This window comes from Winogradskyella endarachnes (genome assembly GCF_009741275.1).
Taxonomy (GTDB): Bacteria; Bacteroidota; Bacteroidia; order Flavobacteriales; family Flavobacteriaceae; genus Winogradskyella; species Winogradskyella endarachnes.
The window spans coordinates 1-461,373 of record NZ_WOWS01000002.1; the positions used below are offsets into that span (position 1 = coordinate 1).

389 protein-coding genes, 4 tRNA genes and 1 pseudogene (1 of these 394 only partly in view) are annotated in these 461,373 nt (G+C 31.7%); 229 read left to right on the top strand and 165 right to left on the bottom strand.

Annotation, left to right across the window (positions count from 1 at the left end; genetic code table 11):
* Both GN138_RS04755 and GN138_RS04760 read left to right on the top strand, forming a co-directional pair.
* Positions 1 to 644, top strand: a 644-nt coding sequence (locus tag GN138_RS04755) for a T9SS type B sorting domain-containing protein (protein ID WP_157362652.1), incomplete at its 5' end; no start/stop codon positions are given.
* Positions 645 to 651: 7 nt separating this feature from the next.
* Positions 652 to 1,665, top strand: coding sequence for a PorP/SprF family type IX secretion system membrane protein (locus tag GN138_RS04760; RefSeq protein ID WP_157362653.1), 1,014 nt, complete (start codon positions 652 to 654; stop codon positions 1,663 to 1,665).
* Between the two features lie 66 nt (positions 1,666 to 1,731).
* Here GN138_RS04760 and GN138_RS04765 read toward each other — a convergent pair whose 3' ends face one another.
* Together GN138_RS04765 and GN138_RS04770 are read right to left on the bottom strand one after the other, a co-directional pair.
* On the bottom strand, positions 1,732 to 2,901 hold the full coding sequence (locus GN138_RS04765) for a vWA domain-containing protein (protein ID WP_157362654.1): 1,170 nt from the start codon (positions 2,899 to 2,901) through the stop codon (positions 1,732 to 1,734).
* Positions 2,902 to 2,905: 4 nt separating this feature from the next.
* Entirely contained in the window at positions 2,906 to 3,937 is a 1,032-nt protein-coding gene (locus tag GN138_RS04770; RefSeq protein WP_157362655.1) for an SIMPL domain-containing protein, read from the bottom strand.
* A gap of 213 nt (positions 3,938 to 4,150) precedes the next feature.
* On the opposite strand from GN138_RS04770, the gene GN138_RS04775 reads away from it, so the two are divergent.
* Both GN138_RS04775 and GN138_RS04780 read left to right on the top strand, forming a co-directional pair.
* Complete coding sequence (locus GN138_RS04775; protein ID WP_317162706.1) at positions 4,151 to 6,325, top strand: tetratricopeptide repeat-containing sensor histidine kinase; 2,175 nt, start codon at positions 4,151 to 4,153, stop codon at positions 6,323 to 6,325.
* 2 nt (positions 6,326 to 6,327) lie between these two features.
* Positions 6,328 to 7,062, top strand: coding sequence for a LytR/AlgR family response regulator transcription factor (locus GN138_RS04780; RefSeq protein WP_157362656.1), 735 nt, complete (start codon positions 6,328 to 6,330; stop codon positions 7,060 to 7,062).
* Between the two features lie 78 nt (positions 7,063 to 7,140).
* Here GN138_RS04780 and GN138_RS04785 read toward each other — a convergent pair whose 3' ends face one another.
* Positions 7,141 to 7,932 (bottom strand): DUF2797 domain-containing protein, encoded by a 792-nt coding sequence (locus GN138_RS04785; RefSeq protein ID WP_157363338.1) that lies wholly within the window; start codon positions 7,930 to 7,932, stop codon positions 7,141 to 7,143.
* 145 nt (positions 7,933 to 8,077) lie between these two features.
* On the opposite strand from GN138_RS04785, the gene GN138_RS04790 reads away from it, so the two are divergent.
* Both GN138_RS04790 and GN138_RS04795 read left to right on the top strand, forming a co-directional pair.
* Complete coding sequence (locus GN138_RS04790; protein ID WP_157362657.1) at positions 8,078 to 9,595, top strand: GH3 auxin-responsive promoter family protein; 1,518 nt, start codon at positions 8,078 to 8,080, stop codon at positions 9,593 to 9,595.
* Between the two features lie 140 nt (positions 9,596 to 9,735).
* Positions 9,736 to 10,959, top strand: coding sequence for a carboxypeptidase-like regulatory domain-containing protein (locus GN138_RS04795; RefSeq protein WP_157362658.1), 1,224 nt, complete (start codon positions 9,736 to 9,738; stop codon positions 10,957 to 10,959).
* Positions 10,960 to 11,197: 238 nt separating this feature from the next.
* Here GN138_RS04795 and clpX read toward each other — a convergent pair whose 3' ends face one another.
* The 6 genes from clpX to GN138_RS04825 form a co-directional block, all read right to left on the bottom strand.
* Complete coding sequence (gene clpX, locus GN138_RS04800) at positions 11,198 to 12,427, bottom strand: ATP-dependent Clp protease ATP-binding subunit ClpX (protein ID WP_157362659.1); 1,230 nt, start codon at positions 12,425 to 12,427, stop codon at positions 11,198 to 11,200.
* Positions 12,428 to 12,562: 135 nt separating this feature from the next.
* A complete protein-coding gene (locus tag GN138_RS04805; RefSeq protein WP_157362660.1) occupies positions 12,563 to 13,237 on the bottom strand; it encodes a ClpP family protease in 675 nt (224 codons plus the stop codon).
* A 157-nt stretch (positions 13,238 to 13,394) separates the two neighbouring features.
* Positions 13,395 to 14,717, bottom strand: coding sequence for a trigger factor (tig, locus tag GN138_RS04810; protein ID WP_157362661.1), 1,323 nt, complete (start codon positions 14,715 to 14,717; stop codon positions 13,395 to 13,397).
* A gap of 80 nt (positions 14,718 to 14,797) precedes the next feature.
* Positions 14,798 to 15,145, bottom strand: a complete 348-nt coding sequence (locus GN138_RS04815; RefSeq protein ID WP_157362662.1) for a phage holin family protein — start codon at positions 15,143 to 15,145, stop codon at positions 14,798 to 14,800.
* A 17-nt stretch (positions 15,146 to 15,162) separates the two neighbouring features.
* Positions 15,163 to 15,927, bottom strand: a complete 765-nt coding sequence (locus GN138_RS04820; protein ID WP_157362663.1) for an alpha/beta fold hydrolase — start codon at positions 15,925 to 15,927, stop codon at positions 15,163 to 15,165.
* Positions 15,928 to 15,994: 67 nt separating this feature from the next.
* A complete protein-coding gene (locus GN138_RS04825; protein WP_157362664.1) occupies positions 15,995 to 16,708 on the bottom strand; it encodes a pyridoxine 5'-phosphate synthase in 714 nt (237 codons plus the stop codon).
* A gap of 90 nt (positions 16,709 to 16,798) precedes the next feature.
* On the opposite strand from GN138_RS04825, the gene GN138_RS04830 reads away from it, so the two are divergent.
* The 9 genes from GN138_RS04830 (at position 16,799) to GN138_RS04870 (ending at position 25,541) form a co-directional block, all read left to right on the top strand.
* Complete coding sequence (locus GN138_RS04830; protein ID WP_157362665.1) at positions 16,799 to 17,455, top strand: CBS domain-containing protein; 657 nt, start codon at positions 16,799 to 16,801, stop codon at positions 17,453 to 17,455.
* A gap of 85 nt (positions 17,456 to 17,540) precedes the next feature.
* Positions 17,541 to 18,419: an NAD kinase gene (locus tag GN138_RS04835; RefSeq protein WP_157362666.1), complete on the top strand. Its 879-nt coding sequence runs from the start codon at positions 17,541 to 17,543 to the stop codon at positions 18,417 to 18,419.
* A gap of 110 nt (positions 18,420 to 18,529) precedes the next feature.
* On the top strand, positions 18,530 to 19,219 hold the full coding sequence (porG, locus tag GN138_RS04840; protein ID WP_157362667.1) for a type IX secretion system protein PorG: 690 nt from the start codon (positions 18,530 to 18,532) through the stop codon (positions 19,217 to 19,219).
* Between the two features lies 1 nt (position 19,220).
* Positions 19,221 to 19,961, top strand: coding sequence for an isoprenyl transferase (locus GN138_RS04845; protein ID WP_157362668.1), 741 nt, complete (start codon positions 19,221 to 19,223; stop codon positions 19,959 to 19,961).
* Positions 19,933 to 22,512, top strand: coding sequence for an outer membrane protein assembly factor BamA (gene bamA, locus GN138_RS04850; RefSeq protein WP_157362669.1), 2,580 nt, complete (start codon positions 19,933 to 19,935; stop codon positions 22,510 to 22,512). Before GN138_RS04845 ends, bamA begins: the two co-directional genes overlap by 29 nt.
* Positions 22,513 to 22,651: 139 nt before the next feature.
* The gene (locus GN138_RS04855) at positions 22,652 to 23,764 is read left to right on the top strand and encodes an OmpH family outer membrane protein (RefSeq protein WP_231743044.1); all 1,113 of its coding nucleotides are present in this window, start codon (positions 22,652 to 22,654) and stop codon (positions 23,762 to 23,764) included.
* 48 nt (positions 23,765 to 23,812) lie between these two features.
* Positions 23,813 to 24,313: an OmpH family outer membrane protein gene (locus tag GN138_RS04860; protein WP_157362670.1), complete on the top strand. Its 501-nt coding sequence runs from the start codon at positions 23,813 to 23,815 to the stop codon at positions 24,311 to 24,313.
* A 63-nt stretch (positions 24,314 to 24,376) separates the two neighbouring features.
* On the top strand, positions 24,377 to 25,156 hold the full coding sequence (gene murI / locus GN138_RS04865; RefSeq protein WP_157362671.1) for a glutamate racemase: 780 nt from the start codon (positions 24,377 to 24,379) through the stop codon (positions 25,154 to 25,156).
* 85 nt (positions 25,157 to 25,241) lie between these two features.
* A complete protein-coding gene (locus GN138_RS04870; protein WP_157362672.1) occupies positions 25,242 to 25,541 on the top strand; it encodes a GTPase in 300 nt (99 codons plus the stop codon).
* Between the two features lie 2 nt (positions 25,542 to 25,543).
* Here the strand turns inward: GN138_RS04870 and GN138_RS04875 are convergent, their stop codons facing one another.
* From GN138_RS04875 to GN138_RS04895, 5 genes are all read right to left on the bottom strand, one after another.
* A complete protein-coding gene (locus tag GN138_RS04875; protein ID WP_157362673.1) occupies positions 25,544 to 26,059 on the bottom strand; it encodes a gamma carbonic anhydrase family protein in 516 nt (171 codons plus the stop codon).
* 184 nt (positions 26,060 to 26,243) lie between these two features.
* Positions 26,244 to 26,438, bottom strand: a complete 195-nt coding sequence (rpsU, locus tag GN138_RS04880; protein ID WP_008269492.1) for a 30S ribosomal protein S21 — start codon at positions 26,436 to 26,438, stop codon at positions 26,244 to 26,246.
* A 100-nt stretch (positions 26,439 to 26,538) separates the two neighbouring features.
* On the bottom strand, positions 26,539 to 27,402 hold the full coding sequence (locus GN138_RS04885) for a sigma-70 family RNA polymerase sigma factor (protein ID WP_157362674.1): 864 nt from the start codon (positions 27,400 to 27,402) through the stop codon (positions 26,539 to 26,541).
* A 116-nt stretch (positions 27,403 to 27,518) separates the two neighbouring features.
* Positions 27,519 to 30,209, bottom strand: coding sequence for an AsmA-like C-terminal region-containing protein (locus GN138_RS04890; protein WP_157362675.1), 2,691 nt, complete (start codon positions 30,207 to 30,209; stop codon positions 27,519 to 27,521).
* 111 nt (positions 30,210 to 30,320) lie between these two features.
* The gene (locus GN138_RS04895) at positions 30,321 to 31,025 is read right to left on the bottom strand and encodes a queuosine precursor transporter (protein ID WP_157362676.1); all 705 of its coding nucleotides are present in this window, start codon (positions 31,023 to 31,025) and stop codon (positions 30,321 to 30,323) included.
* 72 nt (positions 31,026 to 31,097) lie between these two features.
* Between GN138_RS04895 and folK the strand changes: the two genes are divergently transcribed.
* On the top strand, positions 31,098 to 32,246 hold the full coding sequence (folK, locus tag GN138_RS04900) for a 2-amino-4-hydroxy-6-hydroxymethyldihydropteridine diphosphokinase (protein ID WP_157362677.1): 1,149 nt from the start codon (positions 31,098 to 31,100) through the stop codon (positions 32,244 to 32,246).
* Positions 32,247 to 32,426: 180 nt separating this feature from the next.
* Here the strand turns inward: folK and GN138_RS04905 are convergent, their stop codons facing one another.
* Complete coding sequence (locus GN138_RS04905) at positions 32,427 to 33,083, bottom strand: class I SAM-dependent methyltransferase (protein WP_157362678.1); 657 nt, start codon at positions 33,081 to 33,083, stop codon at positions 32,427 to 32,429.
* Positions 33,084 to 33,331: 248 nt separating this feature from the next.
* The gene (locus GN138_RS04910) at positions 33,332 to 33,889 is read right to left on the bottom strand and encodes an RNA methyltransferase (protein ID WP_157362679.1); all 558 of its coding nucleotides are present in this window, start codon (positions 33,887 to 33,889) and stop codon (positions 33,332 to 33,334) included.
* Between the two features lie 220 nt (positions 33,890 to 34,109).
* On the opposite strand from GN138_RS04910, the gene mutS reads away from it, so the two are divergent.
* The 17 genes from mutS to GN138_RS04995 all read left to right on the top strand — a co-directional run bounded on the left by mutS (position 34,110) and on the right by GN138_RS04995 (position 67,016).
* Positions 34,110 to 36,722, top strand: coding sequence for a DNA mismatch repair protein MutS (mutS, locus tag GN138_RS04915; RefSeq protein WP_157362680.1), 2,613 nt, complete (start codon positions 34,110 to 34,112; stop codon positions 36,720 to 36,722).
* Positions 36,723 to 36,816: 94 nt separating this feature from the next.
* Positions 36,817 to 36,888: transfer RNA gene (locus tag GN138_RS04920), tRNA-Gly, on the top strand.
* 47 nt (positions 36,889 to 36,935) lie between these two features.
* Positions 36,936 to 37,020, top strand: a tRNA-Leu gene (locus tag GN138_RS04925).
* Between the two features lie 393 nt (positions 37,021 to 37,413).
* Entirely contained in the window at positions 37,414 to 40,623 is a 3,210-nt protein-coding gene (locus GN138_RS04930; RefSeq protein ID WP_157362681.1) for a T9SS type B sorting domain-containing protein, read from the top strand.
* A gap of 375 nt (positions 40,624 to 40,998) precedes the next feature.
* Positions 40,999 to 43,803 carry a triple tyrosine motif-containing protein gene (locus tag GN138_RS04935; RefSeq protein WP_157362682.1) on the top strand — a complete coding sequence of 935 codons (2,805 nt, stop codon included), beginning with the start codon at positions 40,999 to 41,001 and terminating at the stop codon, positions 43,801 to 43,803.
* A gap of 248 nt (positions 43,804 to 44,051) precedes the next feature.
* Entirely contained in the window at positions 44,052 to 47,201 is a 3,150-nt protein-coding gene (locus GN138_RS04940; RefSeq protein WP_157362683.1) for a SusC/RagA family TonB-linked outer membrane protein, read from the top strand.
* Between the two features lie 19 nt (positions 47,202 to 47,220).
* Positions 47,221 to 48,720: a RagB/SusD family nutrient uptake outer membrane protein gene (locus GN138_RS04945; protein ID WP_157362684.1), complete on the top strand. Its 1,500-nt coding sequence runs from the start codon at positions 47,221 to 47,223 to the stop codon at positions 48,718 to 48,720.
* Between the two features lie 14 nt (positions 48,721 to 48,734).
* The gene (locus GN138_RS04950) at positions 48,735 to 50,825 is read left to right on the top strand and encodes a PKD domain-containing protein (protein ID WP_157362685.1); all 2,091 of its coding nucleotides are present in this window, start codon (positions 48,735 to 48,737) and stop codon (positions 50,823 to 50,825) included.
* Between the two features lie 11 nt (positions 50,826 to 50,836).
* Positions 50,837 to 52,459 carry a glycoside hydrolase family 16 protein gene (locus tag GN138_RS04955; RefSeq protein WP_157362686.1) on the top strand — a complete coding sequence of 541 codons (1,623 nt, stop codon included), beginning with the start codon at positions 50,837 to 50,839 and terminating at the stop codon, positions 52,457 to 52,459.
* Between the two features lie 91 nt (positions 52,460 to 52,550).
* Complete coding sequence (locus GN138_RS04960; RefSeq protein WP_157362687.1) at positions 52,551 to 56,012, top strand: hypothetical protein; 3,462 nt, start codon at positions 52,551 to 52,553, stop codon at positions 56,010 to 56,012.
* A 16-nt stretch (positions 56,013 to 56,028) separates the two neighbouring features.
* On the top strand, positions 56,029 to 57,318 hold the full coding sequence (locus GN138_RS04965) for a glycosyl hydrolase family 17 protein (RefSeq protein ID WP_157362688.1): 1,290 nt from the start codon (positions 56,029 to 56,031) through the stop codon (positions 57,316 to 57,318).
* A 2-nt stretch (positions 57,319 to 57,320) separates the two neighbouring features.
* Positions 57,321 to 58,376, top strand: a complete 1,056-nt coding sequence (locus GN138_RS04970; RefSeq protein ID WP_157362689.1) for a glycoside hydrolase family 2 TIM barrel-domain containing protein — start codon at positions 57,321 to 57,323, stop codon at positions 58,374 to 58,376.
* A 181-nt stretch (positions 58,377 to 58,557) separates the two neighbouring features.
* On the top strand, positions 58,558 to 60,018 hold the full coding sequence (locus tag GN138_RS04975; protein ID WP_231743045.1) for a glycoside hydrolase family 30 protein: 1,461 nt from the start codon (positions 58,558 to 58,560) through the stop codon (positions 60,016 to 60,018).
* Position 60,019: 1 nt separating this feature from the next.
* The gene (locus GN138_RS04980) at positions 60,020 to 61,429 is read left to right on the top strand and encodes an MFS transporter (protein ID WP_157362691.1); all 1,410 of its coding nucleotides are present in this window, start codon (positions 60,020 to 60,022) and stop codon (positions 61,427 to 61,429) included.
* 83 nt (positions 61,430 to 61,512) lie between these two features.
* Positions 61,513 to 63,696 (top strand): galactose-binding domain-containing protein, encoded by a 2,184-nt coding sequence (locus GN138_RS16010; RefSeq protein WP_197429317.1) that lies wholly within the window; start codon positions 61,513 to 61,515, stop codon positions 63,694 to 63,696.
* A 127-nt stretch (positions 63,697 to 63,823) separates the two neighbouring features.
* Positions 63,824 to 65,941, top strand: coding sequence for a thioredoxin domain-containing protein (locus GN138_RS04990; RefSeq protein ID WP_157362692.1), 2,118 nt, complete (start codon positions 63,824 to 63,826; stop codon positions 65,939 to 65,941).
* A 70-nt stretch (positions 65,942 to 66,011) separates the two neighbouring features.
* Positions 66,012 to 67,016 carry a LacI family DNA-binding transcriptional regulator gene (locus GN138_RS04995; RefSeq protein WP_157362693.1) on the top strand — a complete coding sequence of 335 codons (1,005 nt, stop codon included), beginning with the start codon at positions 66,012 to 66,014 and terminating at the stop codon, positions 67,014 to 67,016.
* A 71-nt stretch (positions 67,017 to 67,087) separates the two neighbouring features.
* Here GN138_RS04995 and GN138_RS05000 read toward each other — a convergent pair whose 3' ends face one another.
* Positions 67,088 to 67,513, bottom strand: coding sequence for a hypothetical protein (locus GN138_RS05000; protein ID WP_157362694.1), 426 nt, complete (start codon positions 67,511 to 67,513; stop codon positions 67,088 to 67,090).
* Between the two features lie 222 nt (positions 67,514 to 67,735).
* Here GN138_RS05000 and GN138_RS05005 point away from each other — a divergent pair, with 222 nt between their 5' ends.
* Entirely contained in the window at positions 67,736 to 69,058 is a 1,323-nt protein-coding gene (locus tag GN138_RS05005) for a M20/M25/M40 family metallo-hydrolase (RefSeq protein ID WP_157362695.1), read from the top strand.
* Between the two features lie 9 nt (positions 69,059 to 69,067).
* A complete protein-coding gene (locus GN138_RS05010; RefSeq protein WP_157362696.1) occupies positions 69,068 to 69,670 on the top strand; it encodes an alpha-ketoglutarate-dependent dioxygenase AlkB family protein in 603 nt (200 codons plus the stop codon).
* Positions 69,671 to 69,679: 9 nt separating this feature from the next.
* On the opposite strand, the gene GN138_RS05015 is transcribed toward GN138_RS05010, so the two are convergent.
* Entirely contained in the window at positions 69,680 to 70,912 is a 1,233-nt protein-coding gene (locus tag GN138_RS05015) for a 3-deoxy-D-manno-octulosonic acid transferase (RefSeq protein WP_157362697.1), read from the bottom strand.
* Positions 70,913 to 71,037: 125 nt separating this feature from the next.
* On the opposite strand from GN138_RS05015, the gene GN138_RS05020 reads away from it, so the two are divergent.
* From GN138_RS05020 to GN138_RS05035, 4 genes are all read left to right on the top strand, one after another.
* Positions 71,038 to 72,198: a DegT/DnrJ/EryC1/StrS family aminotransferase gene (locus GN138_RS05020; protein WP_157362698.1), complete on the top strand. Its 1,161-nt coding sequence runs from the start codon at positions 71,038 to 71,040 to the stop codon at positions 72,196 to 72,198.
* Positions 72,199 to 72,201: 3 nt separating this feature from the next.
* Complete coding sequence (gene galE / locus GN138_RS05025; RefSeq protein ID WP_157362699.1) at positions 72,202 to 73,221, top strand: UDP-glucose 4-epimerase GalE; 1,020 nt, start codon at positions 72,202 to 72,204, stop codon at positions 73,219 to 73,221.
* A 13-nt stretch (positions 73,222 to 73,234) separates the two neighbouring features.
* Positions 73,235 to 74,512 (top strand): metal-dependent hydrolase family protein, encoded by a 1,278-nt coding sequence (locus GN138_RS05030; RefSeq protein WP_157362700.1) that lies wholly within the window; start codon positions 73,235 to 73,237, stop codon positions 74,510 to 74,512.
* Positions 74,513 to 74,689: 177 nt separating this feature from the next.
* Positions 74,690 to 74,881 (top strand): hypothetical protein, encoded by a 192-nt coding sequence (locus GN138_RS05035; RefSeq protein WP_157362701.1) that lies wholly within the window; start codon positions 74,690 to 74,692, stop codon positions 74,879 to 74,881.
* A 31-nt stretch (positions 74,882 to 74,912) separates the two neighbouring features.
* On the opposite strand, the gene lspA is transcribed toward GN138_RS05035, so the two are convergent.
* The 3 genes from lspA to GN138_RS05050 all read right to left on the bottom strand — a co-directional run bounded on the left by lspA (position 74,913) and on the right by GN138_RS05050 (position 77,942).
* Positions 74,913 to 75,416: a signal peptidase II gene (gene lspA / locus GN138_RS05040; RefSeq protein WP_157362702.1), complete on the bottom strand. Its 504-nt coding sequence runs from the start codon at positions 75,414 to 75,416 to the stop codon at positions 74,913 to 74,915.
* Between the two features lie 11 nt (positions 75,417 to 75,427).
* Complete coding sequence (fabD, locus tag GN138_RS05045; RefSeq protein WP_157362703.1) at positions 75,428 to 76,321, bottom strand: ACP S-malonyltransferase; 894 nt, start codon at positions 76,319 to 76,321, stop codon at positions 75,428 to 75,430.
* A gap of 67 nt (positions 76,322 to 76,388) precedes the next feature.
* Positions 76,389 to 77,942 carry an NAD(P)/FAD-dependent oxidoreductase gene (locus GN138_RS05050; protein WP_157362704.1) on the bottom strand — a complete coding sequence of 518 codons (1,554 nt, stop codon included), beginning with the start codon at positions 77,940 to 77,942 and terminating at the stop codon, positions 76,389 to 76,391.
* Positions 77,943 to 78,066: 124 nt separating this feature from the next.
* On the opposite strand from GN138_RS05050, the gene GN138_RS05055 reads away from it, so the two are divergent.
* A complete protein-coding gene (locus GN138_RS05055; protein ID WP_157362705.1) occupies positions 78,067 to 79,074 on the top strand; it encodes an App1 family protein in 1,008 nt (335 codons plus the stop codon).
* Here the strand turns inward: GN138_RS05055 and ppk1 are convergent.
* The 6 genes from ppk1 to GN138_RS05085 form a co-directional block, all read right to left on the bottom strand.
* On the bottom strand, positions 79,071 to 81,095 hold the full coding sequence (ppk1, locus tag GN138_RS05060; RefSeq protein ID WP_157362706.1) for a polyphosphate kinase 1: 2,025 nt from the start codon (positions 81,093 to 81,095) through the stop codon (positions 79,071 to 79,073). The genes GN138_RS05055 and ppk1 overlap by 4 nt on opposite strands.
* A 125-nt stretch (positions 81,096 to 81,220) precedes the next feature.
* The gene (locus GN138_RS05065; RefSeq protein ID WP_157362707.1) at positions 81,221 to 82,048 is read right to left on the bottom strand and encodes a phosphatase PAP2 family protein; all 828 of its coding nucleotides are present in this window, start codon (positions 82,046 to 82,048) and stop codon (positions 81,221 to 81,223) included.
* A gap of 30 nt (positions 82,049 to 82,078) precedes the next feature.
* Complete coding sequence (locus GN138_RS05070; protein WP_157362708.1) at positions 82,079 to 82,693, bottom strand: deoxynucleoside kinase; 615 nt, start codon at positions 82,691 to 82,693, stop codon at positions 82,079 to 82,081.
* Between the two features lie 3 nt (positions 82,694 to 82,696).
* On the bottom strand, positions 82,697 to 83,497 hold the full coding sequence (locus tag GN138_RS05075) for a hypothetical protein (protein WP_157362709.1): 801 nt from the start codon (positions 83,495 to 83,497) through the stop codon (positions 82,697 to 82,699).
* A 96-nt stretch (positions 83,498 to 83,593) separates the two neighbouring features.
* A complete protein-coding gene (locus tag GN138_RS05080) occupies positions 83,594 to 84,277 on the bottom strand; it encodes a response regulator transcription factor (protein ID WP_157362710.1) in 684 nt (227 codons plus the stop codon).
* The gene (locus GN138_RS05085; RefSeq protein ID WP_157362711.1) at positions 84,270 to 85,820 is read right to left on the bottom strand and encodes a sensor histidine kinase; all 1,551 of its coding nucleotides are present in this window, start codon (positions 85,818 to 85,820) and stop codon (positions 84,270 to 84,272) included. The genes GN138_RS05080 and GN138_RS05085 overlap by 8 nt, the downstream gene beginning before the upstream one ends.
* Before the next feature lie 125 nt (positions 85,821 to 85,945).
* Between GN138_RS05085 and GN138_RS05090 the strand changes: the two genes are divergently transcribed.
* From GN138_RS05090 to GN138_RS05105, 4 genes are all read left to right on the top strand, one after another.
* Complete coding sequence (locus GN138_RS05090; RefSeq protein WP_157362712.1) at positions 85,946 to 86,320, top strand: hypothetical protein; 375 nt, start codon at positions 85,946 to 85,948, stop codon at positions 86,318 to 86,320.
* Between the two features lie 11 nt (positions 86,321 to 86,331).
* The gene (locus GN138_RS05095) at positions 86,332 to 87,183 is read left to right on the top strand and encodes a GLPGLI family protein (protein WP_157362713.1); all 852 of its coding nucleotides are present in this window, start codon (positions 86,332 to 86,334) and stop codon (positions 87,181 to 87,183) included.
* A 114-nt stretch (positions 87,184 to 87,297) separates the two neighbouring features.
* On the top strand, positions 87,298 to 88,206 hold the full coding sequence (locus tag GN138_RS05100) for a GLPGLI family protein (protein ID WP_157362714.1): 909 nt from the start codon (positions 87,298 to 87,300) through the stop codon (positions 88,204 to 88,206).
* A 97-nt stretch (positions 88,207 to 88,303) separates the two neighbouring features.
* Positions 88,304 to 91,030, top strand: coding sequence for a carboxypeptidase regulatory-like domain-containing protein (locus tag GN138_RS05105; RefSeq protein ID WP_157362715.1), 2,727 nt, complete (start codon positions 88,304 to 88,306; stop codon positions 91,028 to 91,030).
* Between the two features lie 67 nt (positions 91,031 to 91,097).
* Here GN138_RS05105 and GN138_RS05110 read toward each other — a convergent pair whose 3' ends face one another.
* The 5 genes from GN138_RS05110 to GN138_RS05130 all read right to left on the bottom strand — a co-directional run bounded on the left by GN138_RS05110 (position 91,098) and on the right by GN138_RS05130 (position 100,126).
* The gene (locus tag GN138_RS05110; RefSeq protein ID WP_157362716.1) at positions 91,098 to 92,930 is read right to left on the bottom strand and encodes a peptidase associated/transthyretin-like domain-containing protein; all 1,833 of its coding nucleotides are present in this window, start codon (positions 92,928 to 92,930) and stop codon (positions 91,098 to 91,100) included.
* A 142-nt stretch (positions 92,931 to 93,072) separates the two neighbouring features.
* Positions 93,073 to 95,457: a sodium-translocating pyrophosphatase gene (locus GN138_RS05115; protein ID WP_157362717.1), complete on the bottom strand. Its 2,385-nt coding sequence runs from the start codon at positions 95,455 to 95,457 to the stop codon at positions 93,073 to 93,075.
* A 359-nt stretch (positions 95,458 to 95,816) separates the two neighbouring features.
* Entirely contained in the window at positions 95,817 to 96,347 is a 531-nt protein-coding gene (locus GN138_RS05120) for an inorganic diphosphatase (protein WP_157362718.1), read from the bottom strand.
* A gap of 202 nt (positions 96,348 to 96,549) precedes the next feature.
* Positions 96,550 to 99,063, bottom strand: coding sequence for a DUF5686 and carboxypeptidase-like regulatory domain-containing protein (locus GN138_RS05125; RefSeq protein ID WP_157362719.1), 2,514 nt, complete (start codon positions 99,061 to 99,063; stop codon positions 96,550 to 96,552).
* 85 nt (positions 99,064 to 99,148) lie between these two features.
* Positions 99,149 to 100,126, bottom strand: coding sequence for a pyruvate dehydrogenase complex E1 component subunit beta (locus GN138_RS05130; protein ID WP_157362720.1), 978 nt, complete (start codon positions 100,124 to 100,126; stop codon positions 99,149 to 99,151).
* A gap of 331 nt (positions 100,127 to 100,457) precedes the next feature.
* On the opposite strand from GN138_RS05130, the gene GN138_RS05135 reads away from it, so the two are divergent.
* The 5 genes from GN138_RS05135 to GN138_RS05155 all read left to right on the top strand — a co-directional run bounded on the left by GN138_RS05135 (position 100,458) and on the right by GN138_RS05155 (position 105,826).
* A complete protein-coding gene (locus GN138_RS05135; RefSeq protein ID WP_157362721.1) occupies positions 100,458 to 101,204 on the top strand; it encodes an electron transfer flavoprotein subunit beta/FixA family protein in 747 nt (248 codons plus the stop codon).
* 104 nt (positions 101,205 to 101,308) lie between these two features.
* A complete protein-coding gene (locus tag GN138_RS05140; protein WP_157362722.1) occupies positions 101,309 to 102,271 on the top strand; it encodes an electron transfer flavoprotein subunit alpha/FixB family protein in 963 nt (320 codons plus the stop codon).
* A 185-nt stretch (positions 102,272 to 102,456) separates the two neighbouring features.
* A complete protein-coding gene (locus GN138_RS05145) occupies positions 102,457 to 103,071 on the top strand; it encodes a bifunctional nuclease family protein (RefSeq protein WP_157362723.1) in 615 nt (204 codons plus the stop codon).
* A 15-nt stretch (positions 103,072 to 103,086) separates the two neighbouring features.
* The gene (locus tag GN138_RS05150) at positions 103,087 to 104,799 is read left to right on the top strand and encodes a nucleoside transporter C-terminal domain-containing protein (protein WP_157362724.1); all 1,713 of its coding nucleotides are present in this window, start codon (positions 103,087 to 103,089) and stop codon (positions 104,797 to 104,799) included.
* Between the two features lie 202 nt (positions 104,800 to 105,001).
* Entirely contained in the window at positions 105,002 to 105,826 is an 825-nt protein-coding gene (locus GN138_RS05155) for a thymidylate synthase (protein WP_157362725.1), read from the top strand.
* A gap of 576 nt (positions 105,827 to 106,402) precedes the next feature.
* Here the strand turns inward: GN138_RS05155 and GN138_RS05160 are convergent.
* Positions 106,403 to 106,705: an isoamylase early set domain-containing protein gene (locus GN138_RS05160; RefSeq protein ID WP_157362726.1), complete on the bottom strand. Its 303-nt coding sequence runs from the start codon at positions 106,703 to 106,705 to the stop codon at positions 106,403 to 106,405.
* Between the two features lie 287 nt (positions 106,706 to 106,992).
* Here GN138_RS05160 and GN138_RS05165 point away from each other — a divergent pair, with 287 nt between their 5' ends.
* Positions 106,993 to 107,925 carry a dihydrofolate reductase gene (locus GN138_RS05165; protein ID WP_157362727.1) on the top strand — a complete coding sequence of 311 codons (933 nt, stop codon included), beginning with the start codon at positions 106,993 to 106,995 and terminating at the stop codon, positions 107,923 to 107,925.
* Positions 107,926 to 108,033: 108 nt separating this feature from the next.
* Here the strand turns inward: GN138_RS05165 and metK are convergent, their stop codons facing one another.
* Positions 108,034 to 109,287 carry a methionine adenosyltransferase gene (metK, locus tag GN138_RS05170; protein WP_157362728.1) on the bottom strand — a complete coding sequence of 418 codons (1,254 nt, stop codon included), beginning with the start codon at positions 109,285 to 109,287 and terminating at the stop codon, positions 108,034 to 108,036.
* Positions 109,288 to 109,614: 327 nt separating this feature from the next.
* Here metK and GN138_RS05175 point away from each other — a divergent pair, with 327 nt between their 5' ends.
* The 10 genes from GN138_RS05175 (at position 109,615) to GN138_RS05220 (ending at position 119,047) form a co-directional block, all read left to right on the top strand.
* Positions 109,615 to 110,025: an RrF2 family transcriptional regulator gene (locus tag GN138_RS05175; protein WP_157362729.1), complete on the top strand. Its 411-nt coding sequence runs from the start codon at positions 109,615 to 109,617 to the stop codon at positions 110,023 to 110,025.
* A 189-nt stretch (positions 110,026 to 110,214) separates the two neighbouring features.
* Positions 110,215 to 110,835, top strand: a complete 621-nt coding sequence (locus GN138_RS05180; protein WP_157362730.1) for a phosphoadenosine phosphosulfate reductase domain-containing protein — start codon at positions 110,215 to 110,217, stop codon at positions 110,833 to 110,835.
* Positions 110,836 to 110,844: 9 nt separating this feature from the next.
* Positions 110,845 to 112,938: a HEPN domain-containing protein gene (locus tag GN138_RS05185; protein WP_157362731.1), complete on the top strand. Its 2,094-nt coding sequence runs from the start codon at positions 110,845 to 110,847 to the stop codon at positions 112,936 to 112,938.
* A 5-nt stretch (positions 112,939 to 112,943) separates the two neighbouring features.
* Entirely contained in the window at positions 112,944 to 113,723 is a 780-nt protein-coding gene (gene cobA, locus GN138_RS05190) for a uroporphyrinogen-III C-methyltransferase (protein WP_157362732.1), read from the top strand.
* A 49-nt stretch (positions 113,724 to 113,772) separates the two neighbouring features.
* On the top strand, positions 113,773 to 114,822 hold the full coding sequence (locus tag GN138_RS05195) for an NAD(P)/FAD-dependent oxidoreductase (protein ID WP_157362733.1): 1,050 nt from the start codon (positions 113,773 to 113,775) through the stop codon (positions 114,820 to 114,822).
* Positions 114,822 to 115,151, top strand: a complete 330-nt coding sequence (locus GN138_RS05200; protein WP_157362734.1) for a 2Fe-2S iron-sulfur cluster-binding family protein — start codon at positions 114,822 to 114,824, stop codon at positions 115,149 to 115,151. Before GN138_RS05195 ends, GN138_RS05200 begins: the two co-directional genes overlap by 1 nt.
* A 184-nt stretch (positions 115,152 to 115,335) precedes the next feature.
* The gene (epsC, locus tag GN138_RS05205) at positions 115,336 to 116,073 is read left to right on the top strand and encodes a serine O-acetyltransferase EpsC (RefSeq protein WP_157362735.1); all 738 of its coding nucleotides are present in this window, start codon (positions 115,336 to 115,338) and stop codon (positions 116,071 to 116,073) included.
* Positions 116,074 to 116,076: 3 nt separating this feature from the next.
* Complete coding sequence (gene cysM, locus GN138_RS05210; protein ID WP_157362736.1) at positions 116,077 to 116,964, top strand: cysteine synthase CysM; 888 nt, start codon at positions 116,077 to 116,079, stop codon at positions 116,962 to 116,964.
* A 245-nt stretch (positions 116,965 to 117,209) separates the two neighbouring features.
* Positions 117,210 to 118,301 (top strand): acyloxyacyl hydrolase, encoded by a 1,092-nt coding sequence (locus GN138_RS05215; protein WP_157362737.1) that lies wholly within the window; start codon positions 117,210 to 117,212, stop codon positions 118,299 to 118,301.
* A gap of 2 nt (positions 118,302 to 118,303) precedes the next feature.
* Positions 118,304 to 119,047, top strand: a complete 744-nt coding sequence (locus GN138_RS05220) for a head GIN domain-containing protein (protein WP_157362738.1) — start codon at positions 118,304 to 118,306, stop codon at positions 119,045 to 119,047.
* A gap of 60 nt (positions 119,048 to 119,107) precedes the next feature.
* Here the strand turns inward: GN138_RS05220 and gldA are convergent, their stop codons facing one another.
* Positions 119,108 to 120,001, bottom strand: coding sequence for a gliding motility-associated ABC transporter ATP-binding subunit GldA (gene gldA, locus GN138_RS05225; protein WP_157362739.1), 894 nt, complete (start codon positions 119,999 to 120,001; stop codon positions 119,108 to 119,110).
* 295 nt (positions 120,002 to 120,296) lie between these two features.
* Here gldA and GN138_RS05230 point away from each other — a divergent pair, with 295 nt between their 5' ends.
* The 17 genes from GN138_RS05230 to rlmN all read left to right on the top strand — a co-directional run bounded on the left by GN138_RS05230 (position 120,297) and on the right by rlmN (position 140,017).
* Entirely contained in the window at positions 120,297 to 121,124 is an 828-nt protein-coding gene (locus tag GN138_RS05230; protein WP_157362740.1) for a prephenate dehydratase, read from the top strand.
* The gene (locus tag GN138_RS05235; RefSeq protein ID WP_157362741.1) at positions 121,121 to 122,263 is read left to right on the top strand and encodes a pyridoxal phosphate-dependent aminotransferase; all 1,143 of its coding nucleotides are present in this window, start codon (positions 121,121 to 121,123) and stop codon (positions 122,261 to 122,263) included. Before GN138_RS05230 ends, GN138_RS05235 begins: the two co-directional genes overlap by 4 nt.
* A 5-nt stretch (positions 122,264 to 122,268) precedes the next feature.
* Positions 122,269 to 123,120, top strand: a complete 852-nt coding sequence (locus GN138_RS05240) for a prephenate dehydrogenase (protein ID WP_157362742.1) — start codon at positions 122,269 to 122,271, stop codon at positions 123,118 to 123,120.
* A gap of 84 nt (positions 123,121 to 123,204) precedes the next feature.
* Entirely contained in the window at positions 123,205 to 124,287 is a 1,083-nt protein-coding gene (locus tag GN138_RS05245) for a bifunctional 3-deoxy-7-phosphoheptulonate synthase/chorismate mutase type II (RefSeq protein WP_157362743.1), read from the top strand.
* A 152-nt stretch (positions 124,288 to 124,439) separates the two neighbouring features.
* Complete coding sequence (locus GN138_RS05250) at positions 124,440 to 125,069, top strand: carboxypeptidase-like regulatory domain-containing protein (protein WP_157362744.1); 630 nt, start codon at positions 124,440 to 124,442, stop codon at positions 125,067 to 125,069.
* A 213-nt stretch (positions 125,070 to 125,282) separates the two neighbouring features.
* Positions 125,283 to 126,239: a hypothetical protein gene (locus GN138_RS05255; RefSeq protein WP_157362745.1), complete on the top strand. Its 957-nt coding sequence runs from the start codon at positions 125,283 to 125,285 to the stop codon at positions 126,237 to 126,239.
* A gap of 67 nt (positions 126,240 to 126,306) precedes the next feature.
* A complete protein-coding gene (locus GN138_RS05260) occupies positions 126,307 to 128,121 on the top strand; it encodes a transglutaminase-like domain-containing protein (protein ID WP_157362746.1) in 1,815 nt (604 codons plus the stop codon).
* A complete protein-coding gene (locus GN138_RS05265; protein WP_157362747.1) occupies positions 128,114 to 130,096 on the top strand; it encodes a DUF3857 domain-containing protein in 1,983 nt (660 codons plus the stop codon). Before GN138_RS05260 ends, GN138_RS05265 begins: the two co-directional genes overlap by 8 nt.
* Positions 130,097 to 130,140: 44 nt before the next feature.
* Positions 130,141 to 131,091 (top strand): ribosome small subunit-dependent GTPase A, encoded by a 951-nt coding sequence (gene rsgA, locus GN138_RS05270; protein ID WP_157362748.1) that lies wholly within the window; start codon positions 130,141 to 130,143, stop codon positions 131,089 to 131,091.
* Entirely contained in the window at positions 131,088 to 131,540 is a 453-nt protein-coding gene (gene dtd, locus GN138_RS05275; protein ID WP_157362749.1) for a D-aminoacyl-tRNA deacylase, read from the top strand. The genes rsgA and dtd overlap by 4 nt, the downstream gene beginning before the upstream one ends.
* Positions 131,541 to 131,714: 174 nt before the next feature.
* A complete protein-coding gene (locus tag GN138_RS05280) occupies positions 131,715 to 133,625 on the top strand; it encodes a DUF3857 domain-containing protein (RefSeq protein ID WP_157362750.1) in 1,911 nt (636 codons plus the stop codon).
* A gap of 64 nt (positions 133,626 to 133,689) precedes the next feature.
* Positions 133,690 to 135,639 carry a transglutaminase domain-containing protein gene (locus GN138_RS05285; RefSeq protein ID WP_157362751.1) on the top strand — a complete coding sequence of 650 codons (1,950 nt, stop codon included), beginning with the start codon at positions 133,690 to 133,692 and terminating at the stop codon, positions 135,637 to 135,639.
* Between the two features lie 2 nt (positions 135,640 to 135,641).
* A complete protein-coding gene (locus GN138_RS05290) occupies positions 135,642 to 135,968 on the top strand; it encodes a nucleotide pyrophosphohydrolase (protein WP_157362752.1) in 327 nt (108 codons plus the stop codon).
* A 12-nt stretch (positions 135,969 to 135,980) separates the two neighbouring features.
* Entirely contained in the window at positions 135,981 to 136,178 is a 198-nt protein-coding gene (locus GN138_RS05295; RefSeq protein ID WP_157362753.1) for a hypothetical protein, read from the top strand.
* A gap of 284 nt (positions 136,179 to 136,462) precedes the next feature.
* Positions 136,463 to 137,689, top strand: a complete 1,227-nt coding sequence (locus GN138_RS05300) for a 3-phosphoshikimate 1-carboxyvinyltransferase (protein ID WP_157362754.1) — start codon at positions 136,463 to 136,465, stop codon at positions 137,687 to 137,689.
* A 149-nt stretch (positions 137,690 to 137,838) separates the two neighbouring features.
* Complete coding sequence (queA, locus tag GN138_RS05305; RefSeq protein WP_157362755.1) at positions 137,839 to 138,888, top strand: tRNA preQ1(34) S-adenosylmethionine ribosyltransferase-isomerase QueA; 1,050 nt, start codon at positions 137,839 to 137,841, stop codon at positions 138,886 to 138,888.
* A gap of 88 nt (positions 138,889 to 138,976) precedes the next feature.
* Positions 138,977 to 140,017, top strand: a complete 1,041-nt coding sequence (rlmN, locus tag GN138_RS05310) for a 23S rRNA (adenine(2503)-C(2))-methyltransferase RlmN (protein WP_157362756.1) — start codon at positions 138,977 to 138,979, stop codon at positions 140,015 to 140,017.
* A gap of 78 nt (positions 140,018 to 140,095) precedes the next feature.
* Here the strand turns inward: rlmN and GN138_RS05315 are convergent, their stop codons facing one another.
* From GN138_RS05315 to GN138_RS05340, 7 genes are all read right to left on the bottom strand, one after another.
* Complete coding sequence (locus GN138_RS05315; protein WP_197429318.1) at positions 140,096 to 140,671, bottom strand: outer membrane beta-barrel protein; 576 nt, start codon at positions 140,669 to 140,671, stop codon at positions 140,096 to 140,098.
* Between the two features lie 255 nt (positions 140,672 to 140,926).
* On the bottom strand, positions 140,927 to 141,958 hold the full coding sequence (locus tag GN138_RS05320; RefSeq protein ID WP_157362758.1) for a nucleotidyltransferase family protein: 1,032 nt from the start codon (positions 141,956 to 141,958) through the stop codon (positions 140,927 to 140,929).
* Positions 141,959 to 141,984: 26 nt separating this feature from the next.
* Complete coding sequence (locus GN138_RS05325; RefSeq protein ID WP_157362759.1) at positions 141,985 to 143,115, bottom strand: hypothetical protein; 1,131 nt, start codon at positions 143,113 to 143,115, stop codon at positions 141,985 to 141,987.
* A 15-nt stretch (positions 143,116 to 143,130) separates the two neighbouring features.
* The gene (locus GN138_RS16015; protein WP_197429319.1) at positions 143,131 to 143,295 is read right to left on the bottom strand and encodes a hypothetical protein; all 165 of its coding nucleotides are present in this window, start codon (positions 143,293 to 143,295) and stop codon (positions 143,131 to 143,133) included.
* A 281-nt stretch (positions 143,296 to 143,576) separates the two neighbouring features.
* Positions 143,577 to 145,931 (bottom strand): T9SS type A sorting domain-containing protein, encoded by a 2,355-nt coding sequence (locus tag GN138_RS05330; RefSeq protein WP_197429320.1) that lies wholly within the window; start codon positions 145,929 to 145,931, stop codon positions 143,577 to 143,579.
* Positions 145,932 to 146,150: 219 nt separating this feature from the next.
* The gene (locus GN138_RS05335) at positions 146,151 to 149,684 is read right to left on the bottom strand and encodes a lamin tail domain-containing protein (protein WP_157362761.1); all 3,534 of its coding nucleotides are present in this window, start codon (positions 149,682 to 149,684) and stop codon (positions 146,151 to 146,153) included.
* Positions 149,685 to 150,095: 411 nt separating this feature from the next.
* Entirely contained in the window at positions 150,096 to 153,629 is a 3,534-nt protein-coding gene (locus GN138_RS05340; protein ID WP_157362762.1) for a T9SS type A sorting domain-containing protein, read from the bottom strand.
* 434 nt (positions 153,630 to 154,063) lie between these two features.
* Between GN138_RS05340 and GN138_RS05345 the strand changes: the two genes are divergently transcribed.
* The 30 genes from GN138_RS05345 (at position 154,064) to GN138_RS05490 (ending at position 185,239) form a co-directional block, all read left to right on the top strand.
* Positions 154,064 to 154,504: a DUF2061 domain-containing protein gene (locus GN138_RS05345; protein ID WP_157363340.1), complete on the top strand. Its 441-nt coding sequence runs from the start codon at positions 154,064 to 154,066 to the stop codon at positions 154,502 to 154,504.
* Positions 154,501 to 155,091 (top strand): adenylyl-sulfate kinase, encoded by a 591-nt coding sequence (cysC, locus tag GN138_RS05350; RefSeq protein WP_157362763.1) that lies wholly within the window; start codon positions 154,501 to 154,503, stop codon positions 155,089 to 155,091. Before GN138_RS05345 ends, cysC begins: the two co-directional genes overlap by 4 nt.
* 5 nt (positions 155,092 to 155,096) lie before the next feature.
* Entirely contained in the window at positions 155,097 to 156,002 is a 906-nt protein-coding gene (gene cysD / locus GN138_RS05355) for a sulfate adenylyltransferase subunit CysD (protein ID WP_157362764.1), read from the top strand.
* A 99-nt stretch (positions 156,003 to 156,101) separates the two neighbouring features.
* On the top strand, positions 156,102 to 157,358 hold the full coding sequence (locus tag GN138_RS05360) for a sulfate adenylyltransferase subunit 1 (RefSeq protein ID WP_157362765.1): 1,257 nt from the start codon (positions 156,102 to 156,104) through the stop codon (positions 157,356 to 157,358).
* Between the two features lie 9 nt (positions 157,359 to 157,367).
* Positions 157,368 to 158,156 (top strand): 3'(2'),5'-bisphosphate nucleotidase CysQ, encoded by a 789-nt coding sequence (gene cysQ / locus GN138_RS05365; RefSeq protein ID WP_157362766.1) that lies wholly within the window; start codon positions 157,368 to 157,370, stop codon positions 158,154 to 158,156.
* Between the two features lie 138 nt (positions 158,157 to 158,294).
* Positions 158,295 to 159,410, top strand: coding sequence for a GDP-mannose 4,6-dehydratase (gene gmd / locus GN138_RS05370; protein WP_157362767.1), 1,116 nt, complete (start codon positions 158,295 to 158,297; stop codon positions 159,408 to 159,410).
* A 125-nt stretch (positions 159,411 to 159,535) separates the two neighbouring features.
* Positions 159,536 to 159,835, top strand: a complete 300-nt coding sequence (locus tag GN138_RS05375; protein ID WP_157362768.1) for a four helix bundle protein — start codon at positions 159,536 to 159,538, stop codon at positions 159,833 to 159,835.
* Positions 159,836 to 159,933: 98 nt separating this feature from the next.
* A complete protein-coding gene (locus GN138_RS05380; protein ID WP_157362769.1) occupies positions 159,934 to 160,905 on the top strand; it encodes a GDP-L-fucose synthase family protein in 972 nt (323 codons plus the stop codon).
* Between the two features lie 60 nt (positions 160,906 to 160,965).
* On the top strand, positions 160,966 to 162,417 hold the full coding sequence (locus GN138_RS05385) for an MOP flippase family protein (protein WP_157362770.1): 1,452 nt from the start codon (positions 160,966 to 160,968) through the stop codon (positions 162,415 to 162,417).
* Positions 162,418 to 162,496: 79 nt separating this feature from the next.
* Positions 162,497 to 163,117 carry a sulfotransferase family 2 domain-containing protein gene (locus tag GN138_RS05390; protein WP_197429321.1) on the top strand — a complete coding sequence of 207 codons (621 nt, stop codon included), beginning with the start codon at positions 162,497 to 162,499 and terminating at the stop codon, positions 163,115 to 163,117.
* 3 nt (positions 163,118 to 163,120) lie between these two features.
* Positions 163,121 to 164,284: a glycosyltransferase family 4 protein gene (locus GN138_RS05395; RefSeq protein WP_157362772.1), complete on the top strand. Its 1,164-nt coding sequence runs from the start codon at positions 163,121 to 163,123 to the stop codon at positions 164,282 to 164,284.
* A 72-nt stretch (positions 164,285 to 164,356) separates the two neighbouring features.
* Entirely contained in the window at positions 164,357 to 165,808 is a 1,452-nt protein-coding gene (locus GN138_RS05400) for an MBOAT family O-acyltransferase (protein ID WP_157362773.1), read from the top strand.
* Between the two features lie 3 nt (positions 165,809 to 165,811).
* A complete protein-coding gene (locus tag GN138_RS05405; RefSeq protein ID WP_157362774.1) occupies positions 165,812 to 166,735 on the top strand; it encodes a hypothetical protein in 924 nt (307 codons plus the stop codon).
* On the top strand, positions 166,728 to 167,879 hold the full coding sequence (locus GN138_RS05410) for a glycosyltransferase (RefSeq protein WP_157362775.1): 1,152 nt from the start codon (positions 166,728 to 166,730) through the stop codon (positions 167,877 to 167,879). The genes GN138_RS05405 and GN138_RS05410 overlap by 8 nt, the downstream gene beginning before the upstream one ends.
* A gap of 31 nt (positions 167,880 to 167,910) precedes the next feature.
* A complete protein-coding gene (locus GN138_RS05415; protein WP_157362776.1) occupies positions 167,911 to 168,978 on the top strand; it encodes a polysaccharide pyruvyl transferase family protein in 1,068 nt (355 codons plus the stop codon).
* Entirely contained in the window at positions 168,978 to 170,177 is a 1,200-nt protein-coding gene (locus GN138_RS05420; protein WP_157362777.1) for a glycosyltransferase family 4 protein, read from the top strand. Before GN138_RS05415 ends, GN138_RS05420 begins: the two co-directional genes overlap by 1 nt.
* Before the next feature lie 22 nt (positions 170,178 to 170,199).
* Positions 170,200 to 171,075 (top strand): sulfotransferase family protein, encoded by an 876-nt coding sequence (locus GN138_RS05425; RefSeq protein WP_157362778.1) that lies wholly within the window; start codon positions 170,200 to 170,202, stop codon positions 171,073 to 171,075.
* A 4-nt stretch (positions 171,076 to 171,079) separates the two neighbouring features.
* Positions 171,080 to 172,237, top strand: coding sequence for a glycosyltransferase family 4 protein (locus GN138_RS05430; RefSeq protein WP_157362779.1), 1,158 nt, complete (start codon positions 171,080 to 171,082; stop codon positions 172,235 to 172,237).
* Positions 172,221 to 173,519: an O-antigen ligase family protein gene (locus tag GN138_RS16290; RefSeq protein ID WP_157362780.1), complete on the top strand. Its 1,299-nt coding sequence runs from the start codon at positions 172,221 to 172,223 to the stop codon at positions 173,517 to 173,519. The genes GN138_RS05430 and GN138_RS16290 overlap by 17 nt, the downstream gene beginning before the upstream one ends.
* A gap of 2 nt (positions 173,520 to 173,521) precedes the next feature.
* Complete coding sequence (locus GN138_RS05440) at positions 173,522 to 174,559, top strand: glycosyltransferase (protein ID WP_157362781.1); 1,038 nt, start codon at positions 173,522 to 173,524, stop codon at positions 174,557 to 174,559.
* Positions 174,560 to 174,586: 27 nt separating this feature from the next.
* Complete coding sequence (locus GN138_RS05445; protein ID WP_157362782.1) at positions 174,587 to 175,747, top strand: glycosyltransferase; 1,161 nt, start codon at positions 174,587 to 174,589, stop codon at positions 175,745 to 175,747.
* A 5-nt stretch (positions 175,748 to 175,752) separates the two neighbouring features.
* Positions 175,753 to 176,703 carry a UDP-glucuronic acid decarboxylase family protein gene (locus tag GN138_RS05450; RefSeq protein ID WP_157362783.1) on the top strand — a complete coding sequence of 317 codons (951 nt, stop codon included), beginning with the start codon at positions 175,753 to 175,755 and terminating at the stop codon, positions 176,701 to 176,703.
* 6 nt (positions 176,704 to 176,709) lie between these two features.
* On the top strand, positions 176,710 to 177,258 hold the full coding sequence (locus GN138_RS05455; protein ID WP_157362784.1) for a WcaF family extracellular polysaccharide biosynthesis acetyltransferase: 549 nt from the start codon (positions 176,710 to 176,712) through the stop codon (positions 177,256 to 177,258).
* A gap of 3 nt (positions 177,259 to 177,261) precedes the next feature.
* Complete coding sequence (locus GN138_RS05460) at positions 177,262 to 178,011, top strand: glycosyltransferase family 2 protein (protein ID WP_157362785.1); 750 nt, start codon at positions 177,262 to 177,264, stop codon at positions 178,009 to 178,011.
* 98 nt (positions 178,012 to 178,109) lie between these two features.
* A complete protein-coding gene (locus GN138_RS05465; RefSeq protein ID WP_157362786.1) occupies positions 178,110 to 179,210 on the top strand; it encodes a glycosyltransferase family 4 protein in 1,101 nt (366 codons plus the stop codon).
* A 90-nt stretch (positions 179,211 to 179,300) separates the two neighbouring features.
* On the top strand, positions 179,301 to 180,056 hold the full coding sequence (locus GN138_RS05470) for a polysaccharide biosynthesis/export family protein (RefSeq protein WP_157362787.1): 756 nt from the start codon (positions 179,301 to 179,303) through the stop codon (positions 180,054 to 180,056).
* Between the two features lies 1 nt (position 180,057).
* A complete protein-coding gene (locus tag GN138_RS05475; RefSeq protein WP_157362788.1) occupies positions 180,058 to 182,397 on the top strand; it encodes a GumC family protein in 2,340 nt (779 codons plus the stop codon).
* A gap of 32 nt (positions 182,398 to 182,429) precedes the next feature.
* Positions 182,430 to 183,851 carry an MBOAT family O-acyltransferase gene (locus GN138_RS05480; RefSeq protein WP_157362789.1) on the top strand — a complete coding sequence of 474 codons (1,422 nt, stop codon included), beginning with the start codon at positions 182,430 to 182,432 and terminating at the stop codon, positions 183,849 to 183,851.
* Complete coding sequence (locus tag GN138_RS05485; protein WP_157362790.1) at positions 183,817 to 184,728, top strand: hypothetical protein; 912 nt, start codon at positions 183,817 to 183,819, stop codon at positions 184,726 to 184,728. Before GN138_RS05480 ends, GN138_RS05485 begins: the two co-directional genes overlap by 35 nt.
* Before the next feature lie 91 nt (positions 184,729 to 184,819).
* Positions 184,820 to 185,239 (top strand): CBS domain-containing protein, encoded by a 420-nt coding sequence (locus GN138_RS05490; RefSeq protein WP_157362791.1) that lies wholly within the window; start codon positions 184,820 to 184,822, stop codon positions 185,237 to 185,239.
* 20 nt (positions 185,240 to 185,259) lie between these two features.
* On the opposite strand, the gene rpe is transcribed toward GN138_RS05490, so the two are convergent.
* The 7 genes and pseudogenes from rpe to rpsO all read right to left on the bottom strand — a co-directional run bounded on the left by rpe (position 185,260) and on the right by rpsO (position 192,118).
* Positions 185,260 to 185,922 (bottom strand): ribulose-phosphate 3-epimerase, encoded by a 663-nt coding sequence (gene rpe / locus GN138_RS05495; RefSeq protein WP_157362792.1) that lies wholly within the window; start codon positions 185,920 to 185,922, stop codon positions 185,260 to 185,262.
* Positions 185,923 to 186,131: 209 nt separating this feature from the next.
* Positions 186,132 to 186,995 (bottom strand): sigma-70 family RNA polymerase sigma factor, encoded by an 864-nt coding sequence (locus GN138_RS05500; protein ID WP_157362793.1) that lies wholly within the window; start codon positions 186,993 to 186,995, stop codon positions 186,132 to 186,134.
* A gap of 94 nt (positions 186,996 to 187,089) precedes the next feature.
* Complete coding sequence (locus GN138_RS05505; protein WP_157362794.1) at positions 187,090 to 187,464, bottom strand: hypothetical protein; 375 nt, start codon at positions 187,462 to 187,464, stop codon at positions 187,090 to 187,092.
* Between the two features lie 64 nt (positions 187,465 to 187,528).
* Positions 187,529 to 187,723 (bottom strand): annotated as a pseudogene (locus GN138_RS16145) (hypothetical protein); the annotation flags it as partial.
* A 39-nt stretch (positions 187,724 to 187,762) separates the two neighbouring features.
* Positions 187,763 to 189,199 carry a glycosyltransferase gene (locus GN138_RS05510; protein ID WP_157362795.1) on the bottom strand — a complete coding sequence of 479 codons (1,437 nt, stop codon included), beginning with the start codon at positions 189,197 to 189,199 and terminating at the stop codon, positions 187,763 to 187,765.
* 185 nt (positions 189,200 to 189,384) lie between these two features.
* Positions 189,385 to 191,631, bottom strand: a complete 2,247-nt coding sequence (locus tag GN138_RS05515) for a polyribonucleotide nucleotidyltransferase (RefSeq protein ID WP_157362796.1) — start codon at positions 191,629 to 191,631, stop codon at positions 189,385 to 189,387.
* A 217-nt stretch (positions 191,632 to 191,848) separates the two neighbouring features.
* Entirely contained in the window at positions 191,849 to 192,118 is a 270-nt protein-coding gene (gene rpsO / locus GN138_RS05520; protein ID WP_157362797.1) for a 30S ribosomal protein S15, read from the bottom strand.
* A 181-nt stretch (positions 192,119 to 192,299) separates the two neighbouring features.
* Between rpsO and GN138_RS05525 the strand changes: the two genes are divergently transcribed.
* Positions 192,300 to 193,409 carry a sensor histidine kinase gene (locus GN138_RS05525; RefSeq protein WP_157362798.1) on the top strand — a complete coding sequence of 370 codons (1,110 nt, stop codon included), beginning with the start codon at positions 192,300 to 192,302 and terminating at the stop codon, positions 193,407 to 193,409.
* Positions 193,410 to 193,477: 68 nt separating this feature from the next.
* Here GN138_RS05525 and GN138_RS05530 read toward each other — a convergent pair whose 3' ends face one another.
* The 5 genes from GN138_RS05530 to tamL form a co-directional block, all read right to left on the bottom strand.
* On the bottom strand, positions 193,478 to 194,005 hold the full coding sequence (locus GN138_RS05530) for a hypothetical protein (protein WP_157362799.1): 528 nt from the start codon (positions 194,003 to 194,005) through the stop codon (positions 193,478 to 193,480).
* A 178-nt stretch (positions 194,006 to 194,183) separates the two neighbouring features.
* Complete coding sequence (locus tag GN138_RS05535; protein WP_157362800.1) at positions 194,184 to 198,614, bottom strand: CheR family methyltransferase; 4,431 nt, start codon at positions 198,612 to 198,614, stop codon at positions 194,184 to 194,186.
* Positions 198,615 to 199,091: 477 nt separating this feature from the next.
* Positions 199,092 to 199,949 (bottom strand): acetyl-CoA carboxylase, carboxyltransferase subunit beta, encoded by an 858-nt coding sequence (accD, locus tag GN138_RS05540; protein ID WP_157362801.1) that lies wholly within the window; start codon positions 199,947 to 199,949, stop codon positions 199,092 to 199,094.
* A gap of 252 nt (positions 199,950 to 200,201) precedes the next feature.
* Positions 200,202 to 201,269 (bottom strand): class II fructose-bisphosphate aldolase, encoded by a 1,068-nt coding sequence (fbaA, locus tag GN138_RS05545; protein WP_157362802.1) that lies wholly within the window; start codon positions 201,267 to 201,269, stop codon positions 200,202 to 200,204.
* 170 nt (positions 201,270 to 201,439) lie between these two features.
* Positions 201,440 to 204,025 (bottom strand): translocation and assembly module lipoprotein TamL, encoded by a 2,586-nt coding sequence (gene tamL, locus GN138_RS05550; protein WP_157362803.1) that lies wholly within the window; start codon positions 204,023 to 204,025, stop codon positions 201,440 to 201,442.
* Positions 204,026 to 204,193: 168 nt separating this feature from the next.
* Between tamL and GN138_RS05555 the strand changes: the two genes are divergently transcribed.
* Positions 204,194 to 204,928, top strand: coding sequence for a TrmH family RNA methyltransferase (locus GN138_RS05555; RefSeq protein ID WP_157362804.1), 735 nt, complete (start codon positions 204,194 to 204,196; stop codon positions 204,926 to 204,928).
* On the opposite strand, the gene porT is transcribed toward GN138_RS05555, so the two are convergent.
* Entirely contained in the window at positions 204,915 to 205,631 is a 717-nt protein-coding gene (gene porT, locus GN138_RS05560) for a type IX secretion/gliding motility protein PorT/SprT (RefSeq protein ID WP_157362805.1), read from the bottom strand. The two genes, GN138_RS05555 and porT, sit on opposite strands and share 14 nt — an antisense overlap.
* A 1-nt stretch (position 205,632) precedes the next feature.
* Positions 205,633 to 206,364: a bifunctional demethylmenaquinone methyltransferase/2-methoxy-6-polyprenyl-1,4-benzoquinol methylase UbiE gene (gene ubiE / locus GN138_RS05565; RefSeq protein ID WP_157362806.1), complete on the bottom strand. Its 732-nt coding sequence runs from the start codon at positions 206,362 to 206,364 to the stop codon at positions 205,633 to 205,635.
* A 195-nt stretch (positions 206,365 to 206,559) separates the two neighbouring features.
* On the opposite strand from ubiE, the gene trkA reads away from it, so the two are divergent.
* From trkA to GN138_RS05590, 5 genes are all read left to right on the top strand, one after another.
* The gene (trkA, locus tag GN138_RS05570; protein WP_157362807.1) at positions 206,560 to 207,909 is read left to right on the top strand and encodes a Trk system potassium transporter TrkA; all 1,350 of its coding nucleotides are present in this window, start codon (positions 206,560 to 206,562) and stop codon (positions 207,907 to 207,909) included.
* 11 nt (positions 207,910 to 207,920) lie between these two features.
* Positions 207,921 to 209,423 carry a TrkH family potassium uptake protein gene (locus GN138_RS05575; protein WP_157362808.1) on the top strand — a complete coding sequence of 501 codons (1,503 nt, stop codon included), beginning with the start codon at positions 207,921 to 207,923 and terminating at the stop codon, positions 209,421 to 209,423.
* Positions 209,424 to 209,609: 186 nt separating this feature from the next.
* The gene (locus GN138_RS05580) at positions 209,610 to 209,858 is read left to right on the top strand and encodes a hypothetical protein (protein ID WP_157362809.1); all 249 of its coding nucleotides are present in this window, start codon (positions 209,610 to 209,612) and stop codon (positions 209,856 to 209,858) included.
* A 132-nt stretch (positions 209,859 to 209,990) separates the two neighbouring features.
* A complete protein-coding gene (locus GN138_RS05585) occupies positions 209,991 to 210,281 on the top strand; it encodes a hypothetical protein (protein ID WP_157362810.1) in 291 nt (96 codons plus the stop codon).
* Positions 210,282 to 210,293: 12 nt separating this feature from the next.
* Positions 210,294 to 210,554, top strand: a complete 261-nt coding sequence (locus GN138_RS05590) for a hypothetical protein (protein ID WP_157362811.1) — start codon at positions 210,294 to 210,296, stop codon at positions 210,552 to 210,554.
* A 53-nt stretch (positions 210,555 to 210,607) separates the two neighbouring features.
* Here GN138_RS05590 and GN138_RS05595 read toward each other — a convergent pair whose 3' ends face one another.
* Together GN138_RS05595 and GN138_RS05600 are read right to left on the bottom strand one after the other, a co-directional pair.
* Positions 210,608 to 211,792 carry a pyridoxal phosphate-dependent aminotransferase gene (locus tag GN138_RS05595; protein ID WP_157362812.1) on the bottom strand — a complete coding sequence of 395 codons (1,185 nt, stop codon included), beginning with the start codon at positions 211,790 to 211,792 and terminating at the stop codon, positions 210,608 to 210,610.
* Positions 211,793 to 211,826: 34 nt separating this feature from the next.
* On the bottom strand, positions 211,827 to 212,924 hold the full coding sequence (locus GN138_RS05600; protein WP_157362813.1) for a fatty acid desaturase family protein: 1,098 nt from the start codon (positions 212,922 to 212,924) through the stop codon (positions 211,827 to 211,829).
* 146 nt (positions 212,925 to 213,070) lie between these two features.
* Between GN138_RS05600 and rsmG the strand changes: the two genes are divergently transcribed.
* On the top strand, positions 213,071 to 213,700 hold the full coding sequence (gene rsmG, locus GN138_RS05605) for a 16S rRNA (guanine(527)-N(7))-methyltransferase RsmG (protein WP_157362814.1): 630 nt from the start codon (positions 213,071 to 213,073) through the stop codon (positions 213,698 to 213,700).
* 166 nt (positions 213,701 to 213,866) lie between these two features.
* Positions 213,867 to 216,428 (top strand): toxin-antitoxin system YwqK family antitoxin, encoded by a 2,562-nt coding sequence (locus tag GN138_RS05610; RefSeq protein ID WP_157362815.1) that lies wholly within the window; start codon positions 213,867 to 213,869, stop codon positions 216,426 to 216,428.
* 66 nt (positions 216,429 to 216,494) lie between these two features.
* On the opposite strand, the gene GN138_RS05615 is transcribed toward GN138_RS05610, so the two are convergent.
* The 4 genes from GN138_RS05615 to GN138_RS05630 form a co-directional block, all read right to left on the bottom strand.
* Complete coding sequence (locus tag GN138_RS05615; RefSeq protein ID WP_157362816.1) at positions 216,495 to 217,229, bottom strand: T9SS type A sorting domain-containing protein; 735 nt, start codon at positions 217,227 to 217,229, stop codon at positions 216,495 to 216,497.
* A 130-nt stretch (positions 217,230 to 217,359) separates the two neighbouring features.
* Positions 217,360 to 219,279 (bottom strand): T9SS-dependent choice-of-anchor J family protein, encoded by a 1,920-nt coding sequence (locus tag GN138_RS05620; RefSeq protein WP_157362817.1) that lies wholly within the window; start codon positions 219,277 to 219,279, stop codon positions 217,360 to 217,362.
* Between the two features lie 138 nt (positions 219,280 to 219,417).
* Complete coding sequence (locus GN138_RS05625) at positions 219,418 to 221,067, bottom strand: DUF6029 family protein (RefSeq protein WP_157363341.1); 1,650 nt, start codon at positions 221,065 to 221,067, stop codon at positions 219,418 to 219,420.
* 38 nt (positions 221,068 to 221,105) lie between these two features.
* The gene (locus GN138_RS05630) at positions 221,106 to 221,594 is read right to left on the bottom strand and encodes a TlpA family protein disulfide reductase (RefSeq protein ID WP_157362818.1); all 489 of its coding nucleotides are present in this window, start codon (positions 221,592 to 221,594) and stop codon (positions 221,106 to 221,108) included.
* A gap of 102 nt (positions 221,595 to 221,696) precedes the next feature.
* Between GN138_RS05630 and GN138_RS05635 the strand changes: the two genes are divergently transcribed.
* Complete coding sequence (locus tag GN138_RS05635; RefSeq protein ID WP_157362819.1) at positions 221,697 to 222,752, top strand: Omp28-related outer membrane protein; 1,056 nt, start codon at positions 221,697 to 221,699, stop codon at positions 222,750 to 222,752.
* A 154-nt stretch (positions 222,753 to 222,906) separates the two neighbouring features.
* Here GN138_RS05635 and pruA read toward each other — a convergent pair whose 3' ends face one another.
* Positions 222,907 to 224,532 carry an L-glutamate gamma-semialdehyde dehydrogenase gene (gene pruA, locus GN138_RS05640; RefSeq protein ID WP_157362820.1) on the bottom strand — a complete coding sequence of 542 codons (1,626 nt, stop codon included), beginning with the start codon at positions 224,530 to 224,532 and terminating at the stop codon, positions 222,907 to 222,909.
* 143 nt (positions 224,533 to 224,675) lie between these two features.
* Between pruA and GN138_RS05645 the strand changes: the two genes are divergently transcribed.
* On the top strand, positions 224,676 to 225,677 hold the full coding sequence (locus tag GN138_RS05645) for a DUF6695 family protein (protein ID WP_157362821.1): 1,002 nt from the start codon (positions 224,676 to 224,678) through the stop codon (positions 225,675 to 225,677).
* On the opposite strand, the gene apaG is transcribed toward GN138_RS05645, so the two are convergent.
* The 3 genes from apaG to GN138_RS05660 form a co-directional block, all read right to left on the bottom strand.
* The gene (apaG, locus tag GN138_RS05650) at positions 225,674 to 226,060 is read right to left on the bottom strand and encodes a Co2+/Mg2+ efflux protein ApaG (RefSeq protein ID WP_157362822.1); all 387 of its coding nucleotides are present in this window, start codon (positions 226,058 to 226,060) and stop codon (positions 225,674 to 225,676) included. The genes GN138_RS05645 and apaG overlap by 4 nt on opposite strands.
* 78 nt (positions 226,061 to 226,138) lie before the next feature.
* A complete protein-coding gene (locus GN138_RS05655) occupies positions 226,139 to 227,497 on the bottom strand; it encodes a pyridoxal phosphate-dependent decarboxylase family protein (RefSeq protein ID WP_157362823.1) in 1,359 nt (452 codons plus the stop codon).
* 39 nt (positions 227,498 to 227,536) lie between these two features.
* Positions 227,537 to 228,790, bottom strand: coding sequence for a type IX secretion system plug protein (locus tag GN138_RS05660; RefSeq protein ID WP_157363342.1), 1,254 nt, complete (start codon positions 228,788 to 228,790; stop codon positions 227,537 to 227,539).
* A 165-nt stretch (positions 228,791 to 228,955) separates the two neighbouring features.
* Here GN138_RS05660 and GN138_RS05665 point away from each other — a divergent pair, with 165 nt between their 5' ends.
* The 6 genes from GN138_RS05665 to nqrF all read left to right on the top strand — a co-directional run bounded on the left by GN138_RS05665 (position 228,956) and on the right by nqrF (position 235,068).
* Positions 228,956 to 230,308 (top strand): Na(+)-translocating NADH-quinone reductase subunit A, encoded by a 1,353-nt coding sequence (locus tag GN138_RS05665; protein WP_157362824.1) that lies wholly within the window; start codon positions 228,956 to 228,958, stop codon positions 230,306 to 230,308.
* Positions 230,308 to 231,534, top strand: coding sequence for an NADH:ubiquinone reductase (Na(+)-transporting) subunit B (locus tag GN138_RS05670; RefSeq protein WP_157362825.1), 1,227 nt, complete (start codon positions 230,308 to 230,310; stop codon positions 231,532 to 231,534). Before GN138_RS05665 ends, GN138_RS05670 begins: the two co-directional genes overlap by 1 nt.
* 2 nt (positions 231,535 to 231,536) lie before the next feature.
* Entirely contained in the window at positions 231,537 to 232,283 is a 747-nt protein-coding gene (locus GN138_RS05675) for a Na(+)-translocating NADH-quinone reductase subunit C (RefSeq protein ID WP_157362826.1), read from the top strand.
* Positions 232,284 to 232,286: 3 nt separating this feature from the next.
* Positions 232,287 to 232,931 carry an NADH:ubiquinone reductase (Na(+)-transporting) subunit D gene (locus GN138_RS05680; protein WP_157362827.1) on the top strand — a complete coding sequence of 215 codons (645 nt, stop codon included), beginning with the start codon at positions 232,287 to 232,289 and terminating at the stop codon, positions 232,929 to 232,931.
* Positions 232,932 to 233,004: 73 nt separating this feature from the next.
* Entirely contained in the window at positions 233,005 to 233,742 is a 738-nt protein-coding gene (gene nqrE / locus GN138_RS05685; RefSeq protein ID WP_157362828.1) for an NADH:ubiquinone reductase (Na(+)-transporting) subunit E, read from the top strand.
* A 12-nt stretch (positions 233,743 to 233,754) separates the two neighbouring features.
* Positions 233,755 to 235,068, top strand: a complete 1,314-nt coding sequence (gene nqrF / locus GN138_RS05690; protein ID WP_317162719.1) for an NADH:ubiquinone reductase (Na(+)-transporting) subunit F — start codon at positions 233,755 to 233,757, stop codon at positions 235,066 to 235,068.
* Between the two features lie 77 nt (positions 235,069 to 235,145).
* On the opposite strand, the gene GN138_RS05695 is transcribed toward nqrF, so the two are convergent.
* Both GN138_RS05695 and GN138_RS05700 read right to left on the bottom strand, forming a co-directional pair.
* Positions 235,146 to 235,595, bottom strand: a complete 450-nt coding sequence (locus tag GN138_RS05695) for a Na(+)-translocating NADH-quinone reductase subunit F (RefSeq protein WP_157362830.1) — start codon at positions 235,593 to 235,595, stop codon at positions 235,146 to 235,148.
* 40 nt (positions 235,596 to 235,635) lie between these two features.
* Positions 235,636 to 236,016, bottom strand: coding sequence for a cupin domain-containing protein (locus GN138_RS05700; protein WP_157362831.1), 381 nt, complete (start codon positions 236,014 to 236,016; stop codon positions 235,636 to 235,638).
* Positions 236,017 to 236,120: 104 nt separating this feature from the next.
* Here GN138_RS05700 and GN138_RS05705 point away from each other — a divergent pair, with 104 nt between their 5' ends.
* From GN138_RS05705 to GN138_RS05720, 4 genes are all read left to right on the top strand, one after another.
* Positions 236,121 to 236,987, top strand: coding sequence for a DUF4846 domain-containing protein (locus GN138_RS05705; RefSeq protein WP_157362832.1), 867 nt, complete (start codon positions 236,121 to 236,123; stop codon positions 236,985 to 236,987).
* 20 nt (positions 236,988 to 237,007) lie between these two features.
* Positions 237,008 to 237,385, top strand: coding sequence for a Na(+)-translocating NADH-quinone reductase subunit F (locus GN138_RS05710; protein WP_157362833.1), 378 nt, complete (start codon positions 237,008 to 237,010; stop codon positions 237,383 to 237,385).
* 51 nt (positions 237,386 to 237,436) lie between these two features.
* On the top strand, positions 237,437 to 238,408 hold the full coding sequence (locus GN138_RS05715; protein ID WP_157362834.1) for an FAD:protein FMN transferase: 972 nt from the start codon (positions 237,437 to 237,439) through the stop codon (positions 238,406 to 238,408).
* 141 nt (positions 238,409 to 238,549) lie between these two features.
* Positions 238,550 to 239,836, top strand: coding sequence for a hypothetical protein (locus GN138_RS05720; protein WP_157362835.1), 1,287 nt, complete (start codon positions 238,550 to 238,552; stop codon positions 239,834 to 239,836).
* Positions 239,837 to 239,971: 135 nt separating this feature from the next.
* Here GN138_RS05720 and GN138_RS05725 read toward each other — a convergent pair whose 3' ends face one another.
* Genes GN138_RS05725 through map form a run of 4 tightly spaced genes read right to left on the bottom strand, consistent with a single transcriptional unit; the run spans position 239,972 to position 242,725 of the window.
* Positions 239,972 to 240,340: a DUF423 domain-containing protein gene (locus GN138_RS05725; RefSeq protein WP_157362836.1), complete on the bottom strand. Its 369-nt coding sequence runs from the start codon at positions 240,338 to 240,340 to the stop codon at positions 239,972 to 239,974.
* An 8-nt stretch (positions 240,341 to 240,348) separates the two neighbouring features.
* The gene (locus GN138_RS05730) at positions 240,349 to 241,113 is read right to left on the bottom strand and encodes a class I SAM-dependent methyltransferase (RefSeq protein WP_157362837.1); all 765 of its coding nucleotides are present in this window, start codon (positions 241,111 to 241,113) and stop codon (positions 240,349 to 240,351) included.
* A 4-nt stretch (positions 241,114 to 241,117) separates the two neighbouring features.
* On the bottom strand, positions 241,118 to 241,897 hold the full coding sequence (locus GN138_RS05735; protein WP_157362838.1) for a DUF3050 domain-containing protein: 780 nt from the start codon (positions 241,895 to 241,897) through the stop codon (positions 241,118 to 241,120).
* 9 nt (positions 241,898 to 241,906) lie between these two features.
* A complete protein-coding gene (gene map, locus GN138_RS05740; RefSeq protein WP_157362839.1) occupies positions 241,907 to 242,725 on the bottom strand; it encodes a type I methionyl aminopeptidase in 819 nt (272 codons plus the stop codon).
* 120 nt (positions 242,726 to 242,845) lie between these two features.
* On the opposite strand from map, the gene GN138_RS05745 reads away from it, so the two are divergent.
* Entirely contained in the window at positions 242,846 to 244,117 is a 1,272-nt protein-coding gene (locus GN138_RS05745; RefSeq protein WP_157362840.1) for an acetyl-CoA hydrolase/transferase family protein, read from the top strand.
* Here GN138_RS05745 and GN138_RS05750 read toward each other — a convergent pair whose 3' ends face one another.
* Positions 244,118 to 244,516, bottom strand: a complete 399-nt coding sequence (locus GN138_RS05750) for a BT0820 family HAD-type phosphatase (protein WP_157363343.1) — start codon at positions 244,514 to 244,516, stop codon at positions 244,118 to 244,120.
* A gap of 160 nt (positions 244,517 to 244,676) precedes the next feature.
* Positions 244,677 to 246,194: a 2,3-bisphosphoglycerate-independent phosphoglycerate mutase gene (gpmI, locus tag GN138_RS05755; protein WP_157362841.1), complete on the bottom strand. Its 1,518-nt coding sequence runs from the start codon at positions 246,192 to 246,194 to the stop codon at positions 244,677 to 244,679.
* Positions 246,195 to 246,460: 266 nt separating this feature from the next.
* Between gpmI and GN138_RS05760 the strand changes: the two genes are divergently transcribed.
* Positions 246,461 to 246,856 (top strand): ankyrin repeat domain-containing protein, encoded by a 396-nt coding sequence (locus tag GN138_RS05760; protein ID WP_157362842.1) that lies wholly within the window; start codon positions 246,461 to 246,463, stop codon positions 246,854 to 246,856.
* 43 nt (positions 246,857 to 246,899) lie between these two features.
* On the opposite strand, the gene GN138_RS05765 is transcribed toward GN138_RS05760, so the two are convergent.
* Positions 246,900 to 247,667, bottom strand: a complete 768-nt coding sequence (locus tag GN138_RS05765) for a M48 family metallopeptidase (protein ID WP_157362843.1) — start codon at positions 247,665 to 247,667, stop codon at positions 246,900 to 246,902.
* A gap of 149 nt (positions 247,668 to 247,816) precedes the next feature.
* Between GN138_RS05765 and GN138_RS05770 the strand changes: the two genes are divergently transcribed.
* Complete coding sequence (locus GN138_RS05770; protein WP_157362844.1) at positions 247,817 to 248,242, top strand: GNAT family N-acetyltransferase; 426 nt, start codon at positions 247,817 to 247,819, stop codon at positions 248,240 to 248,242.
* 2 nt (positions 248,243 to 248,244) lie between these two features.
* Here the strand turns inward: GN138_RS05770 and pepE are convergent, their stop codons facing one another.
* Positions 248,245 to 248,952, bottom strand: a complete 708-nt coding sequence (gene pepE / locus GN138_RS05775; protein WP_157362845.1) for a dipeptidase PepE — start codon at positions 248,950 to 248,952, stop codon at positions 248,245 to 248,247.
* Positions 248,953 to 249,092: 140 nt separating this feature from the next.
* On the opposite strand from pepE, the gene GN138_RS05780 reads away from it, so the two are divergent.
* From GN138_RS05780 to GN138_RS05805, 6 genes are all read left to right on the top strand, one after another.
* A complete protein-coding gene (locus GN138_RS05780) occupies positions 249,093 to 249,929 on the top strand; it encodes a carboxypeptidase-like regulatory domain-containing protein (protein WP_157362846.1) in 837 nt (278 codons plus the stop codon).
* A complete protein-coding gene (locus GN138_RS05785; protein ID WP_157362847.1) occupies positions 249,916 to 250,710 on the top strand; it encodes a peptidase associated/transthyretin-like domain-containing protein in 795 nt (264 codons plus the stop codon). The genes GN138_RS05780 and GN138_RS05785 overlap by 14 nt, the downstream gene beginning before the upstream one ends.
* 48 nt (positions 250,711 to 250,758) lie before the next feature.
* Positions 250,759 to 251,262, top strand: coding sequence for a DUF6702 family protein (locus GN138_RS05790; RefSeq protein WP_157362848.1), 504 nt, complete (start codon positions 250,759 to 250,761; stop codon positions 251,260 to 251,262).
* Between the two features lie 68 nt (positions 251,263 to 251,330).
* Positions 251,331 to 253,628 (top strand): M1 family metallopeptidase, encoded by a 2,298-nt coding sequence (locus GN138_RS05795; RefSeq protein ID WP_157362849.1) that lies wholly within the window; start codon positions 251,331 to 251,333, stop codon positions 253,626 to 253,628.
* 102 nt (positions 253,629 to 253,730) lie between these two features.
* Entirely contained in the window at positions 253,731 to 254,021 is a 291-nt protein-coding gene (locus GN138_RS05800) for a Sec-independent protein translocase subunit TatA/TatB (RefSeq protein ID WP_317162708.1), read from the top strand.
* A gap of 112 nt (positions 254,022 to 254,133) precedes the next feature.
* The gene (locus tag GN138_RS05805) at positions 254,134 to 255,633 is read left to right on the top strand and encodes a S8 family peptidase (protein ID WP_157362850.1); all 1,500 of its coding nucleotides are present in this window, start codon (positions 254,134 to 254,136) and stop codon (positions 255,631 to 255,633) included.
* Between the two features lie 57 nt (positions 255,634 to 255,690).
* On the opposite strand, the gene GN138_RS05810 is transcribed toward GN138_RS05805, so the two are convergent.
* The 9 genes from GN138_RS05810 to kynU all read right to left on the bottom strand — a co-directional run bounded on the left by GN138_RS05810 (position 255,691) and on the right by kynU (position 264,236).
* Positions 255,691 to 256,332: an O-methyltransferase gene (locus tag GN138_RS05810; protein WP_157362851.1), complete on the bottom strand. Its 642-nt coding sequence runs from the start codon at positions 256,330 to 256,332 to the stop codon at positions 255,691 to 255,693.
* A 27-nt stretch (positions 256,333 to 256,359) separates the two neighbouring features.
* Positions 256,360 to 256,590: a hypothetical protein gene (locus GN138_RS05815; RefSeq protein WP_157362852.1), complete on the bottom strand. Its 231-nt coding sequence runs from the start codon at positions 256,588 to 256,590 to the stop codon at positions 256,360 to 256,362.
* Between the two features lie 54 nt (positions 256,591 to 256,644).
* Positions 256,645 to 257,730 carry an amidohydrolase family protein gene (locus GN138_RS05820; RefSeq protein WP_157362853.1) on the bottom strand — a complete coding sequence of 362 codons (1,086 nt, stop codon included), beginning with the start codon at positions 257,728 to 257,730 and terminating at the stop codon, positions 256,645 to 256,647.
* Between the two features lie 53 nt (positions 257,731 to 257,783).
* Positions 257,784 to 258,263 carry a 3-hydroxyanthranilate 3,4-dioxygenase gene (locus GN138_RS05825; RefSeq protein ID WP_157362854.1) on the bottom strand — a complete coding sequence of 160 codons (480 nt, stop codon included), beginning with the start codon at positions 258,261 to 258,263 and terminating at the stop codon, positions 257,784 to 257,786.
* A 226-nt stretch (positions 258,264 to 258,489) separates the two neighbouring features.
* A complete protein-coding gene (locus GN138_RS05830) occupies positions 258,490 to 259,272 on the bottom strand; it encodes an SDR family oxidoreductase (protein WP_157362855.1) in 783 nt (260 codons plus the stop codon).
* Positions 259,273 to 259,398: 126 nt separating this feature from the next.
* Positions 259,399 to 260,841, bottom strand: a complete 1,443-nt coding sequence (locus GN138_RS05835; protein WP_157362856.1) for an aldehyde dehydrogenase — start codon at positions 260,839 to 260,841, stop codon at positions 259,399 to 259,401.
* A gap of 111 nt (positions 260,842 to 260,952) precedes the next feature.
* Positions 260,953 to 261,351 (bottom strand): RidA family protein, encoded by a 399-nt coding sequence (locus GN138_RS05840; protein ID WP_157362857.1) that lies wholly within the window; start codon positions 261,349 to 261,351, stop codon positions 260,953 to 260,955.
* Positions 261,352 to 261,478: 127 nt separating this feature from the next.
* Positions 261,479 to 262,933: an FAD-dependent oxidoreductase gene (locus GN138_RS05845; RefSeq protein ID WP_157362858.1), complete on the bottom strand. Its 1,455-nt coding sequence runs from the start codon at positions 262,931 to 262,933 to the stop codon at positions 261,479 to 261,481.
* Positions 262,934 to 262,949: 16 nt separating this feature from the next.
* Entirely contained in the window at positions 262,950 to 264,236 is a 1,287-nt protein-coding gene (kynU, locus tag GN138_RS05850) for a kynureninase (RefSeq protein WP_157362859.1), read from the bottom strand.
* Between the two features lie 161 nt (positions 264,237 to 264,397).
* On the opposite strand from kynU, the gene GN138_RS05855 reads away from it, so the two are divergent.
* Positions 264,398 to 265,780, top strand: a complete 1,383-nt coding sequence (locus tag GN138_RS05855) for a sensor histidine kinase (protein WP_157362860.1) — start codon at positions 264,398 to 264,400, stop codon at positions 265,778 to 265,780.
* A gap of 165 nt (positions 265,781 to 265,945) precedes the next feature.
* Here GN138_RS05855 and GN138_RS05860 read toward each other — a convergent pair whose 3' ends face one another.
* A complete protein-coding gene (locus GN138_RS05860; protein WP_157362861.1) occupies positions 265,946 to 266,629 on the bottom strand; it encodes a hypothetical protein in 684 nt (227 codons plus the stop codon).
* Between the two features lie 41 nt (positions 266,630 to 266,670).
* Between GN138_RS05860 and GN138_RS05865 the strand changes: the two genes are divergently transcribed.
* On the top strand, positions 266,671 to 267,483 hold the full coding sequence (locus GN138_RS05865; protein ID WP_157362862.1) for a class I SAM-dependent methyltransferase: 813 nt from the start codon (positions 266,671 to 266,673) through the stop codon (positions 267,481 to 267,483).
* A gap of 118 nt (positions 267,484 to 267,601) precedes the next feature.
* Here the strand turns inward: GN138_RS05865 and msrA are convergent, their stop codons facing one another.
* The 3 genes from msrA to GN138_RS05880 form a co-directional block, all read right to left on the bottom strand.
* Positions 267,602 to 268,264 carry a peptide-methionine (S)-S-oxide reductase MsrA gene (msrA, locus tag GN138_RS05870; RefSeq protein WP_157362863.1) on the bottom strand — a complete coding sequence of 221 codons (663 nt, stop codon included), beginning with the start codon at positions 268,262 to 268,264 and terminating at the stop codon, positions 267,602 to 267,604.
* A 135-nt stretch (positions 268,265 to 268,399) separates the two neighbouring features.
* The gene (locus GN138_RS05875; RefSeq protein WP_157362864.1) at positions 268,400 to 269,185 is read right to left on the bottom strand and encodes a zinc ribbon domain-containing protein; all 786 of its coding nucleotides are present in this window, start codon (positions 269,183 to 269,185) and stop codon (positions 268,400 to 268,402) included.
* Positions 269,186 to 269,187: 2 nt separating this feature from the next.
* Positions 269,188 to 270,282, bottom strand: a complete 1,095-nt coding sequence (locus tag GN138_RS05880) for a Nif3-like dinuclear metal center hexameric protein (RefSeq protein WP_157362865.1) — start codon at positions 270,280 to 270,282, stop codon at positions 269,188 to 269,190.
* A gap of 40 nt (positions 270,283 to 270,322) precedes the next feature.
* Between GN138_RS05880 and lpxK the strand changes: the two genes are divergently transcribed.
* Positions 270,323 to 271,321 (top strand): tetraacyldisaccharide 4'-kinase, encoded by a 999-nt coding sequence (gene lpxK / locus GN138_RS05885; RefSeq protein WP_317162709.1) that lies wholly within the window; start codon positions 270,323 to 270,325, stop codon positions 271,319 to 271,321.
* Here the strand turns inward: lpxK and GN138_RS05890 are convergent.
* The 6 genes from GN138_RS05890 to GN138_RS05915 all read right to left on the bottom strand — a co-directional run bounded on the left by GN138_RS05890 (position 271,314) and on the right by GN138_RS05915 (position 277,469).
* The gene (locus GN138_RS05890) at positions 271,314 to 273,554 is read right to left on the bottom strand and encodes an ATP-binding protein (protein WP_157362866.1); all 2,241 of its coding nucleotides are present in this window, start codon (positions 273,552 to 273,554) and stop codon (positions 271,314 to 271,316) included. The genes lpxK and GN138_RS05890 overlap by 8 nt on opposite strands.
* Positions 273,555 to 273,604: 50 nt before the next feature.
* The gene (gene gap / locus GN138_RS05895; protein WP_157362867.1) at positions 273,605 to 274,600 is read right to left on the bottom strand and encodes a type I glyceraldehyde-3-phosphate dehydrogenase; all 996 of its coding nucleotides are present in this window, start codon (positions 274,598 to 274,600) and stop codon (positions 273,605 to 273,607) included.
* A complete protein-coding gene (gene lipA, locus GN138_RS05900; RefSeq protein ID WP_157362868.1) occupies positions 274,600 to 275,472 on the bottom strand; it encodes a lipoyl synthase in 873 nt (290 codons plus the stop codon). The genes gap and lipA overlap by 1 nt, the downstream gene beginning before the upstream one ends.
* 137 nt (positions 275,473 to 275,609) lie before the next feature.
* Entirely contained in the window at positions 275,610 to 276,155 is a 546-nt protein-coding gene (locus GN138_RS05905; RefSeq protein WP_157362869.1) for an RNA polymerase sigma factor, read from the bottom strand.
* Entirely contained in the window at positions 276,146 to 277,258 is a 1,113-nt protein-coding gene (locus GN138_RS05910; protein ID WP_157362870.1) for a glycosyltransferase, read from the bottom strand. The genes GN138_RS05905 and GN138_RS05910 overlap by 10 nt, the downstream gene beginning before the upstream one ends.
* Positions 277,259 to 277,265: 7 nt before the next feature.
* Complete coding sequence (locus tag GN138_RS05915; protein WP_157362871.1) at positions 277,266 to 277,469, bottom strand: membrane or secreted protein; 204 nt, start codon at positions 277,467 to 277,469, stop codon at positions 277,266 to 277,268.
* 224 nt (positions 277,470 to 277,693) lie between these two features.
* Here GN138_RS05915 and aqpZ point away from each other — a divergent pair, with 224 nt between their 5' ends.
* Positions 277,694 to 278,380 (top strand): aquaporin Z, encoded by a 687-nt coding sequence (gene aqpZ / locus GN138_RS05920; RefSeq protein ID WP_157362872.1) that lies wholly within the window; start codon positions 277,694 to 277,696, stop codon positions 278,378 to 278,380.
* A 78-nt stretch (positions 278,381 to 278,458) separates the two neighbouring features.
* On the opposite strand, the gene GN138_RS05925 is transcribed toward aqpZ, so the two are convergent.
* The 5 genes from GN138_RS05925 to GN138_RS05945 form a co-directional block, all read right to left on the bottom strand.
* Positions 278,459 to 279,256 (bottom strand): anti-sigma factor, encoded by a 798-nt coding sequence (locus GN138_RS05925; RefSeq protein ID WP_157362873.1) that lies wholly within the window; start codon positions 279,254 to 279,256, stop codon positions 278,459 to 278,461.
* 2 nt (positions 279,257 to 279,258) lie between these two features.
* Positions 279,259 to 279,765, bottom strand: a complete 507-nt coding sequence (locus tag GN138_RS05930) for an RNA polymerase sigma factor (protein ID WP_394366116.1) — start codon at positions 279,763 to 279,765, stop codon at positions 279,259 to 279,261.
* 234 nt (positions 279,766 to 279,999) lie between these two features.
* Entirely contained in the window at positions 280,000 to 281,013 is a 1,014-nt protein-coding gene (murB, locus tag GN138_RS05935; protein WP_157362875.1) for a UDP-N-acetylmuramate dehydrogenase, read from the bottom strand.
* Positions 281,013 to 282,203 carry a pyridoxal phosphate-dependent aminotransferase gene (locus tag GN138_RS05940; protein ID WP_157362876.1) on the bottom strand — a complete coding sequence of 397 codons (1,191 nt, stop codon included), beginning with the start codon at positions 282,201 to 282,203 and terminating at the stop codon, positions 281,013 to 281,015. The genes murB and GN138_RS05940 overlap by 1 nt, the downstream gene beginning before the upstream one ends.
* 118 nt (positions 282,204 to 282,321) lie before the next feature.
* Positions 282,322 to 282,747 (bottom strand): DUF1573 domain-containing protein, encoded by a 426-nt coding sequence (locus GN138_RS05945; protein WP_157362877.1) that lies wholly within the window; start codon positions 282,745 to 282,747, stop codon positions 282,322 to 282,324.
* A 186-nt stretch (positions 282,748 to 282,933) separates the two neighbouring features.
* Between GN138_RS05945 and GN138_RS05950 the strand changes: the two genes are divergently transcribed.
* Positions 282,934 to 285,564 carry a valine--tRNA ligase gene (locus GN138_RS05950; RefSeq protein WP_157362878.1) on the top strand — a complete coding sequence of 877 codons (2,631 nt, stop codon included), beginning with the start codon at positions 282,934 to 282,936 and terminating at the stop codon, positions 285,562 to 285,564.
* A 116-nt stretch (positions 285,565 to 285,680) separates the two neighbouring features.
* On the opposite strand, the gene rodA is transcribed toward GN138_RS05950, so the two are convergent.
* The 6 genes from rodA to purH all read right to left on the bottom strand — a co-directional run bounded on the left by rodA (position 285,681) and on the right by purH (position 293,011).
* Complete coding sequence (rodA, locus tag GN138_RS05955) at positions 285,681 to 286,961, bottom strand: rod shape-determining protein RodA (protein WP_157362879.1); 1,281 nt, start codon at positions 286,959 to 286,961, stop codon at positions 285,681 to 285,683.
* The gene (gene mrdA, locus GN138_RS05960) at positions 286,961 to 288,898 is read right to left on the bottom strand and encodes a penicillin-binding protein 2 (protein WP_157362880.1); all 1,938 of its coding nucleotides are present in this window, start codon (positions 288,896 to 288,898) and stop codon (positions 286,961 to 286,963) included. Before mrdA ends, rodA begins: the two co-directional genes overlap by 1 nt.
* On the bottom strand, positions 288,895 to 289,401 hold the full coding sequence (mreD, locus tag GN138_RS05965; RefSeq protein WP_157362881.1) for a rod shape-determining protein MreD: 507 nt from the start codon (positions 289,399 to 289,401) through the stop codon (positions 288,895 to 288,897). The genes mrdA and mreD overlap by 4 nt, the downstream gene beginning before the upstream one ends.
* Positions 289,394 to 290,215 carry a rod shape-determining protein MreC gene (gene mreC, locus GN138_RS05970; protein WP_157362882.1) on the bottom strand — a complete coding sequence of 274 codons (822 nt, stop codon included), beginning with the start codon at positions 290,213 to 290,215 and terminating at the stop codon, positions 289,394 to 289,396. Before mreC ends, mreD begins: the two co-directional genes overlap by 8 nt.
* Before the next feature lie 10 nt (positions 290,216 to 290,225).
* Positions 290,226 to 291,254 carry a rod shape-determining protein gene (locus GN138_RS05975; protein WP_157362883.1) on the bottom strand — a complete coding sequence of 343 codons (1,029 nt, stop codon included), beginning with the start codon at positions 291,252 to 291,254 and terminating at the stop codon, positions 290,226 to 290,228.
* Positions 291,255 to 291,481: 227 nt separating this feature from the next.
* On the bottom strand, positions 291,482 to 293,011 hold the full coding sequence (gene purH / locus GN138_RS05980) for a bifunctional phosphoribosylaminoimidazolecarboxamide formyltransferase/IMP cyclohydrolase (RefSeq protein WP_157362884.1): 1,530 nt from the start codon (positions 293,009 to 293,011) through the stop codon (positions 291,482 to 291,484).
* Positions 293,012 to 293,214: 203 nt separating this feature from the next.
* Between purH and GN138_RS05985 the strand changes: the two genes are divergently transcribed.
* Positions 293,215 to 294,468, top strand: coding sequence for an ABC transporter permease (locus GN138_RS05985; protein ID WP_157362885.1), 1,254 nt, complete (start codon positions 293,215 to 293,217; stop codon positions 294,466 to 294,468).
* Between the two features lie 115 nt (positions 294,469 to 294,583).
* Here the strand turns inward: GN138_RS05985 and GN138_RS05990 are convergent, their stop codons facing one another.
* A complete protein-coding gene (locus GN138_RS05990; protein WP_157362886.1) occupies positions 294,584 to 295,042 on the bottom strand; it encodes a GAF domain-containing protein in 459 nt (152 codons plus the stop codon).
* Between the two features lie 94 nt (positions 295,043 to 295,136).
* On the opposite strand from GN138_RS05990, the gene xrtF reads away from it, so the two are divergent.
* From xrtF to GN138_RS06015, 5 genes are all read left to right on the top strand, one after another.
* Positions 295,137 to 295,688, top strand: a complete 552-nt coding sequence (gene xrtF / locus GN138_RS05995) for an exosortase family protein XrtF (protein ID WP_157362887.1) — start codon at positions 295,137 to 295,139, stop codon at positions 295,686 to 295,688.
* The gene (locus GN138_RS06000; RefSeq protein ID WP_157362888.1) at positions 295,681 to 296,109 is read left to right on the top strand and encodes an exosortase F system-associated membrane protein; all 429 of its coding nucleotides are present in this window, start codon (positions 295,681 to 295,683) and stop codon (positions 296,107 to 296,109) included. Before xrtF ends, GN138_RS06000 begins: the two co-directional genes overlap by 8 nt.
* Positions 296,110 to 296,157: 48 nt before the next feature.
* Entirely contained in the window at positions 296,158 to 296,574 is a 417-nt protein-coding gene (locus GN138_RS06005) for an HYC_CC_PP family protein (protein ID WP_157362889.1), read from the top strand.
* 72 nt (positions 296,575 to 296,646) lie between these two features.
* The gene (locus GN138_RS06010; protein ID WP_157362890.1) at positions 296,647 to 298,884 is read left to right on the top strand and encodes a TonB-dependent receptor; all 2,238 of its coding nucleotides are present in this window, start codon (positions 296,647 to 296,649) and stop codon (positions 298,882 to 298,884) included.
* A gap of 87 nt (positions 298,885 to 298,971) precedes the next feature.
* The gene (locus tag GN138_RS06015) at positions 298,972 to 299,340 is read left to right on the top strand and encodes a heavy-metal-associated domain-containing protein (protein WP_157362891.1); all 369 of its coding nucleotides are present in this window, start codon (positions 298,972 to 298,974) and stop codon (positions 299,338 to 299,340) included.
* 126 nt (positions 299,341 to 299,466) lie between these two features.
* Here GN138_RS06015 and GN138_RS06020 read toward each other — a convergent pair whose 3' ends face one another.
* The 8 genes from GN138_RS06020 to miaB all read right to left on the bottom strand — a co-directional run bounded on the left by GN138_RS06020 (position 299,467) and on the right by miaB (position 307,024).
* The gene (locus GN138_RS06020; protein ID WP_157362892.1) at positions 299,467 to 300,129 is read right to left on the bottom strand and encodes a DUF6090 family protein; all 663 of its coding nucleotides are present in this window, start codon (positions 300,127 to 300,129) and stop codon (positions 299,467 to 299,469) included.
* Between the two features lie 127 nt (positions 300,130 to 300,256).
* Positions 300,257 to 301,888 (bottom strand): chaperonin GroEL, encoded by a 1,632-nt coding sequence (gene groL, locus GN138_RS06025; protein WP_157362893.1) that lies wholly within the window; start codon positions 301,886 to 301,888, stop codon positions 300,257 to 300,259.
* Between the two features lie 104 nt (positions 301,889 to 301,992).
* The gene (locus tag GN138_RS06030) at positions 301,993 to 302,268 is read right to left on the bottom strand and encodes a co-chaperone GroES (protein ID WP_157362894.1); all 276 of its coding nucleotides are present in this window, start codon (positions 302,266 to 302,268) and stop codon (positions 301,993 to 301,995) included.
* Positions 302,269 to 302,436: 168 nt separating this feature from the next.
* On the bottom strand, positions 302,437 to 302,784 hold the full coding sequence (gene secG, locus GN138_RS06035) for a preprotein translocase subunit SecG (protein ID WP_157362895.1): 348 nt from the start codon (positions 302,782 to 302,784) through the stop codon (positions 302,437 to 302,439).
* Between the two features lies 1 nt (position 302,785).
* Entirely contained in the window at positions 302,786 to 303,736 is a 951-nt protein-coding gene (locus GN138_RS06040; protein ID WP_157362896.1) for a hypothetical protein, read from the bottom strand.
* A 3-nt stretch (positions 303,737 to 303,739) separates the two neighbouring features.
* Positions 303,740 to 304,243, bottom strand: a complete 504-nt coding sequence (locus GN138_RS06045) for an LptE family protein (protein ID WP_157362897.1) — start codon at positions 304,241 to 304,243, stop codon at positions 303,740 to 303,742.
* A 63-nt stretch (positions 304,244 to 304,306) separates the two neighbouring features.
* Complete coding sequence (locus GN138_RS06050) at positions 304,307 to 305,572, bottom strand: sigma-54 interaction domain-containing protein (RefSeq protein WP_157362898.1); 1,266 nt, start codon at positions 305,570 to 305,572, stop codon at positions 304,307 to 304,309.
* 6 nt (positions 305,573 to 305,578) lie between these two features.
* Positions 305,579 to 307,024 carry a tRNA (N6-isopentenyl adenosine(37)-C2)-methylthiotransferase MiaB gene (gene miaB, locus GN138_RS06055; protein ID WP_157362899.1) on the bottom strand — a complete coding sequence of 482 codons (1,446 nt, stop codon included), beginning with the start codon at positions 307,022 to 307,024 and terminating at the stop codon, positions 305,579 to 305,581.
* A gap of 216 nt (positions 307,025 to 307,240) precedes the next feature.
* On the opposite strand from miaB, the gene GN138_RS06060 reads away from it, so the two are divergent.
* From GN138_RS06060 to GN138_RS06100, 9 genes are all read left to right on the top strand, one after another.
* Positions 307,241 to 308,026: a hypothetical protein gene (locus GN138_RS06060; RefSeq protein ID WP_157362900.1), complete on the top strand. Its 786-nt coding sequence runs from the start codon at positions 307,241 to 307,243 to the stop codon at positions 308,024 to 308,026.
* Between the two features lie 47 nt (positions 308,027 to 308,073).
* The gene (locus GN138_RS06065) at positions 308,074 to 308,505 is read left to right on the top strand and encodes a hypothetical protein (protein ID WP_157362901.1); all 432 of its coding nucleotides are present in this window, start codon (positions 308,074 to 308,076) and stop codon (positions 308,503 to 308,505) included.
* A gap of 153 nt (positions 308,506 to 308,658) precedes the next feature.
* Positions 308,659 to 311,187: a type I DNA topoisomerase gene (gene topA, locus GN138_RS06070; RefSeq protein WP_157362902.1), complete on the top strand. Its 2,529-nt coding sequence runs from the start codon at positions 308,659 to 308,661 to the stop codon at positions 311,185 to 311,187.
* Between the two features lie 6 nt (positions 311,188 to 311,193).
* Positions 311,194 to 312,360 carry a formimidoylglutamase gene (locus GN138_RS06075; RefSeq protein ID WP_157362903.1) on the top strand — a complete coding sequence of 389 codons (1,167 nt, stop codon included), beginning with the start codon at positions 311,194 to 311,196 and terminating at the stop codon, positions 312,358 to 312,360.
* A gap of 165 nt (positions 312,361 to 312,525) precedes the next feature.
* Positions 312,526 to 313,872 carry a type IX secretion system lipoprotein PorK/GldK gene (gene porK, locus GN138_RS06080; protein WP_449658205.1) on the top strand — a complete coding sequence of 449 codons (1,347 nt, stop codon included), beginning with the start codon at positions 312,526 to 312,528 and terminating at the stop codon, positions 313,870 to 313,872.
* An 83-nt stretch (positions 313,873 to 313,955) separates the two neighbouring features.
* Entirely contained in the window at positions 313,956 to 314,594 is a 639-nt protein-coding gene (gene porL, locus GN138_RS06085; RefSeq protein WP_157362905.1) for a type IX secretion system motor protein PorL/GldL, read from the top strand.
* Positions 314,595 to 314,640: 46 nt separating this feature from the next.
* Positions 314,641 to 316,212 carry a type IX secretion system motor protein PorM/GldM gene (gene porM, locus GN138_RS06090; RefSeq protein ID WP_157362906.1) on the top strand — a complete coding sequence of 524 codons (1,572 nt, stop codon included), beginning with the start codon at positions 314,641 to 314,643 and terminating at the stop codon, positions 316,210 to 316,212.
* A gap of 45 nt (positions 316,213 to 316,257) precedes the next feature.
* Positions 316,258 to 317,169 carry a type IX secretion system ring subunit PorN/GldN gene (gene porN, locus GN138_RS06095; RefSeq protein WP_157362907.1) on the top strand — a complete coding sequence of 304 codons (912 nt, stop codon included), beginning with the start codon at positions 316,258 to 316,260 and terminating at the stop codon, positions 317,167 to 317,169.
* A 135-nt stretch (positions 317,170 to 317,304) separates the two neighbouring features.
* The gene (locus tag GN138_RS06100) at positions 317,305 to 318,354 is read left to right on the top strand and encodes an NAD(P)/FAD-dependent oxidoreductase (protein WP_157362908.1); all 1,050 of its coding nucleotides are present in this window, start codon (positions 317,305 to 317,307) and stop codon (positions 318,352 to 318,354) included.
* 26 nt (positions 318,355 to 318,380) lie between these two features.
* Here GN138_RS06100 and GN138_RS06105 read toward each other — a convergent pair whose 3' ends face one another.
* Complete coding sequence (locus tag GN138_RS06105; RefSeq protein WP_157362909.1) at positions 318,381 to 318,764, bottom strand: DUF983 domain-containing protein; 384 nt, start codon at positions 318,762 to 318,764, stop codon at positions 318,381 to 318,383.
* 113 nt (positions 318,765 to 318,877) lie between these two features.
* Here GN138_RS06105 and GN138_RS06110 point away from each other — a divergent pair, with 113 nt between their 5' ends.
* From GN138_RS06110 to GN138_RS06190, 17 genes are all read left to right on the top strand, one after another.
* Positions 318,878 to 320,785, top strand: a complete 1,908-nt coding sequence (locus tag GN138_RS06110; RefSeq protein ID WP_157362910.1) for an ABC-F family ATP-binding cassette domain-containing protein — start codon at positions 318,878 to 318,880, stop codon at positions 320,783 to 320,785.
* A gap of 75 nt (positions 320,786 to 320,860) precedes the next feature.
* Complete coding sequence (locus tag GN138_RS06115) at positions 320,861 to 322,000, top strand: efflux RND transporter periplasmic adaptor subunit (protein ID WP_157362911.1); 1,140 nt, start codon at positions 320,861 to 320,863, stop codon at positions 321,998 to 322,000.
* Positions 322,000 to 325,197: an efflux RND transporter permease subunit gene (locus GN138_RS06120; RefSeq protein ID WP_157362912.1), complete on the top strand. Its 3,198-nt coding sequence runs from the start codon at positions 322,000 to 322,002 to the stop codon at positions 325,195 to 325,197. The genes GN138_RS06115 and GN138_RS06120 overlap by 1 nt, the downstream gene beginning before the upstream one ends.
* Positions 325,187 to 326,506 carry a TolC family protein gene (locus GN138_RS06125; protein WP_157362913.1) on the top strand — a complete coding sequence of 440 codons (1,320 nt, stop codon included), beginning with the start codon at positions 325,187 to 325,189 and terminating at the stop codon, positions 326,504 to 326,506. Before GN138_RS06120 ends, GN138_RS06125 begins: the two co-directional genes overlap by 11 nt.
* Positions 326,507 to 326,516: 10 nt before the next feature.
* Positions 326,517 to 326,699, top strand: a complete 183-nt coding sequence (locus GN138_RS06130) for a CPXCG motif-containing cysteine-rich protein (RefSeq protein ID WP_157362914.1) — start codon at positions 326,517 to 326,519, stop codon at positions 326,697 to 326,699.
* Between the two features lie 129 nt (positions 326,700 to 326,828).
* Positions 326,829 to 327,668: a leucine-rich repeat domain-containing protein gene (locus GN138_RS06135; RefSeq protein ID WP_157362915.1), complete on the top strand. Its 840-nt coding sequence runs from the start codon at positions 326,829 to 326,831 to the stop codon at positions 327,666 to 327,668.
* A gap of 166 nt (positions 327,669 to 327,834) precedes the next feature.
* Positions 327,835 to 327,907, top strand: a tRNA-Met gene (locus GN138_RS06140).
* Between the two features lie 146 nt (positions 327,908 to 328,053).
* Positions 328,054 to 329,058, top strand: a complete 1,005-nt coding sequence (locus tag GN138_RS06145; RefSeq protein WP_157362916.1) for an endonuclease/exonuclease/phosphatase family protein — start codon at positions 328,054 to 328,056, stop codon at positions 329,056 to 329,058.
* A 311-nt stretch (positions 329,059 to 329,369) separates the two neighbouring features.
* The gene (locus GN138_RS06150) at positions 329,370 to 329,603 is read left to right on the top strand and encodes an acyl carrier protein (protein ID WP_157362917.1); all 234 of its coding nucleotides are present in this window, start codon (positions 329,370 to 329,372) and stop codon (positions 329,601 to 329,603) included.
* 11 nt (positions 329,604 to 329,614) lie between these two features.
* Positions 329,615 to 331,066 (top strand): class I adenylate-forming enzyme family protein, encoded by a 1,452-nt coding sequence (locus tag GN138_RS06155; protein WP_157362918.1) that lies wholly within the window; start codon positions 329,615 to 329,617, stop codon positions 331,064 to 331,066.
* Between the two features lie 3 nt (positions 331,067 to 331,069).
* Positions 331,070 to 332,206, top strand: a complete 1,137-nt coding sequence (locus GN138_RS06160) for an iron-containing alcohol dehydrogenase (RefSeq protein ID WP_157362919.1) — start codon at positions 331,070 to 331,072, stop codon at positions 332,204 to 332,206.
* A complete protein-coding gene (locus GN138_RS06165; protein WP_157362920.1) occupies positions 332,203 to 334,686 on the top strand; it encodes a LuxE/PaaK family acyltransferase in 2,484 nt (827 codons plus the stop codon). The genes GN138_RS06160 and GN138_RS06165 overlap by 4 nt, the downstream gene beginning before the upstream one ends.
* Before the next feature lie 128 nt (positions 334,687 to 334,814).
* Complete coding sequence (locus GN138_RS06170) at positions 334,815 to 335,885, top strand: 3-oxoacyl-ACP synthase III family protein (RefSeq protein WP_157362921.1); 1,071 nt, start codon at positions 334,815 to 334,817, stop codon at positions 335,883 to 335,885.
* Between the two features lie 2 nt (positions 335,886 to 335,887).
* Positions 335,888 to 336,103 carry an acyl carrier protein gene (locus tag GN138_RS06175; protein WP_157362922.1) on the top strand — a complete coding sequence of 72 codons (216 nt, stop codon included), beginning with the start codon at positions 335,888 to 335,890 and terminating at the stop codon, positions 336,101 to 336,103.
* A gap of 71 nt (positions 336,104 to 336,174) precedes the next feature.
* Positions 336,175 to 336,840: an LbetaH domain-containing protein gene (locus GN138_RS06180; RefSeq protein WP_157362923.1), complete on the top strand. Its 666-nt coding sequence runs from the start codon at positions 336,175 to 336,177 to the stop codon at positions 336,838 to 336,840.
* Between the two features lie 100 nt (positions 336,841 to 336,940).
* Entirely contained in the window at positions 336,941 to 337,714 is a 774-nt protein-coding gene (locus tag GN138_RS06185; protein WP_157362924.1) for a hydroxypyruvate isomerase family protein, read from the top strand.
* 235 nt (positions 337,715 to 337,949) lie between these two features.
* A complete protein-coding gene (locus GN138_RS06190; protein WP_157362925.1) occupies positions 337,950 to 338,408 on the top strand; it encodes an RNA methyltransferase in 459 nt (152 codons plus the stop codon).
* Positions 338,409 to 338,495: 87 nt separating this feature from the next.
* Here the strand turns inward: GN138_RS06190 and rho are convergent, their stop codons facing one another.
* Positions 338,496 to 340,208 carry a transcription termination factor Rho gene (rho, locus tag GN138_RS06195; protein ID WP_157362926.1) on the bottom strand — a complete coding sequence of 571 codons (1,713 nt, stop codon included), beginning with the start codon at positions 340,206 to 340,208 and terminating at the stop codon, positions 338,496 to 338,498.
* A 214-nt stretch (positions 340,209 to 340,422) separates the two neighbouring features.
* Here rho and GN138_RS06200 point away from each other — a divergent pair, with 214 nt between their 5' ends.
* Complete coding sequence (locus GN138_RS06200) at positions 340,423 to 340,833, top strand: DUF4293 domain-containing protein (RefSeq protein ID WP_157362927.1); 411 nt, start codon at positions 340,423 to 340,425, stop codon at positions 340,831 to 340,833.
* Between the two features lie 63 nt (positions 340,834 to 340,896).
* Here the strand turns inward: GN138_RS06200 and GN138_RS06205 are convergent, their stop codons facing one another.
* On the bottom strand, positions 340,897 to 341,391 hold the full coding sequence (locus GN138_RS06205; RefSeq protein WP_157362928.1) for a metallophosphoesterase family protein: 495 nt from the start codon (positions 341,389 to 341,391) through the stop codon (positions 340,897 to 340,899).
* Between the two features lie 121 nt (positions 341,392 to 341,512).
* Here GN138_RS06205 and truA point away from each other — a divergent pair, with 121 nt between their 5' ends.
* Both truA and GN138_RS06215 read left to right on the top strand, forming a co-directional pair.
* Positions 341,513 to 342,259, top strand: a complete 747-nt coding sequence (gene truA, locus GN138_RS06210; protein ID WP_157362929.1) for a tRNA pseudouridine(38-40) synthase TruA — start codon at positions 341,513 to 341,515, stop codon at positions 342,257 to 342,259.
* 28 nt (positions 342,260 to 342,287) lie between these two features.
* Positions 342,288 to 344,057 carry an ABC transporter ATP-binding protein gene (locus GN138_RS06215; protein WP_157362930.1) on the top strand — a complete coding sequence of 590 codons (1,770 nt, stop codon included), beginning with the start codon at positions 342,288 to 342,290 and terminating at the stop codon, positions 344,055 to 344,057.
* Positions 344,058 to 344,066: 9 nt separating this feature from the next.
* On the opposite strand, the gene GN138_RS06220 is transcribed toward GN138_RS06215, so the two are convergent.
* The 4 genes from GN138_RS06220 to folP all read right to left on the bottom strand — a co-directional run bounded on the left by GN138_RS06220 (position 344,067) and on the right by folP (position 347,326).
* Positions 344,067 to 344,846 (bottom strand): DUF3667 domain-containing protein, encoded by a 780-nt coding sequence (locus GN138_RS06220; protein ID WP_157362931.1) that lies wholly within the window; start codon positions 344,844 to 344,846, stop codon positions 344,067 to 344,069.
* On the bottom strand, positions 344,846 to 345,628 hold the full coding sequence (gene cdaA / locus GN138_RS06225; RefSeq protein WP_157362932.1) for a diadenylate cyclase CdaA: 783 nt from the start codon (positions 345,626 to 345,628) through the stop codon (positions 344,846 to 344,848). The genes GN138_RS06220 and cdaA overlap by 1 nt, the downstream gene beginning before the upstream one ends.
* Positions 345,629 to 345,735: 107 nt before the next feature.
* The gene (locus tag GN138_RS06230; RefSeq protein WP_157362933.1) at positions 345,736 to 346,443 is read right to left on the bottom strand and encodes a hypothetical protein; all 708 of its coding nucleotides are present in this window, start codon (positions 346,441 to 346,443) and stop codon (positions 345,736 to 345,738) included.
* Between the two features lie 55 nt (positions 346,444 to 346,498).
* The gene (gene folP / locus GN138_RS06235) at positions 346,499 to 347,326 is read right to left on the bottom strand and encodes a dihydropteroate synthase (protein WP_157362934.1); all 828 of its coding nucleotides are present in this window, start codon (positions 347,324 to 347,326) and stop codon (positions 346,499 to 346,501) included.
* A 188-nt stretch (positions 347,327 to 347,514) separates the two neighbouring features.
* Between folP and GN138_RS06240 the strand changes: the two genes are divergently transcribed.
* The 11 genes from GN138_RS06240 (at position 347,515) to GN138_RS06290 (ending at position 357,995) form a co-directional block, all read left to right on the top strand.
* The gene (locus GN138_RS06240; RefSeq protein ID WP_157362935.1) at positions 347,515 to 348,057 is read left to right on the top strand and encodes a DUF1599 domain-containing protein; all 543 of its coding nucleotides are present in this window, start codon (positions 347,515 to 347,517) and stop codon (positions 348,055 to 348,057) included.
* Between the two features lie 84 nt (positions 348,058 to 348,141).
* Entirely contained in the window at positions 348,142 to 349,236 is a 1,095-nt protein-coding gene (locus GN138_RS06245; RefSeq protein ID WP_157362936.1) for a BT_3928 family protein, read from the top strand.
* A gap of 138 nt (positions 349,237 to 349,374) precedes the next feature.
* Complete coding sequence (locus GN138_RS06250) at positions 349,375 to 350,451, top strand: ABC transporter permease (protein WP_157362937.1); 1,077 nt, start codon at positions 349,375 to 349,377, stop codon at positions 350,449 to 350,451.
* Between the two features lie 189 nt (positions 350,452 to 350,640).
* Positions 350,641 to 351,390 (top strand): triose-phosphate isomerase, encoded by a 750-nt coding sequence (gene tpiA / locus GN138_RS06255; RefSeq protein ID WP_157362938.1) that lies wholly within the window; start codon positions 350,641 to 350,643, stop codon positions 351,388 to 351,390.
* A gap of 151 nt (positions 351,391 to 351,541) precedes the next feature.
* The gene (locus GN138_RS06260) at positions 351,542 to 352,621 is read left to right on the top strand and encodes a right-handed parallel beta-helix repeat-containing protein (RefSeq protein WP_157362939.1); all 1,080 of its coding nucleotides are present in this window, start codon (positions 351,542 to 351,544) and stop codon (positions 352,619 to 352,621) included.
* A 12-nt stretch (positions 352,622 to 352,633) separates the two neighbouring features.
* Positions 352,634 to 353,587, top strand: coding sequence for a T9SS type A sorting domain-containing protein (locus GN138_RS06265; RefSeq protein ID WP_157362940.1), 954 nt, complete (start codon positions 352,634 to 352,636; stop codon positions 353,585 to 353,587).
* A gap of 23 nt (positions 353,588 to 353,610) precedes the next feature.
* Positions 353,611 to 354,075 carry a hypothetical protein gene (locus tag GN138_RS06270; RefSeq protein WP_157362941.1) on the top strand — a complete coding sequence of 155 codons (465 nt, stop codon included), beginning with the start codon at positions 353,611 to 353,613 and terminating at the stop codon, positions 354,073 to 354,075.
* 132 nt (positions 354,076 to 354,207) lie between these two features.
* The gene (locus GN138_RS06275; protein ID WP_157362942.1) at positions 354,208 to 356,076 is read left to right on the top strand and encodes an ATP-binding protein; all 1,869 of its coding nucleotides are present in this window, start codon (positions 354,208 to 354,210) and stop codon (positions 356,074 to 356,076) included.
* Positions 356,066 to 356,701 (top strand): response regulator, encoded by a 636-nt coding sequence (locus tag GN138_RS06280; protein ID WP_157362943.1) that lies wholly within the window; start codon positions 356,066 to 356,068, stop codon positions 356,699 to 356,701. The genes GN138_RS06275 and GN138_RS06280 overlap by 11 nt, the downstream gene beginning before the upstream one ends.
* 120 nt (positions 356,702 to 356,821) lie before the next feature.
* On the top strand, positions 356,822 to 357,658 hold the full coding sequence (gene prmA, locus GN138_RS06285) for a 50S ribosomal protein L11 methyltransferase (RefSeq protein WP_157363346.1): 837 nt from the start codon (positions 356,822 to 356,824) through the stop codon (positions 357,656 to 357,658).
* A gap of 64 nt (positions 357,659 to 357,722) precedes the next feature.
* On the top strand, positions 357,723 to 357,995 hold the full coding sequence (locus GN138_RS06290; RefSeq protein ID WP_157362944.1) for an ATP-dependent Clp protease adaptor ClpS: 273 nt from the start codon (positions 357,723 to 357,725) through the stop codon (positions 357,993 to 357,995).
* Between the two features lie 62 nt (positions 357,996 to 358,057).
* Here the strand turns inward: GN138_RS06290 and GN138_RS06295 are convergent, their stop codons facing one another.
* The 6 genes from GN138_RS06295 to GN138_RS06320 all read right to left on the bottom strand — a co-directional run bounded on the left by GN138_RS06295 (position 358,058) and on the right by GN138_RS06320 (position 362,393).
* Positions 358,058 to 358,327, bottom strand: a complete 270-nt coding sequence (locus tag GN138_RS06295) for a heavy-metal-associated domain-containing protein (RefSeq protein WP_157362945.1) — start codon at positions 358,325 to 358,327, stop codon at positions 358,058 to 358,060.
* A 110-nt stretch (positions 358,328 to 358,437) separates the two neighbouring features.
* A complete protein-coding gene (locus tag GN138_RS06300) occupies positions 358,438 to 359,844 on the bottom strand; it encodes an MBL fold metallo-hydrolase (RefSeq protein WP_157362946.1) in 1,407 nt (468 codons plus the stop codon).
* A gap of 71 nt (positions 359,845 to 359,915) precedes the next feature.
* A complete protein-coding gene (locus GN138_RS06305; RefSeq protein WP_157362947.1) occupies positions 359,916 to 360,719 on the bottom strand; it encodes a sulfite exporter TauE/SafE family protein in 804 nt (267 codons plus the stop codon).
* Position 360,720: 1 nt separating this feature from the next.
* Positions 360,721 to 361,137, bottom strand: a complete 417-nt coding sequence (locus GN138_RS06310; RefSeq protein ID WP_157362948.1) for a DUF6691 family protein — start codon at positions 361,135 to 361,137, stop codon at positions 360,721 to 360,723.
* 2 nt (positions 361,138 to 361,139) lie between these two features.
* Positions 361,140 to 361,700 (bottom strand): YeeE/YedE family protein, encoded by a 561-nt coding sequence (locus GN138_RS06315; RefSeq protein ID WP_157362949.1) that lies wholly within the window; start codon positions 361,698 to 361,700, stop codon positions 361,140 to 361,142.
* Between the two features lie 57 nt (positions 361,701 to 361,757).
* Positions 361,758 to 362,393 (bottom strand): Crp/Fnr family transcriptional regulator, encoded by a 636-nt coding sequence (locus GN138_RS06320; RefSeq protein ID WP_157362950.1) that lies wholly within the window; start codon positions 362,391 to 362,393, stop codon positions 361,758 to 361,760.
* Between the two features lie 85 nt (positions 362,394 to 362,478).
* On the opposite strand from GN138_RS06320, the gene GN138_RS06325 reads away from it, so the two are divergent.
* Positions 362,479 to 362,552, top strand: a tRNA-Arg gene (locus tag GN138_RS06325).
* Positions 362,553 to 362,718: 166 nt separating this feature from the next.
* Here GN138_RS06325 and GN138_RS06330 read toward each other — a convergent pair.
* Complete coding sequence (locus GN138_RS06330) at positions 362,719 to 362,871, bottom strand: SsrA-binding protein (RefSeq protein ID WP_157362951.1); 153 nt, start codon at positions 362,869 to 362,871, stop codon at positions 362,719 to 362,721.
* A gap of 594 nt (positions 362,872 to 363,465) precedes the next feature.
* On the opposite strand from GN138_RS06330, the gene GN138_RS06335 reads away from it, so the two are divergent.
* Complete coding sequence (locus tag GN138_RS06335; RefSeq protein ID WP_157362952.1) at positions 363,466 to 365,424, top strand: endonuclease; 1,959 nt, start codon at positions 363,466 to 363,468, stop codon at positions 365,422 to 365,424.
* Positions 365,425 to 365,603: 179 nt separating this feature from the next.
* Entirely contained in the window at positions 365,604 to 366,554 is a 951-nt protein-coding gene (locus GN138_RS06340) for a calcium/sodium antiporter (protein WP_157362953.1), read from the top strand.
* A 77-nt stretch (positions 366,555 to 366,631) separates the two neighbouring features.
* Here the strand turns inward: GN138_RS06340 and GN138_RS06345 are convergent, their stop codons facing one another.
* A complete protein-coding gene (locus tag GN138_RS06345; RefSeq protein WP_157362954.1) occupies positions 366,632 to 367,657 on the bottom strand; it encodes a glutamine synthetase beta-grasp domain-containing protein in 1,026 nt (341 codons plus the stop codon).
* A gap of 179 nt (positions 367,658 to 367,836) precedes the next feature.
* Between GN138_RS06345 and GN138_RS06350 the strand changes: the two genes are divergently transcribed.
* The 4 genes from GN138_RS06350 to GN138_RS06365 all read left to right on the top strand — a co-directional run bounded on the left by GN138_RS06350 (position 367,837) and on the right by GN138_RS06365 (position 373,039).
* A complete protein-coding gene (locus GN138_RS06350; protein WP_157362955.1) occupies positions 367,837 to 370,023 on the top strand; it encodes a glutamine synthetase III family protein in 2,187 nt (728 codons plus the stop codon).
* Positions 370,024 to 370,239: 216 nt separating this feature from the next.
* The gene (locus GN138_RS06355) at positions 370,240 to 370,377 is read left to right on the top strand and encodes a hypothetical protein (protein WP_157362956.1); all 138 of its coding nucleotides are present in this window, start codon (positions 370,240 to 370,242) and stop codon (positions 370,375 to 370,377) included.
* Positions 370,378 to 370,835: 458 nt separating this feature from the next.
* Entirely contained in the window at positions 370,836 to 372,014 is a 1,179-nt protein-coding gene (locus tag GN138_RS06360; protein WP_157362957.1) for an AIR synthase related protein, read from the top strand.
* Between the two features lie 11 nt (positions 372,015 to 372,025).
* Positions 372,026 to 373,039, top strand: coding sequence for a DUF3078 domain-containing protein (locus GN138_RS06365; protein ID WP_157362958.1), 1,014 nt, complete (start codon positions 372,026 to 372,028; stop codon positions 373,037 to 373,039).
* Here GN138_RS06365 and GN138_RS06370 read toward each other — a convergent pair.
* Positions 373,036 to 373,704: an ATP-binding cassette domain-containing protein gene (locus GN138_RS06370; protein ID WP_157362959.1), complete on the bottom strand. Its 669-nt coding sequence runs from the start codon at positions 373,702 to 373,704 to the stop codon at positions 373,036 to 373,038. The genes GN138_RS06365 and GN138_RS06370 overlap by 4 nt on opposite strands.
* A gap of 36 nt (positions 373,705 to 373,740) precedes the next feature.
* Positions 373,741 to 374,028 (bottom strand): hypothetical protein, encoded by a 288-nt coding sequence (locus tag GN138_RS06375; protein WP_157362960.1) that lies wholly within the window; start codon positions 374,026 to 374,028, stop codon positions 373,741 to 373,743.
* A gap of 120 nt (positions 374,029 to 374,148) precedes the next feature.
* On the opposite strand from GN138_RS06375, the gene prfA reads away from it, so the two are divergent.
* From prfA to GN138_RS06390, 3 genes are all read left to right on the top strand, one after another.
* A complete protein-coding gene (gene prfA / locus GN138_RS06380) occupies positions 374,149 to 375,225 on the top strand; it encodes a peptide chain release factor 1 (protein WP_157362961.1) in 1,077 nt (358 codons plus the stop codon).
* Positions 375,226 to 375,259: 34 nt separating this feature from the next.
* A complete protein-coding gene (gene pyrF, locus GN138_RS06385; RefSeq protein ID WP_157362962.1) occupies positions 375,260 to 376,078 on the top strand; it encodes an orotidine-5'-phosphate decarboxylase in 819 nt (272 codons plus the stop codon).
* 63 nt (positions 376,079 to 376,141) lie between these two features.
* Positions 376,142 to 376,918, top strand: a complete 777-nt coding sequence (locus tag GN138_RS06390; RefSeq protein WP_157362963.1) for an ABC transporter substrate-binding protein — start codon at positions 376,142 to 376,144, stop codon at positions 376,916 to 376,918.
* A gap of 227 nt (positions 376,919 to 377,145) precedes the next feature.
* Here GN138_RS06390 and GN138_RS06395 read toward each other — a convergent pair whose 3' ends face one another.
* On the bottom strand, positions 377,146 to 377,853 hold the full coding sequence (locus GN138_RS06395; protein ID WP_157362964.1) for a DUF4197 domain-containing protein: 708 nt from the start codon (positions 377,851 to 377,853) through the stop codon (positions 377,146 to 377,148).
* 161 nt (positions 377,854 to 378,014) lie between these two features.
* Here GN138_RS06395 and GN138_RS06400 point away from each other — a divergent pair, with 161 nt between their 5' ends.
* Positions 378,015 to 379,145, top strand: a complete 1,131-nt coding sequence (locus tag GN138_RS06400) for a TlpA family protein disulfide reductase (protein WP_157362965.1) — start codon at positions 378,015 to 378,017, stop codon at positions 379,143 to 379,145.
* Between the two features lie 368 nt (positions 379,146 to 379,513).
* On the opposite strand, the gene GN138_RS06405 is transcribed toward GN138_RS06400, so the two are convergent.
* Together GN138_RS06405 and purU are read right to left on the bottom strand one after the other, a co-directional pair.
* Positions 379,514 to 380,614 (bottom strand): OmpA family protein, encoded by a 1,101-nt coding sequence (locus GN138_RS06405; protein WP_157362966.1) that lies wholly within the window; start codon positions 380,612 to 380,614, stop codon positions 379,514 to 379,516.
* A 282-nt stretch (positions 380,615 to 380,896) separates the two neighbouring features.
* On the bottom strand, positions 380,897 to 381,751 hold the full coding sequence (purU, locus tag GN138_RS06410) for a formyltetrahydrofolate deformylase (RefSeq protein ID WP_157362967.1): 855 nt from the start codon (positions 381,749 to 381,751) through the stop codon (positions 380,897 to 380,899).
* 147 nt (positions 381,752 to 381,898) lie between these two features.
* On the opposite strand from purU, the gene GN138_RS06415 reads away from it, so the two are divergent.
* From GN138_RS06415 to GN138_RS06430, 4 genes are all read left to right on the top strand, one after another.
* Positions 381,899 to 385,357, top strand: coding sequence for a methylmalonyl-CoA mutase family protein (locus GN138_RS06415; RefSeq protein WP_157362968.1), 3,459 nt, complete (start codon positions 381,899 to 381,901; stop codon positions 385,355 to 385,357).
* Between the two features lie 175 nt (positions 385,358 to 385,532).
* Positions 385,533 to 386,006 carry an OsmC family protein gene (locus tag GN138_RS06420; protein ID WP_157362969.1) on the top strand — a complete coding sequence of 158 codons (474 nt, stop codon included), beginning with the start codon at positions 385,533 to 385,535 and terminating at the stop codon, positions 386,004 to 386,006.
* Positions 386,007 to 386,250: 244 nt separating this feature from the next.
* On the top strand, positions 386,251 to 386,790 hold the full coding sequence (locus GN138_RS06425; RefSeq protein WP_157362970.1) for a sigma-70 family RNA polymerase sigma factor: 540 nt from the start codon (positions 386,251 to 386,253) through the stop codon (positions 386,788 to 386,790).
* A 59-nt stretch (positions 386,791 to 386,849) separates the two neighbouring features.
* Positions 386,850 to 387,464, top strand: coding sequence for a DEAD/DEAH box helicase (locus GN138_RS06430; protein WP_157362971.1), 615 nt, complete (start codon positions 386,850 to 386,852; stop codon positions 387,462 to 387,464).
* Positions 387,465 to 387,466: 2 nt separating this feature from the next.
* Here GN138_RS06430 and GN138_RS06435 read toward each other — a convergent pair whose 3' ends face one another.
* A complete protein-coding gene (locus GN138_RS06435; protein WP_317162710.1) occupies positions 387,467 to 387,895 on the bottom strand; it encodes a hypothetical protein in 429 nt (142 codons plus the stop codon).
* 85 nt (positions 387,896 to 387,980) lie between these two features.
* Here GN138_RS06435 and GN138_RS06440 point away from each other — a divergent pair, with 85 nt between their 5' ends.
* Entirely contained in the window at positions 387,981 to 388,424 is a 444-nt protein-coding gene (locus GN138_RS06440; RefSeq protein ID WP_317162720.1) for an Lrp/AsnC family transcriptional regulator, read from the top strand.
* Here the strand turns inward: GN138_RS06440 and GN138_RS06445 are convergent, their stop codons facing one another.
* From GN138_RS06445 to GN138_RS06455, 3 genes are read right to left on the bottom strand one after another with little or no spacing between them, the layout of a single operon-like run.
* Positions 388,425 to 389,399, bottom strand: coding sequence for a YpdA family putative bacillithiol disulfide reductase (locus GN138_RS06445; protein ID WP_157362973.1), 975 nt, complete (start codon positions 389,397 to 389,399; stop codon positions 388,425 to 388,427). It abuts the gene before it with no gap.
* A gap of 9 nt (positions 389,400 to 389,408) precedes the next feature.
* The gene (locus GN138_RS06450) at positions 389,409 to 389,786 is read right to left on the bottom strand and encodes a VOC family protein (RefSeq protein WP_157362974.1); all 378 of its coding nucleotides are present in this window, start codon (positions 389,784 to 389,786) and stop codon (positions 389,409 to 389,411) included.
* Entirely contained in the window at positions 389,786 to 390,997 is a 1,212-nt protein-coding gene (locus GN138_RS06455) for an MDR family MFS transporter (RefSeq protein ID WP_157362975.1), read from the bottom strand. Before GN138_RS06455 ends, GN138_RS06450 begins: the two co-directional genes overlap by 1 nt.
* Before the next feature lie 233 nt (positions 390,998 to 391,230).
* Here GN138_RS06455 and GN138_RS06460 point away from each other — a divergent pair, with 233 nt between their 5' ends.
* A complete protein-coding gene (locus GN138_RS06460; protein ID WP_157362976.1) occupies positions 391,231 to 391,833 on the top strand; it encodes a DUF1684 domain-containing protein in 603 nt (200 codons plus the stop codon).
* 81 nt (positions 391,834 to 391,914) lie between these two features.
* Here GN138_RS06460 and crcB read toward each other — a convergent pair whose 3' ends face one another.
* Positions 391,915 to 392,280 (bottom strand): fluoride efflux transporter CrcB, encoded by a 366-nt coding sequence (gene crcB, locus GN138_RS06465; protein ID WP_157362977.1) that lies wholly within the window; start codon positions 392,278 to 392,280, stop codon positions 391,915 to 391,917.
* A 203-nt stretch (positions 392,281 to 392,483) separates the two neighbouring features.
* Positions 392,484 to 393,506, bottom strand: coding sequence for an SRPBCC family protein (locus GN138_RS06470; RefSeq protein WP_157362978.1), 1,023 nt, complete (start codon positions 393,504 to 393,506; stop codon positions 392,484 to 392,486).
* A gap of 137 nt (positions 393,507 to 393,643) precedes the next feature.
* On the opposite strand from GN138_RS06470, the gene GN138_RS06475 reads away from it, so the two are divergent.
* From GN138_RS06475 to GN138_RS06500, 6 genes are all read left to right on the top strand, one after another.
* Positions 393,644 to 395,638: a dipeptidyl-peptidase 3 family protein gene (locus GN138_RS06475; protein WP_394366117.1), complete on the top strand. Its 1,995-nt coding sequence runs from the start codon at positions 393,644 to 393,646 to the stop codon at positions 395,636 to 395,638.
* 260 nt (positions 395,639 to 395,898) lie between these two features.
* A complete protein-coding gene (locus GN138_RS06480; protein WP_157362980.1) occupies positions 395,899 to 396,345 on the top strand; it encodes a DUF2059 domain-containing protein in 447 nt (148 codons plus the stop codon).
* Between the two features lie 54 nt (positions 396,346 to 396,399).
* Entirely contained in the window at positions 396,400 to 396,915 is a 516-nt protein-coding gene (locus GN138_RS06485) for a hypothetical protein (RefSeq protein ID WP_157362981.1), read from the top strand.
* A gap of 24 nt (positions 396,916 to 396,939) precedes the next feature.
* Positions 396,940 to 397,428 (top strand): AAA family ATPase, encoded by a 489-nt coding sequence (locus GN138_RS06490; protein WP_157362982.1) that lies wholly within the window; start codon positions 396,940 to 396,942, stop codon positions 397,426 to 397,428.
* A 226-nt stretch (positions 397,429 to 397,654) separates the two neighbouring features.
* Positions 397,655 to 398,899 (top strand): glycosyltransferase family 4 protein, encoded by a 1,245-nt coding sequence (locus tag GN138_RS06495; protein ID WP_157362983.1) that lies wholly within the window; start codon positions 397,655 to 397,657, stop codon positions 398,897 to 398,899.
* A gap of 10 nt (positions 398,900 to 398,909) precedes the next feature.
* Positions 398,910 to 403,106: a phosphodiester glycosidase family protein gene (locus tag GN138_RS06500; protein WP_157362984.1), complete on the top strand. Its 4,197-nt coding sequence runs from the start codon at positions 398,910 to 398,912 to the stop codon at positions 403,104 to 403,106.
* A 934-nt stretch (positions 403,107 to 404,040) separates the two neighbouring features.
* Here the strand turns inward: GN138_RS06500 and GN138_RS06505 are convergent.
* The 4 genes from GN138_RS06505 to GN138_RS06520 form a co-directional block, all read right to left on the bottom strand.
* Positions 404,041 to 404,946: a TIGR01777 family oxidoreductase gene (locus tag GN138_RS06505; RefSeq protein WP_157362985.1), complete on the bottom strand. Its 906-nt coding sequence runs from the start codon at positions 404,944 to 404,946 to the stop codon at positions 404,041 to 404,043.
* 460 nt (positions 404,947 to 405,406) lie between these two features.
* On the bottom strand, positions 405,407 to 406,111 hold the full coding sequence (gene mnmD, locus GN138_RS06510; RefSeq protein ID WP_157362986.1) for a tRNA (5-methylaminomethyl-2-thiouridine)(34)-methyltransferase MnmD: 705 nt from the start codon (positions 406,109 to 406,111) through the stop codon (positions 405,407 to 405,409).
* Between the two features lies 1 nt (position 406,112).
* Complete coding sequence (locus GN138_RS06515) at positions 406,113 to 406,430, bottom strand: hypothetical protein (protein ID WP_197429322.1); 318 nt, start codon at positions 406,428 to 406,430, stop codon at positions 406,113 to 406,115.
* A gap of 118 nt (positions 406,431 to 406,548) precedes the next feature.
* Complete coding sequence (locus tag GN138_RS06520; protein WP_157362988.1) at positions 406,549 to 407,064, bottom strand: DUF4920 domain-containing protein; 516 nt, start codon at positions 407,062 to 407,064, stop codon at positions 406,549 to 406,551.
* Between the two features lie 117 nt (positions 407,065 to 407,181).
* Between GN138_RS06520 and GN138_RS06525 the strand changes: the two genes are divergently transcribed.
* Positions 407,182 to 408,249 carry a branched-chain amino acid aminotransferase gene (locus tag GN138_RS06525; protein ID WP_157362989.1) on the top strand — a complete coding sequence of 356 codons (1,068 nt, stop codon included), beginning with the start codon at positions 407,182 to 407,184 and terminating at the stop codon, positions 408,247 to 408,249.
* 55 nt (positions 408,250 to 408,304) lie between these two features.
* Here GN138_RS06525 and GN138_RS06530 read toward each other — a convergent pair whose 3' ends face one another.
* Positions 408,305 to 408,691: a pyrophosphohydrolase domain-containing protein gene (locus GN138_RS06530; RefSeq protein ID WP_157362990.1), complete on the bottom strand. Its 387-nt coding sequence runs from the start codon at positions 408,689 to 408,691 to the stop codon at positions 408,305 to 408,307.
* A gap of 41 nt (positions 408,692 to 408,732) precedes the next feature.
* Between GN138_RS06530 and GN138_RS06535 the strand changes: the two genes are divergently transcribed.
* The gene (locus GN138_RS06535; RefSeq protein ID WP_157363348.1) at positions 408,733 to 408,918 is read left to right on the top strand and encodes a hypothetical protein; all 186 of its coding nucleotides are present in this window, start codon (positions 408,733 to 408,735) and stop codon (positions 408,916 to 408,918) included.
* A 76-nt stretch (positions 408,919 to 408,994) separates the two neighbouring features.
* Here GN138_RS06535 and GN138_RS06540 read toward each other — a convergent pair whose 3' ends face one another.
* A complete protein-coding gene (locus tag GN138_RS06540) occupies positions 408,995 to 409,648 on the bottom strand; it encodes a YceI family protein (RefSeq protein WP_157362991.1) in 654 nt (217 codons plus the stop codon).
* Positions 409,649 to 409,800: 152 nt separating this feature from the next.
* On the opposite strand from GN138_RS06540, the gene GN138_RS06545 reads away from it, so the two are divergent.
* The 10 genes from GN138_RS06545 (at position 409,801) to GN138_RS06590 (ending at position 424,642) form a co-directional block, all read left to right on the top strand.
* The gene (locus GN138_RS06545; protein WP_157362992.1) at positions 409,801 to 410,358 is read left to right on the top strand and encodes a nucleotide exchange factor GrpE; all 558 of its coding nucleotides are present in this window, start codon (positions 409,801 to 409,803) and stop codon (positions 410,356 to 410,358) included.
* A gap of 48 nt (positions 410,359 to 410,406) precedes the next feature.
* On the top strand, positions 410,407 to 411,525 hold the full coding sequence (gene dnaJ / locus GN138_RS06550) for a molecular chaperone DnaJ (RefSeq protein ID WP_157362993.1): 1,119 nt from the start codon (positions 410,407 to 410,409) through the stop codon (positions 411,523 to 411,525).
* Positions 411,526 to 411,878: 353 nt separating this feature from the next.
* Positions 411,879 to 412,805, top strand: a complete 927-nt coding sequence (locus tag GN138_RS06555) for an ABC transporter ATP-binding protein (RefSeq protein ID WP_157362994.1) — start codon at positions 411,879 to 411,881, stop codon at positions 412,803 to 412,805.
* A 2-nt stretch (positions 412,806 to 412,807) separates the two neighbouring features.
* Entirely contained in the window at positions 412,808 to 414,121 is a 1,314-nt protein-coding gene (locus tag GN138_RS06560; protein ID WP_157362995.1) for an ABC transporter permease, read from the top strand.
* Between the two features lie 4 nt (positions 414,122 to 414,125).
* Positions 414,126 to 414,998, top strand: a complete 873-nt coding sequence (locus tag GN138_RS06565) for a mechanosensitive ion channel family protein (protein WP_157362996.1) — start codon at positions 414,126 to 414,128, stop codon at positions 414,996 to 414,998.
* Positions 414,999 to 415,069: 71 nt separating this feature from the next.
* A complete protein-coding gene (locus GN138_RS06570) occupies positions 415,070 to 415,900 on the top strand; it encodes a DUF6268 family outer membrane beta-barrel protein (RefSeq protein ID WP_157362997.1) in 831 nt (276 codons plus the stop codon).
* A 2-nt stretch (positions 415,901 to 415,902) separates the two neighbouring features.
* Entirely contained in the window at positions 415,903 to 417,066 is a 1,164-nt protein-coding gene (locus GN138_RS06575; protein ID WP_157362998.1) for a sigma-54-dependent transcriptional regulator, read from the top strand.
* A 626-nt stretch (positions 417,067 to 417,692) separates the two neighbouring features.
* Entirely contained in the window at positions 417,693 to 421,970 is a 4,278-nt protein-coding gene (locus GN138_RS06580; protein WP_157362999.1) for a T9SS type A sorting domain-containing protein, read from the top strand.
* 177 nt (positions 421,971 to 422,147) lie between these two features.
* Complete coding sequence (locus GN138_RS06585; protein ID WP_157363000.1) at positions 422,148 to 423,026, top strand: PPK2 family polyphosphate kinase; 879 nt, start codon at positions 422,148 to 422,150, stop codon at positions 423,024 to 423,026.
* Positions 423,027 to 423,196: 170 nt separating this feature from the next.
* Positions 423,197 to 424,642 (top strand): carboxypeptidase-like regulatory domain-containing protein, encoded by a 1,446-nt coding sequence (locus GN138_RS06590; RefSeq protein WP_317162721.1) that lies wholly within the window; start codon positions 423,197 to 423,199, stop codon positions 424,640 to 424,642.
* Here GN138_RS06590 and GN138_RS06595 read toward each other — a convergent pair.
* Both GN138_RS06595 and lysA read right to left on the bottom strand, forming a co-directional pair.
* Entirely contained in the window at positions 424,639 to 425,658 is a 1,020-nt protein-coding gene (locus GN138_RS06595) for an AI-2E family transporter (RefSeq protein ID WP_157363002.1), read from the bottom strand. The two genes, GN138_RS06590 and GN138_RS06595, sit on opposite strands and share 4 nt — an antisense overlap.
* A 100-nt stretch (positions 425,659 to 425,758) precedes the next feature.
* Positions 425,759 to 426,964, bottom strand: coding sequence for a diaminopimelate decarboxylase (gene lysA, locus GN138_RS06600; RefSeq protein ID WP_157363003.1), 1,206 nt, complete (start codon positions 426,962 to 426,964; stop codon positions 425,759 to 425,761).
* Positions 426,965 to 427,084: 120 nt separating this feature from the next.
* Here lysA and GN138_RS06605 point away from each other — a divergent pair, with 120 nt between their 5' ends.
* From GN138_RS06605 to GN138_RS06615, 3 genes are all read left to right on the top strand, one after another.
* The gene (locus tag GN138_RS06605) at positions 427,085 to 427,741 is read left to right on the top strand and encodes a hypothetical protein (protein WP_157363004.1); all 657 of its coding nucleotides are present in this window, start codon (positions 427,085 to 427,087) and stop codon (positions 427,739 to 427,741) included.
* 112 nt (positions 427,742 to 427,853) lie between these two features.
* On the top strand, positions 427,854 to 429,044 hold the full coding sequence (gene sucC, locus GN138_RS06610) for an ADP-forming succinate--CoA ligase subunit beta (RefSeq protein WP_157363005.1): 1,191 nt from the start codon (positions 427,854 to 427,856) through the stop codon (positions 429,042 to 429,044).
* 163 nt (positions 429,045 to 429,207) lie between these two features.
* Positions 429,208 to 429,546, top strand: coding sequence for a hypothetical protein (locus GN138_RS06615; protein ID WP_157363006.1), 339 nt, complete (start codon positions 429,208 to 429,210; stop codon positions 429,544 to 429,546).
* Positions 429,547 to 429,650: 104 nt separating this feature from the next.
* On the opposite strand, the gene GN138_RS06620 is transcribed toward GN138_RS06615, so the two are convergent.
* Both GN138_RS06620 and GN138_RS06625 read right to left on the bottom strand, forming a co-directional pair.
* Positions 429,651 to 429,911 carry a DUF1456 family protein gene (locus tag GN138_RS06620; protein WP_157363007.1) on the bottom strand — a complete coding sequence of 87 codons (261 nt, stop codon included), beginning with the start codon at positions 429,909 to 429,911 and terminating at the stop codon, positions 429,651 to 429,653.
* Positions 429,912 to 429,961: 50 nt separating this feature from the next.
* Positions 429,962 to 430,765: an alpha/beta hydrolase gene (locus tag GN138_RS06625; protein ID WP_157363008.1), complete on the bottom strand. Its 804-nt coding sequence runs from the start codon at positions 430,763 to 430,765 to the stop codon at positions 429,962 to 429,964.
* 142 nt (positions 430,766 to 430,907) lie between these two features.
* Between GN138_RS06625 and GN138_RS06630 the strand changes: the two genes are divergently transcribed.
* On the top strand, positions 430,908 to 431,309 hold the full coding sequence (locus GN138_RS06630) for a TerB family tellurite resistance protein (RefSeq protein WP_157363009.1): 402 nt from the start codon (positions 430,908 to 430,910) through the stop codon (positions 431,307 to 431,309).
* Between the two features lie 158 nt (positions 431,310 to 431,467).
* Here the strand turns inward: GN138_RS06630 and uvrB are convergent, their stop codons facing one another.
* From uvrB to GN138_RS06675, 9 genes are all read right to left on the bottom strand, one after another.
* Positions 431,468 to 433,471: an excinuclease ABC subunit UvrB gene (gene uvrB / locus GN138_RS06635; protein WP_157363010.1), complete on the bottom strand. Its 2,004-nt coding sequence runs from the start codon at positions 433,469 to 433,471 to the stop codon at positions 431,468 to 431,470.
* 35 nt (positions 433,472 to 433,506) lie between these two features.
* A complete protein-coding gene (locus tag GN138_RS06640) occupies positions 433,507 to 435,852 on the bottom strand; it encodes a choice-of-anchor L domain-containing protein (RefSeq protein ID WP_157363011.1) in 2,346 nt (781 codons plus the stop codon).
* Positions 435,853 to 435,925: 73 nt separating this feature from the next.
* Positions 435,926 to 440,758, bottom strand: coding sequence for a T9SS type B sorting domain-containing protein (locus GN138_RS06645; protein WP_157363012.1), 4,833 nt, complete (start codon positions 440,756 to 440,758; stop codon positions 435,926 to 435,928).
* A gap of 262 nt (positions 440,759 to 441,020) precedes the next feature.
* A complete protein-coding gene (locus GN138_RS06650) occupies positions 441,021 to 445,865 on the bottom strand; it encodes a T9SS type B sorting domain-containing protein (RefSeq protein ID WP_157363013.1) in 4,845 nt (1,614 codons plus the stop codon).
* A gap of 408 nt (positions 445,866 to 446,273) precedes the next feature.
* Positions 446,274 to 448,055 (bottom strand): gliding motility-associated C-terminal domain-containing protein, encoded by a 1,782-nt coding sequence (locus GN138_RS06655; RefSeq protein WP_157363014.1) that lies wholly within the window; start codon positions 448,053 to 448,055, stop codon positions 446,274 to 446,276.
* A 36-nt stretch (positions 448,056 to 448,091) separates the two neighbouring features.
* Positions 448,092 to 450,533, bottom strand: a complete 2,442-nt coding sequence (locus GN138_RS06660; protein WP_157363015.1) for a T9SS type B sorting domain-containing protein — start codon at positions 450,531 to 450,533, stop codon at positions 448,092 to 448,094.
* A 19-nt stretch (positions 450,534 to 450,552) separates the two neighbouring features.
* Positions 450,553 to 453,987: a T9SS type B sorting domain-containing protein gene (locus GN138_RS06665; RefSeq protein WP_157363016.1), complete on the bottom strand. Its 3,435-nt coding sequence runs from the start codon at positions 453,985 to 453,987 to the stop codon at positions 450,553 to 450,555.
* A 105-nt stretch (positions 453,988 to 454,092) separates the two neighbouring features.
* Entirely contained in the window at positions 454,093 to 454,917 is an 825-nt protein-coding gene (locus GN138_RS06670; protein WP_157363017.1) for an ABC transporter permease, read from the bottom strand.
* A gap of 75 nt (positions 454,918 to 454,992) precedes the next feature.
* Positions 454,993 to 455,895 (bottom strand): ABC transporter ATP-binding protein, encoded by a 903-nt coding sequence (locus GN138_RS06675; protein WP_157363018.1) that lies wholly within the window; start codon positions 455,893 to 455,895, stop codon positions 454,993 to 454,995.
* Between the two features lie 135 nt (positions 455,896 to 456,030).
* On the opposite strand from GN138_RS06675, the gene GN138_RS06680 reads away from it, so the two are divergent.
* Complete coding sequence (locus GN138_RS06680) at positions 456,031 to 457,104, top strand: hypothetical protein (RefSeq protein ID WP_157363019.1); 1,074 nt, start codon at positions 456,031 to 456,033, stop codon at positions 457,102 to 457,104.
* Positions 457,105 to 457,554, top strand: coding sequence for a hypothetical protein (locus GN138_RS06685; RefSeq protein WP_157363020.1), 450 nt, complete (start codon positions 457,105 to 457,107; stop codon positions 457,552 to 457,554). It begins immediately after the preceding gene.
* A 58-nt stretch (positions 457,555 to 457,612) separates the two neighbouring features.
* Here GN138_RS06685 and GN138_RS06690 read toward each other — a convergent pair whose 3' ends face one another.
* The 5 genes from GN138_RS06690 to GN138_RS06710 form a co-directional block, all read right to left on the bottom strand.
* Positions 457,613 to 458,128, bottom strand: a complete 516-nt coding sequence (locus GN138_RS06690) for an IS1096 element passenger TnpR family protein (RefSeq protein WP_157363021.1) — start codon at positions 458,126 to 458,128, stop codon at positions 457,613 to 457,615.
* Between the two features lie 25 nt (positions 458,129 to 458,153).
* Positions 458,154 to 459,170, bottom strand: a complete 1,017-nt coding sequence (locus tag GN138_RS06695) for a COX15/CtaA family protein (RefSeq protein ID WP_157363022.1) — start codon at positions 459,168 to 459,170, stop codon at positions 458,154 to 458,156.
* Positions 459,167 to 459,622, bottom strand: a complete 456-nt coding sequence (locus GN138_RS06700) for a GNAT family N-acetyltransferase (RefSeq protein ID WP_157363023.1) — start codon at positions 459,620 to 459,622, stop codon at positions 459,167 to 459,169. Before GN138_RS06700 ends, GN138_RS06695 begins: the two co-directional genes overlap by 4 nt.
* A gap of 3 nt (positions 459,623 to 459,625) precedes the next feature.
* A complete protein-coding gene (locus GN138_RS06705; RefSeq protein WP_157363024.1) occupies positions 459,626 to 461,038 on the bottom strand; it encodes a CCA tRNA nucleotidyltransferase in 1,413 nt (470 codons plus the stop codon).
* Between the two features lie 129 nt (positions 461,039 to 461,167).
* Positions 461,168 to 461,373: the 3' end of an acylneuraminate cytidylyltransferase family protein gene (locus GN138_RS06710; protein WP_157363025.1), read on the bottom strand. 475 nt of this gene lie beyond the right edge of the window; the window shows 206 of its 681 coding nt (coding positions 476-681); its start codon lies beyond the right edge, outside the window; it ends in the stop codon at positions 461,168 to 461,170.

The following is a 461,373-nucleotide window of genomic DNA, read 5'->3' on the forward strand; positions in this document are numbered from 1 at the left end:
CAACAGATTACAGTTTTGTATGGACTTATGAAGGCGTAGAAATTGCAGGCGCAACAGAAGGTACTTATATGCCAACAGCAGAAGGTATTTATGGTGTTACAGTTACTAACACGCTAACCGATTGTGAGCATTACGATGAGACCTTAGTAATAGAAAGTGAGCCACCAAGTTTAACAATTGAGCAATTAACACAAGCATTTGCAGAAAATCACGTTATACAAGTAGTATTAGGAGATGAGATAGGGGACTATGAATTTAGTTTAGATGGCGGACCATGGCAAGATGCGTTAGTATTTAGCAATGTATCAGCAGGTGAACATGAGGTTATAGCCAGAGATAAGAATGGCTGTGGAACAGAGACTGCGACAACGTTTATCGTAGATTACCCATTATACTTTACACCTAATGGCGATGGATTTAATGAAACTTGGAATATCCCAGGTATTGGAAGTAATGCAAAAATTTATATATTTGACAGGTATGGAAAACTGTTGAAACAATTGAGTCCAGATGGAAGCGGTTGGGATGGAACATATAATGGTAGTTTAATGCCAACCAGTGATTATTGGTTTACAGTAGAATACGACGAACCAGGCACTGATATCCGTAAAGAATTTAAAGCCCATTTTACCTTGAAACGATAATAAAAATATGAAATTAAAAAAGTATTGTTTAGTAGCCCTAATATCCTTAGTAGCAAATTTTGGATTTACTCAAGAAGGAATCCCAGTCTATTCAGACTATTTAACAGACAATTATTACCTAATTCACCCGTCAATGGCTGGTGTTGCAAATTGTGCAAAAATTAGATTAACAGCTAGGCAACAATGGTTTGGTGTAGATGATGCGCCGAGTTTGCAAACGCTAAGTATGAATGGTAGATTAGGAGACTCTCCTGTGGCACTTGGTGGTGTTCTTTTTAATGACGCCAATGGTTATCACTCAACAGTTGGTGGTTATGCAACTTTTGCATATCATTTAATGTTTTCTAGAAATGAGATTGATTTAAATATGTTATCATTTGGATTAAGTGCAGGATTCTTACAATATAAGTTAGATGAATCTACTTTTTTAGCGCCTGGTGAAATAGATGCAATTATAAATGGAGGAGTGCAGAGCGCAACTAATTTTAATATGGATTTTGGTTTTTCTTATCATTTTATAGATTTCTATGCACATTTTACTGCTAAGAACATTTTAGATAATGATGGTATTAACTGGAATGGCGAGGATGGATTTGAATACAGAAATTTAAGAACTTATCTGTTATCCTCTGGTTATACTTTTAGTAAGTTTGGTAGTGAATGGAGTTATGAGCCTTCTATAATGTATATGTATAGAGATGCAACAGAAGAATCTTCTATTGACATTAATGCAAAGGTTTATAAAGAAATGGATTTTGGTAAAGTTTGGGGTGGATTATCTTACAGACGTAGTTTAGATGGTGCACAGTTTCAAGATGGTTCTGGTGTAAGTAGCCAAAAATTACAGTACATTACGCCTTTTGTAGGTGTAGATTATAATAATTTTGTATTTGCGTATACCTATTCTTATCAATCAAATACAGTGAATTTTAATACAGGCGGCTTTCATCAGTTTACTTTAGGCTTCAACTTTAATTGTAGAAGAGAGAAGTATGAGTGTAACTGTCCGGCAATTAATTAAGACCATATTTTATAATACAAAAAAGGCTCAATGTAAATTGAGCCTTTTTCTTTTTCTAAATTTAACTTATTCCCATTTATAATTCCTCTTTTCAGCTTGTGATTTTAAAGCTTCAAGCATTGCACTTTCTAAATTATTAGAACTTTTTGTGTTTTGTTTCGCAATATAATTTCGTCGTTTTTTGTTTAAGTTTTCAATTTCTTCTTGAAGTTTTTCTCGTGCCTTCCCTTTCTGTTCAACATAAGTTTTAATTTCTGCTTTAGATTTTCCTTTTAATTCGTTAGGTAGTTCCTCTTCATCTAAATCATCATAAGAAAAGCTTTTGTCCTTTTCAGCATCTACTAAATCCCAAGAGCTATTTATATATAAACGAGAGCTTTTACTAACTGTTCTACTTACTGCATTCGCTTTATTGTAGCTTAAAGCATTGGTGTCTTGTTCTGCTTGCATTTCCATTTTTTTTCTCCCAGCACTACCATACGCTACGTAGGTTTTATTTAATTTTTCATTCAATTCTAAAATTTTGTCATCGTAAGGAGAGGCAATATGTACGGTTGACTCATTGTGGTCTATAGCCATGTAATTACCATGTGTTAAATCTGCGCCATCTTTCCAAGATGTTGAGATGCCTAGATTATAATCACCACAAAAAATGGTATTTACTGTAACATCGTTTTGATGTGCTAATTTAGTTGCATCCTTATAATTTACATTTCCTTGCGAGAAAGGTTCATTGCCAGCAATAAATATCAGTTTTAAATCGTCTTCGCTATTTCCCCATTCTAATTGGTTAAGTGCTGTTTTAATCACTTTTCCGCAATATTCATTTCCACCATTAGTTGTTAATGAAAACAGTGATTTTGAGATGTCATCTAAGTCGTCACTAAATGATAAGACCTGTCTTAGGTAACCTTCTTCAGCATTAAGGTTATCATTTCCATATTCGTAAAGCGCAATTTTTAAATTAGGGCTCTCATCTTCGCATTTTGCATAAGATAATTCATTTACAATTTTCCACAGTTGTGCTTTGGCTTGGTCTATTAAACCATCCATACTATTACTAGTATCTAACAAAAGGGCTACTTTAATTTCTGGTGTCGTTTCTTTTGTATTGGTGTTAATTATGGTTTCTGCAATTAATTTGTCTGATATTTCTGTTTTTTTATTGTTTGCATTACAAGCCATAAGTGTTGTTAGGCTAAATGCAATGACTAAAGACTTAAGTACTGTTTTCATTTTTTTAATTTTTTGTGTTTAATTCTTTTACATCTATGGTTCCGTTTGGAGAAATTACGTAGTATTTGTGGTCTATTTTTGTTTCTACAATTGGCGTTGGTTTTTGTTCCTTTGGTTTTGGTGTAAAAACAAGTTTTATGTTCATGCCAATTTGAACAACTGGTTCTAAAATTGAAGGGTTTATAACCACATCATAAGTTTCATAAGTGAGCGGTTGATAATAATATGAGGTTTGCTTCTTTACAGTGGTTACTCCTTTACTTTTACTTAAGGCTTCAACAGATGTACTATTATAAGCTTGGTAACTTTGGTAAAAATCCTTTGGGAAATAGCAATATTTATCATCTGCTATGGCAACATCATAATTAGCCATATCAAAACCCAAAACGGTATAGTATTTTTTCTTGTCTTCAATTAGTGTTAATAATTTATCTTGAAGATTTTTATAGACTTCTTGAATATTTTCAATATAATAATCAACCTTTACTAAATTGTAAACTTCGCTATGTGCACAAGCTTCTAAAATGGCTTCAAACTGATTAGTTTTAGTAAATTGAATATGGATGTTTTGTTGCAACTCAAACCCTTTAGGAACTTCAGAATAGGTTTTACTGAATAGTTTTTTGGTAACCTCTACCTCATAAATAGGAATAAAAGAAATCACGTCTATAGCAATATCTTTAGCCAAAATTCCTTTGGTCTTTAGATGGTATTTAATACTATCAATTCGTGCTTTCATTAACTGATTGGTTTTGTCTGCAGAAGGTCCCATTTGAGACACATTAAAGATTGCTGTGTAAGTAGTAGCACTCACATTCTGTAAAGCTTTTACATCTACAGTAAGTACGTTGCTTGGGTATAATGTTTTATTAACCTGTTGTTGTACCGTTGGGTTATAAATTTGGGCATTACCTGAGGATAATATATTCTGCCTAGATATATCTTGGGTAATTTCATTATAATTTCCTCTGTGTTGGGCATAAGCACTAAAACTAAATAGGAGCAAGAGTAGAATTGATAATTTAACTGATTTCATTTTTCTAATTGTTTTTTGATTTACGTGTAAAGCTCTGCTGAAAAAACAGTGATTTAAAACCAGAATGAGTGAAGTAACCATTTAGATGAGTGAAACGGTCTAGTATTTTAGTTGAATAGGTATATTTAGAGTAAAATTGATTTCAATTACAGATAAGCTATTTTTTGAAACCAAATAAAGTATGTAAGTTTAGTGCAACAAATAAGTAATTACGTGAATATTTCTAAATCATATGGTCTTCTAATCCTCTTTTGGCTAATTGGCTTTTTTGCCTTTTCTCAACAAAGAGAAATAGATAATAGCGCTTCTAATATTAGCACTGTTTTTACTATAAGAGGTTCTGTTTATGAAAAAGAATCCTATAAGCCGTATAAAAATGTGGAGATTTTAGTAAACGGCGGACAATATACCAGAACCTTTGCAGACGGAACATTTAATATTAAAGCTAAAATTGGAGACGAACTTATTATTAGCCATGATGATTTTGAAACCATTTATTATACCGTAACCTCAAATGAACGCATAACTATTGAGGTTATTGATGCCAAACAAAATGGTAGACGTTCTAAAATTACATCTAATTTTAAGCGCTTTAATGAAATGATAGATTCTGCAGATGTCTATTTAAAGACTGATGCAGAAAAGAGTATTAAGTTTATTGGTGATGCGTTGAATGTTGATAGTAGCGCAGAGCAAAATGCACAAGCCTATGAATTATTAGGTGACGTTTATATGTATTGGAAACAATACGATTTGGCTATTTCTGCTTTTAAAACGAGTATACAAAACACCGAAAAAATCTCTGCAAAACTTAAATTAGCTAAGGCATACCGAAATGAAGGCAATTATGATAAAAGCTTAAAAGAATACACAAGTATAGATGAAAAGAAGTTATCTAATTATGAAAAAACGGTATGGTTTGAAGGCATTGGAGATACCTATGTAAAACTAAAAGATTTTTCTAAAGCGATAAAAGCTTACCAAGATGGTTTAAAAGTGGCTAATAAACATTTAATAGCACCTAAAGTCACAGATTTAAACTCTAAAATGGCACAAGTTTACAGTGACCAAGGCCAAACAAGTAAGGCAAAAGTGTTGTTTAATAATTCATTAAATTTAGCTAAAAATGAAAATAAAAAACGCGCTGTAGAAGAGCAAGTAAAGGTCGCTGAATTTAATAGTTTAAATGCGGATTACGATGATGAGATAGTATTAAGAAAAGAGGCGATTGAAGCTATAAAAGATATTGAAAAAGATTCTATAATTGCCAACGAAAGCCCAATTACAATTCAAAAACAAAACTATAAAATTGGTAATGCCTATTATCTTCAGAATGATATGGAAAGCGCTATTCCATATTATGAAAAAAGTATAGAAGAAGCTGATAAAAAAGAAGATTTAGATGTAAAAATGGATGCAACACGGAAATTGTCCGAAGCACATTTAAGAGCAGGTAATACGGAGAAAGCCATAGCTTATAGTGAGGCGTATAACAATGTAGTGGATCAACAATATGCAAAAAAAATACAAGAAATTTCTCAAGCGGCACGTTTTAGTAGAAACATAGCAGAACAACAAAATAGAATTACCTCTTTAGAAAGCGACAGAGCCTTATCTAGAAGTAAATATGAGCTAACACAAGAACAAAACAAAAACCAAAAAATTATTATTTATAGTTTAATAGGTGGTTTAATTTTACTTTTAATAACAGGTTATTTAATGTTTAAATACATTAAACAACAACGATTAGCAAATAATTTATTAGCACTAAAATCGTTACGTAGCCAAATGAATCCACACTTTATTTTTAACGCTTTAAATTCTGTAAATACATTTATTGCAACCAACGATGAACGCACGGCAAACAAATATTTAACAGACTTTTCAAAATTAATGCGTGCTGTTTTAGAAAATAGCGAAGAGGACTTTATTCCATTAAAAAAAGAGGTAGAATTATTAAATTTATACACTCAGCTAGAGCATTTTAGATTTCAAGATAAATTTGACTATTCCATAGACGTAGATGAATCTATTGATGTAGACGATTATCAAATTCCACCAATGCTACTGCAGCCTTATATAGAAAATGCGGTTTGGCATGGCTTGCGCTATAAAAATGAAAAAGGACATTTACATATTTATATTCAACCAAAATCTAAAGACGAAATTACCATAACCATTGCAGATAACGGCATTGGGAGAGAACGTTCTAAAGCGTTAAAAACTGACCATCAGAAAAAGCAGAATTCAAAAGGAATGAACAACATAAAAAAACGTGTTTCAATTTTAAATGAAATGTATAAAGATAAGGTAGACGTAACCATTAGTGATTTTCAGGAATCTGAAGATGCAGGTACTAAAGTTGTTGTTACATTAAAAAAAGATTAATTATGACACTAAAGGCTATTATAGTAGAAGACGAAGAAAACAGTAGGTTAATCCTAAGAAATTACCTCACCAAATATTGTCCTAATATTTCAATTTTAGGTGAAGCTTCTAACGTAGAGGAAGGCTTAGTTTTAATAAGAAATAATGATTTAGACGTTGTGTTTTTAGATGTAGAAATGCCATATGGTAATGCCTTTGATTTATTAGATAAAGTAGGAGATATTAATTTTGAAACCATTTTTGTAACCGCCTTTAATCATTATGCTATTGAAGCTTTAAATGCGCATGCTTCATATTACTTAATGAAACCAATTTCTATAGATGAATTAATAAAAGCTGTGGATTATGTAACAGAAATAAGGACTAAAGAAGATGCTTTACAAGATGAAGTTTTAGTGCCTAAAACAAATTATGTAAATGGAAAAATTACCATTCCGCAACAAGATGGTTTTGAAGTTATAGACACAGCAGATATTATGTTTTGCAAAGCCGATGATAATTATACCGAAATATATCTCAATAACAATAAAAAGAAACTCGTTAGTAAAACTTTAAAATATATTGAAGAAAGTTTAGCTGAAGCCAATTTTGCTAGAGTACATAAAAGCTATTTAGTTAATGTCAATGAAATTGTAAAGTACGTAAAAGGCAAAGGAGGAAGCGTTGTACTAAGTAATGGAAAAGAGATAATGGTATCAGCTTCTAAAAAAGCCGATTTGTTAGCTTATTTTAAATAAGTTTTTATCTGTTTTTTCAAGTTTAGATACATACTAGTTTAGTGTTGTTTCAATTAAAGAGATTCTTTTTTTAAGGAATTAAACACTCAATTCAACTACCAATCCTTCATTAGACCTTACATTAAAAACTGTATTATCTTCAAAAATGAGGTATTGTCCTTTTATTCCAATTAATTTTCCAGAATAACTAGGAGTTTTATTAATATTAAGACTTTTAGGTTTTACAGGATATTGTTCTACAGGGAAATGTAAGTGCGTTTCAGAATTGTTTTCTATATAATATTGTTGCGTTTGCTCTGGTATATATTGCTTTAACTTTTGACGCCATTCTAATAGATTTTCATCTTTTATTTCATTTTTTAGCATAGTACGCCAATTAGTCTTGTCGCCAACATGTTCTTTTAGAGCAACTTCAGTAATTCCGGCTAAATAACGATTTGGTACTTCAACAATTTCTAAGGCTTCATGTGCACCTTGATCTATCCAACGTGTTGGTACTTGGCTTTTTCTGGTTACACCAACTTTTACATTGCTAGAATTGGCTAAATACACAATATGTGGTTGCAGTTGTACCTTTTTCTCATAGTCTAAATCTCTATCTTCTTTGCCTAAATGTGCTGTACTTAACTCTGGCCTCATAATCCAATCACCAGCCAAGGGTTGATCAAAAAAGCACGTTCTACAAAAGCCTTGTCGGTAAATAGGTTTGTCTAAGCCACAGCTTAAACATTGGTGCCCAACAAGTTTTATGTTAATGGTTTTATTCAATAATTGATTCATATGTATAAAATCATTTTCAAAGACCAAATAGTACTGAATGGGATCTAAAAACTCGGTTTGCATTTTTGTAAGAACTCCTGTAAAAACCATAAAAGAATTTAGTATTTTTATCATTCTGGCTTTACTTTGATTTTTGTGTTGTAGCCAGACATGAATATTTAGATTATTTAGATTCAAAATTACAAACAATAACTGAAATATTAAATCTCGTTTAGCGAGTAAATATAGCTTATCCATGCCAATTCCCATTGTAAATTCTATTGCTTCTTGGTTTTTAAAAAAGCGATTTCATCAAATAGAACTATTCATTAAATATCCTAACGAAGTACAAAATGAATTACTGTTTAAGTTATTAAAGTTTGCAAAAGATACTGAGATTGGCAGAAAATATAATTTTGAATCTATAAAAGACTACAGAGAGTTTAACCAAAGAATTCCTATTTCTAATTATGAAGAAGTTCACCCTTTAATTGAACGTTCTAGGCGTGGTGAACAAAATATATTTTGGCCAACCTCTATAAAATGGTTTGCTAAATCTAGCGGAACCACTAATGCTAAAAGTAAATTTATACCTGTTAGTATGGAGTCTTTAGAGGATTGCCATTACGCAGCAAGTAAAGATTTGCTTTGTATGTATTTAAACAATAACGAAGATGCACAATTGTTTACAGGTAAAAGTTTGCGTTTAGGCGGAAGCAAAGAATTGTATAAAGAAAATGGAACTGTTTTTGGAGACTTAAGTGCTATTCTTATAGACAATATGCCATTTTGGGCTGAGTTTAGTAGTACACCAAGCAGTAGAGTGTCTTTAATGAGTGATTGGGAAGTGAAAATGCAAGCCATTGTAGAAGAAACTATAGAAGAGAATGTAACCAGTCTTGCTGGTGTGCCGTCTTGGATGTTGGTTTTATTAAACAATGTATTGGATAAAACAAATAAAGATAGTTTGTTTGATATTTGGCCTAATCTCGAAGTTTATTTTCATGGAGGCGTTAGTTTTAATCCTTATGCAGAGCAATATAAAGCCATATTACCGTCTAAAGATTTTAGATATTATGAAATTTATAATGCCTCTGAAGGTTTTTTTGCAATACAAGATCAAAATAATTCTTGCGACTTACTATTGATGTTAGATTACGGAATTTTTTATGAATTTATTCCAATGGATACCTATAAAACGCCAGATCAAAAAGTAATACCTTTAAGTGAGGTAGAGCTCAATACTAATTATGCAGTTATTATAACAACAAACGCTGGTTTATGGCGCTACAAAATAGGAGATACAATAAAATTTGTTAGTTTAAGTCCACATAGAATTAAAGTTACCGGAAGAACTAAACACCATATTAATGCTTTTGGAGAAGAATTAATTATTGAAAATGCCGAAAGAGCCTTTAAAAGTGTCTGTAAACAAACAGCCTCAGAAATTGTAGATTATACAGCAGCACCAATTTTTATGGAAGGAAAAGAAAAAGGTGCGCATGAGTGGATTATTGAGTTTAAAACACCACCAAAAGATATGTCTAATTTTGAAGTTTTATTTGATGAAGCCTTAAAAACATTAAACTCCGATTATGATGCTAAGCGTCTAAATAATATGACTTTAAATAGTCCTAAAATACATAGTGCTCGCCCTAATTTATTTTATGATTGGTTAAAAAGTAACAATAAACTTGGAGGTCAGCATAAAGTACCACGTCTCTCTAATTCTAGATCATATTTAGAAGAATTATTGCGTTTAAATGAACAATAAATTCGATTTATATTACTGTTATTGTTATAGTTAGTTTTTTATCGATAAAAATCGTTTCTTATCTGAAAAATGTTCTAGTATTCCGCCTGTGTCAAGGTAAATTGTATCTTTAAGACGTATTAATCCATTATTCCTCAATTATGAAATTTACTTTACACTCGCTATGCGTTATTTTGTTCTGTGCGTATGGGCTGTATACTATTACAGATCCTGTAAACCGAACCAAAGTTGATGCTCTTAATAAAAGTGGCTATGCTTTTGAAGTAGAAGTCTCTAAAATAAATTCAGATTACTCTGAGATTGCAAGTGCAATGTTTAGAAACAAACTAGTTATTGTATCCTCTAAAAAGATTGGTGGCTTAGGTTCTGGTAAAGATCCAAAGACTAAAGAACCATATACAGATTTGTTTTGCTTAGACGTAAAAGGAACCAATAGTTTTTCTCAACCATTTTTATTTAGTAGAATATTAAATACAAAAGCAAATGAAGGTCAGGTTTCTTTTTCACCAGATGAGCACACTATTTATTACACAAGGAGCGAAAGAGGTAGTGAAGGTAATTATAAAATGTATAAGGCTAATTTAAAAAAGAATTCTCAAGGTAAATGGATTAACGAAACTGAATTATCTATAAGTAGCGATGATTATTCAGTAGAAAATCCTCATGTTTCTGCCGATGGCAAATTCTTATTCTTTTCTTCAAACATGAAAGATGGATATGGTGGGTATGATATATATATGGCTAGAATTAATAAAGATGGTACCATAGGCTCTTATGTTAATTTAGGTGATAAGGTAAATTCAGAAAAAAATGAAAAGTACCCATTTACTACAGATGATAATAAAGAGTTGTTCTTCTCATCTACGGGTCATGGTAGTTTAGGAGGTTATGATATTTTTATTTCTAACCGAAGAAATATTGTTTATAGTGAACCTAGAAATTTAGGAAGAGCAATTAATTCTACCAGAGACGATATAGCTTTTATGATTATTGATGGGCAAACAGGTGTTTTTTCATCAAATAAAAACAAAAGAACACATGCCTATAACATGTACCATGTACAAGCTGAAATGATTTATAAAAACTTAGAAGGTATTATTACTACAGAAGATAATGAAAAGTTGCCAAATACAACTGTTGTTTTATTAGATGATGAAGGTAAAGAGTTAGAACGCCAAGTAACAAGTGATGATGCGTCTTATCATTTTAAGTTAAAACCATACCATTATTATCAAATTGTTGCGGAAAAGGATGGGTATGTAAATTATAAGGAAGAGCTTGTACCTAATACTTATTCAGAGAAGTCTGTAGTAAAATTAGCTCAAAAAAAAGTTAAACTTAGTTATACAAAAACTAAGCGATAACAGTTTAACCCAAAAAAAGGTATTGAATTTGTTTTTAGCGATAGTTACAATCCTTTTAACCAATATTAATAAGAATTAATAGTGCTATGGATTAATCCTTCTATTTTTGATAAAAATAATGTGCTATTAATTTTTACTTTACAAAATATATTGCTAGCAAAATTAATTAATCCCTAAACATAAAAAGCCACAAATTCTATTGAAATTGTGGCTTTTAGTTATTAGTTTAAAAATCTTTTTAAGACACTGCTTTCAACTTTTTTAAAGTTGACTTGTTTAATCTGTCTTGAGCATATGATTTGGTGATACTAAGTTTTGTTTCGCCAGAACCAGGTAACTCAAACATTGCTTCTGTTAAGATTTCTTCGCAGAGTGATCTTAATCCTCTGGCACCAAGTTTATATTCAATTGCCTTTTCAACAATATATTCTAAGGCACCATCTGTAATTGATAGAGTAACTTCATCCATTGCAAACAACTTTTTATATTGTTTAATAATGGCATTTTTAGGTTCCGTTAAAATAGCTCTAAGTGTTTTAGCATCTAATGGGTCCATATGCGTTAAAACAGGTAAACGCCCTATAATTTCCGGGATTAATCCAAAATCTTTTAAGTCTCTAGGAATAATATATTGTAAAATATTATCCTTATCTACACTCTCTGCATTGATAGAACTGTAACCAATAGCTTGCATATTAAGGCGTTTAGATATTACACGCTCAATACCATCAAATGCACCACCAGCAATAAATAAAATATTTTCGGTATCTACTTCAATAAATTTTTGATCAGGATGTTTACGTCCTCCTTTTGGCGGTACATTAACAACAGTACCTTCTAAAAGTTTTAATAACGCTTGTTGTACACCTTCACCCGAGACATCTCTAGTAATTGATGGATTATCACTTTTGCGAGCAATTTTGTCTATTTCATCAATAAAGACAATACCACGTTGTGCTTTTTCAAGATTGTAGTCAGCCGCTTGTAATAAACGTGTTAAAATACTCTCTACATCTTCACCAACATAACCGGCTTCTGTTAATACAGTGGCATCTACAATGGCTAAGGGTACGTTTAGCATTTTAGCAATTGTTTTGGCCATTAAAGTTTTACCTGTACCGGTTTGCCCAACCATAATAATATTACTTTTTTGTATTTCAATATCATCATCAGTTGGTGCCTGTAACAAACGTTTATAGTGATTGTAAACTGCTACTGACATAATACGCTTGGTATATTCTTGTCCAATAATATAGTCGTCTAAAAAGCTTTTTATTTCTTTTGGCTTTCTTAACATTAATTCAGCACTTAAATCTGCATTTTCAGATTGTTTAGATTCTTCTATAACAATACCGTGCGCTTGTTCTATACAACGATCGCAAATGTGTGCGTCTAAACCTGCTATTAAGAGGTTAGTTTCTGGCTTTTTCCTACCACAAAATGAACATTCTAATTCTTCCTTTGCCATAATTTTAAATTGGTGTCATTTTCAATAATCTGAATATTTTAAATGTAGAAATGTTTAAACTTCACATTACAAATATGACGGTATAAATAATTTAGTAAATCGACTACTGAAATTGTTAGTCGGTAATTAATAGAATTACTTTCTTGTTAATACTTCATCAATCATTCCATACTCTAAAGCTTCTTGAGAACGCATCCAATAATCTCTATCAGAATCTTTCTCTACTTGCTCTATTGATTTGCCAGAATGTTTTGCAATAACAGCATATAATTCTTCTTTAACTCTTATAGTTTCTTTTAATGCAATTTGCATGTCACTTAACTGACCTTGTGTTCCGCTACTTACTTGATGAATCATTACACGAGAGTGCGTCAATGCAGAACGTTTACCTGCTGCACCAGCACACAATAAAACGGCTGCCATTGATGCTGCAATACCTGTACAAATTGTAGCAACATCTGGTTTTACAAACTGCATAGTGTCATAAATACCTAAGCCTGCATATACTGATCCTCCTGGAGAGTTAATGTAAATTTGGATATCTTTATTTGCGTCTGTACTTTGTAAAAATAAAAGTTGAGCTTGTATGATGTTAGCAACTTGATCGTTAACACCTGTTCCTAAAAAGATAATTCGATCCATCATTAGACGTGAAAACACATCAAAAACAGCAATATTCATTTGACGCTCTTCTATAATATTTGGAGTCATATTAGAAGGATACATACTTTCTATTATTTTGCTGTAATAGTTACTGTTAATCCCTTGGTCTTTTATTGCAAATTTTTCAAATTCTTTTCCGTAATCCATATAAATTTAAATTCTTTTAATTAATGTGTTGAATCTTATAAAACACTAATAATACGCTAATTATTATTTTACTTTTTAATGAAAAAGCCAATTCATAAAAAAAAGCGCAAAACCAATAGTTCTACGCTTTAAAGATACTAATTATTTTAAAGACTGCTTAACTATAAAATTCTTTTACAAAATCATCGTAAGTAATGTCTTTGGTCTTAATATTTGCTTCAGTTTTATATAAGTTTAATAATTTCTGACTTACTAACTGCTCAGACATACGTTTTACTTCATCTTGATTAGATAATATACGTGCTGCAATATCTTCTAATTCTTTATCTGAAGGATTCATTTGACCAAATTGAGCCATTTGACTTTTAATCATATCCATAGCATAGGATTTTAATTCTTCAAATTGTACCTGAAGATTATGGTCTGCAATTAACTTACCTTCAATAAGTTGGTAACGCATGCTTTTTTCAGACTTTTCGTATTCTTCTTTAGCTTGCTCTTCAGTCATTTCTTCTTCACCAGCTGTTTGCATCCATTTTTGTAAGAATGAAGCAGGTAAATCAAATTTTGTGTTTTCTATTAAACTTTCAGTAACGTCATTTAATAATTTTTGATCGCCTTGTTGTGCAAATTGCTTTTCAGAATCTTCTTTGATTTTTGCTTTTAATTCAGTTACAGAAGTCACTTTTCCTTCACCAAATAATTTATCAAATAATTCTTGATCTAAATCTGCTAATTCACGTTCGTTAATTTCAGTAATTGTAAAGTTTACTTCAATTTCTAATCCGTGAGCATCATTGTGAGGTACTTTTAAAGCATTCATTAAATCGTGCTCATTATTAAATAACCCTTTTGTCTTTAATGTAATTACATCACCAACTTTTGCTCCAATAAATTTCTTAGGATTTGTTTTTCCTTTTAATTTATCTAAAGTAATCATTGTAGAGTTATCAATTTCTTTTTCTTCGTTAGTAAAAGTCCCTGTAATTTCAGAGTCTTTTGTTACTTCAGTTTGAGAAACGATTTTTCCGTATTGTTTTTGGATGTTTACAATTTGATCATCAATCATTTTGTCATCTGCAACAATGTTATAATGTGTAATAGCTTTTTTACTTTTTAATTCTACATCGAATTTTGGAGCAAGCCCTAATTCAAACTCAAAAGAAAATGCTTCAGCATCCCAATCTAAATCATCTTGTGCTTTTGGTAGAGGATTACCTAAAACGTCTAGTTTTTCTTCAACTAAATACTTACCAAGTGCATCTTGTAGTAATTTGTTTACTTCATCTACTAATACAGCTTTACCATATTGCTTTTTTACCATTCCCATTGGTACATGACCTTTTCTAAAACCAGGAATGTTTGCAGACTTACGGTAATCTACTAATATTTTCTCTACTTTATCGCTGTAATCTTCCTTTGCGATATCAACGGTTACAACTGCATTTAATGCATCGATGTTTTCTCTTGTAATGTTCATTTTTATTGAAACTAAAATTGGGCTGCAAAAATACAATATTTTTTGCAACCCAACAACAGTTTTAAGCGTTTGTATATCAGCTACTTTTTATCATCTTTTAAAAACGATTGTAGCAGCCATTGCAATATAGATAGTAGGATGCTAAATAAAACAGCGGTCCAAAAATTAGCAACATTAAATCCGTCTACTAATTTATCTGCCAATAAAATTATAATAGCATTAATAACCAGTAAAAATAGACCTAAAGTAATTATGGTAATTGGAAATGTTAAAATGACCAAAATAGGCTTAACTAACAAATTTAAAATTGATAATACAATGGCTACAATTATTGCGCCTACATAGCCATCTACGGTTACACCAGTTAAAACATGTGCTAAAACAAAAACGGCTAATGCGTTTAATAATAGTCTAATGAGTAAATTCATAATAATATGATTTATTCCTAAGATACAAAATTAATTACTGCATCATAAAAATCTTTAGGATTTTCTGCATGCAACCAATGGCCAGCATTAGATATAGTAATAATTTTTGAGTTAGGAAAATGACGATGAATAAGAGCTTCATCTGCTTCTGCAATATATTCGGAGCGGTCACCTCTTAGAAATAAAGTGTCTTTTTCAAAAATAGCATGTATAGGCAATGCTTCTCCAACTTCTGCGACGTTCTCTTTTAAAACTTTGAGATTAATGCGTAAGCCTAATTGGCCTTTTTCTACCCAATATAAATTTTTAAGTAAAAACATGCGTGTACCAATGTCATTAACATAGTTGCTTAATACGTTATCTGCTTCTCCTCGTTTTTTTATTTTAGAGAAATCTAATTTGCTTAAACCTTCTAAAATGGCATCGTGATGAACAGGGTAATAGCGTGGTGAAATATCAGCAACTATTAACTTATTGACTAATTCGGGATATTTTGAAGCAAAAAGCATTGCGGTTTTTCCACCCATGGAATGACCTAATAATATAATATCTTTTAAATTATTAGAGTCGCAGTAGGCTTTTAAATCGTCTGCCATTAAATGGTAATCAAATGCATCAGAATGAAAACTACGACCATGATTTCTTTGGTCTACAAGGTGAATTTCAAAATTAGATTCAGAAAATTGTTTGGCTAAAGTTTTCCAATTGTCTCCCATGCCTAAAAATCCATGTAGAATAATAAATGGTTTGCCTTCGCCTATAATGTTTGCGTGTAATGTCATGTTTTTTAATGTAGTTTCAAAGTTTCAAAATGATAATATAGTCATAGAATTTTTGCAACGCTTTAAGCTATTTTAGCCGATCTAAATACATGGCAATAACATTTTCAACCCCTAAATATAGACTCTCGGCAATTAAAGCATGGCCAATAGAAACTTCTAATAAACCAGTGATATTTTCTTTAAAGAATTTAATATTTTCTAAAGATAAATCATGGCCAGCATTAATGCCTAACTGCATTGTGTTTGCTAAGCCAGCACATTCCATATAAGGGTTAATGGCATCTTTGTTACCTAATCTATATTGATGTGCATAGGCTTCAGTGTAAAGCTCAATTCTATCAGTACCTGTTGCTTTGGCACCTTCAATTTGGTGTAAGTCTGGATCTACAAAAATAGAGGTTCTAATTCCGTTATTTTTAAACTCTTTAATCACATCTATTAAAAAATCTTTATGTTTTAAAGTGTCCCAACCAGCATTAGAAGTAATAGCATCTACTGCATCTGGCACCAATGTAACTTGTGTTGGTTTAATTTTTAATACCATATCCACAAATTTTGGGATTGGATTACCTTCAATGTTATATTCTGTGTATACTTCGGTTTTTAAGTCGTATGCGTCTTGGTAACGAATATGTCTTTCGTCTGGTCTAGGGTGTATGGTTACACCTTCGGCACCAAAACGCTGCACATCTTTAGCAAACTGAACAACATTAGGTACATCACCACCTCGACTATTTCTTAACGTTGCAATTTTATTTATATTAACACTTAATTTAGTCATTATAATAGATTTTGAAATACAAAAATACAAAGTAGATAGTGCACTTTGTGGTTATTTTTAATTAATTTGCATTATAATTAATATTGAATAATGGAGCTTCAAAATTTTGTAATTAACGATGTAAAACCGCTTAGTTTAACGGATAAAATTAGCGATTTAAAATTGTTATTTAATCAGTTAACGTATTCTCACATACCTGTTTTAAATGACAATATTTATTTGGGTTGTATATCTGAAACTGATACGCATTGTTTTGACAGTAGTATTACCATTAGTGACTGTAATTATGCAATAGAGGGATTTTACGTTAGGACAACAACAAATTGGTTAGATGTTTTAGAAGCATTTGCTCAAAATGACTCTAACATTATGCCGGTGTTAGATCAACATAATAAATATCTAGGGTATTATGAGCTTAATGATATTATTCACTTATTTAACGAGACGCCATTTTTTGCAGAACCAGGCGGTATTTTAATAGTAGAAAAAGGAATTAATGATTATTCTTTTAGTGAAATAAGTCAGATTGTAGAGTCTAATGATGCTAAACTTTTAGGTGCATTTATCTCTAAAATGGATGGCGATTTAGTGAAAATTACAATTAAAATAGGTAATACTAGTTTAAATGAAGTAATTCAAACCTTTAGACGTTATAGTTATAATATTGTTTCTGGCCATGAAGACGATTCTTACCTCGAAAGTTTAAAAGATCGGTCTCAGTATTTAGATAAATACCTTAACATGTAATATTTTGTGCGGCTAAAAAAGTAAAAAAGAAGATTATTAGTCCATAATAAAAGGTCGTTGTTAATAAGTAAGAGAGTAGAAAGAAATGAAAGTAGCAATTTATGGTCAGAATTACATAAAGGAAACCACGCAGAAAGCTGTGGAACAACTTTTAGATGTGTTATTAAGAAAAGAAGCTCATATTTTTTTTGAAAGTGAATTTATTAAAACGCAAAACTCTGCAATTCAAAACAGTTCCGCGGTTAGAAAATTTAAAGAGCTAGATGAGTCGTTTGATTTACTCATAAGTGTTGGAGGTGATGGTACCATATTACGAGCAGTAACCTATGTTAGAGATTTAGGAATTCCTATAGTTGGCATTAATACTGGTCGTTTAGGTTTTTTAGCAACAATACAGATTAATGAAATTGAAAACGCACTTACAGAAATTTTTAAAGGCGAATATAAAATATCAGAGCGTTCTTTATTAAGTGTTTCTACAGATCCAGAACATAAGGACATTCTTAAAACTAATTTTGCCTTAAATGAAATAGCCATCAGTAGAAAAAACACAACCTCTATGATAACGGTAGATACGCACCTTAATGATAAGTATTTAACGTCTTATTGGGCAGATGGACTTATTTTGTCTTCTCCCACTGGATCAACAGGTTATTCTTTAAGTTGTGGAGGTCCTGTAATTGCGCCAGATGCAAAAAGTTTTGCAATAACACCAATTGCACCTCATAATCTAAGTGCACGCCCATTAATAATCCCAGATAGTACAATCATTAAATTAAAAGTAAACGGCAGAGAAGACCAATTTTTAATGTCTTTAGACTCTAGAATTGTTACACTTTCTAATTCAACAATAGTAACCATAAAAAAAGCAGATTTTGTTGTAAAGATGGTAGAGTTATTAGATGAATCTTTTTTAGAAACACTTCGCAAAAAATTACTTTGGGGAGAAGATAGACGTAACTAATCAATAAATTTTACAATAATTACCTATAAAAACAGTTAATCTGTAAGACATTTTGTTTCAAATTGTTCCACAAAATCTTAATTGTTATATTTGCAAACTTTGGAAAATTTATGAAGTATTTTTTTCTATTTTTATTAGGTACGTTTATCATTAATATTACGAGCGCTCAAATTTATGAGGTTGGTATTTTTGCTGGTGGTAGTAATTTTATTGGAGACGTTGGTTCTAGTAAGTATATTTCGCCAAATCAGTCTGCTTTTGGAGTCTTAGCGAAATGGAATAGGAGTCCAAGACACTCTTTTAGAATGTCAGTGATTTTTACCGATTTAGAAGGATTAGATAGTAAATCTGATGATGCCAGAAGAGTAGAACGCGATTACAAATTTAACACAAGTATTGTAGAAATATCTGCTGGAATGGAATTTACCTTTTTAGATTTCGATTTGCATACAGTGGGTATGAAAGGAACACCGTATTTATATTCTGGTATTACGGCAGCGCATCATGATAATTTTTATTTTTTAGATTCAGGTCAGTTAATTTCAGAAGATACAACCAGTTGGGCTTTTGGTATTCCTATGGCATTAGGTTACAAAACCAATATTTCTAATCACCTTATATTAGCGGCAGAAATTGGTGCACGTTATACCTTTTCCGATGAATTAGACGGTAGTGTGCCAGATGCAGATTTTAGAGAACAATATAGTTTTGGTAATACAAATAATAATGATTGGTATATGTTTACTGGATTTACGTTAACTTACACCTTTGGTCGTAGACCTTGCTATTGTAATTTTTAAAATGAGTATCAAAGAACAAATAAATAAAGATAAACTTCCTCATCATCTAGCCATAATTATGGATGGTAATGGGCGTTGGGCTAAGCAGCAAGGATTAATTAGAGCTATTGGCCATGAGAACGGAACAAAAGCTGTAAGGCAAACTGTTGAAGCGAGTGCAGAACTTGGTATAAAGAATCTTACACTTTATGCATTTTCTACAGAAAACTGGAACCGACCAAAATTAGAGGTTCAAACTCTAATGAAACTTTTGGTTAAATCATTAAAAAAAGAGATTAAAACATTACAAGATAATGGCATTAAACTTAATGCTATTGGATGTTTACATGATTTACCTAAAAAAGCGCATACAGAACTATTAGATGTTATTGATAAAACAAAGAATAATAACAATATGACATTAACCTTAGCATTAAGTTATGGTTCTCGTGAAGAAATTGTTAATGTTATTAAAGAATTGTCAGTTAAAGTTAAAAATAATATAATTTCTTCTGAAAGTATTGACGAATCAATTATTAATAAGCATCTTTACACGCAAAATTTACCAGACGTAGACTTACTTATTCGCACAAGTGGAGAACAACGTATTAGTAATTTTTTGCTATGGCAAATAGCCTACGCAGAGTTATATTTTACAGATATTTTATGGCCAGATTTTAAAAAAGAAAATTTATATGAGGCAATCATAAACTATCAAAACAGAGAACGAAGATTTGGAAAAACAAGCGAACAACTTACCTAATAATTCAGTATTGAAGTCATTTACTAAACTTTTTTGTACTGTATTCCTTTTTACAATTTCATTTTACAGTAATGCTCAGGTAGAAGGTGGAGAGACCTATTTAATTAAAGAAATTACCGTAACAGGTAATACTAACTTTAGTGCACAAACTATTATTGCCTATTCTAAACTTAGAAAGGATGAAGAAATTCAAGTAGGTGGAGAAAAAATTGCAAATGCAGTTAAGACGCTGTGGAAATCTAACCTTTTTAGTAGTATTGATATATATGTTACTGATATTGATGGTAGCACAGCTAACTTAGAAATTAACTTAAGTGATTTGCCAGAATTAAAAGACCTTACAATAGAAGGTATTAAGAAAGGTAAAAAAGATGAAGTTATCGCAGAGAACAAGTTAAAAACTGGTATTAAGGTTACTGAAAACTTAATTTCAACAACAAAAAATTATTTAACTAATAAGTACAGAAAGAAAGGATTCTTAAATACTAAAGTAAATATTTCAACATCTCAAGTTATAGATTCTGTAGAAAAAGAGCGTGTAAACATGCGTATAGACATTAATAAGGGAGAAAAAGTAAAAATAAAAGCCATTAATTTTGAAGGTAACGCTAAAATAACAGACAAAAAGCTTCGTAAAGCAATGAAAAACACGAAGCAAAAAAGTTTAAGTCCGTTAAGAATTTTAAAGCGTTCTAAATATATAGAAGACGATTTTAAAGAAGATTTAGTAAGTGTTGTAGATTATTATAAGGAGAATGGTTATAGAGATGCCAGAATTATTTCAGATTCTATTTCTTATTTAGATGATAAGACCATTAATTTAGATATTAAAGTAGAAGAAGGTGAAAAATACACCTTTGGTAAAATTACTTTTGTTGGAAATACAGTATACTCAGACAGGCAATTAGGACTTCTTTTAGGTATTAAAGAAGGTGATACTTATAATGGAGTAGAATTACGAGAGCGTATTGCAGATGAAACTAATCCAGATGCTCAAGATATTACTAATGCCTATCAAAATAATGGTTATATGTTCTCTACTATAAACCCAGTTGAGGTTAGTGCAGAAGGTAACGTTATAGATATGGAAATCAGAATTTCTGAAGGTAAGCCAGCTTATTTTAATAATGTAACGGTAGTTGGTAACGATGTCACAAATGATCATGTAATTTACAGAGAGATAAGAACACGTCCAGGTGAGTTATATAGAAAATCTGATATAATTAGAACCATTAGGGAATTAGGACAGTTAGGATTTTTTGATGCACAACAAATCGCTCCAAATATTAAAAATCCAAATCCAGTAGATGGAACTTTAGACGTAGAATACTCTGTGGTAGAACAAGGGTCTAGTCAAATACAACTGCAAGGTGGTTACGGAGGAGGTGGCTTTATAGGTACTTTAGGGTTGTCGTTTAACAACTTTTCAATTAAAAATATTTTTAATAAAGAAGCCTATAAACCAGTGCCAAGAGGAGATGGACAAAGTTTGGCACTAAGATTACAAGCTAGTCAATATTTCCAAACTTATAGTTTCTCGTTTAGTGAGCCATGGTTAGGTGGTAAAAAACCTTACCAAATGTCAACATCATTATCGCATTCTAAGCAGTTTTTATACGATTCCTCAACAGGAGGTGCAGATAGAGATAGAAGTTTTAATATTACTGGTATAACCTTTGGTTTATCTACAAGACTTTCTAAACCAGATGATTATTTTGTACTATCGCAAGCCTTAAGTTATCAGCATTATAATCTAAATAATTACACGACGAGTTTATTTACTTTCGGAGACGGCTTTTCAAATAACCTGTCTTACACAATTGGATTAAGTAGAAATGATCTTAGAGTAGATCCAGTTTTCCCAACAGGAGGTTCTAATTTTAGTGTGTCAGCTAAATTCTCATTCCCTTATTCATTAGTTAATGGTGTTGATTACGGAGAGTTGAGTGAAGAATACGATGGTTTAGATTCTTCTGATGCTGATGATTTTGAACGTATGGGAGAAATTGATCAAGAACGTTACAAGTGGTTAGAATTTTATAAAGTAAAATTTAAGGCAGAATGGTATCAGTCATTAACTAAAAAGTTTGTATTAAGACCAAGTATAGAATTTGGGTTTTTGGGTGCATATAACAATGATAGAGGTGTTATTCCTTTTGAAAGATTCTTTTTGGGTGGTGACGGCTTAGCTAATTATTCTTTAGATGGTAGAGAAGTAGTTCAGTTACGTGGTTATCCTAATCAGTCATTATCAGATACAGATGGAGGATCTATTTATAACAAGTTCTCTTTAGAGTTACGTTATCCTATTACACTAGGTGCAGCAGCAAAAATATATGCTTTATCGTTCTTAGAAGCAGGTAGTTCTGTAAATGAGTTTAAAGATTTTGATCCATTTAATCTTCAGAGATCTGCTGGTTTTGGTTTAAGAATATTTATGCCAGCTTTTGGTTTATTGGGTATAGACTTTGGCCATGCGTTTGACGAATCTCCTTATGGAGCAACCGTTAAAAACTGGGAAACTCACTTTATAATCGGTCAACAATTTTAACTTTGGCACGATATTTTCTATTAGCTAAGTAAGAAATTCATCACTTGTTAAAATTTTTAAGAATATATTTCGTTAAATTTGAAGATTAGTAATACTAAAAGTGTAAACCTATAGTCTTACAAACAAAAGGTCTCAAAACATGGAAACAAAAATGATGAAATTCAAAGTTCTTTTTTTATTAATAATAGGGTTATTGAGCTTTAATGCAAATGCACAACGTGGCGTTAGAATTGGTTACATAGATACAGAGTACATTTTACAAAATGTACCAGAATATAAAGAAGCCACTACACAACTTGATAAAAAAGTTCAGAATTGGAAATCTGAGATAGAAACCAAGTTAAATGCTATAGAGCAAAAGAAGAAAGAGTTAGATAACGAAAGTGTTCTTTTAACTAAAGAATTATATGACGAACGTTTTGAGGATATTACTTTTGAGGAAGCGGAGGTTTTAGATTATCAACAAAAACGATTTGGGCCAAATGGTGATTTAATGATTCAAAAGCGTCAGTTAATAGAGCCAATACAAGACCAAATATTCGCTGCAGTTCAAGAAATTGCTGAAACAAAAAAATACGATTTTGTTTTTGATAAATCAGCAGATGTCGTTATGCTTTATTCTGCAGAACGTTATGATATAAGTGAGCAGGTATTAAGAACAATTACTAGAACTTCAAAAAGATCACAAGCCAAAAATAAAAAAGAGCGTAAGGAATTAGAAGAAGAAGAGGTGGTGCCAGAAGTAAGCCAAGCCAAAGATGATCGCCAAAAGGCATTAGATGAAAGAAAAGCTGCTAGAGAAGCTGAATTGGCAGCGAAAAGAGCAGAAAGAGAAAAGGCAATTGAGGATAGAAGAATTGCCCAAGAAGAATTAAAAGAAGCTAGAAGAGCTGAAGCTGAGGCGCGTCGCCAAAAAGCAGAAGATGCTAGAGAAAATAAAACCGAGACAGAAGAAAAGGCTAAAACGGTTGCAACAGATTCTACGAGCAAGGTAGTTTCTAAAATAAAAACAGATAGCACTATAGCTAAAGGTAGCGTTGTAAAAGATTCTACAAGTATTAAGAAACCTAAAACGGCAGCAGAAATTGCAGAAGCTAAACGTCTTAAAAAACTTGAAGAAAGAGCAGCGAGACAAAAAGCGTTAGAAGATAGAAAAGCAAAAATTATAGAACAGCGTAAAAAAGCACGAGAAGCTCGTGAGGAACAAGTAAGAATAAATGATTCTATTGCAAAAGCAAAGAAGAATGATTAAAAACAAAAACAACTATTAATTTATAACACACAAATACAAATTAGAAAAATGAGAAATTTAAAAACACTTTTATTTGCAGCAGTACTCTTTATTGGAGCGACTAGTTTTACTTCAGCACAAGGAAAAATTGCACATATAAACAAGCAAGAGTTAATAAAAGCTATGCCAGAATATGCTACTGCACAGGCAGAAATTGAAAAGTTAGGTAAAACTTACGAGGCAGAAATACAAGGCTCTTATAAAGAGTTAGATGCTAAGTATAAGCAATACAATGCAGAGGCAGAATCTAAAACTGAAGAAGAAAACCTAGCACGTATGCAAGAGGTTGAAGGTATGAAACAAAGTTTAGGTCAATACCAACAACAAGCTCAAAAACAATTGCAAGAAAAAGAATTTAATCTTTTAAAGCCAATTGTTGAAAAAGCAGATAATGCAATTAAAGCAGTTGCTAAAGCACAAGGTTTTGATTACGTGGTAGATGAAGCTATGCTTATTGTTGCAGAAGGAAAAGACCTTATGGCAGATGTAAAAAAACAATTAGGAATGTAATTCTAATTAAAATATATCATTTGAAAGTCGCTTATTTATAAGCGACTTTTTATTTTTGTGTTAATGAGTAAAAGACCTATAGGCATTTTCGATTCTGGTATTGGAGGTACATCTATCTTCCATGAAATCCATACACTTCTTCCTAATGAAAACTGTATTTATTTAGCAGATAGTAAAAATGCACCTTATGGTAATAAATCTAAAAAAGATATTCTAAAACTTAGCATTAAAAATACAGAGTTATTAATTAATAAAGGTTGTAAAATTATTGTTGTAGCCTGTAATACAGCTACAACAAATGCTATTGATTATCTAAGAGAAAATTATAAACTGCCATTTGTTGGTATTGAGCCAGCCATAAAACCCGCAGCATTAAATACACAAACTAAAGCCATTGGTATATTAGCAACTAAAGGGACGTTAAGCAGTCAGTTATTTCATAAAACAACCGATTTATATGCTTCAGGTATTAAGGTAATTGAGCAAGTTGGTGAAGGTATTGTGCCATTAATAGAATCTGGTAAATTAGATTCTAAAGAGATGTACCTGCTTTTAAAAACGTATTTAAAGCCAATGCTAGAGCAAAATATAGATTATTTAGTGTTAGGTTGTACCCATTACCCATATCTTGTTCCTATGCTCTCTAAAATGCTCCCAGACACGGTTAAGATTATAGATTCTGGCTTAGCAGTTGCAAAACAAACAAAGTCTATATTAACGTCTAATGCTCTATTAAATGAATATGCTAATAAACCAACTATCAAGTTATATTCAAATGGAGAGATTGCTATTTTAAATTCAATTTTAGAAAATAAGTTTAACAGCTTTTATTTAGACTTTTAGTAAGGTTTTAGTTTCAAATCTTACTAACTCTGTATGACAGACATTACTTTTTGTATATAATGCTAATTCTGGTAAATTAAATACTTTGTTTGATGCTGTACATAAACTCTTTAGTCCTTCTACATATCAATGCAGTTTATGTGCATTAACACATGATGTATTCTGGGAAAATAAAACATGGAAAAATTTTAGACTTCAAACCAATTTTGAAATGGTGTTTTACCATAAAAACGAATTTGAAGCTAAGTTTTGTAAAGTAGACGTAGCGTACCCAATTATTTTAAAACTAGAAAATAATAAGCTTACAACAGTTTTAATTGCTGAAGTTTTAAATGAAATTACAAGTATTGAAGCGTTAATAGAAAGAATAAACTCTCGTATTTAAACTTATTCTTTAAACCAGCTAGAGTACTTTATATAGTTGTTTGCAATTCGGTCAATTTCACCTGAAATAAGTTCTTTACTAATATCTTTTACTTTTGTAGCAGGTACACCAGCATATATACTCCCAGATTCTACATGTGTATTTTTTGTTACCACAGCACCTGCTGCAATAATACTATTGCTCTCCACAACGCAATCATCCATAATAATACTTCCCATACCAACCAGAACATTATCTTTAATTGTGCAACCATGTACAAGGGCATTGTGTCCTATAGAAACATTGTTGCCAATTGTTGTTGGTGATTTTTGGTAAGTAGCATGGATAACTGCACCATCTTGTATATTTACCTTATTGCCTATTTTAATAAAATGAACATCACCTCTAATTACGGCATTAAACCAAACACTACATTGTTTACCCATTGAAACGTCACCAACAATTGTTGCGTTTTCTGCTACATAGCAATCATCTGGTATTTGAGGAGAGTTACCTCTAACGGTTTTTATTACTGGCATAATTTTTTTTCTTACAAAACGGTTTGAATTAAACTCTAAATTTAAGCTAATGATAGTGCAAAATTTTCATGTCATTAGTCTATATTAAAGATAAAATGAAAAATTAGAATTAAAGAATTTTTTGTATAAAAAAAGAGCAGCACTAGGTGCTACTCTTCAATCTTATTTTATAATAGAGAAAAGACTATACGTTTTCTGCGTCTCTTAAACCTTGTATGTATTCAGCTTTCTGAATTTCTCTTCTTCTCTTAACAGAAGGCTTAGTGAAATAACGAGATTCTCTAAGGTTTTGCATAATTTGCACATTTCTGTGTTTACGCTTGTAACGCTTAAGTGCACGTTCTATATTTTCTCCTTCTTTGATTTCGATTTTAATCATTATCGATATATTTTTGTTAACTAATTCTTGCAAATGGTCGGCAAATATAGGCTAACTATTTGAAAATAAAAAATTAATTCCTTATTTTAGATAATTATTTTTATCCTAAATATGTTTTTAAGATTTTACTCTTACTTGCATGTCTTAGTCTTCTAATTCCTTTTTCTCTAATTTGTCTAACTCTTTCTCTAGTTAAATCGTAAATACTTCCAATTTCTTCTAGTGTCATTGGTGGTTGATCACCTATACCAAAGTTTAAGCGAATTACATCACTTTCCTTTTGTGTTAAAGTCTCTAGTGCACGTTCTACCTCTGTGTTTAAAGATTCTTTCATTAAATCTTTATCAGGTCTTGGTGATTCACCAGAACTAACAACGTCGTAAAGACTAAACGTTTCTCCATCCTTTAATGGTGCATCCATTGATAAGTGACGTCCGGAGTTTTTCATAGATTGTTTAACCTCGCGTTCGCTTATATCTAACTCACGTGCAATTTCATCTGCATTCGGTGGTCTTTGGTTTATTTGCTCTAAGTGAGAAAACGCCTTGTTAATCTTGTTAATAGTACCAATTTTATTTAATGGCAAACGTACAATACGAGATTGTTCTGCTAAAGCTTGTAAAATAGCTTGTCTAATCCACCATACAGCATAAGAAATAAACTTAAAACCTCTAGTTTCATCAAAACGTTTTGCTGCCTTTACTAAACCAGCATTACCTTCATTAATTAAATCTGGTAATTTTAATCCTTGATTTTGGTATTGTTTTGCAACAGATACAACAAACCTTAAGTTGGCTGTTGTTAATTTATCTAATGCTGCTTGATCACCGTTTCTGATTAGTTGTGCTAATTCCACCTCTTCATCAGCTGTTATCAACGGAATCTTACTGATATCTTGTAAGTACTTATCTAAAGATTTATCTTCTCTGTTGGTAACCTGCTTGGTGATTTTTAACTGCCTCATATATCCTTTTTAATATTTAGTGAACCTACATTATAACGGAATATTTTAAATTTCCAAATTATTTATTAAATATTAACTTGTTTTTGTGAAATAATTGCAATTTTGTCGTTTAACGGTTAATTTTTAGTAGAGTCTTTTGCTTTAGTGTCTTCCGTTTTCTTTTTTCCTCCTAAGAGTCCGCCTAAAATATTCCCAACACCTTCCGTTACTTTATCAACGGCTTCTTGTTTTGTAGTTTCTTGATTTGTAGGTGTATCAGTAGTTGTAGAATCAGTTTCTGTGGTTTTTGTATTTCCACCTAAAAGTCCACCTATTAAATCAGTTACTTTATCTTTACCTGAGTTGATTAACTTTTGCTTTTCAATTTCAACTAATTGTTTCGTTAAATTAGTAACACCAGAAGTTAAATCCGTCTGTACATTAGGGCTTGTAAATGTACCGCCAATATTAGCTGTAACCGGAATGGTTAAATTACTAACTTCGCTATCATTTATCTTACCTATTAACTGATTAACATCGCTACCTAAGTATTTTGCAGGCACTTGCAATACTGCATTATAATTCATAGTGTTTGAAAAACTATGAGAACCAGAAACTTCAATAGGAATGTCTTTGTAATTAATAGTAAATGGTTTTACAGAAACTTGGCCGTTTTCAAAACTTAATTTTGTTTTTAGGTCTTTTAAATCGAGCTTACTAAAGTCTATAAAATCTAATTTGCTGTCTAAATTTGAAAGTAAAGGACTATTAGTAGCATTAATATTATTGGTTAATATATCTGCAATGGCGCTACCAGAAATAGAACTTAAGTCTGGTGAAAAACTGCTATCTAATAAGCCGTTAACATCTATTGTAGAATTTAATGTTCCTTGCAGCACTTTAGCAATTGGTGCTAAAGCTTTCAACATATCTAAATCTTTAAAAGATTGCGAAATATCAAAATTTTGCATGGCCAAACTCATATCAAAAGCAGGTTGAGCCTCTTTTGTAGATACATTACCAGATAATCCTAATTGACCATTAAATATATCAGTAGTCATGTTTTTTAAAGTAGCACTTTGGTCTTTAATTAATAACTGTCCTTTTACATTTTTGAGGTTTAAGTTATCGTAAATAACCGTTTTTGCATTAGCCGTTATGGTACAATCTAAAAAATCTGGAATCTTTAAGGATTCTGTTGTTGAGGTGGATTCAGAAGGAGTTTTATTTGTTGTTTCGGCTGTAGGTTCATCTTCAGACATAAAATCTGAAATAGCAAACGTGTTAGAGTTTAAGTTAAAATTACCTTCTAATTTTTTATCGCTTAAAAGAAAACCTAATAAGTTATTAATAGTTCCGGTGGCAGAAAAATCACTTTTTCCGGTTAAGGCATCAAATTTATTTAAGCTAACAGTGCCTGGTTTAAAGGATAAATCTGCTGTATTTATTTGAACAGGATTTATAATGTCTTCCGAAGAAAATATAAAATTGCTCATAGACAGATTACCAGTATTTTTAATACGTTGGTAAGCATTAGTTTCTAGAGCATTCATGTCAAAAGATGTATTAATATTTGCTTTTAAAATACCACTTAATTCATTTTCTAATTCAACAGGATAGGCTTTGGTAATGTTGGCTAAATTTAAAACACCATCGAGTTTAGCATCGATTTGCTGATTTGTTGTTAAGTTTTTTACATGAATTTCAGACTTAAAAATGTCTTCATCAATCTGAAAATTAAGTTTATCAATATTTACAAACGTATCATCTACATTTCCGGTAGTGTTTTTTACTGAGGCATCAATGGCTATGTTTCTCACACTTTTTGGAAGGTCTGGATATTTAAACGATGCATTGTTTGCGTTTAAATTAATATCTAAAGTCGGAATAGTTTCTTCTGAAACCAAACCTTTTACTATGCCATTTACAGTGAAATTTCCTGTAGTGTTTACATTTTCAATATCCTTTGCATAGGCTTTTGGTATTACTGCTAAGAAATCTTTAAAAGACGCTTCAGGATTTTTAAATGTAATATCTATTTGCTGACCTGCTTCTACCAATTGTACAAAACCATCAAACTCTAATGGCAGTGCGTTTATGTAGGCTTTATTTTCTTTAAAGGTATATTTCTGTTGTTCTAAATCTAAATCAATAAGCGCATCTAATTTAATGGTGTTATTACTTAAATACTCAGTACTATCCATTGCAAAAGTTACATTGGCTTCTGTGTTGGTGTCTAATTGCGAAGTGCCACCAGAGAAAATACCTGTTCCGTCGTGGTTAATTTCTGTGAGGTAAACTTTTAAATCTGAAGTATCATCAATATAGGTAAATGCACTATTGTTTAATTCGTAGTGGTCTATGTCAAAACTAAAACCACCAGAACTCTCAGTTTCTGTTGATGTCTCAGTTTCTGCTGATTCGCTTTCCTTTACAATATCATAATTTACTGCACCTGTTTTGTTGGTTTTAATAACAAGTAGCAGCTCATCTGCTATAATTTCATTGATTTCTAAAGGGTCTTCTGTTCCGTTTAATAATTGGGTCATTCCCATTTCAAAAGATAAAGACTTTGCAATCACAAGGTTTTCACCTTCAAAAGGTGCTCTGTTTGTGATTTTTAAATTTTCTACGCTCACTTCAGCTTTAGGAAAGCTACTAATAAGACTTAAGCTAATATCATCAAAGGATAAATCGGCATCTAAATTTTCGTCGGCATAATTCTGTACAATACTGTCAATTTTAGATTCTAAAACAAAAGGTATGGTAATAAGAATTGCAATGAAGATTAGTAATACAATTCCGATAATTTTTAAAAATTTCTTCATAAGGACTATTTGTGGGTTAAAAACAGCATTTTTATAAGATATACGCAAATTACTCTATAAAAGTTGCACTCAGTGACAAGTTTAAGAAGATTTTAATGTTTTGGTTAACCGTTACAGTAAATTTATTTCCTCATTTACCTTAAGCTTAAATCGTTTTCTAAATAAAAACACGCCAAGGTATAAAAATGGCGTGTCTAGTAAAGCGATGATAACTTTAAAAGCAAAACCACTAATGAGTAATCCAGCAAAGTTTTCCCATTCAATAATCCCAAAGGAGCAAAGTAAAGTTACAATAGTAAAAGTGTCCACAAATTGCGAAAACCATGTAGAAAAATTATTTCTTAGCCAAAGATGGTTCCCTTTAGTGAGCCGTTTCCAGAAATGATAAATCTGAATATCCACAAACTGTGCAAATAAATAGGTAACCATACTAGAAAAAACGGCAAGTGCAGTATTGCCAAACACCAATTTAAAGGTGCTATCGTCTACATAAGACCATTTAGTTGCAGGTACATTTGAAGCGGTGTAAATAATTAATAACGAAAATAATGAGGCAAATATACCTACAACCACAATGTCATTAGCGCGTTTTTTGCCGTAAATCTCACTGATTAAATCAGTGATAAGAAATGTAATAGGATATGGTAAGATACCTACCGAAATTTCAAATAATTTAGAACCAAATATGTCAATATCAAAAGGATGCCAATAAAAGAATTTCTGAAAAATTAAATTTGAAACTACGAGTGATGTAATAAATAATCCACCAAGAACGAAGTAAATACGTTGTGCTAAAAGCTTGTCTTTTAATGACATTGAAAATGGTTAATAAATAGTTTCTGTAAAGGTAAAGTTATAAAAATTGTTTTAGTTATTTTGTTGTTTCAAATGAAACCGACTAAAATCACTCACATAGCATTAGGAAGTAACAAAGGCAATAAAATGCAATATTTGCAAGCTGCTATAGATGCTATATTTAAAAAAATTGGTGCAATAAAAAAGATTTCTAAAGTCTATAAAACACCAGCCTTAGGCTTTGAAGGCGATGATTTTTATAATGCCTGTATCATTGTAGAAACCGAATATAAACCAAAGAAAGTTCTAAAATTACTGCAATCAATTGAGGTAGAATTAGGACGAGAAACTAAAACAACTAATGGTTATGCATCTCGAGAAATAGATTTAGATATTTTATTTTTTGAAGAGGAAATTATAGACGAAAAAACCTTAGTGATTCCACATCCTCATTTACAGAATCGTAAATTTGTGCTGCAACCGCTTTTAGATATTGCTAAAGATTTAAAACATCCTGTTTTAGATAGAACTGTAGAAGTATTGTTAACAGAATGTACTGATGAGTCTACCATTGAACCTATAAATATCTGGCTAAAAAACCCAAGAAAATCTTATAGCTTTATTAGTAATAATTACATTGCTATTGAAGGTAATATTGGTGCCGGAAAAACGAGTTTAACCCATAAGATTTCTAAAGATTTTAATGCTAAACTTATTTTAGAACGTTTTGCGGATAATCCGTTTTTGCCAAAATTCTACAAAAACCCAGAACGTTACGCTTTTACCTTAGAAATGTCTTTTTTGGCAGACCGTTTTCAGCAAATTAGTGATGATTTATCGCAATTAGATTTGTTTAAAGACTTTATGGTGAGTGATTACGACGTTAATAAATCATTGATTTTTTCTAAAATAACATTGCCAGAAGACGAGTTTAGACTATACAGAAAATTATTTTACCAGGTATATAAGGACATTGCAAAACCAGATTTATACGTCTATCTCTACCAAAATACAGAGCGTTTACAACGAAACATTAAAAAACGCGGACGAAACTATGAGAAAAATATAAAGGACGATTATCTAAAAAAAATAAATGCTGGTTATCTCAATTTTCTCAAAAGTCAGCCAGAAATGAATGTGAAAATTATTGATATTTCCGATAAGGACTTTGTTAAGAATCGAGAGGACTATTTGTGGTTGTTGGGTGAGATTAATTCGGCTTCAGTTGGTAGTGAGAAGTAAGAAGTTTTAAGTGTAAAGTTGAAAGTGAAAAGTAGGAAGTGAATAGTGTCAAGTCCTTGCTGTCATTGACTGCGTTGAACCACTTTGTTAGGTTTCCGAAATGAGGCACGATTGAGGAATCTCATTATTTATGCTAACAAGAACGATATGATTTCTTGCTTTCGCTCGAAATGACAGAACCTATAAACTATAAAGCGAAGTAACAATAATCCCTTTATTATCCTTTGGAATTATTTCATTTAAAATTTTCACTTCTTTTGCCTTTAAATTGAAAGGTTCTACCAATACATCAACACCACTTTGTTTTTTAAGTCTTATGCCTTGACCTGAAATAATATCTTTATTCGGCTCAAAATTTCCAAGTGGTAAATGTTCTGTGAGAATTACAAATTTATAGTTCGAAAGTTTTTTTACGACTTTCAAAATTTCAGCATTAGATAAATGTTGCAACACTTGTCTTAGTATAATGCAATCGGCTTTTGGTAAGTCTTCTTCAACAATATTTAAGCAATGAAATTCTAAATTTTCAGCTTTAAATAGGTGTTTGTTGCGTTCTATAAGTTTGTCTACAATATCAATACCTATATAATTTTTAGTGTACTGCGTTAGCTGTTTACCAATATTAAAATCGCCACAGCCTAAATCGCAAACTGTTTGTAAATTATTGTGTGATTTTAAAAACTTAGACACAGCATCTAAATAAGGTTTAATAATGTAAGCATCATGAGACCCAAATCCTGAATAAAAATCATAGTCTTTTCCGCCCCAAAGATGTAAATCATAAATCTGATTCATAACGTCTTTTGTTGGCCAAGGTGTCTTTTTTTTCTTTTTCATGATTTGTCGTTCATAGAGTGGAACTTCTTCATTATGTTATTGACTGCGTCAAACCTCTTCGTTATGTCATTCTGAAATGAGGCACGATTGAGGAATCTCATTGTTATAAGGTAAACAAGAATTATGAGATTTCTCGCTTTCACTCGAAATGACGAAACTTTCGTTATCTGTCTTTTGTTCTTAATAACATGGATTTCTGCCTACGCAGGAATGACAGGACTGAGTGAAAGTCTTCCCTTTGGGAAGATTTAGATGGACTTTTCCATCTTAGTAAACACATCCCAAATCACCACACCACAACTCACTGAAATATTCAAAGAATGCTTGGTGCCATATTGCGGAATTTCAATCACAACATCACTCGCGTCAACTACATTTTGGTCAACACCTTTTACTTCATTACCAAAAACAAATGCGTATTTTTCGTTAGGTTGAGGTTTAAAATTATTGAGCATCGTGGCGTTTTCGGCTTGTTCAATAGAGCATATGTTTACGTTCTCCGCTTTAAGTTTTTCTATAATGTCTAATGTGTTTTCGGCGTATTCCCAATCTACAGTTTCTGTACTGCCTAAAGCGGTTTTTCTAATGTCGTTATGAGGTGGTTGCGCTGTGATTCCACAGAGATAAATTTTTTCGATTAAAAAAGCATCACTTGTTCTAAATACAGAGCCAATATTGTTCAAGCTTCTAATATTGTCTAGAATAATTATTATTGGCGATTTTTTAGCATCCTTAAATTCGGAAACTTCTAATCGGTCTAATTCTTCGTTTTTTAGTTTTCTGCTTTTAGTGTACTTCTGTGACATCGAATATGTTTGTCATTCCTGCATAGGCAGGAATCTATTTCTAATTAAATTCTTTTGTGGATTCCTGCCTTTGCAGGAATGACGGCTTCTTTCACTTATCAACAGCTGTAAATAACTTCTAGTCTTTCGGTTTTAATAAGCCTCAAAATATAAGTAATTTAGCAAACTTGCAATTCTGAAATAATTCAGCACAAAAGTATAATTTAAAACGCGATTTCCATTGGCAAAGAAGGCAAAAAAAGTAACACCGTTAATGAAGCAGTATAATGCCATTAAGGTTAAATATCCTGATGCTTTATTGTTGTTTCGTGTGGGCGATTTTTATGAAACTTTTGGTAGTGATGCTGTAAAAGCTGCAAAAATTTTAGATATTATTTTAACTAAACGCGGTGCTGGTAGTGAAAGCGAAACCGAATTAGCTGGTTTTCCACATCATTCGTTAAATACCTATTTGCCAAAACTAGTTAAAGCAGGAGAGCGTGTTGCTATTTGCGACCAGTTGGAAGACCCAAAACAAACCAAGACCATTGTAAAACGTGGCGTCACCGAATTGGTAACACCAGGAGTTGCGCTTAACGATGATATTTTACATTCTAAATCTAATAACTTTTTAGCTGCTGTTTATTTTGAAAAACAACGCATAGGCATCGCTTTTTTAGATATTTCTACAGGCGAGTTTTTAACCTCACAAGGCAATGCAGAATATATTGATAAATTGCTTCAGAATTTTAAGCCCAGTGAAGTTTTAATTTCAAAACAAAGCCGAAAAGTGTTTTCTGAAACCTTCGGTAATGATTTTCATACCTTTTATTTGGAAGATTGGGTGTTTCAAGCCGATTATGCTAATGAAACTTTAACTAAGCATTTCAATACGAAAACGCTAAAAGGTTTCGGAATAGAAGATTTATATGAAGGGATTATTGCTTCAGGTGTTGTATTGCATTATTTAGGAGAAACACGTCATAATAAGTTAGAGCATATTGCAACTATTTCTAGAATTGCAACCGACGATTATGTGTGGATGGATAAATTCACTATTCGGAATTTAGAACTTTATAATTCTACCAATGCCAATGCCGTAACGTTAATTAACGTCATTGATAAAACGATATCTGCAATGGGAGGACGAACCCTAAAACGTTGGTTAGCTTTACCTTTAAAACATGCCGAAAAAATAAAACAGCGTCATGAGGTGGTGAAGTATTTGGTGGAGAATGAATCTGTCCTTCAAGATATTCAAGGACAAATAAAGCATATTGGAGATATTGAACGCTTAATTTCAAAAATCGCCACGACTAAAGTGAGTCCTCGTGAAGTGATTCAGCTTAAAAATTCCTTAGATGCTATTGTTCCTATAAAATCAATTGCTGAAAATTGTGAGAATGAAGCCTTAAAAATTTTAGGCGATAATTTACATCGCTGTGATTTGCTTCGCGATAAAATAAAGGAAACTATAAACGAAGAAGCACCAGTAAATATTTTAAAAGGCAGTACCATTGCTGCTGGTTTTTCGGAAGAATTAGATGAATTACGAGGGTTGTCTCAATCTGGGAAAACCTATTTAGACAATATGCTAAAGCGCGAAAGTGAGCGTACAGGGATTACTTCCTTAAAAATAGCATCTAATAATGTGTTTGGCTATTATATTGAAGTTAGAAATGCTCATAAAGATAAAGTTCCGGAAGAATGGATACGAAAGCAAACCCTCGTTAATGCGGAACGGTATATTACAGAAGAACTTAAAGAATACGAAGCAAAAATTTTAGGCGCAGAAGAGCGTATTTTGGCTATTGAGCAACAGTTGTTTGCAGAATTGGTGACGTGGATGCATCAGTTTATAATTTCGGTGCAGCAAAATGCACAGTTAATTGGGCAACTAGATTGTTTGTGTGGTTTTGCAAGTTTGGCTAAAACGAATAAATACACCTACCCACAAATAGATGATAGTTACGATTTGGATATAAAAGAAGGGCGTCATCCTGTAATTGAAAAACAATTGCCGCTTGGTGAGACATATATTGCTAACGATTTGTTTTTAGATAGAGATGCACAGCAAATAATAATGATTACAGGGCCTAATATGTCTGGAAAATCGGCCATTTTAAGACAAACAGCTTTAATTGTGTTGTTAGCCCAAATAGGTAGTTTTGTGCCTGCTGCTGAAGTTAGAATAGGTTTAGTAGATAAAATTTTTACGAGAGTAGGAGCGAGTGATAATATCTCAATGGGAGAATCTACGTTTATGGTAGAAATGAACGAAACGGCTTCTATTCTTAATAATATTTCAGACCGAAGTTTAGTATTGTTAGATGAAATAGGACGAGGAACGAGTACCTATGATGGTATTTCTATTGCTTGGGCCATAAGTGAGTATTTGCATGAGCATCCATCAAAACCAAAAACATTATTTGCTACGCATTACCATGAGCTCAATGAAATGTGTGAAACATTTGAAAGAATTAAAAACTTCAATGTAGCGGTTAAAGAATTAAAAGACAATGTGCTTTTTGTTAGAAAATTAGTTGAAGGAGGAAGTGAGCACAGTTTTGGAATTCATGTGGCAAAAATGGCTGGAATGCCACAACAAGTCATTCGCCGTGCCAATAAAATTTTATCAAAATTAGAGAAATCTCACTCTAGTGAGGAGCTTACAGATAAGGTAAAAACGATAAAGGATGATTTACAATTGAGCTTTTTTAATCTCGATGACCCTCTACTTGAGGAGATTAAAGATGAGATTTTGAGCACTGATATCAATACTTTAACACCTGTTGAAGCCTTAATGAAACTTAATGAAATTAAGAGAATGTTGCTAAAGAAAAAGCAAGCTTAAATTTTTTTAAATTTTTTTTAAAAAAGGCTTTGAAGTTCTAAGAAATATTATAAATTTGCATCCGCTTTGAAAGCGAAATAGTTCTTTAAAAACTGCGAAAGTAGCTCAGGGGTAGAGCATCACCTTGCCAAGGTGGAGGTCGTGGGTTCAAATCCCATCTTTCGCTCTATTCATTAAAAATATACCAATTTGATTACAGTCTGTAATCAAGATGCTGAAGTGGTGGAATTGGTAGACACGTTGGACTTAAAATCCAATGTCCATTTAGGACGTACGGGTTCAAGTCCCGTCTTCAGTACTTAAAAGCCTTTATCTAGAGAGATAAAGGCTTTTTTATTTTCTCAAAACAACTATTATTCTAACATGATTAATTTGTTGTAGTCCTCATATTTTGAAATAGTACTTCTTATTTATTTTTTGTTTTTATACCCATTTAGCTTTTCTGTGCCTAAATTTTTTTGAAAATGTATTTTTGTTAAATACGTATCTAATTTGTTTTTAAATAAATATTTCTTAAAATTTTATAAGTATTACGTAATTAACGTTAATTTATATCGTTTATTTTATTATTTTAATAAATGAGCATGGTTTAATTATGTGATTTAAAACGTTGTAGAGATACTTAAAAAAGAAAAAATGGATATATTTCAGACTTAAAATTATGTTAAATCTACTATAGATAGTAACTTATATGAAGTATTTAAGTTTAGTATTGTTTTTCTGTTTAAGTTATGTTGGCGTCTCTCAAAATGAAGCTAATATTTGGTATTTCGGTGAAAATGCTGGTTTGGATTTTAATTCTGGTATTCCAATTGCTTTAACTGATGGGCAACTTTCAACTTTAGAAGGGTGTTCTACTATATCAGACCAAAATGGTGATTTGTTGTTTTATTCAGATGGTGTTACCGTTTGGAATAAAAATCATATCGTAATGTTAAATGGTACTGGTTTAAACGGAAATTCTTCAAGTACTCATTCTGCCTTAATAATACCTAATCCTAATGACAGTGATTTATACTATATTTTTACTGTTGACAGGGTTTTGAATTTTGGTACTTCTGCAAGCGGAAATGGTTTACAATACTCAGAAGTTGATATGACTTTAGATGGCGGGTTAGGAGCTATTACAAATAAAAATGTTTTGTTGCATTCTCCAACAACCGAAAAAATAACTGGCGTTAAAAATGCTAATGGAGATGGTTTTTGGGTATTGAGCCATAAAGTTAATAGCAACGAATTTATTGCCTATGAGGTTACAGCAACTGGTGTCAATACTACTCCAGTTACTTCTTCGGTAGGAAATGTTGTTACGGTTATAGGTTCTAATCAAGAACAGAATAATGCTATTGGTCAAATTAAATTTTCGCCAGACGGTACTAAAGTAGCAGTTGCAAGAAGAGGTGGTATGAATGAGGTTGTTTTGTTAGATTTTGATACGTCAACAGGTGTACTATCTAACCAAATTACCTTAATAGATGGTTTAGGTAGTTCGCCAGCGCAAGTGTATGGTTTAGATTTTTCATCTAATAGTAATGTACTGTATTCAAGCGCAGTCTCAGGAGAGGTTTATCAATTTAATTTAGATGCTGGTAATGCTAATGACATTATTAACTCTAAAATACTAATTCAAAATAATTCTACTGAGGCTTATGGAGGTATTCAATTAGGTCCAGATTGTAAGATATATATTGCTAAGCTAAATTCAGGAAGTTTAGACGTTATTGATAATCCTAATGAAGTAGGAACAGGATGTAACTATATTGTAGATGGAGTTTCTTTGGGTGGTAACCTATCTAAGTTAGGTTTGCCTCCATTTAATCAATCTTTATTTAACGTTGATTTTAATTTGGAGGATGAAAATAGAAATATTTTAGCTGATAATCTTGTACTTTGTGAGGATCAATATACATTGTACACAACAGAATTGGTTAATTCTACGGTATATACGTGGTATAAGGATGGAGAATTGATATCAGGTGCAGATTCTTCTACTTATATCGCAACAGAACCAGGAACATATGAGGTATTTGCTTTTGTTTCTGCTGCATGTGGAATTGAATATGAAGATGAGATTGTATTAGAATTCGGTCAGCTTGAAGTTGTAGATGTGGAAGATGAGTATTGTTTAGACGGCAGTATTACAAGTGTAACACTGTCTGACTATGACCTAGAAATTTATACAGGAAGTGTAAGTGCTACTATATCTTATCACTTGTCACAGTCAGATGCAGAATTAAATTTAAATGCTCAAAATACAATGGCTGCAGAGTCAGGTCAATCAGTATTATATGTTAGAGTTGAAAACACAAGTTACCCAGATTGCGTAAGTTATTCTACTTTAACGGTTAATTTCTATGATTTACCAGTCTTTAACAATGTAGATGATTTGTATTTATGTGACGACGACTATGATGGTGTAGCTGCTTTCGATACATCTAATATTGAAACATCTTTATTAAATGGGCAAACAGATATTACAATAGATTATTATGATGAATCAGGTAATTTGTTATCAAGTCCGCTGCCTGATCCCTTTGAAACTCAAACCCAATCTATAACGGTACGGTTAACCAATTCATTTGTAGATGACTGTTATGTTGAGTCCAATATTAATTTTATTGTAAATGAACGTCCAATAGCTTATACATTTGATGGGGATTTTGTCTGTGATGATGTTTCAAATGATGGAGAACATATTTTTAATTTAGATGATTATACCTCTCAAGTGTTAAATGGTCAATCAAGTATAAATTTTGAAGTTCAATATTTTGAAACTGAAATTGATGCAGAAGATAATATTAATTCTTTGGAAAATTTATACACGGTAAGTTCAACTTCTCAAACCATATATGTTAGAATACATAATTTTGATGATATAGATTGTTATGATATAACATCTTTCGATATTGGTGTCTATTATTTGCCACTCGCAAACCAACCAGAGGATATAATTGTATGTGACGATGAATCAAATGATGGTTTTGAAATATTTGATTTAGCAGGTCAAAATGAAGCTATATTAGGAGGTCAGTCTGCAGATGAAAATGTCATAAGTTATTACTTAAGCGAACAAGATGCGGAAACTGGTGAAAATCCACAATCGACAAATTTTATGAATATTACTAATCCTCAAACAATATATGCACGCATTGAAAATGTAAATTCATCAACCTGTTTTTCAATTACATCGTTTGAACTATTGGTGCAGGATGTACCTGTTTTATTGATGAATGAAAATTGGCCTATTTGCGAGGATGGTTTTGTAGAAATTATTGCAGACGAGGGTTATGATTATTATACGTGGTCTTCTGGTGAGACTACAAGAACTATAACGGTTGAGGAACCTGGTGAATATACTGTTACGGTATCAAATGTCTATGGAGATTTAATTTGTAGTGAAGATAAAACGGTTACGGTTTCTATATCTGATATAGCCGTTATTACAAATATTGATACCGAAGATTGGTCACAAAGTAATAATACCATTTCTGTATTTGTTGAAGGAAATGGCGATTATGAATATTCTATAGATGGTGTTAACTTTCAGGCTGATAATGTGTTTACGGATTTGTATGTTGGAGATTACACAGTATATGTTAGAGATTTGAATGGTTGTGGGGTAGTCGATGAAGATGTGTATCTAATTTATTATCCACCATTTTTTACACCGAACGGAGATGGTAAAAATGAAACTTGGCAGTTAATAAACGCTCAGCTAGAACCGGGTAATGTTGTATATATTTTTAATCGTTACGGTAAATTAATTACAGAAATAAAACCTAATGACTTTGGTTGGGATGGAACTTATAATGGTAAAAATATGCCAAGTTCGGATTATTGGTTTGTTTTAGAACGTCAAAATGGTAAAGTTTATAGAGGTCATTTTGCTCTAAAGAGATAGTGTATAATCTTATTTTTAAATGTTTTATATCGTGTAACTCAACTAAAATTATTACCCTAATTTGAGGTAATCATAAGTTTACTTTCATCTTTTTCTATGGGTCTATGGTTATTGTTTTCGGTGTCCTTACAATTTAAAATTCTTAAGTTTTGTATGTTAAATACAGTTTTATTTTTCTATTAACTATGTTATTTGGTTTTATAGAAATTTTTACTAAAATCGCAGGTTTAAACCTTGTGTATTGACCTTTACTTAAATATTCACAAGCTATACAGAGCTTCTTGTAACCTATTATTTATGTATATTAGTACCTTAACAAACTATTGTTTTTAGATGTTTTCATTTTAATTGCGTACTAATAATAACTTAACTACAATGGGTTTTATTAAATATTTTCTCTACACCTTTTTTTTTGTTTTTACTTGTTTTTCTCAGGCTCAGGTATTTTCTCCAATTCAAATCTTTACAACAAAAGATTATCAGGCAGAAGATCAAAATTGGTCAATTTCACAATCTGATAATAATTTTATATACGTTGCAAATAATAAAGGATTATTAGAATATAATGGAGCTTCTTGGAGCGTTTATAATTCTGCTAATCGTGGTATTTTAAGGTCTGTAAAGGTTTATGATAATCACATATATACAGGTGGATACATGGATTTTGGCTTTTGGAAAAGAGGAAGCAAAGGTCTGCTTATTTATTTGTCTTTAGTTGAAAAATTTAACCTAGACATAAAGGAAGATGAAGAATTTTGGCAGATAACAAAAGTTGGGGATTTTGTGTTATTTCAATCTTTAGAACGTATTTATGTCTTTAATACTAATAAGAACAATTTTTCGATAATAGATGAGGGGAAAAGAGTAAATAAAATATTTAATGTTAATGGTACTATTTATTACCAAATTATTGAAGATGGTGTTTATGAGATAGTAAATGGAAATCCTATATTAAAGTTTTCATCTGATGATATAGCTAATAATAAATTGATAAACATTTTTGAAACTAAATCTGGGTTATTGCTTCAAACGGAAGAAAGTGGCTTTTATAGTTTTAATAATAATAAGGTAGGTAAATGGAAGATTACTTCAGATAAATTGTTGTCTACGTTAAGTGTTTATAGTAGTATAAAATTAAAAAATGGGGACTTTATTTTGGGTACCATATCTAATGGTTTAATTCATTTAGATAAGGATGGAAATTACTTAATGAAAATCAATCGAAATAATGGGTTGAGTAATAATACAGTACTGTCTATTTTAGAAGATAATTTTGGAAATATTTGGTTGGGCTTAGATAATGGTATTAATGTTGTTAACATTAACTCGCCGTTTAAAGTTTACAAGGATAAACTGGGTAGTTTAGGTACGGTATATGCCTCTGCTAAATTTAATGGATTCTTGTATTTAGGAACAAATCATGGCTTATTTTATAAACCTATTGATTCTAATGAAAAATTTCGATTTATACCAGGTACCAAGGGGCAGGTTTGGGACTTGTCGGTTCTCTATGGTGATTTATTTTGTGGACATGATAAAGGAACTTTTGTTGTTAAAGGAGAGGATGTTGAAGTTGTTTCCGCGGAATTAGGAACATGGAGTGTTAAGAAAATTAGTGGTTTTCCTAATCTACTTATTCAAGGTAATTATAGAGGTTTAAATATTTTAGAGAAAAGAAGCGGTAAATGGCATTTTAGAAATAAAATAGAAGGATTTAATATATCCTCAAGATATTTTGAGTTTGTTAATTCTCAAGAGTTATTGGTAAGTCATGAGTATAAAGGTGTATACAATATTAGGCTAGATAAAGATTTTAATGCTGTAAAGGATTATGAAAAAACACAAATTAATTCGGGTATAAAATCTGGTATTTTTAAGTATAATAATGAGGTTTTATATAGCGTAAGCGAAGGTGTTTTTGTTTATAGTCAACCAAAAAAGAAATTTGTAAGAGATAGTCTTTTAAGTGCTACTTTTAGTGGTGAGAATTATGTTTCAGGAAAATTGATAACTGAAAAAAATAGTAATAGACTATGGGGTTTTTCTAAGAATGATATTATATATGTTGAGCCAGGGAAATTAGATAACGTTCCTAAAATCAATAGAATAGCAATTTCTAGTGAAATACGAAAAACAAAGTCCTCTTTCGAAAATATTTTAGAGTTAGATACCAATCAATATTTAATTGGCACAACGGAAGGCTATTTAATTGTAAATGTAAATATGATTGCTCAAAAACCGTTGAATATTTATTTGAATGAGGTTTCCAACGGAAGTCAGCCTAATGATTTATCACCCTTAAACCTAGATAGTATTCATACGTTTAAGAATAAAATTAACAATTTTAAGTTTAAATATAGTGTTACTAATTATAATGCTTTTTCATCTTCTAAATTTCAATATAAGCTAACAGGTATTTATGATAATTGGAGCCCTTGGTCTAGGACTTCAGAAGTAATTTTTAAAAATCTACCACATGGCGATTACATTTTTGAAGCAAGAGCTATTACTGATGGTCTTGTGTCTAATAATGTAATTACATATCAATTTACAATAGAGAGGCCATGGTATCTTAAAACTCTAGCTATTATTGTATATGTTCTCTTGGCAATACTTATTATATATATATTGTATTACTTTAATAAAAGACATTACAAAAAAATACAGGATAAACTTATTGAAAAGAAGCAAAGACAATTAGAATTAGAACAGTTAGAAAATCAACGTCAGTTAATTCAATTTAAAAACAAAAATTTACAATTAGATATTGAAAATAAAAATAGAGAACTTGGCATGGCAACAATGAATTTAGTAAAACGAAATGAATTGTTGAGTAATATTAAAAGCGAATTATCTAAGAGCAAAAGCCTAGCGGAAGTTAACAAGGTAATAAAAACAATTAATTCTAGTATTAACGATAATAGCGATTGGGATTTGTTTGAAAAAGCATTCAATAACGTTGATAAAGATTTTATGCAGAGAATAAAATCCTTACATCCTACAATCACCCCTAACGATCTGCGTTTATGTGCGTATTTAAGGTTAAATCTATCTTCTAAAGAAATCGCTCCTCTATTAAATATTTCTCATAAAAGTGTAGAAGTTAAGCGATATCGTTTGCGTAAAAAGCTGGGTTTAGACCATAAAGAGAGCTTATCAAATTATATAATCGAACTTTAGTACCTATACGAGTCCATAATTTACCTATACATTACCTATACAATTATGGTTTTTAACACTTTTTTCTGTTGCATTGTTAATTATTGTTAAGACCCAAATTATAGTGCAAATTCTATAATTTAAAAGGCTTTCTGTTGTGTTATTATTATTTTTAACCTATTAATTTTATGATGTATGTTTTTTGTATAGTGGTATTTTAAGAATTTACTAATGATAAATTTTAAATTGCAGTAACTAAATAATAAACTATGAAAATAAAACTTTTAGGGCTCATTACCTTCATTTTTACAATGGCGGTTTATGGGCAAAATGTAAATGTTTCTGGAACAGTTATAGAAGCTTCTTCAGGACAACCTTTACCAGGTGTTAACGTAGTTGTTAAAAACACATCAAAAGGAGCATCATCAAATTTTGATGGTGAATTTACTTTAAATGATGTGCCTATAAACTCTGTAATCGTTATTTCATATCTGGGTTTTGTAACACAAGAGATTACTATTATAAATAGTGACCCACTTAGTATTTCACTAGAAGAAGATGCGGAGTCTTTAAGTGAAGTGGTGGTTATTGGGTATGGAACTCAGAAAGTAACCAATGTATCGGGTGCTATTTCAACAGTAAAATCAGAGTCAATAGAAAAACTAAAACCGCTTAGAGTTGAAGAAGCTTTACAAGGTAGTGCCTCAGGTGTATCGGTAATTCAAAGTGGTTCACCAGGGAGTAAACCTACTGTTTTGGTTCGTGGTATTCCTTCATTTACTGGTACAGATCCAGTTGTTATTATTGATGGTGTTCCACAGAGTTTAGACGATTTAAACTCTATTAATTCAGCAGACATTAAGTCCCTTAATATCCTTAAAGATGCAGCTTCAACAGCAATTTATGGTGTTAAAGGTGGTAATGGCGTTGTGGTGGTTACTACTAAAGGTGGAAGAAATAACGAGAAAGCAGAATTTTCTTTTAATACATATACTGGTGTGCAATCGGTAGATCGAAAATTAGGTTTGTTAAACGCTACGGAATATGCTGCAATGATAAATGAAGGAAGCGTTGTTTCAGGGGGAGATATTATTTTTTCTGACCTTTCTGTTTTAGGTGAAGGCACCGATTGGCAAGATGAGGTTTTTAAAGACGCGAGTGTTTCTTCTCATACTTTCTCAGCTAGAGGTGGAACAGAAAAAGTTGGATACTTCTTGTCTACTGGATATTTAACACAAGGAGGTATTGTTGGTGGAGAAGAAAAATCTAATTTTAATAGGGTTAATTTTACGGCTAATGTAGATTTTCAATTAACTTCTAAGTTAAAATTTATATTAAATACGAGTTATGCTAACATAAAAAGTAAATCTGTTGCGGAAAATTCTTTTAATTCTATATTAGGTAATGCAATAAATTTTGATCCTACAGTTTCTGTTTATAATGATGATTCAGATGATTTTGCTACATACGGTTATAGTAATTTATTATTGTCAGAAATCTTTAATCCTGTTCAAAGATTAAATGATACTTACAATGAAAGCAATGGAAACAAATTGTATGGAAAGTTTGAAATTCAATACGACATACTAAAAAATCTTAAGATTACATCAAGATTTGGATATACATATTGGAATCAAGTTGGAAAAAGTTTCACTCCTTTAGCATACTACGGCCCAAATAATGTATCTAGTGACTATAATTCAGACGGAACTGTAAAAACGCAAGTTGTAGATAATGGAGATGGCACAACAACTACAATTCCATCTTTTCACAATAGTGTTTCAGAATATACTAACTCTAATTTTAATTACACATTTGAAACCTTTGCTAGCTACGGATTTAACCTTAATGATATTCATAATTTCGATGTAGTTTTAGGGATTTCTAGAAGTAAATCTACTGGAGAAGGTTTTGGTGCAACTAGGCAAGATGTAAGAGATAATTCTTGGGAATGGGCAGATATAAGTGCTGCTACAGGTGTTAATACAGAACTTAATACCAATGCATATACAGGTTACAGTTATCAAAATTTAGAGCGTAGAAATGTTTCTTACTTTAGTAGAATTAACTATGATTATAATGGAAAATATTTAGCATCATTCTCTGCAAGACGAGATGGGTCTATTGCTTTTGGTGATGATAACAAATTTGCTAACTTTTATGCAGGTTCATTAGGTTGGGTTGTTACAAATGAAGATTTTTTTAATGTAGATGCTATTAATTTCTTAAAAATTAGGGGAAGTTATGGTACGGTAGGTAACGAGAATGTAGACCCTCAATACGTAAGTATTACAGTAGGTGGTCCTAGTTATAATTCTACTGCTAATAGTAATGGATATACCTTTGGAAGTGAATTTGTATCTGGAGCTACGGTAAATTCATTTAGTAATACAACTTTAAGTTGGGAAGAACAAACCCAATATAATATTGGTTTTGATGCTACTTTTTTTAATAACAATTTTTCACTAACAGCTGATTATTTTAATAAATCAGTTGAAGGTTTACTTTTTACAGATGCACCACCACTTTATGCTGGTACTTCAGAGCCTGTAACCTCTAATATTGGTAGTACAGAAAGTAAAGGAATAGATTTAACACTTGGATATACAAATACAGGTGCAAAAAAGTTCAAAGTAAATACCTCTGTAACTTTTACAACATCCAAAAATGAAGTTACTGAAACTAATAGTGATGGTACTGCATTTGTTGCAGGTGGTAGCTATTTTAATGGTCAGTCTCAATTAGCTACTCGTTTTGAAAAAGGATTTACACCTGGTTATTTTTATGGTTACCAGACCAATGGTTTATTTCAAAATCAGGCAGACATAGAAGCGCATGCAACACAAGATGGTGCTTTACCTGGAGACATAAGATTTGTAGATACTAATAATGATGGTGTTATAAATGATGAAGATAAAACAGAAATTGGTGATCCTTTTCCAGATTTTACAGTAGGTTGGAATTTAGCCTTTGAATTTAAAAATTTCGATTTTAGCATGTTCACATACGCGTCTGTTGGAAATGACATCTTTAGGGCTTATGAACGTAACGCACAGTTTACTAATAAAGACAGAAGTATTTTAAGTCGTTGGACAGGAGAAGGCACAACTAATGATGCTAATAGTCCGCGTTACACATTTTCAGATACTAACAGTAATATTAGACCATCAGATAGATATGTAGAAGACGGAAGTTTTATTAAAATTAAGAGCTTAATATTAGGGTATACTTTACCAGAGTCATTAAGTTCAGTATTTAGTAAAGTTCGTTTATATGCCCAAGCTAAAAATTTATTAACACTTACCGAGTATACAGGTTACGACCCAGAAATTTCTGGAGGTATTTTAGATACAGGTATAGATAGAGGTGCATACCCACAAGCTAGAACGGTTCTAATTGGTTTAGACCTTAAATTTTAACATCTAAAAATAAACTAGTATGAAAAACATAAAAAATAATATAGGGTTAATCATCATACTTTCAATCTTTTTAGGTTGTTCAGATGTGGTAGAATTTGATCCGCACGATGAATATCAAGTTACAGAAGCTGATTATTTACAATCAGAATCAGATTATCAAACCATGGTAGTCAGTTGTTACACACCTACACAATGGTTGAATCAAGTAATTGTGGTTGGTGATATTGCTTCAGATAATGCTGTTGCAGGAGGAGAAAATGCATCAGATGTTGTTGCACTACAACAAATGGATGATTATAATATTTTAACAAATAATAGCACTTTAGAAGATTTGTGGACTTCAGCATATGAAGGTGTAAACAGAACAAATTATTTAACAGATAATAGAGATGTTAATCTAGCTGGCGAATCAATAGATTTTGAAGGAAAAGATGCGCTTTATGGAGAGGTTCATTTTTTAAGAGCATTTTATTATTTTAATTTGGTGAAAATGTTTGGAGATGTGGTCTTGTTTACCGATCACAAATTAGGCTTATCAGATTTTGGAAATTTTGAGAGATCACCAAAGGAAGATGTATATGCTCAAATAGAAATTGATTTATTAGCTGCTATAGATGTTTTACCTACGCAGCAATCACAACAAGGTAGAATTACAAAATATGCTGCACAAGCTTTATTAGGTAAAGTCTATCTGTATCAAGAAAAATTTGATGAAGCGGTACCTGTGCTACAAAGCGTGGTTGATGGTCCATTTAGCTTAGTAGAAAACTTTGACGATATCTTTTTATTTGAAGGTGAAAATGGTCCAGAATCGGTATACGAAGTGCAATACTCTAACGGACAACCTTATTATAACTGGGCAGGGCAGACTAGAGGACAAGGAAATTATGCTGTTCAACAATGTGGAGTGAGAGGTTTTAATGGTACAGCAGATATGCCTTATAACTCAGGGTGGAGCACAAATTTACCTACTCAAGATTTAGCAAGTGCTTATGAAGATGGTGACCAAAGAAAAGAGGCTACCACCTTTGATGTAGAAGCTTATGCAAATGATAACCCTAGTTTAAATGTTACATACCAAGTAGCGCCTTATAAAAATACAGGGTTATATAATAAAAAATATCTACCTCGTAAAGGTCAAACTAGTGGCCAAGTTGAATTAAACTATGAAAACAATCAAAGAACTATTAGATATGCTGAAGTATTGTTAATGGCAGCAGAGGCAAATCTTCGAGCTTCATCGGTAAATCAAGCTTTAGCGCAAACTTATTTAGATATGGTAAGAGATAGAGCTTTTGGTGATCAAGACCATAGAGTTACAGCAACTGTTCAAGCGGTATGGGATGAGAGACGTTTAGAGTTAGCAATGGAAGGTGATCGTTTTTTCGATTTGGTAAGAACGGGCCAAGTTGATAGTGTATTGGGTAATTTAGGTTACAATTCTGCAACAGAAGGATTATTTCCTATTCCTCAAAGGGAGATTGAGATATCAGGATTGTCTCAAAACAATGGCTACTAAAAAAAGAAAATAATATGAAAATAATAAAATATATATTTAGTTTATGTCTTTTAGTACTTCTAGTTAATAGTTGTGATGAAGATGATAGTAATACAAGTTTTGTTGATTCAGCAGTCGCGCCGACAAACGTTTCAGCATTATTTGAAGTAACTCAAGATAATACAGGAACTGTAACGATAACGCCTACAGCTGAAGGAGCAATTGGTTTCAATATTTTCTATGGTGATGATACAGCAGAACCAATAAATCTTTCACAAGGAGAAAATACTTCGCATGTTTATGAAGAGGGTACTTACACGGTTACAGTAGTTGCTTTTGGCCCTACTGGTTTAGAAACCGAAATCTCCCAAGAATTAGTGGTGAGTTTTGAGCCTCCAACAAACCTAATTGTATCTGCAGAAAATGATGCAGCAGTATCTAAACAAGTTAATGTTACAGCTAGTGCAGATAATGCAGTTAGTTTTACTGTAGATTTTGGAGATGGCAGTGAGATACTTTCTGGTAATATTGAAGAAACAGTATCTTATATATATGCAGATCCAGGAATTTATACAATTACTGTTGTAGCAATGGGTGCGGCTATTGAAACTACTGAGTATGTTTTTGCAGATTTTGAAGTTACAGCAATTTTACAGCCATTAACTTCGGCTCCAACACCTCCGGCTAGAGATGCTCAAGATGTTATTTCAATTTTTAGCGCTGCATATACAAATGTATCAAATCCAGATTATTTTCCAGATTGGGGACAAGGTGGTCAAGGCAGTTCTTGGGCTATGTTCAACTTGTCTGGAGATGAGATTTTACAGTATGTAAATTTAAGTTATCAGGGTGTAGATTTCGGACAAGAAATTGATGCGAGTCAAATGGAATATCTACACCTAGATGTTTGGACAGCAGATGTAATTACAGACCTAGAAGTTTCAGCAATTAGAACTGGACCAGAAGAGAATGCAGTAACATTACCGCTAGGTGCAGATCAATGGACGAGTATCGATATACCAATGTCAGACTATACAGATCAGGGTTTATCATTAGCAGATTTAATTCAACTAAAATTTGTTGCACCTAATCAATGGGCAGCCGGTACAGTTTTTATAGATAATATATATTTCTATAAAGAAGCTTCAGTTCCTACTACTATTGCAGGTACATGGAAAGTAGCGCCAGAAGCTGGGTCATTAGCTGTTGGTCCTTCACCAGGTTCTTCAGAATGGTGGGCAATAGATGATGCTGGAGTCACACAAAGAACTTGTTTTTTCGATGATACTTATGTATTTGGTTCTGATGGTTCTTTTTCAAATGTTTTAGGAACTGATACTTGGATTGAAAGTTGGCAAGGAGGTTCAGACTATTGTGGTACACCAATAGCTCCACACGATGGTTCTAATCCAGCAACATATATACATGATGAAACTGCCGGAACAATCACTATTAATGGAACAGGGTCTTATTTAGGAATTCCTAAACCATATAATGGTGGTGAGTTATCTAATCCTTCAGATGCTCCTAGTTCTATAACCTATGATATTACATTGATAGATATAAATACTATGTCGGTTGGTATTGATGCAGGTAATGGAGTTTTTTGGACTTATAAATTAATTAGAGATGGTGCGGTTGCTTCACCACTTGCTGGTACATGGATGGTTGCGCCAGAGGCAGGTTCTCTTGCAGTTGGTCCAACCCAGGGTTCTTCAGAATGGTGGGCAATAGATGATGCAGGTGTAACGCAAAGAGCATGTTTCTATGATGATACTTATGTTTTTGGTACTGATGGTTCATTTAGTAATGTGTTAGGCACAGATACTTGGGTAGAACCATGGCAAGGAATAGGTGCAGATAGTTGTTCAACACCAGTTGCACCGCATGATGGTTCTAACCCAGCTACATATACTTACGATTCTTTGGCAGGTACTGTAACATTAAACGGAACAGGTTCTTACTTAGGAATCCCGAAACCGTATAATCAAGGAGAGTTAACTAGCCCAAGTGAAGCGCCAGAATCAATAACTTATGATGTTTCATTTATTGATTCTAATACAGTAACTATAAGTATTGAAGCTGGTACAGGTGTATTTTGGATGTATAAGCTTGTTAAAATTTAAAAAAGAAAATTATGAAAAAATTAAAAAATATGATATTTCTTTTTCTTTCACTGGCTTTGTTGGTAAGCTGTGATGAAGAAACATATGAATTTGGAGATATAACAACACCTACCAATTTAGAAGTAACAGCAGAAATAGTTGGTCAAGATGCAGATAATCCATATGGTGATGGAAGTGGTACGGTAAACTTTACAGCAACGGCTGATGATGCAATTTCTTACAGGTTTTCTTATGATGACTCTCAAGATATGGCACCTTTAGGTACAATTTCTTATAATTTTTCGGATTTAGGAGTTAATACGTATACCTTAACGGTTGTAGCTATTGGAACCGCTGGTACCTCTACATCTACAACTATTGATGTAGAAGTGCTCGCAACCTATTCTCCACCTCAAGATTTATTAGATGCCTTAATTGGAGATGGAACCAAAGTATGGCGAATTAAATCTGAAACTGCAGGTCATTTTGGTCTAGGTCCTGTTGGAGGAACTGTGCCGTCAGAATGGTATGGTGCTGGACCAGATGAAAAAGTTGGTGTTGGTATGTACGATGACCGATTTATGTTTAGCGCAGATGGTACATTTACATACATCACAAATAATACTAACGATGAGGCTGGTACTGATACTTCAGGTACAGTATTTGGTAGAGATGGTTTAATTAGTGATTTAGGTTCTGGTGGAACTGTAAACGGAGCTGATGTAGAAAATCTACCCTATTCAGATTATACAGAAGATTATGTGTTAATTGCTCCAGGTGGTGTAGAAACCATTAGTTTAAGTGGTATAGGATTTATCTCGTATTACATTGGTGGCAGTCACACTTATGAAATCTATGATAGATCTGTTCCTAATGAATTAGTCTTAAGATCAACAGATGGTAATGGTGAATTTGATTGGTGGTTTACAATAACCTCAGAAGAGGAGCCAGATGATGTTGTGACAGACTACGAGTTAGTTTGGTCAGATGAATTTGAAATAGATGGAGCTCCTGATCCTGCCAATTGGAACTATAACCTTGGTGCAGGTGGCTGGGGAAATCAAGAGGTTCAAACCTACACCGATAGTGCGGAAAATGTAATTGTACAAGATGGTGTATTAAAAATTACAGCTAAAGCAGATGGAAATGGTGGTTATACTTCAGCTAGAATTAAATCAGAAGGCCTACAAGAATTTACCTATGGTAAAGTAGAGATTAGTGCAAAATTACCTTCTGCTCAAGGAACTTGGCCAGCACTATGGATGCTTGGTGCTAATTTCTCTGAGGTGAGTTGGCCTTATTGTGGTGAAATTGACATCATGGAACAAACAGGTTGGGATAAAAACACCTCATTAGGTACTTTTCATTGGTTTGATAACGGAACCAATGCTAATGCTAGTTATGGAGAAACCATTGCTGTGGCAAATGCATCTTCAGAATTTCACCTATATACTTTAGAGTGGGATGAAACTGAATTGAAGATCTTTTTAGATGGTAACCTTATAGTAACATTAGCCAATAACGATGATTTTCCTTTTAACGCTGATTTCTTCTTTATTATGAACATAGCAATGGGCGGAACTCTGGGAGGAGATATAGATCCAGCTTTCACAGAAGACACTATGGAAGTTGATTACATAAGAGTTTACCAATAATTATTAGAGTAATTTGTTGAATTAGTTTATCAGGTCGGGCTATTTCAGTCCGACCTTTTAAAAAATGTTTATTTACAATAGAAGTATTCCCATGACAAAAAATCCCATTTATATAGGAAGTAAAAAAGCTTCAATAAACCAATTAGAAGTTAAAGGCGAATTAGTATCACTTTATAATGAAGATTATTATAAAATTACTAATAGTGATAGTATGAGACCATTCTTTATGAGTTTGGTTAGTAACTCTAATCATTGGTTATTTATATCTAGTAATGGTGCATTAACTGCTGGTAGAAAAAATGCTAATAATGCCTTGTTTCCTTATTATACAGATGATAAAATAACAGAATCATTAGAAACTACCGGAAGTAAAACTATTATTCAGGTTCATAAAGAGGGTAAAACATTTTTATGGGAGCCTTTTTCAAATAAATATTTAGGTGTTTATACAACTCAGCGAAACTTATATAAAAACAGTTACGGAAATAAAGTTGTTTTTGAAGAAATCAATACTGATTTAGGACTCACCTACAGATATCAATGGAACTCGAGTGACCAATTTGGATTTGTTAAAAAGGCTGAAATTATCAATAACACAGCTCAAACAATAGATGTTACTATTTTAGACGGTATTCAAAACATTCTACCTTATGGTTTAGCTTCAGATTTTCAAAACGCAACCAGTAATTTAATTGATGCTTACAAAAAATGCGAGCTCGAAACTGATACTGGCATCGGAATTTTTGCTTTAAGTGCTATAATTGTTGATAAAGCAGAGCCAAGCGAAGCGTTAAAAGCAAATACAGTTTGGTTTTCAGGATTAGAAAATCCAACACATTTAATTTCATCATTACAATTAGATGCGTTTAGAACTGGTAAAACAATTACTGAAGAAAAAGATATTAGAGCAGAAAAAGGTGCTTATTTTATTAGTAAAGATCTAAGCTTAGAGGCAAATGAAGAAGCTAATTGGATGTTTGTAGCAGAAGTCAACCAAACCATAAGTGATATCAATGCTATTTCAGAAAAAATAAAAAGCGATTCTAATCTCGAAGTATTAGTACAACAAGACATAGATGCAGGTACAAAAAACCTTTTAGAGTTAGTTGGTGCTTCAGATGGTATTCAACTTGGCGAAGATAAACTAAGAAACACAAGGCATTTTGCAAACACGCTTTTTAATATAATGAGAGGTGGCATCTTTGATGATAATTATAAAATAGAAAAACAAGATTTTGTAAACTACATAGCAAAAGCTAATGTAAAAGTTTCAAAAAACAAAGAGGCTATATTAAATGATTTACCAGAAATATTCAGCGTAGATCATATAAGAGCCATTGCAGACCAAGATGACGATGCTAATTTTAAAAGACTTTGCTACGAATATTTGCCATTAAAATTTAGTAGAAGGCATGGCGACCCAAGTAGACCTTGGAACAAGTTTTCTATTAACACACGTAGTGAAGTTGATGGTTCTAAAATTTTAGATTACGAAGGTAATTGGAGAGATATTTTTCAGAATTGGGAAACATTAGCACATTCATATCCTGCATTTATGGAAGGAATGATTCATAAGTTTTTTAATGCCACTACGTTTGAAGGTTACAACCCATACAGAGTTACAAAAGATGGTTTTGATTGGGAAACCATAGAAGCTGACGACCCTTGGTCTTACATTGGATATTGGGGAGATCATCAAATAATCTACTTACTAAAGTTTTTAGAGTTTATAGAAAAGCATTATCCAAATAAACTAGCGGGTAGTTTTACGCAAGATTTATTTGTTTATGCCAATGTACCATACAAATTAAAGAGCTATCAAGACACTTTAAAAAATCCAAAAGATACTGTTGATTTCGATTATGAATTAGATAAAAAAATCAACACAATAAAAGAAAGATTAGGTGCAGATGGCGCATTGTTAAGAGACCAAAATTATTTTATTTATAAAGTTAATTTAATCGAAAAATTATTAGCAACTGTACTGGCTAAAGTATCTAATTTTATTCCAGAAGGAGGGATTTGGTTAAACACACAACGACCAGAGTGGAATGATGCTAACAACGCCTTAGTTGGTAATGGTGTCTCAATGGTAACGTTATATTACTTAAGACGATTTATTAATTTCTTTGAAGGTATTGTACAAGATTCTTCAAGTCCAAAATATAACCTTTCAGTAGAATTAAAAACGTTTTTTGAAGGTGTTGTATCAACATTAAACGATAATGTAAAGGTATTAGCAGGAAAAATATCTGATAAAGCAAGAAAAACCATTTTAGATGGGTTAGGTACAGCAGGAAGTGATTATAGATTAAAAATCTATGATACAGGTTTTTCTAGTGATAAAGAAACCATATCTAAAGAAAATTTATTAGAATTCTTCACCGTGCTAAAACAGTATTTAGATCATACTATTAAAGCAAATAAAAGAGAGGATAACTTATATCATGCTTATAACTTAATGACGGTAGAAAATGATACAGAAGTTTCTATTTCATATTTGCCAGAAATGTTAGAGGGTCAAGTTGCTGTATTAAGTTCTGGTTATTTAGAGCCAAAAGAAGCATTAAGTTTATTAGATGGTTTAAAAGCAAGTGCACTTTTTAGAGAGGACCAATACAGCTATATTTTATACCCAAACAAAGAATTATCGCGATTTGTAGATAAAAATAATATTCCAGCTAAATCTGTTGAAAAATCAAGATTGTTAAAGCAATTAATTACTGATGGTAATACTCAGATTATAGAAAAAGATGTTTTAGGTGTATATCATTTTAACGGTAATTTTAATAACGCAGATAGTTTAAAAGCCGCATTAAATAAATTACCAGAAGAAAAATATGATGATTTAATTACATCAGATAAATCAATAGTACTAGACATTTTTGAAGAGATGTTTGACCATAAATCATTTACAGGTCGTTCAGGAACATTTTACGGTTATGAAGGTCTAGGGTCTATTTACTGGCACATGGTTTCTAAGTTATTATTAGCAACACAAGAAAACTGCTTGCTAGCCATAAATAATAATGAGAGCGAAGAAATTATTGGTAGATTATTAGAGCATTATTACGAAATTAATGAAGGTATTGGAGCTCATAAATCACCAGAGTTATATGGTGCATTTCCAACAGACCCATATTCGCACACACCAGGAGGAAAAGGTGCACAACAACCAGGTATGACAGGCCAAGTTAAAGAGGATGTGTTGTGTCGTTTTGGAGAAATTGGCGTGTTTGTTAAAGACGGAAAACTATTTTTTAACCCAAGACTTTTAAGAAAAGAAGAATTTTTAAGCAAACCCAAAGAGTTTTCCTACACAAGTATTGCCAAAAATATTGAAACTATTCAGTTAGAAAAAGATACGCTTTGTTTCACGTATTGCCAAGTACCAATCATTTATACATTAGGTACTGAAAATAAAATCCAAGTTATAAATAACAATGGTTCAACAATTGATTTTAAGGATTTACAATTAGATGAAATTACGAGCGATAAGATTTTTAAACGCACAGGAGAAGTAAAACAAATTGAGGTAACTGTAAAGAAGTAAATTAATAATTGAGTATATGTTAAAGGGTTTCAAATTATCGATAGTTGTAATTATAGTACTTCTGGCATTTTCTTGTATAAATGAAAATAAGAAAAGCGAAGCACTATCGATAAATGAAAACCACAGTATCAATGCAGAAAACATTTTAGGAAACCCAGAATATTTAGCTATTTCTTATGGTGGTTACCGTCATAAGGATAGAAATATTCAGCCAACAATTCCAGAACTTAAGGAAGATATTAAAATCTTAAGCGCTATGGGAATAAAAGTACTGAGAACCTATAATGTACATTTTGAGCAAGCTGCCAACTTGTTAAAAGCAATTACAGAATTAAAGCAAGAAGATTCAAATTTCGAAATGTATGTAATGCTTGGTATATGGATTGATTGTAAAAATGCTTTCAACTCTAGTAATGGAGCGCCAGACCATAATCAAGAAAGTGAACGAAATCCGGTTGAGGTTAAAACCGCTGTAGAGTTAGCAACGCAATACCCAGAAATTGTAAAAATTCTTGCTGTTGGTAACGAAGCTATGGTAAAATGGGCAACATCTTATTATGTAGAACCTTGGATTATTTTAAAATGGGTTAATCATCTTCAAGATTTAAAACAACGAGGCGATTTACCTAAAGATTTATGGATAACTAGTTCAGATGATTATTCATCTTGGGGAGGAGGCGATGCCATCTATCATACCAAAGATTTAGAGAAATTGGCGCATGCTGTAGATTACATTTCTATGCATACGTATGCTTATCATAATTCGCATTACAATCCAGAATTTTGGAAAGTTCCTGAAAATGAAGAAAATTTATCAGACAAAGAAAAAATTGACGCAGCCATGTTGCGTGCACTAGAATTTGCTAAAACGCAATACGATTCAGTTGTAAATTACATGAAAAGTATTGGTGTTAATAAGCCAATTCATATCGGAGAAACCGGTTGGGCTTCAATATCTGGAGGTCATTATGGTAAAAATGGGTCTAGAGCTACAGACGAATATAAGCAAGGGTTGTATTATAAACATATTCGTAATTGGACTAATAAAAATAATATATCAGTTTTTTATTTTGAAGCCTTTGATGAACAATGGAAAGATGCAGCCGATGAATTAGGTTCTGAAAATCATTTTGGCTTAATCAATCTAAAAAGTGAAGCAAAGTATCCCTTGTGGAGTTTGGTAGATGACGACGTTTTTAAGGGATTAACAAGAGACGGCAAACCAATTACAAAGACATATAACGGAAATTTAGACGCTTTAATGAAAGATGTCTTAGTACCAAATACAGATTATCCAAGAGATTAATAATGAAGAAATTTTTAGTCATAATCACTGCTATATTCACTTTTGTTTCGTGTAAAAAACAGACAAAAAATGAAGAGGTTTCATTTAAAGAGGAAGCTTCAAAATTTGATGTAGTTTCAGTATCGGGAAGACAATTATTGTTAAATGATGAACTTTATTTAATAAAAGGCATTTGTTATCATCCTGTACCAAAAGGAGATTCTATTAAAAGAGATTTTGGCACCTTAACCCAAGATTTAAAACTAATGAAAGAAGCTGGCATAAATACTATAAGAGTTTATGCACCAATTGTAGAAGAACGTGTTCTCGATGAAATTAGTGAAGCTGGTATTAAAGTAATTGTAGGATTTGGTTACAACCAAGGTGGAAAAAATGATATCGTTTCGGGCACATTTATAGATTATGTCAATACATATAAAAACCACAAGGCTATTTTGATGTGGGAATTGGGTAATGAGTACAACTATCATCCAGAATGGTTTAATGGTGATATTAAAAACTGGTACACTGCAATGAATGATGCTGCAGCTCTAATTCATAAAAATGACCCATCGCACCCTGTAACTACGGCACATGGCGATTTACCAAAAGAATTAGCGCGTTCTATGAGTCCAAATATTGATGTTTGGGGAATGAACGTGTACCGTTCTGTAAGACCAGAAACCATTTTTAAAGAGTGGAAAGAAGTCAGTGATAAACCTATGTATTTATCCGAAACAGGAGCAGACAGTTATATGCAAATGGCAACCGATAAATATAAGCAAGGTGTAAATGAATTAATGCAAGCTGATGCTACAGAAATAATTTTAAATGCCACATTTAGTGGTAAAGATATTTGCTCTGGAGTTACTTTATTTCAATTTACAGATGGCTGGTGGAAAGCCGGAAACAACAATGTACAAGATACAGGAGGAACAGCACCAAATAGTACAGGAGTTCCTTTTGATGGTAGCCCAAACGAAGAATTTTGGGGTATTGTAGATATCGATAGAAATAAGAAAAAAGTATATGAAATTGTAAAAGACATCTATTTAAAGGAAAATAAAATTGAAGATTAGATAGAAATAATTTAACTATTAAATCCTCTATATAATTTCTCTATAAGATGAGCCTTTTTAAGAAACATTTTGTTGCGTTTTTTAAAGGATAAGAATAAACTAAAACTAAATAACTAAAACTAATATCTAGAATATGACAATAATAAGATATGGCTTAGCAGCACTTTTAATTTTCACAATTATGAGCTGCAATTCCGATAAAAAAGAAATTAAAAACTTAGATGTCGAAATTTATGAAACCTCAGAAAGTGGTAACAAGCTTACAAGGATTACTGAGTTTTCAACAGCAGACTCTTTAGCTGTTATTAAGATTTTACCAGAACAAAAATTTCAAACTATAACTGGTTTTGGAGGTTCGTTTACAGAATCTTCGGCTTACTTATTAAACAAGTTAAGTAAAAAGAATCGCGATACAATTCTTCAAGCTTATTTTGCAGAAGGTGGTGCACAGTACTCATTAACCAGAACGCATATTGCATCTTGTGATTTTTCTTTAAATAATTACACTTATGCGCCAAAGGAAGATGATATGGAAATGGAGAGTTTCAATATTGATGAGGACCGAGACGATTTAATTCCTATGATAAAAGATGCACAAGCCATTTCTCAAGATGGTTTTAAAATTATTTCTTCACCATGGACGTCACCACCTTGGATGAAAGATAACAAAGCTTACGTTGGCGGAAAATTATTACCAAAATATTACGATGCATTTGCACTGTATTTTTCTAAATATTTAGAAGCTTACAAAGCTGAAGGTATAGATATTTGGGGTTTAACACCAGTTAATGAGCCACACGGAAATGGTAATAATTGGGAAAGCATGCACTTTTCACCAGAAGAAGAAACAGATTTTGTACAAAATCATTTAGGACCTAAACTCGAATCAGATGGATTTGGAGACATAAATATCTTAGGCTACGACCAAAACCGAAAAGGAATACAAGAATGGGTAGATGCTATGTATAAAGATGAAGCTTCTTCTAAGTATTTTGATGGATTAGCCATTCATTGGTACGAAAGTACATTCGATTATTTACCAAAAGAATTACAATATGCACACAACAAATCACCAAACAAATACCTTATAGAAACGGAAGGTTGTGTAGATTCTGAAATTCCTAAATGGCAAGATGATGCTTGGTATTGGAAAAAAGAAGCAACTGATTGGGGTTGGGATTGGGCTTCGCCAGAAGACAAGCACTTGCATCCAAAATATGCGCCAGTAAATCGTTATGCTAGAGACATCATTGGTTGTTTAAATAATTGGGTTGACGGATGGGTAGATTGGAACATGGTTTTAGACCGACAAGGTGGACCAAATTGGTTTGAAAATTGGTGTGTTGCTCCTGTTATTGTAGATCCAGATTCTGATGAAGTTTATTTCACACCACTTTATTATACAATGGCTCACTTTAGTAAATATATAAGACCAGGAGCAGAAGTTATTGGTGTAGAAAATACAGATGACGATTTAATGGTTACTGCTGCTAAGAATCCAGATGGTTCTATTGCAGTAGTTTTATTTAATGAAGGTACATCATCTAAGAACTTTGCGTTGACACTTGGAGAAGAAAATGTAAGCGTAAAAATTAATGCACAAGCTATCCAGACTATTATAATTCCTAAAAAAGTTAGATAATATGTCTGCAATAGCCAATAAAGTTTCGCTTGGAAAAAAGATAGCATTTGGAGTAGGTATGCTTGCCAATCAAATGTTTCCTGCTGTTATTGGTATTTTCATTGTTGTACTGGTTAAAGATTTAGGTTTTCCTGGATGGATGTGGGGCGTGGTGTCTTTAGCACCAAGAATTTTTGATGCCATTACAGACCCAATTATGGGTTACATTTCAGATAACACTAAATCGCGATACGGAAGACGACGACAATACGTTTTTATCGGTGCCATTATTATGGGAATTGCCTTTGTGATAATGTGGCAATTATTTAGAGAAAATTCATTAGACTTCAGCTTTTGGTATTTTTTGTTTACCTCTTTTCTGTTTTATTTAGGATTAACCATTTTCAGTGTGCCGTACGTAGCCATGGGTTATGAAATGAGTGATGATTTTCATGAACGTACAAGTATTATGGCTGTTGCACAATGGATTGGGCAATGGGCTTGGGTAATTGCACCTTGGTTTTGGGTAATTATGTACGATCAAGAGTGGTATGCTACTGCAGATATAGCTGTAAGGGAATTGGCGATTTGGGTTGGTGTTATATTTGCTATTTGCGCAATGGTTCCTGCTATTTTTATTAAAAGTAAGTCAACTGTAAATCAAAATTATTCGGCACTAACCATTAAAAATATTGGTGGTAGCTTAAAGGAAATTGGCAATAACTTTGTAGAGGCATTTAAATCAGTACCTTTTAAAAAACTATGTTTTGCAACGTTTTTTGTGTTTAATGCTTTTAATACTGTTGCAAGTTTTACCTTTTTTATTATTGTTTATTATCTTTTTAACGGAGACGCTGCAGCTGCTGGTATTTGGCCAACGCTTTTTGGAAGTGTTGGAGCTTTAGTTACCACCTTTATTGTGATTCCAATAGTGGCAAAAATGTCGAAAGCATTAGGAAAGAAAAAAGCATTTATGCTTTCTCAAGGTATATCAATAGCAGGTTATATAATGTTATGGTTTTTATTTATTCCGGGAAAACCATATATGTTTCTATTTGCACTTCCATTTTTTTCATTTGGTATAGGAGGTTTATTTACGCTTATGATGTCTATGACAGCAGATGTTATTGACTTAGATGAATTGCAAACAGGCAAGCGTCGCGAAGGTGTTTTCGGTGCAATATATTGGTGGATGGTAAAATTTGGATTTGGTATTGCAGGTGGCTTAAGCGGTCTAATTTTAACCATAATAGGTTTTGATTCATTATTAGAAGTACAACCTGAAGGGGCAATAACTGGTTTGAGGTTATTTTTCTCTGGGTTTCCTATAGTAGGAACCCTTGCCGCAATGTATATAATGCGTAATTATGATTTGTCAGAAACGCGTGCAAATGAGATAAGAGCAGAATTAGAAAAGAGAAAATCCAATTAATGTTAAACGGTATTTAGAGGGATACTTTTTTAATAGCGCAATTGTTACTAAAATAAATAATAAACTAAATAAACACAATGATTATGAGAAAATTTACATTTTTTTTAATCCTAATGACAATGTCATTTGGGTTTACTCAGAATTTAGCTCTAACAGGTAGTGCTTCCGCTTCTACTGAAGGGCAACCAGCAAGTAATGCTATAGATGGAAATGCAGCAACCAGGTGGGAATCAGCTTTTGAAGATCCGCAATGGATTACTATAGATCTTGGCGCAAGTTATACTATTGGGCAAGTAGTGCTTAATTGGGAAGGTGCTTATGCAAGTACATACGAAATTCAAATTTCTGATGATGCAACTTTTGCTACCTATACAACAATTTATGCTACAACTTCAGGAGATGGAGGTATAGATAATCTTATTGTTGATGGTACAGGGCAATACGTAAGAATGTATGGAACAGTTAGAGCAACACCTTATGGTTATAGTTTGTGGGAATTCGAAATTTACGAATACAATGCGGCAACTGATGCGACATTGTCAGATTTACAAGTAGATTCTGCTACCATATCTGGTTTTGATCCAGGTATAACAAGCTATGACTATGAATTGCCGGCAGGTACAACAGTAGCACCAACAATTACTTCTGCAACAGCAACGGTTACAACAGGAACAAATGTAACTATTACCCAGGCGTCATCTGTGCCAGGAAATGGGACGGTTGTAGTTACTGCTGCAGATGGTACAACTACAGAAACATATACGGTTTCTTTTGATGTACCAGCTGAAACCACACCAACCTCTGCAGCACCAACACCACCAGCAAGAAACACTTCAGATTACATATCAATATTTAGTGATGCTTATACCAATGTAGCTACGGTAAATCTAAATCCAAATTGGGGACAATCTACAGTGCAATCGGTTGTGGATATTGCAGGTAATAACACATTGAGCTATGATAGTTTTAATTACCAAGGAACAGATTTTGGAGGTGCACAAGATATTTCTAACATGGAATATTTACATGTAGATATTTGGACAAATACAGTAGCAACTAATATTTATGTTATTAGTTCTGGACCAGAAATACCACATGCTATTTCGTCAGTTGATGGTTCTTGGCAATCATTAGATATACCTGTTGCTGGTATCACAGGAGATTTAACCAGTGCTATTCAATTTAAATTTGATGGTGGAGATGGAACAGGTATTATGTATATAGATAACTTATACTTTTGGAAAAACCCTTCTGCTTCAGGTACTGATGCTACCCTAAGTGATTTACAAGTAGATAATGCAACAATAAGTGGTTTTTCTTCAAATACATTTAATTATACATACGAACTCGCACCAGGAACCACTGTTGTACCGCAAATAACTTCTGCTACACCAACAGATGCAAATGCAACTTCTGTAACAATAACACAAGCTACCGACATACTTGGAAATGCCACTGTAGATGTAGTGTCTCAAGATGGAACAGTTACTGAGACTTATACTGTAACTTATTTGTTATCTGGTCCGGATGCTGCTGCACCAACACCAACACATGATGAAGTTAATAACCAAGTAATTTCAATTTTTAGTGATGCTTATACTGATTTAGCTGGTACTAACTATAACCCAGATTGGGGCCAATCTACAGTTGTTACCATAGAGTCTGTAATGAGTAATGATGCTCTAAAATATGCTGGCTTAAATTATCAAGGTACTAATTTAGGAAGTACAGATGGTGGTGTTTCTCAAGATGTATCTTCTACTACACACTTACATTTAGATTTTTGGACAGCAAATTCAACTGTAATAGATTTTTATGTATTAGACCAAGGTGCTGGTGAGGTGTTTTATTCTTTGCCAATTCCGGCTGCTTTAGGTGGAGATTGGGTTAGTGTAGATATTCCGTTAAGTCATTATACTTCAGGAGGAGAAGTATTAACAGATATTCATCAGTTTAAGGTTACAGGAGATGGAACGGTTTATTTTGATAACATCTATTTTTATAATGAAACAGCTTTAAGCGTTGGTGATTTTGAAGTTGAAGAATTTAAGGTGTATCCTAATCCTACAAACAGCGTATGGAATATTACTAGCAGTACTCAAATAAATATCGTAGAAGTATTTAATGTAATGGGTAAAAAAATTATCACAATCCAACCAAACGCAAATGAAACTAGTATAGATGCTACATCTTTAAATTCGGGAATTTACTTTGTAAAAATTGATGCAGCAACAGGTTTAAAAACCATTAAATTAATTAAAGAATAAGATTAATAGCGATATATCTAATTTTTTGATAAAGCGTGTTTATATAATTTAAACACGCTTTTTTTATAAAATAACTTTTAGAAGTTTTAATTTAGTTGTACCTCTATAGTTAATAAGAAAATACTAGATGTTTACTAAGTTACATTTCTACATATTATTAGTCGCAATTCTAACTAGTTGTTCTCAAGGTAAAGAAACTAAGGAAACTGATATTGCTAATAAGTCTAACGACTTAATAAATGAAACCAGTCCTTATTTACTGCAACACGCTTATAATCCTGTAAATTGGAAAGCATGGCATAATGAGACATTAAAACAAGCTAAAGATGAAAATAAATTAATTGTAATTTCTGTTGGTTATTCTGCATGTCATTGGTGTCATGTAATGGAGGAAGAAAGTTTTGAAAACGATTCTGTAGCCAAGCTGATGAATGACAATTTTATTAGCATAAAGGTAGATAGAGAAGAGCGACCAGATGTAGATCAAATTTATATGGATGCTGTTCAGTTAATGACAGGTAGTGGAGGATGGCCTTTAAATTGTATTGCGTTACCAGACGGTAGACCTGTTTTTGGTGGCACTTATTTTACAAAAAAACAATGGACAAAAATCCTTAAGGATATGTCTAAATTGTATAAAGAAGACCCAGAAAAAGTAATAGCCTTCGCCGAAGAATTAACTGAAGGTGTAAAAAACTCTGACTTAATAACGGTTAATAAAGAAGACATTCAGTTTAACCCGATGGCATTAAAGACTATGGTGAAAAAATGGCGCGCCTCTTTAGATTTTACAAACGGAGGTGAAAAGAAAGTGCCAAAATTTCCCATGCCTAGTAATTTAAATTTTCTATTACGATACAGCGACCAATATAAAAATAAAGCGCTTCAAGATTATGTAATGACTACTTTAGTAAAAATGGCAAATGGTGGCATTTACGACCAAATTGGAGGTGGTTTTTCTCGCTATTCAGTCGATGATAGGTGGCATGTGCCTCATTTTGAAAAAATGCTCTATGATAATGCACAATTAGTAAGTCTGTATTCTAAAGCGTATCAACTCACAAGAAACGATTATTTTAAAACTATAGTCTCAGAAACTTTAGAGTTTGTTGATAAAGAATTAACTCAAAACGATGGTGCGTTTTATTCATCATTAGATGCAGATAGTTATAATGCCCATGGAGAATTAGAAGAAGGTGCATATTACACTTGGACTGAAAAAAAATTAAAAGAATTACTCAATAACGATTACAACTTATTTAAGTCTTATTATAATATTAATGGCACAGGTAAATGGGAAAAGGATCGCTATATCCTTTATAAAACAATATCTGATAAGCATTTCGCAGCATCAAATAATTTAGAAGTAACAGAATTACAAACCAAAATTCAATTTTGGAAAACTATTTTGACTAAAGAAAGACGCAATAGAGAAAAACCAAGAATTGATGATAAAGTTTTAACTTCTTGGAATGCATTAATGTTAAAGGCATACGTTGATGCCTATCGTGTTTTTGGGGAAGAATCTTATCTTGAAAAGGCAATTAAAAATGCTATATTTATAAAAGAGAATCAGATCAATACAGACGGTTCAATGTTTCATAATTATAAGGACGGTAAAAGTACAATCTCTGGTTTTTCTGAAGATTATGCACATACTATAATGGCTTATATTGAATTGTACCAAGCTACTTTTAATGAAGAATGGTTAAATACTGCAAAGCAATTGGCAGATTATTCCATAGAACATTTTTTAAATAAAGAAACACAGATGTTTTATTTTACATCAAATAAAGACCATACTTTAATTGCGCGTAAAACGGAAGTTTATGATAATGTTATAGCATCATCTAATTCGGTATTAGCAGAAGGTTTATTCAAATTAGGGCATTATTATTCTAATAAAAAGTACGCTGGTTTTGCAATACAGATGTTAAGTAATATGAATGCAGATATTAAAAAATCACCATCTTCATATTCAAATTGGTTGGTGTTATATTTAAATTATTCTAATCCCTTTTACGAGATAGCTATTTCTGGAAAAGATGTAGATTTCAAATTAACAGAATTAGATCAAACTTATTTGCCTAATGTGCTAGTATCTGGTGCAGCAAATAAAAGTAAACTGCCCTTATTACAGAACAAGTTTATAGAAGAAGAAACATTTATTTATGTTTGTATTAATGGTACTTGTAAAATGCCAGTGACTAGCACAGAAAAAGCATTAAGCCAAATATTAAAGTAATTTTTTTATTGAAAACATATTTTGAAAAAGGTATAATTAGTAGTATCTTTTTTATTTAAAAAATATTATAATGACAACACTCAAAGAATTAGCTGCCCTCTTAAATATTTCTGTATCTACAGTTTCTAAAGCTTTAAATGATAGTCATGAAATTAGCGAAAACACAAGACTTCGAGTTAAAGAATTAGCAACAAAATTAAATTATAAACCCAACCGAATAGCACAGCAATTAAAAACAAATAAATCTAAAACTATTGGCGTGATTTTACCAACGGTTACAAATCCATTTTTTGCAGAGGTGTTGCATGGTATAGAGATGGCAGCAACCAATAATGATTATGATATTATAGTTTGTCTTTCTAACGAAACGTTACATAAAGAAAAACGTAGTTTAGAATTGTTGTCTAACGGCAGTGTTGATGGTTTTATAATGACCGTTGCTAGAGAAAGTCAGGTGCAAAAGGATACAAGTCACATTACAGAAGCTATAAGTAATCAACTTCCTGTCTTAATGTTCGATAGGGTAATAGATGATATTGCGTGTAATAAAGTTATAGTAGATGATTTTCAATCAGTATATGAAGCGACAGAACATTTAATAATTAAAGAGCAAAGAAAAAACATTCTTCTAGTAAGTAATATTGAAGAATTAAGTGTTGGAAAACTTAGAATTGAAGGTTACACAAAAGCACTAACAGATCATAACTTAGAACCACATATATTAAAATTAGACCACGCTGTAGATTTAGATGTGGAGGCTAAAATTTATAATTATTTACAAGCAAATACGTCTATTGATGCAATTTTATCTATTGATCACGTTACAGGAATTGTAGCAATAAATATGGCAAAAAAATTAGGATTGGATATTCCAATAGATTTATCTGTAATTGGTTTTGGTTATGAGCATACACAATTATTATCAAGTCCAAAAATCTCAATTATTCATCAAAAAGCGCATAAAATAGGTGAAATTTCTACAAATTTATTAATAGAACAAATTGAAAATAAGGACTCAGACATACAAACTATAGTTGTACCAAGTGAATTAAAATATACCGAATCGGTTATATAAAAAATAAAATTTAACGCACAAAAAAAGACCCAACTAAATTGAGTCTTTTTTTATTTGTTTTAAAAGGAATATTATAGACCTTTAACTTTGTCTGCTGCAGTATCAACAGCATCGCTTCCTGCTTTTTTTGCAGCATCTACAGCATTTTTACCTGTTTCTTTAGCGCTATCAACTGCACTGTTAGCAGCGTCTTTTACAGAATCTACTGCATCGCCAGCAGCCTCTTTTGCACTGTCTACAGCGTTACCCGCAGCATCTACAGCACCATCAGCTGCTTCACCAATAGCTTCACCTGTAGAGTCTACAGCTTCACTTGCAGCATCTACTGCACTATCAGCAGCTTCGCCTACAGCTTCAGCAGCATCATCTACAGCTTCACTAGCAGAGTCTGCAGCGCTTTCCATAGCTTCGCTAGCTTTATCGGCAGTCTCTCTACAAGAAGTAAATGATAATCCTAATGCAGCAACTAGTGCTAAACTTAATACAACTTTTTTCATTTTAATAGTTTTAGTGTTAATTTTTGTTAATGTACGAAAATACTAATTTCATCGTAATTTTAACATAATTTTTTGAATATTCTGTGTATAATATGTACATATACGAACTTAAAATGGGGTTTGGACTATTTTTTTATTCTTTTTATTTAAATATTCTTGTATCTTTTTTAACAATTTTGCAATTCTATTTATTTAACAAATAAACTTCAAACTGACCTGACAATGAAAACCATAAATTTTAATATTAAATGTTTAGCCATAGCTATATTGTATTGCTCTTCAATTATTGGTTTTTCTCAAAATAATAAGAGGGAAAATAAAATTATAAAAGCAGTAGATAAACATTCTAAAGAAGCTATAGAGTTAATTAAAACATCGGTAAATATTAACAGTGGTACTATGAATTTTGAAGGTGTAATGAAAGTCGGTGCACTATTTAAAAAAGAATTAGATCAATTAGGATTTACTACAAAATTAACCAGTGGCCAAGCTTATGGAAGAGCTGGTCATTTAATTGCGACACGAAAAGGAAAAAAAGGACCAAAGTTTTTAATGATAGGTCATTTAGATACTGTTTTTGAATTAGATAGTCCGTTGCAAGAATACACTATGCTAAATGATTCTATAATGAAAGGTCCTGGCGTTGCGGACATGAAAGGAGGTGATGTTATTATTATTTTAACCATGAAGGCTCTAAAAGAAGCTGGTGTTTTAGATGATATGTCAATTGAAATTATAATGACTGGCGATGAAGAAAAAAGTGGAAAACCTTTAGAACTCTCTAAAAAGGATTTAATTGAAGCTGCTAAAAAAGCAGACATAGCTTTAGGGTTTGAAAACGGTGACAATAACCCAAAAACCATTGTAGTTGCTAGAAGAGGTTCTACGGATTGGAAACTTACAGTTACTGGGAAACCAGCACATTCTTCACAAGTATTTACAGATAAAATTGGTACAGGTGCTATTTATGAAACTTCAAGAATACTAAATGAGTTTTATCTTCAATTAGCAAAAGAGAAAGATTTAACGTTTAATCCAGGTTTTATAATTGGAGGTACTAAAATTAAGCAAGATGATGACGGAACAGGTGGACATGCCTTTGGTAAAACCAATGTAGTCTCCCAAGAAACAATTGTTCGTGGTGATTTAAGAGCGGTTTCTTTAGAACAATTAAAAAAAGCAAAAACTATAATGCAGAATATTGTGTCAGAAAATTATCCGCAAACTAATGCTATATTAGAATTTTCGCCTGGTGGATATCCGCCTTTATCTTTAACGGAAGGGAGCACCAAGCTCCTAGGTTATTTTAATACGGTAAGCGAAGATTTAGGTTTTGGTACTGTAACCGCTGTAAATCCAAGAAATGCTGGTGCAGCAGATATCTCTTTTACATCTGCATATGTAGATATGGCTATTGACGGTCTAGGACTTACAGGAGGAGGTGGTGATCATACTATTAAGGAGTATGGCAATTTAAATACTGTGGCAACACAAGCAAAAATAACAGCAGTTTTAATGTATAGATTAGTGAATTCTAAATTTTAAATAGGAAGAATGGACTTATTTAATACAGAATTAACCACTAATCGTTTACCATTCGATGGCGAAGTATATTATTATGGTCCTATAATGTCTATAGCTCAGGCACAAGATTATTATGAAAAATTACTCAAGAATATTGAATGGGAGAACGATAAAGCCATCATTTTTGGAAAATTAATTATTACAAAACGCAAAGTGGCTTGGTATGGAAATAAACCATTTAATTATACCTACTCTAAAACAACTAAATCAGCCTTACCTTGGAATAAAGAACTTCTAGAACTTAAAAAACTAGTAGAACTAAAAACAGGAGAAACGTTTAACTCTTGCTTACTTAACTTATATCACTCTGGTGAAGAAGGTATGGCCTGGCATAGCGATGGTGAAAAAGATTTAAAAAAGAATGGAGCCATTGCATCGTTGAGCTTTGGCGCTGAGCGCAAATTTGCTTTTAAGCATAAAAAGACAAAGCAAAACGTTTCAATACAACTTGTAAAAGGAAGTTTGCTAGTAATGCAAGGAGAAACACAAACCCATTGGTTGCATAGGTTACCTCCAACTAAAAAAGTAAAAACTCCTAGAATAAATTTAACGTTTAGAACAATTGAGCTATAATCCTAAGGCTCAAAAATAAGCCATTATTTTATTTACGGCACCTTTGTTTTTTCTAATAAATGAAGCAGTTATTACGCCTTTATTTTGTCTTAAAAATTTATCCGTAATAAGCGCATTTAAAGAAGAATTGAAAGCTGTAGCACTTGCCAAGCTAGTAACACCACCTAAATCTATTAATGCTTTAGCTTCAGGAAATTTTTCATAATTCTTACCGATAAGAATAGGAATACCAAATACAGCTGGTTCTAATATATTATGTAAACCAGTTGAGCCAGCGCCTCCACCGATATAGGCAATGTCTGCATAACTGTATACTTTACTTAAATATCCAATAGTATCTAATATAAAAACTTGATAATCTTTTAAGTTTTTAGTATCGTCTAATTCAGAAAAGCAAATAGTATTAACCTTTAATTGCGATTTAAGTGAAGCCACATAACTTGCTTTTATGTTATGAGGCGCAATGATATATTTTACTTCAGAGTTTTTAGTAGTATTAATATAATCTAAATATAGCTTATCATCTTCTGGCCACGTACTGCCAAAAACCATACAAAGTTTATCATCTTTAAAAGCTTCAATAAACGATACAGTGTTGTTTATTTTGAGCTGATTAGAAACACGGTCAAAACGCGTATCTCCTGATACAGAAGCGTCAGCATAACCTATTTTTTGAAGTAAAACCTTAGAGTTTTCATCTTGAGTAAAAATATGACGGAAACCAAATAAAGCAGATTTAGTATAACTGCCATACCATTTAAAAAAGGATTGGTCTTTTCTAAAAACGGCCGAAATTAATAAGGCATTTAAGTTGCGTTTTTTTATTTCGTGTAAAAAGTTAGGCCAAATTTCATATTTAACAAACAAAATATAATCGGGATGTACAAGGTCTAAAAATTGTTGGGCATTCGTTTTAGTATCTAAAGGGAGATAAATAACAACATCAGCTATTTTGGTGTTTTTTCTTACTTCGTATCCAGAGGGAGAAAAAAATGAAATTATAACTTTATGCGTCGGGTATTTAGCTTTTAAAGCTTCAAAAACTGGTAGGCCTTGTTCGTATTCTCCTAACGATGCACAATGAAACCATAAGGTTTTATCTTCTAGCTTAATGTTGTTTTTAAGTTTAGTAAACGTTTCTTTTCTACCAACAACACCTTGCTTCAATTTAGAATTGAATAATGCCGCAATTTTAATGATAAAACTTGCCAAATAAATTCCTATGGAGTAGAGTCCTTTCAAAAATAAATATTTGTGCTAAAATACATTTCTTTCAATTAATTGCGTTGTCATAGCCATTACAATTTCGTACTTTCGCTTAAAGCTTTTAAGCTCGTTTATTTATATACTAAAATGTTGTCGTTAAGATGAAAAAAATTCAAATGGTTGACCTTCAAAGTCAATATGCAAAAATAAAAGATGTTGTAGATCCTTCAATTGCAGAAGTTATGGAAAGTGCGGCATTTATCAATGGACCAAAAGTACATCAGTTTCAAAAAAACTTAGAAGATTACCTAGGTGTAAAACATGTTATACCTTGTGCTAATGGTACAGATGCTTTGCAAATTGCAATGATGGGTTTGGGCTTAAAGCCTGGTGATGAGGTGATAACAGCAGATTTTACGTTTGCAGCAACAGTAGAGGTTATCGCTTTGTTACAATTAACACCAGTATTAGTTGATGTGGATCCTGTATCATTTAATATTGATGTAGAAGCGATTAAAAAAGCAATAACACCAAAAACAAAAGCTATTGTGCCTGTACATTTATTTGGTTTGCCTGCCAATATGGATGCTATAATGGATTTAGCTAAAGAACATAATTTATATGTAATAGAAGATAATGCCCAAGGCATTGGAGCAGATTACACGCATAAAGATGGTACTAAAACTAAGACAGGTGCTATTGGTCATGCTGCGAGCACATCATTTTTTCCATCTAAAAATTTAGGTTGTTATGGTGATGGTGGTGCCATTTTTACAAATGATGATGATTTAGCGCATACCATTAGAGGTATTGTAAATCATGGCATGTACAAACGTTATCATCATGATGTTGTAGGTGTAAATTCTAGATTAGATTCTATACAAGCCGCAGTTTTAGATGCAAAATTACCACATCTCGATACGTACAATGCAAAACGACGTGATGCAGCTAGAAAATATAATGAAGCATTTAATAATCATCCAAAAATCACTATTCCAACAGGAAGAGACGTTTGTGATGGTATTTGTGATGTTTGTGATTGCCATGTATTTCACCAATATACATTAAATTTAAAAGATGTAGATCGTGATGCTTTGGTGGCCCATTTACAAGAAAATAATATTCCATGTGGTGTGTATTATCCAATTCCTCTTCACAGACAAAAAGCGTATTTAGATCAGCGTTACAATGAATCTGATTTTACAGTTACTAATCAGCTTGTTAATTCGGTTATTTCATTACCAATGCATACCGAATTAGAAGATGATCAAATTGAATTTATAACTAGTACAGTTCTTAATTTTATAAATAACAAATCTTAAAATATGAAAATATTAGTAACAGGAGGTTTAGGTTTTATTGGTTCTCACACCGTTGTAGAATTACAAAACGAAGGTTATGAGGTGGTTATTATAGATAATTTATCTAATTCTTCCGTTGATGTTTTAGATGGCATTACTGCAATAACCAATAAAAAACCAATTTTTGAAAAATTAGATTTAAAAGTAAAACAAGACGTTCAAGATTTTTTTAAGCGTCATAACGATATTGTTGGTGTTATTCATTTTGCTGCCAGTAAAGCCGTTGGAGAGAGTGTTGCAGAACCATTAATGTATTATGAAAATAATATAACGACTTTGGTGTACATGCTTCAAGAATTAAGTGGTTTAGGTAAAAAGAATTTTATATTTAGTTCCTCTTGTACAGTTTATGGACAAGCAGATAAACTACCAATTACGGAAAACGCACCTGTTAAACCAGCAGAATCCCCTTATGGTAATACTAAACAAGTTGGTGAAGAAATTATAAGAGACACCTGTAACATTAATAAGGAGGTTAATGCAATTGCATTACGTTATTTTAACCCAATTGGTGCACATCCTTCTGCAAATATTGGTGAATTGCCAATTGGAGTTCCCCAAAATTTAGTGCCTTACATAACACAAACAGGTGTAGGTTTAAGAGAACAGCTTTCTGTGTTTGGTGGTGATTATCCAACATCAGACGGTACATGTGTTAGAGATTATATACATGTTGTAGATTTGGCAAAAGCACATGTTGTGGCTTTACAACGTTTATTAAATGAGAATAATGAAACCAATTTTGAGTTTTTTAATCTCGGAACAGGAAAGGGAAGTACGGTTTTAGAAGCCATCCAATCTTTTGAAAAAGTTTCTGGTAAAGCTTTAAATTATAAAATTGTAGATAGAAGAGAAGGTGATGTAACTGCAGCTTATGCAGATACTGCTAAGGCTTTAAATGTTTTGGGTTGGAAAACGGAATTAACATTAGATGACGCCATGGATTCTGCCTGGAAATGGGAACAGAAAATAAGAAACAAATAATTATTTATTTATTATGAAAACTATACTCAGAATTTTAGTGTTTATGTCTGCTTTGTCCATATCAGCACAAAGTACGTATCTACATTGCGGAAAATTAATAGACACTAAATCTGGGAAAGTTTTAAGCGAAAAAACAATTGTAGTTTCTGGTAAAAAAATTATTTCGGTAGAAAATGGATATATAACTCCAAACAATGCAGAGGATATTACTGTAGATTTAAAATCTAAAACCGTAATGCCCGGATTAATAGATATGCATGTTCATATTGAAGGCGAAACAAATCCTAAATCTTATCTAGAAGATTATACCCTTAATGATGCAGACATTGCTTTTAATTCGGTGAAGTATGCTAAAGTCACTTTAATGAGTGGCTTTACAACCGTTAGAGATTTAGGTGGTTCTGGTGTAAATGTAGCGCTTAGAAATGCTATAAATGCAGGTAAAATTGAAGGCCCAAGAATTTTTACAGCCGAAAAAGCTTTAGCAACAACAGGTGGACATGCAGACCCAACCAATGGCGCTAAGAAAAGCATTATGGGAAATCCTGGACCTAAAGAAGGTGTGGTTAATGGTGTAGAAGATGCAAAAAAAGCCGTAAGACAACGTTATAAAAATGGAGCAGATTTAATAAAAATTACAGCCACAGGAGGTGTGCTTAGTGTCGCTAAGAGTGGGGAAAATCCTCAATTTACAGTTGAAGAAATAAAGGCTATTTGTGATACTGCTAAAGATTACGGATTTCATGTTGCGGCTCATGCACATGGAGATGAAGGCATGCAACGCGCTATATTAGGAGGTGTTAAAACCATTGAGCATGGTACGTTAATGAGTGCTGAGACTATGGAGTTAATGAAAAAACACGATGTGTATTTAGTACCAACAATTACAGCTGGTAAATTTGTTTCAGAAAAAGCTCAAATTGATGGCTATTATCCAGAAATTATTGTGCCTAAAGCTTTAGATATTGGACCTAAAATTCAAAAAATGTTTGGCAGAGCTTATAAAGCTGGTGTTGGCATTGCTTTTGGTACTGATGCAGCTGTGTTTTATCATGGCGATAATGGTAAAGAATTTGGGTATATGGTTGAAGCCGGAATGCCAGCAATGGAGACTATACAGAGTGCTACAATTACTAATGCTATGTTACTAAAATTAGACGAAGAAATTGGGCAAATTAAATCGGGTTATATCGCAGATATTATTGCTGTAAATGAAAACCCTATTACTACAATTTCTACAATGGAAAATGTCACTTTTGTAATGAAAGAAGGTGTGATTTATAAAAAGTAACAATTCTTCTCATTATGAGATATTCATCTTAACCAATTGAGATTACTTATGCTTTAAGTGTTTGGTGAATTGATTTAACATACCATATTACTTAAAGATTTAATTAGGTTTTAACGTTTATAACTTGGTGTTGGTTATCATTCTTTGTTGCTTTGCATAGAATGATAATTGAGAAACATGAAATTGATAAGTATTAAAAGAGAGACCAAAACAGAAGGTCGTTTCACTAAGAAAATGGGTGTTCTACTCACTGAAGTTACCTATATTAAAAAGCAATTTTTAAATATACCTTATAAAACTTTACATAAATATCGCGAGACGTATTATGGAGAAGTTAAAGATTGTGAAGATTGCCAATTGGCGCGCTAATCACCAATGTTTCTAGTTTTATTATAACTGATTATTTAGACTCTGTAAGTACTTTTTCTTTGTTTCGGTTTAAAAAACCACTAAGTAAAAGCATTACCATACCTGCTGATACAGAAAGGTCAGCGACATTAAAAATACCAGTTTTAAAAATGCCTCCTAAGTCTATAAAGAAGAAGTCGGTAACTTGGCCAAATGCAATACGGTCAAAAACGTTTGCAATTCCACCACCAACAATACAGCAGAAAGCGATAAGACTTAGTCTATCTAATTCTTTAGTTTTTACAATGTAATACACTACATAGCCTAAAACTATAGTTGGTAATATTAATAAAAAAATTAACCTAAGTGTCGGATTCATATCGCTTCCCATACCCAAAAAAGCACCTTTGTTCTCTACCCAAATTAACTGAAAGTAGGAGCCAATTACATCAATTTGTTCTTTAAAAGTTAAGGTTTTGCGCACAATAACTTTAGAAATTTGATCTATAGCAATATTGAAAATAATAAGCAGAGTAATGAATAAGTTTCTATTCAAAGCAGTAGATTTTATGCGTTAGTTTCAAAAGTTGCAGAAGCTGTTTCTGATGCTCTGTTTATCTTCTTAACTAAGCCTTGTAAAACTTTGCCAGGACCTACTTCAGTAAAACTTGTAGCACCATCTTTAATCATTTGTTGTACAGATTGTGTCCAACGCACAGGAGCCGTTAACTGAGAAATTAAATTAGCCTTTATTTCATTTTCATCTGTAATTGCTGTCGCTGTTACATTTTGATATACAGGGCAATTAGGTTTGCTAAAAGTTGTGCTTTCAATAGCAGCAGCAAGCTCTTCTCTAGCAGGTTCCATTAATGGTGAGTGAAACGCACCTCCAACAGGTAAAACTAAAGCACGTCTGGCACCAGCCTCTTTCATAGCTACACATGCTTTATTTATAGCATCTACTTCGCCAGAAATTACTAACTGACCAGGACAGTTATAGTTGGCAGCAACCACAACACCTTCAATTTGAGCACAAACGTTTTCTACAATTTCATCTTCTAGTCCTAAAACTGCAGCCATAGTACTTGGTTGAATTTCACAAGCTTTTTGCATAGCTTCAGCACGTTGGGAGACTAGTTTTAATCCATCTTCAAAAGTTAATGCACCTGCAGCAACCAAAGCAGAAAATTCTCCTAGTGAGTGACCAGCAACCATATCTGGTTTAATAGAGTCGCCTAACGTTTTTGCTAAAATTACAGAATGCAAAAATATAGCAGGCTGTGTTACTTTTGTCTGTTTTAAGTCTTCAGCGGAACCTTCAAACATTACATCTGTGATTGAAAATCCTAAAATATCATTAGCTTTTTCAAATAATTCTTGTGCAATAGGTGAGTTTTCGTATAAATCTAATCCCATTCCTGAGAATTGAGCACCTTGCCCTGGAAATATATATGCTTTCATTGGTTGTGATTTTAGTTATGCAAAAATAGGAATAATATCTTTAAACGTAATTAATTCTTTATTTCCATTAAGAGCACGCGGCTTCAGCACAACGCTCACCATCCATAGCTGCAGATATGATACCACCAGCATAACCACCACCTTCTCCACATGGAAATAAATTAGCAATTTCTGGATGCTCTAAAGTTTCTGTTCTTGGAATACTCACAGGAGATGAGGTTCTAGATTCTACACCAATAATATTAGCTTCTTCGGTGTAATACCCTTTCATTTTTTGACCAAATGCTTTAAAACCTTTTCGTAGTGAACCACCTATTATTTTTGGTAATAAAGAGTGTAAAGGTGCAGATTTTAAACCTGGTTGATATGAAGTTTCGTTTAAACTGGTTGATGTTTTGCCTTCCACAAAATCCGTTAGCTTTTGTGCAGGCGCAGATTGTTTTCTGCCTCCAGCGGTAAAGGCTAAACGTTCTAAATCTTTCTGATATTCTAAAGCTTTTAGAGCACCAAAATGTTTGTATTTATATAAATCTTTATCTGCATTTATTTCGGTAACAATACCAGAATTAGCAAATTTATTATTTCGTTTAGAAGGGGACATTCCATTAACTACAACTTCTCCATTTGCTGTTGCAGCAGGTACAATAAAACCACCAGGACACATGCAAAAAGAGTATACACCTCTATGGTTAATTTGTTCTACCAAACTATAAGAAGCCGCTGGTAATAACTCATCTCTAGTTTCGCCTGGGCAATGGTATTGTATACTATCAATAATTTCTTGTGGATGCTCAACTCTAACTCCCATTGCAAAGGATTTTGCTTCTAGTTTAATTTTTTTGTTATTCAATAAATAAAAAATATCTCTTGCAGAATGACCAGTTGCTAAAATTACCTTTTCAACATCAAGTTCTTTTCCATTTAAAAGTTGAAGTGCAACAATCTTATTGTCTTTTAAAGTAAAGTCTGAAACACGAGATTCAAAATGAACTTCACCACCAAATTTTAATATAGTTTCACGAATATTAGTGACAACCTTTGGTAATTTATTAGTACCAATATGCGGATGCGCATCTACTAATATTTGATCCGTTGCACCATGGTACACCAAATTTTCAAATACTCTACGTACATCACCACGTTTTAAACTTCTGGTGTAAAGTTTACCATCAGAGTAAGTGCCAGCACCACCTTCGCCAAAGCAATAATTAGAATCTTCGTTTACAAGATGATCTTGGTTAATGGCTTTTAAATCGCGTCGTCTATCTTTTACATTTTTGCCACGTTCTAAAACAATAGGTTTAAAACCTAATTCTATACAACGCAGTGCAGCGTACATGCCGGCTGGTCCAAATCCGATGATATGAATTGGTTTTGCATTAGAAACATCTTTATAATTAAAATGATAAGCTGAGGTTTTTGGCATGGGTTCATTAATGTAAACTTCAACCTTGTAATTAAACATGATATTTCGCTTACGCGCATCAATAGATTTTCTTAGAATTTTAATTCCAGAAATTTCAGAAGCCTTTATGTCCAAATTATAAGCTGCTTTTTTTAGCAAGCTGTTTGACTGTTTTTCTTCATGTAAATTAATACGTAATTGTAATGCTCTTATCATGTAGCGAAATTAATTATAATTATGAAGACTTACAGTTTATCTATCTAAATTTAGATAAAATGGTTAAGATGTTTTTTAGCTTTATAGATTTTATTATCTTGAAAATTATTAAAAATAATTTCATTTGAGCTGGTTAAAGAAAGACCCTTTACAGATTATTGCTTTTCAAGGTTATGGTACTGATTCTCATTTTTATGCGCGCGGAAGAGCATTAGAAGATGAGTCTATAGATTTAGATGAACAGCATATTTGGCATCTTATTGTAAATACATGGAAGCGTTTTGAAACTGATGAAATTAAAAACGTAGGTGTAAGTATAACCTTGCCAAATAATACCATACTTAAAGGTGTTACTGATAATAAAGGGTATTATAAATTTGAAGAAAATTTAGAAAACCTAAAAGCACTTACCAATAAAGAAGGTTGGTTGTCATTTGAGTTGTCTTATGACGATTTAAAGATTAAACGGATCATACAGAATGAAAATAGATTTCCCGGTGAAATTTTAATTCCGTCCACTAAAGCACAATTTGGCGTAGCGAGTGATATAGATGATACCATTTTGCACACAGGTGTGGTGTCTACCTTAAAATGGAAAGTAATTTATAACTCCATTTTTAGACATGCTAAAAATAGAATTCCGTTAGAGGGTGCAGCAGAATTTTACCATAAACTCCATAAAGGGATATCTGGCGAAAATGCAAACCCCATTTTTTACGTTAGTCATAGTCCATGGAATTTGTATCGTTATTTAGAGTTGTTTTTGAGACAAAACAAATTTCCTAAAGGCCCAATTTTATTAAGAAGTTTGAGTAATTTTTTAAAGAAAAAGCCTCAAGATGAAAAACCTCAGAAACAAAAAGAAATTCTTAATCTTTTAAAAACATATCCCAATTTACCGTTTATTTTAATTGGTGATAGTGGTGAGCATGATCCAGACATTTATATGGAAATTGCAGAAGAATTTCCAAATCGTATTTTAGCAATTTACCTTCGTAGTGTACAACACAAAAAGAAAATGTTGCGTGTAAAAGGTTTGGTAGAAAACTACAAAACTACAATGGTTTTAATGGTAGAAAGCAGTGAGCAAGCCATTGAGCACGCCACAAAAAACGGTTTTATAAAATCCTAGTTTTTTAATTCTTTTATGTAATTATATGTAGCGTATTGGGCTCTTATGTCTTTGTTAGTAGATGAGACATAAATATTGTTTTGCTGTTTATCTATACGTCTAGCTTTAGTATTATCATTAAGTTGTAATGTAATAATATCTCTAATAGTTTTATGAATATCAGCATCTAGTATTGGTGTTAAAACTTCAATACGATGATTTAAATTTCTTGTCATCCAATCGGCAGAGCCAATGTACATTACCTCTTTTTTGTTATTACCAAAAATATAAACTCTACTGTGTTCTAAATAACGATCTACTATACTGGTTATGGTTATATTTTCACTCTGATTTTTTATACCAGGTATTAGGCAACAAATACCTCTTACAATTAGTTTAATCTGCACACCAGCATTACTTGCTTGGTATAATTTTGAAATTAATTTTTTATCCTCTAGACTATTCATCTTTAAAATAATATAAGCGTTATTACCATTTTTAGCTATATCTATTTCATTCTGAATTAAATTTTCAAACGTTTGTCTGGTTTTAAATGGTGATACTACAACCAGTTTTGTTTTAGGTATAATTGTAATGCCTTGTAACACTAAAAATACCTTATTAATGTCTTTAGTGATTTTTTTATTGGCGGTAATTAAACTAAAATCACTGTAAATTTTAGACGTTTTTTCGTTGAAATTACCAGTACTTATTAAAGCGTATCTTTTGGTTTTATCTTCTATTTCCCTTTCTATATAAATAATTTTAGAATGTACTTTTATTTCGGCATAACTATAAATTACAGTAGCGCCATTTTCTTTAAAAATTTGTCCCCATTTTATATTATTTTCCTCGTCAAACCTGGCTTTAACTTCAATAAAAATAATTACGTTCTTACCATTTTTGGCCGCTTTTGCAAGGGCTGTGTTTAACCGAGATTCATCAGCTAAGCGATACATTGTCATTTTAATTGTGCTCACTGTTGGGTCATTAGCTGCTGTTTCTAATAATTGTATTACAGGTGTAAAGGAATGATAAGGGTAATGAAGTAGTTGGTCTTTTTCATCTATAACATCAAAAATATAATTTGCTTTAGATAATTTTGAATGTTCAATTTGTTTAAAAATAGGATATGAGAAATCTTTATCCGTAGGATTAGGAAAACTGTAAAAATCCTTAAAGTTGTGATAATTACCACCCAAAATGAAATCTGCAATAGATACATCTAACAAGGTTTTTAATGACTCTCGTTCTTTTTTTGGCATTTCTGAATCAATGAGAATACGGGTTGGTTGACCTGTTTCTCTATTTGGTAAAGATGCTTTTATCTTTTTCATTAAATCACCAGAAAACTCGTCTTCTATATAAAGTTCTGCATCTCTAGAAATTTTTATTGCGTAATAGGTTACATCTTCATTAAAAGCATTAGAAAGGGCGTGTCTTAATATATCATCTATAAAGGTTATAAAGTGATTGCCATTTTCTTCTGGAAATGAAAAAAATCGCGATTCACTTTTAGGTATTTTTATTAACTGAAATTTACGTTCTAAAAACGCTACTAAATACGAATTTTCATTTTCTACAAAAACTGATGCGTCTAAACTGTAAAAGCTACTTTCTAAATTTAGTTGAGAGATAAGTTGATTTTCAAAATAATCTAAAGCTATTTGTTGTTGACTTGTCGAAAACTGATTGTGATTAATAAGATGAATATTCTCAGCTTTTAAATCTGGTATAATTTGTTCTTTAAAAATTTTACCAAATTCTTGTTGTTGAATATCAACCTGTTTATTTATTTCTTTTAAAACTTTATTTGGTTTAGTAATTAGCTTTTTTCGAAATGGTTTCTTTAGGTTTTTAATTTGCCTTATATCGGAAACTCTAACTTTATAAAACTCATCTAAATTTGAAGAAAAAATAGACAAAAATTTTATGCGCTCGTATAAAGGGTTTCGTTTGTCTGAAGCCTCTTGTAATACTCTGTGGTTAAATCTTAACCATGATAAATCTCTGTGGAATACCTTAGAATTGTACAATTTCATAACTGTAAAAATAAAGTTATAAAAATGAAGTGTTGTTAGCTAAATGCTAAGTTTTAAAAACCAGCTGTTAACTCATTTACTTATTAGTAAAAGTTTAAATTTATTACAATAATTTTAATATGATATTAAAATGTGCCGACAACACCAATAGTGCCTGCTCCCATTTTTAGTCGCCAAGAGATTTGTTTTGGCTCTTGAAACTCGTACCGATTTGTTTTTCTTAAAAAGTTATCAATACCATCCGTAATAACTATGCTAATAGCCATACCAAAACCAACATCAGATATCCAATGTGCGTTTTCCCATAATCTAGAAATAGGTGCAATAGAACCAACAGCATAAATTCCGGCTTTTACCCAGAAATTATTAAACTGTTTCGCTATAGCATGTGCCATTGAAAACGATAAAATAGAGTGACCAGAAGGAAAAGAATGGTAACCAGGTAAATTACTAAACATTTTAAAACTATTGTGGTCACCTTCGTTTGGTCGAGCTCTGCCAACAGCCGTTTTTGTAATAGTTTGAAATAACCCAGAAGCAACAGCAGAAGACAAAATTAAAACACCTGTATATCTTACTTTTTCGTTTTTGGTAAGCAAACCAAAACCATATACACCTGCAGATACCATAAAGAAATTTTGGGGGCTTCCAAAATACCACCCAAAATCTTTTAATACTACAGGTACATCTTCGGCTTGTTTAGAGAAATAACGCTGAGCTTCATTGTCTGATAAATACAATAAACTTGTGCCTGCAATAAAACTACCAGCAGTAATAAAATCTTTTTTTTGCCATCTTAAAGGTTGCGTATAAGCATTACCAACACTTTTTATAACTGAGATTCCGTCGTATTTAAAATTGTTCCATATTCTTTTACCAGCAGAAATAGAGTCGTTTTGTGACTGTATGTTAAATGTAAATAATAATGCTAAAGCAAATAAAAAATATTTCAAATTTAAGGGTAATAGTTAAAGATTTTAATTTTAAAATAAACCATTAATTTCAGCATCAATTCTGTTGATTATGTCTCCTAAGTCTTCAGGATTGGCAACAAAATCTAAATTATCTACATCTATAATTAATAAGTTGCCTTTATCGTATTTTGTAATCCAAGCTTCATAACGTTCGTTTAATCGGCTTAAATAATCGATACTGATTGTGTTTTCGTAATCGCGTCCTCTTTTATGGATTTGTGCCACTAAATTAGGAATAGAACTACGTAAATAAATAAGTAAATCTGGTCCTTTTACAAAAGATTCCATTAACTCAAATAAAGACGAATAATTTTCAAAATCGCGATTGGTCATTAAACCCATAGCATGAAGGTTTGGAGCAAAGATGTGCGCATCTTCATAGATAGTTCTATCTTGAATGATGTCTTTTCCGCTATCATGGATTTGATTAACTTGTCTAAATCTACTATTTAAAAAATAAACTTGCAGGTTAAAACTCCAGCGCTCCATCTGATTGTAAAAATCATCTAGGTAAGGATTGTCTACTACATCTTCTAACTGTGCTTCCCACTTAAAATGTTTGGCTAGTAATTTTGTAAGCGTAGTTTTTCCAGCTCCTATATTTCCTGCAACAGCAACATGCATAATCTATTCTATTTTTAGTTGGTAATGACGAAGTAAATTTTCGTGGTAAAGATACACTGTTTCGTTGGTTACCAAAAACTGATTTATTAACATTTTTGGATGTTTAATAGGTAATATTTCTGTTTGGTTTTTTTTTAAGATGAACAAGGAATCTTCTTTTTTTAAAACCAAATGCGCTTCGTTAAATGTTAAACTTTCGTAACCTTTATTTTTCAGTTTCCTAATTAAGCTTCCAAAATAATTATAGATATAAAGATAGTTTTCAGTGAGTAAGAAGCTATAATTATAATCACTTTTTAAATCTAAAACTTTAGACTGTACAGGTACTGTTTTTAGTTTGGTTTTATTTGAAGCATAATCGTATAATTCTAAATATTGAAAATCTTCATTAAATAACCAAAGCGTATTGTTATAGCCAGAAGATACAAACGATACGTTTTTGTAGGTTGTATTAGAATTAAAGTCAATTTTTGAAATCTCAGCCAAGCGATTATCTAAAATTATAACCGTATTAAAATCTTTGTAGAACAGATTTATTTTTAAAGGATTAAATGTATTTGCAGATGTAATTTCCCCTAACTGAAAATTAGAATAACTAATAGTGGTGTCCTTTGTTTTTTTATTGAAGGTGTTATTTTCCGTTGCGTAATAAAAGGTTTTATAATTATCTATTCCAAAAATAGACTTCGCTTTTATAATAGTAGAATCTTTTAAAGTCGCTGTAGCTGTAATGGGTGGTTGGTTTTTTTCTTGCGTAAAGCCTAAAAAACTAGAAATTAAAAATAAAAGAAAAAGCTTTTGCATACAGGTTTACCACTTTAGACTGAAAAATACAAAATTGTATGAATTTATAACGCTTAAGGATTGCAGTAATTTTAAAAACGAACAGATTTAATAAAATTATTCCGTTAATTTATAACCAAACCCACGTACATTAATAATCTGAATGTTTTTGTCCTTTTGTAATTTTTTACGGAGTTTACTAATGAAAACATCCATGCTTCTGGCAGTAAAAAAATCATCGGTTCCCCAAAGCTTATTCAATATTAAAGAACGGTCTAAAACCTGATTTTTATTTTTTATAAGATGAAATAATAGATGTGCTTCTCTGTGTGTAAGTTGCACGGATGCCTCATCCATAAAGCTTAATTGTTGTTTAGGAAAATCGAAAGTGAAGTGACCAAGCGTCATAATCTCAGACGCTTTTTGTGTTTTAGTTCTATCTATTAAATTATGCACTCTAACAATAAGCTCTTCCATGCTAAACGGTTTTTTAAGGTAGTCATTTCCACCAATAGAAAAACCTTCAACCACATCTGTAGTTTGAGATTTTGCAGTTAAAAATATAATCGGAATTGTATCATCAGTAGCCCTTATTTCTTTTGCTAGAGTAAAACCATCCTTTTTTGGCATCATTACATCCAAGACTAAAATATCTGGAGATTCAGATTTATATTTTTCAAATGCTTTTTCACCATTATCACAAAGTATTACTTCAAAATCTCTGGTTTCAAGACTTTCTTTTATAATTTGCCCTAATGCGGCTTCGTCTTCGGCCAATAATAGTTTAATGTTTTTAGACATTGGGTAGTGTGATTTTAAAAGTGGTTAAATTATTATTTAAATCTAAACTTATAGAGCCATTATGTTTTTCTATTATTGTTTTGGTGTAGTATAGACCAATACCAAAACCTTTTACATCGTGTTTGTTGCCTTTTGGTACACGATAAAACTTATCGAAAATTTGTTCTTTATTGGTTTTGGTTAAACTGGTTCCGTTATCAGATATTAAAATTGTGCAATTAGTTTTATTCGCCTTTAACGCAACTGTAATTTCTTTTCCACCATATTTTATAGCATTATCAAAAATGTTATTTAAAGCGTTTTCAATATGAAATATATCTGCATTAATAATTATATTTTCTAGCTGAAAATTACTGTTTATTGTTTTTTCTAAAAATTGTACTTTATAGCGATGGGTTAGCGCTAAAAGCAATTCAGATAGGTTAATTTTTTCTTTTTTTAAGTCTAAATTATTACTGTCTAAGGTTGCTGTTTCAAGTATTTTTTCAACCATAACATTTAGTTTTTCTAATTGTTCCGATGACATTTTGAGGTACTTCTTAGTCTTCTCCTTGTCTTCAATGGCATTAAAATTATTTATACTTTCTAACGCTGCACTTATGGTAGCTATTGGCGTTTTAAATTCGTGTGTGATATTACTAATAAGGTCATTTTTTACTTCGGCTAGTTGCTTTTGATCTCGTATAATTTTTAATAGAAAGAACAGACAGCTTATTACGGCTAAAACGAGTAGTGTTGATACGAGAATACCTCCCAGACTTCGTTTTAAAATAGTTATAGTTTCATTGCTAAAACTAATATATAAAGTACTCCTTTTTGGTAAAAATGTAGATTTGGAGGTTGTGCTTAATTTCTCTGGAGGAATTTTAACTGAGTCTAGCTTAGTTTTAGTGGCATCATAAAAATGTAAATTGTAATTTAGATAAAGTTTCTTACGTAATAATTCTATGTTTACTAAGCTATCTATTTCAACCAAATCTAGACTGTCGTTATTAATGGAAACCACAATTTTAGAAGTTAATACTTCAAACTCAGAAGCATCTTCTATTTTAATACTATCTATTTTATTTTTAAACGGAAACACTTTAATTGAATCTTTGGCCTTTTCCTTTGCATTAGTATTGAAGTTAAAGTCTTTAATTTTTATTGGCTTTAATTTTCGGTCTATAACATCAGACATTGAATCTGCACTAAAGCCAGTCATTATGGTTACGCCTTTAATAGCATTGGCATCTAAGCTGTCTAAATCTTTAATATCAAAGGAGTCTTTGTCTATGGTTTTAAAGAAATTTTCTAGTTTTCCGCCTTCCTTAAATGCATTTTTTTGCTGGTCACCTTCTAGAAAAACACCAATAGTTGTTCTCTCTGCTAAAGCAGCATAGTAATCGTCAACAGCTTTGTCTAAGCTAACTTGTACATCATTGATTAACTGTTGTTTATTGGCTTGGTAATTCTTGAAGTTCCAATATATTTGTATACAAATAGTTGTCATAATTAATGCAACTATGGCGTATAAAATCCATTTGTGAGTTTTAGCATTCATGTTTCAAATGTAAATCTAAAAATCAAGTTACAATAAATGGGTTAACACTCGTTAACACTTGTTAACTAAAATAATAATTGGTAGTGGTGATATTTGTGATGTATTAATCAATAAAAAGAACAGTTATGTTTAAAAATGTATTCTTATGCTTTACTCTATTGGTGGCTACTTTTGGGTATTCGCAATCGCAAAACAATGAAACTTTAACAAAACCATCACAAACAATAATTACTAATGTAGATATTGTGGTAGAGGTAGATTCTGCTGCAGATATAGAAAAGACCTTTAAGGTAGAAGACATTAAAAAAATTATTGAATCATCTGAGAAAAATGAGACTATAACATTTAAAATTGTTTGCCAAGGGAATCAAGATTCTGCGGAAAAAGACTCTAAAATGACTTACAAGGTAGAAGGTAATACAAATTATCCCAATGAATTCTTAAACTTAATAACTAATGTAAGGGCATCTGCTATTAAATTTTATAACAACAAAATCTAAATTTTAAAATTATGAAAAAACAACTACTATCATTCATAGGTGTATTTATGCTTTTAGTAACTGGTGTCAGTGCCCAAGATTTTCAAGGTATAGCAACTTACAAAACGCAACGTAAAATTGATATTAAAATGGATAGTACCAAAGTGAATGATGCTATGCAAACAAAAATGTTGGAGATGATGAAGAAGCAATTTCAGAAAACATACACACTAACTTTTGATAAAACGTCTTCTTTATATAAACAAGAAGCAGAATTAGATAAACCACAAATTGGTGGAGAAATTATGATGTCTTTTGGTAATAGCGGAGACGATGTTTTTTATAAAAACATAAAAGACAAAAAGTATATAGACCAAAAGGAAACTATGGGTAAAAAATTTTTAATTAAAGATTCTATAGTAGCCATAGATTGGAAACTAGAAAAAGATACTAAACATATTGGCGAGTACATGTGTTTTAAAGCGACTTATACAAAACAAGTGCCTAAAAGAAATTTTAACTTTAGCAGTAATTCTAATAAAAAGGACGATGCTGAGGAAGAAGAAAAAGAACCAGAAATGACTGAGCGTACCATAACGGCTTGGTACACGCCTCAAATACCAGTAAGTAATGGACCTGCAAAGTATCAAGGTTTACCTGGTTTAATTTTAGAAATTCACGATGGCACATTAACCGTAATTTGTAGCCAAATTGTGATTAACCCAGAAGAAAAAGTTGAAATTGTTGAGCCAGCAAAAGGCAAGGAAGTTAGCCAAGAAGAATACGATGATATTATGGATAAAAAGACCAAGGAAATGATGGAGCGTTATGCGCCTCGCAAAGGTTCTAAAGGGGAAGGCTTTAGTATTACAATTGGAGGATAATTTTCTTAACATAAGTTTAACAAGCTGACATTTTACTTTTCTTCATCTCTAAAGTCTTATCTATTGTAAGATTAACTAAATTCGTTTAGGAGTTTAAACAACATCGATAAAAACATGAAGAAATTACCATTAAAAATTGCATTTCTATTAACTGTCTTTTTTACAAGTTTCAATGCATTTTCTCAAGATTTTCAAGGCAAAGCGTATTACCAATCTAAAACTACAGTGGATTTAGATGAATTTGGAGGAAGAGATATGAGTCCTGAAAGAAAAAAGCAAATTCAAGAACGTATGAAGAACTTTTTAGAAAAAGAATACGTGCTTACATTTAACCAAGCAGAATCTATTTATAAAGAAGAGGAGAAATTAGAAGCTCCTGGAGGAGGAAGAGGATTTCGTTTTGGTTCTAGTTTATCCAGTGGTCCAAAATATAAAAATGTAAAGACTAAGGAGGTTATTACGGATCAAGAATTTTTTGGTAAACAGTTTTTAATTGTAGATGAGTTAAAAGCTTTAGAATGGAAAATGGGTACAGAGACCAAACAAATTGGTCAGTACACATGTTTTAAAGCAACAGCAACGACTACGTCTGATGCATTTGATATTACTAGCTTTAGAAGACCAGGAAGGGGTAGAGGTAATGATAGAGAAGAAGATAAGAAGGAAAAGGATAGTTTAGGGAGCAAAACCAAAGGAGATAAAGAAAATCCAGAAGTTAAAGAACCAAAAATAATAGAAGTTGTAGCATGGTATTCCCCACAAATACCCGTAAATCAAGGGCCTGATGGATATTGGGGATTGCCAGGATTAATTTTAGAAATTAATGCCGATCGTACAACAATTTTATGTACAAAGATTGTTTTAAACCCTGAAGAAAAAGAAGAGATAGAGAAACCTAAAAAAGGAGATAAAGTAACACAAGCAGAGTACACAGAAATTGTTACCAAAAAGATGGAAGAAATGAGAGAGATGTATGGTGGACGAGGACGAGGTGGACGAGGTGGCGGACGTGGACGAAATTAATCCATAACAATATTTTTGCACAACCATTTATTAAATTAAATGCAAAATGGCATTTGATATAAGCAAAAGTTAAATATAACAATCACAACCAAATTATATGAAGAATGTTTTAGCGCTATTATGTATAGTAATAGCAAGTAGTTCCTTTGCCCAAATTAAACTGCAAGGTGTTGTAAAGGATAGTATTGGTACACCTTTAGAACTTGCAAATGTTATAGCAATTAACAAAGAGTCTAATTCTTTAGAGTCTTACGGCATAACAGATTCTAAGGGTAAATTTGTACTGTCTTTAAGTAAGAATACCTTATACAATATTCAAATTAGTTACATTGGTTTAAAATCTGTTGATGAAACTATACAAACTAAAGAAGAAAATTTAACTAGAAACTTTAATATGGTCGCTGATAACCAACTCGATGCAGTAGAGATTACCTACGAGATGCCAGTAACTATTAAAGGAGATACCTTAATTTATAATGCAGATTCTTTTAAAAATGGTTCTGAGCGGAAGCTAGAAGATGTACTAAAAAAATTACCAGGAGTAGAAATAAATGATGATGGACAAGTTGAGGTAGAAGGTAAGGTTGTAGATAAATTAATGGTAAATGGAAAGGATTTTTTTGATGGTGATTCTAAACTGGCAACAAAAAATATTCCGTCTAATGCTGTAGATAAAGTACAGGTTTTACGTAATTATTCTGAGGTTGGGCAATTAAGTGGTGTACAGAATAACCAAGATAATGTAGCTATTAATATTAAATTAAAAGAAGGAAAAGAGAACTTTTGGTTTGGTGATGTTACTGCAGGAGGAGGTGTTGCACCCTCACCAACTGATGAACTTTACCTAGTACAACCTAAGCTTTTTTATTATAGCCCTAAGTATAGCATTAATGTTATTGGTGATTTAAATAATACAGGAGAAGTAGCATTAACCGGAAGAGATTTGAGAAATTTTGGAGGTGGCTTTAGAGCACCAAGCAGCAGTAGCGGAACAAGTATCAATCTTGGAGATAATGGCTTACAAGGTTTAACAAATCTTGGTGATGCACAAAAAATAGAATCTAAATTAGCAGCTGTTAATTTTAGCTATGCACCAAATAAAGCACTAGATTTAAGTGGATTTATAATTTATAATGCTAATCGATTAAATACAAGAGAAGAAAGTTTTGTGCGTTATACAGATTCAGATTTAGGAATTCCAGATGAAGAAACAATTCAAACGGGTAGAGAAGCCACTAATCAAGGTTTAGCAAAACTAAGTGCCATCTATAAGCCTAATGTCAATAATCAACTAAATTATGATATTCTTGGTCGTATTTCAGATGATTCTGAAGCTAACAATGTGTTTTCAGATGTTGTAGGAAGCACTAATCAACTCGATGAGGCTAAACCATTTAGTATTAATCAAAATGTAAATTATTATTATACGTTAAATGAGACTAATATTTTTGCTTTTGAAGCGCAACATTTAATTAAGGACGAAGATCCCTTTTACAATGTTACTGGGCTAAAAGATGAAGATGCTTTTGAGACTACAGCAGGAGCTTTAGGGTTAGATACTGATCAAACCAATTATAACTTAAATCAAGAGAGACGTATTAAATCTAATCAGTTAGATGCCAAATTAGATTACTATAATATCCTTAATTCAAAAAGTAATATCAATTTTACTTTAGGTACAATTTTGAGTAATCAGCAGTTCAACTCAAATATATTTCAGTTTTTAGATGATGGTACTTATTTTGATCCTGTAGCTACTCTCACAACTAGTAATGGTGTTTTATTACGTAATGAGAATGATACCGAATATAATTTTAGTGACGTTTATTTAGGAATGCATTATACTCTAAAAACGGGTAAGTTTACCATTACTCCTGGATTTTCAGTACATGCATATGGTAATAAAAATACACAATTTGGTGTAACTTATAAAGATGATTTCTTTAGAATATTACCAGATTTTGAAACTAGAATTCAATTTAAAAAGAGTGAAAGTTTAACCTTTAGCTATAGTATGGAAAACTCATTTACTGATGTGACTAGTTTGGCTGAAGGTTTAGTTTTAAATAATTATAATAGTATTCAGTATGGTGAGCCAGAATTACAGAATGCCCTTTCCCATAACATAAGTCTACGTTATTTTAGTTTCAACCTTTTTAATTATACTAATGTATTTGCCTTTTTTAATTACAATAAAAATATCGATCAGATACGTTCACTTACAGATTTTGATAATGTAATTAGAACAAGTACTTATTTTAATTCTAATTTCGCAGACGAGAGTTTATCTACATTTGGAAGAATTCAACGTACCTTTGGTAAATTAAGAGCTAGTTTAAGAGCCAATTTTAGTTATAGTAAAATAAATCAGTTTATTGAAGATGAAAGGTCAGTGAATGAAAGTTTCACACAAAGTTACACTCCAGAGTTGAGTACTAATTTTAGAGAGTGGCCAAATGTAACTTTAAAGTACAGTCATAGTATTAGTGATACTAATCAAGGAGGTGATGATATTAAATATACTACAAGTGCACCATCAATAGAGTTTGATGCTTATATATGGGATTCTTTAACCTTTAGAACAGATTTTGCTTATACAGAGCAAAGTAGTAATGTAGGACCTACAGAATCGTTTAAAACATGGGATGCGAGTTTAGCTTATAGAAAAAATCAAGATGCTAAATGGGAATACCAGATTAAAGCTTCCAATTTATTAGATATAGATTCTAATGTAAGTAATGGTTCTAGTAATATTTCGGTTTATAGTTCTGAGACTTTTATTTTGCCAAGATTTATTACTTTTAGGTTGACTTATACGCTTTAGAAACAAGTTTAAAATAGAAAAGCCTTCTATTAATTAATTGAATAGAAGGCTTTTTTTTATTCTTTTATTAATTATCCCTCAACACATGCACAATACCATTAATTGTATGAGAACCACCATCCAAATCTTCGTAAGTTCCACTAAAATTAATATCAATATATTCTCCAACAGCACCGAAGGATGTTAAGTTGTATATTATATTGTTATTAGAATTAGACATATCCATACATTCTTGGATATTAAAACCAGTATCGTTAGGATTATTCCAATCAAAATTATCATAAGTACCCTCATAATTAGAAGCATCTAAAACGCCCATCATATAAAAACAGGTATTGTTGCCAGTACTGTTTCCATTACCACTAATACTTATTGATGGTGCATTAGAGGCATCTGATACTTCTGCATACCAAGACTGAATGCCATCAATAATAAATACAGAATCATTATCATCAATGGTGTATTGAATAAATTCAGTAACAGAATTACATGCTGTTACGGTACCAATATTGGTTAAAGGTGTTGTAAACGTATAACTAATGCTGTCTGTAGTTTGAAGATTGACATAATCACTTCCTTTTATTCCAAAGGTGTTGTCTCCTTCACAGCGCAATAGGTTAATTTCAAAAGTGCCATCACTGACCACATCGGTAAATGTTTGGTAGCCATAGCGTAATTGCACGTAACCATCCGTTACAGCATTATCATCGCAAGTATTGAAATTTCCAAACACTGTTTCCTCAATCACATCAGAACTATAAGTAACCGTAACTGTTAAGTTAGAATCTGCATTAAAAGGTCCAATTTGTTCGGTATGAATAGGTGTGTTACCACAATAACTATACATATAAACATTAAGTTCTAGAACTTCATCTAGAGGAATTAAACCACACACTTCGCCTACATCATTACTATAGCCTGAGGATGTTGGGTATAAGTAATTTGGATTAGAATGTGTTAATGTTAAAGATTGATTTGCTAACGGATTTCCTTCTTGGTCAATTAAAGTAATGCATAAGTTCACTGCAGGAAATTGCGCATCTAAATTCCAGAATGAAAAATGAGAAACTGTACCAACATACATATTACCTTGTAAAGTGGCTTGGCCTTCTTCTTTCCAATAGCCATTAGTTTCATCAAAATACCAAAGCGGAATTGTTGTTGGAGCAGTACTCATTAAACTAGCATCAACTGGTATTTTAATCTCAGAAGTAGATCCTGTAGCTAAATTTAAATCTTCACCACTAGAACCTCTTAATTCTACAGCTAACATACCTAACGTTTGAAGCATGCGTTCAGCCCCTTCTTCATTTTGAGCATATAACATACCTGGCATTTGTAAAGCCATATTATCATCAGCTGGATCTAAATGATGCATTATTACATCTACTGAGCCAGAATATGTTGAGCCATCTTCTTTTATAAAATTACCATCAAAACTTACAGAGCTTCCATTTGCTATACTAATTGTTTCTGGCGCTCCACTTGTAACAGTGCCAGCAACTGTAGCTTCAAGTAGCATTATGGTTACTTTGTTAGTACCACCTGAAGGCACAACACTACGTGAACCATGAATATAGCCAGCCTTTTCAGCTTTTATGTATCCAAAACGTTCATTAACGTTAGCATCATTAATAATAAAAATTCCGTTACTATCTGTTGTTGCTGTTTCGTTACCAATAGAGATAGTAACACCTTCAATAGGATTGTTATTTATGTCAATGACGTTTCCTAAGAAGTTTCTTGAAATCTCATTTCCAAAATATTCAGAAAAGGTGTCTGGAATAATTTCTTGTTGTTCACTACCAGTGCTACCATCGTCCTTTTCACAAGATGTTATGGTAATTAATGCAAATAGAAAACTTAGTATAAAATTGGGAAGCTTTTTAATAGTCGTCATAATTGAGAGTATTGATTTTGGTTACTTATTTTTTATAGAACAGTTAAAAAAGTAAAATTCCTACTCAATGACTCAAGTTTTATAAAATATAAAACCCTCATAATTAAATCATGAGGGTTTTTAAATTAATATTAAAAAGCTGTTATACTTTAGAAATAGCTGTTTTTTTAATTACTTTCTTCACCTTACCAGTGTTATCTTTCAAAGTTTTTTCAAAAGCTTTTAATTCCTTTTCAACTTCAGCTTTAGTGCCTTCAAAAACGATAGATTCTGTTACTTTTTCTCCATTTTCAATTACAAAATAATCTACGGTTGCAATAGCAGAATCTTTAGAGTCTACAGTCATCTCAATAGAAACTTCTTCTTCATTATTTGCATAGGCTTCATCAGCAATTGTTGCAATACTAGGCGCAATTACTAATGCTACAACAGACATTAATTTTAATAAAATATTTAAAGAAGGACCTGAAGTATCTTTAAATGGGTCACCAACGGTATCTCCAACAACCGCTGCTTTGTGAGCATCTGTTCCTTTGCGACCTTCTTCTTCAATTGTTTTCTTAGCATTATCCCATGCACCGCCAGCATTAGATTGAAAAATCGCCATTAACACACCACAAGTAGTTACACCTGCTAATGTACCACCTAACATTTCTGCTCCACCAATAAACCCAATAGCTACAGGAACCGCAATGGCTAATAAGCCTGGTAATACCATTTCTTTAATAGATGCTTTTGTTGAAATATCTATACATTTACCGTAGTCCGCAACACCATCTGCTGCATCAAATGTTTTTCTATCTTCAGGAGTAGCCTTGGTCATATCAGAATCATATTTACGCATTATTCCTAAAGCCGCTTTTAATTCTGGAATATCTCTAAACTGACGACGAACTTCTTCAATCATTGCCATTGCAGCTCTACCCACGGCATTCATGGACAATGCTGAGAATACAAATGGCAACATACCTCCAATTAATAATCCAGCCATAATATCTGGTCTAGACACGTCAATTGAAGTTACATTAGCAGTTTCCATAAAGGCAGCAAATAAAGCTAATGCAGTTAACGCAGCAGAAGCAATAGCAAATCCTTTACCAACAGCTGCAGTTGTATTTCCAACAGCATCTAATTTGTCAGTACGTTCGCGTACTTCACTAGGTAATTCTGCCATTTCAGCAATACCACCTGCGTTATCACAAATAGGTCCATAAGCATCTACTGCTAACTGAATACCTGTATTTGCTAACATGCCTACGGCAGCAATTGCAATACCATATAAACCTGCAAAATGATGAGATACTATAATTGCGGCGGCAATTAATAAAATAGGAATCGCTGTAGACATCATACCTACACCTAAACCTGAAATTATATTGGTCGCAGATCCTGTTTCAGATTGTTTAACAATGGATAAAACTGGTTTTTTACCTGTTGCGGTGTAATACTCAGTTATTTTACCAACCAATAAACCTGCTACTAAACCTGCAATAGTAGCCCAAAAAACTCCCATAGATGTGTAGGTTACAGCCCCATCTACCCAAGATTCTGGTAACATTTGTTGAATAATAAAATACGACGCAACTAACATTAAACCAGCAGAACCAAATTCCCCAATATTTAAGGCTGTTTGTGGATTGCCGCCATCTTTAACACGTACAAATAAAGTTCCTATGATTGACATAATTATACCAACAGCAGCAAGTACCAATGGCAAATAAACAGCTCCTAGGCCATCAAATGCACCTTGAAATTCTGGTAACGTAGCATAAATTGCTCCTAATACCATTGTACCAATAATTGAACCTACATAAGATTCAAATAAATCTGCTCCCATACCAGCAACGTCACCAACATTATCACCAACGTTATCTGCAATTGTAGCAGGATTTAAAGGATGGTCCTCAGGAATACCAGCTTCAACTTTACCAACAAGGTCTGCACCAACATCGGCCGCTTTAGTATAAATACCTCCACCAACACGTGCAAATAATGCAATTGAAGATGCACCTAATGAGAAGCCTGATAATACATTTAAGACTTCATTTAATTCCCATCCTTGACCGCTATATATCATAAAAAGTCCGCTAAGACCTAAAACACCTAAGCCTACAACGCCTAAGCCCATTACTGCTCCACCAGCAAAAGCGACTTCTAACGCTTTGCCTAGAGAATGTCTGGCAGCTTGTGTTGTTCTTACATTTGCTTTGGTTGCTACTCGCATTCCAATAAATCCTGCCAAAGCAGAACAAATAGCTCCTACAATAAAGGATACAGCTACCATTCCGTTAGAGCCTTCCTCATTACTGCCTTTAAAGAATAATAAAACAGCTACAGCAGCAACAAAAATTGCTAATACTTTGTATTCTGCTTTTAAAAAAGACATGGCACCAACTGCAATATTTTTTGCGATTTTTGCCATTTTATCTTCACCAACATCTTGTTTTGAAACCCACATATTTTTTAAGAGAACAAACAACAATGCTAGTACACCAAAAATTGGTAAATAGTTAACAATATATTCCATAAGTTTATTAATTAAGTTAGTTAAAATTAAATCATATGCTAATGTAGTGAATTGTATTAAATTTTACGAAAAAAGCAATATAAATTACGTTCTATTGTTTATAATTTATTTTTTTGCCAAATAATTGTGATATCGAAAACGTTGTAGTTAAAAAAATATATTTTGAAATGTAATTTAATCGTCTATTAAAGGTTCTAAATATTTATAAATTTATTGATATAATGGTAAGATTTTAACCTTGGGTAATTGTTAGTAATGATGCTTGATTTTAATGGTTATATACTTAATTAAAAATTTACATAAAAAAATAACCCTTTTGTTTTTTACAAAAGGGTTACATTAATCTGTTTATAGATAAATTAAATGGTGAATGTACGTTTTTTCTTATGTTCACTATCGTCATAGCGTTGTACACATTCTTTATAAATTTTTACAGCTTCTTCTGCGTTACCCCAGCCACCAACATCAACTTTCTTTTTTTCTAAATCTTTATAAACTTGAAAAAAGTGTTCTATTTCCTTTAATCTATGTGGATTTAAATCGCTTACATCTTTGTTGTTACTCCAAATTGGGTCAGATACAGGTACACAAATTATTTTTTCATCAGGCCCTTTTTCATCAGTCATATGAAATACACCAATTGGTCTTACTTCCATAACTACCATTGGGAAAGTAGGCTGGTGTCCAAGTACTAAAACATCTAATGGGTCACTATCTAATGCCAAAGTTTCAGGTACAAAGCCATAATCACCAGGATACATCATAGATGAAAATAGCATGCGGTCAAATCTAATTTTATGTAATGCAAAATCATATTCGTATTTATTACGACTACCTTTTGGAATTTCTATAAGTACGTCAAAGGTTACATCTTCTTTTTTTTTGGACATGTTAAATTGTTTTGTAATTTCTAAAAAAAATATCAAATGAATAGTTTATGATATTTGAGACTGTAAATATAATGCATTGTTTTTAGCAATATTATATAAAGGCATACTAAATGTAAAAAAATGTAATAGAAGATTGTAATGTTTTATAAATTATATAATCTCTATGTCATTAATTAAGTGGTGATTGCATTGATAGATTAATCTAAAAATAAAATCCAAAACTACCTGTGATACCAAATCGTCTAGCGTCTGGATTATCTAGGTAATTACCTCTAAAGTTAAAATCTAGTCTTAATACTTTAAAAATATTGGCAACACCAAAACTATATTCGTAATACATACGAGTGTCAGGCGCTATTAAAGGGAATTCTGCAGGATTTAAGCCAGTTGTACTTAACGCTCTGTTTTCATCAGATAACTCACCCCAAACACCTCTTAAGCTTAATATTGCTCTCAGGTTGTATTTCTTTAAAAATGGAATTCTAGAAAATAAACGACCATTAAAATTGTGCTCAAAATGCATAGATGAATAGGTGTCGGTAACAAATTCGTAAAAATCTAATTGAGAAAATGTATTGTATATTGAGAAATAGGTTTGGTTACCAGGAACCACATTTAATAATGCAAGTGGCACTTCACCAAAGGTTTTACCGGCTTCAATAGACGTTGTTAATCTTCCAAAACCGCCTAATTGCCATGGCTGGATATAGGAAAATTGAATTTTGGTGTAATCAAAATCACTGTTAAACATATCTTTACTACCGTGACTCACTTGAGCAAATAATCTTGCGAAATTATCATTTTTCTCTCTTCGTTCTACTCCAAACCCAGTCATTTCACGTTTTGGAAAATAAGATAATGAAAGCCTTGATTCAAATTGATTAATTTCTGATGAAACACCTGTAGGAGACTCAGGGTCATTATAGTCTAAACTAAACGTAGGTGAGGCTGAACGTAAGGTTTTGTATGTGCCATCGATTCTTACTTCAAAATTTCTTATAGGCTCTATTGAAATCCCTAGATTAGTTAAATGGATATTGGTTAATTTATCGTTAGAGCCTGTGCCTATTATTGAAGAAGATGCTAAACTGCGCCCCAAGACGTCTGTAGAACTTGTAAGGCTTGCTCCAATTTGTTCAATGTCTCGTCGGTCTCCACCAAAAATAGTAAATCTACTTTTTTTGTCTAGTAGCCATTTTCCAGAGATTCCATATTTAAATTTATCATCTTTAAAACCATAGGCAAGGAAGCCTTCAATGCGCCATAAATCATTAGGGCCAAAGTATGTTCGTCCGCCAGTCCGTAACCTAATACCTTCTACTTCGTTATAGCCAAATGTGGAGAATATTGGGCCGTAATCTAAGTTGAGACTAGGAAATTCTATGTAGCCAGATGCTAAAATGCTTCCTAAGTTATAGATACGTTTAAATTTTTTAACCGTTTTTAAGGTGTCTAACATTTTGTAGACTCCTTGCTCATCTTTATTTAATTCTTCAAGCCTATTGTTTTGCCAAAATTCATCTTCTCTATTGTAGACGTCAGCTTCGTAATTATATACTACCTTGTCGTAAAACTTAGGGTCTTTAGGTTGGTTAAATTTATAGTTGTCATAAATAGTTGTTCGTTTTCCGTAGATTCCTCTAGAATCTTCCTTTTTATTCATGGAAAAATCAGATAGAAAATAATCGCGTTTTATAAGGAAAAGCGAATCATTTAAAACTTCGAACTCTTGCTCTATATAAATTTCTTTTACCCAGTTGATGTTAGCACTTTTTGATGCCTGAAGGTTAATTTCTTTAATAGCGTACGTAGAATCGTTAACCCAAAAATCGCCTTTAAAGGTTAATTCGTTTTTTCGTCTAGGATAATAAATAATATTATAACACCACTTATTATCTATAAAAGCACTATCTGATAATACGTAGTTGTAAGTTTGTACACCTGTTCTGCTCAATGGACTAACAAAGCTCTTATCAAAGAATTTTAAGTAATTATCATAAACATTGTATTCTGAGTATAAATCGTCAATAAAGTCTATGATAATTTGATTATTACTAAAGCCAGAATTTTTATTTCCTTTTAAGTCTTCGTGTTCTTTATTTATAATATTATCGCCAGAAATTTTCTTTACAGATTCGTTTAAGAAAATAGGTAAGTAAGTTTTACCAGTTACGTTAGAGGTGTCAACTTCTTCAAAAACGAATTCCATACCTTTAAATAGTTTACTTTTAATTAAAGAACTATCTATGGTATTGAGGTCAAATTCTACTTTTTCATATTGGTCATACTCGTATTGATCAAACTGACTTAGTCCATTTTCTCGTTTACGTTCCCAAATCTTTTTTAGAATTCTAATAGCCGGATTTTCAGAAGCCTTTTTAGATTGTTTACCTGTTACAATTAAAACTTCATCTAAAGATTCTTCTTCTTCTTGTAGTGTAAATTTTAATTCGTAGTTAATTCGTTTTGGTAAAGGGATTTCTAATGTTTTATAACCTACAAAGGAAACTAACAAAGCTTCCCAGTTTTCATCTGATTCTAAATAAAATTTACCATCTTCATTGGTGATAGTCCCAATGGTAGAACCTTTAAACATTACATTAGCAAAAGGTATTGGTGTGTTGCCTTCATCAAATACGTGGCCACTTACCTTTGTCTGCGCATTACCAGAAAAAAGAGTTATAGCTATAAAGAATAAGAGTAATTTCAGTTTCATAATAAAAAACAAACTTCATCAACAACCATGCTAAACTAATGTTTTAGGTTGATAATGAAGTTTACTTAACGCAAAAAATTGCGATTTATTTGTACATCACTTTTTTTACTGCTGTAATAACAGAGTCACTGTTAGGTAACCATTCTGCTAACAGTACAGGAGAATAAGGCGCAGGTGTGTCTGCGGTGTTTATTTTTACAATAGGAGCATCTAAATAATCAAAGGCTTCAGATTGTACTAAATATGTGATTTCAGTAGATACATTTCCAAAAGGCCATGCTTCTTCTAATATAACTAATCTATTTGTTTTCTTTACAGAAGTTAATATGGCTTCTCTATCTAAAGGACGAACGGTACGTAAATCTATTATCTCACAAGAAATACCTTCTTTAGCTAATTCATCTGCAGCTTTATAGGCTTCTTTAATAATTTTACCAAAAGAAACAATAGTTACATCGTTGCCTTCACGTTTAATATCGGCAACACCAATTGGCACTGTGTATTCTCCTTCTGGTACTTCACCTTTATCACCATACATTTGCTCACTTTCCATAAAAATAACAGGATCATCATCTCTAATAGCAGCTTTTAACAATCCTTTTGCGTCATAAGGGTTAGATGGTACAATAACCTTTAAACCAGGAGTGTTTGCAAACCAGTTTTCAAATGCTTGAGAGTGTGTTGCAGCTAACTGACCAGCAGATGCAGTTGGCCCTCTAAATACAATAGGACATTTAAATTGTCCACCAGACATTTGTCTAATTTTTGCGGCATTATTAATAATTTGATCAATACCAACTAAAGAGAAGTTGAAGGTCATATATTCTACAATAGGACGGTTACCTGTCATTGTAGAACCAATAGCTATACCTGCAAACCCAAGTTCTGCAATTGGTGTATCAATAACACGTTTTGCACCAAACTCATCTAACATCCCTTTTGATGCTTTGTATGCACCATTATATTCTGCTACTTCTTCACCCATAAGATAAATACTCTCATCTCTGCGCATTTCTTCGCTCATGGCTTCACAAATAGCTTCTCTAAATTGAATTGTCTTCATGTTTATTTTTTTGTTCGAATAGCAAAAATAAGAATTATTGATTATATATTACCATTAAAATGACTGCGAAAACTGAAAAAATTTGTACTGTTTTTTCGAAAAAAATGAATTGATAAGATTTAAGAACCATTACACTTTTTTTTGAAATTGAATTTGTTTTAAAAGTTAAGGTTTTTCATAATAAAAGAAGTCTTTTTTTAGAAATATGGCAGTTTAATCCCTTAAAACTGACATTTTAAAAAATTTATTATGCGTGCATAGTAAAATTTCAATATTTATAATTATATTCGTCGAGAATAAAATAGACGTTTAAAATAAATCATTAATTTATATGAAAATATTAGTATGTATTAGCCATGTGCCAGATACAACCTCAAAAATTAATTTCACCGATGGCGATTCAAAATTTGATACTAACGGTGTACAATTTGTAATTAACCCTAATGACGAATTTGGTCTAACACGTGCCATGTGGTTTAAGGAAAAGCAAGGTGCTAGTGTAGATGTAGTTAATGTTGGTGGCGCTGAAACAGAGCCAACTTTAAGAAAAGCCTTAGCAATTGGTGCTGATTCTGCAATTAGAGTAAATACTGAAGCTACAGACGGATTTTCTGTTGCAAAACAATTAGCAAAAGTGGTTAATGATGGTGGTTACGATTTAGTAATTGCTGGTAGAGAATCTATTGATTATAACGGAGCAATGGTGCCTGGTATGTTAGCAGGTATGACAGGTGCAAATTATGTAACTAACTGTATTGGTTTAGAAGTTGATGGAACTACAGTAAAAGCAGTTAGAGAAATCGATGGAGGAAAAGAAACAGTAAATACATCATTACCTTTAATAATTGGTGGCCAAAAAGGTTTGGTAGAAGAAAGTGATTTACGTATTCCTAATATGAGAGGTATTATGATGGCACGTAAAAAACCATTAAAAGTTATTGAACCTATTGAGGCTAGTGCAGAAACTAAATCTGTAAGTTTTGAGAAGCCAGCACCAAAAGGCGCTGTAAAATTAGTTGATGCTGATAATATAGATGAATTAGTAAGTTTACTTCATAATGAAGCTAAAGTGATTTAGTGCAACTAAATCATTCCGAACTTGTTTCGGAATCTCATCAAGTTAAAGTAAATAATAATAAGTTCCTGAATCAAGTTCAGGATAAATTTTATAAATAAAATTTTATGTCAATTCTAGTATATACAGAATCCGAAAACGGAAAATTAAAAAAAGCAGCTTTAGAGGTGGTGTCTTACGCCAAAGCTGTTGCAGACCAAATGGGCACATCAGTAACGGCTGTTGCCGTAAATGCAGATAATGTAGAAAGTTTGGGGAATTATGGCGCATCAAAAGTGCTTTTAGTTAAAGACGATAGTTTAAAAGATTTTAATGCTAAAAAATATGCAACAGTTGTTGCAGAAGCAGCTAAAAATGAAGCGGCAAAAGTAGTTGTGGTGAGCTCTAGTGCAGATAGTAAATATTTAGCACCACTGTTAGCAGTTAATTTAGAAGCAGGTTATGTTTCTAATGTAATTGCAGCACCATCTAACGTAGAACCTTTTACAGTAAAACGTTCGGCATTTACTAATAAAGCATTTGCAAACGTAGAAATCACAACAGATGTAAAAATTGTTGGTTTATCTAATAATTCTTATGGTTTAGTAGAATCTGGAGGAAATGCATCCGTAGAAGATTTTTCGCCATCAATACCAGAGTCTGGTGTAAGCGTAGAATCTGTTGATAAAGCAACAGATAAGGTAAGTATTGCTGATGCAGAAATTGTGGTATCAGGAGGAAGAGGATTAAAAGGACCAGAAAATTGGGGAATGATTGAAGAGCTTGCAGACGTTTTAGGTGCAGCTACAGCATGTTCTAAACCCGTTTCAGATTTAGGATGGCGACCACATAGCGAACATGTAGGGCAAACAGGTAAGCCAGTGGCTTCTAACCTATATATTGCAGTAGGAATTTCTGGTGCTATTCAACATTTGGCAGGTATTAACTCATCTAAAGTAAAAGTAGTAATCAATACAGACGCTGAAGCGCCTTTCTTTAAGGCTGCAGATTATGGTGTAGTAGGCGATGCTTTTGAGGTGGTACCTCAATTAATTGAAAAATTGAAAGCTTTTAAAGCATCAAACGCATAATTTTATTACCTTGTAAAATTGAATATCAATTCGGTTAAATTCGAGATGATATAAATTAAAGGGCTGTTTAAATTTAGATATCTGTATCACATACATTTTAAGGAAAGTATGATATAAATTAACCAAATCTGTAAATTGCAGTTGGTAAAGTCCAAATTTAAACAGTTCTTTGTGTTTTATAAATTATGAGTTTAGTACGTTTAAATATCAAAGGCATTTCATACAGTCAAACCCAAAATGGTGCCTACGCTTTAATACTTAATGAAGTAGATGGAGATAGAAAACTACCAATAGTTATTGGTGCTTTTGAAGCCCAATCTATTGCCATAGCTTTAGAAAAAGAGATTCGTCCTCCACGTCCACTTACTCACGATTTATTTAAAAACTTTGCAGACCGGTTTGATATAGTTGTAAAACAGGTAATTATACACAAATTGGTAGATGGTGTGTTTTATTCGAGTTTAATTTGCGAACGCGATAAAATTGAAGAAATAATCGATGCCAGAACTAGTGATGCTATTGCTTTAGCATTACGTTTTCAAGCACCAATATTCACTTATAAAAATATTTTAGATAAGGCTGGTATTTATCTAAAAGTCAATCCTAAAAAGGAAGATGAAGAGCAAGATAGTATTCTTGTAGATGACCTTATTGTAGAAGAAATTGAAGCCGCTTCAAAAGAACAAGAAGGTTATAAAAATATGTCTCTAGAAGAGCTTAACAATCTATTACATGAAGCTGTTAATAACGAAGATTATGAAACTGCAGCTAAATTAAGAGACGAAATTTCTAAACGCTAACTAACACTACATTTTATGAATTATTTTTTCAAGGCCTTTCTTGCTATATTTATTGGACTCTCATCAATTACAGCACAAGAACTTGAAAAGACATGGGAATCTACTGAAGCAGGTAGTACTTATGAAACTTTAGAATTTAATAAAGGAGAATTTAAATTTTCATCTCAAATTAATAATAATCTTAAAGGAGATTACATGTATCAAAATAATCTATTGGTACTGTATCATAACGATTCTTTAAACTCAATTGAGCGTTATAAAATAACTGAACTTACAGATTCTACACTAGTTTTCTCTGGTAAAACCATGCGTTTCAACTTAATTTCAAAAAAAGAAGAACTTGAAACGGTTTCAGAAGCTGTAGTCGACAAAATTATACCAAACCAAGGATTTTCTATAACTAGTCTATGGCGAGGTGTTTTGGGTATGGTTACCTTAATTTTTATTGCTTTTTTATTTAGTAGTAATAGAATGGCTGTAAATTGGAAAACAGTAGGAATAGGTTTGCTATTTCAACTTATAATAGCCATAGGTGTTTTAAAGGTAGATTTTGTAAAATCTATTTTTGAAACGGTAGGTCAAGGATTTATAGAAGTTTTAAGGTTTACGCAAGCCGGAAGTGAATTTTTATTTGGAGGCATGTTAGATATTGAATCTTTTGGTTTCATTTTTGCTTTTCAAGTATTACCAACTATTATATTTTTCTCAGCATTAACATCAGTTTTGTTTTATCTAGGTATAATTCAAAAAGTTGTAAAAGGAATGGGGTGGTTGTTATCTAAAATTTTAGGTATTTCTGGAGCTGAAAGTTTGAGTGTTGCTGGTAATATTTTCTTAGGTCAAACCGAAGCACCATTATTAATTAAGGCGTATTTAGAGAAAATGAATAAGTCTGAGATTTTATTAGTAATGATAGGTGGTATGGCTACAGTGGCAGGTGCCGTTTTAGCGGCTTATATTGGATTTTTAGGAGGCGATGATATAGAAATGCAATTATTTTATGCTAAACATTTATTAGCAGCATCAGTAATGGCAGCACCAGGTGCTATTGTTATATCTAAAATTTTATTTCCTCAAGTAGAAGAGGTTAATACAGATGTTACTGTGTCAAAAGAAAAAATAGGTTCTAATATTTTAGAGGCTATTGCAAATGGAACAACAGAAGGCTTAAAATTAGCGGTAAACGTAGGCGCTATGCTTTTAGTGTTTGTGGCTTTTATAGCCATGATAAATGGAATTTTAGGAGGTCTTGCAGGTTTTGATGGAATTATCATTGAAAGCTTAAATATACATTGGCAGTTCACATCACTAAATGAAATAATAGCAGAGAACACAGCATACGATAGTTTGTCTTTAGAGTTTCTTTTAGGTTATCTTTTTGCACCACTAATGTGGTTAATTGGTGTAGCAAAAGAAGATATGGCTTTAATGGGCCAACTACTTGGAATTAAATTAGCAGCGAGTGAATTTATTGGCTATATACAATTGGCAGATTTAAAAAATGCAGCCAGTGCAACACATCTTACTTATGAGAAGTCAATAATCATGGCAACGTATATGCTATGTGGTTTTGCTAATTTTGCATCTATCGGAATTCAAATTGGAGGTATAGGTTCTCTTGCACCTGGTCAACGTACACAATTATCTAAGTTTGGAATGAAAGCGTTAATAGGTGGTACATTAGCATCATTAGTTTCTGCTACTATTGCAGGTATGATAATTGGGTAATTAACAGCCGCTATGTCTTGCAGACATTTACCTAAGGCGAAAATTTAATATAGAGAATAGAAACGCAATTCGTTAATAACTTTTGATATCTGACTATCAGTATTAAGAATTATTTTAATGCATTTTAATTAAATTCGTTTCCTAAATTTATTCTTAATTATATTGAAAGTTTCTTCCTATTGGGAAGACGGAAGATGGGTCTATGAAACAATACCACGATTTAGTAAAGCACGTTTTAGCAGAAGGCAACGAAAAAGGAGATAGAACTGGTACAGGTACAACCTCTGTTTTTGGTTATCAAATGCGATTCGATTTAAGTGAAGGTTTCCCAATGGTAACCACTAAAAAATTACACCTTAAATCTATTATATATGAGTTGCTATGGTTCTTAAAAGGCGATACAAATACGAAGTATTTAACAGAAAACGGTGTAAGAATCTGGAATGAATGGGCTGATGAAAATGGCGATTTAGGACCTGTTTACGGACATCAATGGCGTAATTGGGCAAGTGAAGATATTGACCAAATAAAAGAAGTTATTTCAACTTTAAAAAATAATCCAAATAGTAGAAGAATGTTAGTTTCGGCATGGAACCCTTCGGTTTTGCCAGATACATCTAAATCATTCTCAGAAAATGTAGCTAACGGTAAAGCAGCTTTACCACCTTGTCACGCTTTTTTTCAATTTTATGTCGCTAATGGTAAGTTATCTTGCCAGCTCTATCAGCGCAGTGCAGACATCTTTTTAGGTGTACCTTTTAATATTGCGTCTTATGCATTATTTACAATGATGATGGCACAAGTTTGTGGATATAAGGCTGGAGATTTTATACACACATTTGGTGATGCACATATTTATAATAATCATAGAGAGCAATTAGAATTGCAATTATCTAGAGAACCAAGACCGTTACCTAAAATGATTTTAAATCCTGAGATAAAAGATATTTTCGACTTTAAATTTGAAGACTTCACACTTGTAGATTATAATCCGCATCCACATATTAAAGGTAAAGTTGCCGTTTAAAATTACTACATGCAATTATATTTTATAAGTTTTGCTGTACTATTTAGTGTACTTATTGGTTTGTAAGGAAAGTTCAAGTACGTTGGTCAATATAAAAATAGACACTTTATCAACCACAAAGTCATTGTTATGGAAAGCGACCAATGAAATAGTAAAATTAAAAGAAAAACATATCCTGTTTACAGAGGTTGCGACAAAGATTTAAGCTTTGAAGAAATTAAAAATTGCACCACAGAAAAAATTATAAATTATATTAAAGTTAGCTTTAATTATGAGTTAGCTAATAAAGCATTTCCTACCGCAAAAGAAACTCTGTATCTAGTAGATTTTATAATTAATAAAAAAGGAAGGACGGAAGAAATAAACGTTAAAGCACACCATAAGGCGCGGTTGCCATAGATGTCATTCAACTTATAAAACGTATGCCTAAATTTAAAACTGTGGGCACAAGTAATGGCGAGCCAGTTAAAACACCTTTTAGTGCATTAATGACTGTATATCTTGAATAGAAAACAAAAAAGCATCTCCATAATTAATTGAGACGCTTTTTGTTAAGATTTTATGTAAGAATTATTTTTATAAGTTAATAACGCTATTCTCAGCACCAGCAAAATCATTCCAAGCATAAGCATCTGCTTGATCATCGTTAATATAAGATTTACCATCAACAAGATATCTAAATTCGTAAGAATTGTCTTTTTCTAAATCAACAGTTGCCTTAAAAGTACCGTTTTTTAATTTCTTTAATTTTGTTGCTTTCTTTTCATTCCACTCGTTAAAGCTACCAAGAACAACTACACTTTTTGCCTCCTCTGCAGGTACAGAAAATGTGACCTTACAAACTGGCTTACTTTTTAAATACTGCTTTTTAATTGCCATAATAATTGATTTAATTACAAAGCAAAAGTATAAAAGAATTGAGCAATTAAATCTGATTAAAGGTCTAAAAACGAAAGAATTATCATTTTCTTAATATTATAATTAGATTTTATTTAAGAATGTAAAATTTAAAGTACAATTTTATTGTTTCAATAAAGTGCCATGTTAGCTCTGAGTATCTGATTTTCAGCTATATCGTTTTCGAAAATAATTAATATGCAATCTCATAATATTACAATTAAGTTATATTGAAATTTTAGGTATATTTATCTTATTAAATTACCATTATGTTCGGAAAGAAAAAGACGGTTTCAACGATAGATAAAGATCAATTAGAACTTATTGAAAATGCGCAAAAACGCATTAAACAAAAAAAGCGTTTATATATACATTTTGTTATATTCTTAATTGGTGCGGTTTTTTTAATATTATCTAATACTGTTTTGGGTATTGGTAAAGATTTTAAAATTGCTGGTATAGATTGGTTTGTATATGCAATTATAGCTTGGCTCTTTTTGTTTATTTATCATTTTATAAGCGTTTTTATTACCCATAAATTTATGGGTAAGGCATGGGAAAAACAACAGTTAGATAAGCTGGTAAACCTACAACAAGCTAGAATAGATAAATTAAAAGCTAATTTTTTAAAAGAAGAAAGTAAAATAGCACAAACACAGGCTTACACTGAAGCGAAAGAAAACCCTAAGGTATTAGAAAAAAAAAAGACCTCTGAGTTAACCATCATTGTAGCTGCAGGTGAAAATAATGCTATTGGTAAGGATAATCAGTTAATTTGGCATTTAAGTGATGATTTAAAACATTTTAAATCTTTAACTAATGGGCATCATATTATTATGGGACGTAAAACATTTGAAAGTTTTCCAAAACCTTTGCCTAATAGAACACATGTAGTTATAACTAGACAAAAAGATTATAAGGCGCCAGATGGAGTAATAATTGTAAACTCTCTTGAAGATGCTCTTGATGCTTCAAGATTTGACAAACAGCCCTTCGTTATTGGCGGAGGAGAGATATACAAACAAGCAATGCCTTTAGTTGATAAACTTGAAATAACTAGAGTTCATGCAGATTTTGAAAATGCAGATACTTTTTTTCCGGAAATTGATGATAGTAAATGGCAAGAAGTTAGTAGAAAAACTCATGATGCCGATGAGAAGCATGCTTATGCTTTTTCGTTTATCACCTATTTAAGAAAATAAATTATAGCGTTATCTATTTATTGCGACTTAATTAAAACAAAACACCCAAGCTAAATACATAGTTTGGGTGTTTTTAATTATAATTAATTTTAGCTTTAAAAAGCTATTTTAAATATCAAAGGCAGCTTTTACTTGATCAACGTAATCTAATTTTTCCCATGTAAACAATTCTACGTCTAAAGTTTTAGAATTGCCATTGGGTTGTTGAAACGTTTTATTTACTACTTTATGTTGTCTTCCCATATGTCCGTACGCAGCAGTTTCGCTATACATTGGTTGGCGCAGTTTTAAACGCTTTTCAATAAAAGCAGGTCGCATATCAAAAATGCTTTCCACTTTTTTAGCGATTTCACCATCCGTTAAATTAAACGGACAAGTACCATAAGTATCAATAAAAATAGCCATTGGTTCTACAACACCAATAGCATAAGAAACTTGTACCAATACTTCATCGCAGATACCTGCAGCTACAAGATTTTTAGCAATATGTCTTGTTGCATAAGCAGCACTTCTATCTACCTTACTTGGATCTTTACCAGAAAAAGCACCACCACCATGTGCACCTTTTCCGCCATAAGTATCAACAATTATCTTACGGCCAGTTAACCCTGTATCGCCATGTGGTCCTCCAATTACAAATTTTCCAGTTGGGTTAATGTGATAGGTAATATCGTCATTAAATAAAGCTTGGATGTGTTCTGGTAGTTTAGCAATAACTCTAGGTATTAAAATGTTAACAATATCTTTTCTGATTTTTGCTAACATAATATCGTCTTCATCAAACTCATCATGCTGTGTAGAGACTACGATAGAATCTATTCGCTGAGGCGTGTTATCATCACTATACTCTATAGTTACTTGACTTTTAGAATCTGGTCTTAAGTAAACGATGTCTTTATTTTCACGACGTAACTCAGCTAATTCAATTAAAATTCTGTGCGATAAATCTAAAGCCAAAGGCATGTAGTTATCCGTTTCATTAGTAGCATAACCAAACATCATTCCTTGGTCACCTGCACCTTGTTCTTCTTTGGTTGCTCTATCTACACCACGATTAATTTCTTCCGATTGCTCATGTATAGAAGAAAAAACACCACAAGAGTTTCCATCAAACATATATTCGCTTTTTGTATAGCCAATTCTGTTAATAGTATCTCTAGCAATCTTCTGTACGTCTAAATAGGTGTTAGATTTTACTTCGCCAGCTAAAACAACTTGTCCTGTAGTTACTAAGGTTTCGCAAGCAACTTTAGATTCTGGATCAAAGGCTAAAAAATTATCTATTAAAGCATCACTTATTTGGTCAGCTACCTTGTCTGGGTGTCCTTCAGAAACACTTTCTGAAGTAAATAAATATGGCATAATTCCTATGTTTTATATAACAGTTAAAACAGAAAAATTTGAGATTGCTGGTCGCTAGAGAAGTCGAGTACTTACTGCTTTAGCATTTTTTGTTTCGGCTGAAATTTTCAGCGTCAGAGGTTGCAATCAGATCAAATTTTTCCTCTTAATTTTGAAAGTACAAAAGTAGAAAAATTAAATGGAACGTGTATTTATTTTATTTTTTTTATGATTTTATTCACTTTTAAGCGTTAAAAAAACGAAAATTGCAATACTCAAAAAGATTTTAAAATTATCCGGAGAAGTAAGACAACCTTGTTTTTTCAAAAAAATACCTAGATTTACACTATGCTTTCAAAGAAAACAAAATATGGAATAAAAGCCTTGGTGCATTTAGCGCGTCAAGAAGAGCGCACTCCTGTTCAAATTTCTACAATTTCTAAAGCAGAAAATATATCTCAAAAATTTCTCGAAAGTATTCTGCTAACCTTAAAGAAGAATGGTGTTTTAGGTTCTAAAAAAGGAAAAGGAGGTGGTTATTATTTATTAAAAGAGCCAAAGGATATTCCTATGACAACAGTAATGCGGTTGTTAGAAGGACCAATAGCAATGGTACCTTGTGTTAGTCTTAATTTTTATGAAAAGTGCGAAGACTGTCCAGATGAAAAAATCTGTGCTGTAAACAAACTTATGCTAGAGGTACGTGATAATACCCTAAAAATATTTAGAAATACCACCTTAGCAGATTTGTCTAATTAACGGATTCTCAAATTTAAACGTTAATTTTTTTAAAATTATTCTCTTGTATTACAATATTAATTTATATGTTTGTATTACTCTACTAAATCTATAGGGTAAAAGGAATTGTTAATTAATAGTATTATGAGACAGGTTACACAAACCATTTTTAATATGAGAAACGTGGTTAGAATATAATAAAATCGGAAAATGATAGACATAGATATAGATGTTTGGAATAAAAAACTAAGAGATAAATCTCCATTAGAAATCGCAGAATGGGCTTTGCAGTTATCAGATAACAAAATTGTTACCACAAGTTTTGGAATATACTCTGCAGTGCTGTTGAGTACAATATCTAAATTAGAAAATGACATTAGAGTGGTCTGGTGCGATACGCTGTATAATGAGCAATCTACTTATGATCATGCTGAGAATTTAATAAATAAATATAATCTCAACATATTAAAATATCAGTCGCTTTTAACTAAAGAAGAAATTGACCGAACAATTGGTTTGCCTAGTTTAGAAGACGATAATCATGCGCTGTTCTCAGAAACAGTAAAGTTAGAACCTTTTAGACGTGCTTTAAAAGAGCAGAATCCAGATGTTTGGTTTACTAATATTAGAGTACGACAAACAGAATATAGAGATAATAAAGATATTTTAAGTTTTAGTAAGGAAGGTATTTTAAAAGTAAGTCCCTTTTATTACTGGACAGATGAAGACTTAGATAAATATATTGAAGAGAATCAATTAGAAAAAAACGCTAATTATTTCGACCCAATAAAGGCGCTTTTAAATAGAGAGTGTGGTATTCACTTTGAATAAATAAAACAGATGCAAAGTTTTAGAACAGAATTAGAAAATCCTGTAGTAGAAAAGGATATCCTTGAGTTAGCTAATAAAATAGAACTTTTTCATAAAGGTAAAATTGACGAAGAAAAATTTAGAAGTCTTCGTTTAGCAAGAGGTGTTTATGGTCAGCGTCAAGAAGGCGTGCAAATGATTAGAATAAAATTACCTTACGGAAAGGTTTTGAGTAACCAATTACGACGAATTTCTGAAGTCTCAGATGAATATTCTAGAGGTCGTTTGCATATTACTACTCGTCAAGATATTCAAATTCACTATGTAGATTTAAATAGAACTCCAGAACTTTGGGCAGAATTAGAGCGTGATGATGTAACACTAAGAGAAGCTTGTGGTAACACTGTTAGAAACGTTACAGCCAGCGAAACAGCAGGTATTGATATTAATGAACCGTTTGACGTTTCGCCATACGCAGATGCACTTTATAAATTCTTTTTAAGAAATCCTATTTGCCAAGAAATGGGCAGAAAATTTAAAGTGTCTTTTTCTGGTACAGAAGAAGATACGGGCTTGTCTTACATGCACGATCTTGGTTTTATTGCAAAAATAAAAGATGGCGTAAAAGGGTTTAAAGTGATGTTGGCAGGTGGTTTAGGGTCTCAACCTAGACATGCAGATGTATTTTATGAATTTTTACCGTCAGATAAAATTATTCCATTAATGGAAGGTGTTCTAAGAGTATTTGATCGTTATGGAGAACGTAAAAGTAGAGCAAAAGCACGGTTAAAATTCTTGTTAAAAGATATTGGTTTAGAGGCTTTTAAGCAATTAATAGAAGAAGAGCAAGGTGCAATAGAGTTTAAAACAGTTACTATAGATGAAGCCAATTATAAAGCTTCAACTCCAGTTACAGTATCGGCTCCAACAGTTGATATAAAAGATGTTGATGCCTTTAACTTATGGAAATCAACAAATGTAATTCCGCAAAAACAAAAAGGTTACGTTGCTATAGGAATTAAAGTTTTATTGGGTGATTTCTATACTGATAAAGCTCGTTTATTAGCCGATTTAGTTGAAGAAAATGCCTCAGGTGAAATACGGTTAAGCTTACGTCAGAATATATTAATTCCATTTGTAAAAGAAGATTTATTACCATTTTTCTATATAGAATTAGCAAAATTAGGTTTTGTAGAAGCTGGTTACAATAAAGCTGTAGATATTACGGCATGTCCTGGTACAGATACTTGTAATCTTGGTATTGCTAGTAGTACAGGAATTGCTGAAGAATTAGAACGTGTTATCAAAGCTGAGTATCCTCAATATTTAAAAAATACAGATTTAGTTATTAAAATTAGTGGTTGTATGAATGCTTGTGGACAACACAATATGGCAAATATTGGTTTTCAAGGTATGTCAATTCGTACTAAAGATAAATTAGTAGCACCTGCTTTACAAGTACTATTGGGAGGCGGAAATTTAGGTGATGGTAATGCTTATTTTGCAGATAAGGTGGTGAAAATTCCGAGTAGAAGAGGACCAGAAGCGTTAAGAAGAATCTTAAATGATTTTGAAGAGCATGCCAATGGAAAACTATTTGTTGATTATTATAAAGAGAAAGGCGAGAAATATTTTTATCAGTTATTAACCGATTTGTCTGATATAGAAAATTTAACACAAGAAGATTTTATTGATTGGGGAACAGAAGAGCAATACGTAAAAGCCATTGGAGTTGGTGAATGTGCTGGCGTAGTTATAGATTTAATAGCGACACTTTTCTTAGAAAGTGAAGAAAAAATAGCAGAAGCTAAAGAGGCATTAAACAATAAAGTGTATTCTGGTGCTATTTATGAAGCTTACCGTTCTATGGTGAATTCTGCAAAAGCCATTTTATTATCAGAAAATATTAAAACAAATACACAAGCAGGAATAATTAAACAATTTGATGAATTATTTGTAGATACCAAACGAATAGCATTTGGAAATTCATTTTCCGATATTATCTACCAAATAAAATCAACAGCTCCAACGGAAGCTTTTGCAAATAGCTATATAAGTGCATCGCAGCAGTTTTTAGATACTGTTAGAGCATATAGAGAACACCAAGTGGCAGAATTAAACTAGAAATTATGACACCAAGATTAACCATTGTTGGCGCAGGACCAGGAGATGCAGAATTAATTACTGTGAAAGCAATTAAAGCTATAAAGTCTGCAAATGTTATTTTGTATGATGCACTTGTTAATGTAGAGTTGTTAGAGTATGCATCACCAAAAGCAGAATTAATTTTTGTTGGAAAACGAAAAGGGTGTTATGCCTATCAACAAGACCAAATTAATGAACTTATAGTAGAACGTGCATTAAAATTCGGCCACGTAGTGCGCTTAAAAGGCGGTGACCCATTTATATTTGGTCGTGGCGCAGAAGAGCTAGAAAATGCAAAAGAATATGCCATTGAAGTTGCTTTTGTACCAGGTGTTTCTTCCTCAGCTGCAGTACCAGCAACAGTTGGTATACCGTTAACAAAACGAAACGCATCAGAAAGTTTTTGGGTAATTACTGGTACAACAAAGTCTCATAAAATTTCAGGTGATGTAGTATTAGCAGCAAAGTCTACAGCTACTGTTGTTATCTTAATGGGTATGAGTAAACTATCTGAAATAGTTAAAATATTTAGCAACCAAGGAAAATCCGAAACCGCTATTGCAATAATTCAAAATGGTACTAGAGCTAACGAAAAATTTGGTATTGGTACTATTTCAAATATAGAAACTATTGTAAAAAATAAACAATTGTCAAATCCAGCAATCATCATTATAGGAGAGGTTGTAAACCAACGAGTAGATCTCTCAGAGATTTATGAAAAAGCAAATTTAGCACAACAAAAACAATTAAAAAAAAGTGCATAATTAGATAGAAGGTTATCGATAGCATTCTATTTAAATAAAAATAAAAGTTATGATTAAAACAGATATTCTTATCATAGGAGCAGGGCCAACAGGTTTATTTACAGTATTTGAAGCTGGCTTGCTAAAATTAAAGTGCCATTTAATTGATGCATTGCCACAACCTGGTGGTCAGTGTTCTGAGTTATACCTTAAAAAACCTATTTATGATATTCCTGGATTTCCAGAAATATTAGCTGGTGATTTAACCGCTAATTTGTTAGAACAAGGAAAACAGTTTCAACCAGGTTTTACCTTAGGTGAACGTGCAGAAACAATAGAAAAACAAGAAGATGGTAGTTTTATTGTCACCACCAATAAAGGCACTAAGCATCATGCACCAATTATTGCCATAGCAGGTGGTTTAGGTAGTTTTGAACCAAGAAAACCTAAGTTAGAAGGTATTGAAAAATACGAAGATAAAGGTGTAGCCTATTTTATTAAAGACCCAGAAGTATATCGCGATAAAAAAGTGGTCATTGCAGGAGGTGGAGATTCTGCATTAGATTGGAGTATTTTCTTAGCAGATGTTGCTTCAGAGGTTACATTAGTTCACCGAAGAAATGAATTTAGAGGTGCATTAGACTCTGTAGAAAAAGTACAGGAATTAAAAGTTTTAAATAAAATTAATTTAATAACACCTGCAGAAATTACAGCTTTGCATGGTGATAATCATTTAGAGGGTGTTTCTGTAACAAAAGATGGTAATACAGAGTTTATAGAAGCAGATGAGTTTATTCCGTTATTTGGTTTGTCTCCTAAACTAGGTCCTATTGGAGATTGGGGACTCGAGATAGAGAAAAATGCTATAAAAGTAGATACGTTAGATTATCAAACAAATATTCCGGGTATTTATGCTATTGGAGACGTTAATACGTATGAAGGTAAATTAAAATTAATTCTTTGTGGTTTTCATGAAGCAACATTAATGTGTCAATCGGCTTATAAAAGATTAAATCCAGGTAAGAAATTTGTATTAAAATATACAACGGTAAGTGGTATTAATGGTTTTGATGGTAGTAGAAAAGAATCACCTAAAGCGGTAGTAAAAGCAATAGTTTAATGCAAGATGTAACCATACATATTACAGATAGAGAAGGCAAAAAACATACCGTTTTAGCACCAACCGATATGGCAATGAATTTAATGGAAGTGGTGCGCTCTTATGAGTTAGCACCAGAGGGAACTATTGGAGTTTGTGGTGGTATGGCTATGTGTGCTTCTTGCCAATGCTACATTCTGTCAGATATAGAAATAAACGAAATGGAGTATGAGGAAGATGCAATGCTTGCAGAAGCTTTTAATGTAAAAGAAAATAGTAGATTAAGCTGTCAAATTCCAATTACTGAAGCTATAAATGGATTGGAGATTGAGTTGGCACCAGAGGTTTAAACAATATAAAATATTACATTATGCCAGTAATCATTTAATTGTGATACTGGCTTTTTTTGTTTCTAGTTGAAGGGTTTATACATTATTTTTGTATGCTCATTGTTTGGTTAAATAAGATAAGGTAATTACAACCCTATTTAATAGACAGAGCTAAAAGCAAACATTAAATATCAGATAGTAGCCTATGAATTCGTCGTTACATATACCTAAAAGATTTAAAGAAGACGTTGAGGATTTAGCCAAAGATTTATTCTACTTGGTGGTAGAAACAGAGGTAAATCAAGATTTAGAATTAGATTTATTAAAAGATTCTTTTTTTAAAATTTCAGAAGGTTTAGAATGTGGTATTTGTGAAACTAAATGGTCTCAATTTAAAACGGGATTAAAAACTCTAAGACCAATCTTACATTTAGATGTTCAAGCAGCATATAATAACGATCCAGCAGCTAAAAGTTTGCGTGAAGTATATTTAGCTTATCCTGGTTTTTATGCTATAACAATGTATAGAATTAGTCATATTTTATGGGATTTAGATATTCCTATTTTACCAAGAATGATTAGCGAATACGCGCATAGTGTTACAGGTACAGATATTCATCCTGGAGCAGAAATTGGAAATTCATTTTTTATAGATCATGCTACAGGTGTTGTAATTGGAGAAACAGCAGTCATACATAATAATGTAACCATTTATCAAGGTGTAACCTTAGGCGGAATTAAAGTTGAAAAAATATTAAAAGGTATTAAACGTCATCCAACCATTATGGATAATGTTACTATTTACGCCAATGCTACTATACTTGGTGGTGATGTAGTAATTGGCAGAAATAGTGTAATTGGTGCCAACGTTTGGATTACAGAATCTATACCAGAGGGATCTTTAGTGACCTATAAATCTGATATAAGAATTACTAATAAATAAGAAATGAGCATACTAAATCTAATAGGAAATACACCTTTGGTGAAAGCAGTAAATTTAGTGAATAAGCCTAATGTTACGTTGCTTTTAAAATTAGAAGGGAATAATCCTGGAGGAAGCGTTAAAGATAGGCCAGCTTTTAATATGATTTCTGAAGCCATAAAAAGAGGTGATATTAAAAAAGGCGACCGTTTAGTGGAAGCAACAAGTGGTAATACAGGAATCGCTCTTGCCTATGTAGCACAATCGTTTGGATTAAAAATGGCATTAGTAATGCCAGAGAATTCAACAGAAGAACGCGTAAAAACTATGCGTGCTTATGGTGCAGAGGTTATTTTAACCTCTGCAGATAGAGGTATTGAAGGCTCTAGAGATGTGGCGTTTAATATGCGAGACAATGAAGGCTATATCTTACTTAATCAGTTTGAAAACGAAGACAATTGGCGAGCACATTATAAAACTACAGGACCAGAAATTTGGCGAGATACTAAAGGCAAAATTACACATTTTGTATCTGCTATGGGAACCACAGGAACTATTATGGGAACTTCTACATTTCTCAAAGAACAAAATGAAAATATACAAATCATAGGAGCCCAACCAGAAGATGGTTCTCGTATTCCGGGTATTAGAAAATGGTCGCCAGATTACATACCAAGTATTTTTAATAAATCAAAGGTCGATCAAGTGATAGAAGTTAGTGAGAAAACAGCAAAAACCACAACCCAAAGGTTAGCAAAAGAAGAAGGTGTTTTTGCAGGTATGAGTAGTGGAGGTTCTGTAGCAACCGCATTAAAAATTATTGAAGAGATAGATAAAGGTGTTGTAGTTGCTATTATCTGCGACAGAGGTGATCGTTACTTATCCTCAAGTCTTTTTGATGATATTTTATAATAACAATTTGTTTGATTTCACTTAACATATTAGTCATTTAAAAGTTGGTTCTTAGCACTATAATTAAAAACCTCAAATTGCTATGAAATTACTTAAAAAAAATAAATCGGAAATTAAGTTTATTTGTCAAGTTTTAATGTTAACGGCTATTTCTCTTGTAATTGCATCAATAGTATAGTTTTCATTTTTAGTCTTCACTTTTTTAATTGTAATTATTGACTATTTTTACTGTTTAATAATTACTAATGCAAAAATTATTTGTTTCATTTTTATTATTTTCTTCAATAGTACTCAGTGCTCAAAAGGAAACAAATAATGCATATCTAGATTTTAATTATTTTGGTGGAAATATAGCACTTCATAATAACGATATTCTGCATTTAATTAAAGGTCATCCTGAAGGTTTTATTCTAAGTTATAATAAAAAAACATTCGGAAAAAAAGCTTGGGAACAACGTTTTGGCTATCCAGATTATGGTGTTTCTTTTATTTATCAAGATTTAAAAAACGAAATTTTAGGTAACAATTATGCCTTGTATGCACACTATAATTTCTATTTTCTTAAACGAAATTTAGTGTTAAGAATCGGACAAGGCTTAGCTTATAATACCAACCCGTATGATAAATTAGAAAACCCTAAAAATATTGCATTTGGGTCTGATATTTTAAGCTCTACATATCTTATGTTTAATTACAGGCGAGAACGACTTTTTAACAGGTTTGGTTTACAAGGAGGTTTAACGTTGTCGCATTACTCTAACGGCAATGTAAAAGCGCCAAATACAAGTGTGAATACTATAGCGTTAAATGTTGGTTTAACGTATAATTTAGAACAACAAGATCCTGAATATATAACGGATTTAAGCAACGAAAAATTTACAGAAAACCTAAAATTTAATTTGGCTTTTAGATCCGGAGTCAACCAAAGCGATGTTATTGGTAGTGACCAATTTCCGTTTTATATATTTTCGGGATATGCAGATAAACGCCTAAATCACCTTAGTGCACTTCAATTAGGAGTAGACGTTTTCTTTTCAAACTTTTTAAAAGAATTAATTTATTACAAATCCGTGGCGTTCCCAGAAGAAGATGTTAGTGGAGATGAAGATTATAAACGTGTTGGACTTTTTGTTGGCCATGAGTTGTTTATAAACAAAATGTCTGTAATATCACAATTGGGTTACTATGTCTATTATCCATATGATTTTGAAGGACGAAGTTATATTAGAGTGGGTCTAAAACATTACTTTGGTAATAAATTATTTGGTGCTGTAACTTTAAAATCTCATGGTGCAAAAGCTGAAGCTATAGAATTTGGAGTTGGTGTAAGATTATAAAAATGAAGAAAACAATTTACATACTAATTTTACTAGTATTTGCTTGTAATAGCGAAGATGCTAATGATTGTTTTCAAACTTCAGGAGAGATTATTCAGCAAGAAATTATAGTTCCAAATTTTACAAGTATTTTAGTTAATAGAGATATAGAATTATTTATTACCTCAGCCGAAGACCATAAAGTAACAGTAGAAACTGGCGAAAATCTTATAAATGATGTTAATGTGGAGGTTATAGATAATCAACTAATTTTAACGGATAACAATTCTTGCAATTTTGTAAGGGATTATGGAATTACTAAAATATATGTTGAAGCTCCTAATTTAACTCAAATAAGAAGTTCTACACAATATGATATTTCTTCAACCGGGATTTTAGATTATGATGACTTAACCTTATTGTCTGAAGATTTTAGTGACGAAAGTGACTATACAATTGGTGATTTTAGATTAACTGTAGATTCTAACAGTCTTAATGCGGTTTCAAATAACTTATCATTCTTTTACATAGACGGTATTGTTGATGATTTATCAATTGGTTTTTATGCTGGTGTAGGTCGTTTTGAAGGTGAAAATCTCATAGCTCAAAACGTTACTGTATTTCAGCGTAGTAGTAATGATATGGTTGTTAATCCACAACAATCTTTAACTGGGCAAATTAGAGGAACAGGAAATTTAATTGCTGTAAACCAACCAACAGTTGTAGATGTAGAGCGTTTTTATACTGGCGAATTAATTTTTGATTAATAGTTTAGATATTTCAGAACCATAAAAATTCCTTTATTTTAGAAAGGTTAGAATGGACTTCTAACTCGTCATTTCTCTAAATAAACTCTCTAAACTTGCGTTTTTTTGATTTAATTGAAGAATTTTTAATTCATTATCATGTGCAAAGTCAAATACATGAGAACGCATATCTTCTTTGGTAGAAAATGTAATTTCATAAACAAAACTATGCGTGTTTTTTACAGCTGTTACTTTTGGCAATTTTAAAAGAAAAGCATCTTCAACTCTGTAGTCAAATTCAACAATAACAATTTGCTCTTGTCCTGCTCTTAAATCTTTCAAATATTTGTCAGCAACAACTTCTCCTTTATTTATAATAATTACGCGATCACACATAGCTTCAACTTCTTGCATAATATGCGTAGAAAGAAAAACTGTTTTTTCTTTTCCAATGGTTTTTATTAAATTTCTAATATCAACCAGTTGGTTTGGATCTAAACCTGTGGTTGGTTCATCTAAAATTAAAACTTCAGGATTATGCAACATCGCATTGGCTAAACCAACACGCTGTCTATAACCTTTAGAAAGTTGTCCTATTTTTTTGTGCGCTTCTGGTGTTAAACCCGTTAATTCTATAACTTCTTCTATGCGAGATTTTGGAGTACCATAAACATTGGCATTAAAATTTAAATACTCTTTAACATACAGGTCTGTATAAAGCGGATTGTGTTCTGGTAAATAACCAACGCTACTTTGTACGTTTTTTTTATCTGAAGTTACATCAAAACCATTAACTAAAGCAGAACCTTCAGAGGTATCAATATAGGTTGTTAAGATTTTCATCATAGTTGATTTTCCGGCACCATTTGGCCCTAAGAAACCAACAATCTCAGCGTCTTCTACTTTAAAAGAAACATCGTTTAGAGCCTTTTGTTCTTTATATAGTTTAGTGATGTTTTTTACTTCGATTGCCATAGAAAATAATTTTATTCAAAAATAAGTAAATCAGAATATTGAATCACTTATTTTATTAATTCTTTAAAACTTTAAAGAATTTATTAAAAAATCAATGTTACAATTTTGATTTGTAAAAATAATAATTACATTAGCAACATAATTACAATAATGAACATATCTAAAACATATTTTAACTGGTTTTATTTCTTTTTTAGCTAAAGGAACGAGACTGAATATGTATTATTTAAATATAAATTATAAAGTCTCGATTTAATCGGGACTTTTTTTTGTGCAATAAATAAGACAATAAAAATTGAAAAAACCAATAGCTATACAAGGAATTAAAGGATCATTTCATCATTTAGTGGTTCAGAATTATTTTAGTAAAAATTCTGAAGTTGTAGAATGCATGTCTTTTGATAATGTTGTAGATGCATTGTTAGAAGGAAAAACGGATCAAGTAGTAATGGCTATAGAAAACTCCATAGCAGGTTCAATTATCCCTAATTATGCATTGATTGACAGTCATAATTTAAGTATTGTTGGTGAGTATTATTTAGGTATAGAACATTGTTTAATGGCTTTAGATGGGCAAACTATTGAAGATATTAAAGAAGTGCATTCTCACCCAATGGCATTATTACAGTGTAAATCATTTTTTCAATCCTATCCGCATTTAAAACTAGTAGAAGCTAAAGATACAGCAGATGTTGCAAAGCAAATTTCTGAACAAAATATTAAGGGAATTGCAGCAATAGCAAGTAAAAATGCGGCTGAATTATATGGCATAAAATTGTTGGCAGAGAGTATTCAAACTATAAAACATAATGAGACACGTTTTGTAATTGTAAAGCGAGACGATAATGAAAAAGACACAAGTATCATAAATAAAGCCTCTTTAAAGTTTGAATTAGATCATAAACGTGGAAGTTTAGCTGCCATATTAAATGTTATAAGTGATTGTAAATTAAACTTAACCAAAATACAATCGTTACCAAAAATTGAAACACCATGGAAATATGCCTTTTTTGTAGATGTTACGTTTGAAACGTATAAAGATTACGATAAAGCCATATCAATTTTGAATTTAATGGCGGAGAATTTTAAAATTTTAGGCGAATATAAAAACGCAAGACGATGATAGAAGTTGCAAAACGTTTACAAAATGTAGAAGAGTACTATTTTTCTAAAAAGTTGAGAGAAGTTGCGCTTTTAAAAGCACAAGGAAAACCTATCATTAATTTAGGAATTGGAAGTCCGGATTTAGAACCACCTTTTAAAGCTTCTATGACACTACAAGATAGTTTAATAGACGAAAAAGCACACCAATACCAAAGCTATCAAGGTTTGCCAGAGTTGCGAGAAGAAATTACAAACTTCTACAAAAGACATTATAAAGTAAATCTTAGTGCACAAACAGAAGTATTGCCGTTAATGGGAAGCAAGGAAGGAATTATGCATATTTCAATGGCTTTTTTAAATAAGGGCGATAAAGTTTTAGTGCCAAATCCTGGTTATCCAACGTATTCGTCGGTGACTAAATTATTAGAAGCAAAACCAATTTATTACGACTTAAAGGAAAAGAACAATTGGCAACCAGATTTTAAAAAATTAGAACGTTTAGATTTAAAACGCGTAAAAATTATGTGGATTAATTATCCGCACATGCCAACGGGTAGTAATGCAGATAATAAGTTTTACGATAAGGTTATTGCCTTTGGTAAACGTCATGATATTTTAATAGTAAATGACAATCCGTACAGTTTTATACTTAACCATAAACCAAATAGTATTCTTAGATATAAAGACGCAAAAAGTGTGTGTTTAGAATTAAATTCTTTGAGTAAAACATTTAATATGGCAGGTTGGCGTGTTGGTATGTTAGCAGGTAATTACGATTTTGTAAGTGCTGTTTTACGCGTAAAAAGTAATATGGATTCTGGTATGTTTTATGGCATACAAAAAGGAGCAATAGAAGCCTTAAAATGTTCAGACATATGGTTTCAGAGTTTAAATAGCGTGTACCAAACCAGGCGAGAGTTAATTTGGAAACTAGCAGATAGCCTTAAATGCACTTATGATAAAGAAGCATCAGGTTTATTTGTTTGGGCAAAATTACCACCAAAAATTAAGTCTGAAGATTTTACAGATATGGTATTAAAAGACTATTCTATATTTATGACGCCAGGAACCGTTTTTGGCAGTAATGGTGAAGGTTATGTACGTTTTTCGTTATGTGCATCACAAGAAATTATTAAAGAAGCAATAGCAAGAATTTAGATAGAATGAAGACGGTTTTTATTATAGGAGTTGGGTTAATTGGCGGAAGTTTTGCTTTAGATATAAAAAAGTTGCATCCAGAAAGTACCATTTATGGTATAGACAATAATGAAGCACATTTAGAAGAAGCAATAGCTTTGAAAGTAATTGACAAAACGGCTCAGTTTGAAGATTTAAAACATGCGGATTTGGTTATTTTGGCCATACCTGTAGATGCCGCAATTAACGTTTTGCCAAAGGTATTAGATAAGGTGTCTGATAACGCAATTGTGTTCGATGTTGGTTCTACCAAAGAAGATATTTGTGCCAAAGTAAAAAATCATCCTAAACGAAGAAATTATTTAGCAGTACATCCTATAGCTGGTACAGAATATTCTGGTCCAAAAGCAGCACTTTTAGGCTTGTATAATAACAAAACAAACATTATTTGTGAGGTAGAAGAAACAGCGTTTAAACTTCAAGAAAAAGCATTAAAGTTATTTTCAGATTTAGGAATGAGAATAAGATATATGAATCCAAAAGCACATGATAAACACATCGCTTATGTTTCACATTTATCTCACATTAGTGCTTTTATGCTAGGTAAAACGGTTATTGATAAAGAGAAAAACGAACGCGATATTTTTGATATGGCAGGCAGTGGATTTGAAAGCACTGTTCGTTTAGCTAAAAGTTCGCCAGCGATGTGGACACCAATTTTTAAACAAAATAAGACTAATGTAATTGAAACCTTAGAAGAGTATATTTCAAATTTAAACCACTTTAAAAAAATGATGCAAGATGATGATTTTGAGGCGGTTTATAACGAAATGGAATCTACAAATTATATAAAAGACATATTAAACGGAATTAAATAATTAAAAAGAAAAACTAATTGATTATTAGGAAAAGTAAGACCTGATAAATAAAACAATTAAAACTTAGTAAAAACTAATAGCAAAATGGAAAACAAGAAAGAAATGAGAACATGGTTGGATGATATGAAATTAGATCATCCACTAGTAATAGCAGGGCCATGTAGTGCAGAGACAGAAGAACAAGTATTAAAAATAGCGCACCAGCTAAAAGATACTGACGTTAATTATTACAGAGCAGGTATTTGGAAACCTAGAACAAGACCAGGAAATTTTGAAGGTGTTGGTGCCTTAGGTTTAAAATGGTTACAAAAAGTTAAGGAAGAAACAGGTATGAAAACCTGTACTGAAGTAGCTAATGCAGCGCACGTAAAATTAGCTTTAGAGCACGATGTAGATTTATTATGGATCGGTGCACGTTCTACTGTAAGTCCATTTATAATGCAAGAAATTGCAGATGCTTTAGAGGGAACAGATAAGATTGTATTAGTTAAAAATCCGGTAAATCCAGATTTATCGTTATGGTTAGGTGGTATAGAAAGATTATATTCTGCAGGTATTAAAAACTTAGGCGCCATCCATAGAGGGTTTTCTACATACGAAAAATCTAAATATAGAAATATACCAGAATGGCAGTTGGCAATTGAGTTTCAAAATAAGTTTCCAGATATACCATTAATTAACGATCCTTCTCATATTACAGGAAACAGAGACATGATTTTTGATGTATCTCAAACGGCCCTAGATCTTAATTTTGATGGCTTAATGATTGAAACACATTTTGATCCTGATAATGCTTGGAGTGATGCTGCACAACAAGTAACTCCAGAAAGTTTAGTGCAAATAATGACTAATTTAAAAATTAGAAAAGAAACGGATTCGGAAGCCGCTTATAATTCTGAATTAAATAATTTAAGAGCTCAGATAGATGTTGTGGATAATCAAATTCTAGATTTATTAGGTAAACGTATGAAAGTAGCTGAAGGTATAGGAGGATTAAAAAAACAAAAGAATGTTGCAGTTTTACAAAGTAAACGTTGGAATGAGATTTTGGGCAAAATGGTATTAGAAGGTGAAGAAAGAGGATTAAGCGAAGAGTTTATTTTACGCATGTTTAAAGCCGTTCACCAAGAATCGATTAACCGTCAAGAAAAGATTATTAATGGCTAAATTAGTTTAGTTATTGTAAATATAAAGGCTCGCAATTTGCGAGCCTTTTTCGTTAGGTATGTTAACTAACTGAAAAGGTCCATTCACGAAATATCGATTTTTAAAAATAGAGTTTCAAGCTAAGTTTGAAGTATTAACCAAAACCAATAACCATGAAAAAAATGACTTTATTAACCCTTGTGCTTTGTTTTAACTTAGTAGCAATGGCGCAGATTTCAATTTCAGGAGTTGTAACTAACGATTCCATTCCATTAGAATCCGCTAACGTATTTATTAAAAACTCTACAAAAGGCATTGCAACTAATAGTAAAGGCGAGTTTAATCTCCAAGCCAAAAAAGGTGATACTTTATCGGTTTCTTACTTGGGCTATAAAACCAAAGAGATTGTTTTAAATAAAACTGAAAACTTAGAGATTAAACTTGAAGTGGATAGTTTTGATGAGGCTGTAGTGATAGCTTATGGAAGTATTACACGAACAACATTTTGCTGTGGAGGTATAAGAATATGTGAGACTCATCTAGAAAGTAAATCAATAGAAAAAAACAAACTTTTCCCAAATCCTTCATCTAACGGTATTTTTCAACTAGAATTAAATGACAACTATGAAAACCTAGAAATTTCAATAGCAAATATGTCTGGAAGAGTCATTCAAAATTCATCCTATCAAGAATTAGATAAAAATGTTGTTATAGATTTATCTCAATTTTCTTCAGGAATTTATATCATAAATATTATTGCAGAAGGTAAACGCTTAGAACCGATTAGAGCGATAAGGAATTAAACCTAACTTTAATTTATTTAGGAGTTTGCTTTTCATAACATTGAGGATTAAACAAGTAATTTAACTCACTACTTAAATGTTCAAATATTCTTTTACTTTTAAATAAAAAAGTTATTTTTGATATAATAAGAAATTACTTGTTAATGAATTCTAAATATTTTATCAATCTATTTAGTCTTTCTTTTTAATCTAAAATTAACTCAATTTAAATCTATGAACAAAATTGTAAAATGTGTTTGGTTGTTTGCCGTGTTAATTACATTTAACATCGGTTTTAGTCAAATGCCCGCTGTAAAAAACTTTGATTACTCAATCTTAAAAGATAAAGTACTTTATATACCAACTTACGAAGTTAATAAGAGGTATTCTGCTAGGATGACAAAAAAAGGAAAGCTTGATAAGCTTGCCGATGCAAAAGCCGAGGTTGAAGAATATAACCTTGCTTGGCAAGAAGCCATGGCGGAGTCTTCTTATGATGCAACAGATTACGAAATTAGAGCCTTTGACCACAAAAAAGTACTAAAAAGTAAAGATGAAAAAGCGGTCTTGCTTTTTTATTATGCAGATAACTATGGTAATAGTTACGCAAATATAGTAGTTGCAGGTCCTAAGAAAAAAGTTGTAGCACGTAGTATTATTACAGGATTAGATTTAACCGATAAGAATGATATTCGTTTAATGATGAATATGTTAAATGAGTCTTTAACTGTAGCAGCAGAATTAGTTGAAGAACAAGGAAAGGCAAATAGAAAAGGTGCTAAAAATAAATACAAACAAGGTTTAATAGACTGGTATGATGGAGTTGAAGATAAAACTTTTTTAGTGCCAAAAAGTGAGCACAAAAATGAGAAAAAAGCAGAGAGAAGAAATACAGATTTAAAGGAAGCTCTTAAAAGTTGGAAATTGAGTAAGTACGAATTTACAACCGAAGAAGAAATTAATAATAAACGAATTGAAGGAGATGCTGATTCTTATTATTGGAAAACCTTTAGAATATATACGCAAAATTCTTTAATTGTTTACAATTATAATTTATTGTTATCTACTGAGGCAGATGATGTTATTGTAGGGTTTTTAGGTAAAAAAAGACTTAAACCAGCAACTTTAGAACAGATTCAAAAAAAGATTTTAGCAAAAGTTGAAAGATTCAAAAGACAGCTTGCGGATTAAACCAGTACAAATATTTATATATTTATCGTTTGTCCTATTTAGTTCTCAGCTAATAGGACAAATTGATTTGTCTAAGTATGAAAGAGATTTTGGAAAAGGTCTAACAACTTTAAAAAAGAAAATTAACATCGCTTTCATTTACGATGAAAACAGCCGTAGTTATAAGGCTAAAGTGAAACACCAATACCAAAAATTATACATTGGTAATAATGATGAAAGTGGCTTGGTACAAGTGCCTTTTCATAAATTTCAGAAATTAAAACTATCTAACGCGCGTTATTTCAAAATTGATTCTTTAGGTAAGAAAGTTTTATTAGAAAACGTTAAGGTAAAATATTCTGATGAGAAGAATTTTTTCGTTAATAATATTTTTTACTCCGATCTCAAAGTAAAACAGTTTAAATGTTCGTTGTCACTGCCAGATAATTATATAGTAACGTACTCTTATGAAGTTTTATATAATGACCTAAAATTTTTAAATAGCTTTTTTTTTCAACATAATAATGAAGCCGTCGAAGATGTTGAAATATCTATTAAAAAAAATTCTAACGTAAAATTTTCTATATATGATTTTAATTTAAATGGTATAGAAAAAATTGAAAACGATAGTTATATAAAATATATAGGTAAAAATCTTAATAGATATAAATCTAGTTCAGTATCAGTTAATGGAAACTATTATTTACCTCATATTATTATATCCGTAGATGAAACTAATAATGATGGTGAGATTATTGAAATTTTAAAATCTACGGATAATTTATACGAATGGTACAATTCCTTAATTAAGGAATTAAAGCCAGATATGAATTATATAAATAAATTAGCGAATTCTATTATTGGAAATAGTACCGATGATTCAGAAAAAATAGATAAAATATTTAGATGGGTACAAAATAATATTCAATACGTAGCATTTGAAGATGGTATAGCAGGTTTTAAACCAGATGAAGCAGATAATGTAGCAAAGTCAAAGTTTGGTGATTGTAAAGGGATCGCTAACCTTTTAGTAAATTTATTGCAATCTCAAGGATTCAATGCTAAACATGCTTGGTTAGGTACAAGAAGTAAAAACTATGATTACAGTATACCTTCTTTGGTTGTAGATAACCATATGATTTGCGGATTAGAATTTAATAATAAAATGTACTTTTTAGATGGTACTAGTAAATCTGTATCATGGTTAAAAGTCCCATCTCACTTGGAGGGTAAACAGGTTTTAGTAGCCAAAGGGAATGCTTATGAAACGCTTACTATTAAAAAATCAAATCCTTTAGATAATGTTATTGATATAACAGGTGTTTTAGATTTGAGTAAATCGCAACCAACAATTGATTTAAGTATAAAATACTCAGGACATTTTGTGTTTGATTTTATTGCGGCAGATAAACACATGTCATTTAATAGTAAGAAACATTTACCGTATTATTTTATAGATGATTATTTAGATGGTATTAAGGTTAAAAAAATATACAACGTAGCCACATCAGAGAATCTTATTTCTTACAAAGTTTCTGGTAATTATATGAATATTGCTAAAACAAATGGTGATTTAACTTTGTTTCCTTTTTTAGATGTTTTGCTATATGATAAAATATTAGAACATATGCCTGCTGTTTATATTGATTTTCCTCAAACAATTAATGTGAAATTGCAAATAAAAAACGGTGGTAACTTACCTGCTGAAGCATATGTTAAAGAGCAAATTGGTAATGAGAATTTTAATGCAAATTTTTATACACAAAAAGTTGGTAGTGATTATTTTGTTAATCAAAAACTTACCTTAAACTTATTACATTCTTCACTAACGGATCATACCGCATGGAATGATTTTGTTTCTAAAGTGAAAGCATTTAATAATTATCCACTTAATTATGAATAAAATAATACTTGCATTATTAATTTGTTTTGGTGTTATAAATGTTATTAAAGCACAGATTAATGAGGAAGCAAATAATAATTTTGAGAAGTCTAAATATGAAGAAATTTCTAACGAAGAAAAGTCAGATGCGACTATAATATACGATAGAACTTATATTGATGTAGGTAAGATAAGAGAAAATGGAGAATTTAAAGTAAGGAATTTAAAAACCATTCACCGTAAAATTAAAATTAATACATTGTATGGACTCGAGCAATACAATAAGCTGTATATTAAAATATTTAATGATTTACATTATAATTTAGACTACGTTGATTGTAAGGTAAAAACGTTAAAAAAAGATGGAAAGGTTGTTAAAACTGATAATACAGATTTTATTACAACAACATTGCCAGCTAATGCACCTTTCTTTTATAAGCAAAAAGGTAACGTAAAAATGCTAGCTATAAAAGATATCAATATAGGTGACCAAGTAGAATATATTTTTACAACACAAGAAATTATTGATATAGATCCAGAGTATTATTATAAAACAGATAGGCTATCATTTGTTAATAATGATTTTTGTATTGAGAAGAGTGTTTTTATAAACGCAGATAAATACAAGATTAAGTTATGGCCACATTATTTTGGTGAAAAAGATGCGCGTAATACAGACTATTCTTATAATGAAGGGAAGAAAATCACTTTAAATAATATTAAGCCTAAATATAATGAAATATATAGTAACTCTTTTCTTTATGAGCCTGATTTAACTTATATGATAAAAAAGGAAATAACTGTAAAAGATGACACGTGGGAGGATTTTGCTAAATACTTTAAACCCTCTAGAAAAAAAACTAAAAAGAAATTCATATTTGAAGGGAAATCAATCAATGACGCTATTACAGAAATTGAAACGATCGTTGGGACAAAAGAAAAGTTTAAGTTTATTTTAAAACAGATCAATGAACCATTGGAGAACAATATGTATTTATATTTTGATTTAGATGATAAAATAGATATCTCTTGGAGTTACGCTCAAGTAATTTCTAGAGCAGTAAAAAAAATGAAGATACCTATAAACTTTCATTTTGTAATTAATAAAAATTATAACAAACTAGACAAGACTTACGTTTCGCTTTATCAGTTTGATGATATTATTTGTTCTTTTAAGGGTGAGGATAATAAAATTTATTACTTCCCATTATTTAGCCCTTTTTCAAATTTAAATGATATTCAAAAAGAATTTCAAGGCACAGAATGTTTTACTATTTCTCAAAACGAGCTTGGTGAAAGAACACATTCTTTTGATAATATACCTGAATTTAACTCAGGTAAAATAGCCAAAAATATTGATGTGAATTTGGGAGAAATTGAAGAAGATAAAATTAAACTAAATATTAAAGAAAAATTAAGTTATTCTGGCCATAGTTGGATTAATAACAAGGCATTGCTTATGTATTTGGTAAAAGACAGCACTAGAACAGATGAAAATTTGAAACGTTTTGTAAAAGAACAATTACCAATGAGTCACAAGATAGATTCTATATATAATGTTCAATTTACAAGTAAGGATGCAAGTTGTAATATACAATATGAATATGACAAAGAGCTAAATATAAATAACGCATCAGAAATTATACATTTAAGACCTAGCGATTTTGTTCAACATACCTTCTATACGCCATATCATATGCGAGAAACAAGATTAGAAAAGGGATATTTAAATAATGAATATAACTTAGATTTTGTAATTAATTTTCATTTAAAAGACGCATTTTATTGGATACAGAATGATAATTTAAGAAAAGAAATTAAAAATGATTTTGGTGAACTAAAAACAAATTTTTCAAATGATAGTCTCACCATTAGTACATCATTTAATTTTGAATTTAAAAAAAATCAATTTGAAGTGTCAGAGTGGAATCAAATTCTAGATTTAAGAGATACAGCTAACGACTATTTAGTTCAAAAATTTTACTTTAAAAAATAAAGGATTTTTCTTAATATATTGTTACTTTACTACTAAACTAAATAATGACAGGCACAGTATATAAATCTACAGGAAGTTGGTACACCGTAAAAACCATCAATGGAAAATTCTATGAATGTAGAATAAAAGGCCGTTTTAGGTTACAAGGTATAAAAAGCACCAATCCTATTGCTGTAGGCGATATTGTAGAGTTTCAATTAGAAACTAAAAACAATACAGAGACAGGTGTCATAAACCGTATTGAAGAACGTAAAAATTACATTGTTCGTAAGTCTGTAAATTTATCTAAGCAAACACACATTATTGCTTCTAATGTAGACCAAGTGTTTTTGTTGGTAACTATAGATAATCCACCAACATTTACAACCTTTATAGACCGCTTTCTAGTAACTGCAGAAGCGTATTCTGTAAAAACAATACTATTGTTCAATAAAATAGATGCTTATAACGAGGAGACTATGTTGCAGGTAAAATATCTTCAAAATATATATAGAACTATAGGTTATAATTGTTTAGAGATTTCTGCAACTACAGGAAAAAACATAGATAAAGTAAAAGCCATAATGGAAGGTAAGGTGAGTATGTTTGCGGGTCATTCTGGTGTAGGTAAATCTACTTTAGTCAATGCCATAGAACCATCCTTAGATTTAAAAACAAAAGCTATTTCTTTGCAACATAGCCAAGGGCAACATACTACTACTTTTGCTGAGATGTTCGATTTAAGCTTTGATGCTAAAATTATAGACACACCAGGCATTAAGGGTTTTGGTGTTGTAGATATGGAAAAAGAAGAAGTTGGTGATTATTTCCCTGAGTTTTTTGCTTTAAAGCAAGATTGTAAGTTTAATAATTGTATTCATTTAAACGAACCAAAATGCGCCGTAAAAGATGCTTTAGAGGCTAATGAAATTTCGTATTCACGGTATAAAAGTTATATCCAGATACTAGAAGGTGAAGACGAGCATTACAGAACTGATAATTATGATAACGAATGAAAATAGTTATACAGAGAGTTTCTGAAGCGAGCGTTTCTATAGAAGGAAATAGAGTCGCCGAAATCGGAAAAGGACTTTTAATTTTGGTTGGTATTGTAAATGAAGATACCCAAGAGGATATCAACTGGCTTTGCAATAAAATCATCAATCTTCGAATTTTTCCAGATGAGAATGGTGTAATGAATACCTCTCTGAAAGCATCTAAAGGTGATGTGATATTGGTTAGTCAATTCACGCTACATGCGAGTACCAAAAAAGGAAACCGTCCTAGTTATATTAAAGCTGCAAAACCAGATGTCGCCATTCCTTTATATGAAAAATTTAAAGAGAGGCTTCAAGATGTATTAGAGAAACCAATACAAACTGGTATGTTTGGTGCAGATATGAAAGTAAGGTTGCTTAATGATGGTCCGGTAACTATAATCATTGATTCTAAAAATAGAGATTAGGTTTTTGCTTTATCATTTATTGATGTCTAGAAAACAATTTAACAAGATTACAACTCATTATCAATTGGGTAGATTTTAGAAGAAAAGAATTCTGTCAGAATTTTATGATAAAAATCATTGTTAGAAATAAATTAACTTTCTATATTGTAGCACCTAACCAAATTTTTAGTATAAATGCCGCAATTAAAATCTACGTTATTATTACCTATTTTAATTTTTTCGTTTTTTAGTTTTTCTCAATCTAGTGATGTTTATAATGCACTTTTAGTTCCTACAGAGTTAAAAGAAAAGGCAAATGCTGTTGTTAGGTATGATAGCAAGAAGGTAATTATTAATGATTATAACGATATGGAAATTATATCTAAACGAATTATTACAATATATAATAAAGAAGGGATTGATAACGCAAATACTTATGAATACTATAGCAATGATACCGAAATAAAAAAAATTGAATTAAAAATCTTTGACAGTTCAGGAGAGGAAATAAAAAAAATTAAAAAAGGAGATTTTACAGATAGAAGCGCAGTTAGTGGAGGTACACTTTACTCAGATAATAGAGTAATGTTTTATGATTATATACCTGTAAATTATCCGTACACAATAGAATTTAAGTCTGAAGTTCACCATGAAAGCACTTCGTATTTACCGAGTTGGATGCCAATTGATGGTTATTATTTATCTGTTCAATACTCAGAGCTAAAGATTGAAAATTATTTGGAAGAGAAAATAAATTTTAAATCACAAAATTTTGATAATATAAAGATTGAAAAAGTTTCAGAGTACTATTATAAAGCCACAAATTTACCTTCTATAAAATATGAAGCATATAGTCCAAAATTATCGCTAATTGCACCTAAGTTAAGTTTTGCTTTGGATAAATTTATAATTAGTGGTGTAGAAGGTAGAAATGGTGATTGGAAAAGTCAAGGTAAGTGGATGTACGACAATATGTTGAAAGACAAATTACAACTGTCAGAAACAACAAAAAATATTGTTTTAAATTTAGTTAAAGATATAGAGGACCCGATCGAAAAAGCTAAAGTAATCTATAATTATGTACAACAAAATACAAGATATATTAGTGTGCAAGAAGGTATTGGCGGTATGCAGCCAATAAATGCATTAATTGTTGATGAAGTTAAATATGGAGATTGTAAAGGGCTCTCCAACTATACGAAAGCATTGCTGTCGCATGTTGGTGTAGAATCTTATTATACTAGATTATACGGTTCAAGAAAAATACAAAATGTGGATAAGGATTTTGTGTCTTTTCAAGGTCAGACTAATCACGTTATTCTAGCATTACCAGATAAAGAAGATTACATATTTTTAGAATGTACAAGCCAAACTAATCCATTTGGGTTTACCGCAGGTTTTACTGATGATAGAGATGTTTTATTAATAAAACCAGATGGTGGTGAAATTGTACACACAAAGATTTATAGAGCAGATGATAGTGTTCAAAAAACAACAGCGAATATACAAATGGATGCTACCGGTAGTTTTACAGCAGATGTAAGAATAGAAACTACAGGGTTTCAATACAGCTTACATGAAGGCATTGAACGTAAAACAGAAAGAGATCAACATTTATACTACAAAGAGTATTGGGCTAACATTAATAATTTAACTATAAACAGTATTGATATTAATAATGATAAGGATAATGTCATTTACTCAGAGAGCGTTAAGTTATCTTCTATGAATTATGCTTCAAAAAGTGGTAATCGCTTAATTTTTCAGCCAAATATGTTTAATAAAGTAACTCAAATTCCACCAAGGTATACAGAACGTAAATTAGAGTTTAAAATAGATCGTGCATTTAAAGATGTAGATGAATTTATAATTCACCTTCCAGAAGGTATAGAAGTTGAAGCTATGACAGATTTTAAAGAAGTTAAAACAAAATTTGGCAGTTACAAATTTAACATAGAAGCTTTAGAAGGCAATAAATTAAAATATACTAGAACATATATATTGTTAAAAGGAAACTATACAAAAGAAGACTACAAAGCCTTTAGAGATTTTAGAAAGCAAATTGTAAAACACGATAAGAGTAAAATTGTTTTAATACAGTCTTAAGTATACTTTAAATACAAGTTTCAAAACCAATAAATTAAGCAACATCCAATTATCATTTTAACCTATGAAAAACCTAATTTTAGTATTAACTTTCGCTTTAATATCACATAAAAGTATAGCCCAAAATTTTAGTTTTGGAAAAGTATCAAAGTCTGAACTTGAAGAGAATTATCACCCAAAAGACTCTGCAACTTCAGCAGCTATTTTATATAGAAAAGAAATTATAAGATTTGAATTTTATACCAATGAAGGGTTTGTACAACAAAGAGAAATCCATGAGCGCATTAAAATTTATAACAAAGATGGTTTCGACTGGGCAACAAAAAAAGTTTATTTATATGCTGGTAATAATGGAGAGTCTTTAAAAGGACTAAAAGGGTATACTTACAATTTAATAGATGGTAAAGTAGAGAAAGAAAAACTTAAAAGTGATGGTATGTTTGAAGAGGCCTACAATGAATATACAAATATCACTTCTTTTACAATGCCTAAGGTTAAAGAAGGCACAATAATAGAGTATAAATATATTGTTAGTTCAAATAGGTATGGAATTGACGATGTCCTATTTCAATTTAGTATTCCTATTAATAAATTAGAGATTAATATTTCTACACCAGAATATTATTTATACAATAAACAATATAACTTTCAGGCTACTTATTTGCCAAAAATAGAAGAGTCATCACAGCACACTACAGTTCCGTTTAATTATAAGATGAATGTTCTAAAAATAAATGAAACGGATGTTCCTGCTTTAAGAGAAGAGGCTTATTCTGGTAGTTACAACAATTATAGAAGTAAAATGGCCATGGAATTAACAGGCTATTTAGATTCTAACAAAGTTTTGGTCAAAACGTTTTCTTCATCTTGGGAAGAAGTGTCTAAAACCATTTACGAAAGTCAAAATTTCGGAGGTCAACTAGGGGTTTTCAATATATATAAAGATGATGTTGAGGCAGTTTTATCTGGTGTAGAAGATGATTTTGAAAAAGCATTTTTAATCCAAAACCTTGTAAAGTCTAAAGTTAAATGGAATGGTGGGTATGGAAAATATGCTAGTAAAGGTGTACGGTCTGCTTATAAAAATGGAGAAGGAAATGTAGGAGATATTAATCTTATGATAGTTTCTATGTTACGTTCTCAAGGTGTTAATGCAAATCCTGTTGTGTTAAGTACAAGAAACAATGGTATACCACTTTTTCCATCTAGACAAGGATTTAACTATGTAATTTGTAGTGTAGAAAAAAATGGTAAAATTTTGTTAATAGATGGTACAGAGCAATATAGTACTAATAATATATTACCTCAACGCGTTCTAAATTGGCAAGGTCGCGTAATTAAAGATAAAAGTGTTTCTAGCTGGATTGATTTAAGAACTAATACAAACTCAATAGAGTCTTCAATGCTAAATGTATCTATTGATGAAGATTTTACAATAACAGGTAAAGTAGCACAGCATTTAACTAATTATAATGCTTATTTTTTTAGAAATAAATATGCTTCTGTACCTATTGAAGACCATATAAAATCATTAGAGGAGGATAAAGGTGCAATAGAAATAAGTGAATTAAGCTTAACTAATATAAAGGATCCTACACAACCGGTTAAAGTTAATTATAACTATGAGTTGTCAGATGCTGTTGATGAAATTGGAGATAAATTATATTTTTCACCAATGTTGTTTTTAGCAACTAAAGAAAATCCGTTTAAATTAGAAGAACGTCAATATCCAATAGATTTTGTAATTCCGTTTACAGATAAATTTATGGTAAACATTAAATTACCAGAAGGTTATAAGGTAGAATCATTACCTAATTCTGAAGCTTTAGAATTTAAAGATGCCAATGTAAAATTCACATACTTGATACAACAAAATGGTAATTTTTTACAATTAAAAGTACAATTTGATATTATAAATCCGTTAATTTTACCAGCTGATTATAAAGATTTTAAAAACTTTTATAGTAAAATTGTAGAAAAGCAAGCAGAACAAATTGTATTAACTAAAAGTTAATTATGGATATTAAAAACGCACAAAAAGACGTTGATAATTGGATAAAAGAGCATGGTGTTCGTTATTTTAATGAACTTACTAATATGGCGCAATTAACAGAAGAAGTTGGTGAGGTAGCCCGTATTATTGCAAGGCGCTATGGTGAACAAAGTGAAAAAGAGAGCGATAAAGACAAAGATTTAGGTGAAGAACTTTCTGATGTTATGTTTGTAGTATTGTGTTTAGCCAACCAAACAGGCATAGATTTACAAGAAGCTTTTGATAAAAAAATGGAAAAGAAAACCAAACGCGATCATAACCGTCATCATAATAATGAGAAACTAAAATGATAGTATCTAAAAATGATTTTATTTTTTGCTATAGGTAGTATTGTCTTTGTCGCATTTTTAGGGTATTTTTTTCTTTATAAAAACCAACAAAAAGATATAATAAACTTAGAAACGGATTGGCAGAAATTCTTAAAAGCAAAATCTAACAATGATATTAAAGGTATTAAAGATTACGGTAATCTGCAGGTCTATAATAAATACCTTCGTTAGAACTAAGTAGTACTGTAAATTCTAGACTTAAAGAGTATCCAGATTTAGCAAAATTGAAGGATGCTGTACTAAATAAAAAATTACATTACAATCGTCCATTGCCTTATTCAGGAAGTAGTGGAGGAAAAAAGCAAAGTTGGTAAGTGTATTCAGACAGGTCTTAGATTATTTATAAACGCTTTTTATTTACTGTCTATAATTCTTTACACTTTTACTATCTTGGCATTTTATTAGAAAATTCAATTGAATTTAACTTCAATAATAGTTTAAGAAAAAATCTTTGCATGGACATTAGTATCCAAAAATCAAAATTAAAAAATCATCAAAGCGTTCAAATTACTGGTTCAAAAAGTGAATCTAATCGCTTACTTTTATTAAAAGCTCTTTATCCTCAAATTAATATAGAAAATGTATCTAATTCAGATGATTCTGTACTTATGCAAAAGGCATTAGTATCTAAAGAGTCTTTAATAGATATACATCATGCAGGTACAGCGATGCGTTTTCTTACAGCTTATTTTTCAATTCAAGATGGAAGAGAAGTAACTATTACGGGTTCTAAACGTATGAAAGAACGACCAATTAAAATTTTGGTTGATGCCTTAAAAACATTAGGAGCTGATATAGAGTATTTAGAGAATGATGGTTTTCCTCCGTTAAAAATAATAGGCAAAAAGCTAATAACAAACAAAGTCACGTTAGAGGCCAATGTAAGTAGTCAATATATTTCGGCTTTATTACTTATTGCTTCAAAATTAGAAAATGGATTAGAACTAACGTTAGCAGGTAACATAACGTCTGTACCTTATATAAAAATGACCTTGAGCTTACTAGATTCTATTGGTATTGAAACGGATTTTAGAGGTAATATTATTACAGTAAACCCATTATCAACGAGTATCAAAGAGAAGAACTTAGTAGTAGAATCCGATTGGTCTTCTGCATCTTATTTTTATAGTTCAGTAGCCTTAAGTGATGTTGGTACTGAGATTACAATAGGTTCATATAAAGAAGAGAGCTTACAAGGAGATTCTGTATTAGCAAGCATTTATAAAAGTTTTGGTGTTACTACGGTTTATAAAAATCAAGCAATCACCCTTCTTAAAACTGATTTTATAGATTCAAAATCTATAATAGAATTAGATTTAAAAAACGCTCCGGATATTGCACAAACAATAGCAGTAACAGCATTTGGTTTAGGCATAGAATGTTATATGGTAGGTTTGCATACATTAAAAATAAAGGAAACCGATCGTTTAGTAGCTTTAAAAATAGAATTAGAAAAGTTGGGAGCAAATGTTAGCATTACAGATGCCACTTTGCATTTAAAGTCTTCGGATAAAATAATTTCTGATGTTGAAATAGCAACTTACAATGATCATAGAATGGCAATGGCGTTTGCGCCATTAGGTTTAAAAACAGATATTAAAATAAAAAATGCTGATGTTGTAAGTAAATCTTATCCTCAATTTTGGGAAGATTTTACAGCTATTGGCTTCAGTTTAAAATAGTAGACAAATAAGGTATTATTAAAATACAAACGACCATTAATTTATTTACTTCAATCTTTTAGATGTTATAATTTAAAATAAACCTTCATTTACTTGACAAGGCCTATGTTGAGATTGTATATTTGCATTTCGAAAAAAAATAAAAATACATGAAATTATCACACTTTAATTTTGATCTTCCAGATGAATTACTTGCAGAACATCCGGCAGAACACAGAGATGAATCGCGATTGATGGTCCTTAACAGAGAAAAGCAAACTATAGAGCATAAGCTTTTTAAGGATATTATCGATTATTTTGATGAAGGTGATGTGATGATAATGAATGATACTAAGGTTTTTCCTGCTAGATTGTATGGTAACAAAGAGAAAACTGGCGCACGTATCGAAGTGTTTTTATTACGCGAATTAAACCAAGAACAACGTCTTTGGGATGTTTTAGTAGATCCAGCTCGTAAAATTAGAATTGGTAATAAGCTTTACTTTGGTGATGACGAAACGTTAGTAGCAGAAGTGATAGATAATACAACATCTAGAGGTAGAACATTACGTTTCTTATATGATGGTTCTTATCACGATTTTAGAGCTAAGTTAACAGAGTTAGGAGAAACACCTTTACCAAAATACATTAATAGAGAAGTAGAGCCAGAAGATGCTGAGCGCTACCAAACTATCTATGCTAAGAAAGAAGGAGCTGTGGCTGCACCAACTGCAGGTTTACACTTTTCTAAACATCTATTAAAAAGGTTAGAGATAAAAGGTGTTGAAACAGCTGAGGTAACCTTACATGTAGGTTTAGGAACGTTTAACCCTGTAGAGGTTGAAGATTTATCTAAACATAAAATGGATAGTGAAGAAATTATTATCACAAAACAAGCTGCTGATATCGTTAATAAAGGAATTGAAAATAAAAAGCGTGTTTGTGCAGTAGGTACAACATCAATGAGAACAATTGAGAGTTCGGTATCTTCAAATGGAAGATTAAATGAATTTGAAGGTTGGACAAACAAATTTATCTTTCCACCTTATGATTTTAGTATAGCCAATTGCATGATTACTAACTTCCATACACCAAAGTCTACACTATTAATGATGACATCGGCCTTTGCAGGTCATGATTTTATGAAAAAAGCATACGAAGAAGCTGTAAAAGAAAAATATAGATTTTATTCTTATGGTGACGCCATGTTAATTATCTAAATTGAGAATATTAATAATCTAAAGCCTCTTAATTGAGGCTTTTTTTATTTTAAAAGAAAACCAATTGAATTAAGTACTTTTGCATTAGATGGAAGTGAAAAAGAAAGATATACGAGCGTTAACTAAAGAGCAATTACGAGAATTTTTTGTAAAGCACGGCGATAAAGCTTTTAGAGGAAATCAAGTATACGAATGGCTTTGGCAGAAGTCGGCTTATAGTTTTGAGGATATGACTAATATTTCATTAGAAACTAGACAAATGCTAGAGGATAATTTTGTAATTAATCACATCAAAGTAGATCAAATGCAACGTAGTTCTGATGGAACTATAAAAAATGCAGTTCGCTTACATGATGATTTAGTTGTAGAATCCGTCTTAATTCCAACAGCATCTAGAACAACAGCTTGTGTTTCTTCGCAAGTAGGTTGTAGTTTAGATTGTAGGTTTTGTGCAACTGCAAGATTAAAACGTATGCGTAACTTAAATCCTGATGAAATCTATGATCAGGTTGTAGCAATAGATAATGAGAGCCGTTTATATCACAACAGACCATTAAGCAATATTGTATTTATGGGAATGGGAGAACCATTAATGAATTATAATAATGTTTTAAAAGCTATAGATAAAATTACCTCACCAGAAGGATTAGGTATGTCACCAAAACGTATTGTTGTATCGACATCTGGAGTGCCAAAAATGATTAAGAAAATGGCGGATGATAACGTTAAGTTTAAGTTAGCTGTATCTTTACACTCTGCTATTGATGATATACGGACTTCTATAATGCCATTTAACTCTACATTTCCATTACATGATTTAAGAGAAGCCTTACAATATTGGTATGCGGCGACTAAAAATAGAATAACTTATGAATATGTCGTTTGGGATGGGATAAATGACAAACGTAAAGACGTAGAGGCTTTAGTAGAATTTTGCAAGTTTGCGCCAAGTAAGGTTAATCTTATTGAGTATAATCCTATTGACGATGGTGAGTTTCAACAAGCTACCTCAAAAGCCATAGATATGTATGTTAGTATTCTCGAGGCTAATAATATTACCGTAACTGTTAGACGAAGTAGAGGTAAAGATATTGATGCCGCTTGTGGACAATTAGCCAATAAAAGTTAGGTCATCGCTTTAAATAAAGAATCATAAAAAAAGGTAAACAAATTTGTTTACCTTTTTTTATGATTCTTGTTATATTATTTATAATTTAAATATTGCTTGTAAATGATATTGGTAATGGTTGTTATCGTATCCGCTTTCAGCATGGTTAATTGCAAACTTAGCAATAGTTTGTGCTCTTATACCAAATGATCTATCTCTATTTAACCAAAATAGAACGCCTCCACCTAAGTTCAACGAAACATTAGTTTCATCTATGTGAAAAAATCCTACACCAGCATTAGCATATAAATCAAACCAATCGTCGTTGGGTGCAATATGGCGTCCAAAGTAATATTTTAAATGTGTATCTAAGGAGATGTAGTTATAATCTTTCTCTACTTCTTGAAACGGAGCTTCGTCTAATCCTGTGCCTTCAGCAAACCCGTTAAATGTAATAGCTTGTTCTATTGCCAGTTTTTCTGACCATTTAAATTCTACAGCTGCAGAAATAGGGAATTCAAATGTCCATTCTCCAGGTTTATAAAATGGATTTTGAGAACCCAAAGTATTAATAGCATTTAATCCTATACTTAAACGCCATTCATCATCATGTCTTTGTGCAAATGATGATAAACTAAATGTTGCTAATAAAACAATTAAAAATATTTTTTTCATGCTAAAATAATTTGTCCAAAGGTAAACTTTATGCATTATAAAACAAATAATGATGTAAAGTTTTACATTATATTCATAAATCAATCAATAATCTACGGAAATTAATATGTTGTCCAAGGCATATACCTTTAATTATTGAATTATTATTAAAGGATTGTCTCATTTATATTAAATCGTAGGAGAATTCAAATAATTATATATTCATTTTTTTGTGAAATTTAAGGTTTTTTTTTGAATTAGTTAAAAATTAAAACTTTATTTATTTGAAAATAACTTGTTAAGGATGTGTATAGTATAACTCTTGTTAGTTGCAAAAAGATGTATTCTTTTACGGATATTGAAATAACTTACTTTAATTATATTTAATGAAACTCTAAAGGGTTTAAATGCCATGAATAACTTATGCGTATAACTAATATAGTTCATGTAAAAATTAGAATGAATAGACTTAAATTCTATAAAGTAAATTTTTGCAAGTTGTAAAAATGATTTGCCATACTTTAATATTAAAATATTTTTAATTAAACTCTCATTAGTATATGACTTAAGAAGAATGGTGTCGTACAGAACTTTTAAACTTGGGAAATTATAGTAATGACCTAAATCATTGAGTTGCCAACTCCAAATTTGGTGTAAACTTAAATAATAGGAACTAGGAATTGCTATACCATTTACTATAACTTTAGATTGAAATAATTCGGATATGTTAATTAAAGATCTGTGTTTTTTAATTAGTAAGTCAGAGTGTAGTTCAATAGCAGCCAACTCCTTTTCAGAAATAAGGCGATCTAAATGCCTAAAATCTTTGTTTTCATAAGCATAACCAAATGTCTTATTATATCCATTGGATTTTAAAATATTAAAAGCGTTTTGTATTTGAGATTTTTTAACCAAAATATCAATATCACCTATCATTCGTTCTGCTAAATCATTGTATCTTTCAGCAGCTAAGAGTGCTGTTCCTTTTAAAAAAACATGTTCTATATTGTGCTCGTTTAAAATTCTAGATATTTTATATACTTGTTTTAAAATAGAAGTATTCCTATTTCTATTAATTGCTGCTAATTCTTCCAAATATGTTAGGAGATCTTCGGGTAGTGTATAAAGCAGTTTTCTAGATTTTAGACGACAATATACAGTTGTAAGTACTAGGTATTTACTTGCTTCTTTAACTATAGCGTCCCAATTGAATTTAGAATTATTAAGAATAAGTTCTAAAGACTCATTAGAAGTTTCAAAACTTAAGATATCAGCTATATGATGATATGTATTAGAGTAATTACTCATAGTTAATTTCTGTACATCTAATATAACTAATTATTCGCGGCGTTGAATAATTTTGAGATTTCATTAGTTGCTTCAGAATTATTACTATATGTCAATTCATAAATTGAAATCCGTTGAAGCCAATTTAAAAATTGCTGAGCATGATGTGGATTTGGTGATAACCATGAATCTGGAATTAATGTCTCTAACATTTTTTTTATAGAAACTTTTTGTAAACTAGTTTTAGAATCAGTGCTGTAATTTACTAATACTACCGCATCACATGGATAATGTAGTTTCTCTGGAGTTGTGCAAGGTACGTATTTTAAAACGCCTTTTGATTTATTGAAAACAATATTGGGTAATGCATTAAAATTAGGAATAATAGTATCCAGCGTTTTAAATGCACCTTCTTTTATAGAGATAGCTCCTGGATTAAAGTAAATATCTTCAGTTTTTGAAAGCATAGGAGACACATCATCTGCCAATAGTTTAAACCCACTAGCTGTTAAAACAGCACAAAGTGTACTTTTACCTTTTCCTGATTCACCAATAATTAATATTGAAGATTTTTCGTTGGTAATTGTAGATCCATGAAAGGTTCCAATCCATTCACTTTCTGGTTGGTTATGAATTGTGCAGAGTAATTGCATAATAAATTTACCCTGAATTTTATGATAGTCTAATTTAGGTGCGCTAATAATTAATTTTTCATCTTTAAAAAGATATAATTTATTTGCTTTTAAATAAATATCAAAAGTTACATCAATAGCAGTAATATTAGAAGTTAAGCAGTGTGCAATTGAAGGATGTACTGTTTTTAAAACAAGTTCACAATCGTAATTAACTTTTAACGTCTTTCCGTTAATGTTATAATACTTAGAAATATTACGACGTGATGTATCTAAACTAGCAATTTCATTTTCTACCGTAGTAATGGGCAGATTACAGTTTGCCAAATATTTTAATATAGTTTGAAATAATTCTTCTGAATCTGCAAGGCTGTCGTCTTGTAGGATTTTGGATTTAAATTGATTCTCTGACTTAGAGTTAATGAATAAATCTAATAGATTTTTAAATTCATTATCTATAATGCTATAGCTATTTGATTTTTTAAACCAAAGCACCCAACAATCACCAATACTTATTTGATAAGCTGGTGCTAAATTAGAATTCAAAATAAATATGGAAAATTAATCAAATGGATTTCCTCCTGGATCAGCAGGTAAAGATGATACTTGCGCCTTAAGCGGGTTTAATATCACAAAAGTTCCAACCGCCGTTAATGCAGCATATTTTCCCATTTTTGAAATGGCTTCTTTACGTGTGATTTTGTCTGTATTGTTTTCTTTCTTCATGGCTTTTGCCCTAAATTTAAGTTCAAAAATAGTAAATTATTTTATTTATTAAAGTAAAAAATAAAAAGGTTTACAGAAAATTTACTTATTCATTTATTAATTTTCATTTAAACCCTTAAAATACGCCTTGTAGCTTAATTTTCACTAATTTAAAAATAATTATTACATAACCTATATGCATAGTATTTAGGCGTTTGGTTTTAATCTTTAAGATGTTTTTAACAATAAAATTATAACTCCCAAAATGCAATATACAGATGTATTTTGGGAGTTAATATTATTTAATTTAAAATGACCTTTTGAGTTTTGGCCTGTTGATTATTGCTCAGTTGTACAATATATATTCCAGAATTTAGGTGGTTAACATTTATTTCTTGTAAACCACTTTTTGCTTCTAACTTAAAGGTATTAATCAGGCGTCCTTGTGTGTCATATAAATTTACTGTTGTCTTTTCTAATAATGTACCAGATACTATTATAGTTTTGTCAGACGCGTTATTACGTATGATTAAACTTTCTAATTCGTTATGAGAAACAGATAATGTATTATCTGAAAAACGTAAATAGAAACGTCCTGTTCCATTTAAATTAGTACTTGGAGTAATAACATAATCTCCCGCAGTTAATAAAGTACTTGTGCTAGAATCTGTGTCGTCTAAATATACCTCAGTTGTACTCGGTAATGTATTTGCAGTTATACTAAAAGTTATCTGTTCACCTTGAGTAGCGTTAACTCCTAGAGGTATTGTAACATTCCCGAAATCCGTTTCAGCTAAAGATTGGATAGCCATTGGGATTCCTGAATTATCTAAAACTAAATGAGAGTATATTGAGAAATCTGGGGCAGATGCACCATATAAACTACTGTCAAATCCAGGATCTAAACCTTGTGTAGAATATTGTGTAAAATAAATATCTGTTTCAAATGTTGAGGTGGAATTTGATAAGGTCAATTCAAGATTAGAGAATGTATTTGTACTTCTACCAACTATGAAATCATCAGAATTACCAATGGTTCTATAACTTGGGTCAAATGTAATTGATCCGCCTTGGTCTTTAGATGCAACAAAAAATCCTTGACCTGGTGTTAACAAAACTTCTGAATTTACTGGGTCTAAAGCATAGGCTAAATTCCATACAGTCCAACCATCTGATGCCGTACCATCGTATCCATAAACTGCAGCACTACTACTATTAAATTCTGATAAATTATCTAATAAAAATTCGTGCACTTTCATATACGAAGGATATGGGTTACCAATTAAATTCCATATGCTATTAGCGGCAGGAGCAATAATGTTTTTACTTATAATTCCATTTTCTACAGCACCTGTAAAAGTGTAGGTCCCTCCACCATTTGAGCCAGATCGGTAGGCATTACCAGCTGTAAAGATTTCCGAGTCGTTATCTGAACTATATAAACTGTATGAATTAGAAGCGGTATCAAATGAGCCAAATAGATAAAATGGACCTTCTCCATTTATATTTCCGGAAAGAATATTTGTATCCGCATCATTTCTTAAGACTCCAAAAGTACTTCCTGATAATGGTGGACTAATTAAATCGTTAGCTCCAGTTGTAGTACCTGTTCCTGGAGCACCATTTACGTATCTTTTGTAATTTACTGTACCAACAATGCTGCCGTCTGATATTAAATTAGAAAAGGATGTTGATGTTGAATTTAATGTTAGGTCATTAGTTACTGTTAAGTTTGAACCAGAATTGATTTGTATATCACCACCTGCTTCAACATTAATAGATTGAATTGTAACTGTACCGTTAATTTCTAAAGTAGCACCTGCTGAGACTGTTATATCGCTATTTGTAAGATTCCCATTTAAAATTAAAGTTCCTTCACTAACAGTTGTTGTACCAGAATAAGAATGATTTCCAGAAAGTACCAAAGATCCAGCTCCTGTTTTATTTAATGAGCCAGCGCCCGTAAAAGCCTTTGTATAAGTTTCTATACCTGTTGAAATATCAAAATTAGCATCATTGTTAATTTCAAAATTGTTAAAGTATATATTTCTTTCACCAGAAGTATCATTTTGGTTTCCTATATAAATATTAATTTCATCTATAGAAGAACCGGTAAAAGTAGTTGTATAGGTTGCTCCACCAGATCTAGAAGTCATTGAAAATTCGTAATTATCACCTAATATTCGTTTTACAACAACCAACATGGCATCGGTACCGTAATCAGAATTAGCAAGGCCGTTTGTTGTTGTGATATTTGTATTTGTGCTATTTTCTACATTAAAAATTGTAGTACCGTTATTTTTCAAATCAAAACCTTTAGTACCTGTATTGGCGTCAAAATTCATGGCCCAATAAAAAGATAATTCGTCGTTGAGTTCTAAGGCATTAAATCCTCTAGAGGCATTTAAATGGTCTGTGCCAGTAGCATAAAAGGAAAAAGCATTGTTGCCAATATTGGTATTAGACATACCATCATTTGCAGGGTCTCCGGTAAACGTGCCTGTATTAGAGCCATTGGTTATAGCCCATGCCGAGTATCCGTTCCCTCCATTTTGCCCTGTGTTAAAATCAGTAGTGTATACTGATTCGTTAGCATTGTCTGATGCTAAAGTAAACTGAGCATAAGTTATATTACTCGATAAAAGAAATATAACCATATTTAGAAAAAGTAAAATCTGTGATTTTTTAGAGTAATTTTTCATCATTATAAATTGAAATTTAGGTACATATGATAGATTTTTATTGTTGATGTGGTCTTTTTAATAATTAACACATATCCAATTGCTTATAACTTTATGACACCTTAGTTTCAAATTAGTCACAAAAAAAAACGCACTAAAAAAATAGTGCGTTTATAATATGAAGATTTAAAGATATTATCTCAAAATTAATTTTTGTTTTTTATTTTGTTTGGTATTGTTTAATTCTATAATATATACACCAGTGTTTAAATGATCAACTGCAATACTTTGGGTTTGATAATTACTGTTTAAAACCGTTGTACTTACTAAGCGTCCTTGTATATCATATAATTTAGCAATTGTTTCTTCAATTAATTCTCCTGCTACAACAATAGTTTTATCATTAGTATTGTTATAAATATTGATGCTATTTAAAGTTGTATCTATAACAGATAGAGCCGTTGTTGTAAATCTTAGATAAAAACGTCCAGTCCCATTTAAATTAGTATTAGGGGTAATTGTATAGTCTCCTGCAGTTAATAATGTAAATGTGTTTTCTGCATTGTCTTCTAAGTATACGTCTACATTACTTGGTAATGTAGATTCATCTATGCTAAAGGTTATTTGCTCTAAGGCATTAGTGTGCACACCTAATGGAATTGTAATGTCCGTTAAATCTGTATCATTAAGAGATTGGATTGCCAATGCACGACCTGTATTATTTTCAACTAAATGAGAGTACATATATAAATCTGGCAGTTGTACGCTAAAAATCGCTGAATCATAACCAGGGTCTAAGCTGCTAGTTGCACTATTATTGAAATAAAAATCTGTACCATAGGACGAAGTGCTATTTTGTATTTTTAATCCAAAATGAACATTAGTTTCTTGTGAACGTCCTTCAATAAAATCATCACCTCCAGTTAATCTTCTCATTGTTGGTGTAAAATTCACTGTTGCACTTAATTCATCTGTAAAAACCATGAATCCTTGACCTGGCGTTAAATTAATATCATTGGCTAAATTAACAACGGTCCATCCATTAGCGGCATCACCATCATAGCCATAAATAGCTAAGTATTCTGAATCTAAAATAGCACTGTTTTCATTTAAAAAGTCTGTACTATTAATGTAAGAGCTGTAAGGATTACCAATTAAGTTCCATGAGTTTTCAGTTCCTGTTGTTATTGTTACAGGTACTGTACCCGTCAATACATCACCAGTAAATGTAAATGTAGAGGTGTTTGTAGATGCTGTTCTATACCCTGTACCAGCAGTTATAATGGTTGCATCATCAGCATCAGAGAATAAAGTATAAGGGTTAGATGCTGCATTATTATCATATGGTCCAAATAAATAGAATGTGGTTGTTCCGCCACTAACAGTTCCAGAAGGTATATTGGTATTTATGCTTCTAAATGTTCCAAAATCTTGACTTGCATTAGTAACAGGAGCAGAAATAAGATCATTCTGTCCATTGGTACTTCCTGTAGTACTATTAAAAGTATTTACATGTCTTTTGTAAGTTACATCACCAGTGATTATGCCATCTGATATTAAACTAGAGTATGAATTTGACGTTGATTCTAAAATTAAACTATTTATGGTTAGTTCATTACCTGATGTAATCGTTAAATCTGCACCATCTTCTATGTATAAAATATCTAGAGTAATATCTGTTGTAAAAGACGTACTTTCATCACTTCTAATTAAACCTGTTCTTGTACCAGTTGAAGCAGTTGGAGCAGAACTCCATGCATTATTATCAAATACTAAGTAAGCAACTATTTGGTCTTCTCCGTTAATGCCTGGTGAACCAAAATCTGTGTCAATACCTTCGGCTATAGTTGCAGTTCCCCAAAGTGTTCCGTCATTGTTGTCTTCAATATCACTCCCTAAGTATACCATAGAAGCTCCTGTAGGATCTGGCCAATTTGTACCACCATCATATTCTACACGGTCTATTTCTGTAGATGTTTCGTCAGTTAGAATAACTTCGTCATCCCCATTTGCAAGTGCAATACCTGAGTATTCGTAGTCTACAGTTACGCCTCCATTTGTTAATGGGTCACTATTTGTTCCTAAAACAGCAAATCCAAATGCAGGTACTATAAGAGATGATGAAATAGTATGACTGTCACTATCGTTATCACTTATAGTCCATCCATTCATATCGATAGGTGTATTTGTTGTATTATAAACTTCAAAGTATTCTCCGTCAGTATCACCAACATCTGCTGGATTTTGCATTATCTCCGTAATCATGATGTTTCCTGTAGCTGCTGAAACAGATGTGACATCAAATAAGTCAGATTCAAAAACACCAGAAATGAATGCTGAGTTGTCAGTTGCACTTAGTTTAATATCTGTTGCTACGGTATCAAAAAGGACATTACTGAAAATAGCAATACCATTTGTTGCTTCTGCTGTAGTTGTTGCGGTACCATCTAAGCTACCATCAGATGTTATTGCGATATCAAATCCTGAACCTGAGTAATCAACGTCTATATTCCCATTGGCATCTGTATAAGCAATCTCAACACTTGGAGACATTATTGTATTTATTTCTACATCTGTTGCTTGTGCTAAATAGGTTAATTGTGTTGCTTCAACATCTATAGTAAAGTCGTTGGAGTTAAAATCTCCACCTGAAAACGACGAGGCAAAAGTACTACCAGCTACATCAGCAACAAAACCGTGATTATCAGCGTCTACCATAAATGATATAATTTCGCCATCTGTTATGTTTGAAGTGTTTAAATATATTGATACCGTAACTTGTAAAATGTCACCATCTGGAATTGTTAAGTCGCCAGAGGTAAAGTTAATATCAATAAAGGTATCATCAATAATAACACTACTTATGGTTATTGCAGAACCGTCACTTACAGTAACACCTTGTATGTTGTCTGTCCAGTCTGCGGTATTCGTTGTATAAGGATATAGCCTTAGTTTTGTTACTTCGGTGTCTAATCCATCAGTAGTACCATAATCATAAAGATCTATGCTAAAAACGTCAACGGCCTCAGCTATAGTGTCATCTAAGGAGCTAACAGTTGTTGCTGCTGGTTGAGATCCAGGATCATCTGCCTCTGAGTCTGAGTCGTTGCTGTCTCCAGAAAACGTGAAATTAGTAAAATCATATGTTTGTGAAGAACCAGAGGTTGTCCATGAGCTTCCATATATAAGGGATAGATAAGTATTCTTGTCTTGCCCAATTCTAGTGCCAACATAAATCCCATTATCTCCACCATAATATATTGCGGAGCTTCCTATCGATAGACCTGTACCTGTAAGTGTGCCTGCGTCACCACTATCTTCTCCAGCGAACCCAATTAAAGTATATGTCCCACTATTATATACATTAGCTGAAGTTTGATATAAAAAGACACCATCTCCGGAATTCCCTAAAGCAAAAGATCCAGAGTTGTGACTAACTGTCCCTCCGATTGTTGTACTAGATGTAGTTATTTCAAATACTGTTCCAGCAGTAATTACTGGCGTAATCCATTCGTAAAACCCTTCTCCTGTGTTAAATGAAGTGCCGTTCCATTCCTCATCGGTGAAGAAAACACTTTCACCAGAGGGAATGTCTTCTAATGCAACTACTAAAATATTTTCGTCATCGACACCTAAACCAATAATGGCAAGGTCGCCAGGAGATAGGGTTTGTGAAAACGTAACACTACTAATAAAAAAGAGTAATAAAAAAGGGAAAAAATGTTTCATAATTTAAAAATATAAGATTAACTCAAGGCCTTTATAATTATCCTATAGATTAGTGAGTACTTTATAAGATTAAAAAAAGTTTTGAGTAAAAGGGTTAGTTCATAGTTTTGGTAAAGGGTTAATTTGTGCCATAACGCAAACAAATATAGCAATATGAGAATATTGGAGTTTAAGAAGATATTAACAAATAGTTAATGTACTGGTAGGGAATTATTTTTGAATTATAGTACTTTATATAAAATGCATTTAGGGTAGACAAAATTTGGCGAAAATTAAGGTTTAAATAATATTAGTAGAGAAGAATTAGGAATAATATTTTTTTGAGTCTAAAGTTAAAATATCATTAAATGTTAAAAAAAAAAAGCGCATCTTTAAAAGATGCGCTTTTTTAAAGTATATAGTTATTAATAATTATTTAATAATAACTTTTTGAGTTTTATTACCTGTGTTGTTTTTTAAATTTACAATGTAAATTCCAGTTGTAAGATTAGATACATCAACATCGTTTTGTGTATTTCTCGTATTTAATACCCGTGTATTAACAAGTCTTCCTTGTACATCATAAAGGTTAAATTCAGTATCACTTTCTAATAATCCTTTAATTGTAATTGTTTTAGAAATCGCATAGATTTCTAAACCATTTAATAAATTATCAGTATCACTTAAAGTCGATTGTGTACTAAAATGAATATAAAAGCGACCTGTATCTGTTAAAGTGGTACTAGGTGTAAAAACATAATCACCATCTAATAAACTCGTAAAAGTATTATTTGCATTATCTTCTAAAATAACATCAATTCCTTCTGGTATAAAACTTTCGTTAATACTAACTGTACCTTGTACACCTGCTTCAATATTAATACCTAATGGGATAATAACATTTTCTAAATCAGAATAACCAACAGATTGTACCGCTAAATCTTTACCAATATTGTCTTGTACTAAATGAGAGTATATTGAAAAGCTTGGTGCATTTACTTCAAACATTTCTGAATCATAACCAGGATCCATGCTTAACGAAGCGTTGTCGTTAAAATAGATGGCTGTACTATATGATGCATCATTTTTTTCAATTAGTAAATTTAAATGTGCTAGATTATTCGTTGTTTCCGATCTACCTGCAATAAAATCATCTTGTGTTCCTATAGTTCGCATAGCAGGTGTGAAATTGATGTTAGCACCTCCAGTAGGTGATGACACCAAGAATCCTTGTCCTGGAGCTATTACAGCACTAGGGAAAGCATCAGAATAAGCTTGGTTCCATACTAAGAATCCATTGTCAACGTTACCAACGTATCCATAAACACCTGAGAAAGATGTATTGAAAGAGGCGTTGTTTTCACTTAAAAATTCAGATAAAGTAATATAAGATGGGTAAGGATTACCAATTAAGTTAAATGTACTATTTGTTCCTATGTTAATAGGTACAGCGACAGTTCCTGTTTCAGCTGTTCCTACAAATTGAAAAGTTGAACCACCATCTACAATTGATGCTGTTCTATATCCAATCCCTGATTCTATTAAAGACGTATCATCAGCAGTTGTGTAATTTGTGTAATTGTTTTGGTTGCTATTAAATGGGCCAAATAAATAAGAAGGTACACCGCTAATTGTTCCAGATGGAATGTCTGCGTTAGCTGTTCTTAACGCTAAGAATGTTTGATTACTATCTGTCACTGGTGCAGAAATTAAATCATTTTGGCCAGTGTCAGTTCCAGCAGCAGCAAATTGATTTACGTGACGGTTGTATATAACTTGACCTTCTATATCATCTACAATTAAACTTGAGTAACCTGTAGATGTTGAGTTCAATTCTAGTGTTCCTCGGTTGTGAATTGTACCAAAAGCCGTTAACGATCTTTGAGAAGAAATACTTGTAGTTGCGCCATCGTTAATATAAAAATTATTAGATTGTATGTCGTTACCAATAGTGTATTCTCCATCTAAAACATATACGTTTTCAGCTCCTGTTGAGCTAGAAGGTGCATTTGGTGACCAACCATTATTTGTGTATAATAAACCGTCAAATTCACTAACTAATTTAAAATTATCAAATCCAGAATAGCCGGTAAGACCATTATTTCTTACTCTTACTTCTAAGCTTATTGTACTTACAGAATTGTCAATATCAACAGATACTGTACCTTGGTCAGACTCAGTATCTCCATTTCCATCTAATAGAAATACATATGATTGATTTACACCATCTAAAACTAAACGATACTGTGCATCGTCATTATTGGCATTATAACCTTCTATATCCCAATCAAAGCTTAAAGTAACATTGTCGTAAGAAGAAATATCAATAGTATCAAATGCTAGAGTTGCGAAATCACTTGTTCCACCAGAAGCATTATTTAAATCATTTTCTCCAAAAATATTGTTAGAAAAAGAGCTGTTATCTAAAGGCGCTGCTAAAGCACTATCAATTACGCCGTAATAACCATTTCCCCATCCGTTATCAAAACTTGCTACACTAGTCGTATAAGACCATTCTGGTGTAGTACCGTCAAAATCTTGTTGTGCAATTGTTAATAGAGGCCCGTCAATGTCAAAAGAATCACTAGTTACGAAATTTACACCACCAATAAATGCGACAATTGTAGTAACTGTTTCCTTTTCAGTAAACATAATTGTATCTAGTGTGGCTATACCATTAATTACAGAATAGTTTATGGATGCTGGCTCCATAGAACCTGCAGCTATTATTGTTACGGTGCCATTATAATCTTCATCTAAATTACCATTACTGTCAACTGTAAAGACAGTTGGGTAAGGCGTCATTATTTCAAATTGATTAGAATCTGTTGGTTGTTGATCAAAAATAACTTCTGTAGCAACAACTTCAATTCTATTGTCATCACCTGCAATTGGTGTTTGAGCTGCCCCAGCATCAAAAGCCTCAAAAGATGAACCAATAGCGGCATTAGAAGATGCACCGCTAACTGTTAATTGAAATTGTGTGTTATCTGTAACTACCGTATTGAATGTAGCATAGACGTCAAAAGTTTTATTACTGTCGTCTAAAGCACTGATTCCTATAATTCCGCTGAAACTCGCAGTTCCTGAGTTTACACTTGCTTCTGCGATGTTTAGGGTGCCATCAAAAATGGCCAAAGTTGATAGTACTTCACTATTAGAAATTACAAAGTCTAAATCAGTTAATGTTGTTGGTAATAAATCCGTGTCTGATGCAGTTGCACCACCATCTCTAACTGAAAATTCTCCTACTTTAATTGAGTTGGAAATGGTTAATCCAGAGGTCGCAGTGTAATTGGTATAGTCAATATTATCAGATGGGTTATAAGTTGTAGCAACAATATCTGAATCAGTACTATTTGTAGTTGTAGTAGTAATGTTACCTATTAATCGTAATCCAGGATTTGTAATACCGTAATCTGACCAAGTATTTTCATTAGGGATTCTAAACCAACCAGCAGTAGTGATTGCATTCCAAGCATATAATCTAAAAGTTATTGTTCCCGCAGTTCCTGAGTTGATGCTCAGACCATCAAATATTCCAGTTGTTGCAATGTCAGCTGAGGTTTGCACTGATGTAACAGCAATTCCAGAAGTTGTAAAATTGTCTAAACTGTAAAATATTTGCCATTGAGATGGGCCGTTTGCGTTTTTACGTGTTCTAATATCTATCTCTGTGATTTCTATTTCATTGTCAGTACTAGCGGTTACAGACCATTCGATATACTCATTATCTATTTCTGCTTGAGCTTGAGTTGGTGCGTCCCATTGGGCTGTTGTGAAATTTTGCTGTGTACTGGTTAAAACCACACCAGAACCTCTAGTGAAACCCATAGAGGAAATCGAAGAATCGTTTCCTGTTGCAGTTGGACCAACGATATTAGCTCGGTCAACAGTAACAATGGTTTGGCTAAACCCAAAAGAAAAAAGGGTAACCAAAAGATAGAAAAAGTAATTTTTTTTCATAATTTTTTTACATTAAATCTTAGAAATCACAATAATACGTTTTTTAGACTTTGTGCGATTCTGAATAATTTTTGATTTACAAATGTAGCAAAAATACTTAAAAGGCAAAGTTTTTTTGACAATTCCAAAAACTAAGTTTGTTTTTTTGTATTGGATACTTTAATGGATTTTATGAGTTGAAAATCATAATATTAATAGAGTTCCTTATATTCATTTAAAAAGTACTAGTGTATTCACGATCAGTGTTTTCTTATTAGTCTAGTAGGTTGCTAGATTATTATTGTTGAAACTGCTATATTTTAAGTTTGATTGTTTATTTTTGCGACTGTTTAATTGTTATCTAAAGATTAAAAAGGTGATAAATGAATCTTTTTTTTTTCTATCTTTCTATTTAAGAAAGAGTTGTATGTTTGTAACTATAATGAGATGTGAATTTGAAATTCAGTAAGCGACATTTAGCAAAAACTATTACTTGGAGAATTATAGGTACATTAGATACCTTAATTTTGTCTTGGTTAATATCTGGAGAGTTTACTGTTGGGCTGCAAATGGGTGCTTTTGAAATGGTTACAAAAATGGTTTTGTATTACATTCACGAACGTGTTTGGTTTAAGTCTAGAATAAATTCTTCAAATAAACGTCATGTTTTAAAAACATTTTCTTGGCGTGCGGTGGGTACATTAGATACTATTGTTTTAGCGTGGATTATTACAGGTAATCCTTTAACTGGTGTTAAAATTGGAGGTTCCGAAGTTGTTACTAAAATGTTATTATATTATGGTCACGAAAAATTATGGTACCGTATTAATTATGGACTAGATCAGAGAAATAGAAAAAAACGTTTAAAAGCACTGAAAAAAACTAGAGAAATATGAGTCTTAATACTGTAAGACATAATTATAAAGTAAGTAAATCAAATAGAGAGGAACATCATGGTCATCGTTCGTTTTTAATTTGGTTTACAGGATTGTCTGGTTCTGGTAAATCTACTTTAGCTAATTTGGTAGAAATAGAACTTCATAAAAAAGGCATCTCAACCTATAGCTTGGATGGAGATAATATAAGACAAGGAATAAATAAGGATTTAAGTTTTGCTCCAGAAGACAGAACGGAAAATATTAGACGCATTGCAGAAATTGCAAACTTAATGGTTGATGCAGGAGTCGTAACTATGGCAGCATTTGTGTCACCGTATATAAAAGATAGAGAAAATATAAAGACTATTGTTGGGGCTGAAAACTTCATTGAAATATATGTTAATACGTCTATAGAGGAATGTGAGCGCAGAGATGTTAAAGGTTTGTATAAAAAAGCAAGGGCTGGTGAAATTAAAAATATGACAGGTATTTCTGCACCTTATGAAGCACCTATTTCTCCAGATATTGAAATAAAAACAGATCATCAAAGTATTGACGAATCGGTAAAAAAAATATTAGATTTTATTATAAAAAAATTAAAATAAACTACATGAGCAATTACGTAATTAATCATCTAAAAGAATTAGAGTCGGAAGCCATATTTGTGATTAGAGAAATTGCTGCGCAATTTGAAAATCCAGTATTACTTTTTTCAGGAGGTAAGGATTCAATTTTGTTGACGCATTTGGCGAAAAAAGCATTTTATCCTGCGAAGATTCCTTTTCCATTAATTCATATTGATACAGGTCATAATTTTCCTGAGACTATTGCTTTTAGAGATGCTTTAGTAGAAAAATTAGGTGTAAAACTTATTGTGGGTTCTGTGCAAGAGGCTATTGATAAGGGACGAGTGAAAGAAGAAACTGGTGCAGATGCTTCACGTAATTCACTTCAAATTGTTTCCTTATTAGATACATTAGAAGAATTTAAAGTTGATGCTGCAATGGGTGGTGCTAGGCGCGATGAAGAAAAGGCTAGAGCAAAAGAGCGTTTCTTTTCACATAGAGATGAATTTGGGCAATGGGATCCAAAAAACCAAAGACCTGAGTTATGGAATTTATTTAATGGTCGTAAAAATTATGGTGAGCATTTTAGAGTGTTTCCTATTTCAAACTGGACAGAAATGGATGTATGGGAATACATTAAATTAGAAAATATTGAATTACCATCATTATATTTTTCACATCAAAGAGATTGTGTGGTTAGGGATGGTGTCATTTTAGCAAATTCTGAATTTATAAAATTAAAAGAAGGCGAAGAGGTTGTTAATATGACCATTCGTTATAGAACTTGTGGTGATATGCCAATTACGGGAGCTGTTGAATCTGATGCTGATAATTTAGAAAAGATTATTGAAGAAATTGCAACAACAAGGACTACAGAACGTGGTGGACGTGCCGATGATAAAAGAGCGGAAACAGCAATGGAAGATCGCAAAAAACAAGGTTACTTTTAAAATATAAATACAATAGAAATTAAGTTGAAGTTTTAATGATTGTAGAATTTTATTTATCAAAACTAAAGACTAACAACTAATCACTAACAACTATTTAAAATGGATTATCAAGATATAGAATTATTACGTTTTACCACAGCAGGAAGTGTAGATGATGGAAAAAGTACCTTAATTGGACGGTTATTGTACGATAGTAAATCAATTTTTCAGGATCAATTAGATGCCGTAGAAGAATCAAGTAAATCAAAAGGATTTGATTATGTAGATTTATCCTTACTAACAGATGGTTTAAAATCAGAACGCGAGCAAGGAATTACTATAGACGTTGCCTACAGATATTTTGCAACGCCAAAACGAAAGTTTATAATTGCAGATACACCAGGTCATATTCAGTACACACGTAATATGGTTACAGGTGCATCCACGGCAAATCTCGCTATTATATTAATAGATGCACGTAAAGGCATGTTAGAGCAAACGCATCGCCACGCATTTATAGCGTCTCTATTAAGAATACCTCATGCTATAGTTTGTGTTAATAAAATGGACTTAGTAGATTACAGCGAAGAGGTTTACGATAAAATCGTATCAGAATTTAATGCATTTTCTTCAAAATTAGGTATTAATGATATTCAATTTATTCCAATTTCGGCATTAAATGGAGATAACGTTGTTAATCGTTCAGAAAATATGGATTGGTACCAAGGTAGTACTTTAATGTATCATTTAGAAACCGTGCATATTTCAAGCGATCACAATTTGGTAGATTGTCGTTTCCCAATTCAATCTGTAATTAGGCCTCATACTTTAGAGCATCAAGATTATCGTGGATTTGCAGGCCGAATTGATGGTGGTGTTTTTAAGCCAGGTGATAAAGTTAAATCTTTACCCTCTGGTTTTGTGTCTACCATTAAAACTATTGAGTTAAATGGTGAACAAATTCAGGAAGCATTTGCACCAATGTCTGTAACTATGACATTAGAAGATGAAATAGACAATAGTCGTGGTGATATGATTGTGCGCGAAAACAATGTACCTAAAGTTGAACAAGATATTGAAGCTTTAGTAACATGGATGAGTACAAAACCAATTCAAGCTAGAACTAAAGTGGTTATAAAACATACGACTAATGAAACCGTAGGAATGGTAAAAGAATTAAAATATAAGGTAGATATTAATACGTTGCATAGAATTGAAAATATAGATAAAGTTGAAATGAATGATATTGCACGCATGTCTATTAGAACGGCTAAACCTATATTTTTTGATGCTTATAAAAAGAATCGTCAAACCGGAAGTATAATTATAATTGATGAGCAAACCAATGAGACCATTGGTGCTGGTATGATTATATAATTTTTTGAGATGAACAAAAATTTAAAAATTGCAATTACTGCTGCAATTGAAGCCGGTAAAGAAATATTAAAAATATATCATTCTGAAGATTTTGGTGTTGAGTTAAAAGGAGATAATTCACCTTTAACTAAAGCAGATTTGGCCTCGCATAATGTTATTATGTCTCATTTAAATTCTACAGGTGTTCCTGTGCTTTCAGAGGAAGGGAAATCTATTCCTTTTGAAGAAAGAAAAGACTGGAATCAATTATGGATTGTAGATCCAATAGACGGAACAAAGGAATTTATAAAGCGCAATGGCGAATTTACTGTAAATATTGCTTTAATTGAAGATCAAAAAACAAAAATAGGTGTTATTTACGTGCCTGTTCTAGGTGATTTATACTATTCAACTTCAGAAATGGGCGCTTACAAGGTGAAAGTGAATCTAGAAGCGTATAATATTGATAGTTTAATTAACACTGGGTTTAAATTACCTTTAGAACGAGAGGATAAAACATTTACTGTAGTAGCTAGTCGCTCTCATATGTCACCAGAAACTGAAACGTACGTAGCTGAAATGCGCCAGAAACATGGCGCGGTTAATTTAATATCAAAAGGTAGTTCATTAAAATTATGTATGGTGGCAGAAGGCCAAGCAGATTGTTATCCAAGATTTGCACCAACAATGGAGTGGGATACCGCAGCAGGACAAGCAATTTGCGAACATGCCGGTTTTCAGGTTATTGATTGGGATACTAAAAAGCCTATGTTATATAATAGGCAAGAGTTATTAAATGCATGGTTTTTAGTGAAATAATCTTATTAAAAATTTACTGTTCAAGCGTATTTTTTTGATTAAAAAATCAATTAGAATTATAAAGTCCTACTATTTTAGTTAAATTTGTGAAATAATTAAGAAGTGCAATTTTTAGCACCTAAATCGAGTATTTCATAAATGAGTAAAGTTGCATTTATTACAGGAGTAACAGGGCAAGATGGTGCCTATTTAAGTGAATTTTTATTAAAAAAAGGATATCAAGTCCATGGTTTAAAACGTCGTTCATCTTTATTTAACACAGATAGAATTGATCATTTATACCAAGATCCACATGTTGATCACCAAAATTTCTTTTTGCATTATGGTGATATGACGGATAGTACAAACCTTATCCGTTTGATTAAAGAAATTCAACCTGACGAGATTTATAATTTAGCAGCAATGAGTCACGTTGCGGTTTCGTTTGAAATTCCTGAGTATACAGGTAATGCTGATGGTTTAGGGACGTTGAGGATATTAGATGCCGTTCGTTTATTGGGTTTAGAAAAAAAGACTAGAATTTATCAGGCCTCTACTTCAGAGCTTTATGGTAAAGTACAAGAAGTGCCTCAATCTGAAACAACACCGTTTTACCCAAGATCACCTTATGCAGTAGCAAAAATGTATGCTTATTGGATTACAGTAAACTACAGAGAAGCGTACAATATGTATGCTTGTAATGGTATTTTATTTAATCACGAATCTCCAATTAGAGGGGAGACGTTTGTAACCCGAAAAATTACAAGAGCTGTTGCCAGAATTGCTTTAGGATTACAAGATAAATTTCATCTAGGAAATTTAGATGCACAACGTGATTGGGGACACGCTAAAGATTATGTTAGAATGATGTGGATGATTCTTCAAGCAGATGAACCAGAAGATTGGGTAATTGCCACAGGTAAAACGACTAGAATTAGAGATTTTGTACATATGAGTTTTGCTGAAGTTGGTATAGAACTAGAATTTAAAGGTGAAGGCGAAGACGAGAAAGCTTACGTTACAAAATGTAACAATCCTAAATACCAATTAGAAATAGGTAAAGAAGTTTTAGCTGTTGATCCACGTTATTTTAGACCAACTGAGGTTGAGTTACTAATAGGTGATGCCACAAAAGCTAAAAACAAACTAGGTTGGGAGTGTCAATATAATTTAAATGATCTAGTTAAAGATATGATGGCTAGTGATATTAAAGTAATGCAAGAACAGCAGTACCTAGAAAAAGGTGGCTATAAAACCATGAATTATTTTGAGTAGATTTGTGACTCGTAATTGGTAACTTGTGATGAGTTATAGGTCAAAATAAACGGTTTTGTGGTTTATATATTGAAGCAATTGAAACTCTGAAACACATCCTATAAAACAATAACGAGTAACAGACGATGAAAACACATAAGGATTTAGATGCTTGGAAAAGAACTATGGATTTGGTAGAAGTTGTTTATAAATGTACGCAAGGTTTTCCTTCTAATGAAATTTACGGACTAACATCGCAAGTTAGGCGTGCATCGGTTTCAGTTCCAAGTAATATTGCAGAGGGTGCAGGGAGAAAAGGAGATAAAGAGTTTATTCAGTATTTATACATTGCGTTAGGGTCATTAGTTGAAGTAGAAACACAATTATTAATAGCAAAACGATTACATTATATTGATGATATTCATCAAATATCTGAAAAGATATAACAATTAATGAAACTGATTTATGGACTTATTTGCTACATAAAATTAAAATAAATAGCAAAAAAGCTTACGAATTACGAGTCTAAATTAATAAATTACGCATGACAAACAACGAATCACAAATCACTAATTACGAATCACGCATATACATAGCTGGTCATCGCGGTATGGTGGGCTCTGCGGTTTGGAGAGCTTTAGAGGCTAAGGGCTATTCTAATATTATAGGCAAAACAAGTAAAGAATTAGACTTACGTAATCAGCAAGCTGTTACCGATTTTATAAATAACGAACAGCCAGATATTATTATAGATGCAGCCGCAAGAGTGGGAGGTATTTTAGCAAACAACGAGTATCCTTATCCATTTTTAATGGAGAATCTTCAGATTCAGAATAATCTTATCGATGCAGCGCACAAAGCAGATGTAGCTAAATTTATTTTTTTAGGTAGTTCTTGTATTTATCCAAAATTTGCGCCACAACCCTTAAAAGAAGAGTATTTATTGACGGATAGTTTAGAGCCAACAAACGAATGGTACGCTATTGCAAAAATAGCAGGTGTAAAAGCTTGCGAAGCTATTAGAAAACAATTTGGTAAAGATTTTGTTAGCTTAATGCCCACTAATTTATATGGTCCTAACGATAATTTCGATTTAAAAAGCTCACATGTGTTACCCGCGATGATGCGTAAGTTTCATGAGGCAAAAGCAACAAATGCGCCTGTAGAATTATGGGGAAGTGGTACACCAATGCGAGAATTTCTGCATGTAGATGATTTAGCACAAGGTGTCATTTTTGCTGTAGAAAATATTTTGCCTGAACATTTATATAATGTGGGTACAGGTACAGATGTAACTATTAAAGAATTGGCAGAAACTATTCAAAGCATTGTTGGGCATAAAGGAGAGATTGTTTGGGATAGTACTAAGCCTGATGGTACACCTCGTAAGTTAATGGATAGTTCTAAGTTAAGAGCATTAGGTTGGAGTCCTAAATTTTCATTAAATGATGGTATTTTAGATACTTATAATTGGTTTAATTCTCATCAAAGTGATTATAAGAAAGTGGTTATATAGGTTCGATTTAATGAACCAACTTATTTCTATTTTTAAATTCAATATTAATTATCGCACAAAATGCTTGTAACAAAATCCTTAGTTTCTGGAGTCAAATGGACGACGTTTCAGTCAACTTTTAGTGCAGTAATTCAGGTTTTTAGAGTTTTTGTGTTAACAAAGCTACTTATAGCTAATGATTTTGGCTTAATGGCACTTGTTTTAATTGTTACAGGTTTTAGCCAACTGTTTGTAGATTTTGGTATTAGTAGTGCTATCATTTATAAACGAAATAATACAGAAGGCGAATTGTCTACACTGTATTGGTTAAATGTTGCTCTTGGTTGTTTTGCATGTTTAATATTGTTATTTTTTAGCTATCCAATTTCTATTTATGTATTTAACGAAATAGAATTAAATAATATCCTTAAAATTATTTCTATTACATTTTTGTTTAATGGATTTGCTATACAATACAAAGCATTATTATCTAAAAAGTTAATGTTTAAAAGTTTAGCAAAAATAAATATAGTAACACCTTTATTGGGCTTTGTTGTTACTATAATCTTAGCGTATCAAGGATATGGAGTGTATGCATTGGTTTATGGATATATGGTAGAAAATTTTTCCAGAGGAAGTCTATTTATTTTAAGAGGAAAGCAATTCCATATACCAAAATGGTATTTTAAGATTAACGAGGTTAAGTCTTATCTTAATTTTGGAGGCTACCAAATGTCTGAAAGAATTATAACCTACTTTAGACAACAAGGCGATAATTTATTAATAGGTGCTTTTTTAAGTACAGAAATATTGGGGTTTTATAATTTAGCTAAAATTTTGGTAATGAAGCCGGTTCAGTTAATACGTAGTGTCTTTAATAAAATGGCTTTTCCGGTTTACAGTTCTATACAAAACGATGATCAACTTAAAAAAATGGCATTAACCATTAATAAAGTGGTGTATTTAGCTATTATACCTGTTATGCTATTGTTAATTGTGTTCCCAGAAACAACAATTTATTATTTCTATGGCGAAAAATGGTTGTCTAGTGCACCATATCTTAGGTTAACAGCTATATTATTTTCTATACGATTATTAAGAACTACTTTTGGACCCTTGCTTTTGGCAAGAGGTAAAGCTAAGCAATCATTTTATTTTAACCTATGGTTTTCAATTATAGTATTGGTAGCTCTTTGTGTAACCTTACAGTTTTCTATTATATACGCACTTTATGCTTTAATTAGTATTGAGTTGTTTATATTACAAGCTATGAATTTGTATATCGTTTTAAAACCTATATTTGGTTTTACCATAAATGATTATTTAAAAGTGGCTACAGAAAGTTTTTTGCCTTTATTGTTTGCGTGTCTATTATCATTTAGTTTATCTTATTTTTATTCAGATTTTACAAATGTTCTACTTAGTTTAGGAATTTATATACTAGGGCTTTTCGTTGGTTTAGGCTTGTTTTATTGGTTAAATAAAAATACCGTTGGTTTTGTAAAAGAAAAGATAAAGGCTCTAAAAAGTTAATAATAACCTATATTCTATAAGATATTTATAAATGGTAAAAAAAATTAAACATAAAATTAAAAATTTGTTTCTTCGAAAGTTGCGTAAATTCTACGTTTACTGTACAAAAGATGAAAATAATCCATTAAGAAAAGGACCAAATGGAGATTTTATTTTTATTCATATAAATAAAACGGCAGGTTCTAGCATAAAAACGGCAATTGGCTTAACAATAAAAAATCATCTTACAGCTAAAGAAATTATTGATACACATGGTGTTGGACAAGTTGTATTTAAAAACACGTATAAATTTGCTGTAGTTAGAAACCCTTGGGATAGAGTTGTCTCACAATATAAGTATAGAATAAAAACTAATCAGTGTAATATGAAGGATGAGCCTATTCCATTTAAAGAGTGGGTGATAAAAGTTTATGGTAAGGACAAGGATCCGTATTATTATTCTAATCCTAAAATGTTTTTACCTCAGGTAGAGTGGCTAAAAGATTATAATGAAGAAATAAGAATAAATAAAATTGTGCGATTTGAGAATCTTAATGAAGAATTCGCTACAGTGCTTAAAGATTTAGGTATTAATAATGAACTTCCGCATTATAATAAGACTAAAAAAGTAGATTATAAAGAGGCCTATGATGAAGAAACAAAGTCCATAGTTGAGGATTGGTTTAAAGAGGATATTGTTCAATTTGGTTATTCATTTTAAGTTATGGAAATAGGTTATTTCAGTAACTCTAATATTAAAATCTCAGAAACCTTTGTTTACGATTTATTAAAAGGGTTGTACTATAAACATAATGACATCGTATTTTTTTCAGGGGAAAAAAAGAAAAGTGTATTAGATTTTGATGTTAAAGTTAAAAATGCTGGTTTTAATTTTGAAAACAGTTATTTAACCTTTTTAAATAAATTATCTCTAAAATTTCCGAAGTACAGAAATTGGTATGCTACAGTTAAAAATAAAACGGTTATAAAGTGTTTAGAAGCTTCTGGCGCGCAACACATAGATGTAGCATATGTAGATTATGCTACCAATGGTGTGTTGTTAATGGAATTTTTTAAAAAATACAATATTCCTTTTGTAGTGCATATCCATGGCTATGACATTACTTCTAAAATGCGAGATTTGCATTATAAAAAACAATTTAATAAACTCATTAATTGGTGTAGTTATTTTGTGGTAGCAAGTGATTCTATGCGACGTATTTTAGTTTTAAATGGCTGTCCAGAAGAAAAAATAAAATTAATTAGACTTGGTGTAAACGCTAAACTAATACAGCCTTTAAGTTGGGAAGAGAAATTTAAAAAACCAAATCAGGTGGTTTCTTTAGGGCGCTTAACACCCAAAAAAAACCCTATAGCTTCTTTACTGGCCTTTAAAAAAGTAACAGAAGTAATACCAAGCGCTACCTTTACAATTATTGGAGACGGCGAACTAAAAGAAGAGGTGTTAGCTAAAATTAAAGCCCTTAAATTAGAGAATAATGTAATTTTATTGGGTGCTTTGCCAAGAAAAGAGGCTTTTAAAGTAATACAAGATAAAACAGTTTTTATACAACATAGCGTTACAGCACTTACGGGTGATCAAGAAGGTTTTGCGATAAGTTTAGCTGAAGCGCAAATGTTTAAAATTCCTGTGGTTTCTACTATTCATAACGGAATAACAGAAAATGTCATTGATCAAAAAACTGGTTTTTTAGTACAAGAATATGATTATGAGACTATGGCAGAAAAAATTACAGAACTATTACAAAATAAAGACTTGTGTAAAACTATGGGAGAAGAAGGACGGTTGCATATTTCTAAATTATGTAATACAGATAATAGAGTAACATCAATTTTGCTCTTGCTAAATGAGATAAACAAAGTATAAAAAGTTAGTTTTGCAGCCATCAACATAGCGTTTCAAAAAATGTTTCACATAATAATTTTTGTATTTTAACACATGTTATTTAATTCTATAGATTTTGCCATTTTTTTGCCAGTAGTATTTTGTTTGTATTGGTTTGTAACCAATAAAAATCTAAAGCTGCAAAATTTACTTATTGTTATAGCTAGCTACGTATTTTATGGCTGGTGGGATTGGCATTTTTTAACGTTGGTGTTGTTTAGTACAGTTGTAGATTATTCTATAGGTGTAAGGCTGTCTAAAGAAAAAGTAATACTAAAGCGTAAACTATTGCTTTGGGTTAGTATATTAGTTAATCTTGGGTTTTTAGGCTTTTTTAAATACGCTAATTTCTTTATAGAGAATTTTGTTGAAGCATTTTCTTTTTTTGGTTATAGTATTGGTACAAGGTCTTTAAATATTATTTTACCAGTTGGTATAAGCTTTTACACGTTTCAAACCTTAAGTTACACCATAGATGTTTATAAAGGTAAACTGCAACCAACAAAAGATTTTATTGCGTTTTCAGCTTTTGTTAGTTTTTTTCCACAACTGGTTGCTGGTCCAATAGAGCGCGCTACCAATTTATTGCCTCAGTTTTATAAAAAAAGAAAATTTAATTACTCAAAAGCAGTAGATGGTTGTCGTCAAATTTTATGGGGTTTATTTAAAAAAGTAGTTATAGCAGATGGTTGTGCACAATTTGCAAACGATATTTTTAATAACTCAGAGAGTTATAATGGGAGTACATTATTTATAGGAGCCTTATTTTTTACGTTTCAAATCTATGGTGATTTTTCAGGGTATTCTGATATTGCTATTGGCACCTCAAGATTGTTTGGGTTTAATTTAAAACAAAATTTTGCATTTCCTTATTTTTCTAGGGATATAGCAGAGTTTTGGCGCCGCTGGCACATGTCTTTGTCTACATGGTTTAGAGATTATTTATATATTCCATTAGGCGGCAGTAGAGGCGGTACTTGGATGAAGGTGCGAAATACCTTTATTATTTTTATAGTCAGTGGATTTTGGCATGGTGCCAATTGGACTTTTATAGTTTGGGGCGCTTTAAATGCGGTGTATTTCTTGCCACTATTACTACTAAATAAAAATAGAACGCATTTAGGCACTGTTGCTGAAGGAAGGTATTTACCAAGTTTAAAAGAGGGGATTTCAATGATATCTACGTTTTTTATTACGGTAATAGCTTGGGTGTTTTTTAGAGCAGAAAATGTAACACATGCATTAAGTGTTTTACAAAAGATATTTTCTTTAGAATTTTTTAAAACACCTTATTTTAATAACGGGTCATTGGCTTTGCCTTTATTTGGTTTTCTTGTTGTGTTTTTATTTATAGAATGGATGGGGAGAAACCAACAATACGCCATTGAGTCCCTTGGTTTTAATTGGCCCAAACCACTAAGGATATCATTGTATTATAGCATTGTGTTGGCTATAGTTTGGGGGTCTAAAAGTCCTGGTGGTGATTTTATTTATTTTCAATTTTAGATTATGAAAAAGTTTATATTAAAAGTATTAATTTTTCTACTTCCAGCACTTTTGCCATTGTTGGTGGTAGAGTTATTAATACGTCATATCCCAAATGATTATAAAAATAAGAATGACTATATGTTAAGCGATAAGGCTAAACATATTGAAACATTAATTTTAGGGAACTCACACACCCATTTAGGTGTTAATCCACAATACCTAGATTCTAAGGCCTTTAATTTGGCTTTTATTGGAGAGAATTTGGAATTTTCTTTTAAAGTTTATGAAAAATATCAGACTAATTTAAATAACATTAAGACTATTATTTTACCAATTTCTTATGGTTCATTATACAGTAAATCCTTGTCAAAAAAATGGATTAAAAATTATTCTATTTACTATGGTTTAAAGACAACAGATTTTCCAGTAGACAATTTAGAAATATTAAATAAAAGTATTTCAACAATTTGGGAAAACTTAAAAGATTACTATGTACATAAGGATGCTATTATCTTTGTTAGGTCTGATTCATTAGGCTGGAGGTATAGAATGGAGCCTAATATAAAAGATTATGAAAAAGTTGCTAAGAAAATCGTAAAAAGGCATACACATAAAGATGTTGGTCAAGTACAACGTAATTTTAATTTGTTATCAAAGTTTGTAGAAGAGTGTAAATTAGCTAATATTAATGTTATATTACTTACTACACCTGTTCACAAAGAATATATAAATGGTATGAATAAAGAACAGTGGGAAACAACAATTAATAAGTCTAATTTATTGGCGGCTAAGTTCAATAATGTATCCTATTTTAATTTTTATAACGATAAAAGATTTGTTCAAGAAGATTTTAAGGATGCTGACCATCTTAATGTAAAAGGAGCTGAAAAATTTACTAAATATTTAAATAAGATTATGAATCAAATAAGAGTTAGTAATGATTAAACTCAATACAAGAGGAATATATCTTATACAGGAGAAGGGTTGCTTAAATCCAAATACTGGAGCTTTTCAACATATTTCTATGGGCTTAAGGCAGTTGTCTAATAACTTTGAGATTGAATTATTTTTAAATTCAAAACAAATTGATCTCACCGATTACACAAAGCAGGAAAATGTTAAACAACAGGACAAAACAACCAAGCCTAAAAAAATAAAAGGACTTATTTACGGAACAATTAAAGATTTACAAATCTTTTTTACAAACCTTAGTAAAACAAGAAGTTTAATTAAAAGTTTTAAAGCAAAGAATCCTAAATTTATATATGAACGTGTATCTTACTTAGATTTTTCTGGTTTAATTGCATGTAAATATCTAAAAATACCACATTTTTATGAGGCTAATGGTTTTCAATATAAAGGGCGCCGAAGATATTACAAATCTTTGTTTGTAGGTATTGCAAAAATTTTAGAAAAAATGGTATACCGTATGTCTAACCATGTTTTTTTTGTAGGTAGTTATGGTGATTTTTGGAAGATTGATAAAAATAACTGGACTAATGTTGAAAATGGAATAGAAAAAGATTTTATTATTGATTTTAAAGAAAAAGAAATTAGTGAAAAAGACTTTATAGACATTTGTTTTGTAGGGCGTTTAATGGATCATCAAAAAATTAATGTTTTTGTTGAGGCTTTAAGTATTTTTAATAGCAAAAGTCAGATTAGAATTAACCTTGTTGGCTCTGGTTTGGCATGTGTTGAGTCTGAGATAAAAAATTTAGATATTCAAGTTGTAAATCATGGTTTTGTGAGCCGGTCAAATATTGTTACTTTGTTATCTAATTTTGATATAGCAATAATAAGTGGTAGTAATCCATTTCAATCTTGTATGAAGTTATTTGATTACGGAGCAGCTGGTTGTGCAGTTATAGCTCCAGATATACATAATTTAAAACTTTGGTTTAGAGAAGAATTATTTTTCTTTAATGGTAGTTCAGAAGATCTTTCAAAGAAATTAGATATTTTAGTAAAAAACAAAAATAATTTAATTCAGTTTTATGGTAAAAATCTCAATGTTAAAGTGAGAAATAGTTTTACATGGGAAACCATTTTTAATCAAAAAAGTAATATCATAAAAAAGTATTTATAAAGAAAATAGTATAAAATAGTAATTATTAAAAATGATAAAAAATAAATTAATAGCATTAAGCATACTATTTTCTTCTTTTTTTAGAAGATTAAAGTTGGTTGGCGATAAAACAAAATATATTGCTTATATCGGAGGACATGGTCATGAAAATTATGGAGACGATGTAATGTTTAATATTTTAGCCAAATACCTAAATACTGAAGGCTATAAATTAATAACAATCCATTCGTATGGAATTGAAAAAACACTTAAATATTTCCGTTTGTCTGGTCCGGCTTTTTTTGAAAAAATTATTCTTGGAGGTGGTACATTGATTAATGATATGTGGTATTACAAAGTAGAAAGTTTGATTAATTTAGATGTGCCTATTATATCACTTGGTACAGGAGTGGGATCATGTGGATTAGAGCAAAATAAACATATTGATTTTTTAAAATGGGAATCAGTGTTAAATGCATTTGAGGAAGTTAATGTTAGAGGAGCCATAAGTAAGGAAAGGTTATCTACAATCGGTGTAGAGTCAAATATTGTAGGTGATTTAGCATTGCTAAATGGAAAAAAAGAGGTAAAAAAAGGGAATAGAAAAAAAATAGTACTCAACTTAATGAATATTAAAGAGTATAACGGTTTTTGGGAATCTTTAATACCAAAGTTAAAATCATTAGCTGAGAATGGCTGGGAGATTACGCCACTAATCCTTAATCCTATTGATTATGATTACACAAAGACTTATTTTGAAAAATTGAATATTAATGCTGATTTTTTATTAGTAAAAAATGAGAAACAATTTTTAGATATTATTGATGGGGCAAGTTTTTCAATTTGTGTAAGATTGCATGGTGCAGTGCTTACAGCCATAGAAAATACACCTACAATACTTTTTGGCTACAGAGATAAATGCTTAGATTTTATGGCAAGCATTGATCAAGATCGTTTTTATCTTAATATGGATAGTTTATCTAAAGAGCAATTTAATATAGATGAATTGTTAAAGGAATTAATGGATGTTGATTCTAATTTTACTGTTAGAAAAAAAATAAATATTAAAATTTTAAATCATAAAAACAACATTACTGCACACCTAAAGAAAGCCGTTTAATGAATATTCTTCATATTAATGATAAAATAGAAAATAGTGGTGGTGTTGAAACTAACATTAGTCAACTTGTTAATTTAGGTAAGGATTATGGTTTGTGTGGCAGTTGGATAGGAATATATACTATTAAGGGAAGTTTGGAAATCAAAATATATCCCAATGATGAAATTGTGTTTAAGGGCGACCATGCTTCTTTTTTTGTTTTTATTAAAAATTATATAGTAGAAAAAGACATAGACATTATTCATATCCATAGTTTATCTAGTCCAAAACTATTAGAGCATTTTTTTAAACTTAAACCGGTTGTTAGAAGTATACATGAACCTCGAATTTTATGTCCTGGGCAAGGAAAATTTTGGCGAAAATCAGAAGAAATTTGTAATAAGCCTTTTGGATTACACTGTATATTAGACGCTTATAAGGAAGGCTGTTGTAATAGACACCCCAAACGCCTTTTGGAGGCTTACAGTAATGTAAAATGGGAAACTACAAAAGGTAATAAGGGTTATAGTGCTCTGATTGCTAATTCGGAGTATATCATAAATGAAGCAATAAAAGTAGGTTTTACCAATGATAAGTTATATTTAAATCCGCATATGACGCCTTTAGTTGAAGAGAGAGAATTGAAAGATAGATCTAAAGAAAAATGTAAATCATTACTGTTTGTAGGAAGACTATCAAGAACAAAAGGCGTACATTATTTTATAAACTTAGGTTTAGAGCTTTTAAAAAAAGGGCATAATATTACCTTAGATATAGTTGGTGATGGTCACGATAGGTCTTATTTTGAAAGTTTAATACCAGAGGAATATAACGAAAGCTTTCATTTTCATGGTTGGCAAACCAGAGAGAATATTAATAGTTTTTTTAAAAACTGTTATCTATTAGTATTTCCATCCATTTATCCTGAGGCTTTTGGTATTTCTGGTATTGAAGCGATGATGCATGGAAAGCCTGTAGTAGGTTTTGATGTCGGTGGAGTTAATACCTGGTTAAAGCATAATGAAACAGGATATTTGGTGCCAGTTAAGGAAGAAAGGCTTTTGATCAAAAGAATAGAGATTTTATTAAATGATATAGAAAAATATAATTCTATGTGTAAAAAGGCAAGAACAGTTGCTTTGAAGGAGTTTCAGCCCAAAATTCATATGGGTACATTGTACGAGATTTACCAAAATTGTTTTAATAAGAATGGATTTTAAACTTGCTAAAATTAAATAGTGTATGGCTAAAAATAGGATTTTCCTTCCAAACTTTTTCGTCGTTGGAGCTCAGAAAGCTGGAACGACCACTTTTTATGAGATATTTTCAAAACATAAAGAGGTTTTTATTCCTCAAAAAAAAGAACTACGATTTTTTTCATATCATTACAAGAAGGGTATAGATTGGTATTTAAAAAAATATTTTAATTTATCAAGTATTCACAGTTATAAAGCAGTTGGTGAAGTGGATCCAGGATATATCTCAAATTCTTTAGTTCCAGCTAGAATACGACAAGATATTGGAGAAAATGTTAAGATAATAATGATTATGAGACAGCCAGTAAAACGGGCTTATTCAGCTTATAATATGTTTAAAAAATTTAACAGCCCTGAATTTAAAAATTGGACCATTGAGAGCTTTGAAAACCAGTTAAATAAAGAGAATAGAGGGGAGGTAAATTCTAATTTTATTGCTCAAGGTTTATATTATCAAAACTATCAAGCATATAAAAAGGAGTTCGGGGCAGAAAATATTAAATTAATTGTTTTTGAGGATTTTATAGGGAATAAGCGACTAGAGATTGTCGACGAAATTTGTGAATTTTTAGGAATTTTAAAATTTGAAAAACAAGTAGTTCCAGTACACGCTAATAAAGCGTCACTTCCAAAACATAAATGGTTAAATTTCTTATATAACTCAAATCCTTTAATGCAGAGAATCAGAAATATATTAAAATCGTTTCCTAAATTGCAAGGAATGATTAAGAACTTATTAACCACCGCGCCACGCAAATTGTCTAATGCTGAAATTAATAATATAACTCAATTATATTTTCAAGATGATATTAATTTACTTGAGAAAGAATTAGGTTATAAAATTGCCAAATGGAAAGTATAAATATATGAAAATAGCACTAATTACCGATGGTATTTACCCATATGTTATGGGAGGGATGCAAAAACATTCTTATTTTTTAGCCAAGCATTTTGCAAGTAATCAAGTTGAAGTGGATTTGTACCATTACAAGGCCATTACCAATAAAGATTTGCCTACCCCTTTCACAGAGCAAGAATTAAAGTATATAGATATTATAGAAATTGATTATCCGGAGCCTAAAAAATTTCCAGGCCATTATTTATATGAGCGTTATCAATATTCAGAACGAATTTTAAAGAAGTTTTTAGCTAATCCTTTACCAGATTTTGTGTACGCTAAAGGGTTTGCTGGTTGGGCTTTGCTAAAAAAAAGAAAAAAACTTAATATTAAGGTGCCTATTGGTGTTAACTTTCATGGCTACGAGATGTTTCAGAAATGGCCAGATTTTAAAACAGGCATGCATTTACAAATTTTAAAGGCTCCTGTATTGTACCACATGCGTAAGGCGGATAAATTATTTTCTTATGGTGGTAAAATTTCTGATATTATTAAGAGTAAGGGTTTTGCAAAAAAAATTATTCAAATACCTACAGGTATAGGAGCAGAATGGTTAAGAGATTCTAATTTAATTGTAAATTCAAATCATATAATAAATTTTATTTTTGTTGGGCGAGCAGAACGTAGAAAGGGAATAATAGAAATAAATGAGGTCTTAAATAAATTAGGTAATAATGTGCAATATAAATTTCATTTCGTTGGTCCTATTGCTGAAGAATTTAAAATTAATAGTGAAAATATAATTTATCACGGTTCTATCTTTGATGCTGCAAAGTTAAAAAGGATAATAGACCAAATGGACATATTAGTTTGCCCAAGTTATTCTGAAGGGATGCCAAATGTTATAATGGAAGGAATGGCAAGAGGTTGTGCGATAATTGCAACGGATGTTGGAGCTGTAAAAGCCATGGTAAATAGTGAAAATGGATGGCTTATACAAGGAAATATTGTTGATGGATTGGAAAATGCAATTAGAAATGCCGCTGAATTAAATCAGTCCGATTTACATGACAAAAAATTAAAATCTTTAAAACGCGTTAGAGAATATTTTACATGGGAGCAAGTAATACGTCAAACTATAATTGCAATTTCGAAAATAGAAGATAAGAGTGCAAGAACTTTATAACTGTATTCAATTATATAAAAAATCATTTTTATGGCTACTTGCAATAGTTTTAGGTGGCATACTTGGTGGTTTTATTGGTGCAAGTTTGCTTTGTGCTCCTTTATTATTTGTTAAAAATAAAGTATTGCAGATTGAAACACTTTTATTAGTGTTTTTGATTATTTTTATTTTTGGAGATAACTACAAAAATGTTTTAAGTTTTGCCCAAAACTCTAGATTTGTAATTTTAGGAATTAGCCTGTTGATTTTATTTAGATATAATTTATTACAGTCTATTGAAGCTATTTACATATTACCTTTTAGCATTATTGCGACTTTTATAACTTATTTTAATTCAAATTTTGGTATGGAAGCTGTGTTAAGAGGGGTAAGTTATTTTTTGGTAGCTTTAGTAGTTTTTAAAATTACGTTTTTATTAATAGATTATAATGCCAAGAGATTTTACAACCTTTTAGTTACAATACTCTCAATTTATTTTGCACTAAATCTCTTCGTTTTTTTTGTTCCTTTTATAGGTGAAATTTATATTAAAGGACGTTTTATGGGACTTATGGCCAACCCTAATGGTTTAGCCATGGTTTCTTTGATTTCGTATGGAATAATTGACGTGATAAAAAAAATAGAACTATCGTCATTTAAAGGTCGTTATCTAACAATATTTAAGTTAGGTTTACTTATTCTGATTGTTTTGTCAGGTTCAAGAACTGCTATTTTTAGTCTTTTAATTTATGAAATAATAATTCGATTACTCAAGTATAGATTATTACTTTTTGTAGTACTTTTATTAATTATCTATATATACGGTATTAGTGCTTCTTTAAATATAAATAGTGTAATAGATTCACTAGGTTTATCATCTTTTTTAAGAACAGAATCTTTAGAGGATGCTAGTGGAAGAACTGAGGTTTGGGCGGTAGCAGTTGAAGAAATTAAAAACCAACCATGGTTAGGTAAAGGTATGTTATATGATAGTTATTTTATAAATAGTTATGCTGATCGTTTTATTGGTGAAGTAAGAGCACGCCATTGGTCTGGCATATGGAACTCTTATTTAAGTCTTTTATTAAATGTAGGTGTTATTGGTTTGCTTGCGTTCTCCTTTTTTTGGTATAAAATGTTTGCATTGAGTCAAATGAAAATTGTTAGATTTGCCTTTTTATTATTGTGTTTGTTTTCGGCAATTTCAGAATCTTGGATGGCAGCTTCCATGAATGCTTTTATGCCCTTAGTATTTCTATGCTGGGGATTACAGATTAATCAAACTAAATCTATTTCGGTTTAACTATGAATATTTTAGTACTTTATACACGTTTAACAGGTTATTGGATGGCATGTATGCGCAAAGATTGTGAGTTAAACAATAACAATTATCTAGTGTATAGAAAGACGCCTAGTAAAGATGCACCCTTTAAAATAGAAAGTGAGCCAGGTATTAAAATAAGAGATTATGCAAGTGATACCGAAATGGTTATAAATTCAGAAATTGCAAACTTTAAACCAGATTTAATATATATTGCTGGTTGGACTAACAAGCACTATTTAAAGATAGCTAAAACCTATAAATCTAATGGCATACCAGTAATTACAGGCATGGATAATCAGTGGTTAGGTACTTTAAAACAGCGTATTGCATCTCTATTTAGCTATACCTTAATTAGAAAGTATGTAACATATATTTGGGTGCCTGGTAAACCACAATACTATTATGCACGCAAACTTGGTTTTAAACCACAACATATTTTAACGGGTTTATATTGTGCTGATGAATCTATTTTTGAAAAAGTTACTCAAACTAAACATGTTAAACAATTCATTTTTGTAGGCAGAGTAGTAGACCATAAAGGCGTAGAAAATTTGTTTGAAGTTGTGGATAAATTATTAAAATCTAACGATTACGAATTTAAATTACACGTTATTGGTAGTGGACCATTGGAGCATTTAATACCCAAACATCCTAACGTAAAACACACACCTTTTGTGGACCCAGAAAAAATCCCAGAATTATTAACCAATGCAGGTACGTTTATATTGCCAAGTTTGTATGAAGCTTGGGGTGTGGTTGTCCACGAGGCAGCTTTAGCGGGCTTGCCTATGGTGTCTACGCATCAATGTGGCGCAGCAACAGAGTTATTAATAGATGGTTTTAATGGCTATACTTATAATGCTACCGATAAAGATGCATTGACTCGTGTTATAAAGAAATTGGTACTACAAGATGAGCAATCGTATTTTAAAATGTCTGCAAATAGTAAATATTTAGCTTCAAATATTAATTTAACACGTTGGGCGGCTCAAATTAATTCAGTTGTTATTGGTAATTAAACTTGTATGGCTTTAAGAGGATTCTAAATGGTAAAGGATAAAAAGAAAGTACTTATTTGTATCGATTGGTTTTTGCCAGCTTATAAAGCAGGAGGTCCTATTCAATCTATAGCTAATCTGGTAAATCACACAAAAAGTCATTTTGATTATTATATAGTTACCTCTAACTCCGATTTAGATGAGACTTTAGATTTACCGATACTATCATTAAACAAATGGATTAATAAGGAAGATTATAGAATTATTTATTTAGACGCACAACATCAAACCTATAAATTTTATAAAGAATTGTTTTATAAAGAACAGTTTGATGCGGTATATTTCAATTCTTTGTTTTCTCAAAAATTTACATTATTGCCATTATTGGTTTGTAAAAATTTACCAATTAGAAAAGTACTGGCTCCTAGAGGAATGCTAGGTAAAGGCGCTCTAGCAATTAAGCCCTTAAAGAAAAAGGTGTTTTTAAAACTTTTTAAAGCTTTAGGGTTTCACAAAAAAGTAGTTTGGCATGTTACTGCAGAAAGTGAAAAATTAGAGGTGCTTAAAAATTTTGGAGCATCTTCTAACTCGTTATTAGCGCCAAATTTATCTGCTAAAACATTACAAACTCTTCATCCTAAAGAAAAGGAAGTTAATAAGCTAAATATCTTCTTTTTATCGCGTATTGCTGTAAAAAAGAATTTAGGAGAAGCCATTGATTATTTGGCTAATGTTAAAGATTCTTATTTAGTAAATTTTAGCATTATTGGGCCTATTGAAGAACCTAATTATTGGGATATCTGTAAAGTGAAAATAGATCAATTACCAAAACACATTGAGGTAAACTATTTAGGTGCAGTTCCGCATCATGAAATTGCTAACCATTTAGTAGATAAACATATTTTATTATTACCAACACAACATGAAAATTTTGGGCATGTTATAATGGAATCATGGCAAAACGGATGTCCTGTTGTAATATCGGATCAAACACCATGGCAGTCTCTTTCTAATGAAAAGCTAGGATTTGAAATACCGTTACACAATAAGAGCCAATTTATAGCCAAAATTGAATTATTTTGTGCCATGAATAGCGATGAATTTAATGAATGGTTCAAAGCATCAGTTGAATTTGCAAAAAAATTTACTGAAAATCCAAATCTAATAGAACAAAATAAAGCCTTATTTTTGAACACATTAAATAATTAATAGAAATGAAAAGAATTTTAATAACAGGTGGTGCTGGTTTTGTAGGGTCACATTTATGTGAACGATTGCTTAACGAAGGAAACGAAGTAATTTGTTTAGATAACTATTTTACGGGCTCTAAAGATAATATTGAGCATTTAATGGATCATCATTATTTTGAATTAGTGCGTCATGATATTATTAATCCTTATATGATTGAGGTCGATGAGATTTACAACATGGCATGTCCGGCTTCACCAGTGCATTATCAATATAACCCTATTAAAACCATAAAGACTTCTGTAATGGGAGCTATAAATATGTTAGGTTTGGCTAAGCGTGTAGGTGCAAAAATATTACAAGCCTCTACAAGTGAAGTTTATGGAGATCCATCAGTACATCCACAACCAGAAAGTTATTGGGGAAATGTTAATCCTATAGGTTTACGTTCTTGTTACGATGAAGGTAAGCGTTGTGCAGAGACCTTGTTTATGGATTACCACACTCAAAACGAGGTGGCTATAAAAATTATTAGAATTTTTAATACCTATGGGCCACGTATGCATCCAAAAGATGGTCGTGTGGTATCTAATTTTATTATGCAAGCTTTAAAAGGTGATGATATTACTATTTTTGGGGAAGGAACACAAACACGTAGTTTTCAGTATGTCGATGATTTAGTAGAAGGGACTATACGAATGATGAATAGTAGAGATGGTTTTGTAGGTCCTGTTAATATTGGAAACCCGGTAGAATTTACAATGCTAGAATTAGCAGAATTAGTTATTGAATTAACCAATTCTAAATCTAAAATTATTCATTTACCATTACCACAAGATGATCCAATGCAACGTAAACCGGTTATAGATTTAGCGTATAAAGAACTTAATGGTTGGGAACCTAAAATTCAATTGCGAGAAGGCTTAGGGAAAACTATAAATTATTTTGATGGCCTAATTAAATCTAATAAAGCCTAAAATAACTTGAAAACAGACTTATCTAAATATGATAATAGTTGGTATAATCCTGGGTCAAAAGTAAAACGTTTACTTTGGTACTATATCAGTTGGTTGTTTTTTGAAGGTGGATGGAATATTTCTTCAGGGCTTAAAGTCTTTTGGTTAAGACGTTTTGGAGCACAAATTGGTAAAGGCGTAGTTATTAAACCTAAAGTTACCATAAAATATCCATGGAAGCTAAGTATTGGTAATCATTGTTGGATAGGAGAATCTGTATGGATAGATAATTTAGATCAAGTTACCTTAGAAGATAATGTATGTATTTCTCAAGGCGCATTGTTATTATGTGGTAATCATAATTATAAAGTTTCTGGGTTTGATTTATTTGTAAAGCCTATTCTCCTAAAAGAAGGAAGTTGGGTTGGCGCAAAAAGCAATGTGGCACCTGGTGTTATTTTTGAAAGTCATGCTGTATTAAGTTTAGGCTCTGTGGCTACTAGTAATTTGGAGGCCTACGGTATTTACAGTGGTAACCCAGCAATTAAAGTGAAAACACGTAAACTAGATAACTAATACATGAAAGTTTCTATAATTACAGCTACGTATAATAGCCAAAGTACTATTAAAACGTGTATGGATTCTGTGCTGAGCCAATCCTATAAGGATATTGAGTATATTGTTGTTGATGGTGGTTCAAAAGATGAAACACTTAACTATATAGTAGAACAGGCCAGTAAGCATCAAAATATAATTTATAGTTCAGAACCAGATAAAGGTATTTACGATGCTTTAAATAAAGGAATTGCAAAAGCTACAGGAGATATTATAGGCTTTGTACATTCTGATGATTTTTTAGCAAGTAGTACTATTATTCAAACCATAGTAGATGCATTTAAAACTGAAAATGTTGATGGAGTATATGGAAACCTACATTATGTAGCTTTAGAAAATACAGATAAGATTATTAGAAATTGGATCAGTAAGCCCTTTAATTCTAGTATGTTAAAAAAAGGTTGGATGCCAGCACATCCAACACTTTATTTAAAAAAATCGCTATATGATAAAAATGGCATATTTGATTTATCTTATAAAATAGCTGCAGATTATGATTTTATTTTGCGTATATTTAAACAAGGTCATTTAAAATTTTATTTTCTACCTAAAACTATTGTAAAGATGCGTGTAGGTGGCGCTAGTAATAGGAGTTTGAAAAATATTATTCAAAAGTCAAAAGAGGATTATAGAGCTATAAAAACAAATAAAACCGGAAATTGGGTGACTATTATGGTGAAAAATGTTTCTAAACTGAAACAGTTTATAACCTAAAATTTTAAAAGGATAGTTTTTCAGAACTATTTTTAGATTCTAAAAAAAATAATAATGCATATTTGCATCCCTAACTATTATAAAATTCTAGAATAATCATGGTAAAAGAATTACTTGAAAATTTTAATCCTATAGATTATGTAGGCTTCATGGTTTTTATTGCTGTGGCTATATCTTTAATTATTTCTTTTGCCAGTTATCCAGCAATTTTATTGGTGGCTTTAAAAAAGAATCTATTAGATAAATCTGGAGACCGTAGTAGTCATACGGGTACGGTTCCAAATTTAGGAGGAATAGGAATTTACCTAAGTATTGTAGTTTCAATTACCATTACAGGAGCTCCTTTAGAGACTAAAAGTTTATTTTTAATACTGGGAGGTATTACAGTACTGTTTTTTTTAGGTTTAAAAGATGATATATTAATACTATCACCTCGAAAGAAATTAATTGGTCAATTATTAGCAGCATTTTTACTAATAATTTTTACGGACACTAGAATTTATGGGTTTTCAGGTATATTAGGAATTTCAATTATGCCTTATTGGGTTTCTGTTGGGTTCACACTTTTTGTTTATTTGCTAATTATAAATGCTTTTAATTTAATTGATGGTATAGATGGGTTAGCGGGTTCACTTGCTTTAATAGCTTGTATAGCTTTTGGTATATTTTTTTATAAATATGAAGATATAAGTATGGTGGTTTTAGCGGCTTCTTCGGGAGGTGCATTAATCTCGTTTTTATATTTTAATTTTTCTAGACGACGAAAAATGTTTATGGGAGATTCTGGGTCTATGATTTTAGGATTTATTTTAGCCGTTTTTGCTGTTAGATTTATTGATTCTTCAGAAAGTAAAGCCATTAGTTTATTTCATAATTCATCGCCTGTAATTGTACTTTCTATTTTATTTTTTCCTTTGTTAGATACGTTAAGAATATTTTTTATTAGAATAGTGGTTCATAAAAAAAGCCCTTTCGCTGCAGATAACAACCATCTTCACCACCGTTTTTTAAAATGTGGTTTTTCTCATAAACAAACTACAATTACAATAGTTGTTACTAACGTAGTATTAATATTTGTGGCGTATTTTTCTAGAAATTTCGAAATTAATTGGCAGCTTATATTATTACTAATATCAGGAACCATTTTATATTCATTATATTTTATTTTCGATTGGTTAAGAGGAATGAAAAGTAATTAATATTAGTTTAAAAATTATAATTGAAAACGGGTTATTCTTTGTTAAACATATAATTGAGATTATATTTGTTTCTTTAATAAATACTTACGAATGTCAAAGCGCCTTTATTGTTTGTTTCTAGTTTTATGTACGTTCTCATGCACGAGTAAAAAGGAAATCCTTTACTTACAAGATGTAGAGCAATATTCAAATACAGATATTGCCTATGCAAATTCAAAAATTCAACCCAATGATGTATTAAAAATTAATATTGGAGCTTTGATACCAGAATCGGCTATGCCTTACAATTTAAGTAATAATGCTGTTGGAAATAGTGTTGAACTGATGCAATTAGACGGATATTTAGTCAGTGAAGATTTAACAATAGAGTTCCCTGTATTGGGTGAACTATCTGTGGCAGATAAAACAACACAAGAATTCGGAAAATACTTAAAGAGTATTTTAGAGGAAGAGGGCCATTTGAAAAATCCAACAGTAAATGTGAGATTGGTTAATGCTAAATTTACCATTTTAGGTGAGGTAAGTAATCCTGGAACCTACAATTTTACCGAGCATAATATTACCTTGTTACAAGCACTTGGATACGCCGGAGATTTAACAATAAACGGTAAACGAGAGGATATTACCATTATAAGATATGAAAATGGCGTTCAGCATATAGCACATATAGATATAACCAAGGCAGATTGGTTAAATGGACCTTATAATTTTATTAGACCTAATGATACAATAATAGTTGACCCTAATAATCCTAAAGTTAAGAGTGCTGGTTTTGTAGGGAATGTTGGAACTTTAATTTCTGTGGTTTCAATAATATTCTCTACAATTGTATTAATTACCAAATAATATGAGTCAATTAGAAGACAATAATTATAATATTGATAAAGATCAAGGCGAAGCAATAAAACGAGAAATTCGAAGATATACCCATTATTGGTATTGGTTCGTTTTAGGCATAATTGTGGCTTTAATTGGTGCATTTATTTATTTGCGTTACACACCAAAGGTATATAATGCAAGTGCTAAAATTAAAATTTTAAATAAAACTAAAGGTCTAGAGTTACCCTCTTCGGCCTTTGTATTTAATCGATCTAATATAAATTTAGAAAATGAAATAGAAATATTAAAATCCTATCGAATAATTGAAAACGTTGTAGATCGTCTAGATTTAACCATGCGATTTTATGAAGAAGGTAATGTATTAACCACAGAAATATATAGATTGCCTTTTAATATAACTAAAACCGTAAGTAACGATAGTATTTATGTAGGTTCGTCATACAGAATAGTTGTAAAACCAAATGCTTTTGAAGTAACACCATCTAGTACAAGCAAGGTCTTGAATTTCCCTAATTTCGACACAACTAAATCAAATCATAATTTACCATTTGAATTAAGTCTAAAAAGTAAAAATACAATCGGTGCAGTAGTTGGTAAATCGTATATTGTTAGTTTATCATCTATTTCAGCAATTACTAATGGGTTAAAAAATAGAATAGAGGTCGGTGTACTTGGTGCCAATAGTGATTTGTTAAAATTAGATTTTAAAAGTCAAAGTAAATCTAAAAACGAGCGTGTTTTAAATACTTTAATAGACGTATTTAATGAAGATGGCATTAATGACAGGCAAGAGGTGTCTAGGCGTACCATAGATTTTATTGATGAGCGTTTTACAAAATTGGCCAGAGAATTAGATTCCATTGAAGTAGATATAAAAGATTATAAACAAAAAAATAATTTAATTACTTTAGATTCTGATGCAGAATTGGGTATTTCTCAACGTACTATATCGGAGCAAGAATTATTTGAAGTAGAAAGGGAATTAATGCTGTCTGATTTACTAAAAGAATCTATTGAGAAACCAGAAGATAAATCAGGGCTTCTTCCGGCTAACATTGGTTTAGATAATTCCAGTATAAATGGATTATTAGATAACTATAATACCTTAGTATTTGAACGAGAAAATTTATTAAAAACTAGTGCAGGTGAAAACAATCCTAACGTAGTATTGTTAGAATCAAAATTAAAGGATGTTAAATCAAACATTTTCGCATCAATTGATTCTTACTCTAAACAATTAGAAGCCTCCAAAGCTCAAATTGCTCGAAAAAACAGAAAGTTTTCATCTCAAGTATATAGCTTGCCAGCAAAGGAAAAAGCAATAGTAGATATTACAAGACAACGAGAAATTAAGCAAAGTTTATATTTATTTCTATTGCAAAAAAGAGAGGAGGCTGCAATTAATTTAGCGATAACAGAACCGTCTATTAAAGTTGTGGAATACGCCATTTCTAATGGTGCACCAATTTCTCCAAATACTCGTAGTATTTATCTCATGGCCTTATTAGCCGGTCTTATTGTCCCATTTGGAGTGCTTTATGTAATTCAATTACTAAATACTAAAGTAAAGGATAGAGAAGATGTCCAAGAAAGAAATCCTAAAATTCCTATTGTTGGTGAATTACCTAAAGTAAAGTCTGATCAGTTGATATTTAAAAATCCCGAAGATAATTCGGTACAAGCAGAAGCTTTTAGAATCTTAAGTTCTAATGTAGATTATATTTTGCCAGTAAAAGAAAAAGGAACAGGTCGTGTTATTTTTTGTACCTCTACTATTAAAGGTGAAGGAAAAACATACGTAAGTATTAATTTATCGTTATCCTTATCTAGTATTAATAGAAAGGTGTTGTTAATCGGTGCAGATTTAAGAAACCCTCAAATACATACTCATATCTCTGAAGAAAAGCATAAGCCTGGATTATCTAATTATTTACATGATGTAAATTACAATTGGAGAGACGCTATAATTAAAGGTTTTGAAAAGCATCCTAATCACGATATAATCTTATCTGGAAGTATTCCTCCAAACCCAGCACATTTATTAACTAATGGTCGATTTGAAAAATTATTGGAAGAGGCCAGTAAAGAATATGATTATGTAGTGGTAGATACAGCGCCTACAATCTTAGTTACGGATACTATGTTAATTTCTAAGTTAGCAGATGCTACAATTTATTTAGTGAGAGCTAATTATACCGAGAAAAATTTATTGAATTATTCTAAAGAACTTAATGAGTCTGGTAAACTAAAAAATATTGCTTACGTGCTTAATAGTGTAGATACCAACAAATCTTATGGATATGGTTATAATTATGGCTATAATTACGGTTACGGAACCAAAGAATAAAATAGAGATCTAAAAAGACTTAATAAATAGAAATGATATTTAATTCTCTTGCATTTTTAATTTTTATAATTCTTGTATTTATATTTTACTGGTCATTAAGGAAAAAACCGTTAGTATATCAAAATATACTTTTACTTATTGCAAGTTATGTTTTTTATGGATGGTGGGATTGGAGATTTCTAGGTTTAATTGCATTTAGTACTTTAGTCGATTTTTATGTTGGTAAGACTATAAATAATTCTAACTCTTTAAAAACCAAAAAAATATTCTTGTATATAAGTTTGATTACTAATATAGGACTTTTAGGTTTTTTTAAATATTATAACTTTTTTGTAAAATCATTTGAAGAAATGTTGTTTTCATTTGGTTTTAATATTGATACTTGGACATTAAACATTATTTTGCCGGTTGGAATTTCATTTTATACTTTTCAGACTCTATCATATACAATAGATATATATAAAGGGAAAATAAAGCATACCAGTAATATTATTAGTTTTGCTGTTTTTGTTTCATTCTTTCCACAATTAGTTGCTGGGCCAATAGAAAGAGCCAGTCATCTTTTACCTCAGTTTTTAAGTAAACGCCAATTTAATTATAAAGAAGCTATAAACGGATTGTCATTAATAGTATATGGTTTTTTTAAAAAAATTGTAATTGCAGATAGGCTTGCAATTTACGTAAATTCTGTTTTTTCGGATATTCAAAACGCTAATTCAATTTCGTTAATTTTTGGAGCTATTTTCTTTGCATTTCAAATTTATGCAGATTTTTCAGGCTATTCTCTAATAGCAAGAGGTATCTCTAAATTGTTAGGATTTGACTTAATGGTAAATTTTAATAGGCCGTATTTAGCAGAAACAATTCCAGATTTTTGGAGAAGATGGCACATTTCATTGTCAACTTGGTTTAGAGATTATCTATACATACCTTTAGGAGGTAATAGAGTTTCTGTCCCAAGAAATTATTTCAACCTTATGGTTGTTTTTTTGGTTAGTGGTCTTTGGCATGGTGCAAATTGGACTTTTGTAATTTGGGGAGCTTTACATGGAATATATCAGGTGGTTTATCTAAAGGTTAAAGGGTTTGTAAAAATCGACCTAAGAAATACTATTTTTCATAAAAGTATTAATATCCTTTTTGTTTTTACTATTGTTACTATTACATGGGTTTTTTTTAGAGCAGAAAGTTTGCGTCAGGCTATTGAGTATTTTAATAGGTTGTTTCTTTTTGATTTTTCATTTAATCTGGTACAAGTTTGTGCAGAAAAAGGGCCATTAAATTTGATATTAAGTATTTTTTCTATTATACTTCTATATCTTAGTTACTTACTTCCTAAAAACCTTGTGTTTAAAAATGAAACACAGAGCTTGTTTTTTATACTATTAACAATTTTTATTATCCTAATAATTGGAATAAATGGAACAGCAGAATTTATATATTTTCAATTTTAGTAAGTTTATTTTTAAGATTTTAATATCATTTTTAATTATATGTTTAATATTTAATTATTCTTTTGAAGAGCATGTAATTTTTAAAAGCGAGATTAGTGGTGCTTTTAAAGTAAATAAAATAATTAATGAAACAAAAGCCACGGAAATTCCAATCTTTGGTTCTTCTAGATCTTTACGAAGCTTTGTTCCCTCTTTATTAGGTGAGAATTATTTTAATTACGGTATTGCAGGAACACAAAGTAATATTTGGCTATTTTTTTTAGAAAATGAATTAAGTAAAGAAAAATCTACTCCAATTATTATTAATTATGATTTAAATGGCTTGACGTATTCTGATGGAGATATAGCAAATTATATACCTAACTGGAACAAGACTAAAGGGGTTTTAAAAAGTAAGGGTGAAATTTATTATCATGTACCATTCGTTAAGTATTTTGGGAAGTTTGAACTTTACTCAAAGTATCTTTTGAACAATCGTATGAATTTAACCAAAGTTACGGATAATGGTGGGAGTTTTGAAAAAAATGTGTTAACATCAAAAAAATTTAATGAACTCGTTAAAAAACGAGAAAATACGAAAGCAAAATTTCAAATTAATAATAATTTAAATAAAAAGCTAAATCATTTAATAAAATCAACAAATAGAGAAATTATATTTGTAATCTCACCTTATCACGAATCATATTTTAAAAATTATCAAAATTTAAACGAAGCAGAAGCTTATTTAAATGAGTTAAATGATTTTAAGAATGTACGTGTAATTGATTTAAGAAATTTTATTACAGATAATAGTATGTTTAAAAATACGACTCACCTTAATTATTTAGGTGCAGTAAAATTCTCGGAACATATAAAAAATATACTTCCCCAAAATTAATTTAATTTATCGTTGTCAAGTATCTGACAATTGTCATAATTTTTAAGGGTTTTATAATCTATTTTTAGTAGTAATTATAAAACTTACGATTATGAAAAATGATGCGTCAATTTCTACAATAATGACAAAGGATATCATTACTCTTAGTAAAGAAGATGATTTAGAAAAAGCAGAATTACTATTTAAGAGGCATAAAATTAGACATATTCCTGTTGTTAAGGAAGATGCCGTAATAGGCATGTTAAGTTACACAGATTTATTGAGAATTAGCTTTGCTGATGCTGTAGACGAAACGGAAACGGAAGTAGATTCTTTAGTTTATAATATGTTTTCAATACATCAGGTGATGGTAAAAAATGTAGTAACGGTATCATCTGATTGTACCATAAAAGAGGTGGCCAAAATATTAGCTAAAAAGGAGTTTCATGCATTACCTGTTGTAGATAACGGAAGTATAGTTGGCATTGTAACTACAACCGATTTAATTAATTATTTAATAAAACTTCTATAAACCCATTGGGTTAGGTTTTATTAAGAATTAGCTAAGTCTTTTAAATTTTTAATAGTGGCAGTTGGGTTTTCACTTCTAAAAACATGACTACCTGCAACAAATGTATCTGCACCAGCTTCTACTAAACGTTTAATGTTTTTATCTGTAACACCACCATCAATTTCAATACGTGTTTCTAAACCTTGCTCAGTAATCATCTTACGAAGATTTTTTACACGCTTATAAGTGATGTCTTCAAATTTTTGTCCTCCAAAACCAGGATTTATAGACATTAAAAGAATCATATAACATTCAGGCAAAATATCTTCTAATACATTGAGTGGTGTGGTTATGTTAAGAACAATGCCTGCTTTACAACCAGCATTTTTAATTTGCCTTAAAGTTCTGTGTAAATGTACCGTAGATTCATAGTGTACCGTAATTATATCGGCACCTACTTTAGCAAATTCTTCAATATAGCGCTCCGGTTTTTCAATCATTAAATGCACATCTAACGGTTTTGTTGCATGTTTTTTAATTGCAGCTATTACTGGCATTCCATAAGATATATTAGGAACAAAATGTCCATCCATAACGTCAATATGAAACCAATCTGCATCACTGTTGTTAACCATTTCGGTATCACGTTGAAGGTTACCGAAATCGGCAGCGAGCATTGAAGGAGCAATTAATTTTAAAGCCATTGTATGATGTTTCTATTAATGGTCTCAAAGGTAAATAAAATGCTAAGAATTTGTAATGCTTTTAAGGGCTAAAAATTATTGAATTAAGACAATCTTAAAAAAGTGAACCCACGGTAATCAGCCGTGGGTTCTTTCATCAATCAAAAAACGAACAGTTATGTTGTAACTGTTGTTGTCTTCCTTAGGTTAGTCGTTAATTATTTAAAAAACTAACCTAAATAGGTCTTTAATATTTTACTTCTAGAGGTATGTTTTAGTCGTCTAATTGCTTTCTCTTTAATTTGTCTTACACGTTCACGCGTTAAATCAAATGTTTCACCGATTTCTTCAAGCGTCATTGGGTGTTCGTTACCCAAGCCAAAGTATAAACGTACAACATCAGCTTCACGAGGTGTTAGTGTTTCTAAAGCGCGTTCAATCTCAGTTCTTAAAGATTCGTGTAATAAATCTTTATCTGGATTTGGAGATTCTCCACTTCGTAATACATCGTACAAGTTAGAATCTTCACCTTCTACTAAAGGCGCATCCATACTAACGTGACGACCAGAATTTTTTAAAGACTCCTTAACATCGTTAATAGTCATGTCTAATTCCTTAGCAATCTCTTCTGGAGAAGGTGGTCGCTCATGGCTTTGCTCTAAAAAGGCAAACGTCTTATTGATTTTATTAATAGAACCAATTTTATTCAAAGGTAAGCGAACTATACGAGATTGTTCTGCTAAAGCTTGTAAAATTGACTGTCTAATCCACCAAACAGCGTAAGATATAAATTTAAATCCACGTGTTTCATCAAATCGTTGTGCTGCTTTTATTAAACCTAAATTACCTTCATTAATTAAATCTGGTAATGTAAGTCCTTGGTTTTGATATTGTTTAGCTACAGAGACTACAAAACGCAGATTAGCTTTGGTAAGTTGCTCTAAAGCTAATTGGTCACCAGCTTTAATACGTTGAGCCAATTCTACCTCTTCGTCTGCAGTAATAAGGTCTACCTTACCAATTTCTTGCAAATATTTGTCTAATGACGCAGTTTCCCTGTTGGTTACCTGCTTGGTAATTTTTAATTGTCTCATTTAATTTAAGATTTGTGCAAAATTAAAGCAACGCAATGTTACTAGTAATTATACGTAAAAATGCACAAAAGGTTACAAAACAATTGAAAAAAAATTAAATTTTTAGAAGTTTAATAGTATCAAGATTAATATTTTTTATAGTTTCATTACTAAATTTATAGTGACCTTTAGTGGTAATTAATCTAAATCGGTACGACTTTAATTGACTTAAAGTGTTTAAAAAAAGCCATTTTGATTTCAGTAATCTTGGTTTTTGCGACTTCAAGCTTAAATCAAAAATGTGTTTTCTACCTTCTTTTTCTGCAACAATATCTGGTGTGACAGCAATATCGCTACCTTTTTTGTGATAGGATTTAGGCGTCTCATAACCTTTTACATCGGCTTTAATATTTGAATAACCTAAGTTTTTAAGATAGGAAATTGACTGATTTAACTCTTCTTCGTACTTCTCTTTGTCTTGTGTTATCATAGCTAAGAATATATGGTTTTTAATTGATATCTCAAAATTACAGCAGGACTTGTTTACTTAAATATTAGAATTTTAGTGTTTTAAGCCCTTTCTTTCCGTTGCTATACACATAATATTTATTGTAACCGATTGATTTAAGCCTAATGAGCTGCGATGATGTAGTATATCTGTACTAATGGCCAATTCAGCCCCAACACACAATTGTAAATTGGGTAGAGGCGTTATGGTACATGGCTTTACTAATTATACGATGGAGAAAAGTATTAGTTCCTTGTTATAATTTAAGACTTAATATATCTTATTTAGATACTGATAATTCTCTAGTTAACCATCCTCGTCGGCTTGCAGTTGCAATAGCGTAAGGTGTTATCCAAAAAAGGGCAAATGTGTACATTATACTATAAGCATATGCCCAAATGCCTTGAGTGGTTTTGTATTGACTGGTAAAAAATATAACTGAAAATGTAGAAACAATTAAAATACTAACTAATGTAGATCCTAGAAATAATAATGGATGAACTGCTACAAAAAATAACATTGAGATTAATAAAGGATAACTCATTAATATTTTTAAAAATTGACTGATAAATAAAATACGAGTGCCTGTTTTTCCTGTTGTTCTAAAATTGGTAAATACATATTTCGCCATTTCAAGATTTTCTCTAACGTTGCTTCTTCCCCAACGAATAAACATTTTATATAGGCCTAAATATTGTTCTGGAACATTAGTATAAGCCACCGCGTTTTTTTGAAATAATACATGCTGGCCTTGTTTTAAAATCATGTTGGTCATGGCTCTATCTTCACCAATATCTGAAGCTTTACCCATAAATTTTTGATTTATCCATTCTGGTAAACATTTATGCACTGCAGAACTTCCATATGCAGCTAATGCGCCAGGTGTACATAATACAGAATTTAAGTTACTTTCTGCAGAACGCACAAACTCAAAACTCATAACAAAACTAACATCTAGCATTTTTGGCAATATCTCTTTTTTATTGTTTAAAACTCTAATATTACCTGCAACAGCACCACATTGTTTATCTTTTGAAAATGGACTTACTAAATTTCTTAAGGTGTCTTCTGTAACAATAGAGTCGCTATCTACAGTAACATAAATATCGCCTGTTGCTAAATTAAAACCACGATAAAGTGCATGTCTCTTGCCTTGGTTTTCTGGTTGTTGGTATATTTCTAAGCGATTTCCTAGTTTGTCTTTTGCATCTAACATCCATTTCCAAGTGTCATCTTTACTGCCATCATCTATAGAAATTATCTGAATTTTATCTTTTGGATAGTCACTGTTATCTAAGCTCATTAAAGTATGCCAAACTTGTTTACCTTCATTGTAAGCAGGTACAATTACTGTAACAGTTGGAAGTTCTTTATTTGAAACTGTTTCAATAGGTGTGTATTTAAAATAATTATAGGCTTTAAAAATGAAAAAGGACACTTTAAAGATAAATAAGCATGTTGCGACGATAATAAAACGATATCCTATAGCATTGCTTGCATTATCTGCATTTATTTGTTCAAAATCATTATGAAATACCGAAAGAAAGTAGATACCTATACAAAAGAGCAAGAATGAACTGAATAATACAATTTTGTTATAAGGACTTTCAATTTTTGATTTACTGTTTAAAAATGAACTGAGATTATTAGATAATTTTTTAGTCTTGCTTTTTGTTGATGTCAATATTGTTTTGGAGGAATATTTTTTTTTAGACATGAATCTTAATTATTAGATTGATTAATTAAAATAGATGTACGTTTAGTATTATAATTTAGATTGTTATTGAGATATATTTAACATTCACTAAAAGTTTGAGATTTGTTTAATTTTTGTAATTGGTTAAATAAAAAAACCTGACTCAATTAAGAATCAGGTTATATATTTAATACTATAAAAAAGAATTAATCTTCTTTCTTATCATTTCTTGGTTTTTTGTTATCACCACGGTTATCACGTCCGCGATTATCTCTACCTCTGTTATCACGTCCACGGTTGTTATCTCTAGGTGGTCTTTCTGCGTAACCTTCAGGTTTAGGTAAAAGTGCTTTACGCGATACCTTTTCTTTACGGGTACGTTTGTCTATGCCAAAGTATTTTACATCAAAAACATCGCCCATGTTTACAACATCGGATACGTTTTCAGTACGTTCCCAAGCTAATTCACTAACGTGTAAAAGTACTTCATTACCTGGAGCTTCGGTATATTCTACCACCGCACCAAAGTCTAACATTTTAATAACTTTTACTTCGTAAACGCTACCAACTTCAGGTTTAAACATCATAGCGTCAATATGAGCCATTACAGCATCAATTCCTTTAGATCCAACCCCAAGAATTTCCACAATACCTTCTTCGGTAACAGGATCTTCATTAATAACGATAGTAGTCTCGGTTTCTTTTTGTAGTTCTTGAATTACTTTTCCACCAGGACCAATTAACGCACCAATAAATTCGTTTGGAATACGTCTAGAAATCATAGTAGGTGCGTGATCTTTAACTGATTCGTTTGGTGTTTCAATAGTATCGGTAATTTTACCTAAAATATGTAAACGACCATCACGGGCTTGTTTTAAAGCATTTACAAGAATTTCATACGATAATCCTTTTACTTTAATATCCATTTGGCAAGCCGTAATACCATCTGCTGTACCTGTTACTTTAAAGTCCATGTCACCTAAGTGATCTTCATCACCTAATATATCAGAAAGTACGGCGTATTTTCCAGAATCTGCATCAGAAATTAATCCCATAGCGATACCTGAAACTGGTTTTTTTAATTGTACACCTGCATCCATCATTGCCATTGTACCAGCACAAACCGTAGCCATAGAAGAAGAACCGTTAGATTCTAAAATCTCGGAAACCACACGTACCGTGTATGGGCAATCATCAGGAACCATTCCTTTTAATGCACGTTGTGCTAAGTTACCGTGACCAACTTCACGACGAGAAGTACCACGAATTGGTCTTGCTTCACCTGTTGAAAAAGGAGGGAAGTTGTAGTGTAAATAAAAACGCTCTTCACCTTCGTAAGATGGCATGTCTATTTGGTTAGCTTCTCTACTAGTACCTAAAGTTACAGTAGCTAAAGCTTGAGTTTCTCCACGTGTAAAAATTGAAGAACCGTGTGTAGATGGTAAATAATCTACTTCACACCAAATTGGTCTAATATCTGTAGTTTTACGTCCATCTAAACGTAATCCTTCGTTTAATGTTAAATCACGTACAGCAGCTTTTTCAGCTTTAGAGTAATATTTAGAAATTAATCCGCCGTAATCTTCAACTTCTTCCTCAGAAAAACTTGCGATAATTTCTTCTTTAATTTCTGCAAATGCAGCACCTCTTTCGTGTTTAGAAGAGCCTGCTTTAGCAACAGCATACACTTTATCGTATGCCATATCGTGTATTTTTTTAGCTAAATCTTCATCAGCTCTTTCTGGTTCGTATTCACGAGTTTCTTTTTTACCAAAGGCTTCAGCTAACTTAATTTGAGCAGCACATTGTACTTTTATAGCTTCGTGAGCAAATTTAATAGCTTCGGTCATTTCTTCTTCAGAAATTTCATCCATTTCACCTTCTACCATCATTACAGAATCGGCAGAAGCACCAATAACCATATCGATGTCACTTTCCGCTAATTGAGCAAAAGAAGGGTTAATAATGAATTCACCATTAATACGACCAACTCTTACTTCGGAAATTGGACATTCAAAAGGGAAATCTGATAATTGAATAGCAGCAGAAGCGGCTAAACCTGCCATAGCATCTGGCATAACTTCTGGGTCGTGAGACATTAATTGAATCATTACCTGAGTTTCAGAATGGTAATCTTTTGGGAATAATGGACGTAGCACACGATCCACTAAACGCATGGTCAATACTTCACCGTCACTTGGTCTTGCTTCTCTTTTGAAGAAACCACCTGGGTAACGACCCGCAGCTGCAAATTTTTCTCTGTAATCTACCGTTAATGGTAAGAAATCTACATCTGCAGATTTGTAATTGGAAACAACTGTACATAATAACATACATTTTCCTGATTGCACAACAACAGAGCCATGTGCCTGTTTTGCTAATTTTCCGGTTTCGATAGAAATTTCTCTACCATCACCAAGGTCAATGACCTCTCTAAAAACTTTTGGAATCATAAATTTTTTTAGTTCTAAATTCTAACGCATTATCGCTCGCTAGAATGGTGTTAAACAATGGTCGTTGTGTTGTTGTAGTTGTTTAGACCAATGAAAAACTGTTAGTCCTGAACTTGTTTCAGAATCTAGCTTCTTCAATTTTAGGTTTTATACTCGTCTAAAACCGAGTTTTATATAACAAAAAACCACGCTGTTAGGCGTGGTCTTTATATTGAGATTATTTTCTTAATCCTAATTCTTTTACTATTGCACGATATCTTAAGATATCTTTTTTAGTTAAGTAGTCTAATAATGCTCTACGCTTACCTACTAACTTTACTAAAGAACGCTCAGTATTATAATCTTTACGATTGTTTTTTAAGTGTTCTGTTAAGTGGTTAATTCTTGCAGTAAATAATGCAATTTGTCCTTCTGCTGTACCAGTATCGTTTTTTCCTTTACCGTGTTTTGCGAAGATTTCTTCTTTTGCTTCTTTTGTTAAGTACATTCTAATATTATTGTAAATGATTGTTATGTATTTGAAAGACTCTCTTTCAGGCGGCAAATATACTATTTTTTTGTCATTTGGCTTTTTTTTTGTAACTTTTATGTTGAAATCTTTTATTAAGATGTTAATCCCTTTCTAACTAATAGCTTTCAAACAAGATTAATGTAATTAAACTTTAAAAATGAAAGTCTCCAATCAACTCCGAAATTTCTCAAATGCTTACGATGTATTAGAACGCACTTTTAATAATACCTACAATGGCATTGCTATAGTTAATTTAGATGGAAATTGGTTAAAGGTTAATCAAAGTGTCTGTGATATATTTGGTTATACCAGATGGGAACTTTTTAATATGGATATTAATAATATTATTTATGCTGAGGATTTAGGTGTTCATGAAGATAAGTTTGAAAAACTTTTAGATGGTACCATAGATAAGTACCGTGTAAAACAACGATATTTCCACAAGGATGGTACTATTATTTGGGTTCAAATTTCGGTCTCTTTAGTTTATTTTAAAGCAGGTAGACCACATATGATTTGGCAATTTAATGATATTAGTAAACGACAAAAAAATCAGGATAAATTAAAATTGATGCTTAATGTGGCGAGAGAGCAAAATGAAAGACTTACATCTTTTGCTAATATTGTAACTCACAACCTTAGGTCACATTCTAGTAATCTAGCTTTGCTCACGGAATTTTTAGAGGAAGATAGCTCTAGTTTAAATACTAACGAAAACTTTCAATTACTTAAAAGTGCAATTGCCAATTTGCAAGAGACTGTAGATCATTTAACTGAAGTTGCCAAAATTAGAGAGATTGAAGATTCTGAAATGGAAGTACTTAATTTATACGACTTTGCAGAAAAGGCAACTTATAATATTATTGCGTTAGCTCAGAATACAGAAGCTATTATTTATAACGAAATTGATGAAGATATTTGTATCAAAGGAAAAGCTGCGTATTTGGATAGTATTATTTTAAATTTTTTGACTAATGCTATTAAGTATAGAGCAGAAAATCGGAAGCCTATTATAGCATTGAGTTCTTTTGAAGAGGGTGAGTTTGTTGTTCTTAAAATTAAAGATAATGGTCTTGGTATTGATTTAGAGAAATTTGGAACTAATATTTTTCAAATGTATAAGACCTTTCATAAAAATGATGATGCTATTGGGATAGGACTTTTTATTACTAAAAATCATATTGAATCTTTAGGAGGAAAGGTAGAGGTACATAGCCAAGTTGGTGTAGGCACGGAATTTACTGTATTTTTAAAAAAGGCCAGCTAATCTTCTGTATATAAAAAAAGCCTTTCAATTTAATTGGAAAGACTTTTTTATATCATTTTGTTAAAATATTACAAGACGTCTACAGTAACAGTTAAATCTATATTTACTTCAATGTCAAAAACTACAGGTGTCTCGTTTACTGTACCAGCTAATGACACATTAATTAGCAGGTTGTTTTCTAAATTATTTGCAATTTCATTAAATCCGCTTGTATCAGTAATAGTATAAAGTGTATTATCAATATCAGACTGTTCAAGGTTTATATTAGAAACCGCTATAGTTGTAGTGCCAAATATTAGTTGACCTTCCGTTAAGATGGCGCCTTCTGATCCAGAAAAATTTGTGATTTCGTAAGTTATGGAATTAATAGACATATTTTCTATTAAATCGATATTATCTTGGATTTCTTCATTATCTGATATATCTAATGTTGTAGATGTAGAGAAACTCTGCGGCTGTCCTTCTGAATCTTCTGGTACATCTACGCTAATTGTAGTTGTAAAATCTTGGATTATATCTATTTCTGTTAATTCATCTAAATCGTCACAAGAAAATACGGACACTAATAGTAATAATAAACTGAATTTAATTTTCATTTTTTTGGTTTTTTAGTCTTCTCATTAGCTCGGTTTTAAAACGTAAAAGAAAACATGGTTAGATTGCAATATATTAAAAAAAATCATAAAACGCTAAATGTTAGTGTTTTAGCTTTTTATTGCAAAAGCTATGATATGTCAATATAATTGATATACTTACATCTGTTTAAACTAATTGCTAGGTAATCCACTTGGCTAGCGTATCAAATAAATGTTCCTTTACAATTGGTTTAGATAAAAAGTCTACACATCCTTTTTCGTAGCACATATTTTTTTCTTCTTCCATGGCATGAGCCGTTTGCATTATTATTTTTGCCTCCGAATTAATTTGAAGTATTAAATCCATTGCTTCAATACCACTCATTTCTGGCATACGAATGTCTAATAGTATTAAGTCTACATTTGGGTTTTCCTTGTAGTATTTTACTGCAATTTTACCGTTGTTAGCAAAAAGTAATTTTGCTCCTGTTTTCTTTAATATTGCTTCTAATAACATTCTTATTAACATATTGTCCTCTGCAATAAGTATTGATTTGTTTTTTAGGAATTTGCCGTTTTGTCTGGTCTTTTGGGTGTTACTTAACTCTAATGCTGTAGCTAATTTAATAGGTATGGTAAACTCAAATGTTGTGCCTTTGTATCTTTTAGATTCAACAGTAATATCGCCACCTAAGAGTGTAACTATAGCTTTACAAATAGATAAGCCTAAACCTGTGCCATCATATTTAGCACTGTCCTTATAATTGACTTGTTTAAAACGTTCAAAAATTTCTTTTTGTTTGTTTTTGGCAATACCTATGCCTTCATCTTTTACAAAAAAGCGTAGGTAATTTTCTTCTCGGGTAAAACCATAAGATATAGTTCCTTTTTCGGAGAATTTAACCGCATTGTTAATAAGGTTAGATACAACTTGCTCTAACCGTCTTGGGTCTGTGTTAATATTTAAACTTTTTAATTCATCCGGAATTATAGGTTTTAGCGTAAGGTGCTCTTTGTCTTTTTGTTTTTTTACTTGTTCAAAGGTGAGTGTTAAGTTTTCTATGAGGTCAGAAACGTTACAATTTTTATAAACCAGTTTTAACTCGTCAGATTCAATTTTTGAAACGTCAATTATATCATTAATTAGATTTAAAAGTTGTTTAGAGTTATTGTCTATAATTTCTATATATCGTAAACGATTTTCCTTACTAAGCGTATCACTTCTTAGTAAATCTGCAAATCCTAAAACACTAGATATCGGTGTTCTTATTTCATGGCTCATATTGGCTAAAAAGAAATTCTTATGCTTGTTTGCTAAAACGGCATCTTCGGCTTGTTTTTTAGCCATAATTAATGCTTTTTCATTTTCTTTAATAGTGGTGATATCTTGTGCGGATCCACGTAATTTTACAATTTTTCCTTTTTCTTTTACGGCTTCGCCTTTTGCCCACATCCATCCTTTTTCGCCATTATCTCTAATAATATTTAATTCTAATTCGTAAGGTTTTCCTTTAGTTCCTGCCAGTTCAACAGCTTTAGATAGTGTGTTCCAGCTTTGTTCAGTAAAAAAACGTTTATGTTTGTGATATTTTGGAGGATGTTCTGCGATGTCTAATCTAAATATTCTAAATAATTCATCACTCCAACTTACTTCTCCTGTTTTAGTTTCTAAGGTCCAACTGCCAACATGTGTAATACTTTGAATTCTATCGAGTTCTAGTTTGCTTTTAGTTAGGGCTTCTTCTTTTTTCTTCAATTCTGTAAAGTCTGAAATTGTGCCTGCAAATTCTCCAACTTTAGGGCAAAATGTATTAACATGGAAGTATTTATTTAACGGTAAAACATAACCTTCAATAGTTTGTTTTTTACCCTTCAGTGCTGTTTCTCCATATTTTTGAATCCACTTATTTGGGTCTTTAATTAAAGATGGTAAAATTTCTGATACTTTTTTGCCTACGATATCCTTTGCCTCTTTGCCAATTAGTTTGGTATAAGCCATATTAACATCTAGGTATTCCCAATCTACAGCTTCGCCTTTTTTGTTTGTTATAATTTTAGCATGTATGAAGCCTTCTGTTAAATTTTGAAATAACTCATGGTACTTAAGCTCTGCAGCTTCTAATTCTAGTTCAATCTCCTTTATTTTATTTATGTTATCTATAGTTATCACTACGCCATCTATAACTTTATTAGATGTTATAAAAGGGCTAATACGCTGAAAGTAATAGTTGCCATTAATATCTCTAAGTTGATTCTCAATTGTGGTAGGTTTTTTTAATACATTTTGAGAGTCAGTAATTAATTTTGATGTTGTTTTAGCATCAAAATTTGAAGTAAAATTTGATAGTTTACGACCTATATCTGCCTCTTCTAATTTAAAAATCTTTTTAATGGCAGGTGTAAACTTTCTTATACATAAATCCGCATCTAAAAAAAGCGTTGCTATTTCTGTGTTATCTAAAAGGTTTGATAAATCATTGCTGAGGTTTGTAAGCTCTTTGTTTTTTTCTTGCATTTCGGTGTTTACCGTATACAATTCTTCGTTAACAGATTGCAACTCTTCATTGGTGCTCTGTAATTCTTCATTAGTAGCCATTAACTCTTCGTTAGATGACTGTAACTCTTCATTTGCTGTCTCTAATTCTTCAATGGCATTTTGAAGTTCTGTTTTAACAATTTTTAGTTCATTTTCTAGGTCTTCTATTTGTTCTTTAGAGCTTTCACTTACAATTTCATTTTTAAGATTTATTTCTTCTATATTCGTCTCTCTTTTATCTGGACTAAATTCTTTTAAATAGCAGTTTTTTAAATTTTCATCTTTAATTGGTTTATGTATTTTTAAACTAAAAGAAAAGGACCCTTCCTTTGTAATACTACTAACATTACTTATTAAAATATCTTTATTAGTTTTTTTTAATCTGTTAACGCCATTTTTAAGGCTAATAGCAAGGTTTTTATCTACAATTTTTAATAAGTTATTTTCAAAAACACCTTCTGTATGATATAGCTTTTTACCTACGTTACCCTTAATAAATAGAATATTAAATTCAGCATCTATAAAAATAGCATCAGGGCTAAAGCGTTTACTTAAGTAATGATGATATATATATTCTTCATTACTTACAGCGTGTTTTGAGTTAATTTTTGGAGCCATTTTTTTCGGTGATGTTATAGTATTTGTTGAGAGAAAGGTTTTGATAAGATTTGGAGAATATTTAGATTCTGAAATATTTTGAAAAATTTTCCATTTGGTATTAATAGTTTTAAAATGAGTAGCAACATTGCCTAAGGATTCGCTATTACCTAGAAAAAGAAAACCGTTTATATTTAAAGAAAAGTGAAAGGTTTGTAAAACTTTTCGTTGAATGTTTCTATCTAAATATATGAGTAAGTTTCTGCAGGATATTAAATCTAATTTAATAAACGGAGGGTCGCTAATTAGGTTATGCTTAGAAAACACTATTTTTTCGCGTAGAGATTTTCTAATTTGAAGCTTATTGTTATTTATAAAAAAATAGGTTTCTATATGTTTTTTGCTAATCTCATTAACGATGTCAATATTGTAACTGCCAGAACTTGCTGTATCAATACTTCTAGCATCAATATCTGTTGCAAAAATTTTAAAATCTATGGATAATTTCTTTTTTGTTATATAATCACTAAACAATATAGCTAAAGAGTAAACTTCTTCACCACTAGAACATCCAGCTACCCATATTCTAATTTCTTCACCAGGTTTTTTAGAATTACAAATTTGAGGTACAATTTTGTCTTTTATATCTATAAAGGCTTCATCATCTCTAAAGAAACGTGTAACTCCTATTAAAAAATCATCTCTTAAGACTGCTTTTTCTTCATCATTGTTTTTTACAAACAATCTATATTCAAAAATATTCTGAATATTTAGGCTAACCATCCTTTTTTCTATTCTACGTAAAACTGTATTTTTTTTATAATTTCTAAAATCTACATTACAATAGTTAAATACATCAAGAAGAATTTTATTTATTTCAGGTTCTTCTTTAAGGTTAAAAGTTTTTATGAGATTTAACATTTTACCTTGTTTAAAGTTTAAGAATTCTGCGATATGTCTGACGTCTTCTATATAATCTACAGTTTTAGTAATGATGGCCGAGTTTGGCATGCCGTCAAATTGCGCATCATTTGGATCTTGGGCAATAATAATTCCTCCAGTTTCTTTTACTGTTCTGATACCTCTAGAACCATCTGAGCCTGTACCAGATAAAATAATAGCAATTGCTTTTTCTTTAAATTCTTCACCTAAGGTTTGAAAAAAGATATCAATAGGAAGGTTTAAGTTATGTTTAGGGCCTTTATCTAGTAAGTAGATTTTTGAACCTTTTACATGTAAGTTTTTATTAGGTTGATTTAAATAGATGCAGTTAGGCTTAATGCTCTGTTTGTCTTTAGCAGTATAGATTGGCATATCTGTGTACTTGGCTAAAAGTTCTGGCATTAAACTTTTAAAATCTGGAGAAAGGTGTTGCACTATAATAAATGCCATGCCAGTATCTTTAGGTATATAGCTAAATAAATCTTGTAAAGCCCTTAAAGCGCCTGCTGAAGCGCCAATGCCTACTACCTTAAAGCTTTGTTTATCTGTGTTCATAGGGTTCTCTTCTGATGATTTATTACTAAGCTATAATAGTCTGTGACGCATACCATATAAAATAAACAGAGGTTTGTTTTATATAAATAGTACAGTACAGTACAGTTAAACTTTTTTAAACCACAACTATGTGACCTATCAGAAAAGAATGGAGAGAAATAAACCTTAGTACCAAAGCTAGAATTTAGTTAAATGATATAAGGGCTTTTAAAATTATTATTTTAAAATGTAAAATAGTTCCGCCTTTCAATTTGTTAGGAATTGAGTTTTGGTTATGCTATTATACAGTTAATTCTTAGGAGGAATTATGAGCCCTAATATACTTAAAATTTATTAATTTACAGATAAAAGTGATTTGTTTGTAGTAATAAACTTATTAATAAGACTTGGTAGACCTAAAATTAAGACAAAAAAAGGAGACGTTTTACGTCTCCTTTTGTACATGTTAATACCAAAATAATTATTAATATAATAAATCTATGCTCTTACAGGTTGATTTGTAATAAGATCTATATATAAATTTACTTTGTTTTTTAAATCTTTACGATGCGTTATAAAATCTAAAAAACCATGCTCTAATAAGAATTCTGAGGTTTGAAACCCTTCTGGTAATTCTTTACCTGTTGTATCTCTCACAATTCTTGGTCCTGCAAAACCAATTAAAGCTCCAGGCTCTGCAATATTAATATCACCTAACATTGCAAATGAAGCAGTGGTTCCGCCAGTTGTTGGATCTGTACAAAGTGATATATATGGTATACCAGCGTCTGCTAATTGGGCTAATTTTACAGATGTTTTAGCCAATTGCATTAGAGATAAGGCTGCTTCCATCATACGAGCACCACCAGATTTACTAATAATCATTAAAGGTGTTTTCTTCTTTAAAGCGTATTCTGCGGCTCTTGCTATTTTTTCACCAACAACACTTCCCATAGACCCACCAATAAAACTAAAGTCCATACATGCAACAACAAGGTCTTTTCCACTAGATTTGCCTACAGCAGTACGTACAGCATCTTTAAGATTAGTTTTTGCTTGTGCTGCTTTTAAGCGGTCTGGATATTTTTTTGTGTCTTCAAACTTTAAAGGGTCTTTAGAAGTTAAATTAGCATCTAATTCCGTGAATTTATTATCGTCAAATAAAATTTGAAAATATTCATTACTACCTATTCTTACATGGTATCCATCTTCTGGGCTCACGTAGAAATTTTGTTCTAATTCTTTGGTGTCAATAATCTTACCTGTTGGAGATTTATACCAAAGACCTTTTGGTGTGTCTTTTTTTTCTTCAGTAGAGGTATGTATACCTTTTTCTTTTCTTTTAAACCAAGCCATATTTAGGTTACGATTTTTAATCCTTCGACTAGCTCAGGACAGGTTTATGATTATGATCTATAAAACTCATAATCGTATTTATTTAGTTAGTTATCATTTGCTGTTGCAAAGGGTACAAACTTACTATTTTATTAAATATAACTCAAAAATTGGTAAAAGTATCTTGTATTATTAATTATTATAAACAAATAAAAACCCACTAAAACTCTGATATATAGTTTTAATGGGTTTAAATTGAAATTTTAAAAAATGTTATAACGTATCTACATTATTTAAATCTTGGAATGCTTTTTTAAGTCTTTCTACAAAAGCACCTTCACCTTTACGCAACCAAACACGAGGGTCGTAATACTTTTTGTTTGGTAAATCTGCACCATCAGGATTTCCTATTTGTGTTTGTAAGTAGTCTTTTTTATCTAAAACATAATCTCTAACACCACTTAAAAATGCATATTGCATATCGGTATCAATGTTCATTTTAACTACGCCATAGCTAATACCTTCTCTGATTTCTTCAACTGTAGAACCTGATCCACCATGAAATACAAAATCAATGTGATTGTGCTCAACACCATATTTTTCTGTAATAAAATCTTGAGAGTTCTTCAAAATTTTTGGTGTTAGTTTTACATTTCCAGGTCTGTAAACTCCATGAACATTTCCAAAAGCAGCAGCTATTGTAAATTGATCACTCACTTTACTTAACTCTTCATAAGCATAAGCAACTTCTTCTGGTTGTGTATATAATTTAGAGGCATCTACATCACTGTTATCTACGCCATCTTCTTCACCTCCTGTTATACCTAATTCAATTTCTAAAGTCATACCCATTTTGCTCATGCGCTCAAGATATGTCTTACAGATTTCTATGTTTTCTTCTAATGGCTCTTCAGATAAATCTATCATATGAGAGCTATATAGAGGTTTTCCTGTTTCTTCAAAATGCTTTTCACTTGCATCTAATAAACCATCAATCCAAGGTAATAATTTTTTAGCACAGTGGTCTGTATGTAAAATTACAGGTACACCATAAGCTTCTGCCATTTGGTGAACATGTTTGGCACCAGCAATAGATCCTGCAATTGCAGCTTTTTGACCTTCATTACTTAAGCCTTTACCTGCATTAAATTGAGCACCACCATTTGAAAATTGAATAATAACTGGAGCATTTAAATCTCTGGCAGTTTCTAAAACACCATTAATAGTGTTAGAACCAATAACGTTTACTGCAGGTAAGGCAAAGCCTTTCTCTTTAGCGTAATTAAAAATATTCTGAACTTCTTTACCTGTGGCAACGCCTGGTTTGATATTGTGACTCATAATTAATGTATTGAAAATTTAGTAATCAAAAATACACAAAATTTGAGTATTTATCTACTTTGAGTGCTGATAAAATACCGAAAACGATATAGTACTAAAACTATCTTAATCCCCTGATTTTATTAGAAGCTTATTGTTTTAAACACTAATAATTGTGATGTATAATAATACTAAAAAGGATAATTAATTCCAATGTTAAAAACTGCATTGGTAAAATTATAATTTCTAAACCATCGCTTATTGGTAGGTTCGGAAGGGTCATACGTTTTAAAACCAGTGTCTAAGCGCACAACAAAGAAATCAAAATCGTAACGTAAGCCAAAACCAGAGCCAACGGCTATGTCTTTTAAAGAATCTAAATTGGTGAAAGTTGAAGCTTCGTCTGTAACGTTGTCTAGTACGTTCCATATATTACCAGCATCTACAAATAATGCACCATGCCATTGACCAAAAATATTAAAACGTTGTTCTGCACTAAAATGAAGTTTAAAATTGGCTTCGTTAAACTCATTAGTAGAATTTGAGCTTCCTGGTCCCAAATTGTATGCAGACCAAGCTCTGTTATCGTTTGGTCCACCAGCAAAGAAACTTTCTGCAAAAGGAATACTATTAGAGTTGCCATAAGGTATGGCTATACCAGCATAACTTCTAAAAGCTAAAACGTTTTGCCTGCCTAGGTCAATATATTTTATATAATCTATTTCTGTTTTTATGTATTGAGAGAATGCTACATCAAAAATTTCATAATTTCCTGCATCGTTTTTAGACACATCTGTTAATTTAGATATTGCAGATAAAAAATTCCCAGCCGATTCTATTCGCCATTTAAAAATTGAAAAGTCGTTGTCAAAAATATTTTTTCGTTTGTCTTTTTTATAGTCAAAACTTGTTGAGAATATAAGGTTGTCTTCTGTTAACCGTTCTTTACGTTCTTCAATGTTTTGAACTGTAGAGTAGTCATCGTCATTTGATGTTAAACTGGTATTATTAGATAGTACATCTTCTATAAAAACGTCTGCAGGATAATATGGTGTAGATAGAGAATCGTCGTACAACTCTTCTCCATCAGCTATGTAACCTATATCTTCTGCAATAGAATTTAAGCTATTATAAGAATTTGTGTAAACGCCAAAGTAATTGCTTGTGTTTAAGTTTCTTATAAAGTTTATATTAAATAGTTCTAAGGTGTTTGTTACTGTTTTAGAAGGGAACCAATTGTAACTAAAAACACCCGATAATGATTGTTTATCTAAACCTATATTTTGCTGACTCGTTGCAGAAATAGACATAGATGTGCTAGGCGACATAAATTTGGGAATAATTTTAGCGGTTTTAAACGGACTAAATAATCTAGGAATAGTTAATCTTATGTTTCCTCCAAACTCATTAATATCAAAAAAGCTAGTTTCTCCGGCTGCAGGATCTTGAGATGCTCCAATGGCTGCAATACCAGATATTTCAAGTGTTTCTGCACCTCTAAAAACATTTCTAATTTTTAAACCTGTACTAAAAGAAAATCCTATTTTTTGAATATTACTTGTGTTTATTTCGGGTTCAAAACTTAAGTCATATTTTTTTTTTGGTTCTAGCCTTATGTTTGCCGTGAGCGTGGAATCGTCTTCGTTTTCTATATACTCTATGTCTGGATATCTAAACATTTGTAAATCGTTTAGGTATCGTTGCGTTCTGGTTCTGGCAATATCACTGTAAGTATCTCCTTTATGTATAAAAATAGCATCTGTGATTGCTTTAGGTCTATATTTTAATTTCTCTTTACTGTATAAATTATAGTTTCTATGTTTGGTGGTATCTGTAATTGGTAGAAATCTGTTTTCATAATTACTGTCTGTAAAAATATTAACTTCCTTTATTTTATATATCTTAAAAGGTAAAACAGTAACCGAATCTTCATTCCTTATAATACGGTTTCCTATTTTTAAGTCTGTATGTACTTTATGATTTGTATCTATAGTGTCAATATCAAATCTTATGTAATCTTGCCCAAAATGATAAAAACCAGAATTTCTTAAAAAGGTATTGATGCGTTCGCGTTCGTTTATAAAATTCTCATCATTATATTGCTCTCCTTTTTTAAGTAAAGAGTTTGCTATAAGTTTTGGGTATAAAGACTCTATTTTAGGACTGCTTATGTATGGGTTTAAAGAATCTAATATATAAGGTGTATGTTTTATAACTTTATATGTTACTTGCGCTAATTTATTACTATCTTTTTCTACGCTGTAACTTACTTCATTATTAAACCATCCTTTACTATAATAATATTTTCTAAGATTAGTTACAGTGTTTTCTGTTTTATCTTCGTTATAAATTACAGGTTCTTCTCCAATACGCTTTAACCAAGCATTAAAATTACGTCTAGATTGTAATTGTTTATTAAATTGTTTTTTAGAAAGTAAAGCAATTCTTCGTTTTACTTTTAAAGAATCGCTTAACACGTTAGTTTCTATAATAGAATCTATATTTGGTCTAGCTAGATTGTATATGTGCAGTTTTAAAGGGAACCCAAAGAACTTACGCATTCCAGAATTGGTTTTCTGAATTACAATATTATTAATACGTTCATTCATTACAGTATTACCATCCTCTACAATAGTATTATTTGTTATTAAGTGTTCATTGTCTTTTACTCGTTTTACAACATTACAAGAGCTTAATAATACCAAACACAAAATGGAGAATAAACCTTTTAAAAGTGATTTGTATTCGGTTTTTAATATGGAGGGAAATTGGTGCAAGATCTAACCTTAGTTACTTTTTTGATTAATGATAATTAAATAACAAAAATAATACCATTTCGCTTTTAGAAACAGTATCAACGCTTTAATTTTGAAACGGCATAAACTCAAAAAAAAGGTTTACTTTGTACGCTAGATGTTTCGTCTAACAAATGTAAAGACATTTTAATGTTATCAAAGAATCAAATAAAGTTAATTAAAAGTTTAAGTTTAAAAAAGAACAGACAGCAAAATGGTTTGTTTTTGGTTGAAGGCATAAAAGGAATTTCAGAATTTTTAAAATCAGATTTTGTTTTAAAAACCTTGTATACAACAAAACCTATTTTTAAGGCTGACGCTCAATTGATTTGTGAAATATCGGAAGCAGAATTAAAAAAAATAACATCCTTAAAAAATCCAAATACGGCCTTGGCCATTTTTGAAATTCCTGAGCAAATTAAAAATCAGACTGATGGTTTAATTGTAGTGTTAGACGATGTAAGAGATCCTGGGAATTTAGGAACCATAATTAGACTCTGTGATTGGTATGGTGTTAAAAATTTAGTTTGTAGTAAAAATACAGTTGATTGTTACAATTCTAAAGTTGTACAAGCCACTATGGGATCATTAACAAGAGTGAATATAGAATATTTAGATTTAGAAATGTACCTAGAATCTTCTAAATTAGATGTTTTTGGAACCTTGTTAGAAGGTGAAAATATATACACTGCAAATTTGCCAAAAGAAGGCATTATTGTCTTAGGAAATGAAGCTAATGGAATTTCTGAAAGTATTAAGGCTAAAATAAACAGAAAGATATCTATACCTCAGTTTGGTGTTATAAAAGACACTGAAAGTTTAAATGTAGCTAATGCAACGGCAATTGTGTTAAGCGAATTTAAACGACGTACTATTGAAACGTAAAGTTAATAAAAACACCACGCGTTTGCATTTTGGCAATATTTCCTGTCCATGGACTGTTAGGGTCAACATCTCTAATGTTTTCATCTTTGATAGAAAAAATACCTCGTATAGAAGGTGTAAATTTAAAATAGAGTAGATACATGTCTATACCAAAACCAATTTCATAAAAATAATTGTTTTTGGTCATTCTAAATTCTCCTGCGCTGTTATCATTAGGGTTGTCTTGGTTGCTAGATAAATTTAAAGCTGTTGAAAAGCCGCCAACTATAAAAGGCTTAAAATTATTAATTCGTTTTGTAGAAATTTTTAATAATAATGGTATATGAACATAGGTAGATTTTACTTCTCTTAATAGGTCAGAATTGTTAAAATCCATACCATTAAAATAACTCTCGTCATATTTTAAATTTCTTGTGGTAAAAAAAACACCAGGTTCTAATCTTAAATTAAGATAGTTGTTAATACGCATATCGCCAATAAGGCCTAAATGAAAACCACCTGTAGTTTCAACTTGTATGTCTTTTAGATTTTGGTTGTAATCAAAATTAAAATCGTATTGATTATACCCAATAAAATAACCCCAAGTTAGAAATTTTTGGTCAATATTATCTACGGAATTGGTTACTCGCTCTTTAGTAAACATTTGTGCAGACAAAGTTTGAAAGGCAAATAAAATGGCTATTATAAATACAAAACGCTTCATATTATGCTTTAGATGCTGAATAAATTGTGGCAACGCCCATGGTTTGTGGTTTGTGTTCCACATTAATAAACCCAATTTTTGATAAAATATTGTTTAAAGCTTTACCATATGGAAAAACTGAAGCAGATTCACTTAAATATTTATAAGCAACACGGTCTTTAGAAAACAGCTTTCCTATAGTTGGTAAAATAAATTTAGAGTACACTTTATAACCAAATTTATAAATTGGATTTGTAGGTACTGAGGTTTCAAGAATAACAAAAATACCATTTGGTTTTAGTACTCTTAAAATTTCGGCTAAACCTTTCTCTAAATTTTCAAAATTACGAACTCCAAAAGAAACAGTTATTGCATCAAAAGTATTGTCGTTAAAAGGTAAATCTTCAGAATCTCCAATAACCATAGAGATAATATTGTCTAGATTTTTAGCTTTAATTTTTTGTCGTCCAACTTCTAGCATGCCATCACTAATGTCTAAACCCGTTATGTCTTTAGCATTTGTAGATACCAAGTTAATAGCAAGGTCACCAGTTCCTGTAGCGATGTCTAAAATGTTTTCAGGTTTGTGGTTTGCAATCATTTTAACCACCTTTTCTCGCCATTTTACATCTATTCCAAAAGAAATTACACGATTTAAACCATCGTACTCCTTAGAAATTGTATCGAACATTTTAGTTACCTGAACCTTCTTAGATTGGTTACTATCTTTATATGGGTTAATTTTTTCGGCCATAAAAATTTTTGGCAAATATACGTATAAGTTACAAGGACATAAAAGGGTTAGTATTTAAAGTTTAATAGAATTAAATGTATAAATTTCTTGTATTTAACACCAAATGCTTAAGATTGTAAAACAACTTAAACATTATAAGCATCCATAAACTTATAACTTATAAGTATATTTGCATGCTTATATCAACGAGATACAATGAAAATAATTATCGCAGGTGCAGGTGAAGTAGGATTTCATTTAGCGAAACTACTTTCTTATGAGTCGCAAGAAATCACCTTAATAGATACTAAAAAGGATAGTCTTGGTTATGCAGGTAATCATCTAGATATTAGAACTATTAAAGGTGACGCTACTTCTATTGAAATTCTAAGAGATGCACGTATAGATAGTGCAGCATTATTTATTGCTGTTACGTCTTCAGAAACTACAAATATTACAGCTTGCGTATTAGCGAAGCAATTAGGTGCTAAACGAACAATAGCGCGTATTTCTAATACAGAATTTATAGAACATAAAGATACAGTTGGGTTTTCTAAAATAGGAATTGACGAATTAATTTCGCCTGAATCTTTAGCGGCTTCAGAGATTGAGTTATTATTAAATCAATATGGTTTTAATGATACTTATGAGTTTGAAGATGGAGCTTTAACCATGCTAGGTTTACGTATTTCTAGAACAGCAACTTTTGTTGATAAAACCGTTAAACAGGCTGCAGAATTATATTCAGAATTGCACTTTATTCCCATTGCTATTCAACGTTTAGGCACGCAGTATACTATTATTCCTAGAGGTGATACCATTTTTAAAGAAGGTGATAAGGTCGTTTTTATGACTTCTGAAGGTGGTGATGAAGAGTTATTTGAATTATCTGGTAAAGTAAAAGTTGAAATTAAAGATATTATGATTCTCGGCGGAAGTCAGATTGGTCTTAAAACGGCCAGAGACCTTTGTGCTAGTAAGTTTAATGTAAAGTTAGTAGAAAGTAAAAGAGGAACAGCAGAAGATTTAGCAGAAGACCTACCAAACGCCTTAATTATTTGTGGAGACGGTAGAAATGTAGAAATATTAGAAGAAGAAAATATATCTGATCAAGATGCTTTTATTGCGGTAACAGGGAATTCTGAAACTAATATTATGTCTTGTTTATTAGCCAAATCTAAAGGCGTAAAGAAGACTATTGCTTTAGTAGAAAATATGGATTATTATCAATTATCACAATCAATTGGTATTGATACATTAATCAATAAAAAATTATTGGCAGCGAATAATATTTTTAGATATATTAGAAAAGGTGAGGTGGTTGCAATGACTAAGCTTACAAACATGAATGCTGAGCTGTTAGAATTTGTAGTGAAACCAAATTCTAAAATTACTAATAAATTAATTAAGGATTTAAATTTTCCTAAATCAGCTATTTTTGGTGGTGTTATTAGAGAAGGAAAAGGTGTAATTCCGTTAGGAGACTTTAAAATTGAAGCAGGTGATCGCGTTGTAGTATGTTGTTTACCGCGCTCAATTTCTAAGGTTGAAACATTTTTTGCTTAATTAAAAAAGTTATGTCTCGTATAAAACTCAATTATAAAATCATTTTTCATTTTTTTGGATTGCTATTATTATTTAATGGTGGTTTTATGTTGATTTCGACATTAATCAGTTTTATTTATAAGGATGGTGTTACCCTTCAGTTATTAACTTCTGGTCTTACAACATTAGGAATAGGTACTATTGCAATGTATAGAACTAAAGACCATCGTAAAGAAATGAATAAGCGAGAAGGTTATATTGTTGTTGCTTTTGGGTGGATAGTAATGTCCTTATCAGGTACTCTACCTTATGTAGTTACAGAAGCGATTCCTTCTTTTACAGATGCTTTTTTTGAAACCATGTCTGGTTATACTACAACTGGTGCAAGTATATTAAATGATATTGAAGTTGTACCAAAGGGAGTTTTATTTTGGAGAAGTATAACTCACTGGATTGGTGGAATGGGAATTATTGTATTAGCTATAGCTATTTTGCCATTATTAGGAGTAGGAGGTATGCAATTATTTGCGGCAGAAGCTCCAGGTCCTAGTGCAGACAAATTACACCCAAGAATTACAGATACTGCAAAACGTTTATGGTTAATTTATTTTGGGTATACAGCAGCAGAAACAATTTTATTACAAATTGCAGGAATGTCTTTTTTTGATGCAATTAATCATGCGTTAAGCACATTGTCTACAGGAGGATTTTCTACTAAAAATGCAAGTGTAGCTTATTGGAATGATAATCCGGCAATACAATACATTATTATCTTCTTTATGTTTTTAGCAGGTACCAACTTTGTGTTAAGTTACTATTTGTTTAAAGGAAAGGTGGCTAAAGTACTTAAGGATGAGGAGTTTAAATTGTATTCTACTTTTGTAATTGTGTTTACAGCCATAGCTGCGGTATTAATATATTTTAGAGCAGATGTATCTATATCTTCTATAGACCATCCTATGGTTTTAGGTGAGGCTGAAAGTGCTATAAGACATGCGTTATTTCAGGTTTTAACGGTTATTACAACAACCGGATTTGTTTCTGCAGATTATACGCTTTGGACACCATTTTTAACGGTATTCTTTTTTGGATTGATGTTTTTAGGTGGTTCTGCAGGCAGTACCTCTGGTGGTGTAAAAGTAATGCGTCAGTTAATTTTAATTAAGAATAGTTTCTTAGAATTTAAACGCGCTTTGCACCCTAATGCTATTGTGCCTGTAAGGTATAATGGGAAATCCGTATCAAAAGATATTGTATTTAATGTTTTAGGTTTCTTTATTCTTTATATGTTATCTTTTATAGTTGGTGCATTAGTGTTTTCTATGTTTCAAATGGATTTTGAATCGGCTATTGGTCTCTCTGCATCTAGTTTAGGTAACGTTGGACCAGCTTTAGGTGATTTTGGACCTGTAAATAATTATGCAGCATTACCTCCTTTAGGAAAATGGTGGGCTTCTTTTTTAATGCTTATTGGTAGATTAGAATTGTTTACAGTTCTAATTTTATTGACCCCTTTCTTTTGGCGAAATAGATAAATTTTCAATTTTTTTAAAGATTTTTTAAATTATAGCTAGCCTATATTCTCACTAATAGTTTCGTGTTTTTAGATACTATTAATTTGTTAAGTGTTGATATGCAATATGTAACATTTTAATTGATTCTACGTCTTACTTGTATAACCAACATGTGCTGAACTCGTTTCAGTATTAAAATCATCAATCATGGAATTAGTATTAAACACATCATTAAAATCAGTACCAGAACCCATTGCGGTATCTAACTTTACATCAAAAGGCTTATTAACTTCTAATTACAAATCTATTGTAAAAGAGAATTATATAAAGTCAACAAAAAAATCAATTTTTGGAATGAGACAACGCATTAAGTCCTCTCAATACAGAATGATAGACCATACAGGAGCTATCTTAAAATTAGCTGTATTTGCGATAGTATTAATTGCTCTGTTTTAAACAGAAATTAGAATAGTACAGAACTATCAACTGGCACATTAATTTGTGCCTTTTATGTCTTTAGAAACCTAGATTTAAAAATAGGAGGCTATCAATTCAATTCTTTTATTAACTATTTAATTTATAGAAATTATGTCTACAGGAGCAATGAATGTTAGTATTAAGAACAATCTAAACTTGCTTTCTAAACGAGATAAGTTAAGAAATAGACTTGGAGGCTATAAACCAAATAGTAAAACTGAGTATAATTTACCTAAAGCAACAACAAAACAATTAAAGGATTTAAGTAATCGCTTAAAAGAAGAGCATAAAATTAGAATGCTAAAAGTGATTATGCTTTCGGCTATATTATTCCTATTGCTTGTAGGTATCTTTTTATATACTACCGAAGGAATTATTGAGCTAATAACAATCAATCCTTAAAAATTTAAACTTATGAGTTTTGGCGTAGTACAGACTATGATTTCGACTTTAAGGAACAATGATAATTTGCGTTCTAAAAGGGAAAAGTTTAAGAAAAAATATGGTAAAAATATCTCTATAGAAAAACCAGAATATGACTTCCCTGAAGCAACACCAGAGATATTAAATGCAATAAGAAAAAAGATAAAAAAGGATAACCAAATATTATGGCTAAAGGTCATAATTTTAACTTTTCTTATTCTATCGTTTTTGGTTTGGATAACCATAAAATAAAAAAGACCTTTCTTTAAATAGAAAGGTCTTTAATATATTTTAAAAACGTAATTTTAACTTAATGCAGTTTTAATACGTTTTATAGCTTCTTTAATTTCATCTTGAGATGCTGCATAAGAAATACGTATACAATCCGGATTTCCAAAAGCTTCTCCAGTTACTGTTGCTACTAAGGCTTCTTCTAATAGAAATAAAGAAAAATCAGACGCATTATTTATTTCTTTTCCTTTAATCGTTTTTCCGAAATAAGCAGAAATATTAGGGAATACATAAAAAGCGCCTTCTGGTTCATTAGATTTAAATCCTTCTATTTCACCTAATAAATCTAAAATTAATTTTCGTCTTACTTTAAATTCGTCTACCATATATTTTACACAAGAAGCAGGTGCTTCTAATGCTGTTATAACAGCGCGTTGTGCAATACAGTTTGCACCACTAGTTACTTGGCCCTGAATTTTATTACAAGCTCTAGCAATCCAATCTGGTGCGCCAATGTAACCAATTCTCCAACCTGTCATAGCAAATGCTTTAGATACACCATTTATGGTCACTGTTCTATTATACATATCGTCAAATTCTGCCATACTAAAATGACCACCTTTAAAATTGATGTGTTCATAGATTTCATCAGAGACCACATAAATATTAGGATGCTTTTGTAAAACATCTGCTAATGCTCTTAGCTCTTCTTTACTATAAACAGAACCACTTGGATTACAAGGAGAACTGTACCAAATCATTTTAGTTTTTGGTGTAATAGCAGCTTCAAGTTGAGCAGCTGTCATTTTAAAATCGTTCTCAATAGATGTTTTTACTTCAACAGGTACGCCATCATTTAATTTAATAATATCACTGTAACTTACCCAATACGGACAAGGTAAAATAACTTCATCACCTTTGTTTAACATCACAGATGCAATATTGTATAAGGCTTGTTTTGCACCTGTAGAAACTACAATTTGCGGAAGTGAATAACTAAGGTTATTATCGCGTTTAAATTTAGTGATAATTGCATTTTTTAAATCTACATAACCGTCAACAGGTGTATAACTGTTATAGTTCTGGTTAATAGCTTCAATAGCTGCATCTTTTATAAAATCTGGTGTATCAAAGTCAGGTTCCCCTAAACTTAATCCAATTATATCTTTTCCTTCTGCCCGTAATTCTCTGGCTTTTGCAGCCATGGCAAGCGTTGCTGATGTGGCTAGGTTGTTAATTCTATCCGAAAGTTGGTTCATGTGGTTGTGTTGATTTTTTGTATTGCGAAATATATTAAGCCATAGTAGGCTTTTGTCCTAATTGTTTTAATTGTTGATAGTGTTCTGCAACAGCTCTCCACATTGTTTTGTATTCGTTATAAGGTAAACTGAATTCATGTGCAGTTTCTTTAACTATTTTTGCAATGTGCTTGTAATGAACATGACTAATGTTAGAGAATAGGTGATGCTCAACCTGTCTATTTAAACCACCTGTATAGAATTCTACAATCCAACTTTTTGGCGAAAAGTTAGAAGTGGTAAATAATTGGTGAATAGCCCAAGTGTTTTTCATGTTTCCATTTTCATCTGGTAATGGCATTTCTGTATTTGGCATTACGTGAGCTAACTGAAATACTACACTTAAAATCATTCCAGCAGTGTAATGCATAATTAAAAACCCGATTAAAACTTCCCACCAAGCGTAACCTAATGCTAAAGGTAAAACTACCCAAATGGTATAATATATTATTTTGCCTATAATTAATTTAGTCCATTGTGTTGCCGGATTAGGAAAATCGCCGTAAGATAACTTGCGTTTTAGGTATTGATACGTTTGCTTAAAATCGGTAGAAATGGCCCAATTTACAGTTAGTAAACCGTAAAGTAAAAAGGCATAATATTTTTGATATTGATGAATTTTTAACCACTTAGCATGTTTAGAAAAACGAATAATTCTACCAGCATCTATATCTTCATCATGGCCTTGAATATTTGTGTATGTATGGTGTAGTACGTTGTGTTGCACTTTCCAGTTGTAATCATTACCAGCTAAAATATGAATACTGCTACCCATAAGTTTATTAACCCATTTTTTACTAGAAAATGAGCCATGATTTGCATCGTGCATTACATTCATGCCAACACCAGCTATTCCAATACCAATTATTATCATGGCTATAATTTGTAACCATGTAGGTAAGTCGTTTATAGATAATAATAACACTAAGGGACCAAGAAGTAAGGTAAACATTACCACGGCCTTTATATATAACTTTCTGTTTCCTGTTTTTTTAATATTATTTTCTTTGAAGTAATTGTTAACACGTTTGTTAAGCGTTCTAAAGAATTGAGCAGAGTCTTTTCTAGAGAATTTTACGGTTTGTTGCGCCATATAATAAATTTATTTATGTTATAACGTAAGGGATTTAAAATCATTATAACAAAGCAAAGATAGTTAATAAATAAAAATCAACCTTATCCAAGTTAACATAATTTATACAGTTTAAATTTAAGTATTTTTGCTTAAATTTTTTAGTAATGAAATTGATCCTTAAATACTTCCCAAATCTTAGCGAACATCAAATTCAACAATTTGAAGCTTTAGAAGCACTTTATAAAGACTGGAACAGCAAAATAAATGTAATTTCTAGAAAAGATATTGATGAGCTTTATTTAAGACATGTCTTACATTCCTTGGGTATTGCAAAGGTGATGAATTTTACGGATGGATCATCAATTCTAGATGTAGGTACAGGTGGCGGATTTCCGGGTGTACCTTTGGCTATACTATTTCCAGAATGTCATTTTCATTTGGTTGATAGTATTAACAAAAAGCTTAAAGTTATTAATGCTGTGACTGAGGCTATTGAGCTCACCAATGTAAAAACAACACATAGTAGAGTAGAGGCTATAAATGATACTTTCGATTTTATTGTAAGTAGGGCAGTTACCACAATGCCAGAATTTACCACTTGGGTAAAAGGAAAAATAGCTAAAACCCAGAAAAACGAATTAAAAAACGGTATTCTCTATCTTAAAGGCGGTGATTTAACCGAAGAGTTAAAGCAATATAAAACCGTAAAAGCGTATTTATTATCTGATTATTTTGAAGAACCATTTTTTGAAACAAAAAAAGTGATTCACTTACCGTTAAAGTATAAACCATAAAGTATATTAACAGCATAGTGGTTTTGCCTAACTCTAAAACCCCTGAAAACAGGGTGAATTAAAATCTTTTTAATCTCGAAATTTACACTCTCTAAATAGTAGTAATCGTTTTTTTAATGCATTAGCTATTAGTTTGTTAAAAATTAATTTAAATAATTAACCCATCATGATTTTAAATTTTAAAAAAGGATTTCAATTTTACATGCTGTTTGTTTTTGGTCTAATTCAGACTTTAAGCGCTCAGCAAGACACTATTTATTATGATATAGGTTGGAAAGAAACTATAAAAGACAGTGCTGCATTTTACCGTCCTCCAATTAAAAAAGAAGGCGATTTATATAGAATTGTAGACTTTTATGTTTCAGGTCAGCCTCAAATGAGTGCCTTATCTAAAAATAAAGATACGGCCGTGTTTCATGGTGAAGTAACTTGGTATAATGAAGATGGTTCAATAAATCAAAGCGGTAACTATGAAAACAATAGATTAAATGGAGAATTTATTTCATTTCTCGGTAAAAAGAAATTAATTGCTATCTATAAGAATGGTTATTTTATTAAAGGTGCAACTAATAGAGGTAGAGGACAAAGTAGTTTTTACACAGAAATTAAGAACGATACAATTATAGATATTGTATATGATGGAGATATTAATGGTATTCGTTATGAAACCTATTCTTTAAAAAAAGGGCGTCGTTTTCTTTCAAAATATTATAATAAAAAAGGAGAACTAATAGCGGAGTTAAATGAAGCAGATAATGGTAATAGAAATGGTGCAGAAGTATTTTATTATTATCAGCCAATGCGTGTTCAGCAAATTAGTTATTACCCTTTTGGTCAATATCTAGGTGAGACTTTTTACTATAGAAACGGACAGGTTAGAACTAAATTTGAGCAAAAACCAGAATTTAAAAAGAGTTTTTATACCCTTGAGGGTAAAGAATTAGGAAGTGTAACTTACACGCTTGATAATGGTTATTTAAAACCAAAAGCCGGAACAGAATATCATTTTTCATATAGTTATAAAGCAGGTAGAGAAGGTGTTGTAATCTCTACAAAAACATTTGAGGATGCAAAATTAATTAAATATCAATTGTTTTACGATAATGGAATTTTAAAATCTGAAACTACTTATAATAACAATACAAAAGAACTACAGGTTAGTTATAATAATAAAGGTGAGGAAATAGCCCGTATTAGGTATAAAAATGATTATCCCTATACAGGTACAGAGATTATAGGTGATAAAACATCAACTTACAAGGAGGGAAAACTTATAAAGGAGGTGAGTTATTATCCAAAAACTAAGATGGTTTTTTGTGAGAAGACTCAAGAGGCCGAAACTTATTTTAATAAAGAAGGTCTAATTATAGGAACTTTAGAGATAGATTATAAAAATAACTATGCAAAAGCTTTAAACGGAAAACGATTTTATCCTGGTTATGATACAGAGTTTTCTAGCATTGAAACCTTTAAGGATGGTTATTTAATAGAAAGAACTAACTACAGGCCTAAAACCTTAGAGGACAAAACAAAACAAATCTATAAGCGTACAGAGTATTATAAAAGTGGTACTTACGATAAAATTAGAGAAGTTGTTTATTATAACAATGGCTCTAAACAAAGTGACATAACCTATAAAGGATACAATAAAACGTTAGGTAAATTTTATAATGAGAAGGAAGAACTTATAGGAACTTATGATTATACAAAAAAAGATGGTGTTTTATATGAATTCTTCTATGAGTCTAATGTAATTCAAATTAGAAAAGAAGAAAAAAATGGAGCGTTAATTAAATTGAAAAAATACGATTATGGATTAAATAGAAGTTATAACCAAATAAACCCTGTTTTAATAGAAGAAATTGATGTAACATGTTGTTCTAAATATTACTCCAAAGATGGTCAATTATTTGCAGAAGCAATTTATAAAGATGGTTTACCATGGAGTGGAACAATCTATGACTCTAGTTCTCGTATAAAATTAGACATCAAAAATGGGGTAAAAGATGGCATTTATGAAAAGTATAGTTACAATCAAAACCAAATATTAGAAAAAGGTCAGTATGTAAAAAATAAAAAAGATGGTGTTTTTAAAACATATAACTCTAGAGGTGAATTGTTAAATACTAAGACCTATAAAAACGATTTGTTAAATGGAGAAGCTATTTATTATAATGATAAAGGGGAAATTGTTTCTACTCTAATATTTAAAGATGACAAACCTTTTGAAGGAAAAAAAATAATAAATAACAGTTATAATACCACACCAACAGAAGAAACCTTTAGTGACGGGTTTATAACAAAAAAAGTATCTTATGATGAAAATGGTAAATGCGTTTCTAAATATGAAAATGGCGAAGAAGTAGAATCCATTGCATACTATAAAGATTCTAATAAAAAACGACTAAAATATTCAGTAGATAAATATTATATAAATGGTGAAGTCATTAGGTACGATAAAAGCGGTACTGAACAAAACAAAGCTATTTTTAAAAATAATAAATTAGAATCTGGTGTTGTTTATCTTTCTGGATCCATCGCTTATGATAATAATGTGAAATACATAATTTTAAGCAAACAAACAGATAAGTTAACAATTAAACTAATAGGTCATAATGACGAAACTATATTCTTTGCCAACCAGAATTTAAAAAAAGGGTATAGCGTTAATTATATAAATAAACTCGGAATCTATTTAGATAATATTTCACCAAAATCATTGTATTAGAGGTAAAAACAAAAAACCGTTTGAAAATAATCAAACGGTTTTTTTATTAGTGAGGTTGAGGTATTATTATTTCTTTATAATTTTTTTTGTGATGGTGTTACCAGAATTATTTGTGAATCTAATAATATAAGGTTGAGCGCTTAAATTAGAAATGTCTATAGTATCAGTTCCAGATACAATATTATCTTGCTTTACGTTACGTCCAAGTAAGTCAAATATTTCAACGGATAAATCTTCATTAGAAGACACGTTTAATTCATTATTAGCACTTGTAGGGTAAACTTCTAACGTAGATAATTCAGAACCTTCTATGCTTAAACTAGAATCGTAACTATAAGTAATTGTTAAAGGTGTTCCTATAGGAAAAGCACCTGCTGCGTCATAGGCCTGAAATCTGAATGTCCAACTCATAGCTTGTGTTGTTCCGCTCGGGTTTAAATTCCATAAACTGTTTCCGGCACTATTAGTAGATCCAACGGAAATGGGTGCTGGAGTATTTGGGTAACCACTATTTAAAGATACATCATTTAAGCATACACCGTTAAAACATAGTTGAAAGTTAGAACCATCTGTACCTACAAGGTTGTCTACAAATATCCTCATAGATATGTCTTCTGTAGATGTATTTGTAACATCAAATTTAAAATTGCAAGGGTCAGAATAGCCACAGCTAGCTTCAGAGAAAGATAACACTTGTCCTTCGGTTAAGGTACTGTTGTCGCTTTGATTCTTTACTTCAAATTGAGCAAAAGATATATATGAAGTTAGAATGAAGCTCATTAAAAGTAATTTTTTTTTCATAATATTTAATTTAAAAATTTTTATAAATCGGGTACAGGTTGTTTTCAAATATACGCGATCTTGTACTTAAAAATGAAAAGGGAAGTACCATATTGCTATATACTTCCCTTTGTATTTAGTTTTTTAGGTTTTATTTATTTACAATAAATTTAGAACTATAAGATCTATTTCCATCATTAATATGCATAACATAATGTCCTGCATTTAAATTAGATATTGGTAATTCTATGTTTTGAATTCCAAATAAACCTTCATAATTAGTGTTGATAACAGTTCTACCTAACATATCTGTAACCGTTACATTGTAGTCTCCATTACTTTCTTGAAATGAAATATTTATTCTATCCTTAGCAGGATTAGGATGTATTTTAATAGAGTCTATTCCTGATACTTCTTCTACACTCAGTGCTTCGGCAATAGTGGCTTGTTTGGCTCCAACTACGCTTCCATCCGTAGCATCTAATAATACGGCTACAATATGAATATTTGATTCCGTACTTGTAGTTGGTATTGTGTAGTTAAAATTATAAGAAGCACTGTCTCCGTTATTAATAATTGATGGAACAGAGTTTTCTTGACCATAGAAACCTCCAAGTAAAGCTATACCTACGTGGTTATAAACCATTTGTGTTGCTGGTACTGGGTCACCTAAGTTTTCATAACCTCCCATTACTCCATTTGCACCTCCAGCATAATAATTAACTTGGTCATAATCTTGATTGTTAGTATTGGTTCCGTCTCCAGTACCTGTAACACCATCTTCAGTAATTATAACACCTAATCTAAAATTGGCATTACTGAAGTTTGAGTAGAAATTACTTTGTGCTGAAATGATTAAATCATTACCATTTTGAGTGGCTCCTATTGATAAATCTACAGGTACTATTTCAGTATTTAATGCGTCATAAATAGCTTGTAAATTTGCTTGTGAAGGATTAACGTCTCCATATTTACGATCTACAGCACCACTTGGATAGCCAGAGATATAATTTCCAATTCCTGCATCATATTCAGTTAATACCATTGGGTCAGCGTTATGTACAGCTACACCCACAACTGTATTTGGATACGTAGAAGTCATGTAATCTAAACCAACAGCACCTCTAGGACACCAACCACACCATGTCCCGGTAGCTTCTTCAATAAATACGGCTTTAATTCCAGATTGAGATACGGTGTTAAAATCAGTATTTAATGAATTATTAGAACTATCACCATCCATACTGCTATTAACATTATTTATAGTTACAGAAATGTTTTTTTCTTCTACTGTACTATAGTTAACTGGCGTTGTGTGATTAACTGTTTCTGTTGCACCTGGAGCAATGTTAACGGTGAAGTTTTCAGAATAAGTATTGGTGCCATCACTCCATGACACATCTAGAGAGGTTATAGTTGAAATACCATTGTTAAATACGTCAAAAGATAATAAGTTGTCTGTTGATATAAGTGCGTATCTGTTAAGACTAACGTTTTCTAATTCAGCATCTAAATTTAGAGGAGACCTTACTTCTATGTCATCAATTACCCAATTGTCACCATCATCATTATAGTGTACAAAAGCAATATAAACCATCATGCCGTCATAAGCAGATAAATCAACAGATTGAAGTGTCCATCCACTACCAATATTAGCTTCTGTGTAACTGGCAACAGTTGTAAAGTCAGCATGGGTAGTTTGTGAGGTTGTAGACACTTTTACTTCATAGGTAGAACCGTAATTTGTAGAGGTATACGTTTCTGTTGAATAGAAACGTAATTCAGCATTTGTAGCCGATGTTAAATCAATTTGACTGGTAACCAACCAATCTTCAGCTATTCCTACAGCAACATTTTCGTAAATGTTTGCAGCTGCGTATGTACCTGTATTTGGATACGTTACTTGAATCCAATCATTTGCAGTACCTACACCATTTGTTCCCATGAAGGAAGTCCATCCTGTAGGCGGAAAAGAGGCGCCTTCAAAACCTTCTGTAAAAATTGTTTGTGCGGTTGCTAACTGGGAAAGCGTTAAACAAAGCAGAAGAGAAAGAGTAATTTTTTTAATCATAGTTGGAAGATTTAATTAAAGTTTTGTTAAAATTGATTTTTCAATATAGCTAAATGTGTAATTGGGACAAAGTTATGGTATAAAAAAAACGATATTCAGTTATGAATATCGTTTAAGTGTTGTTTTTAATAGATGTAATTAAAAGGCGATTGTTAAGTTTGCACTTAAACCTGTATTTTCTGGTACAAATCTACACACGCCTCCAATACAAATAAGTCCGCCTCGTTGTCTTCCGTAATTAAGTCCTAATCTTGTGTTCCCTTTACTGTAACTTCCTCCTAAACTATAGTAATGAATTTTATTATCTCCACCGTAATTCCAATTATCAGCAGCGTAAACGGCTAAACGCGTGGAGAAATTATATTCTAAAACTCCAGCTGCCCAATTTTTACGATCGTCATCACTCCATAAATGTTGTGCTACAATGCGTAAGGCTTTTCCGTTATCAAAACGTCTTGTAGATTCAACTACACCAATGTTTGCTAGAATAGAACTATTTCCTAAAGGGCCACCTTCTACTACGCCTTTATCTACGATTACATTTTGATAAGTTAGTACTGAGCTCCATTTTTTAGACCATTTCTTCTTAATTTCTAAATTAAAATCTCTAAACAATTGATGACCTTTACCTATAAATTTAGCTTTATACCAACGGTTTTCAATATTGTATTCAGCATCTAATCCGCCCCAATAAGAAAAATTAGCAGCTAGTTTTGTGCCATATTTCCCACCTAAAGTAGTTCCTTTTTTAAATGAATAATACAAATCTATTTGTGTGCCAACTTCACCAGAACGTTGATCAAACGATTCTATTATTAATCTTGGTTGAGGATTATATACGTAAATGTTTGTTAATAGGTAATCTTGTTGTTTGGTTAAACCAGGGACATAATTAAGAACTTGTTGATTGTAAATATTACCTTCTGCTAATCTATCAGAATAAAAACTAAAATTTTCTAATCTTCTAAATGTGGCATTAATACCTAATCCTTTTTTAGCGTAACCTGCGTTTACTTGTAAAGCTGTACCGTCATATAATTTATTAGAAGATAGAACACCTTCATTAGCGATGGCATCAGGATCTTTAATTACAGCTTCAACACCAGCGTAAAAGTTATTAAGGATAAAATCTAATCGTCCACTATAGGCACCAACCGTAGATGGTAATGCTTCATTTCCATTAGTGTCTTGGTTTCTGGCTACATAGCTCGCACCAAGTTGAATATCTACAGTTTCAATATTTAGTGCATCACTTAAACTTAGTTCGGTGTCTAAACCTTGTATCGTTCCTTCAGATTCTTCAAAGCCATGACGTTGTTTCCCAAAAACACCTTTAATACTTAAATCTTCAGTTACATCTACTTTTATGTTTAATCCTTTTAGGGCATTGTTTAATCCAAGTTGTCTATCTTCCCAGGATCTTAAAATTAAGCCACTTCCAAATTGTTCATAAAAATATCCACCCGTAATATCCAAGCTTTTATCTTTATAGTTAACATAGTAGGTAGCAATTTCATTTTGATTATCAAAGATAGGATCATATCCTAATAGAGCGGATGGTAAATAAGATTCATATTGAACACCTGCGGTAAAATTACCTAAGTTATAGTTTAATAGCACATAATTATTTGCTCTAAATTGGTCGTCTGGTGCTAAAAAATTAATGCCTTCATCTGTTTGAAGCCATTGCGAGTTAGATTCTAGTCCACCATAAAAATTACCCGATTCTTGAGCTGCTATAAAGTTTAGATTTAAAAATAGCGTAGCTAGAATGATTATTTTTTTCATCATAAATTGGTTGTGGTTAGCGGTAAGAGGAAGAGGTTTTAGTCGTTAGAAAGCTCTTTGATTTTTTCAAATAATTCTGATTCTGCACCAGGACTATAACCAGAGTGTTCATAAACTATTTTACCATCTTTAACTAAAATGGTTAAAGGTATACTTGATGCATTTAAAGCGCGTTTTAGGTCGCTATTAGTATCTAATAAAACAGTGTAATCCCAATCTTTACCATTTACTAAAGATTTAACGCGTTTTATAGTTCTGCTATCATCTACAGAAACAGCTAAAAGTTCTACGTTAGTTTCCTCTTGCCATTCATCGTAAACATCATTAATAGCATCTAATTCTTTTAAGCATGGTACACACCATGTTGCCCATAGTGAAACAATGGTGATACCATCTTCATTTGTAGCATCAATTAAATTAATAGATTTACCTTCAATTGTTGTTAGGTCTGCATTAGGCAAGTCGTTTTGAGCAATAGTTGAGAAGCTGATTATTGCAAAGCAAAAAAATAGAATTTGTTTTTTCATAATTAAATCTTGGAAAATTGATACACAATATTAGTTAAATTTTTGTCAAAAGTATCGTTGTTCTAAAAATTAATTAATTTAGCGAAAAACAATACTATTACTATGATTTCAAAAAAAATGCCAAAGTTATTTTTGCTATTAATTCTTATTGTAGCTGTTTCTTGCAGTAAAACTGAAGACAATGAACCACTAACGACTCCAGTTACTTTATTAGATGAAGACAGTTTTGTAAGAAAGGCATCTTTGATTGATCAAAACATTCCATTTAAGGTGGTGACTAGTGAGGGAGAAGATGTTACTGATATAACTACGTTTTATGTTAATGATGAGCCAGTATTTGGTTCTGATTTTTCTTCTAGTGTAGTTGGTGATTTTGAAGTATATGGTGTTTATATTCAAAATGGATTTGAAGTTACTACAGATACAGAAAGTTTTAGTGTTATTATTCCTAAAAGAAAAATAGTTGTTGAAGATTACACAGGGACTTGGTGTGGCTTTTGTCCTAGAGTCTCTGCGGCCTTATCTTCTTTACATGAAGAAACAGAGGATATTACCGTAATTGCAATACACGAGACGGCAAATAGCTTTGAGGACCCAATGCACTTTAATCAGGTACAAACATTAAAGGATGCTTTTGATATTGAAGGTTTTCCTGCAGCTAAAATAAATAGAAACACAGACTGGCAAAATCCACATGCTAATAGTGATATTACAAGTATTGCAGGTTTGGATACCGACTTAGCTTTGGCTATAAATTCTGAATTAGAAGGTAATGAGTTAACAGTACAGGTTAATGTTGTATATGAAGACGGTTCTGAAATGGGTGATAAGTTGGTGGTGTATTTACTTGAAGACGAAATTATTAACGACCAAGTAAATTATTACAATGGTGATGCTACAAGCCCGTTTTATAATATGGGAGATGTAATTCCGGATTTTGAACATAATGAAGTTTTAAGGAATTCTTTAACTAGTGTTCTTGGTGATGCTATACCTGCTACAGCTGCTTTAACGGAGTATATTACTTCTTTTACAATAACAGTGCCAGATAATTATGTGTTAGATAATCTTAGCATTGCAGCCATGGTTGTGGGGTCTGATAATACTGCTAAAAATTCTCAGTTTGCACATATAAATGAAGATAAATCTTACGAGTAATCGTTTGAAAATAAATTGATAGAAAAGCCTGAACAGTATATTGTTCAGGTTTTTTTATGTAATGATTTGAAAATTTTTCATCCATTTTTACGCATAAAAAAATCCTTAGAAATTTTCACTCCTAAGGATTTAGTATTTTAAAAATAAGAAGATATTATCCTAAGAAAGGGTATCTGTAATCTACAGGAGTTACAAACGTTTCTTTGATTAATCTAGGAGATACCCAACGTAATAAATTTTGAGCACTACCCGCTTTATCGTTTGTTCCTGATGCTCTTGCACCACCAAATGGTTGTTGTCCCACAACAGCACCAGTTGGCTTATCATTAATATAGAAGTTACCAGCACAGTTTTGTAAGGCTTTAGTAGCTTCTTCAATAGCATAACGACAAGTAGATAATATTGCGCCTGTTAATGCGTACTCACTAGTTTCATCAACCAGTTTTAACGTTTCAGAATATTGGTCTTCGTCATAAACGTAAATGGTTATCACTGGGCCAAATAATTCTGTAGACATTGTTTCGTACTTTGGATTTGTTGTAACGATAACTGTAGGTTCAATAAAATAACCTTTAGATTTATCATAACCGCCACCAACAATTATTTCTGCTTCATTTGAGGCTTTAGCTTCATCAATATATTTGGCTAGTTTATCAAAAGAACCTTCATGTATTACCGCAGTAATAAAATTGCTCATATCTTCTGGTGAGCCTTGTTTAAAAGAATTTACATCTTCAATGACAAGGGTTTTAATCTCTTCCCATAAATTGCTAGGAATATATGCTCTAGATGCTGCACTACATTTTTGTCCTTGAAACTCAAATGCACCACGAGAAATAGCTGTTGCTACTTGTTTAGGTACGGCAGATTTATGGGCAACAATAAAATCTTTTCCTCCTGTTTCTCCTACAATTTTAGGGTACGTTTTGTACGTATGGATATTGTTCCCAATTTGTTTCCACAATTCTTTAAATATAAAAGTAGAACCAGTGAAATGTAAACCAGAAAAATCTGGACTAGATAAAACCGTTTCAGTAATCATAACTGGATCACCAAACACAACATTAATTACACCATCTGGTACACCTGCTTCTTTAAAAATATCCATGATTATTTTAGCAGAATAAACTTGGCTATCACTTGGTTTCCAAACCACAACATTACCCATTAATGCCATACAAGCTGGTAAATTTCCTGCAATTGCTGTAAAGTTAAACGGTGTTACTGCGTATGTGAATCCTTCAAGAGGTCTGTATTCTACACGGTTCCATGCATCACTTGTACTTTCTGGTTGTTCCATGTAGATGTCCGTCATAAACTGAACATTAAAACGTAAGAAATCTATAAATTCACAAGCCGCATCAATCTCTGCCTGGTGTATGGTTTTAGATTGGGCAATCATAGTTGCAGCATTAATTTTAGCTCTGTAAGGACCGGCAATTAATTCAGCAGCTTTTAAGAAAATACCTGCACGTTGCTCCCAAGGCATTTGAGACCAAGATTTACGTGCTTCTAAAGCTGTAGATATAGCATCTTCAACATGATTCTTTTCTGCAATATGGTATTCGCCAACGATATGTTTGTGATCGTGTGGTGGAGACATAGTTCTGGTATTTCCAGTTTTAACGTCTTTACCGTTGATGTACATTGGGACTTCAACTTTACTGTTAAACATGGTTTTATATGCTTCTTTTACGGCTTTACGTTCTGGAGAACCAGGTGCATAAGACTTCACAGGCTCATTGACTGCTACAGGTACATTAAAGAATCCTTTTCCCATAATATATTTGTTTTTTAGATTGTTTTTTTAAAAGTGCAAAGGTACAATTTTTAAAAGAGAATTATTTTTTGAAATGTTATAGTTGTGTAAATGTTGAAATATAAATTTTGTAAGTTGCCGTAGTTAAACTCGACCTTTTGTTTATGTTAAAAAATGATGCTTTTATTATTTCTCTTGCTTATCCTGATACTATAGTTAGGATTTCTGATGAAAAGTTAGTGTCATACCTTAAATACTTTAATATTGGTTGTGCTAATTACGTTCGTGCTGGGCATGCAGCTTTAGTGTTAATTGATAAATCTACAGGTTGTATAGAGTATTTTGATTTTGGAAGATATACAACGCCTCAAGGTTATGGTAGAGTGAGAGGAAAATTAACAGATAATGAATTAGATTTTCCATTAAAAGCAAACATTGATAATGAAAAAATCATCAATTTAAATGAAATTTTAAGCTTTCTTGCTACACATCCTAAACTTACGCATGGTGATGGAAAGCTTGTGGCTTCTGTTTGTGCTGCCATTGATTATAATAGAGCGAAAAATTATATTATGCAATTGCAAAATAAAATTTTTGTTAGGTACGGTGCGTTTTATAAAAATGGTAGCAACTGCGCTCGGTTTGTTACTGATACCATAATTAATTCTGTAAATAACGATTCTATTAAAAAGAAGCTGATTAAATCTAAGCGATTTACACCTAGTACTGTGGGTAATGTTGAAATTGCTGATACTCAAAATAAGGTTTATGAGGTTTCTGATTTAGGGAATATTTCTGAGTTTAAGTCAACTTCTAAATCTGAGAATAGACGTTGTTTTTTAGATAAATTAAATAATTTTGAACCTAATTTTATTGGGAATTTACAACCAAAGCATGTGTCTTCAGCGGCTAAACATTCACAATGGTTAGAAGGTATTGGAGCAGGAGCCTGGTTTGAACTTTATAACTTAAAACTTGAAAAAGAATTTAGGTGTAAACGTATATCTCCTTACGGTACTATAGATTGTGATAGCGTATACGAAGTAGATTCTGAAGGATTTAATATTAACAAAAAATATAAGTTTTTACATCCTTCTCATTGTTTGTTTTTTACCGTAGAACAATCAGGTAAACAATTTAGATTTAATTTTCTAAGAGATTACTAATTAAGGGCGAAAGGCGCACTTAATTTAAAAGAAGGAATGTATACTTTAAACTTATTTGTTTTAGATAAGTTTATCATATTGTAGTGACCTTGCATAGCACCAAATGGTGATGTTAAAAGGCAACCAGAGTTGTACGTGTGTGATTCTCCTGGTTTTAAAACGGGTTTCTTTCCAATAACACCTTCACCTTCTATAATCTCTTCATTATTAAGAGCGTCTAGAATCCTCCAGTGTCTAGTATTTAATTGTACAGAATCTTTACCTTGGTTTTCAATTATTACTTTGTAACCAAATGCAAAGTGTACTTTGTAGTTTTTGTAAAACGTACCTTCAAAATTAGTCTCTACCGAGATTTTAATTCCGCTTGTTACTTGTTGTACCATGGTTTTGATTATTGTTCTATGCTAAAATAACATAAATTATGAATGAAGCATTAAAATTCAGTTAAGTGGTAGTGATTTTTAACAAATCTTCTCTGCGGATGCTTCTAAAGTATCAAAAAAGTGAAAAATATCTTCTTTTTCTAGCAAACTATTAATGGTAACCATTCTTACAAACTCATTATTATTGAATTTTCCGAAACCTACCATAAGTTCAGAATTCTTATATAAAGCAGTACATAATGTATTAGCAGAAACATTTTTATAATTAAAACATACCGAAATAGAATTATCAAAACTGTAAAGGGTGTAATCTTTATGGTTATTTATATAATCTCTTGCAATTTGTGCCATTTCAAATTGTTTATTTACAATTTTTTCTAGACCATTAGTTCCAACAGATTTCCAAAGTGTCCAAAGCTTTAGAGCGTCGTTTCTTCTGCCGCATTGTAATGATGTTTTTCCTGGATTAAAGTCATCTTCATCTGTTTGATATAAATATTCAGCATCGTTAGAAAATGAATTGTAAAGCTGCTCTTTGTGTTTTGTAATTATAATAGAACAGCTTAAAGGTGTGCCTAACATTTTGTGTGCATTTACACTAAAAGAATCTGAGTGTTCTATACCTTTTATAAGATGTTTGTATGATTTACTAAAAATTACACTTCCGCAATAAGCGCCATCAACATGTAACCATAATTGATGTGTTTTACAGACTTTACTTATTGCCTCAATATCATCAAAAGCACCAAGAACAGTTGTGCCAGCAGTGGCATTAACAAAAAAAGGTTCTAAGTTATTTTTTATATCTTCAGTTATTAATTCATTAAGGTGCTCTGCAAGCATTTCGCCCTTATTATTGGTATTAACTAAGCGAACTTGGTTTCTGCCAATTCCTGTTAAAGCAGCATTTTTAGCAATTGAATAATGAGACTCTTTAGATGTGTATAGCGTCATTGGTTTAGATAAGCCTTCTGTTCTTGCAGATTTGTTTTTATAATCTCTTGCCATAATGAGCGCCATCATATTACTCATAGAACCTCCAGGAGCTAATGTACCTTCACTGTTATCAGGATATCCAGCTAATTTGCATATATTTTTTAATACCTGTTTTTCTATGCCAACTTGTGGTCCTGCAACTTTATAGGTGTACATGCTATTATTAAACATCACCGCAAGTAATTCGCCAAGTGTAGCCTTGCCTATTCTGCCTCCAAATAGTTGATTAAAAAATGATTTTGAAGCTGTTTTTGGAGTGCTTTTAATAAGTGTTATTAAAATTGATTTTAATTGCTCGTCTATAATTGCTTCAGACTGTAATGATAAATCTAAGGTGTCATATAATTTTGACGCAGGAATAGGTTTAGCAACTGGTTCTTGTAGTTCTTCTTTTAAGATGGTATCACATAGTTGAGTAAATAAAGCAATATCTGTCTGCATTTAGTAAGAAATTAAGAGAAATTAATAAGAAATGTTTTTTTAGTTGGTAATATTTGTAGATGAAGCTTCACCGTAACCAATAAGGCGATCGTAACGTGCACCAAGATCTCTATAATAAACTAGTACTTTGTAATTGTTTTCGGTCTGCCAGTAATTACCACTAATGGCACCTTCATCAATAGCATCGGTTTCTTGGTCTACTACTACATATTTATAGTTGTAAAAACCTTGTTTTAGTAACATTGTTTTTTCATATCGTTGACTTTCAGTATTGTAATCCATTTTGTTTAAGGGTTCAATAGCGTATGCATTGAAATTTCCATATATATAAACGTCTTTATTTTGTATTTCGTCATTAGATAATGAAAAATGTATCATTGTATAGTCTGCTTCAATATCTACGTCATCACTGTCTATTGCTGTCACTAAAAAATTTCCATTTATATCAGGATTATAGGTGTACGGTTGGTTTTTTCTTGAAACATTAGTATACAAGTAGTTGTGGTAAATGTCTTTTAGTTTAATAAATTGAACACCAACATTTGCGGCTCTAACATCTTTATTTTCATAATTCCAATATTCGTTTCCTCCCCAAAAAGAAGATTCAGTATCGTATTTATAAATAAGTTCATTACCTAAAGTGTATTGTGGTTTAAGATTTGAAATTGCTGTGTTGAGGTTGTTGTTTTGAATAATTAATGTTCTAATAGTTTCTAGTGGATTGTTTAAATTTAAATTAGTCGTTGAGATGACCATATCTATAGATTGTTTTTCGGCTATGACCTTAACATCTCTACTGCGTTTTACACTAACACCTACAGTAGCAATATTTTCATAAATCATAAATTTTCTGCTAAACATAAGCTCATCATAATCATCGTAAATAGAAATCATATAATTTCCACTCTTTAATAGCGCAAGGGTTTGTGTGTTAGGAATGGTTAGATTGTAATGCGAATATATTTGATAGGTATTGAATGAATTCTCATAGGTTTGAATTCTTTGATAATCTAATCCTTTAAGGTATTCAGATTTTACAAGATTGGAAGGTGTCCAATCAAAATTAAAATGCTCAATAACATAATAAAAGTCTTCTTCGTTTGCAGTGAGCGCATCAAATTCTAATTCTAAAGTTTCCCCAAGCTCTAATATAGGAAGCTGTCCTTCGGTAGTATTACTTTTAAATGTTATGGTTTTAATAAAATCTGGAGGAATAACTTCAATGGCTACCTGAGAAATTAAAGTTGAAGGTAAAATTATGATTAAAAGGAGGTTAAAAATATTTTTTTTCATCATTAAATAAGTACGTTGTGTAAAGATAATCAAAATTCATGCCCATAAAACACACTTATTATTTAAAATCATTACAAATAAGAAAAGATGCTTTTATTTCGCCTGCTTTTTTAAGCATAAATTTGTAATTTCGCACGGATTTTTTAGATAACTAATCTTTAGTATATGTCAAAGGACATCAAAATTAAAAAGGGTTTAGATATAAAGTTGGTCGGTGAAGCCGAGAAAGCTACGGAAAATGCTATAATTAGTAATTCCTATTCTATAAGACCTGAAGACTTCCACAGTATTATTCCAAAATTAGTAGCCAAAGAAGGTACTCGAGTAAAAGCGGGTGAGACTTTATTTTATAATAAAGATAATGAGGCTATGAAATTTGTGTCACCTGTATCTGGTGAAATTACAGAAGTACAACGTGGACCAAGACGTCGTATAGACGCTATAAAAATTTTAGCAGATAAAGAACAAACTTTTATTGATTACGGTAAGTTTGATTTAACTTCTGATGCAGAAAAAACCAAAGCACATTTGTTAGCTACAGGTTGTTGGTCTTTTATAAAGCAACGTCCTTATGATGTTATTGCAAATGCAAATAACACGCCAAAAGCTATATTTGTTTCAGGTTACGCAAGCGCGCCTTTAGCTGCAGATTTAGATTATACTTTAGCTGGTAAAGAAGCCGAGCTGCAAGCGGCAGTTACTGCTTTGTCTAAATTAACAGAAGGTAGTGTGCATGTGTCTGTAGGTAAAACATCTAATTCGCCTTTAGCAAATTTAGAACACACTATTACTCATAAGGTTTCTGGCCCACATCCATCTGGAAATGTAGGTACTTTAATTAATAAGGTTGATCCTATTAATAAAGGTGAAATAGTTTGGACGGTTAATGCACAAGATTTGGTAATAATAGGAGAATTATTATTAACTGGTAAATTTAACGCAGAGCGTATTGTTGCATTTGCGGGTTCTTCCGTTAAAAAGCCAAGATATTTTAAAACTAAGTTGGGTGCTGAAATAGCAACTATGGTCTATGATAATGGTGTAGAGAGAGATGGTAATGATCGTATAATCTCTGGGAATGTTTTAACAGGTAAGCAAGTAGCTCCAGATGGTCACTTAGATTACTATAGTAATGTAATTACAGTTATACCAGAAGGAGATGATTACGAGTTGTTTGGTTGGAATAAGCCAGTATTTAATAAGATTTCTACGTCTAGAGCGTTAACATTTTCTTGGTTAACTCCTAAGAAAAAATACGATTTAAATACAAATACAAACGGAGAGCATAGAGCATTTGTTGTAACAGGATCATACGAAGAAGTATTTCCTTTAGATATTTACCCAATGCAGATTTTAAAAGCTTGTATGTATCAAGATTTAGATGAAATGGAAGCTTTAGGGATGTACGAGGTTGCACCAGAAGATTTTGCACTAACAGAATTTGTTTGTGTTTCTAAGCAGCCACATCAAAAAATTATAAGAGAAGGATTAGACTTAATGCTAAAAGAAATAGGATAATGGGTTTAAAACAAAATTTACATAATTTTAGACAAAAGAATAAAGATAAGAAGTGGTTGCCAGCATTTTCTGCAATACATACGTTTTTATTCTTACCTAATGAGACCACACATAATGGTACTCATATAAAAGCAGCCGATGATTTAAAGCGTACAATGAACACTGTTATTATGGCAATGGTTCCTTGTTTAATATTTGGTATGTTTAATGCTGGGTATCAGCATCATCTTGCTTTTGGAGAAATTCAACAGGCTACAAATGGGTTTTTTAGCGCAGAATTTTGGACATTAGATAATTTTCTAGTTGGTTTCTGGAAAGTAATTCCTCTAGTAATTGTATCTTACGTAGTAGGTTTAGCAATAGAGATTTTCTTTGCCGTTAAAAATAGTCACGAAGTAGAAGAAGGGTATTTAGTAACAGGTATGTTAGTGCCTTTAATAGTACCAATAGATACACCATTATGGATGTTAGCCGTAGCAGTTGCTTTTGGTGTTGTTATAGGTAAAGAAGTTTTTGGAGGTACAGGGATGAATATTCTTAATCCTGCATTAACCATACGTGCATTTTTATTCTTCGCATATCCAACATGGATGTCTGGAGATAAAGTATGGGTACATGGCGCAGTAGAGCAAGATCAATTAATTGCAGCAGGTCAAAATGTGGATGCTATTTCTGGTGAAACAATCTTAGGTAGTTTAGCACAAGGTAAAGCAGCAGGTTACGAGGTAATGGATATGTTTTATGGCTTAATTCCTGGTTCTGTTGGTGAAACATCTACCTTGTTAATACTATTAGGTGCATTATTCTTAATCTTCACCAAAATTGGAAGTTGGAGAATTATGTTGTCATCTGTAGTGGGTGCTTTAGTAATGGGATTAATATTTAATGCTGTTGTAAGTTCTGGTTGGATTACTGAATCTAGCAAGTTTTACGGATTAATGAGTACAGAGTTTTGGCATCACTTACTAATTGGAGGTTTTGCTTTTGGTACTGTATTTATGGCTACTGATCCTGTGACAGCTTCGCAAACAACAAAAGGTAAATGGATATATGGTTTCTTAGTAGGGTTTATTTCTATAATGATTCGTGTATTCAATCCGGCATATCCAGAAGGTGTAATGTTAGCTATATTATTAATGAATGTGTTTGCACCAACAATTGACCATTATGTGGTACAAGGAAATGTAAAGAAAAGAATGAAACGTTTAAAAGCTAAAGTTGCATAACGATGGAAAATAGAACAGATAAAAATTCATATACTATAATTTTTGCCATTGCGATGGTTTTAATAGTAGGTTCTTTATTAGCATTTACAGCAGCTTCATTAAAGCCTACAATTTCTGAAAATGAGCGAATGGAAAAGCAACAGAATATTCTGTATGCTATGGGAGTAAATGATAATGATGAAGGAAGTGCTACTTTTATATCAACAGATAAAGTTGCAGGAGAGTTTTCTAAATATATAAAGAAGCAAATTGTTATTGAAAATGGTAGCGCTACTGAAAATGATCAGGCTTATTTAATTGATGTGAAAAAGGAGCAAACAAAAGCTAAATCTGGCGGTACAAGAAGTTTACCTTTATTTATAGGTGAAAAGGATGGTAAAACATTTTATATAGCACCGATTAGAGGAAAAGGACTTTGGGATGCTATTTGGGCTTATGTTGCAATGGATGAAAATATGGTTGTACAAGGTGCTTATTTTGATCATAAAGGTGAAACACCAGGTTTAGGTGCAAACATTAAGCAACGTTTCTTTATGGACGATTTTATTGGAGAGCATTTATTAGATGAATCTGGTAATTTTGCTGGTATTACAGTTGCTAAAGGAAATGCCGATCCAAAAAATTTAGATAAAACAGATAACGAAGTAGATGCCATTGCAGGTGCTACTATTACAGGTGATGGTGTTACAGCAATGATTCGTAAGGATTTGAAGCTATACTGGCCTTATTTTAAAACTTTAAAAAAATAATTTATGGGACTTTTATCAAAAAAAGACGCCAATTTAATATTAGATCCATTAGCAGATAATAATCCAATTACCATACAAGTACTGGGTATATGTTCTGCATTAGCAATTACAGCAGAGCTAAAAGCTTCTATTGTAATGGCAGTTTCGGTATTATTTGTTTTGGGTATAGGAAACGTAGTGATCTCTTTAATGAGAAATATTATTCCTTCAAAAATTAGAATTATTGTGCAACTAGTTGTTGTCGCTGCCTTAGTAATTATTGTTGATCAAGTTTTGAAAGCTTACGCCTATGAGCTAAGTAAAACACTTTCTGTATTTGTTGGATTAATTATTACCAACTGTATTATTATGGGACGTTTTGAAGCTTTTGCGTTAGGTAATGGACCTTGGAGATCCTTCTTAGATGGAATTGGAAATGCTGCTGGTTACGGTTTAATACTTATAATAGTCGGATTTTTTAGAGAACTATTAGGTTCTGGTACATTATTAGGATTTAAAGTTTTAGGTGATCCAATAGAAAAAACAGGACTATATGCAATTGGTTATGAAAATAACGGTTTTATGTTATTATCACCTATGGCATTAATTGTTGTTGGTATCATAATTTGGATTCAAAGAAGTAGAAACAAAGCGTTAATAGAAGACTAAAAAGTACGCAGTTTATAATCCCAGTAATCAGTAGTAACTGTGAATTGAGATTGAGACTGAAAACTAAAAGAATATGGAACATATAGAATTATTTTTCAAATCAATATTTATAGACAACATGGTATTTGCAACATTCCTAGGAATGTGTTCTTACTTGGCGGTTTCTAAAAAAGTATCAACTGCTGTTGGTCTTGGTGCGGCTGTAATTTTTGTATTAGCAATTACAGTACCTTTAAACTGGCTATTAGATCAGTATTTATTGCAGCCAGGAGCATTATCATGGTTAGGTGATGAATATGCTAGTTATGATTTAAGCTTTTTATCTTTTATTATGTTTATTGCAACAATTGCTACAATGGTACAATTAGTTGAAATCATAGTAGAGAAATTTTCACCATCTTTATATAACTCATTAGGTATATTTTTACCATTAATTGCTGTGAACTGTGCTATTTTGGGAGGTTCATTATTTATGCAATCTAGAGAAATAGCAACCTTAGGTTTAGCCTTGAATTACGGTATTGGTTCTGGTATTGGTTGGTTTTTAGCAATTTTAGCAATTGCTGCAATTAGAGAAAAAATTAGATATAGTAATGTACCACCTGCACTTAGAGGTTTAGGTATTACTTTTATTATTACAGGGTTAATGGCCATAGGTTTTATGAGTTTTGGAGGAATGTTAACTGGTGGAGATGAAGAAGCTAAGCCAGAAGAAAATTCAGCTAAAATAGAAGTTATAAAAGAAGATATTAATAAAGAAGAAGCTCATCTTAAGTCTGACTTAGAAATAGCTGAAAATACAAACAAGTAATTGATTGATATGATTATATTAGCCGCAAGTACAATCGGTACTATAGTTGCAACAGTTGTCGCCTTTTTATTGGTAACACTATTGTTAGTAGCATTATTATTATTTGTAAAACAAAAATTATCACCATCTGGTCCTGTTACTATAAAAATTAACGGTGAAAGAGAATTAGAAGTTGCCTCTGGAGGTACATTATTAAGTACTTTAGGTAGCCAAAAGATATTTTTGCCATCTGCATGTGGTGGAGGTGGTACTTGTATTCAATGTGAATGTCATGTATTATCTGGTGGAGGAGAAGCACTACCAACAGAAACACCTCACTTTACTAGAAAAGAACTAGCACATGGAGCACGTTTATCTTGCCAAGTGAAAGTAAAACAGGATATGGAAATTACAATTCCTGAAGAAGTATTTGGTATTAAAAAATGGGAAGCTACTGTTGTTTCTAACTATAATGTTGCAACTTTTATTAAGGAATTTGTAGTTGAGATTCCTGAAGATATGAATTATAAGGCAGGTGGTTATATTCAAATTGAAATTCCTGAATGTGAGATTAAATATTCAGATATGGATATTACGGCACATCCTGAAGATCATCCTGGAGAACCAAATAAGTTTGAGGCAGATTGGGATAAATTTGGTTTACGTCCTCTAGTAATGAAGAACGACGAATTAGTTGAAAGAGCTTATTCTATGGCTTCTTATCCAGCAGAAGGAAGAAAAATTATGCTAAATGTACGTGTTGCAACACCGCCTTTTGATAGAGAAAAAGGTGGATGGATGGATGTTAATCCTGGCGTAGCATCGTCTTATATTTTTAACCAAAAGATTGGTGATAAAGTAACTATTTCGGGACCTTATGGAGAATTCTTTATTAATGAGTCTGATTCTGAAATGTTATACGTTGGTGGTGGTGCTGGTATGGCTCCAATGCGTTCTCACTTATACCAATTATTTAGAACCTTAAAAACAGGTCGTAAAGTAACGTATTGGTATGGTGGACGTTCTAAAGCAGAATTATTCTATATCCATTACTTTAGAGCCTTAGAAAAAGATTTCCCGAACTTTAAATTCTATATAGCCTTATCTGATCCAACAGAAGCTGATAATTGGAAATTAAAAGAAGATATTAACGATGAATCTGGAGATGGATTTACTGGGTTTATTCACCAAGTAGTGATTGACCAGTATTTATCTAAGCATGAAGCGCCAGAAGAAATTGAATTATATTTTTGTGGACCACCATTAATGAACCAGGCTGTTCAGAAAATGGGTGAAGATTTCGGTATTCCGGATGAGCACATTAGATTTGATGACTTTGGAGGTTAATCTAAACCTTTTAAATATAAAAAAGCCAACTCAATTAGAGTTGGCTTTTTTTATTAGATTCTGCCATGAGTTTTAAGTTATTCTTGGAATTGTAATTGTAATACAGGTTTTTCAAAATTAAATAGAACTGAGCAATCCATTACATTTTCTATGCCTTCTAGTTGGCATAGTATTTTTACAACTTCGCACAAACCTTCAAATAAAATGGAGTCATTAATTAAAGTTGGCTTATATAATCTGTTTTCTTTAGTAGTATAATATTGGCAACCTTTTAGAAACGTATGTTCTATAGTGAGTAACTCTATTGGTGAATAGCCATTAAATTTTCTTCCAAGATTTTGATGCACCATTCCAACGTAATTTAATTGTATTGAGCCATGTTTGTCTGTTAAGTGTTTCCAACGGTCACTATTATCTAAAATGTTGCCTACAGCACAAGCTTTACAATCATCAGGATTTAGTGTTTTATTGTGAAAAGCATTATAAAGTTTATTAATTGCATGATCAAAACGAATAGAGTTTGTCATAATTTATCTGTTATCATTTCAAGATAAAAGATATAAAAAATTATTTATACTCCATAATTAAGAATACAGCTGTTGTATTACCAATGTTTAAAACTTCGTGTGTTGTTATCTCATCCTTTCTAAAACTGTAACCCGTTGGCACATTTACTTCTCTTGTGCCTGAGGTGTCGGTTATTCTAAATTTGCCACCAGATAGTGTGTAACCAAAATGAGGATTGTGGTAATGTTTCTCATGTCCTACATTGGGTTTAAAAGTACATTTAAGTACTCTGAGTTTTTGGTTTTCTTCAACAACTTCACATACAGCATCACCTTGCCAGCCGGCTTCTAATGGATCTGGTAATTTATTATTGTTCTGGCAACTTAGTAGTAGAATAGAAATGAGTATACAATTATAGTATAGTAGTGATTGGGTTTTCATTATAAAATCAATTTGTGGTAAATTTAAGAACTATATAACAATTAGTGAGTTTATTCCGTTAAGTGACTGAATGTCTTTGTTCTAAAATTTGAAATTTAATCTTCATGAAAAAAATATTACTTATTTTATTATCTCTATTTACAATTGTATTGTTAGCATATCAGTTTAAACCGGTGAAAAGAGTTGCGGAAACTGTAGTTTCAATAATTGAGACACCAGAATTATTAAATAAGGATAGTTTAACCATAAAAACAAGGGTTAATGTACCGGTTGGTTATAAACGCGTATTGTATGCAAAGGGTAGCTTTGAAGAATATCTAAGAAACTATAAATTAAAAACTTTTGGAAGTAAAATTATTAATTATGATGATACCAAATATTTCTGGCAACGCGGACATGTTGGTATTTTAGAAATACCTGTTCCTAAAAATGGCTTACAGCAATGTGCAGATGCATTAATTAGGGTACGTAGTGAATATCTTTGGGATCACAATAGAAAAGCCGAAATTGGTTTTAATTTTACGTCTGGTCACAATTGCTCATGGTTAAAATATGCCCAAGGTTATAGACCAAAGATAAAAGGTAATAAGGTTACATTTCATAAAACAGCTTCGGCTAATTCCTCCAAAGCAAACTTTTATAAATACTTAAATTTAATATATACGTACTCTGGGACTTTATCACTCTACAATGAATTAAAATCTATTAAAGCTAAAGATTTAAAAATTGGAGATATGCTTATAAAAGGAGGAAGTCCAGGGCATATTGTAATGATTTGTGATGAAGCTGTAAATGAGAGAGGAGAAAAAATATTTTTACTTTTTCAAGGAAATACACCAGCTCAGAGTGTACATTTGGTTAAGAATTTAGAAGATTCTAACAATTCTCCATGGTACAAATTAAAAGATGACGCAGCAATTTCTGTCTCTAATTACATGTTTGAAAGCGCCAAGTTTGTAAGATTTAAATAGCAACTTTGTATCTTTGTTTTATGAGCAAACCATTGACACCTCAAGAAGTACATAATTTAGCAATGAACCATGTTGGTAAAGACCTAGAAGCGCGTGGTTTTGAATTTGTAGCCATAAATAGTAAGCTTAAACGTCATCCACAATTTGTGTGTGTAGATAAAAATAACCAATACTTTTTTGTAGTAGTTAGAGCTGTGATATTACCAGAAAACCCTAATAATTATGACATTGTTTGGATGGAAACCTTTAAAAAACATGCTTACGAAAAAGATGCTAAGGTTTTATATGCAGGTGTAGGACTTGGAAATCCTAATGGTGAAGATTTACCTCTATATTTAAACCAAGAGTATCTCATAGAGTACAATGGTGTACAAGTTATAGATATGAATTTAAATTAATTTCTAATAATTTACGTAGCAGGTTTATCTCAAGAATTTAATTTAAAACTTATGAAAAAAATAATTTGTCTATATCTATTAGTTATAGCGTTTTCTTGTCAGCAAGAGCCAAAAAATATAAAACTCACTGGTTCTGTTTTTGGGACCAATTATAATATTCAATATTTTTCTGATGAAACAGTTAATTATCAAAAACAGTTTGATAGTTTATTTGCAGTGGTCAACAGGTCGCTTTCTACTTATATAGAAGATTCGGATATATCTAAGCTTAATAGAAATGAATTAACCAAAGTAGATCAGCATTTTCAAAATGTATTTAAAGCCTCCAAAATCATCTACAGAAAAACCGAAGGAGTGTTTGATCCAACTATTGGAAATGTTGTTAATGCTTGGAATTTTGGTGCAGAAAAGAACAAGTTTTTAACCGATAGTGTTACTATAGATAGTTTAATGCGATTTGTAGGTTTCAATAAAGTAGGGTTAGTTAATGGGCACATAAAAAAGCACAAAGAAAGTTACTTAGAGTTTAATGCCATAGCTAAAGGTTATGGTATTGATGTTATTGCTAATTTTTTAGAATCTAAAGGTATAACCGATTACTTAGTAGATATTGGAGGAGATTTAAGAACAGCTGGTGTAAATATTGAAAGTAAAAAAGGTTGGACAATAGGTATTGACGATCCTAATTTTGATGGGCAGCAAACCTACTCAAAAGTTTTAACCTTAAAAGATGAAAGTTTAGCAACATCTGGTACTTACAGAAAATTTAAAGTAGATGATAATGGTAATCGTTACGCACATATTATTAACACAAAAACAGGTTACCCTACTAAAACAAATATCCTCAGTGTATCGGTCATAGCACCAGATTGTATGACGGCAGATGGGTATGCTACAGCATTTCAAGCCATGGGTATAGAAACTGTAAAGAGGTTCTTAAATTCACATCCAGAATTAAGGGTTTATTTCATTTATGAAGATGAGAATAGTGAGTTAAAAACACTTAGTTTAAATAGTTTTTAAGAATAATAGAAAAAGTTTTAAATCAAAGGATTACATTATATCTATATTATTTGGTAAGGTGTCGAAAAAATTAATAAATAATTTTATTTTTTTATTAGTTTGAAAGTAACTAATTGAACACCAACCAATTCACCATTTATTATGAAATTTAGATGTATTTCTCTCTATTTTTTGTTCCTATTTCCAATTCTAAGTTTTACACAAACTAATAGTGAAATTGCAGAAGTCTACATAAACCGGTCCGAAGCGCTTTTTATCGATACAGAATTGGATAAATCATTAGAAATATTCAATAAAGCGCTAAAATACATGGATAGCATACCTAATAGCCGAGTTGCAAAATTAGGAACCTATTTATATTATGAACACAAACAATTTTTTGAAGCGCGCTCTTATGCCAGATGGTATTTTGATTTAGAAACAGATAAATCTAAAGAAGAATATCAGTCTATGTTAGAGATGTTTGTTAATATCCAAGAAGAAATTGATAAGCATATTGAGGAGCAAAAAGCTTTAGAGATTCAAAGATTAAAAGAAGAAAGAGAAGCAAGACGTTTAGATTCACTTAATAATCTTTGGCTAGAGAAATCTAAGGCCTACATGGTAGACATAGACAGTATTTATAAGTTTAATAAATACAATTTAGCAATTTACGCTAAAGATGGCAAGTTAGGTCTAATGGATGATAATGGTATTGTGATAGAAAAACCCCAAGATTTTAACCACTTCATCACTTATGATGGCTATTTTTTAATGTTAGATAAACCAAAAAATCCAACAAAAATTTATGCCTATAATTGCGCAGAAAAGACAGGTTTTTTATTGCCAAATGTATCTGTATTTAATTCTAATTCTTCCCATTATGGACAAGTTATGCAACCAAGAGCTAATGGTATATTAGTAACCTATCCTAATAATTCTGGCAAGGCTTATATCTATAATCTAAAAAAGCAGTCGTTTGTAAAACAAAATGAATTAAAAGATTTATTAAAAGAACTTAAAAAGAATGACATTATAGAAAAGTACAAAGATGAACAAATCCGAATCAATAAAATGTGGTTAATCTTAGGGCAAAATATTGGTGCTGATATTTATGAATTATATGATGATAACAACAAGCGTTATGGATATTTAAACACATCTAATGGTAAGATCTATGATGTTCAGTATTATAATTATTTAGGCGGTTTCTGTGATGGAAATTTTGAATTAATTGAAGGTGATAAACGATTTTGGTTAGATGCAGATGGTGTTAAAAGAAAAACAAACAATAACGAAAATGGTAAATATTCTGGCACGTCTAGATTTGTAAAGCAAGCAGATGGTTATTACAATATACTACAAAATAGAGAAGGAAAAGATTATTTAATTCTTGGTGAAAATGCTTTATTAAATCAGAAATTATTTATCTCAGAGACCAAAAATTAATACTCGAAAAAAAAATAATAATAAATCATTTTTTTTTGTGACCTATCAAAAACTTCTGTTTCTAAGTAAGTGAGTGTGCTATTAACACTTAATTATAAAAAAGTTGTTCTAGGTTAGGGTAGAGCAGCTTTTTTTTTATATAAAATGAAAAATCAATAACAGCCAACCTACAACCAGTAGCAAACCACCAATAGGAGTAATAGGGCCTAAAAACTTTAGTTTTTTTCCTTTTGCATCACTTAAAACCAAACCGTAAATACTAAAAGAAAAAAGTACAATACCTAAAGTAAAACACCAATAGATGGCTTTTGTCACAAATTCATCATTAAAACCAAGAAGCAATAAAACAATGGCATGATACATTTGATATCTTACACCAACCTCAAAACTATGTAGTTGGTCAGTAGATAAAATTTTCTTTAAAGCGTGTGCGCCAAAAGCGCCAAAAATAACCGATAGCATACCAAAAAGTGCGCCTGTCGTAATTATAATGTATTGAGCCATATTTTAATTTATTTATAGACAACAGGAATAATTTCTCCATCAGCCAAACAATATTTTGTAATGTTCTCCGTGGAGAGTGAAGCAGTATAATCTATTTCTTCAACTTTAAAACCTATGCTTCTAAGTTTATCAAAGTAATCTCTACCATAAACACGAACGTGGTCATATTGTCCAAAAATTTTGGCGCGTTCTGCTTTATCTGTAATGCTATCGTCCTCAAAAGTTTCTGCTCTAGTTAAATCTTGAGGAATTTGAAATATGCCATAACCTCCAGGTTTCATTACTCTGTATAATTCTTGCATGGCTTTAGTATCATCTGGAATATGTTCTAAAACGTGGTTACAGAGAATAATGTCGTAACTATTGTCCTCAAAAGGGAGGTCGCAAATATCTGCCTTTACATCTGCAATTGGAGATAATAAATCTGTAGTGGTGTAATCTAAATTTGTAAGTTTTCTAAAACGTTTTAAAAAACACTGTTCTGGTGCAAAATGAAGCACTTTTTTATTGGTCTTAAAAAAATCAGTTTCATTGTTAAGATAGAGCCATAATAAACGATGCCTTTCTAAAGAGAGGGTAGAAGGCGAAAGTACATTAGGTCTTTGTTGGCCATAACCATAAGGTAAAAAGGATTTAAAACTTTTACCATCAATTGGATCTGTGTATTTGTTTCCTTTTAAGTAGAAAGCCATAATAGGTCTAACAAGGTAACTTAGCCTAATTAATAAAGGTCTCGGGATGGTGTTTAATATAATTTTGAATAGCTTTTTCAAAAGTCTACATTTCAATTAGTTTTTTAGAATTTATTAATTCTTCTATACCATCCCAAAGTAAAATCCGTTTTTGCAAAGCATTTTTAGCAACCTCTATAGCATCATTCCATTTTGAAGAATCGTTGCCACAAAGTTCTTCAATCATTTTTAAGGATAAAGGTCCATGTTCGTCACCATCTAATTCTATGTGTCTTTTAAGATAATAGGTTAGTTTACTGTAACAGGTGTCGCTAGTTTTAGATTGGTTTATAATCTGAAAAAACATATCTGGGATTAAATCTTCGCGTCCAAATGTAAAAGCAGATGCTATTTTATGCGGCTGGTTAGTATTAATAATATCAAAAGTAAAGTTGATAAATGTAGCTGTTTCTGGTAATAAGCTAACTGATTCAATTGCATCTTTTATGGATAAACCATTTTTAATTTGAACAATAAATTCTTCAATTTGACGGGAATTAGCACCAATTTGTTTCATGGCATCTAAATACATTTCAAAATGACTTTTAGGCTTGCCAAGTTCATTAATATCACTTTCCTCTCCAAGTACTATTTCATTTATAAAACGAGATGTAGAAGGGTTAGAAACAGGTATCCAAGGTAATGTTGTTGAAGTTAAATGATTTTGAAGTGCTTTTAACAAAGACATAAAATCCCAAACTGCAAAAACATGCTGTTCCATAAAAACCCTAATATCTTCAATAGAAGATAAGGTGCTATATAATTTATGATTGTTTAATTCTTCTCGTAATGATACTAGTTCTTTTTCTAAGTAATCTATCGTCATAAATAGTAATTAAAGTACTAAAGCGTTTTGTCTAAATGCGTCTTCTTCGTTAGATGTAATGCCTAAAGCTTCATGCACGTAACCAAAGGTTGATAAAATTTCAGGCTTACCTTCTACAATGGCAATATCGTGTTCAAAATGAACACTTGGTTTTCCGTCTTGTGTTACAATCGTCCAACCATCACTAAGTTGTTTAACCTTATGAGTTCCCATGTTTATCATTGGTTCAATAGCTACAACCATACCTTCAATAAATTTCTTGCCACGACCTCTTTTTCCATAGTTTGGCATTTCTGGATCTTCATGCATTTTTCTACCTAAACCATGGCCAACTAATTCTCTAACAACACCATAGCCTTCTGCTTCACAATATTTTTGAATAGCAAAACCTACATCACCAACACGGTTTCCAACTTTTAATTGCTCTATACCAACGTATAACGATTCTTTGGTAGTTTGAATTAATTTTTTAGTGGCTTCGTCTACATTACCAATTTCAAAAGTATAGGCGTGATCACCATAAAAACCATTCATAAAAGCCCCACAATCTATAGATACAATATCGCCATCTTTTAATGGTGTATTTGTAGGTAAACCATGTACAACGGCTTCATTTACACTACAAAGTAACGTAGAAGGACAATCGTAAAGACCTTTAAAACCTGGTAAGGCACCATGGTCTCTTATAAATTCTTCAGCAATTTTATCTAAATGATTTGTGGTTACACCTTCTTTAGTTTCTTTGGCTAGCATACCCAAAGTTTTAGATACAACAAGTGCGCTTTGACGCATCAATTCAATTTCTTCAGCTGTTTTTACTATAATCATGGTTTCGTTTATTGAAGCGCAAAGATAGGCATTATAATATTTTAATTATTCTTGAAAACATGATTAATCGCAGTTTATAATTAAGATTTCTAATTTAGTTTTGTGACATAAAAAAAAGTGATGTATAAAACAGTTACAGCAGAAGAGGCATTACAGGTTGTAAAATCTAATGATCGTGTTTATATTCAAGCGGCAGCTGCAGCACCTCAAAGTCTTGTAAAAGCATTAGCTGCGAGACATGAAGAATTACGAAACGTTGAAGTTTGCCATTTACACACGGAAGGAGTAGCACCTTATGCTAATCCAGAGTTTAGCGAAAGTTTTCACGTGAATTCGTTTTTTATTGGGAAGAATGTACGCCATACGTTAAAGGCAGGTAACGGAACATATACACCTGTTTTTTTAAGTGAGCTACCACGTCTTTTTCAGCAACGCATTATTAACCTAGATGTGGTTTTAATCCATGTTTCTGTACCTGATCGCCATGGTTATTGCTCTCTTGGTGTGGCTGTAGAGGCTATTTTGGCAGCAATAGATAATGCTAAAATTGTAATTGCGCAGGTAAATCCGCAAATGCCTAGAACGCATGGAGCTGGTGTAATTCATATTACTGAAATTGATTATTTTGTAGAATCTGATGAGGAAATACCACTACATCAAATGGCGCAACCAAATGCTATTGAAGCAAAAATTGGAAATTATGTTGCCAACCTAATTGAAGACCGAAGTACTTTACAAATGGGCATTGGATCGATACCCAATGCGGTTTTAAAAAGTCTTACCAACCATAAAGATTTAGGATTGCATACCGAAATGTTTTCAGATGGTGTTATAGATTTAATTTTAGATAATGTTATAAATGGTAATTATAAAAAAATTAATCGTGGTCGTGCACTTTCTACTTTTGTTATGGGTTCTAAGCGTTTGTATGATTATGTAGATGATAATCCGTTTGTAGAAATGAGAGCATCAAACTATACTAATAATGCTGCGTATATAAAACAAAACCCTCAAATGGTTGCTATTAATTCTGCTATTGAAGTTGATTTAACTGGGCAAGTTTGTGCAGATTCTATTGGTAGTAGTATGTACTCTGGCGTTGGTGGTCAAATGGATTTTATTCGCGGTGCGTCTTTAAGTAAAGGTGGTAAAGCAATAATTGCGCTTCCGTCTGTTACAAAAAATGGTGTGAGTAGAATTGTACCTATTTTAAAACCTGGAGCTGGTGTTGTTACCACTAGGGCTCATGTTCAATATGTTGTTACGGAATATGGAATTGCTAATTTGTATGGCAAAACAATTAAACAAAGAGCAGAGGCATTAATTAAAATTGCACATCCTAATCATAGAATGCATATAGAAAAAGCATTTTTTGAAATGTTGAGGCTTTAGTTAAAATTTCCACCATTTCTTTTTAGCAGTTTTTATTTTTGGTTCTTCATTAGTAATTATTTGATATACTTCTCCCCAACCTAGTATACCTCCAATGTTTCTATCATCAATAAATAAATCTGCATTAATTTTTCTAGATCTTGTATAGTCGTATTTTTCTTCTGGGAAACTAGCATTTACGGCATAAAACTCTATGCCATTTTCTTTACAAAAATCTACAGCTTCTTGTAATTTTGATCCAGATCTATAGGTCCAAAGTATAAGACGATGGCCATCTTCTTGTAATCGTTTTAAAGTTTCAAAAGCAAAAATACGCGTTTTACCAATTTTAGGATAAGCATCCTCTACAATGGTACCGTCAAAATCAACCGCTATTATTAATCTGTTTTGAAAATTCATGTTATTCATAAAATGTAGGTTAGGGCAAAGTTACAATAATAAGCCTTCTGTGCTAATTTGAATTTATATTGATGCCTTTTTTGTAGTGTTTATTAAGAGTTTTTATCCTTGAATTATACACCAAAGTAAACTACAAAAAAGGCACATTATTAAAATGGTATTATACCAAACTTTCTCTGGTCATAGCTTCTGGTTGTGGAACACCTATAAGTTTTAAAATTGTAGGTGCAACATCTCCTAAAATACCATCTTTAATTGTTTTTAATTCTTTATCTATTAAAATAATAGGAACTGGATTAGTTGTGTGTGCCGTGTTTGGTGATCCATCAGGATTAATCATGGTTTCACAATTACCATGGTCAGCAATTAAAATAGTTGTATAATCATTTTCTAAAGCTGTAGTTACCACACTTTTTACACAAGCATCAACAGCTTCACAAGCTTTTATAGCAGCTTCCATAACACCTGTGTGGCCAACCATATCGCCATTAGCAAAATTTAAACATACAAAATCAACGTCTCCTTTTTTAAGTTCAGGTACTAAGGCATCTGTAAGTTCAAAAGCACTCATTTCTGGTTTTAAATCGTAAGTTGCTACTTTTGGAGAGTTTCTTAAAATTCTTGTTTCACCTTCAAACGGTTCTTCTCGTCCACCAGAGAAGAAGAAAGTAACATGTGGATACTTCTCTGTTTCTGCAATTCTAATTTGTTTTTTGTGATGTTTTTCTAATACTTCACCTAAAGTGTCAGAAAGATTGTCTTTATTAAAAACAACGTTAATCCCTTTATAATTATCATCATAATTAGTTAAAGTAACGTAATGAAGCTTTAATTTGTGCATGTTTTGCTCATGGAAATCACTTTGTGATAAAACTTCTGTTAATTGGCGTCCACGATCTGTTCTAAAGTTAAAGAAAATAACAACGTCGTCATCTTTAATAGTAGTTACAGGTTCATTGTTGCTATCAGTAGCTATAATAGGTTTTATAAACTCATCTGTAACATCATTGTTGTAATTATTTTGAATAGCTTGTAATACATCATTTGTCTTTTGGCCTTCACCATTAACCATAGCGTCGTATGCTATTTTTACACGCTCCCAACGTTTATCTCTATCCATGGCGTAATAACGTCCAGTAACGGTTGCCACTTTTCCGGTAGTTTTTTTCATATGCTCTTCTAAATCTGAAATAAAACCATGTCCAGATTTTGGGTCTACATCTCTGCCATCTGTAAAAGCGTGTACAAAAACATTTTCTAAACCATAATCGTTAGTTGCATTTAGTAACCCAAAGAGATGATTAATGTGTGAGTGCACACCACCATTACTAACTAAGCCTAATAAATGCACATTTTTATTATTGGATTTAGCATATTCAAAGGCATTTTTTAATACCTTTTCTTCTCTCAATGTTTTATTTTCTACAGCAAGGTTTATTTTAACTAAATCTTGGTATACAATTCTACCTGCACCTAAATTCATGTGGCCAACTTCACTATTTCCCATTTGGCCTTCTGGCAAACCAACGTGCAAACCGTCGGTCCTTAAACTGGCATTGGGATATTTAGTATAAAGTGAATTAATAAATGGAATTTGTGCATTGTCTATTGCCGAAACTTTAGGGTCTGGAGATTTTCCCCAACCATCTAAAATCATTAAAATAACCTTCTTATTCATCTGTAAAATGTTTTATATATCAAAGATAATACATACAACACTATAACAATTCTGTATAAGAAAAAAAATTAGGGTGTTAACTAAAATTTAAGCTTTGGTAATCTACGGATTTGCTAACTCTTGCTATTTGTGATTGTGTTAACATATTTGTTTTCAAACCGTTAAAGAAATGTTATAAAATATTTTTGTGTGTAACAAACTCAAAAAGATGTCGTCTATTTGGTATAATCAAAAAAACAAATCAATTAATTTTAAAATCTTTCATCATGAAAAAATCAGTAGTAGTTTTAGCTTTAGCATTAGGCTTTTCAATCAGTAATTTAAATGCATCAAATGTTGTGGTATCTTCAGAGATAAATGACGTCATTGTTCAACCTGTAGAAGTAAGTCCTTTGTGCAGGGCAGTTGCTACAGGTAATACTGAAGAGGTAAAGCGATTAATTAATAATGGCGCAGATGTAAATGCGAAATCTAATGGTATGATGCCTATACATTATGCCGCAAAATATAACCGTGTAGAGTTGATAAAAGTATTAATTACAGCGGGTTCTGAAATTCATAAATCTTGCGATAAAGGATATACAGCGTTAAGACATGCAGAAAAAGCAAATGCAGATGATGCAGCTTTATTCTTAAAACGTTTTAAAAAGAAAACTGTCTAGGAGTAGACAATTATTTGAGTTAGTTAGTAATAAAAAGCGTCCATTAGGACGCTTTTTTGTATTTAGAGATGGCTTCTCTTATTTTTTCAATTCTATTTTCTGGATCAGGATGTGTACTTTGCATTTCTGGTACTCGGTTAGGACCAGCAGCTGCTTTAAGTATTTCCATAACACCAATCATTTCTTCTGGGTTATAGCCTGCATCCATCATAAAAATAACACCAAGTTCATCACTTTCTAATTCATCACCTCTTCCATTTTTAAGAAGTGAACCATTACCAATTTGTTGTGCAACGCCACCCATATCAATTGCAGAACTTCCCATGGCTAAGGTTTTCCAAAAGTTAGCATTAGTAATGCGCTCGTTAGAGTGTTTTCCTAGTACATGCCCAATTTCATGACCTAAAACACCTGCTAATTGATCTTCATTTTTTAATTGAGAAAATAGAGCATAAGTTATAAAAATTTGTCCACCAGGTAATGCAAATGCATTTATGGTATTCTCATCTGCTAATAAATGAAACTCGTATTTGTAAGGTGTGTTTTTTGCTAAACTGCTATTTACTAATTTGTTACCAACGTTGTCTACCAATGCTTGGTATTGGTTGTTTGGGTGTAAACCTCCATGTTGTTGCGCCATGCCAGGAGCACTTTGTAACCCAATAGCTATTTCTTCTTGTGGTGATAATGAAATGGCTTGTTTTTTTCCGGTATACGGATTAATTTCTTCTTGACTACATTTTCTTAAAAATGCAAATGCTGCGATAGCGACAAAGATTAAAATCCTAACTTTAAAATTACCTCTTCTCATTTTTTGTTTGTTAAAGTGTTCAATTTACAAAAGTTTGACACAATTTTAAGGTAAAAGTCATTGATTAGGTGCAAATTCAGAAAGTAATTAAATTATAAACCGACTTGTTATCATTAAAATACGATACTTTTAATCCTATAAATTAAAATATGAGTTACCAATTCAGAATAATTTCAAATAAAGATTTAAACCAAATAGTACCATTGGTATATCAGTTAAATGATTCTAAAATTAGCGAAGAAGTTTTGCAATTTAGATTTAATGAAATGAAACATCAAAACTATCAATGTGCCGTTGTTTCTAAAGAAAATGAGCTGGTAGGTGTTACAGGGTTATGGTTTTGTACCAGACATTATATGGGTAAGTCTGTAGAATTAGACCATGTTTTTATTAAACCAGAACATAGAGGTAATGGCTTGGGTAAACAATTTATGGCTTGGATTAATAACTATGTAAAGGAGAAAGGTTGTAATTCAATAGAACTGAATACCTATGTACAAAATAATCCTTCGCATAAATTTTATTATAACGAAGGATTTGAAATTTTGGGGTATCATTTTTTAAAGAAAATCTAGTTTTATTTTAAAAATTCAAGATTAGAATTACTTGCAATTTCATAGGGTGCTTTACCTTGTTCAAAAATTCTGGCTTCTAATGTACCTTTTAATGTTAGAGTTTTACCACTTACTTTAATCCAACTACCTTCGCGTAAACCAATGACAGGTTGGGTATTATATGTATGGAATTCTTTAATACGTGTTTCTCTAGTTTCTCCCATATGTGTACTGCCAGCAATAGGATCTAAATAATGTGGATTAATATTAAATGGTACCAAACCAATAGTTTTAAAACTTGGTGGATACATAATTGGCATATCATTAGTAGTATGCATGGTTAGGCCACAAATATTACTGCCTGCACTTGTTCCCAAATATGGAGTTCCGCTATTTACAGCATTCTTTATAGCTGTTAAAGCATTGTTTTTATAAAGTTGAGAGACTAAAACAAAGGTGTTTCCTCCACCAACAAAAATACCTTCGGCTTGTTTTATAGCATCTTCTGCACTATCAAACTCATGTATACCTTTTACTGTTTTGCCAATGGTTTTAAATGCTTTAGCAGCTATTGCTGTATAATCACTATGAGAAATTCCGCCAGGTCTTGCGTAGGGTATAAACAAAATTTCATTAACAGTTTTAAAGTGAACTTTTAGTTCTTCTAATAAATATTCTAAATAACCACTACCATGAATGGTTGATGTACTTGCTATAATAATTGATCTCAAAATATATTATTTTTTGTCAAAATATGAATTCTAAAATTAAAGCTATAATTAATTGTAATAAATCATTTAACAAAAGTTTGACGGACTTTTTTGTGAAATTCAAAATATATAACCGAACTTTAAAAAACTAACTAAATATTATGAAATCTATTTTATTTATACTCTGTTCTCTTTGTTACATATCTACTTTTGCTCAAAGTATAGAACGAGAACCTATAAAAGGTCGCATTGTTGTTGTGTCTAACGATAAAGAAGGTGTTACCGTTTATAATACTTCATCAAATAAAGGAACAGTAACAGATGAAAACGGAACCTTTGAAATTAAGGTAGCACTCAATGATGTTGTACAGTTTGGAGCACTTCAGTTTGAAGATTTTGAAGTAACAATTACACAAGAAATTATTGAGTCTAAGCAACTAACTGTTTTATTAGTAGAAGAAGTTAATAAGCTAAACGAAGTTGTTTTATTACCATTTGGACTTACCGGTAATTTACATGCTGACTTAGACAATGTAAGAACCTATAATGTAGATTTAGATGCCATATATTTTGGTTTAGATCACATTGAAGATTTTGAGTTTACTTCAGATTATAAAACAAAAGCTGAAAATGTTGCTTTTAATGAGTATAATCCTGGTATGGAACACATGCTAAACTTGGTAAATGTAACTGGGTTTTTAATGAAACAGGTTATAGATATAGATGATGTAGAATTAGGCAGAATTAAATTTAAATCTGAAAAAGAAAAACAAAAAATAGAAAAAACACCCTTTAAAAAAGCTTTAGATGATTATAGCGTAAATTTTATACACAACAATTTCAATATTCCGCTAAATCAAATTGAAGCATTTACAGATTATGTAGAAGCGCAAGGTGTAGATTCAGAACTATTTGAAGAGGATAAAGAACTACAATTATTAGAGCGTATAACTCAATTAAGTAACTCCTTTTTAAAAACTATAAGTGAAGAAGATTAAGGTTTTAGTCATTTTTTTATGGGTGTTTAGCTATAGTCTTCTGGCTCAAACAAAAGAGTTAAAAGGACAACTTGTGGCTAATGACGAGGTCGATGGTTTACATATTCAAAATAAAACTTCAGCAAAATACTCAATATCAAATGCAGATGGTAGTTTTATTATAGAGGCAAAAGCCTTAGACACTTTAGTTATTTCGGGTATTACATATCAAACTCAAGAGTTTGTAATAACCAATTTAATAGTAGAATTAGGCCATTTTAAGGTGAAATTATTAGAACATGTTAGTGAACTTAATGAAGTTGTGGTAGGTAAGGTTTTAACAGGGAGTTTAGAGTCAGATATTTCAAACTCTGACGCAGAAACCGAAGTTAATTTTTACGATTTAGGTATTCCAGGCTATACAGGAAAACCACTTACACAAAACGAACGGAAATTACACGATGCAGATGCTGGTCCTATGGGATATATTGGTTTAGGAGGTGGCGTAAACCTGCATAAGTTACTTAATAAAATTAGTGGACGTACTAAAAAATTAAAAGCAATAGTAGAATTAGATAAGAGAGATGCGTGCATTAAACGAGTACAAGAAAGTTACGGTTCTATACTTTTTGAAAAAGATACATTAAACATTAACTTAAGGACTGAGTATTATTTATTTTGCCAAGAAGATGAAGAATTCTTAAACTTGTGCAATGCAAAAAACGAATTAAAATTAATAGAGTTTCTTCAAGCCAAATTAAAAGCTTATCAAGAAAATAGAAAATCAGTTACAGAAGATTAAGTTTTCGGTATAGCTTTTGACATCTCTAATAGAATTATAATTATTTACATGAAATCACTTCGCATATTATTAGTACTAATAGCTCTTCCATTTTTAATTTCTAATCATAACACACATGAGTATTATGTAAGCGTTACAGAAATAGGTTACTCCGAAAAAGAAAAATCTCTTCAAATTATAAGTCAAATTTTCATCAATGATTTTGAAACCTTATTAAGAAAACGATACGATGAATCTATAACCTTAGATAGCGATATTGAGCATAAAATGACTGAGACGTACATGAAACGTTACTTAGAAGACAAATTAAAAATTAGTATTAATGGTAAGACTGTTAATTTTAATTTTATTGGTAAAGAATATAAAGAAGATATTACCTATTGTTATTTAGAGATTGAAAATGTCTCTAAAATTAAAACCTTAGAAGTCACCAACAAATTGTTATTTGATGTGTTTTCAGAACAGCAGAATATTCTACGCATGAAGCTGTTAGGGAAAAACAGAAGCTTTCTTTTAGTACCTGAAAAAGCTTCTTGTTCGTTAAACTTTTAGATTAATTTTTATTTAGCCGTTATTAATCCTTAATTTAGGCATCATTTTAAAACACAACTAAATTATCTATGAAAATTTTTAAGTATTTCTTATGCGCATTGCTATGTTCATCTTTTAGTATTTATGCTCAAGATGAGGTTAAGGAAGAGCGCCAACCTGGTCATACCAACCAAAACAAGTTTAAACAACTTTACGATGAGTTTGCAACACCAAATATGTTTAGAACAGGCTCTGGAGCACCAGGACCAGCATATTATCAGCAGCAAGCAGATTATAAAATGGATATTGAAATCGATGATGTAAATGCTAAACTTTTTGGAAACGAAACTATTACTTACACAAACAATTCTCCAGACGATTTAAAATACCTTTGGGTACAGTTAGATCAAAACATGCGTTCTAGAGAATCTAAAACACCACTTATTCGTTCTTCTGGTATTGGGCCAGCAACATCATCTGCAGGTGCAGTAAGATCTTATTTAAAAGAAGCTTTTGATGGTGGTTTTCATATAGAACATGTTAAAGATGTTAATGGTAAAGCTTTAGAGTATACCATAAACCGCACAATGATGCGTGTAGAATTACCTAACGTTTTAAAATCTGGAGGTAAATTTTCTTTTCAGATAAAATGGTGGTACAATATTAACGATCACGTAAAAGATGGTGGGCGTTCTGGTTACGAGTATTTTGAAGAAAATGATAATCGTATCTACGTAATGGCTCAGTTTTATCCTCGTATGGCTGTTTATAATGATGTAGAAGGATGGCAGAATTCTCAATTTTGGGGACGTGATGAGTTTGCATTACCATTTGGAAATTTTGATGTAAATATTACAGTGCCTGCAGATCATATATTAGATGGTACAGGATTCTTAGTAAATCGTGAAGAGGTATTTACAAAAGATATGATGAAACGTTTTAAGAAAGCAAAAAAATCATACGACAAACCTGTGATGATTGTTACCCAAGAAGAAGCTGAAATTACAGAAAAGTCTAAAAGTAAAGACAAGAAAACTTGGAAGCTTTCTGCCCAAATGGTAAGAGACTTCGGTTTTGCAACATCTCGTAAATTCTTATGGGATATGATGGCTGTAAAAATTGGAGATAAAGATGTAATGGCTGTTTCATTATACTCTAAAGAAGGAAACCCATTATGGGAACAATGGTCTACAAAAGCCGTAGCAAGTACATTAAAATCGTATTCTCGTATGACCTTTGATTACCCTTACCACAAAGCAATTTCTGTACATGCACCAATGGGAATGGAATACCCAATGATTTGTTACAATTTTGGTCGCCCAGATAAAGAAGGAAATTACTCAGACAGAACAAAATACGGAATGATTAGTGTTATTATACATGAAGTTGGACATAACTTTTTTCCAATGATTGTAAATAGTGATGAGCGTCAATGGACATGGATGGATGAAGGTTTAAATACATTTGTTCAGTATGTAGCAGAACAAGATTTTGGAGAATGGTATCCAAAAGCATTATCTCCAAGTGATAAAAAATATCCATCTAGACGTGGACCAGCTAAAAATATTGTGAGATATATGGGCGGAGATCAAGATTATATTGCGCCAATTATGACTAAAGGTTTAAATACGTATCAGTTTGGTAATAACGCTTATAGTAAACCAGCAACAGGATTAAATATTCTTAGAGAAACTATAATGGGTCGTGATTTATTCGATTATTCTTTTAGGGAATATGCAAACCGTTGGATGTTTAAGCACCCAACGCCAGAAGATTTTTTCCGTACAATGGAAGATGCATCTGCCGTAGATTTAGATTGGTTTTGGAGAGGTTGGTTTTACACAACAGATTATACAGATATTGGTATTAAAGAGGTTAAGAAATTTGCTGTAACAGCAACACCAAATGAAAACGGAAAGCAATTAGCAGAACGCTACAATAGAGATCCAAATAGTTTAGTATATTTTATTGAAGAAGGTGCAGAAGGCTATGAGGAGGCAATAAAAAAAGCAGAAGCTATTGATAAGTTACCAACGGTAAAAGAATATATTATGGATAACTTTTCACCTGAAGAACAAAAGGAATTAAAGGAAACTCCTAAATTTTTCTATGAAGTTACTTTTAATAAACCAGGCGGATTAGTTATGCCAATTATTGTAGAGTATACTTATGCAGATGGTACTAAAGAAAGAGAAACCTATCCTGCACAAGTTTGGAGACTTAATGACAAAGAAGTTAGCAAAGCTCTAGCGACTCAAAAAGAAATAGTTTCAATTGCTTTAGATCCAGATTTAGAAACTGCAGATGTAGATACAACTAACAATTCTTGGCCTAAAGAAGAAAAAACTAGTGATTTCGACAAGTTTAAGAACAAAGTAAAAGACTAAGATTTTATATCAAATAAATTTAAAGCCGATTAATATTTAATCGGCTTTTTTTATTTTCAATTTCAGGTGGTATTATTCGTAAACTCACTTTATATTTGCAACGTGATACATCAACTAACATTTTTATTTATTGGAGGTACAGAAATAGTGTTTGTGCTATTGGTTGTAGTCTTAGTATTTGGTGCAGATAAATTACCAGAAATTGCTCGAGGTTTAGGTAAAGGTATACGTCAAATAAAAGATGCTACAAACGATATTAAACACGAAATTTCCAACAGTGCTAAAGAAAATAATATTATAGATACAGACGTTACTAAAAACGTTAAAGACGAACTTAATAAAGTTAAAGATGATCTTGAAGAGTTTACCGGATCATTAAAAAGAAATAAATAAAATCGTTATTCTTAGAAAAGACGTCTATTTTTTATTGAAATCTTATATTACATTATAAAAAATTACCATTTATTTAATATATTTAGAGAATTAACCAACTAAATCATATTAAATGAAAAAAATGTACAAATTGGTAGCGCTAGCAATAGCGATTACCATAGTATCTTGTTCTAAAGATACAATTGTTGAATCTGAAATTGATACACTTCAGTTTCCAGAGAATCCTTTAACAGTTGAAGAAATTAATCAAAAAATCACTAAAAGTATTGAAACTACAGGAGATTTTAATTGGAATGAGGAAGACGCGCACTTCCTTTGGAGTGCATTAACTCACGGGCAAAATGTTTTAACAATTGGCTATGGCAACGAAGGACAGAGTTTTAGTGAAACTATAGACGAAGAACTAATAAGAAAAAAGAATAGTCTTATTGAAACAATAATGGCAAAAGAAGAGGTTACAAAAGACGAATTTAAATTTAAAGAAGATGATATTTTAGCCGTTTTTGATGCAGAAGTAACAAAACTTGAAACGGTAATTGCTTTGAGAAATAGCGAGTTTGTAAGGTATTTAGAGCCTAATGGTTACAATTTATATACTGTTGCTGTTCAAAAATCAAGTTCAGGCTGTGACAAGAGTGCAGATACAATAAATGCGGCACACTACACTACAACAACTCCAAATAACGTTCAGGTATCTTGGCATTTTAATGAGCACAATATAGACGATGCATGGAGTTTATCTACAGGTTCTGGTGTAACCATTGGTTTAATTGATACAGGTATTTCAAGATATCAATCCCTTTTAACCTCTTCAGGATTTAATGATGGGTATTCTTCAGGACGTTTTGTTCAGAAGTATGGAACATTTATAGATTCTAATTGGTGGTGGTCTAGTAATTATGACGGTCCAGATGATAAGTGTGGACACGGAACTGCCATGGGTTCTACAATGGCATCGCCTAGAAATAATGACGGTATGCCTGTTGGTGTAGCTTATAATGCCAACTTAGTAGCGTACAGAGCAACAGAAGATGTTTTATTAAACGATTACCACGAGCGTAAAGGAGTTTCTGCAGCTTTAACACAATTAGGGAATAGAAACGATGTAAAAATTATTTCTATGTCTATAGGTTATGTATGGTCTATTGGTAATATTAAAGATGCTGTAAAATACGCGTATAGTAAAGGAAAATTAATCTTTGCAGCAGGCGGAACATCAACAAGTTTTACAAATGGCTTTGGTGTAATTTTTCCGGCAACGATGAGCGAAACTGTAGCTGTAACTGGTGTAAATGATGGTAGCAACTACGAACGTTGCGAAACTTGCCATAGCGGAAGTAAAATAGATTTTACAATTATTATGGAAGGCGATAATAATACAAGTAAAGCACCTCCTGTTTTAAACTTTTATAATGGGCAACGTCGTTATACTGGTGGTTCTTCTGCAGCAACTGCAACTACTGCTGGTATTGCAGCTTTAGTTTGGTCTAGATATCCTAGTTGGAGTAGAACGCAAGTGTTAAATAGATTAAAACAATCTTCAGACCTTTATCCTTACAAGAGCAGTAGTTTTGGGTACGGTAATATTGATGCATTGCAAGCTGTGCAATAATAATTAATCATCATAATAAAAAAAACCTCTTCGTTGTTGAAGAGGTTTTTTAGTTTATTATAATTTTCTACTAATTGTTAATCCATCTCTAATAGGAAGAATTACAGTTTCAATCCGTTTATCTTCTTTTAAAAGCGTGTTGTAATCTAAAACCGCTTTGGTAGATTTATCTTTTTCGTCTAAGGGTTCCACAACTTTTCCGTGCCATAAAACATTATCTGAAAGAATTATACCTCCAGAATTTAACTTATCAATTATTAAATGAAAATAATTAGAGTAATTAGGCTTATCTGCATCAACAAACACTAAATCGAAAGTTTTATTTAGTTCTGGAATAATATCTAAAGCACTTCCTGTATGCTGAATAATTTGATCTCCATATTCTGAATTATCAAAATACTTACGTTGAAAATCGACTAATTCTTCATTGATATCAATAGTATGCAACTCGCCATCACTAGCTAAGCCTTCTGCTAAACACAATGTAGAATAACCAGTAAAAGTACCTAATTCTAAAATACATTTAGGTCGTATTAATTTAGAAATCATACTCAATACCCTTCCTTGATATGGGCCACTGAGCATAATTGGTTGCAAAATTTTTTGATAGGTTTCTCTTGTGAGTTGTTTTAATAAATCAGGTTCTTGTGCAGAATGTGAAACAACATAGTTGTCTAGATTTTCTGGTAAGAAATACATAATTACAATTTAGTAGGTAAAAAATGTTTATTCTGCTGCTGTTCCGTCTCTGTGAGTTACTTCCGTTTCAGATTCTTCCTCAGGTTTTCCTATAAAAAACAAAACTGCACCTACTACAATAAGTCCAATTTTTATGGCCCAAGCAACGGTGTCTCCCCATTCGTAAATCCACATTAAGATAGTTGGAACTCGATCAAAGAAATTTAAAACAATAGCAAATAGGCCAAAAAAGACCATGTATCCTCCAATTTTTTTCATAATATATTTAGTTGGTTAGAGTTTAAATATAGACATAAAAATTGAAATTCAAAGCTAGGAGGTTATTCTAGTAATTAATTTCTGCTTAGCGTCTTCATCATCACCACACAACCATTGAATTACGTTATCTTCCCAAATAGCATCGCCTTCAGTTTCTGTAATAATTTTTCTATCTATAGCTAAGTCAATGATTTTTCCAGGATAAGAAGATTGTTTTTCGCTTTCCATTTCGCCTAACGGATATGGGTCATCAAGTCCCATTATCACTTGTTTAGAACCTTGGTTTCTAATCAGTAATTCTAATCCACCAGTATCATGTACTAAAGTGTCAAAGAATATGTTTTTATGTCCAACGGCTTTTCTAGGATGACTTTTGCCTTCAAATAAATCTGGTCGACCATCAAACCCTTGGATACGTCTTCCTAAGTTAATTTGTGCTAATTGTCCACCGTGTGCAAAACAAGTCCTCATGTTAGGATATTTTTCCTGATAACCATTTAAAGTAAAAAAGTGATAAGCATCGCCACATTGCGCTAACATCCAAATAAGATGAAAACGCCATGAGGTGTTTTCTAATTTTATAAACTTTTCGCCATCGTATGGATGAATTTCAACGGCCAAATTATATTTATTGGCCATTTCAAAAATAGGTTCGTTTTCTTCATCAAAGATGCAACGCCAAGTCCCAATAGAATCCATATAATGCGTTGGTAAACATAATAAGCGCATACCTAAAACTTCTACGCAACGCTCAATTTCCCAACACGCACTTCGTACAAAGCCAGGATGCACTACAAAACCACAGGTAAATTTACTAGGATGATTGTGTTGCACTTTGGCATTAAAATCATTCTGAAAACGTAAGGCTTGCTTCATTTCTTCCACCCTTAAACCATTACCATAAAGCTGAGATAGGTTTAGAACCACAGCGTGGTCTAGCTTATTGCGCTCCATCCATTCTAACTTTTCATCTAAGAAAAAACTAGAATCTGTGATAGGTCGATTCCAATCCTTTTGAAGCATAAATTTTCGGTCTTTATCCACCCAAAAAATGCCTTTATCTTTCATGAACTGAGGAATTTCTTCAGGATAGGGAAGTAGGTGAGAGTGACCATTTATTCTAAGTTTGCGTTTACTCATATTAGGGTTGAATTACGAGAAATTTTATTATGAAATCGTTTTTAATTTCGAGATTAGTCTTTTTTAATAGTCTTATTGTATCTATCAAAAATGGCAGGCATATCCGTTTCTATATTATCCAAAGTAAATTCCTCTTCATATATAAGACTGGCATCTTCATCAGAGTACCATTGCAACTTATCTTTTACACCTTCATCTCTTGGGTATTCTATAACTAAACCAACCGTATTTGGTCCACGTTGAGGCGAATGCGGCACTTTTGGTGGCAATAAAAAGATATCACCTTCTTTGATATGAATGTCTTTTGGTACACCATCATCAATAACTTTTAAAACTATGTCACCTTCTACTTGATAGAAAAATTCTGGTGTTTCATTATAATGATAATCTGTACGGTCGTTAGGACCTCCAACAACCATTACAATAAAGTCGCCATCTTTCCAAACTACTTTATTACCAACAGGTGGTTTTAGTAAATGACGATTTTCTTCAATCCATTCTTTAAAATTTATGGGTGGAAATAATTTGCTCATGATAAGAAGAAGCCCATCCTAGCCTTCCCATTGGGAAGGAACTCTTACTTGGGCGAATAAGAGTAGTTATTAAACAATAATATTTAACTGATAATAGCTAAAAAATAATGTCACTAATATACAAAGACCGTACAGGTTTTTAAAACCTTTAAAGCCTATTTTTAAGTTAAGGATTGCCGCAACAGTTTCTCCTTCCTTTATTGGAAGGGTTAGGGAAGGGCTTTTTTTATAGTGATTTTGTTCGTCCACCATCCACAGGAAGGTTAATTCCATTAATATAACTGGCGCGTTCACTCGCTAAAAATGTAATAGCATCGGCCAATTCTTCTGGTTGCGCAAAGCGTTTGGCTGGTACTGCGTTTTTCATAGCATTTGCAGCTTCTTCTTCGGTATTTCCAGATTTTTCCGATTTGTTTTTTATAATTTGAGTTAAACGTTCTGTACCTGTCGCTCCTGGTAAAACGTTGTTTACTGTAATACCAAATTGACCAAGTTCATTAGCCAAAGTTTTACTCCAATTAGCCACAGCTCCTCTAATGGTGTTACTCACGCCAAGACCATCTAATGGTTGTTTTACAGAGGTTGAAATCACATTGATAACACGACCAAAACCTTCCTCTTTCATAAAAGGAACAACTGTTTGAACGAGAACATGATTACATTTTAAATGTTGTGTAAAAGCGGATTCAAATTCATCAACTTCAGCAGAAAAAACAGGACCGCCTTTTGGGCCTCCTGTATTATTTACCAAAATATGAAACCCATGATGGTTAGTTACGTAATCTAAAACCTTAGTTTTTAAGTCCTCAGGATTTGAAAAATCGGCTACAATATAATTATGTGCGCGTTGCTGAGGTAATTCTGAAAGTACTGTTTTTAATTTGTCTTCATTTCTTGCGACTAAGGTCACTTGAACTCCTTCGGCTGCTAATGCCATTGCTGTTGCTTTTCCTATGCCTGCTGTACTGCCGCAGACTAGTGCGTATTTGTTGTTTAGTTGTAGATTCATAAGCCCATCCCAACCTTCCCAAAGGGAAGGAGTCTTGTTAAGAGTTATTATTTTAAAATTTTATTCAATTTATATTTAGAGTTCCAATCTAGTTTCTTCCCTTACGGGAAGACGGAAGATGGGCTTCTAGTATTTTATACAAACATTCTTAGCTTCCGTAAAAAAGCGTAAGGCTTCAAAGCCACCTTCGCGTCCTACACCTGAAGCTTTTACACCACCAAAAGGGGTTCTTAAATCGCGCATCATCCACGTGTTTACCCAAACAATACCTGCTTGTAATTGGTTACTCATTCGCATAGTACGTTTTAAATTATTAGTCCACAATGTAGCTGATAAACCGTATTTTACTTTGTTTGCCATTTCTAAAACCTCGTCTTCTGATTTGAATGGCATTATGGTTACTACTGGTCCAAAAATTTCTTCTTGGTTCACTCTGCAATCGTCATTAGGCACTTCAATAACGGTTGGTTCTAAATAATAACCGTTTTCAAATCCTGCAACAGTCACTTCGTTTCCTCCATAAAGTACAGTTCCATTTTCTGTTTTTGCAATGTTAATATACTCTTTTACTTTTTCAAGATGTGGTTTGGACACTAAAGCGCCAATATTGGTAATGGATTCTGAAGGATGTCCGACTTTAAGTTGCATTACTTTTTCAACAAAGTCAGTCTTAAATTTTTCATAGATAGAAGCTTCCACAAAAATACGACTGCCGCACAAGCAAATTTGCCCTTGATTAGCAAAAGACGAACGTACTGTTGTGTTTAGCATATCATCATAATCACAATCGGCAAAAATGATATTTGGATTTTTTCCGCCTAATTCTAAAGATAGTTTTTTGAACATTGGTGCGGCAACTTTAGCAATATGTGCACCTGTTGCAGTGCCACCCGTAAAGGAAATGGCTTTAATATCTGGATGCTCAATAATAGCTTGTCCTGTGGTTGTTCCTAAGCCGTGAACAATGTTTAGAACACCTTTTGGCAAACCAGCTTCGTTACAAATTTCTCCTAGTAAATAAGCCGTCATTGGTGTAACTTCACTCGGTTTGGCTACGACGCAATTTCCTGCGGCTAATGCTGGTGCAATTTTCCATGTAAATAAATAGAGTGGCAAATTCCAAGGACTAATGCAACCTACAACACCAATGGGTTGACGCAAGGTGTAATTAATGGCATTCCGCCCTACGGATTCATGACTTTCACTGGCAAATTGCGTTATCGCATTCCCAAAAAAGCGAAAATTGCTTGCTGCTCTAGGAATATCAACAGCTTTTGCTAATGAAATAGGTTTGCCATTGTCTTTACTTTCCGCTTCGGCAAAACGGTCTAAATTAGCTTCTAATAATTCTGAAATTTTAATGAGGATTCTGCTACGTTCTTCTAATGAGGTTTGCGACCACAGCCTAAAGGCTGATTTGGCATTTTTATACGCTTCTTCTACGTCTTCTTTTGTTGAATTAGGAATTTGTCCGTAAACCGTTCCATCTGATGGATTATAGTTATCTATCCAGTTGCCTTGAATTGGGTTTGGGAATTTTCCGTTTATGTAGTTTTTGATAGTTATCATGAATTCACGATTATTTATCTTGTTTTGTCATTTCGAAATGAGGAACGATTGAGAAATCTCATGATGTGATTCCTCGTCGCTGCGCTCTGTCGGAACGACAGAGATGATTCTTTATTTTGGTTTATAAGCCATAACCTTTATTTCAACTACTAAATCTGGATGCGGTAATTGATGTACCGCAACGGTTGTTCTGGTTGGTCCTGTTTCTTTTTCAAAGAATTCTGCGTAAGCTTTGTTGTAATCGGCAAAGTCATTCATATTCACTAAAAATGACGTAACGTCAACCACATCTTTAAGGCTTGCGCCAACTTTTGCTAAGTTTTTTTCTATGTTTTTTAAAACTTCTTGCGTTTGTGTGTAGGCGTTTAGACGTTTTGTTCCCATCTCGTCAATGATGTCTACACCTGCAATAGTGTTGTCTGGTCGACGCGAACTTGTACCTGAGACGAAAATGAAATCGCCTACTTGTTTAACGTGTGGATATGCTCCTCTTGGTGTTACTTCACTCATATCAATAAAAAGCCCATCCTAGCCTTCCCATTGGGAAGGAACTCTTACTCGGGCGAAAAAGAGTTTTTATATTATTTTATTTTTTAAGCCCATTTGTTTCCCTTCCTTTGGAAGGGTTAGGGTAGGCTTATAACCCAGCAATCCTATCATCTTCTAAAATAGCTTCAGTTTCTGCATTTACTTTGTCTAGAATCTCTTTTAAATCGTCTTCTAATGATATAATTTTATCGGTTAATAGGTTTAAAATCGCTTTGTCTTGTGCGCGTCCTTTTAACATGGCTTGTCGGTAACCTATGTTTTCATTAAAGGTAACTAAACTGTATTTTGATGAATACGCATTCTGAAATTCTTTTTCTAATGCCATTTCAATTTTTCGTTTTTCTTGAAATATTGGGTTGGCCACATGACCTTTCATTTCGTGGAAATTGTCAATGGCTAAATCGGCAATAGCATCGGTATCTTTCTTGCGATTTTTCTCGTAAGTTTTAAATATTGCTTCCCAATTTTCTAAATTTTGGTCTAGGACTTTATCAAATTCTACGACGTCTTCAAAAGAAGCATTCATACCTTGACCATAAAATGGTACAATGGCATGCGCGGAATCTCCCATTAATAATGTATTTCCTTTATAATGCCATGGCGAGCATTTTACCGTGCCTAAAGCAGCTGTTGGGTTTTCAAAAAAATCATCAACTAAATTCGGCATAATTTCTAAGGCATCTGGAAACTCGTTTTGAAAGAATTCTGTTACAGCTTCTGGCGTGGTTAAATTATTGAAATTATATCTGCCTTCGCTGTAACTTAAAAATAAAGTGACGGTAAAACTTCCGTCTAAATTTGGCAACGCTATAAGCATAAAGCTACTTCTAGGCCATATGTGTAAAGCGTTCTTAAAGGTTTTGTAATCGCCAGTTTCGGTTGGTAAAAAGCTTAGTTCTTTATAACCATGACTCAAATACTCTTGCGAAAAACTGAATAAAAATTTCTTTCCTAAATAATAACTTTTTCGCAAGGCAGAACCTGCACCATCGGTTGCTATGATGCAATCGGCATCTTCTACAAATTCGTCTTTAGAGTTATAATCTTGAAATAAAGCCGTGGTTTTTTCAAAATCTACAGACTTACATTTTTTATTGAAATGAATGGTAACGTTATCATGTTTTTCGGCTTCATTGAGAAGTAATGCGTTTAAATCGCCTCTAGAAATTGAGTTGATGTATTCGTAATCCCTTCCGCTGTAATTAGACATGAAAGTCTTTCCTTCTTTATCATGAATCATTCTTCCATGCATAGGAATACATAATTCTTGCACTTTATCTTCTAAGCCTACGAGTTTCATGGCTTTGTTTCCGCGGTCAGAAAATGCTAAGTTAATTGAGCGACCTGCAGAAATGTCTGTGGTTCTAAGGTCTGGACGCATTTCGTAAACGGATACATTGTAGCCACGTTGTCCTAGTCTTAGTGCTAAAAGGCTTCCGCAAAGTCCTGCTCCAATGATAAGTATGTTTTGGGCAGCCCCTTCTAAATCTTCCCCAAAAGGGAAGACTTTTTTACTGTTGCTGAGTTTTGTAGTTTTAGCCATGTTTTTTTTTTAGTAATTAGTTCCTTCCCTTTGGGAAGGTTAGGATGGGCTTTAATTTCTCCACCATTAAATACACATCTTCAAATGAATTGTATAATGGTACTGGTGCACATCGTATCACATCAGGCTCGCGCCAATCGCTAATCACTCCGGCTGCTGTTAATTTATCGTGTAATGATTTATCTGCATTCAACACTTGAATAGATAATTGACAACCGCGTTCTTCAGGGTTTTCTGGTGTGATAATTCTTATGGTATCTTCGCCTAAGTCTTTCAATAGAAATTCAAAATAACCAGTTAATTTTTTCGATTTTTTAAGGATTTTATCAAATCCGACCTCATGAAAAATATCTAAAGAAGCTTTTATAGCTGCCATGGATAAAATAGGTGGATTACTGAGTTGCCAACCTTCGGCTCCTGGTAACACATCAAACTCATGTCGCATATTAAAACGTGTGTTTTTATTATGGCTCCACCAACCTGTAAAACGATTAAGGTCTTTATCATAAGCGTGGCGCTCATGAACAAAACAACCCGATAAACTTCCTGGTCCTGAATTTAAGTATTTATAAGTACACCAAACGGCAAAATCTGCTCCAGAATTATGTAAGTCTAAGTCAACGTTTCCGGTACCATGAGCACAATCAAAACCGACTTTGCAACCATAACTGTGACCAAGTTTTGTGATGCGTTTAAAATCGAAAAATTGCCCTGTGTAATAATTAACACCACCAATCATAATTAAGGCTATCTCATTACCCTGAGCTTCAAGAATGTCTTCCAAATCTTCATAGCGCAATAATTCTTCGCCTTTTCTTGGTTTCCAAAGAATTAATCCTTCTTTATCATCGTAACCATGATGACGTAATTGAGATTCTACTGCATATTTATCTGAAGGAAAGGCATCACTTTCAATAAGAATTTTATAGCGTTCTTTGGTTGGTTGATAAAACGACGCCATCATAAAATGCAGATTCGCCGTCAAAGAATTCATGGTAACCACCTCAATGGGTTTAGCACCCACTAATTTAGCTGTGGCTTCGGTTAGAAATTCGTGGTATGGTAACCATGGGTTTTTAGCGTCTGTATGGCCTTCTACACCAAGGTTTGCCCAATCTTCTAATTCTTGATTGATATAGTCTTTTGTAACTTTTGGTTGTAGACCAAGTGAGTTGCCACAGAGGTAAATAAGGTCGTTTCCATCCTTGTCTTTTGGGATGTGAAACTGATTTCTATAGCTTGATAATTCGTCTAATTCGTCTTGTTGTTTTGCGTAATTAAGACCAGATTTGTAGTTGGACAATTTGAAAGGTTTTACGGATTGTAACAAAAATACTATAATTAAATGAGATTTTAATAATGGATTTAGGCCTTCATTTTATACGTTAATTCACAAGAAATATCTAGTATAATTGATATTTTCTGATTAGATTTAAAATAATCAATCAAGCGGTAAAATTATTTATGTGGGAAAAACTTTGGTCTTCATATCATCAATGGTATATAAATTATAGTCACTTTTCTAAAGAGAAAGGGCAAGATGAATTGTCTTATTTTAGAAATAAATTGTTTGTTTCTATATTAGTTTTAATCATGCCATTAGGCGTGTTTTCTTATATTCCTAGTGCCATAACTGCTATAATTTTAGGAAAATGGTTTGTTTTTTATATTGATACTGCTGCGATTTCTATAATATGTTTTCTGTTTTTTAATAATAAACTAAGTATAAAAACCAAGAAAGTTCTATTTTCTGCAACCTTGTTTATGCTGGCATTTGCCTTAACAACATATATTGGTTTAAAAAGTAGTAGTGGACTTTTGCTGTTTATGGTTTGTATTTTAGTTACGCTTTATAGTGGTAAGAAAGCGGGTATGAAAATAGTATTGGTGTCTAGTATTTGCTATAGCCTTATTCTTGTCTTTCATTATTTTAAAATTTTTGAATTTGCCGTATTTAAAGATGAATTATTTAACGTTTTATTAATTGTATTTGTAAATAACATCTTATTTATTTTGGCAACTGTTTTTTCGGTTTCGTTTTTAATAGACCACTTGCATAACGCACTTTTAAAAGAAAATCAGTTGCAAAAAGAACTTGTTGAAAAACATAAAAATGTACTAATAGCAAAGGAAAGAGCGGAGCAGTCAGACCAGTTGAAATCTGCTTTTTTAAGCAATATTAGTCATGAGATTAGAACACCGATGTATGGTATTTTGGGCTCTGCTGAACTCTTAAAAGATTATGAAGCTCAAAACGATTCAGATTTTAAAGAATTTGTGGATGTAATAGAAGAAAATGGTTTTAAACTCCTTGATGTTATTTCAGGAATAATTAATATTTCTGAAATAGAAACAGGTATTATGAAGTTAAATATTACAACATTTAATGTTGTCGATACTATTTCTGTAATATATAATCAGTATTTGCCAGAGACTCAGTTAAAAGGTGTGCTGTTTATTTTTGAAGATAATATTTTAAGAGATAAGTCTACAATAACAGCGGATGAAGCTAAGTTGATCGTATTATTAAAGAAATTAATAGAAAATGCTATAAAATTTACATCAGAGGGTGATCGAATTGTATTAAGAGCTTCAATATATAATTCAACGTTAAATGTGTCTATAGAAGATACAGGTATTGGTGTGCCAGATGATAAAAAAGACACTATTTTTAATCCTTTTTATCAGGTAGATGTTAGTAATAAAAATGCATTACATGGTTCTGGTATTGGCTTATCTATAGCAAAAGCTTATGCAGAATTGCTTGGCGGTAGTTTATCTTTAGTTAGTGAAGAAGGCGAAGGCTCTACATTTATGTTTAGTATTAATACAGATTTGAAAGTTTAAGTTATATAATCAAAGCTTGTTAAAAAAGAAAAAGCACTTCTATTATAAATAAAAGTGCTTTAATATATATAGACGCCAAAAGGCGGAAAATGTAAGCTATACGTTTTAAGTTAAAACTCTTTACGTGAACCTTACATTATAGATTGCAAAAGTAATGCCATACTGCTAGTTTACCAAAGTAATACTGACATCTGTAAAATTTAAATTCCAGTTACCATCTGCCATTTTATGGTCTGTGGCTATTTTTATGCCGTTATAAGTTTTATAGTTTTCAAAAGTGGTAGTCAACGTTGGTTCTTTAGAGTTTCCTTTTCTAAAAACCCATTCTCTAATAATAAAGTCATTGTCGTAATATATGTCATAAGCATCACCAGGTGTATAACCGCCTTCATTAGGATACGTTATGGTTAACATATTTAATTGTTTATTGCTAATTGGAGCATGAGTAAAAACGGGATTTGAAATTGTTGCAGTTTTGTCCCAAACCAACTGAAAAGGAACTAATAACCAATATTTGTCGTTAATAAATCCTTGGTCTGTTGATGTGTGTGTACTATCTCTTTCATGTCTCATATATTCTATTTTGCCATATTTTGCTTTAAGAATAACTTTGTCTTTTTTAGGAAACCAAGTCCAAGACCTTCCGTTGCCTTTAAGAGTGTCTCTATCGACTTGAAAAGTGAATTTTACTTCAGATACATTTTTCCAGTTTTCAAAACCATGCGCATTGGCTATTTTTTCCGAAATAGATTGTTCTCTTATGTTCGGAGCAATTAATGTTTCAGATTTTTCTGATTTACAAGAAACAATTAGAAATAGACTAATTAGACTTACACAAAATGTCTTCATATTAAAAAGTTGTTTTAAATTACAAACAAAATTAACCAACCATGAAAGAGAATTCTAATTATTTTGAAGTGAATAAAGATACCTGGAATAAAAAAGTAGCGATACATGCACAGAGTGAAATGTATAATTTGGAGGCTTTTAAAAAAGGAAAATCGTCCTTAATGCCATACGAACTTAAAGCTCTTGGTAATGTTAAAGGGAAGTCCTTATTACATTTACAGTGTCATTTTGGTCAAGATACATTAAGCTGGAGTAGAATGGGAGCAACGTGTGTTGGTGTAGATATAAGTGATGAAGGTGTAAAATTAGCAAAGCAATTAAATGAAGAATTAAATTTAGATGCTAAGTTTGTTTGTTGTAACGTTTTAGATACTTCACAGCATATTACAGAATCTTTTGATATTGTAATTACAAGTTACGGAACCATTGGTTGGTTGCCAGATTTAAAGCCTTGGGCAAAAATGATTTCTGAGAGATTGAAAGTAGGTGGTACTTTTTATATCGTAGAGTTTCATCCTATTGCTTGGATGTTTGATTATGTAGATGGTAAACCAAAGATGAAATACCATTATAGCCAAGATGAGGTAATATATGAGGAATATGAAGGTACTTATGCGAATCATAATTCAAAAATGGTAAGTAAAGAATATGGCTGGAATCATGGATTAAGCGAAGTTGTAAATTCCCTAATTGAAGCAGGATTACAAATTGAATACCTCAATGAATATGATGAAAGTCCTTATGATGTATTTCCGGATTTAGTGAAAACGGAATCAGGAATGTTTAAAATGGAAAAACAATTATTTCCTATGATTTTTGAAATTAAGGCGACCAAGAAAAAGAAGCCCCTTTAATTCCCCAAAGGGAAAACTGAGTACTCATAATTTGAATTAGTAGTAAATAAAAAATTAAACCTTACAGGTCAAAAAAAATAGACTTGCAAGGTTAAAAACCTGCTAAGTTTAATTATATTTAATGCTTTTCATCTTCCTTTAGTAACTCCGGAAACTTAGCCTTAAACTTATTTAATCTCGGAATAGATACATTTCTAATATAACTTTGGTTTGGGTGTAAGCGTTCGTAATTTTGGTGGTAATCTTCACCAACCCAAAATTTTAGAAAAGGATAAACCTCTGCCGCAATTGTAGCATCTAATTCTTTAGCTAAAGCCGCTTTTTTATCTTCTATTATTTTCTTTTGCTCATCGTTTTGATAAAATATAATAGAACGGTATTGCGAGCCATGGTCTGGTCCTTGTCCATTAACTTGCGTAGGGTTTTGAGAGCCAAAATAAACATCTACTAATTCAGAAAAACTAATAATTTCTGGATCGTAAATAATCTCAACAGCTTCTGCATGTCCTGTTTTACCTGTGTTACTGGCTTCATAAGTTGGGTTTTCAGTAAAACCACCAGAATATCCAGAAATAGATTCTTCAACACCTTTTACACTTTCAAAAATAGCTTCTACACACCAAAAACACCCACTTGCAAAATAGGCTCTTGCTTTTCCGTCTTCTAACGGAACCACAACAGGTTCTGCATTAATTACAGCTTCTTGTTCTGGGTTTACTTGTGCTTGGTTATGGCAACTGAATAATAAAATAATGGTTAAAATAGATAGTAACTTTTTCATTTTGGCTTAAAGTTTATGATTTTCTATATGTAGTCGTGTTAATTTACAAATCCTTAAGCTTAATTTTTTTAAAATTATCTTAAATAAAAAAGCCTTTGCATTTGCAAAGGCTTAGAACATATTATGAGATGAAAATTACTTACTAAGTTTAGCAAACAACTTATTCATTTTTACTTTTTCTTCTTCAGCTAAAACAGAATCGACTAATATACGTCCACTATGCTCATCAGTAATAACTTTTTTGCGAGAAGCAATTTCTACTTGTACTTGTGGAGGAATAGTAAAGAAAGAACCACCAGAAGCACCACGCTCAATAGCCACAACAGCTAAACCATTTTTAACGTTGTTTCTAATTCTAAGGTAGGCTTTTACTAAGCGGTCATCAATTTTCTTTTGGAAATCTAAAGACTTATTAATTAACGCTTCTTCTTCTTTTTCAGTTTCTTTTAAAATTTCGTTAAGCTCTCCTTTCTTATGTTTTAAGTGTGCATTACGATCTTTTAATCGCTCTTTAGTTTCAGAAATAACTGTTTTTTTCTGTTCTATTTGCGCTTTAAATTCTTTAATGTGCTTTTCTGCTAATTGAATTTCTAATTCTTGGAATTCAACTTCTTTAGTTAATGAGTTATATTCTCTGTTATTTCTAACATTTTTTTGTTGCTCACTATATTTTTTAATTAAAGTTTTTGATTCTTCAATTAAGTTTTTCTTTCCTTTAATTTCGTCATCAATAATGGTTAAGCTATCATTAAGCTTCTCCATTCTTAAGTTAAGTCCTTCAACTTCGTCTTCTAAATCTCTAACTTCTAAAGGAAGCTCACCTCTGATATTTCTTATTTCATCTACTCTAGAGTCAATTAATTGTAAATCATATAGTGCTCTTAATCGCTCTTCAACAGAAACTTCAGCTTTTTTTGCCATAATTATAAATACTTTACCGGATTTGTATTTGTCTTTGATAAAATGATTGCAAAATTAGTAATTTTTTTTGAGAGATAGTCTACTAAAAACGATTTTGTGAACTGTTCGCTTTCATAATGTCCAATATCTGCTAAAACTATGTTGTTTTCTGCATTAAAAAAATCATGGTACTTTAAGTCTGCAGTTATAAAAAGGTCTGCGTTTGCAGCCTTTGCTGCAGATATGGCAAAACTACCAGAACCACCTAAAACGGCTATGCGTTTAATAGGTTTGTTTAATGGTTTAGAATACCTAATACACTCTGTATTCATCTTATTTTTAATGTATTTTAAACATTCTTCGGTTTTCATAGCTATTTCTAGTTCTGCAACCATACCCATACCAATATGCTGGTTGGTATTTTCTAAAGTAGAAATTTCATAGGCAACTTCCTCATAAGGATGTGCTTTAAACAATCCATCTAATACTTTAGATTCTAAATGCTTTTTAAATGTTACAGAAATTGCGACTTCCTTTTCAGTATGTAATTTTCCCTTTTTTCCAATTACAGGATTAGAATTTTCATTGCCTAAATAAGTGCCTTCACCTTCTACATTAAAACTACAAGATTCATAGTTGCCTAGGTTACCAGCTCCAGCATTAAAAAGTGCTGTTCTTAAATCTTCAGCATTAGCTTTAGGTACATAGGTTTGTAATTTTTTTATAGTGCCAGATTGAGGAATTAATATATTTTTATTGATTAATCCTAGTTGGTCGCATATAATTGAATTTACACCTTGAAACGCATTATCTAAAGCGGTATGAATAGAGAAAATAGCAATATTGTGTTTAATTGCCTTTATAACCACTCGCTCTACATATGTTTTACCTGTTAATTTCTTTAAACCTGAAAAAATAATAGGATGGAAGCTCACTATAAGGTTACAATTGTTGTCAATTGCCTCATCTACAACGGCTTCAAGTGTATCTAAAGTTACAAGAATACCAGAAACTTTCTCATTTTTATCGCCAACAAGCAAACCAACATTATCAAAATCTTCGGCATAAGCTAAAGGTGCTAAGTTGTGCAAGTGATTAATTACGTCTTGTATAATCATAAGTGTATATTTGTTTCAAAAATAATATAATTTAGTCGTCGTGAAGTTTATCCGCATCATATTGTTTCCTATTGTGCCAATTTATTACCTAATTACAAGGTTAAGAAATTGGTTATATTCAACAGGAATAAAATCTTCTCAATCTTATGATTTTCCGGTTATTTGCGTGGGCAATTTAAGTACTGGTGGCACTGGGAAAACACCAATGATTGAATATTTAATACAATTATTGAAAGATGAAAAGTCTATTGCCACACTAAGCAGAGGTTATAAACGAACATCAAAAGGGTTTGTTTTGGCAAAAGAAACTGCTAATACAGATGTTATTGGAGATGAACCTTTTCAGTTTTACAGAAAATTTAATGACATTTTAGTTGCCGTAGATGCAGACAGACAAAACGGAATAAACGAATTAAGAAAATTAAATCCGCAACCTGAAGTTATATTATTAGATGATGCTTTTCAGCATAGAAAAGTAAAAGCCGGTTTTAACATTATGCTAACCGCGTATAATAATCTCTATTATAAAGATTGGGTGTTACCCACTGGAAATTTGCGTGAGCCAAGATCTGGAGCAAAGCGTGCAGAGGTTATTGTTGTGACAAAATGTGATAAGAATATTTCTGAAGGAGAGAAACAAAACATAGCTTCTAATATAAATTTAAAAAACAATCAGCAGTTATTTTTTAGTTATATAGAGTATGCTACTAAAGTAATTTCTGAATCTGATGAATTAGAATTAAAAGATTTACCTGAGTTTACTTTGGTGACAGGTATTGCAAATGCAACGCCTCTAGTTAATTTTTTGAAAGAAAAAGAATTAAAATTTAATCACTTAGAGTATAGTGATCATTATAATTTTAAAGAATCTGATATTGAAACTATTGCTTTAAGTACCTTGATAGTAACAACAGAAAAGGATTTTGTTCGCTTATCTAATAATGATGAGATAAGAAGTAAATTATATTATTTGCCTATTGAAATTAAAATAGATAATGAATTAATATTTAATAAGTTGATAACGGGTTTTGTTAATTAAAATAACTAGAAACTATTTTCTCACCAGATAGTGCAGCGTGTAATTTAGTTTCAAAGTCTTCTTGTTTAAAGGGTTTAGATATAATATCGTTAAAACCAGCTTCACCAAACTCGTGCATTTTGTCTTCTAAAGTAACTGCTGTAAGTGCAAAAATAGTTAGGTCTGTATCAAAAGTTCTAATGATTTTTGTTGCCTCTAGACCACTAATTCCTGGCATATGTATATCCATTAATACAACATCATAAGTTACCTCTTTTACTTTTTCTACTGCAGCTTCTCCATTATCAACAACATCGCAGTAAAGATTCATTTTATTCAGAATCTTTTTTGTAATCATCTGGTTGATTTTGTTGTCTTCTACAATAAGAATTTTAACACTACTTAAATCTAAATTATCCATCTTATTAACTTTTTTAACGTCTTGCACTTTTGGTTTGTCTGCCTTTTTATCATATTCTAAAGGAATTTCAAAAAAGAATGTTGAGCCTTTGCCAAGCTCGCTCTTTAGATAGATTTTTCCTTTTAAAATTTGAATTAGACCTTTTACAATAGATAAACCAAGACCAGTACCTCCATATTTTCTATTAATTTGAACAGAGCCTTGAGAGAAACTCTCAAACATATTGTCTTGTTTTTCTTTTGTAATTCCAATACCATTATCTTCAATTTCAAAACGCACTTTATATAGACCGTTTTTTTCGTCTAATTTTTGCGCTCTCACCCAGATGTCTCCATCTTTTGTGAATTTAATAGCATTGCCAAGTAGGTTAATTAAGATTTGGGATATTTTTAGTTGATCGCCGATAAATGTTTCTGGCAAACCATCTTCATATTCAAAATGTATTTTAGTATTCTGGTCGCTAGCAGAGTTGCTAAGTGCAGAAATTACATTTTCTAATTTGCTTTTTAGATTGAAATTTTCTGGATCTATTTCAACCTTATTTGCTTCAATTTTATTAATTTGTAGGATGTCGTTAATAAAGGTTAGTAGGTAGTCACCAGAGAATTTTAGTGATTTTAAATGTGGAATTTGATGCTCCTTAGGTTCTTCATCTAATAGCATGTTTGTTAAGCCTGTAACCGCGTATAATGGTGTACGCAACTCGTGGGTAACTGTAGATAAAAAGTTAGCTTTAGTTTTTGAAGCTAACTCAGCTTTTTCTTTAGCAACAATAAGCTCATCATTTTTTTTATGAAGCATAGTGTTGGTGTTTAATCTTATATTATTGTTTTTATATAAAGATAACGTTAACAGCGATAATATTGTAATTAATGCAATACTTAGAATTGTAGTAATACGTGTAAAAGCACTTTCTGCGGTTACTTCTTCTATCTGTGCTTTAAGTTGCGCATTTTCTGCATCTTGATATTTACTAATATATTGTCCAGACATTCCTGGGGATAAGTTTTTACGCTTAATGTTTAATATAGAATCTGATAATTGAATATGTTTTTTTATGTACTCATAAGAGTTTTTGTAATCTCCATTTTTTTCATAAATATCACTTAAGGTTATAAGAGCTTCATTTAAATTTTCAAGAATTTTATTCTTTTTAGCTATTTCTAAACCTTCTTTAGCTTGTGACAGCGCTGTTTTATTATGGTTTAATACACTAGAAACTTTTGCATTTTGAATTAAAGCACTGCTTAATTTGTCTTCTTGATTATACTTTTTGGCTATTATCATAGTTTTTTCTAACTGTGATTTAGCCTCGTCATAGCGTTCTTGCGCGATATAAACTTTTGCTTCGTTAAGTGTTACATCTGAAATATAGGGTTCTAAATCTTCCTTTTCAAAAAGATTTTTTGCGTTATTAAAATATTTTAAAGCGTAATCATATTCTTCTAATGTGCTGTGTATTACACCTTTAATATTGTATGTAATGGCTAGATTGGTATGGTCTTCATTAGCACGTTGAATCTGGATGGCTCTATGTAATGATATGTTGGCTTGATCTGGTTTATTAACCAAAAACTGAACCTTTGCAATTTTAGTGTTTATTTTGCCTTCGTTTATTTTATCGCCCATTTTTTCGGCAATAATTAATGCTTTATCAAGGTTATCTTTGGCATCATAATATTGACCACGATCACTGTTTAATTTCGCCTGGACTAGGTGATTTTCAAGTCTTAAAGTTAACGCGTCGTTGTCTTCAACATTATCTTGCTGTGCTCTAATAACACTACAAAAACATACTAAAAATACAAATATGTAATATTTGAAAAGGGACATTCAGTTTGTTTAAATTCGGACAAATATAATTATTTATCCGATAAAAACCATTATTTTATCGGCAAATTGCATATTAAATCCATAATTCTAGAACTGTAACCTGTTTCATTATCATACCATCCTACAATTTTAACCATGTTTCCGATAACAGAAGTCATTTGAGCATCAAAAATACAAGAATGAGGATTTCCAACTATATCTATTGACACAATTGGGTCTTCCGTATATTCTAAAATACCTTTTAAGTGTGTTTCTGCGGCATCTTTAAAAATAGTATTTACTTTTTTAATGGTGGTTGGTTGTTCTACATTGATAGTAATATCTGTTAAAGAACCATTGGCTACCGGAACTCTTATGCCACAGCCACCGATAACATTAGATAAATCTGGGAAAATTTTTGTAAGAGCCTTTGCGGCACCAGTAGTTGTAGGTACAATGGATTGACCAGCAGCTCTCGCGCGTCTTAAATCTTTATGTGGTTGATCATGCAAACTTTGATCTGTTGTATAAGAATGTATTGTTGTAATATAGGCTTGTTTAATACCAAGATGTTTTTTAATTAAAGCAATCATTGGAGCTGCATTGTTAGTGGTACAAGAGGCGTTAGAAATTATGGTTTCATCTCCTTTTAAAGATTGGTCATTTACGCCTAATACAATAGTTTTTATGGTGTCTTCTATAGCTGGTACAGATAATATAACGCGTTTGGCGCCATTATTTATATGAAACTGAAGTTCTTCTTTTGTTTTAAATTTACCTGTTGATTCAATAACAAAATCAGGTTTTACTTGTGACCAATCTACATCTTTTGGATGAGAGGCGTTAAATAACGGTACAGGTACATTATTAACAATAATATTATTCTGGTCATTAAAAACGCTAGCGTTTAAAATACCATGGATACTATCGTATTTTAATAAATGACTTAAGGTTTTTGCGTCTGCTAAATCATTTATAGCAACAACGTTTATATTTGGGTTTTGTAAAGCAAGCCTAAATACTCGTCTACCTATTCTTCCAAAGCCATTGATGGCAACAGAAATCATTAATTAATATGTTTTTGAGCTTTGTAAGACGACCTTACTAAAGCGTTACTTTCGACATGTCTAAAACCTAATTCTAGTCCAATGTCTTCATATTCTTTAAATTGTTCTGGAGTAATAAATTTTTTAACAGGTAGATGTTTTTTACTAGGTTGAAGATACTGCCCAATTGTTACAACATCAACGTCGTTTTCTTTTAAATCATGAAGTGTTTGAATAACTTCTTCGCGTTCTTCTCCAAGACCTAACATAATGCCAGATTTTGTTCTACGTTGTCCTTGTGATTTTAAATATTTTAAAACACCTAAACTACGATCGTATTGCGCTTGTATTCTAACATCTCGTGTTAAGCGTCTTACAGTTTCTATATTATGTGAAACCACTTCTGGTGCTACGTCTATAATTCTATCTATATGTTTTTCTATTCCTTGAAAATCTGGAATTAAAGTCTCTAAAGTTGTTTCAGGATTCATGCGTCTCACAGATTTAACCGTTTCTGCCCACATAATACTTCCCATATCTTTAAGGTCATCACGATCTACGCTGGTTAAAACCGCGTGTTTAATTTGCATTAATTTTATTGAGCGCGCTACTTTTTCTGGTTCGTCCCAATCAACACTTTCTGGTCTACCAGTTTTAACGCCACAAAATCCACAAGAACGTGTGCAAATATTTCCTAAAATCATAAATGTAGCCGTTCCTTCTCCCCAACATTCACCCATATTTGGGCAACTACCAGATGTACAAATTGTGTTCAATTTGTATTTGTCTACTAATGACCTTAGTTCGGTATATTTTTTGCCTGTCGGTAATTTTACTCTTAACCATTTTGGCTTGCGTTCTGGTAAAATATTTGATGCGACTTTAGTATCCATACGGTTTTCAATTTCTCAAAGCAAAGATACGAAGTTAATAATAAAAATGATAGTTAGAACGGTAGTATGATTAATTAAGAACTGAAGCTTTTTTATTTTTTAAACTTACCCTAATCCTTCTTTTAAAGCTATAATTTTTACGCTTTTGTAATAATTGCTGCTAATAATTTTTTAGCTCTAAGTAGTTTAACCTTCACATTATTAATAGGTTCTTTAAGCTCTTCTGATATTTCCTTATAACTTAATTCTTGAAAATATCTCAAATTAATCACTTCCTGATAGTGCGGTTTTAGTTTTTTTATGTCTCTAAGGAGTTTAGCTAAGTTTTGTTCGGTGATAATTTTATCTTCAGGTGTAGGAGAATCATCAACAATTTGAAAATAATTGTCATTATCATCTTTAGACGTATTTTTAATAGTTTGTTTTTGCTTTCTTACTAAGTCTATATGAATGTTTTTAGAAATTGTAATAAGCCAGGTTTTAAACTTGTACTCTTCCTTATAAGTATCAATCTTATCAAACGCTTTAGAAAACGTTTGGATAGTAATATCCTCAGCGTCATTTTCGTTTAAAGTGCGTTTTAATTGAAATGCGTAAACATCGTTCCAAAAAGTATCTAGCAGATATTTAAATGCAATTTGTTCTTTGTTTTTTGCTTTGTTAATGGCTTCTTTTACTTCCAATGTATAGGCTTAGATATCTTATTAGCAATAAAGATACTTAATTGTGTAGTAATTAAAAATAATTCTAAAAATGGCGCAAGTAGAATGAGGTCTTTTTCTTCAAATTTTTTGGCCGTAAAGCCTATGCAGAGCCATTGTATAGTAAAACGCAGACCAATAAGTAAGACAATCCATTGCCAAGAAAAACCTATAGAAAGTAATAAGATGGAAAGGGTCCAAAATAATAATTGACTAATATAGAAAAGTCCTAATAAAATTTGATGCTTAGTTTTATAAAGTTTAGCAGTACTTATATGTCTTCTTTTTTGAAGTAACCATGCTCCAAAGGTTGTTTTTGCTTCAGAAATTGTAAAACTTTCTTTAGAAAAACATAGCGCCGTATTAGATGAATTTGCGACTTCATTGATAAATAAATCATCATCGCCAGATTTAATATTCATATGGTTGTTAAACCCACGATTATTGAAAAACAGTTCTTTTGTGTAAGCCATATTGCGGCCAACTCCCATATATGGTATTTTTAATTTTGCGTAAGAGAAATACTGTAAAGCAGTCATTACAGTTTCAAATCGAATAATTTTATTTAAAAAGGAGAATTTCTTTTTAGCGTATGCTCCATAACCTATAACAATAGAGGTTTTATTAGAAAAATGAGAACTTATATGAGCAAGCCATTGGCTAGAAGCAGGTGAACAATCTGCATCAGTAAAAACTAAAAAATCGTTACTAGATGCCTTTATTCCTAATGTTAATGCGTATTTTTTGTTTCCCCAAAAAGTTTCATTACTTTTTACATCAACAAGTTTTATATTGCTGTTTTTTGAAGCAAAAGTTTCCATAATGTCTAATGTTTCATCACTAGAGCTATCGTTTACTAATACAATTTCAAAATTAGAATAGGCTTGATTTAAAACCAGAGGAAGATTCTTTTTTAGGTTTTCAGCTTCATTTTTTGCACAAATAATTACTGAAACAGGTAGTTGTTTTTTTAATCTTGTTTCTGCTCGTTTAATAGCAAAAGACAATAAAAAACTAGAATAGAAAATAACCTGTATAGTCACTACTGCAATAAATGCATAGAACAGTATTGAAATAAGCGCCATTTATGGATTAAGAATGTTGAGGTTCGCTACAATCTTTATATTGGTCTGGTGTTTTACCACAAAACCCACAAGCTTCACCTTCTTTATTTAACATAGGGTTTTGGCTAGCACAAGTGCCTGCAAATTTCCCGTCTTTTTTAGCCCAAATTTTTATGGCTATACCTGCAACAGCTAAAGCTAATAAACCTAATGTTAGTAGTAATAATTTCATCTTTTTTTGATGTCTCTATTTTATAGTGTTATACCAAACAATTTTACTATTTACATTTTTAAATAGAATGTGTAGTACTAATTATTTCGCTATCCTTTTTTATTTAGGTGCAAAGATAATGCTTTTAGGTTTATTTCTGTTTATTTTTCATTGTGACTTAACAAGCTGTTAGAGTGTCTCAATATTATTAATCTTTTAATATTAACTAATTAACGTAATCTATTATGAAAAAATTATTTGCAGAATTCTTTGGGACATTTTGGCTAGTATTTGGTGGTTGTGGTAGTGCCATTTTTGCTGCTGGTATTCCAGATTTAGGCATAGGCTTTGTTGGAGTTTCCTTGGCATTTGGTCTTACCGTTTTAACTATGGCGTATGCAGTTGGCCATGTATCTGGAGCACATTTTAATCCGGCTGTATCTATTGGTCTTTGGGCTGGTGGAAAATTTGATGTTAAAGAATTACCTGGTTATATCTTAGCCCAAGTTATTGGTGCAATTGCTGCAGCTGGTGTTTTGTATCTTATTGTTTCTGGTAAATCAGGCTTTGAAACGGTTGGTGGTTTTGCTGCTAATGGTTATGGCGAACTTTCACCAGATGGTTACAGTATGGTTTCTGCTTTAGTAGCAGAATTTGTGCTTACGGCATTTTTTCTTTTGGTAATTTTAGGGAGTACTTATCCAAAAGCACCAAAAGGTTTTGCTGGTATTGCCATTGGTTTAGCTTTGGTTTTAATTCACTTAATTAGTATTCCTATTACAAATACGTCTGTAAATCCAGCACGCTCATTAAGTCAGGCTATATTTGCAGATGGTGCTTACTTATCTCAAGTTTGGTTGTTTTGGGTGGCTCCAATTGCTGGTGCAATAGTAGGAGGTCTTATTCACAAAACTTTATTTTCTAAAGATTAATGTTTTGAGTTGTTGAAATAAAAAGAGGCGCAATTTGTATTGCGCCTCTTTTGTTATTAATTAGTTTATTTATAAATGCTAATTTTCTTCTTTTAATGAAATTTCAGCTACCTCAGTATCTTCGTTATCTGCAATACTATTATCTTTTGATTTTATTTTAATGCTTAATGCTAAGGCATCTTCCATGTAAGGAATTTGCTTTAATTTACGGTCAGATTCATCAAGTATACCTAAGTTAACCATTTTATCTTGCATTTCTGCCCAGATTTCATAATGTTGCTCTTCTGGTAATTGCGGTAAAGTTATGACATCAATCATCGATGTTTTTTCAATTGGATTAATGTATGCTACTGTTTTTAGGTTTTTGGCACGTTCATTACCATTAATTACGTATTTTTTGGCGTCAGGATTATTAAGCTTTAATAATTCTCTAGACAATTCTTCTAACTTAGAATTATTAGTTTCAATATCACTACGTAAATCGTAAATTTCTTCAACAACAACATTGTTTTCGTTGTTTAATTCCATGTTTTTTTGATATAACATAAACGATGTAACCGCAAACAAGACAGCAGCAGCACTTGCAGCAATGCTGTACCACGAGGTTTTTTTGTTTTGCACTAACTGAATGACTTTAGCATCATTGGTGTCATCTATAGAATCTAAAATATCTTCTAAGATATCATGAGGGACATCTACAGCCCCAGCTTTTGCAATAATTTCTAGGTTATCTTGAAGTTTCTCAAATGCTTGTTCTGCTTCAGGATAAGTTGAAATAAAATGTTCTACCTCTTTAGTTTCTTCTAAAGAAGTTTCTCCAACCAAATACTTATTGAGTAGGTTAGAGTTTAAAAAAGTATGTAATTTTTGTTCCATGATTAATTATTTTCAGGACTGTAAACCTTTTTAAGTTCACGTAATCCTATTTTTAATCTAGATTTAATTGTACCAAGGGGAATCTCTAGTTCATCACTAGCTTCTTGTTGTGTCATTCCTTGAAAAAACAAGGCATCTAGCACTATTTGGTATTTTTCTTCTAGTCGCCCAACATGTTCTTTAATGTCCATGACATCTTGATTTAAATCCGATGTTGGTAAGATATATACGTCTGATTTATCAATTTGGACTTCTTTATGATAACGATTATTAAAACTTCTTAGTTTATCGATAGCTGTATTTCTTGCAATTCTAAATAACCACGTAAATAACTTGGCTTTAGAAGCATCATATTTAGAAGCATTTTTCCAGACTTTAATAAATGTTTCTTGCAATGCGTCTTGGGCAACTTCTTCGTTAATTGTTATTTTTAAAATAACACCATAAAGACTGTTTGAGTAATTTTCGTAAAGTAGATTTAATGCACGCTTATCTCCTTTGTGGAGCAAGTTGATTATTTTTTTCTCTATTGGTGTTATACTCAAAGTGTTAAAGTTTATTTTTTTTCAATATTAGACATCCAAATTGGATTTATGAGCGTAAATATAAATAAATACACCATATATAGGTGCTCTCAATATAGTTTTAGAATGGTTTTTTACTTCACAGTAAGTTGATTAATAGCATTTTCAAACAAAATTATTCTAAATTCAAAAGTCCCAATCTAAATTGGGACTTTTGTTTTAAATAATATTTACTTCTGTTTCTATCTCTATATTAAATATTCTTTTCACGGTTTTTTGAATTAACTGCGCGAGTTCAAATATTTCTTTTCCTGTGGCATTACCATAATTAACTAATACCAAGGCTTGTTTTGTATGTACACCATAATCATTAAATCGCTTTCCTTTGAAACCAGATTTTTCAATTAACCAACCAGCAGGTACTTTAATTTCATTTTCAGAAATTTTATAGGATGGTACCTCAGGGAAATTTTGTTCTAATTTGGAAAAAGCTTCGGCACTAATTATGGGATTTTTAAAAAAACTTCCGCTATTACCTATTTCTTTAGGGTCTGGTAATTTACTTTGTCTAATTGCTATTATGGCGTCAGAAATATTCTGAATTGTAGGGGCTTTAATGCCATTAGCTTCTAATTCATTTAATATAATACCATAATCGGTATGCAATTGATGATTAGATTTCGTTAACTCAATATTTACACTTGTAATAATAAATTGTCCTTTTAATTCTTGTTTAAAAACAGACTCTCTATAACCAAAATTACAATCTTCTTTAGTAAATGTTCTTGTAGTCTGATTTTCTATATTTATGGCTTCACAGCTTACAAAAACATCTTTAAGTTCTACACCATAAGCACCAATATTTTGTATAGGAGCAGTACCTATATTGCCAGGTATTAATGATAAGTTTTCTATTCCGCCATAATTATGTTCTAAACACCAAATAACAAAATTGTGCCAATTTTCGCCAGCCATGGCTTTAATAATAACGGTGTTTTTGGTTTCACTAACTACTTCAATACCTTTTAGATTAATATGAAGAACTAAGGCTTCAATGTTTTTGGTAAGTAGCATATTACTGCCTCCACCTAAAATAAATAAAGGCTTATTAAAATGCTCGGTTAAAACATTTTTAAGTGCTTTTATTGTATCAATATCACAATAGCTTTCTGCAGTGACATCAATACCAAAGGTGTTAAATGATTTTAAAGAAGCATTTTTAATAATGTCCATTAGTCCTTATATACTTTTAATGCTTCTTTTAGAATTTTTACACAAGTTTTTAAACTTTCCTCATTTAAAACGTATGCAATTCTTATTTGATTTAATCCAACTCCAGGTGTAGAGTAGAAGCCAGCTGCAGGAGCAACCATTACAGTATTATTGTTAAATTCAAATGATTCTAAGAGCCATTTAGCAAAATCATCTGAATTTTTAACTGGTAATTCTGCGATGCAATAAAAAGCACCATTAGGTTTAGCTACCTTTACCCCTTCAATTTTTTCTAATTCTTCAATTAATATGTTTCTGCGTTTTACATACTCTTCTTTTACATTATCAAAATAGCTTTGAGGTGTATCTAAAGCGGCTTCACTAGCAATTTGGGCTAATGTTGGAGGACTCAACCGTGCTTGTGCAAATTTTAGTGCAGTTTTTATAAATTCTTCATTTTTTGAAACCAAATAACCTACACGTGCACCACACATACTGTAGCGTTTAGAAACAGAGTCTATTACAATGGCGTGGTCTTCTAAACCAGGTTCTTGTAAAATAGAGTAGTGCTCAATACCGTCATAAACAAATTCTCTGTACACTTCGTCTGCGATTAAAAATAAATCGTGTTTCTTAACCATAGCAGCCAATTGTTTTATTTCTTCCTTAGAATAGAGGTAACCAGTAGGATTTCCTGGATTACAGATTAATATAGCTTTGGTTTTTGGTGTAATTAATTTTTCAAACGCTTCAATTGCAGGTAAAGCAAAATTATCTTCAATTTTTGAAATAACCGGAACAACATTTACACCAGAAGATTTTGAGAAACCATTATAATTTGCATAAAACGGTTCTGGTATTATGATTTCATCATCCTTATCCATTATACTTCCAAAAGCAAATAACAAAGCTTCGCTTCCGCCAGTTGTTACAATGATATCGTTGTGAGTAATATTAATAGAGTTACGTTTGTAATAATCAGCAATTTTTATTCTATAGCTTTCAGAGCCTTCAGAACGAGAATACGCTAGAATATCAATATTAGTGTTTTTAATAGCATTTAAAGCAACGGTCGGTGTTTTAATATCTGGCTGACCAATATTTAGGTAGTAAACATTTTTTCCTTTTTTATGAGCAGCTTCTGCGTATGGTACCAATTTTCTAATTGGTGATTCTGGCATACTGATACCTTTGTTTGATATTTTTGGCATTAGGTTTTTATTTTAAAATGCTAAGGTCTGAAATTTCTAATGTAAATATGAAAAAAATGCATAAAAAAAGAGCTCTCAACCTGAGAACTCTTTTTTATTTTTTTTGAGTAAAGATTAATTATTCTTCAATCAAACTTTTACTTTTCTTTTCTAAAACACTTGCCTTATTAGGGTCTACAACCATTCCTTTAATTCTAAGAGCAACAGTAGGTCTTTCCGCATTAGAATAAACAGTAATTGTTTTTGCAATTTTGTTTAATCTATTAGTGTTATATTTTACAACGATAGTACCAGATTCTCCTGGTAAAATAGCTTCTTTAGGCCAATTAGGAACTGTACAACCACATGTAGACTTTGCATTAGTTATAACCAACGGTGCATCACCTGTGTTTGTAAATTCAAATGTTCTTTTACCATCAGCTCCTTTTTCAATGGTTCCATAGTCGATTACATCTGTCTTAAATTCTATTTTTGCTTTTTTGTCTTGTGCAAAAGCACTAATACTTAAGACACTTACAAATAATACTGCTAATAAATTTTTCATCATTTTAATTTTAAAATTGATAATTCAAAACTAGTTACTTTTTCATTCCAATCAAAATTTATTAGATGTAATGCATACCATTTAACAGAATTTACGGTTTTTCAACCCATATTCTTACACTAATAATTTTTCGAAATAGGAATTATAAGTACTTTTGTCAGTCATATTACAAAAACGATACCAAACATGGAAATTCCATCAAAATATAATGCTCAATCTGCAGAAAGTAAATGGTACAACTACTGGATGGAGCATAACTACTTTCATTCAACACCAGATGATAGAGAACCTTACACCATTGTAATTCCACCACCAAACGTTACAGGTATATTACACATGGGACATATGTTAAATAATACCATTCAAGATGTGTTAATTAGACGTGCACGTTTATTGGGTAAAAATGCATGTTGGGTTCCTGGTACAGATCACGCATCTATTGCTACGGAAGCTAAGGTTGTTGCTAAATTAAAGGCTCAAGGCATTGATAAAAATGATTTGTCTAGAGAAGAATTTTTAGAGCACGCTTGGGAATGGACAGAAGAATATGGAGGCGTAATTTTAGAGCAACTTAAAAAGTTAGGCTGTTCTTGTGATTGGGACAGAACCAAATTTACTATGGACGACGATATGTCCGAAGCAGTAATTAAGGTTTTTGTAGATTTATACAACAAAGGCCTAATTTATAGAGGTTACCGAATGGTAAATTGGGATCCAGAAGCCAAGACAACGTTATCTGATGAAGAGGTAATCCATGTTGAAAAACAAGGTTTGCTTTATTATTTAGAGTATAAAATTGAAGGTAGCGATGAAAAGTTAACTATTGCAACCACGAGACCAGAAACTATTTTTGGTGATACAGCCATTTGCATCAATCCAAATGACGAGCGTTTTACACACTTAAAAGGAAAGAAGGCAATTGTTCCAATTTGTGGACGTACAATTCCTATTATAGAAGATGAATATGTAGATGTTGAATTTGGTACAGGTTGTTTAAAAGTAACTCCTGCACATGATGAGAACGATAAAGTTTTAGGCGATAAACACAATTTAGAAGTTATAGATATTTTTAATGAAGATGCAAGCTTAAACAGTTTTGGATTGCAGTTTGAAGGGCTAGATCGTTTTGTGGCTAGAAAAGCAGTCGCTAAAGCATTAGAAGAAACAGGAGTTTTAGTAAAAACTGAAAATCATCTTAATAAAGTAGGAACTTCAGAACGTACAAAAGCAGTTATAGAACCAAGATTAAGTGACCAATGGTTTTTAAAAATGGAAGATTTAGCAAAACCTGCTATTGATGCCGTTTTAAAAACAGGTGATGTAAAATTATTTCCAAAGAAATTTGAAAACACCTATCGTCACTGGATGGAGAATATTCGTGATTGGAATATCTCACGTCAGTTACTTTGGGGACAACAAATTCCTGCCTATTTCTATGGTGACGGAAAAGAAGATTTTGTAGTTGCAGAATCTATTGAAGAGGCATTAAAATTAGCAATAGAGAAAACGGGCAACCAACAACTAACAACTAAAGACTTAAAACAAGATGCGGATGCATTAGATACATGGTTTAGTTCTTGGTTGTGGCCAATCAGTGTTTTTGATGGTATTAGAAATCCTGAAAATGAAGAAATTAAATACTATTATCCAACAAACGATTTGGTTACGGGACCAGACATTTTATTCTTTTGGGTAGCACGTATGATTATTGCTGGTTATGAATATAAGGACGAAAGGCCTTTTGAAAATGTGTATTTAACTGGTTTGGTGAGAGATAAACAAAGACGAAAAATGTCTAAATCTCTTGGTAATTCACCAGATGCATTAAAATTAATTGAAGATTATAGCGCAGATGGTGTTAGAGTAGGATTATTATTAAGTTCTGCAGCGGGAAACGATTTAATGTTTGACGAAGCCCTTTGTCAGCAAGGAAAAGGCCTAGGTAATAAAATATGGTCTGCATTCTACTTAACCAATTTATGGGAAGTTGCAGATATCGAGCAACCAGAATCTAGCGCAGTAGCAATTGAGTGGTTTGCCTCTAAGTTTCAGAAAGTATTAATAGAAATTGAAGATCACTTTAGTAAATACAGATTGTCAGATGCTTTAATGGCTATATATAAATTGGTATATGATGATTTTGCATCATGGTTATTAGAGATAGTAAAACCAGCATACCAACAGCCTATAGATTCAAAAACCTATAATGCTGTAATGGCAATTTTTGAAGATATTCTTAAAGTGGTTCATCCATTTATGCCATTTATTACAGAAGAAATATGGCAATCGATTACAGAGAGATTACCAGAAGAAGCATTAATCGTTTCAAAATGGCCAGAAACAAAACCAATTAATGAGACTTTGATTTCTGAATTTGAATTTGCTGCGGAAGTGATTTCAGGAATTAGAAACATAAGAAAGCAAAAGAATATCGCTTTTAAAGATGCTATTGGTTTTTCTGTTGTAAATAATGAAAAGGTAAAACCAACATTTGATGCTGTAATTTCTAAGTTAGGAAATTTAGATAGTTTTGAATATGTAACCGAAGCCGTTGAAGGTGCTTTAACCTACAGAGTAAAATCTAATGAGTACTTTATCCCAATGGAAGGTAGTATTGATGTTGAAGCTGAGATAAAGAAATTAACTGAAGAATTAAACTACACTGAAGGGTTCCTTAAATCTGTTCAAAAGAAATTATCTAACGAGCGTTTTGTTGCTGGTGCACCAGAACAAGTAGTCGCTTCTGAGAAAAAGAAAGAGGCTGATGCTTTGGCTAAGATTGAAACGCTAACGGCTAGTTTGGCAAGTTTAAAGTAAAATTTATAACCTGCAAGGTTTTTAAAACCTTGTAGGTTTCTATCAAAACGCATGATTTTTTACCATGTAGAACCTAGTCTATGCACTTATATCTAAAAGCTAAGTGTTCTAATAGATTACCACTCATTTATTTTATTACTATCGAGCTTCACAAAAATGAACAGCAGAATAGTAAAACCCCAAAGTCCGGAGCCACCATAGCTAAAGAAGGGTAGAGGTATACCAACTGTTGGTATTAACCCCATTACCATTCCTATATTTATAGTAAAATGAATAAATAAAATTGAAGCTACGCCATAACCGTACACACGACTAAATTGTGATTTTTGAGCTTCAGCTAAGTAGAGAATCCTAATGATTAAAAGCACAAATGTTAAAACCACGAGACTTGTGCCTAAAAATCCCCATTCTTCACCTACAGTACTAAATATATAATCAGTATGTTGTTCTGGGACAAATTTACCTGTAGTTCTCGTACCTTGTAAAAAACCTTTACCTGTTAAGCCTCCAGAACTTATAGCTTCTTCAGACTGAATTAAATTGTAGGCTTCAGCTTTTTTCATGCGTTCTAATTTAGCAGGATCCTTTTCTAAACGCAACCAAAGACTTATTCTGTTTTGTTGGTGAATTTTTAATCCATGCGTATAAAATAATTTAACACCATAAGAAAAACCAATACAGACGATTAATGCTATTATATAATTAAATATTGAATCTTTATTTTTTCTTCTAAATAAATAGACACACGCAAGTGTTAAAAGGGTTACAATTGCAGATATTAGTACACCAAATTTTAATCCAAGAACGGCTAATATAATTAAGGATAAGGCTATAATTAAATATACTTGTTGTAAACCTTCTCTATAAAATACAAAGAAAAAAGCTAGGTAAACAATGGTACTACCAGCATCATTTTGTAGTAGAATTAATATGGCAGGTATAAGAATTATAGCCGCTACCTTTAATTGGTCTTTTACCGTTTTCATATTAGTTTCTATATCACTAATAAATTTTGCAACCGCTAAAGCTGTTGCAAACTTAGCAAACTCACTGGGTTGTATAGTCATACTACCAATGCCGTACCAAGATCGGGCACCATTGACATCTTTACCAAAGAGAAATAAACCAATTAAAGCAATCATGGCAACGATATATATTACACTCGCAAAGCGTTCATAAAATTTGGCTTCTACCGAAACAATAAGTATTATAAGAACAAAGGTTAGGCCAACAAAAATGAGATGTTTTCCATACAGTTGAGAAGAATCAAAATAGCTAGTAATCTCACCTATGTGAGATGCAGATAAGATATTAAGATATCCAAATACAACAAGAAGTAGAAATAATACTATTGTTATCCAATCGAATTTAAAACTTCTATGATTTTCTCTAAGCATTAATTTATTAGGTTTTGTTCTTTAGTTTCAATCATAATAGGGTTTTTATCAATAACCTGTAAAGTTGTTTGTCCATTAATCTTAAAAGGTTCTCCAGAATATGGTTTTTTATATTCGTTTTCAAGGCTATGTGTTAAAATCCAATCTTCTAAATCAGTTCTTGTAATGTGACCTTTAATATATTTTTCAATCATTAAACTAGCCATTCGCCCTGCAAATCGACTTCCCCAATATCCATTTTCAACAAATACAGCAATTGCTATTGTAGGATTCTCTTTAGGAGCAAAAGCAACAAATATAGAGTGATCGGTAAGTTGTGTTTTTACGCCATCAATTTTTACAAAATTTTCAGCTGTACCTGTTTTTCCGCAAATTTCTATACCTGGTACACGAAGCGTTTGTGCTGTTCCTTTATTATATACATCAAACATACCTTGTATTACTGGTTCAAAATGTTTTTTGTCTATTGAGGTATATTTACGTTTTTTAAATTTATCTGGAATAGAATCGCCTTCAATGTGTTTTATGATATGAGGTGTGTAATAATAGCCACGATTCCCAATAGCAGCTGCCATATTGGCTAATTGAATAGGTGTGGCTTCTACTTCTCCTTGTCCAATGGCATTAGAAACTGTATAGGTAGAACCCCAACGATTATCGCCATATTGTCTATCGTAATAATCGCCATCAGGAATACGTCCTTTTCTTCCAACGGGTAAATCATTATTAAGATAATTACCCAATCCGAAGCTTTTTGCGTGTTCTGCCCAAACATTAGTACCTATTCCGGCATCGTCGTATTTGTCTACAATACGACGATAGACGTTTACAAAATAAGCATTACAAGATTGAGCAATACCAGTATTCAAATCTACAGGACTTCTATGATGATGACAACCAGTTAGTTTTCTGCTACCGTAATAATAACCCATTCTACACGTAAATTTTTCGTCAATTTCTACCACTTCCTCTTGTAAACCAATTAAGGCATTAATTACTTTAAACGGAGAACCAGGTGCATATTGGGCTTGGAGACCTCTATCAAAAGTTGGCATATTAATAGTGTCTCTAAAGAGTTTATTAAAATTTTTATTTCGCTCTCTACCTACTAATAAATTAGGGTTGTAGCTAGGACCAGTTACCATTGCTAATATTTCACCACTTTTTGGGTCAATGGCAACAATACCTCCACGTTTGTGTTTCATTAACTGTTCACCATAAGCTTGTAACTCAGAATCAATAGTAATTGTAATATCTTTTCCTGGTTTTGGTAAGGTGTCAAATACACCATCTTTATATGGTCCAATATTCTTATTGTGCCTATCTTTTTGGATAAATTTAATTCCCTTTACGCCACGCAGCACATCTTCATAAGAGAGTTCTATGCCTTGTTTCCCTATTAAATCGCCGAGTTTATAATAAGGTTTGCGTTTTATAGTTCTTCGGTTTACTTCTCCTAAATCACCAAGAACATTGGCACCAATATCAGTTTGATAAGAACGAAGCGAACGTTTCTGAATATAAAACCCTTCAAATTTTCGCATTTTTTCTTGAAGTACAGCATAATCTTTTTTAGACAATTGAGGGACAAAAGGCGAAGGCAAACGGTAGGAGTAATTTTTGGCTTTATTTAATTTTTTCTCATAATCTTCTTTCGTGATTTTTAGTAATGCGCAAAATTCTTCAAGTTCTAATGAGTCCAAAGGCGAAACTTCTCTAGGTATTACCATTACATCATATGATGGTTGGTTAGCAACTAGAAGTTGTCCGTTTCTGTCGTAAACATAACCTCTTTTAGGATAGTTGTATTCTTTTTTTATCGCAGTGTCTTCAAAAATATCATAAGCATCACTGTTGTAAACTTGGAGGTAAAATAGACGCGCAATAAAAATAAGACCAACAAAAATAACAGTTGTTAGGAGTAATATTTTTCTCATTTCTTATTTCGACTAAATAAAATTATCATTAATACGCTTAGGATTATTGTAAAAATACTAGAAAATAACGTCTTTTTAAGAATTAAAAGTATATTGGAAATGTTAAAAATTTCTAGAGAAAATAACATACTATGATGAATAAAAGTGCCAATACTAATATAACTGATAAGGCTTCCTATATCTGTAGCACTAAATTTTATACTTTGATGTTCATATAACATACCAAATGAACTTTTAAGAATAATTGGTCTAGCATAAGCTAAAGTAACAGCAGAGGCTGCATGTACACCTCCAGAGTCTGAAAATATATCGACTAACATGCCTAAAATGAAACTTGTTAGTAACAAAATGAGTCGTTGGTCTTTTATAGGAAAAAGAAAAATAAATATAATATAGATGTAAGGGTTAACATAACCAAATAGGTCTATGTGATTGCAAATCATTACTTGCACTAATAGCAGTATGAAAAAACGTATAGTATTTATACCTATTATGTTATTCATTGCTATTGTTTTCTAGATTAAGAATTTCACTTCGGTTTAGATTCTCTATAATGTAAACAGTTCCAAGATTAGTCATATCATTAAATAACTTAACTTGTATGGTATATGTATCACCACTTATATCACTTTCAAAATCAGAAATGGTACCAATACCAATGCCTTTAGGGAAAATTGAAGATTCACCACCAGTTTCAATAGTGTCACCTACTTTTACTGGTGCATATTGTGAGACGTCTTCTAATTGCACAATATTTGGAGATTCAGTATTCCATGTTAAAGAACCAATATGGCGAGAAGATTTTAACTTTGCGTTTATACTGCTTTTTGTGTTTAAAATTGAAATTACTGTAGCGTAATTATTAGAAGTGTTATCAATTATACCAACAATACCATTAGAAGTTATAACACCAAAATCTTCTTTTATACCATCATTGCGCCCTTTGTTTATAGTTAATATATTGTTGGTGGCAGAATAACTGTTTTTGTAAACATCAGCAACTGTAACTTTATAATGATCTTTTGAAAAGGTACTATCAATAAATGTGGAATCTGATTCAGAATTTTTGTTAAACAATAATTCTCTAAGCACTTTGTTTTCTTCTGCGAGGATATTGTTTTCTTTTTTTAAATTAAAATATTGGTCTACGGAATTCATGGTGCCATAAACACCTCCAGTTAAAAAATTAGCTGAATTTATGAATTTACTCCTATGGTAAGAATGCGATTGAATTGTTAATGCTAAGGCAATACTAAACAGCAATAAAAACAACAGAAAGGTTTTGTTTCTTATAACAAAATTGAAAATTTGTTGCATTATTTATGTCTTATTTAATCAATACACTTTTGTATTTAGATAGGTTTTTAAGTACAATACCTGTACCTCTAACAACTGCTCTTAATGGATCTTCTGCAATATAAACGGGTAAATCTGTTTTTTGAGAAAGTCGCTTATCTAAACCTCTAAGCATAGATCCACCTCCTGCTAAATAAATACCAGTATTGTAAATATCTGCTGCAAGTTCTGGAGGTGTTTGTGATAACGTTTCCATAACAGAATCTTCAATACGTAAAATAGATTTATCTAAAGCTTTTGCAATTTCACGGAACGAAATTTGTACTTGCTTCGGTTTCCCTGTAAGTAAATCACGACCTTGAACACTCATATCTTCAGGAGGTAATTCTAAATCTTCTGTAGCAGCACCTATTTGTATTTTAATTTTTTCAGCTGTTCTGTCACCAACATACAGGTTATGTTGGGTTCTCATGTAATAAATAATATCGTTTGTAAAAACATCACCTGCAACTTTTACAGATTTGTCACAAACAATACCACCAAGAGCAATAACTGCGATTTCGGTAGTTCCACCACCAATATCTACAATCATATTTCCTTTTGGTTGCATAATATCCACACCAATACCAATTGCAGCAGCCATTGGCTCATGTATTAAGTATACTTCTTTTCCGTTAACACGTTCACAAGATTCTTTTACAGCTCGCATTTCTACTTCTGTAATTCCAGAAGGAATACAAACCACCATACGCAACGCCGGATTAAAGAATTTTTTCTTCAATGCAGGTATGTTTTTTATAAACATACTAATCATTTGCTCAGACGCATCAAAATCTGCAATTACTCCATCTTTTAGCGGTCTAATTGTTTTAATGTTTTCGTGCGTTTTTCCTTGCATCATGTTGGCTTCTTTACCAACAGCTATGATTTTTCCGCTAATGCGGTCTCTTGCTACTATAGATGGATTATCAACAACAACTTTGTCATTGTGAATTATCAGTGTATTTGCGGTTCCTAAATCTATGGCTATTTCTTCCGTTAGGAAATCAAAAAATCCCATGTGCTATTCTTAATTATTTTGGGTTATTCTCGTCTTCTTATTTAAGACTATCTGTAAAAGTAGTAAAATATACGCTATTTATGTGATTATAGATGTTTAATGCTTAACTTTTTTTGTTTTTTCTCACTCTTTTTGTAAACCATAAATTGGTAGCGTCTTTTAAGAACAAAAAAGAACCCAAAATTAAGATGTTTTATGTCTTAATTTTGGGTTCTAAATTGAGATTTTTAGTGCTTAAAATGACGTGTTCCTGTCATTACCATAGCTACATCATTATCATTACAATAATCTATGCTTAATTGGTCTTTTATAGAACCACCTGGTTGAATTACAGCTGTAATACCAGCTTTGTTAGCAATTTCTACACAGTCTGGAAAAGGGAAAAAAGCATCACTTGCCATCACAGAACCGTTTAAATCAAATTTAAAAGATTTTGCTTTGTGTATGGCTTGGTTAAGGGCATCAACTCTACTAGTTTGCCCAGTTCCACTAGCACACAATTGTTTATCTTTTACAAGTACAATTGTATTAGACTTGGTGTGTTTGCTTATTTTTGATGCAAATATTAAATCGTCTAACTCTTCTGTAGTTGCTGTTTTGTTTGTTACATGTTTTAAACCTTCTAGCGTATCAGTAACGTTATTTCTATCTTGAACTAAAACACCATTTAAACAACTTCTTACATTTGTTTTTGGCATTTCAATATCCTTTAAAATTAGAAGAATTCTATTTTTCTTTCCTTTTAAAATTTCTAACGCTTCAGGTGAAAACGAAGGTGCAATAACCACTTCGCAAAATAACTTATGTATTTCTTCTGCAGTTGCTTTGTCAATTTCAGAATTACTAATTAAAACACCACCAAAGGCAGAAACTGGGTCGCCAGCTAAAGCATCTACATAAGCTTGGTGTAAAGTTTCGCGTTGTGCTAAACCACAAGCGTTATTATGTTTTAAAATCGCAAAGGTTGGTGCGTCATTTTTAAATTCTAACATTAAATTTACGGCAGCATCAACATCTAAAAGGTTATTGTAGCTTAATTCTTTACCATGAAGTTTTGTGAATATTTCATCAAAATCACCATAAAAGAAACCTTTTTGATGCGGGTTTTCACCGTAACGTAAAACTTTACCTTTATTTTCTGAAAGTTTTAAAGACGCTATGTCATTGTTTTTGTTGAAATAATTAAAAATAGCAGAATCGTAATGAGATGATACGTTAAATGCTTTTGCAGCATATTGTTTTCTATCGTCTTCTGAAGTTTCTCCGTTTTTAGACTCTAATAATTCTAAAAATTCTGCATAATCATCTACAGAAGATACACATGTAACATCTGCGTAATTTTTAGCTGCAGCTCTAATTAAAGAGATGCCTCCAATATCAATTTTTTCAATTATATCTTGATTGCTTGCACCAGAAGCAACTGTTTTTTCAAAAGGATATAAATCTACAATTACGACATCGATTTGTGGAATATCAAATTCTTTTAATTCAGCAACATCACCGTCGTGATTTTGACGATTTAAAATGCCTCCAAAAACTTTTGGGTGTAATGTTTTTACACGACCACCAAGAATTGATGGGTAAGATGTTACGTCTTCTACTGGTACAACGTCAATACCTAAATCTTTAATAAATTTTTCTGTACCTCCTGTAGAATAAATGGTAACGTTTAAGTCGTTTAATTTTTTAACGATTGGTGCTAATCCATCTTTACTAAATACCGAAATTAGTGCAGATGAAATTGTTTTATTGCTCATAATAGTGTGTTGTGTTTTTCAATGATGCAAAAATACGGATATTCAAAATGAAATGATTAGTGCTAAATTGAGTTTCTTTAAGTTTTTTGTAACAATAGATTGTTGAAAACGTCCTATCTTTAAAATGTTGAAATTTTGTCTATTTTTAGAATTGATAAAAAAGGTAGATGTCAAAGATTAAAACGCCATAAAAACAACACTTCATGCTCGTTTATTTACGTTTATTAAAAGAGAGTTTTTCGTTTGCAATTAATGCGCTTAGAAACAATAAACTCAGAACATTTTTGTCACTTTTAGGTGTAACTGTTGGTATCTTTTCTATAATTGCGGTTTTGGCAGCAGTAGATTCTTTAGACAAAACTATAACCTCTCAATTAAGTTCTTTAGATAGTAATACTATGTATGTAGTTAATGTGTCTTTTGGGCCATCTGATGTACCAAGATGGCAGCGCGAAAGTTTTGATCCTATTACTTATAATGAATATAAAAGTTTAAAATCATCCCTGTCTGAAGCAAAGCATGTGGCTTTTCAGTTAGGTGTAAAACCTGAAAATATAAGGTACGAGTCTGAATTGGTAAGTGGTGTAAATACTGTTGTGGTTTCTAATGAGTTTACAGATATACAAGTTTTAGAATTTGAAAAGGGGAGATTCTATAACGAATCTGAATCTAATTCAGGAAAAGCTGTTGTGGTTATAGGAACAGAAATTGCTAAATCTTTATTTGGTGAGTTAGAACCTATTGGTAAAAAAGTGCGTTTGTATGGCCAAAAATTTACGGTAATAGGTGTAGTAAAAAAACAAGGGTCTGGTTTATTAGGTCCAAGTAATGATGTATCTATTTTTCTACCTGCCAATTTTGTAAGAAATAAGTTTGGTGACAACAACCCTAATAATATGCATATTGTAATAATTAAACCAGAAGCAGGTGCTGATATTGAGGGCTTAAAGGCAGAAATAATTCAAATTCTTAGAAATAAACGTGGTTTAAAAGCAGATGAGATTGATACGTTTTTTGTAAATATCATTGCCGGACTACAAAATGCTATTGATGAAATGTTAGGTGTGTTAAATTTAATAGGTTGGGTAATTAGTGGCTTCTCTTTGTTAGTTGGTGGCTTTGGTATTGCTAATATTATGTTTGTAAGTGTAAAAGAACGAACAAACCTCATTGGTATTCAGAAATCACTTGGTGCTAAGAACAAATTTATCTTGTTTCAATTTTTATTTGAAGCCGTAATACTTGCTATCGTTGGTGGTGTTGTAGGTCTGTTTTTAGTTTGGATTGGTACTCTTATAGGAAGTAATCTTGCCGAAGATTTTGAGTTTGTACTATCACCACAAAATATGTTATTAGGTTTCTTTATTTCCTCTATAATTGGATTAATTTCAGGTGTTATTCCAGCATTAAGAGCATCTCGTTTAGACCCTGTTGAAGCAATAAGAACAGGAATGTAAGTGAGGAAGTTAAAACTGCCCTAGAAACTACGGTACCTTAAAGTTTGTGAGTTGCAGAATTTCGGGTTTTCTAATATAAATTGAGTTTCAGAATGCTAATAAACTCGTTTACGTTTTACACTAACATCTTAGCAACTTCTTTACAAACAAATTCTAAAAAACGTTCGTCGTCTTCTGTAAATGGGTCTGGTGTATTAGAGTCAATATCTATTTGACCAATGTTTTCACCATTTACAAAAATTGGAATTACAATTTCAGCTTTAACCGTAATACTACACGCAATATAATTATCTTGTGCGGTAACATCTGGTACCACAAAATTTTCGTTACTAACGGCAACTTGTCCGCAAATACCTTTTCCAAACGGAATAATGGTGTGGTCTGTTGGTTCACCAACATAAGGGCCAAGTTTTAATTCGTTTTTATCACCATTTTTAAAGTAAAATCCAACCCAATTGTAATAGTCTACGTTAGCATCTAAGAGTTTGCATATTTTTAATAACCTATCGTCAACACTAAGGTTAGCTTGTGTTACTATTTGTGTAATTTCGGAATTTAAATTTTGTAAATTCATAGGTGTAAAAAACTTTCGGTAAAAGTATTTAAAATCCGCTATTTTAAATAACTGTTTTTTATAAATTTAACATCAAACAAATAAAATTGTTTAATTGAAATCACTTTTAATAAAATACAAGTCCGTAATTTGGTTTATTATCACCTTTTTGGCAGTTTACGGTGTTTTAACTATAGGTTATAATTTGTTTTTAAGTTTATCGGATGGTTCTAAATTTTATCCAGATTATTTTACACATTTGGTTGCACAACAAACAGAAGTCTTGATAAATAGTGTAGGTTATGAGGCAAGTGTTTTACCACACCTTAATGAGCCTTCCATGAAAATTATTATTAACGGAAAGTATGTTGCTCGAGTTATCGAAGGTTGTAATGCCATTAGTATTATTATACTGTTTCTGTCATTTATTGTTGCTTTTGCTGGTAAACTAAAAACCACAATTTTATACGGACTTGCAGGTAGTATTATCATTTACGCCTTTAATTTAATTAGAATTGTAATTTTATCCGTAGGCCTTTATAATTATCCATGGCGAAAAGATATTTTGCATAATGTTATTTTTCCTATGTTAATTTATGGAACCGTATTTTTACTTTGGATGATTTGGGTGAATCGTTTTTCTAAAATTAAAAAGAGAGATGCATAAAATTGTAACTTATATAATAGTTGGGATTCTTTTGCTATGCTTGGTGTTAATTAGGGCTTTTGAAAACGTTTTGTTTTACGATCCGTATTTAACATTTTTTGAGAACGATTATTTGTACATAGACAGTCCAAGAAGAGAGGTTGCTAAACTGGTTTTATACACTACATTAAGATTTGTCTTAAATACACTAGTATCATTGGGTGTATTATATGCCATATTTAAAGATAAAAGTATAGTGAAGTTTTCAGTAGTTATTTATACTATTGGGTATGTGTTGTTATTACTACCTTTTTTATATTTTGTAATTAACCCTAAACAAGAAGACTACTATTTGTTTTTTAATGTTAGACGATTTTTAATACAGCCTATCGGGTTAATATTATTATTACCAGCCTTCTATTATTATAAATTAAATCGTTAATAGTTTAATAATACATAAATCAACTTTTTAAGAATTTTGTAACTTTGCATGGTGAAATATTCAAACACACATAAAGTATTCGCGTTTGCCCTATCGTTTTTGATATTAATTTCTTCGTTATCATTAAGCATAGAAAAGCATTTTTGTGGAGATACTTTAGTAGATGTTTCTATTTTTACTGAAGCAGATACTTGTTGTGGTGGTGATGCTAAAGCTTCAGAAGTTAGCATAGTTAAAAAAAGTTGTTGCAAAAATGAAGTTGACGTTATAGATGGTTTATCTGTAATTACAATAAATTCATTTGAAGACTTAGATATTACGCAGCAGCATATTTTATTTGCTTTTAGTTTTTCTTATTTAAGTCTTTTTGAAGATATACCAAAAGCTATTATTCCTCATAAGGAGTATTCACCTCCCAAACTCATTAAAGACATACATGTTTTAGATGAGACTTTCCTTATTTGATTATAGATTATAACCCTTAGAAAAAGGATGCACAAGAATTTGTGCAATTAGTTATACCTATAATTCAAGTAAATGAAAAAATATATAATACTAAATTTTATGTTTTTGTCGCTCATTGCAACTGCGCAAGAACAATTAAAGGGCATAGTTTTAGAGTCTAGTACAGGACAAAGTATGCCATTACCAGGCGCTAATGTGTATTGGTCAGGGTCATCTATTGGTACAATTTCTCAAGACGATGGCACATTTCTATTGCCTTATAAATTCTCTTACAATCAATTAGTTATAAGTTATGTTGGTTTTAAAACAGATACTATAACTGTAAATGAGAATACATACATTAAACATGTAATGCAAACGAGTGATGAGTTAGATGCTGTAGAGATAAAATCTCGGAACCAAGCCACCAGAAAATCTTATATGCAAGCGGCCAATACGTTTACGGTAACTAGTGCAGAGTTGCTAAAAGCAGCTTGTTGTAATTTGGCAGAAAGTTTTGAGACTAATCCGTCTATTGACGTTAATTTTACAGATGCTGTTTCTGGTACCAAACAGATTAAGATGCTAGGATTAAATTCGCCTTACATTTTAATTGCTACAGAGAATATACCAACAATAAGAGGAGCTTCTCAAGCGTATGGGCTCAGTTTTATACCTGGTACTTGGGTAGAAAGTATTCAAATTACTAAAGGTACAGGTAGTGTTGTTAATGGTTTTGAAAGTATTGCTGGCCAAATTAATGCAGAGCTTGTTAAGCCTTCTACAGACAATAAATTATTCGTAAACCTTTACGGCGCATCTAATGAACGCCTAGAATTGAATACACATTTTAATACCAAAGTATCAAATAAGTGGAGTACAGGTTTGTATGTACATGGCAATACGCATCAAGAAAAACATGATGTTAATGACGATGGATTTTTAGATATGCCACTTTACAATCAGATTAACCTTATGAATCGCTGGCAATATACCAACTTAGAAAAAGGTTTGGTAAGTTTTATTAATCTTAGATATTTAAATGACGAAAAGCAAGGTGGTCAAGTAGAGTTTAAACCAGATATAGACAGAGGTACAACAAATTTTTGGGGCAGTGAAATAGATACAGAACGTTTTGAAGTTTCAACCAAATTTGGATACGTAAACCCAGAAATTCCATATCAAAGTATAGGCTTGCAAACGGCTTTTAGTCATCATAAACAAGATTCTTATTTTGGATTAAATGTGTATGACATTCAGCACAATAGTTTCTATTCTAATTTGGTGTATAACACCATTATATCAGATTCTCGTCACAAAGTAAAAACCGGATTAAGTTTTACGTACGATCATTACGATGAGTTAGTAAATACTCAAAATTACGAGCGTACAGAAAACTCTGTTGGTGCCTTTTTTGAGTATGCATACGATAATTTAGATAAGTTAACCATAACAGCTGGTTTGCGAGTAGACCAACATAATAGATTAGGCTTTTTTGTAACGCCTCGTTTCCATTTGCGTTATACACCTTGGGAGAAATCTGCTTTAAGATTTTCAATAGGAAGAGGAAAGCGTAGTGCTAATATTTTTGCAGAAAATCAAAATATGTTTTCTAGCTCTAGACAAATAAATATTTTAAATTCTGGCGGAAAAGTATATGGTTTAAATCCAGAAATTGCATGGAATTATGGCGTGAGTTACTTGCAAGGTTTTAATCTGTTTAATAGAAAAGCCGATGTAACTTTCGATTTTTACCGAACCGATTTTCAGAATCAAGTTGTAGTAGATTGGGAAAACCCATATGAAGTAAATTTTTATAATTTAGAGGGTGATAGCTATGCTAATAGTTTTCAATTTGAATTTAATTATAATGCTTTTGAAGGCTTTGATTTAAGAACAGCATACAAGTATTATGATATTAAAACAGATTATAATTCTGGTATGCTTGAAAAACCATTAATACCAAAACATCGTTTGTTTGCCAATGCATCTTATGAAACTAATTTGAGTGATAAAGGTTCGCAATGGAAATTTGATGCAACCTACAATTGGGTAAGTCAGCAGCGTTTTCCTAGTACAGAACTAAGTGCTGCGGAATATCAATTAGACGACGAAACACCAACGGTTGCGACCTTAAATTTGCAATTAACAAAAGTGTTTTCTCCTAAATTTGAAGTATATTTAGGAGGTGAGAACATTACTAATGTAAGACAAGATAATCCTGTTGTTAGTGCAGATAACCCGTTTGGTTCAAACTTTGATAGTAATTTTGTGTATGGACCAATATATGGAAGTATGTATTATGCTGGTTTAAGGTTTAGAATAAAGTAACTGGGATTTCTGCAAAGGCAGTAATCCAAAATAAAAAAATAAATAATTAGATTCTTGTTTACGCAGGAATAACAAAAATTAGAAAAAATGAAAAAAATAATTGTAATAATGACTTTGTTGGTAACAACATTAACTTTTGCACAGAATAAAAATGCAAAAGCAACTATAGAAGTAGATGGTGTTTGTGGTATGTGTAAAGAACGAATTGAAAAAGCTGCCATTAGAACCAAAGGTGTAAAATCTGCGGTTTGGAGTATAGATACCCACGAGTTAAAACTCATTTTTGATGAACGTAAAACAGATTTAAAAACAATTTCTAAAAAAGTAGCATCTGTTGGCCATGATACAAAAGAAGTGAAAGCCACAGAAGAACAATACAATACGGTTCATCCTTGTTGCAGATATAGAGATGAAGATGTTAAGGATGATCATAAGCCTAAAGCAGAAAAGCATTAAAATAAAGAAATAAAGGAATAACATTTTTTATTTAAAGAGTCTGAATGTCAATTCAGGCTTTTTTTGTCATTCAGTGCGAAGTGAAGAATCTCTGGTAGTGGTTAGATTAAATTAACTTGATAACTATTAATCTAGAGCCACATCAATCTCAGCAATTAACACATCGCAGCTTTCAATACCATGTTGCGTCGCCTTCTTCTTTTCATCAAAAGTGGTTAACAGCGCTCTAACTATGTTTTTCAATTTAATTTCATTTAAGAAAGGTGCTTTTCCTTCATATATTAAATCGTAATTGGCATGGTTTACAAGGTAATTGCCTAAATAATCCTTAATTAAACTGGTGTGTCTTACATAGTCATCAGACATTTCTTCGTAATTTGAATAATGCTGTTGTATTGCTGTTTTTAACTCAAAATCCTCTATTAGTTTTAAGTCGCCAGAGTTTATTAATGTCTTGTAGGTGATGTTTTTGGGACTAAAGTTTTCGTATTTAACAATGGCGAAAATATTATTCATTAACCCCATATCTTGGTTTTTCTCTGAATTTAAAACAGGAATAATTTCTGAGCAAATCGCCAACTTTTTATCTATGGCTTCAATGTTTTTTTTTAACTGAATTTTGTCAGCTTCTACATCTCGTTTTAGATTAATGAGATACTGCTTCTTAAGCTTACTGTCTTTTACATTTTCAGCACACTTGTTCATGCTAAAAGCAATAGTGATACCAATGATAACTATTACGATTTCTCTTAAAGTGTATTTCCAAGTTTCTTTTGTGGTTTTTGCCATAAACATTTGCAATTAGATGTTTAAAGCTAAGAAAATTTATTGAAAGCAAAAGCCTTTGATTTTCATCAAAGGCTTTTAAAATTTATAACTGACCAAGGTCAATAATTTATCTATGGCGATTCGCCATCTACATCATGCCTGGCATTCCGCCTCCACCCATTGGCGGCATAGCAGGTGCATCTTCTTTAATATCAACTAATGCACATTCTGTAGTTAAAATCATACCAGCTACTGACGCAGCGTTCTCTAAAGCAATACGTGTTACTTTTTTAGGGTCAATAATTCCAACTTTAAGCATATCTACGTACGTTTCAGTTTTAGCATCGTAACCAAAATCTTTTTTACCTTCTAATACTTTATTGATAACAACAGAACCTTCACCACCAGCATTTTCTACAATAGTTCTTAAAGGTGCTTCAATAGCTTTGTTTACAATTTGTACACCAGTTGTTTCGTCTAAATTATCTGTAGTGATTTTTTCTAAAGTCTTTTTAGCTCTTACTAAAGCAACACCACCACCAGCAACAATACCTTCTTCTACAGCTGCACGTGTAGCATGTAAAGCATCATCAACACGATCTTTCTTTTCTTTCATTTCTACTTCTGACGCAGCACCAACATAAAGTACAGCAACACCACCAGCTAATTTAGCCAAGCGTTCTTGAAGTTTTTCTTTATCATAATCAGAAGTTGTTGTTTCTATCTGAGCTTTAATTTGGTTAACTCTAGCTTTTATATCTTCTGCTTTGCCTTCACCATTTACAATTGTTGTATTGTCTTTGTCAATGGTTACAGTTTCTGCAGTACCTAACATGGTTAAGTCAGCATTTTCTAAAGAGAAACCTCTTTCTTCAGAAATTACAACACCACCTGTAAGGATAGCGATATCTTCTAACATTGCTTTACGTCTGTCTCCAAAACCTGGTGCTTTTACTGCAGCAATTTTTAACCCTCCACGTAATTTGTTAACTACTAAAGTTGCTAAGGCTTGCCCTTCTACATCTTCTGCGATGATTAATAAAGGACGACCAGATTGAGCAACCGGCTCTAATATTGGAAGAATTTCTTGTAAGTTAGAGATTTTCTTATCAAATAATAAAATGTATGGATTTTCTAAATCAGCAATCATTTTATCAGAATCTGTAACAAAATAAGGTGATAAATATCCTCTGTCAAACTGCATACCTTCTACAACATCAACGTAGGTCTCCATACCTTTTGCTTCTTCAACAGTAATAACACCTTCTTTACCAACTTTACCAAATGCTTTAGCTATTAATTCGCCAATAGTATCGTCGTTGTTAGCAGAAATTGCAGCAACTTGCTTAATCTTATCAGAATCGCTTCCTACTTTTTTAGATTGTTTATCTAAATCTTTTACAAGTGCTTCAACAGCTTTATCAATACCACGTTTTAAATCCATTGGGTTTGCGCCAGCAGCAACGTTTTTAAGACCTTCTTTAACGATAGCCTGAGCTAACACGGTTGCAGTTGTTGTACCATCACCAGCTAAATCATTAGTTTTAGAAGCAACTTCTTTTACCATTTGAGCTCCCATGTTTTCTAACTCATCTTCTAATTCAATTTCTTTTGCAACAGAAACACCATCCTTAGTTACAGAAGGTGCACCAAATGATTTTCCAATAATTACGTTACGACCTTTTGGTCCTAATGTTACTTTTACTGCATTTGCTAAAGCATCTACACCACGCTTTAATCCGTCGCGTGCTTCAATATCAAATTTTATATCTTTTGCCATGTTTTTTAGTTTTTATCATTCCTGCAAAGGCAGGAATCTAATTTATTTAAGTTTATATTTTGGATTACGCATCAAGTGCGAAATAACATAATTTAGAATTGGGATTAGATTATCGCCAAGATGTCACTTTCACGCATCATTAAATAATCTTTTCCTTCTAATTTAAGTTCAGTTCCTCCATATTTTCCATAAAGAACAGTATCACCAACTTTTACAGTAAGAGGTTCATCTTTTGTTCCGTTACCGATGGCCACAACAGTACCTTCTTGTGGTTTCTCTTTTGCGTTATCTGGAATAATAATTCCTGATGCTGTTTTAGTTTCAGCTTGCTTAGGTTCTATAAGAACTCTGTCTGCTAATGGTTTAATGTTTAAGCCCATTTGTTGTATGTTTTTTAAATTATTTAATTATTAATTTACGCTGAGGCGTAGTTCGAAAATTATGCCAATTGAAGTTGACTGACAAAGTTTCAGACCATGCTATTTAATCGTTAACCATAAAAAAAGCCAACTTAAAAAGTTGGCTTTTTTTATGGTTATAAAATTATATTATTCTGCGGTAGAACCAGCGTCTGTTGTTGGTTCTGGCGTTGCTGCAGGAGTTGTAACAGGCATTTCTGTAGCTTCATCCGCATCATAAGCTTTAGATTCTGTTGATCCACCAGAATTAATAGTTAGGTTAGATGCTAAAATTAAAACTATTAATGCTATGGCTAAAAACCATGTACTTTTATCTAAAAAGTCTCCTGTTTTTTTAACACCACCCATTTGTTGAGTTCCTCCACCTCCAAATGAAGAAGATAATCCTCCTCCTTTTGGGTTTTGTACCATAATTACTACGACAAGTAAAAAGGCAACGATTACGATTAGGACTAAAAATATTGTAAATGCACTCATTTTATATTGTATTATTATCTTTTAATTCTTTTACCAATTTTATTTGGTGTGCAAAGAAACTACTTTTTTCTGGATATTTCAAACTTAAAATTTTGTAAGATTGAATTGCTTTATCATAGTTTTTTTGTTCTAAATAAATCCTTGCTAAAGTTTCAGTCATTAAACTGTCTGAATTGGTGTCTTCATTGTTAACTAACTTAGGTTTAGGAGCTCTATCTTTTACTGGTTTTATTTTAGGATTATCAGAAATAAATTTGTCTATTAGTGCTAATTTACTTTGTAACGAACTTGTGCGTTCTGCTTCTAAATTCTCTTGTTTTAATTCTGTGTCTTCTAAAGGTTCTATTGGTTGATTAGTATCTGATTTATCTCTAATAATTGGTTTAAAACTTGTGATTTTTAACCATTCTGTAAATGAATGATTTTCAGATTTATCAAACTCTAAAGGTTTTCCTATATTAAGTTGCTCTTCAATAGTAATATTATTGAAATCTACAGCAATTATAGAATCTTCAATTTGAGGTATTTTAGGTTGTTCTGGTTTAGCTTCAAATAAATCTGGGTCCAAAACACCTTCAGTGGCTTTAATGTGTTCTTTTAATGCGTCATCTATGGTTACACTTTTATTAATAGAAATATCGTCTATTTCGTTAACTTCTAAATTTTTTATAGACGTTGTATTTTGTTTTATTTGTTCAGATATTTTATTCTGATTAAATGCTTTAGAAGTGATATATTCAAATAAAACACTACGATCTGTGGTGTACGCAGCAGTTGTTTTTAAAGCGTTATTATATTTATAACTGTCTGCTTGCTTAAGTCCTTTAAGGTATAAGGCTCTTAAGGGTTGAAAATATGGATACTCCTTAATGGCAGATGAAAGCATATCTATTTGAGATGCTGTAATAGCTTCGGGTTTTTGTAATAAAGGTGTTAAATTATGAAGCTGCATAGTTTACCAATCTGCTAATGATGCGTTAACAATGTCTTGTGTTAATCGTTCTAATATTTCATCGAAGGCGGTATCTTTTATTGTACCAGTTAGTTGTTCGCTTGCGCCATAATCATAATAGAATGAAAAGCGTTTATCAAAATCTTTTTCTTCGTCTTTGGTATTAATATATCTTACTTGAACGCTTATGGTTAGTCTATTTTGCGCGGCTGTATTTTCTGAGGTTGCTGTCATTGGTGCAATTCTATATTCAGTAATTTCGCCCTCGTATATAACTTCGCCACCAGAATTAACTAGGTTTGAACTGGTTTGATTTGTTATTACATCTTGAAGTGTAATTGTAAACAACTGATCTAATCCTGGTTCTACAATATCTGCAGTATTTCTAAAGAAATTAACCTGAAACGTTTCTGGTGTATCTGTTATGCCTGTAAATGAATAATTGACTTTACAGCCAAAGCTTGCAAGGCATATTACTAAAACAAGGATGTGTTTAAAGTTACTCATTCAATTAAATTATATGTTTTGTTTAATAACGAAAATTAGTTAATTATGTTTCTTAATGATATGCTAAAGATCAAACTGCTTTATTTTTCGGTATAATGTACGTTCGCTAATACCAAGTTCTGCGGCTGCCAATTTACGTTTTCCGCTATGACGCTCTAAAGATTTTTTAATCAATTCTAACTCTTTATCGTGTAAAGATAATGTTTCCTCTTCTTCAATTTCTTCAGCAAAATGATATTTATCATCAACATCTGTAATGATTTCTTTAGGTTCTTCGTTATGTGCCGGAATAGATAACACGCTTAAATCTTCTACTGAAGGTTCAAATTCTTGGTCTTTATCTTCGCCGTAAATTTTCTGAATTAAATGCTCATTATCTTTTTTAACATCAGAAGCGCTTCCGGTTTTCATCAGTTCCATTGTTAGTTTTTTTAAGTCATTTAGATCACTCTTCATGTCAAATAAAACCTTGTATAAAATTTCGCGCTCACTACTAAAATCACTCTCCGATTTAGTATTATTAACTATAGCAGGTAAGTTATTGCCTGTATTAGGTAAATAATTTTGAAGTGTTACACTATTAATGGTTCTGTTTTGCTCTAAAACAGAGACTTGCTCTGCAACATTACGGAGTTGCCTTATGTTACCATTCCAACGATATTTTAACAATAAACCAACTGCATCATCAGTTAATTTAACCGTTGGCATTTTGTATTTTAGAGCAAAATCACTCGCAAATTTTCTAAATAATAGATGAATATCGTCTTTGCGTTCTCTAAGTGCAGGAAGGTTAATTTCTATAGTGCTTAGTCTATAATATAAATCTTCTCTAAATTTTTCTTTTTTTATGGCTTCAAACATATTAACGTTTGTAGCTGCAACAATCCTCACATTTGTTTTTTGAACCTTGCTAGAACCTACTTTTATAAATTCTCCGTTTTCTAAAACACGTAACAAACGAACTTGTGTTGTTAATGGTAATTCTCCAACTTCATCTAAAAATATGGTGCCACCATCTGCCACTTCAAAATATCCAGAACGTGTAGAGGTTGCACCTGTAAACGCACCTTTTTCATGCCCGAATAACTCACTATCAATTGTGCCTTCTGGTATTGCTCCACAGTTTACAGCAATATATTTACCATGTTTTCTATGTGATAATTGATGAATTATTTTAGGAATACTCTCCTTACCAACACCACTTTCTCCTGTTACTAATACAGAAATATCAGTAGGCGCAACTTGAATCGCTTTTTCTATGGCGCGATTTAGTTTAGGATCATTTCCTATAATTCCGAAACGTTGCTTTATGGCTTGAATAGATTCCATAAATAATTAATTGTTTTTAGAATAACCAACAGCCTCACCAATAAGTGTTGCGCTTGTACAATCTGTGATTAGAACATTTACCAAATCACCAATTTTGTAATGTTCCTTAGGGAAAACAGCTACGGTATTATCTGAAGTTCTACCAGACCATTGTTTGTCTGATTTTTTAGATGCTTTTTCAATTAAAACCTCTACTGTTTTATTAAGATGTTGGCGTGTTTTAATTTCACTATATTTTCGTTCTAAGCTAATAATTTCACTTAAACGACGTTTTTTAACAGCTTCTGGTACATCATCTTCCATTTTTCGTCCTGCTAAAGTTCCTGGTCTTTCAGAATAGGTAAACATATAACCAAAATTATACTGCACGTACTCCATTAAGCTTAAGGTGTCTTGGTGATCTTCTTCTGTTTCTGTTGGGAAACCAGCAATTAAATCAACACTAATGGAACATTCTGGGATAATGCGTTTAATGTTGTCTACTAATTCAAAATATTCTTGGCGCGTATGTAAACGATTCATTTCTTTTAAAATTCGGTCACTTCCGCTTTGTACTGGTAAATGAATGTGTTTACAAATATTGTCGTATTTAGCCATGGTTTCAATGACATCTAAAGTGAAATCTTGTGGATTAGATGTCGAAAAACGTATACGCATTTTAGGTTGTGCTTTGGCGCACAATTCTAACAATTTAGCAAAATTAACCGCAGTAGCTTTTTGTAAATCTGAAGCGTTAACAAAATCTTTTTTTAAGCCTCCTCCATACCATAAATAGCTATCTACATTTTGGCCAAGTAGCGTAATTTCTTTAAAGCCTTTAGACCATAGGTCATTTACTTCTTCAATAATACTCTGTGGGTCTCTACTGCGTTCTCGTCCTCTTGTAAAAGGTACAACACAGAAGGTGCACATATTGTCGCAACCACGTGTTATGGATACAAAGGCCGTTACACCATTTGTATTTATTCTTACAGGTGAAATATCACCATAAGTTTCTTCTTTAGATAAGATAACGTTAATAGCATCCCGTCCTTCATCTACCTCGGCAAGTAAATTGGGTAAATCTTTATAAGCATCTGGCCCAACAACAAGGTCTACAATCTTTTCCTCTTCTAAAAATTTGGTTTTTAAGCGTTCTGCCATACAGCCTAATACACCAACTTTCATTTTTGGGTTAGTGCGTTTTACGGCATTATATTGTTGTAATCTTTTTCTAACCGTTTGTTCTGCTTTATCTCTAATTGAGCAAGTGTTTACTAAAACAAGATCAGCCTCTTCTAAGGTTTGTGTGGTATTAAAACCTTGTTCAGAGAGTATTGAAGCTACAATTTCACTATCACTAAAATTCATAGCACAGCCATAACTCTCAATGAATAATTTGCGTTTGTTACCTTCCTTTTTATCTAAAATTAAGGATTCTCCTTGTTTGGTTTCGTCTATAGTCTTTTCCATCGGTTGTTGTGAATACTTCAAAAAGCAATAAGCATGCAAAGATAATATTATTTTAGAGATTATGACAAAGTGGCAGTTATAAAATCGTTAATATTTACAATTCTGAATGCTTTTAAAAATTAAAGATTGATTAAATGAATTTTATTTGAATAGTTTTTTTCTTGATTAATTGTAAAAAATAGAGTTCTTTTGAAGTGCTAACCAAAACAAAAGATAATGAAAACTATTGAAATGAAACGTCGTATTGAAGATGCAAAAGCATTAGACTTTGGTACTATATTTAATCAGTCCATAGATTTATTTAAAAAAGTTTGGGTTCAAGGCTTAGTGGTGTTACTTCTTAATATGGTAATGATGACGCCATTGACCATGTTAATTTACATTCCTTTGTTTTTTTCTGGCTTTATGGATGCATATTCTTCAAGTTATGATCCATATACGTCGTCGCAACCAGAGATAGGAGCAATGTTTGGAGTTATGAGTGGCGTTTTTTACATTGTTATGATTGTTGCAACAAGTGTTATAGGTTTAGGTCTTAAAGCGGCATTTTACAGAATTTGTAAATTAAAAGACTTAGAGCAAATGGGGAGTGAGGATTATTTCTATTTCTTTAAAAAGCCCTATTTAGGTAAAACAATTATGTTAGGTTTAGCTTTTGGTGGTATTATGGTAGCGGCTTTGTTACTTTGTGTGTTTCCAATTATATACGTAATGGTGCCATTATCTTATATAGTAACAATTTATGCGTTTAATCCGGATATGTCAAATTCAGATATTATTAAAATGGCATTTGATTTAGGAAACAAGAAATGGTTTATTTCATTTGGTTTACTTTTGGTTTCAGGATTTCTAGCAGGTATAGTTGGTTTTTTAATGTGTTTTGTAGGTATTTATGTAACATCGTCATTTACTTATTTACCTCCTTACTTTATTTATAAAGAGGTTATTGGTTTTAATGAAGAAAATGAATCACTACAGATTGCCGAGACTGCAAGATTTTAGCAAGACACCATTTACATTAATATTTTATCTATATAATAAGGTGTGCAATGAAGCTGTTTAAATATTTAAATTATTTACTAGGTTGTGTTTTACTCCTTAATATGCAATGTAATGAAGAAAATGAGATAATTACAGACACATGTGGAGAAGAAATACAAATAGATAATTCTGTTTATTTAGAAGCAGAGTCTCATTTAATTGAAGCGATACAAATAAATGATGATTGTATAATACTCACTGTTTCAGATAGTGGTTGTGATAGTGATAATTGGGTAATAACATTAGTAGATTCGGGTAATATAGCAGAGTCAATGCCGCCACAACGGTATTTAAAATTAGCCCTTGTTAATGATGACGTTTGCTTAGCATATTTTACGAAACAACAAACTTTTGATTTAACAAACTTAAAGATTGAAGGCGTGGATGAAGTACTATTAAATTTTGAAGGATTTGCTGAGTCTGTATCTTATTACTATTAATTATAAATTTTTGTAAAACGTGAAAGGCGCGTAAAATATAAGTGTATTACGTTTTTTAATATAGGTAAATTACGTTAAAATGTATGCTAATTACGACCAAATTAGGTTTGTAAATTTATTTTCACATACATTTGTAAACGAAAAATTTTAAGAATGTCGAAGAATTTAGTTATTGTTGAGTCACCTGCAAAGGCGAAAACTATTGAAAAATTTTTAGGAAAAGATTATAAAGTTGAGTCCAGTTTTGGGCACATTGCAGATTTACCATCTAAAGAGTTGGGTGTTGATGTAGAGGGTGATTTTATGCCAAAATATCAAGTCTCCAAGGATAAAAAAGATGTGGTAAAAAAGTTAAAAGATTTAGCAAAGAAAGCAGAGATTGTATGGCTAGCTAGTGATGAGGACCGTGAAGGAGAAGCTATTGCTTGGCATTTAGCTGAGACTTTAAAATTAGATAAAGAAAAAACAAAGCGTATTGTTTTTCATGAGATTACAAAAACAGCTATAAATAAGGCTATTGAGAATCCTAGGGGTATCGATTATAATTTAGTAGATGCCCAACAAGCCAGACGTGTTTTAGATCGTATTGTAGGTTATGAATTATCTCCTGTTTTATGGCGTAAAGTAAAAGGAGGCTTGTCTGCGGGACGAGTGCAATCTGTTTCAGTACGTTTAATTGTAGAGCGTGAGCGAGATGTACAAGCTTTTAAAGCAAAAGCATCCTATAGAGTAGATGCAGAGTTTACTAATGAAAATGGTAACTCGTTTAAAGCAAAATTGCCAAAGAATTTTAATTCAGAAAAAGAAGCCATAGAATTTCTTAATAATAATATAGGAGCGACATATCAGGTTTCAGATTTACAAAAGAAACCAGCAAAGAAATCTCCAGCAGCACCATTTACAACATCAACACTTCAGCAAGAAGCGTCACGTAAATTAGGTTATTCAGTTAGTAGAACTATGTCTAATGCACAACGTTTGTATGAGGCTGGTCTTATAACTTATATGAGAACAGATAGTGTTAATTTATCTGATGAGGCAAAAAAAGGTGCTGAGAACGAAATTATTTCGGCTTATGGTTCAGAATTTAGTAACCCTAAAAATTACAAAGGAAAATCTAAGGGTGCACAAGAAGCTCATGAAGCTATAAGACCTACTGATTTCTCTAACCATACGGTAAACGTAGAACGTGATCAAGCAAGATTATACGATTTAATTTGGAAACGTGCTATTGCATCTCAAATGAGTGATGCTAAGTTAGAGCGTACAAATCTTAAAATTCAGATAAATTCTGAAAACAAAATTAATGAGCAATTTACGGCAAATGGTGAAATCATCACTTTTGAAGGTTTTTTAAAAGTTTATCTAGAAGGCACAGATGATGAGGATGCAGAACAAGATGGAATTTTGCCAGATTTAAAAGTAGGTGAGTCACTTCAAAATAAATATATTACCGCTACTGAACGTTTTACAAGACCTCCAGCTAGGTTTACAGAGGCATCATTAGTAAAGCAATTAGAGGAACTAGGTATTGGTAGACCATCTACTTATGCGCCTACAATTTCTACAATTCAGAATAGAAATTATATTGAAAAAGGAACACATGAGGGTGATGAAAGAGAATATAAACAGTTAGTTTTTGAAGATCAAAAGATTAAAAACAATACACTTTCTGAAAAAACGGGCTCTAATAAAGGAAAATTGGTTCCAACAGATATTGGCATCATTGTTACTGATTTTTTAGTAAATCATTTTGAAACGATCTTAGATTATAATTTTACAGCTAAAGTAGAAGATAAGTTTGATGATATTGCAGAAGGCAAAGAAGATTGGCGAGAAATGATGAAAGATTTCTACAAAGGATTTCATCCGCATGTAGAAGATGTTCAAGAAAATGCTGAGCGTGAATCTGGAGAACGTATTTTAGGAACAGATCCTAAAACAGGTCGTCAAGTAAGTGTGCGTTTAGGTAAGTTTGGACCAATGGTACAACTTGGTGTAATGGATGATGAAGAAAAACCAAAGTTTGCAAGTTTATCTCCAGATCAACATCTAAATTCCATTACTTATGAGGAGGCTATGGATTTGTTTAAACTTCCAAAAGCTTTAGGTCACTATAAAGAAGAGGAGGTAGAAGTAAATAATGGTCGTTTTGGTCCTTATGTGCGTTTTGGTAAAAAGTTTGTTTCACTTCCTAAGGGTGTTGACCCCTTAAGTGTAGATATGGATGAGGCAATGATATATATTAAGGAGAAAGAATTAGCAGATGCTCCTATATATATGTATAAAGATTTAGAAGTTACTAAAGGAAAGGGGCGTTTTGGGCCATTTATTAAATGGAACAATATGTTTATCAACGTAAATAAAAAGTACGATTGGGATAATTTATCTGAAGAAGATATTGTAACACTTATAGAAGAAAAGATTCAGAAAGAAATTGATAAAGTCATCCATAACTGGGAAGATGAAGGTGTAAGAGTTGAAAAAGCACGTTGGGGAAGACATAATATTATAAAAGGTAAGCAAAAAGTAGAATTAGCTAAAACGGTAGATGTAAGCAAAATGACATTGAAGAAAGCTCTAGATATTCTAGAAAAGAATGCACCTAAAAAGAAGGCTACAAAAAAGAAAGTCTCAAAGAAAACTACAGCAAAAAAGAAAACAACGACTAAAAAGAAGTAATAACCTATGAATTTTAATTTTCTCACGCCTGTATCAGATGCGGTTTTAGCTCACAATGAACTAACAGCGCAACAATCACTAGGAAAAAAAATTAAAATTCACTCACGCCAAAATGGAATTCCAGATTTAGATGGCGTGCAAATGGCTATTATTGGTGTAAAAGAAAACCGTAATGATGTTAATTATATAGGAGCTCAAATTAATTTTGACACTATAAGGAAAGCACTTTATACATTATTTCCTGGTAATTGGCATACAACAATTGCAGATCTTGGCGATATAGAACCCGGTGAATCAGTAGAAGATACTTATTTTGCTATAAGAACTGCTATTGCGGTTTTATATGAAAAAAACATTATTCCAATTGTTTTAGGTGGCAGTCAAGATTTAACTTATGCCAACTATCGTGCTTACGATGATTTGTTACCAATGGTAAACATTGCGAGTATAGATACTAATTTCGATTTAGGTGATGCTAGTCTTCCAATTAAAAATAATAGTTACGTTGGTAAAGTTATTGTAGAAGAACCGTATAACTTATTTAATTATGCAACGATTGGGTATCAGACTTATTTTAACGCTCAAGAAGAAATAGATCTCATAGAAAAGTTGTACTTTGAGGCCTACCGTTTGGGTGAAATTTCAGGAGATATTAATAAAGTAGAGCCATTACTACGAGATGCACATATAGTATCTGTAGATTTAAAATCGGTTAGGGCTTCAGAAGTAAGTGATAATCAAAAGTATTCACCAAATGGTTTTTCAGGAAAAGAGATATGTGCTATAAGTAGGTATGCAGGTATAAGTAATAAAGTATCATCTTTTGGCATTTATGAGTATCAAGGTTCTAAAAATGATAATGCAACTTCAATGTTGGTTGCTCAAATGATATGGTATTTTATTGAAGGTGTTAACTGTAGGGTTAACGACGATCAATTTAATAATGAAAGATATTATCAAAAGTATAATGTACTGGTAGAAGAAGACGAGTTGATTTTTTATAAAAGTTTAAAAACGGGTCGTTGGTGGATTGAAATTCCTTTTTTACCAAATGTTAATAATAAATTAAAAAAGCATACGTTATTACCATGCATGCATTCCGATTATGTGCTTGCAACACAGGGTGAAATACCTGAACGCTGGTTTAAGGCCTATAGGAAGAATAGCTTCTAAAATGTGCACTTTGTCGGATTTTTCCGTTTTTTTAGTCGACGAAATGCTTATTTTAAGGATGAAATGCAAAAAAAATTAAAAAAAAGTTGTTTATTCGAAAATATATAAATATGTTTACGACCTCAAAAATAATAATGACTAATTTAACCTCGAGTTACTATGAATATTAAGAAGTTTATTTTACTAACCACAGTACTAGTTTTGGTAGCCAGTTGTAATTCTGGAGACCGTGGCCAATTGGTAGGTGTTAAAGGAAAGGCCTGGCACCCAGAAAAACCTTATGGGATGACACTTGTTCCGGGTGGAGCATTTATTATGGGTAAATCAGATGACGATTTAGCTGGTGTGCAAGACGCACCAACAAGAACAGCTACAGTTCGTGCATTTTATATGGATGAAACAGAAATTACAAATAGCGAGTACCGTCAATTTGTAGAATGGGTAAGAGATTCTATTATAAGATTAAAATTAGCTGAGATGGCTGACTTAGAAGGTAAAACACCAGGTAGTGGAGATATTGGAGAGTTTGCATATAAAGATGCAAATCCAGAAGATCTTAATGCTTACGAAAGCTATATGCAAAATACATATGGTAATGAGCAAAGAAAAATTAATCACGATCCAGAATTAATTTTAAATACAGAAGATTATCCAGATGAGTTGTATGCTGAAGTTATGGATGGTATGTATTTACCAATAGAGGAGTCTTACAACGGACAGCGTACTTGGGATGTAAAACAATTTAAATTTCAATATACCTATATGGATATTGCTAAAGCTGCAAAGAACAGAGGTCTTAAGAGGTCTGAAGTAGTTGTTCAACAAGAAGTTGAGGTGTACCCAGATACTACAGCTTGGATTAGAGATTTCGCTTATTCTTACAACGAACCAATGCATAACGATTATTTTTGGCACGATGCTTATGGAGCATATCCAGTAGTAGGTGTGTCTTGGAAACAAGCACAAGCTTTTTGTCAGTGGAGAACATTATATCATAATGCTGATAGAAAGAAAAGAGGTATGCACGCTGTAAATTCATACAGATTACCATCTGAAGCTGAATGGGAATATGCTGCTCGTGGAGGATTACAAGGAGCTTCATATCCTTGGGGAGGACCTTACACTAAAAACGATAGAGGTTGTTTTATGGCTAACTTTAAACCATTACGTGGAGATTATGCGGCTGATCAAGCTTTATATACTGTAGAGGCAGATGCTTACGATCCAAATGACTTTAACTTATATAATATGGCTGGTAACGTATCAGAATGGGTAAATGGTTCTTACGATCCTTCATCTTATGAATATGCGTCATCAATTAACCCAAATGTTAATGATCCTAATAACTCTCGTAAAGTTGTTAGAGGTGGTTCTTGGAAAGACGTTGCATATTTCTTACAAGTAAGTTCTAGAGATTACGAATATGCAGATTCTGCTAGAAGTTATATTGGATTTAGAACAGTTCAAGATTACATGGGTACTGAGGTAACTAACAATGCAGCAACAAATTAAACTTAACTTAACTTAAAATTATATATTAATCCTTAATTGAGTCAAAACAACCAAACTCAATTTAAAAACTAAAATTTAAAATCATGGCACAAAAGAAATTATCAACAATGAATATGGTCTACGGACTTGGAGCTGCAATTGTAATTATTGGAGCGTTATTTAAAATCCAACACTGGCCATATGGTTCTGCTATTCTAACATTAGGTATGATTGTTGAAGCGGTAGTATTTACAATATCAGCTTTTGAGAAACAAGGAGACGACTTAGATTGGTCTTTAGTATATCCAGAATTAGCTGGTGGAGAATCTTTAGGTGGTAAAAAGAAAAAAGCTATCGAAGAACCAAAAGATGCAGAAGGTCTATTATCTAAAAAATTAGACAACTTATTGAAGGATGCTAAAATTGATGGCGAGCTAATGGCAAGTCTTGGTAACAGTATTAAAAACTTTGAAGGTGCAGCAAAAGGAATTTCACCAACAGTAGATTCTATGGCAGCTCAAAAGAAATATAGTGAAGAGATGTCTTTAGCAGCAGCTCAAATGGAGTCTTTAAATAGTCTTTATAAAGTACAGGTTGAGAGTGCAAACAGACAAGCGGCTATTAACGAAGAAGCTGTTGAAAATGCTACTAAATTAAAAGAGCAAATGCAATCCTTAGCATCTAACTTATCATCTTTAAATGGTGTATATGGTGGTATGTTAACTGCAATGAATAAAAACTAAATAGTTTTTTACTAAATATTAATTAATTATTAAAAACTAGTTAGAAATGGCAGGAGGAAAACAGTCCGCAAGGCAAAAAATGATTAACCTGATGTATTTGGTATTCATCGCAATGATTGCAATGACAATGTCAAAAGAAGTTTTATCTGCATTTGGGTTAATGAACACTAAATTTGATAATGCTAACGATTTGGCAGCAACTTCAAATGAAGGAATACTATCTCAATTAGAGAAAAAAGCTGAAGAAAAGCCTCAGGAATTTGCTGTAGTGGCAAGCAAGGCTCAACAAATCAGTAAAATATCGGATAATTTTTATAAGTTTTTGGAAACTGTAAAAGAAGAAGATATTGTAAATAAAGGAGGATACGTTAGAGAAGAAAACGGTGATTTACCTTTTGAAGAAATGGATAAAGGTGATAAACTTGATGAACTTTGGTTTACAGGTGACCGTTATACAAAAAGAGGTGATGAAATCGTAGCTGCAATTGAAAAATATAAAAATGATATTAAGAAAATTGTAGGTGACGATGTAAAATGGTCTAAAGTAATTGAAAATTTTGAAAAACGTTTTAGTTTAGAACCAGTTGTAGATAAAGAAGGTGCTAAAAAGAAATGGTTAGATTATCATTTTCAAGGCTATCCAGCAATTGCTTCTTATACAAAGTTAACAGCAATGCAAAACGATATTAAAGCTACAGAAACTAATATGTATAATGGTTTCTTAGGAAACTTAGTAACAGAAGCGGTATCGTTAAAGAACTATAAAGCTATCGTATTAGCTGATAAGTCTGCATTCTTTGCAGGTGAGAAGTTTCAAGGTAGAGTTGTATTAGGTAAATACGCTAATGTAACACCTACTAAATTAAATGTGCAAGGTCAAGAAATTGATTTAACAAATGCGATTGACTCAACAGGAGCTGCAAAGTTAGATTTTAACGTAGGAAATGTTGGTGAGCATCAAGTAGAAGGTAAATTTACTTTTATAGAAGACGGAAAGCCATTAGATATTCCTATTATTGGTAACTATGTTGTTGTTCCTAGACCAAACTCTGCTACAATTTCTGCGGATAAAATGAATGTTGTTTATCGTGGTGTTGCAAACCCAATGACAATATCATTTGCAGGTGTGCCAGATAACAAAGTAAAAGCAACTGGTGCAGGTCTTAAACCAGTAGGTAAAGGTAAGTATGTTATGAATCCTGGTTCTGGTAGAGAGGTTACAATTAATGTTTCTGCTACTTTAGATGATGGTTCTCATGCAAACGATAAAAAGACGTTTAGAATTAAAGATATACCAAAACCAACAGGTACAATTTCAGGAAAAGATGGTATCGTAAAATTACCAAAGCGTAATTTAGAAATTGGTACTGTGGGTGCTAAATTAGACGATTTCGTATTCGATTTACCAATTGGTGTAACATCTTTCAAAGTAAAAGTTCCAGGTCAACCTACAGTAATCGTTTCTGGTACTAAAATGAATAGCCAAGCAAAATCGGCAATTAAAAGAGCACGTAAAGGTGATGTTGTTACGATTTTTGATATCAAAGCATCTATACAAGGAAACTCTTCTTACAGGTTAAAAGGAGTGTCACCAGTAGCTGTTGAAGTAACTAACTAATTGATATTAGTATAATAAAATCCCAAATTATAATAAAAAAATAAGATGAATTTAAAAAGCTTTTTATGTATAGGAATAGGTGTGTTAGCTGCAAACACAATGTTTGCTCAGGCTAATATCCTAAATGCAAAAATACCAGAAGAAATTGGTATGAAAACTGAAGCGCAGTTACTTCTAGATAACGACAAGCCTTTAGAATATGGATATGTTGGTGATAGAGATATCTTATTTTCTAAAATGACTTGGGAAAAGATTGTCTTAGATGAACGTGCTAACTTTCCACTATATTTTCCAATTGAAGACAACTTAGGTGATGATAGAAAATCATTATTTAAAGTATTAATGTCTAATATTGAAGATGGTACAATTCCAAAAGTATATGCAGATGCATATTTTACAGAAGAACGTACTATGGAAGATTTAGCGCCAGCTTTAAAAACAGAATTTATTACAGATGAAGGTATTGAGTGGATGAATGCTGAAGGTGTTTCAGATACATCTCAAGTACCAGAAGAGTATGTAATTCGTCGTGAAATTGGAGCAGCAGATATCAATTCTTATTTAGTAAAAGGATTATGGTATTTTGATAAGCGTCAAGGAGAATTAAAGTATCGTATTTTGGCTATTGCACCTGCAGCACCAGATGTTAACTTTATCGATTCTGATGATGAAGCTAATAAAGAACCAATCGGATTATTTTGGGTGTTTTTCCCAGAGATAAGAGATATTCTTCATGAAGCTAAAGCATTCAACAATAAGAACAGTGCAGTGCCACTTTCATTTGATCACTTATTAAACAGTAGACGTTTTAGTGGAGTTATCTACAAAGAAGAAAATGTTTATGGTGATAGAGAAGTTAAAGAATATGTTGCTGAAAATGCATTAATGCAACTTTTAGAGTCTGAACGTATCAAAGACAAAATTAGAAATTTTGAACAAGATATGTGGAGCTATTAATTAGCTACAGCATAAATAATATAAAAACGCTCACTTTTAAGTGGGCGTTTTTTGTGCTAATTAATAGATGTTCGATAAGGGGAAAAGAAACGTTAAAACAAACTTATAAACCAGGAATTATTTACTTTTGTAACAATGAAAGAAATCGATTATATCGTTGTGGGCTGTGGCTTGGCAAGCATTGCTTTTTGTGAAGAGTTAAGGGCTAATAACAAGAGTTTTATTGTATTTGATAATAATTCGCAAAAATCATCTTTAGTTGCAGCTGGTTTGTATAATCCTGTAATTTTAAAACGTTTCTCTGCTGTATGGAAAGCTAAAGAACAATTAGAAATAGCCTTACCACATTATGCTAAAATAGAAAGAGAACTAGATATTAAGATAGATTATAAGCTTAAAATTCAAAGGCGTTTCGCTTCAATTGAAGAGCAAAACTTATGGTTTAATGCCATGGATAAGCCCAATGTAGAACCTTATCTTTCGGATCAATTAATTAAAAATTCAAACGACTTTATCAATGCGCCTTTTGGGTTTGGAGAAGTTTTAGGAGCAGGAAGAATTGATACAGATACTTTAATAACTAGCTATAAAGAATTCTTAAATAGCATAGGTAATTTACGAGAAGAAGATTTTCTTCATGCAGAACTAAAGAACGCATCAAATATTATTACCTATAAAAATTTACTAGCTAAACATGTCGTATTTGCTGAAGGTTTCGGAGTAAAGAAAAATCTATATTTTAAAGAAATTCCTATAAACGGAACTAAAGGTGAAGTGTTAACGGTAAAAGCGCCAAGCTTAAAAATTGATTTTGCTATAAAATCTTCGGTATTTATTATTCCTTTAGGAAATGACAATTATATTGTGGGTTCAACTTATAACAGAAAAGACAAGACAAACACTATTACAGAAGAAGGTAAAAATGAAATCCTTTCTAAATTAAAAACTTTTGTAAGCTCTGATGTAGAAGTTATAGAACATGTGGCAGCAGTAAGACCCACTGTAATAGATAGAAGACCTGTAGTGGGCACGCATTCTACTTTTAAGAATATTCATATTTTAAATGGATTAGGGTCAAGAGGTGTTATGGTTGCGCCTTATGTAGCTAAAAAACTATATAACGTTATTGAGAATAACCTTGCTTTAGACTGTGAGATAGATGTTAAAAGGTTTTCTAAAAACTAAAGGTAGAAGTATTAAAAACTGAACTTTTATTTTTTTACAAGTTTTTTATCATAACTCATAAAGAAATTAATCCAAATATTGCGAGAAAGCCTCATTATAATTGGAAAAAAACCGATTAGCGTTGCAATAATAGCAACAAAAGCTACAGTTAAAGAAGATCCTAATATATTATAGCTAATAATAAAAGCAGCTACAGCAAAAGCAATACCAACGGCATAACTTACATACATAGAGCCGTAGAAAAACGAAGGTTCTATTTGGTATTTTGTGTTACAATGCGAACATTTTTCGTGCATTTTTACAACATCAGAAAGGATATATGGGTTTTTATTAATATACATAGATTCTTGATGGCATTTTGGGCACACACCAAAAAGTATACTATAAAGTTTCATTCCTTTTCTAATCATAACTAAAAACCTTTACTTTTGCGTTTTTTAAGACAGTGCAAAGATAAAGTATTATAATTAACGCATTGTAACATTTGTAACTTAGAGGGACAATTGTATTATTCAAATTTACTATGTTAAATATCCATAACCTTTCTATATCCTTTCAAGGCGAATATCTATTTGAAGAAATTACCTTTAAACTCGGTCTGGGTGATCGCATTGGTTTAATTGGTAAAAATGGAGCAGGTAAATCTACTATGCTTCGTATTTTATCTAAAGAACAAGAAGCTGATTCTGGGCAGATTGCTGCAGATAAGGATATGAAAATTGGATTTTTAAAACAAGATATCGATTTTGATTTAGGTAAAACAGTTTTAGAGGAATCTTACCAAGCTTTTAAAGAAATTATAAAATGCGAAGCGCAACTAGAAGATATAAATAGACAACTGGCTGAGCGCACAGATTATAATAGTGAAGCTTATCATCAATTAATGGTAGACCTAAATGATGTTCAACATCAATATGAAATCTTAGGAGGTTATAATTATCAAGGCGAAACTGAAAAAATTCTTCAAGGTTTAGGTTTTAAACGCGAAGATTTTGATAAACTAACTGATACTTTTTCTGGTGGTTGGCGCATGCGAATAGAATTGGCGAAACTTCTACTTCAAAATAACGATTTATTACTTTTAGATGAGCCCACAAACCACTTAGATATAGAATCTATTATATGGTTAGAAAATTTCTTGAAAGGTTATAGTGGTGCTGTAGTAATTGTCTCTCACGATAAGATGTTTTTAGATAATGTAACTAATAGAACTATTGAAATTTCATTAGGTAGAATTTACGACTATAATAAGCCTTATACGCAGTTTTTGGCGTTGCGTAAAGAAATGAAGGTTCAGCAATTGGCCGCTCAAAAGAATCAGGAAAAACAAATTCAGCAAACAGAAAAGTTAATTGAAAAATTTAGAGCCAAAGCTTCAAAAGCTACAATGGCGCAATCGCTTATAAAAAAGTTAGATAAGATTGATAGAATTGAGGTAGATGAGGATGATAATAGTGTAATGTCTCTTAATTTTCCGGTTTCTGTAACACCAGGAAAAGTAGTGGTGGATATTGAGAATGTATCTAAAAAATATGGTGATTTGCAAGTACTGCATAATGTAAATTTAACTATTCCTAGAGATATAAAAACAGCATTTGTTGGTCAAAATGGTCAAGGAAAATCAACCTTAGCTAAAATAATTGTTGGAGAATTAGAGCATGAAGGCAAGCTAAATCTAGGCCACAATGTTCAAATCGGGTATTTCGCTCAAAACCAAGCAGAATATTTAGATGGTAACAAAACCGTTTTAGATACAATGATAGATGCAGCTAATGAAACTAACCGAAGTAAAGTAAGAGATATTTTAGGGTCGTTTTTATTTAGAGGAGAAGAAGTTGAGAAATATGTACGTGTGCTATCTGGAGGAGAACGTAATCGATTAGCATTGGCAAAGCTGTTGTTACAACCGCTGAATGTTTTAATAATGGACGAGCCCACCAATCACTTAGATATTAAATCTAAAAATGTATTAAAAGAAGCCTTAACAAAATTTGAAGGTACTTTAATATTAGTATCTCACGATAGAGATTTTCTTCAGGGTTTAACAGATACAGTCTATGAATTTAAGGATCAAAATATCAAAGAATATTTAGGAGATATAGATTTTTATTTAGAAAAACGTAATCTTGAAAACCTTAGAGAAGCAGAAAAGAGAACCGTCATTGTTGAGAAGCCAAAGGAAACTAAAAAGCAGAGTTACGAAGATCAAAAGAAATTAAAATCTTTAAATAACAAGTTGAGTAATATAGAATCTAAAATTAATCAACTAGAAAAAGATATTAAAGCAGATGATGTTAAGCTAGCAACAGACTATGATAAAACAGTGTCAGACCCTAAGTTTTTTGATGCTTATCAAGACAAGAAAAAAGCTTTAGATAATTTAATGACGGACTGGGAGAACATTCAAGAAAATTTAGAGGCGCTATCTTAGTAAAATTAAGAATATTTTAACTGCCAGACCTAATGATAACGTTAGCTTTGCATAATACTGACGATCAATATCATTATGTTAAGAAAAATTATTTTATCTGTTTTAGGCATTGCATTTCTTGTTGGTGCCTTCATATATGCCAATTATTTAATAGATAGTAAACACAAACCCAAGCCTATTGTACCTAAGGTTGTTAAAACCGTTATTGTAGATACGGTAAAAAATGGTATTGTGCCTGTAGTAATATCTGCCAATGGAAATTTAAGTAGTAAACAACGTGTAGAATTGTACTCTGAAGTTCAAGGTATTTTTAAAACAGGTTCAAAATTATTTAAACCAGGACAAAAATTCACTAAAGGAGAAACGCTTATACGCCTAGATGCTTCGGAATATTATGCAAGCGTTCAATCGGCAAAAAGTGATTTGTATAATAGTATCGCGGCAATAATGCCAGATTTGCGTTTAGATTTTACAGAAGTTTATCCTAAATGGCAAGCTTATCTCAATAGTTTCGATATAAATAAAACGACGCCAAAACTACCAGAGATTTCTGGAGAAAAAGAGAATTATTTTATCACGGGTCGTGGTATTGTAAGTGCCTATTATAATGTAAAAAATTTAGAACAACGATTAACTAAATACAGAATCGCAGCGCCTTTTACTGGTATCTTAACCGAAGCATTGGTTACGGAAGGGACTTTAATTAGAAGTGGTCAAAAATTAGGAGAGTTTATAGATCCTTCTGTTTACGAAATGGAAGTGGCTATAAGTAAATCTTATGCAGATATTTTAAAGGAAGGCGAAAATGTTAACCTAACGAGTTTAGATAAAACAAAGGTTTATCAAGGAGTTGTATCTCGTGTTAATGGTAGTATTGATGCAACCACACAAACCATAACAGTTTACATTGAGGTAAAACACCAAGATTTAAAAGAAGGCATGTATCTAGAGGCCAATTTAAATGCTGAGAAAATAGAAAACGCTATAGAAATTGATAGAAATTTATTGTTAGACAGTGAAGAAATATATGTGGTTAACGATAGTTTATTAGACGTTATACCTGTAAAACCGGCCCATTTTTCTAGTGAAACTGTGGTTTTAAAGAAGGTACCAAACGGAACGGTTATACTAAAAAAACCTGTACCAGGAGCTTATGCAGGTATGCATGTAAAAGGTGTTAAAAGCAGTGTTTCAACTAATGATGCTATTCAATAATGAGAAAAATAATTGAATATTTTATAAGATACCATGTTGCTGTAAATGTGTTAATTATTGCATTTGTGGTTTTTGGTGTCATAGGTGCCGTTTCTTTAAAATCATCTTTCTTTCCATTAACAGAATCTAAAATAATTACGGTTGCGATAACTTATCCTGGAGCATCACCACAAGAGATAGAAGAGGGTATTGTGCTTCAAATCGAAGATAATCTAAAAGGCTTAAAAGGTGTTGATAGAGTAACGTCTACCTCTAGTGAAAATAGTGGAACTATAACAGTAGAAATTGAAAAAGGAGAAAGTCTAGATTTTATGCTTTTAGAGGTGAAGAATGCAGTAGATCGTGTACCTTCATTTCCAACAGGAATGGAACCTTTGGTAGTTTCTAAACAAGAAGCTGTAAGAGAAACCATTTCATTTGCTATTAACGGAAAAAATATACCATTAAAAACGTTAAAAGAATTAGCGAGACAAGTTGAAACAGATTTACGTGCTATAGATGGAATTTCTCAAATAGAATTATCGGGTTTTCCTGAAGAAGAAATAGAAATTGCAGTTAATGAGCTCAATTTATTAGCCTATGATTTAACCTTTAACGATGTTGCTAATGCTGTAAGTAATGCTAATATTTTAGTAACTGGTGGTAATGTTAAAACAGTAGCGGAAGATTATTTAATTAGAGCCAATAATAGACAATATTACGGCAAGGAATTACTTAATATTATTGTTAGAGCATCTGCCGACGGAAAAGTAATTCGGTTAAAAGATGTTGCTGAAGTAAGAGATCGCTTTTCTGAAACGCCAAACGCAACCTATTTTAATCAAAACTTAGCAGTCAATATCACTGTTACCAGCACCAATAATGAAGATTTAATTTCCTCTGCAGATAAAATAAAAACATATATTGAGGAGTATAATCAAAAGTATACCAATGTTAAATTAGAAGTTGTTAGTGATAGGTCTATTACCTTAAATCAAAGAACAGATTTACTAACAGAAAATGCCATTGTTGGTATGCTTCTGGTATTACTCTTTTTGTCCATTTTCTTAAATACACGTTTGGCACTATGGGTAGCTTTTGGTCTGCCAATTTCATTTTTAGGAATGTTTATTTTTGCCGCGCAATTTAATGTTACAATAAATGTGTTGTCATTATTTGGAATGATCATTGTGATAGGCATTTTAGTAGATGATGGAATTGTAATTGCAGAGAACATCTATCAACATTACGAAAAGGGTAAAAAACCAGTTCAAGCTGCAATTGATGGTACTTTAGAGGTGATTCCACCAGTAGTTTCAGCTATTATAACAACGTTATTGGCGTTTTCATTATTTTTCTTTTTAGAGAGTAGAATTGGTGAGTTTTTTAGTGAAGTTGCGGTTATAGTAATTTTAACCTTAGTGGTATCATTAATAGAAGCTTTGGTGATATTACCAGCCCATTTAGCACACTCAAAAGCGTTAAAAATTCAAAAAGATGATGAAAACCCTTCTAAAATAAAACAGTTTTTCTCATTTATGAGAGTAATCAATACTGGAGGAGACCGTTTTATGTCTTTTTTAAGAGATAAAGTTTATTCACCAATTTTAGAGCGTGTTTTAAAATATAAAATATTTTCTTTAGGTTTTTTTATTGCCCTATTGGTATTGACGTTTGGTTCTCTTGGAGGAGGTGTAATTGGTGTTACTATATTCCCTAGAATTGCTAGTGATGCTGCAAACATAGAATTAGTAATGCCAGCTGGTACTAATGTAAAAATTACAGATTCTATTATTTCTTTAATTGAAGAAAAGTCGTTTATAGTAAATAAAGAACTTACAGATAAATACTTAAAAGGTACAGGTAAGCAATTGTTTGAAAATACAATTGTAGACATTAGCAGTAGCTCTAGTGCCAGATTAAGAATTAATTTGTTACCAGGTGAAGAACGACCAGATGAAATTAAAGCAGATTTAGTGACCAACCGATTAGAAGAATTAGTTGGGCCTGTTATAGGGACGGAACGCTTAATTTATGGCTCTGGAGGTAATTTTGGAGGTAGCCCAGTTTCAGTGTCTCTACTGAGTAATAATATTGAAGAGTTAAAAGCTTCAAAATTAGAGCTTAAGAAATATTTAGAATCTAATCCTCTACTTAAAGATATAGGGGATAATGATCCGGCAGGTATAAAGGAAATCCGATTAGAACTAAAGGAGAGTGCTTATCTATTGGGCTTAGATTTAAGTACAGTAATGTCTCAAGTACGAGCTGGTTTTTTTGGTGCACAAGCACAACGTTTTCAAAGAGGACAAGACGAAATAAAAGTTTGGGTACGTTACGATATTGAAAACAGAAGTTCTATAAATGATTTAGATGCTATGCGTATTGTAACACCTACTGGTGAACGAGTTACTTTAAAGGATATAGCAGATTACAGCATTGCAAGGGGTGACGTTGCAATTAATCACTTAGAAGGTAAACGAGAAATACAGGTATATGCTGATTTGAAAGACCCAAGTACAAGCAATACAGATATTATTGAAGATATTAAAACGTCTTTTATCCCACAATTACAATCTAAATACCCATCAATAAATGCGTCTTACGAAGGGCAAAATAGAGAAAAGGATAAATTAACAGGGTCTTTAGGTGTAGCCGGACCAATAATTTTATTATTAATTTATATCACCATAGCTTTTACCTTTAGAAGTTATTCGCAACCATTTTTACTTATTTTATTAATACCACTAAGTTTAACTGCAGTAGCTTGGGGACATTGGTTGTTAGGCTTTCAGGTTAACGTACTATCGCTTTTAGGTATTATTGCGTTGATAGGTATAATGGTAAATGACGGATTAGTTTTTATAGGTAAATTTAATAGTAACTTAAAAGAAGGATTGGCTTTTGAATTGGCGTTATCCGAAGCTGGTAAGTCAAGATTTAGAGCTATTTTCTTAACTTCTGTTACTACTATTGCTGGCTTATCACCTTTATTATTAGAGAAGAGTAGACAGGCTCAGTTTTTAAAACCAATGGCAATTTCAATTTCTTTTGGTATTGCATATGCAACAATACTTACCTTGTTAGTTTTACCATTATTCTTGTCTTTTAGTAATAGTATAAAAAAGAGCGGTAAGTGGTTAATAACAGGTAATAATGTTACAAAAGAAGAAGTTGAACGGGCAATTATAGAACAAAATGAAGGGAATGAACACTAATATTAGAATTATAGTTCTGTTTATATTTTGTCATTTAAATTTAAGTGCGCAAGAAATTTTAACAAAAGAACAAGCCGTTTCTAGTATGCTAGAAAATAATTATGGTGTAAAAATTGCAAATAATGCCGTTTCTGTAGCAGAGAATAATAAAAGCATACTTAATTCAGGATATTTACCAACAGTTTCGGCAAGTGCAGGTGGTAACTATTATGTAGATAATACAGAAGCCGAATTTTCTAATGATACGCCAGATGCGGTCTTAAATGGGGCAGAGAGTTCTAATTATAATGCAAGCGTAACAATAGATTATACCATTTTTGATGGTTTAGGAAGACGCTATAACTACAATAAATTAAAAGAACAATATCAATTATCGGAGTTGCAAGCAAGAGAAACTATTGAAACAACTTTACTTCAATTGTTTTCTTTTTATTATAATGTTGCGCAATTATCTGATAATTTAAAAGCTTTAGAAGAAACTTTAAATAATACAAAAGACAGGCTGCTTAGAGCAGAATACCAGTTTGAATATGGGCAAAACACTAAATTAGAAGTTTTAAATGCTGAAGTTGATATCAATACAGATAGTATCAATATAATTAATACAAAACAAGATTTAAAAGTTGCTAAACGCGATTTAAAATTAGTTTTAGGTGAATCATTGTCATCGGATTTTAAGGTAGAAACAGATGTCGTTTTTTTACTAGAACTGCAAAAAGATAGTCTATTTGAAAAAGCAAAATCGCGCAATATAGCCTTATTGCAAACTGAAAAAAATATTGCTATTAGTAAATTAGATATTAATTCTGGTAAATCAGGTTATTTACCTACAATTGGTTTATATGGATCATATGGTTGGAGTAAAAATAATAACAATGCTGTTTCATTATTGTCGGTATCTACTAATACTGGCATTTCAACAGGCTTAACGTTTAGTTGGGATTTGTTTGATGGTGGCTCAACAATAACAACAGTAAGAAATGCTAAATTAGATTTAGAGGCTCAAAAACTTCAAAAGGAGAGTCTTCTTTTAAGTATCGAACGCGATTTTAATAACGCTTGGGATAATTATCAAAACAAATTAGAGATATATAATATACAAGAAAAGAATATAATAACAGCTCAAAATAATTTTGACAGAACTGAAGAGAAATTTAAAATAGGTCAGGTTAATTCAATAGAATATAGACAAGCACAAGTAAATTTATTAAATGCTGAATTAAGTAGAAATCAAGCAAAATATTCAGCTAAATTATCTGAGTTAGAGGTGCTTCAAATTAGTGGAGAACTGCTTAATGTAGAATTTTAATTTAATAGTAATGCATGAATATTTCTTTCAGTGTCCATATTGTTGGGAGCAAATTTCTATGCTTATAGATGTGTCTCAAAAACAGCAAAACTATATCGAAGATTGTGAAATCTGTTGTAACCCTATTGAGGTTTCAGTAGAAATAGAAGCCCGAGAAATTATTAGTTTTCAGGCAGAAAATATTCAACAATAAATGATATTTTGTTAATACAGAAGGGGTTCTTCTTGTAAATCAATGTAATTCATCGAAAAACTTTGCAGTTTATAGTGTTTTAGGTTATATTTGTTATGTTATTGTGTCCCTCCACAAAAATCTACTATTATGAAGACACTAAAAATAACATGCCTAACCTGTTTAATTTCAGTATTTTCTTTTGCGCAAGTATCTCAAAATCAAAAGGACGCGCTATTGGATTTGTATAATGCTACCAATGGTGATTCTTGGATTAATTCTTGGGATTTAGAACAATCGGTTTCCTCTTGGTACGGTGTAACTATAGATGACGACAATGTTGTTGCAATAAAAATGCCTTTTAATGGTTTAGTTGGATCTCTTCCAGAATCAATTTCAGAATTAGACAACTTAGTTGTTTTAGATTTAGCCTTTAATAAATTAGAAGGCGAATTGCCAAAATCATTGGTTTCAATGACTAGTTTAGAAGAATTACAACTATTCTCTAATCAATTTAATGGTTCAATTCCTAATGATATTGGAAATTTAGTTAACCTAAAATCTTTAGAGCTTTACAATAATGATTTTTTTGGGGCAATACCATCTTCAATGGGTAACCTTAAGAATTTAGAAGTATTAAATCTTAGCAGTAACTTGTTAATGGGAACTTTGCCAGCGAGTATTTCAAACTTAAAATCTTTAAAAGTTTTAAGTGTTTTTGATAATAATTTATTTGGTACCATTCCTTCTTCAATTGCACAGCTTACAGAATTAGAAGAATTAGTATTGTCTAACAATGCATTTTACGGAGAACTGCCTAGTGTTTTAGCTGAGTTAACTAATTTAAAAACCTTACTGCTTAGTAATAATCAATTTAAAGGTAATTATGCTATATTAAAACAATCATTACCAAATATTGTTGATTTTGATTTGGATCAAGCAAACTTAGAAGGAACATTAGCAACTTTAGATGTCGAAGAAGAAGATTAAAAAAATGATTTAAATATAAATGATGACGTTCTAAAAAAAAGAACGTTATTTTTTTGTTTTATCTTTTGTATTATAAAAAAAGTATTATCTTTGCAGTCCTAAAATGATTGAGTCGGCCTTATGAACCGAAAGTTAAAAGCTAAGACAATCATTTTAAGATTAAAATCGCGGGATAGAGCAGTAGGTAGCTCGTCGGGCTCATAACCCGAAGGTCACTGGTTCGAGTCCAGTTCCCGCTACTAAATTAAGAGAAGCCTTTCAAGAAATTGAAAGGCTTTTTTTTGTGTTATTTATTCCATTTTTTTAAGACTTATTAATTTATACTTTTTGTAAGTTAGCACCAAATTTATTTTTGTAAAATTATGATTGTAAAGGCATTAAATAAATGAAGAACTTTATTGAAAAATGGAAAGTTATACTTATTATAAACCTATTTGTTGTACTCCTTTTATTAATAGTTTGTCTTAGACAATATATTGGTATCAACAGATTCTTTATATTATCTTTCTTAGGTTTTTTTGTACCTTTTTTTGTGTATGCCAATATCTTATTTGTACTGTATTGGGCTTTAAAGAGAAAAATTCAGTTTCTCATATCTTTAAGTATACTTGTTTTTGGTTATTTTATGAATGATTCGTTTATAAAATTTAATGATTCAAATAGTAATGCTTTTGCAGATTTTAGTGTAATGTCATTTAACGCACATGGATTTGCTGGTTTCTTTAAAATAGATAATCCAAACGTGAAAGAGGATATAGTTGAATATGTTTTAAGAGAAAATCCAGATATTGTATGTTTTCAAGAGTATAATATTGAAGTTAGTAGTATGTTTAAGGAATATCCATATAAATATATCACTCCAGATTCTGTTGATGCTACACCACAAGCAATTCTTTCTAAGTATCCTATAGTATCTCACGGTGCTTTTGATTTTAAAAATACAATAAACAATGCCATTTATGCAGATGTTAAAATAAAGCAAGATACAGTTAGAGTTTATAACATTCACTTAGAATCTTTTAGAGTGAGGCCTGGTTCATTAAAGCGTGAAGTACCAACAAACATTTTTAATAGAATGAGTTCAGCTTTTCAGAAACAGTTAGAGCAAGCACGATTGGTAAAAAAACATAGTTTATCAGTGAAGTATAAAACCTTAATATGTGGTGATTTTAATAGTACACAATATTCAAATGTTTATAGAATTTTAAAAGGGGATTTAAAAGATAGTTTTTTAGAAAAAGGTGTAGGTTTTGGCAATACGTTTGATTTTAGAATATTACCGTTTAGAATAGATATGATACTGACCGATTTAGAAATTGTGTCACATAAAAATTACAACATTGAATATTCTGATCATGAACCAATAAAAGCATCGTTTCGTGTTAAATAGTAATATTTAAATACGTTTAATTTTTTAATTTTAATTAATTTCGAATTAAGATGTTTATTTCATTCAATTTTACACGTTCGTAGTATTCTCTTAATTTTCGTAAAAACTGAAATTTTAACATTAAAAATTGACTCTTTATATTGTTTTTTTTAAGATTTAAATAATTGGTATTAAGCGTTTTGTGTTGTTTTTATGTTTCTTGTCGGTATTATTATATTTTGAACTAAAATATTCATAAATAATGTTTGAAAAATCGAAATTTATTTAACTTGCATTGCTATTAATTAACAAATAAAAATTATAAATTAAAGATGGATATAGGTAATAAAGTTAGGGAGATTATTGCAGAGTCTATAGAAGTAGAAATATCAAAAATAGAAGAAGATACAGCTATAGGTGATTTTCCTAAATGGGATTCCATGGGGCAAATAATTATAATTTCCGCTTTAGAAAAAGAGTTCGATTTTAAATTTGACCCAGAGGTAATTATGGATTTAGAAGATGTAGGAGATATGATTGAGGCTGTAGAAGAGCATGTTGCATAATAATCACAGTTATGGAGTTTGTATCACTTGAAGAGAAAATATTTGATTTTTCAATTCAAACACCTAATAAAACTGCAATAGTTGAAAAGAAAAATACTGTTACATATCAGGAACTTTACCAACATATTTGGTCAACCAAGTGCTTTTTAGAGAAAACTTATAACTTACAGAAAGGTGATACTGTTGTAATTGCCGCAAGTAAAAATTTAAATTTTATCTATGCTTATTTTGCTTTTCATCTTATAGGAGTGAAAGTTGTTCCTTTAGATGAACAAATTCAACAGGAGAGATTAGTATATATTATCCAAAAAACCAACCCTAAATTAGTTATTGGATTAAATATTGAAGAAGAAATAGTTTGTATTGATTTTGATGTGTTAAAAGAGATAGAACAGGTTCTTGTTCCTAATCAAATTGAATTTCCTGAAGAATGCCAAGAAGCAGATGTTTTGTTTACTACTGGTACAACGGGAGATCCAAAAGGTGTAGTCTTAACTCACGGAAATCTTGCAGCTAGTGCACATAATATTAATACATTTATCCAAAATGATAGTAAGGATGTAGAGCTTTTAGCTTTACCAATTAGCCATTCATTTGGTTTAGGTAGAATTAAATGTGTATTGATCACAGGCGGAACATTGGTATTGTTAGGTAGTGTTGTTAATATGAAGCGTTTGTTTAGAACGTTTAAAGAACAAAATATCACAGGATTTGGTATGGTGCCAGCTAGTTGGCAGTATATTCAAAAAATGAGTGGTAATAAATTAAAAGATTATGCTGATAACCTTAATTATATAGAGTTAGGAAGCGCATATATGTCTCCAGAAGACAAGGAAGAACTTATTAAATTATTTCCTAATACTAGGATTTGTATGCATTACGGACTTACCGAAGCTTCGAGATCTACTTTTATGGAATTTCATACAGATTGTAACTATTTAAATACAATTGGTAAAGCAACTCCAAATGTTGAAATTAGTATAAAAGATAATCAAGGCCATACTGTTAGTGCAGGAGAAGAGGGTGAAATTTGCGTAAAAGGACAGCATGTAACTGCGGGTTATTTTACGGATTCTAATAGCGGCTTTTTTTACGGCGATTATTTTAGAACAGGAGATATTGGAAGTGTAGATAATAATGGTTACGTATATTTAAAAGGACGTTATAAAGAGATTATAAATGTTGGAGGTAAGAAATTATCGCCTATTGAAGTAGAATCTAAAATTAATGAATTCGATTCTTCATTAGAGTCTGTTTGTATTGGTGTTAAAGATCCCGATGGAATTTTGGGTGAAGTAGTTAAAGCATTTATTGTAAAAAATAACACTACTCATAATTTTGAATCTATAAATGAGTTTTTAAAATCGAAGTTAGAATCCTATAAAGTACCAGTTTTATATGAATGGATTGACGAAATTCCGAGAACGAAATCTGGAAAAATACAACGACAAAAATTAAAATAAATTATGTGGGAGCCTCAAGGGATTTATTCCAAATTTTTATTAAAACAACCTACAATTCTTTTTGGAGACAATGCTATTATGGGACTTAAAACCTATGCTAGCTCTAGGGTTGTTGTAATTCATGGGTCTAGTTTAAGTGACGATTATAAGCAGAGCGTCCTTAAAGCTATGTCTGCCTTTGAAGTATCTTTTATAAAAAAAACCTGGGAAGGAGAACCTACTTTAGCAACTTTAAATCCAACGATAAAAAAGGTTGAAGATTGTAAACCAGATTTAATAATTGCTATTGGTGGAGGAAGTGTTATTGATGGTGCAAAAATGGTAAGAACGTATTACGAGTTTCCTTTTTTTAATGTTAATGAAACAAGTTTTTCAATGCTTAACTGGAAAACCACACTTGTTGCTATACCAACAACAATTGGTAGTGGTGCAGAAATTTCTTCGGCGTCAGTGATGTATAATGACAAGGAAAAGACTAAAGAATTTGTAGTGAGTCATCAATTTATACCAGAAATTATAGTTTTAGAAGCAAGTTTAATTAAAAATGCACCTAAAAAAATATTACTATCTTCAATGGTAGATGCCTTGTCTCATGCTGTTGAAGGGTATATGTCTAAAATAGATAATTTATTGGTAGATAGCTACGCAGAAAAAGCAATTCAAATTATATCACAATATCATGAGGTTATCAGTAAAGACATTGATGAGCATTATTTAAATAAGCTTCAGTTAGCATCACTCTTTGCAGGATTGGTTCAAAACCATTGTATTGTAGGTGCAACTCATGCATTAGCGCACCAAATGTCTGCTTTTGGATTGTCGCACTCAAACGCTATAGCACTATTTTTACCTTCAGTGATTAAGAGAAATATTAAAGATACAAACGCCAATAAAAGATTTAATCAACTAGCAAAACATTCTGGTTTTAGTGATGGAAAAGAACTATTAAATTTTATTGAAACATTTATTAAAGGTTTTGATCTTTCAGAAGAATTAAATGTATTAAAGGAACATAAGGAAGAAATTTTGGCCAATGATGCATTCTTTCAGCAGGCCTTAAATGATAAAGGCGGACAAGGTAACCCAGTTGCTATGGACAAAGAATTTTTAAAGGATATTTTTAAAGAAGCGTCTCTATGAAAACTAAAACTCTTACAGATAACCTCATTAATACTAGTCCTTATGAATTAGATAAAGGACATAAAAAACAACTGTTTTTAGAGGCATTATTAGACGAGATTAAATTCCATTATAACAATAACGAACAGTACAAACGTTTTTGTAACAACAAAGATTTTAATCCGCATAATTTTGTAGGAGACTTAGATCAAATTCCTCCAATCGCAGTAAGTGTGTTTAAAGACTTAGGAAAGGAGTTAAAGTCTATTCCAGATAATGAAGTTAAATTATCCTTGCAATCATCAGCAACTTCAGGCATACCAAGTACTGTAGTATTAGATAAAATTACGGCAAAACGTCAAGGCAAGGTGATGGTTAAGGTAATAAAAGATTTTATTGGTGCAGAAAGAAAGCCTTTTATCGTTGTAGATGTAAGCCCAAAACCAGAAAATATTAAATTTTTAGGAGCCAGATATGCTGCAATTGGTGGTTATTTAAATTTTGCTAGTGAGGTGAATTATGCCTTAGATACAAAATCTGATAACAGTGTAGCTTTTAATGTAGATAAAACTAAAACCTTTATTGAGAAATTAGATAAAGAAACGCCAATTGTTGTATTTGGTTTTACGTATATGTTATATGCGCAAGTTGTAAAACCATTATTAGATAAGGGAATTACTTTTAATTTGCCACAAGGATCTAAAATTATTCATATTGGAGGTTGGAAAAAATTAGAAAGTGAAAAAATTGGTAAAGACCAATTTAATGAAGCCATGTCTCAATTGTTTGCAGTAAAAAAGGAACATGTTATAGATATTTACGGTTTTACGGAGCAGATGGGATTAAATTATCCAGATTGCGAATGTGGTTGGAAACATACACCTGTTTACTCTGAAGTAATTGTAAGAAACCCAGAAACAAGAGAGGTTATGCCTCAAGGAGAAGAAGGTGTTTTAGAATTTTTATCTCCAATTCCGCATTCTTATCCTGGTAATGTTGTTTTAACTGATGATATGGGAGTTGTAAATCCAGAACCTTGCCCAAATGGAAGAAACGGAACCCGATTTAAAATCTTAGGTCGATTAAAAAAGGCAGAAGTTAGAGGTTGCGGAGATATTTTAGGAAGTAAATTAAAGTTTTCTGGTGATACCGAAGGACAAGAAGAGTCAATAAAATCAGATTTAGAACTTCATTACTGGAAAGGACAGCGCATTGATGCTACGCAATCAGCAGAAATACAATTAACAAAAATTATAACCAACTTAAATTCTAAGAAAGAATGGTTAAGAAATCAACCAATTGATGCTTTAATTGGCTTAATAGGTGAGGCTTCTAAAGTATGGATGATGGCCGAAGGTGATTTAAGTACCATGAAAGAAAAAGGGTTGTCGTTTTTAGCTAATTGGGCTAAACCGATTCATCTTAATAGAATTGCCACAATTGGTCTTAGAAATAATAGACAACATATTGATGGATTTATTCCATTAAATGAATCACGTAAGCAGTTTTTAAAAGCCAATCAAAAAGGCTTAGTTTGTCATTGGTTAGCTGGTAATGTTCAAGTTTTAGGAATGTTTGCTTTATTACAATCTATAATGACTAAGAATGTAAATCTTTTAAAAATATCATCTAAAGATGGAGGCGTTTTTGCAGGGTTGTTAAAAACGTTTGAAGGCTTAAGCTACACCACAAAAGGAGGATACACTATAAAAGGTGATGATTTATTAGAAACAATAGCCGTTGTTTATTTTTCTCATAAAGATAGACAAATAGGTGAATTAATGTCTAAGTCTGCTAATGTTCGTATAGCTTGGGGAGGAAGAGAAGCCGTAGAAACAGTAGCTAACTATCCGTCTATGTATGATACAGAAGATATTATATTTGGTCCTAAAATTTCCTTTTCAGTTATTTCACAAGAAGTTTTAAGTACCGAAAGAAAAGCAAAAAAAATAGCAAGAAAAGTTGCAGTAGATTCTAGTGTGTTTGATCAAACAGGTTGTGCTTCTCCACATAATTTATATATAGAAAAAGGAGGAGTGATATCTCCAAGAGTTTTTTGTGAGTTGCTAGCACAAGGCATGGAAAAAACTGCCGTCCAAATTCCTAAAGGAGAAACGTCGGTAGAGCAGATATCCGCTATTCACTCTGTAAGGGGATTATATGATTTTAAAGGCGAAGTTTGGGCTAGTGAGGATACTACATGGACGGTTGTATATGCAGAAGATAAGAATTTAAAAGCTCCTGTATATTCAAGAGTGATTATGGTTCACCCTGTAGACCACATAGATGAAACTCTAGAACATATTGATGATAATATACAAACTATTGGTTTAGCAGCAATAGGAGAAAAAGCATTGAATTTTGCAGAAAAAGCAGTAGATAAAGGTGTTATGAGATGTCCGGAAATGGGTAGAATGTTAAATTTTGAATCACCTTGGGACGGTATCTTTTTAATGGAAAGAATGGTAAGATGGAGTACTTTTGGAGGACCATTAATTTAATCAAAAATAATTATTAAATAACAAGGGTGGAATTTTAAATTTTTATATCTTCATGTAGTCAATATGTTAAATATTTGAGTGGTTGCATTTAAGTTGAAAGGGGAGTAATTTGAATAATAAAACACACAATGAATTTAAAATTTAGGAATAAAAAAATAACAGGAATACTAAGTGTGGTTCCTGAGAATGAAATTAAGTTTGATGATGAATTAGAAAATTATGCCTTTTCTAAAAGTCAATCTATGAAACTAAAACTCATTATGGGTTACAACAAAAGAAGAGTTGTTAGTAAAGAAACTACAGTTTCAGATTTGTGCATCCATGGTTTGCAATACCTTTTTGATACCAATAAATTAAATAAAGATGATATTGATGGGATTGTTTTAGTATCACAATCACCAGATTATTTTATTCCATCAACAAGTCATGTAATTCAGGGAAAATTAGGCTTAAAATCTGATATGGTATGTTTAGATATTAGTCAGGCATGTTCTGGTTATGCTATTGGCTTGTCACAAGCATTTATGCTATTGGATCAAGAGGATATTAATAAAGTTGTAGTTTTAAATGGAGATACATATAGTCAAAAAGTTTCTGTTCAAGACAGAGGTAGTGGTCCAATAACTGGTGATGCTGTAGGAATAACTATTGTAGAAAAGAGCAATGAAGATAATATAATTTATGGCTCAATAAATACCGATGGTTCTGGTTCAGATGCGCTTATAATTCCGGCAGGTGGATTTAGAACACCATCTACTCCTGAGACGTCAGTGTTAGTGCAAGACAATAAGGGTAATACAAGGTCATTAGATCATTTAGTAATGAAAGGTGATGATGTGTTTAATTTTGTTCAAAGAGAAGTGCCACCAATGATAAATAAACTTCTAGAAAGGGCTAAAGTAAATAAAGATGATGTAGATTATTTTATGTTTCATCAACCTAATAAATTTATGCTAAAAAAATTAGCCGATAAAATGGATGTGACTTACGATAAGATGCCTAATAATATTGTTGAGAATTTTGGAAACTCAAACAGTGCAACAATACCATTAAATATTAGTTTTAACCTAGGAGATAAAATATTAAGAAACTCGTATTTTCTATGCTTAGCTGGTTTTGGAGCCGGTTTAAGTTGGTCGTCTTTATTACTTGAAGTAGGGCATTTAGATTTTTGCGAAATAATAAATTATAATAATTAAATATGGAAGATTTTATACCTTCTTTAGCAGAACTTTTAGAGGAGGAATCAGTTGAGCTTACTGATGCATTAGATTCATTTGAAGCATGGGATTCATTAACAATTTTGTCAATGATTGCTTTTTTTGATTCGGAGTATAATGTTCAATTGTCTGCTGAAGAAATTGAAAATTCAGAAACAGTACAAGGCATTAAAGACCTTGTAGAAAGTAAAATGTAATAGGTTTTTATAATCTAGCTATTAATTAAATAATAAGTTTTTAAGGGGAACTTATAAAAAAAACATAAAGTATGAGAAATGTAATAATTTTAGGAACAGGAGGATGCGCAGCCGAACTCACATTCTTAATTGAAGATAATAATGCTAAATTACCAGCAGATCATTGGATCAATATTTTGGGATATATTGATTATGCTGATCATTTAAAAGATAACTATGATAAGTATGATTTTGAAGCTCCTGTCCTTTGTGATATAGATAGTTACCAACCAAAGCCAGACGAAGAAGTCCTAATCGGAGTTATGGATATTGCTTTTAAAGGTAAAATGATTAAAGCACTAAAAGAGAAGAATGCCAAAATTGGTAGTTTTTTTCATCACTCAGTTGTTATGCCTCCAAATTTAAATATAGGTGAAGGCAACATTGTTTTTCCGTTCTGTATTATAGAAAAATATGCTACCGTAGGTAATTACAATCTTCTTATTTCATATAGCTTTATTGCCCACGACTGTGTGGTAGGAGATAATAACTTTCTCTCTGGTGCAGGTATTGCAGGATCTGTAAAAGTTGGTAATAATAATTATTTCGGACTTAGATCAACAGTAGTGCCAGGTGTAACTATAGGAAACGGAAATACTATACAAGCCGGAATGTTAGTAGATAAAAATGTAAAAGACGATACTACGGTGTTTTACAGGTTTAAAGAGAAAGTTATGGCAATACCAAAGCCAAATTAAGCTCATCTTCTTTTTTAATAAATTCAATATTTACTCAATGGAGTTATGCATACATATGCACATTGGTAATGGGTATTGCAAATTTTTATAATTTTAAAAAATGGTTTTAAATAATAATATTAAACACAGTGTAGTTCGTTGGCCTTATGGAAGAATGGGGATGGAAGAATTTTTAAAATCTTTAAACGAAATTGGCGTTACCGCAATTGAGTTAGTAGAACCAGAAGATTATCCGTTATTAAAAAAGTATAACATTCATTGTGCAATGTGTCAAGGTGCAGAAATCAGTTTTTCAGAAGGATGGAACAATCCTAAATACCATGATGAGTTAATTAAGCGATATTCTGAAATGATACCTCATATTGCAGAAGCTGGTTATACAAACCTTATTTGTTTTAGTGGAAGTAGAGCAGAAATAAGTGATGAAGAAGGATTAAAAAATTGTGTGGTAGGATTAAATAAAATATTACCTATAGCAAAAGAGCACAATGTGGTTTTACACATGGAATTATTAAACAGCAGAACCGCACCGCATAAAGATTACATGTGCGATAACACAAAATTTGGTGTAGAATTATGCCAACAATTGGATTCAGATAACTTTAAATTATTATATGATATCTATCACATGCAAGTTATGGAAGGTGATATTATTAAAACAATTAGAGTCAACCATCAGTATTTTGGGCATTATCATACAGCTGGGAATCCTGGTCGTGGTCCTTTAGATGACACTCAAGAATTAAATTATCCTGCTATTATGAAAGCTATCGTAAAAACCGGATTTACGGGTTACGTAGGACAAGAGTTTATGCCAAAAGGGAAAAATAAAATTGAAGCTTTACAAACAGGTATTAAAATTTGTGATGTTTAGTTTAAGATAAAAAGCGAGAACTCTTCAAGAATAAGTTTGTTAATAAGAAGGGATATTTATCCTAAGATGTAAAGCTATAGTAAAAAGTAGTTAAAACTCATACTATCTATTTCAAGGATTAGAATCTGTAACTTAGTTTGAAATTAGTACTTTTAGATAATCCTATTATGATTTCAATTAATTTCTAAAACTTTATTTATTTCATTTAGAACAATAGCTTTGTTAGTTTTGTGATATGAATGATAATTTCACAAATGAATTCTTTGGAATCGGAATTCAAAATGGAAAAACACCAGAAAATCTTGGTGTACTTTGGCGTTCAGCTCAAAACTTAGGAGCGAGTTTTATTTTTACTATCGGTAATCGTTATGCCAAACAAGCTTGTGATACGCATAATGCGGTAAAGTCAATGCCGTATTTTCATTATGATACATTTGAAGATTTCTACAATAACATACCAAAAGGCGCAAGGCTGGTTGGAGTAGAGTTAACTGAAGATGCTGTAGCTTTAGAAACGTTTCATCACCCAAGACGTTGTGTTTATTTACTTGGTGCAGAAGATCATGGTTTATCTAAACAAGCTATTGAAAAAAGTCATTTTCTAATAAAATTTCAATCGCAATTAAGTCTTAATGTTTCGGTTGCAGGAAGTATAGTAATGTACGATAGAGGAATTGCTAAACCACGAGTGTAATTTAAGAGTCAAATTTTTCAGAACAAAACATAAAAAAAACCTTGAACGATAAATTCAAGGTTTTTTAATATAATATTTTGAAAGGTTTTATCCATTCATAGATATCAAAAACTCTTCATTATTTCTTGTTTGTTTAAAACGGTCGTTAATGAATTCCATAGCTTCAACAGGGTTCATATCTGCTAAATACTTACGCATTACCCACATTCTTTGAATGGTGTTAGCATCTAGTAAAATATCATCACGTCTTGTACTAGAAGATGTTAAATCAATTGCTGGGAATATTCTACGGTTAGAAATCTTACGATCTAACTGAAGTTCCATGTTACCAGTTCCTTTAAATTCTTCAAAAATTACCTCATCCATTTTAGAACCAGTTTCTGTTAATGCTGTAGCAATAATAGTTAAGGAGCCACCATTTTCAATATTACGTGCAGCACCAAAGAAACGTTTTGGTTTATGTAAAGCATTGGCATCAACACCACCAGAAAGTATTTTACCAGATGCAGGTTGAACCGTGTTATAAGCTCTTGCTAAACGTGTAATAGAATCTAATAAAATTACCACATCATGGCCACATTCTACTAAGCGTTTTGCTTTTTCTAAAACAATATTAGCAATTCTTACATGCTCGTGCGCTTCTTTATCAAACGTAGAAGCTATCACTTCGCCACGTACATTACGCTGCATATCTGTTACTTCCTCTGGACGTTCATCAATTAATAAAATCATTTGATAAACCTCAGGATGGTTAGCTGCAATAGCATTGGCAACATCCTTAAGTAACATGGTTTTTCCTGTCTTTGGTTGAGAAACAATCATACCACGTTGTCCTTTTCCTATAGGCGCAAATAAATCCATAATACGCGTAGAAATTGTGGCTTGCTTCTCTGCTATGTTAAATTTCTCTTGTGGAAATAATGGTGTTAAATGCTCAAAAGCAACTCTATCTCTTACAACGTTTGGGTTTTGACCATTAATTTTACTCACTTTAATTAAAGGGAAATATTTTTCACCTTCTTTAGGAGGTCTTACATGGCCAAGTACAGTGTCTCCAGTTTTTAAGCCAAATAAACGAATTTGAGATTGTGAAACATAAATATCATCTGGAGAAGATAAATAATTATAATCAGATGATCTTAAAAAACCATAACCATCTTGCATAATGTCTAATACACCTTCACTTTCAATAATAGCGTCAAATTCAAAATCTGGCTCACGATAACGGTTTCTACTATCCTTATTGCCATTGTTTTTTTGATTATTATTGTTTCTATTATTATTGTCTTTAGAGCGGTTTTGTCTCTTATCATTGTTATGATTAGAGTTAGAACGCTTTTTGTCGTTAGACTTGTTATCTTGATTTTTTTGCTGGCCATTATCTTTGTTGGCCTTATCATTTTGCGATTTGTCATCGCTTTGCGACGTATCGCTAGAGTTATCTGTTTTGGTCTTAGAATTCCTAGGTTTCTGAACTCTAGGTTTAGCCGTTTTTGATTTAGCATCCTTTTTTTCAACGTTATCAGAAAATTCTAAGGATTTTTGATCAGTAGATTCTTGTGTTTTTTTCTGAACTCTAGTACGTTTTTGAGGTGCTTTCTTAGCAGCAGGTTTAGGTTCTGCTTTTGCTTCAGTAGCGACTTTTGCCTCTACAGCACCAGGATTAGCTGCTTGGTAATCTAAGATTTGATATACCAAGTCTAATTTTTTTTGAGCACGGTATTTTGGTACATTTAGTTGTTTAGCTATCTCCTGTAATTCAGGCAGTTTTTTAGCTTTTAACTGAGAAATTTCAAACATTCGTATGTTGTATATGTATTATAATTTGATATTATTAATTCAATGTTTTCTAAATGAAATAAAAGAAAAAAAGTGAGATTAATTTGGAAGATTAGAAAGACGCTATTATTTATACCGCTTCTTTCTACTGCAATAATACAAATTTATTTTAAAACATTTTCTATCTTTTTAAAAAATAAACACCTAATTTTGCAGAACTTTTTTAATAAAAGATATGATTCAACGCATTCAAACCTTATATTTATTTTTAGCCGCGGTTATTTCTGCAGGTTTAATATTTGTGTTTCACCTGTGGACAAATAATGATGGTGTAGAAATATATGCCATTAATAATTATTTGTTTTTAGGCTTGTTTTTAGGTTCAGCATTATTATCTTTGATTTCGATTTTTAGATTTAAAGACAGAAAGTCTCAATTTGTTTTGGGCAGACTTAATATAATATTAAACTTTATTTTACTAGGAATCTTAGTTTATGAATCTTCAAAAGTACCTGGAGAAATTAGTTTTTCTGAGAAAGGTATTGGGATTCTTCTTCCTATTTTTTCTATTGTGTGTTTAGTCTTGGCTAACAAGGCTATTAAAAAGGATGAAGATCTTGTAAAATCTGTAGATCGTTTACGATAGACCTAAAATCTTAGTAGTATTAGTGTGAAAAACCCAGTCGCTGCCGACTGGGTTTTTTGTTTTTTATCGAGATTCAAATTCTATAACTTCTAATTCTTTTATGTTTTTACCATCAATTTTAAATCGTAACATGGTTCTTATTTTGTGAAAACCGTGTTTACCAGCAGCACCAGGATTAATGTGTAAAAGATCTAACTTTTTATCTGGCATTACTTTTAAAATGTGAGAATGACCTGTAATGAAGATATCTGGAGGATTTGCAACCAAAGCATCTTTAACTTTATTGTTATATTTTGGAGGATAACCACCAATATGCGTAATCCATACGTCTACATCTTCGCACATAAATCTGTTATGAAGCGGAAATTCTGTTCGGGCTTTAGCATCATCAATATTGCCATAAACGGCTTTTAGTGGTTTGAGTTGCTTTATTTTATCTGTAACAGCTAAATTACCAATATCCCCTGCATGCCAAACTTCATCTGCTTGTTTTACATGGTTTAATATGGCATTATCAATATAACTGTGCGTATCTGATAAGAGAAGTATTTTTTTCATTTTATACTGAACTTGATTTACTATTGCATTCTTTTAAGCCAGAAAACTATAACTTTATATTTTAGGATTTCTTTAGCATCTAAAACAGTAACTTTGTACCTTAACAAATGTAAGATTTCTATTGCGATATTTCATTGAACTTTCATATAATGGTAAAACATATCATGGCTGGCAAAATCAGCCCAATGCTATTTCTGTACAAGAAGTATTAGAAAAAGCGATGTCTACTATTTTAAAAACTGAAATTTCAATAATGGGAGCCGGTAGAACTGATGCTGGAGTGCATGCGTCTCAAATGTTTGCGCATTTTGATTTTGATGGTGATTTTAAATCTTATGATTTGGTTTATAAACTCAATTCGTTTTTACCAAATGATATTGCTATAACTTCAATTTTTGAAGTAAAACCTGATGCACATGCTAGGTTTCATGCTTTAAGCAGAATGTATCATTATAAAATTTCGACTTCAAAAAATGTATTTGACTATGATTATGCTTACCAAGTGCATTTACCTTTAGATGTCGATGCCATGAATGAAGCTTGTAAACTATTATTTCAGTATAAAGATTTTCAATGCTTTTCAAAAACAAATACAGATGTAAAAACCTATAATTGTGACATTATGGAAGCATTTTGGACACAAACAGAGCACCAATTAGTTTTTACCATTAAGGCAGACCGATTTTTACGAAATATGGTGAGAGCTATTGTTGGTACTATGATTAATATAGGTTTAGGTAAATTGAAACCTGAAGATTTACACCAAATAATAAGCTCAAAAAGTAGAAGTGAAGCTGGTTTTTCAGTTCCTGCACATGGTTTATATTTGGTAGAAATAATCTATCCTAAAACAATTGAGATAAATTAAAAATTTACTGAAACAAGTTCAGTACAAGATGGCAGAAAAAGAAAAGAAAATATTTGATGTGTCCTTGTTTACACGATTATTACAATACATAAAACCGTATCGTACTGTATTTGTAATCTCACTATTTTGTGTTATTGGATTGGCTGTATTTGGTGCTTTTAGACCATATGTGTTAAAAGAAGCCATAGATGTAAAAATTGCAAACAAAGAATATAATGGGTTTGTATTATACATGGTAATAATGCTTGCGTTATTAATTTTAGAAGTGATTTCGCAGTTATTATTTATCTACTATGCGAGTTGGCTAGGGCAATCTGTAGTAAAAGATATACGTGTAAAATTATTTAAGCATATGCTTAAATTTAAAATGACCTATTTTGATAAATCATCTGTTGGTGTGTTAATAACCAGAGCGGTAACAGATATGGAACGTATTGCAGATATTTTTGGACAAGGCTTATTTATGATTTTTAGTGACATATTAAAAATGCTTGTTGTTGCTGGTTTTATGGCTGTTATAAACTTAAAATTAAGTCTTATTGTTTTTGTTACGATGCCAATAGTAATATTTGCAACAAAAATTTTTCAGAAGTATATGAAACGTGCTTTTGAAGATGTAAGAACGGAAGTTTCTAATCTAAATTCTTTTGTGCAAGAACGTGTAACAGGAATGAAAATTCTTCAGTTATTTACAAGAGAAGAAACCGAATATAAAAAGTTTAAAGCCATAAATGAGCGTCATAAAAATGGTTGGATAAAAACGGTTTGGTATAACTCAATTTTCTTTCCAATTGCAGAATTTTTAGGGTCTTTAACTTTAGGAATGGTAATATTAGTTGGTGGTTTTGATACAGTTTCGGATCATCCTGGAACAACCTTAGGAGATTTAATATCCTTTACCATGTTTATTCCTATGTTGTTTAGACCACTAAATCAAATTGCAAATAAGTTTAACACCCTACAAATGGGAATGGTTGCTGCTGACCGTGTTTTTAAAGTATTAGATACAACATCTAATATTGATGATTCTGGTACTATTGAAGCTAAGCATTTTAAAGGTGAAATATCATTTAAGGATGTTAGATTCTCGTACATTAAAGATGAAGAAGTATTAAAAGGAATTTCGCTTAATGTAAAAGCAGGAGAAACTGTGGCTATTGTTGGGGCAACAGGAGCAGGAAAGTCTACCATTATTAATTTATTAAATCGTTTTTACGATATTAATTCCGGAAGCATTAAAATTGATAATACAGATATTAAAGCAATGACTTTGAGTACTCTTAGAAGTCAAATTGCGGTTGTATTGCAAGATGTGTTTTTATTTGCGGATACAATTCTTAATAATATTACATTAAATAATGAGCATATAACAGAAGAGGATGTTGTAACAGCAGCAAAAGCTATTGGAATTCACAATTTTATATCGAGCCTACCTAACGGTTATCATTATAATGTAAAAGAGAGAGGTGTGATGTTATCTTCTGGTCAGCGTCAACTTATTTCATTTTTAAGAGCTTATGTCACTAATCCGAGTATTTTAATTTTAGATGAAGCAACGTCTTCCGTAGATTCTTATTCAGAACAATTAATACAAGATGCCACCGATAAGATTACTGAAGGTAGAACCTCAATTGTAATTGCACATAGATTAGCAACCATACAACAAGCTGATAAAATTATTGTAATGGATGCTGGTGAAATTGTTGAGATAGGAACACATAAATCACTCCTCGAAAAAGAAACCGGTTATTACAAAAATCTTTACGAAGTTCAGTTTTTAAAACCCGAAGCTGTTTAAAATTTTTATTTAAGAAAGTATTATAACAAGAAAGGCAAATAACATACCTGCTATAATAAGTAGAGATACAGCCACAAAGCCAACAATAATAAATCTTAATAATGTTGCCCAAAAATTGTCCTTAAATATGCGTTTTAAAATATAAAACAAATATATAATTGTAGGTAGAATTAGTAAAGATGAAACAAGCATGTAATCTACACCAAAAATAGATGATATAATTGCTGTTACCGCTGTTAAGATTATAACTTGAGCATAGTAATATAAATTAATTACAATATGTTCCGTGAAATTGAACTGTCTTTCTCTTAATAAATAATAGGTAATCCATGTGCCAAATGCATAAAATGGAACTGTTGCTATGTAAATTAAACTTTGATATTTGTTAAAAGAATCTGGATTTAAATCTTTAAAAGGGTTGTTTTCTTTAGAATTTGTAGTAGCGTTAAACCCGTCTGCAAATCCATTTTGAAAATATAGTGTTTCCTTAAAAAATGTACTCATAATAAATAATTGAATACCAGCAAGTGTTAAAGCAATAGCAAAATATTGTAAAACGTCAATATATCTTTTTCTAGTACCATTTATGTAACCAATTATTACAGTTTCTGGTTGTGTAAATAGATGAATAAAAGTTTTTAAAAATTTATTGTCTAAACAAATAAACTGTTCATTTACTTGCGCTACCAAAACTTTTGGCTTTAACCTGTTTTGAATAATTTTTGCACCACATTCATCACAATATTTTTGTGTGTCGTTAAGTATGTTATTGCAATTTTTGCAGGTCACTATTGTAAGTCTTCTTTTATTTTTTGGGTAAGTTCTGCAGTATCTTTAAATATTACAAAATCACCATTTTTTATATAAGAAATTTGCCCAGTTTCTTCACTAACACAAAGGGCAAGCGCGTCGGTTTTTTCTGTAATACCAATTGCTGCTCTATGTCTTAAACCAAAACGTTCCGGAATATTTTTATCATTGTTAACAGGTAGAATTACACGTGTTGCTTTTACAATGTTTTTTTCTATAATTACGGCACCATCGTGCAAAGGACTGTTTTTAAAAAAAATACTTTCTATAATAGGTTGAGAGACTAAAATATTCATCTCATCACCAGTGTCAGTTAAAAAATCGAGATTGTTATTACGTTCTATTACAATTAAAGCACCTGTATTTGTTGCTCCCATTTTATTACATGCAGTAATAATAGCATCAACATCTGTAGAGGTTTGATCTTCGTTTTTTAAGAATTTAAAGTTTTTAAAAATTCCTTTTTTACCACCAATGTTAGTTGAACCTACAAGTAATAAAAATTTTCTAATTTCTGGTTGAAAGACCACAATTAAAGCTATAATACCAACCTTCATAAAACCATCAAAAATGCTATACAGCATCTGCATATTGAGATAGTCGGTTAAACGCCAAGCAAAATAAATAACTAATATTCCGATAAAAATATTGATGGCAACCGTGCCTTTTACAAGCTTGTATATGTAATACAGAAGAATAGCCACAAGGAAGACATCCACGAAGTCTATAAATCTAAAATCCCAAAGTTGTAAGTTTTCCAAGCGGTTAGTGTTTTTGCTAATTTAATAATTTATGTTTAGTTGAAAAGAATAATTTACATCTTCATTTTTTAGACTTTCAGGTTTTTAAAACCTGACAGGTCTTGTGCCTAGTAAATGTATTGAAAATGTCCTAATATAATTTCATCATTAAGAAATTTTGACAATTCAGATTTAATTGAAATATAATCTTGAAAGGTTAGATCCTTGTCAAAATATAAATTGAGTGTAAATCCATTTGCGACTATTTGAGAGTCATAAATTGGAATTTCACTTATATATTGTGATATAGGTATAAATCCATTTTTATATTTAACAAGTCCATTTTTGTTAAAAATTACAGATAAGCTAATATAGCCATGTTCTAGAACACCTTTTCTATAATGTTCGTCAGATGGATTTAAAATTTGAAGATTAATTGAGTCGTTTTCAATATCAATTAATTTATAATAATCTTCAGTAAAATCCATAAATCCCAAATTCTGAATACTAATATCATTACAAGAAAAATAATTTTTGGCATCTTCGTTTTTATGCATTTCTGCATTTCGTTTTTTGTCTTGTAAAAATTTAATGTGAGGAATAGCTTGTCTTAAAGTCAGTCGTTTATCAACATTAACCAACCAATTGGTTGTAATTATTAAATTCTTTCGGTTTAATAACGTAGAATCTGGTTGCGTTTCGTCATAAAAAATATAAGCAGGAGACACGTCTAAAACTTCTGTAACTTCTGCGTTTTCAATTTCTGGTAATAGTAAAACGCGTTCGTTATTACAGCTTAAGCAACTTATAATTAAGATAAAGTAAATAAAGCGCATGAGATTAGATTAAAATGTTTTTAAATATAACATAGACTCATTAGGTTTTAAAAACCTACGAGGTTTGTAATTGATTGTATAGTGTAATGCACTCCATGGCTTCTTTTATATCATGGACACGTAATAGTTTAGCACCTTTTTGTAAAGCAACCATGTGTAAAGCCGTTGTGCCATTTAATGCTTTTTGCGAGGTTGAATTTAAAGTTTTATAAATCATAGATTTCCTAGAAATTCCGGCAAGGATAGGTTGGTCTAACATCTGCAGTAAGTCTAGTTGATTCAATAATTGAAAATTTTGTTCTGTTGTTTTTGCAAATCCAAAACCTGGATCTATAATAATATCATTTATTTTTTCTTGGTGTGCAGCTTTAATTCGTTCGGCAAAATAAGAAATTACTTCTTTGGTTAAATCAGTGTATTGGGTTTGCTGCTGCATGGTTTTGGGCGTACCTTTCATATGCATCATAATGTATGGTACACTAAGTTTTCCAACAGTTGCAAGCATATTAGCATCGAGTTGACCAGCAGAAATATCATTCACTAAAGCAGCACCAGCTTCAATACTTTGTTTAGCAACATTACTCCTAAAAGTATCAATAGAAATTAAGGTTTCAGGAAAATGTTTCAAGATTAACTCAATAACAGGTAACACACGGTTAAGCTCTTCGGCCTCGCAAACATCATCTGCATTAGGTCTAGAACTGTAACCACCAATATCTATAAAAGTGGCTTGGTGTTTTAGCATGGTTTCCACCTGATTTAATATTTCGGTTTCAGCCTTGTATTTGCCACCATCAAAAAATGAATCTGGCGTAACATTAAGGATTCCCATTACTTTAGGAGTTGATAAATCAATTAATTTTCCTTTACAATTTATAGTCATGTTTAATCTTAAAAAGGCGTTAAGAAAACTTTAAACCTCAAACTTTGAACTTCTAATTTATTTATGCGAAATTTACGGAAAATTTACTCGATAATCGAGAATTACATATTTCTAGTAAAGCCGTTACTCTAATTAGATTTAGACTAACAAATTTTACAATCTGATTACTAGAATCTAATTTTTAATAGATGCAAGATACTTCAAAACAATACGATGCAGTTATCGCAAAATGTAGAGCCCTTTTTGTAAATAAAATGAGTGATTATGGTAGTGCATGGCGAATTTTAAGATTACCATCTTTAACCGACCAGATTTTTATTAAAGCACAACGCATTAGAGGCTTGCAACAAAACGATGTTAGAAAAGTAGATGAAGGCGAAGTAAGTGAGTTTATTGGTATTATTAATTATTGTGCCATGGCATTGGTGCAGTTAGATAAAGGTGTGGTAGAACAACCAGATTTAAATACGGAAGAAGCTACAGAACTTTACGATGAAAAAATTGCAGTAACTAAACAGTTAATGCTAGACAAAAATCACGATTATGGTGAAGCATGGAGAGATATGCGTGTAAGCTCATTAACCGATTTAATTTTACAAAAATTATTACGTGTTAAACAGATTGAAGATAATGCTGGTAAAACCATAGTAAGTGAAGGAATTGATGCTAATTATCAAGACATGATTAATTACGCGGTCTTTGCCATGATTCATTTAGGTGAAAGTGAATAATTTAATAGTCTTGCAATTGGCAAGATTTTTTAGAGAATAATTAATTTAAAATAGATTTCTGTTAGTTCAGAAATGAAAAAAGAGATGAAATACATAGTACACCTTAGTAGAATATTCACAGGAATATTATTTATTATTTCAGGATTTATAAAACTTAATGATCCTCTTGGGTTTTCGTACAAACTAGAAGAATATTTTAGTGCAGATGTTTTAAATATGGAATTTTTAATTCCGTTTGCCCTTGGTATTTCTGTAATTGTGGTAGTATTTGAGGTTGTTTTGGGTGTGTTTCTATTAATAGGTTATAAACCAAAATTTACAGTATGGAGCCTATTATTAATGATTATATTTTTTACATTTTTAACCTTTTATTCTGCTTATTTCGATAAAGTTAAAGATTGTGGGTGCTTTGGTGATGCTCTAAAACTTACACCATGGGAAAGCTTCTCTAAAGATTTAATCTTATTGGCTTTAATACTAATCTTGTTTGTAGGTATAAAATATATTAAGCCAATTTTTACAAAACTGCCAACAACTGTTATTGCACTAATAAGTTTTGTTGTTTCCCTTTGGTTTGGTTACCATGTGTTAATGCATTTACCTTCAATAGATTTTAGAGCTTATGCTATTGGTAAAAACATTAAAGAACAAATGGTTATACCAGAGGATGCAGCCAAACCAGTTTCAGAATATACTTGGACATTTAATGTAAATGGTGAAGACCAAGAATTTGTAACTAATGGTAGTTACCCAAAAGTAGATGGGGAATATGTTGGTGTAGAAACTGAAGTTATTGATGAAGGTTACATTCCTCCAATACAAGATTTCACTATTGAAGATAATGGAGAAGATAAATTAGATTATTTTTTACAGCAAGATAAACTGCTAATTATAACCTCTTATGTGATACAAAAAGCAGAAAAGGATGGTGTAGGTAAATTACAAGCTTTTACAGATAAAGCAATTTCTAAAGGTTATACTGTAATAGGAATAACAGCATCTGGTGAAAATGATATTATTAAATTACAAGAAGCTAATGACCTTAAATTTAAATTTTATGCTACCGACGAGAAAGTGGTTAAAACTATTGTGCGTTCTAATCCTGGTGTAATTATTTTAAACAAAGGTACAGTTGTAAACAAAGCACATTGGAATGATTTTGAAGATGTAGAATTGTAGTTTTCAGTATTTAGCAGCAGTAAGAATATTACAGTCTTCAGTAAACAGTAATAAGTTTTTATTTATTAAATGTTTGCCTTGAAAGTTTTAAATTTAATATTTTAAAAGCCAAAAGCCAAAAGCTAAAAAACCAACAACCTGATACGATATTTAATAAATAAAATCTTCTATGCATTCATCACTTTATTAGGTGTTGTAACAGTCATTTTCTTTTTATTTAATATTCTACCTGGTGATCCTGCAAAAATGATGTTGGGCCAAAATCAAACTGCCGAACAAGTCGCAGCTGTGAAGCAGAAATACGGATTTGATAAACCTATTGGCACACAGTTTTTATATTATCTTAATGATTTATCTCCAATTTCATTTCATTCAAATTCGCAAACAGATTACACGTTTTTAAGTTTAAATAAATACACAGCAACAAAACTATTTACATTAGGGAATACAACTACAGTTCTAAAAGCACCATATCTCAGAGAATCTTTTACAAAACAAGGTAAAAAGGTAACACAGGTAATTGGCGAAACTATACCAAACACCTTTGTCTTGGCAGTTTCAGCCATTTTTATTGCAATAATTTTAGGGATTACATTTGGTGTTATTTCGGCATTATATAAGGACACTTGGATAGACAAATCTATTCAAATACTAAGTACCTTTGGTATGAGTGTGCCTTCATTTTTTTCTGCGATACTGTTCGCATGGTTATTCGGTTTTGTATTGCACAACTACACCAATTTAGAAATGACAGGCAGTTTGTATGAGCTCGATGATTTTGGAGAAAAAATGACCATAAAATGGAAAAACCTCATACTACCAGCCATCGTTTTAGGTATAAGACCATTGGCAGTAGTAATTCAATTAATGAGAAATTCTTTGTTAGAAGTTCTCAATCAAGATTATATTAGAACTGCTAGAGCTAAAGGCTTAAGTGAGTTTCAGGTTATAAAAAACCATGCTATAAAAAATGCATTAAATCCTGTAGTAACAGCAATTTCTGGTTGGTTTGCATCCATGTTGGCAGGAGCCGTTTTTGTAGAATACATTTTTGGGTGGAATGGCCTCGGAAAAGAAATCGTAAATGCTCTTAACACATTAGACTTACCTATAATAATGGGAGCCGTTTTAGTTATTGCCATTATCTTCATAACTATCAATATATTTGTAGATATTATCTACGCATGGTTAGACCCAAGAGTAAAATTATCTTAATAAATCGCTAGAATTTTTTATAAATTACCGTTTCAACTTTATAATAAAAATTAATTCGTATTTCTACAACGTTTGCGCTGATTATTTGGGCTTTTAGACCAGATTTGTGTCGTCTTTTTATCTTATTTTTGTATTATAAAATTACAAGTAAATAAACACTTCTTTTCTAAGAAGTTAATACATAACATTATGAGAAAAAACATAGTAGCCGGAAACTGGAAAATGAATAATGATTTAGCACAAACTGAAGCGTTATTAACAGAATTACAAAGTCAAACCAAAACCTCAAATGCAGAGGTTATGGTAGCACCTACATTTACAAATCTATGGCACGCGTTTCAATCGTTAAGAGAGTCAGGTATAGAAGTGATAGCGCAAAATATGCACTTTGCAGAAAACGGAGCTTACACAGGCGAGGTTAGCGCAAGTATGTTAAAAAGTATTGGTATTACAACTGTAATTTTAGGCCACAGTGAGCGCAGAGCATATTTCAATGAAACGGACCAATCTTTAGCCAAAAAAGTAGATGCTGCATTAGCTAATGATATGCGTGTAATTTTCTGTTTTGGAGAAGAATTAACAGACCGTAAAGCAGGTAATGAAGAAGCGGTTGTAGGAGACCAAATCAAAAACGCTTTGTTTCATTTAGGCGCAGAAGCTTTTAAAAATATTGTGTTGGCTTACGAGCCAGTTTGGGCTATAGGAACAGGTGAAACGGCAAGCCCAGAGCAAGCACAAGATATGCATGCGTTTATAAGAAAAACGTTAGCTGATAAGTATGGTAATGATGTTGCAGACAACGTTTCTATCCTTTACGGTGGAAGTGTAAAACCAAACAATGCCAAAGAAATTTTTTCTAAGCCAGACGTAGATGGAGGACTTATTGGAGGTGCTTCTCTTAAAGCTGAAGATTTCTTTGCTATCGTTAATGCATTTTAAAAACTAATTATTAGTCCTGAACAAGCAGGAATCTTACTTCTAAGGGTATTCCCTGAATTTTTTAAATTCAAGGAATGCCCTTAACTTATTTATATACAGTGATTTTACATTGCGATAGTTAAACAATCAACTATTAAAATGTAATTTAATCATGAAAAAAATTAGTCTTTCAATTGCACTTCTCATATCTGCAATTTTTTCTGCTCAAACCGTCTATACCGTAGACAATAATGAAGGTTCAGCTGCTGCTTACTCCAGTGTGCAAGCTGCTGTGGATGATGCTTCAGCTGGTGATATTATTTATATTCAGCCATCACCTAATAGTTATGGTAATATTCAAATGTCTAAGCCATTAACTATTTATGGTATAGGACATAATCCTGAACTTAACAATGGCTTAGATGCTACTATCTCGCAAATTTATTTCAATATGGGAAATGCTTCTGGTTCAAAAATTTCAGGATTAAATATTAACGGCATTTATTTAAATAGCAGTACTCATATCAATCATAATGTTGTTATAACCAACAATAAGATAAATCAAATTATAGGAAGTAGCTTAACGACACTAGCTAATAACGCTATAATTTCGGGGAATTATATTAGACATAATAGCTTTAATGCTATAGATCCTAATAGCTCTCAGAATTGGATAATCTCTAATAATATAATGGAGCAATATCATACAGCTTCAACATATTCTCTTTTTAATAGGTTCAACGTATCAACAACCTTTACTAATAATGTTGTGTTAACACGTCAGAATGGTGACGCAAATCAATCCATTAAAATGTTTGATAATTGTAATGGTGCACTTATTAGTAATAATATCTTTTTGTTTACGGGAAATAATGTGGCTAATATGGATTTGGGCACTAATTCAGGCTTAGATTTTCAGAACAACCTAACCTATAGTTACAATACAACATTAGATCCATTGTCTGGAAGTAATAACATTGATGATACCAATCCACAATTTATAGCTTTCGATCAAAATGCTGCGCTTAATAGTTTATCTAACGATTTTGAAATTCAACCAGGTTCTCCTGCTACAGCTGCTGGTACTGATGGTAATGACTTAGGCATCTTCAATGGTAATTTTCCTTTTAGCTTAAGAGGTTACCCAACTGAATTGCCATACCTCACAGATTTTGTTATCTATAATAATATTATAAGTGCTGGTGAAACATTGAACGTCAATGTAAAAGCTAACGCAAACCTTACAGATTAAAACACGAATCGTATGAAAAGCTTACTTCATATATTGCTATACTTTTTGTGTGCTGCTGGGTATTCACAAATTGTTGAGGCAGAATATTTTATAGATACAGACCCAGGAGTTGGTAACGCAACGTCACTAACACTTACAGGAGAAAGTATAGACGAGAGCTATACAATACCAACAACAGGACTTTCAGAAGGTACGCATAAACTTTATATAAGAGTTCTAAATTCTGATGGAAACTGGAGCCTTTACGACCAAAACCTATTCTATATAAATCCGTCTCAAGTTAATACATCAACCATAGTAGCGGCAGAATATTTTATAGATACAGATCCTGGATTTGGTAACGGAACGGCTTTGAGCATTTCGGGAACTGAGATTAATCAAGACTTAACTTTAACTGATAATTTATCAAATGGTTTTCATAACATGTATGTGAGGACTCAAAATGCAGATGGGATGTGGAGTCTTTATAAGAAAAAACTCTTATATGTTTATCAAAATAATATAGCACTGATAACAGCAGCAGAGTATTTTTTTGATATAGATCCAGGTTTAGGTAATGGGACTTCAGTTGATTTTGGAGATGTTGAAAATCTTGATCAAGATTTTGCGGTACAAGTACCATCAAATTTACCAGAGGGAGATCATTATTTGTATTTAAGAGTATTGAATACTAATGGAGTGTGGAGTTTGTACTCAATTTCAGAGATGTTAACGTCTTTGTCAGTTGAAGATGAGTTTGCAAATCAATTCAAATGCTATCCAAATCCAGTTAAAGATATACTGTATTTAGAAACGAACAATCAAGACATCGAAGATTTTAAAATTATAGATACTCACGGAAGGGTTGTACTAGATAAATTACCGCTAAACTCTAAAGTAGATTTAAGTGCGCTTAATTCGGGCACATATCTTTTGTACTTAACCACCCAAACGGGAAGCATCTCAAAAAAACTAATCAAACTTTAAAAAAAACTAAATCAAAATCAATTATGAAAATATCAAAATTCTTTTTAGGCCTAACTATAGCTTTATGTTGTTCATTAATATGTTTTAATTGTAAGAAAGATGAATTAGTAGAAGGTGAAGATGCAGATTCTTCTGGACCAGTAATTACTATCAATACACCTTCAGCAAATGCTGTATTTTATACAGATGGAGGTATAGATTCACCAGATTATATCGTTATAACAGCAGATGCTACGGACGACTCTCAAATAGACATGGGCTCTGTTACAGTATATAATGATTCTGGAGAACAAGTTAAATACTACGAAGAAACCTCTTCAACACAAAACGGAATTTCTATTACAGATATTTATACATCTTTCAGTACAATTCATCCAGGTAATTATACTTTAGAATTTAAGTTTGAAGATAGTTTAGGTAATAGTTCTACGGTTACTAGAAATGTGACTTGCGAATATTCAGAACTTTCTGGAGGTACAGATAATTAAAAGAACTTAATTTTTGTATGAAAAATAAAATACCTAATTTCAAAACGTAATTCAGTTAATTTGAAATCGTTATTCACTTCTCTATTTCTGGTTTTTACCATAACTATTTGTAGTCAGCAACGCCAAATACTCATGGATAGTCTGCTTAATGTTACTCAAGCGTCTAAAGATAGTTCTAAAGTAGCACTTGCACATTCTAGATTGGCTTGGATGTATCTTAATTCTGATGTGTCCACGGCTAAGGCACATCTAGATACCTCAATGGTTGTTTATTCTAAGCTTAAAGATTTAGATGGTATAGCGATTTCAAATTATAAATATGCAGTCTACAATCGTGTTACAGGAAATTTTACAGAAGCTCATCGCTATATTGATTCTTATATAGATTACGCCAAAAAAAAGCGAGACACATTTAAGATAGCCAATAGTGCTTATCAAAAAGGTGTAATTTATAGTTTGCAAACCGATTACGAATCTAGTTTAAAAGAGTATCATAAAACTTTAAGGCTTTACGAAGCTATTAAAGATTCTGCCAGCATAGGTTTTACTCTCAATAGTATTGGTATTGTTTATAAAAATTTAAAGAACTACGATAAGGCTATTAAAAATTATGAACAAGCGGTTGCTTTGCATCAAAAAATGAACGATAAAGGTAACTTGGCCAATGTTTATAATAGCATTGGCGCAGCTTATGCCGAACAAGGGAAATCAGATAAAGCTTTAGAGTATTACAAGAAAACGTTAGCATTAGATAAGGAAATAGGAAACAATTGGGGCACTGCTAAAGTAGGTAATAACATAGGGCATATTTATATTGAAAAAGAGAAGTATAATCAAGCTCTACAATATTTAAATAATGCCTTAAAAATTCAAAGAAAGCATAATTACGAAGCCGATATCGCTGAAACATTAACACAGTTAAGTGTGGTGTACCTCAATTTGGGGAATTATCAAAAAAGTGAAGCACTAATCCAAGAGGTTTTTGAAAATGATATACCTTCGGTTAAAGAGTATCAGGCTGCACATCAACAAGCCTACAGAATTTATAGTGCTACTAATCAACCTAAAAAAGCACTAGAACATTACAAGGCTTACACTATATATAAGGATAGTATTTTCAATGAAAACAACCTAAAGAATATTAATGCGCTTCAAATTCAATTTGAAACCGAGAAAAAAGACAAATCTATTCTGCAGCAACAAATAACCTTGCAAGAGCAAGACATTGAAATTCAAAAAAAGGATAGACGCTTTTTCTATGTTTCAGGTTTGGTTGTATTATTATTGTTAATTGCCATAGCGTCATGGATTGTCTTTAGACAAAAACAAAAACGAAAAAATCAAGAGTTAATAACCCTTAAAAGAGAATATCAAATTAAATCTTTAGAATCCTTAATCGAAGGAGAAGAGAAAGAGCGTTTACGTATTGCTAAGGAATTGCATGATGGTGTCAATGGAGATTTATCTGCCATTAAGCACAAACTTTCAACGCTATTAGAGATGAATAATAACGTTATTAATGAAGCCATAGCCATGATTGACAGCTCTTGTGAGCAAGTGAGAGCTATTTCGCATAATTTAGTACCACCATCTTTAGAGAATTTTAATCTTATTGAAGCAACAGAAAATTATTGTGCTAACTTAGATGCCGTAAGTAAAGAGCAAATAACCTTTCAACATCTTGGCGACGATGTTGGTTTAACCAAAAAAGCAGAGGTTAATGCCTTCAGAATTATTCAAGAACTAATTACTAATGCTCTAAAACATGCAGAGGCAAGCGAGATTAATGTGCAAATAAGCCATAGAAACAATCTTGTTCAAATTACAGTAGAAGATGACGGTAAAGGTTTTGATAAAGATAAGGTAGATTCGCAAGGTATTGGGCTGAGTAATATACAGTCTAGAGTAGATTACCTCAATGCTAATTTAGATGTAATTTCTAATGCTCAGGGCACTTCATATACTATTGATATAGATTTAAATAATTTGAATGACAACTAATATTGCTATAACAGATGATCATGAAATGGTACTTCGTGGTATAGAAACCATGTTAAATACAACTGCAGAAATTAAAGTTACTGCAACCTATACCAATGCCAAAGAAACTATTGAAGGGTTAAAGAACAATCAACCAGATGTCTTGCTGTTAGATATTAATTTACCAGATATCAACGGGATAGATTTAAGTAAACAATTACTAAAAAGCCATAAGGATTTAAAAATAATAGCATTAACTAATTTTGATGATATAACTTATGTAAAACGCATGTTTAAAAATGGTATTCATGGCTATTTATTGAAAAATGCTGATAAGTTAGAGTTGGTAACTGCACTAAAAACGGTATTATCTGGTGAATTATATATTCAAAAAAGTATAAATGCTCGATTGCTGAATCATACCAAAACCATGCCGTTTGATAATGGTCTTAATATAAAACTTACCAGAAGAGAGCACGATGTTCTTATTGCAATTTCTGAAGAACTAACCACACAACAAATTTCAGAAAAGCTATTTATTAGTCCTAAAACTGTTGAAACCCATCGCATGAACATTATGAGCAAACTTGGTGCAAAAAATAGTGTCGGTATAGTGAAAATTGCCATTGAGAAAGAACTGATTTAAAATCGCTGTTGAGCGTTGGTCCATTTGATGTATAAATATTAAATCAATATGAAAATTATCCAATTGCAAAATGGATAAGGATAGTATTATTGATGTAACTTTGCACTTTAAATTAACATGATGTCTAATACAATTTACATAGGTTACAATTTTAAAGTAAAACCATTACAGCCAGCTACTGAAATCCTCATTGCAGAACTTGGTTACGCAGGTTTTGAAAGTTTTGTAGAAACTGAAGAAGGCGTTACGGCATACATTCAAAAAGATGAATGGAATGAAAACATCTTAGATGATATCTATATTTTAAGTTCAGATGAATTTGAAATTACATCAGAATTCAACGAAATTGAGCAAACCAACTGGAATGAAGAATGGGAGAAAAACTTTAACCCAATCATTGTTGATGATGTAGTATCTGTACGTGCACCTTTTCATGAAAAACCAGACACTAAATACGATTTAATTATAGAACCAAAAATGAGTTTTGGTACAGGTCATCATGAAACCACATATATGATGATTCAACATATATTAAAAAACGATTTTGTAGGTAAATCGGTTTTAGATATGGGTTGTGGTACTGGTGTTTTAGCCATTTTAGCAGAGAAAGTTGGAGCAACTAAATTAGACGCTATTGATATAGATAATTGGTGTTATCTCAATAGTTTAGAAAACGTAGAACGTAATGATTGTAATAACATTTCTGTTTACGAAGGCGATGTAAAGTTATTAAAAGGTAAATCTTACGATAGCATCATTGCTAATATTAATAGAAACATTCTTTTGGCTGATATCTCAAGTTATGCAAAATGTTTAAATACAAACGGAACGCTATATTTAAGTGGATTTTATGAGGAGGATATTCCAATTATAACTGCAGAATGTGAAAAACACATGTTAAAATTGAATGAAACTATACAAAAAGGACGTTGGGTATCGTTAAAATTTATAAATTAGTAGAGATTTATAAATCGAGTCTGTCACACTTAGTACAGAAATAGTGCTTAAAAAGAGATTTAAGATGACAAAAGAAAAATACTCAGAAGAGCTGCTTTTACAAGAAGAAGTAGTTAAAGAAAATGAAATTGTGTTATTTAATGATGAGGTTAATACCTTTGATCACGTTATTGATACTTTAATATATGCATGTGACCATATGCCAGAACAAGCCGAACAATGTGCGTTATTAGTACATTACAAAGGTAAATGCACAGTAAAAACGGGTCCTTACGAAGATTTAGAGCCAAGATGCTCTAAGCTTTTACAAGCTGGCCTTAGTGCAGAAATAGTTTAATAAAAATCCCACGCTTAGTGGGATTTTTTATTTAAGTACGCTTAGTTTTATTTAGTGTGAGCTTATTTAGTCATTCTACCAACAGCACAACTCACAAAAGACTTTGCTTTTTTGGGTAATGAGTTAGCATCGCCAACAATAGGATACCCTAAATCTGATAACTTCTGTTTTACAGATTCAATTTCAGTTTCAGAAACAGTATTAAAACTTACTTCATCAGTTTCGTTATTAACGATTACTTCAGAAATACCATCTAGTTTAGACAACTGTGTTACGATTGTGTTGGCACAACCACCACATTTTAAGTTTTGTATGTTAAATGAATTTTTCATGTTTATTAATTTTTATAGACTTCTTGAGTCTGTTTTTCCTTATTAATGATTGAATACAAGACCTGCTAGGTTTTTAAAACCTGCTAGGTCAGGTCTAATCATTATTTCATTTACAATGTTGTAGGGCAAACAAAATCAGTTACAGGTAAATCTGTATTTTTAATTGCACCAAATCCGCCTTCAACATCTATTAAATTATTGTAACCTCTTGCTTTTAATATAGATTCTGCAATAACGGAACGATATCCACCAGCACAATGCACGTAGTATGTTTTGTCTTTATCCACTTCGTTCATTTTTTCATTAATAAAATCTAAAGACAAGTGTTGCGCATCTTCTATATGAGATGATAAATACTCCCCATCTTTTCTAACATCTAGAATATTAAGTTTACTTTCTTTAGCTTTTTTAGCAAATTCTTCGGCTGTAATCGATGGTAACGTTTCAATATCTTTTCCTGCATTTTGCCAAGCTTCTAAACCACCTTCAAGATAACCTAAGGTATTATCGTAACCCACACGCGATAACCTTGTAACAGCTTCTTCAGATTTACCTTCAGGCACCACTAATACAATAGGTTGTTTAATGTCTTTAATTAAAGCACCAACCCAAGGCGCAAAACCACCGTTTAATCCAATAAATATAGAATTAGGAATATGCGCTTTTAAGAAGTCGGCTTGAGTTCTAACATCTAAAACTAATGCAGATTCATGGTTAGCCATAGCTTCAAACTCTTCTGGATTAAGTGCTACATTTCCTGTTTTTAAAACAGTTTCAAATGTATCGTAACCCATTTTATTCATCATTGCATTTTTAGCAAAATACTGCGGAGGAGGCGCAATGCCATCTAAAACTTCGTCAACAAATTCTGCTTTTGTCATATCTGCACGTAAAGCATAATTTGTTTTTTTCTGTTCACCTAAAACACCAACCGTTTCTTTGCTTAAATTTTTACCACACGCAGAACCAGCACCATGAGCTGGATAAACAATAACATCATCCTCTAGAGTCATAATTTTATTGCGAAGCGAATCGTATAACATACCAGCTAAGTCTTCTTTTGTTAAATCAGATTTAATGGCTAAATCTGGACGGCCAACATCACCTAAAAATAGGGTGTCACCAGAAAAAATAGCGTGATTTTTGCCGTTTTCATCTATTAATAAATATGTTGCAGACTCTAAAGTATGTCCTGGAGTGTGTAAAACTTTAAGGGTAACTTTGCCTAGTTTAAGCTCTTCGCCATCTGAAGCAGTATGAATATCATATTCTGTGCTAGCACCTGGTCCATATACAATTGTTGCACCAGTTGCTTTTGCTAAATCTACGTGACCAGAAACAAAATCGGCATGGAAATGTGTTTCTAGAATATATTTAATCTTTGAATTATTAGCTTCAGCTTTATCAATATACTGCTTAACTTCTCGTAATGGGTCTATTATAGCAACTTCACCATCAGATTCAATGTAATAAGCACCTTGTGCTAAACAGCCAGTATATAATTGTTCAATTTTCATAAATAGTATTCGTTATAATGCAAATTTACAAAAGTTCATTTTCAGAATTGTAATATTTGTCACAAAGTCTATTAAAATAGCTCTTTCAAAGTAATGTAAATTGCCATGATTAAAGTAAAATAGCCAAAGCCTTTTTTTAGGCCTTTAGCACTTATCTTTTTAGTTAATGCTAATCCAATTAATATACCAATTATTGAAATAATAGTAAATTTAATTAAGAAATTCCAATCAATATCAATGGTATTTAAATCCCCTAAAAAACCTATTAAGGATTGAATTGCAATTATAAATAACGATGTGCTAATGGCCTTTTTAATAGGTAGTTTTACTAAAAGGACCAAGGCAGGTACAATTAAAAATCCACCACCTGCACCAACTAAACCTGCCAATGCACCAATACCAATGGCTTGAGTTCCGATAGCTAAATAATGACTGTTGTTGTATTCTTTTATTTCGTTATCTGCGGTAATATCTTTAGATTTTATCATAGACCAACCAGCTAGCAACATGATAAGCGCAAAGACTAACATTATAAAAAGAGAGTTGGTTAAATTAAAATCTCCTATGGAAAATAAAATATCTGGTAGATTAGGTATTACCAAACTTCTCATCATAAAAACAGTAAGAATGGATGGAATTGCAAAAATGATAGCCGTTTTAAAATCGATAGTTTTTTTTCTAATATTTCTAAAGGTTCCAATAAGCGCAGTACTACCAACCACAAAAAGCGAATAACTAGTGGCAACTATAGGGCTAAAGTTTAAAAAATAAACCAAAATAGGGACTGTTAAAATGGAACCTCCTCCTCCAATTAAGCCAAGGACAAGACCTACTATTAACGCTCCAATATAGCCTATAATTTCAACGAGTTCCATATTAATGTGGTAGTTTGTTTTTTGTTAAGCCATATATGTAAGTACCAAGTAGTGCAGCAGCAATTACAATTAAAATAGAGAATGCACCAGTACCAATTAAAATATACATTGGTCCTGGACATGCACCACACAACGCCCAACCTAAGCCAAAAATGAGGCCTCCTAAAATGTAGCGTATAAATCCTCGCTCTTTTAAAGGAACTCTGAGAAAGGTGCCTTCAGTATTTTTTATTTTCATTTTATTAGAAACTAATAGTAAAATTATACCTGTGACAACTGCAGAACCTATAATACCATACATATGGAAGGACTGAAACTTAAACATCTCAAAAATTCGATACCAAGACACGGCTTCAGATTTTACCAAAACAATACCAAACACAATTCCAACCGTTAAAAATTTTAAATACTTTCCCATAATTAAAATAGTATTGGATAAATAAGATGAATCATAATTAAACCTCCAGCAAAAAAGCCGATTACGGCAATTAATGATGGTAGTTGTAAGCTACTTAAGCCAGTTATTGCATGGCCAGATGTACAACCTCCTGCATAGCGTGTTCCAAACCCTACTAAAAACCCACCAACTATAAGAATTAAGATGCCTTTTAAACTAAACACGGCATCCCAACTAAATAATTCTGGTGGTACTAAACTTTGCCCAACATTATTAAATCCGTATGCATTTAAATCTTTTATGGTGGTTTCACTAAGATTAATATGTGTTGTAGGATTAGACAATAGATAGTGAGCAATAAATCCACCTAAAATTGCACCTAATACAACAACGAGATTCCAGCGTTGGCTTTTCCAATCAAATTTAAAAAACTCTACACGCTTACCTGCGCCACTAATTGCGCATAAGGTTCTTAAGTTAGATGACATGCCAAAAGTTCTTCCAAAATAAAGTAGAGTAAACATAATTATTGCTAGCAATGGACCTGTTACATACCAAGGCCATGGTTCTAAAATATATTCCATTTAATAATAGGTTGTAAAATTAAGTTAGTTTATAAAAACGTTATGTGACAAAAGTGACTAAAAGTCTAAAACAGAGATTTTATTTCTGCCGAGTTCTATTTTGTTTTCGCGCTCTAATTGTTTTAAAAGTCTCGAAATAACTACGCGAGAAGTGTGCAGGTCTTCTGCAATTTCTTGATGTGTAATTTCTAAATTAGTTGAAGCAGAAAGTTTAACATGGTCAGTAAGGTACTTAAATAAACGCTCGTCCATTTTCATAAATGCAAGGGTATCTATGGTTTCAAGCATTTCATCAAATCTAACCTGATAACTTTGAAGTATAAAGTTTCTCCATGTTTCATTGGTGTTAAACCATAGTTTCATGTTTTCTATTGGTATCATAATTACGGTGACCTCTTCGTCTGCTATAGCACGTATTTTACTTACGGATTTTACCATGCAGCAAGTTAATGACATGGCACAAGTATCACCAGATTCTAAAACATAGAGTAGAAGTTCGTCTCCATTATCATCTTCTCTTAAAACTTTAATATTACCAGAAATTAAAAGAGGAATGTAATTTAAGTCTTGCCCTATATCTATTATGATATCAGACTTTTTAAATGTTTTTAAAAAGGCAACGTTAGCAATTTTATCGATTAATTCTGAATCGAATAGGTAGTTGAATGGTTGTAATAAATCTTTAGAAATCATACCTCAAAAATACTAATTTAAAAATTTGAAATAAATAGTTTGGTGGTATTTTAATAAATGTATTATATTTGCACCCACTAAAAATGGCCTCGTGGCGCAACTGAATAGCGCACTTGATTACGGCTCAAGAGGTTACAGGTTTGAATCCTGTCGAGGTCACAAAAATTTAAAGTTCATTTCTTAATTGAAATGGACTTTTTTTTTTGATAAATAGTTAAGTTTTGAAACTTTGTTATAAGAAAGAGCCATTGTGTATTAAAAACAAATGGTAAGAATCTTCTGTTTAGAATTTACTTTTTGCTTTTAAATAACAAGAGTATTTACTTTAATCTAAAGCATTTTTTGTAACATATACGCGCCAGCCGATTATGGCTAGTTGTAGTTTGCTGGCCTTGCTGAGGTCTAATTGTTTTTTAGAATAACTAGGAAGAATAGCTTTGTTGGCTTTTGCTATGAGCTTAAAAAGAAAGGTCTTCATGTTTTTTTGTTGTAGCTAAAGTGTGATTAAGACTTTTGCAGTGGGTCAATTAATGACAAAAATAGTAAAACTTATTCTAGAACTAAGTTCTACGTTCTTTTTGATTGGTAATTGGTTGGTTTAATTTAGAATATTGAAATTATTATTTCAATAATCAGTTTTACTAAAGTCATCATAGTTAGTTGGTTTTAATGGTTAATAAAATACTTCGTTTTCTTGATTGAGTTTTCAATATATAAACTCAAAGTATTGTCTTCCAAATGTTTTACTTAAAATACACGAATTTGAATTCTAATTTGTAACTAAAAAAACGATTACTGTTTTAATAAAATGTGACTTGTCTTTATAGAGGTAATATAATTTAATTAAAAATTAAATTATAGTTTTAAATTATTACTTTTATAGGGCTTTTTTTGTAGTGTTTTTAAAAACGTAGAGGGAATTTGTGATTAACATACTAATTTTTATAGTTTTCATCTTTAAGAGAATTTATTTTTATGATAAAATTCATGTTTTATTTGAGTTCTATTTAGTATTTAATTTATTGGTAACAATCAGATGTATTATTCGCTTACCTTTGTAAAAAAAATAGAAATGAAAAAAATTACATTTATCGTTTTATTATTGGTGTCAGCTTTTGGTTGGACTCAAGTTTTATTAATTAATGAAATAGACCCAGATTCTCCAAGCACAGATACGGCAGAGTTTTTAGAACTAAAATCTCAAACACCTAATTTTTCAACAGACGGTTATATTTTAGTTTTTTTTAATGGTTCTAGTAGTGGAGATGATAGAAGTTATATGGTAATAGATCTTAATGGGTATACAACTGATATAAATGGGTTATTAGTTGTTGGTAGTGATGGTGTTGCGCCTTTTCCTCAATTATTAATTTCACAGAATGTAATACAAAATGGGGCTGATGCTGTTGGTATTTATCAAGCTAGTGTTAATGATTTTCCTGAAGGAACTTTAGCAACACAAACAAATTTAATAGATGCATTGGTTTATGATACTAATGACGCTGACGATACAGTCTTAATGGCCTTGTTAGGGCAAACAGAACAGTACAATGATAATGGTACTAATGCTAATCCAAAATCTATTCAACGTTATGTTGATGATATGAATAATGTAACGTTTGCAGCGGCTACACCAACACCAAGAAGAGAGAATGATGGTTCTGGTGTTTCGGTTAATCCAATTTCTATTTTTGTGGCACAAACTCAATATGGAGAGGACGAAATGTTTGATATTACGTTTACAATAGAATCACCTCCAACTACAGATTTAAACTTTAATATAAGTTTAGATAATTATGGTTTTAACACGTCTGATTTTACAGGGAATACTGATTTAACAATTCCAGTTGGTCAAAATTCAGTAACTACGACAATTTCTTTGGTAGATGATACATATGACGAAGGTGATGAAGTTGCACTAATTAAATTTATTGATTTAGTTGAGCCTATTATAGCTTACAATAATTATGTAGAAGTGAGAATTGTAGATAATGATTTTACAGTGGCACCTTTTGGAACACCAGTAAACCCTACAACAGGAATTGTGCAAAGTACCCAACCAGATGGTTATTATGATAGTACAGAAGGTCTAGCAGACGTAGCTCTTAGACAAGCTTTGCAAGATATTATTGCAGACCCATCAATAGTGAGAGCTCAAACTTACGCTGATATATTAACTATATTAAATGAGGCGGATCAAAATCCGGCAAATAGCAATCAGGTTTGGTTGCTGTATACAGAGCAAGGAAGGGCAAAGTTAGATGTGCAAACTGGTTCAGATAATACTAATAAATGGAATAGAGAGCATACCTTTCCTAGATCTTTAGGAGGCTTTTATGATATAGAAGAAGATGAAGTTGCCGATGGAATAGATGTGTATTGGACAACAGAGGCAGATTCTCTGCGTCATGGAAATTCAGATGCTCACGCTCTTAGGGCTGCAGACGCAGCTGAGAATAGTACAAGAAACAATCAGCATTATGGTCAGTATAATGGGCCTACAGGAACATTAGGTAGTTTTAAAGGTGATGTTGCTCGTAGTGTTTTATATATGGAAATTAGGTATAATGGTTTATCTGTTGTTAATGGGTATCCATCGGTTACTGGTCAAATGGGAGATTTAGCAACATTGTTAGATTGGCATAGAAATGATCCACCAGATGATTTTGAAATGAATAGAAATAACATTGTGTACAATTGGCAGAAAAACAGAAACCCATTTATAGACCAACCACTGATGGTAGAATATATTTGGGGAACTAATGTAGGTGATGTTTGGTCGCAATCATTAAGTACTATTGAAAATGAAGTTGGAGAATTAGAGATTTATCCCAACCCTACAAACGGAAGGCTATTTCTTTCTCAATTAAATGCGGAAACTCAAGTTGATGTTTATTCAATTGAAGGAAAGCTTTTAAAACAATTTTATGCTGTTGGAGACTATATAGATTTAGATATTGCATCAGGAATTTATCTTTTAAAGATTACCTCAGGAGATGTCACGACAATAAAAAAAATTATAGTGAATTAATTAAGTGTATATTAAAATATAAAAGGCCAAACTATAACAAAATAGTTTGGTTTTTTGTTTTATGAAATATAATGGCGTAATAGTTTTTTAGTAAATTAAAATAGTTTTAGATATCTATAAAAAGTAAATGTTATCTTCGCAGCTTTAATAAATTAAGGTATTAATACGGAGAAAAGATAATGAGTGTATTTCTAGTTATTGCTGGTTTAGCATTGTTGGTTGTAGGAGGAGATTTCTTAGTAAGAGCGTCAGTAGGTTTAAGTTTTAAACTTAAACTATCAAAATTGGTAATAGGTATGACGGTTGTGTCTTTTGCAACCTCTGCACCAGAGTTGTTAGTGAGCTTGCAAGCGGCTTTAGATGGTGTTTCAGATATCGCCTTAGGTAATGTTATAGGGTCAAATATTGCTAATATTGGTTTGGTTTTAGGGATAACTGCAATTATTTCGCCTATGGCTGTAGACAAAGAATTCTATAAGTTGAATTGGCCAATGATGATGTTTTTGTCTTTTGTACTCTATTATTTTTTAAAGAATGATTTAGTGCTTACAGCGTTAGAAGGTGCTATTTTGTTTGTAGCTCTAGTTGTGTTTTTAATTGTATTAATTAAAAGTTCTCGTAAATCTACCAAGGCTAATATGGATGAGGTGGATGATTCTCTCGCTATAGTTTCTAATTTTAAGATTATAGCTTGGTTGTTAATTGGAGCTTCAGGTTTGTATTTTGGTTCAGATTGGTTGGTAGAAGGTGCAAAACAATTAGCAAAGTCTATAGGTATTAGTGATTATGCAATCTCAGTTTCGGTTATTGCAATTGGTACTAGTGTGCCAGAATTAGCAGCTTCCGTTATAGCAGCATTGAAAAAAGAAAAGGCTTTGTCTTTAGGTAATTTAATAGGGTCTAATATTTTTAATATAGCCTCTGTATTGGGTTTAACAGCTATTATAAAACCAATTGTTGTAAATGTTGAAACACCAGAAATACTATCAACTAACATTTGGTGGATGATTGTGTTTGCTGCCATATTAATTCCATTTATAATAATTCCAAAACGTTTTGAAATAGGACGAATTAAAGGTTTAATACTTTTTGGAGCTTATTTATTCTTTATTTATTCAGCGCTCAAGTAAGAACGTCCTAATATATAAAACAAAAAGGCTTGTAGTTTTCTACAAGCCTTTTTTAAATAATATTAAAGGAAATTTAATTAAGAAATATCTGCACTTTTTACAGTTTTAATAATTCTAGCAGCAATTTTGTATGGATCACCATTAGATGCAGGTCTTCTATCTTCTAACCATCCTTTATAACCCTTTTCAACAGTAATTAAAGGAATACGTATAGATGCACCTCTGTCAGAAACACCATAAGAGAAATCAGTAATAGCAGCAGTTTCGTGCTCTCCAGTTAAACGTTGGTCGTTAAACTCACCGTAAACAGCAATATGCTCATCTACAACAGGTCTAAATGCTTCACAAATTTTTTCGTAAACTTCTTTACTTCCACAAGTTCTTAGTGTATTGTTAGAGAAGTTAGCATGCATTCCAGATCCATTCCAATCCATATCTTTTCCTAACGGTTTTGGGTGGTATTCAATATAGTAACCATATTTTTCCGTTAATCTTTGAAGAATGTATCTAGCAATCCATATCTCATCACCAGCTTTTTTAGCACCTTTTGCAAACAACTGGAATTCCCATTGTCCACAAGCAACTTCTTGGTTGATACCTTCAAAATTCAATCCTGCTGCAATACATAAATCAGCGTGTTCTTCTACTAACCCTCTACCATGTGTATTTTTACCACCAACAGAACAATAATACATACCTTGTGGAGCAGGGTAACCACCAATTGGGAAACCTAATGGTAATTGTGTTTTAGTGTCCATAATGAAATATTCTTGCTCAAAACCAAACCAGAAATCATCATCTTCATCATCAATAGTAGCTCTACCGTTAGACACATGAGGTGTACCATCAGCATTCATAACTTCTGTCATTACTAAATAACCGTTTTTTCTCTCTGGATCAGGGTAAATTGCTACAGGTACTAATAGACAATCTGAAGATCCACCTTCAGCTTGTTTTGTTGAAGATCCATCAAAAGACCAATTTTCTAATTCTTCTAATGTTCCTTTAAAATTTTCGTGCTCTTCTACTTTAGTTTTACTTCTCAAATTTTGAGTAGGAAAATATCCATCTAACCAAATGTACTCTAACTTAATTTTTGCCATAATAAAATGTTTGTTTATCTAAAATAATTATTACAAATATTCCTATTTAATTCTTTTGGTCAAAAAAAATAGGGTAATTAATTCGAAAAGTAATTAATTATTATTAAGAACCCTAATTTTAAAAGGGTCTTCATGTAAATTTTAAATATTTCGTATTTTTGACCTTAAAAATTAGCAATATGTCAACACTTAGATTTCATGCTGTAAAATCATCTTTAAAACGTCAACCTCAAAAAATTCAGGAATCTAATAAACGTTCTGAAATTTTTGGTTCAAACGTTTTTAATGCAGTGGCCATGCGCCAATATTTAACTGAAACGGGTTTGCAGAGTGTAACAGAAGCTATTGAGAAAGGCACTAAAATAGATCGTAATGTAGCAGGTCATATTTCTACAGGAATGAAGGAATGGGCAATATCAAAAGGCGCTACACATTATACGCATTGGTTTCAGCCTCTAACTGGTGCAACTGCGGAAAAACACGATGCTTTTTTTGAAACTATTGGAGATGGAATAGCTATTGAAAAATTTGGTGGTGATCAACTAGTGCAGCAAGAACCTGATGCTTCTAGTTTTCCAAATGGAGGTATTAGAAATACATTTGAAGCCAGAGGATATACGGCTTGGGATCCTACCTCTCCAGCATTTATTTTTGATGGTACACTATGCATACCAACGGTTTTTGTATCCTACACTGGTGAGGCTTTAGATTTTAAGACACCACTTCTAAGAGCGTTGCAGGTTGTAGATAATGCTTCAGTTGCTATTTGTAAGTATTTTGATAAAAATGTAAAGAAAGTAACCGCCTCTTTAGGTTGGGAACAAGAGTACTTTTTAATAGATCAAGCTTTGGCAGCCTCTAGGCCAGATATTTTATTGACTGGTAGAACGCTTTTTGGACATTCGCCAGCTAAAGGTCAACAGTTAGATGATCATTATTTCGGTACAATTCCAGCACGCGCTATGGCTTATATGAGAGATTTAGAACACGAATGTATGTTACTAGGTATTCCTGTAAAAACAAGACATAATGAGGTTGCTCCTAATCAATTCGAATTGGCACCAATTTATGAGGAGGCTAATTTAGCCGTGGATCATAATTCATTGCTAATGGATATAATGCAAAAAATTGCAAAACGCCATAACTTTACAGTTTTATTACACGAAAAACCTTTTGCAGGTGTTAATGGCTCTGGTAAACATAATAATTGGAGTTTAAGTACCAATACAGGTGTAAATTTACTGTCTCCTGGTAAAACACCTATGAGTAATCTTCAATTTTTAACCTTTTTTATTAATACTATAAAAGCGGTACAAACCCATGAAGAATTATTAAGAGCAGCAATCGCTTCCGCTAGTAATGACCATCGTTTGGGAGCAAATGAAGCGCCTCCAGCAATTATATCAGTGTTTATAGGAGAGCAATTAACAAAAGTTTTAAGCGAGTTAGAATCTGTGACTCAGGGGAAATTATCACCTAAAGAAAAAACAGATTTAAAATTGAATGTGGTTGGTAAAATACCAGAAATATTAAGAGATAATACGGATAGAAATAGAACTTCTGCATTTGCTTTTACTGGTAATAAGTTTGAATTTAGAGCAGTAGGTTCTACTGCTAATTGTGCAAATCCTATGACTATTTTAAATGCCATTGTAGCTAAACAATTGATAGAATTTAAAGAAGAGGTAGACGTGCTAATTGATGAAAAAGGCATGAAAAAAGATGATGCTATTTTTAATATATTAAGGGAGTACATTAAAACTTCAAAAGATATTTTATTTGAAGGTAACGGCTATAGTGATGAGTGGGAAAAAGAAGCAAAAAAGCGTGGTTTAAGTAATAATAAAACAACACCTGAAGCTTTAAAAGTTAAAAAGTCAGATGCTACTATTGCTTTATTTGAAAGTTTAGGTGTATTAAATAAGGTAGAGTCTGAGGCGCGTTACGAGATTGAAATGGAAGATTACATACTTCATATACAGATTGAAAGTAGAGTGAGTGGAGATATTGCTAGAAATCATGTTGTGCCTACAGCGGTTAAGTATCAAAATATACTTATAAAGAATGTAACAGGTCTTAAAACTATATATGGTGATCGTTTTAGAGAGTTTGCTAAAGAGCAGTTATCTTTAATTGAACAAATCTCTCAGCATATTGAAGCAATCAACTCGTTAGTTACAGAAATGATTGAAACTCGTAAAAAAATTAATAAGCAATCTAACTTAGAGAAGAAGGCTCAAGGGTATTGTAAAAAAGTAAAACCTTTGTATGAACATATAAGGTCTCATTGCGATAAATTAGAAATAATGATTGATGATGAGTTGTGGCCTTTAACAAAATATAGAGAGCTTTTATTTACAAAATAGAGGTTAAATCTCCAATTTAAGGGCTTATTTTTCGCAGTTTTATTTTCTATGAATAAGTAATTATACGTATACCAATGGTAGATTTGTGTCGTTCATCGGAGACTTCAAACTAGTTGTCGAAAAGGTGGTGTGTCTGCTGTAAATAATTGAAAATAGTCATTTTATCATTGCGGTTATTGTGTATTTTTGTAGTGCTATTAATCAATATTTGTAAACATGAAAAAATTACTACTTAGTGTAGCAATTCTTGTTGGCGCAACATTAGTTCTTTCGCAAGATAAATCAGATGACTTAAATACAGTTACTGAAGAAAATGTAGCGAGCATACAATCTGCACTTCAAGCAGAATCTTAAATTAGTTAAGATTAGTGCTTTTGGTAAGTGTTACCAAAATTATAGAGGATGAATTCGGATTAACGAGTTGATCCTTTTTTTTATTCTAATACCTCACAAATCACTACAATAACAAAAACGTTTTTCCCTAACAAGTTTGGGTTATGAAAATAAGAATGTTTTAGTGTACTAATACTCGTTAGTAGTTTTAACTTAGTTTTACCTCAATATTTTATACATAAAAGAACACAAACTATTGTTGGCAAATTTACGTTTTGTGATGATAAAGATGGTTTTATTGATGCTGGTTGAGATGATGTATTCATTAGACATGGTTTAGGCTTCAATTTTTATTTTGGCGGAGAAGAAAAAATAAAAGTACAGTAGAAAAATGAAAACTATATTTAATTCCAACCAAATCATTCCTTATAATTAAACGCAATTCTTACTTTTGTAGCACCAAACAAAAACATAGTTTTATGAGTAATTCGGTTAGTAAAAGATATGCGCAAAGAGGTGTTTCTGCTTCAAAAGAAGATGTGCACAATGCAATTAAAAATATTGATAAAGGATTATTCCCTAAAGCGTTTTGTAAGATAGTACCAGATTATCTTACAAATGATGATGATTATTGTTTAATAATGCACGCAGATGGTGCAGGTACAAAATCATCTTTAGCGTATATGTATTGGAAAGAAACAGGAGATATTTCTGTTTGGAAAGGTATTGCACAAGATGCCTTAATTATGAACATTGATGACTTACTTTGCGTTGGTGCAACCGATAACATTATGCTGTCCTCAACTATAGGAAGAAATAAAAATCTAATTCCTGGAGAGGTTATTTCTGCAATTATAAATGGTACAGAGGAGTTAATAGAAGATTTAAAATCTTTTGGTGTTACCATTTATTCTACAGGAGGAGAAACTGCAGATGTTGGAGATTTAGTAAGGACAATAATTGTAGATTCTACGGTTACAGCACGTATTAAACGAAGCAATGTAATAGATAATGCCAATATTACGGAAGGAGATGTTATTATTGGTTTAGAATCATTTGGGCAAGCATCTTATGAAACCCAGTACAATGGTGGTATGGGAAGTAATGGCTTAACATCTGCAAGACACGATGTGTTTTCAAAGTATTTAGCTGATAAATATCCAGAAAGTTTTGATGCTGCTGTGCCAGAAGATTTAGTGTACTCTGGTCAAACAAAACTAACAGATACTGTAGAGAATTCGCCTATAGATGCTGGTAAATTAGTTTTGTCACCAACTAGAACTTATGCGCCAATTATTAAAGCTATTTTAAATAAATTTAATAGTGATTCTGTGCATGGAATGGTGCACTGTAGTGGAGGCGCACAAACCAAAATTCTCCATTTTATAGATAACCTTCATATTGTAAAAGATAATATGTTTTCGGTTCCGCCGTTATTTAAACTCATTCAAGAACAATCTAAAACAGATTGGAAAGAAATGTATCAAGTATTTAACTGTGGTCACCGAATGGAGTTATATGTTAAACCAGAAGTTGCCGATGAGATAATTGAAATCTCTAAATCTTTCAATGTTGACGCTAAAATGATAGGTAGAGTAGAAGCTTCAGTAGATAAAAAATTAACTATAAATAGTGAATACGGAACGTTTGTATATTAAAATGGTATAGCATGAAAAACTACACGTGGTTAATTTTTAGTGTATTTATTTTAAACTCAGGTGTGCTATTTGCTCAGCCAGATTCTTTGTTTTTTAAAAAGAAAGAAGTTAAAGAAAATAAAGATGTTCAATTAGGATGGCGAACAAAAAAAGAAATTGGTTTAAATTTTAACCAGGTGTCTTTTACCAATTGGAATTCTGGAGGAACAAATTCTATTTCTGGTATTATTACAGGTAAGGCTGAAGCAAAATATAAACAAGAAAAATGGTATTGGAATTCTAATTTTAATGTTCGTTACGGTTTAAATAAGCAAGACAATCAAAACATTAGAAAAACGGACGATGTTATTGAAGTAATATCAAATGTAGGTTTAGAAAAAGACCCAAAAAGCAATTGGTTTTATTCGGCAAAATTTAGTTTCAATACCCAACTAGCAAATGGATTTAATTATCCAGATAGAGATGAACCTATATCAAGATTTTTAGCTCCTGGCTACATGTTTTTTGGGTTAGGTATGGAATATGGCAGATTTATTGAACGCTTATCTTTCTATGCGTCTCCATTTACATTAAAAACCACCTTTGTTTTAGATGAAGATTTGGCAAATAAAGGGTCGTTTGGTGTAGATCCAGCAATCTATGATTTAGATGGTAATATACTTAGAGAAGGTAAAAAAGTAAAACAAGAATTAGGCATTTTATTAACTAACCAATACGAGCAAGAAGTTTTAGAAAATATAAAATTAAACAGTCTTTTAAGATTGTATACAGATTATATAAATAGCTTTGGTAATATAGATTTAGAGTGGGAAGTTAATATGGATATGAAAGTGAATAAGTACGTAAAAGCAACGCTTGGCTCGCATTTACGCTACGATAATGATATTAAAGTTGAGGTAGAAACTAATGAAACCACCAATGAAGAAGTTGTGGTGGTGGGTCCAAAATTACAATGGAAACAAATTTTAGGTGTTGGTGTGGTAGTAGATTTAGATAATTTTATTAAGCCTTCTGCAAAACCTTAAGATGTAATTAAACAGCCTTCACTTAAGTACTTGTAATCTTCAAGTTCTGTAAGTTTTTCAATTTTTTTAGTCGTTCCATTTTTTAGCAGGTAAATATCATCCGAAGACTCGATGATATGCTCATACATGTGATCAGAAATAATAATAGCCTTTTGTTTTTTCTCGATATCAATGATTTCTTTTACAACTTCAATATGTAAAGGAGATAGGTGAGAAAACGGTTCGTCTAAAAAAACAATATCACTTTTTGCCTTTAGAGTAATGTAGGTTTCAAGAATTCGTCGTTCACCACCAGATAGTGCTTTAATTTTAGAATTTTTATAGATTGAGAAGTTATTGAAATTTTCAATAAAATTATTCCAGCTTAATTTGTAGAGTTTAAAGATGAAAGACAATTTCATACCATTCGGAATAAAATTATATTGAGGTAGATACTTAGCCGAACCAGTTAAATACAGTGGTTTTAAAAGCGGTTTATTATTTAATCTTACCAGTTTGAATTTTGGTTTTAAGTACCCAAATGCAATGTTCATTAAACTACTTTTTCCGCAACCATTTCTACCCAAAATGCTTGTAACTTTACCTGTTTCAGCTTTTAGGTAAATGCCATTTAGAACACGCTTGTTTTTAAAGTATAGTTCTACATTATCTAGTTCAAATATCATTTGTATTTATGTGCTATATGCATTAGGTTTATGTTATTAGGTGAATTCACTAAATAAGGTTAAAAAAATAACCGTTAAAAAACAATCTACAATAAATACAACAGAAAATAGCTTAAAGGTAGAAATACCCAAATTCTGGTAAAAAGTTAGTTTACGTTTATTGTTTGTTTCGTTCATGTAATACCATGCAAAAACCGTAAGAAATAGTTTGGTGACTATTGCAGGTATTAAATGCGTGCTAAAAAATGCACATATCGTGGTTGCAATAAAAGACCAAACTACAAACGGTTTGTAAAATGAAAGTATAGCTAGAAAACGATTCATAATAAGTATTTAACGTGAACTATATGTGATTTATTTTTATAATGTTTAAAAATGTCCTTTAATTCCAAGCGAGAGAATCCATAAAAAAACGTATTTTTGAAATCCAATTTTTGAAGAGAGATGTTAGAGAAATTACAAATTATAAAACAACGTTTTGATGAGGTGAATGACCTTATTATTCAACCAGATATTATATCTGATCAGCAACGTTATACCAAGCTGATGAAAGAATATAAGGACCTCAAATTAATTGTAGATAAAGGCGAAATTTATAAAGAAGCAACTGATAACGTTACAGAAGCTGAAGAGATTATTGCAGATGGTTCTGATGCCGAAATGGTAGATATGGCTAAAATGCAATTAGAAGAAGCAAAAGAAACGATTGAGAAGCTTGAAGAAGAAATTCGTTTTATGCTAATTCCTAAAGATCCAGATGATGCTAAAAATGTCGTTGTAGAGGTACGTGCAGGTACAGGTGGTGACGAAGCTAGTATCTTTGCTGGTGATTTATACAGAATGTACTCTAAGTACTGCAGCGATAAAGGTTGGAGAGTAGATGTGGTAAGTCAGAGTGATGGAACATCTGGAGGATTTAAAGAAATAATTTTTGAAGTTTCTGGTGAAGATGTGTACGGAACTTTAAAGTTTGAAGCAGGTGTTCACCGAGTACAACGCGTACCACAAACAGAAACACAAGGACGTGTACATACCAGTGCAGCAACGGTAATGGTGTTACCAGAGGCAGAAGAGTTTGATTACGAATTAGACATGACAGAGGTGCGTATTGAACGAACAACTTCAACAGGTCCTGGAGGTCAGTCTGTAAACACAACCTATTCAGCCATTAAGTTGCATCACGAGCCAACCGGAATGATTGTAAGTTGCCAAGATCAAAAATCGTCTCATAAAAACTTAGAAAAAGCACTTAAGGTTTTACGTTCGCGTTTATACGATTTAGAATTAGCAAAGCAACAAGCTGCAGATGCAGAAAAACGTAAAAGTATGGTAAGTTCTGGTGATAGATCAGCTAAAATTAGAACGTATAACTATCCTCAAGGACGTGTAACCGATCATAGAATTGGTTTAACATTATATGATTTATCTAATATCATTAATGGTGATATTCAAAAAATAATAGACGAATTAATGTTAGCGGAAAACACAGAGTTGTTAAAGGCTAATGATGATTTAATTTAAATTGAAGCCTCTTCTTAGAGGCTTTTTTTATAGTATGACAACAACCCAACTAATTACTCAAATCAAAAAAAAGAAATCTTTCCTATGCATAGGTTTAGATGTTGATTTAAATAAAATTCCAAAACATTTACTAAAAGAAGAAGATCCAATTTTTGCTTTTAATAAAGCGATTATAGATGCAACACATCATCTTTGTGTGGCTTATAAACCAAATACAGCATTCTATGAAGCTTATGGAATTAAAGGATGGCAATCCTTAGAAAAAACAATTAATTATCTCAATGAAAATCATCAAGATATCTACACTATTGCAGATGCTAAACGCGGCGATATTGGCAATACAAGTACCATGTATGCTAAAGCGTTTTTTGAAGATTTAGGTTTTGATAGTGTTACAATTGCACCATATATGGGAAAAGATTCGGTAGAACCGTTTTTGGCATTTAAAGATAAACACACTATTCTTTTAGCTTTAACATCTAATCAAGGTGCTTTTGATTTTCAGACCAAAATGGTAGATGGTGTGGAATTGTATAAGCAGGTTTTAGAAACGTCTAAATCTTGGGAAAACTCTGAAAATTTAATGTACGTTGTTGGAGCAACAAAAGCTGAATTTTTAGGAGATATCAGAAAAATTATACCAGATAGCTTTTTGTTAGTTCCTGGTGTTGGTGCACAAGGTGGAAACCTTCAAGACGTGTGTAAATATGGAATGAATACTAATGTTGGTTTGCTAATTAATTCTTCAAGAGGGATTATTTACGCTTCAAATGACGAGGATTTTGCAGAAGCAGCAGCAAAAAAAGCAGAAGAGTTACAGCTGCAAATGGCGGTAGAATTAGGTCGTAATTAAAAAGTGAAATACGTTGGTTGTCTCTGTTTGGTAAATTTTAGGAGTGTTTTTTAGATTTATTTTATGAAAATCATAGATCAACTCAATAGGGAAATTAAACTCAACAAAACACCAAGACGAATTATTTCGTTAGTACCATCTCAAACCGAATTACTTGTAGATTTAGGTTTAGAAACTTCAATTGTTGGCGTAACTAAATTCTGTGTTCACCCAACGCATCTAAGAATTTCTAAAGCTGTTGTAGGTGGCACAAAACAAATAAATTTTGAAAAAATAAAAGCTCTTAAGCCAGATCTGATTTTGTGTAATAAAGAAGAAAACACAAAAGAAATTATTGCTGACCTAGAAGTTGTTGCTCCTATTCATATAAGTGATATTAATAATTTGGAAGACTGTTTTCAATTAATTAAAATGTATGGTGAGCTCTTTAAAGTTGAAGCTAAAGCCATAGATTTAATTTCAAGTATTGAAATAGAACGAGATGTTTTTCAACGTCATAATAACAGAACTGAAAAATTAAAAGTCGCTTATTTTATTTGGAAGAAACCTTGGATGGTGGCGGCTTCAAATACCTTTATAAACGTAATGCTTAACGAAGCTGGCTTTACAAATGCTTTTGAAAATGAAACCCGTTATCCTGAAATAGAATTAAATAATTCAAACTTGGCCAAAGCTGATATTGTATTTTTATCGAGTGAACCTTTCCCATTTAAGCAAGAGCATGTGGTAGAGGTACAGCGTCAATTTCCTGGTAAGACTGTGAAAATTGTGGATGGCGAACTATTTTCTTGGTATGGAAGCCGTTTATTAAATGCTTATGTCTACTTCAGAAAACTTTAAATTAGGTATAAGAAAAAGTCGATACCTCACTAATACCGACTTTAAACTAACTATAATAATCTTAACTTCTAATTAAAGATTAATTACTAACTCAATCTTTTGCAATGCAAAGGTCATTATATTCTATGAGTTGTATGTTAACCAAACATTAGGAGATGATTAAAATATTGTATTATATCAATCCTTGATGCATAGAGGTAAATATTTATACATCAAGGAATTATTCTTTAATCTTGTAATGCAAATACTTTCTTTAGTAAATCTGTACTTCTAGAAGAAACAGAAGTTCTAATTTCTTTTTCTTCTACAGCAATCATAGTGTAAACACCTTTTAAAGCTTCTGTAGTAACGTAATCTGTTAAATCAGGATTTACGTTGTTTGTAAGTGGAATGTTGTTGTATTTTGTAATTAGGTTTGTCCAAATTTGGTCAGCACCAACTTTACTAAAAGAATCTTCAATAACAGGTTTAAATTTGTTGTAAAGGTCTGTTTCTGTTTTTGTAGTTAAATAAGATGTTGCTGCATTATCTTCACCTAATAAAATGTTTTTAGCATCATCGAAGGTGATTTCGCTAACAGCATTTACAAAAATAGGTGTAGCTTCTTTTACAGCGTCTTCAGCTGCCCTATTTAAAACTTTTAAACCTTCGTCAGCTAAACTGCTTAAACCAATTTTACGTAAAGCATCATCGACTTTTTGTAATTCTGCTGGTAAAGCTATTTTAACTAATTCGTTTTTAAAAAAGCCGTCTGTAGCTGTAAGTTTAGTTACTTGTTTGTCAATACCAAGATCTAAGGCTTGTCTTAATCCAGAAGCGATATCTGTATTGCTAAGTACGCTACTAGAATTTGGTATTTGGTTCACTACTTCTTGTAATTCGTCACAAGAGGTTAAAAGAGTTAAGCATAGAAATGCGGCAATTATATGTTTCATAATTTATAATTTTTCCACAAATATATAATAAAACACTAGCCTTATTGATATTATTATCAGCCAAATAAATGTTAATAGTTCTTTTGTGAAAAGGAAATTTAATTTACAAATTATTACTTTAGCATCATATTTGATTATAGTTAATAAAATTATCATTATCAATGGGGTTATTTAAGCGTAGATTACTTTGTTTGTTGTTATTATTTGTAAGTGTTGGTGTGGTAGCTCAAAACCGAATAAAGGTTTCAGAGTTTCTTCAGGAGTCTAAAATTGCATCAACAAGTAATAATAAACTTTATTTTGTAGACTTTTGGGCTACCTGGTGTGGGCCATGTATTACAGCTAAGGAGCATTTAGGTGTTTTGCAAAAACAATTTCAAGAGGATTTATACATTGTTTCTCTTACTTCAGAGAATCCATTAACTGTAGAACGATTTTTACAAAAGAAGCCTACAGATTTAGCAATTGCCATAGATTATAATAAAGAAACCTTTAAAGATTACAACGTTGCTGTATTGCCAGATGGTGTACTTTTTAATAGCCAAGGAATAGTGCTTTGGAGAGGAGGTGCACCTGATTTAAAAAAAGAGATTGTAGCTAAATATTTGAGGCAAAATTCCTCAAAATCGTCTCTAGATGATATTTTTAATATACAATCTATTCAAGAAGATATTGTTGTAGATTATTCACCAAAAGAAAATCTAGAAATAAAGGCTTTAAATGACAAGGCTGAAGAATTGCAAGTAGCTGATACCCAAAACTATTTAAAACTGTCAGGTTCACTTAGGCAAATTGTTGGTTATTTAGCTAAAATTTATAAAAATCAAATCGTTTTAGATGAATCATTAGATTCTAATTATGAAGTTTATTTTAAAAAGCCTTTAAATCAATCCGAAAATTTAGCTGTAAAGCTTATTACAGAAATGAATTTGGGCGTGGTTAGAAAATATAATGAAGGTGAGGGTATTAGTTTTACTACAGATGCCTCTAAATTTTGGGATACAAAACAAATAGATTGGGGAATTAATAATGCTAAGTATTTAGTTGGTGATTCTCAAATTCAGGCAGATAATGTCTCTTTAAGAGATGTGGCGTATCAGTTAGCTTATGTTTTAGATATGCCGATTATTGTTCCAGAAGATAATGAAATTAGTTTGTCTTTACATGATTGGGATTTTCATTATAAATTTTTTCAGCTAATGCAGTCAGATTTAGAAGATAATTATGGAATAATAGCTGAGAAGAAAAAAGTATCTTATCCGGTTTATCATATAGAGAAAAAAGAGCCATAATATATTTAATGTATGTATGATTTAGTATTTAAATTAAAGTATTATTTCATTTAGTTTGTGTCTTAAAATATAAAGAGAAGCCCTTTAACGAAAGGGCTTCTCTTTGTTTTGTGTGTTTATTACACTATAATGTGTTGAGAATTTAGTGTAATATTTGGTTTGTTTTTTTTGCTGTTTAATTGAGCGGTTTAAATAATAATTAAGGGTGTGTTTTGCTAAATTTTATTTGGTAATTAAAGTTTAGGTTTTAGCTAATCTATAATAATGGGTTAACTATTAAAAGATGCGTCTATTAGCTTAAATATAAAGTAATAAAAAAAGCTCCTTGTTAAAGGAGCTTTTATAATTTTGAGACTAACGTCTAAATCTTAGTTACTTAAAACTCTAAACTCAGTACGTCTGTTTCTTTGGTGTTGTGCTTCAGAACAATCAGAACCATTAGAGCATCTGTTTGTTAATCTAGTTTCACCATATCCTTTTGCAGATAATCTGCTTCTTGAGATTCCTTTAGATACTAAGTAGTTTACTACAGAGTTTGCTCTTTGTTGAGATAAAGACTGGTTAAAGTCATCGTTACCTCTAGAATCTGTATGTGACATAATTTCAATGCTAACGTTAGAGTCAGTTAAGATTGGTAATAAAGTGTCATCAATTGTCTTTTTAGAAGCAGGTGTTAATCTAGCACTGCCTAATTCGTAAAAAACTGGTAATACATTAGGATCTAATAACTCACAATCAACTTCTTCCCAAGTAGTAATACCACCTTTTTTATCTAATACAGTTCTAGTAACAGTTTGGTACTGTGCTGCAATTGTAGTTGTAGTTGTAGATGCTGGTGTATCAATAACTCTTCTTTTGATAGTTTTGTATTCTGCAGGAATTACAATCTCATCCATTCTAGCAGGAGTTTTAATAACACGTTTTTTGTAAGTTGTTGTAGATTCTGGTACAGGAACAGCGGTAGTGCTTGCATCAGTAGTTAATGTTGTAAAACTTACATCTTTATTTTGTGCAGGATACTGTACATAACATGCAGCAACACAATCATCTTTGTTTACAGAAGGACAATCTTCTAATACTTTGTATTCCCATCCAGATGTTTGAGGGTATACTTCAAAAGTTCTAGAATCGTTACCAAAGCTAGCAGGTATCACTTTTAAATCTGTGCGGCTTTCTTGGTTTACGTAAGGTACTTCAATAGTTTCGTAAGTAGCTGGTACATAAACAAACTTTTTAGTTGCTTCCTTTACTAAAACGCTTTCTTCAATAGTTTTGTAAGTTGCAGGTACTACTTGTAGAGTTGTGTAAGCAGGATACGTTTGTATTGTTTCTTCAACTTCTTTAAAAGAGTCTTTAGTAATACACTTTACGTAACATTTACCTGGTTCTGGGTTTGTTGGTAAACCCTGTGCTTGTGAAAATCCGATTCCGGCGATAAAGCAAACGAATAATAATAGCTTTTGTTTCATGAATAAAATAATTAAAATAGTTAATAGTTTACATTTTGTTTAACAAGTGAATTAACTCCCTTGCATTGTATTAGATACGAGAATCTAAAAAGGGTCACATTAACTTTAAGTTAGGTAGATGGTTAATAGTGAAATAAATTAAATTTTAATATAAAAAATAAGAATATTTAAAAATAGGTAGTAAATATATAAAAATTACTTAATTTTTTAACACAAAAATAAACAAAAATATAAATATTAATTTTTTGAAAATTAAACTAATTCAATTCAAATGAAGGTAGGTTAAGAAAAAATAACTGTTTTATTATTGTAAACCATTACTTTTCGGTTAGCATGAAGTTTTATAGCATTAGACAAAACTATTTTTTCTAGGTCGCGTCCTTTAGCAATTAAATCTTTTATAGAATGTGTGTGTGAGACATGTGCAACATCTTGCTCAATTATTGGTCCAGCATCTAACTCTTCAGTAATGTAATGACTCGTTGCTCCAATAATTTTTACACCGCGTTTATAAGCAGAATGATAAGGTTTGGCGCCAACAAAAGCGGGTAAAAAAGAATGGTGAATGTTAATTATTCTATTAGGATATTTATCTATTACAGTTTTAGAAACAATCTGCATGTATCTTGCCAAAACTATAAAGTCAATATGGTGAGCTTCTAAAAGTTTTAGTTGCTCTTGCTCAGCCTGTTGTTTTGTTGCCTTAGTTACAGGTATATGGTAAAAAGGTATATTAAAACTGTCTGCAATAGGTTTTAAATCGAGGTGATTACTTAATATAAAAGGAATTTCAAGATGTAACTCGCCAGAATTATAACGTCCTAAAATATCATATAAACAATGATCATATTTAGAAATAAATAAGGCCATTTTAGGTTTTCTTTCGGCTGCAAAAATTTTCCAATCAAGCTTAAACTGTTGTGCTAATGTGGAATTAAATAGGATTTTGAAATCTTCTAGTGAAAATGAATCTGAAGTAAATTCACATTCCAAACGCATAAAAAAGATATTCTGTTCTCTATCTACATGTTGGTCTATATATACAATATTACCACTGTTTTCAGCCATAAAGCAAGTGACTGAAGCAATAATATTCGGTTGGTCTTCACAGTGAATTAGTAATGTGATTTTTTGCATATATTTAGTCTTAAATATGAATTGTTAAAAGTAATTAAAAATGAAAGTTATTTTAATTTTCCTGTCATTTTAGATATTTTTTAATTGATGCTTTAATTTTTTGAATATTCCTTAAATTTGACCCATAAAACAGCTATATTTTTACGAATGAAACAAATTACACCATATAAGCCAAAATATAAAGTACGTATAGTAACCGCAGCATCGCTCTTTGATGGACACGATGCGGCTATAAATATTATGAGACGTATTATACAATCTACAGGAGTAGAAGTGATTCATTTGGGTCATGATAGAAGTGTAGAAGAAGTAGTAAATACAGCTATTCAAGAAGATGCTAATGCCATTGCCTTAACGTCTTATCAAGGTGGACATAATGAATATTTTAAGTATATGTACGATTTGCTCAAAGAAAAAGGAGCTGGTCACATTAAAATCTTTGGAGGTGGAGGCGGTGTCATTCTTCCTGAAGAAATTAAAGAATTAATGGATTATGGGATTACCAGAATCTATTCACCAGATGATGGAAGAGCACTTGGTTTACAAGGCATGATTAATGATTTAGTACAGCAATCAGACTTTGAAAGCCCATCTTTAATCCTTCCCAAAGGAAAGGAAATTAAGCAAAGCTTAAAAGATAAAGATGTCAATACAATCGCTAGACTCATATCATTTGCAGAAAATAAACATGGCGAGTTTGAAACATTATTTTCAAGTTTGAGTAAGAACACTTCCTCTTTGGAGAAGTTAGAAGGGACTCCAGTTCTGGGTATTACAGGTACAGGTGGGGCAGGTAAATCTTCTTTAGTTGATGAGCTAGTGAGACGTTTTCTTAACGATTTTCCAGAAAAAACAATTGGCTTAATTTCAGTAGATCCATCTAAACGTAAAACTGGTGGTGCACTTTTAGGAGATAGAATTCGTATGAATGCTATTAATTCTCCCAGAGTGTACATGCGTAGTTTGGCGACGCGTCAATCTAACTTAGCCTTATCTAAACACGTAAATGAAGCCGTTCAGATTTTAAAAGCTGCCGAATACGATTTAATCATTTTAGAAACATCCGGAATCGGACAGTCAGATACCGAAATTATTGAGCATTCTGATGTTTCTCTTTATGTAATGACACCAGAATTTGGTGCTGCAACTCAATTAGAGAAAATTGATATGCTAGATTTTGCAGATTTAGTAGCCATCAATAAATTTGATAAACGAGGTTCTTTAGATGCTTTACGTGATGTAAAAAAACAATACATGCGTAACAATAATCTTTGGGATACACCTCAAGAAGAATTACCTGTTTACGGAACAATCGCATCACAATTTAACGATCCTGGAATGAATACGCTTTACAAAGCCATTATGGATAAGTTGGTTGAAAAAGCAAATTCTGACTTAAAATCTACATTCGAGATTTCTAAAGAAATGAGCGAGAAGATTTTTGTGATACCACCAAATAGAACACGTTATTTATCTGAAATTGCGGAAAATAATCGTACTTATGATAAAATAGCTAACTCCCAAGTCGAGGTGGCTCAAAAATTATACGGAATTTACAAAACCATTTGTTCAGTAGCGGTCATTTCGAAAGAAAGTGAGAAATCACATCTGAGTAAATTTGGTATTAATAGTGATGAGATCCTGAATCAAGTTCAGGATGACAATAAGGACTTTTTAAAATTGTTATTTGCAGAATTCGATCGTGTAAAATTAAACTTAGATCCATACAATTGGGAAATTATTACAGGTTGGGATGAAAAGGTAAACAAATATAAAAACCCGATTTATACATTTAAAGTAAGAGATAAAGAGATTAAAATTGAAACACATTCTGAGTCGTTGTCTCACTTACAAATTCCAAGAGTAGCTTTACCAAAATACCAAGCTTGGGGCGATTTATTACGCTGGTCGTTACAAGAAAATGTGCCAGGAGAATTTCCATATACTTCAGGATTATATCCATTTAAACGTACAGGAGAAGATCCAGCACGTATGTTTGCTGGCGAAGGTGGACCAGAACGTACTAACAGACGTTTTCATTATGTAAGTGCAGGGTTGCCAGCAAAACGTTTATCTACCGCTTTTGATAGTGTAACACTTTACGGAAACGATCCAGATTTACGACCAGATATCTACGGTAAAATAGGTAATGCAGGTGTAAGTATTTGCTGTTTAGACGATGCTAAAAAACTATATTCTGGCTTCGATTTAGCCAATGCTATGACGTCGGTAAGTATGACTATTAATGGACCAGCACCAATGTTGTTAGGTTTCTTTATGAATGCTGCCATAGATCAACAATGTGAATTATACATCAAAGAAAATGGTCTAGAAAAAGAGGTTGAAGCAAAAATTGAAAAACTTTATAAAGACAAAGAACGTCCTGCTTATAATGGCGATTTACCAGAAGGAAACAATGGTTTAGGCTTAATGTTATTAGGTGTTACGGGAGACCAAGTATTGCCATCAGATGTGTATGCAGAGATCAAAAAGAATACCATTGCGCAAGTAAGAGGAACGGTTCAAGCAGATATTTTAAAAGAAGATCAAGCACAAAACACTTGTATTTTTTCTACCGAATTTGCTTTGCGTTTAATGGGAGACGTACAAGAGTATTTTATAGAGAATAATGTGCGTAATTTCTATTCGGTTTCTATTTCTGGATACCACATTGCAGAAGCAGGAGCAAATCCAATTACACAATTAGCATTGACGTTATCTAACGGTTTTACTTATGTGGAATATTATTTAAGTCGTGGTATGGACATCAATAAATTTGGGCCAAACCTTTCGTTCTTTTTCTCAAATGGAATTGATCCAGAATATGCAGTAATTGGTCGTGTAGCAAGAAAAATTTGGGCAAAAGCCATGAAGCATAAATATGGAGCCAATGCAAGAGCACAAATGCTTAAATACCATATTCAAACCTCTGGACGAAGCTTACACGCTCAAGAAATAGACTTTAATGATATACGTACAACGCTTCAAGCTTTATATGCTATTTACGATAACTGTAACTCTTTACATACTAATGCATATGATGAAGCAATAACAACACCAACCGAAGAATCGGTGAGACGTGCAATGGCCATTCAGTTAATTATCAATAAAGAATTAGGATTAAATAAAAACGAAAACCCAATACAAGGGTCTTTTATTATTGAAGAATTAACCGATTTAGTAGAAGAAGCAGTATTACAAGAATTTGATAGAATTACAGAACGAGGTGGTGTTTTAGGCGCTATGGAAACCATGTACCAACGTAGTAAAATTCAGGAAGAGAGTTTGTATTACGAGACCTTGAAGCATAACGGAAAATTCCCAATTGTTGGCGTAAATACATTTTTAAGTTCTAAAGGTTCGCCAACGGTAATTCCTGCGGAAGTGATTAGAGCAACGGAAGAAGAAAAACAGTTCCAGATAAAAACTTTAGATAATTTGCACAAAGCTAATGATACTAAAGCCATGCTAAAAGATTTACAGCAAAAAGCCATTAATAACGAGAATATTTTTGAAGCTTTAATGGAGGTTTGTAAAGTGTGTAGTTTAGGTGAAATCACGGCTTCGTTATTTGAAGTTGGAGGACAGTATCGCCGAAACATGTAAGTAGAGAGCCGCTTTTCATTTTTCATGAAAAGCGTGCGAATCACTTATCCCGAAATGATTTCGGGATCTAATAGAACCACTTTTTGCCTTTTCGCAAAAAAGTGCGTGAATCCCTTATGCTGAGCGCAGCCTAAGTATCTTTAGAACCACTTTTTATAATTTCAATATAAAATATATGTCTATTAAACACACATTTAAAGCAAAAGTCAATTGGGAAATTAACGAAGGAGAAAGCACCACTAATCCTCGTACTTTTAGCAGAAATCATAATGTTACTATAGCAAATAAAGTTTCGGGTTTAACGGTATCTGCTGCAAAACCATTTAGAGGCGATGAAACATTATACAATCCTGAAGATTTATTATTGTCTGCTATAGCTTCTTGCCACATGATGTCTTATTTATATGTATGTTCACAACATAACATTGAAGTTTTAAGTTACAGCGATGATGCAGAAGGGGATTTAGAAGTTATAGCTTCGGGAAGTGGAAGTTTTAAAACCGTAAGATTAAAACCAGTGGTAACAATAAAAAATGAGAACCAGAAGGCTTTAGCATTGGGTCTTCATACAAAAGCCAATGAGCTCTGTTTTATAGCTAATTCTTGTAATTTTCCTATTTTGCATGAAGCCACTATTGTTGTGAAATAAGTCATTTTTGAAAAATAATTATATGCTTTTGCATCTTTTTTGAAACTTTCTCGTCTATTATATGAACATAAAAATCATATATCATGAAAAATATAGAATGTAACTGCAATTGCGAAGGTTGCTCAAAAGGAAATTGTAACAATTGTACATGTGAGCACTGCACATGTTCCAATTGTAATTGTTAAATTAGTGTTAGTTCGGATATGAGATTTTGTGTCCGAACTAATTTTAATTAAATTAGAATATGACTACAAAAGAGGTTTGGGGAATTTATGCAGAAGATGTAAAGCACTTTATTTTAAGTAAGGTGAAGAATGCATCAATAACAGAAGATATTCTTCAGGAAACTTTTATAAAAGTTCATACTAAGCTGCATACATTAAAAGATGAAGACAAACTGAAATTATGGTTGTTTTCAATCGCTAGATATACCATTTTAGATTACTTTAGAGAAAGTAAACAAGAACTTGCAGTGGAAGATTTAGAACTAGAAGCAGATCCAGAACCAAAAGAACATTCAGAGCAAGATTGCTTAAGAGGCATCATAAAAAGCTTGCCAAAAAAATATAGAGATCCTTTGTTTTTATCTGATATTAAAGGCTTAAAACAACAAGAGATTGCTAACCAATTAAAATTAGCCTTACCAACTGTAAAATCACAAATTCAACGTGCCAGAAAACAAATAGCACAAGGTTTTATGGATTGTTGCGGTTTTAAAATGAACGAAGATGGGCATTTGGTTGGTGAAATACAAGATAAAGCAGACTGTAAAGTTTGTCATTAATAGTATCTTTGGTGCTTCAAGCTTAAATTATTAATCAGGCTATTTTTATAATCAGTACCATGTCTTTCAAAAAACTACATCCTTTATTAAAAGAATCTTTAGAAAACGCAGGTTTTGAGACTTCAAATCCTTTTCAGAAAAAAGTATTACCTGTTTTAAAAGGTGGCTCAGATGCGTATGTCATTGCACCAAAAGGAAAAGGAAAAACTACTTCATTGATTATAGCAACGATTCATAAATTAAAAGCCGCAGCCTTTGAGGATTCTCCGAGAGCAATTATTGTTGTAAAAGATAAAGATGCTGTGTTGTCTTTAAAAGGAGAATTTGAAAAATTTACTAGAAATACAGATTTAAGGATTTATGCGCTATATGATGGTTACGATATAGAAAAACAGAAAACAGAAGTGTATTTTGGCCAAGATATAGTTATCGCAACACCTGCTAGGTTAAGTAAGCTTTATTTTTTAAACGGTATACATTTAGGTCAATTGCAAATTTTTGCTATTGAAGATGCTGATTTTTTAGCAAAAAATAATGGCTACAATCATATCTTACGATTATCTGAAAGTCTTACTAAATGTCAATTTATAATTATTGCAGATGAATTAAATTCTAAAATAAAGAATTACCAGAATTCATTTATGAGTAATGCACAATTAATAAAAGGGAATTAAGGTTACAGCGTCATCATCCAGTGATGCTTCAACTTTCTGAATTTTTTTAATTCACCACGAAGAATTGGTAAATAATCTTTACCATTACTATTTGATTTTTCTAACCGTCTGCAATTTCTATATAAACGTGCAGTTAAGCGGTCTAAACTTTCTAGATGTTTACTTTTTTTGTGAGAACAGCGTTCTTGTTCGGCATTAATAATTTGTGGTGCCAAATTAGATGACTGCTGAACAATGTCTCCTGTAAAATAAATATCTTGATCTTCTGAGCCATCAGCATTTAAGTAAGATAAATCCTGAACAAGATATGTAGATATACTCCGAGAAAGCACAATAATATCTATAGCCTTTTGGTAAACAGGCAGATAAGAAAAATGTGAAGGTAAGTTGTAACTCATAACATCAATAGCAATACTTACGAAATTAAGCACTAATTTTGGAAGCGTTATTTAATATTTAAAGTATAATTGTATATTTACTTTAATAATTATATTATTTATATGTTTTTAATTTAAAATAATGATTGATGAGCTAAATTGGAAGATTTTAAAGTGTCTTCAGGAAAATGCACGAATGTCTAATGCAGAAATTGGTAGACGTGTTGGTGTTACATCTCCAGCAGTTTCTGAGCGTATAAAGAAGTTAGAAGATGCTGAAATTATTCAAGGATACACTACGTTTGTGTCGCCTTTAGAGGTTGGTTATCAGTTTAAAGCACTAATTACGCTAAGTGCCTTTATGGGTATGTTAAAACCATTTTTAGAAAAGGTGAAGACTTATGATGAGGTAGTAAACTGTTATAGAATTACTGGTAATGAAAATATTGTAATGGAAGTGGTTTTAAAAAACCAAAGACATCTTCAAACCTTTATCGACCAATTAATAATTTTTGGTGAAACAAAGACTCAAATTGTATTGTCTCATGTTGTTAAGTATAGTGAGGTAAAACCAATAAAATGATTAATTAATAGTTTTTTCTATATGATTAGCTATTGTTTTAGCGTGGACTCTAGAATTTTCTATAAACCATTTATGGGTTTCTAATCCACCACAAATAACACCAGCTAAATAAATGCCTTCAACATTGGATTCCATGGTTTCAGAATTATAAATAGGAATTTGTTTTCCGTCTGTAGATAATTCAATACCAGCTTTAGCTAAAAATTTAAAATTTGGTCTATAGCCTGTTAAAGCAATTACAAAATCATTAGGAAGCGTTATTGTGCCATTTGGTGTTTTTACTATAATTTTATTTGGTTTAATTTCAGTAATATTGGAGTTAAAATAGGCTTTTATACTTCCTTCTTCAATTCTATTAATAATATCTGGTCTTACCCAATATTTTACACGTTCGCCAATGGTATCATTTCTAATAATCATGGTAACATGGCCACCTTTTCTATAGATTTCTAAAGCAGCATCTACAGACGAATTACTCGCACCTACAATAGCTATGTTTTGCAAGGTGTAAGGATGCGCTTCTTTGTAATAATGTAGCACCTTTGGTAAATTTTCACCTGGTATGTTTAATAAATTGGGGATGTCATAAAACCCAGTGGCGATAATTACCTTTTTTGTATTGTAGCTGTTTTTATCTGAAATTACCGTAAAACCATCAGCTGTTTTCTCAAAAGATTGTACTTCTTCAAATAAGTTAATATGCAATTGATTTGAGGTGGTAACACGTCTATAATATTCTAAAGCTTCGCTTCTGGTAGGCTTTGGGTTATTGCTAATAAACGGGATGTCATCAATTTCTAGCTTTTCTGAAGTAGAAAAAAACGTCATATTTAATGGGTAATTGTATAAAGAATTGGTTAATGCACCTTTTTCAATTACGGTATAATTCCAACCACGTTTTTTACATTCTAATGCACAGGCAATACCTATTGGTCCTGCACCTATAATTATTACGTCTTTATGTTCAGTTTTCATTTTTTAGTTTTAATTGATTCTCCATGGTGGATTTTTTCGGTTTTTTCCTGCATGATAAATGATTATAGGGTTACCATCTGGATCTTTTAAATGCACTTCGTGCCAAAGCCAAGATTGTTCTAAAATTTCAGAATTAAAAATAATACCTTTTTGTTGAAGGTCTGAAACCGTTTTAGGAAGATTTTCAACTTCAAAATAGAGTGTAACGCCCTTGTTAATAATTAAATCTTCTGTGTGATGAATTGAGAATGTTGCATCTCCATCCGGACATTCCAAACGCGCATATCTTGGCAATGCATCAACTATAAGTTTTAGTCCTAATTTCTTGTAAAATCTTACAGATGTCCTCGTATCTAATGATGAGATTGTGATTTGATTTAAATTCATTATAAGTTATTCTTAATACGTTTTTGCAACCAAATAGATAGAATAACAGCCAATAAGCTGTAAGATCCCGTAATTATCCAGTTTATTCGGTAGCCATAATTATCAATTATATCCATACCTATTTTAGGCCCTACAATAAAAGCTAAAGCAAAAGTCATGGTATATAATGCCATATAGCTGCCTTCGCTTCCTTTTTTTGCTCTGTTTAAAGCAAAAGCATTAGTATATGGAAATCCTATCATTTCTGCAAAGGTTAACAAGATGATATTTACAACAAGAATACCAACCCAAATATTAAATAATAAAACAAAATAACTAAGAGCAAACAAGATTGCACTAATTAAAATAAGTTTTACATGAGAAATGCTTTTGGTTTCTAATAAGGCGATGAGAGGCATTTCAAAAATTACAATAAGCGCACCGTTTATAAACATAATTACACCTGTTTGAAATTCTGTTAAGCAGAATTCATCATAATGATAAATGGGTATCGATGTTATTAATTGAAAAAATGATAATGCTATTAAAAAGCTAATAACAAAAAAGATTAAAAACGATTTATCCTTTATTGCGGCATTTTTATTCTGTTTTTTAATTGCTTTTTCTGCGTCTGTAACATTTGTAACTGTTTCATTTATCAAGTACTTAAATAATAAGATGGCTAAAATACAAGTAATACCATCTATCCAAAATAAGAGAGAATAACCATCCAGACTAATTATAAATCCCGCAATCATTGGCCCAAATGCCATACCTAAATTTATGGCTAATCTTAGCAAGGTTAGAGAGCGCGTTTGGTTTTCTGGTTTACTGTATGTTTTAAGTGATACAAATAGAGCAGGCCTAAACGTGTCAGCAACACTCATTAATACTAAAATACCAATGCATAAACCCCAAAATGATGTAATATATTGTAAGACAATAAAACCAATACCTGTTAAAAGTAAACTGTAAAACATCACTTTGTAAAAGCCTATCTTATCGGTTAATTTGCCACCTAGCCAAGAGCCAATTAGAGAGCCAATACCAAAAAACATTAAAATGGTACCAGCATCTGATATTGAAAATTCTAAACTCTCTTTTAGGTATTTAGACAAAAATGGAATCACCATAGTACCAGCTCTATTGATGAGAGAGATTAATGCAAGCCACCAAATTTCTTTGGAGAGTCCTTTAAAGTTACTGATATAGTTGTTGTATAATGTTTTCATTTGGTGGTTGGTATAAAAATAAAAAGTCCGACGTTATTGTCGGACTTTTAAATATTGTTAAATAGTATATATGTATAGCTACAATAGATAATGCATCCGAAGGATTTCCGAAGAATTCGATTTGGTTTGTTTTGTATATCTAATGACTTGAAACATTATTTTTCTTTAATTACTTGACTCAAAGCTACAATAAATTTTTGTAAATCGTATTTTTGAATTCTAAATTATTTGAAATGAAGAATTGGTATTTACTTTTTTTGATGGTGTTTGCATTGAATTGTTCCCAAGGCAAACAACCAATTAAGGAAGGCACAGCGTGGCAAATGAAAATGAATGCCGACTTTAAAGACGCTACCAAATCCCCTTTAAAAAATAAAGATAGAAAGACTTTTAAAGGCTTAGATTTCTTTACTTTCGATTCTACTTTAGTAGTAACTGCAACCCTAAAACGAACACCAGATACAGAATGGTTTAATATGAAAACCACTACAGATAGGATTTCTTTAGAACGTGTTTTTGGAGTGTTAACTTTTAAAATAAACGGAAAATTGTTTCAACTTAATGTTTATCAAGGTAAAGAATTAATGACCGAAGAAGGTTTTGAGAATTATTTATTTCTACCATTTATTGATAATACTAACGGAATATCTACGTATGGAGGTGGACGCTACATTGATTTAAAAATCCCAGAAGGTGATTCTTTAATACTCGATTTTAATACAGCTTATAATCCATACTGTGCTTACAATGAGAAATATTCTTGCCCAATTGTTCCTAGAGAAAATTATATTGATGCAGATATTAAAGCAGGCGTGAAAATGTTTGTTAAGGAGTAATTTTAGTTTTAAAGTTTTAAAGTTACTGAGTTATAGATTATGATTTTTCCTTTGCGTCTTAGCGCCTTTCCGAGGAAGAACTTATTTCACCAAAAACATTCCCAAAAATACAGCCAAGAACCCAATTACAAAACTAGCAATGGTATAAATAGCAAAACTCATAAAATCGCCAGATTTTAAAAACACATGATTTTCGTAAGCAAAAGTTGAAAAGGTTGTAAATCCACCACAAAAACCAGTAGCTAAAAGTAAGGTCTGACTCTGAGAAAGCGTTTCGTTTTTAGCTGCAAGGCCAAGAAAAATACCAATAAGTAAACTGCCTAAAATATTAGCTGCAAAAGTGCCATAGGGAATTCCGTTTTCAGAATTATTAAGCCATTTTCCGATGATAAAACGTAAGGCACTTCCAAATCCACCACCTAGAAATACAAGTATTATTTGTTTCAAATTTGTTCTTTTAGTTTATCGTTTTTAGAATTAGTTTTCAGTTTTCAGTTTTCAGTTTTCAGTTTTCAGTTTTCAGTTTTCAGTTTTCAGTTAGCGGTTAGCAGTCATCAGTCTTCGGTCATCAGTCTTTGCTATTTGCTATTCTTTTTTTTAATTTTATTCAACATTCAACATTCAACATTCAAGACTTCTTTACGCCTTTCCTATTCAACTTCTACATAAATCTCAGTCACCCATTTTGCAGGATTTAATTCGCTCATAGGATCCGTTAAGTAGGTTTCGAGCATAGAGCCACCTTCAACCATTGTTAAATTATTATCAGCTATATATTTCATGGTGGTTTCCCAAGCTTCTTTTAAGTTAGAATAATCACCTTTTAAAACGGTTTTAACAGCCCTGAAAGATTCTAATTGACCTGTTAAGATATTTTCATCAATAGTTGTAATCTTAGATGTAGTTGGTACACAGGTAGAAAACATAACGGCATCATTTTCTTCATCCCATTTGTGATATAGAATAAAAGGAGGTCCAGCCATAGTTACATTATGGGTCATAGCATAGGCGCCAACTTTAGGCAGCATGGCTGTCATGTTTTTTTTAAAATCACCGAATTTACAAGATTTAGTATTATAAATATAGTAACCACCACTGTGTTGGGTTGTGCCTTCAGTCTTTATACTGTAAACTTTCATGTCCGCTTGTACTACACTATCTAGTTTAAATAATCCTCTTTCAAAGTCTGGACCTGTACTAGATTCAATAGAACCTGTAAACAGCGTGAATAATTTAGTTACAAAATCTAGTTGGCCTTTCATGTGCCAAGTGACTTTGGTCTCTTTTTCTAATGGTTCAAAAGTCCAGTCAATATCGGCATTAGCTTCAAATGGTTTAATAAATTCAATTTTTTGGTTAATTAAAGAATTATTAGCCGTATTTAAAGTTGTCATTGTGCCTTCTCCTAATATTTCTCCATTCCAGGTATAACTAGCACCTTCTCCAACGGTATTATCAGAATAAGTAAGCGTAGCTTCTTTGTCTTGCTCCAACCATGGCGAAAATTCTGGCCATTGTTTAAAATCATTAACCTTATTATAAATTACACTTACAGGAGCTTCAATTGTTCGGGCTCTACTAAACTTATATTCGTTGGGTTGTACAGCAACATAAATTGATAATCCTATGACAAGGATGAGTACTATAAAAAGGATATATTTTAAGACTTTCATTTTTGGGAATTATTTTGTGTTTCTCAAAGATAGTCATTTTATGATATGTGATATAAACCTTATCTTTGGTTTCAAATAAAAACTATTATATGAGTATCAAATCATTTTTTAAAATAACACTTTTTACCCTATTAATTATGGGGTGTAAAGATCAGACGCCAACAGAAGTCGATGAAGTAACATCAGAAGAAGCTGTTGCACCAGAATTCAGTTTTAATGTAGAAGAATTTGCAGATATTAAGGTGCTGCGTTATCAAATTCCGGGTTGGGAAAATCTTACACTTAAAGAACAGAAATTAGTGTACTATTTAACGCAAGCAGGTTTAGCTGGTAGAGATATAATGTGGGATCAAAACTACCGACATAATTTAACGATTAGAAAAGCTTTAGAAAATGTTTACACTGAATTTAATGGAGACAAATCTACAGTGGATTGGAAAAATTTTGAAACGTACTTAAAACGTGTTTGGTTTAGTAACGGAATTCATCATCATTATTCTAATGCTAAGTTGATACCAGAATTTTCAAAAGCGTATTTAAGCGAATTATTAGCAGCGACCAATACAACATTAGAAGGTGAGGCTTTGGAGGTTTTATTTAATAACAAGGATTCTAAAAAAGTTAATCAAGCCAAAGGCGTAGATAACGTGCTAGAATCTGCCGTTAATTTTTATGGTCCGGATGTTACTAACCAAGACGTTGCTGACTTCTATAAAACTAAAAAATCTCCAGACCCAAAGAAACCTTTGTCATATGGATTAAATTCTCAATTAGTAAAAGAAAATGGCGTTTTAAAAGAACGTGTATATAAATCTGGCGGACTGTATGGTTCTGCCATTGATGAGGTTGTAAAATGGCTAGAAAAAGCGCAAGGTGTGGCAGAAAACCAAGCACAAGGTGATGCCTTAGGTTTATTAATTAAATACTATAAAACAGGTGATTTACAAACTTGGGATGATTATAATGTAGCTTGGACAGCTGCTACAGAAGGAAATATAGATTACATTAACAGCTTTATAGAAGTGTATAATGACCCATTAGGCTATAGAGGTTCTTATGAGACAATTGTACAGGTCAATGATTTTGATATGTCTAAAAAAATGGCGGTTCTTTCTGAAAACGCACAATGGTTTGAAGATAATTCACCGCTAATGACTGAACACAAAAAAGAGAATGTTGTAGGTGTAACTTATAAAGTGGTTAACGTTGCAGGTGAAGCTGGTGATGCCTCACCAAGTACACCAATTGGTGTTAATTTACCAAACGCAAACTGGATTAGAGCTGCCGTTGGAAGTAAATCGGTTTCACTAGGCAACATAATCCATGCTTATAATAATGCTGGTGGTTCTGGTCGTTTAAAAGAATTTGTAAATGATGAAGAAGAGTTGCAACTTGAAGAACAATACGGACAACTTGCAGATAAATTACACACAGCATTGCACGAAGTAATTGGGCATGCCTCAGGGCAATTGAATCCTGGTGTTGGTGAAACAAAAGAAACACTTAAAAATTACGCCTCTACCTTAGAAGAAGGTCGTGCAGATTTAGTGGGTTTATATTATTTATACGATTCTAAATTAGAAGAATTAGGCTTAGTTGAAGACTGGAAAAAGGTTGGAAAAGCAGCTTACGATGGTTATATAAGAAACGGTTTAATGACACAATTAATTCGTTTAGACCTTGGAGACGATGTTGAAGAGGCACATATGCGAAACAGACAATGGGTGTCCGCTTGGGCTTTTGAAAAAGGAAAGGCAGACAACGTTATTGAGAAAATTACAAGAGACGGAAAAACATATTTTAACATCAATGATTACGAAAAGTTACACCAGCTTTTTGGTCAATTATTAAGAGAAACACAACGTATTAAATCCGAAGGTGATTTTGAAGCCGTAGAAGCCTTGGTGGAAGGTTATGGTGTAAAAGTAGACCAAGCCTTACATGCAGAGGTTTTAGAACGCAATAAGCAATTTCCTTCGCCGCCTTACAGTGGTTTTGTAAACCCAGTTTTAGTACCAGAAACTAATGATGCTGGTGAAATTGTAGCCATTACAGTAACACAACCAAGTACATTTGCAGAGCAAATGCTTAATTATAGTAAAAATTATAGCTTTTTACCTGCTGTAAATTAAATATTGAAACATAATTATATTAAAAAGCACTTACAGAAATGTAGGTGCTTTTTTTATAGAAATATACGTAAATCTACGTATAGGTTTCTTCTTACTTTTTCTTAACTTTAACCAATAGCATATGTTTTTACCTAAAGACTAAATTAATCTGTGTTTTGTTACCATAAACAATACTAAAAAGAACCCTTTAAGTAAGGCTGAAAATTGAAGTTTCAAACGTATGTTAAACCCAAAAAAATAACCAATTAATTATTAACACCATGAGAAAAGTATTAACCGTATTTTCATTTTTAATTTTATTTAGTACATCTGCTTTTGGCCAAACCGATACAGATTATGCCAAAACATTACGTAAAATGTTTGAAGTGTCTGGCACAGAACAAACATTTCAAACGGTAATAAAACAGATGTTTACCATGTTTAAGCAACAATATGCTGCAGTTGATGCAGAGACGTGGAAGGAGCTAGAAAACGAATTTTCAAAAACATCTTTAGACGATTTAACGGTTATGCTGGTACCTGTTTATGAAAAATACATGACTGAAGCAGATTTAAAAGAGCTTATAAAATTTTACGAATCTCCAGTGGGACAAAAATTTGCTAAAAGCACACCTTTAATTACTCAAGAATCCATGCAAATTGGTCAACAATGGGGAATGGCTATAGGTGAAAAATTTGCAGAAAAAATGAAAGAGAGAGGGTATTAATATAATACCAATAACTTAAAACTGATAAGACAACCATAAATAAGTACTTATACCATGAAATTAAAAAATAGCCTTTTCTCATTCGTATTAACCCTTTGTGTTGCACAACTAAATTGGTCACAAACTTTTGAAGTGCCTGATAATGTAAAACTAGAAGTTAAAGAAGATTACATAAAACATGAGCCACAAATTGTAGATTGCATTAATTGGTTAGAAAATACACCAATGAGTGAGGAAGCGGATAAACGGATTATGGCAAATGCTTATTTAATGAAATGGGCAACTGGTACACCAACGGTTACAATTTCTATGCAATCATTTCAGGTAGATTTAACGACTAAAAATCCTGAGCTTTTAATTGTTTTTATAGGTGGCTGGATAAAATATGCTATTGAAAATCCAGATGATAAGGATAATGTTGAAGCTGGTAATATTTCTGGTATTAATAGTCTCATAAAAGTGTATTCTGCCAATAAAGGCAATGGATTAAAGAAAGATAAGCGTATTGAGAAATTAATTAAGATGGATGCCTCTGAGCTTCAAACTTGGGTAAGGGAGCAATTAAAATAATCAGTCTATAAAACACTTTAAAAAATGATTCACCTTATAGTAGGTAATACAGGTTCTGGGAAAACCACTTACGCTAACGAGTTAAAAAGAAGAATTAACGGACTCGTATTTTCTATTGATGTGTGGAATAACGTATTGTTTATGCCAGACAAAAAGGAAACCGATGGGTTAGATTGGTTTTTAGAGCGCATAGAACGTTCCGAACGTGTAATGCTAGATTTAATTCATCAACTCGAAGCATCAAAGACAGACGCTATCTTAGATTTAGGATTGGCTAAAATTGGTCATCGTGAAAAGTTTAGAAAATTCGCAGAAATGAATAACTACGAGATAAAACTACATTTTTTAGATGTGCCAAAAGCCAAACGTTTAGAACGCGTTATGATACGTAACCAAGAAAAAGGTGCTACTTTTGAGTTTGAAGTCACTAAAGAGAACTTCGATTTTATGGAAACTTGGTTTGAAAATCCAACCAAAAATGAACTGAAAGACGCGTTTATAATTTCAGAATAAATATCAATTTATATTCTAGGTTTAATCATTTTTAGAGCTTAAAATCATCGTATATAGAATTAACTGTATTATCATTTCGTTAAGAATTAAAGCATAAATTAAAGTACACATAATTAAATATCACTTAAATTTTTGAAGTCGTAAATCTGTGTATACAGCGCTTCAAAACCTTTTAATACATATTTCAATTCGCTATATTTAGAGAACTCAAAACTTTAAATAACATATGCGAATAGGAATTATTATTGGAAGAATTGGCGGTGTAGATGGTGTAGCACTCGAAACCGAAAAATGGATAGATGTATTAAAAAAGCTAGGACATGAAGTCTTTATTATGTCTGGCGAATTTGAATCCTGGGAGATGGATTACGACCACGATTACCTGTATCCACCATTATCTTTCTTTTCCGTTGAAGCAGAATGGGGACAACGTAAGGCCTTTTTTGAGCCAGACGACGACCCTTATCCATTATTAGGTCACGTTGAGGATGCGTCAAATAAAATTCATCAGGCCATGGAAGCTTGGGTTTTAGAAAAACGTATAGAAGTTCTACTGTCAGAGAATGCTTCAGCTTTACCTTGTCATTTATCAATGGGAGTTGCCATTAAAAAATTAGTTAAATCTACAGGTTTACCTATTGTAACACACGACCATGATTTTCATTGGGAACGTGGCCAACGTTACGTCTCTGTACATCCAGAAATCAATAAGTATGTAGATGATAATTTTCCGTTGTTATTACCAGATGTGAGGCATGCGGTTATCAATACATTTGGTGTAGAAACCTTTAAAAACCGTTTTGATATTGATGCTATAATGGTACCTAACGTTATGGACTTTAATCGTGTGTATGGTGTACCAACACCAGAAAACGAGTTTTTTCTTAGAGACGTTGGTGTTTTAAAAGATGAAATTGCGCTATTGCAAGTAACACGTATTGTAAGACGAAAAGGTATTGAAACCGCCATTTCTCTAATAGACCAACTAAACGATAAAAAGCTAAAATTAGTTATTACAGGTAATAATAACGATGATGAAAACAAGACCTATTACAATGAGTTAATAGACCAAATTCACGATTTAAATTTATCGAGTCAAGTCATTTTTGCAGCACACAAAGTTTTAGACCATAAAGATTTATCAGATGTGTATGCACACGGAAGAGCATGTACCTATTTTAGTACCTATGAAGGTTTTGGTAATGCCTTTGTAGAAACCGTATTGGCTAAAAAACCAATTTTTGTGAATGATTATAAACCGGTTTATAGTCAAGATATTGGTAACAAAGGTTTTGAAACCGTAATGATTTCAGATGGTAATCTTACACCAGAAAGTGTACAGCAAATGTCTGATATCATTTATAACCCAAAACGCTGTATAGAAATTGGAGAATACAATTTTGAAATTGGTAAAAAGCACTTTTCGTATGAAGTACTAGAAGAAAAGTTAAGCCAATTATTTACATTTTAAGAATTAGAACATGACGACTGATAAGACAACAACAAAAATTACGACGATTTTAAATACACTTAAAAATGAAAAAATAAATACCTGGTTTGACTTAGGTTTATTCATGGATAAATTTAAAGAGCAGAAAAAAACGTCTGCTTTTAAAGGCAATGCATCCACTTTCGATACACATATTGAAAAAGGAGGTATCGCATTCCTAACCTTTTATTTTACCATTGATGGTATTACGGTAGAAACTGAAAAGTATGCCAAAACCTTTAAGAATATATATCCTAATATTCCAATTCACTTTATTGCAGGAGAAATTAAAGAAGAAGCCAATGAGTTAATACCAAAAGATGCATTTAAAAAAGTAATACCAGAAATGGAAGCTTTTGATGCTTGGCCTTTGTACGAGGATTTCTTCAAAATTAAAATGGAACGAGGCAGCGAAGCCTACAATAATCTTATTGGTAAGTTTTGGGCTGAGGTTTTAGTACTTGTAGAAAAATTAGGAAGTTACATTGAGCAGAATAACATTTCTATGTTATACCTTATTAATGTCTGTTCTAATCCTGGTAACGTGTCTTTGGCATTGGCAACGGTTTTAATTTCAGAATATTTAGGCATTCCTGTGATTAATAATAATCACGATTTTTATTGGGAAGGTGGAAATAGAGAAGTAGAAATTAAAAAGAAAGGTCTTAAAAAAGGACCAAGAGATTTCTTTTTTCACAATGCACATGTTGGCGAATTTTTCTCAATTATAGAAACTATTTATCCATGGGAAAGTCGCTCTTGGATGAATGTGAATATCAATAGAATTCAGCAAGACCATCTAATTAATGTTAATGGACATAATCCTGCAAACGTCGCCTTATTAGGTACAGCAGTAGATACTAAATTGCATGCCATGAGTAAGCGCGATATTATAAAAGCGTTTATGCAAGTGTCTACAATCTTTGCGAATAAAAAGGAGACCATTACAGTACATACGGCTGCGCATCATACCGAAAGTAAACGGTCTTTAAAGCCTATTTTATTAGGTCATAAAACCATTAAGCAATTCGATTTTGTAAACAACAATATTGTCTTCTTACAACCCACACGTGTCATTAGTAGAAAGTCAATTGAGTTAAACTTCAAACTCATTAAACGTTTATTTGCATACGATTCTTTTGCAGAAAAATTCAACACTAATCCACAATTAAAATTATCCTTAATTGTTTCAGGGCCCATTCCACATGGTCAACAAAATTATTATCACGATTTAAAAAAGGATTTCAAAAAATTCTTAAAAGAGCTTCCTAAAGAGTTTAAATCGCGTGTATTACTTGGCTTTTTATTTAGTGAATTCGATAAAAACGATTTTAAAAAGAAGTATAAAAAACCATTAGATATTAAACAACTTTTTGATGTTGCTTCACTTATTTTATTGCCAAGTCAAACCGAAGGACGAGGCTTACCAATTATAGAAGCTGCAGCTTGCGGAACACCAATTTTCTGTAGACAATATGAGCCAAGAGAAGTGTATGATGAGGTTATCGGTAGACATTTAGATGAATCGCTTCGTCTTAATGTTTTAGAATTTAAAGGGTCTAAAGTACCAAAGAAATTGGCAGAACGCATTTGCGACCATGTGTTTTATCCACAAAACAGAATGGTAGATGTAACGCATAACAGAAGCGTTATTAAAAAGCGTTACAGCCTAGAAGCTTTAGAGAAAAACATACGTTATATTTTGCAGCGTATGTATTACCAATTGGCGTCAGTATCAATAGAAGATAATCCACAAGTGATAAATTTACTGAAGCAATACAAAGCATCTGTAGATTTTGAAAACGACGACCTTAATGCGATTCTCAATAAAAAAACAAGACATTATTTACCTGGTTATGGTCGTTTGTCTTTTATGCATTATTTAAAATCACTTATCGACCCAAGCTTTTTTAGAGTTGAAGAACAATTGGTTAAAGGTCGTGTGATGCGATATGCCAGAACCATGGAAAATGATATTCCAGATTTGGTAAATACTAATCTTGAATTGATTCATAAATACTACAATGCTATTGATGATATTTTTAAATACGTAGATGGCGAAATTTCCATTCGGCACGACCATGCTTTGGCGTATCGTCATAGAAATAAGAAATCGTATGCCTATCAAGCCTTTACACTTCAAGAAATTACAGGTTTGGTAAATATGATTTATACAGAGGTTTTTAAACCAAAAAATTTACCAGATTTAACTTTAGCACCACAATTTTTTGCCGATTGGGAATTAGCCCTTTTTCAATTGACTAATAGTAAATATTTAGGTATAGATGACCGTAAAATTTTAACCAAGAATTTAAAAAAGAATGTGCCTAAAGGGTATTTTCCTGGTCGTTATATTAAACACGAATTAGAGTATTTTGTGTTACAGCCCATTCGTTCTCAATTAAATTTAACCATACAACAAGAATTAACCTCAGAAATACTCGAAGCCAATGTAGATAAGTTAGAAAAAATCTACATTTTTATACACGAACCAAGAATTACAAAATGGTTCTCTAGTGCAGATATTAAAGAGTATTTAGAAAGCGGTAAAGAGCCAGAATTAGGCTTGTTATATAAGGCTGGTGTGGTTCAGATTATTGAAACCAAACAATGGTCAGAAGGTGTGCATTTTCCACAAATGGGACCAAAAGCCATTAAGATTTTACGCGCTATTAAAGAGGCGAACGGCTTCTTAATAACCAATGGAGAATCGGCTGCAATGATGACAGATATTATTGAAATAGACCATTTTCATATCGGAAAAGTACTGTACGAAATGACGGCTAAAATTATGGGAATTCCTAAAGGTAGTGGCTTCATTCAGTTTGTACCAGCAGGTGTGCGCACAACCTTAGCGTATCCTACGCCAATACAAACCGCTAAAGATTTTGATGATGTACTTAAAAGTGATTTATATCAAGATTTAAAAGACACGTTAAGCGAAAAAGAATTGCTAAGTATCGTCACTAAAGATGCCATTGAAAACGGCACACCAATTAAAAAATTATTACTTCAAATAAAGGATGATTTAAAATTATCCAAAACCGTTGAAAAAGTAAAATCATCATATGCAGGTGGAGTGTATGAAGATGGTTTACCTTGGAGTGGTGTTTTAGCAGAAATTGACACCAAAAAACACCATTGGAAATTCGCCGCACATATTGCCAATAAAGAACCTAAAAATGTACCAGCACTTGTAAAAGAGTACAAGAAGAAAAGTAAAAACCCAAATAAAATAGAATTGGCTTGGAATGGTGGTTATATTTTAAATCCGGAATTGGTTGGTAAACTCGGACTACCAGAAACTTATATCGGTTCGCCGTTAGGTTTACTAATAATGGACAACAAAGTGTTTTGTCCACCACTTTTTAACAAACCTGCTTTTATCATTTATAAAAATGGAGACGTAGATATTAGAAAAGTGAATAGTAAAGCCGGTTTAACTGTTAAAGGGAAAGAAAAAGACCTAACATTTACAAGTGCCAATTACAATGCACATAGTGAAACAGAACCTTGTTTCTATGATTTGTCATTTACTGAAGAATCATATGTTGGCAACGGCAATGTGATTGTTAGAATTGCAGGAAATACAGTAAAAGAAATTATAAAAACAAAGCCAAAAGAAGAAGTAAAAGTGATTCCTGTTGGAATTACATTGTCTGTTCCTGAAGCTTTATTTTCAGATACCATGTTTGAAGAAGGTAAGCCGTTATCAATTCAATTATTAGAACCAGAAGAAAACCCTTATAAATGGGATGAGATTTCTTATGCCATTGAAGCAGGACCAATGTTAATAGATGAAGGCAAACAAATTCTAAATATGGAAGACGAAGGTTGGAAAACCACAAACTCTATTAAAACACAAGCAGCACGATTAGATTTTACTGATATGCGAGGTCCAAAAATTGCCGTGGGAATTACCAAAGAAGGTAAATTAATGGTGTTGATGGTAAATGGAAGAATTAGAGAATCTGTAGGCGCTACACATTTTGATATGGTAGATATTCTTTTAAAATACGGAATGGATAAAGCAATGGGCTTTGACCCAGGAGGAAGTAGTACGTTGGTTGTAGACGGAAATATTATGAATATTTCGCCATACAATAAAAACTACGAAAAAGACATTTACGCATTACCACCAGAACCGAGATTTGTAGCTAATGCTATTATGGGTTGGATTGAAGATTAACATAAAATTCTAATTATAAAAAAGAGGCAAATACTGATATTTGTCTCTTTTTTTATATATAATTTATACCTCAACGTCACTTCGAGTGAAATTTCGTTTTTCAGAAATTTTTTATCGAGAAGCTTTTATACTAACTAAGGTTCTCGATACAATTTTTTCGTACCTCAAAAACCACTCGAACAGACGATTTATTATGTTATTTAAATCATATTGTTTAGTTGATTTTGGATGAAACTTCATTTGTAACGTATCGTCACTTCGAGTGAAATTTCTTTTTTTTAGAAATTTTGTATCGAGAAGCTTTTATACTAACCAAGGTTCTCGATACAATTTTTCGTACCTCAAAATCACTCGAACAGACGTTTTATTATGTTGTTTAAATCATATTGTTTAGTTGATTTTGGATGAAACGTCATTTGTTACGTATCGTCACTTCGAGTGAAATTTCGTTTTTCAGAAATTTTGTATCGAGAGGCTTTTATACTAACCAAGGTTCTCGATACAATTTTTCGTACCTCAAAATCACTCGAACAGACGTTTTATTATGTTGTTTAAATCATATTGTTTAGTTGATTTTGGTTGAAACTTCATTGTAACGTATCGTCACTTCGAGTGAAATTTCTTTTTTTTAGAAATTTTGTATCGAGAAGCTTTTATACTAACCAAGGTTCTCGATACAATTTTTTCGTACTTCAAAAACCACTCGAACGGACGTTTTATTATGCTATTAAATTCATATCGTTAAGTTGATTTCGGTTGAAACCTCTTTTATAAAGTACCGTCACTTCGAGTGAAATTTCGTTTTTCAGAAATTTTGTATAGAGAAGCTTTCATACTAACCAAGGTTCTCGATACAATTTTTTCGTACCTCAAAAACCACTCGAACGGACGTTTTTATTAGTTTATCAACCATCAACCATCAACCATCAACCATCTATCCCAACAAATCCTCTAAAGCAGGTTTCAGATTCACATACTGAAAATCAAAGCCTTCACTTTCTATTTTTTGAGAACTGACACGTTGACTTTCAAATAAAAGAATATGCATTTCGCCTAAAACCAGTTTCATAGCGAATTTTGGAATATTTGGTAAAATTAACGGACGATGTAAAACTTTAGTAGCAACCTTAGTCAGTTCTTTATTGGTAACCGCATTTGGAGCAACACCATTATAGATACCTTCTAAATTTTGTTGTACCGCAAAGACAAAGAGTGATGCTAAATCTTTAACATGAATCCAACTTTGCCATTGTTTTCCGCTACCAAAAGCAGCACCAGCGCCAAACTTTATGGGTTTTACAATTTCTGGTAAAGCACCACCATCTTTGGCTAAAACTAAGCCAATTCTTATTTTGGCAACCTTACAACCTAAAGCTTTAAATCCATCCACAGCAGCTTCCCATTCCTTAACGACTTTTCCTAAAAAAGTATCTGAAATTTCGGTAGTTGTTTCCTCGTAATAATTAACCAAACTTGTTGGGTAAATGCCAATAGCACTTGCAGAAACCACATGGTCAATTTTGTAATTATGTGTTTTTATGGTGTCTTGAAGCAGTTGTGCAGTTTTAGTTCTACTTTCTAAGATTTGTTTTTTGTAATCCTCTGTCCAACGTTTAGAAATAGAAGCACCAACCATATTTATGATGGCAGAAACACCTTCAAAACATTTGTGGTCTATCTCGCTGTTATTGGGATTCCAATAAAACCCTTTGTAATTGTTTGCTGAACTCAGTTTCGATTTTGAAGTCGTTAAGTAATGTACATCAATGCCTTTAGCATGACACTTTTTTACAATTTCTTGTCCTATTAATCCTGTTGCACCTGTTATTAAAACGGTCATTTTTCTTTTTTATGTAAAGATACGAAAGGTGTAAAGGTTCTGTAAGTGTTTTAGTTAGGATTTAACGTTTGGGTGTTTAATGTTGTTGGGAAGTTGGGTAGTTCGGAAGTTGTAAAGTATCAAGGTCTCAAAGTTAAAAAAGTTAATGGTTGAAAGTTTTATAGTTTCAAAGAAGCAGAGATGCAAAGTTGCAAAGTTGTGAAGCTAGAAGATTGAAAGTTGAAAAGAATCTTATTTTCAAATTACCTCTAACGTCAGTTCGAGTGATTTGTGAGGTACGAGCAAATTGTATCGAGAACCTTATAGTTGTGGATGCTTCTCGATAGTTTTAGTTAGTTTGAAGTACAAAATCAATTAACAGGAATTTCATTAGAAGTGATGTTGAGGTGTAACTAATGTTATTTGTTAACTAAATGTTTTCAATGCTCTCAACATTTAGCTCATTGCATGTCGCTGAATGTTACGAGCCCTTTTTCTGGGCTCGTAACATTTCACGTTTTCCAGGAGGTCCAGGTAAACGTTCAACAATAAATCCGACGGCTTGCATAGCACGTCTTACGCTTCCTTTGGCAGAGTAGGTTACTAAAATACCATTGTCTTGTAAGGCGTTATACATTATTTTAAAAATATCTTCGGTCCATAAATCGGGTTGAACGCGAGCACCAAAAGCATCAAAATAAATGATATTGTAGGTATAGACAGCTGTAATATCTTTAAAGAATTTTTCCTGTTTTTCTAATTTAAAACTAGGAGTGATGTCATGTGGAGTTTCCCAAGATACACTGTGTAATTTGTTAAAAGCGGCATTGTGAGATTTAGAAATTAATTCAACATAATTAAGCTGATTGATTTCTTCTAACTGAACAGGATAGGCTTCTACACCTGTATAATTGAGTTTTAAATTTAATTTTTCGCCTTCAACTAAGGTTAAAAACGCATTGAGACCTGTGCCAAATCCAATTTCTAAAATGGAAATGGGTTTAGATTTTGAAACGTGTTCAGTAGATGCTGAATCGAGTTCAGTACTAAAGAAAAGCAAACCATGTTTTAAAAATACGTGGTTTGCTTCTTGTATAGCACCATGGATGGAATGGTATTGCTCGTTCCATTCTTCAATTTGAATGGTTTTAGAGCCATCAGAGGTGGTAATTATTTTTCGTTTCAAATTATTGAATCAGTAGTTTCTTAATCTTTGGTATTGGTCCTGTACATTCTGTTTTATGGCAACCTAAACAATTATTAATAGATGCATTGTAGCGTTCTTTTAAATCTACATTAGAGATGGTGTCTATAATGGTTTGTTGCGACGCAATAAAAACATTTACAAAACTATTCCAAGCAGGTGTTCTTCCATTCTTGTCTGTCATTTCTGCTGTATGTAACTTTGCTAAATCTAAAGGTAATTGCGTTGGTGTTTTGCCAGCCACAATTTGTGCTTTTAACTGTTGGTTGTAAGCATACATGGCATTCATTAAGTTTGCCATTTCAGACGGTTGGTACATGTCGTATTCAACAACTTTCTTGGTAGTTGATTCAGCTACGTTTTCTTCGTTTTGACAATTTAGAAAGATCAGAAAGATAAGTAGGTATAAACTTAGATATTTATTGTTGTAATAAAACGCCATCAGCTTCAAAACGATATTCAAATTTAGGTGTTGTTATAGCAGCAATTTCTTCTTCAGATTTACCAGCATCTTCTGCGTAATGTCTTAATTCGTCAACAGAAGTTTCAGAAACAAAAGCTTTGCCATTAATAACTACGTTACCTTCGGCATTAAGTGGCATAAAAAAACCATAATCTTTAAATTTTACCATAACTTCATCTTCGCCAGTATCTAAAGTCATCCAACATCCTTTTTTAGAGCAAACCTCAATGATTTCACCTTTCATTTTGGCATTAATAGTATCGCCAACCTTTAGATTTTTAAAATTCTCAATCATTTTTTCTCCGCTTAAAGCATCCGCATCAGTAATTTCTTTTCCGAAAGAAGCATAAGCAATATCTTTTTTAGTGTCTACAGTTTCAACTTCAATAGTTTTATCTTCTGCAGTTTTTGATTCATTTTTACATGAAAATGTTGCAATACTGATAGCGATTAATAAAATGGTTTTTTTCATTATTGATAGATTTTGAATTAATTTTTTGTGTATTTACAAAATTACACAATTTTAGGGAATATTACTTTTTTTAAAACCAACTGATTATGTATTTTTGTAGTTAAACATTTTGTAATTATGACCTATCAAACAGCGAATATCAGTATTGAAAAATCTGAATCTACAAAAATTAACAGTGTGGATTTTAGTAAGTTAGACTTTGGGAAAGTTTTTACTGATCATATGTTTGTCTGTGATTTTGAAAATGGTGAGTGGCAAGAACCTAAAATTATGCCGTACCAAGCTATGACCTTTGAGCCATCTGCTCGTGTGTTTCATTACGGACAAGCTGTTTTTGAAGGAATGAAAGCCTATAAAGACCATGAGGGAAAGGTGTTTTTATTTAGACCAAAACAGAATTTTGAAAGAATTAATAAGTCTGCTGAGCGATTATCGATGCCTGCTTTTCCTGAAAACTACTTTTTTGAAGGTTTAGAAGAATTACTAAAATTAGATAACGACTGGATAAAGCCTGGTTTAGGAAATTCTCTCTACATACGTCCATTTGTCATTGCAACAGAGCCAGCAATTTCTGCTTCGCCAGCAAGTATGTATCGTTTTATGATTATTTGCTCACCAGCGCAGTCTTACTACAATTCGCCAGTACGAGTTTTAGTAGCGGAACATTATAGTAGGTCTGCCAATGGAGGTGTTGGTGCAGCAAAGGCGGCAGGTAATTATGCAGCACAATTTTATCCTACAAGTTTAGCTCAGAAAGAAGGGTTTCATCAAATTATATGGACAGATGCAGATACACATACCTACTTAGAAGAAGCAGGTACTATGAATGTGTTTTTTAGAGTAAATGATACGTTAATTACAGCACCTGTTAGCGATCGTATTTTAGATGGGATAACACGTAAGAGTATAATACAATTAGCTGAAGATTTAGGAATTAAATGCGACGTTAGACCTGTAAAAGTTGAAGAAATTAAAAAGGCAGCAAAAGATGGAAGTTTAAAGGAGGTTTTTGGAGCAGGTACAGCAGCAGTCATCAGCGAGATTTCTGCATTTCAGCATAAAGAAGAGTTATTTGAAATTTCTGGTGCTGAAGATTCTTATGCCAAATTATTTAAACAGACGTTATTAAATATACAATACAATGTTTCTGAGGATAAGCATGGTTGGAGAAGAGCAGTAAAATAAAAGATGATTCTTTAATTAAATGATATAAAAAAAAGCAGCCATTTGGCTGCTTTTTTTATGATTCTAATATCTCTTTAATATTGGGTTTAAAATAGTTAGGTCCTTTTAAAACCTTACCATCTTCTCTGTAAATAGGTTCGCCATCTGCGCCTAGTTTGCTCATGTTACTGCGCTGTATTTCTTCAAAAACTTCTTCAATTTTATGTTGCATGCCGTGTTCTATAATGGTACCGCATAAAATATAAAGCATATCACCTAAAGCATCAGCGACTTCAACTAAGTCATTTGATTTAGCTGCTTCAAGATATTCTTCGTTTTCTTCTCGCATTAACTCATAACGCAGTAGGTTTTTGTCTAGACCAAGGTCTGCTTTTGGAGTTTCTCGATGTCCTATTTTAAAAGCTGTGTGAAAAGCTTTTACTGCATTAATTTTGTCTTGCATAGTTGTTGGTTTAATTCCTATTTTTGCATAAAAATAAGAAGATGTTTAGTACTGGTCAATTGATTTTTGGAATATTATTTTTTATCGCCTTTGTTATAATTGTTGGTTACCAATACCGTAAAGATTTAAAACTACACAGAAAATATTACAAAGGTACTATTTGGATTCTTATTGCTTTTATTGCGTTTATTGGGATGATTGCTGCTATTAAGTTTATTTTTATGTAATTAAATGTTGTTTTAGATTTTACAAAAAAAAGCAGCCAAATTAATGACTGCTTTTACTATTAGTTTTTGATATTATTTAAGCTTTTGTCGCTGTTAATGATACTTTTATTTCCATATCATCGTTAATAAACTTGTCTCCTAAATTATCGAAAAATGATTTAGAACCATATTCAATATTCCATTTAGAGCGGTCAATTGTAAATGTTTCACTGATTAAAGTAACATTGTTATCCGTTTCTGTAACTGTTATAGGAAAGCTAATATTGTTTGTTTTTTCTTTTATAGTTAAATTACCAGAAAGCATTGTTTTGCCTTCTGTAGTTTTTACACCTGTCACTTCAAAAGTAGCTGTAGGGTGTGCTTCAACATTAAAAAAGTCAGCATTTTTAAGGTGACCAACTAGTTTTCCGTTACCTTCTTCTTCTGCAGGAATATCTGTAACCACAATGCTATTCATGTCAATTACAAATTTTCCACTTTCAATAATACCATCGTTAATACTTAGGTTTCCTTCTTTAACTGCAATAGTTCCTGTATGAGAACCTGTGGGTTTAAAACCTTTCCATTCTATATTAGAATCTGTAGTATTCACAGTATACGTCTTAGCTGTTACTTCAGCAATAGCAGCTTCTTCAGCTTTTGTAGTTTCTGCTTCTTTAGCCTTTTCGCCACAACTAGCAAAAGTTATTACAGCAACTAGTGAAAAAATTTTAAAAATTTTGGTTTTCATGTCAGTGTTATTTTAGAGTTTGATTTAATGATGTAAAGATAAGGATTAGTAGTTTAAAGTTTGATAAAAAAATGTTAATGACATTTTGACATTTTATTAATAATGGCAGTACTTTTGCGAATTCTAAATCAAAGATTTAAAAAGAACTCAAAATGAGTAAAAAAGATAAGAATACAAAAGTTGAAGATCCACAAGTAGAGGATCAAGCTGCAGCTACAGTAGAAGCAGAAGCAGAGGTAGAAATTAAAGAAACTAAGTCTCCAGAAGAACAATTGCAAGATCAATTGGTAGCAGAGAAAGATAAATTTATGCGTTTGTTTGCAGAGTTTGAAAATTATAAAAAACGAACAACAAAAGAGCGCATAGAATTATTTAAAACAGCAAGTCAAGACGTAATGATATCTATGTTGCCAGTTTTAGATGATTTTGAGAGAGCTTTAATGCATATTGAAGAAGATAAAGAGGCCGAAGAATTAAGAAAGGGTGTATTGCTAATTTATAATAAATTAATTAATACCTTGGAGCAGAAAGGATTATCTAAAATAGAGGTAAGTAAAGGAGATACATTTAGTGCTGATGATCATGAAGCTATTACACAAATACCAGCACCTTCAGATGATTTAAAAGGTAAAATAATTGATATTGTAGAGCGAGGATACAAATTAGGAGACAAAGTTATTCGTTTTCCTAAAGTCGTTATTGGGCAATAAAATTAGAATACGAGTTTCGATTTTTGTGAAACGAAGAATATAAAGTTGATGAAAGAAGATTATTACGAAGTATTAGGGATTAGCAAAGGAGCTACTGCGGCAGAAATAAAAAAAGCCTATCGAAAGATGGCTTTAAAGTATCATCCGGATAAAAATCCAGATAATAAAGAAGCCGAAGAAAAATTTAAAAAAGCAGCCGAGGCCTACGAGGTTTTAAGTGATGCAGATAAAAAAGCACGTTACGATCAATTTGGTCATCAAGCCTTTGATGGTAATGGCGGCTTTGGTGGTGGCGGAATGAATATGGATGACATCTTTAGTCAATTTGGCGATATTTTCGGAGGAGGCTTCGGAGGTGGAGGCGGATTTAGTGGTTTTGGCGGTGGCGGAAGACAACGTGTGGCTAAAGGCAGTAATTTACGTATTCGTGTTACATTATCTCTAGAAGATATAGCAAATGGTGTTGAAAAGAAAATTAAGGTTAAACGTAAAGTACAAGCACCAGGTACCACTTATAAAACATGTACAACATGTAATGGTACAGGCCAAGTAACGCGTGTTACCAACACAATTTTAGGGCGTATGCAAACCTCAGCGGCTTGTCCAACTTGTGGAGGAGCTGGTCAGGTAATAGATAAAAAGCCATCAGACGCAGATGCTCAAGGATTAAAAGTAACGGAAGAAACAGTAAGTGTTAAAATACCTGCAGGTGTTGTAGATGGTATGCAATTAAAAGTTACAGGTAAAGGTAATGATGCACCAGGTAATGGTATTTCTGGTGACTTATTAGTTGCTATACAAGAAGAAGAACATTCAACGTTAAAAAGAGAAGGAGACAATCTGCATTACGACATGTATATAAGTTTGCCTGATGCTGTTTTAGGAAACTCAAAAGAAATAGATACAGTTACCGGAAAAGTGAGAATTAAAATAGAGCCAGGAGTACAATCTGGTAAAATTTTAAGGCTAAGAGGAAAAGGAATTCCTAGCATTAACGGTTATGGAAAAGGTGATTTGTTAGTGCATGTAAATGTTTGGACGCCAAAGACTTTAAATAAAAAGCAAAAAGCATTTTTTGAAAGTATGAAAGAAGATGAACATTTTGAACCAAAACCAGAAAGCTCAGATAAATCTTTTTTTGAAAAAGTAAAAGATATGTTTTCATAATCACACTATTTTTAAGAAAAATGACTATATTTGAATTATCGCTAATGCTAATTAGCGATAATTTTTCTTTTTCATAGCAATTTTTTCCCATCCTTGTCTAACCATAAGGGTGGGTTTTGTTTTTTTATAACAATATTAAATTTTAGTGATATATCACCTTAATTAGGTTAAAATAACTTGAGAAATATCTTATGTTAGATATTGTTAATTCTACAATTTGAGCAATCTTTATAAAAGGTTTCTAATATTGTTAGTTATTTCAATATTTCAGGTAAATAGTGGAGTTTAATTATTAAGAATCTCTAACATTTAATATCTTTACGCAATCTCTCAATCTTAAAACATCATATTATATGAATGACTTATTAGTTGCTAATTCCGTTTCTAAAAGTTTCGGCGGTTTTAGAGCACTAAATGAAGTATCCATTGCTGTACCAAAAGGTAGTATTTTTGGTTTACTTGGTCCTAATGGCGCAGGTAAAACAACATTAATTCGTATTATCAATCAAATAACAATGCCAGATCAAGGTAGGGTTTTGCTAGATGGGCAGCCTTTAAAAACTGAGCATATAAGAGATATTGGTTATTTACCAGAAGAGCGTGGCCTATACAAGTCTATGAAGGTTGGCGAACAATGTTTGTACTTGGCTCAACTAAAAGGGTTGAGTAAGACTGAGGCTAAAAAAAGATTAAAGCACTGGTTTAACAAGTTAGAAATTGGTGATTGGTGGAATAAAAAAATTCAAGAATTAAGTAAAGGTCAGGCACAAAAAATACAATTTATTGTAACGGTTTTGCACCAACCAAAACTGCTAATATTTGATGAGCCATTTTCTGGGTTTGACCCAATTAATGCCAACTTAATTAAAGATGAAATTTTACAGTTAAGAGAAGAAGGGGCAACGGTCATTTTTTCTACACATAGAATGGAATCTGTGGAAGAACTTTGTGACCATATTGCTTTAATTCATAAGTCTAATAAAATTTTAGATGGGAAACTAAATGATATAAAACGCCAGAATAAAACTAATACGTTTGAAGTAGGTTTGGCTTCTTTAAATAAAGATAGAGTGTTTGCAGAAATACAAGATAAGTTTGAAGTGCTTCCGGCAACCTTTAAAAACTTAAATGATGATATGAAGCTGAATATTAAATTAGGGCTAGATACATCACCAAATGATTTACTTTCATTTTTAACATCAAAAGCAGAAGTACACCATTTTGTGGAAGTTATACCTTCGGCTAGTGATATTTTTATTCAAACTATAAAAAATAATTAAAGATGAATCATTTACCATTAATTATAAAACGAGAGTATCTAACAAAAGTGAAGAATAAATCATTTGTTATTATGACGTTTTTAAGTCCGTTAATAATGATTGCTCTTATTGCTGTTGTTGCCTATTTATCTCAGTTAAATAACGATAAGCAACGGACTATTTCAATATTAGATGAAACCGGTTATTTAAAAGATGTATTTCAAAATACAGACAACACCACATATACTAACTTAAGTGGTTTAGCGTTTGATGATGCTATAGCTTTAGTTAAAGAAAAAAAGGATTATGGACTGTTGCATATTGTTAAAGTGGACTCGCTAGATGATTTTGCAGACAATGTTAAATTTTATTCTGAAGATTCGCCATCTCTGAGTATTATTTCTGGTTTAGAAAGTAAAATTGAAAAGCGTTTAAGAGAAATGAAACTCCAAAAAGATGGGGTAACTATTTCACAAATTGAAGCCTCTAAAACTAATATAGAAATAGAACAAGAAAGTTTTGATGGTGAAAAGAGTTCTAAAATAGATAATGTTGTAAAGCTAGCATTTGGTGGTGCAGCAGGATATTTACTATTTATGTTTATTATTATATATGGTAATATGATTATGCGCAGTGTCATTGAAGAAAAAACGAGTAGAATTATTGAAATTATTATATCGTCTGTAAAACCAATTCAGTTAATGATGGGTAAGATAATTGGTACTTCTCTGGCAGGTATTACTCAATTTATAATTTGGGTAATCTTAGGAGGTGTTTTAATGGTGGTTGTATCAACAATTTTTGGAATTGACTTAACACAAGTAAAAACACCACAGCAAGAAATGATGAACCAAGCTATGCAAGCTGAAGGAGCACAAGCTATGGCAGAGAACCTAATAGTTTCTATTGGCAATTTACCAATGACTAATCTTATTATAGCGTTTATGTTTTTCTTTATTAGTGGTTATTTGCTTTATAGTTCTTTATATGCGGCTATTGGTGCAGCTGTAGATAATGAGACAGATACGCAACAATTTATGTTGCCAATAATAATGCCTTTAATTTTAGCTGTATACGTTGGTGTATTTACGGTAATAGAAGATCCACATGGAACGGTTTCTACTGTGTTTTCATTTGTTCCGTTTACCTCTCCTGTTGTTATGTTAATGCGGATACCGTTTGGTGTTCCATTATGGCAACAAGGTTTATCTTTACTTTTACTAATAGGTACTTTTATATTTGCCGTTTGGTTTGCAGCTAAGATATATAGAGTTGGAATTTTAATGTATGGTAAAAAACCAACTTACAAAGAGTTGTTTAAATGGTTGAAATATTAACTTAATGATTCAAAATTTAAGTGAAATAGAAGAGAAGATTACTGAGAGTACTGTTTGGGAAAAAACCAAGGAATTCTTAAGCTTACATATGGATTTCGGTAATGATATAAGCATTTCTATTTTAGATGTTATAATCATTATTACGGCAATTTTTATTACTACTATTATTTTAAGGGTTGTTTTAAAAATTATAACTAGAAAATTACCAGAAGAAGATAAAGGAAAATTTAATGTAGTGTATGGCTATTTTAGGTGGATTATTTATCTCATAATCCTACTTATTACATTGAATAGTGTAGGTGTAGATGTTTCAGCTGTATTTGCTGCATCTGCAGCGCTCTTAATAGGTATCGGTTTAGCATTACAAACCTTGTTTCAAGATATTATTTCTGGTGTTTTTATTTTAATAGACCAAACCGTACATGTTGGTGATATTATAGAATTAGATGGAAAGGTTGGGCGAGTAGAAGAAATTAAATTAAGAACCACAAGGGCAGTTACAATTGATAACAAGGTGTTAATAATACCAAATCATTTATATTTAGAAAATAGCCTTTATAATTGGACTCAAAATGGTTCTACAACTAGAGAAAGTGTAGCTGTTGGTGTAGCATACGGAAGCGATGTGCAATTAGTAAAAAAATTATTATTGCAAGCGGCAAGTACTAATGATCATGTGCTTTCCGTACCAGAACCAACAGTAGTTTTTACTAATTTTGGAGAAAGTTCTTTAGATTTTAAATTAGTGTTTACTTTATCAGATAGCTTTAAAGCCCAATTTCCTAAGAGTGAAATACGTTTTGAAATTGATCGACTTTTTAGAGAAAATAATATTTCTATACCATTTCCGCAGCGTGATATACATATTATTAAATAAAATAAATTAATTTTATGAAGATAGGCTTGCCAAAATGTTATATAATACTTGTTTGTTGTTACTTGGGAAATATGCATATAGCACAAGCTCAATTAACAGATTTAGCGCGTTTAGAATATTCTTTTATACCAAGCAGCAGATCAGAAGATCAATATACTAGATTACGAGCATTAATTAATTACCCTATAAAAATAAAGGAAAACGATTACTTAATTGTTGGTGGAGAATACAATAGAATTATACTTAATCTTAACGAAGATTACCCCTTTAATATTCAACAATTAAAAAAATTACATATAATAGATTTTAGCCTAGGTTATACGTTTAAAAAAAACGACCTCTGGCGCATTGGAATAAAATTTACCCCAAGAATTGCATCTACTTTAACAACAACCATTACCAAAGACGATATATTTCTTAATGGAGGTGTTTATGCAATAAAGGATAGAACTGAGGACGATATTAATAAACCTTATCGTCTAATTATTGGGCTAACCTATAACTCTACAGCAGGTGTGCCATTTCCTTTACCATTTGTGAGCTACTATAGGCGTCTTAACAAAAATTGGTCATATAATATTGGTCTGCCAAAAACTAATATTAAGTATTTTTTTAGCGAAAAAAGCATCTTGCAGACATTTGCAGGTTTAGATGGTTATTTTGCTAATATTCAAAATCCAATTTCGGTTAATGGAAAAACAGCGAAAAATATTTCACTCTCTGTAGCCATTGGAGGATTAGGCTATGAATATTATTTTACAAAACATATTGTAGCTTATTCATATATTGGTTATACCTTTAGACTAAATAATCATCTAAGAAATGACGATAGAGATAATGTGTATAAACTAAACGACATTAATGCTTTTTATTTAAGAAGCGGATTAAAATTTAAATTATAATTATGCCAAAAATATTAATAATAGAAGACGAAGCTGCAATCCGAAGAGTACTGGTGAAAATACTATCTGAAGAAAATGACACTTATCATGTAGATGAAGCTGAAGATGGTTTAGTGGGAATTGAAAAAATTAAAAAGGAGGATTATGATTTAGTACTTTGTGATATTAAAATGCCAAAGATGGATGGTGTTGAAGTTTTAGAAGCTGCAAAAAAGCTAAAACCAGAAATACCAATGGTAATGATTTCTGGTCATGGTGATTTAGATACCGCAGTAAATACTATGAGGTTAGGTGCCTTTGATTATATTTCAAAACCACCAGATTTAAATAGATTATTAAATACAGTTCGCATTGCCTTAGATAGTAAAGAGCTTGTTGTTGAAAATAAAAGACTTAAAAAGAAAGTAAGTAAAAATTACGAAATGATTGGCGAGAGCGATGGTATTGCTCGTATTAAAGCTATGATAGACAAAGTAGCACCAACAGATGCTCGTGTTTTAGTAACAGGACCAAACGGAACAGGAAAAGAACTGGTTGCGCATTGGTTGCATCAAAAAAGTGATCGTTCTAAAGGTCCAATGATAGAAGTAAATTGTGCTGCTATACCAAGTGAACTTATAGAAAGTGAATTATTTGGCCACGTTAAAGGTGCTTTTACTTCAGCTGCAAAAGATAGAGCTGGTAAGTTTGAAGCTGCAAATGGCGGAACCATATTCTTAGATGAAATTGGAGATATGAGTTTATCTGCACAAGCCAAAGTATTACGCGCATTACAAGAAAGTAGAATACAACGCGTGGGCAGTGACAAAGACATTAAGGTAAATGTAAGAGTTGTGGCTGCGACAAATAAAGATCTTAAAAAAGAAATTGCAGATGGTAAATTTAGAGAAGACTTATATCATAGACTGGCAGTGATTTTAATAGAAGTACCTGCATTAAATGATAGACGCGAAGATATTCCACTGTTAATTAATTATTTCGCAGAAAAGATTTCTGGAGAACAAGGCAATGCTAAAAAATCATTCTCAGCAAAAGCCATTAAATTGCTTCAAAATTATGATTGGACGGGTAACATTCGTGAGTTAAGAAATGTTGTTGAACGTTTAATTATATTAGGAGAAAAAGAGGTAAGTGAGAGTGATGTAAAAGCTTTTGCTTCAAAATAGAGTATTAGCTATAGTTTTGACATTCTGGCAATTAATACTTTGTGTTATAGTTTAATAATCAGTTAATTACAATAAACTGTAGTTTTTGCTCTACAAAGTGTATACTGCGGTAATTTTACTTTTGTTTTAATAGTAATGCCGCCTAATATTATTAGAGTTAAACCCTTGTTTTTTGTTTAAAAAATAATAGTCTTCTAAAATAAGTATAAGTAAGACGTAATTATCTCATTGCAACTCGTATTGTTAAATATATCTATTCTAACTATAGCCGCTAAACACCTATTTAGCATTGCTTCTAAAATTACTTTATAAATACAATTGGTAGAGACGTTTGCATGTTATTAAGCATCTACATATACCCATAATTAGGGTTGAAATGTTTATTTATGGTTAGTATTGTGTGTGTTTATCATTTGCATAACCTTGAAAAAGGGTTAAGTCCATTCATCTATACTTAAAAGTTATTCGTCATATCTCAAAGATGGTTCACCGAATTAATGAAATTCACCTCATTCTCACAAGTATCTTTGAGCTATAATTATCAAATTAAAGGTTAAAGTAACCCCTTGTTATTTAAGCAAACCCTTAATTAAAAATTTAAGTAAATCAAAAAACCCCTATTTGTTATGAATTTTAAATCCTTACTTTTCTGTGCCTTATTTGCAAGTTACAGTTTAACAATTTTTGCGCAATCCCCTGGAGGTGTTGGTAAAACCGATATGTCAATGTGGGTGAGAGGTGATTTTGGTGTCAGCGATTCTGGTACTCTAAATTGGTTAGACGATAGCGGACTGAATAATCCACTATATCAGTCAACAGAAAATGCTAAACCAGTTCAAACTAATGCAATTAACTTTAATAGCACATTTACCTTTGATGGTTCAAATGACCGTTTTGCAATTTCTAACTTAAATTATACAGCAGGTCAGTCTATTAATAAGTTATACGGATTTGTTATTTATAAGACCGATTTTAATTCTACAAGCTATGCTGGTAACTGGTCTTTTATAGATTTTGATAGAAGTGAAACTTATAATTTCTATGTGCATGGAGATGGTAGGTTGGCCATGTCTTATCAATCTGGAGGCACTCAAGATTTAGTGGCTTCAACAACATCTAATGATAATTCAGCACACATAGGAACGTTTATTTTTAACAGCGATGAAATTAATGAATCTGTAATGCGATTAGATGGTAATATAGATTATTCTGGTGATAATACAGCGAGTTCTATTCTCGCTAATTCTAATAGATACGGATTTGTTGGTGATGGCTCAGAAGCCGATACAGAAAACGGAACTACAAATGGTTTTAACTATGATGGTGAAATAGCTGAAATAATTTTATACGAAGAAAATAGTTTAACAGCCGAAGAAATTCATAAAATAGAATCTTATTTAGCCGTAAAATACGGAATAACCCTAAACCAAAGTATTGGGAGTTATGTAAATTCATCTAATACTGTAATTTGGGATAACATAACTTATTGGAATGATGTTGCTGGTGTTATAAACGATAGTAGTGTTGGTTCAATAAATCAAAAAGTTGGTCAATCTAACAATAACAATCAATTGATTATTGCTTCTACTAATGATTTTACATCTTTAAATAATGATGCTGCAAGAACAGATTTGGCATTAGGTTCTTCATTATTATTTGGTCATAATGGAGATGATTTTGAAGCTATTGGTTTTGATATAGCAAATGACGAGTATATCATAGATAGACATTGGTATTTTCAAGAAGTTGGTGAAACTGGTGATGTTTATTTAGCAGTACCTAAAGCAAGTTTTAAAAGTGACGATGTTGATTTAATAGTAAGTACTGATAATGTATTTGATGGTAATGACACAAGGTATACGTTAAACGAAGATTCAACACATTTTTATATCTCTTTAAACATTAATAATGGTGATTATATAACTTTTATAGAAAAAAATCCGGTGACTCCAGGAGGTGTTTTTGGCTCTAAATTATGGTATAAAGCTGATGCAGGTGTTGATGAAGCTAGCGGAAGTGTTTCAGCTATTTCTAATCAAGCTGGTAATAATTATAATTTATCACAGTCAAGTGTAGCGAGTCGTCCTTCAAATACTAACTTAATGAATTACAATCCAACGTTTACGTTTGACGGAACAAATGATAGATTGCCAATAGAAAATTTAAACTATTCTAGTACAGATAATATAAATCAGGTTTATGTATGGACGGTTTATTCTACGACATATTCAGATTTATCTAATAGCACAAATACTTACGATAGCAGAAATTGGGGATTCTTAGATTTTGACAGAAGTGAATGGTTTAATACATCTGTTGGAGGCGATGGTACTTTAGGGTTCTCTTATCACCCAACAAATTCGGATATTGTAGATGTAAAAGGAACAACAATTACTAATACAGGTATACCACAACTTGGAGGTTATATTTTTGATACAACAGAAGTTAATGAAACCTCAATTAGGTTAAACGGAGCAGAAGAAATTAGCGCAGATTTAACTAATACGGCATTAAATAGTTCAAATAGACGTTATGGTTTTGTTGGTGATGGTTCTGAGGCAACTAGTTTTAATTCTTCAGCAAACAATATATACTATTCTGGTGATATTTCAGAAATCATATATTTTGAGAACGTAACTTTAGAACCATCTAAAATAGAAACCATAGAATCTTACTTAGCTTTAAAATATGGTATAACGCTAAACCAAGCCATTACACCAACAAGTTATTATGCTAGTAATTGGGATGGAACAACTGGAGATATCACTTGGGACGCTATTGAAAATAGTGGTTATAATAATGATATTGCAGGAATTGGTTTAGATACAAAAACAGGCTTAGATCAACGCGTTTCAAAATCTAGAAATGCAGATGCTTTAATTGCATTTTCGCTAGATAATGATTTTGAAGCGTCAAACACTGATAATTCAATAAGAACTACAGAGCATGCAACTGATTTAAGTTTTATGACTTGGGGAAATAATAATGAGGCTATACAATGGTCTTCATATGACTCTACATCTTGTGACAAACAAATATTAGATAGAGTTTGGCGTATAGATGAGACAGGTTCTGTTGGTACAGTATTTCTTTCAATTCCAGATTATAGTAGTACTTTAACAAGTAAATTACCTTCAAGTATTACAAATTTAAGTCTAATAATTAAGCTTAGTGATTCAGATTTTACAATAGGAGCAACTGAGATACCTTTGACATTAAATGGTACAAATTGGGAGCTGCCTACAGGTATTAATTTTGAGGATGGTACATATTTTACAGTAATATCCGAGCGAACTACAAAAACAGCTGTAGGAAGTGATTGGGAGCTGTCAGAAAATTGGTCTCCAATTGGTGTGCCAACAGCTGCTGATAATGTAGTTATACCTAACGGAATTATAATGACTATTGCAAATGCTAATGCAGAAGCTAATAATGTAAAAGTTGAAGCTGGAGCAGGCCTTTTAATTGACACAACAGCAGATTTAATGGCGAACTGTAAAGTAGTTTTAGAATCTATGTCTACTAGTTATTCAAGTTTAATTTTAGATGGAACTATAACAGGTGATGTTGTGTACCAGAGACATGTTAACGAAGCGGCTTCTTCTGGCAGTAATACAGCTTCTAACGATTTAGTTAGTGCGCCATTAACAGGGCAAACATTTGGTGATTTTAGAGCTGCAAACTCTAATATACTTTCTGGAACAATAGGAGGAAGTCCTGCATTTTTATTTGGCCCATTTGATACTAACTCATTTAGCTATATAAACTATGGGCCAAGTGATGATTCATCTACATTAAATGCTGGTATAGGTTACAGAACAGGCTCTACAGATAATGGAACTTATACTTTTACTGGTAATGTAGAAACATCAGCAGTAACTGTACCAGTAGTTTCAAATGGAGATGTTTGGAATTTAATAGGTAATCCTTATCCATCATATATTAGTGTACAAGAGTTTTTTAACGAGACCAGTAACATCGAAGCTATGAATAGCGGATTTTATTTTGGTATATATGGATATGACGGAACAGCGCATGATGATTGGGTTATTTATAATCTTGCAAATATTACAGCTTCTACAGTAATAGCGCCAGGACAAGGGTTCTTTGTTGCTACAAATCCTAATGAGTCAGGTAACATGACGTTTACTCCTGTAATGCGTACCACTGGTAGTTCAGATGATTTTATTGCAGGAAGAAGTACTGCAGCTCCATTAACTTACCTAAAGTTAAAAGCGAGTGCATCTGGTAATTCTTATCATACTGATTTTTATTTTAATTCAAATTCTAGTTTAGGATTAGATCATGGCTATGATTCTACAACATGGAATAATGAAACACCAAGTTTTTCTTTATATTCTAATTTAGTAGAAAATAATGAAGGAAAACCTATGGCAATTCAGTCTCTTAATGATGCTGATTTAGCTAATGTTACTATTCCGTTAGGTGTACATGCAAATGCAGGTGAAGCTTTAACTTTTAACATAGAAGAGTCAACGTTGCCATCTGGTACACAGGTTTATTTACAAGATACGCAGTTAAATACATCAACTTTATTAACAACATCTAATTACGTAATTACACCGAATCTTAATTTGAGCGGAACAGGTAGATTTTATTTAAACATTGTAAGTAATGCATTGTCTTTAGAAACTGTAAAGCAAACCGAATTAGTACTTTATAATAACCCTAATTCTCAGGTATTAGTTTTAAAAGGATTATTAGATATGGATGCTACAATTTCTCTTTACGATATTCAAGGGCGATTAATTTCTTCTAAAAACTTAGAGACAAATACTAGTACTCAAAATATTGAATTTAGTAAATTAACTTCTGGTGTGTTTATCGCTAAAATTGAAGGCGTAAATGTCTCTAAAGCACAGAAAGTAATTTTTAATAATTAAAGATATATATTATTGTAAACTATGATTGTTTTTAATAATCGTGAAAAGGCTGGCCTAGTGTCAGCTTTTTTTTGTCATAATATGGCTGTTTAAAAAATGCCTAAATTAATTAGTAAAGAAAGACCTTTATTGCAAAAGCTATAAATCTTCATTATATTTCAGTGATTAAATAGACTTATGAAAGATATCAAAATTGAAGATTTTAAAATCTCATCTCAAATAAAAATAAAAGATTTACCAACATTTATTGATTTAGGTATTAATAAAAAGAAAATTGAACGCGAACTAAGAACCGTAAGCGAAAACCTGGCAGATATCCAAAATACTATGTATGCACATGGTAAGTATTCTGTTTTAATGTGCATTCAAGGCATGGATACAGCAGGTAAAGACAGTTTAATACGTGAAGTTTTTAAAGAATTTAATGTAAGAGGAATTGTAGCGCATAGCTTTAAAAAACCTACAGAATTAGAGTTAAAACACGATTACCTTTGGAGACATATTAAAGCTTTACCTGCAAGAGGAAAGTTTGGAATCTTTAATAGAACACATTACGAAAATGTTTTGGTAACAAGAGTACACCCAGAGTATTTAATGTATGAGAATATGCCTAATGTAAATAGTTTAGAGGACGTTAACGAAGAATTTTGGGACAGACGTTTTAACGAAATCAATAATTTTGAAAAACATATCGCCGATAACGGAACCATTGTTTTTAAATTCTTTTTAAATCTTTCTAAAGACGAACAAAAAAATAGACTACTTAGACGACTTAATAAACCAGAAAAAAATTGGAAATTCTCACCAGACGATTTAGATGAACGTAAATGTTGGGACGATTACCAAACCTATTACGAAGATGCTTTAAACAGAACTTCAAAAGAACATGCGCCTTGGTATAACATTCCTGCAGATGATAAGCCAACGGCAAGATACATAGTAGCCAAAATACTCTATGATACTTTAAAAGAATATACTGATATTAAGGAACCAGAATTACCAGCTAAGCAAAAAGCGAATATAGATTCTTATAAAGCTCAATTAGAAAATGAGTAATATTTATTATATGTGATTTTTGAATATCGTTGCGGACAAGATTTAGAGATAAATTCAAATTTTTATAATATTTAAAATTAATTTATGCGTCTATTTTATAGCTCTCTAATTTTAATTCTGTTCAGTTGGTTTAGTCTGTCGGCTCAAATTGAGAAAGATTTATATTTAGAATTTTAAATGTAGAAACCAATGCGCCTGTTCCGTATGCTACTATTAGATTTGCTAAGACTAAAAATGATACTATTGCTAATGTGCTAGGTGATTTTAGAATACCGTTTCGATATAAGAATGAACAAGAAATATTGAATATTAGTTGTATTGGTTATTATTCAAAAAAAATTAAACTTAATAATTTAGAAAATGCGCCATATCATGTTATTTATCTCACTCCAAAAACAGAAGAACTTACAACGGTTGTTATAAATTCTAAGAAAAAGCACAGCACAAAGAACATAGTGCAAAAAGCTATTGATAATATTGAAACTAATTATCCCATTGAACCTTATTCTTATATAGGTTATTATAGAGATTATCAATTTGTAGATGAAGAATATTTTAACCTCAATGAAGGTATCGTTGAGGTATTTGACAAAGGTTTCAAAACTCATAAAATAAGTAATCCGTTAAATCAAACAGCTTTATATAGATATAAGTTAAATTCAGAATTTGCCCAAGATTCTTTATTGAGCCATGCCATATATAATGGTGCTAAACAGATTAAGGATGGTAAAATGGGAAGTGCAATTGGTAATGAGTTAACATTATTGAATATTCACAATCCAATACGTAATTATAATACTGGTAGCTTTTCTTTTGTATATGTTTTTAAAACTGATTTTATTAAAAATCATAGCTTTAAAAATAAAGGCCTAGTGTTTTTAGATAACGAAGAGCTGTATAAAACTGAATTTTCTGCACTTAAAAATATTACAGGGAGTGCTTACAAGGCTTCAGGTTATATTTATATATCAAAGTTAGATTTTGCAATTCACCAATTTGAATATAAGTTATATTCTATAAGTCCAAGACAACTAATTTTAAGTTTGAATATAGAATATAATAAACAAGAAAATGGTAAAATGTACCTTAATTATATCACGTTTAATAATAACTTCTTTATCACACAAAATGAAGCTTTACAAATTGAAAGTTCATATTTTAATAACAGTAATCAGCGTTTTGTTATAAAATTTAATAGAGCGTTAGACTTAAAATCAATTGAAAAACTCAATAATATTAAAATAACTTTTAAGGACAGAAAATTATCTATTTATAATATTGAAGCTATTGATAAAAAAACTATAGAAGTACAGTTTAAAAAGGAGGATTCTAATTTTTTAAATGAAAATGACTATACAAATCAAGCGTTATTTGATATAAGATTAAAGAATTTTCAGGATGTACTTGGTTTAGGTATGGGCAAATCTAAACTTGAGGGGCATCAATTTAGAGAGCTGTTTGTGCAAAGCGTAAATTTTAAGGAAAACTTAAGCTCTAATTTAAAATTTATTGATAAAGGAGCGTCACTTAATAGTGAACCAATTAATAATGTTAATATTGATGATTATTGGTTAAACTCACCATTGAAGGAAATAAACACCAATATGAAAGATTAAATCTTGTCAGCCTTTCCGTACTCTTCCTTATAGATTTTTACTAAAGCCATAAACATACTTATTAATAATGGTCCAAAAATTAAACCTATAAATCCAAATAAAGGAACACCAACAATGACACCAATTAGCGTTATTAAAGGGTGTACATTATCTAATTTTTTTAATACAAATAATCGTATTATGTTATCTGTAGAACCTACTACAACTAAACCATATATTAAAATGCCCCAAGCCTGAAAACTATCACCATTAGATAGCGTTAAAATAAATACAGGCAAAATACCAACTAAAGTACCTACAAACGGAATCATAGAGCCAATAGTAACAATAACAAACCAAAATAAGGGCTCTTCTATACCAAAAATTAAGAAACCAATTAGTGCAATAAGACCTTGGGCAATGGCTACTAACGGAATACCTATAGCGTTAGACTTCACCATGGTCTGCACTTCTCTACCAATTTCGTTTATATTGTCTGTATCCATTGGTATATATTCCCGCAAAGATTCTCTTAACTCTTGTCGGTTGGTAAGCATAAAATATAGCATAAAATACATTAAACCTATAGCAATAATTAGGTTAAAGGTGTTGCCAACCATGCTTTGTGCACTATCTGATAGCCATGTGGTTATAGCTTCCGTATCCATTTGAGAATTAATATCTAAACCAGTTTGAAGTTTTATTTTTCCAACTTGGTCTTGAAAGGCCTGCATCACTTTTTCGCTATTAGCTGCAACATCAGATATTTTGTTACCCAACATAATACCAAAACCACTAAGCGGAACCATGACAACAATAAATGAAGCCAGCATAAGTGTTAGAGCTGCTATGCTAGATTTCCATTTATAGGTTTTAACTAAACGTCGCATAGGTTTTCTCAGAAGAATATAAAACGTTATTGCGCCTAAAACACCACTCAAATAAGGTAGCATTTCACTAAAAATTAAACTTCCTATCAGTAAAATTAATAGTAAAACAAATATTTGACGGATAATTTTAGGCGCAATTTGTGTCATGATAGTATTTTAATGTACACTCAAAATTAAGTGTATTCTAATACTATATGTGCTTTAATCCCTATAAAAATTAACGCAGTTACTAAAAAGTGCGTTGTTTTTAAAAATTTAAGATAACCTGGTTATGTAATATATCTTCAAAATCTTCACGTTTTCTAATAAGATGTGCTTTACCTTTGTACAGTAAAACTTCTGCTGGTCTGTAACGCGAATTATAGTTACTAGCCATAGAGTAACAATAAGCACCAGCATTTTTAAATGATAAAATATCGCCTTCGTTTATTTCAGCAATTCTTCTATTATTAGCAAAAGTGTCCGTTTCACAGATGTAACCAACTACAGAGTAGAAACGCTCACGTCCTTTAGGGTTAGAAATGTTTTCAATATCGTGCTGAGAACCATAGAGCATTGGTCTTATTAAGTGGTTAAACCCAGAGTCTATTTGAGCAAATATGGTTGAGGTTGTTTGTTTAACCACATTTACTTTAGCTAAAAATACGCCAGCTTCACTCACTAAGAATTTACCAGGCTCAAAAGCTAAGGTTAGTTCTTTTCCGTATTCTTTACAAAATTCATTAAATCGCTGAGACAATTTTTCGCCTAATTCTTCAATATTAGTTTCAATATCACCGGCTTTATACGGCACTTTAAACCCAGAACCGAAATCTATAAATTCAAGACTTTTAAAGTTTTTAGCTGTTTCAAATAGAATCTCACTTGCATATAGAAAAACGTCAATATCTAATATATCACTTCCTGTGTGCATATGAATACCGTTAATATTCATTTTAGTATTCTCTACAATACGAAGCAATAAAGGAATTTGATGGATTGAAATTCCAAATTTACTATCAATATGTCCAACGGAAATATTAGTATTTCCACCAGCCATTACATGTGGATTAATACGAATACAGACAGGTATATTAGGATGTTTAGTTCCAAATTGTTCTAGTATAGATAGATTATCAATGTTTATTTGTACTCCTAATTTTGCCGCTTTTTCAATTTCTTCAAGCGATACACCGTTTGGCGTAAATATGATGTCTTCTGGCTTAAAACCTGCTTTTATTCCTAATTGAACCTCTTGTATAGAAACCGTGTCAATGCCAGAACCTAATTTGTTAAACAACTTTAAAACAGAAATATTAGATAATGCTTTTACGGCATAATTTAATCTTAAATGCTTCACCTTACTAAAAGCTTTTGTCAATCGTTTGTACTGAAATTCTATTTTTTCCGCATCATATACATATACAGGACTTCCAAAATCTTTAGCAATTTTTAATAAGGTCTTCTCGTTCATTTTTTATAATCTTAATATTTCATTTTATTTGAAGGGTCGAAAATAGAATGAATCCTTAAAATAAACATATAAATGTAAAAAAATAGTTATTTTTACACAAAATGTTATATATTTAACAAAATGAAAACAATCGCTACTTGTGTTCAAGAAATAATTGTAGCTAGCCCATTTTTAGAAGAGGGTCTTTCTCGTCAAATAATAAATTTTTCGGCTTTAGCAAAAGATTTAAATGAGCCTATTTCTAAAATGCTACGTAAACCAGTAAAAGAGGGTGCAATAATGATGGCTTTACGTCGCTACCAACAACCTCTAAAATTAGAAAATTCTAAAAGTTTAAAACAAGCCTTTAGCCAATTAGGAGATATTACAGTGCGTTCTAATTTAAGTGATTTTACGTTTCAGAACTCAAAGACCTTAATAGATAGCCATGCTCAAATATTAGATAAAATTAGTAGTAACCATCAAATATTTTATGCGTTTACAAGAGGTATGTTTGAGAGTAATATTATTATTTCTACTTCAGAAAAAGACAGTATACTCAAAGCATTTAAGCACGAAACACAAATAGGTTTACAAGAAAAGTTATCTGCTATAAGTATATATTTACCTAAAGGGAATTCTAAAATTGTGGGATTATATTATCAAATTTTTAAGCGTTTGGCTTGGGAGAATATTACCTTATATGAAGTTGTTTCAACCACTAATGAATTTACAATTGTAGTTGAGGATTATTTGGTAGATAAAGCGTTTTCAGCAATAAAGCGACTTATTGATTAATAATACTGTTAGATATTGAATAATTTAGTAGGATAAAAATCAATAATAAAAACTATTGGTAGAAACTATTAGTATGCTTATTTTTGTTCGACCATTAAATTTCTGATTAAAAATGAATTTACACGAATATCAAGGAAAAGAATTATTAAGTAGTTTTGGAGTACGTATCCAACGCGGAATCGTTGCTCAAAGTGCTAAAGAAGCTGTTGATGCAGCAAAGCAATTAACAGAAGAGACCGGAACAGGTTGGCACGTTATAAAAGCACAAGTTCATGCAGGTGGACGTGGAAAAGGTGGTGGCGTAAAATTAGCCAAAAACCTTCAAGAGGTTGAAGAAATTGCAGGACAAATCATCGGTATGGATTTGGTTACACCTCAAACTTCTGCTGAAGGTAAGCGTGTTCATCAAGTTTTAGTTGCTGAAGATGTATATTATCCAGGCGAAAGTGAGCCAGACGAATTTTATATTTCTGTGTTATTAAATCGTGCTACAGGAAAAAACATGATTGTTTATTCTACCGAAGGTGGAATGGATATTGAAACTGTTGCTGAGGAAACTCCAGATTTAATACATAATGAAGAAATTGATCCTTCAACAGGGATTTTACCTTTTCAGGCACGTCGTATTGCTTTTAACTTAGGCTTATCTGGTTTAGCGTTTAAAGAAATGACAAAATTTGTTACAGCTTTATACACAGCCTATGACAAGTCTGACGCTTCTTTATTTGAAATTAACCCAGTATTAAAAACTAGTGATAGTAAAATAATGGCAGTAGATGCTAAAGTAACTTTAGATGCTAATGCCTTATATAGACATAAAGATTTAGCAGAATTACGTGATTTACGTGAAGAAAACCAAATAGAAGTAGAGGCAGGTGCTTTAGGTTTAAACTATGTAGACTTAGACGGAAACGTTGGTTGTATGGTAAATGGTGCTGGTTTAGCAATGGCAACTATGGATTTAATTAAGCAAGCAGGTGGTGAGCCAGCAAACTTTTTAGATGTAGGTGGTACTGCAGATGCAGCTAGAGTAGAAGCTGCATTTAAAATTATATTAAAAGATCCTGCTGTAAAAGCAATTTTAATTAATATTTTTGGTGGAATTGTAAGATGTGATCGTGTAGCACAAGGTGTTATAGATGCTTATAAAAACATGGGTAACATTTCAGTACCAATTATTGTTCGTTTACAAGGAACTAATGCAGACATTGCAAAAGAATTAATTGATAATTCTGGTTTAGATGTAATGAGTGCTACAGAATTCCAAGAAGCAGCAGATAAAGTTCAAACGGTTCTTGCTTAAGAGCTTACTGATATCTATAAATAATAAAATGCGCCTTTTTGGGCGCATTTTTTATATGCTAAAGTTTTGACTTAGTGTTTGTTATTGTTAAATAGTGTTAAGAACTGTAACAGTTTAATTTATTATTCGTCCATAAAGTATCAATCATATAAATCGAATAATTATGAAAACTTTAAAAATGCTTACACTAGTCGTAGCAATTGCGTTTAGTAGTGTACTATCAGCAGGTACAAATCCAACTAAAAAAGCTGAATCAACAATCATTACTGAAACTATTGGTAGTTTATTAAAGAATCCGCGCTTTCATCTTGAAAGTGATGCGCATATCATTGTGGATTTCTTTGTAAATAAGGATAACCAAATTGTTGTCTTATCTGTAGATACAGATAATACAGTCATTGAGAATTACATTAAAGGTCGTTTAAATTACAGAAAATTACCTAAAACAGCTATTAAGACTAATAGGTTTAAAATACCAGTAATGATTAAGAAATCTAATTAATTAAAAAGAGCAACTAATGTGTTGCTCTTTTTTTTATATGGTTGTAGATTAAAGTTTTAATGATAAAATAGCTCGATTATTTAAATTTAAAGAGCCAAATAAAATTAATCTTTTTTCTTTGGTGTAGTTTTCTTTTCTCCCTTTTTAGGTAATGGTCCACGTAAATGAATGATTAAACCATTGAGGAAGTTTCTCAGTATTTGATCACCACAAGCCATAAATTTAGGATGATCTTCATTTCTAAATAAAGCATTGAGCTCACTTTTAGAAATTCTGAAATCTACTAACTCTAATATTTTTATAATATCGTCGTCTCTTAGCTTGTGTGCTACTCTTAATTTTTTAAATATATCGTTATTTGTCATTGAATATTTGTTTTTATTCCCGTAAAAGTGGAAATCTGTTAGTTTTATTTTTAATTATATAACCATTTATAGGCTATACCAAAGTTAGAAGCCCAAAATTCTTCATTGTGTTTTCCACCATGAACAATATGGTTTTTAATTTGTGATGGATGCAAACCTTTACGGTCTAATAAATTTAGCATTTCTTTTAATTTAGGTAGCATAGTTTCACCTTCTTCCGTGCCAGCTAAAAAATAAAATTTTGACGTTTCTGGTATTTCAGTGTGTTTTACTAAATCGAATATTTCAGGGTTTATCCAAAACGCTGGCGAAAACACACCTGCTTTTCCAAATACTTCTGGATATTTTATTACCGCATAAAATGATATTAATCCACCAAGTGAAGAACCAAAAATAGAGGTGAACTCCGCTTCTGGTTTTGTTCTATATGTTTTATCTACATATGGTTTTAAATTGTCTTTTATAAAATTTAAATAGTCATCTCCATGTCCTCCTCCATGTATTTTGTGTTTATAAGGTGTAAGTTCATCTATGCGTTTTTCGTTGCCATGTTCAATACCAACAATTATACTTTGGTTGTCTGTTTGGCTGTCCATAAACTCATCAACTTCCCACTCACCTGAATAGGAGGTTTTTACATCAAAGAGGTTTTGAGCATCATGCATATAAATTACAGGAAAACTTTTTTCTGTGGTTTTGTATGTTTTTGGTAAATAAATCCAAATAGTTTTTACGGTATTTAATTGTAATGCTTCAATATTAATTTTTGTAATATTCTCTGAAACAGTGCTTTGTGTGGTTACTTGGTTGGGTAATAATCCAAGTAAGACTAAATAAAAGAGCTTAATTTTCATGCTAAAATAGCGTAAGTCAATTGACAAACGTTATTATTTTCCGACAAAGTACATTTAATTTTTCGACAAGATACATTATATCAACGACAATAAAATAAACAACCTTGTTAACTTTACATTGTAAATTAATTCACCCTCAACCATGATTAATCGCGCAGAAAAGTTGAGCTTATTGTCAGAAATGATTGCATTTGCTCAAACAGATGAAACTATAAACTCCATTGAATATAATTTTTTATTCAGTATAGCTAAACAATTGGGTATCTCTAAAGAAGATTTTGAATATCTCTTTGAGCATCCTGTAACTTATGTGCATTTAAAATCGCATAGCGAACGAATTGTGCAGTTTCATAGACTGGTTTTACTTATGAATTTAGATCATAAAGTTTCATCTAAGCAATTGGTTAAAATTCACAATTTTGGTTTAAGAATGGGATTAAGCCATGAGTCTATAAACCGTGTTTTAGATTTAATGGATAGCTTTCCAAATAAAATTGTACCACCAGATTTTTTAATAGATATTTTTAAGGTTCAGTATAATTAGTCTCAGTTTTAGTGGATAGATATAGTAAAAAATATACGTTATTGGGTTATTAAGCCAGTATGTTTTTTTCTTTACAACTTTTTGTGAAAATTACTGTTCTTAACTTTAGTCTTCCTTCAATTTTTTAGTTTTACACTTTACACTTTACACTTTACACTTTACACCTTCAACTTTTCCAACTTAGTTTGATAAGCAGTAATTTCATCTCTAAATTTTGCTGCTTCTAAAAAATCTAGGGCTTTTGCCGCTTGTTCCATTAGCTTGCGTTTTTCTCTTATTTTCTTTTCGAGTTCACCTTTTGTTAAATATTCACTTTCTGGTTCTGCTGCTATTTGTGCATCTAATTCTGTTCTATACGTGCTTACAGAGTTTTTGGTTAAAGCACTATCTAAACTTTTATTTAATGCTTTTGGTACTAAATTGTTTTTGGTGTTGTAGGCTATTTGTTTTTCTCGTCTATACTCAGTCTCGTCAATGGTTTTTTGCATGCTTTTAGTAATTTTATCAGCATACATTATGGCTTTACCGTTTAGGTTTCTTGCCGCTCTACCAACCGTTTGTGTTAAAGAACGAGCGGATCGTAAAAAACCTTCTTTGTCTGCATCTAATATAGCAACAAGCGAAACTTCTGGTAAGTCTAAACCTTCTCGTAGTAGATTTACGCCTACTAATACATCAAAAACACCCTTACGTAAATCTTGCATAATTTCAACACGTTCTAAAGTGTCTACATCACTATGTATATATCTGGTTCTAACTGAAATTCTCGTTAAATACTTCGTTAGTTCTTCAGCCATTCGTTTAGTAAGTGTTGTTACCAATGTACGTTCGTCTTTTTCTACACGCGTTTGAATTTCTTCAATAAGGTCATCAATTTGATTTAAACTTGGTCTTACTTCAATGATTGGGTCTAATAAACCTGTAGGTCTAATAATTTGTTCTACATAAACACCATCTGTTTTTTGCATTTCGTAATCTGCGGGTGTTGCAGAAACAAAAATTACTTGGTTCTGTAGCGCTTCAAATTCTTCAAATTTTAAAGGTCTATTATCCATGGCAGCGGGTAACCGAAATCCGTAATCTACTAAATTCACTTTTCTACTTCTATCACCTCCATACATAGCATGGACTTGAGATATGGTTACATGGCTCTCATCAACCACCATTAAAAAATCATCAGGGAAATAGTCTAACAAACAGAATGGTCGCGTGCCAGGAGCTCTTCCGTCTAAATATCTAGAATAGTTTTCAATACCAGAACAGTAACCTAGTTCGCGTATCATTTCTAAATCAAACTCAGTACGCTCCTTTAATCGTTTAGCTTCAAGATGTTTTCCGATGTCTTTAAAGTAATCAAATTGTTTAACCAAATCATCTTGTATGTCTTTAATAGCATTATTTAATACATCTGGTGAAGTCACAAACATGTTTGCGGGATAGATATTTAATCTATCATAACGTTCTATAACTTCATTAGATCTTGCATCAAAAGCTTCAATCTCTTCTATTTCATCACCAAAGAAATGAATTCTATACGCATGGTCTGAATAGCCAGGAAAAACATCTACGGTATCGCCTTTTATTCTAAAATTTCCATTTCTAAACTCAGCTTCGGTTCTAGAATATAAACTCTGTACTAATTGATGCAATAATTTAGTACGCGAAATGACTTGGTCACGTTCTATAGAAATAACATTTTTCTGAAATTCTACAGGATTTCCAATACCATATAAACATGAAACGGAAGCAATAACTATCACATCGCGTCTTCCAGATAATAGGGAAGAGGTTGTGCTAAGTCGCATTTTCTCAATTTCTTCGTTTATAGATAAATCTTTTTCTATATAAACACCAGACACCGGAATGTAAGCTTCAGGTTGGTAATAATCATAATACGATACAAAATATTCAACAGCATTATTTGGGAAGAATTGCTTAAATTCTGAATATAATTGAGCTGCCAGCGTTTTATTGTGCGCTAATACTAATGTTGGTCGTTGTACTTCTTCTATAACATTGGCAATGGTAAATGTTTTACCAGAACCTGTAACACCCAAAAGTGTTTGGTATTTTTCATTTGCAGTAACACCTTTCGCTAATTTTTTTATAGCTTGTGGCTGATCACCAGTAGGTTTAAATTCAGATTCAATTTTAAATCGCATTTTACAAAGTTACGATAAAGATTAACGTAAGACAATTAACGTCTCAAGGCAAAATGCCCAGTATAAGTTGTGCCGTCTATAAAATTTGCTACATACCAATAATCGTCACTAGGCATTGGTTTACCTTCAAAAAGACCATCCCAACCATCGTAAAAAGTGAGTTGTTGTGTAATTAATTTACCATATCTGTTATAAATCTCGATAGAGGTTATTTGCTGAAATTGTTCTTCGGTGCCAAAGACTTTCCATAAAGGATTATAATCATCTCCATTAGGTGTAAAAAACTTTGGAAAGCCTAAAACCGAAATGGTTTCTTCTATTACTCCACAACCATTTTTGTCATTAATGTACACTGTATGAAAGCCTTGAGTAACATTTGAAAACATGTTACTATCTTTAAAAATTTCGTCTTCGTCTAAAGCAAATTCATAATTACCCTCGCCAGAAATATTCATAGTAACCGTATTGTATGGTGCAACACCATCTATAGTTACACTTTCTATGGAAGCCATTTCAGAAGGTATAATTGTAATTGTTCTACTAGAAGAACAGCCATTTGGATCAGTAACGATTACCGTATATGTACCGGCTTCTGTAACATCAAAGAATAAGGTATCAACTTCTGTTAAGTTACCATTAAATTCCCATTGATAATAATAATTATTTGGCAAATCATTTATAACGCCTCCATAAATAGTGAGCGGTTCTTGTAAATCATTTATACAATAAATGAGGGTTTCATCTTCTTCTAATAACGGTGTGTAAAGCACATTAAGATTTACAGAAGAAATGCTAAAACATTGATTGTTGCTACTAATTTTTACGTAAATGGTCTGAGAATACGCAGTGGTATTAGTAAAGTTACTAGGTAAGGGGTTGCTTTCAAAAAAAGCATCATTTTCTGTTTCAAAATATTGTACACTTGCATCAGTTGGGATTTGGTCTATAATTGAAGCTTCAATTTCAGATAAATCGAACGGCGCAAAACCATCTACAATAGCACCATCACAACCTATTAAATCTGGTATATTAATAATGTTATTGGAGATATCTAATTGCAATTCTGCAATTTCAGCACAACCAGCGGCATTTAAAATTCTTGCATATACTATTTGAGATGGCTCGGTATTTTCAAAAACTTGAGGATTTATTATGCCATTTATTTGCGCGATGGCATCTGCTTGTGATAAATAAAACCTATCCACATAAATGGCTTGGTCTCCATTTGTTAAATCTGAACTGGCATCAAATAAATTATAGGTTGTTAAACCGTCTTGGTTAAAATCACACTCTACCAAAACAGCATTGGCTACAATTGGAAATGGCGAATATTCTACATCAGCTTCACCATAGGCAATACAGCCATCGTCTAAAGTAACTTCTACTTTGTAGTTACCTGCTTCTGTAACTTCATAAGTACCACAGTCTGTACAACCCATTGGGTCAGATTGTACTAAAATATCATCTTTGTACCAATCATAAGCATTGAGACCATCTTGATACGCATTTAAAAATCCAGATTCACCATCACAGAAAGCATTCCCTGTAGCAATCAGTCGGTCTGGGCCAATATCCGTAGATAACTCAAAACTACCGGCTTCTAAAAATACGGCTGAATCGTATCTGTAATTAAATTCATCTGCAATAACTAATTTAACATGATAGGTTTCATTAGGCGTTATTGTTGCGGTAGCTGTTAATATTGCTGTTTGTCCATTAAAATTGATAGGTGCACTTGTGTTATTAAAACTGCCGAAATAGGTTTCGTTTTCTGGAGGACAGCTACCAGGCACACCAGGTGTAACTGTGGTAACTTTTACAGGTGTATCTGTGTTAGGGACTATAGCAATATTTGTATAATCTTCAGTATTATCTGCTGGTTTTATTAAAAAGCCAAATACATCTGAAAATTGACACGTGTTAGAATTATTTTCTTGATATTCCTCTGAAGCAAAAATGTAGTTAAAACTGACTTGAGATGCCACAGATGTAAATTCAAATTCTAAAATGGTTGCATTGATGGTTCCAGATTCATTTAATGCAATTTCTAAGTCTGTGTCACCATTCCAATTTGAAGCATCATCATCGCTTAAACTGTCATTTGGTCCTGGGGCATTGTTTAGTCGCCCTGTACTAAGTACTATGCCAGATTGAAAAGGGAAAGATGTTCCTGTAGCGTCAAAATAACCATAACTTTGATCACTACCTCCAAAATCACCACCAACAACATTTGTAACATTTATGTTTTCTATACAATTACTATTTATAAGAATGTCTTCTACAAGTTGTTGAGGGGAATAACTTTGGCTATCTACTAATATATTTTGTCCATGTGTAAACACGAAAAATAATAGGAAAACTAAAAAAATACTTTGCTTCATTTTCATCTTAAGGGAATGCAAATATAATCAACTCTCTTAGTCCGAAATTATAATAATTGTTAAACGTAAAAAGTTAACGACGTAGCGAAAAATGCCCAACGATTTCAAAAGTTTTACCATTTTGTTGTACAACAGCTGTAAACCAATAATCGCTGGCAGGCATTTTTTTACCATTATAGGTTCCGTCCCAACCTAAGCTATCGTGATTTAACTGTGTAATTAGTTTTCCTTTACGGTCGAATATTTTAATAATAGTGCCAGGAAGTGTTTCTACACCAGCTATATGCCAAGTATCAAAATCACCGTCATCATTTGGAGATAAGTGTTTAGGCGCATCAATAACTAAAACAGTTCTGGTGACTTGGTCACAACCATTTTGGTCAATAATAGTTACAGTGTTATAGCCAATGGGTACATTTTGAAAGAAATTGGAAACTTGAGCATCTCCATTGTTTAATTGATAAAGATAGTCTCCAGCGCCTTCTATGGTAACTGTAATATTATTTGGGTCAGAGAAATCAATTGTTTCTATAGTGTTAATAATTGCAGATTCAGATTCTATAACATTAAATGTACTGGTATTTTGGCAACCCAATTGATTAGTAATAGTCACCCAATAAGAGCCAATTTCAGTAATTTCAATTTGAGATGTTGTGGCATTTGTGGACCACAAGTATGTATCTAAAGAGTTACTAGTTTCTGCTGAAACGACGAGTGGTAAATTATTAAGGCAAACTACTTGGTCATCAATTGAGATGTTTGGAATGTCGTTAATTACTACAGTAAACTGCGTAATATCATAACAGCCAGTTACATTGTTTTCTAATCTTACAAATATGATTTCATTGTTAAAGGCAATATAATTTTCATCAAGGGATTGCAGGTTTTCAATAGCATTAGATTCAGAGTTGTAAAATGAGACTGAATACTCATTAGGGTTTTGATTGCCCAAAATAGCGTTGTTTTGTTGGGTTAAATCCACTTGAGTATAACCATCAAAATCATCATCACAAACCATTAAATCATCAGGTTGATTTGCAATAGGTAGCGCATTTATAAGCAACTGAAAAGGATAAGTGGCATAGCATTGGGTTGTACTATATTCTACTCTAGCAAACAGCGTTTCGGTTGTGCTGGTATAAAAATAATTGGTATCTAAAACGTTTTGTTTGTTTTCAGCATCTAGTTCATTAGCGTAATAGCTAATAAGAACATTAAAGGTATCGTCTAAAATAATGTCATTAATTTCTAATAAATCAACTTGATTTTCTGAGTTTTCACAAATTTCATAGGCTTCAAAGGTATTGATTTGCGGAGGACTATTAACAATTAATTGAAACGGAACCATATCAAAACATTCCGTAGTTGCATTTCTAATTTTAGCAAATATGGTTTGAGGGTTAGAGGTGTTAGTATAGGCTTGAGGATTTGTAATTGCATTAGTATTGGCTATTAAATCTGCTTCAGACTCAAAATAAGTAAAGTCAATATTGTATTGTCTGCCATCTAAGACTTCTAACTCTATTTCAGTGAGATTCCATTGCGGAGAAAAATTATAATTATCGCCACATGCCGTTAAGGATTGACCAAATTGAACTTCTGGAAGAGATAAAGTACTCACAGTAATTGGTTTTACATCAAAGCAACCAGAAGCGATGTTCTCAATACGTGTGTAAATAATTTGTGGATTATTAGTAGCTGTAAAACTTAAAGGAATTTCATTAGAGGCAGCTTCGGCGTTTGCTGGTGTAAGGTGAAATGTAACATTTAAATTTGTAGTGCTATTTTCGATGATTTCAATAATTTTTTCATTGAGGTCAGTTGAAGCTAAACCGTTGTTGTTAACATCACATTCAAAAATATCTGTTGGATTATTATAGATAGGAGCTTGCCGTATTTCAATAAGCATTGGTGCAATAGTAAAACAACTATTTTCGTTTATATTTTGAAGTCGAACAAAAATGGTTTGTGGATTAGATAAAGGGAGATAACCAGATTCTTTATCTATGGCGTTAATATTGCTTAATGCATCATCTTCAGTTTCAAAATATAGAACTTCCATATTTTGTTGATTTCTAATTATTTGTGGGTCTTTTTCGGTAAAATAAAATTCTGAAGGAAGATTAGGGTCTACTACACAATTTATAAAATCTGGTATTGGAATTAAATTTGGATTAGCATAGATTAAAATATCATAAGGTATTACGTTAAAACAATCTAGGTCAGTCATTTCTACTCTAATAAATATTTTGGTTGAGCTTGTGTTGTAATTATTAAAATTTTCAATTTTTAACTCATCTTCTACGGCATTATCAAAGGTTTCAAAAAATGAGAAGGTTAATTGAGAGCTGTCATTGTATAATAGCGGTATTATGTGTTCTAAATTTACTGTAGATATTAAATCTTGGTCGTCATCGCAAATAATTAATGGCTCAACATCATTAACTTCTAAACTATTTGTGACATTTATTTGTATAGTTGTAATATCATAGCAGCCTGTAAAAATATCTGTGAGTCTCACGTAAAAAAGATGTTGGTTGCCGTTAATTTCAAAAATTTCAACTAGTTCATTTTCTTGATTTTCTGCATCTTGTAAAGAATTATAGAGTTCTACAGGACCAGTAATGGTTTGCTGTAATAAAAACGTATCTTTTATAGGTGGTAAGGTAATGTCTGCAGTATTTGTTTCTATATTTATATTTCCGCAATAATCCATACTTAAGGGTTGTAAATTTAAGCCTGGATTTAAATGTAATGTAATTTTAGAATAATGTGTGCAATCTTCATAAGAAGAAGCTATAAATATGCTATTGCCATTAGCTACTGTATGTACAGAATTTTCATCTAATGCGTTTATAGATGCATTTCGATCTTCTTCTGTGGCATAAAATGTTAGGTCTATTTCAAATCCATCTTTTAGTTCAGTTTTAAGTTCGGATAGATTAAAATCATATAAACCATCATTAGAGTTATCGTCACATCGGGTAATAATTTTTTCTTTTTCTAATAGATTGTAAAGTAGGTTCTTATGAATTTCTATAGTCATATAAGTTGGGCAGTTTTCATCTATAAATCTAATACTGATAGGTATACCTAAACTGTTTTCTGATGTAGTAATAAGAGGAGGAACTCCAACAATTAACGTATTTAGACTGGCTTCTATGCCCGGGAATTCTTCTTCTAATTCGTCAAATATGTCAAAAACATTATATGTAATTGGTAAGGTATTATAGTTGTAGGTTTCTCCATCGATAGTTTCGGTAAGGTTTGTTTCTAAGCAACTATTTATAATATATCTACCAATATCTGGTTGAGGAATATAGTTTAGGTGTATTGGAACAATAGAGGCACAAGGATTTAAATCGCTCTGTACTCTGGCATAAAAAGCTTCTGCTTGGTTTTCAAAACTAGGCATTTCACTAAGTTCGTTTTGCATATTAATAGCATCCTCTTCTGTGAGATAATATGAAACGGTTGTGTAAAATTCGAAATTTGACACTGCAAAATCGATGTAGAAGAAGTCATTTAAACCTAAATCTGAGACCATAAAGTTACAGATATCTAACGTTAATTCATATGTGTTAGGTGAGTTATAGACAAAGATATCAAAGCTTCCTATTTGTAAGCAATCACCGTCTAAACTTTCTATTCTTGCAAAAATAGTATGTGTTACATCTGTGTTTTGGAAAGAACCAATTATTGGATTGGAGTTTGTTTGTGCATCATCTTGGCTTATGTGATAGGATATAAAATAATTGTCAGATGGTAATGATTCCAATATTTCTTGGTCTTTTAATAAAGAAAAGTCAAAATTATATAGACCATCACCTGGTGCAATATCACAAATAGTAATATCTGTAATTGGTGCTGCTTCTTGAAATGGAATAATTTCAATTTCTATGGAATCGTATAAAATGCAATCATTATTAATTGTGGGTATAGTAATTAATACCTCGTAGTTGCCGGACGTTGTAACTTCTATGGTAGCACTGTTTTCATCAATAATTTCGTTTCCATTTAAAAACCAAGTATAACTTGCTAGAGTATTATCTATATTAGCATTGAGAGTTAAATCTGCGCCACAGATAGATTGATTGGGACCTAAATTTACTGAATTACCAAAACCATCGGCTTCAATAAAAACAGAAGTGTCAAAACGTTGATCAATATGGTCTGCGACGACCATTTTGATATGATACGTTTGATTTGGTATAATTTCAGCTGTTGCAGTTAATACCTCTGTTCGTCCATTATAATTGGTTTCCCCAAGATTATAATCATTAAAAAATGTTTCATTTTGAGCATCACAGAAACCATTAATGTCTGGGTGAATTGTATTTGTACTAACTTCTATTGATGTGTCTGGTACAGTTGCTATGTTAACGTAAGGCTCAGATGTACCTGCTGGTTTAATTAGTATTACAAATACGTCTTTAAATTCACAAGGATATTCTTGTTGGTATTCATCTGAAGCAAGAATGTATTTAAAAGAGATAAAATTATTTATGCTAGAATAATCGAATTCAATTGATGTAGCATTTAGTGTTTGCGTAATACCAGTAGTGTTTTCTATATCAGCATCAGAGGACCAATTAATACTACCTTCATTTAGGTTTGATGCAATAAGTGTATTACCAGCAGAATTTACACTTCCTGTTGATAGTATTAATCCGTTAAGAAAAGGAAAATTTGTTCCGTTATTGTTAAAAGTTCCATAACTAATAATACCATCTAAATTGCCGTTAATGCCAGATGAAACATTTGAGGCTGTAGCACAACTATTACCTACTAAATTTTGTATTAAAGTATTGGGTGTTTGAGTATTATCTGTTACAATTTGCTGTGCATAACTATAAAGTATATACATAGAAGAGAAGAGAAATAAGAATATATTTTTCTTTTTCATTTTAAAAGTAAAACTAGACAATAGCAATTTTAGAAAACTAGGTTTTCCTTTTTTTGTTTTAAAAGTAAGAAAAAAAAATAGAAGGTTCTTAATTTTGTAGCCTACTTCTTATTTTAAGTGATATAAATTATTTTAGTTAATAAATTAAATTTTGCTGTAAAAGAAAAAAAACTGCTAAACAACCAAAATAGGATATAGGTTATTTTTTAGCAGTTTTATTTTGAATAAAGTAATTAGAAAATATTAATCGCTGATGCTGGTTTTACCGTTTTAGTGTAAAATGTCCTTTTACTTCAAATGCAATACCACCACGTTGTACTTGAGCTACGTACCAATAATCACTTGAAGGCATTTTGTTACCATTGTAATAGCCATCCCAACCTGGAGTATTGGCATTTAATTGAGTTAGTAATTTTCCGAAACGGTCAAAAACGTTTATGGTGGTGCCTGGTAATGTTTCTATACCTACAACATGCCAAGTGTCAAAGGCACCATCGCTATTTGGTGTAAAGAATTTAGGGAAATCTACTACTAATACTTCTTTGGTAACATTGGCACAACCATTTAAATCTATAATAGTTACAGTGTGGTAACCCATGGCTACATTATCAAAATGATTAGATTCTTGTGGTTCAAAATCATCTAATTGGTATAAATAATTACCAATTCCACTTATGGTTACAGTAATGTTGTTTGGGTCTGAAAAGTCAACTATTTCTGTGGTTTCTATAGTTGCTGTTTCCGATTCAGATACGCCAAAATAACTTGTGTTTTCACAACCGTATTGCGTAGTAACTTTTACCCAATAGTTGCCAATTTCTGAAATTTCTATTTCAGGCGTAATTTCTCCTGTAGACCATAAGTAAGTATCTGTACTAATATTTGTATTGGCAGAAACCATTAATGGTTCGCTTTCTAAACAAATAACTTGGTTGTCTAAATCTATAACTGGTAGAGGATTAACTATAGTTGAGAAGCTAGTAATACTATAACAGCCAGTACTATTATTTTCTATACGCGCATAAATTGTTTCGTTATCGTATGCCATATAAGGAGAATCTAAAGCTGAATTATTTTCATTTGCTTGTAACTCTGAAGCATGATAAGTTACTGTATAGTTATTAGAATTTTGGCTACCTAAAACAGTCGGTGTTTGTTGCTCTAAGTTAAAATCCATTATACCATCAAAATCATCATCACAAGTTACTAAATCATTAGGTTGATGTGCTACAGGTATTGGATTTACATTAAGGTTAAACTTATAATATGTATTACAATGTGTTGTGCTATATTCTGTTCTTACATATAAAGTATCAAAATTGGTTTGATATGTATAATTAGTATCTAAAGCATTGGTATTTGCAATAGCATCGGTTTCGTTATCAAAATAGCTAAATAATACATTATAGTTAGAATCTCGGGCGGCTGCATTAATTTCAGTTAAATCTACTGTTTGCTCATCATTAGCACAGACATCAAATATTTGAAAATCATTAATAAGTGGTGGTTGATTCACAATTAACTCAATAGGAATTGTAACGTAGCAATTAGAAATTGTGTTAGTTACAGTCATATAAACTGTTTGTGGGTTAGATGTATTAGTATAGTTTTCTGGATTGGCAATTTCATTAATAGTAGCCTCAGAATCATTGTAGTTTTCATAGAAGCTTACCTCTAAATCTTCTTGTCTAATATCTAAAATGTTAGCTTGGGCAAAAGTTAAATCAAATTGTAAAGTGCCGTCTAAATCATCGTCACACTCCGTAAGCGAACCTGCAGGTAATACTTCTGGTGTACTAATAACATTAATTACAAACGATGTTATAGATTGACAAATAGTACCATTATCTATTTGCACATAGATTTGTTGTGGGTTTACTGTATTTTGAAATTGTAAAGGAATTTCATTTACATCATTTCTTGCATCTTCTTCGGATGTAAAGAATTTAACCGTTTGTATGTCGGGTATGCCAGCAGAAACCTCCGCTATTTTATCCGTAAAATCAAACATTGTAGAACCATCAATAACGCTGTCGTCACATGTTAATATGTTAGTTGGTTCATTGTAAGCAGGGTTTGTTCCTACTTCAATTGTAAATGAAGATGTTGTGTAACATGTTTCATCAGAAATATGATGAATTCTTACATAGATTTCTTGAGGATTACTAACGTTTTGGTAAATGCTAGTTTTATCTATAGCATTTACTTGATTATCTGCATCTGATTGATTGAGATAATAAGATACATCCATACCTGTTTGGCCACTTAAGGCTTCTTCATCTTTACTTTCAAAAATGAATTCGCCTATACCATCAGATTCGTCTTCACAAAAGTTAAGTTCGTTTATATAATTTGTTAAATCACCCACAAATGGTAGTTTATTAATGGTGATATCTAACTCTTCGATAGTATAACATCCTGTGATAGAATTTTCTACACGCATTAAAACAGTTTCGGATTGTGCATTGTAATTAGAAGTATTTGTAATTGCATTTTCATCTAATTGAGCATCTGTTAAGGTATTATGAAAAGTTACACTTCTATTTGGTACAGCTAATACTGAAGTAGGTATGCTGTAGTTTAGATTAATAATAGAAAATCCGTCTCTATCTGCATCACAAATAATAATATCTTCTGGTTTTTCACTTTCTGGAGCTGGTAAAACGGTAACTTCAATAGAGGTTGTGTCGTAACATTCTGTATCTCCAGAAATTATTCTTGTATATAAAGTAAACGGATTAGTTGTGTTGGTATAAAAATTAGAGTAGGCATTAGTATCATCTTCTGCATCTTGTGCAGTTGGGTAGTATTTTACATTATATAAATCTTCTTGGCCGTCAGTAACAGCAAAATCTAAGGTAGCTAATTCGGTAGAGGTAAAACCGTCTTGGTCATCGTCACATACATCTGTACTTACTGAGGAAGTAAACTCTACTATAGGATTAACCACTAATTGAAAATCAGAATCTTCACTACATGTACCACTTGTTATTGTGATGTAAATAGTTTGTGGATTACTTGTGTTTTCATATGGTAATGATTGGTTAATGGCATTTATTCCATTGTCTCTATTAGATTCTGAGGTATAGAATTCTACAGAAATATCTTCCATTTCGTTGATAATTACTTCAGAAATGTTTAAAAAATCGAATTGTTCAACGTCGTCATTACCTATATCACATAATGTTACATCTTCAATTACAGTACCAGTTAATAATAGATTAGTATGAATTTCAAGTGGTACAAGCGTAGCACAACCAGAATTGCTGTTTGAGACTCTTATGTACACCAGTTGTTGGTCTTCTGTTATATTTGCATAGTTTGTTTCATTAGTAATAGGATTGTCTCCTGTTTCGGCATCAGCAGCAGACTCATGAAAAGTAACGGTAACACCTGTTAGCCCTTCTAGAACATCTGGTAAAATAGAAGTTAAATCAAAAATAGCATAACCGTCGTGGTCAGTATCACAGGCATCCATATAGTGTGGTCCCATATTTACAACAGGACTTTCAAGTACAGAGATGTCTAATGTAGTTGTACTAATACAACCTGTGTCTTCATTTTGTACACTTACAAACAGTTGCTCTGTTGGGTTGGTGTTAGTATAAGGCATAGGATATGCGTTAATACCAGCAGCAGCATCACTTGCAGAACCATGATAAGTAACTATAAGACCTGATTGTGATAATGTTATTTCTGAATCCTTTAAAGCATTTAAGTCCATTGCTGTACTTCCGTCTGCAGTTTGGTCATCACAAACCTCTAATGGTGTTGGATCAGCAATAATTGGTAAAGAGTTTACAATTAAATCAAAAGAAGAAAAAGCTAAACAACCATTTATAGTGTCTTCTATTCTTACATAAATAGTTTCTGGGTTAGATGAATTTTGAATAGGAGCAGTAATTGCATTAAGATTATTTATTGCTTCGGCTTCACTATAATGGTAAGAAATAGTATAACTTGAAGCTGGTACAGAGGCTAAAACTTCAGAGTCTTTTGTAGTAAGATCAAAAGTTTCTACACCATCACCACTTAAATCATCACATAAGGAAAAATCAGAGATTGGATCTGCAGTCTGTGTAGAATTTAAAGTAATTTCTATATCATCTTCTATTATACAAGAACTACCTGCTAGTGGTAAAGAGATTTCTACACGGTAGTTACCACTTTGAGTAGCGGTTAATGTCGCTTGGTTTGCGCCAGAGATCTCTACATTATTAAAAAACCAAGAATAAGTAGCATTAGTATTTGCAATATTTCCGTCTAACTCGGCACTATTGGCGCAAGTTAAAATATCATCACCTAAATCTACCGATGCATCAAAACTATTACCTTCAATAAATACAGCCGAATCATAATTTTTATCGGTCTGGTCGGCAATGACTAATTTTATTTGGTATTGTACATTAGGTTGAATTGTTGCAATAGCAGATAATACACTGGTTCTTCCGTTATAATTTGTGTCTCCTACATTGTAACCTTCGAAATATTCTTCATTTGAAGCCGGACAAAACCCTACAATATCAGGATGCACTGTTGTTGTATTTACAGGCGTTGTTGTATCTGGAATTAAAGCAATATTTGTGTAAGGATCACCTGTACCACTTTCTCTAATTAAGAATGCAAAACCGTCACTATATTCACACGGAAAGTTACCAAAGTATTCTTCAGATGCTAATATGTAATTGAATTGAATTTGATTAGATATTGAGATAAAATCGAATTCTATTGAGGTTGCATTTAAAGTTCCAGAAATACCTAAAGCCGTTTCTAAGTCATTATCTGTAAGCCAAGTTTCGTCACCATCGTTTAGGATTTCATTGTTTTGACCGTTACCAGCAGCACTTGCGCTACCAGTGGTTAAAACAATACCATAATCAAATGGAAAGTCTGAAGCAGACTTTTCAAAATAGCCATAACTACCTACACCTATGGATGATCCATTTGAGGGAGATGAAATATTTGAAACTTCTACACAACCTTGAATAAGTGTGTTCTGTATTAAGCTTTGAGGTGAAACTGTATTATCTACGGTAACTTGTTGTGCATAAGAAATGCCACAAATTAAGCCCATAAATAAGCAGAGGGAGCGATTTAAATAAGTCATTTAGTTTCGGTTAAGGTTAACTGTTTTAGTGTAGGGTAGATTTGGGGCTAGCACGTACACGTATTATTTTGGCCGAAAATTAGAATAAATAAAGACGAAATACAAATTTATACGATGAAATACACTAAATGTTAACATTTGGTGTGCAAAAATTGATGAATTACTGAATAATAACTCCCTGAAACCTAATTTGATAGATTTTCTTGTAACCTCTATTTTTTGTAAAATGTAAGAAATACTTTCATTAAAAGACAAGTTTTTTAATTTTAAAAATTCGTAAACTTTGAGGGAAATTGTGATTAAAATAGGAGGGAATCAACAAAGCATATTTGTCAACTTGTATAAAGTTAAAGTAACTTACTTACTATTACAAAAAAATAAGCCAAACGGTTTAAAATTTTAACACTTTTAATAATTTACATAAACCCAGCCCATAAATGGTTTATAATTTGGGTCGTTAAGATTAAGAATATAGTAATATGTGCCTACAGGTACAGTTTTTCCTTTGTTGTTTAGACCTTTGTTTACAATACCATACCATGGTGTATTATTGTCTCCTTCGTATATAAGATTACCGTAACGATTATAAATTTGTAATTGGTGTTCTGTAAAAATGTCATACAAACCTTGAATATTAAACCAATCATTTAATGTATCATTATTTGGCGAAAAACCTTGAGGTATATATGGAGGACAATTTTCTATAATTAAATTAAATTGAAAAATTTCATAACAAGGCGGACTTGCTACACGAGCAAAAATAGTTTCTGGATAAAGAACATTGTTATAATCATAAGGAATGAGAATAGCATTAGAGTTAGATTCTAAATCTTCTAATGAGGTAAAGAATGTAATATCTTCTTCTGCAAAATCATAAATTTCTAAGGCTTCAAAAAGATTATAAGTAGAGGTTTCAAAACCTTCATTACACCCTATTATTGGAGATAATACTTCAATTTCTGGTATAACAAGTAATTCAACTTCAAATGAAATAAGATTGTTATCTTCATTAGTTTCTGTTACAATACCTGTCATGGTCCCATCATCATCCACAATTCCTGTAATTATAACGCTTGTATCTGCATCATCTGGTAAGGTTAATAATACGGTATTGTTTTCACTTCCATTAATTTCAATGTCATCATTTGTAAAAGTCTGCCCAATAAGCGTATTATTATAGTAAAACGCAATTGGTGTATTTGCTGGTAATACAGCTGTGCTATTTGTATTGTAAACAGTGTAAAATACTTCAATAGTGTTATCACCACAATTAACTATATAATCTTCAATTGTCAATGTAGCATCTGGTAGCTGACTATTTAATACTGTAATTACATTGTTTATCATTACAAAATCTTGACCAGATGTTAATGCTATTGTTGCAGAAGTATCTCCAATATTTATATTGTTTTGAATATTATAGACATCAATATCCATATTATACAAATCTGAAGCTCCTGTAAAAGAGTTTGTGCCGTTAAAGGCATTATTTGCAGGATTTAGTGGAAAATTACTAATAACACTTCCATTGATAGTCAATTGCTCATTAACAGCAATACCATTATCACCTTCCCATGCAACAAAGCCTATTTTAGCATCTTCGTTATCTAATACATTAAGATTGTCTAAGGTTATACTTAAAAAGGTTGGTACACTTTGTAAACCATCATATACGTTAAGTTGATTTAGAGGAAGTGTGTCTTCTTCGTAAATAATTGTAATCGCCCAACCACCAAAATTGGTACCTGTAGGACAGTAGGGTGAAATGATGCTGGTTAAATCAAAGTTAGAAATGGTATAATCTGTATTCCCTTGGTCAGTAATAATTGTTGTAACATCTGCAAAAGCAGCAAAAAAAACGCGGTCTGCGTCTAAAGCATCACTAAAAGTTCGTTCAGCAGAAACTTCAATATTATTTAAACTTATATTAAAATCTCCATTGCCAGAACCAGCCCAATATAAGTAAGCAGCAACTACATTTTGAGTGCTACTTAAATTTAAATTGGCGGAAGATGAGGTTAAAATTGTACAAGGTGCTATGAGTCCATTTTCAGCAGTATTCATGGTGTTTCCTATTGCAGTATAGTCGTAACGTCCATTAAATTGCTGGTATAGAGAAATATCTTGTGCACCAAGGTAGGTTGTTGAACACAAAACAATAAATAAGGCTATTTTTATTAACTTATTCAAAAGAATTAATTTATTAACTAAAAATACAATTTTTATTTAGCGTTTCAATGTAAAATGACCAGTTAGAATTCTACCATCTTCTAGTTTTACTTTAAACCAATAATCGCTTGTCGGCATGTTAGCACCATTAAACGTTCCGTCCCAACCAGGACTAAGAGGGTCTAACTCAGTTAATAATTTTCCGTAGCGATTAAAAATATAAACAACTGTATTAGATTGAAATTGACTAGAAATACCACTAATACTCCAAAAATCATTATTGTCATCATTATTTGGTGTGAAAAATTTAGGGAAACCAATTACTGATACCAACTGGTCTTCAATTCCACAATTATTTTTGTCTCTAACATAAACGGTATGTAAACCAGGTGTTATATTATTAAATGTATTAGAAGCTTGATAGGGACCTTCAATAATATCTAGAGCAAATTCATAATCACCATTGCCATCTACTGAAACAATAATGGAATTATTTTGTGAAGCGTCTGTTACTTCTATATTAGATATAGTTGCGATGTTAGAAGGCAAAACAGTTATTGTTCTGTCTTTATAACAACCGTGAGAATTTGAAACACGCACGGTGTAAGTACCAGCAGAATTTACTTCAATTTCCATGGTAGTTTCTCCTGTAGACCATAAATAATTGTAATTGTTAGGGATGTCATCAATAACTCCACCATGCAAAGTTGTGGTTTGTGGCGCTAAGTTTTCGCAATAAATAGCTTGGTCAGTTATTTCAATATTTGGTAATTCAAAAACAGAAAGCTCAACTTCGCTTATTCCGTAACAAGCATTTTCATTTTCTACACGAGCATAAATGGTTTGATTGTACGCTATAGTATTTGTAAATGTTGCACTGAGTGGGTTTTCTTCTATTAATGCATCGTTATAAGTTTCATAGTATGTAAGGTCTAAACCAGTAGGTGTACCTAATAAAATATCATTGCTAATGTCGTTAAGGTTAAATTCCATTAAACCATCTTCAATACCATCTATATCACAAAGTTCTATACTAGCGTTATTGGAAGCTGTAGTGCTAACTTCTAAAGAAATTTCACTATAATTAATACATCCTGTTGCAGGATTAGAGACTCTTGCATATACAATTTGAGGATTGAAAAAGTTCTCAAAAGAATTGCCATCTATTTCATTTGCTTGGTTTTCTGCATCTATTTGACTCAAATAATATTCTATTTCTGAGTTTTGTGCACTATTTGTAATAGCATCATATGCTTCGGTAATATTAAAGGTAGTGAAGCCTTCTGGTATACCGTCTTCATCGCATTGTAAAAGTGATACATTATTTGCTATTGGTTTAGGTAATACTTCAATATTAAAAGACGTAAAGCCTATACAACCCAAATCCAAATCTTGAATTCTAACAAATATTTCAGTTGGTGTAGGTGCAGAATTTGAATAATTAGTTGGAAGTGAAGATGTAGCTGCCTCTGCATCTGCTTGACTTAAATAATAACTAATATCATAATTTGCATTGGTAATTCCGTCAACAATTTCTTGGCTTTTAAGGTTAAAATCAAAAGTAGATAAACCATTTTGATCGTCACCATCTGTGTCGTCATCGCAGATTTGATAATCGGTTGGCGTATTAAAATTAGTTAAAGCTGTAACTATAATTTCAAATTGATTAATAATATAGCAATTTGTTGTTGTATTTTCTATTCTAACAAACAAATTCTGAGTACTTGATGTGTTGCTAAAAATATCACCTAAAGGATTGGCATTTATGGTTGCATCACTTTCTGATAAATGATAACTCACCACAACATCAGATTCACCGTTAATGATATCTTGTGTTAATTGCGTGAAATCAAATTCTCTTAGCGTATCATTATAAGGTGCATCATCATCACAAATTTCAATTGTTGGTAGCTCTGTAGAAGTAGAGTTTCCTAGTAGAGGATTAGAAGGTGCATCTGGAAAAGTGGCTGTTCCAGTCCATTCTATAGAAAAAGGACTGTTACCAATAGGTCTATCGATTACAATAAAGTAGCTTTCACCTGCTAATACATCTATAGCACTTACAAAACTGTTGCCATTTTGCCCTGGACCTTCTGTTGTTTCAGTTTCAGAATTACTTAAACCAGTTAAGTTATTACTTTGATTGGCTGCAGCAGGATTTGTTGTAGAACAACGTATGGCTTGTCCAATATTACCACAACTTACATTTGGGCCAAAAATAAAGAAGTCATAATCTTCATTAATACTTGTGCTACTTGGAGTTAGAGTAAAGGCCAAAGTGCCGTCGGTTGCAATATTAACAACTAACCATATACTGTTATTTTCTTGACTAGAGCACGTGTTAGAGTTGCTAAGTTCTTGTGTTCCAATACCATCTACATCTAAGCTAAAACTAGAGTTACCACAAACGGTAACTGCATTAACACAATCATTAGGTTGTTGTGCAAAAATTAATAAATTGAAACAAAAAAAGAGGGTAAATGTTAAGGTTGATTTCAATGTAAATTAGAGTTTAGGGTTATCGCTTTAGGGTAAAATGATTGGTGTAAACTCGGCCATCTTCTAACGTTACTTTAAACCAATAATCGCTTGTAGGCATGTTGTGGCCGTTGTACATACCATCCCATCCAGCACTTAAAGGGTCTAATTCTTTTAAAAGTTTACCGTATCTATCAAAAATATAAATTATTGCATTGGCTTCAAATTGTTCTGTAATACCATATACTTGCCAAAAGTCATTTACAGTATCATTATTAGGTGTAAAAAACTTAGGAAAACCTATAACGGAAACTAGGTCTTCGGTGATTCCGCATTCATTTTTATCTCTTACATAAACGGTATGTAGACCAGGTAAGACATTGCTAAACGTATTGCTGTTTTGGTAGGTACCAAATTCATTGTCTAGTGCGTATTCATAATCACCTTCACCTGTTACAAATACAGAAATAGAATTGTTTTCTGAAGCATCAATAACCTCAATATTTGTTATGGTAGCAATATTTGAAGGTAATACGGTTACCGTTCGGTCTTTAAAACAACCGTTTGTGTTGGTAACTCTTACGGTATACACTCCGGCTTCACTGATTTCAATTTCAGAGGTTGTTTCTCCTGTAGACCACAAATAATAATAGTTATTTGGTATATCTTCTAATACACCTCCAGTAAGTATTATTGTTTCGGGATATGTATTTAAACAATATTTAGTTTCTGCAATTGTTTCAATATTTGGTAGTGTAAATACAGTTAATGCTATTTCACTAATTCCGTAACATGCGTTTGCATTTTCTACACGTCCAAAAATGGTTTGATTATAAGGTGTTGTATTGGTATAATTATTACTCAGAGGATTATTCTCTAACAAAGCATCTTCGTAGGTTTCATAATAACTTAAATCTAAACTAATCGTTGTGCCAGCCAAAATTGCGGCATCAGCATTAGATAAATTGAAGGTTGCAAAACCATCTTCTGTACCATCATCATCGCACAATTCTAAATTTGTGTTATTAGATGACGTTGTACTCACTTCTAACGAAATTTCACTATAATTAATACAATCTGAATTTAAATCGGCGACTCTAGTATATATGATTTGCGGATTATAATAATTTTGAAAGGCATTAGCGTTAACGGCATTTTCTTGGTTTTCTGCATCTAATTGAGTTACGTAGAATTCTACTGAATAATCTGTTGCACTATTTGTAATATCGTCTAAATGATTATTTAAATTAAATGTTGTAAAACCTTCTGGGATGCCATCTTCATCACATTGTATTATAGATATATCATTAGCAATAGGAATAGGGTTTACCTCTAAATTAAAACTAAGTGTACTATAACAATCTGCATTTAGAATATTCTCAATTCTTACAAAAATAGTTTCGTTAAATGCAGAAGAATTACTGTAATTTATTGGTAGGGCAGAAGTTTTAGTATCAGCATCGTCTTGAGATAAATGATATGTAATTGAAGTGTTAGTTATATCTTGTTCTCCAAAAATACTAGATTCTAAATCGTTAAAATTAAAAGACCCAATACCATCATTTGGATTGTTGAGGTTATCACAAATTTCAATTGTATTTAAATCTGAAATTTGTGGCACGTTAAACACTTCTAAATTAAATGAATTAATGTCGTAACAATTAGGGTTTTCCAAATTATCTACTCTAACAAAAATAGTTTGAGGATTAGTTAGATTAATATATGGAAATACTATTTCATTTTCACCAGAATTGGCGTCTTCTTCATTTTCAAAATAATGTACCTGATATATTGAAGTATCTTGGTCTAGTAATGCTTCTGAATCTTTGTCGCTAAAATTAAAACTTTGAAATCCATCATTATTAGAATCATCACAAACTTGTATATCTGTAAGCGGATTAGCAACAGGAATATCAAAAACACCAACAACAGCACTCCCTTCTATTGGGCAATCTCCATTATTAGGTTCAATATAAACTTCGTAATATCCAGGTGTATCTATATATAATTGTGATGACGTTTCGGTTAAAGGGGTATTATTAAAAGACCATGTATAATCTGCTCCAGTTATATTAGTGGCAACTAAAGTATAGTCGTCACCTGTACAAAGTTTAAGTTCGGTAGTACTAATACCGTTATTAATGATATCAATTTCGGTATTAAATAAAGACTGGATAAATGGAGGAAGCCCAATACGACTTTTAGTGGATGAAGGCAATGCTACACCTTGAGCATTATATATAACATCTTGGTAATCAGCTTCAGGATTTGTAATAACTCCTAGATATGTTCCTGAATTGCTTTGGTCATTAAAATCAAATTGCGCTCTATAAATTTTTCCGTCTATACCTAATTGAATTGCTGCAGCGCTATATTGACCTGCATTTGGCGTACTAATAGTGCCTCTAGAGTTTGTAATGTGATTGTTGTCTCCATCTAAATCCCATTGGATTATAGAACTTTCTCCAAAACCACCAGCACCTTCAGCAACTGTGGCGTAGACTTTTTTATTATTTGCAGAAAATTCTACACCATAAGGGCTATCTCCTTCCGAAGGGCTGTATAGTTCTAAAGGATTAGAGACTTCACCTGTTGCAGAATTAAAGTCAAATAAATAAACACCTCCAGGTGCATCTTGACCAGCTATATTGGCTTCAAAACCATGATGTGCTACAACCAATTTTGAACCATCTGGTGAGGCTTTAATATAACCCAAGGCATTTTTTCTATAACCTGTTGTTGGTACTAATGGCCCAGTTGTTGAAATTGTTGGCTCTATTGAATTACCAGCTTCATCAACTAAAACACCATTTTCAGTTATTTTAAAAGCATAGAATTTATCTGTAAAATGTGTAATTACCCAAAAAGAAGTACAATCATCCGCTTTAACAGCAGTAATTTTTTCAGAACATTTAAGTTCAGATTCTAGCTGATCATTAATGTCATAGGTTATGAGTGGTACGTTTTTCTCTGTGGCATCTACAGCTCCAAAACCACCATTTTCGCTCATATCTACTTTAGAGTAGGTTAAACCATCATTGACACCATCTCCATCAATTTCACCCACAAAATCAGGATTTGATGTATTAAAATGATGTGGTTCATCTACAGTAAATATGTAATAAACATTTGGGTCTTGAGGTTTTGGAACAATAAGACCAGAAGATGTACTAGAAGGGTCGCCTTTTAATCCGGTTCCATTCTGCATGATTTGATGAACTCCTCCAACAACATTTGTTCCGCTCCAAACAGTTATACCGTCAGAATAAAATAATAGATTTCCATCCGCATCAGAAATAGACGTACAGCCTTCTAAAGTATTAATTTGTCCACCAGTAATCGCTGTAACAGAACCATTTTCGGCATTAAATTGTAGGCCTGCATTTTGCCCAAAATACCAAAATGAAGCTTCATTTTGAGTAAATAGTTGGAGACTAGTAATTATTAATATAAAAACTAAAATTTTCTTTTTCATAACAGCTTAATGTGCAGCAAACACATAATGTGTACAAGATATGATTAGAAATTTAATTCTAAAAATTTTTTAACTACACATTAATAAGCAACACTGCTAAAGCTATTATAAATCTCTCTTTTTTAATAATTGATACGATAAAGAGACAAAAATAGCTGTCCAACCTAATACAATAACAATCTCGTACCAATGTACAGCATAGTCGTACATCATATCTGTTTTATCAGGGAACTTTGTCATTACAATTCTTTGAATAGGTTGGTTTATAAGGTTCCACATAGATTGTAGTGGCATAAAGTTATGTACTCCGTCTGCTATTGATTCAGTTAATTTCCATCTCATTAGTCCGTAAGTAATGCTTTCTGTAATGTATAACAAGAATAAAAAACCTAAGGCAAATGCAGACCGTTTTACTAGCATACCTAAAAATAAACATAGACTAAAAAAGCCGACTAATTTTACAAAATATGCCAATAAGAATTCAACTTCTCTAAAGACAATTGAAGCCTCTGTATAGCTAGAATAGTATAACCCAATAAAATATGTTGCCAAACCTATTAATAGTGTAGCACAAAGGGAGAAAAATACTATAGTGTAAAATTTAGATAGAATAAATTCCTTTTTACTTAACCCATCAATAAGATTTTGTTTTAGTGTTTTATTACTGTACTCATTGCCAATCATGCTAACCACAACAATAGCAAAGAAAAATTTAAATTGAGCGGCAAAAAAGGTGGTAACATGCCAAATAATTGGAAAGTTAAAAATACCGAGTTCACCCAATTCTAAAGTAAAAAAACCAAAGAAATTAATTTTAATGGATGAAAGAATTAATACTGTAAAAGGTAAAATAAATGAAATTATAATTAAGACTCTACTGGCTTTATTTAGCCAAAGTTTTTGTAATTCGAGTTGAATAAGACGTAACATATTTTGGTTGGTTTTATTAGTTTTTATTCTGAAATGCTTTCAAATATCAATTTCAGAATTATAGAATGATAATGATTAGTTTTCTTGGCCGTCAGTTAATTGTAAGAATTGCTCTTCTAAACTTTCTTTTCGTTTCACCAAATGAGATAGTAAAATGCCTTTTTCAAACATTAACTTATTAAAATCTGAGGCTGACATAGGCTCACTTAAAAACGCTGTGATTAATTCGCCTTCAACTTTAACTTTCTCAATTTTAGCATGAGATTCTAAAATATTAACTAATTCTTGGTGTTTTTCTGCTTTTAATTCAAAGAAACCATGACTATTAATCATTTCATCTACACGACCAGAATATAATTTTTCACCCTTACGTAAAACTACCACATGCGAGCACACTTTTTCTACTTCATCTAATAAATGCGAAGCCAATAAAATAGTGGTGCCATTTGCAGCAATATCCTTAATTATTTGACGTATTTGGTGAATACCTTGAGGGTCTAAACCATTTGTAGGTTCATCTAAAATTAAAATTTCAGGATCATTAAGAAGGGCAGAAGCAATAGCTAAACGTTGTTTCATACCTAAAGAATAGGTTTTGAATTTATGTGTTTTTCGGTCTAATAAACCAACAATTTCTAGTTTTTCATCGATTTTATTTTGAGGAACGCCTTTAATTTTACAGACTAATTTTAGGTTCTGTTCAGCCGTCATATAAGGGTAAAAATTAGGCCTTTCAATAATAGCGCCAACTTGCTTTAACGCATCATGTGTGCTGGTTGTTCCGTTAAACCACTGAAAGTCGCCTTGTGTTTTGTTTACAACATTTAGTACAATGCCTAATGTGGTAGATTTTCCGCTTCCGTTAGGTCCTAATATACCGTAAACGTTACCCTTGTTTATGGTAAAGCTTAAGTCTTTTACAGCAGTTAGATAGCCAAATTTTTTAGTAAGATTATTAATGGTAAGTATTGGTTCCAAAATAATTGAGTTTAGAAATACCTAAAATTTACGATGTACTCAAAGTAATTGCTAGATATTGATTGGTTATGTAAGTATGACGAAAGAGGTGTTTATTTGTTACAATAATTTAAATAAAACTATTAAATTTAGAGAATGAATGAAGATTTAAAGATATCAAAAAAGAAACCGACATATCCTGTGTCTGAGAAACTAGATGCCTATTTAACGCATTATAGAAGAAATATAAATTTACCAATCTATTACGATGATTTATTGCGTTTTCAGGGCTCTATTGTTGTGTACGATAAAAATGATGTAGACACACTTTGGGTGCGTGTTTATTATAATGATTATGAGCGCGATGAAATTGACTTAAGTTTAAAAAAAGTATATTCTAGTTTAGTTTCTGATGGTAGTGAAGGTATTTTAAAATATTTAAGCGTAGATGCAATTGACTTTTGTACGTTTGGAAACTCCAAACCTTTTAGAGTTAAAGTTAGAAACATTTTAAACGATAATTACACTTATTTTTATATTAAAAAAGCGGATGCATCACGTATTTATGGTTTAGAATTAGAACATATGTTATCGCCACATAGTTTAAATTTTTTAGTGTGTAAAGAAACCTTAATTGAAGAGCATATAGCTGGTATTCCTGGCGATGAGTTTATAAAAAAAATGTTGCCAGATTGTAGCTCTTCTGAAAAATCACAAATAGCAAAGGAGTTTGTGAAATTTAATGAGCGTTGTATGATAAGGCTCCTGGGAGATATGCGATCGTATAATTATGTATTTGTTCCTATTCACGATTTTGACCAAGTGGTATTTAGAATTAGAGCCATTGATTTTGATCAACAATGTTACGAAGGCAATCTAAAAATATATAGACCTCAATTTTTTAAAGAGAATTTTAAGATGGTAGAATTGGTGAAAGAAAGAATACAGAAAGAATCGGTTGATCAATATAAAATTGAAGAGCGTTCTATAGTTGCAAAAAGAATGTTGAGTTATAAAAACCGTTTAAGACGTGTTTTGGATTGCATGGATAACGATAAAATATCTACTGATGAGCATATTGAATTACTTAAAACTCAAATTTTTAATTACACACATGATGTTAATTTTAAGAAAAGTAAAAATATGGGTGAAGTGTTAAAATATGCACTAGATTTTGTTAAACGAAATTATGAAGGTGTTGGTTTAAAACAATTAAAAAATTCTATTTAAATGTTTGATGTTTTAGCTGAGTTACTTTATTGTAGGGAAGACTATAAATATAGGAAACGCTTAAAAGCTAGACGTAAATTTGAAGATGAAAATAATTTACCAAGAAAAATTATAATACATCCAGTTTGGAGACTTATATTCATTGTGGTGCTTGTTATTGTTATGGTAAGATTAATTGTTGGTTTTATTTTTGTTTCTGATAATGGTTTAAAACAGACTTCAAAACAAATATTAGTAATTAATGAAATTTTAGAAAAAGAAAAACAGGCTATTGGTAGTTATCCTCAGGAATTAAAAACAATTATTAGAAATAATCCACTACGGAAACATATAACAAAAGATTATTGGGGCAATGAATTTTTTTACCAACAATTAGATAATGGTCAATCTTATATTTTAATTTCTAATGGTAAAGACGGTATTTTAAAAACGGAAGATGATATAAAGTAAAAACTTGCCGAAATAATTAATTAAGGCAAGTTTTTTACTTTTATAATAGTGTTATATTTTAGTTCCAATTCTCATCAAAATTGAGATTGTCATAATCATCTAAATCAAAATCATCATCAAATTCATTGAAGTCTTCATCCGCTTCCGCTTCAAATATTTTTTCGGGTGCTTCATCTGGTATTTGCCCATGTACGTACATTAGGTTAGGGTAGTCAGTGCCTTCAGCTTCTTCTACTATTTCTCCTAATTCTACGTAGAACGTCCACATATTCATAAAATCGTAAACATAGATTAATCTGGTAGAAGCTTCGTGTACTACATCATTAATAATGGTAGTTGCCATCATTTTAACTTCATTGCCAGCTTCACTCATATCCATCATTGCAATTTCTTCACCTTGATTCCACTGTTCATCACTAACATAAAATGAAGCCATTTCCATTCCGTTAAACCCAAAAGATTGGGTAATAACATTATGTAAATCTTCCATAGTGTCTCTTTCGCGTATCTCAATATCGCGAAACACATCATCTTCCGTATCGTTATCTAGGATAATTCTAAATCTATAAATCATACTGCAAAGTTAATAGATTTTTTAATTATTTACTGAAGCGATGTAAAGTAAATATCATGGCGCTTAATAAAATAAAGGCGCCTACTTGATGCAATACACCCAACCAAACCGGAACCGCTAACAGTAAGGTTAAAACACCTAATAAAAATTGAATACCAACCATAATTAGTAAGATGTTAATACCTTTCTTTTGGTATTTGGTTGTAGCTGCTTTGTTTCCTTTGTACCAAAGGGCAAGGATTAAAATTGCAACAACATATGCTAAGGTTCTATGTACAAACTGTACTCCACTTTTTCCTTCTAAGAAGTTGAGGTATGTTGGATTTTGTTCTATAAAAACGGTTTCGTGAATCCATTTACCTTCATTCATTAATGGCCAATGATTATGAATCCATCCTGCATCTAATCCTGCCACAAAGGCACCATATATAATTTGAATAATAAGAATTACTAAGCTCCATCTTATAAAATTTCGTAATTTTTTATCAATGACTTTTTTATGTGGAAATATTAAATCTAAAGCTACCCAAAATGTATAGGCAAAGGTTAAAAAGGCGGTAGTTAAATGTGCTGCTAACCTGTAATGACTAACATCTGGTCTATCTACCAAACCACTTTTTACCATGTACCAACCAAGAAACCCTTGAAATCCTCCCATTATTAATAGAATAGTGGCTTTTTTTATCGTTGATTTTGAAAGGCGTTTTTTTATTAAGAAATAAACAAAAGGAATAAAAAAGACTAAACCAATAAAACGGCCAATCACTCTATGAATCCATTCCCAGAAATAGATATCTTTAAATTCTTCAATTGTAAAATGATTATTTAGTTTTTGGTACTCTGGATATTGTTTGTAAAGTTCAAAGGCTTCATTCCATTCTACCTCATTCATTGGTGGAATTGTACCAGATATTAATTTGTAATTTGAAATAGATAAACCAGAATGCGTTAATCTAGTTATACCACCAACAACAACCATGATGAAGATTAAAATGCAACCTGTTAGTAGCCAATAAATTACGGTTTTGTTTTCTTTTTTCATCTTTTTATTTTTTTCTCAAAGCACAAACTATTTTTAACACCTTTATATTGACCATAGTTTGGAATAATTTGATAAGCATTTGTTTTGTAAAACGCAACAGCCTCTTGTTGTCTAATTCCGGTTTCTAGGATACATGACGAATAGTTTAATTCTTTAGCCCAATCTTCTAGTTCCAATAGTACTTTTGTAGCAATGCCCTTATTTCTTGCTTGTGTAGTCGTAAACATTCGTTTCACTTCAACACTGTTTTCATTATATTTTTTAAAAGCTCCACAAGCAGATGGTTTTCCATCTAAGTAGGCAATAACAACATGTTTTAGTGCCTTTATAGAATTAAACTGATTATAAAAATTGTGCTCATCACCATCTGTTGTTTTTAGATAAGCATCGAGTTGCTTAACTAAAAATATAAAATCTTCATTTTCTGCATTGGATCTAATAATTTTTATCATCTTTTAAGATGTTTCAAGTCCTAATTGCTTCCCTTTTTCTAACATCAATTCAAAAGCAGCTTCATGCTCATTAGGGATTTCTCCTTCTAAAATAGCTTCTTTTATAGCTTCTTTAATAATACCAATTTCTCTTGAAGGTTTTAAGTTGAAGGTTTTCATAATTTCTTCACCTGTAACTGGTGGTTGAAAATTACGCACCTGATCACGTTCTTCTACTTCAATAATTTTCTCTCTTACTTTTTTGAAATTATTGTGATATTTCTTGAATTTTTTTGGATTTTTGGTTGTGATATCTGCTTCACAAAGCGTCATTAAATCGTCTACATAATCACCAGCATCAAAAACCAAACGTCTAACTGCAGAATCCGTAACATCGGTTGCTAATACAATTGGTCTAGAACTCATAAAAACCATCTTCTGTACAAACTTCATCTTGTCATTTAATGGCATTTTTAAACGTTTAAATAGTTTGTAAACCATTTTTGAGCCTACAAATTCGTGCGCATGAAAGGTCCAACCAATTTTTTTCTGGAACTTTTTAGTTGGTGCTTTTCCTATATCATGCAACAGAGCCGCCCAACGTAACCAAAGGTTGTCCGTTGTTTTGGCAATATTATCTACAACCTCTAAAGTGTGATAAAAATTATCTTTGTGCCGTTGTCCTTCAATTTCGTCAATGCCTTTTAATGCTGTTAACTCTGGAAGTATGTATTCTAAAAGTCCTGTTTTTTCTAAATGAATAAACCCAATTGAAGGTGTCTTACTTTCAAGAATTTTATTGAGTTCTACAACAATACGTTCTTTAGTGATAATCTTTATACGTTCTTTATTATCTGCAATGGCTTTAAGAGATGCGTCTTCAATTTTAAAGTTTAATTGTGTTGCAAAACGTATTGCACGCATCATTCTTAGTGGATCATCACTATACGTAATGTTTGGGTCTAAAGGTGTGCGAATAATTCCCTTATCTAAATCACTAAGTCCATTAAATGGGTCTAATAACTCTCCGAAATTATTTTCATTTAAACTTAAGGCTAAAGCATTAATAGTGAAATCTCTTCGGTTTTGGTCGTCTGCTAAAGTACCGTTTTCAACAATAGGATTTCTACTGTTTTCGTTATAGCTTTCTTTACGTGCGCCAACAAATTCAACTTCAATATCCTCGTAACGTAACATCGCTGTTCCGTAAGTTTTAAATACTTGAACTTTTGGTTGATTAGGTAAATTTTTAGCCACTTGTTTGGCCAATTCAATTCCGCTACCAACAGCAACCACATCAATATCTTTAGCATTGCCACGTTCTAATAAATAATCGCGCACAAAACCACCAATGACATAACAATCTACATGTAATTCTTCAGCAGATTGTGTGATGTATTTAAAAATATTGTGTTTTAAGGCTTGTTTGTGGTTCATATGATAATTGAATCAACAGAAATTCTTCAAATTAATTGAAAAAAATACTGTTTTTTTTAGCTGTGCAAAGATACAACACAAGGCTAATCTAATAAAATGAATAACAAGCTTTTTAGACTGTTTTAACGATTAAGAATCTTGAAGGTAAAATTCGGCTATTTTCCAATCTAAAAGTGTGTCTAAATCTAAAGATGTTTCTTCAGACATTACGTATTTTTTCACCTTGCTAAAGGTTTTCATCTTTTGTTGTCTCAAAGAATTTGAATTTATAACGTAAATAGCACCATTAAATTCCCAAACATCTGGGCAATCTTGTCTCCTAGTATAGTTGCCTT

Bases quoted from the DNA above. Each gene is read 5' to 3' on its own strand.
- GN138_RS04760 (WP_157362653.1), top strand. From the start codon at position 652: ATGAAATTAAAAAAGTATTGTTTAGTAGCCCTAATATCCTTAGTAGCA.
- GN138_RS04765 (WP_157362654.1), bottom strand. From the start codon at position 2,901: ATGAAAACAGTACTTAAGTCTTTAGTCATTGCATTTAGCCTAACAACA.
- GN138_RS04770 (WP_157362655.1), bottom strand. From the start codon at position 3,937: ATGAAATCAGTTAAATTATCAATTCTACTCTTGCTCCTATTTAGTTTT.
- GN138_RS04780 (WP_157362656.1), top strand. From the start codon at position 6,328: ATGACACTAAAGGCTATTATAGTAGAAGACGAAGAAAACAGTAGGTTA.
- GN138_RS04785 (WP_157363338.1), bottom strand. From the start codon at position 7,932: ATGGTTTTTACAGGAGTTCTTACAAAAATGCAAACCGAGTTTTTAGAT.
- GN138_RS04790 (WP_157362657.1), top strand. From the start codon at position 8,078: ATGCCAATTCCCATTGTAAATTCTATTGCTTCTTGGTTTTTAAAAAAG.
- GN138_RS04795 (WP_157362658.1), top strand. From the start codon at position 9,736: ATGAAATTTACTTTACACTCGCTATGCGTTATTTTGTTCTGTGCGTAT.
- clpX (WP_157362659.1), bottom strand. From the start codon at position 12,427: ATGGCAAAGGAAGAATTAGAATGTTCATTTTGTGGTAGGAAAAAGCCA.
- GN138_RS04805 (WP_157362660.1), bottom strand. From the start codon at position 13,237: ATGGATTACGGAAAAGAATTTGAAAAATTTGCAATAAAAGACCAAGGG.
- tig (WP_157362661.1), bottom strand. From the start codon at position 14,717: ATGAACATTACAAGAGAAAACATCGATGCATTAAATGCAGTTGTAACC.
- GN138_RS04815 (WP_157362662.1), bottom strand. From the start codon at position 15,145: ATGAATTTACTCATTAGACTATTATTAAACGCATTAGCCGTTTTTGTT.
- GN138_RS04820 (WP_157362663.1), bottom strand. From the start codon at position 15,927: ATGACATTACACGCAAACATTATAGGCGAAGGCAAACCATTTATTATT.
- GN138_RS04825 (WP_157362664.1), bottom strand. From the start codon at position 16,708: ATGACTAAATTAAGTGTTAATATAAATAAAATTGCAACGTTAAGAAAT.
- GN138_RS04830 (WP_157362665.1), top strand. From the start codon at position 16,799: ATGGAGCTTCAAAATTTTGTAATTAACGATGTAAAACCGCTTAGTTTA.
- GN138_RS04835 (WP_157362666.1), top strand. From the start codon at position 17,541: ATGAAAGTAGCAATTTATGGTCAGAATTACATAAAGGAAACCACGCAG.
- porG (WP_157362667.1), top strand. From the start codon at position 18,530: ATGAAGTATTTTTTTCTATTTTTATTAGGTACGTTTATCATTAATATT.
- GN138_RS04845 (WP_157362668.1), top strand. From the start codon at position 19,221: ATGAGTATCAAAGAACAAATAAATAAAGATAAACTTCCTCATCATCTA.
- GN138_RS04855 (WP_231743044.1), top strand. From the start codon at position 22,652: ATGGAAACAAAAATGATGAAATTCAAAGTTCTTTTTTTATTAATAATA.
- GN138_RS04860 (WP_157362670.1), top strand. From the start codon at position 23,813: ATGAGAAATTTAAAAACACTTTTATTTGCAGCAGTACTCTTTATTGGA.
- murI (WP_157362671.1), top strand. From the start codon at position 24,377: ATGAGTAAAAGACCTATAGGCATTTTCGATTCTGGTATTGGAGGTACA.
- GN138_RS04875 (WP_157362673.1), bottom strand. From the start codon at position 26,059: ATGCCAGTAATAAAAACCGTTAGAGGTAACTCTCCTCAAATACCAGAT.
- rpsU (WP_008269492.1), bottom strand. From the start codon at position 26,438: ATGATTAAAATCGAAATCAAAGAAGGAGAAAATATAGAACGTGCACTT.
- GN138_RS04885 (WP_157362674.1), bottom strand. From the start codon at position 27,402: ATGAGGCAGTTAAAAATCACCAAGCAGGTTACCAACAGAGAAGATAAA.
- GN138_RS04890 (WP_157362675.1), bottom strand. From the start codon at position 30,209: ATGAAGAAATTTTTAAAAATTATCGGAATTGTATTACTAATCTTCATT.
- GN138_RS04895 (WP_157362676.1), bottom strand. From the start codon at position 31,025: ATGTCATTAAAAGACAAGCTTTTAGCACAACGTATTTACTTCGTTCTT.
- folK (WP_157362677.1), top strand. From the start codon at position 31,098: ATGAAACCGACTAAAATCACTCACATAGCATTAGGAAGTAACAAAGGC.
- GN138_RS04905 (WP_157362678.1), bottom strand. From the start codon at position 33,083: ATGAAAAAGAAAAAAAAGACACCTTGGCCAACAAAAGACGTTATGAAT.
- GN138_RS04910 (WP_157362679.1), bottom strand. From the start codon at position 33,889: ATGTCACAGAAGTACACTAAAAGCAGAAAACTAAAAAACGAAGAATTA.
- GN138_RS04930 (WP_157362681.1), top strand. From the start codon at position 37,414: ATGAAGTATTTAAGTTTAGTATTGTTTTTCTGTTTAAGTTATGTTGGC.
- GN138_RS04935 (WP_157362682.1), top strand. From the start codon at position 40,999: ATGGGTTTTATTAAATATTTTCTCTACACCTTTTTTTTTGTTTTTACT.
- GN138_RS04940 (WP_157362683.1), top strand. From the start codon at position 44,052: ATGAAAATAAAACTTTTAGGGCTCATTACCTTCATTTTTACAATGGCG.
- GN138_RS04945 (WP_157362684.1), top strand. From the start codon at position 47,221: ATGAAAAACATAAAAAATAATATAGGGTTAATCATCATACTTTCAATC.
- GN138_RS04950 (WP_157362685.1), top strand. From the start codon at position 48,735: ATGAAAATAATAAAATATATATTTAGTTTATGTCTTTTAGTACTTCTA.
- GN138_RS04955 (WP_157362686.1), top strand. From the start codon at position 50,837: ATGAAAAAATTAAAAAATATGATATTTCTTTTTCTTTCACTGGCTTTG.
- GN138_RS04960 (WP_157362687.1), top strand. From the start codon at position 52,551: ATGACAAAAAATCCCATTTATATAGGAAGTAAAAAAGCTTCAATAAAC.
- GN138_RS04965 (WP_157362688.1), top strand. From the start codon at position 56,029: ATGTTAAAGGGTTTCAAATTATCGATAGTTGTAATTATAGTACTTCTG.
- GN138_RS04970 (WP_157362689.1), top strand. From the start codon at position 57,321: ATGAAGAAATTTTTAGTCATAATCACTGCTATATTCACTTTTGTTTCG.
- GN138_RS04975 (WP_231743045.1), top strand. From the start codon at position 58,558: ATGAGCTGCAATTCCGATAAAAAAGAAATTAAAAACTTAGATGTCGAA.
- GN138_RS04980 (WP_157362691.1), top strand. From the start codon at position 60,020: ATGTCTGCAATAGCCAATAAAGTTTCGCTTGGAAAAAAGATAGCATTT.
- GN138_RS16010 (WP_197429317.1), top strand. From the start codon at position 61,513: ATGAGAAAATTTACATTTTTTTTAATCCTAATGACAATGTCATTTGGG.
- GN138_RS04990 (WP_157362692.1), top strand. From the start codon at position 63,824: ATGTTTACTAAGTTACATTTCTACATATTATTAGTCGCAATTCTAACT.
- GN138_RS04995 (WP_157362693.1), top strand. From the start codon at position 66,012: ATGACAACACTCAAAGAATTAGCTGCCCTCTTAAATATTTCTGTATCT.
- GN138_RS05000 (WP_157362694.1), bottom strand. From the start codon at position 67,513: ATGAAAAAAGTTGTATTAAGTTTAGCACTAGTTGCTGCATTAGGATTA.
- GN138_RS05005 (WP_157362695.1), top strand. From the start codon at position 67,736: ATGAAAACCATAAATTTTAATATTAAATGTTTAGCCATAGCTATATTG.
- GN138_RS05010 (WP_157362696.1), top strand. From the start codon at position 69,068: ATGGACTTATTTAATACAGAATTAACCACTAATCGTTTACCATTCGAT.
- GN138_RS05020 (WP_157362698.1), top strand. From the start codon at position 71,038: ATGAAAAAAATTCAAATGGTTGACCTTCAAAGTCAATATGCAAAAATA.
- galE (WP_157362699.1), top strand. From the start codon at position 72,202: ATGAAAATATTAGTAACAGGAGGTTTAGGTTTTATTGGTTCTCACACC.
- GN138_RS05030 (WP_157362700.1), top strand. From the start codon at position 73,235: ATGAAAACTATACTCAGAATTTTAGTGTTTATGTCTGCTTTGTCCATA.
- GN138_RS05035 (WP_157362701.1), top strand. From the start codon at position 74,690: ATGAAATTGATAAGTATTAAAAGAGAGACCAAAACAGAAGGTCGTTTC.
- fabD (WP_157362703.1), bottom strand. From the start codon at position 76,321: ATGAAAGCATATATATTTCCAGGGCAAGGTGCTCAATTCTCAGGAATG.
- GN138_RS05050 (WP_157362704.1), bottom strand. From the start codon at position 77,942: ATGATAAGAGCATTACAATTACGTATTAATTTACATGAAGAAAAACAG.
- ppk1 (WP_157362706.1), bottom strand. From the start codon at position 81,095: ATGAAATTGTACAATTCTAAGGTATTCCACAGAGATTTATCATGGTTA.
- GN138_RS05070 (WP_157362708.1), bottom strand. From the start codon at position 82,693: ATGCATGTTGCTGTTGCAGGAAATATAGGAGCTGGAAAAACTACGCTT.
- GN138_RS05075 (WP_157362709.1), bottom strand. From the start codon at position 83,497: ATGCAAAAGCTTTTTCTTTTATTTTTAATTTCTAGTTTTTTAGGCTTT.
- GN138_RS05080 (WP_157362710.1), bottom strand. From the start codon at position 84,277: ATGTCTAAAAACATTAAACTATTATTGGCCGAAGACGAAGCCGCATTA.
- GN138_RS05085 (WP_157362711.1), bottom strand. From the start codon at position 85,820: ATGAATGCTAAAACTCACAAATGGATTTTATACGCCATAGTTGCATTA.
- GN138_RS05090 (WP_157362712.1), top strand. From the start codon at position 85,946: ATGTTTAAAAATGTATTCTTATGCTTTACTCTATTGGTGGCTACTTTT.
- GN138_RS05095 (WP_157362713.1), top strand. From the start codon at position 86,332: ATGAAAAAACAACTACTATCATTCATAGGTGTATTTATGCTTTTAGTA.
- GN138_RS05100 (WP_157362714.1), top strand. From the start codon at position 87,298: ATGAAGAAATTACCATTAAAAATTGCATTTCTATTAACTGTCTTTTTT.
- GN138_RS05105 (WP_157362715.1), top strand. From the start codon at position 88,304: ATGAAGAATGTTTTAGCGCTATTATGTATAGTAATAGCAAGTAGTTCC.
- GN138_RS05110 (WP_157362716.1), bottom strand. From the start codon at position 92,930: ATGACGACTATTAAAAAGCTTCCCAATTTTATACTAAGTTTTCTATTT.
- GN138_RS05115 (WP_157362717.1), bottom strand. From the start codon at position 95,457: ATGGAATATATTGTTAACTATTTACCAATTTTTGGTGTACTAGCATTG.
- GN138_RS05120 (WP_157362718.1), bottom strand. From the start codon at position 96,347: ATGTCCAAAAAAAAAGAAGATGTAACCTTTGACGTACTTATAGAAATT.
- GN138_RS05125 (WP_157362719.1), bottom strand. From the start codon at position 99,063: ATGAAACTGAAATTACTCTTATTCTTTATAGCTATAACTCTTTTTTCT.
- GN138_RS05130 (WP_157362720.1), bottom strand. From the start codon at position 100,126: ATGAAGACAATTCAATTTAGAGAAGCTATTTGTGAAGCCATGAGCGAA.
- GN138_RS05135 (WP_157362721.1), top strand. From the start codon at position 100,458: ATGAAAATATTAGTATGTATTAGCCATGTGCCAGATACAACCTCAAAA.
- GN138_RS05140 (WP_157362722.1), top strand. From the start codon at position 101,309: ATGTCAATTCTAGTATATACAGAATCCGAAAACGGAAAATTAAAAAAA.
- GN138_RS05145 (WP_157362723.1), top strand. From the start codon at position 102,457: ATGAGTTTAGTACGTTTAAATATCAAAGGCATTTCATACAGTCAAACC.
- GN138_RS05150 (WP_157362724.1), top strand. From the start codon at position 103,087: ATGAATTATTTTTTCAAGGCCTTTCTTGCTATATTTATTGGACTCTCA.
- GN138_RS05155 (WP_157362725.1), top strand. From the start codon at position 105,002: ATGAAACAATACCACGATTTAGTAAAGCACGTTTTAGCAGAAGGCAAC.
- GN138_RS05160 (WP_157362726.1), bottom strand. From the start codon at position 106,705: ATGGCAATTAAAAAGCAGTATTTAAAAAGTAAGCCAGTTTGTAAGGTC.
- GN138_RS05165 (WP_157362727.1), top strand. From the start codon at position 106,993: ATGTTCGGAAAGAAAAAGACGGTTTCAACGATAGATAAAGATCAATTA.
- metK (WP_157362728.1), bottom strand. From the start codon at position 109,287: ATGCCATATTTATTTACTTCAGAAAGTGTTTCTGAAGGACACCCAGAC.
- GN138_RS05175 (WP_157362729.1), top strand. From the start codon at position 109,615: ATGCTTTCAAAGAAAACAAAATATGGAATAAAAGCCTTGGTGCATTTA.
- GN138_RS05180 (WP_157362730.1), top strand. From the start codon at position 110,215: ATGATAGACATAGATATAGATGTTTGGAATAAAAAACTAAGAGATAAA.
- GN138_RS05185 (WP_157362731.1), top strand. From the start codon at position 110,845: ATGCAAAGTTTTAGAACAGAATTAGAAAATCCTGTAGTAGAAAAGGAT.
- cobA (WP_157362732.1), top strand. From the start codon at position 112,944: ATGACACCAAGATTAACCATTGTTGGCGCAGGACCAGGAGATGCAGAA.
- GN138_RS05195 (WP_157362733.1), top strand. From the start codon at position 113,773: ATGATTAAAACAGATATTCTTATCATAGGAGCAGGGCCAACAGGTTTA.
- GN138_RS05200 (WP_157362734.1), top strand. From the start codon at position 114,822: ATGCAAGATGTAACCATACATATTACAGATAGAGAAGGCAAAAAACAT.
- epsC (WP_157362735.1), top strand. From the start codon at position 115,336: ATGAATTCGTCGTTACATATACCTAAAAGATTTAAAGAAGACGTTGAG.
- cysM (WP_157362736.1), top strand. From the start codon at position 116,077: ATGAGCATACTAAATCTAATAGGAAATACACCTTTGGTGAAAGCAGTA.
- GN138_RS05215 (WP_157362737.1), top strand. From the start codon at position 117,210: ATGCAAAAATTATTTGTTTCATTTTTATTATTTTCTTCAATAGTACTC.
- GN138_RS05220 (WP_157362738.1), top strand. From the start codon at position 118,304: ATGAAGAAAACAATTTACATACTAATTTTACTAGTATTTGCTTGTAAT.
- gldA (WP_157362739.1), bottom strand. From the start codon at position 120,001: ATGGCAATCGAAGTAAAAAACATCACTAAACTATATAAAGAACAAAAG.
- GN138_RS05235 (WP_157362741.1), top strand. From the start codon at position 121,121: ATGATAGAAGTTGCAAAACGTTTACAAAATGTAGAAGAGTACTATTTT.
- GN138_RS05240 (WP_157362742.1), top strand. From the start codon at position 122,269: ATGAAGACGGTTTTTATTATAGGAGTTGGGTTAATTGGCGGAAGTTTT.
- GN138_RS05245 (WP_157362743.1), top strand. From the start codon at position 123,205: ATGGAAAACAAGAAAGAAATGAGAACATGGTTGGATGATATGAAATTA.
- GN138_RS05250 (WP_157362744.1), top strand. From the start codon at position 124,440: ATGAAAAAAATGACTTTATTAACCCTTGTGCTTTGTTTTAACTTAGTA.
- GN138_RS05255 (WP_157362745.1), top strand. From the start codon at position 125,283: ATGAACAAAATTGTAAAATGTGTTTGGTTGTTTGCCGTGTTAATTACA.
- GN138_RS05265 (WP_157362747.1), top strand. From the start codon at position 128,114: ATGAATAAAATAATACTTGCATTATTAATTTGTTTTGGTGTTATAAAT.
- rsgA (WP_157362748.1), top strand. From the start codon at position 130,141: ATGACAGGCACAGTATATAAATCTACAGGAAGTTGGTACACCGTAAAA.
- dtd (WP_157362749.1), top strand. From the start codon at position 131,088: ATGAAAATAGTTATACAGAGAGTTTCTGAAGCGAGCGTTTCTATAGAA.
- GN138_RS05280 (WP_157362750.1), top strand. From the start codon at position 131,715: ATGCCGCAATTAAAATCTACGTTATTATTACCTATTTTAATTTTTTCG.
- GN138_RS05285 (WP_157362751.1), top strand. From the start codon at position 133,690: ATGAAAAACCTAATTTTAGTATTAACTTTCGCTTTAATATCACATAAA.
- GN138_RS05290 (WP_157362752.1), top strand. From the start codon at position 135,642: ATGGATATTAAAAACGCACAAAAAGACGTTGATAATTGGATAAAAGAG.
- GN138_RS05295 (WP_157362753.1), top strand. From the start codon at position 135,981: ATGATTTTATTTTTTGCTATAGGTAGTATTGTCTTTGTCGCATTTTTA.
- GN138_RS05300 (WP_157362754.1), top strand. From the start codon at position 136,463: ATGGACATTAGTATCCAAAAATCAAAATTAAAAAATCATCAAAGCGTT.
- queA (WP_157362755.1), top strand. From the start codon at position 137,839: ATGAAATTATCACACTTTAATTTTGATCTTCCAGATGAATTACTTGCA.
- rlmN (WP_157362756.1), top strand. From the start codon at position 138,977: ATGGAAGTGAAAAAGAAAGATATACGAGCGTTAACTAAAGAGCAATTA.
- GN138_RS05315 (WP_197429318.1), bottom strand. From the start codon at position 140,671: ATGAAAAAAATATTTTTAATTGTTTTATTAGCAACATTTAGTTTATCA.
- GN138_RS05320 (WP_157362758.1), bottom strand. From the start codon at position 141,958: ATGAGTAATTACTCTAATACATATCATCATATAGCTGATATCTTAAGT.
- GN138_RS16015 (WP_197429319.1), bottom strand. From the start codon at position 143,295: ATGAAGAAAGAAAACAATACAGACAAAATCACACGTAAAGAAGCCATT.
- GN138_RS05330 (WP_197429320.1), bottom strand. From the start codon at position 145,931: ATGGTTATATTTCTTTTATCGAGTAATATAACTTATGCTCAGTTTACT.
- GN138_RS05335 (WP_157362761.1), bottom strand. From the start codon at position 149,684: ATGAAACATTTTTTCCCTTTTTTATTACTCTTTTTTATTAGTAGTGTT.
- GN138_RS05340 (WP_157362762.1), bottom strand. From the start codon at position 153,629: ATGAAAAAAAATTACTTTTTCTATCTTTTGGTTACCCTTTTTTCTTTT.
- cysC (WP_157362763.1), top strand. From the start codon at position 154,501: ATGAGTCTTAATACTGTAAGACATAATTATAAAGTAAGTAAATCAAAT.
- cysD (WP_157362764.1), top strand. From the start codon at position 155,097: ATGAGCAATTACGTAATTAATCATCTAAAAGAATTAGAGTCGGAAGCC.
- GN138_RS05360 (WP_157362765.1), top strand. From the start codon at position 156,102: ATGGATTATCAAGATATAGAATTATTACGTTTTACCACAGCAGGAAGT.
- cysQ (WP_157362766.1), top strand. From the start codon at position 157,368: ATGAACAAAAATTTAAAAATTGCAATTACTGCTGCAATTGAAGCCGGT.
- gmd (WP_157362767.1), top strand. From the start codon at position 158,295: ATGAGTAAAGTTGCATTTATTACAGGAGTAACAGGGCAAGATGGTGCC.
- GN138_RS05375 (WP_157362768.1), top strand. From the start codon at position 159,536: ATGAAAACACATAAGGATTTAGATGCTTGGAAAAGAACTATGGATTTG.
- GN138_RS05380 (WP_157362769.1), top strand. From the start codon at position 159,934: ATGACAAACAACGAATCACAAATCACTAATTACGAATCACGCATATAC.
- GN138_RS05385 (WP_157362770.1), top strand. From the start codon at position 160,966: ATGCTTGTAACAAAATCCTTAGTTTCTGGAGTCAAATGGACGACGTTT.
- GN138_RS05395 (WP_157362772.1), top strand. From the start codon at position 163,121: ATGGAAATAGGTTATTTCAGTAACTCTAATATTAAAATCTCAGAAACC.
- GN138_RS05400 (WP_157362773.1), top strand. From the start codon at position 164,357: ATGTTATTTAATTCTATAGATTTTGCCATTTTTTTGCCAGTAGTATTT.
- GN138_RS05405 (WP_157362774.1), top strand. From the start codon at position 165,812: ATGAAAAAGTTTATATTAAAAGTATTAATTTTTCTACTTCCAGCACTT.
- GN138_RS05410 (WP_157362775.1), top strand. From the start codon at position 166,728: ATGATTAAACTCAATACAAGAGGAATATATCTTATACAGGAGAAGGGT.
- GN138_RS05415 (WP_157362776.1), top strand. From the start codon at position 167,911: ATGATAAAAAATAAATTAATAGCATTAAGCATACTATTTTCTTCTTTT.
- GN138_RS05420 (WP_157362777.1), top strand. From the start codon at position 168,978: ATGAATATTCTTCATATTAATGATAAAATAGAAAATAGTGGTGGTGTT.
- GN138_RS05425 (WP_157362778.1), top strand. From the start codon at position 170,200: ATGGCTAAAAATAGGATTTTCCTTCCAAACTTTTTCGTCGTTGGAGCT.
- GN138_RS05430 (WP_157362779.1), top strand. From the start codon at position 171,080: ATGAAAATAGCACTAATTACCGATGGTATTTACCCATATGTTATGGGA.
- GN138_RS05440 (WP_157362781.1), top strand. From the start codon at position 173,522: ATGAATATTTTAGTACTTTATACACGTTTAACAGGTTATTGGATGGCA.
- GN138_RS05445 (WP_157362782.1), top strand. From the start codon at position 174,587: ATGGTAAAGGATAAAAAGAAAGTACTTATTTGTATCGATTGGTTTTTG.
- GN138_RS05450 (WP_157362783.1), top strand. From the start codon at position 175,753: ATGAAAAGAATTTTAATAACAGGTGGTGCTGGTTTTGTAGGGTCACAT.
- GN138_RS05460 (WP_157362785.1), top strand. From the start codon at position 177,262: ATGAAAGTTTCTATAATTACAGCTACGTATAATAGCCAAAGTACTATT.
- GN138_RS05465 (WP_157362786.1), top strand. From the start codon at position 178,110: ATGGTAAAAGAATTACTTGAAAATTTTAATCCTATAGATTATGTAGGC.
- GN138_RS05470 (WP_157362787.1), top strand. From the start codon at position 179,301: ATGTCAAAGCGCCTTTATTGTTTGTTTCTAGTTTTATGTACGTTCTCA.
- GN138_RS05475 (WP_157362788.1), top strand. From the start codon at position 180,058: ATGAGTCAATTAGAAGACAATAATTATAATATTGATAAAGATCAAGGC.
- GN138_RS05480 (WP_157362789.1), top strand. From the start codon at position 182,430: ATGATATTTAATTCTCTTGCATTTTTAATTTTTATAATTCTTGTATTT.
- GN138_RS05485 (WP_157362790.1), top strand. From the start codon at position 183,817: ATGGAACAGCAGAATTTATATATTTTCAATTTTAGTAAGTTTATTTTT.
- GN138_RS05490 (WP_157362791.1), top strand. From the start codon at position 184,820: ATGAAAAATGATGCGTCAATTTCTACAATAATGACAAAGGATATCATT.
- rpe (WP_157362792.1), bottom strand. From the start codon at position 185,922: ATGGCTTTAAAATTAATTGCTCCTTCAATGCTCGCTGCCGATTTCGGT.
- GN138_RS05500 (WP_157362793.1), bottom strand. From the start codon at position 186,995: ATGAGACAATTAAAAATTACCAAGCAGGTAACCAACAGGGAAACTGCG.
- GN138_RS05505 (WP_157362794.1), bottom strand. From the start codon at position 187,464: ATGATAACACAAGACAAAGAGAAGTACGAAGAAGAGTTAAATCAGTCA.
- GN138_RS05510 (WP_157362795.1), bottom strand. From the start codon at position 189,199: ATGTCTAAAAAAAAATATTCCTCCAAAACAATATTGACATCAACAAAA.
- GN138_RS05515 (WP_157362796.1), bottom strand. From the start codon at position 191,631: ATGATTCCAAAAGTTTTTAGAGAGGTCATTGACCTTGGTGATGGTAGA.
- rpsO (WP_157362797.1), bottom strand. From the start codon at position 192,118: ATGTACTTAACAAAAGAAGCAAAAGAAGAAATCTTCGCAAAACACGGT.
- GN138_RS05525 (WP_157362798.1), top strand. From the start codon at position 192,300: ATGAAAGTCTCCAATCAACTCCGAAATTTCTCAAATGCTTACGATGTA.
- GN138_RS05530 (WP_157362799.1), bottom strand. From the start codon at position 194,005: ATGAAAATTAAATTCAGTTTATTATTACTATTAGTGTCCGTATTTTCT.
- GN138_RS05535 (WP_157362800.1), bottom strand. From the start codon at position 198,614: ATGAACACAGATAAACAAAGCTTTAAGGTAGTAGGCATTGGCGCTTCA.
- accD (WP_157362801.1), bottom strand. From the start codon at position 199,949: ATGGCTTGGTTTAAAAGAAAAGAAAAAGGTATACATACCTCTACTGAA.
- fbaA (WP_157362802.1), bottom strand. From the start codon at position 201,269: ATGAGTCACAATATCAAACCAGGCGTTGCCACAGGTAAAGAAGTTCAG.
- GN138_RS05555 (WP_157362804.1), top strand. From the start codon at position 204,194: ATGTTATCAAAGAATCAAATAAAGTTAATTAAAAGTTTAAGTTTAAAA.
- porT (WP_157362805.1), bottom strand. From the start codon at position 205,631: ATGAAGCGTTTTGTATTTATAATAGCCATTTTATTTGCCTTTCAAACT.
- ubiE (WP_157362806.1), bottom strand. From the start codon at position 206,364: ATGGCCGAAAAAATTAACCCATATAAAGATAGTAACCAATCTAAGAAG.
- trkA (WP_157362807.1), top strand. From the start codon at position 206,560: ATGAAAATAATTATCGCAGGTGCAGGTGAAGTAGGATTTCATTTAGCG.
- GN138_RS05575 (WP_157362808.1), top strand. From the start codon at position 207,921: ATGTCTCGTATAAAACTCAATTATAAAATCATTTTTCATTTTTTTGGA.
- GN138_RS05580 (WP_157362809.1), top strand. From the start codon at position 209,610: ATGGAATTAGTATTAAACACATCATTAAAATCAGTACCAGAACCCATT.
- GN138_RS05585 (WP_157362810.1), top strand. From the start codon at position 209,991: ATGTCTACAGGAGCAATGAATGTTAGTATTAAGAACAATCTAAACTTG.
- GN138_RS05590 (WP_157362811.1), top strand. From the start codon at position 210,294: ATGAGTTTTGGCGTAGTACAGACTATGATTTCGACTTTAAGGAACAAT.
- GN138_RS05595 (WP_157362812.1), bottom strand. From the start codon at position 211,792: ATGAACCAACTTTCGGATAGAATTAACAACCTAGCCACATCAGCAACG.
- GN138_RS05600 (WP_157362813.1), bottom strand. From the start codon at position 212,924: ATGGCGCAACAAACCGTAAAATTCTCTAGAAAAGACTCTGCTCAATTC.
- rsmG (WP_157362814.1), top strand. From the start codon at position 213,071: ATGAAATTGATCCTTAAATACTTCCCAAATCTTAGCGAACATCAAATT.
- GN138_RS05610 (WP_157362815.1), top strand. From the start codon at position 213,867: ATGATTTTAAATTTTAAAAAAGGATTTCAATTTTACATGCTGTTTGTT.
- GN138_RS05615 (WP_157362816.1), bottom strand. From the start codon at position 217,229: ATGAAAAAAAAATTACTTTTAATGAGCTTCATTCTAACTTCATATATA.
- GN138_RS05620 (WP_157362817.1), bottom strand. From the start codon at position 219,279: ATGATTAAAAAAATTACTCTTTCTCTTCTGCTTTGTTTAACGCTTTCC.
- GN138_RS05625 (WP_157363341.1), bottom strand. From the start codon at position 221,067: ATGAAAAAAATAATCATTCTAGCTACGCTATTTTTAAATCTAAACTTT.
- GN138_RS05630 (WP_157362818.1), bottom strand. From the start codon at position 221,594: ATGAAAAAACAAATTCTATTTTTTTGCTTTGCAATAATCAGCTTCTCA.
- GN138_RS05635 (WP_157362819.1), top strand. From the start codon at position 221,697: ATGATTTCAAAAAAAATGCCAAAGTTATTTTTGCTATTAATTCTTATT.
- pruA (WP_157362820.1), bottom strand. From the start codon at position 224,532: ATGGGAAAAGGATTCTTTAATGTACCTGTAGCAGTCAATGAGCCTGTG.
- GN138_RS05645 (WP_157362821.1), top strand. From the start codon at position 224,676: ATGTTAAAAAATGATGCTTTTATTATTTCTCTTGCTTATCCTGATACT.
- apaG (WP_157362822.1), bottom strand. From the start codon at position 226,060: ATGGTACAACAAGTAACAAGCGGAATTAAAATCTCGGTAGAGACTAAT.
- GN138_RS05655 (WP_157362823.1), bottom strand. From the start codon at position 227,497: ATGCAGACAGATATTGCTTTATTTACTCAACTATGTGATACCATCTTA.
- GN138_RS05660 (WP_157363342.1), bottom strand. From the start codon at position 228,790: ATGAAAAAAAATATTTTTAACCTCCTTTTAATCATAATTTTACCTTCA.
- GN138_RS05665 (WP_157362824.1), top strand. From the start codon at position 228,956: ATGTCAAAGGACATCAAAATTAAAAAGGGTTTAGATATAAAGTTGGTC.
- GN138_RS05670 (WP_157362825.1), top strand. From the start codon at position 230,308: ATGGGTTTAAAACAAAATTTACATAATTTTAGACAAAAGAATAAAGAT.
- GN138_RS05675 (WP_157362826.1), top strand. From the start codon at position 231,537: ATGGAAAATAGAACAGATAAAAATTCATATACTATAATTTTTGCCATT.
- GN138_RS05680 (WP_157362827.1), top strand. From the start codon at position 232,287: ATGGGACTTTTATCAAAAAAAGACGCCAATTTAATATTAGATCCATTA.
- nqrE (WP_157362828.1), top strand. From the start codon at position 233,005: ATGGAACATATAGAATTATTTTTCAAATCAATATTTATAGACAACATG.
- GN138_RS05695 (WP_157362830.1), bottom strand. From the start codon at position 235,595: ATGACAAACTCTATTCGTTTTGATCATGCAATTAATAAACTTTATAAT.
- GN138_RS05700 (WP_157362831.1), bottom strand. From the start codon at position 236,016: ATGAAAACCCAATCACTACTATACTATAATTGTATACTCATTTCTATT.
- GN138_RS05705 (WP_157362832.1), top strand. From the start codon at position 236,121: ATGAAAAAAATATTACTTATTTTATTATCTCTATTTACAATTGTATTG.
- GN138_RS05710 (WP_157362833.1), top strand. From the start codon at position 237,008: ATGAGCAAACCATTGACACCTCAAGAAGTACATAATTTAGCAATGAAC.
- GN138_RS05715 (WP_157362834.1), top strand. From the start codon at position 237,437: ATGAAAAAAATAATTTGTCTATATCTATTAGTTATAGCGTTTTCTTGT.
- GN138_RS05720 (WP_157362835.1), top strand. From the start codon at position 238,550: ATGAAATTTAGATGTATTTCTCTCTATTTTTTGTTCCTATTTCCAATT.
- GN138_RS05725 (WP_157362836.1), bottom strand. From the start codon at position 240,340: ATGGCTCAATACATTATAATTACGACAGGCGCACTTTTTGGTATGCTA.
- GN138_RS05735 (WP_157362838.1), bottom strand. From the start codon at position 241,897: ATGACGATAGATTACTTAGAAAAAGAACTAGTATCATTACGAGAAGAA.
- map (WP_157362839.1), bottom strand. From the start codon at position 242,725: ATGATTATAGTAAAAACAGCTGAAGAAATTGAATTGATGCGTCAAAGC.
- GN138_RS05745 (WP_157362840.1), top strand. From the start codon at position 242,846: ATGTATAAAACAGTTACAGCAGAAGAGGCATTACAGGTTGTAAAATCT.
- GN138_RS05750 (WP_157363343.1), bottom strand. From the start codon at position 244,516: ATGAATTTTCAAAACAGATTAATAATAGCGGTTGATTTTGACGGTACC.
- gpmI (WP_157362841.1), bottom strand. From the start codon at position 246,194: ATGAATAAGAAGGTTATTTTAATGATTTTAGATGGTTGGGGAAAATCT.
- GN138_RS05760 (WP_157362842.1), top strand. From the start codon at position 246,461: ATGAAAAAATCAGTAGTAGTTTTAGCTTTAGCATTAGGCTTTTCAATC.
- GN138_RS05765 (WP_157362843.1), bottom strand. From the start codon at position 247,667: ATGAGAAGAGGTAATTTTAAAGTTAGGATTTTAATCTTTGTCGCTATC.
- GN138_RS05770 (WP_157362844.1), top strand. From the start codon at position 247,817: ATGAGTTACCAATTCAGAATAATTTCAAATAAAGATTTAAACCAAATA.
- GN138_RS05780 (WP_157362846.1), top strand. From the start codon at position 249,093: ATGAAATCTATTTTATTTATACTCTGTTCTCTTTGTTACATATCTACT.
- GN138_RS05790 (WP_157362848.1), top strand. From the start codon at position 250,759: ATGAAATCACTTCGCATATTATTAGTACTAATAGCTCTTCCATTTTTA.
- GN138_RS05795 (WP_157362849.1), top strand. From the start codon at position 251,331: ATGAAAATTTTTAAGTATTTCTTATGCGCATTGCTATGTTCATCTTTT.
- GN138_RS05805 (WP_157362850.1), top strand. From the start codon at position 254,134: ATGAAAAAAATGTACAAATTGGTAGCGCTAGCAATAGCGATTACCATA.
- GN138_RS05810 (WP_157362851.1), bottom strand. From the start codon at position 256,332: ATGTATTTCTTACCAGAAAATCTAGACAACTATGTTGTTTCACATTCT.
- GN138_RS05815 (WP_157362852.1), bottom strand. From the start codon at position 256,590: ATGAAAAAAATTGGAGGATACATGGTCTTTTTTGGCCTATTTGCTATT.
- GN138_RS05820 (WP_157362853.1), bottom strand. From the start codon at position 257,730: ATGAGTAAACGCAAACTTAGAATAAATGGTCACTCTCACCTACTTCCC.
- GN138_RS05825 (WP_157362854.1), bottom strand. From the start codon at position 258,263: ATGAGCAAATTATTTCCACCCATAAATTTTAAAGAATGGATTGAAGAA.
- GN138_RS05830 (WP_157362855.1), bottom strand. From the start codon at position 259,272: ATGAATCTACAACTAAACAACAAATACGCACTAGTCTGCGGCAGTACA.
- GN138_RS05835 (WP_157362856.1), bottom strand. From the start codon at position 260,841: ATGATAACTATCAAAAACTACATAAACGGAAAATTCCCAAACCCAATT.
- GN138_RS05840 (WP_157362857.1), bottom strand. From the start codon at position 261,351: ATGAGTGAAGTAACACCAAGAGGAGCATATCCACACGTTAAACAAGTA.
- GN138_RS05845 (WP_157362858.1), bottom strand. From the start codon at position 262,933: ATGGCTAAAACTACAAAACTCAGCAACAGTAAAAAAGTCTTCCCTTTT.
- GN138_RS05855 (WP_157362860.1), top strand. From the start codon at position 264,398: ATGTGGGAAAAACTTTGGTCTTCATATCATCAATGGTATATAAATTAT.
- GN138_RS05860 (WP_157362861.1), bottom strand. From the start codon at position 266,629: ATGAAGACATTTTGTGTAAGTCTAATTAGTCTATTTCTAATTGTTTCT.
- GN138_RS05865 (WP_157362862.1), top strand. From the start codon at position 266,671: ATGAAAGAGAATTCTAATTATTTTGAAGTGAATAAAGATACCTGGAAT.
- msrA (WP_157362863.1), bottom strand. From the start codon at position 268,264: ATGAAAAAGTTACTATCTATTTTAACCATTATTTTATTATTCAGTTGC.
- GN138_RS05875 (WP_157362864.1), bottom strand. From the start codon at position 269,185: ATGGCAAAAAAAGCTGAAGTTTCTGTTGAAGAGCGATTAAGAGCACTA.
- GN138_RS05880 (WP_157362865.1), bottom strand. From the start codon at position 270,282: ATGATTATACAAGACGTAATTAATCACTTGCACAACTTAGCACCTTTA.
- GN138_RS05890 (WP_157362866.1), bottom strand. From the start codon at position 273,554: ATGTCCCTTTTCAAATATTACATATTTGTATTTTTAGTATGTTTTTGT.
- gap (WP_157362867.1), bottom strand. From the start codon at position 274,600: ATGATTTCTGTTGCCATCAATGGCTTTGGAAGAATAGGTAGACGAGTA.
- lipA (WP_157362868.1), bottom strand. From the start codon at position 275,472: ATGGATACTAAAGTCGCATCAAATATTTTACCAGAACGCAAGCCAAAA.
- GN138_RS05910 (WP_157362870.1), bottom strand. From the start codon at position 277,258: ATGGCGCTTATTTCAATACTGTTCTATGCATTTATTGCAGTAGTGACT.
- GN138_RS05915 (WP_157362871.1), bottom strand. From the start codon at position 277,469: ATGAAATTATTACTACTAACATTAGGTTTATTAGCTTTAGCTGTTGCA.
- aqpZ (WP_157362872.1), top strand. From the start codon at position 277,694: ATGAAAAAATTATTTGCAGAATTCTTTGGGACATTTTGGCTAGTATTT.
- GN138_RS05925 (WP_157362873.1), bottom strand. From the start codon at position 279,256: ATGGAACAAAAATTACATACTTTTTTAAACTCTAACCTACTCAATAAG.
- murB (WP_157362875.1), bottom strand. From the start codon at position 281,013: ATGGACATTATTAAAAATGCTTCTTTAAAATCATTTAACACCTTTGGT.
- GN138_RS05940 (WP_157362876.1), bottom strand. From the start codon at position 282,203: ATGCCAAAAATATCAAACAAAGGTATCAGTATGCCAGAATCACCAATT.
- GN138_RS05945 (WP_157362877.1), bottom strand. From the start codon at position 282,747: ATGAAAAATTTATTAGCAGTATTATTTGTAAGTGTCTTAAGTATTAGT.
- GN138_RS05950 (WP_157362878.1), top strand. From the start codon at position 282,934: ATGGAAATTCCATCAAAATATAATGCTCAATCTGCAGAAAGTAAATGG.
- rodA (WP_157362879.1), bottom strand. From the start codon at position 286,961: ATGCTTAGAGAAAATCATAGAAGTTTTAAATTCGATTGGATAACAATA.
- mrdA (WP_157362880.1), bottom strand. From the start codon at position 288,898: ATGAGAAAAATATTACTCCTAACAACTGTTATTTTTGTTGGTCTTATT.
- mreD (WP_157362881.1), bottom strand. From the start codon at position 289,401: ATGAATAACATAATAGGTATAAATACTATACGTTTTTTCATACTGCTA.
- mreC (WP_157362882.1), bottom strand. From the start codon at position 290,215: ATGCAACAAATTTTCAATTTTGTTATAAGAAACAAAACCTTTCTGTTG.
- GN138_RS05975 (WP_157362883.1), bottom strand. From the start codon at position 291,254: ATGGGATTTTTTGATTTCCTAACGGAAGAAATAGCCATAGATTTAGGA.
- purH (WP_157362884.1), bottom strand. From the start codon at position 293,011: ATGAGCAATAAAACAATTTCATCTGCACTAATTTCGGTATTTAGTAAA.
- GN138_RS05985 (WP_157362885.1), top strand. From the start codon at position 293,215: ATGCTCGTTTATTTACGTTTATTAAAAGAGAGTTTTTCGTTTGCAATT.
- GN138_RS05990 (WP_157362886.1), bottom strand. From the start codon at position 295,042: ATGAATTTACAAAATTTAAATTCCGAAATTACACAAATAGTAACACAA.
- GN138_RS06000 (WP_157362888.1), top strand. From the start codon at position 295,681: ATGCATAAAATTGTAACTTATATAATAGTTGGGATTCTTTTGCTATGC.
- GN138_RS06005 (WP_157362889.1), top strand. From the start codon at position 296,158: ATGGTGAAATATTCAAACACACATAAAGTATTCGCGTTTGCCCTATCG.
- GN138_RS06010 (WP_157362890.1), top strand. From the start codon at position 296,647: ATGAAAAAATATATAATACTAAATTTTATGTTTTTGTCGCTCATTGCA.
- GN138_RS06015 (WP_157362891.1), top strand. From the start codon at position 298,972: ATGAAAAAAATAATTGTAATAATGACTTTGTTGGTAACAACATTAACT.
- GN138_RS06020 (WP_157362892.1), bottom strand. From the start codon at position 300,129: ATGGCAAAAACCACAAAAGAAACTTGGAAATACACTTTAAGAGAAATC.
- groL (WP_157362893.1), bottom strand. From the start codon at position 301,888: ATGGCAAAAGATATAAAATTTGATATTGAAGCACGCGACGGATTAAAG.
- GN138_RS06030 (WP_157362894.1), bottom strand. From the start codon at position 302,268: ATGGGCTTAAACATTAAACCATTAGCAGACAGAGTTCTTATAGAACCT.
- secG (WP_157362895.1), bottom strand. From the start codon at position 302,784: ATGAGTGCATTTACAATATTTTTAGTCCTAATCGTAATCGTTGCCTTT.
- GN138_RS06040 (WP_157362896.1), bottom strand. From the start codon at position 303,736: ATGCAGCTTCATAATTTAACACCTTTATTACAAAAACCCGAAGCTATT.
- GN138_RS06045 (WP_157362897.1), bottom strand. From the start codon at position 304,243: ATGAGTAACTTTAAACACATCCTTGTTTTAGTAATATGCCTTGCAAGC.
- GN138_RS06050 (WP_157362898.1), bottom strand. From the start codon at position 305,572: ATGGAATCTATTCAAGCCATAAAGCAACGTTTCGGAATTATAGGAAAT.
- miaB (WP_157362899.1), bottom strand. From the start codon at position 307,024: ATGGAAAAGACTATAGACGAAACCAAACAAGGAGAATCCTTAATTTTA.
- GN138_RS06060 (WP_157362900.1), top strand. From the start codon at position 307,241: ATGAAAACTATTGAAATGAAACGTCGTATTGAAGATGCAAAAGCATTA.
- GN138_RS06065 (WP_157362901.1), top strand. From the start codon at position 308,074: ATGAAGCTGTTTAAATATTTAAATTATTTACTAGGTTGTGTTTTACTC.
- topA (WP_157362902.1), top strand. From the start codon at position 308,659: ATGTCGAAGAATTTAGTTATTGTTGAGTCACCTGCAAAGGCGAAAACT.
- GN138_RS06075 (WP_157362903.1), top strand. From the start codon at position 311,194: ATGAATTTTAATTTTCTCACGCCTGTATCAGATGCGGTTTTAGCTCAC.
- porL (WP_157362905.1), top strand. From the start codon at position 313,956: ATGGCACAAAAGAAATTATCAACAATGAATATGGTCTACGGACTTGGA.
- porM (WP_157362906.1), top strand. From the start codon at position 314,641: ATGGCAGGAGGAAAACAGTCCGCAAGGCAAAAAATGATTAACCTGATG.
- porN (WP_157362907.1), top strand. From the start codon at position 316,258: ATGAATTTAAAAAGCTTTTTATGTATAGGAATAGGTGTGTTAGCTGCA.
- GN138_RS06100 (WP_157362908.1), top strand. From the start codon at position 317,305: ATGAAAGAAATCGATTATATCGTTGTGGGCTGTGGCTTGGCAAGCATT.
- GN138_RS06105 (WP_157362909.1), bottom strand. From the start codon at position 318,764: ATGATTAGAAAAGGAATGAAACTTTATAGTATACTTTTTGGTGTGTGC.
- GN138_RS06110 (WP_157362910.1), top strand. From the start codon at position 318,878: ATGTTAAATATCCATAACCTTTCTATATCCTTTCAAGGCGAATATCTA.
- GN138_RS06115 (WP_157362911.1), top strand. From the start codon at position 320,861: ATGTTAAGAAAAATTATTTTATCTGTTTTAGGCATTGCATTTCTTGTT.
- GN138_RS06120 (WP_157362912.1), top strand. From the start codon at position 322,000: ATGAGAAAAATAATTGAATATTTTATAAGATACCATGTTGCTGTAAAT.
- GN138_RS06125 (WP_157362913.1), top strand. From the start codon at position 325,187: ATGAACACTAATATTAGAATTATAGTTCTGTTTATATTTTGTCATTTA.
- GN138_RS06130 (WP_157362914.1), top strand. From the start codon at position 326,517: ATGCATGAATATTTCTTTCAGTGTCCATATTGTTGGGAGCAAATTTCT.
- GN138_RS06135 (WP_157362915.1), top strand. From the start codon at position 326,829: ATGAAGACACTAAAAATAACATGCCTAACCTGTTTAATTTCAGTATTT.
- GN138_RS06145 (WP_157362916.1), top strand. From the start codon at position 328,054: ATGAAGAACTTTATTGAAAAATGGAAAGTTATACTTATTATAAACCTA.
- GN138_RS06150 (WP_157362917.1), top strand. From the start codon at position 329,370: ATGGATATAGGTAATAAAGTTAGGGAGATTATTGCAGAGTCTATAGAA.
- GN138_RS06155 (WP_157362918.1), top strand. From the start codon at position 329,615: ATGGAGTTTGTATCACTTGAAGAGAAAATATTTGATTTTTCAATTCAA.
- GN138_RS06160 (WP_157362919.1), top strand. From the start codon at position 331,070: ATGTGGGAGCCTCAAGGGATTTATTCCAAATTTTTATTAAAACAACCT.
- GN138_RS06165 (WP_157362920.1), top strand. From the start codon at position 332,203: ATGAAAACTAAAACTCTTACAGATAACCTCATTAATACTAGTCCTTAT.
- GN138_RS06170 (WP_157362921.1), top strand. From the start codon at position 334,815: ATGAATTTAAAATTTAGGAATAAAAAAATAACAGGAATACTAAGTGTG.
- GN138_RS06175 (WP_157362922.1), top strand. From the start codon at position 335,888: ATGGAAGATTTTATACCTTCTTTAGCAGAACTTTTAGAGGAGGAATCA.
- GN138_RS06180 (WP_157362923.1), top strand. From the start codon at position 336,175: ATGAGAAATGTAATAATTTTAGGAACAGGAGGATGCGCAGCCGAACTC.
- GN138_RS06185 (WP_157362924.1), top strand. From the start codon at position 336,941: ATGGTTTTAAATAATAATATTAAACACAGTGTAGTTCGTTGGCCTTAT.
- GN138_RS06190 (WP_157362925.1), top strand. From the start codon at position 337,950: ATGAATGATAATTTCACAAATGAATTCTTTGGAATCGGAATTCAAAAT.
- rho (WP_157362926.1), bottom strand. From the start codon at position 340,208: ATGTTTGAAATTTCTCAGTTAAAAGCTAAAAAACTGCCTGAATTACAG.
- GN138_RS06200 (WP_157362927.1), top strand. From the start codon at position 340,423: ATGATTCAACGCATTCAAACCTTATATTTATTTTTAGCCGCGGTTATT.
- GN138_RS06205 (WP_157362928.1), bottom strand. From the start codon at position 341,391: ATGAAAAAAATACTTCTCTTATCAGATACGCACAGTTATATTGATAAT.
- GN138_RS06215 (WP_157362930.1), top strand. From the start codon at position 342,288: ATGGCAGAAAAAGAAAAGAAAATATTTGATGTGTCCTTGTTTACACGA.
- GN138_RS06230 (WP_157362933.1), bottom strand. From the start codon at position 346,443: ATGCGCTTTATTTACTTTATCTTAATTATAAGTTGCTTAAGCTGTAAT.
- folP (WP_157362934.1), bottom strand. From the start codon at position 347,326: ATGACTATAAATTGTAAAGGAAAATTAATTGATTTATCAACTCCTAAA.
- GN138_RS06240 (WP_157362935.1), top strand. From the start codon at position 347,515: ATGCAAGATACTTCAAAACAATACGATGCAGTTATCGCAAAATGTAGA.
- GN138_RS06245 (WP_157362936.1), top strand. From the start codon at position 348,142: ATGAAATACATAGTACACCTTAGTAGAATATTCACAGGAATATTATTT.
- tpiA (WP_157362938.1), top strand. From the start codon at position 350,641: ATGAGAAAAAACATAGTAGCCGGAAACTGGAAAATGAATAATGATTTA.
- GN138_RS06260 (WP_157362939.1), top strand. From the start codon at position 351,542: ATGAAAAAAATTAGTCTTTCAATTGCACTTCTCATATCTGCAATTTTT.
- GN138_RS06265 (WP_157362940.1), top strand. From the start codon at position 352,634: ATGAAAAGCTTACTTCATATATTGCTATACTTTTTGTGTGCTGCTGGG.
- GN138_RS06270 (WP_157362941.1), top strand. From the start codon at position 353,611: ATGAAAATATCAAAATTCTTTTTAGGCCTAACTATAGCTTTATGTTGT.
- GN138_RS06275 (WP_157362942.1), top strand. From the start codon at position 354,208: ATGGATAGTCTGCTTAATGTTACTCAAGCGTCTAAAGATAGTTCTAAA.
- GN138_RS06280 (WP_157362943.1), top strand. From the start codon at position 356,066: ATGACAACTAATATTGCTATAACAGATGATCATGAAATGGTACTTCGT.
- prmA (WP_157363346.1), top strand. From the start codon at position 356,822: ATGTCTAATACAATTTACATAGGTTACAATTTTAAAGTAAAACCATTA.
- GN138_RS06290 (WP_157362944.1), top strand. From the start codon at position 357,723: ATGACAAAAGAAAAATACTCAGAAGAGCTGCTTTTACAAGAAGAAGTA.
- GN138_RS06295 (WP_157362945.1), bottom strand. From the start codon at position 358,327: ATGAAAAATTCATTTAACATACAAAACTTAAAATGTGGTGGTTGTGCC.
- GN138_RS06300 (WP_157362946.1), bottom strand. From the start codon at position 359,844: ATGAAAATTGAACAATTATATACTGGCTGTTTAGCACAAGGTGCTTAT.
- GN138_RS06305 (WP_157362947.1), bottom strand. From the start codon at position 360,719: ATGGAACTCGTTGAAATTATAGGCTATATTGGAGCGTTAATAGTAGGT.
- GN138_RS06310 (WP_157362948.1), bottom strand. From the start codon at position 361,137: ATGGGAAAGTATTTAAAATTTTTAACGGTTGGAATTGTGTTTGGTATT.
- GN138_RS06315 (WP_157362949.1), bottom strand. From the start codon at position 361,700: ATGGAATATATTTTAGAACCATGGCCTTGGTATGTAACAGGTCCATTG.
- GN138_RS06320 (WP_157362950.1), bottom strand. From the start codon at position 362,393: ATGATTTCTAAAGATTTATTACAACCATTCAACTACCTATTCGATTCA.
- GN138_RS06330 (WP_157362951.1), bottom strand. From the start codon at position 362,871: ATGAAGACCTTTCTTTTTAAGCTCATAGCAAAAGCCAACAAAGCTATT.
- GN138_RS06335 (WP_157362952.1), top strand. From the start codon at position 363,466: ATGAAAAAAATTACATTTATCGTTTTATTATTGGTGTCAGCTTTTGGT.
- GN138_RS06340 (WP_157362953.1), top strand. From the start codon at position 365,604: ATGAGTGTATTTCTAGTTATTGCTGGTTTAGCATTGTTGGTTGTAGGA.
- GN138_RS06345 (WP_157362954.1), bottom strand. From the start codon at position 367,657: ATGGCAAAAATTAAGTTAGAGTACATTTGGTTAGATGGATATTTTCCT.
- GN138_RS06350 (WP_157362955.1), top strand. From the start codon at position 367,837: ATGTCAACACTTAGATTTCATGCTGTAAAATCATCTTTAAAACGTCAA.
- GN138_RS06355 (WP_157362956.1), top strand. From the start codon at position 370,240: ATGAAAAAATTACTACTTAGTGTAGCAATTCTTGTTGGCGCAACATTA.
- GN138_RS06360 (WP_157362957.1), top strand. From the start codon at position 370,836: ATGAGTAATTCGGTTAGTAAAAGATATGCGCAAAGAGGTGTTTCTGCT.
- GN138_RS06365 (WP_157362958.1), top strand. From the start codon at position 372,026: ATGAAAAACTACACGTGGTTAATTTTTAGTGTATTTATTTTAAACTCA.
- GN138_RS06370 (WP_157362959.1), bottom strand. From the start codon at position 373,704: ATGATATTTGAACTAGATAATGTAGAACTATACTTTAAAAACAAGCGT.
- GN138_RS06375 (WP_157362960.1), bottom strand. From the start codon at position 374,028: ATGAATCGTTTTCTAGCTATACTTTCATTTTACAAACCGTTTGTAGTT.
- prfA (WP_157362961.1), top strand. From the start codon at position 374,149: ATGTTAGAGAAATTACAAATTATAAAACAACGTTTTGATGAGGTGAAT.
- pyrF (WP_157362962.1), top strand. From the start codon at position 375,260: ATGACAACAACCCAACTAATTACTCAAATCAAAAAAAAGAAATCTTTC.
- GN138_RS06390 (WP_157362963.1), top strand. From the start codon at position 376,142: ATGAAAATCATAGATCAACTCAATAGGGAAATTAAACTCAACAAAACA.
- GN138_RS06395 (WP_157362964.1), bottom strand. From the start codon at position 377,853: ATGAAACATATAATTGCCGCATTTCTATGCTTAACTCTTTTAACCTCT.
- GN138_RS06400 (WP_157362965.1), top strand. From the start codon at position 378,015: ATGGGGTTATTTAAGCGTAGATTACTTTGTTTGTTGTTATTATTTGTA.
- GN138_RS06405 (WP_157362966.1), bottom strand. From the start codon at position 380,614: ATGAAACAAAAGCTATTATTATTCGTTTGCTTTATCGCCGGAATCGGA.
- purU (WP_157362967.1), bottom strand. From the start codon at position 381,751: ATGCAAAAAATCACATTACTAATTCACTGTGAAGACCAACCGAATATT.
- GN138_RS06415 (WP_157362968.1), top strand. From the start codon at position 381,899: ATGAAACAAATTACACCATATAAGCCAAAATATAAAGTACGTATAGTA.
- GN138_RS06420 (WP_157362969.1), top strand. From the start codon at position 385,533: ATGTCTATTAAACACACATTTAAAGCAAAAGTCAATTGGGAAATTAAC.
- GN138_RS06425 (WP_157362970.1), top strand. From the start codon at position 386,251: ATGACTACAAAAGAGGTTTGGGGAATTTATGCAGAAGATGTAAAGCAC.
- GN138_RS06430 (WP_157362971.1), top strand. From the start codon at position 386,850: ATGTCTTTCAAAAAACTACATCCTTTATTAAAAGAATCTTTAGAAAAC.
- GN138_RS06445 (WP_157362973.1), bottom strand. From the start codon at position 389,399: ATGAAAACTGAACATAAAGACGTAATAATTATAGGTGCAGGACCAATA.
- GN138_RS06450 (WP_157362974.1), bottom strand. From the start codon at position 389,786: ATGAATTTAAATCAAATCACAATCTCATCATTAGATACGAGGACATCT.
- GN138_RS06455 (WP_157362975.1), bottom strand. From the start codon at position 390,997: ATGAAAACATTATACAACAACTATATCAGTAACTTTAAAGGACTCTCC.
- GN138_RS06460 (WP_157362976.1), top strand. From the start codon at position 391,231: ATGAAGAATTGGTATTTACTTTTTTTGATGGTGTTTGCATTGAATTGT.
- GN138_RS06470 (WP_157362978.1), bottom strand. From the start codon at position 393,506: ATGAAAGTCTTAAAATATATCCTTTTTATAGTACTCATCCTTGTCATA.
- GN138_RS06475 (WP_394366117.1), top strand. From the start codon at position 393,644: ATGGGGTGTAAAGATCAGACGCCAACAGAAGTCGATGAAGTAACATCA.
- GN138_RS06480 (WP_157362980.1), top strand. From the start codon at position 395,899: ATGAGAAAAGTATTAACCGTATTTTCATTTTTAATTTTATTTAGTACA.
- GN138_RS06485 (WP_157362981.1), top strand. From the start codon at position 396,400: ATGAAATTAAAAAATAGCCTTTTCTCATTCGTATTAACCCTTTGTGTT.
- GN138_RS06490 (WP_157362982.1), top strand. From the start codon at position 396,940: ATGATTCACCTTATAGTAGGTAATACAGGTTCTGGGAAAACCACTTAC.
- GN138_RS06495 (WP_157362983.1), top strand. From the start codon at position 397,655: ATGCGAATAGGAATTATTATTGGAAGAATTGGCGGTGTAGATGGTGTA.
- GN138_RS06500 (WP_157362984.1), top strand. From the start codon at position 398,910: ATGACGACTGATAAGACAACAACAAAAATTACGACGATTTTAAATACA.
- GN138_RS06505 (WP_157362985.1), bottom strand. From the start codon at position 404,946: ATGACCGTTTTAATAACAGGTGCAACAGGATTAATAGGACAAGAAATT.
- GN138_RS06515 (WP_197429322.1), bottom strand. From the start codon at position 406,430: ATGGCAAACTTAATGAATGCCATGTATGCTTACAACCAACAGTTAAAA.
- GN138_RS06520 (WP_157362988.1), bottom strand. From the start codon at position 407,064: ATGAAAAAAACCATTTTATTAATCGCTATCAGTATTGCAACATTTTCA.
- GN138_RS06525 (WP_157362989.1), top strand. From the start codon at position 407,182: ATGACCTATCAAACAGCGAATATCAGTATTGAAAAATCTGAATCTACA.
- GN138_RS06530 (WP_157362990.1), bottom strand. From the start codon at position 408,691: ATGCAAGACAAAATTAATGCAGTAAAAGCTTTTCACACAGCTTTTAAA.
- GN138_RS06535 (WP_157363348.1), top strand. From the start codon at position 408,733: ATGTTTAGTACTGGTCAATTGATTTTTGGAATATTATTTTTTATCGCC.
- GN138_RS06540 (WP_157362991.1), bottom strand. From the start codon at position 409,648: ATGAAAACCAAAATTTTTAAAATTTTTTCACTAGTTGCTGTAATAACT.
- GN138_RS06545 (WP_157362992.1), top strand. From the start codon at position 409,801: ATGAGTAAAAAAGATAAGAATACAAAAGTTGAAGATCCACAAGTAGAG.
- dnaJ (WP_157362993.1), top strand. From the start codon at position 410,407: ATGAAAGAAGATTATTACGAAGTATTAGGGATTAGCAAAGGAGCTACT.
- GN138_RS06555 (WP_157362994.1), top strand. From the start codon at position 411,879: ATGAATGACTTATTAGTTGCTAATTCCGTTTCTAAAAGTTTCGGCGGT.
- GN138_RS06560 (WP_157362995.1), top strand. From the start codon at position 412,808: ATGAATCATTTACCATTAATTATAAAACGAGAGTATCTAACAAAAGTG.
- GN138_RS06565 (WP_157362996.1), top strand. From the start codon at position 414,126: ATGATTCAAAATTTAAGTGAAATAGAAGAGAAGATTACTGAGAGTACT.
- GN138_RS06570 (WP_157362997.1), top strand. From the start codon at position 415,070: ATGCATATAGCACAAGCTCAATTAACAGATTTAGCGCGTTTAGAATAT.
- GN138_RS06575 (WP_157362998.1), top strand. From the start codon at position 415,903: ATGCCAAAAATATTAATAATAGAAGACGAAGCTGCAATCCGAAGAGTA.
- GN138_RS06580 (WP_157362999.1), top strand. From the start codon at position 417,693: ATGAATTTTAAATCCTTACTTTTCTGTGCCTTATTTGCAAGTTACAGT.
- GN138_RS06585 (WP_157363000.1), top strand. From the start codon at position 422,148: ATGAAAGATATCAAAATTGAAGATTTTAAAATCTCATCTCAAATAAAA.
- GN138_RS06595 (WP_157363002.1), bottom strand. From the start codon at position 425,658: ATGACACAAATTGCGCCTAAAATTATCCGTCAAATATTTGTTTTACTA.
- lysA (WP_157363003.1), bottom strand. From the start codon at position 426,964: ATGAACGAGAAGACCTTATTAAAAATTGCTAAAGATTTTGGAAGTCCT.
- GN138_RS06605 (WP_157363004.1), top strand. From the start codon at position 427,085: ATGAAAACAATCGCTACTTGTGTTCAAGAAATAATTGTAGCTAGCCCA.
- sucC (WP_157363005.1), top strand. From the start codon at position 427,854: ATGAATTTACACGAATATCAAGGAAAAGAATTATTAAGTAGTTTTGGA.
- GN138_RS06615 (WP_157363006.1), top strand. From the start codon at position 429,208: ATGAAAACTTTAAAAATGCTTACACTAGTCGTAGCAATTGCGTTTAGT.
- GN138_RS06620 (WP_157363007.1), bottom strand. From the start codon at position 429,911: ATGACAAATAACGATATATTTAAAAAATTAAGAGTAGCACACAAGCTA.
- GN138_RS06625 (WP_157363008.1), bottom strand. From the start codon at position 430,765: ATGAAAATTAAGCTCTTTTATTTAGTCTTACTTGGATTATTACCCAAC.
- GN138_RS06630 (WP_157363009.1), top strand. From the start codon at position 430,908: ATGATTAATCGCGCAGAAAAGTTGAGCTTATTGTCAGAAATGATTGCA.
- uvrB (WP_157363010.1), bottom strand. From the start codon at position 433,471: ATGCGATTTAAAATTGAATCTGAATTTAAACCTACTGGTGATCAGCCA.
- GN138_RS06640 (WP_157363011.1), bottom strand. From the start codon at position 435,852: ATGAAGCAAAGTATTTTTTTAGTTTTCCTATTATTTTTCGTGTTTACA.
- GN138_RS06645 (WP_157363012.1), bottom strand. From the start codon at position 440,758: ATGAAAAAGAAAAATATATTCTTATTTCTCTTCTCTTCTATGTATATA.
- GN138_RS06650 (WP_157363013.1), bottom strand. From the start codon at position 445,865: ATGACTTATTTAAATCGCTCCCTCTGCTTATTTATGGGCTTAATTTGT.
- GN138_RS06665 (WP_157363016.1), bottom strand. From the start codon at position 453,987: ATGAAAAAGAAAATTTTAGTTTTTATATTAATAATTACTAGTCTCCAA.
- GN138_RS06670 (WP_157363017.1), bottom strand. From the start codon at position 454,917: ATGTTACGTCTTATTCAACTCGAATTACAAAAACTTTGGCTAAATAAA.
- GN138_RS06680 (WP_157363019.1), top strand. From the start codon at position 456,031: ATGAATGAAGATTTAAAGATATCAAAAAAGAAACCGACATATCCTGTG.
- GN138_RS06685 (WP_157363020.1), top strand. From the start codon at position 457,105: ATGTTTGATGTTTTAGCTGAGTTACTTTATTGTAGGGAAGACTATAAA.
- GN138_RS06690 (WP_157363021.1), bottom strand. From the start codon at position 458,128: ATGATTTATAGATTTAGAATTATCCTAGATAACGATACGGAAGATGAT.
- GN138_RS06695 (WP_157363022.1), bottom strand. From the start codon at position 459,170: ATGAAAAAAGAAAACAAAACCGTAATTTATTGGCTACTAACAGGTTGC.
- GN138_RS06700 (WP_157363023.1), bottom strand. From the start codon at position 459,622: ATGATAAAAATTATTAGATCCAATGCAGAAAATGAAGATTTTATATTT.
- GN138_RS06705 (WP_157363024.1), bottom strand. From the start codon at position 461,038: ATGAACCACAAACAAGCCTTAAAACACAATATTTTTAAATACATCACA.